Here is a 461373-nt window from a genome sequence, read left to right as displayed (position 1 = left end):
TGGGATCACGGTTCAAGACATCAAGCGCAACACAGCGCCGTCGGAACTGTACGAAGAAGCGATTCGACGCGAACCGGGGACGACGATCTCCGATCTCGGTGCGTTGATCGCCTACTCGGGGACGAAAACGGGTCGATCCCCGTCGGACAAACGGATCACCCGATCGCCCGAGGCGGAGGATGAAGTCTGGTGGGGCAGCGTCAATATTTCGCTGGAGAAGCACAGCTTTGAAGTCAATCGCGAGCGTGCCAGCGATTACCTGAACACCCTGGATCGGTTGTACGTCTTCGATGGATTCGCCGGTTGGGATCCGAAATACCGGATCAAGGTCCGCGTGATCTGCGGTCGGCCCTACCACGCGTTGTTCATGCACAATATGTTGATCCGGCCGACGCCGGAAGAGCTAGCCGATTTTGGCGAGCCCGATTGCACGATCCTCAATGCCGGTGCCTTCCCGGCCAATCGCTACACAACGGGGATGACGTCTAAGACCAGCGTCGATCTCGACCTGGCGACTCGCGAAGTCGTGATCCTGGGGACCGAATACGCCGGCGAGATGAAGAAGGCGGTCTTCACGCTGATGAATTATTTGATGCCCAAACAGGGCGTCTTGTCGATGCATTGTTCGGCCACCGTCGATCCGCAGCGGACCCATTCGACGATCCTGTTTGGTCTGTCGGGAACCGGCAAGACGACGCTCTCGGCCGATCCGAATCGCTTGCTTGTCGGCGATGATGAGCACTGTTGGTCCGACGATGGCGTCTTTAATATCGAAGGGGGCTGTTACGCCAAAGCGATCTATTTGACGCGCGAAGCCGAGCCGCAGATCTTCGACGCGCTGCGTTTTGGCGCGGTTCTGGAGAACGTCGTCTACGACAAAGCCGATCATCACGTCGACTTCGACAACACCTCGATCACCGAAAATACGCGAGGCGCTTATCCGATCGAGTTCATCGATAACGCAGCGATCCCCTGCGTCGCGCCGCATCCGACCAACATCATCTTCCTGACATGTGATGCCTTCGGGGTGTTGCCGCCGGTCGCCAAGTTGACCGCCGAACAAGCGGAATACCATTTCATCAGTGGCTACACAGCCAAAGTGGCTGGGACCGAAGTTGGCGTGACCGAACCGCAGGCGACGTTTTCACCCTGCTTCGGCGGCCCGTTTTTGGTCTGGCATCCGGGCAAATATGCCGAACTGTTGTCGAGCAAGATCGCCCAGCACGGCGTCAACGTCTGGTTGATCAACACCGGTTGGACCGGCGGAGCGTACGGCACCGGATCGCGGATTCGGTTGAAACACACCCGCGCGATCATCGATGCGATCCACGCCGGCACCCTGGTCGACGCACCGACAAGCACCGATCCGTGGTTCGGATTTCAAACGCTCCGCGCCGTTCCGGGAGTCCCCGACGAGATCCTCGCGCCGCAGTCGACCTGGAGCGATCCGGCAGCCTACGACCAAGCGGCCGCCAAGCTTGTCGAACTGTTCCGCAATAACTTCAAGAGCTACGAATCGGGCGTCCGCGCCGACGTCTTAGCGGCTGGACCGAAAGCGAAATAGGACGCCGCCAGTCCCGGCAGGGACGATCGTCGGTTTTCGCCGCCGTTCCGGTCCCATGGCTGACGCCATGGGCTACCGGCGGGCACACCTGCGGGTGCTTGCCGTGATATACTCGCGGGGTGAAAAACTCCCCACCTCGTTACAAGGAATCTGTCGGATGTCGATTCGCAATGGTCGTTTTGGTGTCATGCTCGCCGCGCTGCTGGCAATCTCACTCGGCTCGGCGACAAGCTACGCCGCCAGTGGGCTAACTCCTGGCCCCGTTGAACTGCAGTCGTTGGGCCCGATGACTTTCGCCACCTCCGGCGTTCTGATCATTGGCGATCCGAAGGCTGCAGCCGTTTACGCGATCGCAACCGAGGACAAACAGGTCGATGGCGATCTGCAAAACTCGCTGCCCAAAGATCTGCGCGGCCAGCTAGCCGCAGCGATCGGCGCCGAAGCCGACGCGCTCGAAATCGGTGACATGGCGGTCAATCCAGAGACCGGCAACGTGACCTTTTCGGTGAAAGCAAACAATCGCTGTGGCTTGGTTCGCATGAATCGCGACGGCCAGTTTCAGAAGATCAACTTGGACAAGATCGATCACGGCCGCAAGCAGCTGCCCAACCCACCAGCCGACAAGATCAGTGGCGAGGGGCGACGCAAACGCAATCTCCGCGATCAATCGATCACCGACGTCGCCTACTTCGATGGCAAGGTGATCGTCTCGGGGCTGTCGGCTGGCGATTCCCCTTCGGCAGTGGTTGAGTTCCCGTTCCCATTCGCCGACAACACGATCGTCTCCAACGTGGAGATCTTCCACGCCGCGCACGGCCGCGTCGAAGATGCAGCGATCCAAACCTTTGTCCCGCTGAACATCGATGGGGAACCGTCGCTGCTGGCCGGATTCACTTGCACGCCATTGGTTAACTTCCCGATCGGCAAGTTGGATGGCGGTGAAAAAGTGCGCGGCAAGACCGTCGCTGAACTCGGCAATCGCAATCGCCCAATCGATATGATCGTCTACGAGAAGGAAGGCGTCACGCACTTGCTGCTCAGCAACACCGCACGCGGCGTGATGAAGGTCAGCACCGAAAAGATCGACGACGGCCCCGGCCTGACCAAACCGGTTCGCGGCGGCGGGACGGCTGGGCAACCTTTTGAAAAGATCGAATCGCTCGTCGACGTCACGCAGATGGACAAGCTGAGTGAAACCCAAGGCATCGCCTTGATCGGCAAGCCGGGCGACGCACCTCAGTTGAAGATCTTCGATCTTCCTTAACACGCGTCGTTGGCATCACGCGGTGCCAGACCCCAAAAATCCCTTGGGGCTGGCGTGAGCCCCCGTGGACTTCGCTGTCCACCAGCACAAAAAAGCTCTGTCGTCAGCGTTTGTCGACGGAGCCTTTTTTGTTTGGCGGATCCTACTCCAATCCTAGCCCGGTGGGATCGTCGCAGTTGAGTCCTCGGATCGACAAGCTTGCGTTACGGTCGCAGGGCGTTCTCCGATGAAGATTTCCTTTGCGAAGTGGTGCTTGCCTTTCGAGCGTTCCAGCACTGCGGAAGAGGAGGATGGTTTCAGCGGCTGCGGCATCATACCGCGGCCCTTTCACGAAGCTGGTGATTTACGAACCGGCCTGCCTTGATTAGGATCGGATGCGTGAGGAGCGAGCCGACTTGGCACGCCTTAGTAGATTGAAGCTATCTTGGATTTCATCCATCCAATTCGATCGACGACAACCCGACGCGGCATCTGCCTGACGTTGCTGGTGGTGTTGGCGTGTGGCATGATCGGTTTGCCCACCTACGCTCCGGTTCCCGAGAAAACCGGGCGATTTCCTTGCGAAGCTTGCCCCTGCGGCTGCTCTTCTGCGGAATTCTGTTGGGACAAGTGCTGCTGCCACAGCGATGTGGAGAAGCTGCAATGGGCGGCGGAAAACGACGTCCAGCCTCCGGCTTTCTTGATCGCTCGCGTCCAAAGAGCTGCTGGCGAAGCGGTCGCGTCGAAGGTCGCTCCGTCTGCGAAATCGTGTTGCTGCAGCGCTTCGAGCGGTTCGCAATGCGAGCCGAAGCCGCCGGCTGCCGCGAGCGCCACGGCGGCATCGACAGCGACGGTTGAATCGCCAACTCTGCGGATCGTTCGCCTGGAGGATGCCGCACGATGTCGCGGCATCGATGGTTTCTGGAACGTCCTTTCGAGCGTCGTTGTCGAGATCGTTCCAGCGACATTGGCGCTTCCCACGCCGACGCTGTTGTTCTGGACGGCGATCGACGACCAATTCGCCCATCCCTTGAAATTTGCTCCCGCGCAACCCTATCCCTAGGCGCGTTCTTCTTCGCCGAAGAAGTCATCTGAACTCGGTTGGCCGCCTGGCTGCGGTCCAACGCTGGTGACGTTTCTGTTTTCAGTTGATGAAATCAGTTGCTGCATGAAAGCTCGCGGTTCCTTGGCGAACCGACTGCTGTTTCATGCCCGCTGATAGTTCCACTTGAAACGCGGATTCGCTCCAAGCTGACGCTGCAGTGTTTGCAGCCGGCGGTTCAGATCGCTTTGTCGGTTTCTTGATTCCGTTGGAATTCCATCTCAGGGACCGCTGCGAGCTGCTTGGCAATGACCAAGCCGCCACGCGTGCCACGACGATGGAGCCGGCGTCTGTCCCCTGTCGCTTGCCGTGCGCTGATCTTTGATCGCGGCGTGGCTATCGATCTACCAATCTCAAGTTACGAAAGACTTTCCATACCCATGAAACGACTCTCACACCTCTCGCCGCCCCAAAAACGATCACGCGCCGGCTTCACGCTCGTGGAGCTGTTGGTTGTGATCGCGATCATTGGCATCCTCGTTGGGCTGCTGTTGCCGGCGGTTCAAGCCGCTCGCGAGGCCGCGCGGCGGATGTCGTGCAGCAACAACATGAAACAGATCGGTCTGGCGCTGCACATGCACCACGACACGCTGCAGCGGTTTCCGTCGCAGCGAGACCAAGCCAAAGCACCGGTTCCCGCATCGGAACAATCGTTCTATCGCTGGGGCCCGTTGGCGCTGCTGACTCCGTATTTGGAGCAATCAGCGATCTATCAAGCTATCGATTTGCAGCAACCGCTGTTGATCTTCTCGATGGGCCCACCCCCAAGCGTTGTCACGCATCCCGATCTGGGCGATGCCGTCGCAACGCAGGTCTCGACCTTTTTGTGCCCCAGCGATGTCCATGAACGGATCAGCGATGAATGGGGCGCGACCAACTACCACGCCAACAACGGGACGGCTCAAGATGGCGGTCTGTACGTCAATTGCGACGGGCTGTTTTACATCGATTCGCAAAAGCGATTCCGCGATATCCTCGATGGGACGTCGCATACCGCCGCGTTCAGCGAAACGCTGATTGGTTCGGGAAGTCCCGACAGCACCCGCGGCGTCGCCAACAGCGGCCCCGAGGGTTTGCTCGCCTCGGTCTGGGATGCATCGTCCCCAACAATCGATGATTCCTGGTGCCTGAATGATTCGAGCCCGGTGATCTTCAGTCGTGGCGAAAAATGGGCCGACGGCTCGGTCAACGACACCGGATACCATCACTTCTATGGTCCCAACGCTTTGGAAAATGATTGCTACTCGCGCTACGCAGCGCGCAAGAGTGCCCGCAGCCGTCACCCCGGCGGCGTCATGCTGTTGATGGCTGATGGTTCGGTCCGATTTGTCACCGAATCGATCGATCGGTACACCTGGCAACTGATCGGATCGATCGCCGACAACGAAGTGATTCCCGAATATTAATGGGCTATCGCAATTTCAGATCTAAAATCAAACCAACCTCTTGGGATAAACAACATGAATCGAAAACTCACCTGCGTGCTGACCAGCCTCTTGGCGTTGGCTCAACTGACCGCCTCGGCTCACGACATCTGGACGCAAACCAATATTCCGGTTGTAGCGCCGGGCGAGATCGTGCACGTCGATCTCTGCTTGGGAAATCATGGCAACCACCACCGCGACTTTAAGCTCGCCGGCCTCGTTTCGCTCGACTGGGTTACGGCCGAACATCAATCGCCCGACGGCACCCGTGTCGATCTGCGCGACAAGATGACGTCGACCGCGATGGCGGAAAAGGAAGGCTACTGGACGCAGCCACTGCCTGTGGAAGCCCCCGGCGTTCACTGCGTCGCCGTTCAACTGGATCGCGTCATGCAGCACGGCAAGAGCGTTCGAGGTGTCCGTACGGCGAAGAGTTACTTCCTGGCCAGCCATTCGATCGACGATGCGAAGATCGTTGGCCACGACCACAAAAAGCCACTCGGTATGCCTTTTGAAGTCGTGCTGCAAACCTGCCCGTTCACCGAGACCGCAGTCGGCCAGCCGTTGACGGTCCAGGTTCTGCATCAAGGCAAACCGAAGAAAGATGTCGTCGTCAGCTTCATCCCGCAAGGAGCCGAACTGCAGGGTGAATTCGATCCCGATTTCCAGTTCCGCACCGACAGCGGTGGGCTGGCAACGTTTGTTCCCAAGGCGGGCAACCGATATCTGATCGTCGCCCACCACACAGCGGACGACGAAAAGAGCGACGAATACGAGTTCACCAGCTATGCCGCAACGGTCACGCTGCACGTTCCCGTCCGCCGACCGTTGGCAACTCAATAAGTTTGCCGGTTAGAATCCCCAACCAGCGGACAGATCGCGGCTCGCGTCGGTCCGCTGCCCATGCCCCGAATTTGATCTGAAAAAGGTAGAAACATGTTTTGGTTCCTGACAATTCTTGTGGCCATGGCAAATGGCGAACCCGCAGTCTGGCCCGCATTTCTAGGTGCGGGAGCCCGACCCGGCGCGACGCAATCGCTGCCGCTGGAGTGGACCGCGACGGAGAACATCGCCTGGCGAGCGACGCTGCCGGGACACGGACAATCGAGTCCGGTCGTCTGGGGAGAACGAGTCTTTGTCACCGGCGTCGAAGGTCCCAACAAAGAGACCTATCACACGGTTTGCATTGACCTTAAGAGTGGCGACGAGTTGTGGCGGCAGAGCATCGAGAACTCCGCTCCGGTCGCCAACAGTTATTACGTCAGCCGCGCCGCTCCGACGCCGGTGGTCGATCAAGATCGAGTGATCGCGTATTTCGAGAGCGGCGATTGCGTCGCCTATTCGCACGCTGGCGACATGCTTTGGAAGCGGTCGCTGGTGGATGAACTTGGCGACTTCAAAGCGGAGTTTGGGATTGGGGCTTCCCCCTGCCAAACCGCGACGAAGATGTTCGTCTTGATCGAACACGACGGTCCCAGCGGGCTGTTGGCGATCGACAAAGCGACGGGCAAAACGGAATGGAAAGTCGACCGCGAATCGCGGCGCAGTTGGAGTTCTCCGGCGGTGATCCATGTCGACGGTGCGACGCAAATCGTCGTCAGTTCCGCTGGCAGCGTCGACGGTTACGATCCCGAATCGGGCGAGACGTTGTGGACGTTCACCGACGTCGGTGGGAACACCGGCACCTCGCCGATCGATTATGGAAACGGACGCGTTCTGATTGGCGCGTCCCCCGGGCGCAATGGTGAAAACGCCGGCTCCGCTGCCGATTCCAACTGTCTCCTCCAGATCGCTCGCCAAGGCGATGGCTGGACCGTCAAACGTGAATGGATTGCCGAAGGGGCTGTCCCCAGCTGGGCTTCGCCGATCGTTCACCAAGGTTTGGCGTATTGGATCAATCGCGCCGGCGTGGTCCATTGCTTCGACGCACAGACGGGTGAATCGGTTTATTCCAAGCGGACCAAGCAGTCGTGTTGGGCGACACCGATTGGCGTTGGCGATCGGATCTACCTGTTTGGCCAACATGGGATCGTCTCCGTCCTAGCCGCCGGGCGCAAGTTCGAGGTGTTGGCGGAAAACGAATCGTGGAACGACGAGACGTTGCCAGCCGAGCCGCTGTTGGCTGAAGAGGAATCGCCCGAACGACGCCGCGGCGTGGCGATGTTCAGCAAACCGACGCTTTATGGAGCGGCGGTCGTTGAGAATTCGATCGTGTTGCGCGTTGGAAATTGTTTGATCTGCGTCCGCGAGGCCGATGCCGGCTGATCGCCGCACGAATCGCCGACGCCAATCTCGGCACAGAACAAACGATCGTTGCAACCGGCAGCGATCGTTGTCAGATCGGTGGCCTGCGGGTGGCAACGAACCAGTTTGATTTGCCAGCGGCACCATAAGACGTATCCATTGGGAATATGAATGTTCCCTAGATACACGCGCTGTCGCTTCCATGTCCAATTTTCGTCAACTTGCAATCGACCTCCGCCGCGTCGTTTCGACTCCCTGCCGTCAGCTTCAGCTACGTCGCCTGAGCGCCAAGGGCAAAGCACCGATCTCGGTTCTGTTCTATCACCGCGTTGCCGACGAACAGCCCAACGACTGGACGATCCCATGCGATCTGTTTCAAGAGCAGATGGAGTGGATTCGCGAGCGGTTTGACGTGATCGATATGCAAGAGGTCCAGCGACGGATTCGCCAGCAAGACAGCCGGCGTCCCGCGGTCCACATCACGTTCGACGACGGATACGCGGAGAACTGCCGGTTTGCGTTGCCCTATCTGATTCGCAACAAGATGCCCTGCACCTACTTTGTGTCGTATGGCAACTGCGTTACCGGAGATCCATTCCCGCACGACGTCGCCGCGGGCTGCCCTTTGCCCGTCAATTCGCTGGACGAATTGAAAGCTCTTGCCGGAACAAGCGTCGAGATCGGGTACCACACACGGACGCATTGCGATTGCGGTAACTTGATTACCGCCGACGACTTCCGCGACGAAATCACCGATGGCGCCGCCGAGATGCGGGCTGCTTTGGACATGCCGCTGCGATACTTTGCGTTTCCTTACGGCTTGCCCGACAACATTCCGATCGCGGGCATCCAAGCTGCCTATGCCGCCGGATTTCAAGGTTTTTGCAGCGCTTACGGTGCGTACAACCTGCCCGGCCAAGATGCCTTTCACATCCGCCGGATTCACGGCGACGCCGAGATGTCGCGATTCAAAAACTGGCTGTCGTTCGATGCCCGCAAGCTGCATCAGCGTCCCGAGATCCGATACTGGTTGCCGCCGGCAAACAACTGGGAACAAACCCAAGAACTCGTCGGCTAAGCCGTTCCGATAAACGCTCCGACCTCCAACCTTCCGCATTCCGTTGATGGAAACCAAACGATGATCCGTCTGTTTCGCCGCCACCTGCCGCGCAATCGCCGCGGCCCGCTGAAAACTATGTTTGTGATCACCAGCATGCCGGTCGGCGGTGCTGAGACGCTGTTGGTCAACATGATCGATCGCTTCGACCGCAATCGAATCGTTCCCGAGGTCTGTTGTCTCAAAGAACCGGGCCCCTTGGGCGAAGCGATTCGCGACCGTGTCGAGGTGCACAGCCATCTGTTGTCCTCGAAGTTCGACCCGCGGACGCTGCCGCGGTTGATCTCGCTGTTCCGCCGCCAACAGATCGATGCCGTTGTGACGGTTGGTGCGGGGGACAAAATGTTCTGGGGAAGGTTGGCCGCTTGGTTTGCTGGCGTTCCCGTGATCGCTAGCGCGTTGCATTCGACGGGTTGGCCCGATGGTGTCGGACGTTTGAATCGTCTGCTAACGCCGATCACGTCGGCTTTCATCGGCGTCGCCGCATCACATGCCGACTACTTGCGCGAGCAGGAAGGTTTTCCCGACGCCAAGGTATTTGCGATTCGCAATGGCGTCGACGTCCAGCGGTTCGCTCCCGATCCCGACGCAGCGTTGGCGGTTCGGGAAGAGCTGCAAATTCCCAGCGACGCGCCGCTGGGCATCATCGTCGCCGCGCTGCGTCCGGAAAAGAACCACGCGATGTATGTCGACGTCGCCCGCCGCGTGAGCCAACAGATTCCTGGATCGCATTGGTTGATCGTCGGCGACGGGCCCGAGCGTCCGGCGATCGAAGCGGCTTGCAACGAAGCGGGAGTCAGCGCCCGGGTTCATCTGTTGGGAACGCGTCACGACACGCCGCGTCTTCTGGCGGCGAGCAATCTGTTTTTGCTGTGCAGCCACAATGAAGCGAGTCCCGTTTCAATCCTCGAAGCGTTGGCTTGCCAAACGCCGGTGTTGAGCACCGATGTCGGATCGGTCAAGGAATCGGTGCGCCAAGGCGAAACCGGATTCCTTGTACCACCAGGCGATGCCGCCGCCATGGCTCAGCACGCGGTCGAGTTGTTGCAGACGCCTCAACTGGCCGATCGTTTGGGCAAAGCCGGTCGCGAGCTTGTCGTCGGAACCGGTTCCTTGGAAGCGATGGTCGACGGATACGAAAGCCTGATCCAAGAGCAATACGACCGGCAAGTTCATTCGCCGCAAGCCAGTTGGATGCAATGGCAACCGTTGGCCGCCCTGGGCTCGCGACGCGCAAGAGGATAGAATGCGGGGCTGGAACCCGCAGTCCTTCAACGTCCTCACTCGAGGGCTGCCGCGTCGCATCGTCCACTCCCTGGGGAACAACTGAGGACCGTTGTTCATCCAACAATTGTTCGCCTCGATGCAACTCACTAGTCACGCGATCGTTCTGTTGGCCAAGATGTTCAGCGGATTTACCGTCCGCTGGGTCGATTGCCAGCCAGAAACTTGTCAGCGCGTCTATTTTGCGAATCACACGAGCCATCTGGACGCTGCGGTTTTATGGAGCGCTCTGCCGAAGGAGATTCGCGCGCTGACGCGTCCGGTGGCGGCGAAGGACTACTGGGACAGCAGCCGGTTCCGCCGACACATCGCCGAATCGTTTAACGCACTGCTGATCGATCGCAAAGAGATCAAGGTGCATCAGAGCCCGGTGCAGATCATGATCCGCGAGATGGGAGACGTTTATTCGTTGATCGTCTTTCCCGAGGGGAGTCGCAGCATCACCGGCGAGATGGGGAGCTTCAAAAGCGGGCTCTATTATCTAAGCAAGAAGCGTCCCGATTTGGAGCTGGTGCCGGTCTATATCGACAACGTCAACCGGATTCTGCCACGCGGCGAATTCCTGCCTGTGCCGCTGCTCAGTTGCATCACGATCGGCGCCCCGATGTGGCTGGAATCGGGCGAACCCAAAAATGAATTCTTGGCCCGCGCTCGCGACGCCGTCCGCGCGTTAAAAGACAAATAGTCGTATCGTTCGCGAAGCGGGGGAACGTGAAAAACGAGGCGTTTACCGCATTCCACGCTGACTCGGTCGATCGGCGTTACGCCGGATTCTCCGGCAGGTCGAGATCGGGCAGCGGTTTCGCGGGCGGTTGCGGCGGCTCCCAAACCTCTTCGATGTCCTGATGATTGGCGTCGCGTCGCAGCAGCAGGTAGATCCCGACGGAGAAGGCCCAGAATAGATTGAAGGCGATCGCTGTCGGAATGTGCTGAGCGATCGTTTGCACGGCGAGGGGCAAGTGGCTGTCGGCCGCCGCGGTCAGACCAAACGCAGTGCTCGCCAACGCGAGGCCGCTCGAGAAAATACCGCTCAACAGATTTGCGATCACGATCGACAGCAGCCAGACCATGACGACATAGGCTGCGAATCGGAAGGGGCGTTGGATGATGTACTCAAAGCCTCGGCTGGCCGCATCGAAGCCATCGGCGTGCGGTTCGACAACGACCGAACTCCACATCAATGGAAAAGCGAGGAGCGATCCGAACAACAGGATCCCAGCGATAAACAGGATCGGCAGTCCCAGCAGGCCGCCGGCGGTCGCTAGGATCGTACCGACCGCGGGGATTCGGTCGACGAAGCCCAACAACAGAAAATAGGTCAAGCAGATGAGCATAAAGCCCAGCGTCAGAGTCACGCCGGAGAGGAAGCTTGGCGATCGCTTCAGAACCAGTTTCAGCGCGTCGGGAGTCGACATCCGCTCGCGCCCGGCGACGTTCAGCGCCGCAGCCCGCATGACAAAACCGGCTGGGAGAATCCAGACGGCAAACAGCCAGAACTGCTGCAGCAAACGGAGCCCAAAGACCAACGGATCGCGTTGCTCGATCGCCAACTGGCGGATTGGACTGGTCAGGTACATCTGAACTCCGACGACCGAGGGGCCGCGGACCTGGGACAGTTCTGCCGGCAACAGATTCGGGCTGCCCGTCAGCGGCACGCGGACCGGCAGCGCGGCGCAATCGGGGAACGCTTCGTAGTCGCGATGTTCGATCGTTCGTTCCAGCGCAAACGCTCCCCACGACCCTAGGAAGAGGGCAGCCAGTGCAAGGATCAGTGCCACGATCGATGTTGCCGATTGCAGGCACTGCGCCAGCACCAACCAAGGCATCGCATCGCGCCAGTTCCGAAGCCGTTTCAGAAATCCTGGTTCGCTAAATTCATTTGATAAAATATCGGGCATCACATGCTCCAGAGGGAATCGCGACAGGGAATCTACCCGTTTTACCAACGTTTCGCAGCGCCACGGGCCAAGCGAAATTGGATATAATTTTGGACGGACCCCATTTCGCAACTGCCAGGCATGGCCAACTGCGGCGACCTGTGCCATTATTTGCTGTCACAAGAACGCTCCGCATGATGCAGGAAAACAATTGTGGCTTTGATTCGCCCATTCCAAAATAGTGATACGAACCGTCTCGCGGTTGCTTGGCGAGAGCATTGGCAAACGGTCGGCCCGATCGTTTCGACCACCTCGGCGCAGCTGGAACAAGCGATCCTCGACAAGCCTTTTTTCGAATTCGACCACATGTTAGTGATCGAGGAAGAGGGGCAATTAGTCGGTTTTTCGCATCTCCAAACCGACCCCAGCGACGACCCGCCGATTCGCGCCCGGATCGCCAGCTTTTGCGTCGGTCAATGCGCCGACCGCCGCGCGTCGGCTGAGGCTCTGCTGCAAGCTTCGATCGACCTCTCGGCGGAAGCGGGAATTCGAGAGTTTGAAGTTGGCACGGTGTTGGGCGATCTTTCCGGACTTGTCGGGCTGGAACCATATTCGGGAGTGATTGGAATTCCCGACAGCGATCACCTGATGGTCGAATTGCTGACCGCCGACGGATTCGAGCCGCGAACGCCGATGATTGCGATGGAGTTGGACCTGACGTCGTTCCGCGCTCCAGTCGATCGCGAACTGTTGCTGCTGCGGCGGATGGCGACGATCGACGAGCGGCCGCAACAACTGCCGACCGAATGGCGAGCCGCGTGTGCTCATTCGCACTTCGATATCACCGAATTTGTCGTTTCCAACCGGACCGGTCAGGAATTAGCGTCGGCAACCTTTTATCTCTCCGATCGCGACGCATTGGTGATGGATCGCGGCCTGCTGTATCTGGCAAACTTCGACAGCCTGTCGGGGAACCCACTGGATGTCGACCTCGCCGCCGAGGTCCGCTATGCGGTCGCCGGATCGCTACCATCGATGGTGCAACGCCGGTTTCACACCGTGCGAGCGATCATCAACTCGGAAAAACCATCGGCACCGGCGAGAATCGATTTTTTAACACGACTCGGTTTCCACCACGTCGCCACCGGATCTGCGTACCACCGCACGCTGTAGACGGGGGCGTGGGGCCACTTACTGGCGGCTAGTCCGCCGCTCCGACGCGATCCGCCTGTACAGGGTCCAATTTCGGAATACACTTAGCAATTCACGGCATGTTGGATTGGTGTTCATGCCTGTTGGCCGGTCGTTGGCCGATCTTAAATTGTCTCCAGCAGTAGAGCAGCAAGATGCAACGTATTCTCGTCACCGGCGGTGCCGGATTCCTTGGTTCGTTCATGTGTGAACGTTTGGTTGCCGAGGGGCACGACGTCATCTGTTTGGACAATTTCTTCACCAGCCAAAAGACAAACGTCGCGCATCTGCTGGGCAAACCAAACTTCGAACTGATCCGTCACGACATCACACTGCCGATCTTTTTGGAAGTCGATCAGGTTTACAACATGGGCTGTCCCGCCGCCCCGGGGCACTACCAATACAACCCGATCAAAACGATGAAGACCTCCGTGATGGGAGCGATCAACATGTTGGGGTTGGCCAAACGTTGTGGTGCCAGAATTTTGCAAGCGAGCACCAGCGAGGTTTATGGCGATCCGGAAGAGCATCCGCAGACCGAATCGTATCGCGGCAACGTCAACCCAATCGGACCGCGTGCCTGTTACGACGAAGGCAAACGCGCCGCCGAGACGTTGTTCATGGATTACCACCGGATGAACAAGGTCGACGTCCGGATCGTGCGGATCTTCAACACCTACGGGCCGCGTATGCATCCTTACGACGGTCGCGTGGTCTCGAACTTTATCCGTCAGGCGTTGCAGAACGAAGACATCACGATCTTCGGCGACGGCCAACAGACCCGTTCGTTCTGTTTCCGCGACGATCTGGTCGACGCGATCATCCGGATGATGAACAACACCGAGGGCTTTGTCGGGCCGGTGAACATCGGCAACCAAGGCGAATTTACGATCCGCGAACTGGCGGAACTGGTGATCGAATTGACCGGATCAAAATCGAAGCTGATCCAACAACCGCTGCCTGCCGACGATCCGACGCGCCGCAAACCCGATATTACATTGGCCACAAAACATCTAGGCTGGACCCCCACGACGCCGCTTCGCGACGGCTTGGCAAAGACGATCGAATGGTTCCAATCGATCGACCTGAACGACTATCGTCCACCGACGCCAAACTACGTCTAATCGCCACCTTGGGGCACCCTTGCGTCACAGCGGCCCAGCGGGATAATGCGGTGGATGAAACGAGCAGGTTGACTCGTCTTCCTTATTAAACCAATCTGAAACCGAGGATTTCCCGATGCCTCTCGTACCTCTTCGCGTCGTCCTGGATCATGCTGCCGAAAACAATTACGGCGTGGCAGCGTTCAATGTGAACAACATGGAACAGATCCAATCGATCATGGAAGCCGCCAACGAAACCGATTCGCCGGTAATCGTTCAAGCTTCCCGCGGTGCCCGTGCCTACTCGCAAGACGCTTACCTGCGTCACCTGATGTTGGCCGCAACCGAACTCTATCCACACCTGCCAATCGTGATGCACCAAGATCACGGCAACAGCGTTGAGACGTGCATGAGCGCGATCGAAAACGGCTTCACCAGCGTGATGATGGACGGTTCGTTGGAAGAGGACGGCAAGACTCCCGCCTCTTATGACTACAACGTTAAGGTGACCGCCGAAGTCGTCAAACAGGCTCACGCCAAGGGCGTTTCGGTCGAAGGCGAACTCGGATGCCTGGGATCGCTCGAGAGCGGCGAAGGCGAACAAGAAGACGGCCACGGTGCTGTCGGCGAATTGACTCACGATCAATTGCTGACCGACCCTGAAGAAGCTGAACGCTTCGTCGCTGAAACCAACGTCGATGCGTTGGCTGTTGCGATCGGAACCAGCCACGGTGCTTACAAGTTCTCTCGCAAGCCCGATGGTGAAGTGTTGGCGATGAGCCGCATCGAAGAGATCCACCGTCGCCTGCCAAACACCCACTTGGTCATGCACGGCAGCAGCAGCGTTCCGCAAGAACTGCAAGACATCATCAACGCCTTTGGCGGCAAGATGAAGCAGACCTACGGCGTGCCAGTCGAAGAGATCCAACGCGGAATCAAGAGCGGTGTTCGCAAGATCAACGTCGATACCGACAACCGCATGGCGATCACCGGTGCGATCCGCAAGGTATTGCAAGAAGATCCATCGGCGTTTGACCCTCGCGCTTATCTGAAGCCATCGCGCGAAGCGATGAAGCAGGTTTGTGTCGATCGCATGGTTGCCTTCGGTCAAGCTGGCAACGGATCGAAGCTCGGCAAGACCTTGTAAACATCTGCGGCAACGCAGCGGTCTCGGGCGACATGGCCCAGCGAGGATCGTGTTCCCGCCGTTTCGGTGAGCTACCATGGCAGATCACCGAAACGAAGGAACCGATATTCAGAGCACCCACCGAAAGAATAAAAGTGGGCGAGGCTGAGCACTAAGGCTCAGCCCCGCCCGCACGGGGGTGAGAAAGCCGAATACGGATGACCGAAGCACGGTCACCCGCTGAATACTGGAAACCTATCTTCCCCGCGGCCGACGGGACGTGCGAATTCATTTTTTCGCCTCCCCGACGTGGAAATCAGCCCTCTCCGGCCACAGTCTTTAACGGCTGAACGGCTTGTGCCGCGTCGATCGCTTGCTCCCTCAGCCCTCTTCTTGAGCAACGTCCGCTGCCGAGCGAACAGCAAGTTCCCGACGCCGAGGTTGCGTCGCAATGTCGCCATATTCGACGCAATTTCGATCGATGCGATCAGCTCGACGCCGTCTGACGCCCCAATTCGATCGTATCGGCCCCGGATATGGATCAGCCGGGGGTTAGTGGCATCGTCATCCGAACGCGATTCTGATAGAATCTTGGCCTTATTGCCGTTCTCTTTTCGGTCCCAACGCAGGTATTCAATGAGCGACGCCGCCCCGGAATCCGACGCCACCCCAGAACCCGTTCGACGCGAAGCCAATGCGGACTACAACGCTGCCGATCTGACTCACCTGTCGGATCTGGAGCACGTTCGCGAACGGCCCAGTATGTACATTGGCGACACCACGGGGCGCGGCCTGCACCACTTGGTCTACGAAGTCGTCGACAATTCGATCGATGAAGTGATGGCCGGTTTTGCCAAGCTGGTTTTGGTGACGGTTCACACCGACGGTTCGGTCACCGTCGAAGATGACGGCCGCGGAATTCCGGTCGATCGCCACGACCAATTGTCTGAAGAACTCGATCGCGAGGTCAGCACGCTCGAAGGCGTGATGACGGTCCTCAAGTTTGGCGGCAAGTTTAAGGAAGGGGCCTACCAAACTTCCGGCGGTCTACACGGCGTCGGCGTAACGGTCGTGAACTTTCTTTCGCAATGGTGCGAGGTGGAAGTCCATCGCGAAGGAATGACGTGGACCCAGAACTACGAACGGGGCGTGCCACAAGGTCCAATCCAGAAGGGACACGAGACCAAGAAAAACGGCACCAAGACAACGTTTAAGCCCGATTCGCACATCTTCCAGACCACCAAGTTCAACTTCGACACGCTGAACAAGCGTCTGCAAGAACTGGCGTTTTTGAACAGCGGCGTGCGGATCAAGTTCTTCGACGAACGCAACGGCGAAGAATCCGACTTCTGCTACGAACGCGGTATCGTCGAATTCGTCGAACATCTCAATCGCGCCAGCGACGTGTTGCACCCGGAAGTTGTTTCGTTCACCGGCCATCGCGACGATGTCGAATACGAAATCGCCCTGCAGTACTCGACCGAGTTCACCGAAAACGTGCAATCTTATGTGAACAACATTCACACGATCGAAGGGGGTACGCACGTCTCGGGCTTCCGCAGCGCGCTGACTCGCACGCTGAATAACTACGGTAAGAAGGAAGGGCTGTTCAAAGCCATCACGCCGACCGGCGACGATTTCCGCGAAGGATTGACCGCCGTGATCAGTGCGCGGGTCTTGCATCCGCAGTTCGAAGGTCAAACGAAAACGAAGCTTGGAAACAGCGAAGTCGAAGGGATCATCACCAACGGGATTGGTGAAAATCTGACCAAGTACCTCGAGGAGAATCCGAAGGTCGCCAAGACGATCGTCCGCAAGGGACTGTTGGCCGCCGAAGCCCGCGAAGCGGCTCGTAAAGCCAAGGACCTGCTGCGAAAGCGCAAGGACGCTCTGGGCGGCGGTGGCTTGCCCGGCAAGCTCCGCGACTGCATCAGCAAGAACATGGAAGAATGCGAGATCTACCTGGTGGAAGGTGATTCGGCCGGTGGATCGGCCGAAGGTGGACGGATGCGTGACTTCCAAGCGATCCTGCCGCTTCGCGGTAAGATCATCAATGCCTACAAGAGTCGCGAAGACAAGGTGTTGGCGAACGAAGAAGTTCAGAGCATGATCCAGGCCTTTGGCACCGGTATCGGCGCCGATCAAGATCTGACCAAACGCCGCTACAACAAGATCGTCATCATGACCGATGCCGACGTGGATGGATCCCACATCCGCACCTTGTTGTTGTGTTTCTTCTATCGCCAGATGTACCAATTGGTTGCCAGCGGACACGTCTATTTGGCTCAGCCGCCGCTGTTCCGCGTCGTCAAAGGGAAGCACCGCGAGTACGTGCAGACCGATGAAGAGATGAAGCGTCAGTTGTTGGAACGCGGTCTCGCCGACGGAGTCCTGGAAACCGAAGACGGACGTCGCGTCGAAGGTGGCGAGATGCGGACGCTTTGCGAAACCCTCGCCGAATGCGAAGAAGCGATCGTGGCGTTGGAGCGACGCGGTATCAGCTTGCGAGCTCACAGTCTGCGGCTCGATCCCAACAGCGGCCGTCTGCCACCGTTGCACCTGTTTGTTGGTCCAGAGGAACATTGGTTCCAGGACCAAGCTGAACTGAGCGCGTTCATGGAACAGCGGAACGTCACCTTGGAACAGCCCGAGGAAACCGAAGAGGCTCCAGCCGAAGGTGCCGAGGCGGATGCTGCCAAGAAGCCGACGTTGGGCCACTTGGTCGAATTGCACGAAGTCCGCACGATCAACTCCGCACTCAAAGAGATCGCCCCGCTGAACTTCGGCATCGAAGACCTGATTCCTCAGGAACGAACCGGAGCGACCGAACCGCGATTTAAACTGATCCGCGAGGAGAACGTTCGCGGCTTGGAAGACCTTCGCACGCTGTTGGCCGAAGTTCGCGCCGCGGGTGAAAAGGGTCTGACGCTGACTCGCTTTAAAGGTCTGGGCGAAATGAACGCCGAAGAGCTTCGCGAAACGACGCTCGATCCGGCAAACCGAACCCTGATCAAGGTCAACCTAACCGATGCGGGAGCGGCCGACGAAATGTTCCGCCTGCTGATGGGCGACAAGGTTGAACCGCGTCGCGAATTCATCGAAAAGCACGCCCTCGACGTCCGAAATCTGGACGTCTAAATCCTCGCCGCTGCCGCGGTGGGAACCAATCGATGCCTGCGCCGATCCTTGTCGGTGCAGGCGTTTTCATTTTTTGGTGCTCCTGCCGAATTGGTAGCGGTCCGCTCGGATCGCTCCTCACTCCATACGCCGCTCGCCATTTCGCGAGCCGGGCGTTTTCGTAGAATGACGATCGCAAGTTCACTCGATTTCACCACGTACAACGGATTTTCAAACTGATGAGCGTTGAGATGCTTCCTAATCGTGACCAAGTTGCAACCGAAGACACCTGGGATTTGCAGCGGTTATACGCCGATGATGCGAGCTGGGAAGCCGATTTCAAACGGTTCGACGACCGGATGCCCGAATACGAATCCCATCGCGGACGGTTGGGAGAATCCGCTGCGGTTTTGGCCGAGGTGCTTCGTTTCGATAGCGAGATGGATCGACTGGCCGAACGCTTGGGCACCTACGCCTTTTTGAAGACGACCGAAGATCAAACCAACGGCCAGTACCAAGCGATGCAGGCTCGCTTCCAGAACTTGGCAGTCCGCGCGAGTCAAGCGTCCAGTTGGATGCGCCCTGAATTGCTGGCGATTCCCGACGACCGAATTCAAGAGTTCATCGCGTCAGAGGAACTTGCGCCGTTCCGTCGCCAACTGGAACAAACGCTCCGCTACAAACCGCACACGTTGTCCGATGGCGAAGAGCGATTGTTGGCGATGCAAGGCGAAATGGCCGGCGCCGCAGGGAATGCTTTCCGCCAATTGCACGACGCCGATCTGAAGTTTGGCACGATCAAGGATCACACCGGCCGCGAGCTAGAACTCTCCAACGCCACGTTCGGGCAATTGATGGTCAGTCCCGACCGCGCCGTTCGCAAGCAAGCTTTTGAACAATATTACGAGCAGTTCGAAGGACACAAGCACGCCCTCGCCGCGACGCTGGTCGGCAGCATCCACCGCGACGTCTATTACGCTCGGGCACGGAATTACGAAAGCGCTTTGTCCAGTTCGCTCTTCCCCGACAACGTCCCGCAAACGGTCTACGACAATCTGATCACCGCCGTTCGCGAATCGCTCCCAAGCGTCCATCGCTACTTCGACGTCCGCCGTCGCAAGATGGGGCTCGACGACATTCATCAATACGACACCTACGTTCCGGTTCTCGATTCGATCAAGAAGCATCACACTTGGGACCAAGCCGTTGAGGTGGTGCTCGAGTCGCTGAAGCCGCTGGGCGAAGAATATTGCACGACCTTGGGCAAGGGACTGCGCGGCCGATGGAGCGATCGTTATCCCAACCGCGGCAAGCAGAGCGGCGCGTTCAGCTGCGGCAGCTACGATGGCGATCCCTACATCATGATGAACTACAAAGAGGAGGTCCTGAACGACGTCTTCACACTGACTCATGAAGCCGGGCACTCGATGCACAGCTGGTATTCGTCGAAGCATCAGCCGTACGAGTATTACAACTACACGATTTTCGTCGCCGAAGTTGCCAGCACGTTCAACGAACAATTGTTGACCGAACATCTTTTGTCGGTCGCCGACAGCGATCAAGAGCGTGCTTATTTGATCAACCAAGAGATCGACAGCATCCGCGCCACGATCGTGCGGCAGACGATGTTTGCCGAGTTCGAAAAGAAGACCCACGAGATGGCCGAAGCGGGCGAACCGTTGACGGTGCAAACGTTCAAGGAGGTCTATCGCGGGCTGTTGAACGACTATTTTGGTCCCGACTTTGCGATCGATGAACAACTGGAACTCGAGTGCTTCCGGATCCCTCACTTCTACCGCGCGTTCTACGTCTACAAATACGCGACCGGATTGAGCGCCGCGATCGCGTTGTCGCAGCGTGTGCTGAAGGGCGGGGCGAGTGAGCTGAATGACTACTTGAGCTTCCTCAAGGGAGGCTGCAGCCAAGATCCGCTGGATCTGCTGAAGTCCGCCGGCGTCGACATGACCCAACCGACTCCAGTCGCCACCGCGCTGCAGCGGTTCAATTCGCTAGTCGATCAACTCGACGAACTGCTCTAAGCAACCGGCGCCCGCGCTGGAGTCAAGGCTTCAGCCGACCAAGCTTCTCGTTTAACCGCGTGCCCATCGGGCCGCGAGTTCGCCCGCTGCAATAACTCGCGGGGCGTCGCCGCCGCGGTTAAACGACGCTGCCGCCTTCCCCCTTCGTTTAACCGCGTGCCCATCGGGCCGCGCGTCAGTCCTCTGCAATACCGTACAACGAAGGAGCCTCGGACCTTCGATAGAATTAGCGGCGGGAGGTAGTGGACGAGGTTACGAGAGTCCCAGCGATTTGGTCGGATGCAAAAGGACTCGTAACCTCCTGTTGATTACCCACAAGTCGCCGCAAAAATAGCTCGTTTTGGCACGGTATTTGCGCTTGTAGTATTTCATTTTGCACAATGAAATCTCAAGGTGAAAGCATGCAACCGACCAGTATCGCATACGAATTTCAAGATATTCAACTTGGAGACAAACGTCTCAACGATCGAGCCGAAGCGTTGCTCGCCTCGCTGGCGGCCAACCCTTCGGCCAGTATCAACGAAGCTTGCAGTGGCTGGGACGAAACCAAAGCCGCCTACCGTCTATTCGATAACCCCAACGTCGATCCCGAAGCCATTCTCGGGGCTCACGCTGAAAAGACACTCCAACGAATCAAAGCCCAAGACACCGTTTGCATCGCACAAGATACCACCGAACTGGACTACACCGCGCATCCGCCCGGAGGCGTCCGCAATCTCGATCGCTTAGGCCGCCGTGGACTTTACGATCATTCCCACATCGCCTTCACGCCGGAGAAACTTTGTCTCGGGGTGGTCGGTGTTAAGTTCTACGATCGCGACAAAGAAGCGCTCGGCACCAGCAAGAAGCGAGAAGGCCAACCCCTACACACCGGCGAAGGGCAACGATGGCTCGATGGTTACCGCAAGGCCTGCGAGATCGCCGGAAAATGTCCTGAAACTCAGATCGTTTCGCTGGCCGATCGCGAAGGAGACATCTACGACATTTTCGTCGAAGCCGATCAGCATGAAACACCGGCTCAGTTCGTCATTCGCTCGCAGCGAAAACGCTCGTTGCCGGAGAAAGACCCCGATGGCGGGCCTGCGGCTTATAAGAAAATGCGTGCCGAAATCGCATCCGCCCAGCCGGTCGCTTACCGCGAAGTCCAGCTTCCCCAAACGCCCGAGCGAACCAAAGGATCAGGAAACAAACAACACCCCGGCCGTGAAGCACGCACTGCGAAGTTAGAAATTCGAGCGAAGCGGATGACTCTTCGTGCGCCACACAACAAGCAGTCTTCGATGCCGCCGGTCGAGATCAGTGTCGTTTGGGTGAGCGAGATCGATGGCCCAGGCGACGGAACCGAAGTCGACTGGCTGTTACTGAGTTCTCTGCCGGTCGACACGATTTCCCAGACGCTGCGGATTGTGGATTTGTATGTGGCTCGTTGGCCAATCGAAGTATTCTTTCGAGTTTTCAAAACTGGCTGCCGGGTCGAAGAGATTCAACTCGAAGCGAGAGACCGACTGATCCGCGCGTTGATGTTTTACAAAGTGATCGCATGGCGGATCATGTTTGTGACCTTCTTAGGCCGCGAGTGTCCAGAGCTTCCCTGTGATGTCGTCTTCAGCGAAGCGGAATGGAAGTCGGTCTGGAAAGTGGTGAAAAAGACGGCTCCCCCAAAGCAAGCTCCTGAGCTGTCACAATTCATCCCGGTCCTTGCGACCCTTGGCGGCTACAATCACCGCGAAGGCGACGGTCCGCCGGGAGCCGAAGTGATCTGGCGAGGCACGCGGCGAATGCTCGACTTCGCCCTCTGCTGGCAAGCCTTCGGACCAGACCAATGACTTGTGGGTAATCGACAGCTCGTAACCTCATCCACTACGCTTCGTTGAATGGTATTGCGGTGCAGCGACTCATCAAACCAACTCGCCTCGCAAAACGGTTACCGCTGCGCCGGACAACAGGATCCGATCGCCAGGGATCTGCGTTTTTACGATGCCGCCGCGCGACGAGGCTTGGTAGCCGGTCATCTCCGTCTTTCCAAGCTGTGGCCCCCAATAGGGCGCGAGACAACAGTGGGCCGATCCGGTGACGGGATCTTCGTCGATGCCGGCTGCGGGACCAAAGAAACGCGAGACAAAATCGAACTCCGGCGATTCGCTACCGCAGGTCACGATGACACCTCGCGTGGGGATTTTTGCCAAACGCGCGAAATCGGGTTGCAGCGAACGCAGCTGCGCTTCGGATTCGATCACAACCAAGGTGTCGAACTTCGTCTCGCCGACGAATATCGGATCGACAGGTAACGCGTCGATTAAACCGGCGGGCGGATCACATGGCTTAGCCGGGGTGGCTGGGAAATCGAGCTGGATCAACGCGCCGCGACGCTTTGCCGTCAGCTGTCCGCTGCGCGTTTGAAAACGAAGCGTTTCGTTTGGCGAGATTCCCGCTTCGGTCCAGAGTGCGTGTGCGGCGGCTAACGTGGCGTGGCCACACAAATCGACTTCGACCTGGGGAGTGAACCAACGCAGTTCGTAGCCGACGTCGATCGGTCTCACAAACGCAGTTTCCGACAGATTCATCTCCGCCGCAACCGCTTGCATCCAATCGACCTCCCGCGGCTGTTCCAACAAGCAGACGGCAGCGGGGTTTCCGGCAAAAGGCCGATCGGTAAACGCATCGATTTGAACTATCCGAATCGACATACCAGCGGGTTCCTAAATTTGAGTTGCCTGTTTGTGAAGCGAATGCGAACCTCATCGAGGCTGAGGCTGTCGATCGTTGGCGAGATCGAACAATTGTCCAGCGATGGCAGTCCCCACCGACTTGTTGCCGGTGTAGACCGATCGGCGAGGGGCGAGGTTCGCGGACCATCGAATTTGCGAGGGGGATGTTGGCGCCCAGACGTGTCGATCGATTGCTCAAGAGATAAGATGATAACGATGTAAGTCTGCGGCGACTTGCAAAATCGAAGCGGACGTTGGTTGTCGTGACCGGTCAACGATGACACGGCCTCGCCAACGTACAGCGAACCATTGACGAAGGAATGACAAATGATTGTTGGAGTGCCTGCGGAAACCAAGTCGGATGAATATCGCGTCTCGATGCTGCCGGTCGGCGTCGAAGAACTCACTCGCCGCGGACACACCGTGGTCGTGCAAGCTGGCGCCGGCTTGGGGTCGGGACTGTTCGACCACGACTACCTGAAGGCGGGAGCGGAACTTGTTGCTACGGCCAAAGATGTCTTCGATCGGGCTGACTTGATCATCAAAGTCAAAGAGCCGCTGGAACCCGAGTGGCCTCTGATTCGCGAAGGCCAAACTCTGTTCACCTACTTTCACTTTGCGGCCAGCCGAGCGTTGACCGACGCGATGCTCAACGCCGGTGCGAACTGCCTCGCGTACGAAACGCTTCGCGACCAGAACGGCCGACTCTCCCTGCTGACACCGATGAGCGAGGTGGCGGGTCGAATGAGCGTTCAGGAGGGAGCGAAGTATTTGGAGAAGCCACAGATGGGGCGAGGCATTTTGTTGGGGGGCGTTCCCGGAGTTGCTCCGGCGCACATCACCGTCTTGGGCGGCGGAATCGTTGGAGCTAATGCGGCACGGATCGCGGCTGGTTTCCAAGCCGACGTGGCGATCTTGGATGTCAACTTGGAGCGCTTGCGATATCTCGACGACGTGATGCCAGCCAATGTGAACGTGTTGTTCAGCGATCGGCATACGATTCATGAGCAGCTGAAAAGAGCCGATCTGGTGATCGGAGCGGTATTGATTCCCGGCGCGAAAGCGCCTCACTTGGTTCACGCCGAAGACCTGCGGATTATGAAACCGGGCAGCGTGATCATCGACGTCGCCGTCGATCAGGGCGGCTGCGTGGAAACCAGTCGACCAACGACGCATAAAGAACCGACGTTTATCGTCGACGAAGTCGTCCACTACTGTGTCTCCAACATGCCGGGAGCCGTCGGGCGAACGAGCACCTTCGCGTTGTGCAATGCAACGCTGCCATGGGTTCTCGCGTTGGCTGATAAGGGGACCGAGGCGGCGGTTCGTGAAATCGAACCGATCCGCCATGCCGCAAACATCCTCGGCGGGGCGGTCACGAACCTAGCCGTCGCTGACACGTTTGATCTGGCTTATACGAATCTTCACGGCTGATCGAAACTGCCCGGTTCGCGGCTATCCAAAGCTGGGAAACTCCCCTCCCAGTGCGCTCAGGTAAAGCGAAGTGCCATGCGGTTCGGCGGGTACCTGTTTCGTTTCATCGATCACTTTCTGCAGCACGTCGCGACGGCTGATCTGGCCGACCAGGCGTCCATTCTCCAAGACCGGCAACCGCCGGTAGGGCGTGCTCAGAAACAGCCCCAAGATCGACAACAAGTCCAGGTCCGGGCCGATCGTATTGGCTGTCGTGTCAGCGAACGCGAGAACGTTGTAATCGACATCGCGCGCCCGATTGGGATGGGGATGGTCCGACAAGTGACCGATCCAACGATTGATCTTTGGATGTTTGATCACATCGCGGCGCGACACTTGACCGACGACATGCCCTCCACGCAGCACCGGCAGACGTCGGAAATCGGTCTTCACAAATGTCTCGACGATCTTTGACAACGGCGTCGTTTCCTCGACGATCCGACCGCGGTCGCGATTGACAAACGGACCGATCTGCGTCGAAGGCAAGTTTTCGAAGACCGACTGAATCAGCACGCTAACGCTCGTCTTTTCCGAGAAGATCCCGATAAACTGTTCGTTGCGGTTTAAGACGGGAGCTCCCGAGACGCGGTGCGATAACAATTGTTCGATGCCATCGAAGACGTCATCCTCTTCGTGCAGCAACAGCAAACGAGTCGCCATGGCATCGCTGGCGAGCAACGGCGGCGTTCCCACGGTATCGCGCAGCGCAGGACAGTCTTGAACGATTCGCAGACAACACTTCTCCGAGAACATACCTAAATAGGTTCCGTCGGCTTCAACGATGGGAAGTCCCGACACAGCACGGCGAACCAACATCGCGACGGCATTGGAAAAGTGAACCGCGGGGCCAACCGTGGTCAGCCGAGTTTGCATCACATCTGCGGCACAAGTCGTTTTGGGCACGAGAAACATAGCGTCAAACTCCTCTGCGAAGAAAAGAAACCCCAACCACGAACGTAGCGAAGTTGCAGAGGCCCGGTCAAACAAAAAAGAGCGTGTTTGACGAGGTTTGCTTGTGATATAAATCGCAAGAAGGCAGGACCAAACGCTGGAGTCGAGGCTTCAGCCGATCGATCCTTGTTGTACCGGGCACTCGGACGAATCATTGCGGCAGTCGGCTGAAGCCTCGACTCCAGCACGTGGGGCGTTGCCGGCGCGGCTAAAGGATAGCGCCAGCACGCTGCTTCGTTTAACCGCGTGCCCAACGGGCCGCGCGTTGGAACGGCGATGGACGCGCGGGGCGTTGCCGGCGCGGTTAAACGATTTTGGATTGGCTTATCCGTGCCAGACGACTTCGGGGCTGGGGAATCCGAGCTGTTTGTCGACGGTGTTGTAGATCGACTCGCCGGCTTGGAAGCGGCGTAGGTTTTCGCAAACCATCACGGTAGTGTCGTCGACGCGCCAGCGGCTTTGAGCGCCGACGTGTGGTGTGATGATCACATTCTCGCGATCCCATAGCGGACTCTCGTCGGGCAGCGGTTCGACTTCGGTCACGTCGACGCCCGCACCGCGCAAGTGACCACTGTCCAAGGCATCGACCAGAGCGGATTCGACGACAACTTGGCCGCGAGCGACGTTGATGAAGTAGCTGCCCGGACGCATTTTGGCGAACCGATCGGCGTCGAACATCCCGCGGGTCTGCGCGTTTAATGGCAGCGCCAGGATCGCGATGTCGACTTCGGCCAGCATCTCGTCGACCGCATCGGCTGGTAACAAGCGTTCGACTTCCGCAGGCGGATCAAACGAAAAATAGTCGGTCGCCACGATCGAGACATCAAACGGTTTCAGGACCTTCGCGATTCGGCGACCGTTTCCGCCGAGGCCGACAATTCCGACCTTTTTCTGACGAAGATCGTCGGTCGGCAGACGAATGAATTCGTGACGCGAATTGGCTCGGTTGAAACGGCCTTGGCTGCGGATCAAATCCAACAGTAATGTCATCGTCTGTTCGGCAACTTGGGGCGCGAACAAGCCGCTGGCGCTGCTGACCACGATATCCGAATCGATCACTCCCGGGACCAAGCAATGATCCAGCCCCGCCGCCGACGACTGAATCCAACGCAATCGATTCGCCTTCAGCACGCGATCCCAATCGACAGGGACTTTCGCGTGTCCGATGAAGATGTCGGCGGTCGGCAGCAGTTCATCGATCCGTTCCTGCCCGGCGTCGACGACTTCGAAATCGGGAGCAGCGGCTTGAATCTGTGCGATATGATGCGGTTCGACGGGGTAACACAATACGATGCGCACGAGAGACGTTCCTGTTTTCCGAGAGCTTTTAGATGACCTGAGCCAGGCCGGCTGTCCGACCGCTTGACGCGTTGTAAACTGCGGACAGATCATACCATCGCGACGAAAATGTGACGATATCCTGCGTTGCGACTTTCGCTTTCCCCGTTTCCCTCAGTGCAAGGAGCCCACCAATGAGCAACCTGAACGTTAGCTGCCCGCAATGTGGCAAACAATACACCGCACCAGCGAACCTCGCCGGCCGCACCATCCGATGCAAAGCCTGCGGCGGGTCGTTTGCGATTCCCGAAGATGAAGATTTGATAAGCGCCGAGATCATCGACGTCCCGTTTGAAACTCAACCGCCCGCGACAGGATCGCTCTCGGTTCCGCCGCTGCCATCGCAACAAGGTGGCAGCGCGTCGGGGATGCCTAACGGGGCGCACACGTCGACTTCGTATGCGGGAACCAGCAGCCCGGTCTACGCCGACGAGATCGACTACGAAATCTTTGGCACCGAATCGCAGTACGTCGAGATCACACTCGATCCTGGGGAGACGGTGATCGCGGAAGCCGGCGCGATGATGTACATGGATCAGGGGATCGAAATGCAAACCGTCTTTGGCGATCCGTCACAATCGGGCGGCGGTTTCTGGGCGAAAGCGATGAGCGCCGGGAAGCGGGCGTTGACGGGCGAATCGCTGTTCATGACGACCTTCACTCACCAGGGTGCTGGCCGTGCGAAGGTCGCGTTCGGTTCGCCTTATCCCGGCCGGATGCTACCGCTGCATTTGGATGAATTGGGAGGTGAGATCATCTTGCAAAAAGATGCGTTCCTGTGCGGAGCCAAGGGGATCAAAGTCGACATCGCGTTTCAGAAGAAGATTGGCGTCGGGCTGTTCGGCGGCGAGGGCTTCATCATGCAACGCTTGCGTGGCGACGGGATCGCGATTGCTCACGCCGGCGGCACGATGCTCCACCGCGTCCTGAAGCCCAACGAACAATTGCGGATGGATACCGGTTGCCTGATGGGAATTGGCCCCAGCGTTCGCTACGACGTCCAGATGGTTGGCGGCATCAAGAACACGATCTTCGGTGGTGAGGGGCTGTTCCTGGCGACGTTAACCGGTCCCGGGCCGGTCTGGATGCAGTCGTTGCCCTTCTCGCGATTGGCGGGGCGCGTGATCGCGTGCGCTCCCGGCGTTGGCAGCACCAACAAGGGCGAAGGCTCTTTACTGGGCGGACTGGGGGACATGTTCATGGGCGACAACAACTGAGTCTCTTACGCGGCCGCGTGTAAGCGGACTGATAGCAGGGCAATTTCGCTAAGAAGCACAAATTTAGGACAGCGGCCAGTCGCCCCGGCTTTCCTTCGGATTACTTCTGTATTGGCCTTCCCCCAAAGCATCGCCGCCAAGATTTCCTTTAATGCTTCCCGATTGTTGGTGGTCGATGACGCGATATATAGGTAGTCCCAAGACGAACATGTAGTACCTCGGCAGCGAGCCACCGACCGGTTGGTTTGCCGCCGAGTCCCATGACCGGAGAAGCCGCCGTGCGACAACTGCCTGCGATGCTATTGCTGTTCTCTTTGCCCAGCATCGTCACTGCTCAGACGCCAACCGAACTCCCGACGATCGTCGTCGAAGCGTTTGCTAAGACGAGCAACGGCTGGAGCAGCGACGAAGTGCTTTTGGACGACATCCGACGCGAGCGATTTTTGGCTGCGGTTCGTGCTCGCAGCCCAGATGCCGACGAGGCAGATTGCAATCTGATGTTGTTGAAGCTACGCAAAGCGGGCAAATTAACGGTCAAAGCGACGCGTCGTGGCAAGCCGGCTGATGACCGAGTGCTGCCAATCGCCGAGATCGCGGCTCGAACGATCATGGAGAAGTTCGACGTCGCGACCGATACGATGATCGCGGATCCGACGCTGCGGAAGGCGTTTGATGCCGCAGCCCTAATCGTCGATCCCGACGTTTCGTTATACGACATCCGCAAAGCCGCTTTCCAATTACGAAAGTCACGGCGGCTGAAACCGGAGCTTGTCCTGCGCGTCGCCGACTGGGACAAACAGGTGGTCGTCAAACCGTTGCCCGAAGTTCGATCGAACCTGAAACTTGTACCGACACTGCCGGGCGTCTATCTATTCCGAGACCAAACCGGATACATCTACATCGGCGAAGCGGTGAACCTGCGCGTTCGGTTGACGCAGCATCTCAACGATTCCGACCGCCGCAGCTTAGCCGCCTACATCGAGCAGACATCCGGTGAGGGACTGTCGATCGAATGGCACGCGTTTCCGAAGGACTCCCCCGCCCGACAAGTTGCGGTGCGAAGAGCGTATGAAAGCGAACTGATTCGCAGCCGCAACCCGCGGTTGAACGTGCGTCCCTGACGGCGATGCGAACGCGATGGGTTTCAACGACCAAGTTCCGAACGGCCAGGAGAGGGCTAGCGCGTTTGTGATGCCGGCGTCACCAGCTGAGGCAACGCTTGCGGCAATTGACTGGTCTTCTCTTCGGGGCTGCTTCTCTTAAACAGTTCATCCGGAGGCGTCAGCATCCCGCGATGCCTTGCGGGAACCGAATCGTGAACCCCAACGGCCGCTTGCCCCAACGACGTTTTGGCATGGTCAAGACGTTGTTCGAGTCCGTTGACAGTGCGAGCCAAGCCATGCATCGCCGGAGATTGGCTGCGCGCTGCTTGTTCGCTGATCTGTTGCTGCAGCACCGCTAATTGTTCTTTGACGTAGTCGACTTCCGACGCGGCGTCGGAGGTCTGTTGATTCGCCTCTTCGATCGCATCGACGTCGAATTCAAGCCCCGCAACCGACGAGATCCCAGCCCGTTCCAAGATGCTGTGAAACGAAGTCGGCGCGACCAACAACAGCACGATCGCACCTACGATGGCGACCTCTCGAACCGCCGCGCATCCATCGCGCAACTCGGCCCACATTCCACTTTTTTCTTTCGCCATCGGTTATATCTCTCCTCGGGATTCCCGCAGCGAGATGTTTCCGATCGCCCTACATCTCCGCAGACTCTCAACCGAGGCAGATTTTCATCAATTCAAAGCGTCCGCGTCCAGATCGCTTTTTTTTAAGCCTCGCTTTCCACCGACTCAGCCCGCCGGGCAAGCCGCCCTCCCGCTGCAAAATCCAGCCTGAGCGTGCCCGCATTCCCCGAAACCCGCAAGACAGAACAGCCCGAGCCAGCGATGGCCCGCTAGCAACCACGAGACGTTGGCGCGGAGGTTAACGCATCGATTGCCCCAGCCATTCGGCTTGCGAACGGCGGAGGTCGTCGAGCACTTTTTGCAACGCCCAATCGGGTGAGATGTTGGCTTCCGCTGCGTACCGCAACGCGGCTTGATGAATCTCTGCCGTGGTGGGGGAGACCGAATGCAGACCGCCGCCATCGTACGAACGGATCCAAGGGATCGACACCGCCAAAAACAACGCTGCCCCCAACGCAAACCAGCGGACGCGGCGGCGCGTCGCGGCCAGCCCCTGCCGATCGAGCGCCGCTTCGATCGTGCGAGGGCGGAGATCGTCCGAAACGACGACGTAGTCGCCGGCAGAACGGATGATCGCTTCGATCGCGGTCGGATCGCCTTGATCGGCGTCGCAAAAATCGTGATCGCCTCTCATCGCCGCTCCTCCACTTCGTCACCCCGCAACTCGATCTCCAGCTTGGCGATTCCATAGCGGTATCGACTTGCTGCGGTCGCCGGCGAGATCATCAAGACCTCGCCGATCTGTGCAAAAGTAAAGTTCTCCCAAATTTTCAGAGCAACGACTTCGCTTTGTTTCGGTGGCAACCGCCGCATCGCCGTCCAAACCATCCGGTACGTTTCCTCCTGTTCCAGTTCATCGACCGGACAACGTGTCAACAGATCGAGGATCCCCGTTGCGAACCGCCAGCGTTTTTTGCGTCGCAAGATCAGCAACGACTCGTTGCGAACCATCTGCAGCAGATAGGGCCACGGACGTTCGGCGCCCCGAAGCGTCCGCGGATTGTCGGCTACTTTGACAAGCGCCGACTGCACCGCGTCTTCGGCATCATGTTGGTTGCGAGTGATCGTTGCGGCAAACCGAACCAACCTCCCGGAAGTCAAGTCGTAGAGCCCCGAGAGCGCAGCGGCACCGCTTTCAGCGATCCGGTCAGCACACTCGCGAACTTGCTCGGAAATAGGGTCGATGTCACTCATGCTGCCATGCATGATGCGCCAGCGAAGAAGATTTGTCTAATAATTTCCGAAAGTCTCACCCACCGTCTAAATCGCTGTCGAGGCTTCGTCTTCGGTCACGCGTGTCGGTGTCGCGACGTGGCGGAAGGAAAACTCGCGGAACAACAGGAACAGATTGATCATCGCCAGCGAGCCTCCCAAAACCAAAGTCGCGGCCACGACAGCTTCATCCAATTTCTGATCGTCGAAAACGCGGTAGATCGTCCACATCCAATTGGTTGTTTCCTGGACGCCATAAAACGATGACGGCGCACCGGTAACGATCGCCATGAAGACCGACGGGACGACGATTCCCAGCACCAACAAGCTACACATTGCGGCGAGCGCCAGTCCCATCGAACTTCCAAATCGCCGCGCAACGACCAGCACGATCAACCGGACGGCTGACAGATACATCAACAGGTATCCGATCATCAACATCGCAAACACAAACGGCTGAATCGATCCGCCAACAATCAGACTGCACATCCCAAGCGCCAGAATCCCCGTCGCCGAGGTTGTCAAAGCGAACATGTAACCGGTGCCGGGGCCGGGAATCATCCACAACAGAAACATCCGCCCCAACGTCGTTTCGGGGAGCGTGCGAAGAACTCGGGGACTCAAATCGACCGACTCGCCCAACATCAACGTTCCCATCAGCAGCCAATAGCCACCCAACATCAGACAGCCGAACATCAGCACGTCGTCGTCGCTGGACCAAAGCGCAAACGTGGCGATGCTGCCGATCCAGATCAATTGTTGCACAAACATGATCCAACGCAGCGGTGTCGAACGGTTTTCCGTGACCGGAGCGATCCGCGACGCCGCCGCTTTGACAAACAAGACCATGCACGAAACCGCGACCAGCCCAAACAGCCCCGTGAACAACAACGCTTCGAGATCCCAGATCAATTCCTGGGTATAGACAGCGCTCAAGACAAAGATCGCCGAAAAGATCTCTGCAAAGAAGATCGCCACCAACAGCATCAGCATCGTCAGCATCTGAGTCGCCCGCGTTTGCGCGATGGTCGACAACAACAGTCCCCAGGTCGTCAATAAGAACGAAACGGTAAAGACCACCACGATCGTTGTCGCGATCATCGGCAGATCGACGCCGCGCAACAGGTAACAGAATGCAAAGCAGGGGACCAGCACCGCAAAATAGACAAGCATTTGCAGTAGCGCACTCCCCAGTTTCCCCGTCACGATCCGCAGCGCCGAAAGCTTCGTGATCGCCAGCATCTCAAACGTTCCTTCATCCAACTCCGACGACAGCGAACGATGAGCAGCCAACGGGACCATCGCCAGCATCGGCACGGCTAACAGGAAATAGTATCCGGTCATCATGTAGACACCCGACGGAACGTAGTAGATATCCGGGGCGAGCGTGACGACGCCAACGGTCATCCAAAAAAGCGAGGCGATCAGCAGCAAGAAAAACGTTCCGCTGAACTGACGACTCTTCAGCGACTGCCGAGCTTCTTTGATCAAGATTGGATTCAGCCACCGCGCCGCGCGATCGCTCCAACGATCGATCGTCCCCCAAAACCCGGTGCGATCGGTATCACAAACGTAGCGATGGTAAGCGTCATCGGATTCGACCGGTTCGGGCGTCGGAAGGTCCGCAGCGACTAATTCAGCGACGATCGGGTCGTTCATTGCACCTGCCCCTTGGTCACTTGAAGGAACACGTCTTCGAGGGAGTTATGCTGCGGCGTGTATTCCAAAACTTCGATCCGCGCGTCGCACATCGCATGCAAAATCGCCACCTGATCCACCTCGTCTCCTGCGATCGAAAACCGAATCGCTCCATCAACCACGCGAACGTTGGTTGCCCGAGAATCGGAGCGCAGCAACTCGAGAGCCCAGGCGTCGTCGGATGCCACGCGAACCAAAAGCTCACGCGTCGGTTGCAGCGTGCGGCGAATGTCATCAACGCTTCCGGTCGCCAACAACTTGCCTCGCTCGATGATCCCGATTCGGTCGCACATCTCCGCCAGTTCGGTCAGGATATGGCTGCTGATCAGGATCGTCTTGCCATCGGCCGCCAATGCGCGAATGATCTGCCGTAGTTCGATTCGGGCTCGCGGATCCAGCCCCGCCGCCGGTTCGTCCAATACCAACACCGCGGGGTCGTGAATCAACGCACGGCCCAGACACAGCCGCTGCCGCATCCCCTTGCTGAGCCCGCGCATCGGCTTGGTCGCCAGGGGACGCAGCCCGGTGAACTCCATCACCCACCGCAGCCGCCGCGTTCGATCGCGACCGACCAGCCCATAAGATCGCGCGAAGAAGTCGAGGTATTCGATGCAGTTGGTGTCGCCGTAGGTGCCGAAGCTGTCGGGCATAAATCCCAACCGACCGCGCACGCGATCAGGATCATTCACGCTGGAAAGCCCTTCGACCAAGGCATCGCCGGAGGTGGGCAGTTCGAGCGTCGCGAGGATTCGCATGCTGGTCGTCTTGCCGGCTCCATTGGGACCGATATAGCCGAACACGCTGCCACGAGGGACTTCAAACGAAACGTGGTCGACAGCTTGCGTATCGCCAAAGCTGCGACAGAGGTCGCGGACCTCGATCATCGGACCGTCGTAACCGGCGTTCATGGCAGCTCTCCCATGATCACGTGCACGCTTCCCTCGGTGCGAGCGTCGCTGACGCCCAACGTATCACTCTGCAACTGCGTCGTCGCCATAAAATGATTGTTGGGCAGCGAACCAAGCCATTGATTCAACTGCCGCTCCAACAGCGTCAACTCTGCATTGGTCGAATGATTGGTGTAGCCATCGTTATTCAGAACGGGGACCGGCGAATCGATAAGCAATGGGGCGACGTCGATCAAAGTGCTGGGCGAGGCGGTTTGCGACCGATTCATCGCCGCCGATTCGCCCGCAGGAACGTCGCGTGCAACCCATAACTGCCCCTTCGTATCGGCGGCGATTACGCACGACAGCGGATGCGGGGAATCGTTGCGGACGGTCAACGAATCGTCCGACCGATCGAAGCCGATCATCGGCGGAGCCGCTTGCGGTTGCAGCGTCATGTATTGCACCTGAGTCCGCGCCGGCAAGAACTGTCCGGTGTAGCGGTAATCGGGATCCGATGCGTAGATCGAGCGCCGCGACCTTTGATTGTTGGCCGGGCGATAGCGACTCTGCACCGCGGTGTTGCGGATCGGGAACACCGCCGTCTGCTCCGGTAACTCAATCCCATCGGCGCGACCAAACGATGAAAAATAGGTCTGCCGGTTTTGCGAAACTCGATAGCCGGCATCGGCATCCTGCCAAGTAAGTTGCCGTGCACGGACACGCGTCTGCCAACCGTCGGCCAGCAAGGCGTAAGCAAACAATCCCAGCGTTAGCAACAACGCCAGAGCGGGAGCGAAAAAGAGGAGCAAGTGCAGCCGAGCGTGTCTGCGGAAAAACAGGTAACCAACCGGCCCAATCACGATCACAAACAGGGTGTTCAGAGCGAAGAACAACTTCACCGGCGGCCCGCCCACCGCTTCGATCAACCACTTCCAGTAATGATCGTCGCCACGACGCACATCGATTCCGTTTCGCTGCGTCCAAACAAGTTGTTTGGGACCGTAGAGATCGCGAACCGTCTGCCACAACTGGAACGAACCGGGAAACGGATAGAGATCGTCGATCGCGGTGATCGTCCCCAAACCAAACCGCGTCGTCCTCAACAACGCGCTCAGTTCGGTTGGCGATTGAATCGCCGCGGCGGGATGCTTCTTCTTCTGCATCGCATCGAAGACATCTTTCCGCTGCGACAGCTCCACCTCAAGCTGCTGCCATTCCCAATTCTGAGACTGTTTTGTCACTTCGCCCCAATGTTCCATCTCTAATGGGGTCGTATCGTTAGCCGCATTCAGATCCAGCGTCCGCCTGACCGCTACCAGGTCAGGAACTCGCCCCGCGGCGACAGGTTTTAAGGTCACGCTGTCGCTGGGGAATTCAAAGCCTTTGGCGTCGTAGATCCATAGACTTCCGCCGGCGGCGATCCAATCGGTCAACGGTTTGAAACGCTCTGCATGACGAGCGACGTCCTGGAGCGTCGCCGCCTGGACGATGATCACATCCAACTGCGAATACCCCAACCAAGAACGGTACATCGTCTGAGGATCGCTGTCGATCGCGCGGAACTGCACCCAAGCCGACTGGACCTTTGTCGCAAGTTCTCGCAACTCCTTGTCGCTAAGGCTTTCCTTTCCGGTCGCTTCATCGAGCGGGCCTTCGCCAAGCAGCGTGACCAACGATCGAACGTCGGGATATCGAGTCGCCGCCGCTGCATCGGTTGCGGCTGTCGCGTTGCTGGAAGGATGCAGAATGCCAACCGACGTGTGCTGTTCGGCGTAACGTGTTTCCAAACTCTCGATTGAAAACGTTTTACGTCCCTGCTCGATCCGCTGTCCCGATTCGGACAGTTCGACAGTCAACTGACTCCAGGGAACATAATAAGGAACGTAAACGACAAACCGCTCGACCGTCGAATTCTGCGGAACGGTGCAGCGGACATGGAAATCGAAATCGAGTTGCGTTGTCTCGTTGCCGCGCGGCGATAAGACGACATCAAAGGTTCGATCGGCGGGAAACGTTGGTGTCTTCGGACTAAAACGCAGGTGCAGCGGTTGATATCCGTTGGCAGCCAGTTTGGGCGTTGCGATCGACATCGCAAAACCGTTCTGTCGCGTCCCCGGCGCCAGCCTTCCCACGTGGACCAATCCCGCGTCATCCTGGCCGAAAGAGAGGCTGTTGCTGGCAAACGCTGTCGCCAGAAGAATCCAACCGAAGCAGACGCTGCGAATCACTGTGGCTCCTCCGCTGCATCGCGTTGATCAACCGCAGGGGGATGGAATCGCGAACGCGTCGGCTGCAAGATCGATCCGGTCATCGACGCGAACAGTGACGCCAGAGCAAAGGCCAACGCGTACATCGCAAAACAACCGATCGCCGTCGCCAAGACCACCGCGACACATTGAGCCCAGAAAACGTTTTCGATGATCGCGGCCCGAAAGACCCACATCAACATCGCGGACAGCGTGACCAGCAGCATCAGAAAACGTAGCGACCACTGCGGCATCGCTCGCTCTGACGATGCGGTTGGTTCCGATGATGTGTTGGACATGGCAGACGCTAGCGACGCGTGGATCGATCCGAAAAGAAGCGTCTAGTGTAGCGTGTTCTGCCGAAACATGCTCGCATGGAACCGTGGCAGACGCGTCGTCTGCCTTGCCTTTTTCAATGGGCAGACGCGGTGGTCTGCCCAAGGTTTCGATCGCTTTGTCGCAGCGGCGACTAGACTTCGTTTGTCGCCAGAGCTTGCAAGCCGCTGATCACCTTCAGCACCGTCTCCTGCGAGACGTCGCCCCACTGAGCCGCCTTGTGACGCAGGATCGCCAACTTGAACATCTCAAGCGCTTCGGACATGTCTGGCGGCAGTTCGGGCAGGCCGGCAAACGGCTGAGCGACGGGAGCGGCTTCGACGTCTTCGCCCTTTTCGAAATCAGCGGTCGGCAGCGGCTTGCCGCCCAGATCCTGTTCGTCCTCGTCGCCAAAGTCGGGACCTTCGGGAGCCGGTCCGGCCGCGATATCTCCCGATTCGTCATCGAACTTTGTGTTACTGCCACCTTGAGCCGGTAGAACGACATCTTCATCGGGGTCGGCTGTGACGATGTCAGCGGCTTGCGGGCGGTCCTGGTCGACAGCTCCCATCGATTGCCAACGCTGTTCACGCATCCCCGAAACGGACCAACCGCTCCGCATCGCCCCTTCGAGCCACATCGGAGCGTCATCCCAATCGAGAGCCGCCAGGAAGTGGCTCCAGTACAGACCGGGATAGGTTTCGTACGACGAACCGAAGGTCTCGTGAACGCGTCGCAGTCGACCGACGTGCGGGCTGGTAACGCCGCCGACGCGCTTCGCCCACGCTTCGTCGGAGTATTCAGTCGCGGGAGCGTCCGATTCGATCAACGCCTCACGCCATTCATGGATGATCCGTCCCTTTTCCCAGTTGGTCGTGCTGATCAGGTTTTGCCAACGCCCCACAAACGGTTCGCTCGCCGAATCGAGTTCTTCGAAACTGGAGATCGCGATGACGTCCGGTTCCCCCGCCTGATCATCCTCCGCGGCATCCGAAGCTGCCTCGGTGACATCTTCATCGCTCGCATCCGATTCGTTCATCGTGACAACGGCAACGTTGGAATCATCATCGCTGGAGACTTCCATTTCGCTGGAGGCTGCAACTTCGTTTGAGCTCACGTTGTCGCTGCTCGAATCGCTTGCGGTGTCGCTGGAAACCACTTCGGTCGCCGTTGCACTCACCTGATCGGTGGTATTCGCTTCGGCAGACGTATCGGTGCTGCTTGTTTCGATGTCCTGGTTGGTCGGGATCGCGTTTTCCATACCTGATTCTGCTCTTCCTGTTTGGATGTCGTTAACGTGTTGCTGGGTCGCGTGGGAACCTCTTCAAGCCGATCGGCAACCGCACAATCAGGCTAGGAAAATCGAAGCCTCGCGGGAACCAGCGAGATCAGCTTCTTCGACCGCATCGCGGCAAATTCCACTTCGCCAACGATGGTTGTTCCAGTGAGTGAAACCTTGTCGTCGGACACCTGGGAGGCGGGCGGACCGAGGATTGCGGCGGCAGTTCCCGGTCGCATCGGATCGCGCCGGCGAGGGCGGCCCCCAATGGAGAAACCGGACGGGGAGGGTGGTGGTGCTGCCGAGCGCAATCGCCGAAGAGGCCCTGCAGCAGTAAAGCGTAGAATCGCTTACCAGCCAAGTGTTTTTCGGACTCTAGCGGTCCAGCGCTCGTATCCCGCCGGAGTCATGTGCAGTCCATCCTTGGCGAACAACGCGGGATCGGGCTTCCCATCGTCGCCGAACATGTCGGGCGAAATGTCAATGAAATCCAGCTTCGGATTGGCCTCGCAGATCGCCGCGATCCCCTCGTTGGCCGCCTTCATCGTCGGCCATAACTTCCAGCGGCTGATGCTCGGTTTGATCGCCAAAAAAGCGATCTTCGTCTCCGGCAACGCCGCCGAAATCGTGTTGACGAATTGTTGGAAATCTTCGATCACCGCCGCGGCGTCTTTCCCTTTGGCGATATCGTTGTCACCAGCGTACAAAACGATCTGTCGCGGCTTGTGAGGGATCAGGAATCGGGGAGCGAATTCAGTCGAATCGGCGATCTCCGAACCACCAAAGCCGCGGTTCACCAGCTGCAGGTCGGGGAAGCTTTTCTTCAAGTCCCACATCCGCACGCTGGAGCTGCCGGTGAAGACGATCCCGCCGGGTTGTGGCGGATTTTTGGCGTCGGCCGCTTCGAATCCAGCGATCGTCTTCTCCCAGCGACTCTCTTTTTGCTGCGCTTCGGCGGCGCTAATTCCGGCGACGACAAAGAGAATGGCCAGGGCAACGATTCGGCGAGGACTGAGGATCACGTGAAAGACTCCGAGGGCAGCTGGGGTTCAATGAGGCAAGGAATTTGAAAGAGCCCGATTATAGTCTCAACCGGCGTGGTTTGCCGCAATTAATTGGTCGAGTTCCTGCTTCAATACCGGCAGGATTTCATCGTATTTGTAAGCTCCCAAAGCTTCGGGGCCCCGTTTCAGATTGACGTGATTCGGACCGCACCAAAGTCCCAAGTCGGCGTCGTCGGTCTCGCCCGGCCCGTTTACGCGGCAGCCCATCACGGCGATCGTGATCGCGTGTTCTTTGGCGTACGCCGTCATCTCTTTGACCTTAGCGGCTAGATCGACGAATGCTTCGTTTTCGACTCGCGAGCAGCTGGGACAGCTGATGATGTTCAACGAATTGCGATCGAAAACGACGACGCTGCGAACGCGTCCCGACGCGATGTCGTCGACGATTCCGCGGCCCGCTTCGATCTCTTCATGCTTGCGATCGTTGGGAACTGTCAACGAAACGCGAACGGTGTCGCCAATCCCGTGGCCGATCAATTGTTCAAACGCGATCCGCGTCTTGATGATTCCGTCGGGGGGCATGCCCGCTTCGGTCACTCCCAGATGCAGCGGCACGTCGGGGCGTTTTTCCGCAAACCGCCGGTTCACCTCGACGACCTTATCGGGATCGCTGTCCTTGAGCGAAACGACGTAGCGATCGAAGCCCAACGAATCTACGAATTCGCAGTGCTCCCAAGCGCTCTCGAGCATCGGCGTGATCGAATCCTCGGGATCGTATTTGTTCGCCTTCTCCGGGTCGACGCTGCCACAATTGACACCGATCCGAATCGCACAATCGTGGCGTTTGGCCTGATTGATGATGAACTCCACCTTCTCCTGCCAAGGCCTGTCCTTTTGGTGGTGGTAGAGATGCCCAGGGTTGTAGCGGATCTTGTCGACATGGGGGGCGACGAGTTCGGCCAGGCGGAAGTTCTCCTGCAGGTCGACGGCCAAATTCGCTTTGGTTAGCTTGCGGATCTCCGCCAGCGCGGCGACATCTTTTTCGCTATCGACGGCGATTCGCACAACATCCGCTCCCGCGGCGTGCAATGCGTTTGCCTGAGCGGCCGTCGCTTCGACGTTCTGCGTTTTCGTGGCCGTCATGCTTTGAACAGCGATCCGGTTGCCGTCGCCCACAACGACGCTGCCGATTTGCACGCGGCGGGTTGGATTGCGTTGAATAGTCACAAAAAATCAACCTGTTCTGATATGCTGAAATGAATCGCCACCGCGGGGGCAGCCGCCAACCATTCTAATCGATATCCGATTCTCGGGCAGTCGGGCTAGCGGCAGCGATTATCATGGTCTGACGATCTTCACAGCCCTCCGACTGAAAATTTTGGCCCCTCCGATTCTCGCAGCCTTCCCAACGCCATCGATGAAAATTTGCTTTTCTAAAACTAACCAACGCTCCGGTTTCCTGGCCGGCGGTCGACGTGTCCCTCGCTTGTTGCTGGCATCGCTGCTGTGGGTGCCGTTCTGTCTGGTCGACGCCGCAGCAGATGATTGGCTGGCCTGGCGAGGGCCTCACCGCGACGGCGTTTCCCACGAATCGTTGCCCGCGGAAAAGCTAGTTGCTGACGGGCTGCAAGTGCGTTGGCGCGGCGAGGTGGGGACGGGGTTCTCGTCCTTCGTCGTCGCCGATGGCAACGCTTTGACGATCGGCAATTCCGAATCGGTCGACACGCTATTCTGCTTCGACGCCGAGTCGGGAGAGTTGAACTGGCGGTATTCTTATGATGCACCTTTGGATGATCGCGACTTCGAAGGAGGCCCCACGTCGACGCCGACCGTCCACGAAGGGAGAGTCTACGTTTTGGCGCGTCAGGGAGATCTTTTCTGCTTGGACTTGGCGACCGGCAAAGTCGTCTGGCAGAAGCAGATCGTCGACGCTACGAATATCCGAATCCCCGGCTGGGGTTTCGGAGGCTCGCCGCAAGTGTTTGGCGATCGGTTGCTGCTGACCGTCGGCGAAGCAGGTGTCGCGGTCGACCTCGCCGACGGCAAATTGGTTTGGCAATCGGGGGACAAAGAGGCGGGTTACGCTTCGCCCGTGATTTTCGACTGGCAGGGCAAGACTCTGGCGATGTTCCCTTCGGGACGCAGCTTTTCGGCCGTCGATGTGGCGACTGGAGAAGCGATCTGGCAACAGCGGTGGCTGACCAGCTTTGGTTGCAACGCGGCCGATCCGATCGTTCACGACGGGCACAGCTTCCTCTGTTCGGGCTACAACCGCGGATGTGCGCTGCTGCGATTGACCGACGACGATCCAGAGATCGTCTGGAAACACAAACTGATGCAAAATCAGATGAATGGCTGTGTCCGGATCTGCGACGCGTTGTATGGTGTCGACGGCGATCTGGAGGCGGAGCCAACGCTCAAATGCATCGACTGGGCCAGTGGCGAAGTCCACTGGGCCGACGATTCGATTCGCCCCGGAGCGATCACTGCGACGCGCGAACACTTGATCGTGCTAACGACCGAGGGGCAATTGTTGCTCGGCAGTGCATCGACCACAGGTTTTGAACCGCTGACCGAACTGAAGGTGCTCCAGGGCAAGTGTTGGACGGTGCCGGTGCTGGCCAATGGTTCGATCTACTGTCGCAGCGCCAGCGGCAGCGTCGTCTGTGTCGGTATGAAATAGAAGCGACTCTCGCCGCGAAGCTTTGAGGCGTTAAAGGCTGTTCGAAAACAGCGACTCCCAAACCGCGGGATCGCCGAAGAAGGTCACCTCGCGCTGCGTCGGGCTGGCGACTTCGATCCGCAACCACAGCGTCTCGTCTGGAAAAACATCGGCCACGCGATCGCCCCATTCGACGAAGACCCAAGCTCCCGGTTCCTCCATCAACTCTTCGATCCCCAGTTCCAGAAACTCGTCGAGATCGTTCACTCGGTAGGCGTCGACGTGGTAGAGCCGCCGGTTCGCCGCGTGGTAGGGCTGGATCAGCGTAAACGTCGGGCTGGTCGCCGTTCCCTCGGGGACGCCGATCGCCGCGGCGACGCTCTGCACTAAACGCGTTTTGCCGGCACCCAAGGTCCCGACCAAGCCGATCGTGGCGCGGTCGGGCAACCGCTGGGCGAGCATTCGCCCCAGACGATCGGTGTCGTCCAGCGAGTGGATCGACATTCGACATAGTTGATGGTTGTGCATCGGAGAGGAAGAGACTCCGCGGGTAGTCTTAATGTTTGACTGGGAAGCGTTTGGAACGGGAGCAAAAAAGTTCGAGGCGGCCACTGGCAAACAATGGCGACAACGTCCCAGGACGGGCTGGATCCGATAGGATGGAAAGGGGCATCGAGGAAAGGATTGGAACTATGATTACCGTAAAATCGCGTCGATGCAACGCTGCGATTGCAATTGTCGTGGCGGCCTGGGCGTCGATAGCCTCTGCCGGCGAGGATCCCAATGCGGGGCCGAACCTGTCGAAATGGACGCTCGAGTTGCGCAGTGCGCTCAAACGCGAAGCGACAACTCGCGAGACGGCGGCGCATTCGGCGGCGGTGATCCAGCTGTGCGAAATGTGTGCGGCGATGCGGAGCGACGAACGCTATCCGACCAGCGAAGTCCTGCAAGGGCTGGCGACGCGGGCCCGCCGGCGACTGTTGGACGTGCGCTACGATATTCAAGTTGCTCTAAAAAGGAATGGGATCGAAAAACCGGCCGGTTTCGATCAGCAACTGCAGCAGTTGGAGCGGCTGCTGGACGAGCGGGCTGCGGCGGGGAAGCGTCTGACACCGGAAGAGCTGCCGTCTTCCGCGGTGAATTCGCCCGGCGAAGGTTCGGCAGACGGCCAGCAAACGCGTCTGCCCGGTGGCGGATTTGCTCCCGGTCCCGATAATGGATTTCTGTTGATCGAACTGATCACGCGGACGGTATCTCCCGATTTTTGGAGCGCTCAAGGTGGGCCGGGAGCCGTTCATTATTATGGCATGCACCGCGTGATGGTCGTTCGGGCGACGTCGCGCGTTCACGAAGACATCCAGTCCCTGCTGCACGCGCTTGGAGGATTCCCGCAATGACACCTGAAACGCCCCAATGGGTCAGCTGTCCCACCTGCCAAACTCGGTTTGTGATGGACGAAACCGAAACGCCGCCGTTCTGCTGCGAACGCTGCCAATTGGTCGACCTTGGCCGCTGGTTGGATGAAGAGCACGGCTTGCCTCACGAAGGCGATCCCGGCGACGTGCCAGTGGAATATCGCAACGAAGAGTGATTGTCCACGGCACAGCCAATCGGCGACAACCGTTGGTTTAAGGCAAACTTGCGACGGCAGCCGCAGGATCACAGCCACTCGGTTCGCGAACGACATCGAACAGGTTGTCGTAGAGTTCGATCAGGCGAACAGCTTGATGTTGCCAGGTCAGACCGTTGTCGATCCGTTGCCGAGCGGTTTGGCCCATCGATTTGCGAAGCGCCGGGTCGTCCATCAATTGCACGATCGCATCGGCATACGCGGGGATGTCGTTGTTGTCAGCGTAGACCGCCGCGTCGCCGGCGGTGATTTGATTCTCGCGTGTGCGGAAACAGACTGTCGGCTTTCGCAGCGCCATGTATTCCATCGTCTTGATCGTCGTGCAACTGTCGTTGTAGGCGTTGCTGGGATCGGGAGTCAGGCAGATGTCAAACGCGGCGATGTGCGACGGGACGGTGGCAAACGGAATCATTCCCGTGAACAGGATCTTGTCCGCCAGATCGAGCTTGGCGGCCAGACGCTTGAGGTCGGCGATCGCCGGTCCGCTGCCAACGATCACGCCGCGAAAGTCGTCGCGGCCGTGCTTCGTCTTCACTTCGTGCAACGCCCGAACCATAAAATCGACGCCATCTTGGACTCCGATCACGCCGACATATCCAATCGTGAGACAGCCCGGCGTGCGGATCGATTCGAGCGGTTGAACGTCGCTCAAAAACAAGGCGTTGGGGCCGTTGCGAACGATGTAACAGTCCTCGGGATCGGCTCCGCAGCGGTCGATTTGTATCGAGCGCTGCGTATCGTTGGTGGCGATCAAACGATCGGCTTTGCGACACGACAGTCGCTCAAAAAATCGCAACGCCCGATAAACGGTCCCCTCGCTGCGCCCCGGTTTCTGCGCCAGATACAGCTCCGGCGACAGATCGTGATGATCGAAGACAAACCGCTTTCCCAACAACTTAAAAAAGATCGCGACCAACCCCATTAGATCGGGGGGTGTGTGCACATGGACTGCGTCGAAACCATGCCTCAGCAGGACAAACCATGAAAGGACAAAAGCGGCGACCAGGCTGTAACCGTACTCCAAAAGATACCCCAGCACGCCCCCGATCTCCCACATTTGGGGATACCGGTAGACGCGGATCTCTCCGATGCGGTCGACCTTCTTCGTCACCCCACCTGTTGGGCAGATGATCGTCACCGCATATCCGGCATCGATCAGCGCTTCGGCTTCCAGCAGCACGCGGCAGTCGTCCGGAACGCTCTCGTTTTCGAGCAGCATCAAGATCCGGTAGGGCTTGGATTTCATCGGGCTATTCACGTTGTCAATGACTCATGTTGCATCTCGACCGGACTCGCTTCCGGTTCGACCAGCGGCGGCAGACCGCAGGCGGCGCGCATCATCGCTTCGGTTCTTTTAACATTCGAATGCGAGAAATGTTCCGCAGCAAGTTCACGATTTCGTTCTCCCATCTGTTCTCGCAGCTCTGCGGAACGATACGTTTGCAATAAGGCGTCCGCCAGGCCATCGACATCTTTTTCGTCGACCAGGATCTGTTCGACGATCGCCGGAATCTCGACGTGCCGCGTGCTGATCACCGGTTTCCCGCACGCCATCGCTTCGATGATCACCGTCGGAAAACCTTCCGCCCCGCCGTGGTCGTCGTGATGACTGGGCAGGCAGAAGACGTCGCAAGCGTGGTAGACAGCCCGCAGTGCGGTCCCCGAGAGGCCGTTGAAAAACGCGACCTGCGATTCCAGTCCCATCTCCGCGGCGAGGGCTTTGACGTCGACCGAGTCGGCCGAATCGCGACCGGTGCCGACGACCCAGAGTTCGAATTCGGAGTTGTCGATTTTGCGAAGCGCTTCCAACAGGATGCGGTGCCCTTTTTTCTGAGCGAAGTAGCCGACGATCAAGACGACAAACTTCCGCTCCGGTCGGTAGGTCTGCAGATCGATCGAGAGTCGCACGACCTCGATCCGCTGTGGATCGATGCCGTATCGCGACTTCAGCTGCTCGCGGTTGTAATTGGTCACCGTCGTGATCTGGTCGCACGCGGCAACCGCGCGAGCGAACATCGCCGGGTTTGGATTCTCGTAGATCTCGTAGGCGTGGATCGTGCAGATCAGCGGCTTGTTGAGCAGTTGTTTGCAGAAGTAGGCGATGAACAACTTGCGGTCGCCGAAAGTGGCGTAGATCAGATCGACGTCGCGCATCTTGCCAGCGAAATAGACCGCTAGGACAAAGTCGACGACAGCGCGATGACGGATCGCTTCGGCAAGCAGTCGCAGGTAGCTGGCCGGCCGCGATAGCAGCGTGCCCAGATTCGCAAACATCAGCGAGATCAGCCCCCATCGATAGACGTTCCAGGTCGGGCGTGGTCCGTACAATCCGGCTTGGAACTTCGTCGGATAGACGCTGATCTTCGCGCCGCGGCTCTCGAAAAACGAAAGCTCGCGATGGACGAAGTGTTCGAAGCCGTGTTTGACCGACGCCACGACTCCCAGATGCATCGCACTATTGGTTGACATGACTGGGGCTCCCTAAAGTTTGCGTTGGCTGCGCTGCGGACGCTTGCGCCGGCGAAGGTTTGGATCCGCGCTGCCGATCGACGATCGCTTGCTCATAAACCGCAACCGTCTGCCGCGCGACAACCGCGGGCGAGGCTTCGGCTTGCAAGCGATCGAATCCAGCATCTCCCAAGGCCCGCCGTTGGGCAGGGTCTTTTAACAGTTGAATGATCGCCGCCGCCAAGGCTTGCGGATCGCGTGGCGGGACGAGCAAACCGGTCTGCCGATCGAGCACGCATTCGGCCAACGCGCCAACGCGCGTGGCGACGACCGGTTTGGCATACATCTGCGCGACCGGGACGACTCCACTTTGCGTCGCTTCGGTATAAGGGAGAACCACGATGGCGGCGCGTTGAAAAAATTCAGCCCGCTGCTGATCGCTGATCCATCGGTTGTGGATCTCGAACCGCGGCGAATCACCGATCAGTTTCTGGTACCGCGAAAAATCGTCGCCTCGCCCCGCGATTACGATCTTCGCATCGGGGACTTCTGCGGCGATCATCGGCTCGGCCGCAATCAGATATTCCAAGCCCTTGTAGTCCCAGATCCTCCCGAAGAACAACACATTGTGAGGCTCTTCGGCGACGTCGGTCGCGCCTTCAACTTGGCCCATCGCGACATGAGCGACGACGTGCACGCGATCGCTGGCGAAACCGAATAACTGCTGCACTTGAGCGGCCAACGCCTCCCCATGCACGATCACATGATCGGCTTTGCGAAATCCGTAATCCATCACCCACTGCGGCGTCTTCCGCGACGACATGTCGCCGGCGTGGTGCCGCGGGTCGTGGATCGTCGCCACCAACGGATAGCGTTTCAGCGATCGCAAGGCAGTGTTGAACCACATGTGTCCCTGTTGGAAATGGACCACGTCCGGTTTGAAGGCATCGATCTGGCGACGGATCGCCGCGACACAGCTCAGCTGCCGCAGCGGCTGACGCAACCGTGGCTCGTCAAAACCGAAGTGCTGCACACGGTCGGAGATCGCGTATTGCGTTTCCCCTGGCTGCGGGTGCGGCATCACCAACAGCACCTCGTGCTCTTCGGCGAGCGCATTGACGTTCTGCACGCACAGCTCTTCGAACCCGTATGATATCCAAGCGATTCGCATCTTATGCCTTTTCCAATTTTCCAGTCACCATGCGAACGCCGTGCGAACACAGCCCGGGAAAGGCAAGCGGCACGTAGACGATCATTCCCAGAGTCAGCGCGATGATTGCCTGCCCGAGGCTGATCCAGTGGTGCTGTCCAGCACGCACCGCATCCCATTGCACAAAACAGGCAACGACCGCCAACAGGCAGAGGGTCGCGGGGAGACCACGCAGCCATTCTCGGCCCAAGGCCAATGGAGCGATCTCGCGACGGAAGTAGTATTTGTGTTGTAAAACGTTGAAGAAATTGATGCTCACGTAAGTCACCGCGGCTCCGATCAAACCAAATTGGCTGATCAACAGGCATCCGACGACAACGTTCGCCATCAGGTTGACCAACACGATCCGCAGCACCACTGCCTCGTTTTTAGTCGCCCACAACGCGTGACCCAACAACGGAGTCACCGGATCCAGGAAGAGCGTGAAGACAAGGATTCGGATCACGACCGCGGCGGCGCGGAACTCTTCATTGCCGTACGCAAACACGAGGATTTCGTCGGCCAACAGGAACAGCCCGATCGCCGCCGGCGTACTCAATCGCCACAGCAACCCGATCAGCGACTGAACCATCTCGGCAATCGCATCGCGCGACGCGGTGTAGCACAAGGTCGGGAACGCACTGGTCCCAACGGCACGGTAGACCATCAGAATCGGTTGCAGGATTTGATACGAAGAACCGAGCAGACCGATCTCTCGCTCGCTGGCAAACTTCGACAGCATCACTTGGTCCAGCGCCGACCAGATCGCGTTGACGCCGTCGTTGCCGAAAAAGACAAGCGAGTGTTTCAGTTGTTTCATGCCGACGCGGAACCCGACGCCAGGGACCGCCAGCGAATGCTGACAGCAGTACGACGCCATCGCATGTGTCAGCAGAAACGTCGCGGTTCGAGCGGTGATCACCACGGCGGCCAACCAATAGATGCTGTAGCCCTGCGACAGCACCGCAAACGCGCCGCCGACTAGCAAAGCGTTGCCGGGCAGATTCGCCAGGGCGATCAAATGCATCCGCTCGCGGCCGCGGATCACCGCTTCGGCGACCAAGGTCAACGCATAGGGAACGATCGCGATCGACAGCAGACACAGCACCCACCGCATCTCGGCGTCGTACCGCATCACAAAGGCAAACAGGATCATTCCCAGCATCGCCAGAAGCGAAGAGGCCAGGGCGCCGGCGTAGCCATGGTACAGCAGATGCCGCGACCGATTGGCGTGCCGCGCGACGCGGCGGGTCAGCAGAGTTGGCAGCCCCGCGGCGGCGAAGACATTAAAGGTATACAGGACCAGCAAGCCGAACTGCAGCAGCCCGAAGGACTCGAGACTGGTGTACCGCGACAGCATCGCATAGACAGCAAACGTGCTCGCCTTGTTGACCAGATCGCCCGTGAAAATTGCGACCGCATTGCGGCGGATCTTGCCCATCGTTGTCATCGCATTCCCCTGGCGGGAGGAACTGGACCATGGCAGGCGACCAATCCAATACTGGCACACAACACGATCGCTTCAAATCCGTCGGCGACAAACGCCGATTCGGCGAGCCCCGCGATCGCGGCGAGGATCAAAAGCGCGATCATCCAACGACCGGCCATCCGTTCGTGGGTTCGCAGCAGGTATTTCGCGCGTCGCACCGTGGCGACAACGATCATCAGCATGATAAAGACGCCCAACAGTCCCCAATTGACTGCCGATTCGATGTAGATCGAATGGGCATGGCTGAACGCCCAACCGTTCTGCGATTCGAAATATCGAATCCGCTCAGGCGACCAAAACGCGCCGTATCCAAAGCCTAACAACGGCTGGTTGATGAAGGCGGAAAGGGTCTCGGTCCAAATCGGCAATCGGCCTGTCAACTTGGTCGGATCGGAGAGTTCATCCTCGCGTCCCATCCGCGCCGCCGAAAGCAACGAGACCTCTTCGCCACTCGCCCCGAGCCCGATCAGTCCGATGCTGAACAAGATCGATCCGGCGACAGCCAGGTTGACGATCCAGTTCCGCGGCAGATAGCTCCACCACAACCAAGCTCCCGCCAACAGGCAGGCGGCGGTACCGGTTCGCGACTTCGTTAATATGACCGCGATCAGAGCGAAGATCGCGATCGCCAGATAGACCCGCTTCCGTTCGCTTTGATACATGCATGAACTGCACAGGAACAGAAACGCACAGAAGAAGACCTGTTTGTTCGGATGAAAGACTCCTGAAAATCGGTAGTCTCCGCCTCGCAAGAAGACGCCGTTGGCGAGTTCGGCGGCGACGCTGAGCACGACAAACAACAGCGTCCAACCGATCAGAGCCAGACAGAAATCGCGGGTGCTCCAGACCTTGCCGATTCCAACCGCGCCGAGCGCAAGACAGCCCAACACGATCATCCGTTTGACGGTTAAGAAGGGCGAATCGGACCAGACGACCGAACAGCAACCGTAGGCGAACAACAGCCCCAACAGCAGCATGATCGGCCAATAGATCGGCCGTCGGTTGGTCCTTTGATCGCGCCACAACAACATCCCGCCGGTCGCTCCCAAGGCGAGGAACAACAACTGGCGTTCGCGTGTTCCGGTGCCGGCGTTTTCCGCCAGATCAGCCGCTTCGACCGCGGCACCGTTGGCCGATTGAGCGTACGCCATGCGAGCATCGTTGCGGATCACCAGCACCGCCAGCACGATCACGGGAACCCAAAACATCAGCAAGCGGTCGAACGATGGTCGCCGTGCGGTTGCGGATGAGTTGAGTGCAAGAGACATGAATCGCTAGATCCGCCGAAGCGTCGGTTGATAAGTTTGGCGGAAGCCCGAATCGACTTCATCGCAGATAGGGTTACGCGCCCGAGAACATCGCCGGAGCATAGTTCCGCGTCTTGTTGAGAACGATACCAATCACTTCGGTATCGCTACCGGCAAAGCGATTCAAGAACCGCTGGGCTTGGGCAACTTTGGTCTTTTCCGATTCGACCACGACCACGACGTAATCCAACGTCTGGGCGAGCGACAAGGCTTGGTCGGGGAGCGACGCTGGCGGGAAGTCGATGATCACAAGATCGTTGGCTTGTTGGAACGCTTCGATCGTCTGTCGCGGATCGTGGCGATCGACGGAATCCGCGTCCGATGCGTTTGCCGACGGCGATGCGTAAGGCAACAGCGCCAGCTTGCTGTCGGACAGTTGCTGGACGCACTGTTCGACGGCGGCGTCCCCCGCAGAGAGCTCCAACAGCCCGGGAGCGTTCTGCAAACCGAAGGCCTTCGAAACCGAACGGGTTCGTCCATCGGCATCGATCAATATTGTTTTCAGTCCGCAGTCGTCGCTGCTGACCATCGCCAACGCCGCGGCCAACGTGCTCGCTCCACAACCTGGCTCGATCCCGATCACGCCCAGCGATCGACCTCGCGGCGGCTCACCAATCGGTTGCGCACGCGAGAGCATCAGGTCCCCGATGATCGATCGACAACGCGTGCGGATATCGCCTGCATCGTCGAGTCGGCGGATCGAATTGCCCAGTTCCAATCGCGGTTGGTGCGGGATTTTTGTCAGCACGGGATATCGCAAGCTCGATTCGACATGTTCGGCGGTCCGCATCGTGTCGCTGCCGATTTCACGCAGGAACGCCAGTCCCACCCCGCTGCACAATCCCAACATCACAAAGCCCGCGGCGAGGATCCGTTTGTTGGGGCTGGCGGGACGTTCGACAAACGTCGCCGGCTGAAAGACGCTCACGTTGGAGATCTGTTGGTTGCGCAGTTCTTCGATCACGCGAGCCTCCTCCAGTTTTTCGACCAGCTTCTTCAGGCTGGCGGCGGAGGATTCGATGTCGCGATCCATTTGTGTCAGTTCGATTTCCCAGTCGTGCAGTTCGCGAACCTGTTGCGCCAACTGGACCCGCTGGCGTTCTTTCTCCAGCACGACGCTCTGCAATCCGACGACCTGAGTTTGCGACCGCTGCAGATCGTCTTCCATACGACGCTTCATCGGGTTGGGAGTCATGCTGTGGTCGACTCGTTCGCTGCGCAGCTTCGCCATGATCATCCGCGCCCCGTCCAATTGTTCGCGAGTTTCGATCAACCGCCGATGCTGCGGCGTGTATTTGGCCGCCAGGCTTTTCTCTTGCAGTTCCAGTTCGTAGACCTGCTGACGCATGCCGCTCCAGGTGCTATCGGAACCTTCCTTACGTTCGGCGATGATCTCTTCGTCGGTGTCAGCGATCTTGCGGCGAAGATCGGCCATTTCGGCGTTCACCTGTTCCAGCGAACCAGTGGCCATCAGCAGCTCGCGTTCGCAGGTCGCCAATTGTTCTTGCAACAACGCACGGTTCGCTTCAACCGAAACGATGCCACGCTTTTTCATGTAGTCCGATTTGCGATCGGTCAACGCATTCAAATGAGCTTCCGCGGCATCGACTTGTTGCACGAAGAAGTCATGCGATCCGGCGGTTTGCGAATTCAGTAGATGTTGTTTCAGATAGGTATCGCAGGTTTGTTGAACCAATGCTTGAGCCATCTCGGGCGTCTTGGCAGAGGCTTGCACCGAGATCACGTTCGACTTCTTTTGAGCCTTGATTTCGACGGCCCCTTGGACGCGGCGAACCGCAACTTCGTGGTTGGAGATTTCGTCGCGAAGACCGGACGTCGTCGCGACCAGATCGATCGCACCACTCACCAAACCTTTGACGCGATCGACAACGGTTAGACCGGCCGGCTCGCCGCCTTCGCTGGGCAGGCTGCCATTGAGGATCGAAGACTCGCCGAGCTCATCGACCACGCCTTCGGCGATCTGACGGCTGCCCAACATTTCCAGCGCTGAAACGACTTCTTCCTCTTGCGTCTTCTGCAACATCAGCGTCTGGCTGGTCGTTGCCGTCGGGTCCAGCGAAACGCTCTCGCGGCCGACCCGTAACATCAACTTGGCTTCGGATTCATACTTCCGCGGCCAGACAAGCAGCGCTGCCCAGCCCAAGAGGATCGCAACCGCAAGGCAACCGATGATCAATCGCTTGTAGACAAACGGCAACTCCAAACACGAACGCAGACTGGCGGCGTGACGGCCATCGCCATGATGGGCCGCCGATTCGGTGATCGAATCGTGGCTGGCACGCGCCATGATCACTGTCGATTGATCGATTCCCGACGCGCGGTGCGAGAAAAAGACAGCCGGATCGTGGCTCAGGTTACGTTGGTTCTTTGAAGTCATTCGTTGGTCCCCGGTTTAGCACCCAAACTCAACCAAAGCCTTGGCGACCACCGCCACATGCTGTTGTGTCATCTCCGGATACATCGGCAACGACAAAATCGCGGAGGCCGCACTTGTGCAAACAGGCAAACCTTCCGGGAACGATTTGGCATCCTGGAACGGCGTCGCAGTCGCCAGCGGATGCGGATAGTGGACTCCGCAGAAGATCTTCTTCGCCGCCAACGACTCGATGATCGCGTCGCGTTGCGGATGCCGAACGACGTACAGATGGTAGACGTGCCGAGCGTCGTCGCGCTCGACCGGCAACTGCAGATCGGTGCTAGCAAGGGCTTCGCCGTACCAAGCCGCAACCTGCCGGCGGCTGTTGGTCCAGTCCTCGATATGCTGCATTTTCGACAGCAACACGCAGGCCTGCAACGTGTCCATGCGGCAGTTGTAACCCAAGCAATCGTGGCGATTCTTGACCTTTTGGCCGTAGTTTCGCAGCAACCGCAGACGCTCTGCCAACTCGGGGTCGTTGGTGACCGCCGCCCCCGCGTCGCCGAAGGCTCCCAGATTTTTGCCGGGATAAAAACTGAAACATCCGATGTCGCCAAACGATCCGCAGCGTTGACCGTTGCTCTCGGCACCATGCGCCTGGGCGGCGTCTTCGATGATTTTTAAGCCATGCCGGTCGGCGATCTCGCGAATCGCAGCCATCTGCGCCGGCTGGCCGTACAAATGGACGGGGATGATCGCTTTGGTCCGCGGCGTGATCGCGGCTTCGATCCGATTGGGATCGATGTTGAAGTCGACCGGATCGATGTCGACAAAAACCGCTTGAGCGCCGGAGTAGGCGATGGCAAACGCTGTCGCGGCAAACGAATTGCCGGCGGTGATGACTTCGTCACCTTCGCCGACGTCGAGAGCTCGCAGCGCCATGTGCAGGGCATCGGTTCCATTAGCCAAACCGACGCAATGATCGACACCGCAATAGGCGGCGAATTGCTCTTCGAACTCCTGGACCTCTTGTCCGAGAATGTAGCGAGCCGAATCGATCACGTCGGACATCCGCCGCAAAACGTCTTCTTTGATCTGACGCGATTGGGTGGCCAGATCGACGAGCGGGATCGAGCTGATTTCGAGATCGGTATCGAGTTGGCGGATCATGTTGTTGTGTGCATCTTGGAGACGAGGAATGGATTTGGTTGCTGTTGGTTTGGACCAGCCAACTGTCGGTACTATTTGAAGCCGCGTTGGACGCGTTGGGTTGCCGTTTCGCCACAGGCTTCGCAATCGCAATCGTCGAACTTGCCAGGCAAGCGCTGACCGCAACTGCAGACATCGGCGACGCGTCGGGCGGGCGATCCCATCACCAACGCAAACGCGGGAACATCGCGAGTGACCACGCTGCCAGCGGCGATCATCGCAAAGGTTCCCAGGTCCAATCCGGGGCAAATCGTCGACGCCGCGCCAATCGAACAACCGCGGCGGACAACGGTCTTGACCAACCACGACTTCCCTTGGGCGTAACGCGCGGCGGCGGCGTCCATGCGTGGCGAGCGAGGGTTGCGATCGTTGGTGAACGTGACCGCTGGGCCGATAAAACAATCGTCTTCGATTGTGATCCCTTCCCAGACACAAACGCTGTTCTTAAGCGTGACGTTGTCACCAATAACCGCGCCCCCTTCGACGAACGCATGATCACCGATGTTAACTCGGTTTCCGACGATAGCGCCGGGCATCACATGGGCATAGGCCCAAACATTGGTTTCAGGGCCGATGGTGTCGGTTTCAACGATTGCAGTGGCGTGGTGCATGAGATCACTTTTCCGATGAAGTTAGGAGGAGTCGATACAACACCAAGATCGTCGATTAAGAAGTCGCAAGCGAGCGGGCAGCGACCAGATCGACCGGTTGGCCCCCCTGATGCAACGAATGGTGAGCCGCTTCGAGAACCTCGACGACTTGCAAGCCGTTGACGCCATCGGTCAGTGGCACCGCGTCGTCGACGATGCAACGAATGAAATCGGCGCACTCGGCTTTCAGCGGTTCGCGTTCTTGAACAAACGGGCTGTAACTGCCGCCGTAGCGGTAGGACATCTGGAAATCGGCGAAGTCACCACTGGCCGGCGGCGGCGCATCGATTCCCTTATCGAAGATCTTGATCTTCTCCTGTTCCAGGTCGTCGTAGATCGCCATCTTTTTGTCGCCAACGACAGTCAAGACACGCTCCTTGCGCGGGTCCAACCAGCTGACGTGGATCATTCCCATTCGATTGCCAGCGAACTTCATCGAGACATTGCAAACGTCGTGAATCCCCGGGTTGAGCCGATCGAATCCGCTGCAGGTGACGGTTTCGGGTTGCTGATCCAACAGGTACAGCATCATCGAAATATCGTGCGGCGCGAGGTCGTACAGGGCGCTGACGTCGGTGCGGACGGGGCCCAGGTTCAACCGGCGGCTGCTGATGTAATTGATGTTCCCCAGTTCGCCAGAGGCGATGATTTCGCGGAGCTTCATGACCGGGGCGCTGTGCAGGAAGACATGCCCAACAAACAGCGTGCGGTTGTGTTGTTCAGCCAGATCGATCAACTTGCGACACTCTTCGGAGGTCTTCGCCAACGGCTTCTCGACAAATACGTGCAAGCCGTGCTTGAGGGCGTCGCTGGCCAATCGAAAGTGAGTTGCCGTGGGGGTCGCGATCACGACGGCATCGATCACATCGCGATCGAGCATCTCTTGGAAGCTCTCAAACGGGGTGACGCCGCGGAAGTGATCGGTGATGCGGCACAAGTTGTCGCGACTTTGGTCGCAGACGGCCGTCACTTTGGCCCCTTCGATGTCCGAGAAACAACGGACCAGATTTGGCCCCCAATAGCCGAGGCCAACGATACCAACACGAATCATAGAAGTAAGCTCTTGGTGTTTATTCAGTTCAGGCAGTCAAACAGTGGGCGCACACACGCGGGCAGCCCTAGATCAATCGTTGTCCTGCTGGACGACGACCGAAAAGGTCTTTAAGAGGATTCGCAGATCCAACGCAAACGAACGCGCTTCGACGTATTGGATGTCCAATTGAATCATCTCACGGAACGTCAGCCGGTTTTTTCCGCTCACCTGCCAAAGCCCCGTCATCCCCGGCAGGACTTCGAATCGTCGCAGTTGCCAGGGTTGGTAGTCTTCGATTTCCAGCAGGTCGGGGCGCGGGCCGACCAAGCTCATCGTCCCCATCAGGACGTTCAATAACTGGGGGAATTCGTCGATCGAATTACGTCGCAGGAAGTTGCCTCCGGGAATGATCCTGTTCGTATGATCAGGCTTTTCGATCGGAGCGTCTTGCGAGGTCAGCCGTTCCACGTAGACTCGGTGTTCGGCTGTCGCTTCGGGGCGAACATCCATCGTGCGGAATTTGATGATGTTGAAATGTTTGCCCCCCTCACCGACGCGGCGTTGAAAAAAGAGGGCGGGTCCCTTCGAGACGATCCGGATGTAGCATGCAATGGCGACGAGAAAAGGGAGCAAAAGGCAGAGCAAAAGCGAAGCCCCAACGATATCGCAACCGCGTTTCCACCATGGCGTACCGAGGCATTCGGGCAACGGAATCGACTCCGCAATTCGACTGCCGGCAAACGATCCGCCGCGACGATTTCGCCGCGTCAGCGTGCCTTCCGCCGTTTGCAGAGGTTGTTCCAACAGACAGCTCTCTTCACTTCGCATTGATTCTTGTGGGGCAAACATTGCTTCGATGGCTCAAAAATTTTCGGCTGAGCCGGAATTCGCTTGAACATACGGTACGCCTGTTCAAGCTGGATATAAGGTTAGTCCGTTGAACGGGGAACTTTGTCGCCATTCATTTTTAGAATTTTTCTTCTTCGACAAGCCACAAGGACATTCGATGAAACCGCTATTTTCGGATCGAACGTTAGAACGCGAAACGATCGCGATCGTACGGATGTTCAGTGAGCTGAGGCCCGAGATCAAACAGATGATCGAAAGGCATCTGGATGTCCGCATTCGCCGCCGGGTCGACGCTTCGGATATCGTGCAAAGCACGTTTATCGATGCCAGCAAGCGCGTCGAACGCTATCTCAACGAACAACCGATGCCGGTCCGACAGTGGCTGTTCTATCTAGCCAAGATGAAAGCGTTTGAAACCAACCATCATCATCTGTTGGCAAAGAAGCGGGATGCGCGGCGCGAACACGATGCCGCTGCCTTACAGGGCGTGGGAAGCGACCAATCGACACCGAGCCAGTGTTTTGCCAAAAAAGAAGCCAACAGCCGGCTCGGCGGGGCCCTCAGCCGACTCCCCTATCGCTATCGCTTGGTGATCGAACTGCGTCATTTCCAGGCGTTCAGCAACAAACAGGTGAGTTCGTATCTCGAGCTTTCCGAAAAAGCGTCGAGCAAGCTTTACATGCGGGCGATCGAAAAACTGCGTGTTGCCATGGCCTGCGAATAAGTGCAAACTGCGGCCCATGAGTGAAGTCTCCGCCTACCACGAAGCCGGGCACGCGTTGATGGCGATGATCGCCGGAGCGAGGATCCTTAGCGTCACGATCGATCCCGACTGGGATGATGGCCCGCAACGGCACGCTGACATTCAGATCCAGTGGCCGATGGAGCGGTTCGATTCACGCGAGCTCTCCGAAAAACTTGCGATGGTCGCCTTAGCCGGACCAGCCGCAGAGATGATCCACACGGGCGACCCGTATCATCCCGGATTGATCGCCGAATGGACATCCGACTGGGAACTGGCGTGGGAAGCGGCGGCCCCGCGGTTCCCCGATCTACGCAAACGCTTGGCGTATCTGGAGCAAATCACCGCTCGAGCCTATCGAATCCTCGCCCAAGACGACTGCTGGGCGGCGTTGGCGACGGTGGTCGACAACTTGCTAGCTCACGAGACGCTCGACGGATCGGAGGTTGAGGAAATCGTTCACCAATGGATCGCCGTCGGCGGCGGCCCACGGCAATAAACGATCGACGCACGCCCCAACCGAAAAAGAGTCATTGCGCCGTCGGCGGGCGAAAATCGCTGCAACGACGCCACAACAGCGTCGAATCAGCAATTCCCGGCTCAACCGACGTCCTGATCGGGGTCTTTGCGACGAAAGACCGCGACGACATCCTCGACCGGAACGACGAACAACTGGTTGTCCGACTCAAAATCGACCGGGATCGCATCCTTGGGATGGAACAGAATCTTGTCGTATTGCCTCAGCGGCATCTCATCGTCTTGTTCGACCATTGCGCTGATCGTAACAATCCGCCCCGTGATCGTTGGAATTTCGGCTGCGTCGGGAAGAGCGATACCACCTTTGGTTTCGCGTTTGGGTTCATCCTTGCGGACCAACACACGCGGACCGATCGGTTCGACGTATTCAAAGGGTTGCGCTCGCTTTTTCGCCATCAAAGATCCTAAATTTTTCGCAATCGCCCGTTCTGGATCGATTGATAATATTTGTCTGGGTAATTCCGAATCATGTTTAACGGCCACAATACGAATCGGCAAGCCACATTCCCCGTTCTGGATAGCTAAAGATCAACGGTTGGGCTTGCAATAATCAGGAAAGACGCAATACTGGCCGATTCTAAATCACATCAAAGCCGTCGCAGTGCAGGTTTCTGCCCGCAGACGCTAGCGATATGTCGAGCCAAATCACAGGGATAGCATTAGGAAAAGTCAATGTCCGACGTATTGAACGTTGAGATTCGCGAGAACATGGGAACCGCGGCGACACGCAAACTGCGTGATGCCGGCCGCATCCCCGCCGTCGTGTACGGCCACGGTGGCGAGAACCAGCACCTCGCAGTGCCTCGCAAAGATGTCGAATTGCTGCTTCGCCATCACAGCAAGCATGTCCAATTGGCCGGAGCGGCCAACGACCATGTATTGGTTAAAGATGTGCAATGGGATCCATTGGGGATCGAAGTCCTGCACATGGACCTTTTGCGAGTCTCTTTGACCGAAAAAGTTTCGCTGACCGTACCGATCAAGTTGCATGGCGTTGCCATCGGCTTGAATCATCACGGCGCGTTGAATGAAATCTTGCACTCGGTGGAAATCAACGTCCCCGCCGTCAAGATTCCTGAATTTGTCGAACTGAACATTAACGATCTCGATGTCGGCCAGTCGAAAACGGCAGCGGACATCGAGTTGCCCGAAGGGGCAGAATTGGTTACCGATGCAACGACGGTGATCGTTCAAATGAACGCACCTACGGCCGAGAAGGCGAGCGATTCCGAAGAGGGAGAAGCCTCCACGGAACCAGAAGTCATTGGTGCGAAGAAAGAAGAAGACGAATAACGAGTAGGATTTGTCAAAATTGCCATGAAGTTGATCGTCGGACTGGGAAACCCCGGTATCCGGTATGCCCAAACAAGGCACAACATCGGGTTCATGGCAGCTGCCAAGTTCGCCCAACTCGTCGGTGCTTCGGATACGAAGAATCGATTTGATGGCGAACTGGCGGAAGGTCAAATCGCTGGTACCAAGGCGATTGTGTTGTGCCCGAGCACTTACATGAACGCCAGCGGAACCAGTGTCCGCAAAGCGGTTGGCTTTTACAAAATAGATCCCTCCGATGTGTTGGTCATTTGCGATGACTTTAATTTGGCTCTAGGTAAACTGCGAGTCAGAGCAAAAGGTTCCAGCGGTGGCCAGAAAGGGCTGGCTGACATCATCCGCTTGCTCGGCACCGACCAGGTGCCGCGTTTGCGAATCGGCATCAGCCCGCCGCCAGCAGGCTGGAACGTCCCCGATTACGTGCTCAGCAAGTTTCGCCCCGACGAACAGGTCGACGTGGAACGGACAACCGACCGCGCCGCCCAAGCCGCACACGATTTTGTCAGCCAAGACGTTGCCTTTTGCATGAATGCCTACAACGGCACTGAACTCGACAATCAATAAAAAACCTCACACGCATATCGCTAGATCCTAGGAGAAACTTGGTGGTCACCCACATCAGCACTTACGAAACATTGTTCATTCTTGACAGCAACCATTACGCTCGCGATCCAAATGGTGTCGGCAAAGCCGTCGCTACAATGATCGAAGAGGTTGGTGGCAAGGTTCTTGTCAGCCGTTTGTGGGCAGAGCAAAAGCTCGCCTACCCGATCGAAGGTCACTTCAAGGGAACCTATTGGTTGGCTTACTTCGAAATGGAAGGAACCAAGCTGACCGAATTGAACCGCGCTTGCCAATTGAGCGAATCGATCATCCGCCACATGTCGCTGAAACTGGACAAGCGTCTGGTCGAACCGATGGTTGCTCACGCTCGCGGCGAATCGATCACCGGTGATGCTGGCGACGACGAATCGACACCCGTTGAAGCTACCGAAGTCGCGGCAACTTAAGCCAAGCTTATTCGAGCCGGAATGCGAGACCAATCATGGCAAGCTACAATCGTGTGATACTGCTAGGCAATATGACGCGGGACGTCGAACTGCGTTACACCCAAGGTGGTACCGCCGTTACCGATATCGGACTTGCTGTTAATGACCGACGCAAGTCACAAACGGGCGAATGGGTTGATGAAACCACATTCGTCGATGTGACTCTCTGGGGACGCACGGCAGAAGTTGCTAGCGAGTATCTGAGCAAGGGATCTCCCGTGCTGGTCGAAGGTCGATTAAAACTCGATACCTGGGAAACCGAAGGACAGAAACGGAGCAAGTTGCGAGTGGTCTGCGACCGGATGCAAATGCTCGGTTCCGGTGGTGGGTCGGGCGGAGGCGGTGGCAGCCATCGCGATGTCGGCGGCGAAGAACACGCCTTCCAAGAGCCATCGCACCATTCTGCTGCCCCCAGCAACCCGGCCGGCGCCGAAAGGTCCGGCGGAGACGATTTCAGCGATCCCAACATCCCGTTCTAACGAACCACTGGCGGAAGCCTTGTTTGACAAAACTGCCCAGGTTCGAGGAGCGAACTTGGATTCCTCATTCACATAGATTGATTCACTGCGAAAGCACTTGAAATGCCAAGAACCACAGAGAAAAAACTGCACCGTGCCCACAAGCGTCTCCCTAAGGGCGAAAACGGCGGCATCCGCCTGTTGCTGATCCACAACGTCGAGCACTTGGGCCGACAGGGTGACATCGTCGAGGTCCGTCGCGGATACGCGATGAACTATCTGCTGCCCCAAGGTATGGCGACGATCGCAACCGATCACCACAAGCGAATGGTCGAAAAGCATCGCGAGAAGCTGCACCAACTGGAATTGGAGAAGCTGAGCGAACTGCGCCAATACGCCGATCAGATCGCCACCCAATCGATCACGATCGAAGCCAACGCGAACGACGAAGGTCACTTGTACGGCAGCGTCGGGCAGCACGAGATCGTCGAAGCTCTCAAGGAAGTTGGGTTCACGTTGGCGGATGACCAAATTCGCCTCCAAGGTCCACTCAAAGAATTGGGCCTCTACACAGTTAAGGTTCACCTGCACTCGGAAGTCGAAGTCGACTTGAAGGTCTGGGTTGTTCCAACCGTGACTGCTGGCGAATAGCCTCCGCAGCCCGCGCGGCTTGCGACAACAACAATCGAAACGCCCAGCGGCTTCGCTGGGCGTTTTACGTTGCGCCCTTCTCTCTACAGCTTCCCTTGCCGCAACGACCTGCATGGGATTCTCTTTGCACCGGCACCATCCAACAATCGCACGGTTTGCTATGCGGCATTTGTTCCGCACCGATTTGCTAGGATGATGATCGCTGGACACCCTATTCCCCTTGCGACCGCAACGGAAATCACCGGGCCCAGCAAGGTTTGCGTTTGCAGATTCCATCGCCCCAATCATTGCCCCCACGGTAGCGCAGGGGCACAATGACATGGGGGTGCCCCCAAACACCGCTGCACCGCGGACATCCGTATCCGCGCCCGCTTGACCTCGAATCGTAGAACAAAGCGAATTCAATGAGCATTATTTTTGTGGGCTGCCAGCTGCAATACAACATTTTCACCCCGACCAGCTTTCTGTTGAACATCTCGGCGGCGATGAACGACTACCAACAGATCCGCAACGAACAGATCGACGTCACCCCATTCCAACAGCTGGAACAGTGCCAAATTGGCCCCCACGGAAACCGGCTGTTTCGCCTGATCGGCCAACCGGGACAGCTGAAAATCGGGTATCAGGCGGAGGTCGAATTACAATCCGCGGCAGTCGATTCAAACAACGTGAACGAATCGAGTTACAGCAGCCTGCCGCCGGAGGTGTTAATTTTTTTGAACCCGAGTCGCTACTGCGAGTCGGACAAACTGAATCGATTTGCGATGGAAGAGTTCGGTTCGCTGTTGCCCGGCTACTCGCGCGTCACGGCGATCTGTAACTGGACCTTCGACTATCTGACCTACACACCCGGAAGCACCGGACCAACGACGACGGCTTGCGACGTCCTGCTGCAGCGGACTGGAGTTTGCCGCGATTACGCCCACGTTGCGATCAGCCTTTGCCGCGCGATGGGGATTCCCGCAAGGTACGTCGCCGGCTATGCCGTCCACCTCCAACCACCCGACTTCCACGGATTCTTCGAGGCGTATTTGGATGGCCGTTGGTTTCTGTTCGATGCCACGCGGATGGCACCCGTTGGCGGATTCGTTCGCATCGGCACCGGTCGCGACGCCGCCGACGTTGCCTTTGCAACGATGGTCGGCGCGGCCGACTGTTTTGAAATGTGTGTCTGGGCGAACGATTCAGACTCGTTCAACGGAGGCCCCGGCTCCGACGACGTTCGCTCGGGCCTCAGTTCCGCGTAGACCAAAGCCGATCAACGTATCGCTTTACCGCGCCGCGGCGGTTTACTGACAACCTGAAGCACCGGCAGCGTGGTGTATCCACCGTGAAACGTCCGTCGGCCTGCCAGGCTATGGTCGAAGACAAACACTCCATCGCGAGCGCGAGGATTCTTGGAACAGCGGAGAATCGCTGCGGCACCACACTCCGGACAAACCACGCGGAGCCCGTGCGTTTCGAGCAGGTCTTGGATCACACGAGTAAATCGCTGATTGGCCGTCAACGATCCAAACGAAGCACCGCGCAACTGCCCCAGGGTCTGATCGATCGCATGCCGCATCGATCGCTGCAGCCCGGTCAATTGATCCGCTAGCTGAGCCAAACGGTCGGTCGCTTCGCGAATCGACGTCTCACCAACTTGCATGCGACGCCGGATCGCTGGTTGGATCAACGACAGAGCGGCCGACAGGGCCTTCGCATAAGCGACGTTTGGCTGTTGCGGATCCTCGTCCCCGCACTCCGCAACCAACTGCAACGCCCCGATCGCGGTCGATCCATCGCGAATCGGACCGATCAAAGACACAAACGGCCGATCGATCGGACGGACCTGCGGCCCCAGCGATTGCCAGGCACCGCGAACCATCTGCTCACAATCCGACAGACAGGAGTTCGACAGCGCCAACTGTTCAAACCCGACGCGAGAGACGGGGAACAACGTAGCGGCGTTAAACGGGCGAAACCAAAATGCTCCAGCCGACGCGTTGAACAATCGCAACAAAATGTCTAGCGACTCGGGAAAAAAGGCTTCCAACGCCTGGTCCCCCAGGCAAACCTTGCGCAGCTTGCCTACTTGAACTCCCACGCGAACCGAATCGCGCCGCGGGATCCCGCGGAAAGCTTCTACGAGTGTTGCTTCGTTCATGCACTACGTCCAAGCGATCCGTAAAGCGATGTTTGTCCGAACTGGTGACGCACACTTTGATTGACGGCGCTGGCAAACTCGACAACTCGCCGACCGGCGGCAGATGAATTGCGAAAAACCTTGATAAACCGACACGGTCACAACGGACATAACGCCTGAAATCCCGAGACCATCCAGACGAGGGAAGGCCGATCGAACCGTGCGAATCAGACGGAAATCGACGTCGCTTGGTTCCCCGCAATTTCGGCAAAACGGTTGCAATCCAACAGACTGCTTATACATTTAGTATAAGCTGCTGCCGATAGGTTATTCTAGCTGGGGAACTCTTCAGGCAGCTTTGGGGTCGAAGATCCCAGCGTTGCACTAAAGCAACACCCGGCAAGAATCCTAACATTCGACAATTTCCGCATCGAAGATTTAAGAAATCTACATGCCCAACGTTTGGCGGTGGAGATCCAACAAGTTTGCGATAGGGTGAAGTTGTCTGAAGCAAGCACTCAGCTCGCTAGGGTCGGTGAAAGTTTGAAATAGACTCTCTTCCTCGTTCCGGAACACAGCAGAATATGGCTGTCAATCAAGAAACGGTTGAACAAACCAAAAATCAGATTCGCGGCTTGGTCAACGAGATCGCGGCGCTGTCCAAAAGCGGAGCTCCGGCCGAGGAGTATTACCCTCAATTGCTTCAGCGCGTGATCTCCGCGCTGGCCGCAGTGGGGGGCGCCATTTGGTTGTTCGACGAGGACCGCCAATTGAAGCTGGAGTATCAAATCAACACCAGCCAGACGCTGCTGGAAGAGGACTCCGACGACGCGAACAAGCACAACCGCTTGTTGCGACGCGTAGCCGGCGCAGGGCAGCAATTGTTGGTTCCGCCCTATTCGGGAACCACCGATGGCGATGCCGAAGGCAATCCGACCCGCTTTTTATTGGTCCTATCTCCGCTGCGCAGCGAGCACCAAGTCGAAGGCTTGATCGAAGTCTTTCAGCGTCCCGATTCCCCCCCCGAAACACAAAAGGGTTACCTGCGATTTTTGGGACAGATGTCCGAACTCGCTGGCGATTGGCTGAAGGGGCAACAGCTGCGTCTGTTCTCCGATCGCCAAGTGCTGTGGCATCAAGCCGATGGTTTTGCGCGGGCGGCCCATGAATCGTTGGACCTGAAAGAGACAGCCTATGTGATCGCCAACGAAGGACGTCGGATGATCGGGTGCGATCGCGTCAGCGTTGCGATCATGCGTGGTCGCAAATGCAAGGTGCTGGCGATCAGCGGGCAGGACACGATCGAAAACCGTTCCAACATCGTCTCTTCGTTGAACAATCTGGCAACTCGCGTTGTGGCTGCCGGCGAACCGCTATGGCACGATGGGTCGACCGAAGACCTGCCCCCACAGATCGAAGAAGCTGTCGAGGATTATGTCGATCAATCGTACGGACGACATATCGCCGTGCTCCCGCTGCGCGAACCAAGTCGCGGCAACGACGACGCTTTGAACAAAAACGTGGGTGAGATCGAACGCGACAATGCCCACCGGGGCGACGTGATCGGCGCGTTGATCGTCGAACAGATCGAGAGCAATCTGCCCGATGAAGTTTTTCGCAGCCGGGTCAATCTGGTCTACGAACATGGCACCCGCGCGATCGCCAATTCGATGCAGCACAACAATTTGTTCCTGATGCCTGTCTGGCGAACGTTGGGCAAAGCGGCATGGATCATCAAGGCGCGAACTCTTCCCAAAACAATTGCCGTCGTGGCGCTTCTAACCGCTGCAATTCTGGGGATGATCTTCGTCCCCTTGGACTTCACGCTCGATTGCCCTGGAACGCTGCAACCGACAGTGCGGCAAGAGGTCTTCGCGCCAATCGATGGCGAGATCATCGAGGTCGCCGCGGTGCATGGCATGAACGTCACCAAGGGGCAGCTGTTGGTCAAGCTGCGAAATCGCCAAGTCGAGGAGGATTATGCGGACACGATGGGACGCATTCGGACCGCCCAAGCCTCGCTGACCCGCATTCGTTACGAACTCGATGACGTCCGCAATTCACGCACGGGGGAAGAACAGGAAGAGACCCGCCTGAAGGGAGAAGAGGCGGAGAAGCGAACCGAACTGGACAGCTTGCTGCGGAAACAACAACTGCTCGACGAACGCTTGGCACAACTGACGATCACCGCTCCGATCGATGGCCAGATCGTTACCTGGGACGTCGAAAAGACTCTCCGCTCACGCCCCGTCGTCACCGGCCAAGTGCTGTTGACGGTCGCCGATCTATCCAAACCGATGCATCTGAAATTAAAGATGCCCGAGAAGAAGATGGACCACTTGGATCGCGCGGTGGTAGCCGCCGATGGCGAACCGCTGCCGGTCACCTTCATCTTGGCGACCGATCCGGACCACGAGATGAAAGCGTTGCTGACGTCGCGGGAATTGCGGGCCGAACCCGATAAAGAAGAAGGAAACGTGGTCACCCTGCGAGCCGAACCGATCGATCTGACCACACTGCAACCGCGTCCCGGTGCCAAGGTGACCGCCGACGTTTATTGCGGCCGACGTGCCGCCGGTTTCGTCTGGTTCCATGGTGCCTACGAATGGTTGCAAACCATCCTCTTTAAATGGTTTTGATCTCACGAGCGAATCGTTTTCAACACTCCGCTTCCATGTGACTCCGTTCCACCCCTGAATTCGCGATCGACAATCGGCCCGCAGCGATCGTCAATCGCCCACTTATCTGAACTGCTACGGTGAATCGAATGAATCCCTTCTCCAAGTACAACTCCTTCGCCATCGCCGCCCTGGCTGTTTCGCTGGGCGCGTCGAACAACCTCGGCTGGGCGCAATCGGCGTCCGAACCGATCCCCGTTCGCGACAGCTTGGTCGAAGCGATCGATGACAATCGCATCTCCGCCGGCGCCGATGGCATCCTATTCCTCGACAACGGCATCGTCGAAGAGGGAAAGATGGTCAAGGCCGGCCAGGTGATCGCGATGATCGATCCCGAACAAGCCAAGCTGAACCTGGTGCTAAAGCAGGCCGAAGAGGAACAGGCCCGGTTGCAAGCCGAAAACGACGTCAACATTCGCGCCGCCGAAAAATCGATGGAATACGAATGGGCTGAAGCGAAGTCAGCGGAAGAACTGCACAAGAAACAAGCGATGCCCTACTGGGACATGCGACGTGAAGTCCTCGAAGCCGAACGATCGAAACTAGCGATCGAAATGGCGAGAAACGAACAACAGGTGGCCGAGGCGACGTTTGCTGCCAAAACCGCGGAACGCCAATTGGCCGAACATGAGATCAAGCGACGCGAAATCGCGGCAACGTTCGACGGGATCATCGCCAAGCGTTATGGCAAAGATGGTGAATGGGTTCAGGCGGGCACTCCGATCGTCCGCGTCGTGCGAATCGACGAAATCAAGGTCGAAGGGGATGTCGCAGGGCTCGACGCTCCGGAACGCATCGTGATCGGTGCTCCCGTTTCGATTCGCGTTCACGTTGGCGGAAATCGCTATGTCGACTTCCAAAGTCGACTGGAATACGTCAGTCCGATCCTGGAAAGCGATAACACCTACCGTGTTTGGGCAAAGATCGTCAACAAAGTCGAAGGGGGCCGTTATCTCGTCAGCCCCGGGATGCCCGCCGAAATGCAGCTCTTGCCCGTTGCAGGCCAGAACCTGAACTAATTGTTACCCACGTTTGTTGCTCGGATGCCCAACACCCCATTCCGCCGACCTTCGCTCCGTCGGCTCACGTAAGATTGAGATTCGATGACAACGCTCGCCGACAGCCTCATCAGCAGCTCATCACGACCGCTTTCGGTTCGGAAGCGTCCTGATTTGACGAGCAGCCGTCACATGTATCAGGGGACCAGTTATTGGGTCGTCAAGGAACCTGTGGGGCTGCAGTATTACCGGTTCCACGACGAGGAGTATTTCATCCTGCAGATGCTCGATGGGCACGTCAGTCTGCAGCAGATCAAAGATGGGTTTGAACAGGAATTTGCCCCACAGAAAATCACCTTTGGCGACCTCCAACAGTTTCTCGGCATGCTGCACCGCAGCGGATTGGTGATCTCCAATTCGCCCGGCCAAGGTGGCCAATTGCGGAAACGTGGCAGCGAAAAGAAGAAGAAGGAACTGCTGGGGAAACTAGCGAACATCTTTGCGATTCGGTTTCGGGGGATCGACCCCGAGGGGATTCTGCGTCGAATGAACCCCGTTTTAGGATGGGTGTTTACCGTTCCAGCACTGATCTTTTTCGTCGGCTTTGGATTGATCACGCTGGTTCTGGTCGGGATGAACTTTGAGTTGTTCCGGTCGAAACTGCCGACGTTCCAAGAATTTTTTGCCGCCGAAAACTGGCTCTACATGGGATTGTTGATGGCGATCGTCAAGATCTGCCACGAATTTGGCCACGGCCTCTCCTGTAAGCGGTTTGGTGGCGAATGCCATGAACTAGGATTCATGCTGCTGGTCTTTACACCCTGCCTGTATTGCAACGTCTCCGATTCCTGGATGCTTCCCAATAAATGGAAGCGAGTCTGGATTGGGGCTGGCGGAATGTATGTCGAATTGATTCTCGCCTCCTTCGCCACGTGGTTGTGGTGGTTCAGCGAACCAGGCCTGCTCAATTTCACCTTCCTGGCGACGATGTTTATCTGTTCGGTCAGCACAGTCGTCTTCAACGCCAACCCGCTGCTGCGGTTCGATGGCTATTACATCCTGATGGATTGGTTGGAGATTCCCAACCTACGCCAAAAGAGCACCGAAACCTTGAAGCGTTGGTTTCAAGAAACCTGCCTCGGTTTGGAACTTCAGGAGAATCCGTTTCTACCGCAACGGAACCGGTTCCTGTTTGGCATGTTCACCGTTGCATCGGTGATCTATCGCTGGGTCGTGGTGATCGGAATCGTAATGTTCTTGAACCAAGTGCTCGAGCCGTACGGTTTGCGGATCCTCGGTCGCTTGTTCGCAATCATTGGCTTTGGTGGCTTGATTGCCAAACCGATCTGGGAATCGATCAAATTCATTCGCACTCCTGGGAGAATGCAAAAAGTGAAACGCTCTCGTTTGGCCGCAACCGTTGCTGTCGCCGCTGCCGCGATCGCGGCATTCTGTTTCGTGCCATTGCCGTATCACATTAATTGTGCATTCGAAGTCCGCCCCGCCGACCCACGATCGGTTTATGCCGGTACACCAGGTCAGATCGAACGCGTGTTGGTCAAACCGGGCGACACGGTGGAACAAGGGGATACCCTGGCGGTCCTAACAAATTCGCAATTGGAGCTGAAGCTGTCCGAACTGGAAGGCGAAGAGCGTACCGCGGGGGTCCGGTTGGCCAGTTTGTCACGGCTGAAACGCTACGATTCATCGCTCAGCGGACAGGCGACCACGCAGAAAAAGATGCTCGATTCGGTCGCCGAATTGCGTCGCAAGGCGGAGGATGAAATCGATCAACTGGAGATCAAAGCGCCGATCTCCGGAGTGATCATTCCACCGCCCGACAAGCCCGACGAAGACCCGCAGGATGGTCGACTGCCCGAATGGTCGGGGTCTCCCTTGGAACCCGAAAACATCGGTGCCTTGATGACACAGGAAAGTCTGATCTGCTTGATCGGTGATCCACGCCATATCGAAGCGGTCCTGGTCGTCGATCAAGGAGACATCCAATTGATCAAAGAGGGTGATGGCGTTGAACTGAAGGCCGACGCCCGGCGATTGCAGGTTTTATCCGGCCAAATCGATCAAATTTCGCGAACCGAAATGAAGTATTCACCGGCCAGTTTGTCGAGCCAATCGGGCGGCGATCTGGACACTCAAATCGATCCCGAAACCGGGAACATGCGACCGATCAACGCCTCCTATCAAGCGCGGGTTCCGTTGACCGAAGGCTCCCAAGGAATGCGGGTTGGATATCGCGGCACCGCCAAGATCAACGCAGCACCTAAGTCGCTCGGTTGGCGTTTTTATCGGTTCTTAAACAAGACCTTCCAGTTTGATTTTTAAGGGTTGCACCAGTTGAAACGATCCGGCGGTGAATACCTTTCAGGAACGTTGGAACGATCCACGATCGCCACTACATTTTGTCTGGCCTGCGAAGGTATCGCCATCGATCAGATCGCATCCGTCGGAGGATGATTGTCGGTCGATCGAGTTGTCGAGACGATCGTTAACAACCTGGCATTTCCCGTAACAACTGTAGGATAAATGACCGCCCAAGGGGTATTCACTGGAACTTGACTTCCCACTGGTCGATCTAACGAAACAACAACTATCTCTTGTTGCCGCAAGATAGTTGGTTGAATTTAAGAGAATGTGGCAACAAACCTTAAGTTTTGTGATCGTGGGTGCGTGCGGCCAGCCCGCCGCGCATACGGTGGAAAATGACATCCTATTGGAGAAGATAGAATGACCAAAGACGCGGAAACGCCCGAAGCGCAAGCGCCCCAAGCGGCTGCTGCACCCGCAGCCCCAGCAGCTCAATCGCAAGCACAACCCGTACAAGTTCAGGTCAACGACGATCACGCTCAAGCGTGTTATGCGAACTTCTGTCGCGTAACCGGATCGCCTGAAGAGCTGATCATCGATTTCGGCCTCAACCCACAACCGATCGGTGTCCCCAAGGACCCAATCAACGTCAACCAACGCATCATCGTGAACTTCTTCACGGCAAAGCGTCTGTTGGCTGCATTGCAGATGTCGGTTGCCCGCCACGAAGCCGTCTTCGGCGTATTGGAAACCGATATCAACAAGCGAGTTCGCCCAACGCAGCAAAAGCAAGGCGAAAATAAATAGGCAGCAGGTCTCCCCAAGAACCTACCTGATCCAATCATGCCCTTCCGTAGTTTGCTGCGGGAGGGCATTTCACGTTAACGTGACATATAGTTAAACAGAGGACCCGCGGATCTCGGTAGCGGTTCGAACCGCTGAACATTTGGATGCTGTAAACGATGGTTGAAGCGTTCTTTTGCGGTTATACTGAAGCCTTCAATCCGCCCGTTTTCCCACCTTTTAAGTACAGTAAAGAGCAATGCCAAACGCAGTTTCATCGAATCGCAACGACGATCGGCAAAAAACTTCCACCCCAGATCGTCGCAATTTTCTACGCGCGACCGCTGCGGCATCGACCGCCGCCGCGATGACGGTTCCTTCGATGGTCCATTCGGAAGAAGCAACGAAAAAGCAAACCGTCAATCTTGGCATCGTCGGCTGTGGTGGGCGTGGATCGGGCGCGATCAACGATTCGCTATCGATTAACGAAGGAATCAAATTGATCGCTGCTGCCGATCTGTACGCCGACAAAAACGAACGCCTGAAAGCGACGCTCACCCGCCGCCATCCCGAAAAGATCGATCTAGCCGACGAGAAAATGTACGCCGGACTGGACAGCTACAAGAAGGTCTTGGAAGACCCCGACGTCGACGTCGTGCTGTTGACGACCTCCCCAGCCTTTCGTCCCTATCACATTCTCGAAGCGGTCCAAGCGGGCAAGCATGTCTTCGCTGAAAAGCCTTCGTGCGTCGATCCGGCCGGATACCAGATCTGCCTGCAGGCCCACGAATTGGCTGAAAAGAACGGCACGTCGATCGTTACCGGCACGCAGTATCGTCGCCAAGTCAACTACGTTGGTGCTGTCGACAAGATCCGCAGCGGAATGATCGGCGATATCATTAGTGCAACCAGCCGCTATTGCTCGACTGGTATCTGGTACAAGAACCGCACCGAAGGGATGAGCGACACCGAGTACCAACTGAACAACTGGATGCACTTCATCTGGCTTTCGGGCGATCAGATCACCGAACAAGCCGTTCACAACATCGACACGATGAACTGGGTCATGGGCTCCGCTCCCGTCTCGGCTTACGGTTCCGGCGGCCGCTTCACGCGTCCCGACGACAGCGAGATGTGGGACAACATGGAAATCGATTACATGTATCCCGGCGATCGCAATCTGTCGTTCATGTGCCGCCAGGTCCCTGGCACCCGCGGTGACAACAGCAACGTGATCTACGGTACCGAAGCGAATTGCCACATCGGTGCCGGCAGCACCGGTTCGCGGATCGTCGATCGCAGTGGCAAGGAACTGTGGTCGATGAAGGGCAGCATCGCAGACGCTTATAAGCAAGAGCACAAGGATCTGATCGATTCGGTCCGCAACAACCAACCGATCGTCGAACTCAAGCAGACCGCCGAGAGTTCGTTGACCGCCGTGATGGGCCGTATGGCCGCTTACACCGGGCAATTGGTCAGTTGGGACTTTGTCAGCAAAGAATCGAAGCTGGACCTGTTCCCGAAAGATCTGACTTGGGACGGAAAACGTCCGGCTGGCGAATACGCCATTCCAGGTAAGACCAAACTGGTCTAACCGCGATTAAAATCGATGCCTGTTGAATCATCAGAATTCTCCCCGCGCCGTCGTCTGGCGGGCGGGGAAGACCTGGCAACCGGCATCTCGAAAATTGGAACCTTCAGCTAACGTGAACGACTCTTCTCTCTTCTCTTCAGTCGACGCGGAACATCATCGGATCGCAAGCCGTTCCCGATCGGTGCAAGCGCATATTCGTTGGCTGATCCCAAGCCTGCTGGTCTCCGTTTTCGCGACGACCTGTAGCGCCGCCGATCTCGATAAGATTCTGAAATCGGATCTGCAACCGCTCCTGAAAACGTACTGCTTGGATTGCCACGATGCCTCTTCAGCCGAAGGAGGTGTTGCGTTGGAGACTCCCGCGTCGGCGCTGGCGATGCGACAGGATCGCGAAACTTGGATGCGAGCCCTGCGGCAGGTGCAAGCCGAAGTCATGCCGCCGTCGGACTCGCCCGAAATGCCTGCAGAGGATCGGGCCGCGATGATCCATCTGATCGATGAGGTCGCCAATTCGATCGACTGTGGTCCCAACGTCAATCCTGGCAAGATCACGCTGCGGCGTCTTAACAGCAGCGAATACCGCAACACGATTCGAGAACTGACGGGCATCGACTACACCCCCGCGGCAAACTTTCCCGGCGACGACGTCGGTTACGGATTCGACAACATCGGCGACGTCTTGTCGCTGCCACCGCTGCTGCTTGAAAAGTATCTGCAGGCGGCTGAAGAGATCATGGGCCAAGCGATCAAGACCGCTCCGGGAGCGCAATTGTTCCGTGTCCAACGCAATGGTGAAAGCCTCGGCGACGCGGACAAGTACGGAAAACGCAACGGTAGCGTGAGGTTGAATTCCTACGGGGAGGTTCATCTTCAGGAACAGATTCCCTTCGCCGGTCAATTCGAGCTCCGCTTAACCGCCTATGGCGATCAAGCGGGCGACGAGCCGGTGAAGATCGAGGTCAAGGTCGACGGCAAGCTGCAACGAATCGTCAATGTTCCCGCGTCCGACCCGACCGACTACTCCGTCAAGCTGAAGTTGTCGAAGGGGAAACACAAGATCTCGTTTACCTTCACCAACGACTATTACAAGCCTGCCGCCGATGGCAAGAAAGGCGAAGACCGCAACGCTGCGATCGCCCATGTGATGTTGAGCGGTCAATCGGAGGTCGACAACTCCAAAGTCGTCGGCGATCTTCCCCCGACACACCACAAGTTGATCTTTGTCACCCCCAGTCGCGACAGGACACCCGAGTCGGCCGCGGCCGAAGTCATCCAACGATTCGCCAGCCGCGCGTTCCGGCGGCCCGCGACGAACGATGAAATTCGTCGCTTAGGGATGTTGGCGGCCGAAGTCCGCAACGATGGCGGAACGTTTGATGAGAGCATCCAAGTCGCGTTCCAAGCGGTCCTCGTCTCGCCGCATTTCCTATACAAGTTCGAACAGCCGCGACAACCCGATGCCAACGGAGTCTATCCGCCCGTCAACGCGTTTGAATTGGCGGCGAGGCTCTCCTATTTCCTGTGGTCCAGCATGCCCGACGATGAATTGTTCAAGCTTGCTTGGAACGATTCGCTGCACGATCCGGAAGTGTTGGCTGGTCAAGTGCGTCGGATGCTCAAGGATCCCCGCTCGGTTTTGATGGTCGACAACTTTGCCAGTCAGTGGTTGCAGCTGCGGAACCTCAGCAAATCGAATCCCGATCAGAGTCAATTCCCCGAGTTCGACGACGAGATCCGCGGCTTGTTGCGTCGCGAAACGCTCACCTTTTTCGCCGCGGTGATGCGGTACGATCGCCCGATCACCGAACTACTCGATGGCCGATTTACCTATCTGAATGAACGGCTTGCCAAGTTCTACGGCGTGCCAGGAATCAGTGGCGATGAATTTCAGTTCGTTCGCTTCGAAGATGGAGTTCGCGGTGGCCTGCTGACTCAAGCGAGCATCTTGACCGTCACCAGCAATCCAACACGGACCTCGCCCGTCAAACGGGGCAAATGGATTCTGGACAACATCTTGGGGACTCCGCCACCTCCGGCGCCGCCGAACGTTCCCGAACTGGAACGCTCCGAATTGACAGGCACGATGCGCCAGCGACTGGTCCAACACCGCGACAACCCGGCCTGTGCATCGTGTCACAAATTGATGGACCCATTGGGCTTTGCGTTGGAGAACTTCGACGCGATCGGACAATGGCGACAGCAGCAGGATGGGCTGCCGGTCGATGCCAGCGGCGAACTGCCCGGCGGCGTCAAGATTACCGGAGTCGAAGACTTGCGGAAGGTCTTGGTCGAACAGCAACGCGAGCAATTTGTTCGCTGTGTGACCGAGAAACTGCTGACCTTCGCATTGGGTCGTGGGCTGGAATATTACGACAAGTGCGCGGTCGACAAAATTCAGAATCGATTGGCGGCCAACGACTATCGATTCACCGAACTGATCTTGGGGATCGTGCAAAGCGATCCATTCCAGAAGCAAGGCGTGAGGCAATAGAGTGATGAGACGGATGAACACCCATGCAACGACTCTGAATCGACGCACCCTGCTGCGTGGCCTCGGCACCGCGATCGCGCTGCCGCTGCTGGACGCGATGTCGCCCACCCGCTGCCTGACCGCCGCCGCGGCCCCAACAAACACTGCGATTCCAATGCGGCTGGCGTTTCTGTACGTTCCCAACGGGATGCATATGCCGGATTGGAAACCTTCGAAGGAAGGGAGCGATTATGAGTTGCCGCGGACGCTGAAAGAACTGGCAGCCCATCGATCCGACTTCAACGTGATGACCGGCCTGGCGCTGAAGGGAGCCGAAGCGCAAGGCGATGGCGGTGGCGATCACGCCCGCAGCGTCGCCGCATTTTTGACCGGCGCGCATCCCAAGAAGACCGACGGCGCGAACATCCAAAACGGCGTCTCGGTCGATCAAGTTGCTGCCGATGCGATTGGTTCGGCGACTCGATTTGCTTCGCTGGAATTGGGACTCGAGAACAGTGCCCAAGCGGGAACCTGCGACAGCGGTTACAGTTGCGCCTACTCGTCGAACATGTCGTGGCGGAACGCGACTTCCCCCGTCGCCAAAGAGATCGATCCGGCCAAGGTCTTCGACCGCTTGTTTGGCCACGGCGACGGCGGAGCGGTTCGCGAAGCCCGAGCCACGCGTCACAAGTACCGCAAGAGTGTCCTCGATTTCGCGTTGCAAGAAGCCAACCAACTGAAGGATCAACTGGGCGTATTGGATCGCCGCAAGTTGGATGAATACCTCTATTCGGTTCGCAGTATTGAAAGGCGAATCGTCGGAACCGACAAACTGGACGCGACCGAAGAGGGAGTTCCCGATTACCCGCGTCCCGCGGGCGTTCCACGCGAGATGCAGAAGCACGCCGACCTGATGTTGGACATGATGACTCTGGCGATGCAGACCGACAGCACGCGCGTGATTTCGTTTATGTTCACTAACGCCGGCAGCAACCGGGGGTACCCGGAATTGGAGGTTCGCGAAGGGCATCACGAACTGTCGCACCACGGAAAGAGTGAAGAGAAGCAGACGAAGATCGCCACGATCAATCGCTTCTATGCGCAGCGGTTCGCTTACTTCCTGGAGCGTTTGAAACAGGTTCCCGAAGGGGACGGAACGCTGTTGGATCATTCGGCTATCGTCTATGGCAGCGGTATCTCCGACGGCGACCGCCATAATCACGACGACCTGCCGATCTTGTTGGCCGGCCGCGCCGGCGGACGGATTCAAACCGGGCGACACATCGTCTACCCCAAGAAAACGCCCCTCTGCAATCTCTATCTTTGGATGCTGCAACAAGCCGGTGCGCCAAGCGAATCGTTCGGCGACAGCAACGGCGTGATCGATCGACTCAGTTGATTCAAACGCCACGATTTTCTGGCACCGGTGGCATTGGGTGTAAGCCACCGGAACGAAGCCCTTACCAAAAGCACAAGGCCCGATGAAGGCTTTTTCGGGTGTCGCTAGATGCCCGGGAAGATCGCGTCGTTGGCGACCGCGGTATCGTCGGGGGTGCCGATCCAGCTGTCGATGCCCAGTCGCGTGAGCGAGGTTTCTGCGGCCAGTTGAGTTTCCAGCGGTTCTTCGATCTTCAAGAGCGGTCGGATATCGAAGTCTAAACTGGGGCCGACGCAGACGCGGACCATCTCTCCCAGCCGACGAAAGCCATCGCCGAGATGGTTTTCCGAAGGGGGAAGGAAGCGTTGGAAGTCGCGAGCCGATAGCGGGCCGACCTCGATTTGAACCTTCTGCTGACGCGACCAGATCCGTTCGCCCAACATCGTGTCGTAGCCGAGCTTACATTTTTCAACGCCTAGCCGCGATTGCGATTCGGTTTCCAGGTTCAACCAACAGCTGTCGAACTGTTTCACACGCACAGGCACGCCCAACGCCTGCTTTAGTGCCGACTGCAAATTGGCGACGTTCATCGGCCGCTGCGACAACAGTCCCGCCAATCCCAACAGCTCGTCGCGATCGATCGTCCCCGCGCCGCGAGGGCTTTCGTTTTGATCAGCCTTCGCTTCGTCGGATGCCTGTGGGTGCGTAGGTGCTACAGCCTCGCGATCCTTGCGATCGGCTGGATGTGGCTTCGTTTCGGGTTCGGGAGGCGACAGGCCCGCAATTGCGGAGAGAGCGACGCGAACGATCGTCGGCGACGGCTTCCGTTTCGCCGGTTCAAACTGTTTTCGGCGGATCGCGACGGGGAACCGGTACTTGGCCCACGCGTCGAAGAACAGCGAAACCATACGATGATTGAAGTTGTCCAACCAATCGCGCAGCGCGTGGCGGTCGGCGTGGCGGCTTGTCGCTTCGATCTGTTGCAATCGCTGGGTGTACGATCGCGGTAGCGTCCCGCTGGGGCCGGTCAATCCCATGAAGTTGATGCAAACCTGCGGCCGCTGTTGCTGCGTGTCCCAGCGGATCGATTCGATCGACGCGGTGGGAAAGGCTTGCGAATGTGGGACGGTGAATCGCAGCGATTCCTGCGACGGTTGAGCGAATTGACCGATCGGCGATGCCGGTTGATCGCCTTCGCTGGCGGCCAGTTGTTGCAGCAACAGGACAGCTTCGAAGAAGTCGAACTTCGACGGTTTCCGGAACAGTTCATGTCCGACCGAACCGACGGGCAAGCGTTCCAGAGGATGGGGCGGATCGACAGCGACGCCGGTCGTAAACGAGGCGTCGCCGGCGATCGAGCTGCTATAGGAAACGGAGTCGATCACAGCCGTGGCTCCTCGCCATCGTGCGGCGGAAAGTGGGCCAGCAGTCCGTCGCGTTGACGCGTCTCCACGACCGTCTCTACAAACGAATTGATCCCGCTGGCCAAGCCCAGGAAGCGTTGCAGTACCGATGCAAACAGAAAGGCACCGGTGACTTCAAAGTTGTCTTCGTTCAAAATGAATGTCAATTGCGATCCCCGCGCGAAACAGCCCTCTTCGGGCGGGCCAACTTGGCGTGTCACGGTTCGATGGCGGAGATCGATCACGCCGTCGATCATCTGTCGCGCCGCAGCGCCACGGGTGTCGTAGGAGTCGGGATCGGAGAAGTCGTACAGACGCAGGATCTCGCGGAGCGCCTGCAATCCGTCGGGCCCTTCCAGAAAGCGATGCCCGAGCGATAGATGGCTGATCAAGTTCCAATGAGCATGGCGTCGCACCGGTGGACGCAGTGTCGCGGTTGGGTGCTTCAAACATCGAACCGAACTGATCGGGATCGCCGCGTCGACGTGCCACTTGACCGTGTCGCCATGTTGACGCAGCAGAGTCGGCACGTCGCGGTCGGTGCACATCGCTCGCACGGTGACAACTTCGGCAGCCGGTGCGTGCGGATCGAAGTGTTCGTCGACAAGTTGCAGATAGACTTCCGATCCGTGATCGCCCGCAGCTTGGCTGTCGCGACGCGCGGCGTGCCAATAACCCGATGCGGCGGGTTGCCCATCGCGACGACCGAGATCAAAAAATGGACGCCAATGTCGGTCGCCATCGATTCGCGAACTGATCACTTGATCGACGCTATAGATTTCACAACCCATCCGCTTCGACGCGTCGGGAACCACGCGATATTCGTGTTGTTGCCGCGAGAACTGAATCGGTTCACAGATCTTTGGATACAGATTCACGACCGGGGTGCAGCCAAGTTGGATGTGGTCGGTGCGAACCGCTCCGCAGATCGTATCGTGCGGAGCGCTCAGGAAAATCCAAACGTCCGCTTCGGGAGAGTGCAGTTGCTGGCCTGCGGTTTGCCAACCGGAGAGGTCGACAAACGAGAACTTCTCGGGAAACGAAAAGAGTTCGGTCAGCAGGCGATATCCGTCGAAGGATTGCGCTGGATAGGGGAGCATCGCTTGGTCGCGATCGAACCCGGTTGGGGCGAGGGCGTCGGCAGCGGGGACACGGATCGCTTCGCCTCCGGGAGCGACAAATGCGACTTCGATCGCGTCGCGGATCAGGCCTTCGTACAAGCCGGCAACGATCGCGTCGGGGCCGGTCAGATGCAATCGCAGCGACTCCAGAGGAAGCGTGTTGATCGGTTTGTTGTGCAGGTTGCGAACGCGAATCCGAATTGCCGAAGCGGTCCCTTGCGGCGCTGCAGGGCCTTCGCCCAACGGCGGTTGCAACATTTCGACGCTGCGGATTTCCAGAGGCCACAATTGCGTAGCTTGAGTGGTTGTGTAGCGGCACGCCTGGCCGCCGACGGGAGACGTCCGAAGCGGCAGACCGCGAGGGACAGCGATTCCTTGCGGCGGCAAATTCGCGGGCTCCGCAGCGAGCGAGACAATGGCCATCGAAGGGATCGGCCGCAGGTAGTGCGGGTACAAGATCGACAGCAGCGCGTCGGTGACTTCGGGCAGATCGTCGTCCAGTCGTTTGTGGATCCGCGCCCCCAGCAGAGAGACCGATTGGATCAAACGTTCGACGTGCGGATCGGCGGTACCGGAGGCGTCCATCCGCAACCGGCCCGCAGCGGCAGGATAACGCGCCGCGAACTCGCGCGATTGTTCGGTCTGATAGTTCAGTTCGCGTTCGTAATATTGGAACAGGGTCTGTGTCATGCTGCTTCCTGACCGATGCTGAACTGGCCGCTGGGAACGTGTAGCTTCGATTCGAAGACGATTTGTGGTGAGGTTTCAATCGCCAAACGGGCGACGACGCGAAACTTTAGCTCGCGAAACTTCTCGCCGTTGGCATTTCCCAATTCGATTCGCACATCGGACAACCGCGGTTCGAAGGTGTTGATCACGTTCAACAGCGCGGCGGCCAGGCAGCGTCGGCCACTGGGCGTGTCCAACGCGAAGGTCGATGGATCGGGGACGCCAAACCCGACGACCGATTCGGCCAGCAAAGGAAAATCGCGGCCGAGTTCGGGCAGCGATTGCTGGGTGTTTAAGAGATCTTCCAGATCGCGGCGGACCGCATTGCTGAGCGTGGTGACGTCGTACCACGGTTGGCTGTTGAAGCCGTCGTCGCTAAGATCGGCCAAACGATCGAAGACCGATGGCAACAGCGAAAGCTTGTTCGTTGGCAGAGTAGAACGCATGGTGGGAAAGCTTGCTGTGAAACGGTTGGGATGGAAGTTCACCGCAACCGAGAGCGCCTGCGACCGGTGGTCTGTCGATCGCGATCGAGATCTTGCCGTTGGAAGCGGGCGGAGTGGGCGAGTCGAATCGCAATGGATTCGACTCGCCGTGACCTCTCAATGCATCAAGCGGGAATGCTAGACGCGTTTGTTCTTCTTCAGGTCGTAGCCGCCGGTCTTCGCCGAGTTCAGCGAGCCGTCAGCTTTTTGTGGGTGGTATTCCCACTTGATCTTAGCGAAGTTCAAAGTGACTTCTTCGACAGGATGTCCTTCGACCCAAGCCCCTTCTTCGATCTCGCCGCTGCCACCGCTGATGTGGCACGAGGAAACGATGATGTCTTCCATCGTGACCTTGTAATATTCCTTCTGGCCGCCACCCGCCTTGCGGCATGTGAAAGTAGCATCTTTGATGTGAGCGCCTTCGGCACACGATTGCATCAACGCAGGCGAAGCGGAGTTCAGGTAGGTGCGGAACTTGAAGTTTTCCATCTTCACCTTGCCAGCACCGCCACCGCCACCTTGGCCGAAGCTGCCGCTTTGTTGTTCAGCCCATTCGAAGTCGATCAGTTCGATTTCGTCTTTGTGCTTATCGTCTTCGGATTCGCCCTTGATGCCATCGATCTTCAAGAAATAGTCAACTGCCATGATTCAGATCCTTAAATGTCGGAATGTTTTTAATTGAATTTGTTTTTGAGCAATCAACGTCGCAGCGCGTGACTGCGACGCGTCATGTCGACCCGATCGAAATCGGGCCGCGCGATCGATCAAGGCCTTAGCCTTGCTTAGGAACTTCAGCGACAAGACGCATCGAAGCACCCAAGGTTTCCATTTGGAAGTGCGGACGCAGGTAAGCGATCGCTTCGTACCAACCTGGACGGCCAGGGATCTCAGCGACTTCGACGCGAGCTTCGCTCAATGGCCGCTCTGCCTTGGTCTCTTCGCCGGCGGTGCTTGGATCGCAGACGTAGTTGCTGATCCAATCGTTCAACCACTCTTGGCATTCGGCGCGTTCCATCGACGAACCGATCTTGTCGCGAGCCATGACCTTCAAGTAGTGAGCGAATCGGCTGACGCACATCAGGTAGTTGATCTTCGACGACAGTTCCGCGTTGGCGTTGGCGTCTTCTTCGAAGTAGGTCTTTGGCTTTTGGCAGCTTTGAGCTCCCAAGAAGGCAGCGAAGTCGGTGTTCTTGGCGTGCAGCAGTGGCAGGAAGCCGAGGTTCGACAGTTCGAATTCGCGTCGGTCGGTGATCGCGATTTCGGTTGGGCACTTCATTGCCACGTCGCCGTCGTCGGTTGGGAAGGTGTGGACGGGCAGGTTTTCGACCTTGCCACCACCTTCGACGCCGCGGGTTTGAGCGAACCAGCCGTGCTTGGCAAACGCGTCGGTAACGCGAGTTGCGTAAGCCCAGGCGGAGCTCATCCACAGATATTGGCTGTGATCGCTGCCGTCGACGTGTTCGTTGAAGTCGAACGATTCGACCTTCTTGAAGTCGCCACCGTAAGGCAGACGCCCCAGAACGTTTGGCATTGTCAGTGCGACGTAGCGGCTGTCTTCGCTGTCGCGGAAGCTGCGCCATGGAGCGTAGTCGGCACCTTGGAAGATCTTCGCCAGATCGCGAGGTCCGCTGAGGTCGGTGAAGCTGTCCATGTTGAACATGTTTGGATCGGCAGCGGCGACAAACGGTGCGTGTCCGGCAGCGGCAACGTTGCTGATCAAACGCAGCAGGTTGACGTCGTCGGCGGTGCGACCGAAGTGGTAATCGCCGACCAGCATGCCGTAAGGCTCGCCGCCCAGTTGACCGTATTCTTCTTCGTAGCACTTGCGGAACATCGTGCTTTGGTCGAATTCAACCGCCTTTTCGAGATCCTTTTGCAATTCCGCCTTCTTGACGTTCATGACGCGGATCTTCAGACCGGTGCCGGTTTCCGAATTTTGTGTCAGGTATTTCAGCCCGCGCCAGGTCCCTTCCAATTGTTGGAATTCGTCGCAGTGCATGACTTCGGCCAATTGGACCGACAGCTTGTGATCGATCTCTGCGATCCAGCTGGTGATGTTGGTGACGACGTCTTTGTCGATCGTCGCGTTGCCGTCGACAACTTTGCTGACAAATTGTTCGATGTAGGTTTGGTTGCGCGAACGTTCGCTGTCGTCCAAGGCGCGAGTTTGGTCCAAGATTTGGTCCATCAGCGACAGTTCCGCTACGGCTGCGCCGCCTTCGGATTCAGTTTGCAGGCTGCTCATAGATTTGCTCCGATAACGTGTTGGTTATGTATTTTTTGAGTGAATAACGGATCAATGCGGACTACTCAGCGGGCGTGTCGCTGCCGAGTTCACTTTGCAAGCTCTTCGCGGCTTCGCTGTTTTCCAGCACTTCGCTCAGCAGTTCTTCCAGCTTGTCGTTGCCTTCGAGCTTGCCCAGCAAGTTCGAAAGTTGAGTTCGCATGTCGAGCAATTCACGCAGAACAGGAACTTGGCGCGCTACCTGTTCGGGTTCGAAGTCTTCCAGCGAACGGAAGTTCAAAGCAACCGACAGTTGCGAGTTGTCGTCGGTCAATTTGTTGTCGACGCGAGCTGCGACGCGAGCGTTGCTCTTGGCCAACACGTCGTCGAAGTTGTCGCGGTCGATTGGAACAAACTTGCGTTCCTTCAGCGGAGCATTGGCGACTTCTGGCTGGCCCGAAAGATCGGCCATCACGCCGACGACCAACGGCAGTTCCTTGGATTCCATCGCTCCGCCGGTGTCCACGTCGTAGGTCACTTGGACACGTGGTCGGCGGACGCGGTCCAGTGTGTGTTGTCGACTATCGCTCATCGAATGCCCCCAATAGAGAAAGCTAGGTTAAATGAATGTCCCCACAAACCTCGTCGTGGCGAACATGGATCGGAACTCTAATCGTCAATCCCTGACGCCTGATCACCGCCGGCGGACAAGCCTAATTCGCGGTGAAACATCTCCAGTGTCGATTCTTCGTTGACCAATTGAGCCATCAATTCTGGGAACGGCAGCTGGCCCAAGCGGGCGGCGCGTTGCACCATAAATGGAATCGGGCTTTGCGGTTCGATCTGCCGCAGAATGGCAGCCGCTTCGGTCAGTTGTTTGTAAGTTTGAGCACGCAGTTGCTGCGTGGTTGCGACGATTGCCGTCGAATCACTTGTGTCGGTTGTCGTGGGTGTTTTTGCTTGCGGCATGACAGCCTCCTCGGCATCGACGATGTCGCGCGATTCAAATTGTGGTTTTAAGACGCTGTCGAGCCATTGGCGAATGACGTTTAACGATTCCTCTAGATGGACAAACGACGGGGCGTATTCTCCCATCCGATCGACAAGCACCTGATGGAATGATTCCAGTTCGGCGATCGCTCCATCGACTTCTTCCGACAACTGGCAGGCGTCTTGCACTGTCACCTGGCGGATCGCGGTGGCGATTTCAGAACTCGTTAGATCTTCACTCTGCCGCGTCGCGGTCATCAGACTGAACTTGTGAACGCCCGCGTGCAAGATCGGCAGGGCGCGCAAGACGCTTGGCATCCGTGGCCCGCGATTGGGATCGTCCAACAGATTTTCTAAGGGTGAACAGCGGGCGTCGGGATCGTCGGGATCCAGTTCGGGTGCCAACGTGTCCCAAAATTGTTCGACCATCCGTCGCATCAAGATCAGACCATCGCGAAGTCCAGCGATGCCCCAATGTTGCATCGCCGCTTCGGTCAGATGGCAAGCGATGCGAAGGTCTTTGGTCTTCTCGCACAACGCTTCGGTCGCGACCATCGTGATCGCCATCCAATCGACGCAGTCGGGCCCGCCGTCGGTATCTTGATCGTCGGGGTTTGCCGAACGAGGTGGGTTTCGCAGTTCGGCCAGCTCGGCTCGCAATCCGCGAGCATAAGCGCGTCCGTCTCCGCTGGGACGTTCGCCGTCGATCGCTTGCAACAGCGCGTCGATGTCGAAGGTGGCGGGGGATGTAACTTGCATCGCTGCTTCACTTGGAATGTGTGTTTTGTGTTGGCGTCACAGCTGTTGGCCGCGATGTCCGGAGAAAGCTAGACCACAAAAGTTAGCGACGCAAAAAGAAAGATTTGCATTTCCCCAATCGTTCGGATTTCCGCATGCCTAGCAAATCGTGAGCACCGGCTCGCTTTGATTAATGCTGGACTTTTGCCGCAAATTCCTTGTGACTTCACACCTTTCCCCTCGGTCGTGACCTAGCTTTCGAAGCACGGAACCCGCTTCTGAAACCGTTGACAAAAATCTAAAAATCATGCGTCCCGAAACCGCCCAACTTGTCGATCCGGTTCTCTCTTTAACATGGCAGCTGCGCGATGCGTTGGCCGCCGGGCAGACCGACCGCTTCCCTAGCGGCCGCAGCGAACTAAAAGAGTTGCTGTCGCGGATTCACAACGCGGAACTCGCCGCCGGACACAGTACCAGCAGCGACTACCTGGGCCTCGGTTATCCGCTGGCCTGTTGGATCGATGAAATGATGACCGACGATGCCACCGCCGGTCGAATCTGGAACGAAAATAAGATCGAAGGAGAGCTGTTCGGCAGCAACGATCGAGCTTGGATGTTCTGGCGGCAAGCTCAGCTGGCCGAAACGCTCGGCCGCAACGAAGACTTGGCTGTCTTCTATCTCTGTGTCAGCCTCGGTTTCACCGGCCAACACCGAAACAATCCCGAACAACTTGCCGCCTGGATGCATCAAACCCGACTCGGGCTGGGAATCGTTCCCGAATTGAAGCTTCCCTTCGCCGCCGATCTCGCTCCCGCTACCGACGCACCTCCGTTGACCGGCGCCGCGGCGTTGCAACGGGCCGGTTATGTCGGCTGGACCGCCGCCGTCGTCCTGTTGCCACTGATGTCGTACCTGGCCGTCGCGGCTTGGACCCGGTAATCGCAATCCTCCGCTCCATTCCTACGCCACCCCATCTCTATATAATGATCGCACTTCTCAAAGCCTCGCTCAGCAAGATCGCGCGGATCGCGCTTTGTGCGTTTGCACCGATCGTTGCTCTCCGTCATGCCAACGACCGCTGGCAGCGATGGGGGGTGATGGCGATTCACCTGATCGCCGCCCTGTTGGGCATCGCCGGTCTGGGATACGTTCAATACGCGATGCAGTTGGACACGCTTGTCCGATCGTCGCTGCCCGTGGTTCGCCTGACCTGGCTGCCATTGGTTGGATGTTTGTTGTACGCGATCGCTTGGTCCGCCTGGTTTGTCGTCTATACGTTGCGGATGCCCGCCGAAAAGCCTCTGGGCGGTGGGATCCATTCCGCCTGGCAAGAGAGTTTGCACCGCTTTACCGCTGCGGGGATCGATGTTTCCCGCACGCCGCTGTATCTGGTTCTCGGCAGTCCCGCCGGTGGCGTCCGCGACTTTTTCTCCGCCAGTCACACCGATCTTGTCGTGTTGCCGAGTGCCGAGGAAGCCGATCAACCGATCCAAGTCTGTGGCAACCGCGACGCGATCTACGTCTGCTGTCGTGAAGCCTCGTTGACTGGAAACTTCACGCGCCGCGCCGCTGCCTCGCGGCAAAAGCTGTTGGAAACGATGGGCAGCGACGGCGGAACCGGCATCCATCGCGGACCGGCTCACGTTTGGCAATCAGGCGACGGAACAAACGCCAACCCGCAATCACCCGCTTTTGCCGCCAGTGCACACGCCGCGACCGAGCCATCGTTTGAGAAAGCTTCGGATACCGGAACACTCACCGCCACGGCGACCCTTCCACGCACAGCTTCCGCGGGCGATATGGCTGTCGATCGGATGCACGAAACGTTCGCCCAGATCGAAACGTTGACAGCGGATGAACCCGGGCAGACTGCCAAGTCGGCGACGATCCTGCAACCGCGGACCGCCAAGTTGCCGATGATGCGATTGGAGCAATCCGAAGCGTTGGAGCTTTTGGAAAGACTCGATGGCCTCTGTCGCGAGATCGCCGATATTCGCCAACCGTTCTGCCCGATCAATGGCGTCGTTCTGATGTTGCCCTTGGATGCCGCCGATTGCATCGAAACCGCCGACCACGTCGGGATGCGAATCGAACGCGACTTGAACACGATCGCCGCGGCCACGCAGTCGTCGGTCTCGGCACAAGTTGTCTTCTGCGATCTGGAACTCTGCGACGGCGGTCAGGCGTTGTTGGATCGGTTCCCCGAAACGCAGCGTCATCGTCGTCTGGGCGCGATCCTGCCCGCTCCGCCCGCCAGCGAACCGGACGCCGGTCCGGCGAGCGTTGATCGAGCGGTCCGTTGGATCTGCGACGAACTCTTCCCGCCGCTGGCCTATCGTTTGATGGCTCGCAATCTGCAAGACGCCGCACAGGATCGAATCTTGCGTCAGGGAAACCACGCCATCCATCGCGTTGTCGATACGATGCGGCAACGCCGCGATGGGATGTCGCGTCTGCTGCGTCGATCGATCGCAGCGACCGCCGGAAACGTACGCCTTCGCGGTTGCTTCGTCGCCGCGACGGGAGCCGCCGGAGCGACCAAACACGCTTTTGCCGAAGGCGTGATCCCACAGATCCTGGACATTCAAAACGAAGTTCAATGGTTGCCACAGCGTCGCCAACGCGACCGTTGGCAACGCCGATCCGCGGCGGCGATCTACGCCAGTGTCGCGATCACCACCTGTGTTGTGATGGCCTATCTGTTGGGCTGGCACGCGACAAACTAATCGCTCGCCTCCGAGCGGCTTTCCGTATTAATTCACTCCCATTCACGTCACCCTTCCTACCACGAGACGGTATCCACGATGGCATCGCTGCAACTCAAATCGCTTGTCAATAAACTGAACGATCCCACTCGCCGCTGTCTCGAATCCGCTGCCGGGTTGTGTTTGTCGCGGACCCATTTCCACGTCGAGATCGAACACTGGTTGTTGAAACTTTTGGACGAATCCGACGGAGACTTGCCGCTGCTGCTGCGTCACTTCGACATCGATATCGCTCGCTTTCAATCGGTCGCCGAAGGCGTGCTCGACAAGATGCGGACCGGGAACGGCCGCGCCCCGGCTCTCAGCAACACAACTGTCGAATTGATCAAAGCGGCTTGGATGCTGGCGTCGGTTCAATACGCCGCTCCGCAAGTTCGCTCGGGTCACCTGTTGGCGGCGATCGTTCGCGACCCGCTGCACTTCGAAATCGGAGCACCTCTGGCGCGACTACTCGAAGGTATCTCGGCCGATGCGATCACCGACGCTCTTCCCGTCGTGACCTCGGGAAGCGTCGAAGCTCGCGCGGCGCTGCCGACATCGTTTATGCAATCCGGCAACGATTCGGGCCCTGCAAATGCGGACGGTGCACCCAGCAAAACCCCAAGCTTGGATCGCTATACCGCCGACGTCACGCAACAGGCTCGCGATGGCAAGATCGACCCGGTGCTCGGACGCGACGCTGAGATCCGCCAAATGACAGATATCCTACTGCGTCGCCGCCAGAACAACCCGATCCTGACGGGAGAACCAGGCGTCGGCAAAACCGCCGTCGTCGAAGGCTTTGCCCTGAAAGTTGTCAACGGCGACGTCCCCGAAGCGCTGCAGAACATCACGATCCGCTCGTTGGATCTGGGACAATTGGAAGCTGGCGCCGGAGTCAAAGGGGAATTCGAAAATCGCCTGAAATCGATCCTCAACGAAATCCAAGCCAGTCCGACGCCGATCATCTTGATGATCGACGAAGCTCACACGCTGATCGGCGCTGGGGCTCAAGCGGGCGGCGGCGATGCAGCCAATCTGCTCAAACCAGCGTTGGCCCGCGGCGAACTTCGAACGATCGCAGCGACGACCTGGTCGGAGTACAAGAAATATTTTGAGCAAGACGCGGCGCTGACGCGGCGTTTTCAAGTCGTCAAGGTCGAAGAGCCATCGTTGGACGTGGCCAAGGCGATGTTGCGTGGCGTGGCAAACAAGTTGGAACAACATCACGGTGTGCGAATTCTGGACGATGCGATCGATTCGGCGGTCACTCTGAGCAGTCGCTACATCACAGGTCGCCAGTTGCCCGACAAAGCGGTAAGCGTTTTGGACACCGCATGTGCGCGGATCGCGATCAGCCAAAACAGCACGCCCGGCGCGATCGAAGACGCCCGAGCCCAGTGCGAACGGGTGCGTCGTCGCAGCGATCGGTTGCAAGATGAACAAAGCTGGGGTGCCGACCACGGCGATCAATTGACCGAGATGAATGCTCATCTAGAACAAAGCGAATCCGCACTGGCGGCGCTCGAAGCCCGCTGGCATCAAGAAAAGTTTGCGGTTCAAGAGATCTTGCAGATCAAAGACCAGATCCATCGCAAAAACATCGAGACAAGTGACACTTTGGCCAAGCCGGACGATCGCGTTGCCGAAAACGAATCGGATGAGGAGACGTCGCCGTTGGCTGCGATGTCACTTACCGAATTGCAAGCGGAACTGACGCGGCTGGAAGCCGACTTGGACGACACTCAAGGTGATGAACCGCTGATCTACGTCGACGTCGATTCGCAATCGGTCGCCAGCACGATCTCCGCTTGGACCGGCATCCCGCTGGGCCGAATGAGCACCGATCAAACGACGGCGGTTCTGAATCTGAAGCAGCGGCTGGAAGAATCGGTCGTCGGCCAATCACACGCATTGGACGAGATCGCTCGTCACATCCGCACCTCGCGAGCCGGCCTAGGCGACCCGAACAAACCGATCGGCGTCTTCATGCTGGCGGGAACTTCGGGTGTTGGCAAAACCGAAACCGCTTTGGCTTTGGCCGACACGCTCTACGGCGGCACGCAACAACTGACGACGATCAACATGTCGGAATTCAAGGAAGAGCATAAGGTTTCGCTGCTGATGGGGTCGCCTCCCGGATACGTCGGCTACGGCGAAGGGGGCGTGCTGACCGAAGCGGTCCGCCGCAAGCCCTACTCGGTGATCCTGTTGGATGAACTGGAGAAGGCTCATCCCGGCGTTCAAGATGTCTTCTATCAAGTCTTCGACAAGGGACAGATGAAAGACGGTCAAGGTCGCGACATCGATTTCAAGAATAGCGTCGTGATCATGACGACCAACGCCGGCACCGATTTGATCGCTCAAATGTGCAGCGACGGACGTCAGCCGAGCCTGGTCGAATTGAAAGACGCGTTGCACGAAGAGTTATTGAAAACGTTTAAGCCCGCCTTCTTGGGTCGGATCACTGTGCTGCCTTATTTCCCATTGGAAACGGACGTCTTGCAGCGGATCGCCACGCTGAAGCTGGACAAGGTCGTTCAGCGGACACGCGAACACCACAAGGCGGAACTCGTCTTCACCGACGGCTTGATTCTTCAACTGGCGAAGCAATGCGTTTCGGTCGACACCGGGGCGCGGAAGGTCGACCAGGTGATCGAGCAGAACATCTTGCCAGAGCTTTCGGCCGAACTACTGTCTCGCAATGTCGAAGGCCAGCCGGTGCAACGCGTTGTTGTCGACTGGGATGATCGCGGTGGATTCGTCTACGAATTCGAAGTCGATCAAGAAGAGGATGTCACTCCCGAAACCGAACCGACATCGCCAGCACTGCCGATCGATTCCACCGATTCCGCCGCCTGGATGGCGACGACCAACGAAGTTTGATCCCCGATGACGACCACGGTCAGGCATCAGCCGCAACGCGATAGAGTCCGGTCTAACAACGATCCCTCAACTCGCGTTCCGCAGCTGATTCCTCCGAACACAAACACAGAACACCTCTCCCAACAGAACACTTCACCTTCACCCAAAGGGTTTCCATCATGAACAAGATCATGGGCATCGGGCTGCTTGCGCTCATCGTCTACTACGGCTACAACCACTACTCCAGCGACGGATTGGCTGGAATCACGGGCGGGTATTCCGACGCAGCTTTCGAGAAACAGATCGAAGGGCCCGGCTTGGTGATCGTGAAGTTTGGGGCGCCGTGGTGTGGTCCCTGTCGGATGATCGACGAGCAATTGGAGCATGTCACCGGCAACGTCGAAGTGGTTAAGATCAATATCGACCGCAATCGCGAACTGGCTAGCAAATTCAAGGTCTCGGGGATCCCGCACACGGTTATCTTCCGCGACGGCAAACCGCTGGGGCAGTTCACAGGATATCGCGACGCCAAAGCGATCTCATCATGGGCTCGCCAGTTCGGATCAGAAGTCGCCCCGGTGCAAAACGCATCGTCCGGCGGATCGGCGCTGCAACCCAACGGCATCAAGACCAATCCCTACGCGACCTAGATCGAAGCAGCAGCCCCCATAAGCCGTCTGGGTGTCTCGGGCTTTGCCAGTGTTCTACGAAAGAGACGTCGAGACTTAGTTGGCATCCATTTCAAGTGCATTGGAATGCGTTTACTGCGTGATTTCTCAGATTGATCGGTGGACTTAGGTCGTGCATTGTTGGCGAGTTTGAGTGGTTGGTGATCATTCTGGCAATCTCCGTAAACGGCTATCCGAATCCCCGTCCGCGCCAAGGATACTGGTTACCACCTCAAGTGCTCCTTGTCGCACGTTAAAATCTTCTCGCCACCATGCTTTTCCCAGTCCTTGGGCATGTGCTTCAGGTTGTCAGGCGGGAAACACCCGACTCTCCTGTTGTAGATCTGCCGAAGAGACCAGAACGTAAGGCCTCTTGCGTGGCCCTTTCGTTGCGGCCAGAACAGGCTATCCCAGTTCCTCTGCGACTGCCTCTTTCGTATCGCTTCCTTCGACTCTAACTTCTTCTCAGTCACGGTCTTCAGCGATCCGTCTGCCTGGATGACAAACTTCTGCCGAGTCGTGCATTCATGCCCGCAGCCGAAGGGTGGATCAGGACATCGAGGGCCATTCTCCCGGACTCTTTTGCATTCAGGACACGTGGTTTGCTTATAGTTCTCACTGTCTGGATTGTCCTCGTCGGCTTTCTGCTTCTTGTAAAGCTCTTGCTCTGTTATGCGGAACAAGACTTCCCAGTCACGGTCAGCATTCGGCGAACCATGTCGTCGCCAGTTGCCACCATGGTCTGACAGGTGAACAACGTCAGGGGTTTCCTTCGAGTACCGCAGCAGTCGACCAACGGTTTGCACGTAGGACTTCAGCGAGCCAATGGGTGTTGCAAGGCTGACGTGCCGCAGGTTCGGGAAGTCCAGCCCCTCGCGACATACAAACCGATTGAACAGTGCGGGGATCTCGCCATTGCGAACCATGTCGAAGATCATCTCTCGCAGTTCGCCCTTTGGGTCTCGGCGTTCTTGGCCGTCCCAGTAGACGCAGGAGGAGTCGACGTATGCTACACGCACACCTCTGTTCTCAAATTCCTTGGCCAACCACAACGCTGAAGGACAGTCAGGACCGAAGATGATGGACGGTTCCTGCCTAGGATTGACCTCGCGCCACTCGTCGTAGACATGCCCAACGATCTGTTGGTTCCAGATTGTTCGGGTCTTGTCGCCGATAATGAACTCACCGGTCGCAGTTCGCTTGACCTTGTCGCAGTCGATCTCACTAGGAGCCCGCACCAAGCATGGCACATGGGCACCATGCTCGCGCAGTTCAGAGTTGGTCCCTGCGATGATGATGTCGCTGCACGTCTTGAACAGCCCAACCGGGGTTGCTGACACTTGAACAACGTAGGCACCGTTGTCTTTGTGGTACTGAACCAGTTCACGGAACTTGCCAGACTGGAACATGTGTGCCTCATCAACAAGCAGCACGTCAAGTTGCGCTGGTGCCCGGCGCTTGCTTTGTGCAATCTCAGACTGCACCATCATCAGTTGCACGGCTTTGGATAGGTCGAACTTCTTGCGGTGCTGTGAGGCAACCATGCCGTGGTCGATCCCAGCCTCAGACATGTCCTTGCTGAGCTGGGTGCATAGGCTGTTGCGATTGGTCAGGATGCCAGCTCTCATTCGGTTCTGCGTGGCCCAGTTGGTGAGAGCCCACATCATTTTGCTCTTGCCGCCACCAGTAGGGCTCTGGAGACAAACGGACTTGCCACGCTCGTAGTTTGCGATGATTTCCTCAACGCCGGAGAGTTGCCACGGCCATGGCTCGCGCCCCTGGGCAAGCTTGAACAAATCTTTAATCACGCATTGCCCTCCAAAACTAAACTGATTCAGGCTCAGAAAATCGCCCCCCCTCTGGTGATGTCGTTCACGATGGTAACCCCTGATGGGCTGGTGCTGAAGTGCACGTGCGATCAGAGGGTGCGATTGCGATCAGAGGGGGACACCCACAAAACGATTGCCTTTACGGCGGCGAATGCCTAGAATTGCTGAATGAAGTGTTGAATTAGCAATTGCAACGAGATTTGATGTGGCTTCGTAGCTGGAGGGCTTGTCGGATGGCTCGGCAATCGCGGGGCGAGGTGATCGACCCGGATCAGGTGCAGATCGTGCACTGTATCGAGCGATGTGTCCGTCGCGCTTTCCTGTGTGGCGTGGATCCCTATACCGGACAGTCGTTCCAGCACCGCCGTCGTTGGATCCGTGAACGTCTCGAATTCTTGGCCTCCTGCTTCGCAATCGATTGCCTGACGTTTTCGATCATGAGCAATCACCTGCACTTGGTGCTCAGAAGCCGGCCGGATGTCGTTGCTGTCTTGGCCGATGAAGAAATCGCAAGACGGTGGCTGCGTTTATTCCCCGTCCGTCGAGACGATGACGGGGCGCCCACTGAGCCTTCGGTCGCAGAGATTGCCGCGATCGTTAATAACGCACAGGTGCTAGCCGAGCGCCGTCGTCGTCTATCGGATATCAGTTGGTGGATGCGGTGTACGGCGGAAAACATTGCTCGCCGCAGCAACGCCGAAGATGACGTGAGTGGTCACTTTTGGGAGGGGCGATTTAGAGCTCAGTTGATTCTCGATGAAGCAAGCCTATTGGCCTGCGCAGCCTACGTCGATTTAAATCCCATTCGCGCTGCGATGGTTCAGACGCTGGAAACGAGTGAATTCACCGGAGCCAAGGAGAGGATCGATGATATCACTTGCGCATCGGAGCAAGACCGCAAGCACGTTCATGACTGGGAGCGAAGCCGAGTACCGCACAACAGTGGATGGATGAGTCCAGTGGAGATCGACGAGCGAGACGATCCGATCGGCGCGGACGTCGATTCAAGCCATCGTCGGTCGAGCTGCAAAGGCTTTTTATCGATGTCTTTGTCCAAGTATCTTGAGCTGTTGGATTGGACGGGGCGTCAGTTGCGAGACGACAAGCGAGGCGCGATCCCTGCCGAACTCGCACCCATATTGACTCGGATCGGACTCGACGCCCCCGCTTGGTGTGATTTGGTGAAACGATTCGGGCGTCTGTTCAAACGAGCTGCTGGTACCTCGGAGAGTCTCTGCGAAGAAGCCGCCCGTCGCGGACAATCATGGATGCAAGCTTCCGGAAACCCATTGGCTGGCCCAGCCCCTCCGTAGATTCCCGCCATCGTCCTTCTAACTGACTCCAAATCGCACCACTCCTGGCCCCAGTCGCAAACTACCACTTGCGGCAATAGCGCCGGAACCGCCGAACCAAAGCTATCCACCGAACAAAAAGCCGTTTCAACGCCCCATCAACACCTTCGCCCGCCCATTCACCAGCCCTCACCCCTCGATATAAGCATGCTTGCGCTGGCCCAAAGTTTGGCTGTCCCCAAAATCATTCCCAAAATGGATTGCCGCTCGGCGCAGGCAGAGATGTTTTCAAGCTCCCGGAAACCCATTGGCTGCCCCAGCCCCTCCATATCCCCCCGCCATCGTCCCTCCAACTGACTCGAAATCGCACCACTTCTGCGCCCCAGTCGCAAACGACCACTGGCTGACATAGCGCTGGAACCGCCGCACCGAAGCTATCCCCCCGATCAAAAGCCGTTTCAGCGCCCCCTCCACACCTTCGCCAGCCCATTGCCCAATCCTCGCCCCCAATAAAGGCAAGCTTGCGTCATTTTAGAGTTTGGCTGTCCCCAAATTTTGCCCAAATTTTGCCAAATTTTGCATTGGGCTGTCCCCAAATTTTGATGGGCTATTCCAAAGCTGGGACTTCGGCAACACAACACTGGCAGAGCCAGTGGCACCCTGTCGTCAAATGGATGTTCCGACATTTGAAGGCTGCGTTTTTGCGAGTCGCGTTGACACGGAGGGGCATAATTTTCTAGTGTCGCCGCAGTTTTCCTGCGGAAGGATCAAAGGCCCAACGGATGCGGCGAGAAGTCAGGGATATTTCGACCGATTCGAATCGCAAGCTTGCGATCGGGCTGGTCGCTGCGCTCTGCCTGCTGTGGCTGCCCGGATGTGCCACGACCAGCTATATCCAAAAACGGAACACGCGCGAGAATCCGCTGACCGCTTCGCTGGCGCTCGTCTCCAATCGCGGACCCCACGAATCGCAGCGAACCAGCCAATTGCTGGAACGCTACGATCTGAGCGACCAGTACAAAAAAGATCCCAACGCGGCGCTACTGTCGCTGAGCACTCAAGACGAACGATCGCAAGAGAGCGAGCGTTTGTATGCAGTCGCCGAATTGGCTTACATCCAAGGCCAGCAGGCCAAGCACGATGGGAAAGCTGTCGAGGCGTTGCACTACTTCCAGAGTGCGTTGGCAAGCAGTTATGCCTATCTGTTCTCGCCGATGGTCGCCGACAATCGCAATCCCTACGATCCCCAGTTCCGCGGCGCGTGCGATCTCTACAACCAAGCCCTCGAAGATACGCTGCGGTTGTTGCACGCCGATGGCCAGTTGCAGCCGGGGAAGACGTATCAGTTGAGTTCGGGTGACAAGCATTTCACGATCAAGACGCGGCTGGACGACCATTGGGACAAGCAGGACTTTGCCGAGTTCGATCACTTTGAATTCGCTAGCGATTACGAGATCAAAACACTCAACAACCGCCACACCACGTATGGCTTGGGCGTGCCGTTGATCGCCATTCGGAAGCAAGCGAACAACGCCGCACCGATGGAAAAGTATTATCCCGACATGCTCAGCTTCGCCTGCACGGCGCTGCTGCAGTGCAGTTGGAACGGAGAAGTGGGGCCCGATGGCAAGCCCGCACCGCAGTGCGAACTGGTTTTCTACAACCCGATGCGGCGATCCCGCACCGAGTTTGCCGGGCGAAACATTCCGCTTGAAACCGATATCACGACGCCGTTGGCTTACTTTCTGGACAACAAACAGTTCCACGACAAAGACATCGCCACCTTGGGGCTGCTGAAGCCGACCAAGGTGCAGAACAAACAGGGGCTGTTCATGCTCGAAGCCTACGATCCCAAGCGGATTCCGGTGACGATGGTGCATGGACTGTGGTCGAGTCCGATGACGTGGATGGACATGTTCAACGACTTGCGCAGCTTTCCCGAGGTCCGAGAACGCTACCAATTCTGGTTCTATCTGTATCCGACAGGGCAGCCGTTTTGGATCAGCGCCGTGCAGATGCGGAAGGACATGAAAGATCTGCAGGAGACGATCGATCAGCAGTATCACGGCCACGATGCCAAGACGATGGAGCAGATGGTGCTGGTCGGGCACAGCATGGGCGGGCTGGTCAGCAGGCTGCAGACGCTCGATAGCGGCAACGATTTCTGGAAGATCGTCAGCGAGAAATCGATCGACGAATTAAATGCCAGCGACGAGGATCAGGCTCGCCTGGCGAGCACGCTCTTCTTCCGTCCCAACCCGTCGGTCAGCCGCGTGATCACGATCGGAACGCCGCATCATGGGAGCGATTATTCCAACAGTACAACACAGTGGCTGGGGCGGCGGTTCATCAAACTGCCCGCCTTCTTGACCAACATCAGCACGCGCTTGATCCGCGACAATCCCGATTACTTCCGCGACACTCAATTGCTGACGACCAACACCTCGATCGATTCATTGGCTCCCGATTCGCCGATCTTCCCGGTGATGATGCGAGCCCAGAAGAAGTCGCCGGTGAAGTATCACAACGTCGTCGGATTGGTCTCCAGCAAAAGCCTGATCGGCCGAATCAAGACGGACAGCGATGGCGTCGTGGAGCGCGAGAGCGCCGAACTGCCCGATGCCGTTTCGCAGATCTTTGTCGAAGCCCAGCACACCGAGATTCACACCAAACCGGCGGCGATTTTGGAAGTCCGCCGGATCTTGATGGAACACGCCAAAGAGATCGATTCGCGCGACCGCGTCGCCAGCGTCCCCTATCCAAGAAGCGCTGTCGAACCGGTTAGCGTGACCTTGTCCGATTCGATCGGCCCCGAAGATGCACCACTTGAGATAGCGATACCGCTGGTTCCCGATGGCCAAGAAGAACCGGCGATGATGCGTTAAGTCGCCGCTTCGTGCTCCAAAGCTTCCTCGGCGGGAGTCATCCGATTGCGAAGCTCTTTGCATGCTTCGCTCGGGTTTTGGCACAACGCACAACTCTTCTCCCCCGATTCGTTGGTGACGTTCCCCAGCCCGCCACAGCTGCCGCTGATCGGTCGCCGGCCAAACATCACGCCGACCGCCATCCCCAGGCAGACCAACAGAAAGGCACCCAAAGTGATGCCGACGATCACGGCCACGTGCGAGCCCGATCCCGCTTCGCTAGCGACTTCTGCGGATTGTGCGACGATGCCGATCGAGTTTGCGAGAATATCCATGCCGATCATTGTGGGGGTGAGCGTAACGGGTTTCGAGAACGTAAGTTTTGAATGCAGCCAACGCGGGGCTCCTTTCATTCTATCGGGCGAAGCTTGTTTTGTCGTGGCGTCCCCAACACGCGGGATCGCCGCCTGATAGCTCCGATTGAAACGCAGATTTGTCCGCAACGGTCGTCAGCGACCAGAATGTTCGCTTGCCCCCACGAGCCCAATCGCATGCGAATATTCAACGCCGCGAATCGTCTGCCGCAAACCTCCTGGACCGCCCAAGCCGCTACCGACCGCTCACGGACGGGGGGCGAATGTAAATGCCAGCATTCCAATCCACGCAACTCAATTCACCGAACCGCTCGGACGCGATGCATTTCATCTTTACGGAATCTGACAGATTTCATAAGATTGCGGGAAATGTATTTCATGCTCGCGTGAAATACGTCCTTTTTAGGTTGGATGTATACAAGGATTGGTGCGATGGGCGGAGCCCCTCTACTTCTCGCGTTAGCTGCGATCACCGTCGACTACGGTTGGCAGCCCGATGACAAAGGTGGAATCGAATACATCATTCAAATTCCCCCTGGCCAGCTTGAGCAATCGGGTGGCTTCACCAGTCGCATCGACCCGCGCGTTCGTGGGCTCGTGTCGCGTGTGGTAGTTCGCGTTGGTGACGGTCCATTGCCACAAGACTTTGGCGACTTGGCCCCCAACACCGCCCCAGACGAACTGGGGCCAGTCCTCGGCGCGGTTCAACAGGTGACCGAAACTCAGGTTCGACAGGCTAGCGACCAAGGGACTGTCGTGCGCGGTCAGAGCGGAGCGCCCAACGGCGGCTTCACGCTGCCTGGCCAAATGAACAGCGTGGGACAACCGGCAACACAAGCTCGCAGCAGCGCCGGGCAAGGCACACCCAACGCAACCCGCAACGTGGGCAACGCGATGCCCAGCACCAGCACGTTCACCAGCGATTCCACAAATCGCAACCAGCCGTCGACCACCAACAGCAACCTCGCCCTGCAGAACTTCCGCAATGGCGCTGGCGAGACGAATCGCCAGAACCCTTCGCAGCAAAATGCCGCGACGCCGCCGAGCAATGATCTGCGCAGCTACAACGACCCGCGATCGTCGCAAGCGACCAACAGCAATTCGACGTATCGCGATAGTTCTTGGCAATCCAATGCGACACAAGCCCGTGGCCCCGCACCGTCGACCGCCCCCTATGGTCCAACTCGCGAAGAGATGACCACGGCGAACAACCAACAGCCAACGAACAATTACAACGCCAACGGATACGACCCTAACAACGCCACCCCGAATCAAACCGCGGACAATCGCAACAGTTCACCCTTGTCGACATTTGCCAATCCCAACACGAACAACGGCACCAATGGCCAGGGGATGCCGGGCTATCCAAACCAATACAACACGAACCAATACGCTCAACAACAACCTCAACAGAATACCGACACCAACCTGCAACCGGTAAACACCAACCAACCCGGTTACAATTCTCAACAGGCTCCACAAAATGGATACGCCAACAATCAGAATCTTGGCCCGCTGAGAAATAACTATGGCACGGGAAACAACACTCCTGCGGGTCAATATCCCAACGGAAATACCGCCGCCAATGGTTCGGGCTTTACCAACAATACGTTTCCGAACAACCCACAGGGACAAGGAACCTATCCCAACGCCGGCTACGCAAATCCAAACTACAATCCCGCCTTCGGATACCCTCAACCACCGACCGGACAGGGGACGCCTGCTTATGGGCAGGGCCTTTACGGACAACAGACCGATCCGCGATTGCTGATTGCGGCCAACGGCGGGATGTTTAACGGATCGATTCGCGACCAATTGGCGAAGACCGATCCGGAAGAAAAAACATCGGCGTTGCTGTTGGCCGAACGCGAACGCCTGTCGACCAAAACGCTGGAACTCGAGCGAGAAAACGACACGCTTGCCAAAGCGAAAGATGCGTTGCTGTACGACAACAACACGTTGATCGCCGAAAGCCGCGTCACTAAAGACCGGCTGCAAAGCATGAGTGTCTTTCAGTTCTTCCTGATGATCTCGTTCCTTGCCAACCTGTATTTGGGCGTCCACCTGAGCAAGCTGTATCAACGCTATCGCGACCTCGTCACGACAGTGCGTGCGTCGACCGCATCGGCTCAGCCGAGCTGATCGCCGCACCTTGCGTAGATTCGCTCAGGCGAACGTTAAGTTGTCGGTTGCACCAGAAATGCAATCAGATCGCGTAGCTCTTCCACGCTCATCGTCCCCTCCAAACCCGTCGGCATGATCGATTGCTGGATCGGCAACTGGGTGTCGATATCGGCCAGCGGGACTTCAAAGATCAGCCCATCGGCACCTTGCAAACGCAAGCTGTTCCCCGCGCCGGCTTTATCTAACTTCAGACCGGTCAGCACGCGACCGTCGATCGTGACGACCTGCCAGGGAACGTACAGCGGTCCCACTTCTTTGCTCGGATGCAGAATCGACTCGAGTACACGACGCGGCGTCATCTGCCCAGACAAGCTGGTTAAATCGGGGCCAGTCGTTGCGCCGCGGCCACGGTGCGAATGGCAATTGACGCAGGCAGTGCGAAAGAAAACTCGCCGCCCCGCTTCGGGATCGCCTCCGCTGCCAACCAATTCGTTCCAGCGATCGAGATCGTCGCGGTTGGGCAACGCAGCCCCATAGTCTTGTCGAGATTGTTTCAGCACTCGCAGTGCTTCGCGACGCAACACTTCCGGCTGACGCGGCAACGACATCTTGTTTAAGACCACCGCGTGTGGCCCCGCATTTCTCGCCAACCCCGCGATCGCATCGGCGCGAGTTTCCAGATCGACGCGCTCGGTTGTGGCCAATTTCGCCAGCTGAGCAAAGTCGGCGTCACCGCCACGAGCGGCCAGCATTCTGACGCCCTGAAGTCCGAAGTCCCGATCGTCGGCTGCAACGATCCAGCGGCCCAGTTCTACCGCCTTCGGCTGTTTCGACTCGCTTGGCAACATCTCGATCGCCATCGCTCGCAGCGCCACCGGCGCGCTGGAATCGCCAGCGAACTCCAGCAGCAACTTCTCTCGTGCAGGATCGCGAACGCCGCGCGCCGCCGACCCGTTTTCGAGATAGGCGATCGATGCAACCACCGCAGAAAACAGCTGCGGCGAGATCGCGTCGCGTCGCAGCAATTGGCGGATTGCTGGCAAGTGATGCTTGCACTGTTGTTCGGTCGCCCATCGCAGCGCGGTGTTGGCAACATCCGTCGACGTGTCGCTCAATCCCCAAGTCAGAAGTGCGTCGCGCTGCTGCGGAGTGACGCTTGCAGGTTCAGTCAGTTGCTGCCAACGCCAGGCGGTGAGCAACCCTTCACGCTGCTGCGTCGATGGCAACGCTTCGCGATCGATGTCAGCCAATTGTCCCGATTGCACCAGCCCAAACAGCGCCGCCTGACGAAGGAACGCGTCGTCGCTTTGGAGAGCCTTCAAGCGGTCGGCGACGGTTGTCTCGCCCCCCTGTTCGATCCGTTCCGCCTCGGTTTCGGCAGCGGTCAACGCGGGAAATGAGGCGGCGTCACCTGAGACTGCTGCCTTGCGACTCAGTCGCCAGACGCGTCCTTTGCCGTGCACCGGGTAGCTCCGGTCGGCCCAATCGGTGATGTAGACCGATCCGTCGGCGGCGGTTGCCATGGCGACGGGACGAAAGCTTGCGTCGCCTTGTACAAACACTTCGGTTTCGCTTGTCCAAGTCGCTCCCTGCGGCTGAGGTCGATAGCGTTCGATGCGATTGTCTCCCCAGCTGGTTACCCACAATCGATCCCCATAAGCGATCACATCGCAGGGGGCCTCACCCGTTCCAGCAGCCATCGGCAACGTGCCCGGCAGCTCGCCATTCCAAGCTTGCAACGGATGAGTCCCGGCACGGCCGAAACGGAACTGGAATCCGTAATCGGCTCCCTTCACAACATGAATCAACCGGCAGGGAGGCATCGCATCGGGGTCGTTACCAACGGTCCACAACCGCCCGGCGGGATCCAACGTGATCCCAAACGGATTCCAGAATCCGGTGGCGACGCGTTGCAAATTACGTCCATCGAAAGTGCAGCGAAAAATGTTCCCCCCTTCGCCCTCGCCGCGCTGTCGCGATCCATCGGTTGCGATCAATTCGTAGGGTTCGCCAAGATTCTCCCCTTGGCCGACGTAAAGCCAACCATCGGGGCCAACCGCCAATCCCGAGAGTCCGTTGTGAGGGTAGGTTGCTGTCGTTTTTTGCTGCAGCAGCACCTCGCGCTGATCGGCAACGCGATCGCCATCGCTGTCCCGGATCCGCACAACTTCGCTACGCGTGGCGACCGCAAACCAACCATCGGTCAGCGCCACCATCGCCATCGTGGCTTGCCCCTGTTCGTAGAACAAACGCTTCCGATCGGGCACTCCATCTCCATCGCTGTCATCGATCCGGTAAATCCGGTCGGTCTTGGGCCCTCGATAATTTTCGGGAGGAAAATGAGTGTGGCATTCGATCACCATCAGATTGCCATCGGGATCGACACAACAACCTGTTGGAGTGACCAGATCGGATTCGGACAATAACAACTCGATCTGCCAATCGGGATCGAGCACCTGCGGCGGTTTGACGGCAAACACCGGACCGCCACAGCAAACTGCCAGCGATACGATCCATGAAAGAAAACAATACCGTAGGTCTCGATGGGGCATAGCGTTTCGCCGCGGGATTGTGAGGAAGGGACTTTGCGGGGTTAATGAATGACCATTCTACGCCAGTAAAGACTGGATGTCGTTCGATTTTCAGATCCATCCTAGCGCGTGCTCCAAACGATGCCGCGCGCCGACGAGATCACGCGCCACAACCACTGATTGGTCCGAATCGCAGGAATCAAGCGCATTGTGATTGACTTTGACCGCCAGTGTCTGTTAAGGTGGTGTTGAAATTGGAAGCGAACGAAAGCTAAATGTTCGCCGATTTGCTTGAAACGACGCTGGCTTTGTCCCTTTACTTTCTTGCTGCGGCCCACACGTTTTGACTTGGCCCAACGATTGATTGAAAGTGGGAAACCCACGCATTCTTCGACAGCTGATTCATTCTCTTTAGTTCAGCATGCTCCCTTTTTTGGCGGTCCTTCGGGGCCAACTGTAACTTGGCCTGCGCGTGTTGCATGGCGTGCTGGTTCTGTAAATCTACGATTTCGTGCTACCTGGGAGAATTGCGAAGTGTCGCAAGGAACGATTAAGAAAATTACGGACAAGGGTTTTGGCTTCATCGATGGCGAGCGTGGAGATATTTTCTTCCACCACTCCGCCGTTACTGAGGGCAACTTCGAAAGCCTTCGAGAAGGCCAGAATGTTGAATACACCGAAGGAAGCGGCCCTAAGGGTCCGCGTGCCGAGAACGTTCGCGTTAGCGAATAGTCCTCCCCTCGTTTCGTTGTAAATATCGACGCTCGATCAAACCTGTTTTGATCGAGCGTTTTTTATGCGCCGAACCGATCGCAACCGCCCTTTCGTCGACACAACTGGCGCGAGCCGAGTTCCATCCGGCTTGCGATGATCCGCCCAAGACGACATTCTAAATGAGACGGCGGATACCGCCGCGCGTTGCTGCAAGATCCTCTGCGGCTCAACTGCCATCAATACGATCGGTAGAGCGCGTGCGGCGATCGATAATTCAAAAAGAAATGGAGTCACGGCGTGACAAGCCAGTGGATGACCGGTTACTGCACCAACGTGCATGCCGGAACCGATATTGCCCAGATTCGCAATAACCTCGATCGGATTGCGGTCCCCGTGCGGGAGCAATTACGAACGCCATCGATGGGCGTTGGGCTGTGGATTCCCGCCGAAGCGGCATCGGAACTGGCGTCCCCCAACGCCGCCGCTGACTTCGCCGTGTGGCTGGCCGATCGCCAACTGATCCCTTTTACGATCAATGGCTTTCCCTACGGTAACTTTCATCAACCGATCGTCAAACATCGTGTCTATCTACCGACATGGTGGGAAGCCGCGCGCCGCGACTACACGCTGCAACTGGCTGAGATCTTGCACCGAATTCTTCCCGCGGATCTGCCCGGTTCGATCAGCACATTGCCGTTGGGTTGGGGAGAACCGCTGCCCAGCCGAGACCAGATGCAACAGGCGGCCGCAAATCTGCAGCAGGTCGCCAAGCGATTGGAACAGATCGAACAGGAATCCGGCCGGCGGATCGTGATCGCGATCGAACCCGAACCGGGCTGTGCGATCGACACGACCGACGACATGATCGGGTTCTTCGACGAATATTTGCCGGCCGCGAACCTGCGGCGTTACCTAACCGTCTGTCATGACATCTGCCATGCGGCAGTGATGTGCGAAGAACAATCGGTCGTCCTCCAACGCTACGCCGACGCGGGGATTGGGATCGGCAAGGTGCAAGTATCCAGTGCGATCGAAGTTCCCTGGCATGCGATGGACGCCGATGCGCAGCGAGCCGCGATCGAGCAATTGTCTGGTTTTGCCGAGGATCGCTACCTGCACCAAACGACGGTCGTATCGGAATCTGGCGAGCAGCATCTGGTGGAGGATCTCCCCGAGCTGCTCGGTCGGGCCGATCCGGTTCACGATCACAGCTGGCGGATTCATTTTCACGTGCCGATCTACCTGGATCGCTTCGGCCAATTGCACGCCACACAGCAGGCAGTGGTCGATTGCATCGCAGCGCTGTCGACAACGAAGGGGCTCGATTTTTCTGGGCACTTGGAAGCGGAAACGTACGCATGGGGCGTTCTCCCCAACGAGCTGAAGGTAGATAATTTGGCCGATGGCATTGCTCATGAAATGCGTTGGCTTCAGGAACAGATTGGGAGTTAGAACGGCCGTGGTAGAATTAGGCGTCAATATCGATCATGTGGCAACCGTGCGGCAAGCTCGCAGAACCTACGAACCCGATCCGGTCGCAGCGGCCTATCTGGCGGAACTGGGGGGAGCCGATGGAATCACGTTCCATCTGCGCGAGGACCGTCGGCACATTCAAGATCGCGACGTGCGGATCCTGAAAGAAACCATTTCGGTTCACGTCAACATGGAGTTCGGATGCGTTCGCGAGATCGTCGATATTGCATGTGACGTAAAGCCCGATTGGGCGCTGCTGGTGCCCGAGAGCCGCGAAGAAGTGACGACCGAAGGGGGCTTAAATGTTGTCGGCGATTCGAAACGCGTTGCCGACGCGATCAAGCAACTGCACGATGCAGGGATCGCGGTGAGTCTGTTCTTAGATCCCGACGAGCGGCAGATCGAAAGCGCTGCGGCCCTGGGCGTCGGTGCCGTCGAACTGCATACCGGCCCCTATGCATTGGCCAAAGGAGAGGCATTCGATCGGGAACTGCAGCGTTTAAAGACCTGCGGCCAAGCCGTTGTCGATGCGGGAATGCGGCTGCACGCCGGACACGGATTGACTTACAAAAACGTCCAACCCGTCGCGGCAATCCCCAATGTCCGCGAGCTGAACATCGGGCATTCGATCATCGCGCGGGCCGTGATGGTTGGAATCCAGAAAGCCGTCGCGGACATGAAGCACGAAATCGAAGTCGCCACGCGATCGACGTCGCCCTGAAACGCAACCTGATGTCCGAAGAATCTGCTGACTTCACCGCGCAGCTCAAAGCGGAAGCGACCCGGATCGGCTTTCATCTGTCGGGCGCTTGTCCGGCGGTGCAGCCAGGCGGCTACCACCACCTGCTGGACTGGATCGATTCGGGCATGGCGGGTGAGATGGATTATCTGGACGCCCGGCGCGAGGCCTATCGCGATCCGCAATATGTGATGCCGGGCGTGCAAAGTCTGTTGGTGCTGGGAATGCCCTACCGCACCGCCCAGCCGGCCGAAGTCGGGGCGATGCAGGGCCGCTTCGCTCGCTACGCCTGGGGCTCGATCGATTACCACGATCTCGTCCATCGCAAGCTCAAGGAACTCAAACGTTGGGTGCTTGGCCAGCATCCCGATGCCAATGTCCGTGGCGTCGTCGATACCGCTCCGCTGTTGGAACGCGAGTTCGCGGAACTTGCCGGCCTCGGTTGGACCGGCAAGAACACACTGCTGATCAATAAATGGCAGGGGAGCTATTTCTTCCTGGCCGCCCTGCTGTTAGACCTTCCGCTGACATATGACCGGCCGCACGAGACCGACCATTGCGGCAAGTGCCAGGCCTGCTTGGACGCTTGCCCGACGGCAGCGTTTCCCGAACCGGGGGTGCTCGATGCGACGCGTTGCATCAGCTACTTGACGATCGAACATCGATCGGCGATCCCAAGCGAACTCCGTCAGCCGATCGGAAATTGGGTCTTCGGATGCGACGTCTGCCAAGACGTCTGCCCCTGGAATCGACGCGGCAGCGAAGCCCAAGAGCCGGACTTTCAACCACTGACGACGCAAAACCCCGCCGAATTGATCTCGCTGTTCGAATTGACCGACGACGTGTTCCGCAGTCGCTACCGCAAGACGCCGCTATGGCGAACGCGCCGTCGCGGCCTGCTGCGAAACGCGGCGATCGTCCTTGGAAATGCGGGAAATCCCAAGGCGACCGATGCCCTGATTCGAGGTCTCCACGACCCCGACCCCTTGGTCCGCGGAGCGTCGGCGTGGGCGTTGGGACAGATTGCGACGCCGGTCGCGATCGCACGATTGCGCGACCGACGCGATCACGAACCCGATGCGATGGTCCAGCGGGAGATCGACGACGCGATCGATCAACCTAAAACCGCAACACCGAATTCACAATGAACTGATGCTGGATCACACCGGCCTCGAATCGGAACCGGGTCGCCCTAACGATTTGATCAATCGTCGCGGGAGAGCTTACCGCGCACCAGGGCTTCCAAATGATCGACGACTTGCAATTCATCCATCCCGTCAGTGATCACCGTGATCGCATCGGCGGCGGCAACCAACCGGCCGACATCTCGGCTTTGATCCTGGTCGTCGCGAAGATTCTGTTCGGCCAGCAACTGTTCGACGGTAACCTCCTGACCACTCGCCGACAATTGACGCTGTCGCCGGCGTGCACGCTCTTCGGGGGACGCGGTTAAGAAGATCTTGCATGTGGCGTCGGGAAAAACTTCTGTCCCCTGGTCGCGCCCTTCGGTTACGTAATCGTTGCTGACAACCAGCGACCGCTGCTTGCGATTCAAGACATGACGGACATTGGCGAGGTCGGCGACGAAGCGGATGTTGCGGGTGACTTCGGGAGTGCGAATCGAAACGCTGACGTCGCAACCATCCGCCCAGACGCGATCGTGCTCCAGGCGAATCTCTATCCCGCTGGCCAGCCCTTCCACGGCGGCAGAGTCTTGCAGATCGAGACCTCGCTGCATCGCGAGATGCGTCACCGTGCGATACATCGCGCCGGTATCGAGAAAGTGGAACCCAAGTCGCTGGGCAAGCTTGCGGGCGACACTGCTTTTCCCCGCACCGGCGGGGCCGTCAATCGTTATGACCATGATCCATTCGTTGCTGTTGATGATGCGTTGCGGTCGCGCTGATGAAGCATCGCTTCAATTCGCTGCAACGCTTGTTCGAGTTCGCGTTGTTGAGCCGCGTCGAGCCCCGCCGACGAACTGAAGCGTTGTTCGTAAAGTCGCGTGACAATCCGATGTAGATCGGCAGCTTGTTGATCATCGCAACTTAGCTGGTGTTGGGCAACGTGGGCAAATTCACGCGGCGTTTGCGATCGCTTTCGGAACATCCCCATTCGCGATAGCAGCAGACACAGATGATCGAAGACGGCAAACCCCGACAGCGCCGCGGTGTTACGGGTTGGTTGGCGAAGCGAAAATAGCATCGACGCGCGATAGGTGTTCCGCCAAACCAACACGACTCCCAGGCAGACAAAAACACTGACCACCGTCACGCGCCAGGAAAAGATTTCATGGATGGCGATCGCCCCCTCGCCCAACTCTCCCGCCTTCAACCGCTGAATCAACAGATCGATCTTATCCCAATACATCTTATAGGCCGAAATCTCGCCCACACCTTGCCCCAGATCTTGTAGCGTTCCCTGTTGCCGGCGATTACTCATATCCAGGACGTAGTCGTCCCAGAGGATTTGGGCGAAATCCATCACATGCGACATCCCGCCCGTCGATTGTTCATCGGCGACCGATGGCGTTGCATCGAGCCGCATCCAGACACCACCGCCGGGGGCCTGGCCATACAAATCGACGTGTGGTGGCAATTGGTGGCGATCGAAATAGGCTTCGACCCAGGCGTGGGCATGCAGCTGCCGAACGATGTAATAGTTTCCAAAATTGTTGTATTCATCGGTCTTGTAACCAACGACCAAGCGAGCAGGAATCCCTTGGCTGCGGAGCATCAGCGCCAGCGCTCCGGCATAATACTGACAGTGCCCGCGTTTTTGGACTGCGACAAAATAGTCCATCGGATCGACGTCACTGGGACGCTCATCGCGAAGATCCAACGAATACGTGAACTCAGGATTTTGCGCCAAGGACTTTTCCAGCGCAACGGCGATCTCGGTGGTGTATTCGACATCGTCCCGCAGCTCTGCGAAGACCCGATCCGCCATTTGCACCAAGTTCGGGAGACGTTCGCGATCGATCTGTAACAACATCTGCCGCTCCCACGCGCCCAACGCGTTGGGATAATGCCGCTCGCTTGTCAAATCGACATACCGCAACCACTTCCGCTGCTGCCCTGTGTAAAAAGCGTGGGTAAAAAAGGAATATTCGAGTCGATGGTCTCGCGATTCATTGCCGCTGCGTTTCAACAGCCAATGCCGTGGCCAATGGCGAATCGTATCGAACCGTTGCGACTCATAATATGGCGGGATTGAGAAGATCGTACTCGTGTTGGTGGGTTCGATTCGCAGCGTCGCTTCGACACGATCAAATCGCGCACGTCGGTCAGAATCCTCTTCGATATATTCACGCGGCAAGCGATGGCTACCGACAAAGTCGCGCCGCCGCACGGTTCCCCATTCGCCAACGTTGTGGGTCGGATCCCAAACATATTCGTCCAACACCTGGCCACGCAGATAAGCGGGTTCGTGCAACGCATAGGGGCGGCTCGTGCCGCTGTCCCGCAATTCGAGCCGCAAGACTTTTTGCGGGTTCTGCAACAGTTTGCCCATCTGTTCAAACCGGACAGTGTCGCTGTAACCGGTCGTCCCTTGTCCAAACGCTGTCGATTGCAGCCCGTTGCCGCTGGACCGTGGCAACGCATAAAAAAACGTCGCCGCAAAGACCAGCACCGCAGGCCCCATCACAAGCAACCCAACTCGCGAAACCTTGATACCCCGAACATCGATCGATCCCGGCTCGGGTTCGATCCGACCATTGCGGCTGGGAGTGCTGGTCAGCGATTGGCAAACGTACGATTGCAACTGGACCATCGTGCTAAGGCCAACGATCGAAAAGGGAATCAACAACATCCCAAAATGCAGTGCGTCGTTTAAGACCGCCGCCACGATCAGCTCCAACAACGCAAATACACTCAACTGCTCAAAGACTCGGCGACTCTTTTTCTGCAAATGCAAAACAGCCTGTACCAGCACCAACAACCGGGCCACCGCTGCGATCTGCCGTTCATCGACGCCGCTCCAAAACCCCCCCACGCAATAGACGCTGGCGATTCCCATCAAGATATAGGCGATCGACGGCGGGAGATAGACGATCGCCAACCAATCGACAAACACTAATGAAAACAGCCCCGCCGACAGCGCGATCGCTACCAGGCTCTCGGTTCCCGAAACGCCTCCCAGCAAACAACCGCCCAAGATCGTCAGGGCGACAAAATGGATCTTCAACAGGCCTTCAGTCGTCACGTGGAGTCTCCATAAAGATCTGCTCCGAAGAGGAATCGGCTAAGTTCAACCAACGCAGATCCAACCGCCCGGCAACCGATTCGTCCGCCCGATTCCCCTCCAGCGCCTGCAAATCCATCGGCCGCGTACTCGCGATCACGATCGGCCAATTTGCATCCGAGACACTCACCAGTTCCCGCAATTTGTCGTGCAGGGGCGCCCCAGGCTGACGCGTTGCCAATGCCAAACTGCTCAACACCCGTCGCCGAAACTCTCCCCCGCGACAATTGCGATTGGAGATCGCCATACCATCGGTGATCGCAAATCCCACTTGCGTTTCGGGATTGCGGAGCACTTCGTTCACCAGAGTGGCAGCGAAAGCGATCAAGCGTTCCAGGCTCTCGCCCGACGGCACATCTTGATGCAAATCGACCAAGATCCCGATCTGCTGACGCTGCTGCTGTTCGAATTGCCGCACCGCCAATTCGCCGATCCGCGCCGTCGTTCGCCAATGAATCCAGCGTCGGCTGTCGCCATTTTGCCAGCCGCGCAAGCCATAAAAATCCCCTTCATTAACCCCCGCGCGGCGCCGCGAAGCAACCAAGCCAGGCTGCTCCGACAACATCCACCCTCGCCAGCCCTGGCGAAGCTGACCCAAGCGCGGATAGACAATAAATTCTTCGCGTCGATCGATCCAACGGACCGCACGCATCAATCCAAATGGAAACTCGGTGGCAAGCTTCAAGGGCCCCAACAGATATCGACCGCGTTGGGCGACCCGACAATTGAACATCGCCAGTTGTTCGTTCCGACAACCGATGTACGCTACTGCCGCATGCCCGTTGGCTGCTTCGCGGCGATGGGTTTCGCAGAGAATCCGATCATCGACTTGGATAAACCACCCCGGCAACAATTGCCGCGCATTGCGAATCCGGTAGCGGAGAGTGAACAGATCACCGGCAAAGACTTCGGTCGGCAACTGGCGAGCGACCGTTAAGCCCAACAGCGTTCCACGTGCGAACCGCCACTGAATGATCAAGGTCCCGATCAGCAGCCCGGCCAAAATCGCCAGCAGATTCAGATCGCGCACGACCGCGCCCACGATCGTAAACAGGGCGACAAAGCCAAAGTGGTACCCGCTGCGCGTTAAACGCACTTTGACGCGGTGCAGTCTTTCTACCGACCTTGCACTCAAACCCAAAACCTTCGCCGCGAGACCTTCCAACCGCCGCAAACGCTCCCCCACCGGAACGCCCGATCTGAACGGGGCGGTATGGATCAATTATCTTCACTGGCCGCAGCATCGGCAACAGCGCAAGGGTGAATCTCCGGTAAACCGACCGCCACGAACGCCTAGCATCGATCAGGGACGTTTGGTCTCTTTCCGCTCGGGACGATAGCCTTTGCTGGTCGTATTGCGGCTCTGCTTTTTATTCCGCTTCTTCGACTTATTCCCGTTGGGAATCGTATGAACGTATTCCCCTTTGACCGCAGCGTTGGCATTCTTGCGGCGCTGGATCAACGCTTCCTTCGGCGGTCTGCTTGGAATCAAACAGTCGCATCCGTCGCCAATCAGATCGTGCCGGCCCGTCTCCTGCAACGCTTGCCGAACCTCAAAATAGTTTGCCGGCTTGAAGAACTGCATCAGCGCCCGCTGCATCTTGCGATCGCGGAGCTTCCGCGCGGTGAAGATCGGCTTCTTTGTGAACGGATCGAGACCGGTGTAATACATCGTTGTGGCGACATCCAACGGCGCAGGGATAAAATCCTGCACCTGATCGGGACGGTAGCCATTGCGTTTCAGGAAGACCGCCAGATCGATCATCGCGTCTAGATCGCTGCCGGGATGGCTGGCGATGTAATAAGGGACCAAATACTGCTTCTTGCCTGCCTTCTTGCTCGACTTGTTGAACTGTTCGGTGAACGCTTCGAAATCGTCTCCCGACGGCTTTCGCATGTAGTTCAGCACGCCTGGATCGGAATGCTCCGGAGCAACCTTCAACAAACCACCGACGTGATGTTCGGCCAGTTCTTTGATGTACGTTGGGCTCAACCGCGCCAGGTCCATTCGGATCCCACTGGCGACCAACACCTTCTTCACCCCAGGGACGTTGCGTGAATCACGCATCAATTGGATCAACGGGCCGTGATCGGTCCCCAGCAATTTGCAAACCTTGGGATGCACGCATGACTGGCGTCGGCAGACCGCTTCGACCTCCGGACGCGAGCACTGCATTTGATACATGTTTGCCGTCGGACCGCCGATATCGCTGACCGTCCCTTTGAACTTCGGGTCGGCCCCAAGTTCCTGCAATTCTCCGAGGATCGATTTTTGGCTGCGCGATTGAATCACACGCCCCTGATGGGCGGTGATCGAACAGAATGTGCAACCGCCAAAACATCCGCGCATGATCGTGACGGAGTTCTTGATCATCTCGAACGCGGGGATCGGCTCGCGGTACGACGGGTGCGATTTGCGTGTATAGGGCAGGCCGTAGATCCGATCCATCGAATCCTGAGTGATCGGCAGCGGCGGCGGATTGACGACCACCGCTTGGTTCCCGTGATATTGGACCAAACGCCGCGCGTTCAGCGGGTTGGTTTCGTTATGAATGATTCGCGTCGCCTCGGCAAAGGCTGTCTTGTCCGAGAAGACCTCTTCAAAGCTGGGAAGGGTGATCGCATCTTCCGGGGGCGTTTCGGAAGCACCGGCAACATACGCGATGCCTCGCATGTCGCGAAGATCTTTGACCGATTCGCCTTGGTCCAGCCGGCGAGCGATCTCCACGATCGCATCCTCCCCCATCCCAAAGGCCACCAGATCCGCTTTGGAATCCAGCAGGATCGATTTGCGAACGTTGTCGCCCCAATAATCGTAATGGGCTAGGCGTCGCAGCGAAGCTTCGACGCCACCGGCGATCACCGGAACCCCTTTGTAGGCTTCGCGAGCACGGTGGCAATAGGAGAGCGTTGCCCGATCGGGACGCGTACCGATCTTCCCGCCAGGGCTATAGGCGTCGTCGTTGCGAACCTTCCGCCCGGCGGTGTAGTGATTGATCATGCTGTCCATGTTTCCAGCACTGATCGCATAGAACAGTCGTGGACGTCCAAACCGCCGCCAGTCTTCACAGCTTTGCCAGTCGGGCTGACTGACGATGCCAATCCGGAAACCAGCCGCTTCGAGCACGCGTCCCAAGATCGCCATCGCAAAACTGGGATGGTCGACATAAGCATCGCCAGTCACAAAGACGATGTCGATTTCGTCCCAGCCGCGCTGCTTCGCCTCCTTGGCCGTCATCGGCAACGGTCGCTCGGCAACGGTCGAACCGCATGGTGGAAGACCCGATAGAAGGTCGGAACGAATGGGCGAGCCGTTGATGATGGGCAGAGATTTCATGTTTTCATTATGAGGGGCAGAATGCGACCCGATAGCCCAATAGACTGAATTTCGTCAAGACTTGCGATTTCTCGATCCACTCAGGAGGGCGATTGCTTGTCCAGCCACCGAACCATCGCCTGCTGCCACCACCGCGGCTGCAATGGAGCTCTGGTTCCAATCCGATAGAGAAACCGGGAATCTGCTCAGCATTACCGGGATCCGGTACGTATTTATAGGACCGCCGTCTTGAACAGGTCGTCGACCGCAATCGACTTGGGTGACGCAAAGACTTCTCCCGCTTCGACTCCAGCGGCGACCCCGGTGATCTGCGCTGCTGCGGAGATACGCTGCATGATTTGCGGCTTGTGGCCAAATTGGGTTTGGTAACAGGCGACCGAATCGAGCTTCCGCTGCAGCGTGCTGCTGATATCAACGGTCAGGTGCGACAGGCACCCCGTCAAATGATCGGGCTCCACGGCCAAACGGAAATAGAGCTGGCGAGATATCGTGTGAACCGGAAGCCCACCAAAATGGCTGTCCCATTTAGTCAACCGACTATAAAAGATGGCCGCATCGGTAATCTGCATCGCCTGCCAATGATCGGGGGACGCCATCGGCGTTTTATCACCAAAACCAATCACCAGTTTCGGGCGGTGCTTGCGGAATTCAGTCGCCAGCGCGACCCGGGTCTCAAAGCAGTCGAACAATCGGCGATTGGGGAGATCGAGAACCGTCCGGACATGAACCCCCAGCGCCTTGGCGGCCGCTTGCGCCTCTTGCAACCGCACCTCCGGGCCCGCCGAATTGGGCGTCGGTTCGCCATCGGTCAGATCGATGATTCCGACGCGGTAACCTTGATCGACCAAACGAGCCAAGGTGCCACCACAAGCGATCTCGACGTCGTCGGGATGGGCCCCGACGGCAATCACGTCCAGTTCGGGATATTGAGAAAGATCAGCAGTCATCTGCGGTCGGAACTCATCGATGAGGGAAGGAATGTCAAGGGCAGAGAAGCAAGGCCGCAACGTATCTCGAAGTGGAGACAGCGGCGTTTTGCGAGTTTGGTTGCGACTAGCGCGGCCGGCGGGGCAGAGCCGATTGATTTAAGAAGTCGCGGAGATCATGCAGGCAAGAGGGCGCCTCCACCTCGTGCACCTCAGGCGGTGCCATCGAAAAGTAATCGTTGTCGATTCCCAGGACCTGCTTGTACGCCTCGGCCATTTCGGGTTCTTCATCGACGATCATGCTGGCCATTTCAAAATCGCGATCCCACAAGATCCGATCAGCCAACAATTCAACCACCAGATCCCACTGCTCGATTTCATCGCACCACGGATCGGGAAGGTCATCCAGATCGTCATCGATCCCCGCCCCAATGGGTTCCGAACCCGGAGCATCATAGCCGTATGCAGCCAGCACCAACGATCGAATTTCGCAACACGAATCGCCAAAGCAATGCCCCGCGTCGATTTCCAACTCGACATGCGATTTGATGGTTTCAAAAATCGCCATCACCGTCGCTTCTAATTCGGCGGTCAAGGCAAGCATCGCTTGGCCTTGGTTTAACAAACCGCGACAGACATCGTTGAGCAGGCCGATCCGTTGGTAGACCCATTGGTCGTCGTACAGTTCAACACCTGTTTCGCAAACCACAGCGCCGCTGTCGTCGCGAAGCTCCCACTCCAACGCATCGATCATCTTCACGCATGTTTGCACGATCAATGTTGCTTCTGCACCGGACAACGTCCGATCGCCTGTGGATGTGTGCCACATTGAAACTCGCCTCAAAAACGTTGATGCCCGTAACCGAAAGATTGTCCCGAACATCCAGTGTAACAGCGCCAACCCGATTAATCAGCAAGGGGGACGCGCAATTGGCGCCGCGTTTCCACCGCGGCAATGCCGCTAGCTTTTCCGCAACTCAGTCGCTTCGTTTTCGAGCTTCGCGATCTCGTTTTCTAAATTCGTGATCTCGTCGGGTTCATCGGCTTGTTGGCGTACACCAGCGAGGTTCTGCCGCAACTGCGACAACTTCTTGTTGATCACGTCCAATCGCTTCTTCGCCTTTTTGTCCATCGCTTCTTTTTCTCCGGGTTAGTTAAGGGGTGGGCGAGTCGATCGCGAGGCGTTCAAAATTCCAAGAACGCCACAACGAAGTGAACTAATAATACGAACAATGTCGTCCACAAGACAGTCGCAGTGATCGAATCGCTGACGTCACCAGCACTCTGCTTGGGACGCATCCCGCGATAATACGCAATCGCAGCGATGCCGATCCCACACGCAACGTTCTTCAACAGCACCCATTGAGCTCCCGTGGCGAACCAGCTGGTTTCACTCTGCAGTTGCGAGTGGAAATGAACCTGCCAAAAGGAAGCGTTGATCTGTGGATGGTTGATCGCAAAGGTCAGCATGCTGATCCATTGCGCGGTTTGAAAACCGACCCATTCCAGCAGCGGCGTGCCGATCACAAACGCGGCGATAATCGGCACCAACAAGTACGCCGTCGGGCGAACTCCCAACGTCTGCAACGCATCGACCTGCGATCCATATCGCTTGACACCGACGTCGGCGGCAACGGCCGCGCCGCACCGCGCAGCGATCAAAATCGTTGCCATCACGGGGACCAGGATTCGATACAACGCGAACCCGATCGCCGCCAACAAGTCTTCGATCAACAGCGGCTTGGTGTAGACCGAAAACGGCAGATAACGAAAGGTAAAATGGGTACCGGCAAAGCCGACGATCAATCCGGCCATGATCAAATAGATCCAGGCCGAAGGCCCAGCGACTAGATTCAGATAGTGCGTCAGAAAACGCAAGCCCCATTGCAGCCGCGGCATTCGCGGGATCGCATCCCAAGGCAGTCGCACCGCGGCGACGATCGCCGAACCGCTGGCATCAAAAAAATCGCTCGCCGCGCGGCCCCCGCGGTCGATCAACGATTGGGTCAGCGGCTTCGTGGTGGCCACCACCGGCTCGGTCGCCACCGGCTGCATCCGCTCGGGAATCGATTGCCATTGGCTCGGCTCCACGCTTACCAACTGCCGTCGCTCGGAATCCAACAGCAGGACGTGGTCGGCGATCGGCAACAGCGTCTCGTAGTCGTGGGTGACGACGACACTGGTTCGGCCATGCGTCTGTTGAGTCCGCCGGATCAGCGCCGCCACCTGCCGACCGCTGGCGGCGTCGAGCCCCGAAGTCGGTTCGTCGTACAGCACGACATCGGGATCGGCCGCCAGCGTGCGAGCGATCGCCAGTCGTTGTTTCTGGCCGCCGCTGAGCGCGGCAACCGGCGTCCGCGTCGGGACTCGCAGCTCGTCGAGCCATTGCCGGGCCGATTGTTCCGGGGGCTGGGAGCGATCGCGGCGATGGTCGATCGCAAACTGGACGTTCCAAAGAGGCGAGAGTTCATCGAACAGGGCGAACTGCTGAAACACGATCCCCACTCGACGCAGCGGCTTCCCCTGGCTGCCGGTAATCGCTCCAGCCCATTGGATCGCCGCACCCTGCTGAGGAAGCAGGCCGGCCAAAATTCGCAGCACCACCGACTTGCCTGCCCCGCTGCCGCCAACGACGACGGTGATCTTTCCCGCCGGAAGCGTGATGGACGTCGGTTCAAGTAATGTTCGCGATCCGACCCGCACATGCAGATCATGAAGTTCAAGGGCCTGGGAGGTTTCGCCTTGGATGCTCTTTCCCATTTCTGCGTTGTCCCCCATGGTGCCCCCCAACGTGGCCGTTCAGCCGCGGAGAATGCTAGCCTTACCCCACTCCGATGGGAACATTGTTGCAAAGCTTGCCTCAATCGTGGAGGGATTGTAAGGGACGTCAGCCGATAACAACAGTTGCATCGCGAAGGGAGTTTGCCAGCGAGGTTTCAAACCGCTAGCGATTGACTTCCCCAAAGGGCCAAGCCGTGCTGGTTGGCGCGGTCGTGACCGAGGGGCAAATGTGAAGTGAAACAAACGCGAAACATTAAGAAAGCCGCTTGTTAAAAAAGTCCGATAGAAGTAAACTCCTTCACTATTACAGCTCGCGAATTCCAGCACTGCGAAGAAGAAGCCCCGAGTTCAAAGCTCAAAAGGCCCTCAAAACCCTTCCATAAGTGCTGTCAAGATAACAAGTTACGTTTCTATCAGGTGACTCAAATCGGAGTCGTCGCGGATCGAAAGGATTAGAAAAGTGCCCAGTCAGCGTACTTACAGTGCAAAGCCCGGCGAAGTCGAAAAGCAATGGTACATCGTCGACGCTACCGATCAAACGCTTGGGCGGCTCGCCAGCGATATTGCAGTCATTCTGATGGGCAAGCATCGCCCTGAATACACTCCTCACATTGATGTTGGCGATTTCGTCATCGTCACCAACGTGGAGAACATCAAGATGACCGGGAACAAAATGGAACATCGCCATTACACCTGGTACACCGGTCATCCAGGCCTGCGTTTGGAAAGCTATCAAGGTCGCCAAGACCGAAAGCCCGAAGATCTGCTGTACCACGCGGTCCGACGCATGTTGCCAAAGAACAAGATCGCTCGCCACATGCTCAAGAAGCTGAAGATCTACACCGGTGGCGAACATCCGCACCAAGCTCAAACGCCGCAACCGTTGGTCGGTGCCGGCAAAAAGATTGTTGCGAATGCCACCTAAGCCGGAACGATCCCTGCTTACGGTTTATTAATTCCCCACGGACGCCGCTGACGCGGCAACGCTTCATCCCACGAAATTCTGAGTTATGGTTGCAGTAAAGAAAGACAAGATCAACGGCGATGCACTTGGAACAGGTCGCCGCAAATCCTCGATCGCCCGCGTACGTGTACGTGCTGGCAGCGGCAAGGTAACGATCAATCGCAAACCGCTCGAAGCTTATTTCGTGAACGATCAAGATCGTGAAGCGATCGTCCAAACCCTCGACGCCTGCTCGGCGCGAGAGGCGGTCGATGTCTTGGTTCGCGTTCATGGTGGCGGAACGACCGGACAAGCTGGCGCAGTTCGCATGGGCTTGGCCCGTGCTTTGGTCAGCTTCAACGAAGAGCATTTCCACACGCTCCGCGATGGCGACTTCCTGACGCGAGATTCGCGTATGAAGGAACGTAAGAAGCCAGGTCTGCGTGGTGCTCGTCGTGGCGTTCAGTTCTCGAAGCGTTAATCGCTCGACGACTGCAATTCTGCAAACAACAAAGCCCGTCCGCTCGGCAATCGAGCGGCGGGCTTTTTTCGTGCGCGATTGCAAATCGGTTGCCTGCAGTCTCGCCGATTTCGATCCGAAACGCCGTGGCAACCGCATTGCTACCGCGCGACGGCCCCCTTCGATCTGACATGCACAACAAGCAACCCTTGCTTGCCGCATACCCTCTTAAGGTAGGTGTGCTCGACTGATCCGAAAATCCCCAACGATCCTGCTAATGATTATGCACCTCGGGCAGGCGAAAGAGTTGTCCGCGAAACCAGTCCTGAAGCACGACGGAGGGGACGTCAGTAGAGCTATGTTTTCGATGTCGGACCCACTCCGCGTCGCATCCCGCTGCTGAATGTTTTGGGCGACGCGCTCCCGACGCTTCCCATACGCTGAAACTGATGTCCTCAAGAACCCTCCCGTCGCGAAGCACCTCGCCGCGCTTGCGTCCGGCACTGGGCATTGAACGACTGGAACATCGCTTCCCGTTCGACACAGCCGCAGCGGAAACAGGCTTCTGGGAACAGGACTCCGTATTGGTCGGCGAGCAGCTTCCCCACGCAGGGCTGAGCGATTCAGTGGAGGGCAACCTCACCGAGCGACTCCTTGGCATGAAGCTGACACTCGAAGCGCCAATCGACGGCATCGATTCCCCCGAAACAACAGTCGCTGGCATCGGTTCATCCGAGAACTCCGAAGCGGATTCAGCTGCGTTTGCCGACGGCAGCCACATGTTGGCTTTTGCAGGCGACATCGCAGGGAACGACGGGCTATTTGTGCGTCGAACTCAGCCCGATGGCTCCCCCGGCGACCTGCCAACGGCTGTCGCACTCTTTGCCTCGGGCGATTTGCGGTCCCCCGAAAGCAAAATTCGCGTTGCATTGGCAGCGCTCCAAACGGGGAATTCCGTCGTCGCGTGGACCGATTCGACCGCGATCCATTTACAACAACTCGACGCTTCCAATTCGCTTCGAGGACCGCGGATCGACTTTGCCGTCACGACCACGCCGGCCAGCTTCGAGATCGACCTGGTTGCAGTCGAGGACGGCGGCTGGATGCTCGCCTGGAATGAGAACGAAGCAACAACCATCCAGGCTCAACGTTTTGATCTGGATGGCCAGATTACCGGCCAACCGATGACGATCGCTTCGACATCCCCCACGTCACAGATCGATGACCTGCAATGGATATCACATTCTGGTGATGAGTTTGGAATCTCGTGGACCGAGTGGTCGACAGATCCAACCGAACAGTCTGAACAGCAATTTTTAGGCGTCCTGGAAGCCGACGGAACCTGGGCCAACGATCCCTTTGAAATCACCAGCGACAGCTTTTCGCCGACACCTGAACTCGCCGCGTTGGACGATGGACGATGGGTCCTGGCAGGGACGCGATGGAGCGAGCCGCAATCGTATCCCGCGATAATCGTTGTCGACGCCACGGGGAACTTGATCTCCGAACACGCGTTGGACGCAAGCGCCGACATCGGTGCCGCTCCGGTTGCGCTGACCAAACTCGCTGGCGGCGGATTTGCGATAGGTTACTTTCGTGGCGAATCGGAGTCCGATCCTGAGTTCGTTGTCGAACAATTTAACGACGACGCAGAACCGATCGCCGATCCCATCGTGATGAACCAAACGGCGTTGCATGGCGAACCTGCAGGATCGATGGTTGGGCTGGCCAACGGCGGCATCGCAACATATTGGATCGGCACCGCGGCAGACCAAACGTCCCCGGCGATCCTCTCGCGAACCGTGAGCATGGAATCAGCTCGCGTGAACATCGCATTCGACAGCTTCGTTTCCCTGGCCGAAGCCGATTCATTGAGCATCACAGGAGTTCCCGCCGAGGCGGCGCTCAGCCACGGCGTGCGCACATCACCGACATCGTGGACCGTCTCGATAAACGATCTCGACGATCTGCGGATCCTTTCGATCGAACCACTTCCCACCATCACGCTGACCGCCGACTTGTTAACGCCCGACACTTTGCAGCCGCCGCTGGCGTCGTGGGCGATCACGATCGGAACGCCAACGGACGACACAATCGAGCAATACAATTCCGCTTACGTTGTCGATGGTCGCGACGGCGAAGACACCTTCGTCGCCGCGGGTGATCGCGAAGAATTCCTGCTCGACACAACGGACCTCGGTAAAGCCGTTCGGTTGATTCACATGCAAACCGGCACGGAACAACTGTTGATCGACGTCGAATACCTGGTCTTCGATGATCTGTTTCTGGACATCGAACAGTGGGTCGAAGCTGCTGAAGAACCATCCCAGGAAGCGGATGGCAACGACGCTCCAGAGCCAAACTTGGAATTCCAGGCGTCGATGGCGCAGGCGAATTTCAATATTTTCTCGACCAAGCCGCCACCTCTGGCTGCAGCACAAGCCAACATGCCAACCGGGCTCCGCAGCGTGGACGTGATGCAAGCGGCCATGAATGCGGTCGCTGTCGAACTGGAGACGGCGATGGGGATGGAGTTGCAAGGCGTGATGCAGGGAATGGAAAGATCGATCCGAAACATGAATGAACCGGCCCGCGTGGTTCAAAGCAAACAGGCTTCGAACGAAGCAAAGAGCCGAGCATCCGAAAGTAAAGCGAAACCGACCGACGCACTGAAGTCGGAAACACAACCAACGTTGGCCGCCGGTGTCGCGGGCCCCGACTTCACTGCAGCGATAGACGACGTGGGGCTTGCCGATCCGTTGGTGGTGCCAAATTTCGTTCCGCTGCAGCCAGCCCATCCGATCCAGCCCCAAGCAGCGGCGATCGCTTCGCACAACAATCCTGTTGCATCGGCGCGGACGCTGTATCGCATCAGCGGCCAGACCGCTCCCGCCGTCGCCCCCATCCTTATTCCCAAAGCTCCTCCAGCACCGCCCCCCGAATTCCTACCGATCGCCCCGGTCTCCATGCCCTTCACCAGCTCAATGCTCGACATGTCGACGGCATTCGACAGCCAGCAGTTGTTCGCACAGATCGATACCGTGCAGCAGGAAGTGGTGGAGGATGCTGAATCGATTGAACTGGTTGCCGGATCTGCAGTCGTGTTGGCAACGGGCATGTCGATCGCTCAAGTCGCCTGGTTGCTGCGTGGCAGCGTGCTGTTGACCAAGTTGATGTCGTCGATGCCAATTTGGGTGTCGTTTGATCCGCTGCCCGTCCTTTCTGAAAGCTGGAATCGCGTTGCGATGGATTCCAGTGGCGACAGCGAAACGCTGTTGGATATTGCAAGTGTTCAAGACCCCGTTGGACCCTTGCAGTAAATCGTCGCTTCCCCCGTTTCACCTCGATTCTAAAAGCCCCTAAACATGAAACGATTTGGCACAACAACCCGGATTGCATTTGCGATGGCGATGTGGACCGCAACCGTCCTGCTGACCCTACGCATGACGGGGCTACTGGACGACGGATCGTCACAGCAAATTCAAGCGCGGACACAATTATGCGAAGTGATCGCCGTCAGCTGTTCTCAATTTGCGTCGCGCGATGACCAAGCGGCGATCGAAGTCGCCTTGCGCGCACTCACCGCCCGAAACGATGACGTCCTCTCCGCTGCCTGCCGAAAGGCCGATGGATCGCTGGCGTTTGCATCGCAAGGGCATCAAGCAAATTGGAGCCGACGCGATGGCGAGGCTTCGTCGAGCACGTGCATCCAGGTCCCTGTGATGCAAGGCGACCGGGCGTGGGGGCAGATCGAAGTCTGCTTTCAGTCGCCAACCGCAACGGGGCTACTGGGGTTCCTCGCTCTGCCCTCGGTCAAGCTGACGGTTCTGACCACGCTTGGCTGCCTGGTCGGTTTCCAACTGCTGCTGCGCCGTTGCTTCAATCAACTCGATCCCAACCAAGCGGTTCCCGAACGCGTCCGATCGGCCCTGGATACCATGGCCGAAGGCGTGGTGGTGCTCGATGAAAAGTATCGCATCAACCTCGCGAACCAGCAATTTGCCGACATGATCGGCTGCACCGTCGACGAATGCCAAGGCAAAAACATCGATTGGTTCCCCTGGGACACGCAGGACGAACGTCCGTTGAGCGAGTTGTTGAGCGAGCTGAACGGGGTGGATCCGAAGATCTTTGATAACATCAAGCTGCGAAAATCGGAGACGTGCCGGCGGACGCTGAAGCCCAACGCCAGCCGGATCTTGAACAAGCAGGGTGAATGCAAAGGGATGCTGTTGAGCTTGGATGATGTCTCGGTGCTGGAAGAGCAAAACGAGCAACTGCGTTTCCTGGCGACCCGCGATCCGATGACGTCCTGTCTGAATCGCCGTTCCTTTTTCGAGTACTTGGAAGAGGCATGGAACTCGGCGATACGGTGCAAGCACTCCATCAGCTGCCTGATGGTCGACGTCGATCACTTCAAGGGAATCAACGATTCGTTTGGGCACGCCGTAGGAGACGATGTGCTCAAAAGCGTTTCGGCGGCGTTGCTGGATACCGCCCGCGATTCCGATTACGTTTGCCGCTACGGCGGCGAAGAGTTTTGTGTCCTGCTGCAACACAGCGATATCGAGGGGGCCGCGTGTGCCGGCGAACGCTACCGCGCGGCGATCGAAGCGCTTCAGTTTCCGCAATTGAGCGTCACGGCCAGCCTCGGCTGTTCCAGCGGCGACCTGGGAGCGGAGTCTGCTGAACAGATGCTCGAACAAGCCGACCAGTCGCTCTACGCTGCCAAGCGAAACGGACGCAATCAGGTCGCGCGATTTGATCGCCTGGAATCGACCGTCCAGGAAATCGACGCAGTGGCAGAACCGAACAACTCCACCGCCGAGGAATCGCTGCTCGATTCGGTCAAAGATTTGATCAGCGATGCACGCGATGCGGGATCGACAAGCGTCAGTGTGGATCGACTGAACGTTGCGATCAAAGAGAGTTCTCAACACCCAAGCAGCTAAGCCTCTTTTAAAGTCTCGGTCCTCCATCCCTGCGCCGGTATCGAATCGATCGGTCGCAAGCGTCCAATCGGTGCCTACATCACGCCGCTTCCAATTTGCATGCGGGTTGCGTACATTGCCCACGTACGTACGCTCCCCAAGAGAATCGCATGCACGGTCCCGATCCCCACACCCAACATCCGCTGGCTGGCTTTCCTCAAGTCGGCTACCTCAAGCCGATTCTTGCGGCGGCGGAAGTCGAAAACATCATCGTCGGTGACTACACCTACTACGACGATCCCGCGGGCCCCGAGCGATTCATCGACAATGTGCTGTATCACTTTCCCTTCATCGGCGACAAGCTGACGATCGGCAAGTTCTGTGCGATCGGCCGCGGCGTCAAGTTCATCATGAATGGAGCCAACCATCCGATGGCTGGCGTCAGTACGTATCCCTTTTGGATCTTTGGCAAAGGCTGGGAGTCCAACGCGCCCGCCGTGGGCTCGCTGCCACACAAAGGTGATACCGTCGTCGAAAACGATGTCTGGATTGGATACGAAGCGACGATCATGCCGGGCGTGAAGATCGGCAACGGTGCGATCATCGCCGCGAAGTCGGTGGTCACTTCCGATGTCCCCGCTTACACGATCGTCGGCGGCAACCCAGCCCGCGAGATCCGATGCCGGTTTGCCGACCCCGACGCGGATCGACTGACAACAATCGCTTGGTGGGACTGGCCCGCACCGAAGATCACTCAGCACTTGGCCAGCATTGCGGGAGCCGATATCGATGAACTCGAGCGAGTGTCGAAGGCCGGCGAGTGATGCAGACGGAGCATTCCCGGAACGCCCGGCCGCGACCTGAAGACCGTGGGCGATCTACAGCGATGCAGCTTGCCCGGTGATTCGGTTCCAGAAGCGATCGGCGACGCCAAACGACATCGTCATCCCCGCTCCGCCCGGAGCAACGCAGACATGAACGCGATCCCGCGCTTCGATCTCCAACATCTCGCGATCGGGATGTTTTGCATAGATGCCGTGCCAGCGAGCCTCGATCTTCCAGTCGGGCAAGACAAATTGCCGTCGCAATTCGCGAAGGATCAGTTCGTCGATCTCCGAACGGTCGAAGGGGCTGATGTCGGCGTCGTACTGGTGTGAATCACCTAGAACCACCTGGCCGAGTTCGTTTTGCGAAGCCATCACGTGGATGCCAAACCGGTCCAGTTCGGGCGTTTCCTCTCGGACCCGTTGCTGCAGTGCCGCCAACGACGGGCAATCGGCAAACGAACTGTAGTGACGCAACGTTAGACCGCTGGCCAAGTGAGGCCCGATCCGCCACGCATCGGCTTGCGCGGCGGTCCGCATCATGTGTAACTTGCAAATCTTCAGCGGCGATTGGGCGAACGCTTCAGGCAACAGCGTCTGGAAATCGATTCCGCTGCAGACCACAACGCGATCCGCTTGCCATTGCCTTGCATCGCTGGATTGGAGCGTTCCATCAGCCAGTTCGCAGACCGTTGTGGCGAACTCGCAATCGACGCCATAGCGGCTCGATAGCCACGACGGAATCGCGGCGATCGCGCGCGGCGGATTGACGCACAGTTCGGTGTCGCTCCACATCGATCCCAATAATCCTTCGGGCTTCGCAGCAGGGGTGCGGCGAAGCGTTTCGTCGGCGGTAAGCATCTGGACATTGATCTCACCGTTTTGATTTTGAGCGACAAACTCCTCCAGCACCGCCAATTCATCGGGGCGATGCGCCAGGTGCAACGATCCACAGGCATTTGCCCAAACGCCCGATTGTTTGGCAAGCGCCAACCATAGCTCTCGCGATCGCATTGCCACCCGATGCAATTCTCCCGCAGGCTGTCCGATCGGCCAGACCATTCCAAAATTGCGGATCGATGCGCCACTGGCTACGGCAGATCGTTCGACCAACAGCACCTTCTTGCCGCGGGCTGCCGCCATCCAGGCGTGTGCCAGTCCAACAATCCCGGCACCAACCACGGCGACGTCACATTTTTTGGTCATCGTTTTTTACCCTCGGATCTCTTCTGCTGCACAGCGATCGTGGAGCTGACTCCGGACGCCGTTGCCACGATCTGTCTTTTCACTCTACGCAACCGCGCCGCGGGGCGCGGCACAGCGAACTCATGTCGAAACAATGTATCCCGATGCCGCCGATGCCGTTGCTGGATTCGTGCAAGAGGGACTGGTCCGGAATCCAGGCAGCGGTGGTTTGGAAGCTAGTAAACAACGAATCCGCTCGCACCACGAGCCCACCAATTGTGAGGATTTCGTGAAGCAGCTTTGAATGATGCGGTGACGCGTGTTATCTAATAGCTGTCGCTTGCATGCCACCTCAGATCCCACCGGATTCATCCATGGACACACCATCCCGTAGCAATCCAACCGTCTGGCAATCCGCAGCGGCTTGGTCACCAATGCTTTGGGGCAGCATGGCCGCCTTCGGCACCTACTTCTGCATGTATGCCTTCCGCAAACCGTTTACCGTGATCGACTATGACGACCTCACGGCATGGGGGTGGGGCTATAAAACAGTTGCCGTGGCGGCGCAGGTGTTCGGATACATGGTGTCGAAGTTTCTGGGGATCAAGGTTCTTTCGGAACTGCCGACCAATCGCCGCGCGATCAGCATCATCGGCTTGATCCTGTTCGCCGAACTCGCGTTGATCGGATTCGGATTGGTTCCGGCACCGTATAACTTAATCTGCCTGGTATTAAACGGCTTGCCGTTGGGAATGGTCTTTGGCTTGGTCCTTGGATTCCTGGAAGGTCGCAAGCAAACCGAAGCGTTGGCGGCGATCCTTTGCACCAGCTTTATCCTTTCCGATGGCGTCACCAAGTCGGTCGGCAAGGGCTTGCTGGATATGGGCGTTCCGGGATTTTGGATGCCTGCGTCCGCTGGCGCGCTGTTCCTTCTCCCGCTGTTCGGTTTTGTCTGGATGCTGCGACAGATCCCGCCCCCCAGCGAAGCCGATATCGAAGCCCGCAGCGAACGGACACCACTCACTTCGCAAGAACGTCGCGCTTTCTTCTCGCGCTACGCCTGGGGTTTAACGCCGCTGTTGGTGATGTATTTGTTAGTCACCATCGTGCGCAGCGTCCGTTCCGACTTTGCTCCACAACTCTGGGAGAGCCTAGGCGTCGCAACGACTCCCGAGCTGTTCAGTTACTCCGAACTATGGGTCGGCCTCGGCGTCACCCTAGCCAACGGAGCGGCGATGCTGGTCAGCGACAACTACCGCGGGTTTAAACTCGCCCTGGCAACCTGTTCGATCGGGTTTGCGATCTTGCTGATGTCGACTTATGGGCAACACGTCGGACTGATCTCGCCGTTCCTGTTTATGGTCTTGATCGGCGTCGGACTCTACCTTCCCTACGTCGCCACGCACACCACGATCTTTGAGCGATTGATTGCGATGACGCGCGATCGCGGCAATCTCGTCCACTTGATGTACCTTGCCGATTCGATCGGCTACCTCGGATACGTCGGCGTGATGCTGACCAAAAACGCGTTCCAACCGGGAGGCGATTTCATGGCGTTCTTCCGCCCCACCTGTTACGCCGTCGGCCTCGTATCGCTGCTCTGCATGATCGGATGCCAATGCTACTTTTCGCTCCGCGCCAGCCGCCAAACTCTCGCCCCCCCACCGATCCCAATCGAACAACCTGCGACTTAGCAGAGCGATTGTGGACAAGGCATGCAGTTCGGCAAGACGTTGTGGTTGGTTCGCTTTCACTTGCTTGGCGAGCGTCCGCCGCGATGTCCCAGCGGCCAAGATCCCCTCCGAGACCAACGAAGACGATCCCGCGCTCGCATCCTTGACGCACGATTCGCCCCCGAGCTGCTTGTGGGCGAATGCGACGAGGTTTCAGCCGTCGCGAGGGAGCTGATGCGGTCGAGGCTCAGCGATCGCCCGAGGCATCGGGCAGCGGAATCTGATTCGCCAACGAAAGCAGTTCGCGTTCGCTCAACGCCCGCCGGAAGACAGCCAGCCCGCCGATCTCGCCGTCAAAAAAGTTGCCCCATTCCTCGCTGCGATGGACTGCGCCGACAGTGAATGCGGCGCCATCGGATCCGCCGTCGAACAAGCCATTGGTGTAGGGGAACGGGTTGTATTGCGAGCGAGCATCGAGCCGGCCGTCGACGTAGACGCACGATTGTTGGCCATCGTAAGTCATCGCCAGACAATGCCATTCCTTCAGCGAGATCTCCGTCGCGCCGCTGGAATACGTGATGCAGTATCGCTCGCCCGGCGTGGGCCCGCCGACGCCAGAGACGTGGCCGTGGATGCGATTCTTTAACGGGTAACGCTTCATCTCGTCGGCTTTGGTGCCACGAGGTGCGTTGAGGAACAGGCAGTACTGCCGCTTCCGCCGCGTCTCATCCCAAGCCCCGGCGATCGCTTGCCAGTGCTGCTTCCCATCGCGCCGGATCCAAGCGACGACCGTCACTTGAGCCTCCGGTCCATGGATGTCGAGCCCGCCGATCTGAGGTCGCGGGATCATGAACCATTGTCCCGATCGGATCCGAGCCGCATGGGGACCAAACACGCCTCCATCGACACGTGCGATCGGCCCCTTCATTTCTTGAAGTGCCAACGGTTCTCCAGCTCGCGTAATCCGCGGCTGTCCGGCCGGTTCTTGGAAGTCCCAAAACGCGACAAGTCCGTCGAGCTTCGTCACCTCGGTGGCCGGGCCTTTTGCGGCAGGCTCTTCGGCACGGGCCACGGCACCCGCGAAACAGCTAACCATTGTCGTGGTCGCCAGCACGGCGGAGCGCAACACGTTTGCGTTTAACATCTTGAACATACGAAAAGCTCTTTGAAGCCTATGGAGCAGAAACAAATGGGCTGGCCGAGTCACCATGCGGAAGGCCAAGGCAATATTATGCCAAGTTGTTGGCGGCGGATCGACCGACGGGGGCGGGCTCAATCGGAAGAATGGGGCCGGGGCCAACACAGAGGTCGGATCGGAGTGTGCCCCCGCGCCGGGGGCAGCGTTTGATCACGCGATCGGTTCCGGTGGTGTTCGCGACGCTCTCACCACCGGCTACCCTCTGCGATTCCTTCGGAATGGTGGATGCGCGCCAACGAGAGCGGCTCCCGCAGGGATCGATCGAAGATGGCAGCCGGAGGCCGACGCGCAGCGGTGCATCTCCGCAGCGCAGGTCCCAACGCATGAAACGATCCCACAGGGATCGCAGAAGGTAGCCGGAGGTCGACGCGCAGCGGCGCACCTCCGGAAAACAGGTCCCATCGCAGATGCTTGCAGCCCGGGATCAGCGGGCTTCGCAGATCACACACTTCAGATAGTCGGTCTCGGGACACGACAGCCGCACGGGGTGATCGGCTGCAGCGCCGCGATTTTCGAACAGGATCAGATCGCGGCGGGTCTGGCGGCCGACTTTCTGAAGCATCTTCATAAAGTCGGGACGCGTGACGCGGCCGGAGCATGAACAGGTGACTAAGATCCCGCCTGGCTCCAGTATTTCCAAAGCCCCACGGTTCAACCTCGTGTAGGCGCGGACGGCGGCATCGACGCTCTGACGCGAACCGGCGAACCGCGGCGGGTCGAGGATGATGCCAGAGAAACGCTTCCCCTCTTGCTTGAATTGCTCCAGCCGTTGGAAGCAATCCCCTTTTTCAAAACGGACGTTGTCCAGACCGTTGCGTTGGGCGTTGGCGGTCGCCGCCGCGACAGCTCGCTCGCTAGTGTCGATCCCCAGCACGCTAGCCGCTTCGCCTAGCTTCGAAGCGTTCATGGCAAATCCGCCGACGTAGCTGCAGATGTCCAGGACTTCACGCCCCTTCATATAAGATGCGGCCAGACGACGGTTCTCGCGTTGATCCAAGTACATTCCGGTCTTCTGACTGTGCATCAGATCGACGGTGTATTCGATATCGTTTTCGCGAATCAGAAGGTCAGCCGGAGGCGGATCGCCAAAGACGACGTCGTCGCGGGCTTCGATCCCTTCAGCTTTCGCCGTCGCGGCATCGATCCGAACGATGATCGCTTTGGGATTCATTCGCTCGCGCAAGTGGGCGACGATCGCATCGATCCGCTGAGCGATGACGGCGGCGTTGACTTGCACGATCAGGAAATCGCGATAGCGGTCGACGATCAGACCGCTGATCCCATCGGCTTCGCTGTAGACGATCCGGACCGCATCGCAGACCGGTTCCAGGCCGGCGGTCTGGCGACGCTGGATCGCTTCGTCGATGCGACGCGCGAAAAACGCATCGTCGATCGCTTCAGCGGGATCCCAGGTGTAGAGCCGCACGCAGAGCTTGCCGCTTGGACTGTAAAGTCCCCGCGCAACCCAGCTGCCATCGTGCGTCACCAAGTCGACGACTTCACCGGTCGGCAATTCGCCGTGAGAAGCGGCCAGCGAGGCGACGTGTGCCCAGGGGTGCCTGGACACAAAAGGAAAATGACGCGAGGGTTTGATCTCAATCGTGCGGGGCTTCGACACTCAGTTCGCTCTTTCATTCAGCGACGAAGCGGGCTACACCTCGTCGATATTCCAACCGGTACGGTAATCGCGACGCAACCACTTGTTGGCGTCGTCGTTGTTCGTGAACCGCATCGCGGCAGCATCCCATTGGAGATTCTGCGTGCGATAACGAACCGCGATGTTGCCCAGTAGAACCGATTCCGTCAACAGGGCGCCGTAATCAAATCCGTCGCTCGGCTGTTCGCCGCTCAAACAACCGTCGACCCAACCGTGGTAATGGTTGACGCTTTCGACCTTTTCGATCGCGTCGGCGGCATATTGATCCTGCGGGAACAATTGCGGTGGGCCAACGTGTGGCATGACCATCGTTCCCTTTTCGCCGATGAAAATCGACCCGGATTTTGGCAGCGCGACAGTGCCGGGGATATGCGATCCGCGGACGCTAGGCAACAGACCACCGTCGTCCCAGCTGATCTTGATCGTATCGTCGGTCGTCAATTCGGTGCCAGGGAAGACGTAGTCGACTTGGGTTTGAGCCGCCCAGACCTGGTCGTTCATCCCCGAGTGATCCGCTTTCAGCTGAGTCGGCGGAGCGGCGATCTTCAGCGCCGTGAAGACGGGATCCAAGATGTGGCAGCCGAAATCGCCCAAGGCTCCGTTGCCGAAGTCCTGCCAATCGCGCCATCCCCACGGGTGATAGACGTTGTGGCCGCCATAGGTGCGCATCGGAGCGACGCCGATCCACAGATCCCAATCGACCGACTTGGGCAACGCTGGTGGATTCTTTGGAACCGAGATCTGTCCCGACTTCCCATGCCCCGTCGCGGCACACCACGAACGGACCTCTTTGACCTTGCCGATCGTTCCCGATTGGATCACTTGAACGCCGGTTCGGTAGACCGAATGCGAATGGATCTGGTTGCCCAGTCGAGTGATCACGCCCGACTTCTTGGTTTGGTTGGCGACCTGTCGCGCTTCCCAGACATTGTGGGTCAACGGTTTTTGACAGTAGACATGCTTGCCTTGACGCATCGCATCGAGGGTGATGAAGGCGTGCATGTGGTCGGGAGTCGAAACGGTGACCGCATCGATTTTGTCGCCCAGCTTGGCCAGCATCTCTCGGTAGTCTTGGAAGACCGGCGCGTCGGGAGCTAGCTTTTTGACCTTTTCAGTTCGCGCCAAATCGATGTCGCAGAAGGCGGCCATCTGGGTCTGTGGGTGATCCGACATCTCTTTAATGTCCGACCAGCCCTTGCCGTCACAGCCGATTCCGGCGACCGACAGTTTGGAGTTCAGGTTGCGTCCGCGAACGATCGATGGACAGGCGACAACAGCTGCCGCGGCAGCCGATGCTTGAAGGAACTGACGGCGTTTGATCACAGGTAGGACTCCGCAAAGAGGTTTTAGTTAGGTGGGGTTGCAATGTTTGCTGCCAAAATCCTAACCGCCGCAGAATCACAATGCAAAGCGAACTGGGCAGGAAAGCCCAAACAGCGAATCAAATCTTTCCAGCCTCAGCGGTTGTCGGTTTCAAACGCCAGCAACTTCGGCGACGTGGCTGGTCAATGTGATTTCGTTTCCCTCGGGATTAAACGCAACCTCATCCATAAACGATTGAATCAACAACAGTCCGCGACCGGTTTGATCGTCCAGATGTTTTTGCTCTGGAGGCTCGACGGCGGAACAATCAAACCCCGCTCCGTCATCGCGAACCGTAAACTGCAGCTGATCGTGTCCCAGTTTGGCGCGAAAGTGGATCTTGCGATCGGCATACGGCGGTTCCTGGCGGCGGCGATCGACGATCGACGGTTCGCCGACGACCCTCAATTCCTCATCCTTGCGTAACGCGTCGCGGCTGAGTTCCAAGTTGCCGTGATACAAGGCGTTCCGCAACGCTTGTTCCAACGCCATCCCAATTCGCGCTCGCGTGACGTCGTCGCAGTACTGGATTCCCGCAGCCATCTGTTGAATCAAATTGACAAGCGGTGCGATCAGCTTGGGATCGTTTTCCAACGTGAACTGGAACTCGTAGTAGTCCAGGCAGTCGATCAGATTTTTGTAGCTCATCTCGGTGTCGAGCAAGCTCAAAACATGTGTCACCGAATCCAACAACTCTTCGTCGAGCCGCGATTTGGGCAGATAAGCGGCAGCACCTTCCTTAAGGGCTTGGACCGCCAGTTCCTCGCTGTCCTGAGCCGTGATCAAAATCACCGGGACCTGCGGATAGATCTGCCGCAAACTTTTCACCAACTCCAAACCGTTCATGTTCGGCATCTGCATGTCGGTGACCACAACATCGGGCACCTGATGAGCGACCATCTCCAGAGCGACCTGCCCATCCGCTGCAACGCGGACCTGGTGCGAATCCTCTTCCAACAAAGATCTCAGCAGAACAACTTGAGTGGAACTGTCTTCTGCCAGCAATACATTTGCCATGATCATTCTTCCTGTGTTGGTCGGAACGATAAAAGCTCGCGAACACCCACCGACAGCGGCGACGCGTCTCTTGGGAATCGCCCTCCACTATAACGCCATTCCAACGACCACACTCGCCGGGACTAACCCTGTTCGTTCAAAAACTTTTCGGTCTCCCGCAGCGTTTCCGCCATCGCTTGCTCCCATAACGCAAGCTGATCTGCAACATCGCCCACGGTGCCGGATCGTCCCTTCAGTTCTAAAACTTCCAACAATTCAGACAACTGCGTCGCACAGATCGCCATTGCTGCACCCTTCAGCGTATGTGCCGAAGCCTTCAGAAGGCTCGCATCCTGGTCGGCAACCGCCGCCCGGATCGATTTCCCTAACGAGCCACTTTCCAGCGAAAAAGCCATAAATAGGTCGGAGATCAGCTCGCGATTCTCTCCCAAAGTCGAATGCAAACGGTCCCAATCGATCGGCGACGCGGATGACGGTTCGGTGGCGGTTTCAAATCGAATGGATTCGAGCTGGATGTCTGGGACCGACGAAGTCACCGGTTCGTTTTCCTGTTCCACATCAATGGCATCTACCGTCGCTTGTCCGGCCTCTTCATCGTCGAAGTCGATCGGCGGGGAATCGCTGCCGCGCGACATCACCTTGATTAGTTTTTCAAACAGCGTCGAGGTCCGGATCGGTTTGGGGACGTATTCGTCCATCCCCGCCGCCAGACATTCCTCGCGATCCCCTTTCATCGCATGCGCGGTCATCGCGATGATCGGGATGTGACTACCGGTTTCTTGTTCCTGTTCGCGGATCATCCGCGCCGCGGTCATCCCATCCATCACCGGCATCTGGATATCCATCAAAACCAGATCGAAAGTCTGTTCCTGCAATATGTCGATCGCCTCTTGTCCGTTGCCGACTGCGATCACCTCGTGCCCATGTTTGCTGAGCACGCCGATGGCGAGGGTTTGATTGACAAGATTGTCTTCGGTCAGCAGGATTTTCAGCTTTCGCAAATCGTAGAGCGGTTTGGATTGTTCGTCGCGAGCATCCTCCGACGCCGAGACGCCCAGCGCGCTGACAATTGCATCGAACAGCTCCGATTGCTTGACAGGTTTCATCAACCGTTCGGCGATCTTCAACTTTTCGCGTCGATCTTTATCGCCCACGCGACCGCCGGAGGTGAGCATGATGATCGGGATCTCGCCTGCTGCGGGTAGACTTCGGACGCGAGTGGCGAATTCAAAACCATCGAGTCCCGGCATGTTGACGTCGCTGACGATCAGCCCAAACGGACTCCCCTCCTCATCCGCCAGCTTCAGCAATTCGAGCGCTTCGTCGCCGCCATCGGCCAATTCCGGATACATCCCCCAGTTCGAGAGCATTTCATCGAGGATCAGGCGATTGGTTTCGTTATCGTCGACAACGAGAACGCGGGTGCCACCCACGACCACCACGCCCCGTTTCTTCTTTTGCTGAATATCGTCCGGGGCGATTCCACAGCGGATCGTGAAGTAGAACTGGCTGCCGACGCCAACTTTACTTTCAACCCAGATCTTCCCTTCCATCATTTCGACCAACCGCGAAGAGATTGCTAGTCCCAACCCGGTCCCGCCATAGCGACGGGTTGTCGAGGCATCGGCCTGCTCAAACTCGTTGAAGACCGACTTGCATTTTTCGGCGGGAATCCCAATTCCTGTATCTCGCACACAGACGCGGATTTCGGTCGCTTGATCGTCGGCTTCGTGTAGTTCGACGTCGACGACCACCTCTCCCTGTTCGGTAAACTTGATCGCGTTGCCGACAAGATTGACCACGATTTGCCGCAGTCGTCCGGCATCGCCAACGACGTATTGCGGCAGCCCGGGAGCGACTCGGAACGCGAGTTCAAGCCGTTTGATGTGGGCTCGAACCGCAAGCGTCTTCATCGTGTCGCCCAACAGTTCGCGAAGATCGAACGGAGTGGAGTCGATGTCCAACATGCCGGCTTCGATCTTCGAAAAATCCAACACGTCGTTGATGATCGAAAGCAGCGCGTCGCCCGATTCCTGAACCATTTTCAGGTAGCCGCGTTGGCTGGAATCGAGCCGCGTGTCCAGCAGCAATTCGGTCATCCCGATGATCGCATTCATCGGCGTGCGGATCTCGTGACTCATGTTTGCCAGGAAGTCGCTCTTGGCCCGGTTCGCCGCATCGGCAGCTTCTTTCGCCGCCAGCAGCTCCTCAGCAGCCAGCTTGCGAGCGGTGATATCGCGTCCGATACCAACGATCCCGATGATTTCGCCATCCTCGCCACGCAGTGGAACCTTGGTCGTCAGCAACCAAAAACGCTCGGCATCGCTATGCTGCGACGTCTCCTCTTGATCGATCAACGGCTCCCCGGTCCGCATCACGATCTGGTCGTCGGTAACGTAGTTGCACGCCAGTTCGGGCGGGACAAAATCGTAATCGGTTTTGCCGACCAGATCCTTGCTCGATTCGACGCCAAACAGTTTTAAAACCGCGGTGTTTCCAGTGACAAACCTGCCGTGCCGATCTTTGACGTAGATCAGATCGGGGATGTTGTTGGTGATCGTTCGCAGTAGATCGCGTTCGCGCGACAGTTCGATCTCGGCTTGCTTTTGCGTCGAGACATCGCGGGAGATCCCGAACGTTCCGATGATCTCTCCCGTTGCTTTCCGCAGCGGCACCTTCGTCGTCGAGCACCAGGTGTCTTCGCGATCGGGCCAGTTTTCACGTTCGACCTTGGCGATGATCGATTCGCCGGTTTCGATGATCCGGCGTTCGTCGGCCAATGCGGCTTCGGCGTGTTCTTCGCCAAAGAATTCGGCGTCCGATTTGCCGACTGCATCTTGGGGATCGTCCAGTTGGAATAGCCGCGCGTGGCTGCGACTGATCCGGATGAAGCGACTCTTGCGATCCTTGAAATAGACAGCGTCGGGAACGTTGTCTAACAACGTGTCCATCAGAAACTGCGACTGTTCCAGCTCGCTTTCATTTTGTTTCTGATAGCTGACGTCCCAGAAGATCACCTGCACGCCGACCACATTCCCTTTGGGGCTGAAGGCGGGCAGTTTCAAGACCTCGACAAAGCTTTGCGTGCCGTCGGCGGTCTGGTGTTCTTCGATCACATGTTCGGGCTGGCCGCTTTCCATCACTGCGCGATCGTTTTCGAAATACGACCGGGCGAGTTCGGCGGGGAACAGATCGAAATCGGTTTTGCCGATCAGGTCTTGCGATTGCATTCCCATCGATTCGCAGAACGTTTCGTTGGCGTATTGGAAGCGTCCCTTTTTATCCTTGCGAAGAACGCACAACGAGACGTGTTCGCGGAGCTTTTGATGGGTGCTGACCGATTCCAATTCGGTTTGATTCGCGATCTCGCGGAGCGTGATCACTTGCGCGACCGCTTCGATTCCGATCGGTTCGCCCGCATCGTCGAGGACTAGCGAAGCGCGTTGATCGACCCAGGTCGTTTTGCCCTCGCTGTCGCAGATCCGAAACTTGTGCGTGACCGATCCGTCTTCGCGAACGTGATGTAAGTCGCGTCGCACGTTGCCGCGGTCGGACGAATGGACTTTCAACAACAAGTCATCGAGCGTCGCGTCGGCATTGGCGTCAAATCCGAACAACCGCCTGGCCGCGGAATTACAGTAGACCAAGCCACGGTCTTGCAAACTGGCGACCCACACGACGTCGGAAATTTGGTTCAACAGCGTCGACGCGGGGCGGAACCGGGCTGCGAGGGACGATGGCTCAGGTTGCGATGTCACAGTATTCACTCGGAAGAGATCTCAAAGAAGAGGATTGCCCGTCATAATACCTCGACAACGCGGGGATCGCACGGAAATTCCCTCTCAGGCAGGCTCGCTTCGCGGTTCGAACGGCGTGTCGCGTTGGCCATTCCAAGGCCACGAACATGGCATCCCTGGGGAAGGGGGGGGGGACGTAGCTCGCAAGCCTAAAGAATTGCTCGAGCCCCGGGGGGCTGGTACCATGAGGACTCGGCGTCCCCTCGACTTCCCACATCCTCGACGCTCCCGCCTTGAAGCCAATACTCCTTCCGAAACGAATTCAATCCGGGCATCGTTCATCCACCGAACGATCTGCAAGGCTTCGTTTTGTTCGCGATTCCTTCTTACGCCTTGTCGAACTTTCATGAATGAAAACCTCCAACGTTTCGTCGCAAAAGTCCAAGCGTATTCGCTCCGGCTGGTGTTGTTAGCCAGCGCACTGACACCAACAACCAAAACGGTTGCCCAACAAGTCGATTTCAATCGCGAAATCCGCTCGTTGCTTTCGAACAATTGTGTGATGTGTCACGGCCCCGATGAAGCCGCTCGTTCGACCGAACTTCGCTTCGACACCGAAGCGGGTTCGCAAATCGATCTCGGAGGCTACGCCGCGATCGTGCCGGGGGATCCCGATGCGAGCGAGTTGATCGCTCGGCTGACGACCGACGACGAAGACCTGCGGATGCCGCCGCCGGGCAAAGGCAAACAACTGACCGCCGATGAGATCGATCGGATGCGTCGCTGGATCCAACAGGGAGCGCATTACGCGCGGCACTGGTCCTACGAACCACCGGTCCGAGCCTCTCTACCGAAAGTCAAACACAGTGATTGGCCACGCAATCCGATCGATCATTTTGTTCTGGCGAGGATGGAGGCCGAGGGGCTGGAGCCATCGCCGGCGGCCGACCGATACGCGTTGGCCCGCCGCGTGGCGATCGATTTGACCGGCCTACCGCCCCGCTGGGAACAGGTCAAAGCATTTGTAGAAGACCCGCGAGATGACGCATTCGAATCCTATGTCGATGCGTTGTTGGAACAACCCGCGTTTGGTGAGCGTTGGGCGCGGGTCTGGTTGGATCTGGCCCGATACGCCGACAGCGCCGGATACGCCGACGATCCGCCGCGAACGATTTGGGCCTATCGCGATTACGTGATCCGGTCGTTGAACGCCAACAAACCGTTTGATCAGTTCACGATCGAACAGATCGCTGGCGACCTGTTGGACAATCCAACCGACGAACAATTGATCGCCACCGCCTTTCATCGCAACACGATGACCAACAGCGAAGGAGGAACCAACGACGAAGAGTTCCGAAATGTGGCGGTAGTCGATCGCGTTAACACGACGATGTCCGTCTGGATGGGAACGACGATGGCCTGCGCCCAGTGCCACACGCATAAATATGATCCGATCACGCACGAAGAGTACTTTCGCTTCTTTGCGATCTTCAACAACACGTTGGACGCCGACATCAAAGACGAACGGCCGACGCTGCCGATCTGGACCGATGAACAGAAAGCTCAAAAGCTGCAATGGGCCGAACAGATCGCGGACCTGAAAGCGACACTGCAGCAGACGACTCCCGAAATCGAAGCCGCTCAAACGAAGTGGCTCGCTGAAATCAAGACGCCGCCAACCTGGAAGCCGCTGATTCCGGTCGCCGCTACCGCACAACATCGTCAATTGGCGACCGACGCCGAGGGATGGATCGAGGCCAGCGGCGGCAAGAGCGACCACGATCTCTACACGCTGCGATTTAAAACCGCTGGGGAACAGGTAGCGGGTTTGCAGTTGGAGATCTCTCCCGAACAGAACGCCAACTTTGTCCTCACACAAGCGACAGCAACCTGGACGCCGACGGAACCGCAGCCTGTCGATGCGAGATTCGTGAGGATCGAACTGCCGGGCAAGGGGAAGATGATTCACTTGGCTGAAGTGCAAGCGTTCAGCGATTCAAATAACGTCGCCCTGGCGGGCACCGCTTCGCAAAGTTCCACCGGCTACGGCGCACCGGCGGCGCGAGCAATCGATGGCAACACCGACGGCGACTTCTACAAAGATTCGGTCACGCACACCAATGCCCAGACCAACCCGTGGTTTGAGATCGACCTGAAGCAGACGCATCCGATCGACGAAGTAGTGATCTGGAATCGGACCGACGGCGGTGCTTCGATCGAGCAGCGGTTGAAGGGCTACAAGTTGATCCTGCTGGATGACAGTCGGAACGTTGTTTGTGAACAAACGCCCGAAGCGATCCCCAGCCCAAGCCGCTCGATCGCGTTTGGTGGAGCGATCCAGTTGCGGTTCCAAAACGCGTTGGCAGATTATGAACAGTCGGGTTTCCCGGCGGCGACAACGATTCTGGACAAACAGGACACGAAAAAGGGCTGGGCGATCGCGGGCGGACTGGGGCAACGGCATCAGTTGACGCTGACGCTCGATCCACCGCGGACACTCGACACCGGCGTGCTGGAACTACAATTGCATCAGAAATCGGTACACGTCAAACACTTGTTAGACAAGGTGCGTGTGCGAGCGAGCGATTCGGCCAACCTGACACAATGGGCCAGCTTGCCCAACGCAATCCGATCGATCGTGTTGCAAACCGAACCGCTCGATGAGAAGCAAGCGAACCAGCTGGCCGATTACTATCGCACGATCGCGCCGCAACTGGCGCCGGTCCGAACCCAACTGGCGAAGCTTGAAAAACAACTCGCCGACATCAAACCGTATACGACCGTGCCGATCCAGGAGGAGCTGCCAAGTGAGAAGCAGCGGTCGACTTACATCCATCTGCGTGGCGATTACCAGTCAGCCGGAGCCGACGTCGATCGTGGTACGCCCGCAGCATTCCATCCGCTGTCTGCCGACCGCCCGGCCGATCGATTGTCGCTGGCCCAATGGCTTGTCGACGATCAAAACGCTTTGACACCGCGAGTGATCGCCAACCGACACTGGGAAGAGATCTTCGGTATCGGAATCGTCGAATCGAGCGAAGAGTTTGGTTCGCAGGGAGAACTACCTTCGCATCCGCAGCTACTGGATTGGCTGGCGGTCGAACTTCGCGACAGCGGCTGGGATCTGAAGGCGTTGCTGCGATTGATCGTCACGTCGGCAACCTACCGGCAGAGTTCGGTGACGTCGCCGGAGTTGCAGGAAAAGGATCCCGCCAATCGTTTGTTGGCTCGCGGCCCGCGATACCGGATCTCGGCAGAGATGGTCCGCGACCAAGCGTTGCAGTTGAGCGGTCTGCTGAGCCACAAGATGTTTGGTCCACCGGCCAAGCCGCCGCAACCCAACCTCGGGTTAAACGCAGCGTTTGGATCGGCGACCGATTGGAAAACAAGTCCTGGCGACGACAAGTACCGTCGCGGGATCTATACGATGTGGCGGCGGTCGAGTCCCTATCCGTCGATGGCGACGTTCGACGCTCCCAATCGCGAGGTCTGCACGGTGCGACGTGGGCGGACTAATACACCGCTGCAAGCGTTGGTGACACTCAACGATCCGGTCTACGTCGAAGCAGCTCAAGCTCTGGCTCGGCGGATGCTAACGGCGGATTCGTCGGTCCGAGGCCGGGTCGAATTTGGGCTGCGAACCTGCTTGTTGCGAGAGCCTACGGAAATCGAAGTCGACCGTTTGGCTGCGTTGTATCAGCAAGCGTTGACCGAATTCCAAGCCGATCCGGCATTGGCTCATCAACTGGCCGAAGAGCCGCTGGGCGAACTGCCCGACGGAATGGATGTTGCCGAAGCCGCGGCGATGTCTGTTGTCGGCAACGTGCTGTTGAACCTAGACGAACTGTTTCTCAAACGCTGATCGCATCGCTGCCCCTTTCCCTGACGGACCGCTAAAAAACCAAGGATAAGCTCGATGGATCCACGAATCGAATACGCAGCCTTCAGCACACGGAGGCACTTCCTGCAGCAATCGACAGCGGGCGTGGGAGCGATGGCGCTCGCCAGTCTGATGGCTGGCGACGCTTCGGGTAACGATCCGCTGGCGGCAGCCAAGCCTCACTTCCCGGCAAAAGCGAAGCGGGTGATCTACCTGCACATGACCGGTTCGCCACCGAACCTGGACATGTTCGATTACAAGCCCGAACTGGAGCAGCGCGACGACCAGGACTGTCCCGACCATTTTATCGAAGGGAAGACGTTTGCGTTCACCAGCGGCAAACCGAAGCTGCTGGGATCGCCGCGGAAGTGGAAGCAGTGTGGCAGCAACGGCACCTGGATGTCCGATGCGATCCCCAACTTCCACAAGACCGCCGACGACATGTGCATCGTCCATTCGATGTACACCGACCAATTCAACCACGCCCCGGCGGAACTGCTTGTATTGACTGGCTCTCCGCGTTCGGGACGTCCTTCGCTCGGATCGTGGACGACTTACGGATTGGGCAGCGAAAACGAAAACCTCCCCGGTTTTGTCGTCTTGATTTCCAGCGGCGTTCAACCCAACGGGGGCAAGAACTCGTTTGGCAGCGGATTCCTGCCGTCGGTCTATCAAGGAGTGCAATGCCGCAGCAAAGGCGATCCGGTTTTGTATTCGTCCGACCCAGCGGGGATGAGCCGCGGGATGCGACGGATGAGCCTGGATGCCATCCGCGATCTGAATCAAATCCAAGCCGAACAACTGGGGCATCCCGAAACGATGACCCGGATCGCGCAGTACGAGCTGGCGTTTCGGATGCAGACGGCGGTTCCCGAAGTGATGGACATCTCACAGGAATCGCAAAAGACGCTGGATGATTACGGCGCGGAAGTCGGCGGCGCCAGCTTGGCGAACAACTGCCTGTTGGCTCGGCGGTTGGTCGAATCGGGCGTTCGGTTCGTCCAGCTGTTCGATTGGGGCTGGGATTTCCATGGCACCGGTGCAGCGACGGGGATCCAGAAAGGGCTGACCGATAAGTGCGCGACGATGGACAAACCGATCGCCGCGCTGATCAAGGATCTCAAACAGCGCGGATTGTTTGAAGACACGCTGATCGTTTGGGGCGGCGAGTTTGGCCGCACACCTTTCCGCGAGGGACGCACAGCCAAAGGGAAGATCTTGGGCCGCGATCACTATCCCGACGCCTTCACGATGTGGTTGGCTGGCGGCGGCGTCAAAGGAGGCTTCGACTACGGGAACTCCGACGAACTCGGCTTCAACGTCGCCGAGAAACCTGTCCACATCCACGACCTGCAGGCGACGATCCTGCATCTGCTGGGCTTTGATCACGAACAATTGACCTATCGCTTTCAAGGACGCGATTTCCGACTGACCGATGTGCACGGACACGTTGTCAAAGATTTGTTGGCTTGATCGGTCTCACGTCGACGCCCCGCATCAGTCGATAGTTATCTCGGACAGAATGTCGATCGCAACGCGTGCGATCGTCGCGTGCAGCGGGTATAACATGCGATCCCATGGATGCCGTTGCGCGTGCCAGCCGCCCCCTTTTCTATCCGAAACGCTGTGAGAGATCGATGAAACCGATTGTTCAGATTTCGTTGGACCTGACGACGATAGCCGAAGCGCTCGAGACAGCCGAACTGGCGATCCGCGCCGGCGTCGACTGGATCGAAGCGGGGACGCCGCTGATCTTGGCCGAAGGCTTGCATGGCATCCGCGCTCTGCGAGAACGATTCCCCGACGTGCCGATCGTCGCCGACCTGAAGACGATGGACGGCGGATACTTGGAAGCGGAGATGATGGCGGGTGCCGGTGCGACGCACGTCGTCGTGATGGCTCAAGCTCACGACGAGACGATCGAGTGCGTCGTCAAAGCGGGACGCGATTACGGCGTCGGCGTGATGGGCGACAACATGGCCTATGACACGATGGTCGATGGCGCGCGGCGGCTGGAAGACCTCGGCTGCGACTACATCGTGCATCACATTGGGTACGATCATCGCCGCGGAATCGCAGCGGCTGGCGGACGGATGCCGAGCCCACTGGACGATCTGCGAGCCGTTGTCGATGCGGTCAAGATTCCCGTCCAAGCTGTCGGCGGTCTGTCGATCGAAGAAGCGATCCAATGTCCGGCTTATGGGGCCCCGTTGGTTGTTTTGGGAGCGCCGCTGACGATCGATGCCGATGCATTTAAGACGGCTGATGGCGACCTGGAAAGTTCGCTTCGCCTGATCTGTGAAAAAGTACATGCCTACGACGAGGTGCAACGATGAAATCGCCAGCGATAGTTAACTTTGCCCCCGATCCGGGAAGCGTCGAGATCCGAGAATTCCAGCGGCCGACGATCGGGACCGACGACGTGCTGGTCGAAGTCGCCGCGGTCGGCGTCTGCGGCAGCGACTTGCACCAATGGACGGCGACCCACAGCTGGCCGGTCAACTATCCGGTAGTGCTGGGACATGAATTTGCGGGAACGATCGTCGAAACGGGAGCCAACGTTGCCAGCTGGCGCGAAGGGGACCGGATCGCCAGCGAAACCGCGGCGATCATCGACGTCGACAATCCGATGTCGCGGCGTGGGTTGTACAACCTGGATCCGACTCGGAAGGGCTTTGGTTATGGAGTCGACGGGGCGATGACTCGGTTTGTCCGCGTCCCCAGCCGCTGTTTGCATCGCGTTCCCGACGCGCTGGCGTTTGAACACGCTGCGGTCACCGAACCGTGCTGCGTCGCTTACAACGCTGTCGTCAAAAATTCGCGGATCGAACCGGGAGACCGCGTGCTAGTGATCGGTCCCGGAACGATTGGGATCCTGTGCGCCGCGGTGGCAAAGCTTGTCGGTGCCGACGTCGCCGTGTTGGGGCTGGAATCGGACACGCACCGGTTTGCTGTCGCCCAGAAATATGGCGTCACGACGCTCACCGACGCCAGTGAATGGGCTCGCCAGGGAGACGGATTGGGCGTCGACGTCGTGATCGATGCGGCGGGTGTTTCCAGCACGCTGCAATTGGCGATCGAATTGGTCCGCCCCGCCGGATGGATCACCAAAGTCGGCTGGGGCCCCAAACCGCTGGGCTTCTCGATCGACCCGCTGGTTCAAAAAAATGTGACATTGCAGGGGAGCTTCAGCCACAATTGGCCGATCTGGGAACGGGTGATCAGCCTGTTGACCTCCAAACAATTAGACGTTCAACCGATTGTCGGCGGGACGTTTGGAATCGGGCAATGGCAGCAGGCGTTCGAGCGAATGCACCACGGAGAGATCGTTAAATCGGTGATCCTGCCTGGCCAGGAATGACAATTGTTGGAACAACAATTCTCCGCGTGCAGCGTCGAATGGAGGGCGGGTAGGTGAAGTTGCTGAGAAATTTATCATCAATGCTGAAGATGGACAGTTGCCCAGTAGATCGCTGGATGCCAAAATCTAATGGGGAAACATACAATTTTACGACGTTCATTTTGTCGGCCAGTAAAGATTGGGTCACAAGTCAGGAACAGGCGACATGACCGAGGTTACGCTCACAGTTCTGCATGGTAGTGATCGTGGAAAAGTGTTCCGCGACATCGCGCCCCCCGTAACGATCGGGCGCGAAGAGGGGAACACGATCCAATTAAACGATGAACGGATCAGCCGCTGTCATCTGAAGATTCAGTTTGACAACGACCGCCTGGTGTTGACCGATCTGGATAGCACCAACGGCACCAAGGTCAATGGTCAGGAGAGCCATCTGCGGATCTTGCGTCATGGCGATCTGGTTTCGGTGGGACGGAGCATGTTGCTGGTTGGAACCGAGGAACAGATCGCAGCCCGGGTCGCCGCGCTGCAGGCGGCCAGCGACAAGAACATCGGGGCGACGATGACCCAGGATCTTTCCGCGGGGGAAGGGAGTTCGGGGCTCGAGTTCGAGGTTGGCGAACGAAACACGGATCGTGAGGCGGCGGGCACTTTGGGGATGATCGAAACCCCGGAAATCCCCGACCGGTTATCTCCCAGCCAAGCAGCCCAGATGTGTGAGGTGCTCGAATTTTTGCACCAGCGGCTGCAAAAGCTGATCGATCACGCCCAGATCGATGAACGGACTCAAGAGGTCGTCATCGACTATGCGGCTTGGCAACGGATGATCGATCTACAATCCAAAATCGGCACGATGATACGCAAGGCGGCCGATCCCGATTGGATGGATTGAACGTCGTCGTCAAGTCCGGTTTAAATCTCGCCGACGAAGTCGTAACGTAGAGTCGGTATCGCGCGCCAGACGCTCTGGACCGCGTTTTCGCTGCGCGGCATTGCAGTTACAAGTCAAGCAGGACCTTTGCTGGGAATCGGATTCATGAACGCTCGACCATTTACGCACTTGCATTGTCACAGCCACTACAGCCTGTTGGACGGTGCCAGTTCGATCCCCAAACTGGTCCAACGTTGCAGCGAACATGGCATGAATGCGCTGGCGTTGACCGACCACGGCAACCTGCACGGCGCGCTTGAGTTCTACCGCACGGCAAGAGCTGCCAACATCAACCCGATCGTCGGCTACGAAGCCTACATCGCCCCGGGCAGCCGATTCGACAAGGGTTCCGGTGGCGGCAGCCGCGACGCCAGCTACCACCTGACGCTGCTGGCTCAGAACAAAACAGGCTTTCAGAATCTCATCCGCCTGGCCTCCAAAGCGAGCCTGGAAGGGTTCTACTTCAAGCCGCGGATCGACAAACAGATCCTGGAAGAATTCAGCGAGGGGATCGTCTGTCTGTCGGGGTGCGTGAGCAGCGAATTCAGCCGCGCGATCCTCAAGGGATCTTCGACCGAAGAGATCGAGAAGGAGGCGATGGGAGTGGCCAGTTGGTTCGAACGCGTTTTTGGCGATCGCTACTTTATCGAAGTCATGAACAACGGCGTCGACATCCAACGCCAGCAACTGGCCGGCGCCGTCGATATCGCCAACAAGATGGGCTTGCCCGTCGTCGCGACCAGCGATTGCCACTACGTCGATCCCGACGATGCTGAAGCTCAGGATGTGATGTTGTGCATCAACACCGGCCGCTTCCGGACCGATACGTCGCGGATGAAGATGGACGGGAACCAGTACTTCCTGCGCACGCCCGACCAGATGTACGAGAAGTTCCCCGGACTCGAGGACGCTGTTGCGCGCAGCCAGGAGATCGCCGATTCGGTCAACTTGGAACTCAACCTCGGCAAGTTCTACTTTCCAAATTTCGAAGTTCCCGAAAATAAGACAGCTACCCAATATCTGCGTGAGCTATGTATCACGGGGCTGAAAGACCGTTACAAGGGCGACCGCGATCGGCTGCCCGATGGAGATGACGGCGACCTTTCCGAAGAGGTGCACGCGCGGCTCGAACGCGAACTGGGCGTGATCGACAAGCTCGGTTTCCCGACCTACTTCTTGATCGTATGGGACTTTGTTTTACACGGCCGCAGTAAAGGCATCTGGGCGACGGTTCGTGGTAGCGGTGTAGGGGCGATCGTTTGTTATGCGTTGTATCTGTCGCACGTCTGCCCGCTGAAATACGATCTGCTGTTCGAGCGGTTCTTGGATGAAAACCGGAAAGAGCCGCCAGATATCGACGTCGACTTCGACAAGGACCGCCGGGTCGAAGTAATCGACTACGTGAAGGAGAAATACGGGCACGATAACGTTTGCCAGATCGGTACGTTTGGAACCTTGGCGGCTCGCGCGGCGATCAAAGATGTAGGCCGCGCATTGGGGATCCCGCTGTTTCGCGTGAACCAGATCACCGAGATGGTTCCCGACGAACTAAAGATCACGATCGCCAAAGCGCTCGAAAAGAACGAGGAGCTGCAGAAGACTTACGACGGCGATTCGGAGGTCCGCGAACTGTTGGACCTGGCGATGCGGATCGAGGGGCTGGCGCGGAACGTCGGCACCCACGCCGCGGCGGTTGTGATCGCGGATAAACCGCTGTCGGAATACCTGCCGATCGGTCGGGTTCCCGGCAAGCAGGACGTGATCACGCAGTGGTCGATGAACGACGTGGAATCCGCCGGCCTGTTGAAGATGGATTTCTTGGGGCTTCGCAACCTCACGATCCTCAGCAAGGCCGTCGATCTGATCGAACAGACCACCGGCGAGCGGATCGATCCTCAGAACTTCCCGCTGGACGACAAGGCCAGCTACGCGCTGCTGCAGCGCGGTGAAACCAAAGGTGTTTTCCAGCTGGAATCCGGTGGTATTCGCGACCTGTTGCAGCGGATGAAACCGGATAGTTTCCACGACATCATCGCGACAGCGGCGTTGTATCGTCCCGGCCCGTTGGAGGGCGGTATGGTCGATACCTACGTGAACGTGAAACACGGCAAGGAAGAGCCGGAATACAAGCACCCGGTGCTCGAAGAGATCCTCGCCGAAACCAACTCGGTGATGGTTTACCAAGAACAGGTGATGCGGATTTTGAACCGCTTGGGCGGCATCCCGCTGGCCAACGCGTACACCTGTATTAAGGCGATCAGTAAGAAAAAAGAAGCGCTGATCAACCAGAACCACGAGAAGTTCATCGAGGGGACGATCGCCAACGGGCTTACGAAGAAAGAGGCCGACGACATTTGGGTGATGATCCAAAAGTTCGCTGGCTACGGCTTCAACAAGTCGCACTCGACAGCTTATGCGTTGGTAGCTTTCCAAACCGCATATCTCAAAGCCCACTATCCGGTGGAGTTCATGGCGGCGTTGTTGTCGAGCGACATCAGCGGGCGGAACTTTAAGCGTAAGGATGCGCTTATCGAGCACATGGAAGATTGCCAACGGATGAACATCGAGATCGTTAATCCGAACGTCAACGTTAGCGATTCGGACTTCTCGGTTTCCGACGGAAAGATCATCTTTGGCATGTCGGCGATCAAGGGTTGCGGCGGTGGGACCGCGGTCGCGATCGCGGAGGAACGGCACGCCAATGGACCGTTCAAAGACATCTTCGATTTTTGCGAACGGGTCGATCCGCAACGATGTAATCGCGCGGCGGTCGAAACGTTGATCAAAGCCGGTGCCATGGACGACTTTGGCAAACGCGGACAACTGCACGCCGCGTTGGATCGCGCCTTGCAAAGCGGAGCGGCGGCGCTTGCCGATCGCAAGAGCGGTCAAAAGAGCCTGTTTGGTGAATTTGAAGACGCTGTCGAGGAGGAAGAGGACGAGGATCCCACCAACGCCCTGCCCGACGTCGAAGACTGGCCCGAACGGCAAGCGATGCTGGCTGAAAAAGAGGTTCTGGGATATTACCTGACCAGCCATCCGCTGGCCGAATTCGAACAGAAACTGAGCACCTTCCGGACGCACAAAACCAGCCAATTGATCGAGTGCGAGGATCGCACCGAAGTGATCATCGGCGGAATGATGAGTTCGATTAAAATCGCCCACACCAAAAACCCAAAGCCCGGTGCGCCGTCGAAGTATGCGAACTTTGACCTCGAGGATGTCGAGGGCCCGATTCGCTGCATCCTCTGGCCCGACGGCTATCAAAAGATGGGCGAGATGGTTCTCCCCGACGCGGTCTTGATCGTGCGCGGTGTCGTCGATCGGCGTGGTGGTGGCGACGAGATCAACTTGATCGTCAACGAATTGGTACCGCTGGATGAACTCGACGCCAAATACACCCGCGGGATCTTACTCGATCTCGACGAAACGACCCACGACGAGATGTTGCCTCACGTTCGCGAGGTCCTTCGCGGTTATCCCGGCGGACAGGAACTGATGGTCTCGATGCACCTGAAGACGGGCGAAGCCGTGGTGATGCGGAGCCAAAAGTACAAGGTCCAGGTCAACAATGAACTGCGCGATCGAATCGACGATCTGTTGGGCCCCGGACATTACAAACTGCTGATCACACGCCCCAAAGTGGCTCCCGGCGTGCAACAAAAGAAATACTAGCTGTCGGTGCTGCACAGATCGCAACACGGCCGCAAGCCCAACCGCACCTACTTGGGGGTGATCGTACCGATCACCGTCAACTCGTAATCGCCAGCGATCGTCTCTGCGAGGTTCTCTTCCAAATAGACGACGCGCAAAAGGAACTTTCCATCGCTAGCTCCGGTCACTTCGGCCGTAACCATGGCGACGCCATCTCCCATTTTGTAGTCGGTCTCATCTGCAAAATGAGTGACTCTCCAATCGTCGGAAGCAAGAAAGATGCTACCGCTGGCATTGGACAGGAACAAAAACGCATCGCGTTTTACAGAAGCATTTGTAGTGTGCGTGAAAGCCTGATCGGTTTCAAACGTAGCGATCGCGCCAGCGACGTTATTGCACGTCACCTGCCAGGGCTGCCATTCAAATGTCTGATTGGCCTCGGTCAGATCGTGTTCCATCTCTGCGAGACTGTTGGTGGCATTGATCGCCACCAAACCGGGCACTCGGACCTGGAACCGTTGTTGATCTTGGGTCTCTTGCGCCTGGACAACGGAAACCAAAAGCGGCAGCGCAACAGCGGAAGCCAAGAGGGGTCGAATGATACGTGTCATACTTAGTACCAAAGGGAGATCAGGGGAAAAGGGGGGTGGTTGTTCGTTGAATCAAGAATAGCTTCCAACAAGCCGCTGGCCGCAAATTATTAGGGCATTCCGATGCATCCGTTTGTTGGGGGATTTTCACGACAGATCTTTCCGCAGGCGGTTGGTTTCGTTAGTCAATGTCTCTAACTACCGACACGGTCACATCAATCCACTCTACCGGGGGAGATGCGATAGGAGCAACGCATTACCTTGGTAAAACGGGGGAAATATCGGCTTGTTTTCTTTGCCAGCGCCACGTTTCTGACTTATTAATTTCGCACAGCAAATCACGACTGCGAAATTGGCAGCGTGCGAGCTGCGACCGGCTTTGGGGCGTTGCCGTCACTTCAGACGACAACACAAGCCGGGAAAATGGGGCAGACATAACGATTTAATGTGCTGAAACAGTCACTTCGGCTGTTCATCACTCTACCCACGGCCGATGTATACATCGGTACCCCTGTTTTTCAACGAGGTTCAGACAATGTTCCGCAATCCAATTGCCCCAGTTCTTTCGCTCGGTATGTCTTTGGCTTTCGCTGCCAGTGGACACGCTCAAGTCACCGACAGTGAGTTGTTCCGCATTACCGTTCCATCGACCCTGTCGATTACGGCCCCCACTAGCGAAATCTCGCAAATCCACGACGAAACCGACAACGATCAAAGCTTCCCAGCCCAACGCTGGTTGGTGACGGCAAACAACACCGCGGGAGCGATCGCGGTATTCCAGACCGACCAAGCGTTTACGCACACCGCCGACAGCAGCTACAAACGAGATGCCTTGGTGACACTGGCCAAGGTCGCTGGCGATGCCTGGAGCGTGACCACTCCATCGGCCAGCACCTCTTATGCGTCGTCGAGTGAAATCGCTTCCGTAGCGGCCGAATCATCGGCCCCTGGTGCCGCCAGTTTCGATCTTGGGGTCAGCCTCGTCGAAGAGACCTTCACCGACCTGGCAGCTGGTGACTACGAGTTGACGGTAACGGGTACCATCACGGCCAAATAGCTTGGGCGATGCGTTGCGGGGAAACACTCCAACAACGCCGCCAGCCCCCGTTCTGAATCGACGGTCGTGACTGATACGACCGTCGATCGCGTTTGACAACGACGTCGTGCAACGCGAACGTCGGCACCTGCATCTCCAACCCTGACGACATCACGGATGATTCGAATCAGATACCCTGTCAAAGCCCTATGCGCTAACGCCTGGGCACGGCAAATCGCTCTGTCGATGATCATCGGACTGTTGACATTGCTGTCTGGCTGTCAAACGACGCCCTCGACACCGCAGCGTTCACTCGACGAGATCTTGCTAGAAACGCTCCGTGTCGCCAACAAACCCGGAGCGCTCTCCACGCCCAACCGCCTGCCCAATCCCAAATCGAGTCTCCACGCCGACACCAGCGATGAATTCTCATCGTTCATTCGACGTGTGACACACGTATCCCAGGTTGCAATGAGCCCGTTGGTCGATGAGATTTTTGAAGAGACCGACATCCGAGAAGCGATTCAATCACTCGCCGCGCAGGCCAAAGCAAACGTCGTAATCGACGACCAAGTTACCGGTGTTGCGACAGCGGTCTTCGAAGGCGTTCCCTTTGAACAAGCGCTCGAACAGATTTTGATGCCGCTTGGTTTTATCTGGGGCATGCGTAACGGGCAATATTTGGTCGGAACATCCGATCCGTCATCGGCGCTGTTTCGCTATCTGTCGGTCAAGATGGATTACCAGCCACGACATTACGCACCAGACGACTTACTGCCCCTATTGCCTGAAAACCTCCAGCATTACGTGAGGAACGTTGGCAAACGGAACCTGATGGTCATTCACGCGCCACAAGAACTGACCGATGAAATCATCCGAGAACTACAGAATGCCGATCAACCGCAACCGCAAGTCATCCTAGAAGCCATGGTGACGGTACATTCCCCCGATACGTCGTATCAGTTTGGGATGGACCTGACACAGATCTTGGCTGATGGCAGCAGCCGCGGTATCAACGCGGGCCTCTCGGGCCTAGCGCTGTCCGGAACGCTTTCGCCCGGTTCGATCGGTGATCTGTTTGGCAACTTCGGAACGACCGCCTATTTCTTGCGATGCTTGGAACAAGAGGGCTATCTCGACATCACCGCATCGCCGCGGGTGATGGCGAAAAATGGCGAAGAGGCGCAGATCTCGATCAATCGCGAGACGTTTTTCAGCACCCAAGTGGGAAACAGTGACGTATTTTATCGACAAGACATCGAGAAGGTTGAATCCGGCATCGTGCTCGAGATCACCCCGGTAATTCGTGGTGATATGGTGACGGTCACGATTAAACGCGCCGAGGTCAGCGAAGATATTCGCGAAACGGGATCCGATCCCGATTTGGCGAGTCCCTATCCGTTGATCAACCGCCGATTTGTGACCACCACGGTCGACGTTCGCGATGGTGAAACGATCACGATTGGTGGTTTGACCCATCGCCAAATGATCGACCGCGAAAGCCGCGTTCCGTTCCTGGGAAGCCTGCCTCTGGTCGGAAAGATGTTTCGCCAAATCGATCGACAAAACGAAGAGGCCGAAGTGACAGTCTTCATTTCACCTCGAATTGTTTACCCGGACGCCTACGGAGAGGTCCGGGTGCTCCAAACGCCCCAAAGCACGGATAATTTGCAAGCGGTTGCCCCCGCTCGCTAACCCGCGCGCACGGCTGCGCCTCGTCCGTCACAGCATTACAAAGCCCCAACATGAAACTTCGCAAAATCCTCGCCTGGACCTCCGCGATGGTTGCCCTTCACGTCGGACCGACGGTCGCTCAACACCAGGGCTTCAATCAAGAATTGAAGCTCCGCCCCAACGTGAAACCGGCGTTCCACGTGACGCCGATGTCGCACAAACTGGAAGCCTCTCGCGGCAAACAAATCCCAATCACGTTTGATATCGAATCGGTCGATCGCGCCACCGTGCTGCAAGTCAGGACGGTTTCGTTACGCCAAGAACAAGACGGGACGATCCTGCCCGATACCGATTCCCCCGCCCCCGACAATCTCCAACTGCTCAGCCCTGCTGAGATCAAACTGGCGGAGAACGAACAGACGACGATTCAGTGTCGTTTGCGAGTCCCAACAACCTCAGCGAATTTCCATTCGTTTGGCCTGTTGGTCACCGATCTGGGACGGATCGTCGAACGACGCCCCATCGATGCAGGGGACACCCAAACGCGCCGCGTGGGAATTCGATTTGTGACCCGTTATTTGTTGCGAGTCGATGTAAGAGTCAAGGGAGCCCGCGGCGAAGACGCTGCAAAGCTGGATATCGAATCGGTCGAACTGATCGAAGACGACGGTTTTGCCAAAGCCCGAGCGTGGATCTCAAACCCGACCGTAAGCCCGCTAGAATTCCAGGTCCGAGCAGGTCTTGCCCGCGCGGGATCCAGTGCGGGCAGGAACACTTTTGCCTTGATCATGCCCAATCGCGAAACGGTCGAATCGGACGAACGCTACGACGTGCGGATCCTTCCCGGCGCGCGGATCCGGTTGGAACATCGACTGCCCGAAGCTGCCTTTCCCGGCGAGCATGAGATGGAACTCGCGATCATCACCAACCGTCGAACTCGCAAAAAGGAAGTCTTCCCAGTCTCGGTTCAGACGGGTGACTTTCCGGCTCAGGACGCGATGTTGATTCAAGCAGCGCGCGATGTGTCGGTCTCGCCAAGTCAAGTGGAACTGTCGATGCGGCGCGGTGGCAACCGACGTGTCGCTGTCGAAATCAAGAACAACAGTCCGAAAGACGTCCAGGTTGCGATCCATCCCAACAACGCCGACGCGTTTGTTGACGGGCTGGACGTCAGCCCCACCGATTTGAAGCTCCGCGCGGGTTCTAAACGCAAATTTTTGCTGACCCTCAATGCCCATGAACTCAGCGATCAAAACAGCTACACTCAATTGAATGTGATCGTCAAATCGGACAGCGACGAGGTTGTAGGAGATTTTTCGATCCCCGTTGCCTTACTGGCCCGAACGGAACAAACACCTCAGATTCAATGCGCTCCCTTGGTCTGGGATGGAAGCACCGATCCGCCGGCCTTTGTTCTGCCGATCCGCAATACGGGGCAAATGCATCTACCGGTTCAAGCCAGTCTGAAGATGGTCGATGCGTTTGGCCGCGTCGTCGAGATGCGAGCCGGATACGGGCGATGGCTGTTGCCGGGTGAAGAGACGCGATTGCAATTCCGAACCAAATTCGCACCGCCAGCGGGAAAGTATCGCTACCAGGTGAAGATCGATGGAGACAAATCGATTCCACCGATCGAAATCGAAGACGATCTGCAAATGGGGGCCGATCAAACCGAACCGACGGTCGACGCGGTTCAGCTCACACCGATCCAATCGTAATCGACCAAAGCGTTTTCCCTCCCGCACCATCTGCTTCGATGATCGCGGGGGCTTCGAGTTCATCACCAGCTCGCCAGGCGGGCATTCTGTCCGCCGTGGCGAGCCGTTTTTGCCATGCTGCGACCGCCGCCACGATCTCGCCTCCGCGTCTGAAAACGCCGAGACGTGCTACAATCGGCTTCTCGAGGACGCTTCATTCTGCGGGTCGGCCATTCACGAAAAGAGACAGGATTGCTGAAGAACATAAACGAGACGACCGGCTTGCGATCGCAAAACGCGGCCCGCGATGACGATTCGCAAAACGAAATGGCACCGTTGTTGATTAGTGTCCGTTCGCTTGCCGAAGCCGTCGTGGCGAGCCGATTTCCATTGGCGATCATCGATTTTAAGAACCCCGCGGCGGGCGCGCTGGGACGCTGCAGCGACACGATCCTGGAAGGGGCTGCACGCCTGCGATCGAACGGCCTGGGATTTAGCGCCGCTTGCGGAGAATTATGCGATCTGCAATCGGATGCGTTTTCATTGCCCGGCGATTTTCGGTTTGCCAAAGCCGGCCCCAGTGGAATCGCCGATGCGATGCAAATGCGCGATGCGATGCAGCATTTTCGATCCGTCTTGCCAGAAACAACAACTCCCGTTGCGGTCGCCTATGCCGATCATGTCGAAGCGGATTGTTTGCCCGTCGAATCGATCGTCCAACTGGCGATCGAAACCAAGTACCGCTGGCTGTTGATCGACACAGCAACCAAAGACGGGCGACGCTTACAGGATTGGATATCGATCCGCCGTTTGACCGATCTGATTGGCAACTGTCGAGCAAACGGAATCCGCACGGTATTCGCGGGCTCGCTGGCACTACAAGACCTCGCCTCACTTCGGTCCCTCGGCCCCGACTTGTTAGGCATTCGTGGGGCCGTCTGCACAGCCGGCCGCAGCACGGCGATCGATCCCGCAAAGATCAGGGACTGGTGCCAAGCGTTATCGACGCCCCATCCCGCCAGCAATCAGTAGTCGATATCTTCGGGAGCGTCGAGCGTCAGATAGGACCCGGATTCGGCAACGGCTTCCCGACGCTCTCTGTTGGACGAACGGCGCGATGAACTCGGCCACTTCGATTTCGGATGATGGGGCGAAGAGGCTGCAGCGTCTTGTGGGATTTGCAACGTTTGCACAAACAACCCGATACTGATCGCGAGATAAGCGGGCAGACTGGCCAGCAGTCCAAAGATCGTCGGGACAAAGCAGAGTGCCAACAACAACACCAGGTTCATGTCGTTGGCTCCCGTTTCTAAGCAGACACTCAGTTCACGCACAAAACTGAGCGCTGTCTGAAACACCCCAAGCACCGCCGGGGCGGCTGCGACGGGAATGAAGGCCGCCATCGTCGGCAAACGCCGAACCTTGACGATCAAATAGATCGCACTTGCCAAGGTGATTGCCCCCAGCAAACAGGTGATCCCAATCGTTGAGAGTCCGACAATTTCGGTGATCGCTTTCATGCGTGTTGATTGTGCCAAGAATCGCCGGATCGTCTATCGGTGTTCATCAATTCTTCACCATTGCGGTGAAGTGGGCTGGCGGTTCAATGGGCTAAAGTTCAGTTGCCGAGAGCGTTCGTTTAATTTTCCGCGAAGCGTGCATTTGACGGTTTGCAGCGGTCGCTGGATCGCGCACGATGCCGATCTACGTCACAGGCAGTCCATACCTTAAATGTTAAGGAACGCGATCATGATCGGACGCTGGATCAGCGAACGGATGTTCAATTTGGTGCATCGAAATCAGCTAATTTACAACACCTGCTGGGAGGATCCTCGTCTGGATCGCGAAGCCTTGGAACTGGGTCCCAAGGATGACATTGTTATGATCACATCGGCGGGATGCAACGCACTCGATTACGCGTTGTGCGACGTTCGATCGGTCCATGCGGTCGACATGAACCCACGGCAAAACGCATTGTTAGAATTGAAACTGGCGGCAATTCGCCGGTTGCCCAACGACGACGTCTTCGCGATGTTTGGACGCGGGTATTTGCCGACGGTCGTCGAAGCCTATCGAGACACGATCCGCGACGACCTGTCCGATTTTGCCAAACAGTATTGGGACCGCTATATCAAATTTTTCGCGAACCCCAATCGCTCGTTCTATTTCCGTGGCTCGTCCGGCGCGTTCGCTTGGATGATCAACAAATATATCGACCGCGTCGCCAAAGCGCGAACCAGCGTCGAACGAATGCTGAACGCGGAAACGTTGGAACAACAGCGTGAAGAATATCATCAACACGTCTTTCCTCAGATCTGGAAGCGACCTGTCCGAATGGCGATGGGGCGCGATTCAACGCTTTCGATGCTGGGCGTGCCACGCGCACAACGACGCCAGGTCGAACGCGACTTTGGCGGTGGCATTGCCGGATTCATCGAACATTCTTTGGATCATGTATTCGCGCGACTGCCACTGTCCGACAACTATTTCTGGCGAGTCTATTTGGCGGGTCAATACAGTCCCACCTGTTGTCCGGAATACTTGAAACCTGAGAACTTGGATCGTTTGCGGAACGGATTGGTCGATCGCGTGAACGTCCACACGACAACGCTCGCCAATTTTTTGAGCAATACCTCGGTCCGCCCAAGCCGCTTTGTTTTGTTGGACCATATGGATTGGATGAGCGAGCATCGCCAAGAGGCATTGGTCGACGAATGGCAACACATCATCGATCGAGCAAGCTCCGGCGCCCGCTTGATTTGGCGCAGCGGCGGGCTACGCACCGATTATCTGAACGATATTCAAGTCCAGTACCAGGGAGCGCAGGTTCGGGTGCCCGAACTGATGTCGATGCAGATCGATCTGGCCGATCGGTTGCATCAACAAGATCGCGTCGGAACCTATGGATCGTTCTTTATCGGACACCTGGCTGGCTGAAATCTGCCGGCGAAGACGGGAGTAGGCGCGTGAGATTATTGAACGATCTGAAGACCTTGATCCAGCTTGCGCTGCCGATTCGTGGCAACACGCACCAGCAGCGTCTGGAAAATTTCTACGGCAAACAGGCGGACAACTACGACGTGTTTCGTAAGCGTTTGCTCCACGGCCGAGAACAACTGTGGCAATCGATCACGATCCCCGACGGGGGACGATGGGTTGATTTTGGCGGCGGCACGGGGGCCAACGTCGAGAACATCGCCGACCAATTGGAACGTCTAGAGCGGTTGGAGATCGTCGATCTCTCCTCGTCGCTACTACAGGTGGCGAACCAACGTATCGCCGACCGCAACTGGCAAAACGTCGTCACCCATTGTTGCGATGTGACCACATTCACCCCGGATGCGGAAATCGACATCGTAACGTTCAGTTATTCCTTGACGATGATTCCCGATTGGTTCGCTGCCGTCGAGAACGCACTGCGAATCCTGAAGCCCGGAGGAACGATCGGCGTAGTCGATTTCTACGTTTCCCGCAAATATCCAGCCGACGAACATCGACGCCACGGCGGCCTGACACGTACGTTCTGGCCAGCTTGGTTTGCCAAGGACAACGTCTTTCTTTCGCCCGACCATCTCCCCTTCTTGAATGCAAAATTTGAAGCAGCGGAGCTCCACGAAGGTCGAGCCGGGCTACCGTTCGTACCGTTCGCAACGGTACCCTTTTATCGTTTTGTTGGGACAAAGCCGCTGGCGGCGAATGCTATCGGATCGCAGGGTGATGCAATCCAGGCGGGGCGCACCGATCCGAGGTACGAGTCGGGCAGGCCAAATTGTCGTCCAGCGAAAACCTGCCCTTAGAAAGGATTTGAAGATGATCGATGAAAACGCCGCAACGCAGCCAAGCGAATTGGAATCGGTGGCTTGGGATCTGTCGGACGCACGGACACTGTTCATCTCCGACATCCATCTGGGCAGCCGGTTTTGTCAAGTCGGACCATTGCTGGACCTGCTCGATCGCTGCCTGCCCCAGCACATCTATATCGTCGGCGATCTGTTCGACGATCGTCGCATGAACCGGCGATTCCGTTGGACTTCCGACTACACGCGACTGCTGGCGCGATTGTTCGACTTCGGCGTCTCCGGCACATCGATCCATTACACCCCCGGAAATCACGACAACTTTCTGCGCGGCTTTACCGAAGATTATCGGTTGGTCGAAATCCGCGACTCCTTCATCCACCAGTGTGCGGATGGGCGTCGGCTGGCCGTTCTGCACGGCGACCAATTCGATGTCGTCGAAAAGAAAATGCGCTGGCTCTCGATGCTTGGTTCCACCGCCTATGAGTCGCTGCTGGCGACCGATCGTTGCCTGAACTGGACCCTGCGTCTGTTAGGAGCCCGGCAAGTGCCGCTGAGCCGTAGCTTGAAGGTTGGCGTCAAAAAGATCGTGCAACGCAAAAGCGGATTTCACGACAAGGTGAGTCGATACGCGCACCGCCATGCGTGTGACGGTATCGTTTGCGGACACATTCATAACCCCGAGATGCGATCGATCGATGGAGTTCTGTATTGCAACACCGGAGACTGGATCGAACACTGTTCGGCAATGGTCGAATGGCCCGACGGCAGGCTTCAGTTGATCCGAGCCAATGAGCTTTCGGGGCAGCGTCGTCGGCGACCGATCTTCCATCGATTGAAGCGTCGGTTCGGTGAATCGATCCGGTCGGGGACCGATACCGCCGTTGTTAATACAGAAAAATCAGAGAAGCTATCCTAACAACCGATTCCTCAGCCACGAGCCTACGGCGTCAAACCAGTCGCCATCGCGCCGCCCCCATCGGATCATCCGCTCGTCCGATTCGCATAACCTGCCCCTCCCATCGCTTCTGCGGCCGTCGCACGCGTCGCCACTGTTCACCCGAACAGTCACACGCCGCCACTCTCGCTCATTCTTGAGCCAACAAATTCGTGCTTCAACGAAGACGCTCGACCAAATACCAAGTTTTACTTGCCAAGCGATATTTCGTGCTAAAGTTTAGCAACACAACGATTGGGGAAACGTGTCCCCCCCGCTGCATATTTGGCGTATCCGCGAACGTCCAACCTCGACGCGTGCAAGGTTGGACATCGGCTTCCTCTCACGGGGCCCAACGCTTGCAGCGAGTCCACCGATTCAGGCAATCGAATGAAGACGAGTTACAGTTCAATATTCCGTCATCCGCGATGGTTGGTTCCGGGAACCGACATCCAGCCCACAGAGACGGCGGCAAACCGAGCGGTACCAGCCGATCGCGGGCGCAATTCGTTGACCACGACGATCTCGTTGATATGGATCGCGCTCCACATCAGCCAAGCCGGTTGCAACTCGCCCGAGTTGGATTCGATCGTTCTGGCGACACCGATAACGATGCAAACGGTCACCAACCCGTTACCTTCCGAACCGATCACACCATTGCGAGCCAACGCCAACCTGCCTGCGGGCAAGGTCGAATTGGGACGACAATTGTTCCACGACAAACGCTTATCTGCAGACAATTCGATCTCCTGCGCCACGTGTCACGAGATCGGCAAAGGAGGTGGCGATGGCTTGGAAACAGCCGTCGGATACAACGGCCAAGTAGGCTTGCTGAACACCCCCACGGTTTTCAACAGCAGCCTTTCTTTGGCTCAATTTTGGGACGGTCGCGTGGCTACGCTGGAACAACAGGTTTCCGGACCGATCCACAATCCGATCGAGATGGCGACGAATTGGCCCGATGTGATCTTCAAATTGCAACAGGACAAACGCTTCGAATTGGCGTTCACGAAAGAATACCCAAGCGGGATTGTCGAAGCGTCGCTCGTCAACGCGATCGCGACATTCGAAAAGTCTCTGATCACGGTGAACTCGCCGTTCGATCGATATCTGCAGGGCGATCGATCAGCGCTTTCCGAAACAGCGACTCAGGGGTACATGTTATTCAAAGAACTGGGATGCATCGCGTGTCATCAAGGAAACGCGGTGGGGGGCAATATGTTTCAGAAGTTTGGCGTCATGGAAGATTACTTCTCCAACGACGATGCAAACGCAAGCGTCCACAAAGGCCGCTACAACGTGACCCAACGCAAATCCGACCTGCATCGATTCAAAGTCCCCACACTGCGAAACGTCGAACTGACCGGCCCGTATTTCCATCATGGCAAGACGGAGACCCTTCGCGAAGCGATCGAGGTCATGGCAGTACATCAATTGGGAACTCACGTGGATGAAAATGAAACGATGTTGATCGAAGAGTTCCTCAAGAGTTTGACCGGCCAAATCAGAAAGGAATGGGAATGAAACGCGCAATCCCCAATCTTCTGTTTATGGCGTTCACGAGCATCGTAATCGTCGGCCTGTATTTTGGTTCGGTCGACCGCGTCAGCAGAGACTATGCACTGTTGGAAAAAGAGTTGCGTGTGACCAAACAACTCAACGTCGACCTCGACTCATCAGTCCTTTCGCTGCGTCTAGGCATCCGCCAAGACTACGACCAACTGACCTACTGCGAACAAGCACTCCACCGCAGCGTTTCGGATGGTCTCCGCAAGCTCGAAGCGCGTTGGGTCGTAACACCTCGCCTGCACTATCGCATCCGAGATCTCAACGAGATGGTCCAACAGAAGATCGTGCTTTCCCACGAGTTCAAGTCGACGCATGCCATCGTTCGAAATTCGAGCGCCGCGTTGCAACGGAACATCCAATTGGCCAAACGAAATCCCAACTTACCGAGAAACATCCAATTGGGATTGGCCAATCTAGAAACGGCGGGATATCGATTCTCATTGTCCGGCAACTCGACCGACCGCAAACAATTCAACGATGCAATCGAGATGCTGGAAGGCGAATTGTTAGCTTCGGCAGAAGGGCAGACATTCCCGAAGATCGACTGGGCAATTCGGCATGGCTTGAAATTGCTCGAACTGCGTCAACTTCTCGACGAGACGGTTTTGCGTCTGGTGGATCTCCCGGTGCGGACGTTGACTCTGGATGTAATGGACCAAGCCAAGAAGATCTACCAAAGTCGGTTGACCACCCAGAATCGTTACCATGCAGCATGGATCGTCGCGATCATGGTGCTATTGGGATACTGCATCACGCAAGCGACAGCGCTTTGGAAAAACGCTCACGAACTGAACGTTATCAACAAAGTACTGCAACAGCGTCGCGACGACCAGCACGCTGATCTCCAGCGTTCTCAAGAGTTCTTCCAGAGCGTCCTCGATGCGATCGATTCGCCGATCTGCGTCTTAGATGCTTCCGGCCAGATCGTCGAAACCAACGCATCTTGGAGTGAGTTTTCTCGCAACCAAAACGCTCAAGATCTGGACGTTGGCAGCAATTACCCTCAGCAATGTCGTCGCCGTGTGGAGGATGGTCTCAACCCCGGCGCCAACCAAGTTGCCGACGCAATCGATGCGGTCATCAACGGACGCGATGCACAACATGTCCCGGTCTATGAATGCGATTCGGAAACTCAAAAGTATTGGTACCAGGTCAACGTGACCCCGCTGCGCAATCACCAAGCCGGTGCTGCGGTGGTCACGCATTTAGACATCACTGAACGAGTGACAGCCGAGCGAGAATTACTGGAAACTTCCGAACATCTAGAACTCCTCTCGTTGGTTGCAAAATACACCGACAACACCGTGGTGATCACCGACGCCGAAGGCCGAATCGAATGGGTGAACGATGGTTTTGAGCGGGCCTCCGGACATTCGTTTGACGACGTGAAAGGCAAGATTCCCGGCCATATCCTGTATGGCGAAAAGACCGATCCGCAAACGATCGAACAAATCAACCAACGGGTAGGTCAGAAAAAGGGATTCGATGTCGAGATCCTCCACTATCGCAAGACGGGTGAACCGTACTGGGTAGCGATCGGAGCGCGGCCGATTCATAAAGAGAACGGTGAGCTTGTCCGCTATATCGCCATCGAAAGCGAGATCACCGGACGCAAGGAATCCGAAGCCCGCCTGGCAGCGGTGACCACCAATTTGAAGATGCAAAAACAGACGCTTGATGCCGTCTTAGAAAGTGTCGCAGCCGGCATCGTCTCAGTCAATCAACTGGGCGACATCGTCAGCTTTAACCCCGCCGCAGAAGAGATTTTTGGTGAACATTGGCTGAAATCGAAATCGATGTTGGAACAGTTCCAGGCGGTGGAGATCGTCGATCCGATCACCTACGAAATGATTCCGTTGATCGAATTGCCGATGGTCCGCGCGCTACAAGGCGAACAGGTTCGCAATGAAGAATTGTTGGTGCGGCGGAAAGACAAAGATGTGCTGGTTTCGATCAACGCCATCCCGCTGACCTCCGATGGCCAGCAAGGCGCCGTGATCACCGTACTGGATATCACCCAACAATGGAAACGCGACCTCAATCAACGGATGCTTCGCGAGGGACTCGACTTCGCGCAGGATGCCATGTTGGTCTGTGAAAGCACGGGCCGGATTATCGATGCCAATGAAAGCAGTTGTAAACGCCTGGGCTACGCTCGTGAGGAACTGCTGCAGATTGCGATATCCGATTTCGACCCAGGCCTGCCAAACGAGAAGTGGCCCGAATTTTGGGCCCAACTGAAAGAACGCAACGCGATGGTATTGGAGAGCCGACACCGGCAAAAGGATGGCACGACGTTCCCGGTTGAGGTCACGATCAACTACAGCGCTTTTGGTGGGATTGAATACGCCTGCTGTTTTGTTCGCGACATCACGGCGCGGAAACAAGCCGAGCGAGAGCGAGAACAATTGGCCGATGAACTGCAAAACACCGCTCGTCAGGCTGGCATGGCCGAGGTCGCCACCGGAGTCCTGCACAACGTTGGCAACGTGCTCAACAGCGTCAACGTTTCGACTAATTTGATTCGCGACCGGATCAATGCCAGTCCCGTCGAGCATCTAATGAAAGCGGCGGACGTGATCGCGGAGAACGAAGCGGACCTGGGAAATTTCCTGACCAACGATAAACGGGGCAAGTACTTTCCCACCTTGCTGAAACAACTGGCGACCAGCTTTCACAACGAACGCGACGCCCAACGCAACGAGATCCAGGCGTTGACCAAGAGCGTCGAACACATCAAGGAGATCGTTTCGATGCAGCAATCGTTCGCCAAAAAGAGCGGTGACACCGAGTCGGTCGACCCGATCGAATTGATCGAAGACGCGGCAAAGATCAACGACGCCAGTTTGACGCGACATGGTGTCGAATTAGTCCGCGAATTCGAAGACGTGCCCAACATCGAAGTCCGCAAGCACGAGGTCCTTCAAATCATGATCAACCTGATCAAGAACGCCAAACAGGCCGTGGACAAGTCGGATGCCAGCGAGAAGATCATCCGCTTAACCGCCCGAACCGAAGGGGAACATGTGCGGCTGGAGGTGCATGACAACGGCATCGGAATCTCGAAAGAGAATCTCAAAAACATCTTCCGACACGGATTCACAACCAAAACAACCGGACATGGATTTGGACTTCATTCCTGTGCCAATTCGGCGAGGGAAATGGGGGGCAGCATGTCGGTTCACAGCGAGGGAGTCGGACGGGGTGCGACCTTCACCCTGAAACTGCCATTGCATGGGCGGAGTTCGAAGATCAACCATCCGGCTCCACAACAAGCAATTGATTCGCTGTCCATTGTGTCCCCTCCATCGTGTCCGCTGTTCAACATGTAGAACAACTCATGAAGGCCAAGCGATACGCATTACCAATCGCATTCCAGATCGCGTCATATCGCCGATCCATTCAAAGGAACTCCCATGAATAGCATCGAAAACAACAAACCACGCATCCTTGTCATCGATGACAATCCAGCGATTCACGACGACTTCCAAAAGATCCTCGTCTCCGATGCAGACAAGCAGGAATTATGGGACGCCGCATCGGCATTTTTCGGCGAGGAAGCAGAAGCGCCGGTCGCAAACGACAAATTGGATGTCCAACTCGATTCCGCCTACCAAGGCGAAGAAGGATATCGCAAAGTCCGCGACGCCAATGCCGCCGGGCGTCCCTACACGTTGGCGTTTTGCGACATGCGAATGCCGCCGGGCTGGGACGGTCTCACCACGATTGAAAACCTTTGGAAGGCCGATTCCAATCTACAAGTTGTGATTTGCAGCGCCTATTCCGACAACACCTGGTCGGATATCTCCAAGCGTCTAGGGCTTTCGGATCGCTTGTTGATTCTGAAGAAACCGTTCGACAATGCGGAAGTGATGCAGATGGTTGTCGCCCTGATCGAAAAGCGACGTCTGATCGACGCTGCATCGATCAAGCGAGAAAGCCTCGAACGGACCGTTGCCGAACGGACGCGTCACCTGCGTGAAGCCCAACAAGAATCGGAGCAACTGTTGGCGGCCATCGATTCGTTGATGGTGGGAACCGACGCCGATGGAACGGTGCAACGCTGGAATGAAAATGCTGTCGCGATCTTTGGAATCGATGCGGTCGACGCGATCGGTCAGCCCTTGGCGTCACTGCCGATCCAATGGGAGAATCCTGTCCTGGTCGGCGATCTCGTCCACAGTCGACAACAAGAAACGGCCACGCATTTGGAAACCAGTTTTTCCAACGCTCTGGGAACTCTACGAATCGTCTGCTTTTCCAGCTATCCCGTTCTCGAGGCGGGGAAGCGCCGAGGAACCCTGATTCTCGGAACCGACGTGACCGAACATCGGATCCTGGAACAGCAACTGCACAATTCCCTGAAACTCGAATCGGTGGGGCAATTGGCCGCTGGCGTCGCGCACGAGATCAATACGCCGATGCAGTATCTAGGCGACAACCTCGATTATCTAAACGCCAAGTTTGACAAATTGATGGGGTATCTGCAGTCGTCCAGCGATCTATTGGACGTTGCCGAACAATTGGCGGTGAGTCCCGCATTGGTGTCCGAGTTGAAACAAAAGGCGAAATCGTTGAGCCTGCATAATCTTTACACTCAGATCCCGCAGGCCCTTACCGATTCGATCGATGGCGTCGAACACGTCTCCCGAATCGTGCGAGCGATGAAAGAATTGTCCCATCCGGGTATTGAGGAGACATCGGCGGTCGATATCAATCGAGCGTTGGAGACAACGATGGCCGTCTCGACGAACGAATGGAAATATGTCGCAAAAATCGAAACCGACCTAGCCCCCAATCTCGAACCGGTCAGAGGCTATCCAGGAGAATTGAATCAGGTATTCCTTAATTTGATCATCAACGCAGCGCATGCGATTTCCGACCGCACGGCGGGTGGCAGCAAGGGGCTGGGAAAAATCACCATCCGTTCCTCACTGCAAAACGAATCTGTCAAAGTTGAGATCAGCGACGATGGCGGTGGCATCCCCGAACACATTCGCGGACGCGTCTTCGATCCGTTTTTCACGACCAAAGAAGTCGGCAAGGGAACCGGCCAGGGGTTGGCGATCGCCCACACCGTGGTCGTGCAAAAACACGGTGGCAAGCTCACCTTTGATGTCCAAGAGGGACACGGCACAACGTTTGTGATCGAGCTGCCGATGCGTGGCCCCGCGCCGTCCAACGACAATGCAAACCGTGATGCGATGACCGCAGCAAGCGGACTGTAGCGAATAGGTCCCGCCAGCGAAGGCCTTCGAATTCGTTGCCCAGATGGGAGCCCGCCAGCAGTAGCCGGCGAACGGGCTCTACTCCTCTTTGGCATCGCCCGCGATCGGCTTGCGCACTTGCGCAAACATCCAATCGAGCGCTCCGGCGGAGGGTGAGTACGCGTGAGTCCAACTGTTATGACCAACGCCTGGCAATTCGGAATATTCGATCTGCGTACCACCGGCATCGTGAATCGCTTGAACCATCGAGCGCGAACGCTGCGTTGGCACAACGGTATCGGCACCGCCGTGGAAGGCCCAGATTGGCAACGGTTTCAGCCGCGTCGCTTGATGTTCATCGCCGCCACCACAGACGATGATCGCCGCAGCGAACCATTCGGGCTGACGCGCCGCAAGATCCCACGAACCGTAGCCGCCCATCGATAGCCCCGTCAAATAGACTCGTGATCGATCGACAGGCTGATCCTGCATCGTTTGCTGCAACATCGCGATCACCGCCTGCATCGGACGCGATGGTTGCTCGGGCAACGGCGTCGACGTGCGATCGCCCCACGGCACATCGACCCATTGCTTCCCCGTAGGGCATTGGGGAGCGAGCACGAAACATGGGTACTTTTCGCGATTGGCCGGCGTCGCCAACAACTCGGGCAAATACTTCAACTGGCGGGTGTTGTCATCGCCGCGCTCTCCCGCGCCGTGCAAGAAGAGCACCAACGGATAGGTCTTGCCCGGTTCGATCGTTTGCGGGGACAGCAAACGATACGAATACGATTCGCTTTTGCTACCCTCTTCGCCTGGAACCGCAGGCAACGAAATGGTTCGAGCTTGATAGGGTTCATCCGCCATAATCAGACCGCAAGCGAGCAACAGGGAAAGGGATAAAGCAATACGGAGCATCGGGCTTCCTTGATGGTTTATGTTCTGTGAGCAACGAGGTCAGCATATTCGATCGGTCGCATTTTGGTTGCCAGCATTGGCTGCGTCAATCTTCCATCGCGGCGGGGCATTGCGTCGGTTTTAAATTCGCATCGGCTGGCGAGCCTCCCTTGCGTCCGCATCGTTGGAGCGGTCCGCAACCGCGTGTATCGGAGGGAAGCGCCGCGGGCACACAAGTGGGGCACGGCAAATTGCACCGAAACGCAAAACCTCGGAACCCCGACCGTTGCAGAGGTTTCCGGTTTCGCTCACACTGGGACCCCGCCCCCAAATTCCCACCGCTCCATCCCACCGCAAAAAAGAAAAGGCTCGCCGATGAACGATCAGCCCTCGCACCAACCTTGGTATCGCCGGATCGGTCCCGGATTGATCACCGCCTGTGTCGTGATCGGCCCGGGCAGTCTTGTGACCAGTTCGAAAGTCGGCGCGTCGGAACAGTATTCGATGCTGTGGGTCGTCGTGGTGTCGGTTGCCTTCATGATGTTGTACATGACCCTCGGGGCGAAACTCGGGGCCGTCGGCTCCGCTGCTCCCTGCGATTTGATCGCCGCCAAAGCAGGTCGTTGGTTGTCGGTCCTCGTGGGGTTGAGCGTCTTCTTCATCGCGACGGCGTTTCAATCGGGCAACAACATCGGTGTCGCAGCGACTTTTGAAGCGTTCATCGAATCAAAAACAGTCGTCGCCGGCATGGTGATCGTCTTCAACCTACTAGCGATCGTGTTTTTGTTTGCCTTCAAAGACATGTACAAGATGCTCGAACGCGTGATGATGGCGTTGGTCGGCTTGATGCTGATCTCGTTCGCTATCAATTTGATCAGCCTCCGTCCCGACCTGGCTGCGATGGGCAAGGGCTTGGTCACGCCAACGCTCGGCAAGTCGGGCGAACTGCTGCCGGTTCTGGGGCTGATCGGAACGACCTTCATCAGTGCGGCCGCCTTCTATCAGGCGTATCTCGTGCGACAGAAGGGCTGGGGAATCGATGAAGTCAAAAGCGGCATGGTCGATGCTCGCATCGGTTCGGTGATCATGTTCCTGATCACGGTGATGTTGATGTCGACCGCGGCGGCTGGCCTTTCCGGACGCGCCGATATCACGCTCAACAGTCCCGTCGATGTCGCGATCGCATTGGAGTCGACGTTTGGCCCGGCTGCAAAAATCATCTTCTGCTTCGGGCTCTTCTCCGCTGCCTACTCCTCATTTTTGGTCAACGCGATGATCGGTGGTTTTATGGCTGCCGATGGCTTGAACATGGGCAGTCGCCCGACCGACCTGGTACCTCGCCTGCTGACCGCGGCTTCGCTGCTGCTGGGCATGGCGGTCGGCGTGGCGGTGCTGATCTTCGACTTCGATCGCACTCCGACGATCATTGCCGCCCAAGCGGTTACCGTCGTCGTGGCACCATTGATCGCCGGCGTGCTGCTGTGGTTAACCAGTTCCCGCGACGTGATGGGGGATCACGTTAACCGCCCGGCCACGATCGTCTTTGGTCTGATCGGCCTGGGGCTATTGCTGGCAATGGCAGGCAAGACAGCGTTCTCGGATCTCCCCAAAAAGCTGAACAGCTACCGCCAACCAGCGGTCACCGCCAGTTCGGATTCGCAATAGATAGCATCGCGACGCGATCCCAGCCGGCGGATTTGATTGCACACCGGCTGGGAGCGGTGAGGATCGGTCGAGCCTGTACATCCGAGCGGGCACTTCACCCCCTGATACCACGAAATACCAGGGCACGTTGGCCGGTTGTGAAGACGCGGATTGGGGGAAAAACAAAGAATTTCCGACTCATTCCGAGAATGCTCTTTGTTCCGGTTAACTCGGTTTGTTATACGCTCCGAACACAGATAACAGGTGAACAAAACTTTCGGAGTTCAGAGAATGCCTTCTCTCGCACATAGACGTTTTCTTCTCGTTGGCTTTATTTTGCTGACGAACTGGTTATCGAATGCTTCGGCCCAGACAACAATCCAAGCGTTGCCCCCCCCTGCATATCAACCTGGGGCCTATGGCAGCAGCACGCCGACCTACCTGCCACCGGTCAATCCAACCACCCAATACCCGTCGATCGAATCCAACGCGCCGACAGGCAGCCAGTATTCGATGCCAGTGCAGGCGGCTCAACAAACGCAGGTCCCTTATTATCAGGCTGCGAGCGATCCGAATCTGTATCCTCAAGTGCAGTACTTGGCCGCTCCTGCCCAGAATTACACTCCGCCGGTTCCGATGAACGACCCGTCGATACTTCAAGAGCCAAGCGTCGTTGGTTCGGGGGCGAGCCAAGAAACCGTTCCCACGCCAGCTCCCGATTCCGACAGCACCGTGCTCGATATGTCGACCATGACGCCGCTGCCGGAACAAATGGACGAACTCGAAAAAGAATACAGCTGGTATCACTATCCGTGGGTCTGGATTCCACGCGATGGCTGGGACAGCAGCGTGGAGTTTGGTTTGAACGGAAGCGAAGGCAATTCCAACTCGCTCAGCTACGCCGCAGGAGCCAATCTGGCGCGGAAGAGCGATCTGTATAACTTGGGTGTGAACTTGAATTACCGCAAAACCAGCAGCGGCGGTATCGATACCCAGAACAACGCCCGGGCGAACTTTGATTTGGATCGCACGATCGCCCAATCCGACTTTTCGGCGTTCATCAAGAGTGGACTGGAGTACGACGAGTTCAAGGCGTTTGACGCCCGTGTGAACGTCAACGGTGGTCTCTCCTACTTTTTGGCGAAAACCGAAGACGTCACATTCGTAACCCGGGTCGGTGCCGGTGCGTCGCAAGAAATCGGTTCGGTCGATGAAGACTGGAAACCGGAAATGCTGTTTGGCCTGGATCTAAAGCAACAGGTCAACAAGCGAAACAAGATTTATGTCAAAGCGGATTACTTCCCCGCCTTCGAAGATTTCTCCGACTACCGCGTGGTAACCGATGCGGGTTGGGAAATTTTGTTGGATGATGCGGAAAATTTTAGCCTGAAACTGGCCGCGACGAACCGATATGACAGCACACCGTTGGGCCTTGAACCCCAAGACATCGACTATACGGCGACCCTGCTGTACAAGTTCTAATGCCAGCGGCAAGCCGATTCCGATTGACCTGGATTCACGGCAGACACATTTGGTACACGCAGTGAAATTCAGGAGTTTTTGAATGCACAGATTGACCCCTTTGGCGATCTTGGCGACCTGCGCTTTGCTAGCAGGTTGCCACGATGGACCACTGTTTGCCTTGAAGACGATCAACCCGGTCTATCGATCGCAGTGGGCCGAGGATGAAAAACTTGGGCCCACCGATGCGCAACGCCTTGAGGAGTTGCAGCGGTTGGTCGCGTCGATGCCATCGCTCTCCGATGCCGATCAGGAATACTGGTTGAAGCACATCGAAGCGATTTTGGAAAACGACAAAAATCCAGAGATGCGGACCCACGCGATCCGCGCGTTGGCGGGTTGCCGCAATTCGCGCGTGATCGATCTGTGTGAAACGCAGATGACCGATGAAAGCATCAAGGTCCGGATGGCGGTCTGCGACGTGTTAGGCACTCGCGACGAATCCCGCTCAACCCAGTTGTTAGCAACCACGATCGGCAGCGAATCGAACGAAGATGTCCAGATGGCAGCGATTGCGGCGGTCGGCAAACATCGATCGCCCGAAGCAGCACAGGCTTTGAAAGCCAGTTTGCGATCACGCAATCCAGCGGTCCGTGTCGCCTGCGTCGAATCGCTGGGACAATGCACCGGCAAGGATCTCGGCGACGATCCTCAAGTTTGGGTTGCCTACCTGGACGGCAAGGAAGTCGATGAACAGAAGAAGAGCTTCACTCGGCAGATGCAAGACCTGTTCTAATCGCAGGCCTGGTCGAAGACATCTCAGCCGACGACGAGCTGGCCTTCCCGAACGAGCCCTCGCCAGCGCGATCGCGCGGTGGCGCGTTTGATCACATCGGCACTTGAATGTTTCCGACAGCCAAACGCCGCAGATCATCTCGCAACGCCTGATGCTGGCGTTGCAACGAGCGCTCCTGCTCCTCCAACACGAACGACTGCGATTGCTCTCGCATCCGATAGGTCCGCTGGCGGTGCTCGAACAACGCGACGCGGGAGTTCAGTTCGGCTTCGCGACGATCCAACACGTCGCTCCATGCCTGCAGCTTGCCGATTAATTCGTGCAAATGGTTCGGCAGCAAAGCTTCCAAGGGATGGGGAAGTCGATCGTCGTTATCCCCATCCGCTTGCGGTTTCCCCGCCGTAGGGGGCCGCGCCATGCGGAACTCAGGATGGGGATTGTCCACGCGATGGGAATCCCCCAATGGCCGTTGTTCAGGTCTGCTGCCCATCGTGCTCTCGGCCCCCTCGCATTAGTTTGGAACAGGGATTGGCGTCACTTTGCGCTTTGGCGACAGTTCCGGCGAACTGTCGATCTAACCTTGGCAAATCATTGATTTAATGTAAGGCACCTGCCGGAACGCGCGAGCTTCCGGCTCCTTTGGACAACCGGACGCTGCTGCAGACCGGCGAATTCGGCGAAACACAAACACTTAATAGCCCCGTCGAACTATCGACGATTGATTAACTTCCTCAACATTTGCTGCTAGAATGAAGCATCGGACGAATTCTTGAGCCGAATGAACCGAGACAGCCACAAAAGTTGATCCCAGGAAGATTCTCATGCTACGACCGTTGCTATGTTGTTTTGCTGCCTTATTGACGCTTCCTAGCATCGCAGCCGACCGGCAACAGGAAACCGACGCAGCGATCGCGCGAGGCATCGATTTCCTGACGCGTGGGGCGGCATCCGACACCGGGGCCTACAGTCCGCAGACTGGAACGGGTGTGACGAGTTTATGCATCACAGCGGTTTTGCAGAATCGGCCGGCGATGGCGACCTCCCCATCGATCGTTAAATCGCTGAAGTTTCTCGAGCAGCACTTCCAAGATACCGGCGGCATCTACGTCAACGACTCGCTCTACCGGAACTATGAAACCAGCTTGGCGATGCAGGCGCTGGCGTTGGCCAACAGCGATCATCGATATGATCAGCGACTGAAGCGAGCCGAAGCGTTCCTGCGAGGAATCCAGTGGGACGAAGGAGAGGGAATCGAATCTTCCGACCCGGGCTATGGCGGTGCGGGATATGGCAAACACGCTCGCCCCGACCTCTCCAACACCCAGTTCTTCCTCGACGCGTTGCGCAGCGTCGGCGTGGGCGAAGAGGATCCGGCGATCCAAAAAGCGTTGAAGTTTGTCTCGCGCTGCCAGAACCTCGAATCGGAGTACAACGATACTCCGCACGCTGCAAAAGTTGGCGACGGCGGTTTCTATTACACTTCGGCGGCGGGCGGTCAGAGCCAAGCCGGGCAGACACCCGATGGTGGCCTTCGCAGTTATGGTTCGATGACCTACGCGGGGCTGAAGAGCATGCTCTACGCTGGCGTCAGCAAAGACGATCAACGCGTGAAGGCTGCGATGGATTTCATCCGCAAAACCTACTCGCTGCAACAGAATCCAGGCATGGGAAACGCCGGGCTGTTCTATTATTACCACACCTTCGCTAAGGCGCTTGACGCAACGCAGTTGAAGACGATCGAAGATGCCAGCGGACAAAAGCACGATTGGCGTCAGGAGCTTTCCGAAACGCTGCTGTCGCTGCAAGCCGAGGATGGCGCGTGGGTCAACCGTGAAAACGAACGCTGGCTCGAAGGGGACCGCAACCTGGTCACCGCCTACGCTTTGATGGCGCTCAGCTACTGCAAATAGTTTGCTGGCTGGCGGTGGAATTTCCAGCCGCTACCGAAGCAGTATCGCCAAGTTGAGCACAAATCGAGCGAGGGAAACAACATCGCTCGCTTGCGGATCTCACGCCTAATAAAATAGCAGCCTCCCCAAATCCGACTCTCTCATCAGCTACAAAAACGCCAAACCGAATTCGTTCTGCCCACCTCTCCGCTATCCGACCCGATCGGCGAGTCCCGACGCGATCCTTCCCGATCGCCCGGCACCAGCTAACCCCAAAATCGGGTCGATGCGAAAACTTGATTGACAACTTTGGAGATTCCCTGCCCATGATAGATCCATTTGCCAAGACGATCCGCACCAACTGGTTCGCCAGCCTGTCGCTCGCCGCCGTGCTGAGCTTCGCCTCGCCGTTGTTCGCCGACGACGAACCGACAAAGCCTGCCGCCAAGGAACAGCCCCCCGCCGCGGAAGCTAAACCGGAAGCTAAACCGGAAGCCAAACCGGAAGCCAAACCGGAAGCCAAACCGGAAGCCAAGCCAGAAGCCAAGCCAGAAGCCAAGCCAGAAGCCAAGCCAGAAGCCAAGCCAGAAGCCAAGCCAGAACCGAAGCCAGAACCGAAGCCAGAACCGAAGCCAGAACCGAAGCCAGAACCGAAGCCAGAACCGAAGCCAGAACCGAAGCCAGAACCGAAGCCAGAACCGAAGCCAGAGGCTAAGTCGGAACCGACTTGGCCGCATCGTTGGGTGACAGCGGTTTCGACGAACGCCGGCCGCGTCTGTGCGGCTGCCGCTGATGGGCTACTGTTGCGGGAAGCAAATGTCGTGGCGGTAAACCCCGCCGATCTCACCGGCAGCGAGACGCTTTACACGCATCCCGCTAGCGTCTGGGCAGTCGCAGTGGCTCCCGACGGCGCGTCGGTTGCTAGCACAGATTACAAGGGCAACCTCGGCATTTATCGTTTTGAAGGCGAGCAGTTGACGATGAAAGAAGCTGTCTTCGAACGCTGGACGCGGGCCTTGGCTTTTGCTCCCGACGGCAGCGTTTTGGTGGCGGCTAACGAAGCGGGCAAAGTGTTCGTTTACGACGTCGCAAAAGGGGAAGTCATCCAAAGTGTCGAGCTGGGTGGCCAGCAGATTTATTCGCTTGCTTTCTCGGCTGACGGAAAGTTGTTGGCAGCGGGAGATGGCGCCGGAAGCGTCCACCTGCTGAAGCTGGCGGGACTGGAAACCGTCAAGAAAGTTGCCTGTGGCGAAGCACCGATTTGGGCGGTTTGCTTCTCTGCAAACGACAAACAAATGTTTGCTGGCGGATCGGACAGGAAGCTGCGGCGGATCGAAGTCGATGGGGAAGCGGAACCCACCGTGTTGGGCCAGGCATCGGATTGGATCACCGCGATCGACTGCAATCCTGGCGCATCCCAGATAGCCGTGGGATCGATGGATGGTACGATGTCTACAAGCGATGGAAGCAACTTTGAAAAGATCGGCAAGGTTCCCAGCGGGATCTGGTCGGTTGCATTTGCCGACGGCAAGCTGCTGGCAGCGACGCGGAAGCACATGATTGCCAGCTTTGTTCCATCCTGGAAGTCGGGTTACACCGCGCCAGATATCGCGGAATTGAAAAAGTAGCGTGGGAGCCGCCAACGCCCCAACTGCGAGTTTTTTGACCTGACAATGATTGCTTGAGTTCACGCCCCATGTCGACTGCGCCCCCAACCGACGAAACCAAAGCGTCTCCCATGAAATACGTGGTGCGATGCGGTTCGTTGCGCACGCTACACGTGGCGACTTCGAAATCAAGCTTTCATTACGGCGAGAAAGTCATCGTGCGGACCGACCGCGGAATGGAGACCGGCGAGGTCTTGGTCGAAGCGACCGAACATACGCTGTCGCACATGACCAACCCTCCCGGTGGCCAGATCCTACGCTCGTTGAGCGGCGATGACGTCAACGACCTCAGCCACATCTCGGACCAGGGTCGCAAGGAGTTCGACGCTTGCAAACGCCATATCCACCGCCTCGGTCTGGATATGAAACTTGTCGACATCGAACATCTCTTTGGCGGCGAGCGGGTTGTCGTGTATTACTTGGCCGACAAACGTGTCGACTTTCGCCAATTGGTCCGCGACCTCGCATCGGAATTTCAGACGCGGGTCGAGATGCGTCAGATCGGCGTCCGCGACGAAGCCAAACTGCTTGCCGACTATGGCGATTGCGGCAAACCGGTCTGCTGCAACACGCACCTTTCGGCGATGCCACCGGTTTCGATGCGGATGGCCAAACTGCAAAAAGCGACGCTCGATCCGTCAAAAATTTCGGGCCGTTGCGGACGACTGAAGTGTTGCCTGCGGTACGAATTTGATACCTACGAAGAAATGCAGCGAGAGCTGCCACCGCCGGGAGCCCAGGTGCTCACCCGCGATGGCAAAGCGACGGTGATCTTCCAAGAAATTTTGGCTCAACAATTGTTGGTCCAGACCGAGGATAATCGCCGAGTACTGATTGACGTTTCCGACGTCTTATCGGTTGTCCAAAAGAAACCTGCCGGCGACAACCGATCGTCCTCCAAGAGCAAGAAAAAGCAGAACTCCAAGAATCTTGATACGCCTTCCAAAGCGGAGGGAGAAGAGAATTTATGAACACTGGAATACGTGCATTTGCCGATCTGTTGGAACATGACCAGCGCTTCAAATTTGAAGCCTATCAGTTTGTTCGCGAATCGCTTTCGTATGCCCACGATGTCTTGCGAGTCAGCGACGACCCGGCGTTCAGCGACGAAGAGAGTCGGCATTTGACGGGCCAACAGTTGTGCGAAGCCTGCCGCCGCTATGCTCTGGAACAATACGGCTTCCTCGCCAAATTGGTGCTCAACGATTGGGGCATCTACACGACCAGCGACCTTGGCGAGATCGTCTACAATCTGATTCGGATCGAACAGATGCGGAAGAGCGATTCGGATCGCCGCGAAGACTTCGACGACGTCTTTGTCTTCGAGACGGCGTTCGAACCCGAATTCGAATCGCTGTCGACAGGCCAGGTCTAACCTGCACAGGTCAGCTCGCCACGTCGACGTTTTTTATCAACCAAAGGACTTGCGGGTGAACATCATGACCAACCTTCGTTTGTTCCTCGCAGCCTCGCTGATCTGCGTCCCCGCGTTTGTTTCGGCCCAACAAGCAAGCGGCCAGGCAACCCAATATCTAGGACGCGTGATCGCCCAGACGATGTCGTATCACGGCGCCCCGTGGTTGATTCGTCCCGATCGCAACAAAGAGGAAAACACCGATCTGGTGATGCAGCAATTGCAGCTGCGTGAAGGGATGACGGCATGCGATCTCGGCTGCGGCAACGGCTACTACACGCTCAAGATGGCCCGCCAGATCGGCGAATCGGGAAAGGTCTTGGCGGTCGACATCCAGCCCGAAATGCTGAACCTACTGAAAGCCAGAGCCCAGCAGGATGGACACGATAACGTCGTCCCGATCCTTGGCGAAATCGACGATCCGAATCTTCCCGAGGGAGAGATCGACCTGCTGCTGTTGGTCGACGTCTATCACGAGTTCTCGCACCCCGAACCGATGCTCAAATCGATTCGCAACTCGCTGACCGATACCGGTGTTATCGCGTTGCTGGAATACCGCATGGAAGATCCCACGGTCCCGATCAAACGCTTGCACAAGATGTCCAAGACGCAGATCTTACGCGAATACGCGGCCAACGATTTGAAACTGGTCCGCGAGTTCAACGGACTTCCGTGGCAGCATCTGATGTTCTTCGCCCGCAGCGATTCCTCGCTGCCGGAAATTAAAGCGACGCGGTGGACCAAGTCGAACCGCGACGACGCCGATCGCTAAGCGCTCGCGGCGATTTCCTGCAACACTTCTTTCGCCGCCGCGATCGTTTCGTCGATCATCGCTTCGGTGTGTGTTTCCGACAGGAACATCGCTTCGAATTGACTGCACGGCGGATAGACGCCGCGGCGAATCAGACCCCAGAAAAATGCAGCGTACTGCTGACGATCGTTGCGGTCGGATTGCTCCCAATTTGTGACGGGCGAACCGTTGAAGAAGAGCGTCAACATGCTGCCAACCTGCTGAACTTGATGCGGCAGCCCCGCCGCTTCGGCTGCCTGTCCCAAACCGTTGGCCAACTGCGTGCCGATCTTTTCCAAGTATTCATAAGGCGGTTGAGCCTTCAAACGCTTCAACGTCGCGTTGCCAGCCGCCACGGCGACCGGGTTGCCGCTGAGCGTACCAGCTTGGAAAACCTTACCCGCTGGCAAAACTTGATCCATGATCTCGCGACGGCCACCGTAGGCCCCAAGCGGCATCCCACCGCCGACGATCTTGCCCAGCGTCGTCATGTCGGGCGTCACGCCGTAGCGTTGCTGAGCGCCACCAAAGGCGACTCGAAAGCCGGTCATCACCTCATCGAAGATCAACACCGATCCGTCCCGCGCCGTGATGTCGCGGAGGCCTTGCAAATATCCATCGTTCGGTGGCACACATCCCATGTTGCCGACAACCGGTTCCAAGATCACCGCGGCGATCTGGCCGGGGTGCGCGGCAAACGCAGCTTCTACCGCCGCCAGGTCGTTGTGCGGCAGAACGATCGTGTCGCCACCGGCTCCCTTGGTCACACCTGGCGAATCGGGAACGCCCAGCGTCGCCGCGGCGCTTCCGGCGGAGACCAACAGGCTGTCGACGTGGCCGTGGTAGTTGCCCGCGAACTTGACGATCTTCTCCCGTCCGGTGTAACCTCGAGCGACGCGGATCGCACTCATCGTCGCTTCGGTTCCCGAATTGACGAGCCGCACTTTGTCGATGCTCGGAACCGCTTCGATGATCCGTTCGGCCAACTCCGATTCGGCTTCCGTCGGTGCCCCGTAACTGGTCCCTCGCAAAATAGCTGCCTGAATCGCAGCGACAACTTCCGGATTCTGATGCCCCAAAATCATGGGGCCCCAGGAACCGATGTAGTCCAAATAGCGACGGCCATCGACATCGTACAGATAGGGCCCTTTGGCCGATTCGATGAACAACGGCGTTCCGCCGACAGCACCAAAAGCGCGGGCCGGGCTGTTGACCCCGCCGGGCATCAACTGACACGCGCGCTCAAAGGCGGCTACACTGTTCGGGCCTACGGCGGTGATGGCTTTCGCTTGGGATTCTGGCATGGTTCTGTTGGGAAAGAGCTTCGATTGCAGGAGATCGCGGCGACTCAAACGGGACGAGCCGGACGCGTGCCGACCCACCATCTTAAACCAATTCAATCAGGATGTTCAGGCGTCCTGCTGGCAATCTCTTCGACAGCGGTAACCATAGATTCATGTTCGGAATTTTGAACGTCAACAAACCCAAAGGGATCACTTCTCGGGCGGCCGTGAATCGCGTTTATCGCGCCGTCAAGCCGAACAAGGCGGGGCATGCCGGGACGCTCGACCCGCTGGCTCACGGAGTCCTATTGGTGCCGATCGGCAGCGCGTCGCGATTGGTTCCCTATCTCCATCTGCTCCCCAAACGCTACCTAGCTTCCTTTGAACTGGGGATGTCGAGCGCATCGGACGACTCCGAAACCGAAGTCACCGAGCACCCCGAACTGCCGGCTCCTTCGCGGGTCGATCTGGAACAAGCCTGTGCCGAGATGCAAGGGGAAATCCTGCAGCGACCGCCGGCCTACTCAGCCATCAAAGTCGAAGGCAAGCGAGCCTACAAGATGGCCCGCCAAGGCAACTTGTTAGAGCTGCCGAAACGGCCGGTGCAAATCGACCGGATCACGCTCCTGCACTACGAGTTCCCCGAACTGGTTCTGGAGATCGATTGCGGATCGGGAACCTACATCCGCAGTATCGGACGCGACTTGGCTCAGAGCCTCGGAACCGAAGCGATCATGACGGCGCTGGCTCGCACGGCGATCGGGCCTTTCAAACTCCAAGACGCAACCTCGATCGACAACCTCACCGCCGAAGCGGCCCGCGCCGCCTTGCAGCCCGCCGCTCGCGGCGTCATGCACATGGCCCAAACGATCCTCGACGACGACGAAGTGACGGAGATTATCAACGGTCGGATGATCCCATTCCGCGCGTTGGGGGCAGGATTCATCAACGATCCACAGGAGATCGCGGCGTTGGACCAGGCGGGACGCTTGCGAGCGATCTTGCATTCGCGCGATGGCGGACTGGGTCCAAAACGTGTTTTTCCCGCTTCGATGGATTAAGATCATGGACAATTCCGCGGATCGGAACGGAAGCATCTCGCTGAACCGCTCCGGCGCGGCCCTCAACAAACTCAAGCAACCCAACGGGACCAACTCGATGAAATCTGTCTTTCGGAAAACCTGCAAACTACTGACCATCGCTGCACTGTTGAGCCACACCGGACTTGTGGTCTCGTCGATTCAAGCCGAAGAACTTCCAGTCGTTTTCCAAGACGACTTTGAAAACGGCGTCCAACGCTGGCAACCGACCGACGCCGCGAAGTGGAAGGTCACCAAGCAAGCCGACGGTTCGAACGCCTATCATCTGCTGGGCAAAAGCGATTACCAACCGCCGCATCGCAGTCCACACAGCATCTCGTTGATCAAGGATCTCGTCGTCGGCGATTTTGAATTGACAGCGCGGGTGCAAACGCTGCAGACATCGCGCGGGCATCGCGACATGTGCATCTTCTTCGGATACCAAGACCCTGCCAATTTTTATTACGTTCACCTGGGGCAGGAGACCGATCCGCACGCCAATCAGATTTTCATCGTCAACGATGCGCCGCGGGTTGCGATCAGCGAATCGACCAACGCGGGAACGCCTTGGAAGGACGGCACCTGGCACCAAGTGAAGGTCGTCCGCCGAGTTGCCGATGGATTGATCGAGATCTATTTCGACGACATGGACAAACCGCAGATGGTCACGCATAACCGCGAATTCCAGTTCGGCCAGATCGGACTCGGATCGTTTGACGACCTTGGCTTGTGGGACGACGTGGTCGTGCGTGGCACGCTGGCGACCGAAACACGGTAACCACGCCGAAGGGATCGAATCAATCGATCGGTTACAGCGCCGCCCAGCCCGGGGCGGCGTTTTCCCTCGACAACATCGAAACCGCGATTCATTTCGATCGATCGCGTGAATCCTTATCCGGCGCGTCGATTGGCAGCACGATCAAAAAGCTGGTCCCACCGGTCGCCGGTGGTTCGATTTCTATCCAGCCGTCGTGAGCTTCAACGATCCGCCGGCAGATCGATAACCCCAATCCTGTCCCTTTGGACTTCGTTGTGTAGAAGGGTTCAAAGGCTTGCTGGATGCCATCGTTGGCGACCCCAGGTCCGTTATCTCGAACCGTAATCTTTTGCGCCCGCCGCCCCTTCCAGTGCGCGTCGGTTGTCGCGATGTGCAACAGCGTCTTGTCGTGGCAAGCGTCGAGTGCGTTTTCCATCAGATTGCGAAAGACCTGTTCCATGCGGACCGGATCAATCCAACACTCGCCATCGGAAACATCCAACGTCAATTCGGCATCCGTCCAACCTTCGCGCCCCTGCAAGCTGGCCCAACCGTCTTGGATCACTTTGCCAAGTGAAGCTGGCTCGCGCGCCAGATGCATCGGTGCGCTGAACTCCTGCAATTCTTGAAACAGATTCCACAAACAATGGTTTGCCTCTTCGATCGATCGCAAATCTTTCAACCGTTGCTCAGGAGTGCCTTCGTTGACCCGCAACAAATCGAGATGCGTCTGAATCCGCTGCAGTGCGTTGCGGCTCTCGTGCGCGACCGAGGCAACGGCCAATCCGATCGATGCCAAACGCTCCGACAAAAGCACTCGCTGGCGAGCGTCGCCGGCGGGGTTCACCAAGGCCATTAACTCGTTCAGCGAATTTTTGGTATCGAAACTCGGACTGCTCCCCGACGCCTTTTGAGAGAGCGCATCGAGCGAACTTTTCATATCGGTGTTGCTTGTCGCAACGATGCATGTGGTATCGGGACTCAACCGGGCCAGCAAGCCATCAGCGGTTCCCGAGGGAAAATCGCGATCGAGGATGACAACCGAATACGCTCGAAGATCGTGCTGCATCAGTTTCCAGACAACCGCCGGAACGTCGGCCCCCTGCGTTTTGTCGAGCCCCAAAAGATCGTAGGTATCAAGACGTGATTCGTTCGGATGCTGAATCACAAACGCTCGCTGCGTAAGCTGGGCGCCGTCGCCTTCATTCCGCGTGACGAGCAAGATGTTGTCTTCGCGTGGATGCATCTCACTCCTCCCTTGTACAATCAGGCGACTACATGACGCCTTGTTATAATGCGCACCTAAATGTTGCGGCTCCAGCTGCGAGCATCGCCTGGCGTAGAAACTGACAATCGCGACTCGACTTTTTTAACTCCAACGCCAAGCCAAATGAGCCACACCACGGACCTTCAAACTCTTCTTTAACGCCACCCCCACGCCACCACGGCGGGCGTCATTCTGCCACAAAACGGGGCGTAACACACCCCACCACGGCATTAGAGCCAGGGCAAGTCACTTTTTCAAACGGGTGCGTCTCTGGAAATATGAACCCAACGCGCAAGCGAGGAATTCTCACTGTTCCTCGCCTACGCGTCGGGTTACCAATAATGCGCTGGCTCAAACAGTGATTTGCCTTGGCATTAGTGCCTTCTCGATTAAAAATCTGCCGCAGGCATGCGAAGATCCCCTGCGCCCTAATGAAAGTCTAGCGAAGCAACCCACCACCTCCAATCTTTCACCACGCGGTCGGGTTCGCGCTCTCATCCTCCTGCCGTCCCCCCGGGGGATCGCGTTTGGCAATCGAACTCAGAGTGCGGCGTCGCGTTGGAATCTTCGATCGCTGAATTTTACCCCTGACGATCGAAAATTTGCCAGTACAATAGGTAGACAAGTGTACTGCCCAGGTTTTTCGGGGTGTGATCTTTTAAAGCATATTCCCTGACGGGAAAACGAGGAAGCGCCGACCTATGAACGTTCAGTCAGATTCACCATCGCTTCCGTCCGAAGACAAACAGCGAGCGTCTCTGTCGCCTCCTTCGTACCCAAAATCGAAGGTATTTGTCGTGTTGCCGGCGTTTAACGAAGAACAGGCGCTCGGTTCGTTGTTGAACAATCTGGGCGAAGCGTTCGCCGACAACGGCTGGCCCTATGAGGTGATTGTTGTCGACGATGGCAGCGGCGATGCGACAGCCGACGTCGCCAGCCAGTACGGTTTCCAGATGCCGATTCATTTGCTCAAGCATCCCCAAAACCAAGGATTGGGACCAACTTTGCGGGATGGTTTACGCGAGGCGGCGGAATTGGCGACGGCTCGCGATGTGATTTTGACGATGGATGCCGATAATACGCATCCTGCCGGTTTGATCGATTCGATGGTCCGTCGCATCAAAGAGGGAAGCGACATCGTGATCGCATCGCGTTTCCGCGACGGCGCCCAGGTCGTGGGCGTCCCCTGGAACCGGCTGTTCCTAAGCGTTGGTGCCCGGATGTTGTTCTCGATGGTCTTCCCGACCAAGGGGGTCCGCGATTACACCTCGGGATACCGCGCCTACCGTGCCGAAGCAATCCAGGCAGGCTTCGCTTGTTTCGGCGACGATTTGGTCAGCGAAACCGGATTTTCCTGCATGGCCGACGTGCTTCTTAAACTCCGTTCGCTCGATCGCGTCTTTAGCGAGGTGCCGCTGATCCTGAGATACGATCAAAAAGAGGGGGTCAGCAAGATGAAGGTCATGCGGACGGCAATCCTAACCCTGAAACTGTTGGCACGGCATCGAATCGCTGGCGTTTAAGAGTTGCCGCGTGACCCCAGACGTGCAACAATTACGACCCTAAGGTACGTATCGAGCAATTAAAACCGATTGCCGTTGCGTTACTGCCCCTAAGGCCCACCCACAACCGAAAACGAAAGTGGTCCCCTTTCGAATCCATAACGATTGGTATCTTCGATGAGCTGCAACAACATCATTCGCCCCGATTCGCGTCGCAAGTTCCTTCAAACGGCGGGCTCAGGTTTTGGTGCGCTGGCGTTTTCGGCACTCACTGGGCAAGCGTTGCTGCCCGAACGCAGCGTCTCGGCTGCGGCTGCGAAGATCCCTCATTATCTCGGTCGCGCCAAAAGCGTGATCTGGTTGTTCATGGAGGGTGGTCCGAGTCATCTGGATCTGTTCGACCCCAAGCCGTTGCTGAACGAACTGGCTGGGCAGAGCTTGCCCGAGAGCTTCGACAAGCCGGTCACGGCGATGGGCGAAGTCAATTCACCGTTGCTGGAATCGAAGCGGAAGTGGGCGCAACACGGCGAGAGCGGGTTGTGGATCTCCGATTGGTTGCCAAAGCACAGCGAGATCGCCGACGATCTGTGCGTGATCCGGTCGTGCGTTTCCGACGGCATCAACCATGCCGGTGGCGTATCGCAAATGAATACCGGGTCGGTCTTTGGCGGTCGCCCCTCGCTGGGCGCATGGGTCTCGTACGGCCTGGGAACCGAAAACGAAAACCTGCCAGGGTTTGTTGTCATCAAAGATACCAAATCGATGGTCGTCAATGGCGTCCGCGCCTGGGGCGCGGGATTCATGCCAGCATCTTACCAAGGGGTGCTGTTCGAATCGGGCGAACAACCGATCGCCAACCTGAACCGCCCGCCGGGAATGTCCGAATCGCGGCAATTGCAAAAGCTGGCGTTCCTGAACGAACTAAATCAACAGCATTACGCATCGCGGCAATCCAACACCGACCTGGAAGCAAGAATCCGCAGCTACGAATTAGCCTATCGCATGCAATCGTCAGCTCCCGAAGCGATCGATCTAGCGGATGAACCGCAGGAGACGCTGGAACTGTACGGCATGGACCGCAAGGAGACGAAGACCTTTGGGCGGCAATGCTTGATGGCTCGTCGACTGGCCGAACGAGGAGTCCGGTTCATCCAGTTGTATCATGGTGCGGGCAGCAAATGGGACAGCCATTCCAAGATGGAATCCAACCACTCGCGATTGTGCAACGCGGTCGATCAACCGATCGTCGGTTTGATCAAAGACCTCAAACAGCGCGGCCTGCTCGATGAGACGTTGGTCATCTGGGGCGGTGAATTTGGTCGCACACCGATGAGCGAAAAGGGCGACGGACGCGATCACAATCCGACCGGCTTCACGATGTGGATGGCTGGCGGTGGCGTTCGCGGCGGGCAAACTATCGGGGCGACCGACGAATTGGGATTGTTTGCGATCGAGGACAAACTGCACGTCCACGACATTCACGCCACGACCCTACGGCTGATGGGACTCGACCACACCAAGGTCGTTTACATGCACAAGGGACGCCCCGAACGAATCGATCAGAACGAAGGGCATGTCCACAAGGGCATCGTTTCCCCAAGCTAGTCGAGCTTGCGTAGCGAGGGGCGACAGCGAGCAGATCCCCACCGCAAAGCACCACCAAACGGACCCCATCGCCCCGCTGCAACACATCCCCGGGTCGATACGACCGAAACCATTGTTGCGATTGGAGCGGCGGGGCGTCTGTGTTCAGGCATGCCGCAGGCGATCGAGATCGCCTTGCAGGACCTCGCGGACTCCGCTGCTTACGAAAGCTTTTCCTGATCGGCACGAGCCAACAATTTTCGCCACATCCCACCAAATTGATCTGCCGGAAATGCTTCTCGCGACGGACAAATTGCTGTAAGCTATGGGTCTTTGAGTCGAGGCTTGGGCGAGTCTAAATGCTTCCCCTTCCCTGTTGCCTTGACATGTTCGTGTATGGAATGGACTCCGCCATGCAGGTGCGCACTGATGAGCGAAGTTCGACGCGATCCTTTAACCGATGCTTGGGTGATCGTTGCGCCCAACCGTGACCATCGTCCCGACGAAATGGTCGAAGCTCAATTGTCTGGCAGCACGGTGATCGCTTGTCCGTTTTGTGCTGGCAACGAACAACTGACACCCGATCCCACCTTCACCATCCTCGACGACGAGGACGATCCCGAAAGCTGGTCGGTCCGCGTTGTGCCCAACAAGTATCCTGCCGTGAAATCATGCAACGGCCAGGTCTCTCCCGAAGCTTTGGTTCACAGCCAGGCCTTTGAGGCGTTTGCATTGACCGGCGGGCACGAGGTGTTTATCGAATCGCCGCTGCATGTTTACAGCCTTACCGAACTGAGCGAATCGCGGATGATCGACGTCTTTTCGGCCTACCTGAATCGGATGCGTTACTGGCGTGAACGCGACGATGTCGATTATCACATCCTGTTCAAAAACGTTGGTGCCGCCGCCGGAGCTTCGCTGCGTCACACGCACAGCCAATTGATTGCGACCAGTGTGATGCCCGGTTCGATCAGCGCCCTGATGTCCCGATTGGGAGAGCACCATGGAAAGACCGGCGAGTGCCTGGTTTGCAGCATGTCGGGCGAAGAGCAGACCAGTGGAATGCGGATCATCGCGACGACCGAGCACTTCGTTGCCATGTGCCCCTTCGCCAGCCGCGTCCCCTACCTGATGCGGTTGATTCCTCGCAATCATCAAGACTCATTTGAAGCGATCGAACAGCCGCAATTGGTCGATCTGGCGATGCTCGTGCGGAAGTTGCTGAAACTGGTCGAAAGCATCCTCACACCGGCAGCCTACAACTTCATCATCCACACCCGGCCGACAGCGTTTCACGATACTGCGGCGTTCCATTGGTGGATGGAGATCTTTCCCCGAGTCACCAAACTCGCCGGCTTTGAATGGGGTTCGGATTGTTACATCAACCCGGTTCTCCCCGAAGCCGCAGCCACGCACTTGCGGAGCCTGTCGCGACAATTGGAACGCGGATCGAAAAAGGGAGCGAAGAAAAAACCGTTTGCCAGCTGAAGCCGTCGGCGATGCCATTCCCTACCGACGACACCAACGACAACCGTCGCGTCGATCAACCGGGCAGACGCGTTACGCTCGACGCAGGCAACCAGGCATCGCGGCCGTCGAACAAACGGACCCGCAACCAATCGCTGCGATCCTCCATGACTTGAACTTCGGCCCCACTGGGCAATGGCTCGGGCAGCCGTGCCGGCGAATTGATTGAATCGGCAGCCCGCGCGATCGTGTCGGGCAAGATCACAACCGCCAACGGTGGCGTCGCAAGTTGAACCTTCCATATCGCCACGCCCAGCACCGCGATCCAGAGAGCAGCGATTAGAGCTCCCAGATTTCGCAAGCCCTTCCGATCGGTGCGGATCGCCACCGCCAGCAACAACGCCGCCACCAGGAAGGCGACCGCCGCGATCACAAACAATCTATCGGTCGACCGTTGCGTCGACGCCCCAAACAACGATCCGATCAAAGAACCGATTCCGGTTGCCGCCGCATCGGGACGTGGAACCCAATCGGGCAACAATGTGCGGGCGTGCTCGAGATTCTGCCGCGCTTGCCGGTTCCCCGGATCGATCGCCAAGGCGCGGTGAAACGCGACAATCGCGGGCCCTACACGTTGCGCCCCCAACGCCGCATTGCCGAGATTGACGCACAAGCTGGCGTTCCCCCAATCGCTGGCCTGAGCCGCTTGATCGAACAACAGTTCGGCGCGGCGGAATTGCCGTAACCGTTGATCGCGATCGACCGCTGCAAAGCCGGCGTCGTACGCATCGATCGCCTGATCCAACAATTCAGCTGGTGAACTAGCAACGGCGTTCGACGCCCAACAGACGGCGCAGATCAAGATCTTCGATAGGTTATTCATTGAGCTTCCTTGCGAAATCGGATTGCCAACTGCTTCGCTTGTTCGACCAGATCGGGCGACAGTGAATCGTTTCCTTCAGAAACCGGTTGATAGACCAACGCCTCGCATTGGCCGATCAACGCTTCGGTACTCGCCCGCTCGAACTCGGGTTGCGAGGCGAGCAATGCACGCAGCGCCGCCGCCACCTCGTTTGCCCCCTGGCGCTGCGGCTTCCCCGCCGCCGCGACGATCGCTGCGGTCTGCTCGCTGGCAACCCTGCGTCGCTGGGCCGCAATCGGATCGGCTTGGCTGCGGCGCCGATCGACAAGCGCCAACAGCACCATCGCGATGCCTGTCAGATAGGCCCCCGTCTGCACGATCACGGGGGAAACGGATTGTGTCGCGGTCGACAACAACTCCGCGGGATTCGATTCAATCGCCAAGTCGGCTCCGCTGAGCGAATATCGTTTCTGAGCTGCTACGGTTTCGGTGGCGGGACCGCTATTGGAACCTACCGATTCGCCGGCCCCTTCCGACGACGGATCGGGACTGGCCGAGACCACATCTTCTGCCGAAATCATATCGGCCGGCATCACCCGCAGGGCGATCGGTGCCGAACGCGCGGTGCGGTACTGCTTGGCATCGGTATCGAACCAGGAATAGGCGATCGACGGAATCTCGCTGACCGATTCATCCTCCACGCGGACCGCAACAGAAAAGGTCTTCTCATCCTCGCCCAACTGGCCGGGTATATCCCCGCTGGGGAGTCGAAACCGCTTCGGATCCATGCCACCATCAGCCGACAGCGGCGGCAAACTGGCCCCCTTGAGATTCCCACTGCCTCGCAATCGAACGTTCAAGCGAATCGGATCGCCCACGCGAACAACGGTTCGATCTGCCGTCACATCGATCGAAAACCCTTTGCCCACCGCACCGGAAAAACTCTCCGGCTGTCCCGCTTTGGGGAACCCTCCGATCACGATCGTCTTCGGTTCCCCGACCGCCCGAAACGCTTCGATACTTTTGACGTACTTCTCCACTCGATCGATAAACCCGAACCCAAACCCGGAATCGTCGCGGCGCTGACGCCGTCCGATCACGCGATGTCGAATCGTCACCTGGATCGGATCGATGGTGAAGGTCCCCACGCGATCGGGAATCATCGTCCGTTTCGCGCGAAAGACGCGGAACCGTTTTCCATCGACCTCCTCCTCGCGAACGGTAGCCTGCAAATCGACACTCCCCTCGGCGGTATCGATCGGCAACAGCGCCTCGCGCACGTTGGTCGGCTTTTCATCTTCGAACTTAAATGTGTCGAACAGTGGCGAGGAGATCGAAACACCGGTGTTGGCCAAATCCCCCGCATACCACCATTCGATTTCGACCGGGACGCGTTGCTCGGGAAAGAATGGCCCCTCGGGGACGCGCAGATGAATTTGCATTTCGTCGGTCGTCGGCACCTCTTCAAAATTGATCTTCACCGCATCGACACGCTTCCGCAGCGAACCATCCTTGATCACAAACGGCCCGATCTCCCATTGGCCAGGTCGGCTGGCCGTGAACCGGAAGACAAAATCGTATTTCGTCTGCGATGCGATCCGTCCATTGTTGTTGAACCGGATCGATGTTGGGTTGGTCGCTACCAACGTCCAACGCAGCACATCGTTGTCGCTCTCGACCTCCACCTCGGGCACACTGCGTTCGGACAACCCGGCGGCGGTCAATTGGATCGTGACGGGCAAGCCGACGAAATAGGGTCCCGGTTCGGCCCCCAGCTTCGTCTGAATCTCGTCTTGCCCCCAAACCACTGCGGAAAACAGCATGCCCAGGAGAAACGCAACGGGCCCGATCGAGGACCTGCAGATGTTGAATTGCAATGCAAACATAGCGGTGAATCGGTTTTGCGATACAAGAGAAAACGGACAGATCCGAAGCGTTCTATTTTGTGGATCTGTAGAGCGCCAACAAGTGCACTGCAACCGCACCGCCGCGATTCCGCGATCGGTAATCGCCCCCACCCGCATTGCCCTGGGCAACCCGGACAAAGCGCGGATATACTGTCCGCAGGCTCGGTCGCTCGGCGACTCGCTTCATTCCGTCATACAAGAACTCTAACATTCAGGAGGGTCGTCCATGACCCGTCAACTGATATTCACACTCGCTTGCGTCGGCTTGCTGTCGGGCTGTTCGTCCAAAAACGACGAAGTCAACTCACAAGAGACCAAGTACCAGGCGGCCGATGCGAGCGACAAGACTCAACCGGCCGACGCAACGCCTCCATCAGCAAAGCCCCCGGCCGCTTCTGCCGCCTTCTCCGCTGACCAACCGATGGCCTCCCAACCTGCGGTTGATCCGACGGCGGCTCCCTCGGTCGACGGGATGCTCAACGCCTCCGATCCCGCTCCCGACGGGCTCGCTCCGCTGCCGGACGACGCGCCACTCGAAACGACCATCGCATATTTTGAAAAGACCAACGATGCGTTGCGGCAATTGATGAGCGGCCAGTCGGCGTTCACGACGCAGGCCCAACAGATCGCCGAAGCCAAGCGGATCAGCGCCCAAAAGCTGGCTGCTGCCGAACATGCAATCGGAATCAAAGAGATCCAACCGCAGACCTTGACCGTCGCGCGACGGACCAAATTGGAAGCGCTCAGCCAATTGGCCGGCTTGCAGGACGTCGCTGCTGCAGAGCAACTGGAGGCGTACGCCAATGAACTGGCCACCAGCGACGATCCCGAATTGGTCAACGACAGCCGCGTCGTCCGCCTGGGCTTTGAACTGGACAAACTGCGCACCGGACAAACCAAATCGACCGACCGCCTGTTAGCACTGGTGAAAGAATTCCAAGCTTCGGACCGCGAGCTGGGCATGCCAGCATTTTACGCGTTGCAGCAAAGCTTTGGCGTGCTCAGCCAATACGATTATGGCGATGCCGCACGCGTGGTCCGCGATGCGATTGCGACCAAGTTTGCAAACCATTCCGATCCTCAGATCGCGGCAACGGCCAAGATGATGGGATCGGCATCGCGATTCGACAACTTGGACAAACTGCACGGGGGCATGCTCGGTGGCGAGAACATTACGGCCGAGCAATGGCAGACAGCGATCGACGAACTGGTCGCCCAACCGATCGATGTTTCGACCTTCCAATATCTCGCCGGCTTGGCGCTGAGCCTCGAAGGCGGTTCGGCCCCAGAGGTTGGCCAAGTGGTCTACGACGCGATCGGGAAGACGTTTGTCGATTCGGCGACCGCCGATCCCGAGATCGCTGCCGAAGCGAAAGCCTTCCTCTCGGCAAGCGCCAACCGCCGCCAAGCGATTGGCAAACCACTGAACGTCAATTACCCCGACCTCGCCGGCGCGGAACTCGACTGGAATGCCTTCCGTGGCTCGATCGTCGTGATGCCGTTCTGGACAACCTCCCGCACCGAATCACTGCAAACCCTGCCAGGCCTGCAAGAACTGGAAAAGGAATTTGCCGGAAAGGTGAAGATTCTGGGAGTCAACTTGGATGATTCCGACGAAGAACTTGCGGTCTTTCGCCGTCGCTTTCGCCCCACGTTTCCGAATCTCCGCAATCCCGACGCGGCCAGCCAAGGGGTCCGCGACCCGCTGGCGACTCAGTTGGGCCTGGCATCGTTCCCCTTCACTGCAATCATCGACGCCGATGGGAATGTGGCGAAGATCTTGATGGGCCCCCAAACCAAGATTCGCGAAACGATCACCGAAATGGTCGACGCGAAACCGTAGTCAGCTCGACCGCGCGGCCCGGGATCGCAACGAGACAGAATCGGCTTACTTTCCCGAATACCAGACTCCGCGGCGCCAGTTGTGTCGGCGGAGTAATTGCATCAAGGTTTCGGGAATCGCTGGTTTGTCGCTGACGGCCGCATTGAGGGCGGCCTGTTCGGCAGAACGGATTCCCGTGATCACGCTGCCGACGCCTACAGCCGACAACGCAAACTTGATCGCTAAGTCGGCCATGCTGTAATCCTGTAACCCAAATCGCTGGATATCGTTGGCGATCTGGGCGACACGATCGACGCTGCGTTGCATCCGGTCACCAGCGAAGTACTGGTGGCGGAAGTCGTCGTCGGCAAACCGATCTTCGGCGGTGTATTTGCCCGTCAGCATCCCTTCGTCCAACGAGACGCGAACGATCACGCCGGTCCCCGTTTCAGCCGCCACCGGCAACAACTGCGCGGCCGGTTCCTGATCGAACAGATTAAAGATCACCTGCACGCAATCGACCAACCCGTCGCGCATCAATTGGATCACACAATTCTGATCCTGTTCGGGAGTGCTGATCCCGATCATTCCGATCTTCCCTTCTTCACGCAGCTTGCGAAGCACCAACAACGGCTGTGGGTCGTCGTTCCAAGCGCGTGTCCAGGTGTGCAATTGCAACAGATCGATCCGTTCGGTTTGCAGGTTCCGCAGCCGTTGCTCGATGTTTTCGCGCAAGTAGTTTGCGCTGTAACGATCCTGCCAGGCGCAATAAGGGGATGGCGGCCAAGGGCCATCGGCCGGCGGGGTCTTGGTGGCGATGAACAATGGTTCGCTGCGTTCCTTGGCAACTTGGGCAATCACCCGTTCGCTGCGTCCCTCTCCGTAGCCGGCGGCGGTATCGATAAAGTTGACTCCCAGATCGATCGCCCGATGGAGCGCTGCGATCGAATCGGCATCGTCCTGAGCTCCCCACTGGCCCCCCAAAGCCCAGCCGCCGAAGCCGATCTCGGAAACCTGAGGGCCCGCGTGACCCAGTTGTCGATACTGCATTTACAAGCCTGTCGGTAAATTAAAAGGGGATTTGTGTCGCTGGCTGCACGACAAAAGTGTCTCACCAACAGCGGCGTTCCGTCGTTGAACCTTAGCCTCTCCGCATGACGCACCGATGGCAACCGAATGCCAATCGCAAATGATTTTCACGTCTTAGGGCATCATAGAACAAGGCGGGTACCGAATGCCCCGATCGAAGCCTCGGATCAACAAGCCACGGAACGTGGCGTCCAGCCCCCTTACAGAACCCTAAGGTTCACCAGCTCGCCAGACCGAAGGTCTGCGCCGCGACAATGCTAACGAGTCCGAGACGCTATCGAAGCCTGGCCGATCGATCTATCCGTGGGTTTGAGTGTGCGGATTCGCCTTCAAAACCACGACTCAAACGCTGACCAACCGTCCACCGCCGGTGTCAGTGTGTGTAAAATCTCACTGAACTCGATGGAAAGTCAGACGTATAAAGCTTGTCTGGATAATTAATGATTGTCCGAGGCTACCCGGTTGCGTAACATGTTTGCCAGTATTGCGGTCCAACCCGCTGAGGTGGAAGTTCGCGATCTGGCGACCAGCGAGACCGCTGGCAAGCACGGCAGAATCACCCACCGGTTCATGCGATGTCGCGTGAACACACCATCCCTTTCCGATGAAGGATATTTCGATGAAGAATGTTTCTCTCCTGAGTCTTGCAATTGCACTGACAGTTGTTGGTTCGGTCTCCGCGAAAGACGCGATCACCAGCGGTCCTCAAACCGGCGATCGTATCGGCGCGTTTTATGTGACCAAGTGTGCAGGTGCGACCGATGACGGCGTCGAAGAAGGCAAGAACCTGTGCTATCGCTGCAAGAACGGTTCGCGCCCTCAGGTGATGGTCTTCACACGTTCGACCAACGATAAAGTCATCGATTTGGTAAAGAAACTGGACGCTGCCATCACCAAGAATGAAGACGCTCAACTGAAGGCGTTTGTCAACTTGATGGGCGACAGCAAAGAAGATTTGAACGAATCGGCGAAGGACCTGGCTTCCAAGAGCAAGGCGTCGCACATTCCATTCGTTGTACCTAACGAATTCGAAAACGGTCCCGACAATTACGGCATCAACGCCAAAGCAGCTGTTACCGTTGTCTTGGCTGGCAACGCTCAAGTAAAGGCTAGCTATGCGGTTGCCGACGCCGACCAATTGGACGTCGACGCGGTTGTTGCTGACCTGAGCAAGATCCTGAACTAGGTTTCGACCTCGGTATCGATCCATCGCAACGCGATGCTTGTCGGCGACAAGCATCGCGTTTTTCATGCGCGGTCGTCGGCCGAACACTCACCGCGCAGGACCGGTTCCACCAGTGACAGCCCCTAACACAAACCACGGCTTCCCCTTCTCCGGTAGCGACGAAGAAGCCAGAAAACTAGTCAAGGCAAAGCTTGCCCCGGCGACGCGACTGCGTAGAATTCGCCGTCCCCGCTCGCTTCCCCTTTCAAAAGGCTGTCTTATGCTTCACTCACGACGACAATTCTTCCAGGCGTCTGCACTCGGCACAGCCATGTATGCCGTTTCGAGCTCTCCCACCGACGCAGCCAAGGGGCCTCGCACGGCGCCCGCCTTAGAACTCGAAAGCCCATCCGCCACGGCCTTCAAACGCTTGAGCCATCGTGCGCGTCGGGCGCTGCGATTTGCCATCGATGAAGCGTCGGAAACCGATGGCGGCATGGTCGACAGCGGATTCCTGTTGATCGGCCTTGCGGCCGAAGCGGAGTATTCCGGAGCCAGCTGGCTGTCAAACCTAGGACTGACGTTGGATGACTTGTGTGCCGTCAGCCAACGCATACTGTCGCGACAACCACAAACCACTGGAACCCGCCTGCCGATCTCGCAAGCGGCGCGCTGTTGCGTGGTCGATGGAATCGCCGAAGCGGGCCTGATGGGATATCAGAAAGCAGAGCCCGAACATCTGTTGTTGGGAATCTTGCAAAATCCCGACGCCGACGCGAACCTGATCCTGCACGAAATGTGGATCGAAACAGCGTCGCTGGAATCCGAAGCCCTGGCGTCGCTTCCCACTTGGGGCAGCGTCCACCATCGATTTGGCTAAGCGTCGAAGCAGATGGAATCGGCCGAACCCTCGTCGCTGTCGAAGGACCGCGGCGGATTCGAATCCGAAAGCGTCGACATCACCACTTGGTTCCAAGTATCCAGTTCGATCTCTAAGACTCGCTGGATATCGATCAATTTTTCCCGATCGCCATCGGCTTCCGCAGCCGTCAGCCATTGCAGCAAGAAGACGTACATGTCGGCAACCTGATGCGGCAGAGTCTCTTCCGACGGCCGAATCCCAGACAACAGTTCCGTCAACCCATCGCGCAGATTAATCGTCGCTTCGTTAACCCGAACGGCGCCATTGGCAGCAGCTTGCTCGATCGCTTGGTTCACATTTCGCAAAGCAAACTCAACGGTCATGCGTCTCAATTTTGCTGGCGATGCGGTCAACACTTCGGTTTCCATCACATCGTTGACGGCACGTCGGTAGTCCATGTTTGCCCATTTGCTTGCTGTAGTGATCCATGCTCAACGCCTTCCCACATGGTCGGCAGCAAAAGCAAATCAGGGACAACTTTACCGACGCGAACCGCAGATTCGGCGCATTCGCCACGAACCCAACGCCTAGGTTTTCTTCGTCCCCAGGGAAACGGTTCGGGATTAAACGTTGAACAGGAAGTGGACGACGTCGCCATCATTCATGACGTAACCCTTCCCTTCGACGCGCAACTTGCCCGCGTTGCGGATCTCCTTCTCGCTCTTGTGCTCGACGAGATCTTCGACCGAATAGACTTCCGCGCGGATAAAGCCGCGTTCGAAATCGCTGTGGATCACTCCGGCAGCTTGCGGTGCGGTCGCTCCGACGGGAATTGTCCACGCCCGAACCTCTTTCTCACCCGCGGTGAAATAGCTGTGCAGTCCAAGTGTTCGGTAGGCTTCGCGGGCCAGTTTTTCCAGCGCCGGCTCGGTCAAACCGACAGCGTCCAAGAATTCAGCCCGATCTTCCGGCTCCAGCTCGGCAACTTCCGCTTCCACTTTGGCACAGACAGGCACGACGCCCGCACCGCTTTGCTTGGCGTGCTCGCGAACCTTAGCGACCAGATCGTTTTCGCCGTTGACGTCGTTTTCATCGACGTTGGCAACGTACAGGATCGGCTTGGCCGTCATCAGTCCGAAACTGCTGACCACCTTGGCTTCCGCTTCGGTTAGCGACAGCGTACGCAGCGGCAATTCTTTGGTGATGTGCTCCAGATGCTTATTGATCGTGGCGACCAACAGCTTGGCTTCCTTGTCCCCGGTCCGCGCCGTCCGCTCGGCCTTTGGCAACGCATTTTCCAGCGTCTGGATGTCGGCGAGGATCAATTCGGTCTCGATCGTATCGATATCAGCCATCGGATCGACGTTGCCGGCGACGTGGGTTACGTCGGGATCTTCGAAGCAGCGGACGACTTGGATGATCGCATCGACCTGGCGGATGTGGCTGAGGAACTTGTTCCCCAAGCCCTCGCCTTCGCTGGCACCTTTAACAATTCCAGCAATATCGACCAGCTTGAGCGCTGCAGGAATGATCTTTTTGGTGTGGATCAAATCGGTGATCGTCTGCAATCGCCCGTCGGGAACGTTGACAATTCCTTCGTTGGGTTCGATCGTGCAAAACGGATAATTTTCGCTTTGGGCCGCTTGTGAACTCGTCAACGCGTTGAACAACGTGCTTTTTCCGACGTTCGGCAAGCCAACAATACCAGCTTCCATAAATGCTCTTCGATGCAATAAAGGTTAAAACGGCGACGCACAAAGGATAAGCGGTTCGATCAAATCGCAAAAGAGCCGCAGTTGTCCCCGCCGCACGGATTCAAACGGCACCCCGTTTCTCGTACCATCGGTGGGGAACCGACCGCAGACCTCTACCGCCGAGCATTTGATGAACCTTCCAATACCGCAGACCTTCCATTTTTGTCCGCAGTGCGGAGCCGCGGCGAATGCGATCGGCAAGAATCCGTTCCGATGCTCGGCGTGCCAATACACGTTCCATTTTGGCCCCACGGTGGCTGTCGGAGGAATTGTCACCGACGCTCAGGGTCGCGTGCTACTGCTTCGCCGGGCCCGCGATCCGGGCAAGGGAAAGTGGGGTCTGCCCGGCGGTTTTGTCGATAGCGGCGAGACCGGCGAAATGGCGTTAATCCGCGAAATTAAGGAAGAGGTGCGGCTGAACGTCGAATCGTTCCAATACCTCACCTCCTACACCAACAGCTACGAATATCGCGGCTTGGTCATTCCGGTCGTCGACCTGTTCTACACCTGCCAAATCGTCGACCTAGATGCTTTGGAAGCCGAACCGAGCGAAGTGCAATCGACCTCGTTCTGCGACCTCGGGCCAGAACACCTCGAAAACATGGCCTTCGAATCGAATCGCCTCGCCCTGCAAACCTTCCTCGAATCGCGAGCCTAATCCCAACTTGGGCCTCTCCGGTCGCTACGCATTCGCTAGAGATCGATTTTTCCCGCACACGACAGTCCGGGTTACGACAGTTCCGCCGGGTTGTAACGGCAAATTTGCGGCGAATTGTTAGGCATCGTCGGCTGCGTCAATCAAACTAGATCGGTCTGGCAGAGTGTCTGCCCGCCGCGTTAGTTCGACTGCATTGACGAGTGGAAATTTTGAGGCATTCACGAAAAACCAATTCTTCTCGCCTATCCGCCAGCGCTCGGCGACGACGCTTGCGACTCGAGTCGCTCGAATCGCGACGTCTGCTGACAACCTTCAACGTCACCCGAATCGATGATGTCGACGGCCGGGCATGCAGCGAAAGTTCCTGCACGCTTCGCGATGCGATCCAGGAAGCGAACGCGAATCCCGGTCACGACACGATCACGTTTGCACCGGAGCTGAGTGGCGAGACGCTCGAATTGACGCAGGTCCTCACGGTCACCGACTCGATCACCATCGCCGGTCCCAGCGCCGACCAACTGACGCTCAGTGGCCGCGGCACCAAACAGTTGTTCCAATTCGAAGGGGACGGCGGCCAAGACTTTGTCCTGCAAGATCTCACGCTTGCCAACGGCCGTGCCTTGATTGGCCCCGGCGGCGCGGTCCACTTTGAATCTGGCATCAGCAGCGACCTGGGAACTAGCGACACGTTGCTGCTGCAGGATCTCGTGATTCGCAACAGTCGAGCCCAAGGAGGCGGCGGAGTCTATGCCGAAGGCGGGCTGCTGACCGTCACCAACACTTCGTTTGTCAACAACACAGCCTTTGGACAGACGGCAACGACCGCCAGCGATGGCGCCGCGATCTTGCGGATCGATGGCGACGGATCGATCACCAACAGCACCTTCTCGAACAACGAAGCCAACGGAGCCGCGACCGCAGTTTCCGTTGTCGCCACAACCGCCGGGCAATCGTTTCAGATCACCAGTTCCAGTTTTGTCGACAACGACGCGCGGGCGATTCGCGTCGTCGCCGATGGCGCCGACGCCGTGGCGACAACCGAAGCGAACTTGTTTGCCAGCAACAGCTTTAACACGCTGGGGACCTTCGAAATAGGAGGTGGCAGCGCGACGATCACCTCTCTAGGAAACAACCTCTCGCACGATTCGGCGGCAGGTTGGTTGGATGCTGACACCGACCAGACCAACGTCGACCCGCTGGTCGCTGCGTTGGACCGAACCACGTTTACTCACAGCCCGTTGCCGGGCAGTCCCGCCATCGACAGCCAAGCGACCATGGGCGGTGAGATTCCAGCCGTCGATCAGCTTGGCAATTCCCGCGCGATGGGAACCGGTATCGATATCGGTGCGGTCGAAGTCGCCTTCGACTTTGGCGATGCGCCGACAAGCGATCTGACCGGATTCGATTCCAGCTACCCAACCCTCGCCACCGACAACGGTGCCTACCACGTGGTCGCTGGCCCGCGACTGGGTGCGACCGTCGACAGCGAGCGCGATGGCCAGCCCGAAGGTCTGTCGCGTGGCGACCAAACCTTTATCGACGACGAAGATGGCGTCGCCTTCATCGGCGGCCGCTACCAATCGATCGGCGATCCGTTGACGATCGCCATCGATCTGCAGAACGCCGCCGCCACGGGGAACTATCTCGATGCCTGGGTCGATTGGAATCGCAACGGCAGTTGGGACGATGCGGGCGAACAGTTTTCTGTCAGCATGAACCTAGGCACGGCCGACGGATCGACGATCATCGAACTGCCGTTGCCCGACGACTTCACGCCCGGCGCCGCCCACTTCCGATTTCGCGTCAGCACCGCCGGGGGCCTGACACCTGCAGGCATGGCGGCCGATGGCGAGGTGGAAGATTATTCGCTGATCTTTGTCCCCGATGACTTCCAACCGATCGTCGATACGCTAGTCGATGAGAGCGATGGCGATCTGAGTGTCGGCGACATCAGCTTGCGAGAATCGATCGAATACACAAACCAATTCGGCGGAAGCGAAGCGATTCAGATCGCCGATTCGCTTGCCGGCGAAACGATCGATCTAACGCTCGGATCGCTCCCGATCCGGCGTTCGACGACGATCAACGGTCCCGCCTCGGGAGCGCTCACGATCGACGCAGCCGAACGATCGCGGATCTTCGACGTCGCAAGCGTCGACCTCGCCCTAACCGACCTCAACCTAACCGCTGGAAAGACCGAACCAGGCGAAGCCGGTGCCGCGATCCTCTTTGAGTCCTCCGGCGAATTGCATATCGAACGCTCGGCGATCACAGACAATGTCGCCGACGGTCCCGGCGGTGCGATCTCTGCGACCGGCGGGCGGATAACGATCATCGACAGCATCCTTTCGGACAATCAATCCGCTGGCGATGGAGCCGCGGTCTACGCCTCCGACGGCGCCGAATTGACGATCGTCCGCAGTTCGCTGAACGACAACACCGCCGCCGGTTCCGGTGGTGCCGTGGCTGTGGACCAGAGCCAATTGACGATTCTCCATTCCACGATCGCTCGAAATCACTCCGATCAGCAGGGAGGCGGCGTCTATCTGAGCAGCCGCTTTGGCGTCGGTGACGGCAGCCAGATCATCGGCACGACGATCTCCGGAAACAGTGCAACCGTTGCAGCTGGCGGCCTGATCAACGATGGCGGACAGTTGTCGATCGATTCGAGCACGATCGCCAACAACCAAACGGCAGGCCTCGGCGACGGCTTGGTCTCTCGCGGCGAACAGAACACGCGCACCGAACTGCGATCGTCGATCGTGGCGGGCAACGGCGATTCCAATCTGGACGTCACCGGCGCAAGCGGCACGCGAACCAATAGTCTGCGCAGCGAAGGCTACAACGTTTTGGGCCCCGGCAACGCCAGCGATGCCGCGGGTGACCTGGACACATCCGACGTCATCGATCCCCTCCTGGCACCGCTTGGATTTTATGGCGGTGCGATCGAGATCCATCCGTTGCTGCAGGACAGTCCGGCCTTGGATGCCGGTCGCGGCAGCACCGCCGCCGACCGATACGACCTGGATCGCGATGGCGACATGAGCGAACCGCTTCCCGTCGATGCGCGCGGCGTGCCGCGACAGATCGATCTGCAGGGGATCGACAACCGAGACGATGGCGTCGACGCTGGCGCGGTCGAGATGATCGGTCTGCATGTTTCCGATGCGACGGCAAACGAAACCGATGGGACCCTTGAATTTGTCGCTCAATTGAGCCACGCGTTGCCCGACGGAAGCACAGCGGAACTGCAAGCTCTCACGCTTCGCGGCACCGCCGCCCCCGACGTCGATTACCGTTCGCTGTGGAGCGTGCCGGTTTCGTTGACAGCCAGCGGAGACCTTTCCACCATCGTCTCGGTCGAATTGATCGACGATGCGTTGATCGAAAACGATGAACAATTCGAACTGCTGCTGACAACCTCGCCCGATGTCATCCTGACCCGCGACCGCGCCACAGGCACGATCGTCAGCGACGATGTCGCCGGGCTGCTGCTATCCAAAACTAGCCTCGTCGCCAGCGAATCGGGTCGCGCCGATTCGCTATCGGTCGCCCTGACCGCTCAGCCACTGGAAGTCGTCGTGATCGACCTCGGTTTAGACCGCGACGACGAAATTCAGCTCGATCGCCAACAACTGGTCTTCACTCCCGACAACTGGAACCTCCCTCAGACCGTCGTCGTTACGGCGAAGAACGACCAACGGATCGACGGCTCGCAAATCACGCAACTGACTCTTACGATCGGGGCGAGTTCCGATCCGCAGTTTGTGTCGCTGTCGCCACAATCGGTTGCGATCACAACCACCGATAACGACGTCGCCGGGATCACGGTCGAACCGCTGCGGATGCTGCAGACGACCGAAGCGGGGAAGACAGCAACGTTCACCGTTCGGTTGGACGCGTTGCCGGCGTCGGATGTTACGATCGCATTGTCCAGCAGCAATCTAAACGAAGCGACGATCGATACGCCAACGCTTCTCTTCACTCCCGAAAACGGAACCACCCCGCAAACCGTCACGATCACGGGAGTCGACGATTCGCTGATCGATGGCAACGTGGAACTGACGATCGTGATCGCTGCGGCGGCAAGCGACGATCCGAACTTCGATGGGCTGAACGCTGCCGACGTCGAACTGATCAATCTCGACGACGAGCGATTGGACTACGGCGATGCTCCCGATTCGATCTATCCGACATCCTTGGAAAGCGACGGAGCCCGTCATGGGGCGAGCGATTTGTTTTTGGGAGACGGGATCAATTTCGAGCCGTTTGCGATCACCAATCCGGCAGCCGATAGCGACCTCGATGACGGCGTGCACCCCATCACTAGCTTTGTTGCCGCAAGCGATTCCGATTCGGTGGCATCGGTCATCGTAGTAAGCAGTGGCGAAGGTCGGTTGGATGCCTGGATCGACTTCAACCAAGATGGTGATTGGGATGATCCGGGCGAACAGATCGCAGCCGCTTTGCCCCTAAATTCGGGCGAGAATATCGTCCCTGTCACGATTCCTGCCGGCGCATCGAGCGGCAACAGTTTCGCCCGCTTCCGACTCAGCAGCTCCGGCGGCCTTTCACCCACGGGGCAAGCCGCCGATGGCGAAGTCGAAGATTACCAATTTGATATCGCTTCGGGCGACGATGCTCCGTCGGTCTTTATCAAGACTGTCAACCATTCCACCCAGGTCGACATAATCGATGGTCAGACGGTCGTCCGAAGCGGCGAGATGGAGCTGTTTCGAGCACCGCTGCCTCCTGGATCGGCCATCGATTTTCGGTTCACCAACAGCGACGATTCTTTTGACACGGCCGACCTCTGGTCGCTTGGTATCGATGTTTGGATCGATACCCAAATGGGTACCGACAAGATTCGCTTCCGCTCCGGTGAAGGCAACGTCGATATCGGCGACCTGGACGGGGATTTCGTAAACATCGAAGCGATCGACCTGACAGGCACTGGATCGCAATCGGTATCGATCAGCCCGGCGTCGGTGCTCGAGATGTCCGGACTGGAAAACTCGCTTAAGCTATTTTTGGATCCCAACGACGTCTTCGCCAGCCCGGATGAATGGGTGCTTGTCGACAACGTACAAATCGACGGCCAGTATTTTGAGGAGTGGCAAGGCGCAGCTGGTTCGACGCTATTGGTCAACTACGACGGCAACAACGGATGGACCTACGGATCCGATCCGCTGGACGTAAACGCTTCCGGAGAGATCACCGCATTGGACGCTTTGATCATCATCAACGAGCTATCGCGGCGGCAATTCGTCGATGACGACAACCGATTGGTCGATCGCGCGACACTCGATGAGTTTCCCGGATTCTTCTACGACACCAATCGCGACGGCCACCTATCGCCGATCGACGCGCTGATGGTTATCAACGCATTGAACAGCCCCCAATCAGTACTCGCCGCCGAACAAGCCGTTGCGTACGCATACCCGATGGGGTCAGAAATAAAACGCGAGTCGCACGACGATGAAAACGAGTCCCTTGACGCGCCAGCTGGTTCAAGCCTGGAGGCTGGTTTACGATAGCCGTTCGGGCCACGAACGCCAAAACTGCATTGCTTTGGCGCGGCCGAAACCGTTGCGAACGCAGAACCTATCCCACTGAAAGAAGCCAGCAGGACGTTGGGCGAATGAAAAAACGGAGTGCTAAATCGCGTCGAGCGATCGATCCGCCACCCAAGCCAACGCAGCAAGCCAACGCGCAACTGCCTCGCTGGCTGACCGCGATCGTCGCCTTCGTCGCCGTTGCCCTGCTGATCTACTGCGTTGCCGTCCTCGCGTTGACGCCAAGTCACGACGCATCGGATCACACGCTGGCAACCGAACAACAGCAAAATCCCAAACTGGATGTGGCGCAAACGCTTTTTCAAGCTGAACAGGCACTGCGTGAAGGCCATGTTTCCGCGGCGGAGGAACACATTTCCCAAATCCTCGAAAGCGATCCGGCGAACCTGGCCGCGATCAATCGCTTGGCCTACATCTTGGGTGTCGAAGGACGTTGCTGGGAAGCGAACCGGTACCTGTTCGAAGCGGTCCGGCGCGGACAATTCACGCTGCATCATCTCGTCCTGCTGGGCGCCCTTGAACCGGTGATCGATGACGCGGGTTTGGTGCAGCGTTGCCGAACCGGCGATCCCGACGATCTGGTGGTATTGGTGGGAGCGGCGCGAACGGCAATGAAGAAGAATCAGATGTCGAGCGCCGATTCGATGCTGCAAGAAGCGGTTGCTGCGAATCCGTCGTCGCTCGAAGGGCAAGCCTGGCTTGGCCGGCGGTCGCTTGCCGCCACCGATCCGCCCGTCGACTTTGCGACCTGGCAGGAGAAGCTGCCCGCAAACGCTGATTCCCATCCTGAGATTTGGATCACGCGTGGACAATGGGCTCGCGAAAATGCGCAACCCCAAGCGGCGATCCGCTGCTTCCTGGAAGCAGCGCGACTCGATCCCAATCATCGCATCGCACATTTGGAAGCGGGGCAGTTGTTCGGGCAATTGAACAAGCCGGAACAGGCCACCGCTTTCCTCGATCGAGCTGAACAACTGCGGGAGTTGGGTTTTCTGGTCGACGAGATTTTCAAGCAACCGGAAAACCAACAGCGGATGTTGAAAGCCGCCGATCTGACCGAAGCACTTGGCCGCCCTTGGGAGGCATGGGCTTGGTGCGAATTAGTCCGGGCGAGAGAGCCGAATTACCCCGGTGTTGCGCAGTCCTGTGCGCGTCTGCGATCGGTGCTCACCGCGGACTCGCCGCAAACGCTGGCGGGATCGAGTCCCGTTGCCGATTTGGCGATCGCCGAATACCCGTTGCCGAATTACCAAACGGCTCCCGTTCTGGCGACCAGTGCGGGCGGTCCGATGGCAGAGACCCGCTTTGCCGAAATGGCACAAGCCCTTGGCATCGATTTCACTTACAAACGGGACGCGGATCCTGAAACCGGTGAGATGCGGATGCTGGAAACGACCGGCGGCGGCGTGGCGATCGTCGACTATGACGCCGATGGTTGGCCCGACGTCTATTTCACTCAGAGCGCTGTCTGGCCCTCGGAACCGGGTGCGACGCAGCCGATCGACCGCTTATTTCGCAATCTTGGCGGCAAACGATTTGTCGAAGTCGCCGTTGCGGCGGGAGTCGGCGACGATCGCTACAGCCAGGGCGTCACCGCGGGTGACTACAACAACGATGGCTTTGCCGATCTCTACGTCGCAAACTTCGGTCGCAATCGTTTGTACCGCAATAACGGCGATGGAACCTTTACCGACGTCAGCGATGAAACGGGAATCGGAGGCGAACATTGGACGACCAGCTGCCTGTTGGCCGACGTGAACGGCGATGGTTTTCCCGACCTCTACGACGTGAATTATCTGAGTGGCGATGACGCGGCGCGTTCGATTTGTCGACAGGGCGACGAGCTTCGCTGGTGCAGCCCCAGTGGCTTTGCCGGCGATCAGGATCAATTGTTCCTGAATGACGGCAAGGGGCGGTTTGAAAACGTGACTTCCCAGGTGGGAATCGAACTGCCCGAAGGCAAGGGACTTGGAATCGTCGCCGCCGATTTTGACGACTCGGGAAGATTGAGTCTGTTTGTGGCCAACGATGCCGTCGCCAACTTCTTTTTCGTCAACGCCGCCGAGACGCCGGGCGTGCCGCCGCAGTTTCTCGAACGCGCGATCTTGCATGGTCTTGCTTTCGACGGGGATGGATTGCCGCAAGCTTGTATGGGCGTCGCCATCGACGATGCGAACAACGATGGCCGATTGGACCTGTTTGTTACCAATTTTCATGAGCAAGCCAATACGCTGTATCGACAGCAGGCGGGCGCTCAATTTGTCGACGCGACGCGCCGTGCCGGACTGTTCGATGCGAGCTACCAGTTGCTTGGGTTTGGCACCCAGTTCCTCGATGGGGATTTGGACGGCAGCGCCGATCTCGTGGTTGCCAACGGTCATGTCTTGGATCTTTCGGCGCAAGGGATTCCGTTTGCGATGCGGCCTCAATATTTCCAAAACGATGGAACCGGTCGCTTCCGCGAACTCAAATCGAAGTCGTTGGGAGACTACTTCGCGCAGAATCACTTAGGTCGCGGCCTGGCATTGCTCGATTGGAACCGCGATGGGAAAGAAGATTTTGTCGTTTCCAATATCGGTTCGGTAGCCTCGTTCAACGCAAACACAACCACGAATACGGGTCACTACATCAGCGTGAACCTGCATGGTGTGAACTGCAGTCGCGATGCAATCGGCGCCAAAGTGACACTCCAGTACGCAGGAATAACGAAGACGCGTCAGCTGACAGCCGGGTCGGGTTACCAGGCCAGCAACCAACGACAATTGATCTTTGGTATCGGAGATCATCCATCGATCGAAACCTTAACCGTCCGTTGGCCATCGGGGAATGAACAGGTATTCCATTCCGTTAGGACCGATAGCGAAGTGAATATTGTCGAATCTTCCGACAGCTTGTTTGTAACCCGACCTGACTGACACCAGCGCCCACCTCGCGACGGCGCCTAGGTTCGGGAACGAACCATCCCGCCTCCCCCCCGAGGCGATTCCGCTCCTCTCTCTCGCACGTCTCCTCCATCGCCCCGAGACAATCTGGCGAACTGCGAACGCTCCGATCCACGACAGGGTCCGTTCCTGGGCGACAGTTGCGCTTCCAGGAGCAGGCATTTCTCAAAATGCTGCTTTTTGATTCCCCGGACACCAAGCATGTCTTTGTAGCGTTACGGGGGAACAACCACCACTAAACACAACCGGTTAGGTTCGCAAAATCACACCACCGGCACGGCGACTTCCGTACACGTGCCAGTTCTTTGCATGCTCCGCTAGGGAATTCTTTAACCATTTAGGCAAGAGCTTAGATTGCTTAAGCCCCCTTAAACTAGTAAGATCGATCTGCCGATCTGGTAAGTATCGATCGTCGCTATTTCTCAAAAGTTCTTCTACCCCCTTCCGGGAAAACAACCGTTAGGGTCCGTCATCACCCATTAAGGTTTTGTTCATCAATGCTAAATCCCACGCCGCGCCGCGCCGCTTCAGGCATCCTGTTATTCCTTCCCGTTTTGCTCTTTCTTGTTGGATGTGGCCCCCAAAACACGCTGGGACGATTGCCCGTCAAGGGAACGGTAACGCTCGACGGAGCCCCTTTAGAGAGTGGCTCCATTCAGTTCGAATCGCAGGCATCGGACACTCCGCTGAACTCCGGCAGCGTGATCGAAGCGGGCAAATACGAGATTCCCGCCGAGGCAGGTTTGCTGCCAGGCAAATTCAAAGTTTTGATTTCATCGTCGGGCGGGACAGGCGAAACGATCGCCGATCCACAAATGGCAATGGACGCCGCATCTGCCGCGCCCGAAGCAAATCGGGTCCCCGCGAAATACAACGTCAAAACAGAGCTGGAGGCCGACGTGAAGGCCGACACCGAAAACGTTTTCGACTTCGATTTGAAGTCCACTTAATTTGCCGCTCGCCGAAGCGGTTATTTCTAAATTGGTTGTTCAGTCCCTCTATTCCCGGAGTGTTCTCATGAAGTGTTCCAAGAAGTCAGGTTTTACGTTGGTCGAACTGTTGGTGGTGATTGCCATCATCGGTATTTTGGTCGGGCTACTGCTGCCAGCGGTGCAGGCCGCACGTGAAGCCGCGCGACGCATGTCTTGCTCCAACAACCTGAAGCAGCTTGGGTTGGCGATGCACAACTACCACGACACGTTTAAGACGTTTCCCAACGGTGCGACAGGCGCTGGTCCGAACGCCCCATTGATCACCGATCAGAACCAAAGCGGTTACGTATGGATTCGGTTCATCTTGCCGTTTATTGAACAGAACAACTTGGCTGAGCAATGGGAGCCGCACCGTCAGTATGCACATGGAGCCAATACCGCAGTGATCCGCACCGAGATTCCTGCCTACCTTTGCCCAAGCGACACGCCAACCAAAACGTGGAACTCGACGCCCAATTACAACTACGCTGTCAACTTGGGGAATACCGATACCGGTCGCACGAGTCCCTTTAATGCCGTCCAATTCAATGGTGCTCCGTTCGAATCGACGAGCGGTTCCAACGGCAAGACCTACTCGATGCGCGACATCCTCGACGGTACCTCCAGCACCGTGTTGGTTGGCGAAATCTTGCAAGGTCAAGTGGGCCAGGACTTGCGCGGGCTGACTTGGTATGTACCGTTTGTGGGCATGACAACCTACGCGGGGCCCAACACAACGATTCCCGACGCGTTGAATTCCAGCTTCTGCCAAAACGCAACGAACGCGCCGCTCGGCTTGCCATGTGTTGGGAATTCGGCAACCGACGGCAACCCATCCCGTTTTTCGGCGCGCAGCCGACATCCCGGCGGGGTTCAAGTCACCTTGTGTGATGCCTCGGTCCGGTTTGTTGCTGAGACGATCGACATCGCGACTTGGCGAAACCTCGGGGCGATGCGAGATCTGCAACCGATTGGTCCTTACTAATGACAGTCACGCCCGGCTAGGGCTTCCCCTGCACCTCAGATCGCAATCCACCCGATCGAAGCAATGCCTTCGGTCGGGTGTTTTCATTGATTTCCCCCCCTGCGACAAAGCCACGCACATCGCGTTATCCACCGATTCCTACGAGTGTTTCGCCATAAGACAGACGGCTCTGCTATGAAGCGGGAAGTTGGTCCTCCGCGGCGGCGTCCGGTTGACTTTCGCCGTGCGGGCGGTCACATTTTTCGGTTGGTAGATCCCACAAATCATCGATCGAACGAAGGAAACGTATGGCATCGGCACCTGTGCATTTAGCAGTGGACCTTGGCGCATCGAGCGGTCGGGTGCTGGCTGGCTGCATCGAGGACGGGCAACTGAAGCTCACCGAGGTGCATCGGTTTGCCAACGATCCAGTTCACGTGCTGGGGCGGATGTATTGGAATCTGCTGGGGCTGTGGCAGGAGATTCGCAAAGGCCTTTCGTTGGCCGCCGCTGGCGACGCCAAAGTCCTTTCGGTCGGCGTCGACACCTGGGGCGTCGATTACGTTTTCCTGGATGCCAACGGCGACCTGATCGGCCCGGGCTATCATTACCGCGACGCACGGACTCGCGGAATGTTCCCCAAGGCGTTTGAACGCGTCGCTCGCGAAGAGATCTTCGCCGAGACGGGGCTGCAATTCATGGAGCTCAACACGGCGTATCAGTTGTTGGCGGCGCGGCTGGAAAATTCGCCGGTCCTCAAGATCGCCAACCAGATGTTGATGATCCCCGACTTCTTTCACTGGCTGCTGACCGGCCGAGCGGCGATCGAATACACAAACGCGACAACGACGCAACTGTATAACACCCAACAGCAAGGCTGGTCGCAAAAGCTGCTCAAAGCGTTCGATCTGCCGACGCGCGTCTTCAGCGACGTCGTGCAACCAGGAACCGTCTTGGGCCCGATCCTCGGCGGCCAAGGTGGAGTCCCCGGTCTCGAAGGCGTCCCCGTTGTCCTGCCAGCGACTCACGATACCGGGTCGGCTGTCGTCGCTGTGCCCGCCGACAATTTTGCTCCCGCCAAACCGGACTGGTGTTACATCAGCAGCGGCACCTGGTCGTTGATGGGTTGTGAGATTCCCGAACCGCTGATCAACGATCGCTGTGCCGAATTGAACTTCACCAACGAGGGTGGCGTTCAAGGGAGCACGCGATTGCTGAAGAACATCGGCGGGCTGTGGATCTTCCAACAGATCAAAGCCTCGCTGGAACGACGCGGTCAAACGTTAGATTGGCCCAGCATGGTTCAAGCGGCCGCCGACGCGAAGCCGTTCCAATTACTGATCGATCCCGACTGCCCCGACTTCGCAGCCCCGGCATGTATGGTTGATGCGATCGCCGCATTTGCAAACCGCACCGGACAACCATCCGCCGCCGACAACGGCGTCCTGTTCCGAGGTGCCTTGGAAGGGCTGGCGCTCCGTTACCGGACCTGCCTCGGTTGGCTCGAATCGCTGACCGGCACCACGATCAACACGATTCATATCTTGGGTGGCGGAGCCCAAAACGCGTTGCTGTGCCAGATGACGGCGGATGCTTGCCGCCGCCGCGTGTTGGCCGGACCGGTAGAAGCGACGGCGATTGGCAACATCGTTATGCAGATGGTTGGACTGGGGCAAATCGGCTCGATTCAAGAGGGCCGTCAATTGATTCGCGACAGCTTCCAACCCGTCGTCTACGAACCGCAAGATCCCGATCCATGGGATGCTGCAGCCGAGCGGTTTGAAAAACTGGACGCTTGATTTCATCGGCTGCCTACCGCCTTTACCCACCTCGTTTAATCGACGGTTTCCTCAGTCAATCAACTTCGGAGTTAGCAAATTATGCGTGCAGGAATCGCAGGCATCGGCTTTATGGGCTGGATCCACTACCTCGCCTATCAACGCGCCACCGGTGCCGAATTGGTTGCCTTTTGCACGCGTGATCCACAGCGACGCGGCGGCGACTGGACCGGCATCCAAGGCAACTTTGGACCTCCCGGCAAACAGATCGATGTCAGCAACCTTTCGGTCTACGAAACGCTGGACGAGATGTTGGAGAACGATTCGATCGATCTGATCGACATCTGCCTGCCCGTTCATCTGCATGTCGATGCGGTCCGCAAGTGCCTGGAAGCTGGCAAGCACGTGTTGTGCGAAAAGCCGTTGGCGCTGAACGCCGACGATGCCGCGAGTCTGGTCGCACTGGCCGAATCGAAGGGCTTGCACCTGATGGTTGCTCACGTTTTGGCTTACCTGCCCGAGTTCCGGTTGCTTGTCGACGCTCAGCAATCGGGGAAATACGGCAAGTGTTTGGGTGGCCGCTTCAAACGCGTGATCGGCCCGGTCGACTGGAACCCCGATTTCTACAATCCAGAAAAAGTGGGCGGTCCGTTGATCGACCTGCATGTCCACGACGCCCACTTGCTGCGTCTGTTGTTTGGAATGCCCAAGGAAGTGATCAGCCGTGGCCGGATGCGTGGCGAGACCACTTCGTATTTTGAATCGATGATGACCTACGACGATCCCGATGTGATCGTTTCGGTTGGCGGCGGCACGATCGACCAACACGGCCGTCCGTTCACGCATGGATACGAAGTTCATTTCGAACGGGCGACGATTCAATTTGAGTTCGCCGGCTTCGACGACGGCACCGAATTGATGCCGGTAAAGATTATCCACGAAGGCGGAAAGATCGAGCGGCCCGAATTGGGATCGGGAGATCCAGCCGACGCGTTTGTGATCGAAGTTCAAACGGCTGCCGATGTGCTGGCGGGCAAAGATCCCGGGGCATTGGCGGGCCAGTTGGCTGCCGATGCGCTGCAGATCTGTGAATTAGAACTCCAATCGATCAAGTCTAACGCGAGCGTCTAGACCTCTGCTTCTCCTGCGTTGCCAAACGCCTTGCCAAGACGGTACTTCAAATGGATCTGCTGCTGTATCTCGCCTTGGTCCCGGCGTTGGGCGTTCTCTCGCAATGGATCGCGTGGCGAACGCGTTTGCCTGGGATTTTGCTGCTGCTTTGCATGGGCATCCTGCTGGGCCAGTTTGTCCCGCTGGATACGTTGATCGCCGAAATAATGGACGGCGACCCTCAAGACGTGCCGGGAATTTTGTTTCCGATCGTCTCCCTGTCGGTCGCGGTAATCTTGTTCGAAGGCGGACTGTCGTTGAAGATCAACGAGTTTCGCCAGTCGAGCAAATCGGTGGTCCGGTTGTTGGTCGTCGGCAGTACGATCACGATGCTTTTGACAGCCGTGGCGGCGTATTTCATCCTGGGCTTCGATCTGCGAGTCTCGCTGCTGTTGGGGGCGATCCTGATCGTCACCGGCCCGACCGTCGTCGGACCGCTGCTGCGGCAGATCCGCCCTTCGGCGCGAGTCAGCAGCGTGCTGAAGTGGGAAGGAATCGTTATCGATCCGGTCGGTGCGTTGTTGGCGGTCCTGGTCTTCGACGAACTGTTTCTGGGAGCCGACGAATTTTCGGTCGTCTCCGGATTGGTGCTGCTGGCCAAAACGATCGGCGTCGGACTGTTGTTCGGCAGTTTCGGCGCCTGGTTCCTGGTCCTCAGCATCCGGCGTTACTGGCTGCCCGACCATCTGCAAGGCGTCCTCTCGCTAGCCTTGGCGCTGCTGTTGTTTGCGATCAGCAACGCGCTTGCCGAAGAATCGGGGCTGGTCACCGTGACGCTGCTGGGGATCTTATTGGCGAACCAGAAGCGAGTCGCGATCGAACATATCATCGAATTCAAGGAACACTTGCAAGTCTTGCTGATCGGATGTCTGTTCATCGTGCTCGGTTCGCGATTGGACCTGCAAGCGATCGGCAATATCGGCTGGCCGGGAGTCGCATTTGTGCTCGCGTTGGTCCTGGTGATCCGCCCCCTATCGGTCTTTGTCGCGACGCTTGGCACCCGATTGACGATGGCCGAACGAACCTTCGTCGCGTTTGTTGCGCCGCGCGGTATCGTCGCCGCCGCGGTCGCCAGTGTGTTTGCGTTGAAGTTGCAGTTGATGAATTCGGATCCGTTGGCGGCCGGTGCGACCGCGTTGGATTCAGTCACGTTCCTGGTGATCGTGGGGACCGTCTTCATCTACGGATTATCAGCCGCACCGCTGGCCCGATGGCTGAAGATCGCCGAACCGACTCCCCAGGGACTGCTGATCCTCGGCGCCGATCCCTGGATTCGCGCCTTGGCGAGGGCGTTGCACGCGAAAAACGTCAAGGTCCTGCTGTGCGATACCAACTACAGCAAGATCAGCTTGGCGCGGGTCGATGGTCTGCAAGCCGAGTGTGTGAACATTGTCAGCGACCACGCCCTGGAAAACCTCGATTTCTCCGGCCTGGGACGCCTGCTGGCAATGACTCCCAACGATGAAGTCAACGCGTTGGCGGTGCAACAATTTCGCAACGTCTTCGGCAGCGAAAACACATTTCAACTGACCTCCAAAAACAATAAACAGAACTCGCCGCGAGCGCTCTCGCACCATCTGCGCGGCCGCAGCCTGTTCAATTCGGAATTGACAAGCGCCTACATGCAGCAACGGATCGACGATGGTGCGGTCTTTAAAACGAACAAGCTGACCGAGACGTTTTCGTTGGACAGCCTCATGTCGACCTATGGCGAACATGCGGTCTTGCTGTTCAAGATCGACGCCGCCGGCATGGTCAGCATCAACACCGATGAAAAGCCGCTGCAGCCCAAAACCGGCGACATGGTGATTTCGTTGGTCAACGCACAATCGGATGCGAATTCCAATTCGGTTCCGGCCTGACCGAAGCGGCGGGCGATTCGACGGGCCAATCGATCAACGGGTCGATTCAGCGAGCCGCGGCACGGAAACCGCTTCAAACAACAGCGACGCTTCTTCCGTCGTCTCCGTTTGATCGCCCAACGGTCGCGAGAACATCGCCACGACGTTCCCCTGTTGGGTCAAAATTGGGCTGCCGACATAGTTCTGCGGTGGCCCGGAAGTCGCCATCGACATCAGCCAACGATCCGGAGCCGTGTCGACAGTCGAAGCGATCCGTTCCTCCACACGCACCACCACGCCATGCGGATCGGCCGGCACCGCGGAGTCCCAGGCTGGGTTGTCGACTTGAAAGGGAGCCGCGTGCATATGTAGGATTTGCCCGACAGCCAATTCCGCAGTGTCCGCCAATCGCGCCGGCTTGGCGTCTGGGACGGCCGCGGCCAACTGCAGCCAACCGACATTCAAACTTGCCCGCACCGACGTAGATTGCAACCCGGCTTCGATGATCTCCTGCGATTCCCGGCGTGCTTCATCGAGCCGGTCCGCAGAGTCGCCTCGCAGCCGCAGCGCTTTGATCTCCGCCTGCAGTTCGCTGTAATGTTGGCGGCCTTGCGCATACTTCTGCTGCGCCTCGGCCAGTCCTGCGTCGAGCCGCACTGTCTCGATATCAAACGGCAACCCCGTGGAGGTCTGCACGACCTGCACATGCGAAAATCCACTAGCGTCCTGCTCCTTGATCGCCGAAACAACCGTCCCGCTGGTCACCAACCGGTCGCTGGCGGCCAGCCAAGCGGTTCCAATATGAAACGCAATCTGTTTGGAATCACCAGTCACAATCACCATGAACAAAGCGTCAGCCGCTTCGCTGATCGGGATTGGCCCCGACGGCTGATCCTTGTCGCGGGCTGCCAACAGATCCGCTTTTTGATCCGGTGGTGGCATAGCCGCTTGCAGCTCGAGCACCTCGGACGGCAGAATCTCTGGCGTCGATGGGGAATTACCAGATGAGAGCAGATCGGACGGAGCTTGCGGAGCCACCGGGCGCATCCACCATCCCGCCATCAACGCAGCCAACAACGCGGCCGTCGCCAACAGACCTCGCCGCGACGAAGCTTTGGAAACGAGATCGGTCCGCGCGGCGTGAACCGGTTGTTCGATGACAGTTTCGGGCGGCTTCGACTTCCGCGTCATCGCCAACAAATGGGTGACCATGATGCTGAACGAACCAAAGAAGACTCGATCTCGCTCGCGAACCTCGGCATACCCGATCCGGTTGTCGATCGTGCCGACAGCCGTCCCGTTTGTCGACCCGAGATCTTCGATCATGATCCGATCCCCTTCGACCACCAACAGCGCATGCCGGCCGGAAATCATGTCGCGATCGAGCACGAGATCGTTGTCGGGAAAGCGGCCGACACGGTAGACCTTGGCGCCGCCGGTCGATTGCGGGATCGCCTGGGGATCGATCCCATTGGGCCAAACAAATGGTGTCGACACTCCCAACACGATTCGGCTGTTGTCCGAAACTATTACCGGATGCGTGATCCGGTGTTCGTCGACAAACGTTCCACACCGGGAACCGAGATCCTCCAACAAAAATCCACCGATGGTTTGTCGCAGAAGGCAGTGCCGATCCTCCACGTCGGGTTGATCGATCACCACGTCGCACAACAGATTTCGGCCAATGGTCCAGGTTTTCATCGGTGCTCTATCTCGATTTCGTATTTACGCCCGGATCCCCGCACGGGGGAATCAACCATAGATCGCATCGAGTTCGGCTGAACTGTTGCGAAGCATCGTCAGCAATCCATCGTAATCGTTTCCGTGAGCAATCATTTGCGCACCCAACTGGTACAAATGCTGGATATTCTCCAGCGATAATCCCGGACCGCCCCAGAATTTCCCGTGCTTAGCCGCCGCGGCGGCGACGTCGGCGTTGGCCTGAGCGATCGTGACGTTGGTTTCGGTCCGTCGGATCCGCAAACCGAGATCGCCCGGACCAATGAACATTCCATCGACACCGGGAACCGCGGCGATCGCGTCAATATTTCCAACCGCTTGAGGCGTCTCAATTTGCACAACCAGAAAGGTCTCGCGATTCGCGTGCTCGACGTATTCATCGCCCCGCGAGAGAAATCCCGCATCCAACCCAACGCCATCCTGCCCGCGATCGCCCAGCGGCGGGAACTTCACCGATTGGACCAATTCCGCCGCCCGATCAGCTGTCGAGACATGTGGGATCATCAATCCCGTCGCGCCATCTTCGAGATAGCGATACAGCCGCGATTTCTCCAACGTCGGCGGCCGCAACATGCAATCGATGTCGAACCGATGGCAATAGGATAACAGCGTCTGGATCTCGCGATCGGTGAACGCCCGATGCTCCGCGTCCAACCACAGACAGTCGTATCCGCTGTCGGCGGCCATCTGGATGTATGCCGGAATAAAATGTCCAAACGAGCACATCCGAACCGGCTTGCCCGCTCGCACCTTGGCCAGAGTTTTACTGTTTCGCAACGCAGCTTCCTTTGCATCTATAGACTTTTTCGCCCGGCAGCAGATCACACGATCGGCCACGCGGTGCGGAGCCCAATTATGATCTCTACCCAACCGAGACGCGAGTCCAGCAGCAGCGAGCCATCCTTTGGCCTCCGCCCCCCGCCGTGTTACACTTCGACGACGATCGCAGCACCGCTCGATTCCCAGCCCATTTTCACGCCACTGCCACCAGGAAGTTCATGCGAGTTTTAGTCACCGGTTGCGGCGGCTTCTTAGGAGCCGAGATCGTTCGCCAATTGCTCGCCCGCGGCGATGATGTCGTCGGGCTCGGACGCCGCGATTACCCACAGCTTGCCGAAGCGGGGATGCAGCAGGTCCGCGGCGATGTCCGCAACCAGACCGCCGTCCTGCGGGCCACCGAAGATGTCGACGCCGTGATCCACACCGCCGCGATCGCTGGCGTCTGGGGATCGTACCAACACTATTTTGAGACCAATACGCTCGGCACCCGGCACGTGATCGACGCCTGCCACCAACGCGAGATCCGCAGTCTGGTCTTCTGCAGCAGTCCCAGCGTCACGTTCGGCGGCGACGACCAGACCGGCGTCGACGAATCGGAACCCTACCCCGACGATTATCTGTGCCACTATCCGCGCACCAAGGCCGCGGCTGAAAAGGAAGTCTTGGCGGCCAATCAGCCGGGGCGTCTGCTGACCTGCGCGCTGCGGCCCCATCTGATCTGGGCTCCCGACGATCCGCATCTGTTCCCACGCTTGATCCAACGCGCCCGCGCCGGCCGCTTGGTCCGCGTCGGTTCGGGTGAAAACCTGATCGATACGATCCACGTTCGCAACGCCGCCCACGCCCATCTGCTGGCGTTGGACCGAATCAGCAGCGGGGAGACCGAAGCCGCTGGCCGCGCGTACTTCCTGTCGCAAGGCGAACCGGTCGGCTGCTGGGCTTGGCTGTCGGAGATCTTAACGGCGGCGGGAGTCGAAGTGCCGACGCGATCGATCTCCTACCGCACCGCCTACAAGATCGGCCACGGTCTGGAACTGATCTACGCCGCCACGCGGCGGACCAGCGAGCCGCCGATGACACGATTTGTCGCCGCTCAACTGGCCAAAGACCATTACTTTGACATCACCGCCGCCCGGCGACTGCTCGGCTACGAACCGATCATCTCGACAGCCCAGGGGCTGGCGGAACTGAAGTCACAGTGGCGAGACTGATCCGATCGACAGCGATTCACAGGCCGGCCATCCGTTCCTGAAACGAACCTCGTGCGATATACTCTTGCCGCCGCCGCGGCCCCCCGCACCACTGCAAAAACCACGAAAAGACACAACCATACGATGGCCAATCAGCAAGAATTGACGATTCGCAAATACTGGACCCTGATCGGGATCAACTCGACGGCGCACGCGATTCGTGCGGCCCGCGAGGTCGGTCTGTTCCAGCAACTGCTGTCGGGGCAAAAGACGTTTGGCGAGCTGGTCGACGCTTGCGACATCCAGCCCAACCTGACCACGCGGATCTTGGACGTCTTGGTCGCGAGCGGTCTGATCGAACAATACGCCGAGCACTACGCCGCGTCGCAAACTCTGGGACTGTTGGCCCAATACGATTCCGACCTCGGCGACTACTACTTGGACAGCATGGTCGGCCAACTGCGATGCGATCTTCCCGCCGGAAACGGCGATGCGTATCGACGTCACCAAGTCGCTCGCGGATGGACGCGGACACCACTGGCAATGCAAGCCGCCGCGGTGTTGGAGATCGGCCAGAAACGTCGCGACCTGCGGATCCTGGAGATCGGTTGTGGTTCGGGCGTCTGGACGTCGACGCTTGCGTTTCGCGATCCCGGCACCACGATCGTCGCCATCGATCATGCCGACGCGTTGGGCGAAGCGAAGACGATGATCGAGAGCATCGATCTGCAGAATCGCTGGAAGGGGATCGAAGGCGATCCGACCAGCGGCGAACTGCCCGAGGGACCATTCGATCTGGTCGTGATCCCCGAACTGCTGCAAACGATCGACGATGCCCTTGCCGTCACGATCCTCGGCCGCGCCGCCGATGTCACGCGGCCCGATGGAGAAGTTGCGGTGATCGATTTCTTCGATCCAATCGATGCCAAAAAGCGATCGTTGGCGACCGCCGTGCAGAACTTGGAACTCGGTTTGCGGACTCCGCTGGGACGCTTGCGAACCGCTCCCGAAGCGAGCCAGTTGATGGTCGGCGCAGGCCTCACCTCCGCCCTCTACGCACCGCTAACCAACGCTCCTCAAAACGCGGGGCTCCTGATGGGAACGCGTCCCGAAACGCTGAACTGATCCCGCTAGTAACATCAGCGGCGACGCGCATGCAGCCAAGGCTGTTAACGGCTTGTCGGTTTAGTCACAACGAGTTTCCTTGAATTAGCCGTTTGGGCGTTAGCCCCGGTGTAGCAGTGCTTGAACCGGGGCTAACGACCAAACGGCTGATTAAATCGACAGGCCGTTAACAGTTTCTGCGTAGGCAAATCAGCCGCCGCGTCTTAGTCCTGAAGCAGCAAGTTGCAGCGTAGTCGCGAGCATGGGAAGATGGCGAACATCCCGCCTGCCCCCAACTCTCTCACCGCTGATTTTGCAAAGGTTCCGCATGCGCTCCCGCCTAATCCGATCCGCCGCCTGCGTTTTGTTACTGCTAGCCGCCGCCTCTCCGCTGTTGGCAGAAGAGCCTGCCGCCGCAGGCGCGTTTCAACTGGATCGATGCGAACTGATTCCGCTGCCCGACCACCAGGTCGACTTCCAGATCGATGGCGTGCAGCGAACGCGGTGGCACTACGACGCCAAATACCCGCGTCCATTCTTCTATCCGTTAGTTGGACCATCGGGAACGTCGCTGACTCGCATGGGACACCCCGGCGCGGCGGACCACGATCATCATCGCAGCGTTTGGTTTGCGCATCACGATGTCGACGGATTCACCTTTTGGGCCGATGGCAAAGGGACCTCGATCCGACAGAAGAATTGGTATGCCTACGAGGACGGCAACGACGAATCCGTGATGGCGTCGACCTGCGGCTGGTTCGATCCCGAGGGGAACGAATTGATGCAGCAGGACCTTGTCGCCGCGTTGATTCCCGGCGAAGCAGGACAATACGCATTGGAACTGCAGGCCGAATTCAAACCGGGCGAGGGCCGCGATTCGGTTCAGCTGGGGAAAACCAATTTTGGGTTTCTCGCCGTGCGAGTCGCCAAGACGATCTCGACTCATTTTGGCGGCGGGCGATTGACCAACAGCGAGGGTGGGGAAGGGGAGCCGGAGATTTTCGGCAAGCCAGCTCGTTGGGTCGATTACAGCGGCCCGGTCGCTGTCGGCAGCGGCCCCGACCGGACGACGCAGATCGAAGGAATCACCTTCTTTGACCATCCCGAGAACCCTCGCTACCCAACGCACTGGCACGTCCGAGCCGATGGCTGGATGGGCGCTTCGTTTGGAATGCACGAAGCGTTCGAGATCACCTCTGAAAAACCGCTCCGCCTGCGGTACTTATTGTTGGTCCACGCTGGCCCCTACGACGAACAGGTTGCGACCGCGGCTCACAAGCAGTTTGCAGCTCGCAAGGGATTCGAAGTCTCTAAGGGAAAGCGAGCGCATCGACAGTTTTCGGCGCTGCGGATTCCGTGACGCAGCGATGTTGATCGGTTTCGAAACGGCGACGAAGCCTCTCCCAAAGCCGTCCGGGCCGGTTGCACTTACCGCAGCGGCGACTACAACGGGGAGAGTATCTTGCGGCGTGCAACGCGCGAGCCGCCGCGAGCCTTTCGTGCGAAGCGTTTGAATCAACCTGGGAGCTTCAGTGAGACGATCGGCAAGACTTCGCGGCGGCCTGGGAACCTGCGGGTTCGCCGTGGCCAGCGCTCTGTTCGGCTGCCTGTTGCTGGTTCTCAATGGCGGCGTCGTCGCGGCGATCTATTTTGCGATTGCCGAAAATGGCCCGCAGTGGATGCGCAATCGCAGCCTTTCTCAATTCGCACTGTATGTTGGCCCCGTGCTGCTGCTGATCCTGCAATGGACCATGATCGACTGGGTCGGTCGCGATCGCGGCAGCGAGACATCTCCTTCCTCCCAAGCGATCGATTCGGATCGCGCCGATTCGACGAAAGTTTGACGATGCAGCTGTACCTGATCCGCCACGCGCAAAGCGCCAACAACAGCAATCCCGAAGCGGAGCGTGTCGAAGATCCCGAGATCACCGAACTGGGACACCAGCAGGCTGCGGCGATCGCAAAATCGATAGCCGATCAAAACGTCGATTTCCTGGTCACCAGCGGATTCCTCCGGACGCTGCAGACGACCCAGTACCTGGCCGATTCTCTGCGGATGCCAATCCATGTCTGGCGCGATCTGCACGAGGTCGGCGGATGTTACCGAGGCTACATTCCCGGGGAAGAGCAGGGGGCGCCGGGGATGAACCGCGACGCGATCCTCGCCAAATATCCCGGTACAACGGTCGATGAATCGATCGGCACCGAGGGCTGGTGGGGCTGTCGTCCCTATGAAACCGAAGCCCAAGCGACGCTCCGCAGCGAACAAATGCTGGCTCGATTTGCCGAACAGTTCGGGGCGACCGACAAGGTCGTCGTGGCGGTGATCCACGCCGACTTTAAAGTCTGCATGCTGCGACAGATCCTTGGCAACGATTTCACCCGCCGACACATCGGCCCGATGCTGAACACCGGACTGACGAAGTTTACCGTTTCCGAAGACGCTTGGCGGTTGGATATCCTGAATTCGATCACGCACCTGTCGAGCGATCAGATCAGCTGACAGCCCGCGGCTCTCCATTGCAGCCCCCACCGAACCTGGCACGCCCGCCCTGGGCTGAGGGTGCGCAAAGATTGCGTTGCGGCGCGGCATGATCGATAATGAGAGCGCGACCCGAAAGCGTTCCGGTCGCCCCCTCCGGCTCCACCAACCTACCGAGACGCACCGCTATGGGTCGACTGAAGAACTTCGCTCCTATTTGTCTGTTGATATCGCTTTCCCTGATCAGCCAGCCCGCGGCGGCGCTCGAACCGGCTGGACTCAGCGGATTGCAGTTCCCCGCCAGCGACTGGCCCTTCTGGCGCGGCCCGGATCAAAACGGAGTCGCTTCGCCAAAGCAAACGCCTCCCACATCGTGGAGCGAGACCGAAAATGTGTTGTGGCGAACGGAGGTGCCCGGCCGCGGTCACAGTTCCCCCGTCGTGATCGGCGACCGCGTTTTCATCACCTCAGCCGATCACGAACGCGAAGTCCAGATCGTCCTCGGGCTCGATCGCGCGACCGGAAAACAGCTATGGGAAACGATCGTCCACCGTGGCGGATTCGAGACCCGCGGAAAAAAGATGAATCTGAAGGCAACGCTGGCATCGTCGACGATCGCCTCGGATGGCACGCGACTGTTCACCAACTTCCTCAACGACAACGCCGTCTGGACGACCGCGCTCGATCTGGACGGCAAACAGCTCTGGCAAACGCGGCTTACCGATTACCAGGTCCACCAGGGATACGGTTCGTCGCCGACGATCTACAAAAACCTGGTGATCTCATCGGCTGACAATAAAGCGGGGGGAGCGATCGTGGCGATGGACCGGGCCAACGGCGAGGTCGTCTGGCGACGCAAGCGGCCCGAAATGCCGAACTACCCCTCCCCCGTCATCGTCGAGGCGGCGGGTCGCCAACAATTGATCATGACCGGTTGTGAACTGGTCACCAGCCTCGCCCCGCTGACAGGGGAAACGATCTGGGAAATCGAAGGAGCGACAACCGAATGCGTGACGACGACGGTGACCGATGGAAACGTCGTTTTGACCAGCGGCGGATACCCCGACAATCACATCGCCGCGGTCGCAGCGGACGGTTCGGGAAAGGTTGTCTGGGAAAACACCGACCGCGATTACGTGCCATCGATGCTGATCGCCAAGGGGCATGTATTTGCCATTCTGGATGCCGGCATCGCCACCTGCCTGAATGTTCGCACGGGAGACCAGGTGTGGAAAAAGCGGCTGGGCGAGACCTTCAGCTGCTCCCCCGTCCTGGTCGGGGATAACATTTATGTGACTAGCGAATCGGGGACCACTCACATTTTTAAAGCGAATGTCCAGGAATACCAAAGCGTGGCGACAAACTCGCTCGGAACCGAGGTATTTGCATCCCCCGCGATTTGCGGAGGTCAAATTTTCACGCGTGTGTCGTTGCCTGTCGACGGGAAACGACAAGAATATGTGTACTGCTTGATGGACCAGGCCACAGCCAAATGAGCGGCAACGGCACCCATCCAACGAGCGATTAGGGGCAAGTTAACGATCGCATCAGGCGTGCGAACGGGCCCAGAAGAACTTTAACAATCAATTCCCAAAAAGCTGGAACGCGAAGCGAGCTGGACCCGAAAAAGCGTCAATTGAGGGTGACGCGAACAGTCCTTTACGGGTATCGTAAGGTATTGTTTGGGAAGAACTTATGGTCCGGTAAGCCGAACATTTGGAACGAAAATACCGCCGAATCATGTGCACGCGTTTACAGTAACGCTTACCTAAACGCGTGATTCGGCGTATGCTACTCGCTAGAAACGGGAGCCGTTTCGATGCTGCAATCATTCTAAGGAGCAATCAATGCTAGTGAGCGTCTCTGCCCGACACGGCAATCTTGGAACGGGCGATCAATCTCTGATCGAAGACAAAGTTGGAAAACTGCGTCGCTTATATGATCGAGTGAACGCGATTGAAGTGATTGTCGACTTGGAGAAGCTCGAATCACCGGCACTCGAGGCCAAGGTCTCGGTGGAACACGAGGAAGACTTTATCGCGTCTGCCTCGGCCACGACGGTTATCGGAGCTCTGGATGTTGTCATTCCCAAGCTGGAAAAACAATTGCGACGCGCCAAAGAAAAGCGAACAGAACATCGGGCGACAGGCTTGAAGCACTTGGAACCAAACGATGTTGCCGACGAAGTGGAATCGACGGACGAAGTCTGAGACGATCCCTACCGCGAGCAATACCAGACGAAGATCGACGGCGGTGGACTGCCACGCCGCCAAGCAGCCGGAATTCAGCTACACTCGACAACATTGCGGCCGATCGAACATGCGATACACCGATGCAAGACCGCACAGCCACCTGGAAGCCGTCCCCCCTCGACGAGCACCGGTGGCTCCATGAAATCCCCCCAGCCCCGACGTGGGGCGTCGCGAGACGATCACGGCGAGGCTGAATTTTTTAAAATCAAAGGATAGGTAATGAAATTCGCAGACTTTATTTGCGTCAAAGCGATCAAGCCCGACTTGGCGTCTTACGACAAGGAAGCGGTCGTCACGGAATTGGTGGAAAGTTTGGTTAGCGCCGGTGAGATCAAGGCGGCCGACAAAGAGGACATCATCGCTGCTGTCATGAAGCGCGAAGAACTTGGCAGCACCGGCATCGGCCGTGGCGTCGCCGTCCCCCACACCAAGCACCCCAGCGTTGAAAAGCTGGTCGGCACCGTCGGTGTCAGCGTCGACGGCGTCGACTTCAACAGCCTCGATGGCGAAAAAGTACAACTCTTCTTCCTGCTGATCAGCCCTCCCGAACGCCCCGGCGACCACCTGCGGGCCCTGGAAAACATCTCTCGTCAGTTGCGCGACGATACCTTCTGCCGCTTCTTGAAGCAGAGCAAGACGGTCGACGATATCAACCAACTGCTCGAAGAGGCTGACAACAACCAATTTGCCTCTTAGTGGCCAATTCCGCACTACAAATGCAAGCCATGTCCAATCCATCCTGCCAGCAAACCGTCGTCGTCAAGAACGAGAAAGGGCTGCATCTGCGCCCGGCGGAACTGGTGGCGCGACTGGCGATGCAGTTTGATTCGACCGTCATGGTGACCAAAGATGACCAATCTGCCGACTGCAAAAACATGCTCTCGGTATTGACGCTCGGCGCCGTCCAAGGAACTCAACTGGGACTTTCGGCCGAGGGCAGCGACGCAGCCGAAGCGCTTTCGGCTGTCGCCGAATTATTCGACCAAGGTTTCCATGAACTCGACTCGGAATAAGACTCCGACGCCGCAAGCCGATACCGGCCGCGGCAGGGCTGCCAAGCCAAACCGGCCTGGCACCGCCCGTATTGAACTTTCAAACCGTACAAAAAGAAATGGCAAGGCCACTTCGATCCCTCCTCGCAAGCCACCGGCGACTCGTTCGCCCGAAGCGATGCGACGATGGCAAGAAGGTTGCGCATGCCGCCATTGAATGCTCGAACTTCAAGGAATCCCGGTTTCACCCGGCGTTGCGATCGGTCCAGCCCTAGTTCTGGACGATGAAGGTTATCGCATCCCCAGGTGCCTTATTCCCGCGGCCGACACAACGGCCGAGTGGGGGAGATTGTTGTCTGCCTTTGGCAAGGTCGCCAAACAGCTCGAGGTAAATCGCAAACAGACCGCTGAACGGTTGGGCGAAGAGGCTGGGCGGATCTTTTCGGCGCAGCAGCAGATGCTCAGCGATCCGGGACTGCTGGCCGAACTCGAGGGCCGCGTTCGCCAACAACAGCAGAGCGCTGCCTATGCGGTCAGCCGTGTCTTGCACCGCTACGCCGAAGCGCTTGGCAAGTTGAACAGCCCGTTTTTGGCCGAACGAGCCGAGGATGTGCTGGATATCGAAAAACAATTGCTGCATCGCATGGGGGCGGTGACCAGCGACCCGTTGAGCAATCTCGATGAGCCGGTGATTCTGCTGGCCCGCAATCTGACCCCCAGCGAAACGGCAAACCTCGACCGCCAATACGTCCGCGGTTTTTGCACGGAGATCGGTGGCCCCGGCGGACACACTGCGATCGTCGCCAAGGGACTTGAGTTGCCTGCCGTGGTTGGTATCGGCCAGTTCCTGGACCGAATCGGGCAAGGATCGCAAGTCATCGTCGATGGCGATCGTGGCTGCATGATCGTCGATCCCGACCAAGCGACGATCGATCGGTATGAAGAACGAGCCCAGATTCGCCAAAAGCTGACGCTGCGATTGGCGGAACTTCGCGACCTGCCGGCGGAAACGGTCGACGGACAGCGCGTAACGCTTTCGGCAAACATCGAGTTCCCACATGAAGTGGACGCATGCCTGCAGCGTGGTGCCGACGGTATCGGCCTTTATCGCACAGAGTTTTTGTATCTCAGCAGCAACGAAGAACCGAGCGAAGAAGACCACTACGAAGCTTACACCGAAGTTATCGGAGCGCTGCAAGGCCGCCCGGTCGTGATTCGGACGCTCGACCTGGGGGCGGACAAAATGGGGCACACCTCATTGACCGAACCCGAGAACAATCCCTTCCTGGGTCTTCGCAGCATCCGCTTGTCGCTGAAGAATCAGGACCTGTTCCGCACCCAAATCCGCGCCGTACTGCGAGCTGCGGTGCATGGCGACGTGCGGATGATGTTCCCGCTGATCTCGACCCTGCAGGAACTGCGCACGGCGCGAATGTTGGTCAACATCGTGATCGATGATCTCCGCGAAGAAGGGGCCGAGTTCCGCAGCGACATCCCGATCGGGATGATGGTCGAAGTTCCCGCCGCGGTGATCATGATCGATCGCTTTGCCGAAGAGGTCGATTTTTTCAGCATCGGTACCAACGACCTGGTGCAGTACACGTTGGCGGTCGACCGCAGCAACGAAAGCGTCGCCGAACTGTACCAGTCGAGCGATCCGGCCGTGTTGCGGTTGATCCAACAAACCGTCGATGTTTCCAACAAGACCAACACGCCCGTCGGCATCTGCGGCGAAATGAGTTCCAATCCGGCTCGGGTGCTGTTGCTGTTAGGGCTGGGCGTTCGCAGCTTCAGCGTACCGCCACTGGCGATCCCGCGGATCAAGAAGGTGATCCGCAGCGTGACGATTGCCGATTGCGAAGAGATTGCCGATCGCGTGATGCAACTGGAAAGCGCCCGCGAAGTCGATTTGTATTTGCTCGATCGCTTAGGCGATCTGGTCCCTGAATTGGTTGTGCAATAACCTTATGACACGAGCGCGGTACCACATCCGCTTTTCGAAAACCGGCCCATTGCGTTGGATCAGCCATCGCGACCTGCTGCGATTGTGGGAACGCTTGTTCCACCGCATCGATCTGAAGCTGGCGATGTCCGAAGGCTTTCACCCCAAGCCGCGGATGAACTTCCCCTCGGCGCTCGCGCTCGGCACGGCAAGCCTCGACGAACTGCTCGAACTGGAACTTGCCGAACCGTTGGATCCCGAAGAACTGGGCCAGCGACTGCGAGCCGACCAACAGCCCGGTTTAGGAATTTTGCAAGTAACTGCGGTTCCCGAGGGCTCGGCTAAGGCAAAGCTGAAGTCAACAACGTACAATCTGCCCATTCCCGAATCCGATCGGGCGGCTCTACTCGCAGAGATCGAGGCGCTGCGCAGCTGCGACACGATCGAAATAAAACGGAAAGACAAGACATTGGTGTTCAGTCTTGCAGCGGAGATCGAACACTTGGCGGTAGAAGATGGCGTGCTCGTATTTCGCTGCACGCCGGATCAAGGCGCATCGCTGCGACCAACCGACCTGATCGAAGAATTGAAGATTACACACGTTACCGACAGTGGCCAGTTTCTGACGCGAACGCGCGTCGAACTGGAACACGAATTTGAATCATCCAAATGCGTCACGGGGCAGATGACCAGTTAGATCGTTAGCGCTGGCAGGGCGAAGTGATCGCCAAGACCAGCCGATGGCAACACACAAAATGTTCGCATCGTATGCGTTTCATAGTTTCAACGGCACACATCGTGCCAACAGCCACAACACTAACTGATGCCCAGATTAAGGATGCAGATACCCATGAAAGGCAAGCGATATGAAGAAGGAAATGCTTATCAACGTTGCCCAGCCCGAAGAGAGTCGCATCGCGATTCTTGAGGATGGTCAGCTTGAAGAGCTCTATACCGAGCGTGCAAGTGCCGACAACTATGTTGGCAACATCTATCGAGGCAAGATCGTTAACCTCGAACCTAGCATCCAAGCCGCCTTCGTCGACTTCGGCGTCGGACGCAACGGCTTCCTGCACATCAGCGATGTCGAACCGCAGTACTTTCGACAGGGTGGTTACGACCCCGAAGAGATCATGCGGGAATCGGACGAACTGGCCGAACAAGCGGCCAAGCGAGCCCGCGAACAAGGCCGCAACCAACGCGTCTTCAAAGGGGGCCGACCTCGCGTCAAACCTCCGATCCAAGATGTTCTGAAGCGCGGCGACAGCATTCTCGTCCAGTGCATCAAAGAAGGCATCGGCACCAAGGGACCAACCCTTTCGACTTACATCAGCATCCCCGGTCGCTTCCTGGTCTTGATGCCAGCCTTGGCTCGCGTTGGCGTCAGCCGCAAGATCGAAGACGACGACGATCGCAAACGACTGAAGAAAGCTCTGCTGGAACTCAGCCCTCCCAAGGGTCTCGGTTTCATCGTTCGCACCGCCGGTGCCGGACGAACCAAGCAGGATCTGTCGCGCGATCTCGCCTACCTGCTGCGTCTTTGGAAAGCGATCCACCGTCGCTTGACCGAGAGCGAGCAGCCGGGCGTGATCTACGAAGAAAGCGACATGATCATCCGCACGATCCGCGATATGCTGACCAGCGATATCGATGCGATCCAAATCGATGAACGCGAAGCTTACGAACGGGCGAAGGACTTCATCCGCTTGGTGATGCCGCGTGCCGCCGAACAGCTGAAGTTCTACGAAGGAACCGAACCGCTGTTCCATCACTACAAGCTGGAATCGGAGATCCGCAAGATCCAAGGCCGCACCGTGCCATTGCCGAAGGGCGGTTCGATCGTGATCGATCCGACCGAAGCTTTGGTTGCGATCGACGTCAACAGCGGCAGCCACCGCAGCGACAGCAACGCCGAAGAGAACGCGTTGCAAGTCAACTTGGCCGCCGCCCGCGAGATCGCTCGCCAATTGCGACTTCGCGATCTTGGTGGCGTGATCGTCAACGACTTCATCGACATGCGTAAGGAGAGCCATCGCCGTAAGGTCGAACGCGCTCTGCACGATGCGATGGCTCGCGATCGGGCTCGCACCAAGATCTTGCGAACCAGCCCCTTCGGTCTGGTTGAAATGACTCGTCAACGAATTCGCCCAAGCCTGAAGCGCAGCGTCTACAAAGATTGCCCGTGTTGCAGCGGCCGCGGTGTGGTTAAGACAGGCGAGAGCATGTCGATCGAAGTCATCCGGATGCTGGCACTGGCGTCGCGAAACGAGCACATTCAACGGATCACCGTCCGGGTGAACGATGAAGTCGCAGCGTATCTGAACAACAAGAAACGCCGTGAGATCATGCACATGGAAGAGGCCGGCGAGATGACGGTTCAGATCCTTGGCAGCGAGGGCTTGTTCCCCGAGCACATGGAAATGGACTGCCGCGACAAACACGGCGAATCGGTCGAAGTCGACAGCTGATCTAAGCTGAAAAAGACGAACCCAAAAGTAAAAAGCTCGCCGAGACATTCCGCTCTCGGCGAGCTTTTTTTATTGCTCGGTCATTCCAGAAGGGCGTTCGCAATTCGCGATCCTGTTTGCCTAGAGACCGGGCATCATGTGCCTGCTTGTTTTACATCCTTTTGGCACAGACTCGCCGGTTGGCATGTTGATCTGACGAAAAGGCACAGAGTTCTCAAAACAACATCCTGTTGCCAAACGAAGAGGCTTGGATTGTGCCGGATACAGTGCTCCCGCTGAGCCACGGGCTGTGGAGGTTGTGACACCGTTGGCTCGTTTCCTCTAATCCTGCAGGCGTGCGATGGGGATGCTCGCGCTGAAACGACGTGCCCCTTGATCCCGTCAACGCACGATGTTGGCATGCGAGTTGCTACCGAAGGGTGACAACAGGAGCTTGGGCGATCCAGGTTCCTCCCACCTCTGAATGTCCTACCTCCTCATCCCTCGCAGAAACAGCTTTGATGCAAAAACGAAGAAACAAAAATGGATTCACCCTGGTTGAACTACTAGTCGTGATCGCCATCATCGGAATTCTCGTCGGGCTATTGCTACCTGCAGTTCAAGCCGCACGCGAGGCAGCACGCCGCATGCAGTGCAGCAACAACCTGAAGCAGTTGGGCCTGGCCTTACACAATTACGAAAGCACCTACAAGAAGTTTCCTGCGGGGAGATTCAGTTTAGGAGGTTTGAACTCGTCCAGCCCCGCATCGCCATACCTTCCCGATCCTTTGGCGAAAAACGGCCAGGGCTTAACTTCGCTCCTGCCGTTCATGGAACAACAACCTCTCTACGACCAATTCAATCACTCCTGCGCGTATGGCGACTACGTCCGGCCAGGCGGTGCTCCACTGACGACTCCCAACGCGGTCGACTCTGGAAACGCAGCGCTATCGGAAATACTGGTCACCAGTTTCCGTTGCCCGTCGGACGGTGGAGCCGAAACCATCGAGCTCAGCGGATATTACAGTCCCGATCGCGGAGCCGGCATTGCGGCGCAAAAAACCAACTATGATTTCTTGATGCCCGCAAGCACGTTGAACAGCTACAACTACCACCGCGGTGTCTCGATCAGCACACGTTATCTGTTTGGTGAAAACAGCTACACACCGATCAGCGGAATCCAAGATGGCACAAGCAACACTCTGGCGATGGGTGAACTGACGCTGGAAACCTTCAATGGTGACACTTCGGCCTGGTCTTACGCTGGTTGGCTGTCGGTCGGAATCGATCCCGTCGGTGCGTTTAACAGCACCTTTCCCGCGCGTGGATTGAACGTTTGGAACTACGGCAACAATTCGAGCCCGTTAAACAACAAACGAGGCCGACGTGCATCTTGGTATAGCGTCGCAAGCTTGCACCCAGGCGGATGCATGTTTGTCCTCGCCGATGGTTCGGTTCGCTTAATCTCCGAAACCATCGACACGACCAGCCTAACGAACCTGAGCCGGATCGCGGATGGTCAAGTGATCGAGGGAGACTTCTAGCCGCTCTCCTAACTCTCATGACCTGAAGCATCGCGATTCTCTTGAAAGCGAACTCCCTACATAACGGGAGGCGATTCTGCTCGCAGCGCCTACATAAATCGCGATGTCAACTTTCGATTGCTTCGTAGAGAACTTCAACACCAGGACGATCCCAAAGTGCAAAAACTGCATCTGAGTCTATTCGTATTAAGCTACCTCTTCTGCATCGGCTGCGGTGGCGACGGTGTGCATCGCGTAGCGATCAACGGTCAATTGCAATCGGACGACGGACCGATTGCCAACGCTTCGGTGCAGTTCATTCCAGAAGCGGGAACGACGGGAGACGGCGCCTTGGGGATGTCCGATGCCGAAGGGAAGTTCACCGTCATCAGTTCACGCGACGCCGCCAGCGGCTTGCCTCCGGGGAACTACCGGGTTCGTATCAGCCAGATGGTCGATGGGAATGGCATAGTGTTGCCAGCTGAGGCAACTCAAGCGGAATTCCCCGATTCGCGTGAGGGGATTCCAGCTCCCTATTCAACTCCCAACTCTCCGTTAGAAGTCACGGTTACCGAGGATGATGAAGACATAATCATTGCGCTGCCTTCAGCACCGCGGAAGAAATAAGCGAATCCAAGCATTGCTTGAGTCTGGACCGCAAGGCGATCTCTTCTCACTGAGCTTGCCTCGATTCATCCTTCGCATCTCGAACGCATAGAGAGAATTATGCCATCGCTCCGTTTGTCACATCACCTGCTGCTTTGCCTGGGGTTCTTTGTGCCGCTGCTGGGATGTGAATCGGAATCCAAGCCGACGACGAACCAGGAAACTGTCTCGGCCGCAGCGGAACCGACAGAGGAGAGCCGAGTCGAATTGCACGATCTAAAAGCTTGGTTTGAAGAGCCAAACATCTGCTATTTCGAGGTGCAATATGAATTTGTTGCCGGCAAACCATCGCACAGCTATCGTGTCGAAATCGCCTTTCCAGGCACCGACAACGCCGGTGCAAAAGAAATGGCCAGCTGGGAATTGAAAACCTCGGGCAAGATTCGCGATGGCATCATTGTTCATTCCATGCCGATCCGCGAAGTGACAGTCAAGATGACCGAAGCCTTTGCGCCGCAACAAGGCTACCATGCAATCTCCGACGAGTTGTCGGCAGCGATCGACAAGCTCCCCGAGCCCACCGCCGACACCGCAGCCACCGAACCAGCGACCGGCGAATCGAACTAAGTCTCATCTTTAAACCGCAGATGCGGCGATCACATAAAGCCTACGGCGCAAGCCGCAGGAACGGATGCGGCGATCGCAATTTCCCCACCGCGCATGCCGCAGGAACACTCCAAGCCGCGGATGCGGCGATCGCATAAAGCCTGCGGCGCAAGCCGCAGGACCGGATGCGGCGATCGCAATTTGCCCGCCTCGAATGCCGCAGGATCACTCCCAGCCGCGGATGCGGCGATCGCATAAAGCCTGCGGTGCCAACCGCAGGAACGGATGCGGCGATCGCAATTTGCCCGCCGCGAATGCCGCAGGAACACTCCAAGCCGCGGATGCGGCGGTCGCATAAAGCCTGCGGCGCGAGCCGCAGGATCGCAATCCAAAACCAAAACAAAGCCCCGAAGTGGGCGGCAGATACGAGGCTACGCGGGAAACCACGGCTAACGCATCCTATCGCACCCAAGGTGCGACAGGCTTTCTCGCCGCAAACTCAGTGCAGATACAGGAACTCGTTCGACGTGAACAACGCGTGGCAGAAGTCACGCATCGCAGCGACGACCTTCGACGGCGGTTCCGACTTCTTCAAGGCCGCTTCGCTGGTCACCCAAGCGGTTCCCGGAGCTGGCATCTGGCCGTCTTCGCCACTGAAATCGAAGTCCAGTAGGTGTTCGACCGGGCCTCCTTCAGCGGCTGCGTTGACGATCAAACGGTTTTGAGGAACCTCGTTGTCCGCGATCGCCAGGCGTGCAACCTGACCGTCCCAGCGATGACCGTTCCCCTGGCGTCCGCCAACCAAAACCGGCAGCGACTTGTTGTTGATGCTCCCAACGATCGAATGCGGGATCGTTGCGGTTCGCATCTTCGCTTTGGGATCGGACAGGTCTTTCATGTAGAACGTAACCGTTCCAGCCGACTTGCCATCGCCGCTAGGCCGTGCGTTGACGGCCGCGGCAACATAGACCGGCTTGTTCAGCGGGAAGCGGAGGTTCGAAGCGACAACTTCGTACTTCACAGCTCCGGCAGCATCGTGACCGATCAATTGGACGATCAGGTTTCGCGGCTGATAACCCGACTTGGCACTGGTGACTCCCAGCGACCAGCCCGGCGTTTTGTTGTTGCTATTCCAAGCCGAAATCAACGTGCTGACGCTCGCATCGGGATAGATTCGGTCGAGAGTCGCAATCGCTTCGATCGTGAACCGGCTGCCCAGCGGAAGGTCCTTCAATTGCAGTCGCTCAAATCGGCTGCCCGGTTGGATCCACAACGCACCGCTTCCCAGCGAAACACCATTCACGCTGGCGAACGCATTTTGAATGCTTCGCAAACCCGTTTCCCCCGGATACGGATCGTTTTCGTTTTTGGTTGGCTCTGGCGTGGGCGATTCCTGCTCAACCAAACTCTGCGTGAATTCCAACGCCATGTTTAGTTCCGCGTCGGACGCGGGGCGGCCAAACACAGTCCAATACGCTTGGTCGATCTCCGTCGCGCTGATCGAATCCTTTCCGGCCAGCAAACGCTTGCCCATCGCTTCAGCTCGCTTCAACGTCCAATCGCCGTTCACCAAAGTCAACGCCTGAGTTGGCGTCGTCGTTTGCGGACGCGTCGGTGCCGATTCGAATCCCATCGGCGCATCCAACGCACCCAATTGAGGATCGGGCGTGTTGCGAATCTTCTTCACGTAGATGCTTCGCACGGGAGTGTTTCCGCTGACCGATCCGCCACCATCGCGGTGAGTCAGTTCGCCCGAAGCGGCCAGCATCGCGTCGCGGACCTGTTCGGCATCCAATCGCGTCGGCGGGAATCGCCACAGCAATCGGTTCTCGATGTCGACAGCTTCTTCATGCTCGGTCGCCTCGCGCCGCGCCGTCTGTTGATAGGCGGCGCTGGTCATGATCATTCGGTGCAGCGGTTTGAACTGCCAACCGTTTTCCAGGAACCGCTGGACCAACCAGTCCAACAACTCGGGGTGGCTCGGCGGTTCTCCCAACATCCCAACATCGTTGGGCGTGGAGACGATACCGCGACCAAAGTGATGCTGCCAGATTCGGTTGACGATCACACGCGTCGACAGCGGATTGTCGGGCTGCGCGATCCAATCAGCCAACGCACGGCGACGACCAGTCGTCGTTTCGGTCGGTTTGATCACCGGTGCCGGTTGCCCCAGCAAAGTCAAAAAGGCGGGATCGACATTCGTTTTGCCAGTCCGCGAAACCAAGATCGTCTCCGCAGGCTCAGGACCGACGTCGGTCGCAACAAACCCCGTGGGCAACGGCTCGGGCTTCAGATGGTCGAAGGCTTTCAGTTGAGCTTGCAAATCGTTGAATTTCGCTAGCTCTTCCGGCTTTTTGGCGAAAACCTTTTTCCCATCGGCGGCGGCGTTTTTCCGCGTCACCTGACGTTCGACCAGCATCACCATCTGCTGCTCGTACGTGGTTCGCTCCTCGCGTGGCTTGGCGAACATCTGCTGAATGTCCTCGGGGAACATTTTCACCGCGGCATTGGTGCGGCTCTTGTAGGTTGGCTCCAACATCGCATCGATCTGCTCGCGAATCGACGCCGTCGCCTGCTCCCACTCCGCCTGCATCCGATCGTGTTTTTCTTTCGTCTGGCCATCGACCAACGGCATATCGGTTGGCCAACAGGTCGACGCGAGGAACGCTTGCAAAGCGAAGTAGTCTTTCTGCAGGATCGGATCAAACTTGTGATCGTGGCACTGGGCACAACCGATTCCCAAGCCCAGGAAGACTTCTCCCGTGACGTTGGTCATCTCGTTGACGATCAATTCCCAATGCATCCGCGCGTTGCGTTGGTTGTATTCGTAGATCCCGTGCCGCAGGAATGCGGTCCCGATCAGGACATCGGGATTGTCCGGATCGATCTCATCGCCGGCCAATTGTTCACGAACGAATTGGTCGTACGGTTTGTTGTCGTTGAATGAATGGATGACGTAGTCGCGATAGCGGCTCGCTTTGGGCCGAAATGCGTCCTGACGATAGCCATCGCTTTCGGCATACCGGACGACGTCCAGCCAATGTTGGGCCCAGCGTTCGCCGTACCGCGGACTCTCCAACAAACGATCGATCAACCGCTCCCAAGCCTGGGGAGAATCGTCGTTGACAAAATCGTCGATCTGTTGGCGGGTCGGCGGCAAACCGTGCAGATCAAATGTCGCCCGGCGAATCAATTCATAGCGATCCGCTTTGGCGGCGGGTGTCAAATCGGCTTGCTTCAATTTCGCCGCGATAAATTGATCGATCGGCGTGGTCGCCCAAGCGTCGCCAGTCTTCGGAACCGCGGGATCGGCGACCGGTTGAACCGCCCACCACTTGTGATCCTCTTCGGTGAATCCGAACTCGTCGCGAGAACTCGCCGCAGCCGCCTCTTCGGGCCATGGAGCCCCCATCGCGACCCAGCGTTCCAGCAGCTCGATCTCCTCGTCAGCCAGCTTCTCATCCGGCGGCATTTCCAGGCCCGAATCGTAGCGGATCGCTTCGATCAGCAGCGATTCGTCCGGCTCGCTAGCAACCAATGCGGGTCCCGAATCGCCACCGGATTCGATAAACGAGATGTGATCTAATCGCAGACCGCCCTCTTGCTCGGCATCGCCGTGGCAATCGTAGCAGTGTTTCGCCAATAATGGGCGGATCGAAGTCTCAAAGAACTTGATCGCCTGGCGATCTTTTTCGGTCCCATTGGCAGGGCCCGCTAGCACGCATAACAGCAAAAATAAAAGAGGAATGCTGGGCAGGTGTTTCATCGGTGGGCTCGCGTTGACGCGTCGGAATCGATCATAAAACAGGGGCTTACACTATAACATAATCCCTTCGGATCATAGCTCTTTCGGATAAAGAGTTTTTCAAAGGACCGGACCTATCATGAATAATCGTATCGTAATTCGCTACTGCACCGGCTGTCGGTGGCTGTTGAGAGCCGCCTGGATGGCCCAGGAACTACTGACAACCTTCGAAGCTGAATTGGACGAAGTCGCCCTGGCGCCGACCGATGGAGGCCGCTTCGTGATCGAGCTCAATGGCGATATGATCTGGGATCGCCACCGAGATCACGGTTTTCCCGAGATTAAAGTGCTAAAACAGTTGGTCCGCGACCGCGTTGCCCAAGGGCGTGACCTGGGCCATCTGGACCGCGCCAAACCCGATCCCTTGCCCAAATCCCCAGATAATCATTGATGTCAGCTCTTGAACAAAAAATCGGTCCGCTGCAGTGCGTCGTGATCGATGGTGGCGAAGCCCCAACCATTCCCGTCGTCTTGTGCCATGGTTTTGGAGCCCCCGGCGACGACCTGGTCCCGCTGGGACAATACCTCCTGGAAATGCTGGGCGATGACGCCGAAAAGTTCCGCTTTGTCTTCCCGACCGCTCCGATCTCGCTCGCCGATCAAGGAATGCCCGGCGGCCGAGCCTGGTGGCCGCTGAACATGCAGCGATTGATGGAGTTGTTCCAAACGAACGACTTCAGCGAACTGCGACGCCAAGAACCGCCGGGGATCGAAGAAGCTCGCCAGATGCTGACCGAAACGATCGAAGCTGTCGCCGGCGACTTCGACAAGGACGCTCCCTTGGTGATCGGCGGCTTTTCGCAAGGCGCGATGGTATCCCTGGACGTCGCGCTTCGCGGCCTAAAAAATCCGCCAGCCGGCCTGATCCAGTGGTCGGGGACTCTGATCTGCGAAGCCCAGTGGAAAGCCGTCGCGGCCGATCGACTGAAATCTGTCGACGCGCTGCAGAGCCACGGGCACAGCGATTTTGTGCTGCCGATGATCGGAGCTCAGTGGCTCAGCGAATTGCTCGACGAATCGTCGGCAAATTTTGAGTTCATTCAATTCGACGGACCGCACACGATCCCGATGGAATCGCTGCAAGCGACCGCCGAACTGCTGCGACGTGTCGCCGCCAACGCGAGCTAGCCACACCAGGCGTCAATTCAACGGCAGGCCGCTGGCCAAAAGCACCGCTTCATGAACCGCCAGGTCGTGCGATGAATCCCATCGCAGGGCCTTTTCGCCGCGGATCACCTTGGCCAAGTCGCGGAACTCGTCGTCGTAGCGGCCGCTGCTCCGTTCCAGCTTCACGTCTTGGAAGCCCTGGGTAAACGAACCTCTCGCACGGTCCAGTCCCAAGCGGACCGCGGGCGGTTCCAACGGATTGATCTGAAACGCTCCCTGCTGCCCCGCGACCTCGAATCCGCGCCGCGGACCGCCCAGTGGATCCAGGTGGTTGCAGCGGATTGTGGCGATCGCCGCCGGGTAATCGAAGACGGCTAACTGGTTGTCGACGAAGCTATCTTTCTCGGGAAAGGTCTGGCGATTGTGAGCCGTCACGCGGTCGGGCTTGCCAAGAACCGTGACCACCGCATCGATCAGATGGCAAGCCAGTTCAAACATCCCGCCGCCGGGATAGGCCGCCAAGCTCTTCCGCAGCGGATCGCTCGCCATCTTGCCCATCATTCCGCTGATCTCGGTGATCGGTCCCAGCCAACCGTCTTGGACGACTTGGAATAGCAGCTCGAAGGCGGGGTTGTATCGCAGCATGTAGCCCATCTGAATCGTCAGCCCGCGACGATCGGCTTCGGCATGCATCGCGCGGCAAGCCGACATCGACGAACCGGCGGGCTTGTCGAGATGGATGTGTTTTCCAGCCTGCAGACATTGAATCGCCGTCGGCACCAAAGTGTCGACCGACGTCTCGACCGCCACCGCGGCAACGCCTTGATCGTTCAACAACTCTTCCGCGGTCAGGAACCGGAGCCCGCGATAGGCTTCGGTATTTGCGATCGCTTCCCGACGTTTTGCATCGGGTTCGACAACGCCCACAACATCGTACAGGTCGCTCAATTTCCGCATCGCAGCCAGCTTGCCCGATGCGTGAGCGTGCTTCGTGCCGATCTGGCCGACTCGAATTTTTGCGGGCTCCGCGGCACCAGCGACATGCGGAAACGCAAGGGCACCCGCTGCGGCAGCGGTCGTCGTGAGCAAACTTCGTCGAGTCGTATTCATGGCGTGGGATGTCTTGGGATCGGGAGCGTGGTAGGAAAAACGAAGCGTTGATGTTCGGGGAACCCGAGAATCAAATGGCGACTGGCCAGTCGAACTTGCAAGAATTTGCAGTATACCTGCCCGCGCGGCGCGATGCATTTGGCACAATCGCTACAACCCCAACGGTCGATCGAGGCAAAGGAGAGCAGAATCGTCGGTGGAAGCTTCAATTGCGGCCCCACCGTAACTAACGTGAAGGAAAGCAAGGGCTGTGCGTCCTTGGACCTCTCCATTGGTATCGCAACAGGAAACTCTCCACCATGACTCGACAATCCACCTTCACCGCCGCGTTGTTCCTCTTGTTGGGGTCGATCGCGATCCCAGCATCCGCCGTCGGCTATCCCAACCTGGGCTACTTCGGCAGCTACCAACCCTACGGCATCCAGAGCCGATCCAGCGTGGCGACCCCACCCTACTTCGCTCTCCACCCACCGGTCTATTATGGCAACCGCCACACCCGGCCCTATGGAATTAGCCCCTTCGCATCGCTGCCACAGGTCGCCGCGCCGAGCACCTACCAAGGGCGACTCGCGCCGGACTTTGTAAACCCACCGCAGCAAAACCCTTACTGCAACAGCTGCACCGCAGGTTCTTCCACCGTCCCCGCGAGCAAGATGACGCGCAAGAACGGCTTGGTTCGCACCAACCCCTACGCAGAAAAGAGCGACGTCTCGTTGGCCGGCACCGACATCTAAGACGTCCCCGATCGCAATCGTTTAACCGCGTGGGCAACGCCCCGCGCGTCCAAACACAACGCGCCATCAACAACTCGGGCCACACATAACACGCCACACAAACGCGCGGCCCGATGGGCACGCGGTTAAACGAAGCGTCCCATCGCAATCGTTTAACCGCGAGGGCAACGCCCCGCGCGTCCAAGCTCAACGCGCCATCAACAGCTCGGGCCACACATAACACGCCGCACAAACGCGCGGCCCGATGGGCACGCGGTTAAACGAAGCGGCCCCATCACAATCGTTTAACCGCGAGGGCAACGCCCCGCGCGTCCAAGCACAACGCACCATCAACAACTCGGGCCACACATAACACGCCACACAAACGCGCGGCCCGATGGGCACGCGGTTAACCGAAGCGGCCTCATCCCAATCGTTTAACCGCGCGGGCAACGCCCCGCGCGTCCAAACGCAACGCGCCATCAACAACGCGGGTCACACGCGACGCCACACACTAACGCGCGGCCCGATGGGCACGCGGTTAAACGAAGCGAGCCCCATCGCAATCGTTTAACCGCGAGGGCAACGCCCCGCGCGTCCATGCACAACGCACCATCAACAGCTCGGGCTCCACGCGACGCCACACACTAACGCGCGGCCCGATGGGCACGCGGTTAAACGAAGCAAGGCCTCATCCCAATCGTTTAACCGCGAGGGCAACGCCCCGCGCGTCCCACCTAGCGACTGCATGTTCACACAAACAGCACTCCTTGTCGTAGCTACCCATTGCTAGGCGCGCTACAATTACAAGCATCGAGACACGTGAAACAACCTTTTGTTCTGCCGTCGTCGGACGCGAAGTGTGTCTCAACGCGAATGCAGGGGACGTTTCGCATGGTACACGGATATCATGTTGTTTTCGGCACGTATGTTTTTTGGCTCCCGAATGACCAACGCGGGTCTTGGTCGGAATTTGTTGCGGCCTGGGAACTGTATCGCATGGGGTCTTTGACGAATAAGATCGAGCGTACGGAACTAACCCAGCCACAACGTCGGTGGCAGCACCAAACGAAGGCAAAATTGAAATACCCCGAGGTCATCTTGTCGGGACAACAAGCGATGGCTGTCGCAGAAGGTTTTGGGGTTGCGATTGATAAGAGTCGCTTCACGATTTGGGCCTGCTCAATTCTGCCTCAGCACGTCCATCTCGTCATCGCCCGCCACCGTTTCAAGGTGGAATACATTGCCGGGCTTCTCAAAGGTGAAGCGACGAAATCGCTCAATCAGTCCTCACTTCATCCGCTGGCAGACTACAAACGCCACGACGGTAACACTCCTACTCCATGGAATACGAAATCGTATCGCGGTTTCCTAGAGTCCGAGCAGGAGATCGAAGATGCGATTGCATACGTGCTGGAGAACCCGATCAAGGAGGGAAAGAAAAAGCAAACCTGGAAGTTTGTAACACCATTTGCAGGTTTGGAGGCCGGATGGACTACGTATCACTAACGCAGGCAATCGTTTAACCGCAGGGGCAACAAACGCGCGGCCCGATGGGCACGCGGTTAAACGAAGCGGCCTCATCCCAATCGTTTAACCGCGTGGGCAACGCCCCGCGCGTCCAAGCGCAACGCACCATCAACAACTCGGGCAACACATAACACGCCGCACAAACGCGCGGCCCGATGGGCACGCGGTTAAACGAAGCGGCCTCATCCCAATCGTTTAACCGCGTGGGCAACGCCCCGCGCGTCCAAGCGCAACGCACCATCAACAACTCGGGCAACACATAACACGCCACACAAACGCGCGGCCCGATGGGCACGCGGTTAAACGAAGCGGCCTCATCCCAATCGTTTAACCGCGTGGGCAACGCCCCGCGCGTCCAAGCGCAACGCACCATCAACAACTCGGGCAACACATAACACGCCGCACAAACGCGCGGCCCGATGGGCACGCGGTTAAACGAAGCGGCCTCATCCCAATCGTTTAACCGCGTGGGCAACGCCCCGCGCGTCCAAGCGCAACGCACCATCAACAACTCGGGCAACACATAACACGCCACACACAAACGCGCGGCCCGATGGGCCGCGGTTAAACGAAGTCGGCTTTCTGCCGGGCTAGGGGAGCGGCTGAGTCGAGCGGAGGTAGGCGAAGAGATCGCGCAGCTGTTGATCGCTCATCTTGGCCAGCAGATCCTCGGGCATCAGCGAATTTTTACTCGCCTGCATCAGATCGATGTTCTCTTTCTCGATCACCGTTCGCTGGCCATCCGCACCTTTGATCACGACAACTTGATTGTCTTGATCCTCGACAAATCCGTTGAGCGCCCGGCCGTCGAAGGTCAGCACCATCATGTTCTCAAAGCCTTCGCGGATCTCCAAGTTCGGATTCGCCACGTTGACCAACAACTGACGGACATCGTCGCGTTTGTAGGCGGTCAGATCGGGACCGATCTCCCCTCCCTGCTCGAACAATTGATGGCACTTCCCACAGCTCTCTTTGTACAGCAGCTTGCCGTCATAAGGATTGCCCGTCCCATGCGACAAGACTTCGCTGATCCGGGTGATTTCGGCCAACATGTTCGCCGTCGACGCGCCCGAGATCTCGCCCCAGGTGTCGCCGATCGCTTCGGAAATCTCCGCGTTTTGATGCAGCAACATCTTCCGCAAGATCGCCGTCGGGATCTGATCCTTTTCGATCTGTTTCGACGCGACCGCCGACAACAGCTGTTGCGACCAGATCGCTCGCGATGCCAAGGTCGACAACGCCACTTCGGTCGCGGCGTCGGAGTACTTATTCAAGCCGGCGACGATCGTTTCGCCGATCTCGGCGGCATCGTACGACTGCAACGTCGCCAAGACCGCACCGACCAACGCTTCGTCGCTCTCCTGGTTCGCCATTTTCAACAGTACCGGCAGCGCCGCGGGGTTGCGAATATCGCCGAAGATGCGAATCAATTCGATCCGTTTCGCAGCGGGAACCTTTTTGTTGGCGATGTCAGCCAACGCCTCTTCGATCGCTTCGGCATTCCCTTGACGCAGTCGCAGCGCCAGCGAACCACCTCCCGATTTTGCCAACGCATCCAACAATTCGCTTGGCAAGCCGGAGAGCGAACGGCCTTCGAAGGCACTCTCGAATCCAACCAACAGCGTCGCTCGCTGGTCGGCGGTGGGAGCTTGATTCAATAGCGTGGCGCACTTCAGCAGATCGCCTCGCGTTCCCGTCGATGCATACCGTCGCATCAATCGCTCCAACACATGCTGTTGAACGATCGGGCGCGTCCAGATCTTGGAATCGTTGAACATCGCCAACACCTGCTGGCCGTCAGCTTCACAATGTGCCTCCAGCGCCCACCAAATCAACAGCGGCACGTGGATGTCGTCTACATCTTCATCGTGAGTCAGCAACCCTGCGATCACCGGCAGCGATTGGGCGGCGGGCATTCGACGCGCCGACGCAGCCAATTGGCTGCGAACGCGGACGTCCGATTCGCTTGCCGCCAACGAAGCGAGTTGCTTCGCCAACGCGTCGCTCAGCACCAACCGGTCGCCCAACAAACGAACCGTCCACTCGCGAACCAGCGGTTCGGAATGTCCCAACAACTGCGACGCGGTCGCATCGTCAAATCCGCCCGACAGATTCAGGCCCCAGAGAGCATTCAGCGCATCCACACCTTCGGACTGCTTCAACACCTGGTTCAGCAGCGGCAGGGCGGCAGCATCGCGACGATCGCCTAACAGGCGCAAAGCGGTCTGCCGATGCCACTTGTTAGGATGTTTCAGCAGGTCGACCAATTCAGCCGTCGACAACTTGCTGAGGTCTCCCATCTTGAACGGCTTCGCAGCGGGAGCCTGCAGCCGATACACACGGCCACTCTCGCGATCGATCCGGCCTTGATAATGGCTAGCGTGATCGATCCGTTGCTCGTACATGTCGACTACGTAAAGCCCGCCGTCAGGGCCGGCTTGAATGTCGACAGGGCGGACCCATTTATCTTCGCTTTCCAAGGCAAAACCAAGGTCGACCGTCTGTACGCTCGATCGATCGGGCTGGACTTCGCTGCGGACGATATGACTCTGCAACGGACCACATCCAAACAGATTGCCTTGATATTTCGCGGGCAATCCGTCTCCTTCGTAGATCACGAAGGTGTGGGTGAAGCGGGCGACTTTTGCGTGCCCCATCGCTTCAAAATAGCCGTAGGTGTAGGGGTTGGAGAGCGATCCGTGCTTGCCAAAACCCTTGCGATAATAACCGCCTTGGACGTAGTGGAAGCCGCGAGTATCGCCGCCGTTGTGGCCGGAGTAGAGCCGTCCTTGCGAGTCAAATTCGACGCCAAACGAGTTTCCGCCTCCCTCGGCAAAGATCTCGTAGCGAGCCGATTCGGGATGATAACGCCAGACAACTTGGCCCATCGAGTGGATCGGTTCTTCCGCCGATCCCGGCTTGCGAACATGCCCGGTGACGGTGCTTCCCTGAGTCGAATAGAGCCAGCCATCGGGGCCCCATCGCAAGCTGTTGGCGACCGAGTGCGAATCCTCTAAACCGAAACCTTCCAACAGCACCTCGGGATCGCCATCGGGAAGATCGTCGCCGTCGGCATCCGGATAAAAGAGCAGGTAAGGCGGGTTGAGCACATAGACGCCGCCGCGGCCGATCGCGACCGACGAGGCGAGATTGAGCCCTTCGATAAATGGTTTGTGTTTGTCGTAGACGCCGTCGCCGTCGGTATCTTCATGGATCGTGATCTTGTCGGCACCGATGAAGTGATGCGGTGGCGGCGGCGGAACTTTGTCGTAAACGCTTCGCAAAAACTTGTCGCGGCTGATCATCTTCAGCCCCGCGATCGTCGGATACTGCAGGTACTGAATCACCCACATCCGCCCACGGGCGTCCCATTTGATCGAAAGCGGTTGGCCGATATTCGGTTCACCCACAGCGACATTTAAGGCGAGGTCGTCGGGATGGGTCAGTTGCTTGAGCGTGTCGGCGATCGATTGACGCCCCGCGTCGTCATCCAGCTTCTTCAGCGAAGCTTCGACGTCGGCGGCCGATTCCAGTTTTGCGAACCGCGCGGTTTTGGCGATCTCATCTCGCGTCGACAGCTTGCCCCAGCTGAGGTCATCGCCTTCGCGTGTCTCCCAGTCGCCCGCCATCCGAATCGCCTTGTCGTTGCCGAACAGTACCGGTGCGGCGACGTTGAACCCGCCGCGTCCCTGGTTCTGGTAGACGCGAACGGCCACAACATTTGCGGCTCCCGGCGAAACCAGATTGGCTTGGATCGGGAATCGCATCGTCGCTCCCAATCCGCTGCGATATTCCGGCGGCAGCGTACCGACCAGACCGATCGAAGTTCCATTGAAGAAGACCTCACGGGCGTCGTCGACACCTTCGATAAAGAGCGTCAATTCTTGGTCGGCCCACGATTCGGGGACTTCGACGGCACAGCGATACCAAGAATAGGCATCGCGACCGCCGGCCGCCTTCTTCCAAATCGCTGGCACCTGCTGGACCTTCCAGGCCGAGGATTCAGCAGCCGATTGAGCGAGGGCAGGCGGGGTGAGAAACAGAAGAGCCAGCAACGGCACGACAAGATGCGGGACAAAACGCATGGCAGTGGCATCACAAAGGGAGAGGTGGGACGGAGAACAGGGGGGAGTGCTGCCATTCTAATGCAAGCTTGCGGCCGATGCCTCAACGACGCGAAAAAAAGCCGGTTCGCAGCGTGAAACCATGTCGTCGAATCTCACACAGCGGTTGTCGAGCAGACAGTGCGCGGCAAAGAGCCACTCATAACTAGGGCCCCATTTCACGAAATCGATCTCATGACAAACGTTATCGGGCCGCGGTGTCGTCGACCGGCCCCAGATGCCAATCCGCTCCGTCAGCCATCACGCTGCGATTGATCTGCAGCAATTGCCGGCGCATCGATTCAAACACTTCCGGGTGTTCGGCGGCGACGTCGGTCGTTTGCCCCGGATCGCGCCGCAGGTGGTACAGCCGATAATTGGTATACCCACCGCTGCGGATTTGCGGAATCCAGCTCTCCTGGAACATGTTCGTCGTCGGCAGGTCGTAGGCCGGGTCGGCGACGAGGCTGAAATCTCCCGAGCGGATCGCGACGATCGGACGCGATTTCTGCAGATGCCAGAACAGCGGCTGCTGCCGCGCGATCGCGTCGGTCTTGCCGGTCAACAGTGGCGAAAGATCGGTGCCATCCAGATGCACGCCGGCCGGTGGGTGCAGGCCCAACAATCCGCAAACGCTCGGCAACACGTCGACCAAACCAGCGGGTTCACTCGTCACACCTGAGCTTATCTTTCCGGGCCAAGAAAAGATTCCCGGCACGCGAATCCCGCCTTCCCAGTTCATTCCCTTGCGACCGCGGAGCCCGCCGGTGCGATCGTCGCGATAGCTGCCGTTGTCCGACGCATAGATGATCAACGTGTTTTCGACCGCGTCGACCTCGGCAAGTTTCTTCAGCAACCGATCGATCGCACGATCGGTGTTGTCGATCGTGCCAGAGTAGACGGCCGCTCGGTCTTTCGGTTCGCCATACGTCGCGACACGCTCTGGCGGTGCAGCGATCGGTGCGTGAGGCTCGTGAAACCAGACGTTCAGAAAGAATGGACGCTTCGCATCGGGGCGTTCGTCGAGCCAGCGAATCGCTTCGTCAGCGACCAATTGGCACGAATACCCCTCCAATTTCCCAACCGGTTTACCGTTGCGGATGAAGTTGTCGGGATCGCGATGGCTAGGGCTAGCATTGTTCCAAGTCGCGAACCAATGATCAAAACCGTGCTCGTCTGGCGTCGGTTTCTTCCGTTGGTCGGTCGGCAGCCCCAAGTGCCATTTGCCCACATGGGCTGTCGCGTAGCCGGCTTCGCGAAGCACTTCGGCCAGGGTGACCTCACGGGTTCGCAGATGCGAGTTCTGACTCTCATCGTGGATCCAGCTGTAAACCCCGGCGCGGATGTGATGGCGTCCGGTCAACAGCGTCGCTCGCGACGGGGAACAGACAGCACAGCCGGAATAGAAATCGGTGAACCGCACTCCGCCAGCGGCCAAGCAATCGATCGTCGGCGTTTGCACTGGCCCCTGGTAACAACCGACGTCGCGAAACCCAAGATCGTCGGCCAACAGGATCACGACGTTTGGCTGGGCCGCGTTGACAACAGAGGCGAGCAGCCAGGTAAGAAAAACCACATTGCAAGTGCGAGATAGCATTGGGAGAGTGCTCCGCTGTGTCGGAAGGGGAAACGTGAAGGGGGCCGGCGGCCAGTATAACCACTCCCGCCGGGACGCATGGTTGCCCGATCGTTCATCGTTGCGTGATGCGATCGTCGGATGGTCGCCGACCTGCGACGCGGCGTTCCACAGATCTGGGTTGCCCAAAATCGGCCATTTTCATTATGCTTCCCAACTGAAAACATTGGATGTTTCCCGCCTCAATTGCTTTGCAAGGAATGCACTCATGACTCGAACCGCCTTTTCCGCCAGCCTCCCAATGACTTTGTTGTTGGCCGTGCTCGTTGGATCTGCTGGTGCTCAACAGACCAACAACGCGAGCCCCGCGGTGCAAGCCGAACCAGCCTATCTGTTGCACTACCAATTAAAAGCAGGCGAGACGCTGCAGTACCAAGTCACCCACGTCGCCAAGACGAAGACGCGGATTCGTGGCAAAGACGAATTGACCAATGTCCGCAGTCTGAGCACCAAGGTCTGGAACGTCGAATCGGTCGATCCGGCAACCGGCCAAATGACCTTTGTCCACATGGTTCAAGACACCGAACTGAGCCAGAAGATCGGCGAGGCCGACGAGGTCCGTTGGGACAGCAAGTCGGGCGAGGATCCACCCTACCAATTCGAAGCTGTCAAAGCGACGTTGGGCAAACCGTTGACCACCGTTAGCATCAACGGGCAGGGACAGGAAAAAGAACGCGAGAGTCACGCTGGCACCAAAGCCAATTTGGGCATGGGAGGTTTGACCATGCCGCTGCCACCTAAGGCGATCAAAGTTGGCGATACCTGGGCTGTGCCACGCCAAACGCACGCGCGTCTCGCCGGCGGCCAGGTCAAACGGATCGACGTCCGCGAACTCTATACACTTAAAAAAGTGCAAACCGGCGTCGCAACGATCACCGTCCAATCGCAACCGATCACGCCGATCAGCGATCCCAAAGTCAAATCGCAAGTCGTTCAACAGTTGAGCAACGGCACGATCAAGTTCGACATCGATGCCGGCCGCGTACTCAGCAAGCAGTTGGACTGGGACGAGACCGTCGTCGGCTTCGAAGGTGCTGAGAGCATGATGGAATATCGCGCTCGGCTGAACGAGACGCTGGTCGAAACGAAGACCTCCGTCGCCGCCCGTTCGATCGATCAACTGAAGCTCAAATAGACCAAGCGACACTTAACGACGCGGCGAGAAGTCTGTCGCCGCGTTAATCGATAAATTTGTCGTCGAAGTTTTGGATCTTGGGTTGTTCAAAGCTTCCCTCGGGAACAAACCGCTTGTTCGATCCAGGGCCCCAGAACAGCAGATAGACGACGAAGATCGCGACGGAAATGGCGGAGATCCCCAGATGGATCCGCCAATCATTCTTCTGCCACCACGCTTTGGGGGCTCTTCCGCCTCGCGGACGTGGCGACCCCGAATCGCCAATGCTGGCCGCTGGTTCTTCGCTCGATTGGTCGGTGACGACCGCAAATGAATCCGTATCGATAGGCTTTCGCGTCTTCTTCTCGCCGAAGTCGATCGCGGGGAAGGTGCCAAAGTCGATCTTGTTTTCTGGCTTTGGTGACGCAGGATTCTCCGCCGGGCGATCGCGCAGCTGCGCATCGTAATTCTCCCGCGACTCATCATCCATCAGCACGCGACGCGCCTGAGCGATCTCGTTCATCAACTTCTGAGTCAAGCGGCGATGGGGCCCCGAAGTCAGCTGATGCAGATAGGCGACCTGGCGACTGGCCGCCGCGTCGATCACGTCGGGGTTATCCTCAAACGGTTCGATCCCCAGCAAGCGGTAATGCGTCGGCGGCTGTTGCGACTTGGGAATCCCCAACCACTTGTGATACGGATCGATCGGTTCGGAAGCGTCGGGCATTGTTTTCATCAAGTTTAGTCGGAGATCAAACGCACGCATCCGTGCGATGGACGTTATAGCAAACCATCGCTGCAGCGTGGGAACCTAGCGATTGGCCGCGGCGACATATTCCGCCAACACATTCAGATTCTTGATAAACGTTGCGCTCGAAATAATCCGCCCCCCAGGCGTCTGGGCGTGCGTCTTTAGTTTCCCCTTCTCCACCCAGGCTCCACGTTGGTCAAGCGAATCGATCCGTTGTGATGCCGCCTTCGCCAAGGCGTCGCTCATCTTAGGCGACTTCCTTTTGCCGGGGGGCCATAGCTGGTCCGGCGGCAACGATTCCAGCCTGTTAAGTTCCTTTTCGATCGAATCGAGCCTCGCCTTCACAACAAAACTGTAGTGCGTTGGCAGATCGTTGTCGTTGTAGGTTACCGCGTAATCGCGGGTCAGATACAACGGACGATTGGTCTGCAATTCCAAGAATCGCGGCAACCGCCCGTCTTCGCGCAGCGAGCGATTGAAGTAGGGCAGGGCGGTCCGCACCGCTTGCAGATAACGCTTGTCGCCAGTCCGACGAAACAGGTGCAACAACATTTGCATCGCTCGTTGCGACTCGCCCCCGGAGATCGATGGCGGTTCAAATTTCCGAGCCCAAACCGGATGCATCTGATAGTCGTATTGTTGCGCCCAACCGGGCTGTGGTTCCGGCATCTGAGCAAGCAGTAGGAAGTCGCCGCCGCGCACCGCTGCCTCTTTGTAACGCGGATCTTGGTAGGTATCCCAAGCCTCCCACATCGTGGCGATCACGTCGCAATGCGTGTTGTCATTGAGCGTGTAGAACGAATCGTATTTCTGTTTGGGATATGTCTTGGGCGATTGAGATGGATAGCTCGCCTGGACGATAGGAACTTCGGCCTGATTGTTTGGTCCATCGAATCGCTGGGGCCACGCTCCGTTGCGATACTGAGCGTCCAGGACGCGGTCCAAGCCGAACCGAGCTGCTTCGTGCAACTTGGCATCGCGGAATTCCAGCGCGCTGTCCAACTGCATCAAGAATCGCAACGAGGACTGCGTTTTATTATCGTCCAGCGTGCTGGTGTTGCGTCGCTTGCCAACATCCTTCGAATCGACACGGTACGCATATCGAGCCCGATCGCGCGGTGCGAACTCGATCTTTTCGCCCCATCCGCCCGAAACCATTTGTCCCTGGATCAAAGCCGCAACGGTTTGCCGCGCCGCATCCAACAGGATCGGATCGTCGGTCAAACGGTACGCGTTCAGATAGGCCAGCCCAACCGCAGGCGTTGCCGGCGGTTCGATCCAGGCTGTCGAATCGCCAACCTTGCCTTCGCCTTCTCGCAGCGAAAGATCCTCGCTCCAACGAAACACATACCCGCCCCCTGCCGATGCTTGATCGCGAAAGAAGGCAACGGCGCGATGCATGGCTTCCACCGCCTCTTCGCGCGTTGGCGGTTCGTCGCCGTAGCCCCGAGGAATCGGCGCGGCAACGATCGCGATTGCCGCCGCGAGACTCCAAACCATCGATCCACGAAACGACCTACTAACCAAAATCATTCGATACAATGTTGCCATAATTTAAAACGTCCAACGTTGGATTGCCGATGACCAAAACAACTATGAGGAACACAAGATGTCTACCGAAAGTTTATCCGTTCTCCCCAAGCACTATCTGCGGATTGCCATCATAATCGCAATTTGCATGGGAGCGAACTTGGCGACGCTTGCCCGCGCCGACGAACCGCTGATCGCTTCGATCTCCAAGCAAACCCTGTGGGAGAATCGCGATGGCAAGGGAGCAACTTGGTTTCATCCTCGAGTCTGCATGATGCCGGGCCCCGATGGCAAACCGATCGCGCTGATGACGATTCAAGAGATCGGCGGGTCGGACTATTTCGGCCCTGTCTGTTGGTCGACGTCGACCGATCTGGGGAAGACGTGGAGCGATCCCGAACCGATTCCAGCGTTGGGACGCGATCCAATTCCCGGCCGTAGCGACGACTTGAAAGCTGCGGTCTGCGACGTCGTTCCGCAGTACCACCCACAATCGAATTCGGTCCTCGCCCTTGGGCACGTCGTCTTTTACAAAGGCAAATATTTTGCTCGGAAGGAGCAGCTGTCGCGCTATCCCGTTTATGCCACCCGCGCCGCCGATGGCACTTGGTCGCAACGCAAGATCCTCGAATGGGAGGATCCACGCAACACCTCCATCTACTCCAATGGATGTGGTCAACGCGTCGTGTTGCCCAACGGCGACGTCCAGATGTCGTTCACCTTTGGGCCCGGAGAGATGAACCGGATGGTCGCTGGTGTCCACGCGGCTTACGACGGCGACCAACTGACGATGCGTGAAATCGGCCCGCCGCTAGAGAACCGCCACGGCCGCGGACTGCTGGAACCAAGCGTGACCGAGTTTGATGGCAAGTTCTGGATGACGATCCGCGCCGAAGACGATCACGGATATGTCAGCAGCAGCGAAGACGGGCTGAACTGGTCGCCTAAAAAGGCGTGGGCATGGGAAGACGGCACGCCGATCGGAATGTCGACGACGCAACAACACTGGCTGACACACAGCGACGGACTGTTTCTTGTCTACACTCGCCAGGACGATTCCAACGCTAACGTCATGCGTTGGCGTGCACCGCTGTGGGTCGCTCAGGTCGATGTCGAGCGACAATGTCTGATCCGAGAGACCGAACAAGTTGCGTTGCCGCTGGTCGGCGATGGAGTGAACGATCCCAAAAAAGTTGCTTTGATGGGCAACTTCCACGTAACCCACGCCAGCCCCGACGAATCGTGGATCACTGTCGGCGAATGGATGCCGTGGAACGGCTACCGCGGCGATGTGCTGCTGGCTCGCATCCGTTGGTCCCGCCCGAACCGTCTGCCGCTGTGGTAAACGCAATACCGTTCAACGAAGGAGCCTCGGACCGTCGAAAGAATTAGCGGCGGGATGTAGTGGACGAGGTTACGAGTCCCAGCGATTTGGCCTGATGCAAAAGGACTCGTAACCTCCTGTTGATTACCCACAAGTCGCCGCAAAAATAGCTCGTTTTGGCACGGTATTTGCGCTTGTAGTATTTCATTTTGCACAATGAAATCTCAAGGTGAAAGCATGCAACCGACCAGTATCGCATACGAATTTCAAGATATTCAACTTGGAGACAAACGTCTCAACGATCGAGCCGAAGCGTTGCTCGCCTCGCTGGCGGCCAACCCTTCGGCCAGTATCAACGAAGCTTGCAGTGGCTGGGACGAAACCAAAGCCGCCTACCGTCTATTGGATAACCCCAACGTCGATCCCGAAGCCATTCTCGGGGCTCACGCTGAAAAGACACTCCAACGAATCAAAGCCCAAGACACCGTTTGCATCGCACAAGATACCACCGAACTGGACTACACCGCGCATCCGCCCGAAGGCGTCCGCAATCTCGATCGCTTAGGCCGCCGTGGACTTTACGATCATTCCCACATCGCCTTCACGCCGGAGAAACTTTGTCTCGGGGTGGTCGGTGTTAAGTTCTACGATCGCGACAAAGAAGCGCTCGGCACCAGCAAGAAGCGAGAAGGCCAACCCCTACACACCGGCGAAGGGCAACGATGGCTCGATGGTTACCGCAAGGCCTGCGAGATCGCCGGAAAATGTCCTGAAACTCAGATCGTTTCGCTGGCCGATCGCGAAGGAGACATCTACGACATTTTCGTCGAAGCCGATCAGCATGAAACACCGGCTCAGTTCGTCATTCGCTCGCAGCGAAAACGCTCGTTGCCGGAGAAAGACCCCGATGGCGGGCCTGCGGCTTATAAGAAAATGCGTGCCGAAATCGCATCCGCCCAGCCGGTCGCTTACCGCGAAGTCCAGCTTCCCCAAACGCCCGAGCGAACCAAAGGATCAGGAAACAAACAACACCCCGGCCGTGAAGCACGCACTGCGAAGTTAGAAATTCGAGCGAAGCGGATGACTCTTCGTGCGCCACACAACAAGCAGTCTTCGATGCCGCCGGTCGAGATCAGTGTCGTTTGGGTGAGCGAGATCGATGGCCCAGGCGACGGAACCGAAGTCGACTGGCTGTTACTGAGTTCTCTGCCGGTCGACACGATTTCCCAGACGCTGCGGATTGTGGATTTGTATGTGGCTCGTTGGCCAATCGAAGTATTCTTTCGAGTTTTCAAAACTGGCTGCCGGGTCGAAGAGATTCAACTCGAAGCGAGAGACCGACTGATCCGCGCGTTGATGTTTTACAAAGTGATCGCATGGCGGATCATGTTTGTGACCTTCTTAGGCCGCGAGTGTCCAGAGCTTCCCTGTGATGTCGTCTTCAGCGAAGCGGAATGGAAGTCGGTCTGGAAAGTGGTGGAAAAGACGGCTCCCCCAAAGCAAGCTCCTGAGCTGTCACAATTCATCCCGGTCCTTGCGACCCTTGGCGGCTACAATCACCGCGAAGGCGACGGTCCGCCGGGAGCCGAAGTGATCTGGCGAGGCACGCGGCGAATGCTCGACTTCGCCCTCTGCTGGCAAGCCTTCGGACCAGACCAATGACTTGTGGGTAATCGACAGCTCGTAACCTCGTCCACTACGCTTCGTTGAACGGCATTGGTGGTAAACGCCAGACGATCGATCCGATTGCCCGCGGCGGTCTACTTGGCCGCTGCGGGTTGGCTTTGTTCGACGTGCTGGAGCACGCGATCGAAGAACGCTTTGTGGATATGTTTCGGAGCGTTGTGCCCCATCAAAGGTTCACTGATCATCGTCTTCTCGCCCAACAAGGCGTTGTACGCCGCGTAACAGCTAGTCGGCGGACAGGTGACATCGACAAAACCGACGCTCATGATCGCGTCGGCTTTGCAGCGCGAGGCGAAGTTGACGGAGTCGACGTAGCGAGAAGCTTCCAGTGCCGCCGGTTCAGGCTTTCCATCGGGCCCGTTGGGAACCAGTTTCGGCCAGCCGTTGACGCGGTCGGCGACGTTTCCGGTGTGATCGCAGATCGCCGGCACGCCCGACGCGATCAAGGTCACGCGTGGATCCAATCCGCCAGCGACCAACGCTTGGCCGCCCCCTTGGCTGTGACCGATCACGATCACTTCGCGGCCGTTCCATTCCGGTTGCATCGTCAGAAAGTCGATCGCGCGAACCAGTCGCAAGAACATCCCGCGAAAGTAGATGGTGTCACGGCTGTCGCGGCCAGCAAAACGATAGTTCTTCAGCGGACCGCCGCTCTGTTGAGCGTAGAATTCAGCGGGCTTGCCGTTGGGAATTCCGTGAGCATTGATGTCCATCGACAGCATCCCCGCGTTGGCCCCTTTGGTTGCGGCGTACAGCGACGAACTTCGCACGCCCGCTCCATGAACCCACAGAATCGCCGGCAAACTCTTCTCTTCCGCCGCTACCGGTTTGGCAAAATATCCCGAGACCGGAGCGCCGCCCAAGCAGGGAACTTGAACGTCAAAGCAGGCGATTTTGTTGTTCTTCTGTTCGACTGGCGTCAGCGTCGGCGTGATCTCAACTTCGGCTAGCTGACGTTTCTGGTCGGCCCAGAAGGCGTCGAAGTCATCCGGGACCGGCATGCTCGGCTCGATCTCAGTCGGCGAAAACGCGAGCCCCGCCAATCTGCGAATCGGCTTGCCCTCGGCTGGCGTGTAGGTGACTTGGCAACGCAAGACATTCGGTTTGTCCGACTTCACCGCCACGCGAACTGGCTTTCCATCGAGCGAAGCCTCGCCTTCGGGATAACCTCCGCTTTTGCCGCTCCGCAAAAAATCGTCGACAACATAGGTCAGCTTGCCGTCGGTGACAGGCTGGTCGCCGCGTGTGACGGAGATCACAAACGCAGCCGCCTCTCCCGAATCGTAGATCGCATCGTCGCGATCGGCGGCGACACTTACGGCGTAACCTTCGGCGGCAGCAAGCGAAGCGGTGGAGAGAAAAATGGGTAGAGCGAACGCGAGCAGCATGGCATGGCTGCGGAGAGCAGAAAATCGACGCATGGCGTAGTTCCAGGTGGGTTGAGTGATGGTGGTGGGAAGATTTTTCTTGCGGGTGGTCGATTATAGCCAGCGAATCGTGGCAGTATCGCGGCCGTGCAAATTTTCTCTTCCGCGACAACCTGGATTCGAGCGTGATTGCCGACGCTGCGTTTACCTATTGCGGATGTTTGGCAACCCACCGATATGCGGTACAATCGATCGCCGCCGAATTCCAATCTTCCAACACCGAGTGAACCGATGTTTTCGATCAAGTTTGTAATCCGTTTCGCCTTGGCATGGCTTGGACTTTTCGCATTGCCAGCGTCTGCCGAGACGCGACAACTGGAATTGCACGCCGCTATCGAATCGGGAGCGGTGAGTGTCCGGATCGATTTTCTCGGCGGCGCGATGGGGGATCGCATGAAGCTCTATCTGCGGAAGCAAACTGCCGGAGACCTGCAACTGAAGGTCACGCCCGGTACGCTTTTTCTGCCTCAAGGGGGCGACGTCCAGCGTCTGGCGGCGGTTGGACTGAAGGGAAAGCTAACGGCTCAGGGAACCTATCGCCGCACCGCCGCGATCGAACTGAACGACTCCAGCGAGCAGGGCTTTCTGATTCAAGTCGTCTGCATCGACTACCACAAAAATTCACCGCCGGCCGGTCAGGCGTTTATCATCGGCGCTGTCGAACCACGCTGCCAGCGGATCTTATCGGTTCGTGGCGACCTTTCGATTTGGGCCTACCAATCGGCGATCTGGATCGACCGGGCAGGAGTCTCCCCTAGCAAATTGCAAGCGACATTCCAAGTCGCCAGCACCGACCTGCAAGCCGCAGCCGATCTATTGAAAGAGGCCGAAGCGGCCGGCGCGGCGTCGCTTGCAGAGGTCGATGTATCGGTCGAAGCAAAAGCATCCGCTCGCGGCATCTTCTCCGCCGATCCCGCCGTTCGGGCTCAGGCCCATGCGGAGGTGCAAACCTTGGACCCCGCCGATCGCGCCAAGCTCGATGCCTTGCTGAAACTGAACGTGTTGCGTGGCGGCAAACTGCCGACGGCGGAGGAGCTGCGTGCGGGGAGCACTTTGGAGAGTCTGATCCCGGCGGGAATCGAGCTGCCAAAACTCGAGATTCCCCAGTCGGTCAACGACATCATGGTGATGGTCGATGCGATCCGCCAACAGGCCGCCGACGGACAGGCTGGCGATAAGATTGCCGATCTGGCGAGCCTGAAACTGCTGCCGCATCTGGCGGGGCTAAAGGCGCGGCTGCCGCTGTTGAGGATCGCCGCGGCGCGAGCGATAGCAAACGTAAAAGATCCCGTCGCGGTCGAAGCTCTGTTGGTCGCCTTGCAAGATCGCGACGCCCGCGTCCGCGCCGCCGCAGCTGCCGGACTCGAGAAACTGACTCAACAGAACTTTGGTGACGACACCGAAAAATGGACAGCTTGGTGGCAAGAGGCCCACGTTTCGTTTGAATAGTGTTTCCCCGTTCCGCACGCGGTCGGCTGAAGCCTCGACTCCAGCGCCGCCAAACATAAATCGTTTAACCGCGTGGGCAACGCCCCGCGTGACTTCCGACGATGGGAACTGGCCGTTCAACGGGCGGCACGCGACTAAACGCTTCAGGAACCTCTCCTCCGCTGCATGCGGCACGTCGCGCGATTTGTAGTTACGATAATCGTCGACACTTTCCCCCACCCCCAACGCTGCCAGTGGGCGATTAGACACCGCTGTCGCTGGCGATCCAACCGTTTTGAGAGCCGATGAAAATCAAGCTGCTGCCAATCGTTATCCTTCTTGTTTGCAATCCATTTCGGACCGGCGAGACTTCGGCGGAAGAGACGTCGACGTGGAAATATACTCCCGCGGCGCTGCAACCGTTTTGGGTTGGCGACCGAATCGAAGGAGAGTCGGTGCTGTTTGTTCGCGACGCGAAAACGGGAGAGGCTCGCGGTTCGCTGCTGTTTCCGATCGCGGAGATCGAATCGGTGAAGAGTTCATCGGGCGAGATCACCTATCGCGAGGGAACCGATTATCACTTCAAACCGGGCACGCGCGAGATCGTTGTTCCCGCCGGATCGCGGATCGTCACGACGCTCCCCGAAGAACTGCGTCGGCCGGCGAAATCGCAACGTCATCAACTAACGCATCGCGATGGCAACGGCGAAATCCTGTTTGGTGCCACATTGGAATATCACCAAATGCAAACCCTGGTGACTTACAAAGCCTCGGAGAAGAACTGGCCCGTGGCGGCGCCGAAGTTCGATCCGGCGGCGCTGCCGACCACGATCGGAAAGCTGCGCGATGAAAAACCGTTGTCGATCGTGTTGCTTGGCGACAGCATCTCGACCGGCTGCAACGCTTCGGGCTGGGGAGGGGGCGCGCCGTTTCAACCCGCTTACCAAGATCTGTTGCTGCAACACCTGAAGACGCACTATTCGCCCAACATCACATTGACCAATCTGTCGATCGGCGGCAAAGCGACGCCGTGGGGCGTGTCGATGATCGATGAGGTCGCATCGCACAAGCCCGATCTAGTGATCATCGCTTTTGGGATGAACGATTCGGCCGGCATCTCCGCGGAAAATTACGGCAAGAACACGGCCGAGATGATTGCCAAGACGCGAGCCCAGTTGCCCGAGGCCGAGTTCATTTTGGTCGCCACGATGCTGGGCAATCGCGACTGGATCCGGTTGAACCACGATGTCTTCCCGCAATACCGCGACACCTTGGCATCGCTCTGCGAACCCGGAGTCGCACTTGCCGACATGACCAGCGTTTGGGAAGAGTTTTTCAAACGCAAAAAAGACGCCGACCTGACGGGCAACGGAGTCAACCATCCCAACGATTTCGGGCACCGCGTCTACGCCCAAGTCCTATCGGCGCTGCTGGTCGATTCAAAATAAGCTCATCAAGGTTCGCTCAATGAAAAGGCGGACAATGAAACTCCATTGCTTGGCGATGTTTGTCGCTATTTTGCTTGCTCAATCGACTCCATTGCACGCCGACACCGAAGCGGCCACCGCACGTCGGCTGGAAGCTTTGGGAGCGAGCGTCGTGCTGAATGCCGATCGGATCGTGGAACTAACGTTTCGCGACAGCAAGCGATTGGAGAGCCAGCAATGGCAGGAGATCGGCAGCCTGACGCACTTGAAAAAGTTGACTGCCTACGGCGGAGCAAAGGGTTTGAACGATGAGACCGTTGGATTTTTGGTGGGGCTGCAGGAATTGGAGTCGCTGTCGCTCGACGGAGCACAGTTGAGCGACGCGGGACTGGCGAAGCTTGCCGAGTTAAAACGACTCAAGCGTGTTAGCTTCTTTCATCTTTCGTTTCGAAAGAAAGGCTTCACGGGAGAAGGGTTTTCTGCTTGGACCGAGCTGCCCCATCTGGAGAGCCTGACCGTGGCGGGGATGTCGATGGGAGATGACGGTTTCCGCGCCATCGCCACGCTGACCAACCTGCGTCAGCTGCGAACCTGGCATACCTACCGGACCGAATCAAGCAATGCGGAGATCGCCAAGCTACCTCACCTGACGACCCTGAACTTAGGACAACGTTTGCCACAGCGAGGTGATGCGCCGCTGAGTTTGAGCGATGCATCGCTGGATGCATTGTCGAGTATCAAGACGCTGGAAACGCTGGAGATCGGTGAAGCTGATTTCCATCTGCCGGCGCTGCGACAGTTGGCGAAACTGCCTCGCCTGAAGCGGCTAAAGATCGATCGGACCTATCTTTCGGCAGCGGATATCGAAACACTGAAGGCAGCTCTGCCAAGGGTTCAGATTCGATTTGCGCCATTGACCGAAGACGACCGTCAAAAACTCGACGCCTATCTGAAGTAAGGCAACGAGTACTCCAGCGGGACCTCGACGGGAGAAGCAGCGAGCCGTTTTTTTGAAAACGCTAATCTGCACTGATCGACACTAATAACATGGCCTCAACTATTTGCACTTGTTTATTCAGATCGCTCGCCCCTCAAAACCACGTGCATCTGAATCAGTGAAGATCAGTGAAGATCAGCGAAGATTAGTGTTCCGCTGTTCGCCCCCCACACGCCTCGAACAATCAGCGCGTATAGCGAACGCGATGAAAAGACACGCCGACTGGCCTGCCCGCTGACCGAAGCGTCTTGCATTCGAGCAACGCGGATCCAAGGAACCGAACCAGCTGCACTTTGAAAACGCTGATCTTCACTGAGCGACACTAACAGCACTGCCTTAACCGTCTAAATCAGATCGCTGGCCCTTCAAGACCGTTTGAATTTGAATTAGTGAAGATGAGCGAAGATTAGTGTTCCGCTGTTCGCCCCCCACACGCCTCGAACAATCAGCGCGTATAGCGAACGCGATGAAAAGACACGCCGACTGGCCTGCCCGCTGACCGAAGCGTCTTGCATTCGAGCAACGCGGATCCAAGGAACCGAACCAGCTGCATTTTACAAACGCTAATCTGCACTGATCGACACTAATAACATGGCCTCAACTATTTGCACTTGTTTATTCAGATCGCTGACCCCTCTAAACCACATGCATCTGAATTAGTGAAGATGAGCGAAGATTAGTGTTCCGCTGTTCGCCCCCCACACGCCTCGAACAATCAACGCGTATAGCGAACGCGATGAAAAGACACGCCGACTGGCCTGCCCGCTGACCGAAGCGTCTTGCATTCGAGCAACGCGGATTCGAGGAACCGAACCAGCTGCATTTTACAAACGCTGATCTTCACTGATCGACACTAACAACATAGCCTCAACTATTGAAATTGCTTGTTCAGCTTGTTGGTCCCCCTAAACCGTTCGTATCGGGATCAGTGAATATCAGCGAAGATTAGTGTTCCAACTTCGTTTGACGAGCGATTTGCCATGTCGCCGAAACTATTTGCCTCCTTTGAACTTCCAATGTTCCGATGGCTGATGCGCCGACAACATGATCGCTTTCGCTTTGGCGACGAGTTCGGGATGCTCTGCGGCGACGTTCTTCTGTTCGCCGCGATCGCTAGGTAGATGGTAGAGCTCGATCTCGCCTCGCTGCTTCTTGTTCAGGTTCAACTGGACAGCTTTCCAGTCGCCAAAACGAACCGCTCGCTTGCCGCCACGCTCATGGAATTCCCAGTACATAAATTCGTGAGGTTCTTGTTTATCGTCATCGCCTAACAGCGTGGGAACCAGCGAAATACCATCGATCCCGTCGGGAGTCTTGGCTCCGGCAAGCTCGCAAAAGGTTGGCAACATATCCCAGTGAGCGGAGATGAGATCGGAGGTCGAACCGGGCGAGATCTTGCCGGGCCAACGGGCGATCAGCGGAGCGCGGATGCCTCCTTCGTACAGGTCGCGTTTGTATCCGCGGAACGGTCCGTTGCTGTCGAAGAAGTCGGGATCGTGACCGCCTTCGCGATGCGGACCGTTGTCGCTGCTGAGCATTACGATCGTCCGCTCGTCCAGATCGAGTTCTTTCAATAGCGCGATGATCTGTCCGACTTGTTCGTCGACCAGCGTCATCATGCCAGCAAACGCAGCGATCGGATTTTTCACTTCGGGACCGGCATACTTGCCGATCTTGTTTTCAAACTCAGGAAACTTCTCGCGGAACGGAGCGATATAGGACTCCGGCGCATGCATCGCAGCGTGCGGGATCGCGACGGGAAAAAACGCAAAGAAGGGCAGGTCTTTGTTCTCGCGAATGAAGTCGAGCCCCTCGTCGCCGATCATCGTGGCGGTATAGGCCTTGCCGTCCAAGGGAACGCGTTGGCGATTCTTCCAGAGATGATCGGGATAATAGTTGTGAGCTTCCCGCTGGCAGTTGTAGCCGTAGAACAGATCAAAATGTTCAGCCGGATCGCTCGCCGATCCCGGCCCGCCGAGTCCCCACTTTCCAAACGCGCCGGTTTCGTATCCAGCTGCACTCAACAAACGCGGCAGCGTCACGATATCGGCTGGCATCGGCGCTTGGCCCTCCGGCTTGATCTCGCGATTCCCACGCACATAAGCGTGCCCCGTGTGAACACCTGTCATCAGGCAACAACGCGTCGGAGCGCAGACCGTGCTTCCGGAATAGTGCTGCGTGAACTTCATCCCCTCAGCCGCCAGTCGATCGATGTTAGGCGTTTCGAATTTTTTTTGCCCATAACAGGAAAGATCGCCGTAGCCCGCATCGTCCAACAAAATGTAGACGATGTTGGGATGCGGCTGATCAGCCGTTGCGGCGAGCGCTGCGAGAGGGACGATCCAAAGTGTCAGCAGCAAAAAAAGAGGGCGAGTTTTCATCGGCATGAAGAATTTCGTGGGGTGATACAAAAAAATTTCCGATCGCGATGGCCACCGCGAACCGACATTGACTGATACCAGACGGGGCCACTGATAATTGCCCAGTCTAGCATAGTTGTTGATGCGACGGATCGCATCTCGATTGCCAGCGGGCGAGCCAGGTTTTAGACTTGCGCATCGATCCACCGGCGGCGCCGGATGCTTTCCACACTGATTTTCGAGCCTCTTGTCCAACGAGTCACTTCCGAATGAATGGCAACGAAACCTTTGATCAACTTGCGAAATTCACACGTGAAACCGCACTGCTCGAATCGATCAGCTACAACCTGGAATGGGATGAGCGAACGTACATGCCGACCGGTGGCCGAGCCTACCGCGCCGATCAGGTGACGTATCTGGCCGGGATGACGCATCGTCGCCGCACCGATCCGCAGATGGGAGATTGGATTGCGGAATTGCAGCAGAGTGAACTGGCCAGCGATCGACACAGCGACGCGGGGGCGACGATCCATCGCATCGGTCGCGATTTTGAGCGGGCGTGCAAGCTGCCGCAGGATCTGGTCGAAGCGCTTTCGCGAGCCACCGTTGTCGGGCAGCAGCGATGGGAAGATGCTCGCAAAGCGGACGACTTCGCAGCGTTCTTGCCCGCCTTGGAAGAGATCATTCGCCTCAAGATCGAATCGGCCGAGCGATTGGCCGACGGCGGTAATCTTTACGACGCGCTGTTGGATGAATACGAAGAAGACGCTAGGTCGGAACAATTGACCGAAGTCTTTCGCGACCTGCGCAGCGAATTGGTTCCGTTAGTCGCGGCGATCCGCGACTCGAAGACTCAACCCAACACCGATCTGCTGCGACGAAACTTTCCCGTCGACGCACAGCGTGCGTTTTGCAAGCAGGCTGCCGAAGCTGTCGGTTTCGATTTCACCCGAGGCCGGTTGGACGAGACCTCGCATCCGTTCTGCACCAGCCTGGGACCAAGCGATTGCCGAATCCTAACGCGTTACGACGCGCACTGGTTTCCGGGAGCACTGTACGGAACGCTGCACGAAGCGGGACACGGGATCTACGACCAGGGACTGCGTGGTGACCAATTCGGTTTGCCGCCGGGAACGTATGTCTCGCTAGGAATCCACGAATCGCAATCGCGGATGTGGGAGAACATGGTCGGACGCAGCCTGCCTTTCTGCCAGCACTTTTATGGTGAACTGCAGCGGACGTTTCCCGAAGCGTTGTCGGATTTCGACGTCAACGCCTTCCACTTCGCCGTCAACACGGTCGAGCCTAGCTTGATCCGCGTCGAAGCGGACGAAGTGACTTACAACCTACACATCATCATCCGCTTTGAACTGGAACAGGCATTGATCTCCGGCGACCTGAAACCGAAGGATCTGCCCGACGCTTGGAATCAGAAGTATCAGGAATACCTGGGGATCACGCCGCCAAACAACGCCGATGGCGTACTGCAAGACGTTCACTGGAGCGCCGGGCTGCTCGGATATTTCCCAACCTATACGTTGGGCAATCTGATTGCCGCCCAGTTGTTCGACGCCGCGGGGGAAGCGCTCGGCGATCTCGACGCGATGTTCGGCAAGGGAGAGTTCACGCCGTTGCGAAGTTGGCTGAACGAAAACATCCATCGCCACGGACGCGTCTATTCGCCAAACGAATTGGTCCAACGAGCGACCGGCAAACCAATCACATCGCAACCGTTGGTCGGCTACCTGAAACAGAAGTTCGGCGCGTTGTACAACCTTTGAGCGCGTGGCCGCCGCGAAGGCTGGCAGCTACCGTAATGCAAGCTTCAGCCACTGGCGGGCCCGCTGTCGATAGCGACTCTCGCGGTGCATCCAAAGGTCCATGTGTGGATGCCGATAGGGACCTTCGGGGATCGCGAACAATTGTTTGGTCGGCACGTCGAGGAACGTGAACGCCGCTAGATCGCGATGATCGATCAAGTAGTTGTCGCGGATCGCGCTGGCCCGCGTGCTGCTGACTAAAACGGGGCGGCCGCGGAGGCGGGCCAATCGCTGCAGCGCCGATTCGCGGTCGCTGTCGGGATAATTCCATTGCCGCTCGCCGTCAAAGTGGTCGTGGGTGAACATCCCTTTCCAGAAGCTGGCGATTTCATCATCGGCGAGTCCGATGTAGCTAGCCGCGATCGCGCCGCGTGAGAATCCGCAGATGAACAAGTTTTCGAGGTCGCCGCCGAATTCAGCGCACACGCGAGGCAGGTTCGTCTTGCAGTAGTCGACCGTCGCCTGGCGATCGCCCCACCAGGTCACCGCGTTCTCTTGCCCGCCGACTGCGACGCAGGGCATGACTACCCAGATGAATCCTTCGCCACCGCTGATCCCATATCCGAGGTTCGCATCTTTCACTTGCCCGGTGGAATGCGACGGCGGGAATTTGTTGCCGGTGTATTCGACGATCACCGGATATCGGCCGCCGGGCTTCCAATCGACGGGCAGGTACAAAGCGTGATGGACGTTTGTGCCAGCATATTCCGCGGCGACTTGGCGGACTCGTCTACCAGCCGCGGGTGAACCGTCTTCCATCGCAGGAGTGATCAGATCGTCGTTTGCTCCCGCTGCCAAGCCGGCACCGCAGACCGCGATGAGCCAAACGATGGACGTAATCCGTGCACGCAACTGAAGACTCCAAATTGCTCGGCGAATCGGTAGCTTGAACGCAGATCGACGGGGCGTCTCTTTGAGCAATGCACCGCTTCGGCCGGACTAACGCGTCGACTTCGCCTTCAACCAGCTGGCATATTCTTCGACGGTGATCCGGGCGTCTTTGTTGGCGTCTGCGGGGGAGATGTCCAACAGCATGTCCTTCCATTCCGCCGCCGTCAGCACGCCGTCTTTGTTCTTGTCGCTGCGTTCGATGATCCGTTTGGCATAGCCGACATATTTGGGATCCAACGCGGCGCCGGAACCAGTGGCGGCAGGTTTGCTGGTGGTCGACGTCATCGCGGACTCCGAACGGGACGACGGGCTGGAACTGCTGGAGACGCTGCTCCCTGGCGACACTCCCGATTCGACGGCGCTGTAACATTCGCTGGCGGTGATCACGCCATCGGAATTGAGGTCGAATTTGAAGAAGTCGCTGATCAGATCGTCGTTCCAGACCGAAGCGTATTCGGCCATCATGACTTGCCCGTCGCGATTGCTATCGCGTTCATTGAACCAGCCGGGCAGGCCGGCATCGGATTCGGCAGCGATCCGGCGATAGGATTTCCGGCCGCCGAAGGGATCTTCGTCGCTGGCCGGTTTCTTTTCCGGTTCGCGCTTCGATTCCCTGCGACTTCGTTCCTCCTTCACCTCCTCTTCGGCCACGCGTCGGCGGGCGTAGCGAACGGCAAGTTCCGCGGGGGAAAGGCGGCCGTCGCCGTTGCGGTCGAAGTCCAGCGGATTGCCGAACCAGTTTCCGCTCATCTCCTCTTTGTCGAGGTAGCCGTTTTTGTTGCGGTCGTAGCGTCCCATCCGTTCGGCCGCGGTCCGTTCATCGCCGGGAGTCACGCGGACGGCAAATAATTCGCCCACGCTACCAAATCCTGGCACGGGATCGGCGGGAGCTTCGGGTTCGAACCCCATCACCAGCTGATCGACTTCCATCGCCTCATCGACTTCGCGGCGTTCTTGGTCGCGGTCTCTTCCGCGATCGCGATCGCTGCCACGGTCGCTGCCACGCCCCGAATCACGCTGGCCGCGCATCTTTTCAAAGCCCTGTTTTAACGCGTCCAACGAAATCGGTTTGGACGAATCGATCTTGGGATTCTCGCGAGCCATCCGGTCGATCATGTATTTCGCAGGGCCCTGCATTTCATCGGTATCGATCATCCCGTTGCCGTTGCGATCGAGCCGGTCGATGAAGCTGGAGGGATCGCCGCCGCCTCGGCCACCACGTCCGCCGCGGTCACCACCTCGATCACCGCGGTCCCCACCACGATCGCCACCGCCTCGACCAAACGGCGGTTGAGACCATCCGTCGGAGGCGATGATGGCGAGCAGGCAAGCCAACGAACCGATGAGAGCTTGTCGAGAGAACATGCTGAAAATCCTAAGGGCAACAAAAAACTGGACGATCCCACAACCAAGGCGCAGGACGCCACCGATTTTAACCCTGGTCGGGCCGCAGAGTTCCGAAATTGTGGCGGAGGAATTCGCTATTGCTGGCCGATGGCTGCATATTCGGGGGCGGGAGTGCTTTGCGGCGGTTGCAGCATCGCGAGACCTTCGTCGATCGATTGCTCGATTTTTACTGCCAATTGCCGCACGAACGGATCGACCATCAGGCCGGCCGGGTAAGCTTCCATGCGGTGATATTCCGCCCCTTCGACAGCTTCCAGTTCCGCTCCGAGATGGCATTTGTAATCGCGGCGGGGCCGGAAATGAACGATCCGCCCCGGGTAGGGCTTGGGAACATACGCCTCGCAAATCGCGTCGTGCTGTCGCCACAGATCGGCCATGTTGACCGTCGCCCCGATCCGCCGCGGTTTCTTTTTCGAGAACATTCGAGCGATCGAACCCCGCCAAACCTTGGTGCGGACGCCCAGCGAATGGAGCTTGGACGATAGGAACAGCCGTTTTTCCTGCGAATTCAGCAGCAGGAAGTTCCGCAGGTGGAATTCGACGCGCTGGCGGCCGTAGCTGAGTTTCGTCGCCGTGGTCGGATTGGTCGATGGAGCGGTCATCCAATTGTAGGTCTCGATCATCGCCAGCATCGCGACCTGTTCGCCAGCGGCGGTCAATTGTTGCGCAATTTCGAGCGCGACGGTGCCGCCGGAACAATAGCCGGCCAATAGATAGGGCCCGTGCGGTTGGACTTCGCGAATTTCCCGCACCAATCCGGCGGCAAACTCTTCCAACGTATCGGCGATCGGCAGCCCCAAGACGCCGGGCGAATTGAGTCCATACAGCGGCTGGTCTTCTCCCAAATGATCGGCCAACGCGTGGTAGATCATCGTCAATCCATCGGCGGCGGGAGTGCAGAACAGCGGCGTGCGATCGCCTTCGGGCTGGATCTCGACGAGCGTCGAGATCCAAGAATCGCTGGCGGGCGAGCTGACCGCAGGTAAAGCGACGCTGCTAGCCTGCGTCGCTATCGACTTTTTTTTTTCGTCGGATTCGCAAACGTCCGACGCGGCAACGGGATCGGGGAAGAAACCGCCGCGGCGGATCTCCAAGCAGCTCTCCTGAACCGCATTGATCACGTGCGCGATGTCTTCATCGGAATGTTCGGTCGAGAGGAAACAATTGTCTCCCCAGCCGCGAGTGAAGACGCCGCGATCCAACATGTGGAAATACAACATGTCGGCGTATTCCAGATCGGGCGGGAACATGAATCGGAACTGCGAAGCGAATTGAGCGACGCGGATCGGGAACTGTTCGCGTTCAAAAAATGCGTTTAACGTTTGCACCAGACGCGTTGTCTTGTCGGTCAACTGGCGTTGCAGCGCGGGCCCTTCCTCTTTCAGCTTCATCAGCACCTGGTGCGCCGCAGCCAGCCCCAGCGGGTGCCGGACAAATGTACCGGCGAAGAAGGTCATGTCGGCTTCGGGTTCCGAATCGTCTTCGAACTTCCACGTGCCGCCATCGAGGGCGTCCATGTATTTCCGCGAACCGGCCAATGCACCGATCGGCATCCCGCCGCCGAGGATCTTGCCGTACGTCGACATGTCGGCCCAGACATCGAACCATTCTTGAGCGCCGCCTTGAGCGGCTCGGAATCCGGTGATCACTTCGTCCATGATCATCGCCATGTTCTTTTCGCGAGTGATCCGGCGAATCGCTTGCAGGAATTCCTTGGGCTGCAAAAACGGATCGGCACTCTGGACCGGTTCGATCAGGACCGCGGCGATCTCATCGGATCGCTGTTCGAGCACCTGCAGGGCTTCGGGCGTTCCGTAATCCAGCACGATCGCGTTGTCGGCAAACGTTTGAGGGACTCCGGGAGCGGCGGGGGAGGAGATTCGGCGGTCGCCGATCCGGCTGGATCGACACAAGACTTGGTCGAAGTTGCCGTGGTAGTCCTTATTAAAGTAGACGAACTTCGATTTGCCGGTCACCGTCCGAGCCAATCGCAGCGCTGCCATGACCGCTTCGGAGCCGGTGCAGCAGAACGTGGCGCGTTCTTTACGCGAGAAGTCGCACAATAATTGAGCGACTTCGCCAGCGATCGCCGACTGCGGGCCAACTTCCACTCCGCGATCCAATTGTTCGTGCAACGCTTTGGTGACGAAGTCGGGGGATTGGCCGAACAGGTTCAATCCAAAGCCCATCGCGATGTCGACGTATTGGTTTCCGTCGATGTCCCACAGCTTGGAACCCTTGGAGCGTTCGACAGCGATCTGATAGACCATCGATTTCCAGATCCGGCGGTATCCCGCCACGCCGCGCGGATCGGCAAAGTGATCGCGGTGCGTTTGAGCGTGCTGGCGTGATTTGGCGGTCCGCCGCGTGAAGCGGTCCATGAATTGATTCAGGTGCTGTTGCTGTTGGTCTGTCAGACCGTTGTTGGTCCCTTTGCGAACCGGTTTGTAGGGACCAAAGCGTTCGAATTTGTTGACAGGCTTGGGAGCCGGGGCGATCGCCGCGGTAGCGTCGCTAGCACAAGATTGCCCGTTGTTAGACGCGCAGCTTTGGCTGGCACCGGCGTCGATGGCGACTGGCGATGGAGCGGGGGCTGCCGGTGCGGCGGCGATCGGTTGTGATGCGGGCTGCGGCGCCGCGATGGGCTGCGGCGCGGGAATCGTTGCCGCCGGCATCACGGGGCTGGCGGGCATTGGTTGCCCGGTGAGCATCGCCAAATGAGAAGCCATCAATGCGTTGTGTTGCAGGATGATCTGTTCGACTCCACTGACGCTGGCCACTGGTCCGCTGTAGGCGACCGGTGCGGCAGGGGCTGCGATCGGCGTGCTGGGAGCCGCTTGCAACGGTTGCGGTGGCGCTGGGATCATCGCCGTGGCAGGTTGCGGCGGCGCTACCGCGGCAACCACAGGAGCCGTCGGCGCGGCAGGTTGTGCTTCGGCCACCGGGGCGGGAGGTGTCGCCACAGGTTCCGGTTGTGGCGTTGGTTCCGCGACTGGTTCTGCGGCGACTGGCGCCGGCGTTTCGGGAGCGGGAGCTGCTGCGGGGGCAGGCATTTGATCGACCAAGTGGGCGATCAACGCATCGACCGACGTGACCTCTTCGATCAACTGGCGGAACGAAACCTTGACCGAAAACCGCTGTTTGATCTCTTGGCTCAACTGGATCAGGAACAACGAATCGAAGCCGAGTTCCATGAAGGTCGCGTCGCGATCGAGATCTGCGATTTCATAACCGGTCCGCTCGCGCAGCAGTGTCGAAAGCGTGTTTTCAACGTGGGTAAAACCGGGGTCAAGTCGATCCATTGCTATTCTCGAGACAGTTCTTTGATTAGGTGCGTCGTGTTTGGTTTAGCAGCGCCATCTGTTGGTTCATCAACTGCATCTGCTGTTGGATCACCGTTTGGGCAACGCTGGTCGTGTGAGTTGGTAAAGGTTGTTGCGGAACCGCCGTGGCGGCCTGTTGGGCGACCGGCGGTTCGGCAGCCACTTTCGCGGCCGGTTGCGGCGACGGTTGTGGTTGCGGTTTGGGATCCGATGTCGCTGGCTTTTCGGTCGACGCAGCAAGACTCTGTTCGCGATCGGTTTTGCCACGCTGCAAGTCGGTTTCGAACGAATACCGTTGGCGTTCAAAGCGATACATAGGCAAGTGTAATCGCGACCTCAATTCGCCCGCGTAGACTTTTGTCCAATCGAGCGTTACGCCTTGTTGCCACAACCGTCCAATCGTTGTAACCGTAAACCTTGTGTCGGTCGCCGTCTGGCTGACATGAGGCAACGACGAAAGCACATGTTGGCGGTTCGTGTCCAACGGTTGCTGCCGCGCCAAGGTGCTCAAGGCTTGGTTGGGGCCAACTTCCAAGAGGACCAAATCGCCCGAATGCTGTGCGATCAATGCGGCCAAGGCGTCGGAGAAGCGAACCGGTTCGCGAATCTGACGCGCCCAATAGACCGGATCGGTCGCGGTGGCGGCATCCATCGGCAGCGCCGTCACCGAAGAAACGATCGGGATCGTCGGCGGATGCAACTCGATTTTTCGGACTTCCTGTTCGAACGGTTCGATCGCCGCGTCCATCATGCGGGAATGGAATGCGTGAGAGGTTCGCAGCGTGCGACAGGCGATGCCTTCGCCGTGCCGGCCCGCTTCGATCTCGGCGGCGAAAGCCGTGACGGCTTCGCTTGGGCCCGAAACGACACAGAACGCGGGGCCGTTGATCGCCGCAATCTCGAGCGATTCTGACAGCAACGGCTGCAAACGCTCCTCTGACAATTGGACCGCCATCATCGAACCCGCTGGCAGCGACTGCATCAACCGGCCCCGAAGGGCTACCAATCGAGCGGCATCTTCCATCGACATCACGCCGGCCAAGGCGGCGGCGGCGAATTCGCCAACGCTGTGCCCGATCAGCGTCGTCGGCTGGACGCCTAACGATTGCCACCATTTTCCCAACGCCCAAGAGATCATGAAGAGCGCCGGTTGGGCGATTTCAGTTTGATCCAAGCGATCGGTCGGCGGGGCGTCGGCGGCGGGAAAGACGAGCGTGCGAAGGTCGAGATCCAGATGCGGCGTCAAGCATTCTGCACAGGCATCGAGATGTTCAGCGAAGACCGGTTCGGTTTCGTAGAGGGCGCGGGCCATGTCGATGTGCTGCGATCCCTGGCCGGGGAACAGGAACGCAATCGGTGTCGCGGTGGCGCGATTGTCGACGGTCGGCGCCTGCTTGGGGCTGCGCGAGCGGAGCGTTTCAACAGCTTCGGCCAGGTCGCTGGCAACGACGACACGTTTGTGGCGGAACGTCTTGCGACCAACTTGCAGCGTGTGGCTGACGTCGGCCAGATTCAGATCGTTGTTGTCGGCAAGGTGTTGCGCCAAGTCGTCGCTCATTTGATCGAGCGCTGCCAGCGAGCGAGCCGATAGTCGGATCAGATGACAGGGACGCGGCGACGCCAGCGATTCGGAAGCGGGAGCTTCCTCGATCACCAAGTGGGCATTGGTTCCACCGACACCAAAGGCGCTGACCCCGGCGCGGCGCGGCCCCGTCGGGGATTCCCAGTCGGTCAGTTTGTCGTTGACGATGAAGGGGCTGTTGGCGAAATCGATCTTAGGGTTGGGCGATTTGAAATGCAGCATCGGCGGGATCTGACGGTGCCGCAGCGCCAGACTGGTTTTGATCACGCTGCTGACGCCCGCCGCGACATCCAGGTGCCCGACGTTGGTTTTCAGCGATCCGATTCGGCAGAACTGCTTCTTGTCGGTCGTCTCGCGAAACGCTTCGGTGAGCGCGTTGACTTCGATCGGATCGCCGACCAGAGTGCCGGTGCCGTGAGCTTCGACGTAGCTGATCGTATCGGCGGTGATCCCCGCGCGGCGATGGGCCAGTTTGATCGCTGTCGATTGTCCGGAGACGCTCGGCGCGGTGTAGCCCATTTTATCGCCGCCGTCGTTATTGACTCCCCAGCCGCGGATCACGGCATAGATGTCGTCGCGATCGGCGATCGCATCGCTCAACCGTTTCAGCACGACGGCACCAACTCCGTCGCCAAAGATCGTCCCGCAGGCGTCGGCGTCGAAGGTGCGACACGATCCATCGGGTGAAAGGATCGAGTCTTCGGTGTGCAGATACCCCTGCTGCTGCGGAAACGTGACGGTCACTCCGCCGCTGATCGCCATGTCACACGAACGGGCCATCAGGTTTTCGCAAGCTTGCGAGATCGCCACCAGCGAAGTCGAACAAGCCGACTGAACGGCGACGCTTGGGCCACGTAAGTTCAATTGGTAGGCGACTCGCGTGGCGAGATAGTCTTTGTCGTTGGAGATCTCCGCGGTCAAGCTGCCGCCGGGATACGAATCGGCCAACGACTCGCGGAACTCCGCATCGGCAGCCAGTCGCGTGAAGATGTAAGTGTTCATGTGGCAACCGGCAAACACACCGACGCGGCCGGGAGCTGCATCGGGGACGTAGCCGGCGTTTTCCATCGCGTGCCAGGCCATCTCCAAGAACAAGCGATGCTGCGGATCCATGTCGACAGCTTGCTTGGGATAGATGCCGAAGAACTGGGCGTCGAAGAAGTCGGCGTCTTTGACGACCGCGGCTCGCGGAACGTAATTCGGATGCGACGGCAGGCTGCTGTTCGGGTTGTGCCCCGCCGGGACGTCGGTTACGCCGCTGAGTCCCGCCGCCAGATTGTTCCAGAACGTTGGAGCATCGTCCGCGCCAGGAAACCGCCCGGCGAGACCAATGATGGCAACAGCTTCGGTTGCTTGAGCGGAGTGTGGTTCCGAATCATTGTTCATATTTCCGGGTGGATCCTGATGCGAAAAGAGAAAATAGGTCTAGTTAAATCGATCGGCTGATCTTGCCAGCGGAACGTTGGGATTTGGATACCTTCGCATTGGCGTACCAATTTCCATGCTTCCCATGACTGGCATGCTTTCGGTGAACTCCGTGTCCTCGAGAATGACTTTTGCCATGCTGCCCCTGATGATTCCGGGTGGCGTAACTCTCGTTTTGAACAGCGGTCGATGCCGAGGCGCTGGCCGTTGCCTGAGCCTCATCGCTCGATGTTGTCTCCTGAGTAACGACGGCATCTTGGTCGACGGTTGCCGTTGCGTCGCTGGTTTCGGTTTCACCGGCAACGCCAGACGAACCATCCGACTCACAATATAGAACGTCGCTCGAACCGCTCGCGCCAGCATCACCTTCGGCCACTAACACTTGACTGTCGTCCGCAGCCTCAGCTTCGCCCGATCCGTCGTCGACAGCAACCTCACCGGCAGCGCTCTCATCGCTCGCGACGGTCCCGTCTTCCGCATCAGCTGAAGCGGTTTCGGAGACCAAGACTTCGCTGTCGTCAGTGGTTTCGGTTCCGCCCGAACCGTCGTCGGCCACAACCTCACCATCGGCGCTCTCATCGCCCGCGACCGACTCGCCTTCCGCATCGGCGGAACCGGTTTCGGAGACCAAGACTTCGCTGCCGTCAGTGGTTTCGGTTTCGCCCGATCCGTCGTCGGCCACAACCTCACCATCGGCACTCTCATCGCCCGCGACAGTCGCGTCTTCCGCATCGGAGGTTTCGGCTTCAGAGACCAAGACTTCGCTATCGTCGGTGGTTTCGGTTTCGCCCGATCCGTCGTCGGCCACAACCTCACCATCGGCACTCTCATCGCCCGCGACGGTCCCGTCTTCCGCATCGGCGGATTCGGTTTCAGAGACCAAGACTTCACTGTCGTCAGTGGTTTCGGTTTCGCCCGATCCGTCATCGGCCACAACCTCACCATCGGCACTCTCATCGCCCGCGACAGTCGCGTCTTCCGCATCGGCGGAATCGGTTTCGGAGACCAAGACTTCGCTGTCGTCAGCGGTTTCGTTTTCGCCCGATCCGTCGTCGACAGCAACCTCACCATCGGCGCTTTCATCGCCCGCGACAGTCGCGTCTTCCGCATCGGAGGAATCGGTTTCGGACGCAACGACCTGACTGTCATCAGCCGAAGTTTCTTGTGTTTCGTCTGCGTTTGATCCATCTTGGGCGGCGCGCGCACAAACAACAGCCGAGGTGGAGGCCTGAGTTTCCGTGGTTTCTTCAGCTGCTTGTTCGCTGCTTGTTTCGCCCGACTCCTGGCTAGAACTGGTCGACTGCGCCGAGCCCCAGGCCGACGCGCTCAATAGCGTGCGTGGCTCGAGCGTTTCACTGTTTGCGCGACGGAGTCGGTTATTGCGTTTGGAGAAATTCATTGTTTTGGATCTTGTAACGTAAATGGGGAGCGAATCCGCCTCCATGCACACAGAATTATCCAGGCCTCTTGCGATGTCGCCATCTTGGTTACCGATGCTTGGTAATCCTAAAAATATGGGGACGATCGCCACGTTTTTTCCGAAAAAGAGGGTGATACAGGTTAGAACGCGTTGGAACTTGCTGTTCCCACACGGCCATCTTCTCGGGGGGCATTGCTGCAGCCCCTGTAGCTACTCAGTCGTCTTGGGGAACGGTGGTGGCCATTCCAACGATTCCCAATCGAACCTCCGTTTTCACTGATGCGGGTGATGTTTTGTGTCACCACGGCGAAATCGAAGTGGTGAAATCGCAACGTTTTCGTTGCATCGGGGCATCAAAAGAATTCTCGTCGATTGCTGGAACATTTCCCTAACCCCTGACATCTAAGGGACTTAGACAACTTGAATGGCTCTATTCCGTGCGTCTGGCACCCCGAGTGCTTTTGTCACCCTGCGTCCCACACACGATCCAACGCACCGGGAGAGAGGAAAACACCATGGCGAAGAAAAGCACCCGCAGCCGCAACGACAACTTGGACTTCATCGACGAAACCGAAGAGTTCACCAGCAGGGCCACATCGGATGACCTAAGCGAAGAGAATGAAGATCGCGATGATAGCGGCGATCTGGTTTCGGAAGTTGAAACCGACACGATCGACGACCCCGTGCGAATGTACCTGATGCAGATGGGTCAGATCCCGTTGCTGACACGCGACGAGGAAGTGGAAGCCGCGATCAACATCGAAGAAACGCGTGAAAAGTATCGCCACTGGATGCTGGCCACCGATTTCATCCTGCAAGGGGCCTGCAAATTGTTGGAACAAGTTCGCGATGGCCAATTGCGACTCGACCGAACGATCGAGGTCAGCGTGACCAACGCGATCGGCAAACGAGACATATTGCGTCGCATCGGCCCCAACGTCCAAACGATTCGCCACCTGCTGTCGTTGAATCGCGCCGACTACCTCACCGCAATCAGCGTTCGCAACAGCGAAGCGACACGGCGAGCCGCTTGGAAGAAACTGGTACAACGTCGCAACAAGATCGTTCGACTTGTAGAAGAGATGGATCTTCGCACCAACCGCCTGCAGCCGTTGTTTGAAAAACTGGCCGACATCAACTCGCGAATGCAAGAGATCCAAGCACAACTACTGCAACCATCGGTTGAGGATATGCCGGGCGTTCGGTCGCATGCCGAACTTCGCAAAGAGTTGCACTACTTGATGCGTTTGACTTTTGAAAGCTCGGCAACGCTGAACCGTCGCGTCGTCCGAACCGAAGCTCACCGCGAACATTACGATGCAGCCAAACGCGTGTTGTCGGCTGGCAATCTGCGTCTGGTCGTTTCGATCGCCAAGAAGTATCGCAACCGTGGACTCAGCTTCTTGGATCTAATTCAAGAAGGGAACACCGGTTTGATGCGAGCTGTCGACAAGTTTGAGCACGCCCGCGGATATAAGTTCAGCACTTACGCGACGTGGTGGATTCGCCAAGCGATCACACGAGCGATCGCCGACCAGAGCCGCACGATCCGTGTGCCGGTTCACATGATCGACACGATGAACAAAGTCCGTCAGATCACTCGCGACCTGGTGCAAGAATTCGGACGCGAACCGATGGCAGAAGAGATTGCCGATCGAGCTGGATTGTCGCTGGACGACGCTCGCGTGATCTTAAAGATGAGTCGCCAACCACTTTCGTTGGACCAACCGTTGGGAGATCACGAGGACAGTGCGTTTGGTGAGTTTTTGGAAGATTATCGCGACGACGATCCGTTGCACGAAACCAATCGCGATGCCCTGAAAGAACAGATCGAACAAGCGATGGAGACGTTGAACTACCGCGAACGCGAAATCTTGCGTCTGCGTTACGGTTTGGCCGACGGCTACACCTACACATTGGAAGAGGTCGGCAAGATCTTCCAAGTGACTCGTGAACGCGTCCGTCAGATCGAGAGCAAGGCGGTTCGAAAGCTGCAACAACCTTATCGTTCGAGCTCGCTGATCAGCTTTGTCGATGGCATCGATCCAATCTTGGTCGAACAATCGGCTTCGAAATAGAAATCAAAAGCGAATCGCTCAAGAGGGTTTCATTTCAAACGCCCTCTCGTCAACTCTCCTTTCCCGGAACGTGCCACGTCTGCTTGTGGGACAACATTGCAGGCGTGGCCGCTTTCTTTTCTTCCAGCCTTGGATTGCCAGGGCGGATCTATCACAATGGTCATCTCGTCGTTCCCGTTACGGTTACTGAGTTTCGACTCGGTAACCATCATAAAAACGGGCGACTTATCGACTCCCCTTGATTCCCTCAACACAAGAGTATTTCCATCATGCGAAAACTGTTCACCTCCGCCTTCCTGTTGATGCTCGCCACCTGCAGCGTCGCACCCACAACCGCCTCGGCGGATGACGGCTGGGTATCGTTGTTCGACGGCAAATCGTTGTCCGGCTGGACCCAGAAAAATGGCACCGCCACGTACGCGGTTGAAGACGGGACGATCGTTGGCCGAACCGCCGTGGGCAGCCCCAATTCGTTTTTGTGCAGCGACAAAGACTACGGAAACTTTGAACTCGAGTTTGAAGTCAAGGTCGACAAGGGCTTGAACTCCGGAGTGCAAATTCGTTCACAAACAAAGGAACAAGCGGATAATAAAAAGGGTTTTGGGCGGGTCAACGGACCTCAAGTTGAAATTGAAAGCGGACCGGCCGAAGCGGGTTATGTTTACGGTGAAGCGACCGGCCGCGGTTGGTTGACTCCTGCAGAACGGCTCAAGCCACACGACCACTTCGACAACGAAGGTTGGAATAAATTCCGGATCGTCGCCAATGGACCGCGGATCCAAACTTGGATCAACGGCGAGATGATCGAAGACTTGACCGACAAACCAATCTTTGAAACACACTCCAGCGGTTTCATCGGCCTGCAAGTTCACGGGATCGGCAAAGACAAAGGTCCCTACAAAGTTGCCTGGCGCAACATCCGCGTCAAAGAACTCGCAGGAAAATAAACCCGGCCTAGTGATGCCCCGTGTTAAGATTCCGCGGCAGCGAATAAGAGTGCTGCCGCTCGCTGTCTTCTGCGAGGCGTTTCAACGTGCAGGGCCGGCGAAGGAACGCGGCGTTGGCAGCTATGCCGAGAGAGTCGCACGAACAAGTCACTCGCGGCAATGATCCGCGAGGCCTAGTTCGGCGAGAATTGTAGAGAGACCGAGGCAGTGTCGGTCGTCAGGGATCAAGAGATCCGATCTTACGCAACGGTTTGGCCAGCCGTCGCGTCCGCACCAGCGCTGCCATCGTGATGGCTACATGCCACCGGTTTCTGGTTGCCGCGAAATTTGGGCATCGTCGCGTGTTCCGCAGCGCTGATGCCATCGCGTCGCACCACTTTCCAGATAGTTAAGAACAAGATGTGTAGGTCGAGCCAAAACGATTGATGGTCGACGTACCAAACATCCAAGACAAACTTCTGGTCCCAATCGATGGCATTGCGTCCGTTGACCTGCGCCCATCCGGTGATACCAGGTTTCACAAGATGCCGCCGCGCCTGCTCGGGGTTGTAGCGAGGAAGATATTCCAACAGTAGCGGGCGTGGTCCCACGAGATTCATCTCACCGCGGATCACATTCCACAGCGCTGGCAGTTCGTCGATACTGGCCGCTCGCAGCAGTCGCCCCAACCGCGTCATCCGCTGGTCGTCGGACAGCGGATTCCCATTGGCATCCGTTGCATCACGCATCGTACGGAATTTAAGTAGCGTGAACGGCGTGCCATCCAATCCGGTTCTCGGTTGCCGGAACAGAACCGGAGCTCCCAAAAATGCAGCGATCAACAGGCTGATCGTGGCCAGAAAAGGCGCGAACAGAATTAGCAATACGATCGCAGTGCCGCGATCGAACAGCGATCGAATGAATCTACGCCTCATCTGTCAGTGAGTTTACAGGACAGTCTTTTGCCAGAGTCACCATTGGATCGATCATCTCTTGTTGCCAACAACTCCATTGACAACTGGCTTCTCAACGCTTGCTGCACCGCGATGCTGACTGCGAACCACCTTCACCACTCGATGCAAATCAGATTCGGTGAGACTCGATCCGCTGGGCAGACAGAGTCCGTTCTGAAACAGTGATTCGGAGACACCATTGGTCATTGCGTCACACCCCGCAAAGGCCGGCTGCAAATGCATCGGCTTCCAAACCGGGCGGGCTTCGATATTTTCAGCTTCCAGCGCCAAGCGAATCTCTTCACGATTGGCGCCAAAAACCTCGGGATCGACAGTGAAACTCGTAAGCCAACGAGTCGACAGAAAATCGTCCGGTTCCGGCATGAATTCGATCCCGGGCAAGTCGCCCAATTGCTCTCGATAGAACTCAAAGTTCTGACAGCGAGCTTTCACGCGATCATCCAGGACTCGCAACTGCCCGCGACCTACAGCAGCTAACAGATTGCTCATCCGATAGTTGTAACCGACCTCGGTATGTTCGTAATGCGCCGCGGGCTGCCGCGCCTGAGACGCGAGATATCGAGCCCGATCGGCCCAGTCTTTTCGCTTGCAAACCAGCATCCCGCCGCCGCTTGTCGTGATGATTTTGTTTCCGTTGAACGAAAAGCAAGCGATGTCGCCAAACGTCCCCGCCGGGCCCCCTTGATACATCGCCCCCAGCGCCTCGGCCGCATCTTCGATGACAGGGATTTCGTAGAATCGAGCCAACTTCAATATCGGTTCATAGTCCGCACACTGACCATTCACATCGACAACGATCATCGCTTTGGGCAACTCACCCGCCTTGGCAGCCCGTTCAAGCTCTGCCCCCAACAAATCGGGGTCCATATTCCAAGTCGCCCGTTCGCTGTCGATAAACACCGGCTTCGCACCCACATAAGTAATCGCGTTGGCAGTCGCAGCAAAGGTCAACGACGAAGCGAGCACGCGATCCCCAGCCCCAACGTCGAGCAACCGCAAAGCCAAATGCAACGCCGCCGTCCCACTCGACAGCGCCACCGCATGCTCCACCTGTACTTTCGCGGCAAACTCCCGCTCAAACGCATCGACATGCGGCCCCAACGGCGCAATCCAATTGGAATCAAAAGCATCCAACAACAGGTTGCGTTCGTTCGTCGACATTTGAGGCGAAGACAAATAGACACGTTCAGAAACGGATTGATCAGTAAGCATGGGATCGACTCGCGGCCGGCTTCGATACAAAGGAAAGATATCCGAGCGAAGATCATCAATATTGCAAGCGTGGGAATAGGCGTGATTCGCTACAAGTTGATCGTAAACTTGCTGATCTAGGACAGATCTGCCGATGTAAAACGGAATCGACTGACCACCGAAACTTCGTTTAAATTTATACATGCCGTCACCCACTGACATGCCGCCACCGATGTGAAGATAATCAAAACACTCTTGCTCACATCCCCATCGGATCAGTCCGTCGTACGCAAGATTGCCTGCGCCTTCTCGAAGTGCTGAAGACTGGCTTCCTACCAAATGAAGGTGTAGTAGACGGTCATATTCGAAGAAAACACCTGACACCTGGACTTGCTGCTGAGAGTCCAACACCTCCAAAATTTTAAAGCGAGAACCAAATCCGTCCACCAAACGCTGGAAATATCTATCATTGAACAAATAGTAGTCGGAAGCGCCTACTCGTTTCATTGTATCCGTGTAAAGCCTTCGGAAAGTCGATCCCGTCGCAACATCCATCGACTCTGAGTTTCGACACTGCCAAGTGTATCCTTGCCGAATAGCTTTACGAGTTTTTGTGCGATTACGACTTTCGGCGTTGCCCCAGCAACTTTCGTATCCATTGAAAAGCGGAATGCGAATGGTTTGGTTATGCTCACGGACGACTATCGCACTATCGCTTTGAATTAAACTTTCGGCACCGGGAACTAAAGATCCGATTCTTTGAAATTCCGCAATGCATCCACGTTCGCGGAGGACTTCTTGCACTTGAAATCGAAACTCTCTCCATTCAGCAACCGTCGTGTCGCTCGCGCCCCAAGTGCCGGCGTAACCGTAGGGTGACACAATATCAAAATACGCGTCATCGGAGGTTGGGCGTCTAAGGAACGGATAAAGAATTACGCCCTCCTTCCAGACAGCAACTTCCCAGGACGCCTGATCGCTCGCCTCAACGGCGTGGCCATACTGCGGAGAGAAATACACATCTGGAAACCGCAAGTCTGCAACGGTCGCCTGCTGGACAGAGAGAAACTCTAAAGTGGTCATTAGCTAACGCTTTCTTGATTGTCGCGGATCTCATCGAACGCTGCCTGAAGCTTCACAATATCTCCAACATCTGCATCGTTGGAAGGCTTGCTTTCACGCTGTGCCAATATCGATAGACTGCGCCGTTTTATGGTTGCATCGAGCCCTTGCGCCTTCAGAAAGATTCGATCCAACTCACTATTTGGATCACTACACAACATGGCATAGTCGACTAAGGCCCAACGTGACACATCGATATCATTGAGTTGCTGTTCGATACGTGAGTTCACGAAATAGACTTGAGCAGCAACCTGTTGATGCACCGTTGGAAAATCATTGGTGCTGCATGCCTTAGGCCGTAGACCTACCCATTCATCCAAAGACGCAGCGTAGTCACGTCGTGTCTTCAAGAGCGAAAGAGCGTTCTCCAGCAAGTCACGCCGAATCCAAACGAACAACGACTTCTCCATCACCTCGCTGAATTTCTTGAGATGCCACGCCACCAGGAATGACTTAAACAGCATTGGACCATCATTGGCGTTTAACATGCTTGCTTGAACGGCTTTCACCCGGTTCCAATCAATCGCTTTTTCGTGGGATTCACACGGCTCAGACATGTCTGAGTAGCCAAGCAATTCACGCCAAAACCGTCCGAATTCATGAGGCTCACCGATGGCGTTTGTCTGGCCAAAATCGGATCGCAAGTTAGATTCAAACTGATAGCGATTCAGCTTTCTCGCTAGGCGAATTCCATACGCTGGAGCAAGCCAGAACGCTGCGGAAAGGTTATTGATGAAGCCCACATTAAACTCACTGGCAACCAGTTGTGTCAGCAAAGTCGTTCCAGATCGCGGGGAACCGATAACGTGAATCGTTGCATGCTTTTCGCAGGCTGGTTCTATCAAATGAGCATCGTGTGCTGGCTTCAACAACTGATTGAGTTCCTGCAAGAAAAGCTCATCGTCGGATTGAGCTGAATACTTTGCTTTTATCTGCATTACGTTATTCAGATGCTTGTTGCGAAGCAGATTTTGGTAAGTCATCGACGTCTAGAGGATTGCGGTCCGCAACAAAACCATCGCCTCGAATGACCACGTAAAACGTCTTTAAAATTATCAACAGGTCAAGAACAAGGGAAAAATGGTCCACATATTGAACGTCAAGTTCTAACCTCCTTGTCCAGGGTAGCGTATTACGACCGTTGACCTGTGCTAGGCCAGTAATTCCTGGCCGGACCTCGAAACGTCGGCGTTGAAAATCGTCGTAACGCTGCCAATGAGATGGCAACACAGCGCGTGGCCCAACAAACGAAACTTCTCCCCGAACAACATTGATTAGCTGTGGCAATTCGTCGATGCTGAGTCTGCGTATAATTGAGCCAACCCGCGTGATTCGATTCCCGCTGGGCATACCATCGTTACATAGTAATTGCTCATCAGCATCAACGACCATGGATCGAAACTTCCAAATACTAAACGGCTTCGCCCCCCCGCCCAAACGCTGCTGTCGGAAGAACACTGGCCCTCCATCATCAATCTTGATCGCTACCGCGACAATTGCAAAAAGTGGCAGCAACACAGCTAGTGCGATAAGAGAGACACCAAAATCAAGTATGGATTTCAGCTGTCTTTGAATCGTTCGAAACATCTCGATGTTCGTGTTTGCGGGCAGAGCTTAGGGAAGTTAATCAAGAATCTCTTGAAACGGAAACGGTTTTCGATACCGGCTCAACGCCCACGAACCAATCAACGTAGTTTCGCCAAACGTCATCCTGGTGGAAGTTTTCTAGAACCCACTGCCGCCCTGCGACTCCATGGGACAACCGCGATCGTGAATCATCAACATATTTCATCACACAATTATTGAACTGCATTTGATCGCCAAAAGGGACCAACATCCCCGTAACGCCGTGTTGAATCGCATCGGTGCATCCATCAACATCAAATGCAACGGTCGGAACGTTCATCAGCGCAGCCTCCAAAGGGGCTTTGGGAAAGCCTTCGCGATATGTCGGAAACAACAAGACGTCCATCACGGCGTACATCACCTCCATATCGCGACGAAACCCCACCAATCGCACGTTGGGATGCTCGGCTAAATATTTCCGATCCTCTTCGTTCACCCGATCGAGCTCTTCAAACTTCCCCAAGACCAACAAATAGGCATCCGGACGTGCCTCAACGATTTCCTTGAAACACGCGACAAGATTCGCGATACCTTTGTCGCGCACCAGGCGCCCAACAAATCCTAGTACTGTAGCCTCTAAAGGTATATCTAATTCTTTACGTATTAAATCCGTGCGTTCAGACTCTCGAATTTGATAATCAAATCTGTTCGCACAAACGCCATTCGATGTGCCATTGCCCAGAACAATCAGTTTGCTTGGATCAGCAAGCCGCAATTGCGCATACCGCTTTCGCAAGCTATCGCTAACACAAAGGATTTCGGTTGCACTATGCGATGCCAACCTTTCAGCGAACACAAGCAACTTGCGCTTAATCCCAACTGTAGTGGCAAGCCGAAGCCCTTTGAGAAGGTAAATTCGCCGCGGGACTCTAGCAAACCAACTAGCGAGCATACCTAACAGAGCAGCCTTCGGTGTTCCCGCGATAACAATTCCTGGCTGTTGCTGTACAAGCATCCTCCAAAGTCTATACAACGCGACAACATCACGCCAAGGGGAAACCTCACGTTCCATACGGACAGCCAATCCTTGGACGCCCTCACGCAAGGCGGAATAGTCGAGATCATCGCCAGGTGACGACACTACAATCACATCGCAACCGCTGTATTGCTGAACATAACGAAGCTGTCCTTCAAGCGAACCACGGACTGTCTCTGGGACAGTCATTATATATATTAGTTTCACCACAAACTACTTCCATCCATCAATTTGACCCTCAGAGCAATCGCACGTACAAACCTCGCTAAAACCGACATTGATGGCATCATGAACGATGTCGTCTTTACCCGCACGGAGTCATTTGCCGCGAATCGAGCCTTGCAGCGTTTTGTCCTGCTGCAACATGGTCAGCGCCATTCGGCGAAATGCAACGGAGATTTATGGCGAAGTGCCCGCGCGAATTCGAGTGGCGTCTTCGGATACCGTTCCATCCCAAAGGTAGTGTCCACTGTTCTCAACTTTCCAGTGAACCCGATTCCACCGGCTCATCGTTTTTCACCTTGGGCGGCAGACTGCTAATGAAGTACGTCGCCTCGAAATGCCTCACATCGCCATCGCCACGGACGCGGAAGATCATTTCACAGTCAGCAAAGCGCGGTTCGTCTGGAACGGAACTTGTGTAGTGCTCACGGCGCTCGTCGCGACCACGCGATGTTTCCACCATTACATGCTTGCGTAATCCTCCTACGCTATACCGCTACTCATCATGCTCAAGTAACAGTTCTAACAATGGAGTCGCAAGATTTTTTTGGTTACCTTTGTCCGTCAGGATATAGTCCGCATCTGCGGCGACAATCCGCCTGGCGGTCTCTTCCTAGCCGTGATCGCGTCTAGCGTGACCACAGATCAAGAAAGGTTGAGCAAATCGAGACATGGAGGAACGGCAAGGACTTCGTTGCATTTATCGCCGACTGACATTTGCCGTAGCACCAGCTTTGTATCGATGGAGAAGGCAGTAATAGTATGTAATGGGCCCGTGCCCGCAGCGTGATCAAATGGGCTACGCAAGACTTTCCCGTCGATGGCAACTCCTTTGTCTCGCATCGAACTGGAAAAATGATCGGCCCAATGATGCTTCGCCGTGAGAAACTCTCCGGTGCCGAGGTTCGAGATGACGCGGCCAAACGTATCGTGACTGTGGATTCCATTTTCGAGTTTGCCATAGCATCGAAACAAATCGATTTTTGCCTTCGCAAAACGTTTCACATTTAGCCAGCCGTTCGCCCCACAGACCGCAGCGGTCACCGTGATGAAGATTATTCCCACGAGATCATAGTTGTGGCCACGATCAACGCGCGGATCGATTATGTTTCAAAGGCATTTTGAAACAATTGCAACTGCGTCAGACATCGACAAACACCTCCACGAAGGAGCGACAATGCTGATCGTCGAAGCATCTTGACTCATCCACCCTCCACGAAACACTTAGACTCAAAGTAAAGTCGAAGTGCGGTATCCCTGCTGATGAGCCCACTCAAAATTGCGAGGCTAAAGGAATTCACGATCATCTCTAAGGCAAACGCCAAAAGATGCTTCGCGACCACGGTGTTTTCCGAACCTAACCGCGTGGTCTCTAAAGAGATGCTTGTACCGTAACGTGGTGCGACGAGGAAGTGTTGATCGTGTTCACGCAATCATCACCTTTGAATTCTTTTACTTCGCTGTGGAGCTTTCTGGAAATATCTCGCTGTCGGAAAGTCTTTTCGTAGCCCGGCTGCGTAGATGCTGAGCTTGGAATACCGGAGCCGCAAGAAGCAACAGAATCGCCGGCGTAACTTGCATTTTTTGGCGCACTGCCAGTCCAACGTTGTATGAATACGTTAAGAAAAACGCCAGGAATATGATGGTGTATAGCGAACCGATAACGATAGAGTCACGAACCAGTTGCAGCCTTTGCACTTTGGTTAGCATCCAGGAAGCCAGCGATGCGGATGTAAGAAATAGTGACTCCAGTCCTAAGATTAGCCACGGCGGCGAGGCCCAAAGGTAGGGTGGCGGCGAAAGCAGGATAATCATTAACCCGGTTCCCACGGGAATCGGATTGGTTTGACGGTATATCGCTGTGTTTCCCATGTGCATTCTGGTTTCGTACCGGGAGTTCATGGTTTCGGTCAAGCCTTGGTCAGCGACCTCTTGATTAAACCCAGGCTTGGCTATTTCAACCGCATAAAATGCAGAGATTCCGATGGAGAGAAACGCAATGGACGCAAAAAATGCCTTGGGTAAACTCTTTGTTGGTTGAGCTGCACCAATTGCCATTCCTCCAACCCACGCGGCGGCGATATGAGGACGGAAATAAAAGAGTAGTACGCTGCCAAATGCAAATGATAAATGGTCGCCAAAAGCTTTCTTTGATTCGGTTGGATGCGCAAACCATCGAACAATCAGTCCAATGCAAAAAATGATCGACCCCTCTTTTAGATTTTTTGGAGACCACAGCATCATGCTCGGTAATGCCATGGCCGTTAGAACCAAAATTGCAGGGCACCGTTTCGCGTGAAAGTACCGACACGAGCTTTCTAGAACCAAAAGCATTCCAAGATACCCAAATGCGGCATTGATGCCGTAAATCGCGACCGGGCCTGCATTCGTAAGGGCATAAAAAACACCAAGAAATAGGCGATAGCCATTGTTTCCAATGACCATCCAGCTGCTTGAATGGAGGTTGAAATTTTTGATCTGGTTGGCAATGTAGTGAGCTTCTCGGTCGTGGGCTGTCCCGTCGTACTCAACTCCCTGTCGAATGTGATAGTCGATACTGAAGCATGTTGCCAATGACCAAAGCGTCAAGCAAAACAGCAAGATCGGGAACGCGTGTTTTAATGCTGGTTGGCGATTGCAAACACGCTGAATAAACATCACTAAAAAGACGCCGCACAAAAACAGGATCAGGGTTGATATTGCATCGTCTATCACTTGTGGTCTCGTAAACTTATGGTGCGCGTTATTGGGTGTGTCTTCGGCACAAGTGACTCTCTAGTGCTTGATGATATAAATCTTCCATCCGTTTATTCGATGCGTCGATGCTAAAAAGATTCGCGAATCGCTCGATTCCGTCTGTCCGCATCTTGGCGGAGTGATCTGAGTTTGTTAGGACGTTGCGAAGCAGCAATGCAAAGGCCGCATGGTTGCAAGGTGCGGCAATGGCCGCCGCAGATGGATTGGCAAAGGCTTCTCGGATGCTGGGGATATCTGAAGCGACCACTGGCAATCCGGCCGCGAATGCCTCCATCAGCACGATAGGCAAACCCTCGTGGTGAGACGGCAAGAAGAAGCAATCGGCCGACTGCATCAATCGTTCGACATCGTCTCGCGTCCCCAAGCACCGTATGTATGGTCGGGCGGTACTGGATTCGATGCGGGCTTGAATTTCTAAATACAGTTTGCCTCCACCAACGAGCGCCAAAATCGCATTTGTGCCTTGTTCTCGAAGTCGCTCAAACGCAGTTAGCAGGCCGACATGGTTTTTTTGCTCCGAAAACGAGCCAACATGAAGGATAACCTTCCCATCCGCCGGGCATCGAAATACTTTTTCTCGTATCGAGCGAATTTCTTGCTCAGTGATTTTCGAAGCTGGCTCGGTACCCAAATATGCAACTTGCATGCGCTCACTTGGTACGGCGTGGTAGTTGCTAAGGACCTGTGCCACGGCGTGTGAAACCGGGGCGACTGTCGTCGCGTTACGCAGAGTGTAGACAACGCTGCGACGGACGTACTCCTGTGCCAACCAACGTTTCCATGAGGCCGTAGAACGATCCGCCTGCGCGATCATGCGTTCGTTGTGAAACATGACAATGGAGGGAATATTTGCGAGTTTTGCCGCTCGAGCAACAACCGAGTTGTGTGAATTGAGGTGTCCATGGACGACGTTATATCCGCCAGACTGGATATGGCGCGCGAGCTTTTTGGCGTTCCCACGCGTGGCAAGTCGCATTGAAATCCAGTCGACTTTCGCACCAAAGCGCTCGGCATTGTTCGCAAGGCACCCGCGTTCTTTTCCGCGACACAAGATATCAACATGCCAACGTTTTGTCTGTTGAATGCTTCTAAGGTGCCTTAGTAGCCAAGTTTCAACACCACCATGGTTTAACCATGTAATGACATGTAAGACCCTTAGCTTTTTCATAACCGCACGCGAATAGAGCTGCGACTTGCGCAGCTATTGATCCCAAGGAATCCTGAGAGTGGCAGATTACCGTGGCAACGGAACATTACAACCATAAAGGCAATGTTCTGAATTACCAACATTGCTCCCGTCGCGATTCCGAGTCCAATTAGGCCAAAGTTGGCAGCGCCTAAGTATCCAAAAGCAAAGGCAAACATTGCGACGACGATACTGATTGTTGCCACCACGTGTTGTTGCCCGTGAACCAAGAGAAACGCTCCCGCTGGGCCACTTAGACCGTGAAAAATTTGTGCAACGCAAAGCGGAGTCATCACAACAAGGAGTGCAATGGGATCAACCCTGAATGCGCCCGCAATAATTGGAAAGGTGCATAAGTAAATTAACAAGATAAGTAATTGAATTGCGATACTCAAACGAATGACGCTGGTCATTAATCGGTAGTTTGCTACACTTTCGCCGGCACTTTGATTCATCGTAAGTTCGCGTAATACATACGCATTCAAACAGTTTGCCGGTAGGCTGAACATTGCCGACAGCCTTGATGCGACCACAAATGTCGAAAGCGCTGCGGCGTCAAGGATCGTGACAACGTACATGCTTGCGCCCCAAGCAAAGCACACTTTATTAGTGTTTATCGCGGCATATGGAACCATTTGTGCTATAAGCTTTCGAGGGGAAATCTGCTCCCTTTTTTCGCAATTGCTTCCTTCCTTCGCGACCAGTGGCAGCGTCACAATGATTGAAATCAGTGCTGCCAAGAAAAACGCATGCTTAAGATCTACCCCAGCGGCGATAGCGATCACAACCACTAACAAAAATGCACCGGGGAATGTAACGCTGGAGGCAAAGGTCCGACCTCTGATCTGAAACGCAGTCGCACGGTTCTGTAACAAGATAAGCGCAACGGTCGTCGAGATAACCGCAAGTATCGTGTCATGGTCTCTGGGCTGGCGGATTCCCAGCCAAGCGATGATTGCACAAGCCAAAAGCCCGAAGCTTAGTAGTAAGGTAGCATGTGAATGCGAAATCGCGCGGCTGAATTCTGTGTCTTGAGCCGTTATTGTGCTATACAAGAATTCGTCAGCGCCAAAGCGACATAGCAAAGCTAACATCGACGTCATCGCAAACAGGTTGACAAATTCGTCACGGGCCTGAGGCGAAAAATTCCATGCTATAAATAGAATGGTAAACGGTAACGAGGCGAGCGATAGCCCTCGTTTCGCGAATGCAATCGAAATCCGCACTATCGCTTCGTCAAAACCAACATCTTGTGGCTTCCTTCCGAAAACTTCGTTTGACCTACACCCTTCTTGGCACGTCCCAGAACGCACCTCACCGCTTCTCGACCAATCATTGAAAAGTCGAGCTTCGGACGTGGGCTATGAAAACAAGCATCTTCAATTTGACTGAAAAAGGAAGTATCATCGAATCCATTTGGAGTAAGGATCGACCCCGTCCTTAAGTATTCGCGAAACAAACGCCTTGTTGAAACACAGTCAGAGGAACCATGCCTACCATCCGTTTGCTCTCCGAACCCATAGTCGTTCAAATCTTCGATAATATACAGCCCGTTGCTCTTGAGCGTCGGCCACAACAATTCCATTGAACATTGCTGGTGATCGCCACGATGACTGCCATCATCAATAATGAAGTCGAACCGTACGCCTGCCATCTGTTTTTTAAACGAATTGAGTTCTTGTCGTGATCCCTGATCTACAACAAATGTTTTGATGCGATCAGTATCGAGATGCTGCGCCGGATTTATGTCCATAGCGTAGATCATTCCACTCGCAAAATAGTCTTGCCACATTTTCACCGATGCACCTCCACCGCAATTTGCCGCTTGTGCGATATCGGCGCGCCAATATGGACCGGTAACCCCAATGCCGATCTCCAGCATCACAATCGGGTCTAATCTCCGGTCGCGCAAATACGCCTCATAGATATCGACATAGTTGTTTCCGTTCCACCTAGGGGTGGGGCCGGCAAGTCCTTTGTCACTGTGGTGTTTCGCCGCCAGTGATGCGAGTGAGGTTTTCTCGATCATTTTCGATTCCATTTTGTACTGTGAAGCGGAGGCACAAACCCGATGTATTTCCCAAGAAATTCAAAAATTAAATGCTCGCGATTGGATGCCGCGACATAGTCCCGGAAGTGTAAATTGTCTTGAATATCGTCGAACACCACGATTGTTGATGAAGTTATGTTTTTTTCTAAACTTTGCAATGCAAAATTGCGTCCTTCGACCGTTTTATCGGAGTCATAGTGCAGCAGGTCGATTTCGCCAGCCTCTTCGGCGATCAAGGGAAGATTCCGACGGTCACAACCAATTAACAGTGTCCAATTGCATCGAATCTCTGGCTCCACAAGAACGCCAATATACCGTTCAGGATTGTCGAAGCGAATGTATGGAAAATCACTGCTTATCAGTCGGCCGTGGTCATTGACTTCGATTGATTTAAGGAAAGCCCGCGAACTGAAGCCCGCGGCAACCCCTGTTTCAACAATGGTGGTTGGACGTGCAATTCGAGTGATAAAATACAGTAAAGCATAGAACCCGCCGCCGCCAAGCTTTACCGGAATCTGCTGGAGCACGCGATCAGCCAGTGACCTTTGAGATTGGGCGAATTCTAGCGATTCCTTCCAAATGTCTGCATCGATTTGGCTTGCCCACTCGTTGGCATCCGTGGAGTGGGTCGTGCAGTGATCGCGATAGGCTGCAATTGCGTTGGTGTCGGGTCGATGAGTCACGCGATTTTTAAGCTTGCGCAACATCTCAGGAAGCATTAGAGGCTTTGTGGTATTGCGTGCAATGTTCTGAAGTGTAGTGAATTTCACTGTTCAAAGGATCTCCATGCAATTTAGAACTTGTACCTGAAACGCTCAACATCCTCGGCATAAATGTCGCCAACGATCCGGGCTGTTTCGCTGTTGTAGTGTTCGCGATAGTTGACTTCTGTTCCCGATCGGTTGCTGTGCGGGAATTCCAAGGACGCACCAAGGTATTTCGCAAGCCAAATGTAGGTTGTGTCCAAGTCTTCCAGACGTCCTAGATGGTCAACCATGACTCGCCCTTTATTGTCGCATACATAGTTTGATTGCAAACGGAACACGCCATCGAGTTTGTTGATGTTGCGTTTGCGCAACCAGTCAAAGATAAAGCTATCGAAAGTGCCGAATTCTTTTTTTTGGTAGCGTTTGGGATGCCGTATTCCCGCCGTGACGGTTCCACCAGTTCCGCGACCTGCAATGGCAAAACGGTAAGCGGAAAATAGGCGAGCCCACGGGTTCCTTGTCAGCGAGAACGAAGGGAGGGAGCGGGTTTTAGATGAAGCGATTCGATGCACTTGCTGGATTGTGTAATGCCCCATGAAACGACCGTATATTGCTTCATTAACACTTGATCCTCCCGCCTTTGGTATATGTATGTATATAATGCCCTTGCTCCGAAACAGATGTAATCGTCTAACTATTTGCAAGCTGGTACGCCATCGCTCAGGCGTCGCTCTATTTGCGGGCTTTAGCATTGCGCGAACGATTTGTTGAATCGCTTCCCTAGAGCACATTAACGTCTTTTCGTTACCCTTTGTTGTCAATTGTCTTGTTGTAAAAGGAGATGTGTGTCACTTTGCTTTGGCGTTCATGCGACAGTCGCTTAGATTTTCAATGTGTCATCGGCGAGTTTTTGGCTATCGCTATTTCTTGGGCGAACCGAGCGCGATTCGCGACTGCATACTCAGGAACCAATTGTTCCAGAATGCATTTAATTTGCTCTTCGTCACATTCATTCAGTAACATCTCAACGGATGCGTTTGCCTCAGTTAATCCATGTGATCGGTGCTGGGAGGCGCGGAGTTTGGGGTGCGATGTGGGGAGACTTTCTTCGTCGCTGAAGTAAAGCTCTTCATAGAGCTTTTCTCCTGGTCGTTTTCCACTGAACACAATCTCAATCGCTTCCTCGGGCAAGCCTGACAAACGGATCATATCTTTGGCGAGATCGACGATCTTGATAGGTTCCCCCATGTCGAGAACAAAAATTTCGCCACCATTGCCCATCGCGGCCGCTTGCAGAACCAATCGCGATGCTTCGGGGATCGTCATGAAGAAGCGTCGCATCCTTGGATCGGTGACGGTGATCGGGCCTCCGTTTTCAATTTGCCGCCGGAAGGTGGGAACCACGCTACCGTTGGAGCCCAAGACGTTGCCGAAACGAACGACGATGAATTTGGTGTCCGATGACTTTGAGAGGGCGTTGACATATCGCTCCGCAAGGTGCTTCGAGGTGCCCATCACGCTGGTTGGATTGACAGCTTTATCTGTCGAGATCAAGACAAACTTGCGAACATCATATTCGTCGGCGAGATCGGCGAGACCACGTGTCCCGATAATGTTGTTCTTGATCGCTTCGCCAACATTGGCTTCCATCAATGGCACATGTTTGTGAGCTGCGGCATGAAAGATGATCTCGGGGCGAAATTTTTCGAAGACCTGACGCATCCGCGGAACGTCGGTGATGTCGGCAATCACGGGCACGATCTTGATCTCGCACTGTCGTTGCTTCAATTCTTGCTCGATCTCGAAAATTCGATTTTCCCCGCGTCCCAACAGAATCAATTCGGCGGGCCCGGCGCCAAGCACTTGACGCGAGATCTCTGATCCGATGCTCCCTCCCGCACCGGTCACCAGCACGCGACGGTCGTTGATAATTTCTCCGATCGCCAGATTATCCAAGACAACAGGATCACGGCGAAGAAGGTCGTTGATATCGACGTCGCGAAGTGGAATCTTGCCGTCACCCGAAAAAACGTCTTCCATCCGCGGTATCACGTGCAATTTTCGCCCACTCGCTTCCAGGCTTTGGGTCAGTTCACGCATTTGCTGTCCGGTCAATTCCCCCGCCGGAACCAGCAACTCTTGAACCCGATAGGCGGAGACCAATGAAGGGAGTGCATTTAGATCACCAAGCACGGGAAGACTGGACAACCATCTCGATCCCGACATCCGATCAACCGACGCAATCCCCACGATCACAAACCCTAGTCGCGGTTGCGATCGCAATTGGTTTGCCAACCGGAGCGCCGTGTCGCTGGTGCCGATGACAACTGTTCGCTTGCGAGGTGTTCCATCGACAATCGGCCGAACTTCTTCATGCAACAGACGCCAGCTGGAACGAACGGTTCCGAGAGCAAGGATCGTCAACATCGAATCGATGATCAAGACGGAGCGTGGTATCTGGAGCGAGAGAAAGAAGTGGTCGATGATCGACACCAAGACAAATGAAACGAGGGTCGCTTTTCCAAGCGATCGCAAGTCGGAGAAGGTAACGTATCGCCACCAACCGTGAAAACTACGGAACAGATAAAACGTGATTAGCTTTACTAGAAGTAGCGGGAACAGGCACTGCTGAAACAATTGAATTGCATTTTCGTTGAGCCGAAACTCGAAGCGAATGGCGAACGCGACAAAACAGGTGGCGAAAAATATCGACACGTGCGCCGTCAGCAGAATCCAAAACCGGAGCTTCGCCAGAACAGGAAAGAAACCAGCCCAAAGGTCACGTGCCCCGAAAGGACCGCGATCGACTTCGGAAATAGAGGTTGTTGCTAATTCGGTATTCACAGTACTCTTGCCGTATAGTTGATCAAAGAGCAGTTGAAAGCGACGCTTGGTTGCCGGCTCTAATCGATGGTCTTCAAAGAATTGAGATCATCGACGCGAATCTGTCCCGAACGAGCCGGCAGCCCCGTCATGAAAGGTCTAGCGACTTGCCGTCGCTAATTCTTCAGTGTCTCGAGAAGAGTACGACTTGGTGTACTTTGTGGCGTAGCCGTATTCGTAAGGCTGCACGTATTCGCCATATCCAAAATTCTTGTCCCCGCGTTCGGCACCGTTGACTATGATGCCCGCAACATTGACTTTGCTCGACACTAGCAACTCGCGTGACCGTTCTACAGGCCGTCTGCCATTCTTTTGAACACGGACGACCAACAGTGCGGAATCGACCTGTGCGGCGATAATCAACGGGTCGGCGACGGCCAGCAAAGGTGGAGTATCGATGAATACATAGTCATACTCTTGTCTCGCTTCGGCAATCAATCGCTCCATGCCAAATGACTCTAGTAATTCAGCCGGATCGCTGGGGTGATGTCCGTGGGAGATAAAATCGAGTCCGGCGACTTCGGTTTGCACCGTCGCACTTTCCAGGTCGCCGTCGCCGCGTAAATATTCGGCGAGTCCCATGGAGGCTTCGACTCCCAGCAACTTGTGCAGTGTTGGGCGCCGCAGGTCGGCATCGACCAACAACACACTTTTTCCCGCTTTAGCGATCGCGGCGGCGAGATTGACAATCATCGTCGACTTACCATCCCCCGGCATCGGGCTCGTAACCAGCATGACTTTGTCGAGAGAGCGGCCGGTGTGTACAAACAGGCCCGTGCGAGCCATCCGCAAGACCTCCGCCTCGGTACTGTGCGGGGCAAATACGGTTCGACACAAGGGTGACAGCTTCGATTGTTTTGCCGCCTTCTTTTCTTTGCGAGTGATCTGGAATCGAGGAACATGAGCGAGCACGCTGGCCCCCAAAGAACGCTCTAGATCGCCCGGATCGCGAAAAGTTTGATCGGAATAGTCGGCCCACAGGGCGCCACAAGAACCAAGCAATAGCCCAGCGAAACTGCCCAGCGAAAGCACAACCAGCGGATTGGGCCAGACTTGGGTTCCGACAACAGGAGCGGACAAGAGGTCGGTTGAAAAGCCGGCGTAGTTTGTCGTTAATTGTATTTCTTGCAGGCGTTCCATAACTTCGTCATAGCGCTGTTGAGCTCGAACCATCCGTGCCTTTAGCGCCTTGCCTTCGAGATATTCCGACTCGACTTCTTTCGCCAGCACGCGTTCGGTCTTTGCTTCCTCCACAAGATGCTGTTGTCGCTTGGTGAGTTCGTTGATGTCATTCGCGAGCAACGAGGAATAAGCTTCTAATATTTGCGCTGGCTTCATCTCTTTTGATTCCAAGGCCTCCAAATCACCCGGTGCTTTCTCGCGAATAAATCGTTTGACCGAGGCAACCTCGTCGCGGACGCGTTGGACAAGTGGGTGATCGTCACCAAAATCGGCTGTCAAAGCCTGCTCACGGAGAATCAAGCTGAGCACCTTTTCATATTCCGCGTCAAGGGCGGCTGACCGCATAGGTTGATCGATCTGGAACTGTTGACTATCGACTTCCCCTTTTGTCACTTCGATAAACAATTTTAACCGATCGATCTCCTTGGCACTCAGCAATGCAAGCCGTTCGATATCGGTGGGCTCGCCCTCTTGCTTCGCCCCTTCGAGGTCGTCGATCATTTCATAGCGTGACTTGGCGTAGGCGAGCTGCGAGCGAATCTCGGCGAGCTCTTGCTCAATCCCTTTCAAGCGTTCGTGTGGAACACTGCGGAGTTCCTCACCATCGAGCAGTCCCGCCGAGGTAGCGACGAAACGTGTATACTCCTGCGTGGCCTGACGGAGTTCCGTTTCATTGGTCTGTTGCGCCTGTTGGATCAAAGATGCCGCCTCTTCGCCAACGTTCCTGGTCTGAGACTCTACATAATGGCAATACCGCTCGTAGACAACTGTCAAGACATGTTCCGCATCCGCCGGGTTGGGGTTTCGATAGGATGCGTTTAAAACACTGGCTCCACGGGCATCTCCTTCGCCTCCTCGTTCAACGAGCAGATTCTTTTGGAGCAAGGAAAGCGCCGAAGTTCCCTCCCGTCTTGCCTCGATATACGACTCCAGTTCGTCGAACCGTCCCACCTTGATTGCGTCGTTCAAGATCAAAGGACTTGTCAGTAACTCGATATGCGTTGCAAGCATGTCGGAGTGAAGTACGGTACTGTCGATTCCGCCATCGCTTGACGTCCCACTGTTCGTCAACTCCGAAGAGCGCAGAGCAATCAGGATTTCCATATTGGATTCATAGCTGACTCTGGCATTCATTTGATAGGCAACGGCGACGCCCACTCCTACCAGCAGACCAAACAGGAGCAGTGGCCAGCGACGACGAAGCAATCGCAGAATGTCGATTTCAAAACTGTCCTGCTCCGCGATCCGATGAGTTTCTGATTCATTCATATTCGATTTGGTTTCAGCAACAAGGTAACGAAACGTTGAGCCATGCCGGACTGAATGGCTTTGCAAATGAGTCGAGCGAAACTCATTGCGGTGACAAGAATGTCGAACGAGTTGCGTCGGCGCGCACTTCGTTCCTTTGGGTGACCTAACCCCGCAGCTGTATCAACAGCAAAAATACCGAACGCCCCCATGGAAACTGATTCCCTTGGGACCGATGGTTCTGCCACCAGAACTGAGATTTATTCCAAGCGTCGAAAGGCTCGATAACAGGCCCCACCGCTTGAGTAGGTATACTAGGCAAGCAAGGCCAAATACACAAGCAGCAAGCATCGGTAAACTTTGCTTTTTTAGGAGAAATTTTCACGCCTCCATTCTCCTCTCACGGTTCCCCCATTGACGCCTTATCGTTATTGCGCAAGCAACACCCAACAAATGCACCCACTGGTCAATGAGTCGCCATTACCAAGAGCTCAGCGAACTACACTTTCTGTGCTATCGTGCATTCGCGAAATGCAAAAAAAGCAATGTCGTTGGTAGACAAACGGTTTTCGCGATCTTCCGCGAAAGAGCACTGCTTTTATCGGCGTGTGTCCCGTCGACACTCTCCGCGTGGCACAGGTGAATGCAACTGCAAAATCACGCATCCCTAGATTGAGCTACGAACAATTGCATGACAGGTATCTGGCGTCGTGCAACATGTGTTCGATTGATACGAAACAATTCGAAATCAAGTGTTAAAGACAACGCCAATTGACGCCACGTCGAGAACTTTGCAGTCGCAATGCGCCACGTCCCGGGTGCAACCTGCACAAGGGTTTTGTGCGGTCCCACAGGCGATCGATGGACGCGTTCACAGAACGAACCAACCGGATTGGATTCCGCATCCGAACATTTTTGCAAATGTCCGGCTACCGCGGAGCCTTGCGGTCGCGATGGCGTTTGATCGCCGCACGGATTGGATCGAGTTGCCGATCCGATGCACCGAGAGCTCTCGCAGCGAGCGTCTGATACTGGGCAGATCGGTCGTCGCCCAGCTTCAGAAAAGTCGTGGCCAGACGAAGGCGGTAGAAGATATTCGAGGGAGCGGCTTTCGATGCGTTTTGCCAGTGCTCCGCCGCCAATTGGAAATCGGAATCGAGTTGTGCCAATTGTGCGTAACAGGCATGGCGTTCCGCTGATGAGAGCGTTTCGTCGGACTGGATCACTTGCTCACATCGCCGCCGCCAAAGTTCGACGGTTCCAGCAAAAGCTTCTTCCCGCAAGGCCCGCAAATTCATCGCAATCAGCAAATCCACCTTGGCTGGAAAGAGACGCTCGACGACGGTTTCCGGTTCCCATTTCTTTGATGCCAGCGAAAGGATCGTATCGCGTCGTGGCGACGCGATCGCTAGATAGCGTTTCCAGGCGTCAATGGACGCCTCTTGATCGTCGACCATGAAGTAAAGCAGTCCAGCAGAATAAAGCTGATCGGGATTGCTGCGGGCCAGTTGCGTTAAACGTTCGACGTGGGGCCGCCAATCATCTGCGATCCAGGGCGCCAACGTGGCACAGCTCAGTTGCACTTGTGGAATCAACGGATTCATTTCGTTGGCTCGCGATAGCGACGCGAAGGCGGATCGCAGCAAACGGCGATCTTCGTCTTCGGGTGCCAAGCGTTTTCGGAGCGCCGCTTGCTGCTGCGGATCCCCGGCCAAAAACGACTCGAACCAACCCAATGGAGACTGAGCAATCCACTGGGTGCGATATCGCAACGATTCGATCGTCGACGGTTCCTGTTGCACCTTCCGCGCAAGAATGTGAAGCCGCAGTTCCGCTGTCTGCCACCACGCATAACGCTGCCAAGCGATCGCATGATCCGGCATCTCTTGGGTCAGTTGGTGCAGCAACTGGCTGTTCTCGGTGCATTGCGATAGGGTTGGTACGACATCGTCGCCTGGGGGCACTGTGACCGCCAAAACGTGCTCGTAGTGCAGCTCGCGACCGAAAACGTATTGGCTGAAGAGCAGGGGAAGGGTCAGCAGCAGCAACCAGGCAAAGGGCCCCGAAGCAACCACACTGAAGCCCAGACGCGGTTTCGGAGAGGGGACAGAATCGAGCCCAGTTGACTTCGAAGAAACGCGTCGCTCGCAACCGCTTACAGCTCCCAGCAACAGCCCCGCAGCCATCATGTTCGCGGGGTAGGTGATCACAAAGTCGACAAAACCTTGACCAACAACAGCAATCAATGCGACACACCCTGCTGCACCCATTGCGATCCGGCTCGGTTCCTTACTTCGTGTAAACAAGCTCCAAGACCTGCGCGCCAACAGCACGATCCCGATCACGACGATCGCGATCCCGACAATGCCGCTTTCGGTGACCACCTCAAGATACTGGTTGTGGGCATTTTCGAACCAGGCTCGCGTGTCGCGATGCTTGAAGGGAAGATGAGCGTATCCGTAGGTGCCGATCCCTGAGCCCGTGGGAAGATAATGGAGGGCAGTATCCAACCCAGCCCAGAAATGGACAAAACGATCATTTGCGGTAATTTGGTCCAGCGTGAGATCTGCCGAACGTGTTTCGATACGTTCGTGCTGCGCGACTAAATAGGTGCATCCGGTAGTTAGGGCAACCGCACACACGACAAACGCAAGGATTGCTCGCCAACCAACGTAGGCTAGCCCGGCGAGCGAGATCACCCCCAGGCCGACGACTGCACAAGCCCACGCACCACGAGACATCGACAGCAAAATCGCAAAACCAATCAATAACAGAAGCGCGACCGAAGCAACCACGGAAAGATCGCTCCAAGCCCCGCTGTGGCTGTACAGTGGGTTGCTCTTCTGCTTCTTCAGCCCGCCGAAATACCAGAGCCGTTTGTCGACGAGCGTCCAAATCAACACACCGACCGCAGCAGCCAATCCGATCAACAGATAGGCCGCTCCCGCGTTGCGATAATGAAACGTGGAAAACGCACCTGTAAAGACTTCATTTCGCACTCCGGGGATAACGTGCGATGCGTTCGTTGCGCGTTGAATGATCGACCAGGCAGCAATTGCACCGCCGTTGGCTGCCAACCCCATCAACAACCAACGCCGACCCTTGGAAGTAGCAAACAGCGTGCTACCGATTACAAATGCCGCTACCCCCAACGTGTTCACGCTCAAGCGAAGACGACTGGCCGCGGGGATGATGCTGATCGTTCGTGATTCCGGCGGCAGCGTCTGGCGAGACTCGGCGGATTGGTCTTCGGGCTCCGCCAAGGTTTGATCAAACGCCGCGCGCGTACCGGCCGCCCCGGGCGAGATGATGGCAGCCAGTTCCGCTGGCAACGGAACCACTTGCAACCCGCCCCACAGCAGCCATGCAAAACAAAGGAGACAGAGGCCCGTTCGAGGCGGAGGAGTCGTTTCGCGAGACTCCACAAATATCAGCCCCAAGCCAACAGCAGTGCTCAGCCCAACGGCGATCTGCCATTGGACAACCGTCTCTGCGCCGCCATACCGCCAAGCCGAGTAGCAAAGCACGCCCAGCACAATCGCTTGGCAAAAACGAGGGATTACGACAGCCCACGACTTGGAACGGTGCGAATTGGATTGGCGAATCGTCGAATTTGAACGCAGTTTCCGTGGCATTGGTGTCTACATGATGGATGAAAACACTTGAGCACGGCGAACCTCGCTCACGTGCAGTGGCGGCGTGGAGGCCTGCGGTTCGAGCAACCACAAAGCATCCTATAAATGTGGAAAAATTCCGTGGCAAGCCGAGCTTCGGATGCCACGGAATTCGCAATTCCCCAAGAGGCTGCCCCACTTGGCTCGCCCCCTTCACTTCACTCCAACTTAGTAGCCGTATCCTTGGTAGTAGTAGCCTTTGCGCTTCGAAACGACATGGGGGTTAGGTTTACCACCATGACCGTTGTCATCTTGGTAGCCGCCTTTATAACTGCCCCCTTTGCCACTGCTGCCACTGCCGATCGCAGCCAAACCAGCCAGCCCTGCCAGGCCTGCTACGCCGCCCAATCCGCCGCCGCCGCTACCGCTGCCGCTGGCACCACAACAGCCACTTCCCGCGATTGGCGCTCCTCCGAGAGTCGGTTGCTGGCAACATCCATCGATGATTTCTTCACCGACAATGATCTCCTCTTCCGCAACAATGAACTCTTCGCCTGCACAGGGCAAACCGGAACGCATCGTGTTGGAATGAACCACCAACTGCTCATACTGCGCTTGATTCCCTTCGGTCACGACCACGCTGGTCAGATCCGTTTCCAGCTCGTCGAGCCGCGTCAGCAGCTCGTCACAGGGCTTCTCGTTGCCTTCGATGTCGGCCTGCAACTCCTTCACCGCATCGGCAATTTCGCCCAAGCCAATAGCTTCTGCTGATTCCGTGGATTCAGCTGGCAACACTACCCCCCCATCCTGGCCAACCTGAGCTCCAACCACCCCAAATGCTTGATGGGCGGAAAAGGCGACCACCAAGAAACCGGTACATAGCTTTCTGCGTTTCATCTCTCTCAATCCTCTCTGTTGATGTGTAAAGCAAAGCCAACGCACGCATAGAACGCGCAAGTGTACAAATTACCCACACCTGAAACAATAGGCAAACACCGCAAACGACACAAATCACCCAGCCCACTGAAACCATCCAGCCGGCCACGCAACCTTGGCCGAACGGCAAAACACGGGGTTTGCGAAAGAATTCCCAATGACGAAGACAATGCCGACACCCCGAGAAAAATTATGCCTCGCTATGCGAAACCTCGAAAACAATAAGCAGGCCACGCCGCCCCCTGAATACTGCAGCAAGGAATTTCAGATAGGTGGCACCCGTGGGGAGGGTCAAACGAAGTGACCGCAACCACCACAGCTCACTACCAATGCAGGCTGTCACCGCGTCGGCGATGCAGCTGAGTTCCCTAGGAGGAAATAATGAGAGATTTGAATAAAGGTGATTGCGATAACCTGGCGCAGCCCCGCCAGCGGCCACGAGTCGCTCGCAGAGCAACCCAGCAATGTGTACTTGCGATGTCGGCGGTTCTGCTGACGACAGCGCTGACTGGTTGTGCAAACGTTCAAGGCGTCTTCGGATCTTGCGATTGCTCGCTAAACCGCAGTTTACACATGACGCGTGCCGAATTGATGGCCCGTCGCGTATGGAGCTACAAATATTCGGACTGCCACGAAAACCATAGCAACGCACGAGATGTCCGGCGCGGCTTTATCGACGGCTTTGTCGATATTGCTTCGGGTAAAGATGGTTGCCCCCCCGTCTTCCCGCCACAAAATGAATGTTGCTTGACAGGACCACTGAGATCACCGGTCAACCAATGTCGAGACCAAGCGTGGTTCCAGGGATACCCACTGGGCGTTGCTGCCGCAAAGCAACAAGGCTGTCACTTGTGGTGGAGATCCAACCTGCCGGCACATCTGATCGCCCAATACCAATCGGCTAATTGTACCAGTTGCGGCTCGACAGATTGCGAATCAACTGGCTGCTGCGGTCCAACAGGTTGCGTTATCGATCAAGAGCGCGGCGAAGCCTCATCATCAGTCCTAACACAAGCAAAGTCTCAGCCGACCGATTTGGAGCCCTTTACGAATCGTGAAGCAGGAGACTCTGAAATGACGGTGCGATCCGACAATGCCCCGTTCGTATCCCGCAGCAAACGGATCCCAACCTCTGTGCGTCCGGCCAAATTTCCCGCGAACGACGCGGCACCTAACTGGCCTGCCACGGCGACCTCGCTGAACTTGCGAAATAGCTCGAACGTGTCCGAACAAGACTCCCATGACGTTGTGTCCATCAAACTATCCGTCAAGGACGAATCGAACCCGATCTATCGCCAAACCTCTTCCGACAGCGTTAGCGAGTAAACGCGACACGGCAGGATCACGGACAAACCTTCGAGAAAATGATCGCTGACGGCAGTCCTTCGATCCCCTCTCCGCTGAAGTGAGATATCCACAGGCTATCGAACTCAACCGTCAACAACACAATCGTGGGGTCGCAAGGAACCGACCCACAGATGTTCAACTAACACACCACACAATGGAATGTAGTCAAATGCGCGTCCTCACGAACAAACAAAAATCAACTTACCGGCACTCAAAGTGTTGGGGGGCTGTTGCCAGTCTGCTGGTGCTAACAGCAACCGGTTGCACATCCATGATGTCTCCGATGTCGGGAATTCCGGTCAGTCATTTGCCGACGGAAATGCGAGGAGAAAGCCGTAATAATTTGGTACCGGTCCCACTATCCGTATTACGTCAACAAGCCCCCGAGCACTACTTTCTCGACGAAGGGGACATTTTGGGCATCTACATCGAAGGTGTGATGCCCCCTAAATCCGGCGATGAAACAGTCGAATCGGCACCTCCGGTTCACTTTCCCGAAGCGGGCAGCGACCTACCACCTTCGGTCGGATTTCCGATTCCCATTCGCGACGACGGCACTCTGCCACTCCCCTTGGTCGAACCGATCCAGGTTCGCGGTAAGACGTTGACCGAAGTCGAAGCCGAAATCCGCAAGGCGTATGTCGTCGATAAGAAAATCCTCAAAGAGGGGCGCGACCGGATCTTGGTCTCGCTGATGCGTGAGCGAACGTATCGTGTGATCGTGATTCGCGAAGACGAAGATGATTCGCTTGCTTTGCCAGGCGGTACCGGTGGTGGCAGCAAAGGGAGCATCGTCGGCGGAGCTTCCCGTTCAGGATCGGGCTACACCCTCGACCTTCCCGCCTACAAGAACGACGTTATGCACGCCCTGGCTCAAACTGGTGGCCTGCCTGGCCTGAACGCCAAGAACCAAGTCAAGATCCTTAAGGCTAACCGTGTTGGACAACTCGATGCCAATGGAATGCCAATCATGATGGGCAGTTACATGGGAGAGGGCATGATCGGCGGTGGCTGCATGCCACAAGATCCTTGTTTTTCGGGATACAACCCAAACCAAGATTACGATCCATCGGCGATTCGCATTCCACTGCGAGTCCAACCCGGACAAATGCCGCAGTTGAATCCTGCGGACATTATTCTGGAAGAGGGTGATATCGTCGTCGTCGAGGCTCGCGACACCGAAGTCTTCTATACCGGCGGACTTCTGCCAGGCGGACAGTTTCCAATTCCACGCGACTATGACCTCGATGTCATGGGGGCGATGGCGATCGCAGGCCAAGGGCTTGGCGGAACCGGTCCTTCCCGCGGTGGAGGCGCTGCCGGCGGACTTCTGGGTGGCGGTTTTGCGGGGGCTTCACCGACTCAACTGTACGTGATGCGGCGAACTCCTGGTGGCGGTGAATTCAATATCGCAGTCGACCTCAAGCGGGCCCTCAACGACCAATCCGAACGGCTGATGATCCAACCGGGCGACACGCTGATCCTACGCTATACCCCATGCGAAGAAGCTGTCAACTTCAGCCTCGTCACCTTCTTCACCTACGGTATTCGCGAACTGTTCAGCAACTAATGGTTCATCATGGTAAAGAAGGACGGCCAAGCCACATGTCGCGGGCGATGCAATTCGCCCGCGACATGGCCGTCTGTCTGGTCTCATTCTCCCTGCCAACATAACAACAAAAACACCCGCCACCAACCTCATCCCTCCAACCAGCCGATCATCGATCCAATTTGCCGCCTGGCGATCGCTTGGGGCCCCCAACGCTTCGAAAATATTTGGGAAACCGCAAGCGGTCGTCAGGCGGGCGGCCAGACGCCAGACCTTCGACGGTGTCGCCGACACCCGAAACGCCCGATCGCCTTGATGTTGGAATCGATTGTCAACGCACGCGTCTGAAGCGCCATGCGAACGAGACAGCTAGATATAAAACATCGCACCATCGGCGCGAGAACAATCGTTGGCCAGGTCTTCTAAGCGGATCGAGGCCAGCACATCGCGAAACGCCTTGCTGGCCGAACGCCATGTCGCCCCCAACACCTGAGCCTCGGCCGTTGTGTCGGTGCTTTCAGGTGATTGTTCCGAATCCCCACATCCAATCGCGTCGCAGATGTCCAACAGAGAGATCGCGGTCGCATCGACCGACAATCGATAGCCACCTTGGCTGCCGCGTGTGCTTGTCACGTAGCCGGCGACCTTCAATTGTTGCAAGATTTGCACCAAAAAGGGCTGCGGGATGCTGTGCCGCGCAGTGATCTCACGCAACGCCACAGGGCGGTCTTCGTCGTGACGAAGCGCTAATTCCAGCATCGCCAGACAGGCGTAGTGCGCCTTGGCGGACATCGAGAAACTCACAACGTCACCTCAGTCGCTGCTGTGCAAACCACATTCGGTTTTGGCCGAACCGCTCCAGCGCCCCGCTCGTTCGTCTTCGCCCAGGGCGATCGAACGGGTGCAAGGCCAGCAACCGACACTTGGATACCCTTGGTCGTGCAGCGGGTTGTACGGGATGTCGTTCTTGGAGATGAAGCCCCAGACATCCTTCTTGGTCCAGTTCGCTAGCGGGCTGATTTTGACGAGCTGGAATTTCTTGTCCCAACCGACGATCGGATGCTCCGCCCGGTCGGGAGACTGGTCGCGGCGAATCGCGCTCGACCAAGCGTGCATTCCGCGAGCCGCTTGGTGCAAGACCTTGATCTTGCGATCGAAGCAGCAGCGATTGGTATCGGTCTTGTAAACCGGCCCGCCGTTGGCCGCTTCGTATTCCTCAACCGTCTGTTCGGGATATTTGTATTCGATCGTGATCCCATACCGCTCGCGAACCTGTTCCCGCAACGCCAGCGTCTCCTTGAACTGGTACCCGGTCTCCAGATTGAAGATCGGTGTCTGGGGAGCGATTTCGGAAAACATGTGGATCAGGCACATCCCCTCGGGGCCAAAGGCCGTCGCCATCGTGAACCGCGGCGCATACTGCTCGACCGCCCAAGCAAGGATCTCCTGCGGCGAGGCGGATTCCAAACGCTGGCTGTGCTCAGCCAATTCGCCAAACAGTTCGTCGCCGGGGACTAATGGCGGATCAGCCGCTAGTGCCCCGAGTGGTTCCAAAGCAGATGCCGCCGGAGAATCGTCGGAGCGAAGCACCTTCAGCGCGGGGCGATCGGAAAGTTCCGCTAGCTTGTTTTCAGGCATAGGGTAGATGACGGTTTCGTGGACCAATAAAGGCGTTTGCCGTACCAAAGACTTCAATAGTACATACTTTATCAAGTTAGTCAAGTATTGCTTGAATCGGAGCATTTCCTATGTAGATTGAAACTTTGTCCAAAATCAATCGGAGATTTCCAAACGCTTGCAATTGGGACGCGATCGGGCGTTCTCTGCTTTCTGCAGCGACCGAAGCTACCGGGGGGGGGGGAACAAATCGAGCCACCACCGACGCGGCAACTTGCGATTGCTTTCAACCAACGCCCCCGTCGCAGCAGCCACCGACGTGACTTGTGTGAATTTGGCGCAGAGGAGCGGACAATTCTTGTGAGTTACGGAGCTTTAGAACGGTGACGTTCCGTTTGCCAGAGCCGCGGTTCGACAACGCTTTTTGCAGCTCCAGACGCTCTTTCTACCGCTGGCACCGGGAGGCGATTCGCACAACCGAATCGAAGAAAAGAATGCCGCACAATCGGCAAAATCGTTAAAGTCGGCGAGGCTTGTCCACCGATAGATACGGCTGATGCTGGAATTTGGCTCTTGGCATCGAGGGTCGAATTCGGGTAGACCTCCCCGACGGCAAGACATGGATCAAAGGAAGCTTGATGGATAAGAATACGCTGAAGTTGCACGCACCTCGACGGGAATCGCTCCCATCGGCGCCAGCCGTCACCGTTTCGGTAGGCGATCTCGTGCCGCTGCTGGTCGACGCTTGGGAGACCGATCGCAACTGGCTGCGAGATTTTTGTAAGGACGAGGTCTCGGTATCCGAAGACTTGTACGAAGTCCTGCTGGCATACCATCAGATCCGTCGCTGCGAAGCTGCCTGATCGGGCTTCGCCAGCGGGCACGACCTCGCGACTTTTTATTGCTTGGCTTGGATCGCGTGGGCTTGAGCCATCGCGTCTTCAGCCATCTGGATATATTTCTGCTCTTGAGTTCCGGCCCAAGCTCGTTGGCAGGTGACACTTTTGGCCGTGTAATTAAAAGGTTCGTTCGGTTCCAGTTCGCACGCGCGATCCGCATGAACGATCGCTTGCACGTGGTCGCCAGTTCGCGTCAAGACACGCGAGAGCGCCAGGTGAGCTAGCACAAAGGTTTCGTCTTCGGCCAGGATCTCGTTGAGTCCCGCGACCGCTTCGACATCTTGGCCGGCGTCCATCAGTTTTTCGACTTCGTTGTAGCGTTCGTGCAGATCTGCCATCTCTATAGATTCCGGGTCGTGATCGAGGTTCAATGGAAAGGCCGCGCGGCCGTTGCCGCTGGCGAAACCTTCCGCTGCGGTCGCCGTGGAGCCGACATGAGGTCGGTTCATCGCTTTGCGGCGGTTGTCTGAATCCTAGCCGAATTTCCGGCGGTGGAAAGCCTGGGAGCGGGATTCCCTATACTGTAAGATGCCTTAGACCACCCCCGGTGTCCCACGACGATTTGCCCGAATTCTGTGAGCATCCATGAACGATTCGACCGCGCCGCTGTTGGCTGTAGAGAATTTGAAGGTTCATTTTCCCTTTCGCCGCGGCACGTTATTCGCCCCCGAACATGGATTGATCCGCGCCGTCGATGGTGTCTCTTTCGAGATTCGCGAAGGGGAAACGCTAGGCTTGGTCGGTGAATCGGGCTGCGGGAAATCGACGACCGCCCGCGCCATCGCGCGGCTTAATGAACCGACTTCGGGATCGATCAAGATCGAGGGTCACGAGATCTGTGGGCTCAGCGAATCGGCGATGATGCCTTTTCGGCGGATCGTGCAGATGGTCTTTCAAGATCCCTTCGCCTCGCTGAATCCACGGATGACCGTCGGTGCGATTCTCAGCGAACCGCTGCAGATTCACGGTGTGCTGAGCAACGCCGATCGCCGCTTGGAAGTGCTGCGACTGATGGATCTGGTCGGCCTCAATCCCCGCTTCCTGAATCGCTACCCTCACGAATTCTCCGGTGGCCAACGCCAGCGGATCGGTATCGCTCGAGCCTTGGCGGTCCGCCCCAAGTTGATCCTATGCGACGAACCGGTTAGCGCTTTGGACGTTTCGATCCAAGCCCAAGTGATCAATCTGATGATGGATCTGCAGCAAAAACTTGGGCTCGCCTATCTCTTCATCGCGCACGATCTGGGGATCGTCCGGCACATCGCAACCCGTGTCGGCGTGATGTATCTGGGACGGATCGTCGAATCGGCCAACGCCGACGAACTTTACAACGATCCAACCCACCCCTACACGCGGGCTTTATTGTCGGCCGTCCCGGTTCCCGATCCGAAGATCGAAGCCCAGCGGGAGCGGATCGTGTTGACCGGCGAAGTCCCTTCGCCCGACAAATCGTACCCGGGCTGTCCATTTGTCGATCGATGTCCCGATGCCCAGCCGGAATGTCGCGAGATCATTCCGCAGCTGCCTGCGAGTTCTCATGCGACAGCCTGCATCGTGCACGATGACCAATGTCGAACCCTGTCGCAGCCCGCTGCGGCAACTTGATCGCCACGGGCTGCCGGATCGGGCTTCGCCGCCGATCAACGAATCACGTTGGCGTCGGCGTCTAGAATGATCGAATTGGAAACGTCGTTCCCCAGTGTTTTGAAGTCGTGGACTTTCCACAGCACTTCCTGACCGCGATTGATTTCGATCAGTTGAGGATTCTCCGGGCCGGCGTGGCAGTTGCCAAATACGATGTTGCCGTTGGGATGGTATTCGAGCGTTGTCACCCACGCCAACGTGATCCCTGGTAGATCGTGCTGCTGCAGTTTCCAGACGATCTCTTTTTCAGGCGTCACTTCCAAGATGCTGTGCCCGTTCCCGGTGCCGATCAGCGTGTTGCCGTTGGGTAGACGCAACGCGCTGAAGACCGAATTGCCAAACGCTTCGGGACCGTGCCCGCCGCGTGCCTTGCGACCAAACATCGGCACATCGTATTGCCAGACGATCTTGCTATCGCGATCGTATTCGCAGACCTTGCCGTCCCCTTCTTGAGCGACCAGGTAGTTTCCGTTCTCCAAACGACGAACCAGACGCGTGTCGCGATGGGGATGCGGATGCGTGCGTTGCAGCGTGATCGAATGATGTAGCGTCCCGTCGCGATCGACTTCCAACAGCTTCCCTTCGCCGCTCAACGCGATCATGATTCGGTCGCCGGGAATCGCCCGCACGCTGTGAACTTCGACTCGGTCGACGGTCGCAAACTTCTTCGCATCCAACGACCAAACGATCTCGCTGCTGCGGGGATCGATCTCGATGATCTCGGTGTTCTGATGCGTGAGGATGTTGCCGTTGTCGAGCAACTGCAAATCGTGAGGCGATCCGCTGAGCATCATCTGCCACTGCGGCTTCCCCTCGGCATCGATGATCACCAGCTTGTTCTGTTGATTGGCGAGGAAGCGATGTTGAGCGATCGCGGAGAGATTCGTGAGGATCAGAAAGGCAAACGCCAGTGGAAAAGCAAGTCGCATGTTGATGGGATCCATGTGTTGAGTTGAGGGTTGCGCCGCTGTCGATGGTCGTCTTTCGCTCCGCGAAAGAGCGTTAGCCGCCCGCACATTTGCGGAGCGAAAGGCGACACACCCGCCGGCCGCATTGCGTGCTCCGCCGGTATCATAACCTCAATCAAAGCTTTCGATCGCTTCGGTCGCCAGGAAATTACGGCACGATGCGAAAGCGAATTGGGTGCGAGGTGGAACGGGATGTCGACGAGGGTTCCAGCCAAGCGGCTTGGCCGCGCGTCGGAGAGTCGTATTGCGATTCGGTTGCATGCAGCCGCATGTTTTCAAACCGGTTCCCCGATTGAAAGGAGAAGAAAAACACCCGTTCGCCGTTGGCTTGCCGCCGGACGTGATGGAAACGCGAAGTATCCAGCCAACTGAAACCTTCGATTGTATACGGCAACCGACAATCCTCGCTGATCGTTTGGGTTCCAAACGTTCCATCATCGCGGAGGATCGCCTGGTGCATTCGAATCGCTTGCAGCGCGCCGCGCTGTCGCGTCAGGTAACGGAAGGTTCTGCCGTCGAGAGTCGCAAATCCGATCACATCGTTGCCAATCCCACAATCTTCGCTCAACAGCGTCGAATCAAAAGTCCCACGCGAACTCAGCCTGCTCTTCATCAACGAAACCGTCCCCGACGGATTGTGGTGCAGATGATAAAACGTCTTCCCGTCGGCGGTTGCGATATCGATCACGTCGCGGCGGATCAAACAGTCCTCGGCCAGCAAGGTCGATTCGAGTCGTGCCCCTGCCACGACCCGCTCTCGCAGCAGTGAAATCTTGCCATCGGCCTGTTGTTCCAGCCGCGCGATCCAGATCGGCGTCTCATCGCTCGCGGTGACTTCGATCTCGTAGTCCCCATCGCCGTTGGCGTCAACTGGCATCGCGTCGCGCATCTTGCGATCGAAGACAAAAACCCCTTGCGTCGTCATCTTGACCAAATCGCGATCGTCACCTCCTGTGACCGTCAGGCACAATCCATCGTACAGCCGATCGGAATCGTCACGGACGTCGATCGCCCACGCGCCCGCCATCTGCTGCCGCGACAGGATGATCGATTGGCCATCGGGTTCGAAAATAAATTCGTCGAACTGCGGCGGCTCGTTTTTATTGTCGACAGTCACCGCCATCGGCTGATCGGCGATACGAATCGAATAGACATTGTCCATGTTCCGATCCAGTGGAACTTCGAAATCGGGAGTCTCCCGGAAACGAAGCTGTCGCGTTTCGGGATCGATCAGGAAACAATCGGCATCGTCGCCGCTGAGCGTCATGGACCCGAGATCGCCAACCAGTTCAGGCACCTGGCCGACCGAATCGCTCCCCTCGCGAACTCGCAGAATGATTTGGTCGCTGCGATTGACGATCGTGTTGGCTGCGACCGGTTTCATGCTGGTGGACAGGCTATCGTCGGTGGCGCTGGCAACAAACAGCCCGGCAATCGCCAGCAGCAGCGCAGTGGTCGTCGCCGCGACCGTCCGCGACGAAGCGTGGTTCGACTTGGGTTTGCGTTTTTTTGCGAAAGCATTGAGGTCGTCCGCCATCTCAGCGGCCGTCCGATAGCGGTCTTCGGGCGCGCTGGCGACAGCTTTTAAAACGATCCGTTCCAGTTCGGCTGGCAACTTGGGATTTGTGTTCCGCAAAAACCCCGGCTTGGCAACAGCGAGCGCGTCGCGGGTCGCCGAGTTCATTTTCTCCAGCGTGACCAGTTCGCAGAGGGTCAGTCCCAACGAGAAGATATCACTGCGCTCGTCGGAGACACCTCGCAGTTGTTCGGGAGCCATGTAGCGAGGCGTGCCCACGGCGTGATACATGCTTGTCAGGCTGTTGTCGTCCAGCGTCCGCTTAGCCAGGCCAAAGTCGGTGACCCACAGTTTGTTCGACGAGTCGATCAACAGATTGGCAGGCTTTACGTCGCGGTGCAGGATCTGTTTCGCGTGAGCATGAGCCAGCGCGGCAGCGGCTTGGCTGCCCAGTTGAGCGATCAGGTGCCAGTTATCGCGCAACTGCTGCAGAAGATTAAAGGCGGCGATGTCGGTGACGCTGCTGTCGGCATTTGATCCCGATCGCATCTCGCTAGCAGCCCGCACGACGTCGGCCAGATTGGGACCGTCGATCAAACGCATCGTATAGAAATGGTGTTCCGCCGATTCGCCGAACTCATAGATCGGAACGATGTTGGTGTGATGCAAACTGGCGACCGCACGCGCTTCGTGCTTGAAACGCTCGATCCCTTTATCGTCCAACCGCTCCGACGAAATCACTTTGATCGCGACGCGCTCGCGCAGCGTATCGCACTGCGCTTCGTAGACGATTCCCATCCCACCGACACCGATCTGACGCTCGATGGGATATCGACCTACCCGATCGGGAATGCGTTGCATCGTGGGCAAGTCGGCGCATGTGTTGGCGTATTCGTCCAGATCCATCATCAATGGAAAGACTCGCAAAATGTCCGCTTCTTGCGCAGGAAACTGCTTTGCGAACTCGGCGACCGACAGCCCCGCTGCATCGACCCGCTGCTCTTTGAAGCGGGACCAAAGCTGTTCGATTTCATGTAACTGCAGGTCGGCGGCGGTCACGGTTTCCCTTCCGTTCGATGTTTCTGCGTCTTGTCATCCAGTGACCAACGTTGCTTCAAACGCCCCCAAATGGGCGTAAAGATTCCTAGGACGACAGCTGCAGAAGACGGCATTTCCGTAGGCGAAACGCGGGAAATCGGTGCACTAACGCGGCGGAACACCTTCGTCGCAGCCGGTTTGGGCGGCGTGGTGACCTTGCCACCGTCAACCGCCGCCGCCGATGGAGTGACGCCGTCGGCACGTTTGGCTTCCTTCAGGTCGTGAGTCGATTCATGATGGACGTAAAAGCCGCCTGCGTTATTGCCATCCAGCCCCCGACCGTCGACGTTGGAAAAATCGGTTTCCTCCCCATTCAAATAACGCGAAGCCGTGTCTGCCTTTCCAACATCCGTCGGAGCGTCGCTCTGTATCGAGAAACTTATCTTGTGATGGACTGCCGGATTTGACGCCCGCAACGTCCCCGCCAAGGACTCTGCCCCGCTTGTTTCCCGCCCACTGGGCTGCCCCTCGTGCAGAAGATCTGTTTCCAATGGGTTTGGCGATTCGATGCGAGATTCCGCCAGTCCACCAATGATCGCCGCCAGTGTGGGAGGCGTGGGAACCTGGACATCGAATGCACCTGAACCAGGCAACAAGCCAGCTGGATCCATTGCGTTTCTCGCTGCCTGGATCGCCCAGTCGGACGAAACAACAGGCTCAGCATCGCGTACCGACTCGGACGCTTCCCCCCCTTCGAACGACGCGTGTTGCCGCGATACGTACGTTCCAGCACCGCCGTCATCGACGACGTCAGCAGATTCCACCGCAGTCCCTGTTCCATCTGAAGAAACCGCTTCCAGAACCTCCGTGTATGCTTGAGCTTTGCTCGCCGACGCCACGGAATCTCCAACACCAGAATCGTTTTGAGCGGCTACAAAAACGCCTTCACCCGCTGCCCACTTCGCGGCTGGCACTGTCGCCGCAACCTCCATTGAAACATCGACAGCCACGAAGGTTTCAAGCTCGAAAACCTCGCTTGACGATTGGAGATTCGAGACCAACGACTCGCCTCGGGACAGCTCCACCGGCGTAGGTTCAGACGTTTCGTTGCCGGCCCACAGGCCGACATCCGCTGTTTCCCCGAACACCGCAGAATCTTCAACCGGCTCGCGAATCTCTGCCGTGACAGCGGAGCCTGACACATCAACATCATAAACCGACTCCCACTGATCCACCGAAGCGATATGATCCGCTGTGTGAATGGCCTCTCCCCCCGCAACACGATTTGTCGCGAAACCTTGTTCGGATTGAACGACCTGGACTGACGTATTGTCGCCAAACGCCACCACGGCCTCGCTGCTTGCGAGGCTGCTTGCGGCAGTTTCTTCCAATTGCTGATCGGCAAGGTGAATTGGCCCTTCCGTTGTCGATTCCACGGCTGCCGTTGGTGCATCGCCAACCGTCCGTTCCGCCGTAGCGATTTGCTCGGCTTTGGCCGATTCGCCGGGGGCAGCTTGAACAGTCGCTGGATCCGATGAATCGTTTGGCTGCAAATCGGCCGCATGGGGCGCGACACTAGAATCCGCTGCCAGCAGATTTGTGGTCGGCGAAGCGGCTGCGATGTGGGACTCGGCCGCTTGAGCGAGATTTCCCGACTCCGCAGAACTCTTCGACGCTCGTGTTGGAGTCGCTTTCTCGCCGGTGGACTTAGCGATATCTTCGGCCACTCGCGTTGCATCGTCCTGGACAACCGTTCTCGGTTGCAGCGCCGAGGCGTCGGATTTGGCTGCAGCGATCGAAGGAGCGAAACTCTCCGCGGGCGTTGTTTCGGCAAGCTTGCGATGATCTCCTGCGTTCAAAGACGCATCCTTCTCAACAGCAACATCGGCGACGACCATCGCCGATCCGATGGCAGAACCTTGCTGAGTGGAAGCCTGTTGTTCCAACGCTTCGGACGGCAACGCGACGACAGTCGAAGATGCAGCGGCTGCGATTCCGTTCTGCGGCGCATCGTCGACTTGCGAAACATTTGCCAATTTGGCGTTGCCCGAGCCCGCTGGGTCAGCAGCTTCGGAATCGGCAGCAGACGGCGTCTCTGCCGCTCCGCGCGCTTCGGCGACTTGAGAGCTTGTAGCCTCCGCGACAGCTTGCGTTTTGATCGCTACAGGTGCGGCAAGCGCTGCCTTCGTGGATGCGGATTCATCCTGCGGCGCGTCGACAACATCGGTTGCCGCACGTTTTGCCAGGCCCTTTGGCAACGAATCCTTCTTCGCCAAGCCGGCCGGCAATTCGACTCGCTTCGCCAAACCAGCAGGCAATTCGACATCGACCGCGGCGGGCGCTACGACGCGCGGGATCTTCGAATTGGGCTGGCCTGCGGCGGGTTCGGCGGCAAGGTTTTCAGTCGTTGGGGCAGGGGCCGTCGATAGCGCCGGCAGCGATTCATCGACAGACGTGTTGTTGACAAATTCGACCTCGCTAAATGCCGGCAATTCTTCCTCGATTAGCTCCCGTTGAACCTGCGATTTCGAAGTATCCGTTTTGTCGCTAGGGGGCGTTTGTTCTCGCGAAGGATCGACTTGTTCGACCACCGGTCGTTTCATCGCAACTGGCGTGACAGGCAGGCTAACATTCGACGAAACATTGACGACTTCCGCCTCTTGGGCGTCGGCGGCTTCAACACCCCTCGACGTGTCGGCGATTCCTGCCGTTTGGTTAACGTCGGATTGTTCCGTCAAGTCCGGCGGATCCTGGGCGTCTTCTTGTCCGCTTTGACGATCGTCGCTTGCTGCTGTCACACTCGCGTCTTCGGACTCGGCTGCACGACTGTCGGACCTATCGTCGGTGCCCAAAGGAAGCGTACGGATCACAGCCTGCCCAAGTGACGAAGCCACCGTGGTCACCGTCTTCGCGGTGCTGGCCGCCACATCGACCACGTTCCCCACGGCTGATCCGACGCTTGCGCCAGCTGTGGTTTTATCGGAACGGGCGCTCGCCTCCTCCGTCGTATCATCTCCCGACTCCTCCTGCCGCGTCGACGTTTCCTCAGCGGCAGTGGCTGGCAGCGTTGCCGAGGCCTGAGTGGAAGAAGCGACCTCAACGGAGGGCTCACTCGCCGTCTGAACATTGGCCGGTTCGGAACTGGAGGGGTTCGCCGCCGGTTCAACCGCAGCAGAATCCGGGGTGGAGGACGAGGTGGCCGAGTCGGCTGGCACAGCTGCGGTCAACGGAGTGCTAGCCAAGAGCTGGCGAGGCTCGAGCGGTTCGGCAAACGACACGTCGCGCAGTCGATTTTGTCGTTTACGAAAAAGCATAGCCAGCGTAATCTAGTGTTAAACCGAACCAATCACGCGTTCCAGGATAGTTACCCAGTCAGGTTTGGGGTGCGATCGTCGCCAAAATTGCAGACTTTTCTGGGTGGCGACAGCGCTCGGCTCTTCCATTTCCAAAGGTTTCCATGAACGCATCCCCAGTCAAACAGCGCGGCCCCGAATCTTTTCTCTGGAAATTGATGGCGGTTTGTTGCGTTTTGGGCGCTTTCCTGATCCCTTTGCCCGCCGGTTCGCCACGTCTCGACCAGCTCTACAACCTGTCGCATCTATTGGTTTTTGGCGGGTTGGCTTATTTTTTGATGCGGCAATTCCCCAGTTGGGGCTTCCTGCGAAAAGTCGCATTCACGCTCAGCAGCGTGCTCACGATCGGGGTTGGAATCGAACTGATTCAGCCTTATTTCGGTCGCCGTGCCAGTTTTCACGACGTCGTCAACGATCTGATCGGCGGAGTTGTCGGGATCACGATCGCAGCGGCATTTCGCTGGGTTCGCGCATCGTAGCGAACCGCTGAATCATCCGCGCACGGAGACCGTTTCCTGCATCGCAACGGGGAGCGTCGAATCGGAAGCGGGTTCCTCGCTGGTTGTCGCCCGATTGGCTTTGCGGACAAGATACCACATCGCGCCATTGACCAAAAGAATCGCGACCGCTGCGATAACTCCTTCGACGATCAGCTTGTTGGTCAGACTTTCAACCCGCGCAATCGTCTTGCTTAATCGAAACTGAACCAACACCATCCAATCGGTTTGCCCCGCGCTGCCGTCTCCCGATTTCGGCAACTGGACCGGTTGCACTGCTGCGATCCAATTGCCTTTAAAGTCTTGGCCACCATGGGCTGCGGCGATCGGATCGTGGTAATTGATGTCCCCGCCGACCAACAGTTCGTCGAGGACCGCGTTGCCAACCTGAAACCGCTCATCCTGATGCCCTTGATGCTGCGATTGATGGTTCTGCATCCATGGATGCTGCAAAATTGTCCCTCGCAACGGCCCCGGTCGAGCGTCGACCAAGACCCCGATCACGTCGTATTCATCGTCTTCGCGCACCCGAAATTGTTCGAAGTCGCCAAAGTTGGTGGTGGCCACCAAGACGCCGTCGATCTGGTCGTCGCGGCTGCTGGAGTCGTCCAGGTTGGGCAATCGGATCGGTGTGCTAACCGCAACCTTCCAGACTCCCGTCGCGGTGCTCTGGAACGCCGTCGATAGATGAGTCTGCCGAATGACCTGGTCGATCTCCGCAGGAGGCGTTCCCTTGGGAAGGTCTTCCTTGAGACCGGTGAAGTAGGTCCGGAAGGCGTAGTTGCGGCCCCGGCTGTTGGTTCTGCGAGTGATCGGTGCCGAATGCGCAAATCCGATCATCGTTCCTTGGCTGTCGGTGACAAACATCGTCGCCAACTTGGGAACGCCCGGATGAGTTTCGGCAAGCTGGTTGTAGTGATCCAACCGCTCCGTTAGATAGTCTTCCAACGGTTGTCCCAACTGCTGATCTAGAATTTCGTCGCGCGCCGCCTCGGGCTGCTGCTGTGCCGCGATCTGCGCTCGCAACTCCTTCAACCTCGGCTGCTGCAATGCATCGGACAAGGTTTCGGCAAGCTCGGGACTGGAAGCTTCCGCCGACACGAGATCGAAATAAGAACGCAGTTCGATCTCTAGCGCGCGGGCTTTTTCACCGGCGACGCTCAGGTTCGTCTTGCTCCGTTCTTCGCGCATCGCCGTCGTAAATTGTTTGCCCGTTTCGCGGATGCTACGGATCGCGTACAGCCCCATCGCGGTCAGCAGCAGCAGCGGGCCGACAAGTCCCAGCAGAATCAATGGCCGGCGAGCTCTGGACGCATCGCGTTCATCGATCGCTTCGACCAATTGCTGGACGTTGGCAAACCGATGTTCGGGTTCGGGATCCAAACAACGCTGGATGATCTGGGCCAGTCGGCGATCGACTCCCGCAACTTTTTCATGCCCCGTTGGCGGCCCCGACTGACAAATCACATCGCGATATTTTTCGAGCCGTTTGTTCAGCGAACCGGCGGTGTCGATTTGATCCAGCAGCGTCCCTTCGCGATGCGGCGCCGTGCCGGTCAACATCCGGTACAAGATCGCCCCCAGACCGTAGACGTCCCAGCGGACATCGGGCGACGCATCGAGATCGGCTTGTTCGGGAGCCATATAAAACAGCGTTCCCAGCGCCGGAGACTGTTCGTGCGACAGCCGGCTCTGCCCGAAATCAGCCAGCCGCGGGCGCAGTTCTTCGTCCAGCAAGACATTGGCTGGCTTCAAATCGCAATGCAGGATCCCCTTGCCGTGGGTATGGTTCATGCCGATGCAGATCTCGCGGAACAACTGCACCGATCGTTCGACCGGCAGGCGGCCGCGCTTGTGCAACAGATCTTCTAGCGATCCGTTTTCGATCAGCTCCATCACATAATAGGGCGGCTCGCTGTCCCAACCGACTTCCAAGACTTGCACGATGTAGCTGTCGGCGCTAAGCGCAACCAGATTCTTGACCTCGCGACTCAACAGCGACCAATTGACCCCACCGCGATGCAGATAGAATTTGATCGCCACAGGGCGTCCCGTATTGAGGTCCCGCGCCACCCAAACCTGACCAAACGCACCGGCACCTAGGAATCGCTCGATACGATATCCTGGTACTTCGGCTGGTGGCGTCGTCGTTTGCAAGCTCAGCTTCAGAGCGTCCTGCTGCTCGCCCGTCGACTGTTGCTCGGTATAATCATCTGCCATTTACAGTGCAATTCCTTTGAATCCGTGGATCACAATGTCTCTGGCTCGCATTCTATCACTTTGTTGCGCGATCGGCTTGACCACCGTTTGGTGGGTCCCCTCAGTCGATGCACAACAACCTACAACATCTCCCGACGAAACCGATTCGCCTCAGGAACCGCTTTTAATGCCACTGGATGGCCGCGACGGGCGCGAGCTACTGTTGCGCAACTTCCGTCCGAAATCGCGGCTCCGCGTACCCGAAAATCCTCGCGACGCGGCCAAGTTCCCTGTCGTCGATGTCCACACGCATCTCTCCTATCGTTTGAAAGATGATCCCGAAGCGCTCGACGCGTTTGTCGAATTGATGGACCGCAACAACATCGCCGTCTGTTGCAGCCTCGACGGCCGCCTGGGCGATAAATTGCAGCAGCACATGCGTTATCTGTGGACCAATTATCGCAACCGCTTTGTGATCTATGCCAACATCGATTGGCAAGGCTTGGGGGAGCCCGATGCCCCGGAGACTTGGGCCTGCAACCAACCGGGGTTTGTTCGCCAAACGGTGATGCAGTTGGAAGCGGCAGCGGAACAGGGCGTCAGCGGTCTGAAGATCTTCAAGGGCTTTGGGCTGGGATACCGCAGCGAGGATCGCAATCTGTTGGCGATCGACGATTTCCGGTGGGATCCGATCTGGGAGGCGTGCGGCCAACTGGGACTGCCGATCATCATGCACGTCGCCGACCCAGCCGCCTTCTTCGATCCGATCGACCCGCAGAACGAGCGTTGGGAAGAACTCAGCCGCCATCCCGACTGGAGTTTCCACGGCGATGACTTCCCGTCGCGCGAGGCCTTGCTGGAGGCCAGAAACCGCGTGATTGAGCGGCATCCGAAAACGAAGTTTATCGGCGCCCACGTGGCGAACAATTCGGAGGATCTAGAGACCGTGGCCGCGTGGTTGGATCGCTATCCCAACCTGTCGGTCGAATTCGCATCGCGGATCGGCGAATTGGGACGCCAGCCCTATTCGGCCCGCGACTTCATCATGCAATATGCCGATCGCGTGATGTTCGGAACCGATGGTCCCTGGCCCGAGACGCGGATCCGGCTGTACTGGCGTTTTCTGGAGACCCGCGACCAATACTTCCCGTATTCGGAGAAAGAGTTCCCGCCCCAGGGGCTGTGGCAGATTTATGGCCTCTACCTACCCGACGACGTTTTGCGAAAAGTCTATTCGGAAAACGCAGCTCGGTTGATTCCAGGCGTCCGTCAGCGACTCGGTTCGTAGCACGCAAACTCCCTTCCTCAAACGACGCTGCGCTCGTCCGCCCCCTTCCCTAGAAACTTTGATTAGGGGAGGTGGAAGTATAGGCTGCTGCAGTCGCAAAACGTCGACTTGCGCCAGCCAGGGGCGCGAGTCCCCGGGCTTCTACCTACCGCGAGTTCGCCGCCACTTCTATTCCTGGAACAGCGCGTGTTCGGTGCGCGGGTCGTGGATCAGATTGCTGTAGAACGAATACGATGTGACCCCCAGCCCGACGACGACCGCGAGGATAATCGCCCGCGTGGTCCACCAGTGGTTGTCTTGTTTGCCGAGCCGTTGCAGCAGCGAGGGTTGGGCGGCGCGGGCTTGCTTCCGTTTCGCTTTGGCGATCCGCTTGGCCAACGCCCGATCCGCTTTCGCTTTCTGCTTTCGCTGCGCCGGAGTCATCTCCGCCATCGGCGTTTCGGGCGCGTCGCCAAACAGCCCCTCTTCTTCGGCGGCGGCTTGAGCTGCTCGACGCTCGGCTTCGAGCTGCGACCGCAACCGCGGCTTCTCGCTCTCGGGAGTCTCTTCGATCACGCCGGTCAATATCTGCCGAAGTCCCTTGGCGGCAGCTTGATCGCTGGTCGGTCGCCCAAAACGCATCTCGATACGCGAACCGGAACTTGGATCCTCGCTGGTTCCAATCTCCGAATCGGTATCCGAATCGGAGGTTTCAAAGTCGTCCGAGAGCAGCTCGGCCAACTCCGCCTCCTCGGCTTCTTTGCGTCGACGGTGATCCGACTGGATCTTTTCGATTCGTTCCTGGCGATCGGCTTCGTCCAGTTCGTCCAACAGCGCCGCGAGATCCATCTCGTCGAACGGTTCGGGGCTGACACTCCGCTCTGCCGTCGCGGCGTCCTGCCGTTCGGCGACATCGCTCGCTAGATCTTCGACGTCGAACTCGGCAGGGCAATCGTCTCCCCAGCTCGGCTTCGCTTCGCTCACTTGGACGGAAAACTTCGCCTTGCCGAGCGAGATCTGGTCGCCGTCGCGAAGCCGGCGTTTGCGGTCGGGGGAGAGTCGAACGTCGTTGACCAGAGTCCCCAGGTGGCTGCCGAGGTCCTGGATCCAAACCTTTTCATCGCTGCAGATGATCGCGCAATGCCGCCGGCTGACCGAACGCGTCTTGGGCCGAACTTGGCACCGACGACTGCGACCGATCAGGCTGATCCCGGGTTTGATTTTGATGCTCAGCGCAGCCTTTTTGCCTGCCGAAACTACCAAACTGGTTCGCATGGGGGCGTTTGCTCTAAGGGGTTCGATGGCGGTTGGCACTGAGGTTCATCACAAGGTTAGCAAAATGGAAGTGAAAAAGTTCCGAGACCCGCGGGGCTGCCCCAGAGGAGGTGCCTGTGTAACCTATAAATTGTCCGGTACTCAACGGGCCAAGCCCCACCAGCGGCCCTGAAGTGCCTGTATTTTCGCTTGCTGACGGGGCATCAGCGGCAGGCTCGACCAGTGGTTTCCGCGACAGCCAATGGGGGTGTGAAGTTCTTGTTAAAGTTGGCGTTGTGATCTCGTCTTGCAATTCGCTGAACCAGCTGGCACGATTGTCGCCAGCACTCATTAACCCAATTCAACGCACGAAAAGAGACTCCCAATGTTGCATGCAGTCATCATGGCCGGTGGCAGTGGAACGCGGTTCTGGCCCGCCAGCCGCCGATTGATGCCCAAGCAGATGCTGACTTTGGTCGGTGACCAAACGATGATGCAGGCAACGGTCGATCGCTTGAACGGCTTGGTTCCCGCCGATCAGATCCGCGTGATCACCAACGCGGCTCTCGTCGACAAGATCGCCGAACAATTGCCCGCTCTGCCATCGCAGAACATCGTCGGTGAGCCCTGCAAACGCGATACCGCTCCCTGCGTCGGCTTGGCTGCGGCGATGGTCGCCAAGCAGGATCCCGATGGGATTATGGCGATGTTGCCCGCCGATCACGTGATCTCCAGCAACGATCAATTCCAAGCGGCGCTGCGTCGCGGCGTCGACCTCATCGAACAGGACCCGCAGCGGATCGTGACCTTTGGGATCACGCCCAGCTATCCCGCCGAATCGTTTGGATACATCGAGCGCAGCGAGCCGATCGATTCGGATTCGCCAGCCGCCTACAGCGTCGCCCGGTTCCGCGAGAAACCGAATCGCGCCACCGCCGAAGAGTATTTGGCGTCGGGATCGTTCTACTGGAACAGCGGGATCTTCCTGTGGCGTGCTTCGACGATCCTCGATGCGCTGAAACAGCACCAACCAGCGATGTATGAACACATCATGGCGATCTCCGACGCGATCGGGACCGACCAATTCCCGCAAGTCCTGCAGGAACGTTTTACTGCGATCGAGGGGATCTCAATCGATTTCGCAGTGATGGAGAAGCACGAACCGATCGTCGTGATCGAAGCTCCATTCAGCTGGGACGATGTCGGCAGCTGGCAATCGCTGGCCCGAATGAACCCCAGCGATGCCGATGGCAACACCGTGCTGGGCAAGCATCTGGGGATCGATACCAGCGGAACGATCATCCGCAGCGAAGGGGGACACACGATCGTCACGATCGGCGTCGAAGATCTGATCGTCGTGCAAACCAAAGACGCTACTCTGGTTGCTCCCAAAGCGGCTGAAGAACGAGTTCGTGAAGTCGTCCGGCAACTGACCGAACAAGGGCTCGACGAGCTGCTGTAGCGGCTCGCTGCCGAGCGGCCGACGAATTGCCGACCACTGCCCAACCAGGGCCCGTGGCGGCTCGATGCATCGTTTTTCGCGGGTCTGACGCACTAGTCAACAGATTCCCAATGCGTTAGCATACTTCGGGTCCGAACAACGCCCAAATTCCTACACCTTCACTCCAACCCCTGCTAATCGCCAATGGCCAAGTCACGCGGTTCTAACCTTAAACGCGCTCGCGACGAAGCGGATGCTTTCGAAGCAAAGGAAGCCGAAGCTCCCGTCAAGAAAAAGGCCAAAGCGAAACGCAAGACGAAGAAGAAGGTTGCCGTCGAAGCACGCATGAAGCTGTATTGGGGCGTCTTCAGCCAGAGCCTCAAGCGGGTTGCTGTCTTCGAATTCGACCAGAAGGAAGAAGCGGAAAAACGCTGCAAAGAACTCGGCAAAGGGGGCAAAAGCCCTCACTTTGTCCAGAAGGTCAAAGAAGAGATCGTCGAAGAGTAGACCTTCCGCAGCAAGTGATCTGGTGCGGATTACAATGGAGGCTCTCGCTTCCGTCGGATATGCATGAAGATCACATCGATTCCACAACTGTATCGCAATCTGCGTCGATGCCAGGAAATTCTTGGCGTCCTGAATCGTTATGGCTTGGCCGGTTGGCTGAGTCATTTTCCGAAGACGCCATTCAGCGATATCTTAAAGGATCCGCAAGGGACCCCGCTGTCCCAGCACTCCCGCGAAGTCCGGATCCGCCTGGCCCTAACCGAACTCGGCCCCACGTTTATCAAGCTGGGGCAGATTCTTAGCGCCCGCCCCGATCTCGTCGGCCCCGCCTTGGCGACCGAACTGCGTCAGCTGCACGCCAGCGTCCCGCCCGATCCACCGGAAATCGTCGAAGCGACGATGCGAGCGGAGTTAGGCGAACAGTTCGAACTCCACTTTGCTGAATTCGATCCCGTTCCAACCGCTGTTGCGTCGATCGGTCAGGTCCATCGCGGTCGCTTGATCGATGGGTCCGATGTGGCGGTCAAAGTCCAACGCAAGGGAATCGAAAGCACGATCCTTCGCGATCTGGATGTGCTGTCGGGGTTCGCCCAACTGGCTCAACGCGTCAGCTCGCTGGCGGCCTGGGGCCCGGCTGAAATGGTCGCTCAAATGGGGCCGATGTTGCGTCGCGAGCTCGATTTCGAACGCGAACTGCAGAATATGCGGCTGTTCGGTGGATTCTTGGCCAACGATCCCAAGGTCCATGTCCCCAAGACCTTCGACGCGCTGTCGACCCATCGCGTGCTGGTGATGCAGTGGATCGATGGCGTCTCGCTGACAAAGTTCTCCGACCAGCCGCCGCCAGCGTGCGACCGCGAACAACTGACGCAACGGATCGCCCAGTGCTACATGCAGATGCTGTTTGTACACGGCACCTTTCATGCCGATCCGCATCCGGGAAACCTGCTGGCGATCGGCAGCGACGAATTGGGGATCCTCGATTTCGGAATGGTCGGCCGGATCGATGACCGTTTGCGCGAGACGATCGAAGAAATGCTGTATGCGATCTCCGCCAGCGATCAGATGCAGCTGACGCGGCTGATCAAGCGCGTCGGCAAAGCGCGCGAGGATATCGACGAGGCGGCGCTGTCGATCGATGTCGCCGAATATCTGTCGACCTACGGGCCTCAAGACCTCGATCGTTTCGATCTGACCGGGGCGCTGAACGATCTGTCGGAGATCTTGCATCGGCATTCGATCAAGCTGCCGCATCAATCGGCGCTGCTGTTGAAGATGCTGATCTCGCTGGAAGGGACGTTGCGCGAACTCGATGCCCGCTTCAGCACCTTGGAGATCATGCGTGGTTTCCTGCGCCGCGCGATGATGCGGCGGCTTTCACCGCGGCGGCGGTTGCGCCAAGCGCGGCGGATCTATATGGAAGCTGAAAACTTCCTGGAGGTTGTGCCGGACCAATTGGTCAGCATGTTGGAACAGGTCCGGCAGGGGCATCTGAAAGTCAATCTGCAGCATCGCCGGCTCGGGCCGCCGGTGAATCGATTGGTGTTGGGGATGCTGGCCAGCGCGCTCTTTCTCGGTTCGTCGCTGCTGCTCAGCCGTGAAGTTCCGCCGCTGTTGTTCACCGAACCGTGGCGGTTCGGCCTGCATAACATCAGCCTGGTCGGACTGATCGGGATTTCGATCAGCTTGCTGGTGATGATGCGATTGATCCGAGCGATCGGCCGAACGGGGCACTTGGACGACCGCGATTCGGACTAACCAACCGATCGCTTCGCCAGGGCACCTCTCCTTGCACAGCTGGCGTTTTTCTGAGAACGTGCTTTGTACCGATTCAGTGACCGTGTGCGCACTTGAACTTCGGCTCGTCTAACCGGCTTGGAAGCAAACATCATGAATCATTTGCAGCTCGACCCCGCAACGGAAGACGAAGCCCCGGAAGCTGCGGGGATTGCCGAGATCGCGAACCTTGTTGCAACGGGCGAGATGGCTGATGCCGTGGTCGCGTTGGATCGGCTGTCCCCCGATTCGCAAGCCGAAGCTGTCGCCAGCCTAACGCCCGAGCTCGCTGCGAATTTGATGGAGCATGTGGTCGAAGCGAGTGCTGTCGAGATCATCGATCACCTGCCGACCAGCGTCGCCGCGCTGATCCTCGACGAGGTGACCAGCGATCACCGCGCCGACCTGATCGCCGAACTGTCCGAAGCCAACGCCGCGGAGATCATCGACCAGATGACTCCCGAAGAGGCGGCCGACGCGCGGACGTTGATGCAATACGCATCGGACACCGCCGGCGGTCTGATGATCACCGAATACGTCAGCTTTCAAGCCGACCAAACGGTCCGCGATGTGATCGAGGACCTCGCCGAAAACGCGGATGAATACCGGCATTACGACATCCAATATTCGTTTGTCTGCGATGGCGAGCGGTTGGTCGGCGTGCTGCCGCTGCGAGATCTGCTCCTCTCTAAACGCGCCACTCCGCTTCGCGACATCATGGTCGCCAATCCGATCTCGGTGCTCGATACGATGTCGTTGGACGATGTCGAAGACTTGCTCGAATCGCACGCCTTTCTAGGCGTTCCGGTGATCGATGCCCAAGGCGATTTGCTGGGCGTCGTGCAGCGAGCCGCTGTTGAATACGCCCGCAGCGAACAACAACGCAGCGACTATTTGAAGAGCCAGGGTATCGTAGGTGGCGAAGAGGTGCGTAGTCTGCCGCTGCTGGATCGCAGCAAGCGGCGACTTTCATGGCTGAGCGTCAACATCTTGCTGAATATCATGGCGGCAAGCGTGATCGCTTTCTTCCAGGACACGCTCGAATCGGTGATCGCCCTGGCGGTCTTCCTGCCGATCATCTCCGACATGAGCGGCTGCAGCGGCAATCAAGCGGTCGCCGTGAGTATGCGAGAACTCTCCCTCGGGTTGGTCAAACCGAACGAAGCCCTCCGCGTTTGGTTCAAAGAGATTTCGGTTGGCATCCTCAACGGCTTCACGCTCGGATTGCTGATCGCCACCGCGGCGATGCTGTGGAAAGGGGACGCGATGCTCGGCTTTGTCGTTGGATTCGCGCTCTGCATGAACACGATGATCGCCGTCTCGTTTGGCGGCGTGGTTCCGCTGATTTTGAAACGAGCTGGGGTTGATCCGGCGATCGCATCGGGCCCGTTGCTGACGACGATCACCGATATGTGCGGCTTCTTCTTGGTCCTCGGCCTGGCCAGCCTGTTGCTTGTGTAGCGTCGGTTTGGCGGGTGAGAACAATCGGATCGAACTTCTCGTTGAAATTGAGCTTCGATGAAGTTGTCCGTTGGTGCGACGGCCGATTCGAAGGCATAATAGAATGATGTTGCGCCGTGGGCGATCGTCACGGTTAACGTTGTGATCGTCCCGCACACACCTTCCCTCTCCCATCTCTCATGGTTGTTCCACGACGTGCCAGTAACCGCTACCGATTTGACCAATGCAACGGCTCCGGCCCCCGAGAGTCTCGACGCCTTTTTGTTGATCTCCTTCGGTGGACCGGAGGGGCTCGAAGACGTCGTCCCGTTCTTGGAGAACGTGCTGCGAGGCAAAAACGTTCCGCATGAGCGGATGCTTGAAGTTGCCGAACATTACAAAAAGTTTGGCGGCAAGAGTCCGATCAACGATCAGAATCGCGAACTGTTGAGCGCCGTCCATCACGAACTGCGTCGCGCCGGCGTGCAGCTGCCGATCTACTGGGGCAACCGCAACTGGGAACCGACGATCGCCGACGCGTTGATGAGCATGCGCGACGACGGCAAGAAAAACGGAATCGCTTTTTTCACCAGCATGTTCAGCTGTTACAGCGGATGCCGCCAGTACCGCGAAAACATCGCCGACGCCCAAAAGCAGATCGGCCCCAACGCACCGACGATCGTTCGGCTGCGGTTGGGATTCAATCACCCCAGCTTTATCGAAGCGGTTGCCAGTCGCTTGAACGACGCTTTGGCCGCTTTCCCCGAAGCGGTTCGCGGCGAGGTGCCGGTCCTGTTCACCGCTCACAGCATCCCGATTTCGATGGCTGAAAACTGCAACTACGTGCAGCAGTTGACCGAGGCTTCGCGATTGGTCGCCCAACAGACCGGATCGGCTAATTGGGAACTGTGTTATCAAAGTCGCAGCGGCCCGCCGCAGGTTCCGTGGTTGGAGCCCGATATCTGCGACCGGATCGAAGCCTTGCATCAGCAAGCCGCCGCCGACGGCGGATCGCTCGATCGTTTGGTGATCTTGCCGATCGGATTCACATCGGATCACATGGAAGTCATCTACGACCTCGACGACGAAGCGGCCGCCCTTTGCAAATCGCTGGGGATCGAAATGCAACGCGCCGGGACTGTCGGGACGCATCCAAGTTTTGTCCGCATGATCCGCGAACTGGTGGAAGAGCGGATCGGTCGCCGCGACGGACGAGCGACTGCAGGCGAATTGCCCGCCTGCGAAGATGTTTGCCCGGCCGATTGCTGCACCTACACGCCGACTCGCCCCGGCCGGCCGCGAGCTTGATCAAGGCCGCTTTTTCGCTTTGCCCTGCGGCTGCTTCTTTTTTGCGATCGGCTGGAAGCTCGGATCCAGATACTCCAGCCGTCGCAGCGCCGCATCGTCGCTAGCCGTCAATTTTAAGCTTGCCAGCGACGCCGCGGTAATCTCGAAATCGACAGCCGTCGGGCCGTCTTGAAGCATCACGACCGTGTTCAGGATCTCCGCCGCTTCGAGTGGCGAAGTCGTCGATCGCAGCGCCTGCATGATCACCGGCCGCGGATCCTCCCCGGCGATCAGACTCAAGCTTTCCGCAGCCCTCACCCGGACCAAGCGGCTGGCGTCACCGACCGCCAGTCGGCGCAGAACGTCTGCCATCGATGCCGCCTGTTTGCCGTGACAGCTGCAAACGATGCAGCCCCAGTAGCGGAGCAGTTCATCCTCTGCGGCGAGCGTTTTAGCGATCGCCGGCGCCGCATCGAGGAACGGTTGCAAGCTGAGATCGGCGACATCCATTGCCGCCGCGATTCGCTCCTGCTGCCACTGACCAAACGCCACCGGGTTATCCATCGCTTGGTCGATCAGCACGCTCTCGGGAAACAGGCTGAGGTCGGGCATCTGCCGCATCCGTTGTCCCAATTGCGTTCGCAACTCCATCAGCACGTCGGCGTATCGAGGATCGCCGGCCAAGTTGATCGTTTCGTGCGGATCGGACTTCAAATCGTATAACGCTTCGACGCTGCGAGGTTGGAAAAATTGAGCCTGCACGGCGTTCAACTCGCCCGCCGCAAACAGATCTCTCCATTCCTGAAAGGCCAGCGATTTGTAGCGATAGTTGTTATGCAAGCCATCAAAATTAAACGGTTGGAAGCTGCGAACGTATTCGTAACGTCCCTTCCGCAGCGTCCGCACGAGGTCCCACTTTTCATCGAATCGGTCGGCGTAACCAAACGCTTCGTCGCGGCTGGCCAGTTCGGCGGCCGAGATCCCTGGTCCCAAAAACGGTTTACCGTCGACGCCTTGTGGCACGTCGACTGCCGCCAAATGAAGCAGTGTCGGGCCGAAGTCGATGAAGCTGACAAAGCCTTCGCTGCGGCTGCCTCGCGTGGCGTCGACAAGATGTTGGTACTTGGCCGGAATCCGCACGACCAGCGGAATGTGCAAACCGCTGTCGTAGGCGTAGCCCTTGCCGCGCGGCAACACTCCGCCATGATCGCCGAAGTAGAAAATGAAAGTCTCCTCCAACAGACCGTCCGCTTCCAATCGATCGACGACCTTGCCGATCTCTGCATCGACCTGCTGCATCAGATCGCGATACTTGGCGTTGGTGTAGCGGAAGGTCGGCGTGTCGGGATGGTAGGGAGCGACGAAGACGATTGCGGGATCGGTGGTCGTCGGGTTCTCCTCCATCGACTGACGCGAGAAATGCAGCCGGCTCTCGTGCGTCGTTCCGAACGACTGTTTATGGAAGAAGGGTTGGCCCGGTTTGCGGCCGCGCCAATTCGCTTTGCCCGACGACGCATCCCAGACGCCGGGACCTTCGATCGCGTTGTAATCTTTTTTGCTGTTGTTGGTCGTGTAGTAGCCGGCATCGCGGAGATAGGCGGGCCACATCCGTAACCCTTCGGGCATCGGAGCGGGCTGGCTGCGACGATGGAACTGCGTGCCGATCCGCGGCCCGTAACAACTTGTAATTAATGTCGTGCGAGCGACCGAGCAGACCGGCGCGTTGGAGAAGGCGTTTTCGAACAACAGCCCATTGGCGGCAAGGGCTTCGATATTTGGAGTCGCTGCGCCGTGAGGATCGAACATCTTCATATAGTGCATCGAATTGTCTTCGGAGATAAGGAAGACAAAGTTCGGTTGGTCGGCTCCGCGAGCCAACGAAAGGAGCGATGTCGATCCGAACGCAACCAGCAGCAATAACGCGCGATGGAGCAGCGATTTCATAAGGTTTCCGCCAATGGAAATTGTTTTGAAGAGGGCTGATCGCGATTGTAGCATTCCCGCTCAACCGATTGGGAACGCTATCAATCACATCGATCGGGGAGCCGCGTCGGCGATTGGTCGGCAGCTTGCCAAGCTGCTCTTGTCACTGAGTTCCCGAATCGATTAGAGACAAGTTTAACCTGCGAGTCACCGCGGCGCTTGAATGAAAATTTCAGAGCGCCGGTCGGCGTGGCTTTTGGGGAGAGGATACACGCCGGGGGGCGTTAGATCGAAGAGGCGAGAGCTCGATGCCCTACGGAATGTACATGTCGGCGGCCGGCGCCAAAGCGCAGAGCCATCGTTTAGAAGTGGTCAGCCACAACTTGGCCAATGTCAACACGCCGGGCTACAAAGCTCAGGCGCCGGTGTTGCAGGCTCGCTTTGCCGAATCGATCGAAGAATCGCTAAAAAATCCTGGCACCGGAGAGGTCGATGACGTCGGCGGCGGCGTCACGCTGCAGTCGACTGGCACGGAATTTCGCGAGGGACCGATCAAACAGACTGGCGTTCGCACCGATTTTGCGATCCACAACGCGTCGGACTTCTTCGTCGTCCAGCACGACGATCAACAGATGCTGACCCGCGCCGGGAACTTCTTGTTCAACTCCAACGGCACGCTGGTCAATCAAGGCGGCGATCCGGTGCTCGACACCGGCGGACGCCCGATTCAGATCGATCCTCGGCTCCCCTTCGATGTCACCGCAGGGGGACGGATCACCCAATCGGGCACCACGTTCGACCTGATGCTAGCGCGTCCGAACGGTTATGGCGATCTTTCGCGACAAGGCGAAAACCTGTACATGCCATTAGCTGAGTTTCAGCCGGTGGCGCCGACCGAACGCGAAGTCGCCAACGGCGCGTTGGAACAATCGGCGGTGAACCCGACGACCACGATGATGGAATTGATCGAAGCGTCGCGTGGTTATGAAGCCAATACCAAGATGATTCAGAACCAAGATCATGTGATGGGATCGTTGATCTCGCGCATTTTGCAAAGTTAATTGGAGCGATAGATGAGTGTCCAAACGCTATACACCGCCGCGACCGGTATGGACGCGATGGAAACCAAGTTGGATGTGATCGCCAATAATTTGGCGAATGTGAACACCACTGGGTTCAAACGCGATCGCGCGAACTTCGAAGATCTGTTGTATCGCAACGAGATCTATCCGGGCGTGCAAGATTCCAACCAAACACCCACGCCGACCGGGACGCAGATCGGGCTCGGCGTTCGCGTGATGAGCACGCAGACCGATCACAGCCAAGGAACCTTGGAACAGACCGGCCGCGAACTCGACTTTGGCATCGAAGGACGCGGCTTCCTGCCCGTCTTGGATCCACGCAGCCAGACGACCGTCTACACTCGCGCGGCGAATCTGGACGTCAATGCCAACGGGCAATTGGTCCTTGGATCGGCGCAAACGGGCCGCTTGATCGATCCACCGATCACGATCCCACAAGACGCAACGCAGATCCAAATCAGCGACACCGGAATCGTCTCGGTGCGGATCCCCGGAACCGTCGAACTGCAACAGCAGGGGCAGATTCAGTTGGCGCAGTTCGTCAATCCGGATGGCTTGCTGAAGATCGGTGAAAATCTGTATCAAGAGACCGAAGCATCGGGAACCAACCAGCTGAGCGAGCCGGGCAGCGATGGCGCTGGAGTGATTCGGCAGGGAAATCTCGAGGTTTCTAACGTCGAACCGGTCCGTGAGTTGATCGACCTGATCACCACACAGCGGGCGTTTGAGTTGAATTCGCAAGCCGTCCAGGCGGGCGACCAAATGATGCAAACCATCGCCAACCTACGTCGTTTCTAATCTTGGGATCTCTGATTATTACCTCCACGATGATTGCAGAACGCCACGGATTTCGCGGCTCAGGAACGCAGCGACGACCTGTCGCCGGCTGGCAACTGGTCTGCGCCGTCGGCGTTTGGCTTGGCCTGTTCAGCTCCGCTGCGTTCGCACAGCAGTCCGATCCGTGGACACTGCAGTTGAAGCCCAACGTCACGGTCACCTCGTCGATCGTGCGTGTCGAAGATGTGGTTCAACCGGTTTCGATCCCCGACAACGTCTGGGATCAGCTGCGCAAATCGACGGTTGGATTGATCCCCACCGATGGACGACCGCTACAGTTGATGCGATATCGTTTGGCCGAAGCGCTCAATCATTCCAAACTGGTCACCGCACCGATCCTTTGGGTCGGCCCCGAATCGACAAGCGTCCGATCCAATCCCGTCGTGCAAGTCGCTGCGAAAGTGGTCACCACGGTGGCGGAAGTCGCGCCGAAAGAAATCGATCCGCAGAGCAAACGCTTGATCGAGCGAGTTGTCGAAAAAGCGATGCAGGACTACGAAAACGACTTCGAATACAAGATCGATTGGGAACGACTGCCGATCGCCCAAGTCGAAGAGATCACCAGTTACCAACGCGTTGCTGTCCCCACGACGATCACCGCCGGTGTCGCTCGTTTTGTCCTGACATCGGCCGTGGAAGGAGAGAAGCGGGAGGTGCCCGTCTATCTGCAGATCAACGAATTGCCTCGCGCGATCGTCGCCACGCAGAACCTTTCCCGCGGGCAGATCATCGGTCCCAGTCAACTGCAATGGAAGGTGATAGATTCGACCGTCCGCAGCGATCATTTGGCTACCGACATGAGCCAGTTGATAGGCCAGGAAGTTAAACGGAACGTCCCCGCGGGGCGTTGGGTCCAACAGACCGATGTGGGACCGCCGATCTTGGTCCGTCGCAACGACATGGTCGAAGTCATGGTTGTCGGCGGGGCGATCGTGATTCGCACCGGCGGCAAGGCGATGGGCGAAGGTTCCGAAGGGGATCTGATTCAGATCGAAACGATCGAAGATCGCAAGCGGTTGTTGGCTCGCGTGATCAGCACAGGGCTGGTCGAGATCGTCACTCGCGCCCCGCAAGTGCAACGCTAATCGGTGCCCTGCGACACCAACTCCCAACCAGATAAACTCAGCAAAACCCAGGGAATCATCGAATGCTCAAAGCCATCTCATCGACGTGGTTTGTCGGTTTGCTGTTGGGTTGCGCTGCCGTAGCGGTAGCTCAAGAAAATCCATTCCCCCAAGTTCAATCGGGAATTGGGACCGAAGATATCGCGCCGCCGTCGAATCAAAACAGCGATCCCTATGATCGCGGCGCGGCGGCGCCTGATCCCTCTCGTGCCGCTCCATCGCAGGCTGCTGGCGCCCAATACACTCAGCGTTACGATGCGCCGTTGGGATTGCAATCGGCCAGTTGGACCTACATCCCGCCACCTCCCACACGCACGTTGCAGATGAACGACATCGTCACGATCCGTGTCGATGAAATCGCCCGCGTTCAAGCCGAGGGCTCCGCCTCGACGCGAAAGAACGGATTGTACGACACGCTTCTAAAAGACTGGATCAATCTTCGCGGTGGCAAACTTCAGCCCGATACGCATGAAGGTGGCGATCTCCGTCTGCAAGGGACCGTCAACAGTTTGTATCGGGCCGATTCGGAGATCGAGAGTCGCGAGGCGCTGTCGTTTAACATCGCCGCCCGCGTCGTCGACATTCGCCCCAACGGCAACTTGGTCGTCGAAGCTCACAAGACGATGTACGTGAATGAAAACGTCTGGGAGACGTTCCTCTCGGGCACCTGCCGCAGCGAGGACATCGGGCCGGACAACGTCGTCCTCAGCCGCGATCTGCTGGATCTGCAAATCCGCAAAAACGATCGCGGCCGGATGCGAGACGGCTACAAACGCGGTTGGTTCACGCGTTGGTTCGAAACGCTGCAACCGTTCTAAAGTTCGCCAACTCGTCAATGGTTACTTAGATTGCAGATCAAACGGAATTTCGTTGTCACCCGCAGCAACCGTAGCGGTTAGCTCCGTCTTGGAATGGTACTTCGCCGGCAGTAGTTCAGGCGTTGGCTCTTGGCTAGGATCGACCTCGGAAAAGGTCGTGATCCTCACCTGATGTGATCCAACTTTGGCTCCTGGCGTATCGAGATTAAAGTCCAAGACGTAGTTACCCTCCGCATCGGTCAGTCCATTCGAAGCGCGTCCTTCGGTCGGTTGAAAAACAATTTGTGCAGCGGGCAATGGCTCACCATCTAGAGTAACGACGCCCGTGACCTGGCCCAAATCGGGCTGATCCGAAGGCGGGCCTGAACATCCCGCGATCAAAGTTAGAGCACAGAGAAACGGAAACGCAGTAACAATCGGGAACTTCATCAAGCTAAATCCAGAATGGGACGATGTGCGAACAGATTTGCAGCAAGGCTAAATAAGACCTAAAAGGACGCGAGAACCTCTCCACCACGCGCGGATACCAACGCGTTTAGGACGCCGATTTGATCGACGTTCTCACTTAGGAATCGCACCGAACCATCGCACAGCATGATCATCGCCCCGCTGACATGCGAGCTGCCAGCACCGTTGCGAGTGACGCCTGGCGGCGTATCAGCAACAATCACGTTCAGACCACGATTATAGATGACGGCCCAGTAGGTATAGGTGTAAGTGTTCCAATAGGGTCCATTCCACTTTTCCCCACCTTTCTTTTGCAACGGAGCTTCGACAATCGCACATGTGTTGCTAGTGCCATCGGTGATGTCGCGGAAACGTGCGGCTCCATTGGGGCCCCAGACACCTTTTGCAGGATGGGTCTCTGCTTTCCACGACTTGGTCCAGGAAGGGTCATTTTGATGCGACACTAATGCGTAACTCGTTCGATAGGCAGTTTTTGCCATCGAAAATGAATGGTTGTCATCCCCCTGTTCTGGTCCCGGATCCGAAGGACACAAAAACGCGGCCACGGGACTGGTTACTAAGGCCAATTGATCTGTGGTTGGTGTCGCAGCGGCACAACCGTTGGCACCGACATATAACGATTTTCCACTTGGCAGACTGAAATTGAACTTCTCATACAAATTGTTGAGTTCCAGAAACGGCAACAACATCTGGTATGCCGTGTGATTCATGATCGGCTCCGAAGGTGCAACGGTATTACAGTTGGTACCTGGCAGGAGCGCTCCAGGCGGAAATGTTTTGAAGGTGTCGTGGTAGTTATGAACCGCCAATCCGATCTGTTTAATATTGTTCGAACACTGCATCCGGCGAGCCGCTTCGCGAGCCGCTTGAACAGCTGGCAGCAATAGTCCGACAAGAATACCGATGATCGCAATGACAACCAGCAATTCAACCAGCGTAAAACCGCGGCTGTTCAATCGGTTGTGTCGGAAACCAAACATGGCTAGGCCTTAAGTAAATGGTGACGTGTCGTTTCCAGGACGTTTCGACGTTGGAATTACACAGAAAACGGCCATAAAAATGCCGCATCAGAGAATACCCGCCCACGATAAACACTCCAAAGGCACTAGTCAATATGGTGACCCCACCAAGGAAGCATTACCCCACACTAAGGCAACCCCAGGGGCGCCCTGGCCCGCATCGCGGTCCCTCCCCGAACCCCACTGCGGAGTGGCCGTCCGCCCGCCAAACAGAACGCAATCCACCGGGGGGAGAGGGTAGTGGCGAGGCATATGGGTTCAGACGGTGTGCGTAGCTATGGAAGCAGGTGCTCTCGATCCTGACGTCACGCTTATCATGGAACGACTATTGCAACCGTCGAAGAGTTTTGCGTATCACCGAGAACATGAAAGCTCTCATGCGACTAACTCTAACGCTTGCAATGCTGCCGATATTTACGGCGTTTGCCATTATTGCTAGCGCCGAAGAACTGAAGCTGCGCGATATCTGCCGCATCAAGGGGCAAGAGATCACGACGGTTCAGGGGCTTGGACTGGTCGTCGGACTCAAGGGGACCGGCGATCCGGATGCCAAGCCGACCGCCAAAGCGTTGGCTCGGATGATCCAATTGATGGGCGGCCAGATCTCGACCGATCCACGCGGCCAGTTGATGTTGGACGATGTCGAACAAGCCGGGAACGTGGCGTTGGTGTTTGTCACCGCGAGGGTTCCCGAAGTTGGAGCTCAGCAGGGCGACCGACTCGACTGTACCGTCAACGCGATCGGAGCCAAGAGTCTCGCGGGCGGAACGCTGATGCTCTCGCCACTGTTGGGCCCGCGAGCCGATCAGCCGACTGTCTACGCGATGGCCGAAGGGCCGCTGCGGATTTCAAACCCCGATTCGCCAACTTCCGCGATGGTGCATCAGGGAGCGAAGATGGAGCGCTCGCTGCTGGCGCCGTTTCATGAAAACGGCAGGCTGACATTGGTCCTGGATCGCGACTTCGCCGACTTCGACACCGTGCAATGGATCGAAGATGCGATCAACAGCCAAGGCGAACAACCGCTGACCGGCGAATCGGCTGGGATCGATCCGTCGGCTCGTGTCCCCGTGGCTCGTGCGATCGATCAATTACATATCGAAGTCGACATACCGCCGGTCTACCGAAACAATCCGATCTCGTTCATCTCGCTGTTGTTGGGGCTGCGTGTCGCGCTGCCCAACAATGACACCCGCGTCGTGATCAACGAACGCGAAGGGGTGGTCGTGATCGGCGAAGAGGTGCGGATCGCGCCGGTGCTGATCACGCATCGCAACCTACGAATCGAAGCGGGTGCGCGGCCGGGGTTTGTGCCGGTCGATGCGGCGGCGCCCAAAGCCGAAAACGCGAAGCTGAAGAATCTGGCCGATGCGCTCAACGCGTTGGAAGTTCCCACCGACGATCTGATCGCAATTATCAAAGCCTTGAAAACCAAAGGCGACCTTTACGGAGATGTGATCTTCCAATGATCAGCGGAATCCATAATCAATCGCTTACCAACCAAGCGGCGGCGCATTCGAAGTCGAATCTGCAGCAATCGGGCAATTCCTTGCAAGCCGCACCGGCCGATGAGATGCAGACGCTGTTTCGCGACTTCGTCGGCAAGACGCTGTTTGGCGAACTGATGTCGTCGATGCACAAGACGCACGACAAAGCCGCCTACTTTCACGGCGGCCAAGCCGAAGAGATCTTTCAACAGCAGTTGGATCAGGTGATGGTCGACGAGATCACCGAATCGTCTGCTTCGCAGATCGCCGACCCGATGTTCGAACTGTTCCAACTCTCCCGTCGCGGATAGGTTGCCGCCAGCGGTTGCCGAACATCAATAGTGCGGCGGCTTCTCATGAGGCAGGTTGTCGCCGGCGATGTTCTCCGAGAGCCAGTGGACGCGGCCTTTTTGCTGCTCCAGCTGCCGCGTCGCGTTGTCCAATTCGCGGCGGATCTGCAATAAGGCTTCTTGAAAATGGTCGATCGTTCGTTGCTGGAACGCGACGGTTTCCTGTAGCTTGTTAATCTGTTGTTGCATCGATTCAGACGGGTTCATGAGGGCTCCTTGGCTTTTATGATGACCGATCGTCGAATAAGCTGCCAGCCCGGTGTCGCGACGCGACCAGGCCCCTTTCCTCGCGAGCATGGCCAGCTTGAAACCACCGATCTTCAGGACTCGACGCTGATGGAAGGCGAGCTGCCAGGCGAAGTTATTTGGTTCCTCTGGTCGCTCGAAGTTTCCGGAATTGGATTAGCGTGGATTAGAGCAGATTTGCGTTCCGTTATTGAAACCACAGATCTTCGCTAATCGACGCTGATCGAGGTCGAGGTGCCAGGAGAAGTTGTCGGTTCCTCTGGTCGCTCGAAGTTTCCGGAATTGGATTAGCGTGGATTAGAGCAGATTAGCGTTCCGTTATTGAAACCACAGATCTTCGCTAATCGACGCTGATCGAGGTCGAGGTGCCAGGAGAAGTTGTCGGTTCCTCTGGTCGCTCGAAGTTTCCGGAATTGGATTAGAGCAGATTAGCGTTCCGTTATTGAAACCACCGATCTTCGCTAATCGACGCTGATCGAAGGCGAGGTGCCAGACGAAGTTGTCGGTTCCTCTGGTCGCTCGAAATTTCCAGAATTGGATTAGCGTTCCGTTATTGAAACCACAGATCTTCGCCAATCGACGCTGATGGAAGGCGAGGTGCCAGGAGAAGTTGTCGGTTACTCAGGTCGCTCGAAGTTTCCGGAATTGGATTAGCGTGGATTAGCGTGGATTAGAGCAGATTAGAGTTCCGCTATTGAACCGCTGAACTTCGCTAATCGATGCTGATGGAAGGCGAGGTGCCAGGCGAAGTTGTCGGTTCCACTGGTCGCTCGAAGTTTCCTGAATTGGATTAGCGTGGATTAGAGCAGATTAGCGTTCCGTTATTGAAACCACTGATCTTCGCTGATCGAAGGCGAGGTGCCAGGAGAAGTTGTTGGTTCCTCTGCTCGCTCGAAGGTTCCTGAATTGGATCAGCGTGGATTAGAGCAGATTAGAGTTCTGTTTTTGCCCACCCAGCCCGTACGTAACCATCGAAGTAACTGGCATTGGGCTGGTGTTCAGTCGCTCACGTCGCCTATTTTGAAACAGATTTCCTCCGGCATGCACTCCGGCGGTCTGTTGCTTCGCTATTTGTTTATTTGCGCAAACCGCTTGGTTTGCGGATCGGATATTTCGCTTGAACGCTTTACGTTTTGGAGTTTTGGGAACGGCGCGGATCGCGCGGCGGATCGTCGCCGATATGCAATCGGTCGATGCGATTCAAGTCGTGGGGATCGCCAGTCGCGATCCCGCGCGGGCTCGTTGGTACGCCGATCAGTACGGGATCGCTCAAGCCTTCGACAGCTACGACGCAATGCTCGCCAGCGACAGTATCGACGCGGTCTATATCCCGTTGCCCCCATCGCTGCATCACGACTGGGCCTTGGCCGCCGCCGATGCGGGCAAACATCTGATCGTCGAAAAGCCGGTTGCGATGACGCTGGCCGAAGCTCAAGCGATCGACCAACGCTGTCGCGACCGCGGCCGGCAATGGCTCGACGCAACCGCTTGGCTGCATCATCTGCGGACCGATCGAATCCGGCAATCGATCGACGCAGGCGAACTCGGACGAGTGCAGCATATCAGCGTCGCTTGTTCGTTTTTTGAACCGTTTCAATCGGACGACCATCGGCTGAACCCCGAACTGGGCGGCGGTTGTCTGTTGGATCTCGGTTGGTATGCGTACGGGATGGCGCGGTGGGCGGCGGGCCGTCTGCCGGTCGCGGTACAATCGATCGGCCGGCAGGATCGGGGCATCTGGTTTCGCAGCAGCAGCCTGTTGGACTTTGGCGACGACCTGACCGCCACGGTGAACTGTGCCTATGACACCGCGACGCGGAAGTGGTTCGAAATCGCTGGCGACCAGGCGTCGATCGTCTGCGACGACTTCACCCGTCCGTGGCCTTCGAAGCCGGCAAGATTCTGGATCCACGACCGGGCTGGGAGCGTCAAAAGCGAAACCTTTGACGGAAACCAAGAAGCCCGGATGCTGGCCACTTTTGCCGATCTGGTCAGCAACGCCACCGCGGCCACGGCGATGAATCAGCAGGCGCTCGACACCCAACAGATTCTGCAAACCGTTGCCGATGGGATCGCTAGCTGAACCGCCGACGGTTAGCGAACGATAAACAGTCCGCTGGCGTCGATCATCAGATGGCCTAGCGGATCGACCGACGCAGTCCCTTGAACGACAACGACTTGGTCTTTCTTAACGCCCAACATTTCCCGGGCGTCTTGCGGCAGGATCTTCCCCTCTTCATCGAGGAAGCGAACGATCGCTACCGAATCGGTTGGGTTGTTCTTTTGCTTGCAAAACGGACAGTTGTCGGGATCGTGGCCGGGGCCTTCGTGAGCCGCAGCTGCTTCGGCGTCCAACGTCGTCGTCGTATCGCTCTTCATCAAAAACATCGCCTTGTCCGCCTCAAACGGATCGTGCTCGCCAGCGGTAATCCGCGCGATCACCGTCACCGGACCTCCCGCTTCCAACCCCTGTTTGGCGTCGGAGATGCTGACCGCATCGGCGGGGACTTCCGCCAACAGGAACTCGCTGTCGACAGCGGGAGCGGCCGCGGAACCGGCGTCCGACGCCGCGTCGCAGCCTGCCAGAACAAGGCTCAGCGCCAACAGGCAACCGATTTGCCGAAAGCTAGCTCGGCCGACAATCTTCGAATTGTCGGGGGCGTTTGATTTCATCGACGTCATGGAAAACATTGTCACTCCGTTAGGAAGATCGCAGGGAACCGTGTTAATACGCAGCCGCTGGCGGATTGTTCGCCAGCAATCGGCCGATGCAAGCAAACCGACAGTCCGCACAGCCGATCCGCCGGCCTACCTGGATATTATTCGCGTTCGGTCCAGACGTTGGCCATCCCATCGGCGTCGATGTCGACGTGGATCACGTTGGGGCGGCAGCAGACTGGACAGTCTTCGACGTAATCTTGGCTGACGCCCGCCGAGAGATCGATCGGGATCACGATCTCCTCACCACAGCCATCGCAGATATATTTTGCTTCGTCTTGCATCGCAGGAACCCTTAAAAAATTAAGCGGATCGGGTTGGTCGCCTTTCGCTCCGCGAAGGTGCGGCCCCGAAACGCTCTTTCGCGGAGCGAAAGGCGACCATCTTGCTGTTAGGAAACCAGGCCCTTGGTGACTGTCATAAAGACGTCTTCGAGCGTCGGATCTTTGTCGTTGAACTTCCGCACGCGGACCCCTTCGGCCAGCATCCGTTCCAACAATTGAGCCATCCCCTCGTCGTCGGTCTCCATTTCCGCTGTCGCTTTGTCGCCGATCACGTCCAACGACCGCAGCGCTTCGCTGCTCCGCAAGATCGACAGCCCCGCATCTTGGTTTTCGAGGAAGCTGACCTCCAAGACACGATTGCGGCGCAGTTGCCGGTAAACCGAATCGATCGGCCCGTGCATCAGGATCTTGCCTCGTTCGATGATCCCAATCGAAGTGCAGCAATCGGCGAGCTCGGTCAAAATGTGGCTGCTGATCAGGATCGTTTTCCCCATCCGCCGCAGCTCTTTTAATAACGCTTTGACTTCGACGCGGGCCCGCGGATCCAGACCGCTAGCCGGTTCGTCGAGGATCAGAACCGGCGGGTCGTGGACAAGCGTCTTGGCAAGGCACAGTCGTTGTTTCATGCCGCGGGAGAGCCCGTTGACGAAATCGTCCCGCTTGTGCGACAGGTCCAACAGTTCGAGGACTTCGGAAATGATCCGCTTCCGCGCCTCTTTGCGAATCTGGTAGGCGACAGCGAAGAAGTCTAGAAACTCCCAGACCCGCATCCCATCGTAGACGCCAAAGTTATCGGGCATGTAACCGACCACGCGGCGGACCGCCATCGGATCGCGAGAGACGCTGTGTCCGGCGACCGTTCCGTCGCCGCGCGATGCTTTTAGCAGGGTCGCTAGGAAACGGATCGAGGTGCTTTTGCCAGCGCCGTTGGGACCGATAAACCCAAACACCTCCCCCGCCTCGATTTTCATGTCGATGCAGTCGACGGCGGTGAAGTCGCCGTAGTCTTTGCCAAAGCCGTTGAGTTCAATCATCGAGAAATCCTGCGCCGATCCAATCGTCCAGTTGCGCCTCCAATTCTATCGCAAATCGTCCCTTCGTGTCGTCGGCAAGCTTCTCGGAAACAGGGCAACTTCAGTTTCTGTGTCCGTTCAAATCCGCCTGTTCGTATTAGCGTCCGATTGCCAGGTGCACCGGCCGCACATACGTGCCGGCGGATACCTGCCATTCAAAATTGGATTCACCCTGTTTTTGGGAACCGCCGTGGGGTCAGTGCGTCTAGGACAGCGAGCGTTGCCGCCGCTCGTTGGGGCACTCGTCGTTTTCCGCTTATCAAAGGAACCGAAACCATGTCGCGAACAATTGCCACGATCGCCACCTGCGCCAGCCTGTGTCTGTCGCTGTTCTGGATCTCGCCAGCCCAGGCGCAAGGCCTGCTGATCGCTTCGGAACCTGGGATCGGAGATCGGTTGCCGCGGCCGATCCGACCGCCGTGGCGGCCGAGTCCGCATCCTCGGCCGCAGCCCGCAACTCCTGGTTTCCTGTACGACATCGCTCGGCTGGAAATCGACGCTTCCGTCCAGGGGCAGATCGCTAAAGTGCAAGTCGATCAGACGTTTAAGAATGTCACAAGCCGGACGCTGCAGGTGAAATTTATCTTCCCACTGCCCGACGATGGAGCGATCGACCAGATGACATTTATGGTCGATGGCGAAGAGTTGACGGGCCGGCTGTTGGAAGCGGACAAAGCGAGGGAGATCTACGAGGGGTACGTGCGGCGCAGCAAAGATCCGGCGTTGGTTCAATGGATTGGGCATGGGATGTTCCAAACGCAAGTCTTCCCCGTGCCGCCGGGAGCCGAGCGAACGGTGACGCTACAATATTCACAGATCTGCCGTCGCAGCGGGTCGATGAACGACTGGACGCTGCCGCTGGCACCCGCCCAATTCACCAGCCAACCGATCGGCGAGATCGTGATCCGCGGCCGGATCCGCAGCGACGCGAAGCTAGGCAATGTCTACAGCCCCACGCACGAAGTCGCTTTCGACCGCCGCGACGATCATCGCAGCGAGTTCAAATATGCGGCAAAGAAGCATGGTCCCGAGAGCGATTTTCGCGTCTTGTGGGAAGCGGGTGACAGCCCGCTGCAGATGTCGTTGATCGCGCACCGTCCCGACCCTAACGAGGACGGGTACTTCTTGATGTTGTTGCAACCGTCGCTGCCCGAGTCCGATCCGGCAAACGCGAAAGTTGGCAAGAACATCGTCGTCGTTGTCGACAAGAGCGGCAGCATGCGCGGCGAGAAGATCGAACAAGCACGCCGCGCGTCGCGATACGTTGTCGACCAATTAAAACCGCAAGATCAATTCACCCTGATCACCTACGACAGCGACGTCGACAGCTTTAACAATGATCTGATCGCCGCCGATCCCGCGACTCGCGACGACGCAACCGACTACATCGATTCGATTTTGGCTGGCGGTAGCACGAACATCGACGCGGCGCTCAGCAAAGCCTTGGCGGCGACCAAGGGAAGCGACGGGCCAGCTTATGTGGTTTTCATGAGCGATGGCCAGCCGACCGTTGGTGAGAAAAACGGGATGAAGATCGCTGACAAAGCGTCCAAACAAATCGCTTCTGGAACGCGGTTGTTCAGTTTGGGGATCGGCCACGATGTGAACAGCCGCCTGTTGGACAAACTGGCGGAAGTCTGCTTCGGTCAAACGATGTATGTTCGTCCGGGGGAACCGTTGGATGATGTTGTCAAAAAGCTCTACGACCGCATCGGCGCTCCGGCGCTGACCGGTGCCAAGCTGGAGATCACCGTCGACGGCCGCCAGGGAGCGACGCGAATGTTGTATCCCTCCGAAATCTATGACCTCTTCTCGGGCGATCAATTAGTGATCGCGGGACGCTACCGTCGGGATGGCGATGTGCAGATCAAGCTGACGGGAGAGTTTGAGGGCGAATCGCAGGAGTTTGTGTTCGACGGCAAATTCGCGAAACAGACCGACGATTCAAAAAATGTCTTCGTCGAACGCTTGTGGGCGACGCGGCGGATCGGTCAGATCATCGACGAGATCGATCTGTATGGAGAGCAGAGCGAATTGGTGGACGAACTGATTCTACTGTCGAAGAAGCATGGAATCCTGACTCCCTACACCGCCTATCTCGCCGAAGAGAAGACCGATCTGAACGATCGCACCGCGGGCCGCGAGTTGGCTCAAGTGCAACTGCACCGATTGCATGCCGAATCGGGAGCCGACGCCTTCCATCAGCGTTCGTTTAAATCGCAGCTGAAACAAGCGAATCGAGGAATACAAAGTTCCAATCAACCGATGATCGCGCCCGCAGCACCCGCGGCGGGTGCAAGCCAAAGCTTGGGACGGCCTGCGGCGAACGCAGGCAACGTTGCCAGGCCAGGTGTCTTTGGCGGAAAACCGAGTGGTTCAGCGATCAGACCGGCGCCGAACATGTCGGCGGCTGAACCGGAGGCACCGCACAGCAGCCTGCCTCGCGTCAAACAGATCGCGACGAAAACGTTCTACTTGAAGTACAATCGCTACGTCGATGCCGAGGCAACTAAAGAGCAGATCGAAGCGGCGACCAAGGTCACTCAGTTCAGCGACGCCTACTTTGGCCTGCTCGACAAGCTTGGCAAGAAGATGAATCCCTATCTCACCGAAGCGGTGGAGATCCTGGTTGTGGTCGACGACAAACCCTATCTGATCCTGCCCCATTAATGTCCAACCACACAGCTGTAACACCGGCACCTTCTTGTGCTGTGTTTTTTAAACTTCCGCCACTCGCCCGCTGTGCCAGCAAACGCAGTTGGAACATCTTCGCTGTAAGAGCCCACAAATGGTTTGCAAGAAAATCATCTGGCGCATGATTGGCTTCAACCTATCACGCGCAGCGATGCTCGCTTGCGTCTCTCAGTCCGACCCGACTGAGCTGTACGGGCGTGCTTCAGGCGTTGGAGGAAGTTGCGGCCTGTTTGCGTCTACGCTCGGTGAACCGGACCCGGCAGTGGGACAATTTGTTTGAGACGATTTCGGATTTCGCGGTTGGGGAGCGGCCGGGACGTCAAGAAAAAACGCGAACTCAAGCGTAGGTCAAAGAGCTACAGACTCGTAACTATCTCCACGTCCCCCACACCAAAACGGTTACGCCACAGCAGCTTAAGAACGATGTCCGCGTCATTCAGTCCTGTCCCGTTTTCTTGACTCGAGCATAGACGTGTATGTTAAATCCACTGCGCAAACAAACGAGAAAGCAGTGGCGGGTAGCACATCCGGCATGACTGAGCTCGGCGAAACCGTAACATGAGAAGCGACCTATTTCTTCGTACGCTAACGCCAGACCGTTTTTGTGTTAATCAATTTGAACAACCAAAGCACTTTCGAAATTCACAGGTTTCAAGAGCGATTTTCAGATTCGATCGCGAGCACTATTTTGAGCCTTGCGATATCCGCACCACGATAGCAGAGGGCCCTGAACACGACACCCCATCCAGACCGACGGCAACACCCCGAACTAGTTGTTCTTCACACGGCACGTGCGTAGACTATTGGCAATACGTAATTAAATAATCAAGTCCGTTGCTGACTCTGGCGATGTGGAACGATTCACCGATCCCACGCAGTCCGGGAACCGCAATCGCAAATAACAATGGGTTGTGCACGGAGCCGCGGGTCGCGCGGGTTTTGAGATTAACACAGTTCGCCGCGCCCCGGTGAACGCTGCCTCCCTGTAAAGAACCATGAACCTACGAGTATTTACATTAAACCTATGTGTCATGCTGCTTCCCGCGTTTGCATCAGCAGCCGACGATCCCCCTGTTCCTGTGATTGTCAAGGATTGGTGGCAAGTAGCCGGCAATTCTGACAGTTCGCCCCACAGTGAGGTTGTCGATCACTGTTTCTGGACCGCGAGCGATGGGAAGTGGAGACTGTGGACACAGATTCGCGATACCGAAAACGGTCGGATCTTCAGTCAGTGGGCAGGGGGAGCTCGATTGAACGATCAATGGCGGCTGTCGTCTGAGTTGTGGCAGGGAGAAGAGAAACATGGCGAAACGCCTGGAGTTGTTCAGGCCCCTCACGTCTACAAGGCGGACGGGACCTATCACATGACTTACGGCGGTGGGGGACAGATCTGCCTTGCCACGAGTCAAGATGGTGTGATGTTTCGGCGGCACCAATCGCCAAGCCGATTGATTTCTGAACTGAAAAACCGAACTCCAAGCGGTATCCGGGACCCGTATATGACGAAGATCGGTGACTCTTATCGGATTTACTACACAAAGGACGACACGGTCGCCATGGTCGAGGCGGACCGTCCCGATTCGCAAGTCTGGTCGACACCTATCGTTGTCTACCGAGAAAAGACATCTCGCACCCAGTGTCCGACAGTGATTCAGCATGCGGATTGGTTCTATCTGTTTTGCATGGGGGGCTCTGGGGAATACCAAACCCAAGTACTTGCTTCGAAAGATCCTGATGACTTTGGAGTGGATTCGGGCAAACAGATTACCGTGTTGCAGACATCCGCATCCGAAATCATTCGGGATGGCAGTAAGTGGTATATATCAAGTTTGGTCCCCATTCGTAACGACAACGGAAATGTAATCAAGCATGGCGGGGTTCGGCTTGCTCCGTTCAATTGGGTCTACAAGTGACTCTTTCACCATGTTTTTTATAGATAAGGAGTCCTTACTGCTCCGGCCGAAAACCGGAAGGGCCAGGGATCCTTGTCGCTATACCCGAATGTCATCCCCAAAGCAAAGACAAAGGAGATTAGGGAGCAGTCGGAGCGTTGGCGCTGGATTCGCAGATTGATCAACCACCCATCTTTTCGTTCAGCCAGGAGCATTCTGGCAATAACCTGCGTGCTAACGATCACCTTCATCAAGATCGTTTAATTGGCGACGAAGTTTAGGATCCGCGTGACCTGGCGTTCTGGATGCTCCGGTGACGCAGCGACTCTCAATTTGATCTGATGCGCATCGTTGCTCAGATCGGTGGCGAACATCACAGTCCGCGGATAATGCAGCCCTTTGCTGTGATGGTGGTAGAGTTCGAACGGCTGGAAAGCGCCGCCGTCGATACTCACTTCGACCGTTGCCGCATCGGGCCCCGCCAACACATAAGCTCCGATCGCGGTGCCGCTGAATTTCAACGAGCATTCCGCTCCCGCCCCCTCGAGACATAGCAGCCGTTCGCTGGTGAAGCGGCTTCGCTTGCCCCCGGGAATCGCATCCCAATCGGGAACTTTCACCGTCGCTTTTGCTGTCAGATCGGCGTCGGCGACATCCAACAAACGACCGCGGAAATAGCTGTCCGCATCCATCGGCTCGGGCAACGGATGAGGCGTGATCTTCGCGTCCTTTGCGTTCTTGTCCCCTTTCCAAGCGACATCGATCAATTGATCGATCAGATCGGCGGCGATCCGATTTCCCGCCGGTTTGGGATGCGTGCCACCGTAAACTTCCCAGCTGAGATCGCCCGCGGAGATGCTGCTGGCAACCTGCCGAGCCAGCCGAATCGCTGGGATCTTATAGTGTTCGGCAACCGCTTCATGAGCGGCGATCGAGAGCGGAGTTTTCTGCTGCTGCGACGTGGCCAACATTCCCGGATTCACAAAGTAGGTCAGCACGATGTCGGCGTTTGGATTGTGCAAGCGGGCGTGGCGGATGATCCCTTCCATCCCGCGAATCGCAGCCTCTCGCGAGTGCATCGCGTCCTGATCGTCGTTGACGGCAAATTCGACAAAAAACAGATCGACGGGCCCCTTGTCCAACACATCGCGCTGCAGTCGGAAGGCACCGGTCGTCGAACAGGTCGACGAGATGCCGGCGTCGGTGAACGTGAACTCTGTTTTTGGGAATCGCTCCTGCAGCGACTTCATCACCATCGGGCGATAGCCATCCATTTCGGTGATCGAACCACCGATGAAGGCGACGTGCCCGCGCTGCTCCCGTTCGAACAGAATCCGTGCATTCTGGAAATCGCCGCGCAATATCGAATTGGCCGGATCGAGGGTCAGCGAATCGTCGGCACTGGCCGGATTGGCGGCGAAGATCGAACAGGAGATCCATAGAAATAAGGCGATCATCAACGGGCGCGGCATGCTCAGGTCTCAGGGGTGTTTGTTGGGGGGATAAATTCTGTAACGCAAGTGCACCAAAGTATCAGCCGGATCGACCCGTTTCGAGAAAATTCACAGACCGAAGGTGAGATTTTTCCGCGGCCCACCGCACGATCGATCCGCGAGATGCGTCGTCCAGGGCAAATCAGTGTTTGAGTCTGGGGATTGTTGAAGACCCGACGCGTAAGCGAGGAAGCATGCAAATTCCTCGCTTACGCGTCGGGTTTCCATTTCCACTGACGCTTCTCAGTTTGAAACACTTAATAGCCCTGATGCGTCGTCTTGCGACGGGCACGTATCGGAAACCGATGGAGTATAATGTTGCGATAAAATCATTAGGGCAGGCAGGAATTGGGGGTACACCGGTGCCCAGGATCTATCTCGTAGACAGGGCAGCGTGCATGAATCTTTTGCAGCAGTTGTATCGACCTTCGTTGGCGATGTTGACCGATCTCTATCAGTTGACGATGGCTTACGGATACTGGAAGCATGGCCTGGCGGAGCGCGAGGCGGCGTTCCATCTTTTCTTTCGCAACCATCCGTTTTCAGGCGGCTACTCGATCGCGTGTGGGCTGCAAATGGCGATCGAATACGTGGAGAACTTTCGCTTCGAAGCGGACGATCTGGCCTACCTCGCCACGCTGCGAGGTGCCGACGCCAAGCCGTTGTTCGACGATGGTTTTCTCGAGTACTTGGGGCAGCTGAAATTCAGCTGCGACATCGATGCGATCCCCGAGGGAACGGTCGTCTATCCGCACGAACCGTTGCTGCGCGTTCGGGGGCCGATGCTGATGGGCCAGCTGTTGGAGACGCCGCTGCTGAACATCCTCAATTTCCAGACCTTGATCGCGACCAAAGCCGCTCGGGTTTGCCAAGCTGCCGCCGGCGATCGCGTCGTCGAATATGGGCTCCGCCGCGCCCAAGGGATCGACGGTTCGCTGTCGGCTTCGCGCGCCGCGTGCATCGGCGGTTGCTCGGGAACGTCCAACGTGCTGGCGGGCAAGTTGTACGATCTGCCGATCTTCGGCACCCACGCCCACAGCTGGGTGATGACGTTTCCCAGCGAGCGCGAGGCGTTTGACGCCTATGCCGCGGCGATGCCCAACAACAGTCTATTTCTGGTCGACACCTACGACACGTTGGCCGGTGTCCGCAATGCCGTCGAGACAGCGCGGACGCTTCGCGCCCAAGGGCACGAGATGTTGGGAATCCGACTCGATTCGGGCGATCTGGCGTGGTTGAGTATCGAAGCGCGAAAGATCCTCGACGATTCGGGCTTTCCCGACGCGCGGATCGTCGCCAGTAACGATCTCGACGAGCGGCTGATCGTGAGCCTCAAGCTGCAGGGAGCTCGGATCGATACCTGGGGCGTCGGGACGAAACTGGTGACCGCCTACGATCAACCGGCACTCGGCGGAGTCTATAAGCTGGGGGCGATTCGCGATCCCGATGGCGCGTGGCAGTACCGGCTGAAGCTGTCCGAGCAAACGATCAAGGTCAGCAATCCGGGAATCCTGCAAGTCCGGCGTTTCGAAAACGAATCGGAGCATCGCGGCGACATGATCTACAACGAAGCAGCCTCGATCGATTTCGCCCAGGGGGCGACGATGGTCGATCCCGCCGATCCCAATCGTCGCAAGCGATTCGATTCGCACCCGGCCTCATCCGACCTCTTGGTTCCCATCTTTCGCGATGGCGCGAAAGTCTATGAAGCTCCGAAAATGGAAACGATCCGCCAACGAGTTCAACAACAGCTACAAAAGACACCGGCGGCGAGCAAGCGATTTGAGAATCCCCATTCCTATCCGGTCGGACTCGAATTGTCGCTTCATGAACAGAAGACATCGATGATTCAGGCAGCCCGAGGACAAAGATGAACGCACTGATTTTGATCGATCTGCAGAACGATTTCCTGCCCGGCGGGGCGCTTGCAGTCCCTCGCGGCGACGAGGTGCTGCCGCTGGCGAACCGCTTGCAACCGTTCTTCCCATTGGTCGTCGCGACACAGGACTGGCATCCGCCAGACCACTCCAGTTTCGCCAGCCAACACGCAAACCACCGGGTTGGTGATACGATCGATATCGACGGCGTCGCGCAAGTCATGTGGCCCGATCACTGCGTGCAAAACAGCAAAGGGGCGGAACTGGCGGCATCCTTGCAGACGCATTCGCTCACGAAGGTCTTCCCCAAAGGGACCGATCGCAGGTTGGACAGCTACAGCGGATTCTTCGACAACGGCGGCGTGCATACCACCGGTCTAGGCGACTACCTGAAGCAGAACAACGTGACCGAGACCTACATCCTCGGCCTGGCGACCGATTATTGCGTTCGCGCCACCGCATTGGATTCTTGTCGTCTGGGATTCCGCACCTGGTTGATCCAAGACGCCTGTCGAGGCGTCGAATTGCAGCCTGGTGATTGTGCGGCAGCGATCGCGGAGATGGAACGCGCGGGTGTGCAACGCGTGACCAGCGACCAGTGGCTGGCGTAGCATAAAAACAACCCGCCCCATCGCGTCGGATTCCGAGGTCCGAAAGCCCCCAGTAACGGTCCCCGAAGGACCGAAGGCCAGGCAATTTGGGGCGAGTGCGACCGCGTTGCGGTCGATGGGGATCATTGAGACGTTTGGGGATCCGGCCTTGCGGTCATGTCCATCGCGGCGTACCCGAAAGGAGCGCAGATGGTAGCCGGAGGTCGCAGCGCAGCGGCGCACCTCCGCAGCACGAGGCCCACAAACGCGATGCTCCCGGATGGAGGGCAGATCGATGTGCGCCCCCGTCAGGGGCGGAATTCAATTTCGCGATTCGGTCCGGTGGTATTCGCTACGCTCAAACCACCGGCTACCTTTTGGGGCCGCTTCGCGGTCCATCGGCCGCTGGCCCGGGCTATGCAAATTGCCGGGCCTTTGGCTGGGAGCGATGATCGATCGCCCTTTGCCCCTTGTTACCCGAGCCTATTGCGCCAATTCGAGGTCGTCGATATAGACGACGGCGTCGTCTTTGGCTTGGCTGACGAAGCCGACCCAGTCGAGGTTTTGCCAACCGGGACTGGTCGTTGTCAGGTCGCGGAACGTTTGCGGTTCCTGTCCTGGAACGGTCACTCGCAGATGCCAATGTCCCGCCTCTTGCCCCAGCTGCGCCGCGACTTCGATTCGGATCCATTGATCGACGGGCAATTCGACCGATACGCCATCTTTCGCTTTCAAGACGCCTTTCTCGATCCACAGACTTGGACCGATCTGAAACGGCTTGGCCGCGTCGCGCCATTCGTGCTGAAAGACTGCTCCTTCACCTAGCCGAATCATGAATCGGCATCGAGTCGTCCCGCTGCTGTGCTTCGGTGCCAGCGACATCATCGGGTAATAGGCGTGTGGTTGGTCGGGAGTGTCGATGAAACGGAGTGCTTTTCTGCCACGCTGGGCAAAGTCGACTTCGACGACTTCGATACCACCTCGCTCTTTGTCGGCGCTCACTCTTGCTCCCAACGGCAGCTCGCCGGTTTCAAAGTCCTCGCGGACCGAATAGGCACGCGGCTCGGGAGCCTTCAACATCTCGGGCATCGGCAGCGATGCGGCTTGTTCCTTCCATGCCGGTTCGCCGTAAACACCAGCTGCCGAAACATCAAACGGCTTGAAACCGATTTTGTCGGCGGCGGTGGTGTCGATGAATCGGAAGTCATCGTGCTTGGGATCGACAAATCGCGGATCGGCAATCACCGACTCGCCACTCGTGTCCGCTTTGCTGATGTCGACCTCCGCTCCTCCACGCCAATAAAGGTTCCGCCCGACCTTCACTCCATCGTCTCCCCAACGGCCGTGGAACAGTTCCTCGCTGTCAAACAGCACGATGTTCTGTTCGTACGTGAACGATAGATGGTCTTCGACGCGGCTGCGTCGCACTTGGTATTCGCGTCCGTAGGCGAAGATGTTGTTTCGGATGATGTTGTCGCGTCCGTAGTGCTGGTGGTAACCGCCCGATTTGGTTCGGTAGACCAAGTTGTTTTCCAGCAGGATGTCGGTGCTTCCTTCATCGTTGTACAAGCCCCAGCCGCCGTAGCCCCACGAATCGATGTCGTGGATTCGGTTGCCGCGAAGGACCGTTCCGGGAGCCGGCCCCAGCGTGTAGATGCCTCCCATATCGCTCAGCCAACCCTGGCCGATGTGATGAATATGGTTGTGTTCGATGCGATTCCGCGCGGCCAAGCTTTCGGAATATCCCCAGCGCCAGCCGACGGAGATGCCGGTGTAAAACAGATCGGCGATCTCGTTGTGCGTGATTTGATTGTCGCCACTATGACCGATCCAGATCCCCACGGCACAGGGGAACATGTGACCGCCGTGATTGACGATGCTGTTGTCGACGACGATATGGCTGGTCCGTTCGGCGAGGTTCTTGGCGATTCGGGTTTCGCCGATACGCACGCCACCGGCACCGAGATCGTGGATCCAACATCGCTCGATGCGGCTGTCGCGACAACCCTTGCGAAACCAAAGACCGTACTGGCCGGTGTGGCCGATTTCACAGTCGGCGAAGACGATGCCCTGGGCTCCGTCGATCTGTACCGCCGCTTCGATCGGTGATGCGGCTTGCGACGGCTCAAATCCCTCGGGCGGCGTGATCAGCCCGCTGTGCCGAAATGCCAAGCCGTGGAACTCGAGATTCTCCACCGATTGGTCGCTGGCGGCATCGCCAAGGATCACAACCAGCTTTTCGCTGACCGGCGCGATGCACTCGATCGTGTCCATCGATTCCCCTTCGCGAGGTCGGTAGCTGAGCAGACCATCGGGGGCGAGGAACCATTCGCCCGGCTGGTCCATCGCTTCGCGGTAGTTCTCTAAGATGTAGCCGGTGTTCAGGGTCAGCGGATTGTGCGACTTCATCCCACGTCCAACGCTGACCAAGCGGCCCGCGGCGGTATCCGCCGACTCGAGGAACCGCCGCGTGGTGTCCCATTTATGGAAGGCCAGGAATTGCACGTTGCGGATCTGTTCGGGGCTGAGTCCTTGCAAGCTGGCGATGTCGTCGGGATCGACAGTCAGCGTCTGCCGCGCGCGACGCGCGTTTTCGATCAACGTCTCTTGGCCGCGCAACATGTAGTGGAAAAAGTGATCCGGTTCGCGGGCTCGCGTCGCGTGGTTGCCGTTGATCCAGAGTTGATCGAAACGCCAATCCTGAGGCAACTGAGTCGACCAGACGCCCGAATCGGTGGCGGTCCATGGCGTTGTGATTTGGCGGCCGCCAGAGATCACCGGGGCGGCTCCTTCAGCGGCTTGGTAGACCACGTTGCCGTCTTGGGCTTCGAATACGATCGGTTCGCTGATTTCATAGCGTCCGTCGGCGACGATCACCCGAAACTTTTCATTGGGAGCGTCGGCGCGTCGCTGACGAATCTCGTCGCGAGCTTCGGTCAGCGAATGCAGTGGACCGGCGGGCGAAACATGCAGCGTCGTTTCCGCCGCGTCGCAGGCAACCGCCGCACTGATCAACAAGGCGACCGCGATACTGCAAACGGAGCGAATAGCAGATGGAACCAGTTTTGAGATCGCTCGCGCGAACATGACAGTCATTGTTGGAGAACTTTCAAACAGGGTGAGTGTTGGGTTGGGGGACCGCACAAATTAGGCGGTTGGTTGCTCGATTTCAACGGGACGGCGACCTGGCAATTGAATTGCCTGTCGCTTTCGCGGTTGTGATCGGTGAGCGAGCTGGTAACGTCATTTTAAGTCAGACATCCAAAAATTGGAGGACTTTCGAAATGAATGTTCCCAAACCTCTAAGGTTTAACGAGTAAAGCGAATTTCACATGAAGAGCGTTGCCCCAAACGAACCACCAACGCTTCCGGACCGCGAGACGATGTATGCCGCTTTGGTCGCTAAAGACTCCCGCTTTGAGGGGGTTTTTCTAGCGGGGATTCGCACGACGGGGATCTTCTGCCGACCGTCTTGCACGGCACGGAAACCGAAGCCGGAGAATGTGCAGTATTTTCGCGATGCAAAGTCGGCGATGGCCCACGGCTTTCGGCCCTGCAAAGTCTGCCGACCGTTGGCTGCGCTGGGAGCTGCGCCCGATTGGTTGCAGCCGTTGATCGATGATCTCCAGCGCGACGCAACACTTCGATTGCGCAGCGAAGACCTTCGCCAGCGCGGACTCGATCCAGCCCGCGTCCGACGCTGGTTTCAAAAGACACACGGGATGACCTTTATTGCTTACCTGCGGATGCGGCGGATCAATCAAGCGTTCGGGCAGATTCGCGATCGACAATCGATTACCAACGTCGCGATGGACAGCGGCTACGAATCGATCAGCGGATTTGGCGACGGATTTAAGCGAGCGATCGGCGCGGCACCGGCCAACAGCGAGGGCCGGCAAGTGATAGCGATCGCGCGACTGCTGACACCTCTTGGTCCGATGCTGGCGGGCGCATCGGACGCGGGGATCTGTCTGCTGGAATTTGCAGATCGGCCGATGTTGGAAACGCAGTTGGATCGGCTGCGAAAGCGGCGTGGAGCGACGCTGCTGCCCGGACCAAGTCCACTGTTTGCGACGCTGCAGTCGCAACTGCAAGAATACTTTGCCAGCCAGCGGACTCGATTCGAGATCCCGTTGGATACCGCCGGGACTCCATTCCAACAAAGGGTTTGGGAAGCGCTGCGGCAGATTCCATTTGGCGAGACGCGATCGTATGCTCAGCAAGCCACGGCGATCGGCAAGCCGACAGCGGTCCGCGCGGTGGCGCGGGCCAACGGCGACAACCGGATCGCGATCCTGATCCCTTGTCACCGAGTGATCGGCGACAACGGAACGCTGACCGGATACGGCGGCGGACTGTGGCGAAAACAGCGACTGTTGGAGATCGAGCGTCAGCAGCCAGCGACGACCGGGCAGTGTTAGTCGGCTGTGTCACCTTCGCGTCAGCAAAGGCCTCTCGATGGAGCGCGGCCCGCTGGGCAAGCGGTTTCACGAGGGGGGCGGCTAGATCGTTGGCTCCAACGCGGGCCGTTTAACTGCGGCGGCATCGCCCCACGCGTTTTGCAGTTTGAATTCGCAGAGCGTTGAACCCACGAAAAAACCCGCAGGAGGCTTAATTCCTGCGGGTTTCTTTTATACGCAACGTTTAGAGGCGCCGGCCGGATTCGAACCGGCGATGGTGGATTTGCAATCCACTGCCTTAGCCACTTGGCCACGGCGCCTTGAGGAGTCGTACGATAGGAGAATCGGCAAATCTGGTCAAGTCGCTTTAACTTAATTTGCCTGCCCAATCAAAAAAACTAACCCAGTCTGCGTTAGTCCTTTGATTGTACCGTACCGGCATGGAGTGAACTATCGGTCGTATTGGTCGGCGATCGCCAGTGCTTCTTCGATCGCCGACTGAAAATCTTCTTCGCTCAATCCCAGCGTTCGCTGGACCGCCACCAATGCCTCCAACTGCTCGGGGGTAAGATCCCCCTCCGCACTCGCCGCCATGAAGATCGCTTTCATCGCCAGGTACTTTTGATCGCGGTCCCATCGCGGCACGACACTGCGCAAATAGTTGTGAGCTTTGTAGCCGACCTGCGTCGCCGCGGCGCACATTCGCCCGAGGTCTTCGCGGTCGGCCGGTTCACCAAACAGCAGCTCGGCAACATGCCCCAGCGACTTGATCTCCGCTTCGGTGATCTCGCCATCGGCAACAACGGTCAGGACCGCCACGTTCATCACCTCTTGATGGAACTGCTGCTGTTCCAAATGGACGGCGGTCGATGGATCGATCTCCAACACCGCCGGCTCAAACGCTTGCCGGCACTCGTCGCACTCGACGTAATGTTGCACTGCCCCCATCGGAATCGTGGGGATGAAGTAGAGCGTCAGGAACGGCCGGACGCTCTTGAGTCGATACGGTTGCAGCTGCCGACACTGGGGACAGCGAAAGTCGCCGCGATCGCGCGTGCGACGCAAATCGGTTGTCCCAATCAATAGCATCAGCCTCTCCTTTTATCGAACGAAAATGTTAGCAACGTCGACCGGACGCGGATCGGCAACCCGAACATCGTCACCGCTAGCGAACGAAAAGGTTGGTAAAGTCGACAGGGCCGTCGGGGACCAGCGTCAGTGGCCCCTTGGCGTCGGCGGATCCCGTCGCCGCAAACGGCTCGATCTCCGTGCCGTTAATCGTCAGCGAAACCTTGTCGCCGCGAACCTCTCCTTCGATCCGATTCCACTTGCCCACCTTATCCAGATGCTGCGTCAGCGGCGAATCGTCACCCGCGATCGCTACCGCGGCCGCATCGCCACGCAGGCGGATCTGTGGCGAGCCCGAATCCCTGTTCAGTCGGAAGTCGACGACAAATCCATAATCGCCAAAGGCTTCGTCGGAGGCAAGTGGCAGGTTCGTGCCGGCGGCTCCGGTGCAGGAGAGAACCCAGTCGCTCGGCTTCCAATGGCCAGCAGCCTCTTCCGCCGTCTGCTTCGCCGCACCTTCGGGCTGCTGCACGCTCCAACCGGTCAAGTCGATGCCGGTGTACAGACAGCGGTAACCGCGATCGGCGATCGCGATCATGTTGGCTTCGATCGGCGTATCGGGCAGCTCTTTGATCTTCACATTGCGGTAATGGACGACGCCTCCTTCGGATTCGATGCACAGATAGCCCTTGCGTGGGTTGCAGTCGGTGCCACGGGTGACGACTTTGCCATTGACCGCCAGCGAGATCGCGCCGTCGATCGCTTCGATCCGGTAGTGATTCCATTGAGGCGTCGGCAGCGAACGCATTTCAGTCGGAAACGCGCGACTGCCACCGCGATCATTGCCCGGAGTCATCTTGGCTCCATGAATCGGAAAGATATCGCCATGCGTGGTGAACCAATCGGCTTTGCCGTAGGCGTTTTCGAGTATTTGGACTTCGATCCCGCGATGAAACGGCTGTCCCTTCGCGGTGATATCGTCGGCCCAGACAAAGATTCCGGCGTTCCCTTTGGGAACCATGTGCCGCCACTCGACTTCCATGATGAAGTTCTGATACATCCGATCGGTCCGCAGTTCGCCGATCGGTTTTCCGCTGCAGATCAGCATCCCCTCTTCGACCGACCAGGTGCGGGGATCGGTGTTGACCAGTTGCCAGCCCGCCAGGTCCTTGCCGTTAAACATCGGGACAAAACCGTCGTCCTCCTGTTGCGACCAGAGGTTCGCTGTGGGGGCGAGCAGCAATACGAGAGCGACAATCCAGCTGCGATGCATGTTTCGACTCAAATCAAAGGGAGGGAGATCGGATTGCCGGCGATCAGACGGCGGCCAACCAAGGGTGGGAAGAGAGGTTTCGATTGTACTTTACCCACTGGCCAGCTACATCCTGGATGGGCGAAACTCCCCAAGATCGACTATTATGAGTTTTTGCCAGCGTCTGATATCGGACCGCCATCAGCTGATAGCCGCTGCTTATCTCCCCTAACGCTCTTGTTTCATTCGAGGACTTTTAAACATGACTCAAGCAACACGACGACAGTTCGTCGCTTCTGGTCTCGCCGCGGGCGCTGTCGCGACGCTCCCCGGCCGCCGTGCCAATGCCGCTCTCGCCAACGACGAAATCAACGTCGGCTTCATCAGCTGTGGCGGACGTTCGAACGAATTGATGGGCTACTTCGAAAAAGTCCCCGGGGTCAACATCGCCGGTCTTTGCGATCCCGATCAGGCTCGCTTGAGCCGCTCCAGCCGAAGGTTTCCCAAAGCGCAAACGTGGAAAGACCTTCGCGATCTGATCGCATCGGACAGCATCGATGCGGTCGTCGTCGCCACCTGCAACCACTGGCACTGCTTGGCAACGATTTGGGCGATGGAAGCGGGCAAAGACGTCTACGTCGAAAAGCCGTTGTCGCACAGCCAATGGGAAGGTCGGCAGACCGTCGCGGCGGCGCGGAAGTACGATCGGATCTGTCAGGTCGGAACGCAGCAGCGTTCGGATCCGATGCAGGCTGAGATTCAAAAGTACTTGCACGACGACAAAGCGTTGGGGGCGATCCAAGCGGTCCGCGTCAACCGTTACGGTCTGCGAGGTTCGATCGGACGCCGGACGGAGCCGCTGCAGATCGACAAATCGGTCGCTTACGATCTGTGGCTCGGCCCGGCTCAAGACGAACCGATCTTCCGCAATAATTTGCAATACGATTGGCACTGGGATTGGAACACCGGATCGGGCGAGATGGGCAACTGGGGCGTCCACGTCCTGGACGACGTTCGCAACAACGTCTTCCAAGACCGGGTCGCGTTGCCCAAACAAATTCTTGGTGGCGGCGGACGTGTGGTCCTGGGCGACGCGGGGCAAACGCCCAACGTCCACTTTGCGTATTTCGACACCGGATCGATTCCGGTCGTGATCGGACTGTCGAATCTTCCCGACAAAGCTGGCAGCAAAAAGAGCCCGGCGCATCCGGGCCCCGGCAGCGGATACGTCGTCTATTGCGAAGGGGGCCGTTTGGAAGGCCAACGCGGCCGCGCTCAAGCGTTTGATGCCGACGGGAAAAAGCTCGCCAGCTTCAAGGGATCGGGGGGCAACGTGTTGCATCAAGCGAACTTCATCGATGCGGTTCGCGCTCACGACCGTTCGCTGTTGAATACCGAAGTGGCGGTTGGCAACGACAGCACCGGATGGTGCAACCTAGCCAACATCGCGTTCCGCGCCGGCCGACCGTATTCGCCGCAAGATGCCGCATCGGTCGAGTTGCCCCAGTGGAACACATTGATCGGCGAGATGGATCAGCATCTGAAATCGCACGATCTGTCGTTGGACAACAGCGAGATTCAGATGAGTCATCTGTTGACGCTCGACGAGAAGACCGAGCAGTTTGTTGGCGACGATGCCGATGCGGCGAACGCTTTCCTGAAACGGAAATACCGCGAAGGTTACGAAGTGCCAACGATCCAAGCGTAGGCTTGGGGGCACTTTGGAATAACGCAAACGGGGACTCTGGTTTATTCGGAGGCCCCGTTTCTTGTATACTCATCGCCTGATTCCGTTTTGAAGAGCCCCGGGCTTCACCGCCCTTTCCACCAACCCAATCCCGCCGATGATTGTTCCTGTTAACCGCGAGCGTCTGCTGCAACGTTTCCTGCAATATGTTCAGATCGGCACTGCGGCCGACCCGCACAGCGAGACCTATCCCAGCAGTCCGCAGCAGAAGGATTTGAGCCGCGTGTTGGCGGAGCAATTGGTTGCACTGGGCGTTGCCGATGCGCACATGGACGACCACGGTTTGGTCTGGGGAACGGTCCCAGCAAACGTCGCTGGCGCTCCGGCGATCGCACTGAACTCCCATGTCGATACATCGCCCGAAGCTCCCGGGGACGATGTGAAGCCGCAGGTGATCGTTTATCAGGGAGGCGATATTCCGCTGCCCGAAGACAATCAAGTCATCCGCGTCGCCGACTGTCCCGAACTGGCCGATCTGGTCGGCAAGACCTTGATCACCACCGATGGCACGACGCTGTTGGGAGGCGATGACAAAGCGGGCGTGGCGATCATCATGGAATTGGTGGCGACGCTGATCGAAAATCCGCAACTGCCCCACGGCCCGGTCAAGATCCTGTTCAGCTGCGACGAAGAGATCGGACACGGCACCGACAAGATCGACTTGGCTCAATTGGATGCCGTCGCCGCTTACACGTTGGACGGTGGCGGAGCGGGAGATTTGGACGTCGAAACTTTTTCGGCCGATGGCGTGCTGGTCACCTTTACCGGGCGGAACATCCATCCGTCGATCGGCAAAGGGCGGATGGTCAACGCGACGCGGGCGGCGGGCTTCTTTCTGCAGCAGTTGCCCGACGATTCGCTATCTCCCGAATCGACCGATGGCCGCGACGGATTCATTCATCCGTATGAGGTCGAAGGGGGCGTAGGCCGCGCCGAATTACGCGTGCTGTTGAGGAGCTTCGATACGGCGGAGCTGACTCAATACGCCGATCGACTGCGGCAAGCGGCAACGGCGACGGAACAACAATATCCCGGTCTCGCGGTCCGCGTCGAAGTCAAACCGCAATACCGCAACATGGCCGACGGTTTGCGAGAGAATCCGCGGGTCGCCGATCTGGCGGAGCAGGCGTTCCGGAATCTGGGCCGCCCGGTCCGACGCAGCATCATCCGCGGCGGGACCGATGGTTCGGCGTTGACGGAAAAGGGGCTGCCGACGCCAAACCTGTCCAGCGGTCAGCACGCGATCCATTCGCTACACGAATTCGCATGCCTGGAAGAGATGATCCAGGCGGTCGAGCACCTGCAGGAGTTGTTGCGGTTGTGGTCGGAGGTTTCGGCCTGAGTCGCTGCTTGTTCGGATGTACGAAGCGCGTAGCCGTTGTGCCGTCTGCTGGGCCATTTTGAATTGCAGTGGCCATCGGTCCCATTCGATTCGGTATGACGCGATTGCAGTTATTGGTAACGTGCCACAGAGGACTCAGAGGCCACTGAGCTTTTGTCTGGTGATCCTCTGTGTTCTCGGTGCCCTCTGTGGCTCACAGTCACGTCGGCGGTGGCGGCGTCATTCATGTGCGGCAGAATAAATTCTCGAAGCTTGCCACAGAGGACTCAGAGGCCACTGAGTTTTTGTCTGGTAACCCTCTGTGTTCTCGTTGCCCTCTGTGGCTCACAGTCACGTCGGTGGTGACGGCGTAATTCATGTGCGGCAGAATAAATTCTCGAAGCTTGCCACAGAGGACTCAGAGGCCACTGAGTTTTTGTCTGGTGATCCTCTGTGTTCTCGGTGACCTCTGTGGCTCGATGGCACCTGCGATCGAGGCATATTCCTGGTATGGCAGATTTTACAGAGAAAGTCGCTTTATGCCGTCGACAAGCCTCGCCTGACCGAAATTCATGAGTAGTGCCCGCCTCAATCCAGTGGATTTGAGATAGGACAACGTTTGAGCCGTAGCCACGTCGGGAAGCTTTTGGACCGCTTTCAATTCCACGACCACCTCACCCTCAACCAATAGATCAAGCTTTTGTCCCTTGATGATGTGTCCCTTATACATCACATCGATTTCTTTTTGTCGTTCGCATGCGATGCCACGTATGTGGAGTTCATAACAAAGTGCTTCCTCGTAGATAGACTCCAGTAACCCCGGGCCCAAAACACGATGCACCTCAATCGCGGCCCCAATTATCTTCTCTGTCAGGTCATCGCTCATCGTGCTTTGTGTCCTCTGTGATCTCTGTGGCTAGAACGTATGCGTGCACAAGTCGTTGATTTCGGTAGACGCGATGCCCACGACCTTCCTTTGGAGGTTTGACCTCAGGCTATCTGAGCCTCGGTCGATGCATTGAAGACGCGTTTTGCTGCGGCAAGGCCCATATCGCGACCGCTAAACCTGCGCTGGTGCCGGCGTTGGTGGACGAAAGAGATAAGCTGGGCGTGTGGGGGATGCTTTCCGTTCCCCGCCCCGTGTTCGTTGTACTATGATTGTACAGACGCTGCTTTGCACCATGCCTTCCCACCTACTTGATGAGACTCTCCATGGTCGTGTTCTTTCGACGATCCTCTCTTCCCATCCTGGCCTTGGCGATTTTGATCGCCCACGCTGCCATCGAACCGGTTGCCAGCCAAGCTCAACCGCGGCCGAACAATAAATACGGTCAGACCGATGATTTTCGGCAGATCGACCAGTGGCTGCCAACGCCCAACAAATACCGCTCCGCATCGGGAATGCCCGGCCCGGAATATTGGCAGCAGCGAGCCGATTACAAGATCGACGTGCGGTTAGACGATCAGAACCAGAAGATCACCGGCAGCGAAACGATCGACTACCACAACCACGCCCCCGAGCCGCTTGGTTTCCTGTGGATCCAATTGGACCAGAACATCTTTGAACCGGGATCCGACGCGATCGCAACCGCGACGGCGCCGAATTTCTCCGACCGCGCATCCTTTAATACGATCCGATCGCTGCTGGCGCGGGAGTCGTTTGAAGGAGGCTTCAAAATCCACGGCGTGACCGATGCCGAAGGCGCACCGCTGAAGCACACGATCGTCAAGACGATGATGCGGATCGATCTTCCCACGCCGTTGCCGCCGGGCGAATCGACCACCGTCAAGATCCGCTTCGACTACCTGATCAACGACAGTAAATTAATTCACGCCCGGACGGGGTACGAGTTCTTCGAGAAAGACGGCAACTACATCTACGAGATCGCTCACTGGTATCCCCGCGTCGCCGCGTTCACCGATTACGAAGGCTGGCAGAACAAGCAGTTTTTGGGACGCGGTGAGTTCACGTTGGAGCTAGGCGATTTCGAGGTCCGGATCACCGCTCCGGACGATCACATCGTCGCGGCGACCGGCGTTTTGCAGAACGGCGAAGAGGTGCTCACCGAAACGCAACGGCAGCGACTGGAAAAGGCGAAGACCGCCGAGGAACCGATCTTTGTCGTCACGCCCGAGGAAGCGTTGAAGAATCAAAAGGATCGCAGCAAGCAGGATAAGACTTGGGTCTACCATGCTGAAAACGTTCGCGACTTCGCCTGGGCCAGCAGTCGCAAGTTCATCTGGGACGCTCAAGGTCACGACCAGAACGACAACCCCGTGATGGCGATGTCGTATTATCCGAACGAAGCCGAACCGTTGTGGAGCAAATATTCGACGCACGCGATCATCCATACGTTGGACGTCTATAGCCGCTACACCTTCGACTACCCCTACCCGATCGCGATCAGTGTCAACGGTCCGGTCTACGGGATGGAGTATCCGATGATCTGTTTCAACGGCCCGCGCCCGGAGGAGGATAAAACCTACACCGCGCGGACCAAATACGGATTGATCTCGGTGATCATCCACGAGGTCGGGCACAATTATTTCCCGATGATCGTCAACAGCGACGAGCGTCAATGGACCTGGATGGACGAGGGGCTCAATACGTTTCTGCAGTATCTCGCCGAGCAGGAATGGGAGGAAGACTACCCCAGCAAGCGAGGCGAACCGGACGATATCACCGGTTACATGCGCAGCAGCGGCCAGATGCCGATCATGACGAACAGCGAATCGATTCTGCAGTTTGGCAACAACGCCTACGGCAAGCCAGCGACGGCACTGAACATCCTGCGCGAGACGATCTTGGGCCGTGAGCTTTTCGATTTTGCCTTCCGCGAATACGCCCGTCGTTGGAAATTCAAACGCCCCACGCCCGCCGACTTCTTCCGCACGATGGAAGATGCTTCGGGAGTCGATTTGGATTGGTTTTGGAACGGATGGTTTTATAGTACCGACCACGTCGATCTCGCGATCCGCGATGTCAAGCTATATCAGATCGACAGCTCCGATCCCGACGAAGCCGCCGAACGCAAACGTCAGGAAAAGGATAAACGCCGGCCATCGCTGTCGGCTGAGCGAAACGAACCGCTGCAAAAACGGATCGATCTGTTCCCTGGCCTGAAAGACTTTTACAACGACTTCGACGAACTGGAAGTCACCGAGGATTCGCGGAAAGCGTTTCAGAAGTTTGTCGAAAGCCTGAACGCCGAAGAGAAACAACTGATCCGTCGCAAGACGAACTTCTACGTCCTGACCTTCGAAAACGTCGGCGGTCTGGTGATGCCGATCATCGCCGAGATTCGCTACACCGACGGATCGAAACAGATGCTCGACATCCCGGCGGAGATCTGGCGAACGAACAACAAAACGGTTTCGAAACTGGTGATCACCGACAAGGAACTCGACAGAATCGAGCTCGACCCACGCCACCAATTGGCCGATACCGACGCGTCGAACAACTTCTATCCGCCGCGGATCGTCCCCAGCCGATTCAAGTTGTACAAGGACAAAAAATCATCCAACCCGATGCGGAAGGCAAACGAAGCGAAGAAGAAGTCGGACGCTGACAAGGGCAAAGAGTCGAACAAAGAAGAGGCTGCGGAGAAGAAGCCTGCGGCCAAAGCGGAAGCTGCCAAGCCAGCGGCGGCAGCAGTGGCGAAGCCTGCAACTGCGGAGGCGGCCGAATGATCCTTCCTCTATTGTTATCGATGTTGATGCATCCGTTTCACGTCAGTTTGGCGGAAGGGGAATGGAATCCACAGTCGGGGCGATTTGAAATCGCGATCCGCCTGGAGCCTCGCGACTTCCAGCTTGCGTTGTCGAAGCACGCTGGCAAACGGATCGATCTCGAAACGACCGATCGCGATCAATTGCAAGCCGCGATTGTGGCCTACGTGAAAGCGAAATTCATCGCCGTCGACGCCCAAGATCGCCCCGCGCGATGGCACTGGGTTGGGATGGAGAACGAGACGAAATACGTCTGGGTTTACCTGGAATTGCAACCCGATGCGGCTTCGCGCGAGCTGCGGATCAGCCACCGGATGCTGCACGAAGTCGCCTCGACGCAGGTCAACACGCTGCTGTTGATGGGAGCCGATGAAAAACAGACGCTCCGTTTCACCAAGGCCCAGCCAACGCAAACACTCCGCCGCGACGGAGCCAAAGCCCCGTGGGAATTGGTTGTCCCAAAGACCTAGTGCTTTGTCAGGCTTTGATTTTGGGGTAGAGGGATTTTAGTTTTGTTCTCGCATCTTTGACTTGGAATTGCCAGTCAACGCCACGCTGTCTTCTGTTTGAGTGTGAGGACCACGCCTGTGTTTCCTTTCTCAGCGGCGCAATCGTCGCGAATCGACGACCGTTGATACACTGCCGCGTCATTGAACTGAGTTCGTTCTCAGCCGCGTTGAGCCAACTTCCATGCTTGGGTGTGTAACGGAACTCGATGCGACGAACCAAGGCACGGGCTTTTTCTGGCTTAAAGGCCTCGTAGAAGGCGCCTTTGGTGTGGGTATTGAGATTGTCACATACCAGGATGATCTTCTTCGCCTTTTTGTAGCGTGTCGTCAGCAGTGCCTCCATTTCGATGGCCCAATCGACCTTGGTTCGCTTTGGACGCACGGTGACTTCTCTCCATCCGGCCAGCGGCTCGGTGAACATGAACACGCTGGCGGTTCCGCACCGTTCATACTCGTAATCGACGCGTCGAGCATGATTGCGGGTCGCCGGGATCGGCGTTCGCGTCTCTTTGTGAAGCTGGACCGGCTGTTCGTCCATGCACACCACGGGATAGTCCGAATCATACGGTTCTTCGTAGGTATCTAGGACTTCTTCCATGCACGCTACAAATTCGGAGTCGGCGTCGGGTGGAATCACCCAATACTGGATCTTGCGATTGGTCATGCCGTTTTTTTAAGCGTTTGGCGAACGGTTTCGTAGCTGATCGAGTCCACGATCCCCAGTTCTACCACGTGGACTGCCAACAGACGCAGCGACCAACTCGCGAACCCTTTGGGAGGTTTCCCCAACCGCAAGGCGATCACTTTCGCTTCTTGCTTTCCGTCAAGCGTCTTCTCTCGCGGGGCGCTCAAACGCGGTTTCCCGTGCAGCGCCGTATCGAACCCTTCGGTCACCAAACGTTTGCGAAGATTCTCCACGGTCTGAATCCGACACGCCAAAGCTTCCGCGATTTTGGCGTCGGTCCAGCCAGGTCCTTCCGTGTCAGCTTTGAGAAGGATCAGCGCCCGCCGTACCTTCTGCGAGGAGCCTTTCAGCTTCTTTACAATCGCCTTCAGTTCTTCCCGTTCTGTATCCGAAAGCCGAACGATATACTTCTTAATCATCGAATCCTCCGTGACTCGTGGGGCAATCGACCTACAAACTCCCGGATTCTTCCAATTTAGGAAACCCCAATTCCTAAGCCTGACAAAGCACTAGAGTCTCGGTGAATTGTGCGCGGACTCGCCTCCCCGAACCTCGCTTCGCTGGTTCGCCCCTCCTCTTCAAACTTCGTTTGGCGGAGGGTGAAGATCGATAGCGACGGCGCACTTCACCCGCCCAGCGGAACGCTGGGAGGGTCGGGAAACGAGCGTCAAGCAAGTTTTTCGGGGAGGGCCTTCTGCGTGATCGAGCGTCTGGAAATGTGCGAGGACTCGCTTCCCTGAACTTCGCTTCGCTGGTTCGACCCTCCCCTTCAAACTGCGTTTGGCGGAGGGTGAAGCTTCGACCCTCGCTTTTAAGCTCCGTTTGGGGGAGGAGCACGCGTTGGCTGGTTGACCTCGTGTCGAGGGCTAAGGCTTCGCCGCTTCGGCTGATTCGAGGTAGGACATCAGTTCGTAGATCTCATCTTGGGTGAAGCGATCCATCAGCGCCTTGGGCATCATCGACTGCGATGATTTGTTCATGATGTCGATGTCGTCGCGCTGGATCACCGTCGGCTCTTTCGATTCGGGATTGGCCAGCAGCGAGATCGTCTTCTTGTCCTCTTCGACTACGATTCCCGAGATCGCTTTGCCGTCGAGGGTCAGGACGACGTGGACGACATATTTGGGGTCGATCTTGTGCGAAGGATCGAGGATCTCCTGCAAGACGCCCAACCGGTCTCCCTTCCAACGCGCGACGACGTCGGTCAGGTCGGGGCCGACCGCCCCCCCTTCGCCTTGCATCTTGTGGCACTGAGCACAGCTGGCTTCGGTGAAGATTCGCTTGCCGATCTCGGGGGACCGACCGCGGAGCGCGAGGTCGAGATCCTGCTTAAAATCATCGACAGTCCAGCTCTTGATAAACGCCCGATCGTTGCCGATCGGATCCTTCGGTTCGACTGGATTCTTCAGCCACAGATCGAGATCTTCGACCACGACCATCACGCCATACATCCGCATCCAGTGGCGTGGAAAAGTGCAGACGTAAGGATATTCCCCCGGCTGTTCTGGAGCGGTAAAGGTCAGCGCCTCGCGTTGGTGCGCCCCGACCATCGATGTCGAATGCAGTACTTTGTCGCTGTCGGGAACGTGCATTTTTCCGGAAGGTCCGGGAGTCGAATCCATCGCCGAACCAAGCTCCGCAACCTCTTTCAGGTCGCCCGGCGTGGTGATCACCAAGTTGTGCGGCATCAGGTCTTCGTTGACCAAAACGACCTGCACCTCGCTGCCCGCTTGGACGACGAAATAGGGAACGTCGTATCGCATCTCCTCTTCCACCGCGTGGATCTGGACCACGCGAACGGCGATTTCACTGAGCCGCTTGCGGACGGTGCGGGCTTGGTCGACGGGCATCAGGCCGATCAATTGATCGACCAATTGCATCGCGTTCAAAAAAGCTGGCTTGGTCCGATCGGCGGCGGGGGTCGCTTCGGCCAGCTGCATCAGTCTGGCGACGACTTGTTGAGCGATCGAAGGATCGCGGTCGTCGGCGGGGACCTTTAAGAGCGTCGAGACAGCTTCGGCGACCAGCGGCTTTTCGGCGATCGTCTTGGCAACGCGGCTGAACGTGTCGGCTTGGTCGGCGGGAATACTGCGGAGTGCACCGATCGCGGCGCGACGCATTTCCTTCTCTTTCGATTGCTCGAACAGTTCGATCACATGCGCTCGCTGCGACGATCGCAACTTTGGTTTGGGGAGCAGCGAGATCGAGTGCAAATAGTCGAGCTTGCTGTCCGAGCTGGCGGTTGCAAGTTCCCATGCTTGATCCGATTGATCACCCGCGATCAGACCGGCGTATCCGACGGCGCGAAGCATCGCAGAATCGGAAGCGACCGCGTCGATCAAGGCTTGTTTTTGATCCGCCAGGTCTTTGGGCGACTGAGCCAACAGCATCGCGGCCAATTGGCGGCCAACTTCTTTCTCTTCGGAATCGCTTTCATCGAGCCCCGAAATCGCGGCGAGCAGTTCGGTCGCCGGGCTGGTTCCGTTGAGCACCGCCAATCCTGCGGCGGCTTGTTGGCGGTCCTGTCGCGAGAGGCCGCCGCGTGTCAGGATCGTGGCGAAGACAGGTTTGTATTTAGGATCGTCGGTGGCGCGAGGGACCATCACCAATTGCTCGTTGGAGAGCCGATTGAGTTGGAACATCACGACCCGCTCGCTCTTATCGAGGAAGATCCGAGGCGGCTTGGGATCGGCTGCCGTCGCGGTCGATGTAAGGGCAAACAGGACGATGCAGAGTGTCAGCGCGTGAAGCTTCATACGTTTGAATCGATTGAAAGGAACGGCTGGGAGCGACCGGAAACGTTACGGGCTCCCGAATCGCCTGAGTGTAGCAAATTGTGTTGCAGCGGCCACCACAAGGCGAGACTACCGACCGGGACCAACGCGGCTTCAGTTGGCTATTTGCCAATCGTGGTCCGCATCAGGACGAGATTGTCATGCACGAGGCTGGATGACCAGATGAATTTTGCATCGGCATCGGGCGCGTCGAACAGGTCGGTGAAGTTGGTGTAGGCCGGCTTGTTGTTGACCCCGACGAAGTCGTTGGTGAAGGTGACAGCGTTGGGCCAATGATGATCGTTAAAATCGGCGGCAGCCCAATTTTGCGGGATCGGCCAATGAGCGGCGAACCAAGTTGTTCCATCGTCAACATCGTCGGTGCTGCTTTTGGAACTGTCTCGGTGGCTGCCGTTGACGACGAGGCAGTCGGGCGACTTCAGCGGTGCGACATAAAACGTCTGAGCCTTCCAGATCTCGTCGGTGATGGAGACCGTTTCGCCAGCCGCGTTCTTGATGACGGCGACCAAACCGGCATCTCCTTGATGGAAGGGAGCCCCGCGGAATTGTTCAAAGCCGAGCCCGAGTCGCTCCTCCCAATCGACACCCATCACGCCAATCGTAACCGGCCGCTGGGCTTTGAAGCGAATCACATTACTGTTGAATGGCGTCATCGGAACGGGGTCGACCGCCAGCAGTTTGCCATTGACGTAGAACTCAAAATAGTTGTCACCAAAAACATAGGCGGTGAAGATTTCGTCTCCCCCCGCGTCGATCACGGGGATCTGATTCACGTCGACATCGGCCAGTCCTGCAGGCGTCACTTTGTTGGCCTCGTTGTAGAGATCAAACGCTTTGGGTGCGGACTGAAAATGGGTCCTTGCGGGAACCGTCCACTGGCGACCGTCTGTCGATTTGATCTTGGCGACTTTCGCCGTCCGCGGGTTAGCTCCTGTCCATTGAAATAGAGTGACGACATCACTTTGCGCTTCGCCCTGAGTGAACGAAGGCTGTTCGGAGACAGGCTGCTTTTGCGAAACCGCGATCAAGTCGGGTGTCGCGCCATTGCCGAACTTGGGACTTTTGCTGTCGTCGATCTCGGCGCCGGGGGATGGCGTTTGCGCCACCGTGGTCGAAGTGGCCGCGGCCAAAATTGCGAACGCAACGAGTAGAGAAAGGTTTGATTTGAGCATCGTAGATTTCCTTGAGGTACCTGTCTTTAGGTTGTTAGATTCGACCGCCCCATCCTGCCCATTGAAATTCATGAAAGCTCCTGCAGCGCCGCCAGAACGTCATCGGGTTCCGCACGTTTGCGATAGTCAACATCGACGAACCGCCAAGTCACCTTTCCATCGCGGTTCAGCACAAAGGTTGCTGGGATGGGCAACACGCTGCCGTTGCCACCGTTGATCTCTGTCAGATCAAGCTTGCGATCGTTCCGCATGTGATCCAGGATCATATCGGGGACCTGCCAAGCGACACCGTACTGAGCTGCGACGCGAGCGTCCTGGTCCGAAAGGACAGGGAACTCCAACGCCACTTGTTCGGCATGCGTCATCGATTGATCGGGCAATTGCGGACTGATCGCAACGAGTTCGGCTCCGACCGAATGAATCTCCGCCAACCGCTGCTGCATCGCTCGCAACTGCAGATTGCAATACGGACACCAGCTTCCGCGATAGAACGTCACGACGACCGGGCCCTTCGACAGCAAGCGAGACAACGAGACCGTTTCCCTTTGCGGATTGGGCAGCGCAAAGTCGGGAGCCGGCTGTCCGGTTCCAATCGCCTGGGCACCGGATTGGAATGCTTCGGCGGACGACAGAATCTCATCGACTTGCTTTGCGAAGGCGGGATTGTTCTTCCGTGTGTTCGCAAACTTTGCCTCGGTTTGTACTCGAAGGCTGGACATCGTGTTTCTCCTGAAAGATCGGGGGCTATCGATTCTGAATTTTGAGCTTCACCGCGACGTCGTTCGGCCAGCCCAATATCGATCGTCGCTGTTGTCGGGAAGTGGCATCCCCGCGGACAGGCTCTACAGCAATTCCGCCACCCGTTTGTCCAGCCGGGCGAGCGGTTGCCAAGCTTCGCTTCGAATTGAGCCAGACGAGACGGTTCGGCCACCGTCGGAGCGTTTGCGTTCAGCGTGCTGCTTTATTATCCAGTCTATCGACGCGTCCAGTGCTTGCTGGAACCGTCGCGATTGACCGATCGGCGAACACCAGGCAGGGAGGCGGATCGCCAGCAGTTCGCAATGTTTGCAGCGCGCAGCACCCGAACTGCGGAAGATCGTATCGACGCCCCCCTCAACGCAAGCTAGCCGCGGGATGGGGCATTGGTGCGCGGCACGTCGACGCTCACCTCTCCTGCGCCGCGCCGGCTTCTTACTTCCGAGACGCAATCGCAAGGTTGTTGCGTCCCACGTTCAATGACGCCGTGACGGATGGAATTTACTAGGGCGAGGCCACGTAGCGACTGCCTTGCCGCGTGCCACGCTGCTTGAATTCCTGCTCGATCGCATGTCGCAGGCTCGACTTCTGCAAGCACCATTCGGGGGCGATCAGGTAGGCCGGCGGGGCTTCGCCGCTGACCCGTTCGATGATCATCGTTTCGGGCAGGCGTTCGATGAAATCGACGACTGTCTGGACGTATTCGTCGCGGGGCATCAATTGCACCTCCCCCGCAGCGACTTCATCCCCCAGACGCGTATTTTTGACGGCATACAGATTATGGATCTTCACGGCGTCGAGATTCAGTCGAGCGACTTCGACGGCGGTCTCCATCATGTCGGCGTGCGATTCGCGTGGGATCCCCAGGATCACATGACCGCTGATCTCGAACCCGCGGCCGCGGCTACGCTCGACAGCATCGATCATCGAGTCGTGGTAGTGCGCGCGGTTCATCCAATCGAGACTCTCGGCGTGGATCGTCTGCATCCCGTATTCGACCGAGACGTACCGCTGCTGGGCCAATTCGCTGATCAGATCCAACACATCCTCGGCGACGCAGTCGGGACGGGTTCCGATCGCCAGGCCGACGACTTCCGGATGCGACAGCGATTCCTCGTACAACGCCCGCAGATGGTCGACGTCGGCGTAGGTGTTCGTGGCAGGCTGGAAGTAAGCGATAAAGCCCTTGATGTTGCTGTATCGACGCTTTAGGGCTTCGATCCCGCGATCGATCTGCTCACGAATCTCGTATCGCCGCGTCCGCCGGCTGGGGCTGAACGAAGGGTTGTTGCAGAAATTACAGCCCCCTTTGGCAAGCGTTCCATCGGCGTTGGGGCAAGTGAAACCGGCGTTGATGCTGACCCGTTGGACGCGACCGCCGAAGCGATTCCGCAAATAGGCGCTATAAGGGTAATAGAACGCACCATCGAGCCGCCAATCGAAATGATCGTGCCCCGGCGGAATTGAGGATTGCATGTTTGAGAGCTATTATAGTTAGGTGAAGTGACAATAAATGGAGCGCTAAGGGACTTTTGAAGTGGCTACCATTTTTCAGCAACCTGAGTGTAAGGTCCACTATTACTCAGCGCATAGATAGCGCCAACGGCGTGGGCAGGCAAGGGAACCGATGGACGATATTGGCAAAGTTAAACGTTACGGGATGCTCGAACCCTCCAGCGGCGGCGATCCGGTGCCGTTGTTGAAGGAGCGATTGACGGTCGGACGCCGCGATTCGTGCGACATCTGTTTGAAGTTCGCAAATATTTCGGGGCAGCATTGTCGGCTGACGCTCGAGAACGGATACTGGTTCGCTCGCGATATGGACAGCCGCAACGGCACCAAGGTCAACGGCAGCCGGATCTTGCGCAAACGACTCGATCCCGGTTCGGTGATCTCGTTTGCCAAGCACGAATACACCATCGAATACAACCCGCAAGATCTGGGGGCGTTTGGCCCACCACCGCCGGACGAAGATCAATTGTCCGACGTTCTGCGACGTTCGTTGATGGACCGCGCCGGCATGAACCGCCGCAGCGAGTCGAATCGCTTCAAGAACGAACAGCACGACGACCTCGATTTTTAATTAGGATTCCGCACCGATGAAGTTTGCACATTGTGTCTTTTTTACGCTGAACGATAAGTCCGATGTGCAATGCGAATCGTTGATCGCCGCGGGGCTGAAGTACCTTAAGCCCCATGACGGCATCGTCAGCTATTCGATGGGGCGTCGCGAACCGGAGATGCAACGCCCGGTCAACGATCAGGAGTTCGATGTTTGTTTGGCGATCGTGTTTGCCGACCGCGCGGCACACGATGCCTACCAAGTGTCCGACCCGCACAACGAATTCATCGCCGAACAAAAAGAGAACTGGAAACAGGTTCGAGTCTTCGATTCCAACGTCGGTTAGGCGTCTATCGAAGGTAGCAAGCCGACGCCCGCCAAGCGGGGGGCGATCCAATCGAAAAAGGGACTGAGAAACGATGCATCAGGATGGCATAACCCCGGCGAAAATCGGCGACTACACCTGTGGCCCTGACAATCCATTGCTGTTGATTGCCGGGCCGTGCGTTTTGGAAACTCGCGAGGCAGCGATCGAGATCGGTTTGCAGCTGCGCGATATCGGCCAAGAGCACGGTGCCTCGATCGTCTTTAAGGCTTCGTTTGATAAGGCGAACCGAACCAGTTTGAGCAGCTACCGCGGGCCGGGACTCGAAGCGGGACTCGAGATCCTGCAAGCCGTTGGCGAAGCGACTGGCCTGCCGGTGACGACCGACATCCATCTTCCCGAGCAAGCCGAAGCTGCCGGGCGGGTTTGCGATCTGCTGCAAATCCCCGCGTTTCTCGCACGCCAGACCGATCTGTTGGTCGCGGCAGCCGAAACGGGCAAAGCGATCAACGTGAAGAAGGGGCAATTTATGGCTCCTGGCGACATGCGGTACGTCGTCGAAAAGCTGCGGGAGAGCGGATCGCAGAACATCCTGCTGTGCGAGCGGGGAACGTTTTTCGGTTACGGCCGTTTGGTCAACGATATGCGTTCGATTCCGGAGATGCAGGCGTTGGGCGTCCCTGTCGTTTTTGACGCCACGCACAGCGTCCAGCAGCCCGGTGGGTTAGGTGGCGCAACCGGTGGCAATCGGGCGATGGTTGAACCATTAGCTCGGGCTGCCGTAGCAATAGGAACCGACGCGTTATTCTTTGAAACCCACCCCGACCCCGATAAATCACCGAGCGATGGTCCGAACATGGTTCCGCTGGATCAGTTTTCGGGTTTGGTGGGCCGGATGCTCGCAATCCGCCGGGGTCTTGAGGCCCTATAAAATCGAATGATGATCTGGATCACAAACTCTCGTTACCGCATTGGCTTGGTCTGTCTTTTGATCGCTGCCAATGCGGCTCTTGTCGGCTGCAACAACGAAGCGGAGATCGTCCGCCAAGCGCGGCGTAAACAAAAGCAGCAGCTGGCAAACGAAGCGGCAACCGTCGACCACTTGAACGAGGCGGCTGGCTATATCAGCCGGATGGTCGAACTCGATCCGCAGGCGGCGACGCGGCAGATCAATTACCACTTGAACGCTTGGCTGGAAGCCTCGCCGCCGGAGGTCGATCGTCAACTCTCTCCGATGGCTGCCCAGCGGAAGCAGTTGTTCCCCGACGAATTCGACGCCGTGCGTCCCGATTCCGACACCTTCCTGCCGGGCGACATCGACTATTTCCGCCGCTGTTTTCTGCTCAGCCGCGTTGCGAACTGGGCTGGCGACGGCCCGCTGCACGATCCCATTCTCGCTGGCTGGCTAGCCGACGAAGAGTCCGGACTCGATCCGTCGCAGGTTCAAACGCTGGAAAAAGCTTCCCGCTTGTTCGACTGGACGCTCCGCAATATCCAACTGCAACCGCTGCAATTCCCCGCCAATTCCCCGCGGGTCGCCCCCAAGGAAATGCCGCCTGGATTGGTCTTCGATGGCCCTGGGTATCGGCAGACGTTGGAGGAATGTCTTTGGCGAGGCAGCGGCGATGGGCTGCAGCGTTCGCGCGTCTTCCTAGGACTGTGCCAACAGGCTGGCCTCGATGCCTGCATGCTGGCGATCAAGCAACCCGATCGCGACTCGGTCGTGCCATGGTTGGTTGGCGTCCGCGCCGGCCAACAGATCTTCCTGTTTGATGCCATGATCGGAACGCATGTTCCCGGTCCTGGGCAAGAGGGAATCGCGACGCTCGCTCAAGCCAAAGAGGACCCCGCGGTTCTGCGGCGGATGAAGATCGCTGGGCTGTACGATTATCCCGTCGATTCCAGCTGGCTGTCGAAGGTTGTCGCCTTCATCGACATTCCGACCGAAGCGTTTTGTTGGCGGATGAAAGCCCTGCAGCAGGGGCTGACCGGCGACGCCCGAATGCAGTTGACCTACGATCCCGAATCGATCGCGGCGTGGGAGGAACTTGAATTGATCGACGAAGCTCAAGCCTGGTCGATCGACGCTTTGGCTCGCCGATATCACTTTGCAATGCAGCGGGCGATGTCCGACGACCTGAAGGTCTATCTGGACCAACAGATGCGGTGGGGCATGTTGTCTCCCAATTTTCCTTTGGCCAAGGCGCGGTGGAATCACTTGAGCGGCGAGTTCGATCGCGACGAAGACGATGGGGCGCGGATCCTTTATATGAATCTGCGGATTCCCGACACCGACATCGAAAACCTACCGTACGATGTGAATCTGCAGGTTCAATTGAACGCTCGCCGCCAACCCGGACAGCCGCAGGAAGCGTACGACCAGCAGCTGCGAATCATTCAGGCTCAGTACCGCCAAGCCAAACAGGCGGCAACTTTTTGGTTGGCTTTGATTCAGTTCGAAGACTCGCGTTACGAAAACGCAGCGACCTGGCAGCAGAAACGCGTGCTGGGCCGCGACACGCAATCCCCTTGGGGTCCTTCGGCTCGTTACAATGTGGGAAGAGCATTGGAGCATCTGGACCGTCCCGACGAAGCGATCGAATATTACAAGACGCAGCGTGATCCCCAGGAACACGGGAACCGCATCCGCGCTCGATTGTTGTCGCGCGAAGTCGCCGAATAACGCGATCTGGCGGTTCGGGGCACGTATAATCAGTGCTGGGAAGAGGAGGGGGATGTACGATGTTCCAACAGCACTCACGACGCATGCGCACCGACGGTAACCGCACGCTGCCACGGTGGCGGAGCTTTCTCTTGGGTTGGGTTGCGTTTTGCCTGGCGTGCCCGCTGACCGAATCCCCAACCCTCGGCCAGGACGTTCAGCGGGGAGTGTTGGTTCAAGTCGCGTTGCCGATCGACGATGCAACGCAGCGGCAGGTCGAATCGACGATCAACACGATCCGTTCCACCGCCACAGCGGAAGCAGGGCGGCAAAAGTTGGTGCTGCAGTTCGGCAAGCAAGGCGACCAGGCGACCGGCGGCGAGACAGCTTTCGAACGGGGGCTGCAATTGGCGCGGTTCTTAACCAGCGAAAACGCGACCGACGTCAAGACGATCGCTTACGTCGCCGGATCGGTCCAAGGGCATGCGGTCCTGCCGGTGCTGGCTTGCGATCAGATCGTCGTTGCCCCCGGAGCCAGTTTGGGAGATGCCGGAATCGACCAAGCCTCCGTCGATCCGGTCGTCATGTTGGCTTATGAATCGATCGCCCAGCGACGACGCACGATTCCGATCGGTGCGGTGCGAGCGATGCTGGACGCCGATCTCGAACTAGTCCGGATCAGCCAAGTCGATGGGGGCGATCTGTTTCTTTCGGGACCCGAACTTGCGGAACTCCGCGACCAGGGGAAGGTCTGGAAAGAGGAACAGCTTGCCGCGCCGGGCGAACTTGCAAACTTTGTCGGTTCACAGATGAGAACCTATCGGTGGGCAACGCATGAGGTTCGCGATGTCGATGAATTGGCCACCGCGCTCGGTTTGTCGCGAATCAGCGATTCCCAGTCGCCCAACCTGGGAGAGGTCAACGCGGTGTTGGCGGAGATCAGCGGTCCGATCAATCGCCGGCGGGGACGACGTGTCCGCAATAATTTGTCCGACGCGATCCAACGCCACGATCTGAATCTCGTCGTATCGCATGTCAACAGCGCCGGTGGAGATCTAAACGAATCGCTCGAATTGGCATCGTATTTCGCCAACCTTCCGGCTCAGGGAATCCGAACCGCCGCGTTGGTCGACCCTCAAGCCGTCGGCGACGCCGCGTTGGTCGCATTGGCCGCGCAACAGGTCTACATGTCCCCCGAAGCAAACCTGGGCGGACCGGGAGCAGCGTCGTTCAGCGCCGCGGCGTTGGATGATCTGAGCGAAGCGATCGACCAGATCGCGCGGTCGACGGGACGCAGTCCAGCGCTGTTGCGCGGGCTGTTGGATCGAGAACTAGAGGTCTTCGAATATCTTGACGCCCGCAGCGGTCGCGTCGCTTACTTCAGTTCCGACGAACACGCCGCGCGAGACGACGCGGCGCGATGGGCTCGCCAGGGGGCCGTCGCGTTGGCCGATGGCATCTCGGCAGAACAAGCACTTCAACTGGGGCTGATCACCGGCATCGAGAGCGATCTAAAACAGGTCTGCCGAAAGGTCGGGCTGAAAGATCTGCCTCAACGGCTGGACGAACGCTGGATTGTGAATTTTGTCGAGAGCCTGGGACGCCAAGTTTGGCTGCCGCGGATGCTGCTGTTTATCGGCTTCTTCATGCTGTCGGTGGAGATCGGTGCGCCGGGGATCGGTTTTCCCGGCTTCATTTCGATGGTCAGCCTGATGCTCTTCTTTTGGATCCAAGCGGCCGGCGGAACGGCGGAGTGGTTGGAGATCTTCTTGTTCGTCGGCGGGGTTCTTTGTCTGTTGGCGGAGGTGCTGTTGTTCCCCGGCTTTGGCATTTTTGGGATCGGTGGCTTGGTGATGTTAGTGGCCAGTTTAGTCCTGGTCAGCCAAACGTTTGTGTTGCCCAGCAACGCCTACCAATACAACCAATTAACTGGCAATCTGATCGGCGTGCTGGTGGCGATCGGCGGGATGTTAGGAGGCGGGCTGGCGCTCCGTTGGATGCTGCCTCAGTTGCCTTTCTTCCGCCACCTGATGATGGTCGAAGACGAAGAGGAGAAGCAGATTCGGGCCGAGAACGAAGCGATCGTCCACTGGGATCATCTGCAAGGTCAGCGAGGAATCGCGACGACGCCGCTGGTCCCGTCTGGCAAAGCCAGGTTTGGCGAGGAGTTGATCGCGGTGGTCAGCGACGGACCGATGATCGATCCGCAGCGACCGGTGATCGTCAAACAGGTTTACGGCAATCGGGTCGTCGTCGAAGAGCTGATCGACGACGACGAGCCGGAATAAACGCCGGCGCGGTCGCAGGATCCGCAGGGCAGAAAAGTCGCTGGATGATCGAATCCGAGATAAATGCCGACCTCGGCGGGTGGTCGCCCGTCGCGTTTTCGCTTATCAAACAGGGGAGTCTACCGATAATTGGGGGGCACCGGACCTAATTCGATCCATCCGCATGGAGCAACGCTTGGACATGAACGACAACTATCTGAAGGTGGCGCGGCTGGCGGCTGCGGCTGGTGCCAAGATTCTTTTATCCTACCAAGGCCGGTTTTCGGTCCGCGAGAAGGCACCGCGCGATCTGGTTACCGAAGCGGATGTCGCGGCGCAGCAAGCGATCCAAAAGATCCTGCTCTCCAACTTTCCCGACCACGGATTTGTCGGCGAGGAGGAGGGGCACGACCAGGTCTCCGCCGAGATGTTGGCCGATCCGAACCACCCGCCGATCTGGATCGTCGATCCGTTGGATGGGACCGTCAATTACGTCCATCAATTGCAGAGTTTTGCGGTTTCGATCGCGATGTATCACGCCGGAGAGCTGCAGGTGGGGATCGTTCACGATCCCGTCACACGAGAAATTTTCTGGGCACAACGCGGCGGCGGGGCGTTTTTGAACGACATCCCGATTCGTTGCAGCACGACCGACCGCTTGGAACAAGCTTTATTGGCTTGCAGTTTTTCAGCCGGCACGCAGCATGATTCATCTGAACTGAGTCGTTTTGCTGCTGCGTTGGACGAAGCACAATCCGTTCGGCGACTGGGTTCGGCCGCGTTAAATCTATGTTATGTCGCGTCCGGTCGACTCGATGGCTACTGGGCAACGTGCGTTAAACCGTGGGATGTCGCCGCAGGAGCGTTGATCGTTTCCGAGGCTCAGGGGGAGATCTTGTCCCTCTCGGGGGAAAAATTTGATACTTGGGACCCCCGATTTGTGGCAACCGCCACGAAATCGCTAAACGATCAACTCCGCCGCTGCTTGGCCTAATCTGGCCCCCCGGCAGCGGAAATCGTTGGTTTTATTGCGTCCGGTCCTGCGGATTATTTGGGGAAGTGCATCCCCGATTCGACGTGTTCTCTCCAGTTTCCCTAATCCGATTAGTCACAAGCTTTTTACTGGGCGGGGATTCGCTTAAAATGGGTAGAGCTTCTCTGAGTTAACCGTGTCCTTATCACCCGATGGGTTTCGAGTGCTTTTCTGGCAAGCAAACCGATTCAATTCTGCCAGGGTGCTGTGCGCTTGGATCGCGTGTGCGCTGGCGTGGGTTGTGGTCCTCCCCTGCAGTGCCCAGACGCCCCCCCAGGTGCAGTTCCCCGACGGGATCGACGACCTGATCACACCGCAGGATGCGCTCCCCCCGGCGATCTACATGCTCGACGATGGCACGCGGGTCTTCATCCCGATCACTCCCTATCGCGAATTCGAGCGTCGCAATCAGGCCGTCGGCAGCACGCCGACCGGCCGCGCCCCATTTACGTTCGATTCGATCGAGATCACAGGAGAGGCCCGTGGCGGGCGGGCGGAATTGGATGTCTTGATGCGGATCGATCTCGATGCCAGCTTAAAAGACGAGATCGTGATCCCGCTGATGATGAAGAACTTCCATCGGCTGAGCCCGTTTGAGGTCGATGGAATCAGCAATGTCCGGAGCATGACGGAAGCCAAAACTGGCAGCCAAACCATTTTGGGAACGCCCAGCAAACAGCGAATTCTGGTTCAAGGGAAGTTCTCGGTGCGAGTGAATCAAGCCGATGTTCGCCGCAACATCGACTTTCGGCTGCCCGTTGCTCCAACGACCATCAAACTGACCGTCGACCAGGAGCGTCCGTTTGCTGTTGTGACGGGATCGACCAGCGAAGAGATCGTCCGCGCTCCGGAAGCGGTGGAGCAAGGCAAAAGCTTGATCCAATTGGAGGCGGCTGGGGGCGATTTCGCGATGGCATGGGGAGCATCCGAAGAGAAGGTCCCCGAGACTCAATCGTTGGAGGTCGAAGGGGACTGGAAGATCGATTGGCAGGATCCCCAACAAACTCCACAAATCGAAGTGACCTACAAAGTTCGCAATCTAACGGGCAACATCCAACCGTTTGAAATGCGGATTCCGTCGCAGTTTTCGATCTCGCCGATTTCGTTTTCGGATGTCTCGATCACCCCGATGGGGAGCGACACGTATCGAATCACCCCGGCGCTCTCCGATACGCCGCGGTTGACGTTTCAGATCCAGGTCGATGTACCGGGGGCGGATTACCGCACCGAATCCCCGTTACCGTTGGTTGGGATGTCGATCGCCGGAAGCGTTCGGGAAACGGGAACGATCAAAATTCAGACCACGCGCGATCACCGCCTGCGTTGGCTCGAAGGCAATTATGTCCGTCCGTTGATCTCGGCATCCAACAGCGAAGGGGACGGCCGCGCTTACGATTTCCGATATGACCGGGGAAACTTCACCCTGCCGATCTGGCTGGCGGTGAAGGCCAGCGGGATGCGAATGCAGGTCGATTATGAAACGTCGATCGGCCCCGAATCGGTCGATCTGAATGTCTTCGTCAACGTCGCCGGATCGGGAACGACCGGGCAGAGCCTGACGATCGATTTCAAGCAGTGGGAATTGCAACGAATCAACGATCAATTGCTGATCGATTTGGACATCGCTGGCGTCGAACCGACGGCCGACACGGTGCAGATCGAAGTCGATGAGTTGATTGAGAATCTGCCCCCGATCTCGGGACAACGCCGCCAATTAAAGCTGCAGATGATCCGAGCGCTTTCGGGTAACGAAGGCAAGGTTTCGTTCGATATTCCATCGATCGATCGCCCCGCCAAACGGCGCAGCGATGTGATCTATACCCCCGGCAGCGTGCGGGTTCAAGAAAAGGAAAACGTGACGATCGCGTTTGATCCGGCCAACAGCCACGGGCTGGAACAATTGGTCGATGTCGCGACTGCGGACGCCCGGGTCTATCAATTGTTATCGACGTTTGGCAAGGCGCGATTGACGCACACCGTTGCCCGCCGCAAGACCCAAGTCCGGACGGCGATCGCTGCGGAACTTGCGATCAACGGAGATCAATGTTTCTTCAGCCAGCGTGTAGCGATTGAATTTTCCGAGGGAAAACTCGCGTCGTTGCAATTGACCTCACCGCGCGACGATCTGCAAAACTGCACCGGTACGATCGACGGCAAGCCGGTCTTCTTGAAACGGGACAGCGACACAACGTATCAGGTGCGGTTTGATCCGCTGCCACCGGGCAGTTACGAACTGGAACTGACCCAACCGTTCCCCTTTCCAAGCCAGCCCGACGACGACTTCGCGATGCTGGAACTGCCGTTGAGCCTGCCGATGGAATTGGCCGCCGGTGGCGAGTTTGAGATGCCGTTTAAAGTGGTCTCGGATTCGTGGTCTCGCGATGAACAGGAGAGTTCCGACAAGCAGCCCGGCGAGATCCTGGTTGTCCCGGGAATCCCGCCAGCAATTCAAGTGGTCCGCCAGCGGCAACGCGATGAAGCTTCGCTGTTCATCGATCGGTTGTGGATCCAATCAATGATCGGCAGCACCTCGCGGCGCGAGAAGATCGTCGCCAGCGTGCAAGGTTTCGCATCGCATCTAGAACTCCAAAGCCCCGACTGGAACGAAGATATCCAGGTTCGGGCGATCGTCGATGGGACCGAGCTACGCGACTTTGTCCATCAAGGCAATCGACTTCAAATTCCGCTGCCTCAAGATCAAGCCAACGCAATGGTCGAGGTCTGGATCTGGGACCGCAACCTCGCGGCGCCAGCGATTTTCGATGAAATCACGCCGCACGTAACGTTAAACGCTCCGCACGGCGAGTGCTACTGGCAGTTGGTGCTTCCCTCGGGTCAACATTTGGTCTATGCCAATCCCGAGGCGGGGCGGGCCATGCAGTGGCAATGGCGCGGTCTGTTTCTGGCCCGCAAACCGATCCTTTCGACGACCGATCTGGAACGGCAGTTTGGCAGCACCGCATCGGAGACCTTGCCACCATCGAACATCTACCTGTTCACCCCCGCGGATCTTGCCAGTCTGCAAGCGACCGCCGCGCCGCGCAGCACGATTTGGTTGATCGTCGGTGGGATCACGTTGATCCTCTCCACAGCGCTCGTCTACATGCAATGGTTGCGAACGCCACTGACGTTCCTGGTGCTAGGTTTCGTACTGGTTGGCATGGCGGTGACATTTCCCGATCTGGCGGTGATCTTCGGTCAGGTGAGTGTGTTGGGGCTGTTGTTGACAGTCATCTTGCTGGCCATCCGGTCGGCGATTGCCGGCTGGCCGCAGCCGAGCGTGTTCGATGCTCCCCGGCCTCGCGAGGGGTCGACGCGCAGCGTTCCCAATCCGATGGTCGTCGGGTCGACGCAGAGTCTCGACCCGCGGCGGGTCGGCCCTCCGGTCGAGGCGAACTCATGATCCGCGTTGGTCGTTTCCCGCGCCGTTTGCTGCGAGCGACGTTGGTCGGCATCGCCCTGGTGATCTCCATTGCAAGCCTTGGGGCTGCCGATGAACCGTCGGCCAGCGACGCACCACCGCAAGCGAAATACCGCCAGGTTTTCATTCCCAAACGAGATGAAACCAAGCTGATCCCGGCCGACTACGAGCCGATCTCGCACAGCAAATTGAAGCAGGCGTTAAACAATCTGCACGATTCGGAAACCGTTGCCGATGTGGTGCCGGAACTGACCCAACTGCAATTGATGGCCCGCTATTCGGAGAACGCGCTGCAGTCGATCGGCGAATCGTTTTTCGACTTTCAATTCCAAGATGATGCCCCTGGCAAAATCACGCTCAGCCCGTTGAACCTTGCCGTCCTACCGACCGCAGCGCTAACCGGATCGACGACCGCGCGTTTGAGCACATCGCTGGACGGCCAAGTGACGGCGAGGGTTAGCGGCGATCAGCGGATCGATTTTTCGTGGAGTTTGCAGGGGACGCAGGTCGATCCCTACCGAACGCAATTTGCGATGCGTCTACCCGCGACGGGGACCGGCCTGCTGTATCTTGCGCTCCCCGAGGGCCTCGAGATCGAAACCATGGCGGGCGCCGTGCAAGTGGTCGACCCCGCGTCACCGACACTCGACGGTCTTCCGCTGCGAGACGACGAAACGGTCTATCTGGTGGAACTTGGAGGAGGGGATCGGGTTGAATTTTCGATCGTTAAGACCGCCTCGGCGCCGGTACTTAGCCAAGTTGTGATGCGGGAGGCGTTTGGCAAATACCAGATCCGCGAGGACAGCGTCGCGTGGGACTTCACTTTTGATTTCACCTGGCCGCGGGAAAACGGCCCGCTGAACCTGGTGCTCCCCAACGGCAGCGTCCCGACATCGCTGACGATCGATTCGATGGCTCGCCCCTACGAAACGACGTTGGAAAACGGCCAAACCCTGCTCGTCTTAGATCCCAGCGACTGGACCGACACGGCGGCGTCGATCGATCATCGGTTACAAATCATCGGCCTCTCGGCCCCTCTGAAATCGGGCTGGGTCACGCTCCCCAAAATCGGCTGGCGAAACTGCCAGGTCGTGATGTCGGGCAGCGGATCGACGCTACGATTGGACCTCGCCTATCCGATCGAACTGATCGATGTCGACACTTCCACCGACTGGAGCATCACGAATTCGTCGCGGACCGATGTGGAGGAGAGTTATCAATTTTTGGGCTCCTCCTGGGATCCGCCGCTGAAACTGTTTGTGCAGCGCGACGATTCACAAGCCACCGCCACCAACGCGCTCCGTTTGAATATCGGCAGCGATTCGTTGCAGGGCACATGGGACAGTTTTGTTGAATACAAGGTTGCGGTCCTGGAACCCGAGGGAGAGCAAGAGACCGCGATGCGATTGCCGACGATCGGACCGATCGCGATGGAGATCGAAGACGGTTGGGAGATCACCAGCGTCGTGGTCGTCTCCAGCGGGCGAGAGGCGGATCGCGTCGGTGGCAAGATCGATCGCCTGACGATCTGGCCCGAACCGGAAGAGATCGATGGCAAGGTGTTTCATGTGCGAGTCAAAGGGCGGCGCGTGCTGCCACCACAGGACCGGGTGAGTATTCCGCCGACATTTTTTGTCCGCTGGGAAACGATCCCAGCCAATGAATACGTGATGTTAACCGCGTCGTCGCGGATCCAATTCCGCAGCAATCAAGGGCTGCAGCAGAATCGAATCTCGAACAAACAACTGCCGGCAAAAATTGCCGAAATCTTCGGTGATCCCAGCGTCGCCCAATGTTACCTGGCGATCGATTCAACCCGCACGCCCTCGATCGAATTCGATCGCCCAGCGTCGCGATTTGATGCTCGCGTCGATGTTGCCGCGGCGTATCACGAGGGCCGGATCACCGAGACATTCACGATCGGAATTGAAAACGTCTCGGGCAAACTGGAAGAACTTGTCGTTCGTTTCCCCGAAGCGAAACAGTCGGCGATCCGGTGGACGATCGCCGCCAGCCCCCGCAACAACGAAGATTCCGCCGGCCGCAATTCGATCTTGGCGACGCGGCGAACGACAGACAATGGTGCAGAGACATGGCGTCTGCGGTCGCATGATCGGATCGACGACGGGACCGTGATCGTCGGCACGCGCGAGATTGGTGAATCCGAACTTCAGATCGACCTACCAAGCATCCCGTTGGCCTTTAATCAACGCGGCATCATCCGCACCGACCGCTCGGTCGAAGTCGTTTCGGTGAGTCCCAATATCGTCCGAATCCCCGAACCCAAACGGATGCAAATCGAAGCCCCGCTGCCAGTTCTACGATACGACCCAACCGTCGATGGCCAGGTGACGATCCAGGCGCGAAAGACCAAAGTGTCGCTGCCAATCATCCAAAAACAACAGACGACCGTGGTCGCCGACGCCTCGGGGGCCGAACGCGTGTTTGTGGAAATCAGTCCCGATTCGTCGGGGATGGTCGTCGTGCAACACGAACCCACGATGCGTTTGGAACGGGCCATCGGAGAACAAGCCGAACTCCCCCCCGAAATGCTACGAATCACGGAATCGACGGTCTCCTGCAAGCTTGCGACACAGAGATCCTTGCTGTTGGTATTCACTGTCAATCGCGCAGCCCAAGTCTGGGGACGCGTTTGGCAACCGCCACGAGTCCAATGCCAAAACCCGGTCCTGCAGTCAGACCTGCGGCTGTTGCTGGGCCCCGACAGCGTCCAATGGACGGTCGACCAATGGCCGCTTCCTACCGATGTACCTGCCGTCGATCCCCCCGCGTATGTCGTCGCATCGGTTTCGGTTCCGCTGAAATCAGCCGACGGCAGCTTGAAATCGGGAAAAACGATGTTGTTGCTGCGCAGCGAAACGGTGACCGGGCTGCAATTCGCCGTTGCAATCCTAATGGTGGCGTTCGGATGGGCGACTGGCCGATGGCGCATGTTTGGATTGCTAGGAGCCGCCTGTTTGCTGATTTCCGTCCTGGGAGTGCTCGGAAATTGGCAGATCGATCTGCTGCTGTTGGCAATGATCCCGTATGCCCTTGGGGCGTTGTTGGCGTCGCTGTTGACAGCCCGATCGGTGCCGCAAAGCGACGACGAATCGCGGCGAGACCTCGGCAGCCACTCGCTGGTTTTACGAAGCTTGATATGTCTTGCCTTAACCGTTTCCTGGGCGGTCGCCGCCAGTGGACAAACGCCTCCGGTGACGCATCCGTTGTTGATCCCAACCGAAGAGGATGGCACGCCAAGCGATAAGGTCTACATTCCACCGACGCTTTACAAACAGCTGTTGCAACGCGAATCGAAAGCGTTTCAGCTGTCCAATGCCCACGTCTCGTCGGCGCGGTACATCGTCGACATTCGCTCCAACGCGTTTGTTGCCGAACGCGACGCGGCGCGAGTGCAAGCGACCATCGGGATCGAAAATCCGGATCTGGCCAACTCAGTTGTGCTGGCCATCCGACAGAAACCGTTTCGCGAAGCGATCCGCCGCATCGACCTGTTGGTTGCGGGGGACGTGATCGCGATCCGTCGCCCCACCCCAGGCAACGACGACAAGATCATTTTGCAATTGAACGGTCAGCCCAATGCGACGGTTCGATTTTCGTTGTCGGTACCAACACAGATCGACGAAGCCACCGGACGAAGAGAATTGTTACTGGAGATTCCACCGGTCTTAAATTCTCAATTGGCCGTGATGTATGACGACACGGTGCGGAATGTCGAAGCGGTATCGAGCCAAGGAAGTGTTGCCACCAACTCGGTCACCCAATCGCTCTCGGCCGACCTGGGACCGGTGGAAACGTTACGGGTTGCTTGGCGAAAACAAAACGCCGCCCCTTCGGTTCCGTTGGTCAACACACGGCGATGCTGGTATCTACACCTGACACCCCACCAGGTTTCCCGCGAAGTGCAGTTGGATTTTGTCCAACCGGGCGAGGGGCTGAAGGTCGATCGCGTCGAATTGAATTTTGACACAACGGTGATCCCAATTGTCACGTCGTCCAGCTGGCGATTGGAAGAGACTCGGATCTTGGAAGGCGAACGATCTGAGTTGACGTTTGTTTCTTCGAACGCCGCGGCCGACAGCCTCCGATTGCTCTGGTCCCGCCCACGCGGCGACGAGAGTTCGGAGACGATTCGATTGGTCGACATTCGATCGGCGGCGACCGACGAGAGCGCGCCCGAGGTGTTGGTAGCGATCTCCGCCCCCGACGATTGGACGATCGAAGATCCCTTTGATTCGTTGGCCACCGTCGTCGATGCCAATGCGTTTCTATCGCACTGGACTCCCCGGACCGGCCCGCTAACCAAAGTCTTTGGCAGCGAATACAAAGGCCCGATTCCGTTTCGGTTGCGTCGGAACGAACCGCGCCAAGCCGTTGCCGATGATCTCCACCAAATCAATCTCGAATCCGATCGGCTGGAAATCAATTACAAGGTCTCGGTTCAGGATTACACGACGGCGGGAGAAAGCATTCGGCTGCGGATTCCAAAGAACTTGCAAGTCGAGAGTTCGATTCTGCAAGGCGAATCGGTTCCGCACAAACGACTGCCATTCGATGACCACGACGAGATCGTGATCGGTTGGCGGTCGAGCCCCGAACCCTCTGTGGAGCTGTACATCAAGGCTTCGGTTCCCGTCAAACTGGATGTGCCGTTGACTGTCCCCAGGATCTTCCCAAGTCAGTTCACGCTGACCAGCAGCGAATTCCAATGGAGTCGCGTTTCGGGTGTCGCGGTGGAGTGGTTGAAACAGGAGGCGTTTGAAGACCTGCGATTCGATGTCACCGGCGTGGAACAATTGCACGCCCAGATGTTCCCTTTAACGCGTTGGAACCTCGATGTCCAATGGCTCTCCGAACCTCAACTGCCGGGCGAATTCAAACTGCAAAAAATTACGCCTCGGATCGAATCCGAATCGGTCACGGTTGTCAGCTGGAAGGAACGCGCTTGGTCGGCCAAGGCCTACTTTGATATCCATGTCCAGCAAGGCCACATCGATTATTTCTCGTTTGAGGTTCCCGCCAGTTGGTTCAGCGAGATTTCGATCGACGACGACTTGCCCTGGATTGCGATACCGTCGGTTAATCGCGATTCCAAAATCATCCTGGTCCTGCCAGCTCGGCAAGCCGCCAATCGATATCAAATCACGATCCGCGGTGGCCCCCGATCGACCGCCAGCGAAAGCGTCGCGGTACCGACGGTTCGCATCCTGGAAACGGGCAAGCATCGCAATTTCTTTGCCGTCCCCCGGCGGTTGACCAACGAAGCGATCGCTTGGAAGGTGACGTCAGCCAACGAGATCGCGCTGCGGCCCCCGTTGGCTCGTGCATCGGGAGTTCCCGACGACCATGTGACCTACGAAGCGAACCCTAACTTTTCGGCTAGCCTGAACCCAGTTCTCGATTTGACGATCGAACCGCTTGTCTCGCTGGCCACGTTTGAATATTTCGAAACGTCGATCGCCGCTCACGTTCGCTGCAAATGGGACTTTGTCCCCGCTGGCCGCGACCTGTTGTCGCTGAAAATCCCCGAGTCCTACAAAGTTGTCACAGCCCGAATCAACGACATGGATGCCGACCTGCATCTGAGTCCGCAGGGTAACTTAAATATTCAATTGCTGTACAGCCAGCTGCCCCAGCAAATCGAACTGCTGTTAGAAGTTCCGCGCCGCGCCGATCCGAACAACGTCGACATTCAGGTTCCTCAAGTCGTCGGCGTTCCGGTTCAGCAGACATGGTTCATGGTCCACGCAACCGCCAACCGAGCCCCCTTCCAGAACTCATCGAACGTGCAGCCCGCAGCCGCTGGCTGGATCGGCCTGCCGGCGGAAAGGCTGTTGCGGGCCCAATCCGAATCGATCATCACCTGTCTCGACACCGCCACGGAATCGTTGCAAGAAAGGACTTCCTACGAATTGGTCCACTGGTTAACTCCATGGCTGAACCGATTTGAAGACGCGGTCGAGAGCCTGACGGCGGACGATGCGGCCGGAGATCCAGAGATTGAGGAATTAAGAACGCGGATGGATCAATTGGTCGAACAAGCCGGTGTGGAAACACTGGTCCGGCAGGCTCTGGAACCAACGGCGAAAGTCACCTTTACCGCAGACCGTTTCGTGCATGTGTATCGGGCCGATGGGAAAAACGAACATCCCCAACAAATCGCCTTCGAATATCAAGCCGCCGAAAACTTCCACCAATTCGCGCCGCTGGCGCAAGGTGCGGCGATCCTGGCCGGACTGTTTTTGTTGCTCGCCCTGATTGCTCGACTGTTGCGAATCAGCGATCCCTCACTGGGCAACCTTGTTTGGCTGGCCCTCTTGGGATTGGGCGTGTTCGCGCTGTGCCCACGGCCGTTGGCGAACGTATTATTGGCCGTTTTAGCGGGACTTGCGATCTTGGCGATGCTGCTGATGTTCCGCCGCGACCGCACCGCAAATGCTTGACCCATCGGGCGCCACACAACGGCCGAACGCTGGATCATTCATACGTCAGCAGCGAATGCAATTTGTATTTGCTTAAACGTTGTTCGCCGCCAAGCCCTTTCAGATTGATCACAAACGCGCAACCGACGATCTCCGCGTCGCACTTCTCCAACAACTGGCAGCAGGCGTCGACGGTTCCCCCGGTGGCCAACAGATCGTCTAACACCAACACGCGCTGCGCCGGTGCAACCCCATCGACATGCATCTGCACCGTGTCGCTGCCGTATTCGAGATCGTAGGTCAACGAATGCGATTCAAACGGCAGCTTGCCCGGCTTGCGAATTGGGACAAAGGCAGCATTCAGCCGGATGGCCAAGGGGGCGGCAAAGATGAAGCCGCGGGCTTCAGCGGCGGCGACGACGTCGATTTGTTGACCAATAAACGGAGCGGCCAATCGATCGATCACAGCCGACATCGCGACGGGACTCTTCAACAGCGGTGTGATGTCGCGAAACAGAATCCCCGGCTTCGGGAAATCGGGGACGTCGCGAATGTAATCGCGGAGATTGATCGAGCCATCGGTCATGCTTGGTAATCCTGGAAGGTGGTCGCAAATCGAGGACGCACAATTTACCAGGTCGCTAGGAGTTCAGGAACTGCCGAACGGACATCCCCAAGTGACGCAATGCCTCTCGTAAGAAGGATCGGATCCAAGGAGCCGAACCGAGATCGTCGCCGATCCCGGGAAGACAGACGATGGCAGTGATCAACAGCAACATGCCCCCCAGAGCGATCCCCGATGTGCTCGCTCCCGAATCTTGCGACCGATGGTTCCACACAAACCAGCTCCGCCGAACACCTTCCTGGGGCGTGAGGTCTTGCAACCGCCGAACGCTCAGCTTCGTATCGCCATCCGCGTCGTTGAACATCCACTGGGGCGTCACACGGGACCGCTCGTTTAGAAGGACCAAAGTCCAACTGCAATTCTCTCGGATCCGCTTGGCATATCTCTTGCCGACACAGAGCGTGAAGCCGTCGATCGAGGTCGCGATGACCGTCACCGGGATCCGTTTACGCCCCACCTTCAACGATCCGACGGCGCATTTCCCTGTCACCGGACATCGGAAGAAAGCGTCTTGGGATCTGACAGCACTCATGCATTTCGCTCGGTAGGTTTCCACTGGGCAGCATTACAACACTAGCCCACGTTTACCGTGAATGAGGCTGACAAAATCATTGCTAGCGATGCCGGCGGGGATTCGCTGTCAAACTTTAACGGTTCGGCAAAACACTCGGATTGTTCCCAGGACTTTCGATTTGATGATAGGAATAGTCGATCCTACTGAGGGATACATATCTAAACAAAGGAACGCCTGGCATGATTGCGATGAATCGACGAGTTATAGCGGTCTTGATGGCCCTCGCGTCGGTAGTCCATTCCGCCCACGGGCAGTCGCCAATGCCTTATGCCGGCAACGTGGCGACGCGGCCCGGAATCGGATTGACCAGCGAGGATCAGGTGCCGGACATTCCTGGCGAAGTTCTCAGCCAATTGCCACCGGGTTGCACCGCGACCTGGGATGGTCGTCCTTCGTCCACTCAACTGTTGCTGCCTCAAGTCGCCCCGCAAGCAAACAACGCTGCCCCTGCCGCGCCAGTCGATCCTTATACTGCCGCCATCAATTCCGCAGGCAACCGCGGACATATGATCCACGGAAGCTACCGTTACGACGCGGCAAGCGTTCCCGATAATTCGATCCGCGCCCAATTGGCTGCCGCGCATCGCATGGCTCAGCTGGAAAAGGACGATCCGCTAGCGTTAGCCGATGATCCGCTCTCGCTGGGCGGAGACGACGACCCGCTCGGCGGTTTGGGCCCACGTAACCGCCGCTCACGTGGCGGTAGCGGCGAGAAGGGAGCCGATGCTCCGAAGGCTAAAAAGACTCCCGATCCTCACGAAGCGTTGTGGGCCGAAGACTGCTACCCCTCGGCGGCAACCTGTGCCAAATGCCATCCCAAGCATTACGAGGACTGGCGAGCTAGCAGCCATGCCTACGCTGGAATCTCGCCGATGTTCCAGGTCTTCGAGCAGACGATCAGCGAGTTGTCGCAGGGCACCGTCGGTTACTTTTGCGTCCGCTGCCACATGCCCGTTGCGACGCAGATGAAAAGTATCGAACGCTCGACCACGATTCTCGATGCTCCGGTCGTGATTCGCGAGGGGATCACCTGTATCGCCTGCCACCGCGTCAACGAGATGTACAACAAAGCCAACGGGGCTCGCCGGATCGAACCGGGCGACATCCATGCCCCAGTTTATGGAAACGTTGGTGGTGCGGGCGTCAATCAAGCGATCGCGGAAAAAGACAAACACAAGCTGAAACTGAGCCCCGACGATAAGGGGCCCGGCCAATCGATGCACCTGGAGGGACGCTTCTTCGAACCGCTGACGCGCAGCGAATTCTGCATGCCATGCCACCAGGTGGCGGTCCATCCGGGGATCGCATTGGAAGTCGTCTGGAACCAATACCGCAACTCACCGGCCTGGAAAAAGGGTGTCTCCTGTCAGGATTGCCATATGGGACACACCCCTGGCAAAGCCTACGGATACGCTTGCGAACCGATTGCCGAACTGGCGGGCAAGCCGTTTGGTCCCCCGCGGAAATTCTCCAATCACAATTTCTGGGGCCCCAATTATTCGATAGCTCACCCCGGTGTCTTCCCCCACAATCCCAAAGCCGACCGCTGGTCGCCGCGGGAATGGCTGTCGTTCGATTGGCGAGCCGGTTGGGGAACCGAGGACTTTGAACGCAGCATCCGCGGTGCTCAAGGGATGCACTTCCCGCCCCCTTGGGACGATGCCGACGACCGCCGCGACGCGCGGAAGATCATCGATTCCAACTTGAAACGAGCCGTGCAAAAACGAGATTCCGGCATCGCGACGCTCTCCGCTGCGGTCAGGCTGGACGGGCCTCACTTAAAGACGAAGCCACGAGTCAACAAACCGTTGAATTTCAAGATCCATGTCCACAACGGCAGCGATGGTCACAACCTACCGACCGCGTCGTTGGGAGCCCAGCCGCAACAGTGGTTGAACGTCACGTTGATCGATCCCTTTGGAAGGATCGTCTGGGAAACGGGTTACCTGGACAGCAATGGCGATCTCGCGGAACTGATGAGCGAGGATGTTGTTAACGGCAAGATACGCCCGGACTATCAATTGTTTAACTTGCAGACAAAGTTCTTGATCACCAACGTCAAAGGCCCCGACCGCGAGTTTCCGCTGCCGGTCAACGTTGACGTCGATCAAATCCCTTTCCTGCGTCCGGGGAACGTTCCGTTTTCGGTCCTCAACCATCCGCCGTTCATTCGCATGGAAGCCCACTCGATTCCACCCGACGGTGTCAAAACCGCAAGTTATCGGATCCCTGCCGACGCGTTCCGTCAACCGGGAACCTACCGGATCTCGGCTCGCTTCCGCGCTCGCCTGGAACCGCCTTACTTCATGCGGCTGTGCAAATCGACGCCCGAAATGATCCGTCGGATGAATGAACAAATCATGGACATCGCTCCGCAAACGACGGAAATCTTCGTTCGCTAACCATGTCCAAATTACTACCCCCATCGAACCGAGCAGCCATGCATGCCTCAGCGATCCTTATCGTCAGCCGCCCCGCTGCGACGATCTTCGCCAGCTTGCTGATCGTTGCATCGCTGCTGGCGACAACGGCCCGCGCCCAGTATGCGACCGCCACAAGCGGTGTGCAGCTGGGGATGCCGGTGATCCGAAACCAGGCGGCCGACGCAGCTCCCACGCGGCTCCCCGCTCCGTCGGCTGCCCCAACCGCTGACGCCACGCCTGCGGCATTGGCTGGTACGGGGCAAGCTGCACAACCGGCGAGCGCTCGCAGCAGCGAACCGATGCCAGGTCGGCTCGCCTCGGCGGTCCAATCAAGCACGCTCGATGCCGACACCATCTACGCACCTCAGTTGGTTCCTTGGGCTGGCGATTTTTCGCCGACGCCTCTGCCCGATGCCGCCTTCACCTACGATGCCGCCGAGGCGCGACGCCCCTACGACGGGAAGAGCCCGGTTCCGGTTCAGCGTCCGTTGATCGAGTGGGGCCTGCCGTTTTTCCTCAACGGCATGATCCCTCGCAGCCAGACCTTCCTCGGGGAGACGAACCTCGTTCAACAACACTTCTACATGTACGGAGATTACCGCATCGGATACGGTGGAGGCCGAAACGCTGGCGACGACTTCCATAACATGGCCACACAATTCCGGCTCGACTTCGACTGGGGGATCACCTCAACCGAACGCTTCCACGCCTTCATGCAACCGTTCAACCGCAACGGCAATGCTACCGGCGTCAACTTTGTCAACGACGACTTCGAAGCGCAAGAAGCGTTTAATGTCGACTTTATCACCGGTTTCTTCGAGGGGGACCTGGGAGCGATCACCGGCGGCCTGACCGATACGTGGTATCCGTTCGATCTTCCCTTCACCGCCGGCTTGATCCCACTGCTGTATCAAAACGGCATCTGGATGGATGATGCCGTTGCCGGAGCCGCATTTGCACTTCCTTCAAAGAACAGCAAATTCCTGCGATGGTCGAACTTCGACGCGACTTTCTTCGCCGCCGTCGATCAGATCAACAGCGATGCCTTTCCCGGCGACAAGAACGCAGCCCACTTATTTGGTACCGCTTGGTTTATCGAAGCTTACGAAGGCTACATCGAAACGGGCTACGCATACGTTGATGATCGCACGAACAGCGATCGCAGCTACCACAACATGACCCTCAGTTTCGCCAGGCGTTATTTCTGGCGAGTGGCGAACACCGTCCGCGTGATCGGTAATTTCGGACAGGACCTACCGCGTGAACAGCGGACAGCCGATGGAGCATTGGTGCTGATCGAAAACGCTTGGGTCTCGCGAGATGCCCTTCGCTTTGTCCCCTACCTGAACGCATTCGCTGGTTTTGGCCGCCCTCAATCGGTCGCTCGCGCTGCAGCGGCTGGCGGCGTGCTCAGGAACACCGGCATCAACTTTGAAACCGACGGGATCAACGGCTTCCCAACCCTCGACGCCACGGCAAACAATACCTATGGCGGAGCGGTCGGCATCAATTTACTGGGCCCCGCCTTCGATCACCAATTGGTTGTCGAAGCGGCCTACGTCGGAGTGATGGATAACCCAGACGATCGCAAGGCTGCCGGCGAGGAGCTGGCGTTTGGAACGCGGTACCAAATACCGATCAGCCACCGGACGCTGATCCGCCTGGACGGCATGTGGGCTTGGCGAGATAATGCTAGCGATTTGACCGGCGGACGCATCGAGTATCGATGGAAGTTCTGATTGGGGCTTTTGAAGAAGCTTCGTTATCGTTATAGTACGCGATTCATTCCGACCGAAGATTGCAACTGTTGCATAATCCATAATTGAAAGGCTCCCGAAAATGCCCAAAATGAAGACCCACAAAGGCACGAAGAAGCGTTTTCGTCTGTCGGCCACAGGCAAAGCGATGCACCGCAAGAGCGGCACCAGCCACTTGCAAGCTCGCATGTCGCAAAAGCGTAAGCGAAACTTGCGTGGTACCGGCGCGATGGACGTTTGCATGGAAAAAACAATCCACGCAGCCCTCAGCGGCAACAGCTACTAATCCCAGCTGCCAGCCGCACAGGCGGCAAAACAAAAAGAATCCCATTCACCAAGCAGCTGGGCAGAAACAGTCTCGCCGATAGAGCGGGGCGGCCCGAGGTTGCCAAACACGCAAGGAACGATCGATGCGTACGACCAAAGGTGCAGCACGCACCCAAGCTAAAAAACGTCTTTTCAAACGCGCCAAAGGTTTTGTTGGCGGCCGCGGTACCCTGTTGCGTACCGTTAAAGAAACCTTGCTGCGCAGCGGTGCCTACGCGTTTCGCGATCGTCGCGTCAAGAAACGCAACTTCCGTCGCTTGTGGATCACCCGTATCAGCGCCGCTTGTCAACAACGCGAGATGCGATACAGCCAGTTCATGTACGGCCTGAAGAAAGCCGACATCCAACTCGATCGTAAGCAATTGTCGGAACTGGCGATTCACGATCCTCAGGCCTTCGACGTGATCGTTGAACAGGCCAAAGCCGCGATCGCCTGATCGCCGCAGATTCCCCGCAGCCCGGGCGATTCCGGGCAGCCGCGAAAGTAATTTCTTGGACCTATGGCACTCGCAGACTTCATTCGATCGCTAGACGATCTTGAATCCCAAGCGGTCGCGGCGTTTCGCGAAGCGACCGATAACGACGGACTCGAAGAAGTTCGAATCCGTTTTCTCGGTGCCAAAAACGGCCAGTTGAAATCGGTCCAGCAGCAGATGAGTTCGGTCGATGGACCGGACAAAAAGGCTGCTGGCATGCGACTCAACGCGGCCAAGGGGAACATCCAAGCATCGTTCGAGCAAGCTGTCGAACAGCTTTCTCAGCGGGCCCAGAAATCGGGCCCCGCTCCCGACCCAACGCTCCCTGGCAATCCTGTTCGCTTGGGACACGTTCACCCCGTCACTCAGACGATCGAACATCTCAAAGAGATCATGGGGCGGATGGGGTTTGAAGTCGTCGAAGGTCCCGAAGTCGAGGATCCTTGGCACAACTTCGTCGCTCTGAACATTCCCGAAGATCACCCCGCTCGCGATCCGCTGGATAACTTCTACCTGGCCACTGCGGAACGCAATGGCAGCGGCAAGACGTACGCCGAAGGTGACCGGTTGCTGCGCAGCCAAACCAGCACGGTTCAGATTCGCGTGATGGAAAACCGCCAGCCGCCGATCCGCGTGATCTCGCTGGGCCGCGTCTACCGTCCCGATGAAGCCGACGCCACGCACTATCCGATGTTCCACCAAATGGAAGGTCTGTTGATCGATCGCGGCGTCACGATGGCCAACCTGAAGACCGTACTGAACATGTTCGCCACCAGCTATCTGGGCGAAGAGGTTAAGGTCCGCTTCCGGCCGTCGTTTTTCCCGTTCACCGAACCGAGCGTCGAAGTCGATTACTGGTGGAACGGCTCCTGGATCGAATTTGGCGGCGCCGGCATGGTCGACCCCGCCGTTCTCACCGCAGTCGGTTATGACCCCGAAGAGGTCACCGGATTTGCATTTGGTCTGGGCGTCGAACGCCTCTGCATGCGACGCCATGCGGTCACCGACATCCGCGATCTTTTCAGCGGCGACATTCGGTTCCTCAGCCAGTTCTGATCGGCGTTTTCACCGACTGATCCAACACACGAAGAGTTGCACCGATGCTTGTATCTTGGAATTGGCTTCGCCGTTACGTCGACCTTCCGATGACCGAACCCGAGCTCTCCGAACGCTTGAGCATGACGGGGCTGAATCACGAGGGGACCGAAGTCGTCGATGGCGAAACCGTCATCGATCTGGAAGTCACCAGCAACCGCGGCGATTGTCTGGGACACATCGGTGTGGCCCGCGAGATCTCGGTGCTGTACGAACTGCCGCTCTGCAAGCCGCAGCCCGAACCGGCCGAAGGCTCCGGCAAGGCGAGCGATTCGATTCGCGTCACCAACGTTTTTTCCGACGCCTGCCCACGCTATACAGCTCGCGTGATCCGCGGCGTAAAAGTTGGCCCCAGCCCCGATTGGCTGGCCGAAGCGCTGCGTGCTGTCGGCATCGGCAGTGTCAACAATGTCGTCGACATCACCAATTTTGTCCTGATGGAATGCGGCCAGCCGCTGCACGCGTTTGACCTCGCAAAGTTGGCTGGCGATGAGATCGTCGTCCGTCCGGCGCGGCCCGAGGAAGAGATCGAAGCGATCGATCACAAAACGTACACGTTGGATCCGGAGATGTGTGTGATCGCCGATCGCGATCGCGCCGTTGCAGTCGCCGGAGTGATGGGGGGCGCGTCGACCGAAGTTACCGAGTCGACGACCGATCTGTTGATCGAATCCGCCGTATTCACTCCGCTCAGCGTCCGCCGGACCGCTCGCAAGTTGAAGCTGCACAGCCCGTCGTCGTTCCGTTTTGAGCGTCGCGTCGATCCGCAAGGCGTCGATTGGGCAAGTCGCCGTTGCTGCGAATTGATCCTCGAAATCGCTGGCGGAACTCTGGAGCAGGGAGTTGTCGACACGGAACCTGAGCTGCCCACACCGACCAACGTCTGCCTGCGGCTAGCGCAAGTCGAGCGAGTCCTGGGCGTCAAAGTTCCCGACGACGAGATCCGCAAGATCCTCACCGCCCTAGGCTGCGATGAGCAGACTGCGGATGTCGACAAGATCCACACCTGCCCGCCGTCGTGGCGACACGACCTGACGCGTGAGATCGATCTGATCGAAGAGATCGCGCGGATCTACGGATACGAAAAGATTCCCGACGACAGTCCGATTCCGGTCGCCGCCAGCCAGAAGCGTCCGTTCGATGAAGCGGTCTCCAAGATTCGCGACGTCCTTGTCGGATCGGGAATCAGCGAAGCGATGACGCCTAGCGTTGTCCCAGCTGACGTCGATGAACTCGTCAGCCCCTGGACCGATCGCCAGCCGCTGACGACAGAAACGGCGCTACTGAAAGGAGCCAAGACGCTCCGCCGCAGCATCCTGCCGAGCTTGCTGGACAGCCGCCACGCCAACCAAGCCGCCTCGGGTGCGGATGCGGAACTTTTCGAAGTCGCTCACATCTACGTTCCGCCAGCGGAAGTCGACGGCTTGCCCGAAGAACAGTACTGCGTCGCTGGTGTTTCGGGGCAGGACTTCTATCAAGTCAAAGGAATCGTCGAGACGCTGCTGCGACGACTGGGAATCGCCGCGGTTCCCGACGTTCGCCAAGTCGAAGTCCACGGACTCGACAAAGCCTGGTCGATCGAACTGACGATCGCAGGCGAATTGATCGGCTACGTCGGACAGTTGTGCCCGGATGTCCAGAAGAGCTTGAAGCTTGAAAAAGCAACGACCTGTTTCGAACTGAACCTCGACGCGATGCTCGCCGCGGCGCACCTGGTCCCTCAGTTCCGCAGCGTCAGCCCCTTCCCATCGGTCTCGCGCGACCTGAATCTTGTCGTCGACGAAGCGATCCGCTGGGTCGATCTGGCCGCCAGCGTCCGCGCTGCAGTCGGGCCTGTCCTGGCTGACCTCAAGTATGTCGAAACCTACCGCGATCCGGCAAAAGATGGCGAAGGGAAGAAGCGGATTCTAATGAGCATCGATCTGCAAAGCCCCGACAGCACGCTAACCAATGCTCAAGCCGACGCAATTCGAGGCGACGTCGTCGACCGCTGCAACGCCGACCACGGCGCAGTCCTACTAGGCTAGGGCACATCTTCCGGCCCGATCAATTCCCCTGGGCCCAAAGGCTAGTCGACTTACGCCTTCAGGGCCGAAGGCCCTGGCAAGATTCCCTAGGGCCGAAGGCTCGGCGATTTGCATAGCCAAGGCCAGCGGCCTGGTTAATCGGGCCGCAGCGCAGAACGTTAGCGCTGAAGGCCCGGCAAGGTGCCCCAGGGCCGAAGGCTCGGCAATTTGCATAGCCCAGGCCAACGGCCTGGTTAATCGGGCCGCAGCGCAAAACGTTAGGGCTGAAGGCCCGGCAAGGTGCCAAGGCAGGACGAATTGACGGGCCTTCAGCCCTTGTCTCGGGTAAATTCTTGACGAGGGGGGCCGGAACCCAGGCCGATGGCCTGGGTAATCGGACCGCAACGCAAATCGGTTAGGGCTGAAGGCCCGGCAGTTGGGAAGAGGCGAACAAATTACCGGGCCTTCGGCCCTCGACTCGGGGGGAATTCGTGTGGGACGCCTGGCCCCCCAGGCCGTTGGCCTGGGCTATGCAAACCACCGGACCTTCGGTCCTCGATTCGGGGGGGGGGAATTCGTGCCGGACGCCGCCCCCCAGGCCGATGGCCTGGGCTATGCAAATTGCCGAACCTTCGGTCCTCGACTCGGGTGGATTCGCGGCGGGCGGCCGAAACCTGCGCCATTGGCCTTTGCTACGTTAGCTGCCGGGCTGATGGTTCTCGGCTGGGCTGGGCGTTTGTTGTGTGATGGCTGCCGGTGTCGGTCTTGAATCCGACGGGGCAATGTTGCGGCAACAGCATCGTGACTCGCGACGGCTGGACTGCGATCTCGACGGGCAGGTAGCCGGCGAAGTCGCCATCGAGTTGATAGGGGATCTTGGCGCCCGGATCGGTCGGTTCGATGGTAAATCGTCGGCTGCGGCCGATGATGGTTCCGTCGAGCGTGTGATGCGACCGCCGAAAGATATGCGCCAGATAGTGCAGGGCCCGATAGACTGATCCCTTGTCGAACGTGACCGAATCGAGCCAGCCGTCGGTCCCGTCGGCCCAGGCTGCGATCGGAAGCCCGACGGCGTAACGGGGCACATTAAATACGAACGCCCATCGCGCCGGCACTGGCTGTTCGTCGCTCTGGCGATCGATTAATCGTAGTGAGGGGAAGTGGTAACCGATCATCGACCGCAGGACGGGAGCGAGGTAGCTGAGCTTCCAGATGTGGCCGCTGCGTGTTGTGTGCAATCGCCGAACCACCTCTGCGTCAAAGCCACAGCTGCACATGATCAGGAACAGCCGCTCGTCGGCGAGCGACGCATCCATCACCACCGTCCGCTGTCGCATGATCGTGTCGGCAGCATCTTCGGCACTGGGTCGATGCCCCAGGTAACGCGCCATCAGGTTTTCGGTCCCCAGCGGCAGCGGCATGACTGGCGATTCCGCTGGCAAGCGCGATACGACAAGCGATAACGTCCCGTCTCCCCCGGCGGCGACCACTCCCTTCAATCGTCCCGCGGCAGTCAACGACTTTGCATCCGCCGCTAATTGGTCGATGTTCGAAGTGCTCCGCACCTCCAGTCCACGCTGGGTGAGCGCATGGGCCAGTTTGGGCACCAGGTCGCGACGCTGCCCTGAACCCGCCTTGGGGCTAGTGCAGATCAATACGACTTCAGGCGACTCGTTCATCCCGATCGACTACCGCTGCGAAGGAATTGAGAAATGGGTTCGAGCATTTGTTTGCGGCGAATCAGAAGTGTGCCGCAAACGCTCATTCTAAAGAGCCTACGGAATCGCAAAACCCACGATAAATCAAGCGATTCATTTTCCCGGCCGAGATCTTCGCAGCAATCCGCCGCAAAAACGACGGCTGCCGCGGCGAAACCGCTCGCACCGCGCACGAAAAAAGCCTGGAGACCACAAGGATCTCCAGGCTTTAAAAGGTCGGGGCGAAAGGATTCGAACCTTCGACCCCCTGGTCCCAAACCAGGTGCGCTAGCCAGACTGCGCCACGCCCCGCGACCGAGCGATATGTTACCGATCTTGGCTCTCGGAGGAAAGCCGGGATTGGCATCGATTCGGCTAGATTTTTTAGAATCGTTTCAAAACAAAGTCCGATTCTAGCGACTTTGCTAGCCGATTCTCGAACACATCTTATTGGACAGCCGCCGCTCGCCCGAGGTTCAGTCGCGCCGGGCAACGCTTCGGGATGTGTGGCCTTACAAGGGGCAATCCCCTGCGAATCTCGCCAGTCGCGATTGGATCGATTAGAATCGGAACCGTCTCTGCGAGCGACCGACTGCCCTTAACGAGGCTTACGGCGTTCCGCCCCCACAAACTTCCTACTGCAACCCCGTCGAATCCAACCATGCGAATCGCAGCCCTTTTACTTTTGACGACCTTCCCGGTCTTCGCGTCGGCGGCCGAACTGTTTGTCGAAGCGGAAAGCTTCCAAAACCATGGCGGCTGGAAACTGGACACTCAGTTCATCCAAGAAATGGGCTCTCCCTATCTGCTGGCCCACGGCATCGGCACGCCGGTCGACGATGCCACGACAGAGGTGACGGTTGCCGAAGCGGGGACCTACCACGTGTTTGTTCGCACCAAAGATTGGGTCGCCCGCTGGAATGCTCCTGGCACCCCGGGCCGCTTCCAATTGGCGATCGACGGGAAGAAACTGGCGACCGAGTTTGGCACCCAAGGCGCTGAGTGGGCTTGGCAATCGGGCGGCACCGTCGACTTGCCCGCCGGCAAAACCGAGCTGCGATTTATCGATCAGACCGGCTTCGATGGCCGCTGCGACGCGATCTACCTCACCACCGACAAATCCAGCACGCCACCCAATGGATCCGACGTGCTGTCCAAGTGGCGACGCGAGCAGTTGGGAATCGGAGACGAACCGGTCGAGCGAATCGGTTACGACTTGGTCGTTGTCGGCGGCGGATATTCGGGATTGGGAGCGGCGATCGCTGGAGCCCGAATGGGCTGCAAAGTCGCTCTGATTCAGGATCGCGGCGTCCTGGGAGGGAACGGTTCGAGCGAGGTCCGGGTCTGGGCGCAAGGCAAAATTCGCCGCGGCCGCTACCCGCGGATCGGCGAGATCATCGAAGAGATCAGCGACCACGCGACCAAATCGCCAGGCAAGAAGGAAGAATTTGTCGACGAACTGAAAGAACAGGTCGTCCGCGCTGAAGAGAATATCGATCTGTTCCTGAACCATCGCGCATTCGCTGTCGAAACCGAAGGGGATCGGATTGTGTCGGTTGATGCATCCGATACTCACAACGGCGCCGTGATCCGATTCAAGGGTATGTTGTTCGCCGACTGCACCGGCCACGCCTGGATCGGTGCCTGGGCCGGCGCCGATCTCGAGATGACTCCCGACGGTCGGATGGGGATGAGCAACATGTGGGCCTGGGACGAACAAGCCGAACCGGCAGAGTTCCCCGAAACTCCTTGGGCGCTGCCGCTGAAGATGGCCGATTTCCCCTATCCCCGCGACCACCATGGGCAATGGTTTTGGGAGAGCGGTTTCGATAAGGATCCGCTGGGAGATGCTGAGGGGATCCGCGACTGGAATCTCCGTGCCGTCTACGGTGCCTTCAACGCAATGAAGAACGGCGACGGCGCTGAAAAGCATCGGACCGCTTTCCTGACCTGGGTCGCTTATATCGGCGGGCCGCGGGAGAGTCGTCGGCTGATCGGCGACGTGCAGCTGAACGAAGAGGACATCGTTTCGAAGCGAGATTTTCCCGACGGAACCGTTCCGAGCACCTGGTCGATCGATCTGCACTATCCGAAGAAACAATACGCCGCCAAGTTCCCCGACAACCCGTTCATCTCGATCGCCGTGCATGGCAAGGGAGTCGATCGGATGTACGGTTATCCGATCCCCTACCGCTGTTTCTATTCGCGAAACATCAGCAACCTGTTCATGGCGGGGCGTTGTGCCAGCGTGACGCATGAGGCGCTGGGAACGGTTCGCGTGATGAAGACCTGCGGGATGATGGGTGAAGTAGTCGGCAAGGCGGCTGCGATTTGTGTCGAACGCCAATGCTTGCCACGCGGCGTCTACACCGACTACCTGGACCAATTGACCGAGATGCTGGAACTGCCCGGCAAGGCCTACCGCAAGCAGGTCGGGGGCGAAACGATTATCCCCGACGACGCGCTGCCGCTGGCGGGCCCGGCGGGTCTCTTTGAGGGCCTCGATCCCGCAAAAATGAAGGGCCTCGTCATCGACGATGAAAAGGCGAAGGTCTCCGGCCCGTGGGTCAAAGGCCAGGGACTCAAGGGCTACGTCGCTTACGGCTATCGTTATGCATCACCGGGCAGCGGGGCGACGATGACCTTCGAAGCGGCGGCTCCGGAAGCGGGCAGCTATGAAATCCGCGTCCTTTACGGCCCGCATCCCAACCGCGGCACCACGGTCCCCGTTTCGCTGGAGGCAGGCGGCGAGACGATCTCGCGGCGCGTCGACATGCGAGGCGAACCAACCGCCGAATCGAAGTTCGCAACGTTTGCAGACGTTCAACTGGACAAGGGAGCCAAGGTACGGGTCACGATCGGCAGCGATGGAGCCGGCGGCAACGTGCACGCCGACGCGATTCAGTTGATCGCCAAGTGATCGAGCCTCCTTTTCAATCGACCGCCGCGATCGAGACGCTTCGCCAGCGGGCGGCGATCCTGCGGTCGATCCGCGGCTTTTTTGACGACGCTGGATTTTTCGAAGTCCAGACGCCGACGCTGTCGTCCGAAACGATGGTCGATCTACATATCGATCCCGTTACGGTCGCTCGCGAGGCGCTGCAGTTGTCGCTGCCTCATGCGCACAACGATCTGTATCTGCAGAGCTCGCCCGAATTTGCGATGAAGCGATTGTTGGCCTGCGGAGCCGATGCGATCTACCAGATCTGCCCCGCTTTTCGAGCGGGAGAACGGGGGACGAACCACAATCCAGAGTTCACGATGCTGGAGTGGTACCGCATGGGAGACCGCTTCGAAGAGGGGATCCAGCTTCTGGCGCAGCTTGTCGACCGGGTGACCGATCGCCCCGCGTGCCAACAGATGACGTATCAGGCGGCGTTTGAGGCGTTCGCCCAATTCGATCCGCTGACCGCAACGCTGCCTCAGTTGCGGGCAGATTCTAGCCGGCTGGGGATCGATCTCACCGGACTCGATTTCGAGCACGTCGACGACTGGTTAAATCTGATCTTCGACCACGCCGTCGTTCCCAATCTGGGACGCGGCCAGCCGACGATCCTGACGCATTACCCCAGCTCGCAAGCTGCCCTGGCGTTGATCTGCCGCGACGATCCGCGGACGGCGGAGCGGTTCGAGCTGTTTATCGACGGGATCGAACTCGCTAACGGCTACGGCGAACTGCTGGATGCCGAAGAACTGCTGCGTCGCTGCGACGAAAACAACACGGCTCGCATGAAAATGGGGAAGCTGGGCCTGCCGATGCCCCGGCAACTTTATAGAGCTATGCAGCACGGCATCTCCACCTGCTCCGGATGCGCTCTGGGCGTCGACCGCTTCGTCGCCGTCCTGCTCGGCAAACGAGAGCTTTCTGAAACGCTGACTTTCCCGATCGATCGCGCTTAGCCGATTGGCTTGTGACCTAAGTTGTCACACCTCCACGCGATGATACTTGTGTCGAGGGGGCAAGCAGACAACGCTCCTCGCCGAACAAATATCTCAGGCTGAGAAAACCATCTCAGAATGAGACGCGAAGTTCGGTTTGCAAGTCGCGGCACCCGAACGAGGCCCCTCGGTCTCAACAGGGTCTAAGATGAGCAAAAAGAGCGAAAAAGCAAATATTTCAGCGAATACAAGATCAAATTCGTCAGAAACGTTTTCTCGGCATACCGATTGCAGAAGTGTTTAGCGAAATCAGCACGGCTGGTTTGCCAATTAAAATCTCATGGAATGGAGGCATCAAGAAGATGTTAGTTTTAAGTCGAAAAGAAGGCGAGCGTTTGGTTATCGGTGACAACATCACAATCACCATCAATCGAATCTCTGGCAACCGCGTCACGATCGGCGTCGATGCCCCTCGCGAAGTTCGCATCGTTCGTGGCGAACTGACGGTTTTCGAGGAAGAACCCAAGGTCGAAGCTGAATCGCTCGGCTCGTGTGCCATGCCAGCAATGGACCTGGTCCATTCGGCTCGCAACCGCGTCTCGGTGTACGCCAAGGAAGAACGTTAATCCGGCAGGCAATCGCTGCCGGGCTAGCCGCCAAGTGCGGCGACAAGCCAGAGCGCCCGGCAGCAACATCGATCTCGTGTTGCCACTGCGCACCAGATTCGGGATTGTATCTATCGGTCTCTAATCGAGCAGACTGATCGATATTCGACCACCAAAACAGACGTCGATGTCCGCTTCGGGAGTCCTCGGACGCCCGTGGTAATCGGCTTCGAATTGGTAACCATCAGCCGTTTTACGATAGTTTAGTGGAAGGACAGTGCGGTCGGTTTGACAGCATTGCATTGCGGGAATTGCTGCGGTATCAACGGCAGGAAGGTTGATATTCCAAAGCGTCGACGCAAGCTTCGACTCCTCGATCGCAAACGCAATCGCTTCGCAGGCGAATCTTGCGGATCGATCCCAATCGTCGAGGATATCCCGTCGTCGCACCTGTGACACGGCGATTCCACAGCGACCGCGCAGATAGCCTTCGCGGGCCGCTGCTACAGTCCCCGACATCCAGATGTCCGCACCAACGTTGCCGCCGTGGTTCATTCCTGAAATCACTAGCGACGTCTCGGGGGCGAGTTCCAGCAATCCGACCCTGACACAGTCGGCGGGCGAACCGTCGACCGAATACTCGGCTTCACCGTATTGCTTTACGACCAACGGTCGCTTGGTCGTCACGCGGTGCCCGCATTCGCTCTGCTCCGTTTCTGGAGCGACCACGACGACATCCATCGTTCGTCGCAGCGCCCTCTTTAACGCCTGGATCCCCTCTGCTTGGATTCCGTCGTCGTTGCTCAGCAGAACTTTCAAGTTGTCCAATCTCCTCGGTTCCCGATTTCGCTAACTGTCCGCGTCTCCAGCCTAACACGACTCGGAGCTATCGCCGACACGCCCAGTGCGACTAAACGAAAGCGATCGGTCAGGCGTCCGCCTTCGATTCAAGATCTCGCTCGATCGCTAGCAACCGTTCGGCGATGGTGTCGATCACGTCGAGATCCGCCAGTAGGACGCGGTGGTCCATCACGACGCTGCGGTCGTTACAGGTTTCGCTTTGCGACAAATCACCAACTGTCCGGTAGCGGCGGCGGGCTCGGCGAAGGAAACCGTTGAAGCCTGTCCCCAACGGAATCCCTGCGGCCAGTCCCGCCGCAATCACCGAATCCCGGGAGACGCCAACCGGCAGAAACCAAGCGGCCTTAAAATAGGTGGTCTCCGATTCGTAGGGCATCGCTTCCGCAAATTGCCAGATTCGGCTTCCCACCAGGAGTTGCTTCAGCCGTGCGACCGCGGTCCTCCGCTGCGCATTCCAATCGTCCAGAGTCGCCAGTTGGGGCAGTAAGGCTGCTGCCTGCAGGCCACTTAGCGGAGCGATACCACTTGGCCGCCCGGCTGCCAGTGTCGCTCGCTGGGCGATCCGGTCGTTGGAGCTCAGCAACGCCCCGCCGCATCCGCTGGTCATCAGCTTCGACGCGCCGAAACTGAGCACTCCGACATGCCCCCACGATCCAGCGGGCTTCCCCGTCAGCGAGGCACCATGCACTTGGCAGGCATCTTCGACGAGCGCGATCCCCCGCTGATCGGCCAGCTCCCGCAGCCGCTTGGCGTCAAACAAGTCGCCATAAAGATGGGAAGCGAGAATTGCTGTCGTCGATTCGCCGATCGCTTGTTCGACCAGATCGGCATCGATCACCCATCGCCCTGGTTCGGTATCGACGATCACCGGTTTGGCTCCCACCGCCTCGATCGCTCGAATATTTCCGGGATAGTCGTAGCCGGCGAGGATGACTTCCGAATCGGGACGGACCTGAACCGCTCGCAGCGCCAATTCGACCGCTGCGGTACCGCTGGCGCACAGCCGAACGTGCTCCACAGCGAACCGCGAGGCCAACCGATCGGCGAGAGAAAGGGATGCCTGTGCTGCGTATTTCCCCCAGTCCCCTGATTCGGCTGCTTGCCGGATCGAATCGACGATTGCGGGACTGGTTGGGGGCCAGGTGGGGAGCGGCAGCGGATCGGCGGTAGCGACGTGCGGCATAAGGAATTGTGGGCTTGTTAGCGTGTTCGTAAGGTCTTATTATGCCCCGATTAAGGATCGGTCAATCGGTCGTTGGTTCTTTGTCCCGCCCATGTTGCGCGGTGCGAAGGAGCAACGTCGGGGCGTGCCGAACAGTGTCGCTCGACCGGATTTTTAGGTCGGACATCGAACCTAGCATCCATCAGCTGGAAGGACTCCGGAAGTGCTGGAGAGTCAATTTTTGACATTTATGGTCCCGATTGGGAATCGAATTGGATTGTTGGCCCAGGATGCGGTTCCCGTTGAGGGACCGCAATGGCAGCAAATCCTTTTTAACCCGATCGGTATGATCACGATTTTGGTTGTCCTTTTTTATGTGATGGTACTCCTTCCGGAGCGGCGCAATCGCAACGAGCTGACCAAGCGTCTGGCGGCTCTGAAAAAGAACGACCGCGTGGTCACCGTGGGCGGAATTCATGGGACGATCGTGAACATTACCGAATCGGACCAAGTAGTGATTCGCGTCGACGAGAACAACAACACGCGGCTGCACGTCAACCGCAGCGCGGTCTCGCGAGTGATTTCCGATGACGACGACAAAAGCGTCAAACCGTAGTTAGCCGTATTGATTATCGCCGGGCGAACCGCTGACCGTTCGCTAATCTCAACCAAACAAGAAATCGATTCGATGTTGGATCTAAACGTGATTGAAACTCTTTTAGCACAAGCCGAACCCGGCAAGTTAGGCACGCAGATCGGTATCATTGCGATCATGTTGGCCGTTTTGATCGTTCCCTTTGTCTTGGGAGCCCTGTTGGCCAAAAGCTTTCGAATGCCCAACTATGGGACTCGAATCGGGGTCGTGTTGTTTGCGATCATCGCTTCGGCGGTCACGCTGACGTTTGGCCAACTGAAATATGGTGTCGACCTCAAGGGAGGAACGATCCTGGTCTACGAGATCGATCCAACCGCTGGTGGCGGCGAAAACGAAGACGCTTCGTCACGCGTCACGGCTGAAGAATTGGTCGGCGCGTTGACCGAGCGGATCAACCCTAGCGGCACCCAAGAGATCGTGATCCGCCCCTATGGCGATCGCCAAATCGAAATCATCGTTCCCAACGTCGAAGAATCGGGCGTTAATGAAATCAAGGACAAAGTGCAAACCGCCGGCATGTTGCGGTTTGCGATCGTGGCGAACGAACGCGACCACCTGGGTTTGATCGAAACCGTCCGCGCGGCTGGCCCAACGATCAACGATGTTGTCAAGGATGAAGCTGGCGAAGTGATCGGCCGCTGGGTTAAAGTCGATCGCGAGAACGAGGAGGTTCTAGGCGGCTTGCGTCCGTTGCGCGTCGATGTCTCTGGCGACATCATTCGCGATTCGCGAACTGGAACCCTGCTGTCGCCACAAGGCTTGCAGGGGGAAAACGGTCTCGTCAAATGGCTCAGCCAAAACGGAATCGAGGACATCGACGTCCTGATGCGAATTGAAAAAGAGTTCGACATCACGGGTGAAGATCTGGCGATCGTTGCCAGCGATCACGACGGGCAAGGAAATCCTGCGGTTCGTTTCACTTTGAACGCCGCTGGAAAACAACGCTTTTACGTGTTGACCCTGAACAACTCGCCCGACGGTTCGTTCCTGCGACGCTTGGGCATCGTATTGGACGACAAATTGCTGTCGGCTCCCGTGATCCGGTCGCCGATTAATGGCGATGGTCAGATCACTGGAAACTTCACGCGTTCGGAGGTCGATTTCTTGGTCGGCATCCTGCGTGCGGGACGTTTGCCAGCGGCACTCAGCAAGCAACCGATCAGCGAAAACCAAATCGGATCGACTCTGGGCGACGACACGATCAACAAGGGGATCATGTCGATTGGATCGGCTTTCGTCTTGGTACTGGCTTTCATCGCGATCTACTACGGCTTTGCCGGTCGCATTGCCTGCATCGCGCTGCTTTTGAATCTGGCGATGATTTTGGCCATGATGATTCTGATCAACCAACCGGCGACACTACCTGGTTTGGCCGGTCTTGTGTTGACCGTCGGTATGTCGGTCGACGCGAACGTCTTGATCTTTGAACGCATCCGCGAGGAATTAAAACGCGGGGCGGCTCCGCGGATGGCGATTCGCAACGGTTTTGGCCGCGCGACAACAACGATCGTCGACGCGAACTTGACCACCTTGATCACCGCTATCGTTTTGTACGCAATCGGTACCGACCAGATCCGGGGCTTCGCCGTCGCCCTGATATTGGGCATTCTGTTTAGTATGTTCACGGCGATTTACGTTTCACGAACGTTCTTCGATATCGCGGAACGCTGGGGAAAAGCGAATCTGTCGATGTTCGACTTCATCACATCGATTCGAAGCGCACTGACCGGCGACAAGGACTTCGATTTCATCGGCAAACGAGTCCCTGCGTTCGTGCTTTCGGGAATTTTGCTCGTCGCTGGTATCATCGCCCTGTCCTATCGCGGCGGTTCGATTTTCGATATCGATTTCGCTGGTGGAACCTCGGTGACATTCTGGTTGCAAGAAGAAGCGGACGCCGACGAGGTGCGAAAGGTTGTCGAAGCCAGCCTGAATACCGACCCCGAATCGAAGATTCAATTTTCTTTGAACCGCGTCGACATGGCGGGAATGAAAAACCGCGTCTTTGCGATCTACACCTCGGTTGAAGACGTCGACGATTTGAAGCACCGAATCCGCGATGGTTTTGAGTCCGCCGAAGGTCTTGGCTTGGTCACCTTTGAAACCGCCATCACCGAAGGGGATGCAGAGGCTGCACCGGAAGCCGAGCAGACCGGACAAAACCAACCGAAACAAGATTCGCTGATTCGCACGGTCGCCTATCGCCCGCAAGACGAGGCGGATGCGAAGGAAGAGACCTCGACAGCCGATTCGGACTCGGACGAAACCGCAGAAGCACCAGCAACCGAGAATAGCGAACAAGCGTCGATTTCCGCCGCCGAAGATCGGCCTAAGGTTGAATCGACATCGCGAACAATCTCGCTGGGCGTTGCTGGTGGAGACCAGAACGATGCGAAGATCAATCACGACGCATTGGTCGCTGCGGTTGTCAAAGCTGCCGCTGCGGGAGAGATTCCGTTGCAAGAAGAAGGAATCCGTGTCGCACCACAAGGATCCGGAAGCGAAGACTGGACCAACGAATCGAACATGGGCTTTGCCCAATGGAAGATCGATCTGGACCTGCCCCAAGCTCAAGCCGTGGCGGTCCTCGATGGCCTGAAATCGGAACTCGACGCGGGACCAGTTTGGTTGTCGTCGAGCAAGGTTGGAAGCCGTGTGGCTGGTGACATGACCCGCCGTGCGATCGCTGCGATGTTGGCCAGTTTGGTGTTTATCGTCGGATACATCTGGTTCCGATTCCAACGCGTTGCCTTTGGCTTGGCCGCCGTCGTCGCATTGTTGCACGATGTCTTGATCACCTTAGGGGCGATCGCCGTCAGCTTCTGGGTTGCCCGCTATCTCGGATTCCTGCTGATCGATGAATTCCGAATCAGCCTGGCTGTTGTCGCCGCGTTGTTGACGATCATCGGTTATTCATTGAACGATACGATCGTCGTCTTCGACCGTATTCGCGAAGTCCGGGGCAAGAGTCCTAAACTGACTGCGGAAATGGTCAACACCAGCATCAACCAAACGCTCAGTCGTACGTTGCTGACATCGATGACGACGCTGATCGTGGTTGTCCTGTTGTACATCTTTGGCGGTGAAGGAATTCACAGCTTTGCCTTCGCCCTAACCATCGGCGTGGTCGTTGGTACGTACAGCTCGATCTTTATCGCGTCGCCAGCGTTGCTGTGGTTTTTCAACCGCACCGAAGCAGAAGCGGCTCGTTAATCTAAAACCTTCGGCGTTCTTCAGATCGCCATGATACGGTTCATCGATTTACACGGCTTGGGAAATCGCTTCACGGCAGTTCCCCAAGCCGTTTGTCGTTTCCGGCCTCCGGACCGGCGGGACGGCTCCCCCGCGACGGCCAGGGCACCGGCGATGAGTCATCCGTTTTTGACGAATCCACAGACTGTGGACTCTGTAAACCTGAGGCGTTTTATTCCCCACGGCTTCACGCCCACCGCTCTCTTTTTCGTGGCAAATTGGCGGCAACTCTGGTCGCGGCGTTCGCTTTCGTGTTTAATTTAGAGGACTCCGAAAAGACACAACCGCGAGTTTTATAATCCTGGCGTTGCCCTACGGTTCGTTTTCTATTGAACTGCAAGTCCTCTTTGACCCACTCTACCGCTCCGACAAACGAATCGAACCACTGGTGTTCGGCATTGCGAGATCGCTATCGGTTTGCGCTTCCCGCCGACCTGGAAGATTGGTTTAGCCGCGAGGTCTGGTTGAAAGATCGGGGGGGCGAATTCGACCAACCCGTTTCACCAACGGAGCTGTTGTCCGAGAGCCCCGACTTTATCTGGCCCGGGTTCATGCTTCCCGACTCCTTGCCGCTGCTAGGGAACCGCTATGGCGATTGGCTATGCCTTCGCATCGGTCCCGACAATTCTGCGTCGGAAGTGATCCATTGGTACCACGGCGGCGGCGACTGGATGCCGTGGGGTGAAACGTTAGCCGAGGCAGTAGCGTTTGACAACCTTCGCCGTCGACTGCCAGGACGTCGGCAGTATTATGCCAATGTCGCCGCGGAATTCGATCAACATTTGGGGGCGGATACCATCCCTGGCTGGGCGGCCAAACACCTGCCGGAACCTGTCGCCCGTCTGTTGTTGGATCCCCCAGAAGCCCCAATCGAGCTCGATGGACTTGCCGATTTATTGATCGACCACGGCGTTGCCCAAACAGCCGTGCATGGGGAATGTGCGCTGGCAGCTTTGGATAGCCTGCTGCGGCAAAAACTGGAACCCTGGGTCGCGCGTGAATTGGGGATCCACTGGGATCAGGATGCGATCCGGTGGTTGTTCGACAACGATTTGACCCCGCCATCGGTTCTTGATCGACTTGCGAAAGAGTTTCAATGCGATAGCGATGAGCTATGCGGTCAGGACTGGGACACAGCGGTCGTGCACGCGTCGGCTGTCGCGGCCAAGCGAGGTGATCTGGGCTGGGCAAACGACATCCTGGGGTGGTCCGAGGAACGCGCCGGGCGCCCCGAAGCTGCGATCACGGCCTACCTTCAAGCGCTCCATTGCTCGTCGTTTGCCGACCAATCGGTACGTTTTCGAACACATTGGTACCGCGAGTCCGAAGGCAAGTTTGCCGCCGCCCGTTTGCAAGACCTCCACGCTCACTGGAATGCCGAAGTACAGCACGATCCCTACTTGCGACTGTTCCGCGAAAGCAAGGACCAGGGGCTGCGGAGTCGCGTGACCAACCACTGGATGCGAATCGGAGAACGAGCAGCCAGCGACGGACGCTGGGCCGATGCTTACGACGGCTACTATCGCGCCGGCTGGGACATGGGTTGCGACGACCTGCACGTCTACGAAGACCTGTTGAGTAAATTGGCGGAAGCAGCCGAGCGGAGCGGCCAGGTGTCAAGAGCTGAATTAGCCCGGACCCATCTCGCCTGTCTGATCAATCGGTTGCGATAAACGCGAACCGAAATCGACGTTTCCCAACCGCGGGAATCGAATCAGACCGGAACCGTCACGCGGTGCAAGATCTCGTGGACGACCTGTTCAGCCCGCAAGCGATCGCCGGTCATAAAGGTGTCCTTCAGAACCACACGATGCGACAGCACGGGAACGGCAAGCGATTTGATGTCATCGGGAACCACATAGTCGCGTTCCATGCAGACAGCTCGCGCCTGGCAGCCGCGGAAATAACTAAGGGCAGCCCGCGTACTGACTCCCACCTGCAGATCTTCGCTCTGCCGCGTTGCATCGACGACTGCCAGCAGGTACGAAATTAACGAGTCTTCGAACCGAACTTTCCGCACAGCTTCCTGACTCTGCAAAACCTCTTCGCAGGACACCACCGGTGACAATTGTTCTACCGGTTCGCCGTCGCAATGCGAACGCAACACGTCCCTTTCGACATCAAGCTGCGGGTATCCGACACTGGTCCGCAAGAGAAAGCGGTCCAATTGGCTTTCGGGCAACCGGTACGTCCCTTCGAACTCGATAGGATTCTGCGTCGCAACCACGGTGAATGGTTTAGGCAGCGGCCGCGTCGTTCCGTCGATCGAGACCTGACCTTCGCTCATCGCTTCCAGCAGCGCACTCTGCGTTCGGGGTGGAGCTCGGTTGATCTCATCAGCCAATACCACGTTGGCGAAAACCGGCCCCTGATTGAACTCAAATTCGTGCAGGTCGGTGCGATACAGATTGCTGCCGACGATGTCGCTGGGCAGCAGATCGGGCGTGAATTGCACACGCGTAAAGACGCCGTCCAGGCTTCGCGCGAGCGCTTTGGCAGCCAACGTCTTGCCGACTCCCGGAACGTCGTCCAACAAGACGTGCTCTCCCGCAAGCAGTGCGATCAAAAGCGATCGCACGACCTCGGGCTTGCCGAGGACCACTTTCTCCATGTTCGCTTGCAAACGTTTGGCAGTCGAAAAAGCAACGTCGATCATCCATACCTGCTTGCGAATCGCGTTTGAATATGACAGTTTCCAGGGGAGCGGTTGTCTATGCTAAACTCACGCTCGCGATGATTCCAGGCGGCAGTCCGATCTGCCGTTCAAATTTCAGACATGCTGCGACTTGCACCGCCCGTCCCAGGAAACAGATTGATGATCGATAACGTTCCCAAACTCGACGCCTTGGTGATCGCCCCGCACCCCGACGATGCCGAACTGGGGATGGGGGGGGCCATTTTGAAGATGTTGTCCGAGGGCTGGAAGGTCGGCGTGTTGGACCTGACCTCGGGCGAGCCCACCCCTTTTGGTTCGCCTGAAACGCGGCGCCAAGAAACCGCGGCGGCGACCGAGACGCTTGGCCTCACATGGCGTCATAACGCCGGACTCCCCAATCGCTCGTTGGAACCAACCCTGGCAGCCCGCGAACTGATCGCCGGAATCTTCCGTTTGACCAAGCCGCGGTGGCTGTTTGCGCCCTACTGGGAAGATGCTCACCCCGACCACACCGCCGCGACGGCGCTGGTCGAAGCGGCCCGCTTTTGGGCCAAGCTCAGCAAGACCGAGATGCCGGGCGAACCCTATCATCCCGAGCGGATCTTTTACTACTACTGCGTTCATTTAAAACTCACCCCGCAGCCCGATTTCATTCTCGACATCTCCGATCAATGGGAGACGAAACGGAAATCGATCGAAGCGTATCAGAGCCAATTTGTGGTCGGCCGCAGCACCGATCCACCCACATTTATGGACCGCATGCGCGACGAAGCCGCCTACTGGGGCAAAGCGATCGGCAGCCGCTACGGCGAACCGTTTGCCAGCCGCGAACCGATCGCGCTGCGATCGATGCGAGAACTGTTCTAGACCGCAAACGCCGCTGGCTCCTCAGTCCCTGCCAGACTGATCGCGCGGCAAACTTATTCGGCGATGCGGTAGAGCGCCTTGTCGGACCGAATCAGCAGATAATCGCCGAGCGCTGCGGGAGAGGCCATCAGTTGCCCGTCGAGCTGATTTTCAGCCAGCTCCGAATATTTCCGGCCCGGTTTCAAGACAGTGACCTTTCCCTCGTGACTGCACAGATAGATCTTGCCTGCGGCCATCAGTGGAGACGCTGAATATTTGCCACCAACACGCTCCTTCCATACCAATTCGCCGCTGGCGGCATCGAAGCAACTGGCGATCCCATCGTCGCTGATCACGTACAACTCGCCATCGATCAACAGCGGCGAAGGCTTGGCGGGGATCCCTTTCTTTTCGATCCACGCGACATGCGTATCGGTGACGTCACCGCTGCCATCGACTCGGATCGCCCACAACTGCGGCTTTCCAAATCCGGTCGAAATGAAGACGGTTCCGTCGCCGTAAACGGGACGCGGCACAACCGAAAACCCTTTGCCGTGGCGTACCTTCCAGATCTCGCTACCATCGGTCGGGTCGTATGCCACCAACCACTGCGATCCCATACAAATCAATTGTTCCCGACCGGCAGCATCGACGATCGCGATCGGCGTATCGTACGATTTCTTCTGTTCCCCCGAAGCCGCGTCCAACGGGGGACGATCGGTTCGCCACAGCGTTTCGCCAGTGGATTTGTCCAACGCGGTAACGTATTGCAGATCCATTCCGTCGCAGATCAAGACCAACGCGTTCTTGTAGATAAATGGAGAGCTGCCGGGGCCGACGCCATGTTCCAACGGCAAGATCTTTCGCCAAACCTCGGCTCCCGTTTTTCGATTGACGCAAATCGTGCCAAACGTTCCAAAGTGACAGTAGATATTGTCGCCATCGATCACCGGTGTCGGTGATGCATAACTGTTAATCGTGTGAATCGGATCGGGTTCGTCTAAGTGGACCAGATCGATCTCCAATTGCTGCGTTCCGGTCGCCATATCGATTGCGATCAATCGCAGCGTGATCGACTTCGCCAAACGGAACTCCCCAAATCTTCGTGGATTGTCGATCAACCGCTCCAGCGTCGCGATCCGCTCCTCTTCGGTGGCACGCTCTTCGATCGCGGTGGTCAGCCAAACCTTGCCATCGGCAACCACCGGCGAGGACCATCCCTTTCCGGCGATGGGAGTTTTCCAAACGACGTTCTCCGTCTCACTCCACCGCGTCGGCGACTGCGACACGTTTGCGATCCCGTTACCGCTGGAGCCACGGAACTGAGACCAATCGTCGGCATGAACACCAGCGATCGCGAAAGTCACGACAGCAAATACGACCAAACTGCGAAACAAGAGAGGCTTTTGCATAATGAATTCGAAGGTAGAAGGGGGCTTGTGAAGAACGAAGCAATCGGTCGGATGATTATACTCAAGCCGCCAGCCATTTGTCGCATTGCCACAATCCTCACTCCTTTGAAAACCGACCATCGATCCTGTTGGGACGTGCTATGACGTTGCGACCAATGCTGCATCCCCAGGCTCAAAAATAACAGGATCGCGATGGTTCCAAGCCCATCCCTTCTATTCACGGTACAGATCGAATCAAAAGACGCTTGCGACCTCTACGCATTCTGTACGGTGCTGCTGGCTGCAGGGCTTGCAACCGCTGAACCCAAACGCATAGCCTATTGAATTAGATCATTGCGATAGTGTCACGGATGAGATCGGCCAAGTGAACGGCAACTGCAGCGGCTGGCCCCACGCTTCGCGGTGAGGCTGGAGCGAGGCGGCGGAGAGGTTCGCTGAACGATTTAATTTGTGCGACTAAATTTAAAACAAATAGGACGGAATAAAGATATGACGCAACGAACAGCATTGATTCTGGTCGACCTGCAAAACGATTACTTTCCCGACGGCAAATGGGAACTCGACCAAGTGGAAACGGTTGCGGCCAATGCAAGCCGTTTGCTCTCTGCGTTTCGAGAACGTGGCGAACTGGTTGTGCATGTGCGTCATGAATTCCCCACGCTCGAGGCGCCGTTTTTTGTTCCTGGATCGCACGGAGCGGAACATCACAGTTCTGTCCAACCAGCGTCTGGAGAACCTGTTGTCAAAAAGCAGCAAATCAACAGCTTTCGCGACACCGACCTGAAAGCGATTCTGGACAAATCCGGCGTCGATAGCGTATTGATTGCCGGCGCAATGAGCCACATGTGCATCGATGCGGTTACGCGAGCGGCCAGCGACTTTGGTTACCAATGCACGGTTGCTCACGACGCCTGCGCTACACTGGAACTGGAATTTCTCGGCAAGAAAATCCCCTCCCAGCAAGTGCATGGAGCCTTCATGGCCGCCCTCGCATTCGGTTACGCAAGTGTCGTTAGCACCGACGAAGCACTCGAGCAGTTTCAAGCCAAAACTTCAGACGAATAGCGACTGGTCCGAGATCGTGGCCGCCGATGCTCCGCGGCGACAGCGTTTACAGACCGACTGATCCGAAGCACTCAAATGATGAAGAGGGCTCGCGGTGAAGCATTGGGACCACGGCCTGCACAGCTATCGCTTGCTGGGCCCAATTATTGCGTGCTCTTCTGGTAGATCGCGGTCAGCAGCGACTCGGTATCCTTGAACTTCTTTTTTGTTGCCATCGCATCGTCAATCAATTGGCGAGCGTCAGCTTCACCATGGCCCAGTGCTAACAGAGCATCAAACGTGTCGCGAACGACATCCGATTGCCCCTCTCCGTCCTCTGGAGTCGCATCGCGACCGACCAACAAGGCGAACCGAGGCATCTTGCGACGCAGTTTGGCGATCACGCGCTCTGCGGTCGCCGGGCCGATCCCTGGCAAACTCGACAGCCCCTTGGCGTCCTGCTGCTCGATCATCACCGCCATCTCTTTGACAGGGCGGACCATCGCACGCAACGCTTTTTTGACGCCAACCCCATCGACGCTGCAGAACAGTTCGAAAAACTGTTTCTCCACTGTGGCGACAAATCCGACCAGGCGAGGTGACAGCCGACCGCCCTGAGCCGCATTGCCGTCGATGTAGTTCAACGTATGCAGCGAAATGTTCGTGCCGATTTTCCCCTGCAACTGACGCCGCGTGAAATCGGGAATAAAGACCTCGTACTCGAACGGCGGAATATCCAAGATCGCCGACTCTTCGCTCAGTGACGCCAGTTTTCCGGTAATCTTTGTGATCAAAGTGGATCGCTTCCTTCAACGTTCGACAATTAGGCAGCGGTGAATGTTGGCGTCGCTCCGCCGTCACAGGCCTCTGAAAAAGCCAGACCGGCATCTGTCCCCCGCACACAACAGTGCCTGGACAATCTATCGCCAACGCCCGATTCACGCCAGCTGTCCGCGTTTCACGCTAGCGAGCCATACTTAATGGTGGCGTAACGCCACCAACTCGCTGCACGAGATTGACGACGGGCAAAGCGATCCCACGCTTCTGTGCTTCGATCCGAAGCCCCCGTTCAAAGAAGGGGAACGGATAGAGCGGCTGGCGTCGGCGAGACCAAACGTAGATCGCGTTGATCAATCGCTTGTCTAACTTTCCCTGCTCGCTGAGCACGACAACGCTTTTCAAAAACGCTTGCTGTTCTTCGCGCGTGGCCCGCAAGCCGTTGATCAATTGGTCTTCTAAGCGAACGACCGACTGTGCGGTTCCAGCAGTCGTTCGTGTGGGGGTAATTTGGGCAAAGACATGCTGCGTCATTAAAGTCAGAATCCCTACGGTTGCGTATCTCAAAGTGAGCCCGAACATATCTGCGACCTTTGTTTTCTGTCAAACGACGGATGTCGATCCAAGCCGCAGACGCAGCCTGCTTTCCAGTACGACCAAGGCACCAAAAACGAAGCGAACGCGCAGCATCCCAACCACAACCTGCTTCAATAGCCCAACTGCTTCCCACGATGCAAGGTCAGCCGCGGCGGTGTGCTATCAAAAAGCGGCTCGATGCTAAATTGACGCACCCTAAAACCTGACGCTGCGACTCGCGTTGGCACACCGCAACCGCTCCCTCCCAAGGAAAACATCCTGCCGTGGGAACTCCGACGCCAACCGAAGCGGATCCGATGGAGCAACGATTTTCGCCAGCTGCCGATTCACCACCACGCTTCGCCAACCACCCTGAACACCTACAAATTGCTCATCCGCCGGAATACTCTTCCACATGGGCCAAGCCGCCTGCCGACACTGCACGACCTGCTTGATCGGCTGACCAACCGACTTGTTAAACACCGGCCCCGCCATGTCCAACATGCTGCTGCGCCCCGCCGGACGACAGAAGACAGTTTTCAGCTCGGGACAATCGATCGATTCGGGCACCGCAGCGGTGCTGATCAAAATACGCACATTGCCTCGTTCAAACGCGTCCAACTGCCGCTCCCGATGCGCCCCGGTCCCCAACAGCTCGCAAGCGATTCCCTGTTCCTGCAACAGCCCCGCACAGGCGAGGCCCTGCTGTCGGCGTTGGAAAAACGCTAACGACTGGCCCCATCGATCGGGATCTTCCATCAACAGCTTCGCAACCACCGCCGGCGTATATTCGTCAAGCGTGTAATGCCGGTACGGACTCAAATGCCCATCGGCGATCAATTGCGATACGCCCGCGTCGCGGATCACGCGGTCGAAACAGGACTTGATCGGATCGCTGTTTGCCGCCAGCCCCAGGGTCCAACGGGGATGCAATTTTCGGTGCAGCCGCTCGATCTGCGCCGTTCCACCGCAGGCGACTTCATCGACAACCAACAGGTCGACGTCTGCCGGCGATTTGTCGAACATGCTGATCGTCTGCAGATCCAGGTTAAAGTGCCGCGTCGCGTTTTCCGCAGCCACGCGGGCCAACGAGTTCCTCCGCATCGCAGCCCAGCCGACGCGGCATCCGGTCGCACGCTGAAGCGCGCTGGCAATTGCCAGTCCGATCACCGTCTTGCCGCTGCCAACGGGACTCTCCACCAAAACACGCCCCGCCGCCGGAGCCAAGTGCCCGTCGGACGACCGCTGCCGACCAGCAATCATCTGCAGTGCCGCGACGACCATCCGCCGCTGATACGCCCGAGGTTCGACTCGAGCCGCAGCCAGCACTTCGGCGGCAGCCGCAGCGGGAGCAAAGTTATCGGCTAATCCCAAGCCGCACGATGTGACTTGGTTTTGGCAATGCGAAACTGTCGAAAACGCGGAATCAAGAACCATTGCGGAAGCCTCCCTGTCGAATCGTCCAATGTTTTTAACCGGCGGCGTGTCCGGCAGCGGCTGCCAAGATTGGCAGTTCGCCAGCCGACGCCGACGCGTGATGACAACGTCCGCAGTGTCGCTCGCCGGCGTGACACGTTGGGTCATCGGATCGACAAACATCGGCGATTCCGCAGCTTGGCAGTTCGGTTTCGCCCTGCGACAAGTCGTCCCCGGAGGAACGTGGCGGCTACATCGGCTGACCTTTCCCCGTTACAATCGCGTCGGATGCCGATTGCGGGTTCGACGCGTGGCCCCTCCCTTGCCGCGGAGGAACTGCGTCCCCATTCGCCTCCAACGACAACTCACCCAACGTTATTCAGAACGGTCACTACGGCGTTTGCCGTAGCCCGACATCCAAAGGAACATCCATGGCCCAAGCAAAGATCATTTACACGCAAACCGACGAAGCTCCCGCCCTGGCCACAGGTTCTTTGCTGCCGATCATCCGCGCGTTTGCAACCGCAGCGGGGATCGATGTCGAAACAAAAGATATCTCGCTAGCCGGCCGCATCTTGGCGAACTTCTCCGACCGCCTGCCCGCCAACCAACAGCAGACCGATGCCTTAGCGGAACTCGGCGAACTCGCCAAGACTCCCGAAGCGAACATCATCAAACTGCCCAACGTCAGCGCTTCGATCCCGCAATTGAACGCCGCGATCAGCGAACTGCAACAGCACGGTTACGAACTGCCCAACTTCCCGGCCGAACCGAAAACCGATGCCGAGCAAGAGATTCGCGACCGCTACGCCAAGGTGCTTGGCAGCGCCGTTAATCCCGTCCTTCGCGAAGGCAACTCCGACCGCCGCGTCGCCGCTCCAGTAAAGCAGTACGCCCGGAAGAACCCACACTCGATGGGCGCTTGGTCAGCCGATTCCAAGTCGCACGTGGCGTCGATGGACGACGGTGACTTCTACGGCAGCGAACTATCTCATGAAATGGCCGCCGCCGGCACCGTTCGGATCGAACTGGTCGCAGCCGATGGTTCGGTGACTGTGCTGAAAAAGGACTTCCCGATTCAAGCCGGCGAGATCATCGACGGATCGCGAATCAGCCGCAGCAAACTGCAAGCCTTCTTCGCCAAAGAAATCGAAGACGCTCACCAGAACAACGTCCTGTTCTCGCTGCACATGAAAGCGACGATGATGAAGGTCTCCGACCCGATCATCTTCGGACACGCCGTCCGCGTCTTCTTCAGCGACGTGATCGAAAAGTATTCTGCGGAGCTCGAAGAAATCGGCTTCAACCCGAACAACGGCCTGGGCGATCTGTACGCAAAGCTCGGTAAACTCGACGAAGCGAAACAGGCTGAAATCAAAGCCGCCATCGCCGCCGAAATGGAAAAGCGTCCCGAATTGGCGATGGTCGATTCGGACAAAGGGATCACCAACCTGCACGTCCCTAGCGACGTGATCATCGACGCATCGATGCCCGCCGCGATTCGCACCTCGGGCCGGATGTGGGGCCCCGATGGCAAGTTGCACGACATGAAAGCTGTCATCCCCGACCGCTGCTACGCGGGCGTTTACCAAGCGACGATCGACTTCTGCAAAAAGAACGGCGCGTTCGACGTGACCACGATGGGCAGCGTCGCGAATGTCGGCCTGATGGCACAGAAGGCCGAAGAGTACGGGTCGCACGATAAGACCTTTGAAATCCCAGCCGATGGAACCGTCCGCGTCGTCGACGGGCAGGGCGAGACGCTGATGCAACACGAAGTTGCCGCCGGCGACGTCTGGCGGATGTGCCAAACCAAAGACGCGCCAATCCGCGACTGGGTCAAACTGGCCGTCACCCGCGCCCGAGCGACCGGCGCGACCGCCGTCTTCTGGTTGGATGCCAACCGCGCTCACGACGCCAACCTGATCGCCAAGGTGAACAATTACCTGCCCGAACATGATACCGCGGGCTTGGACATCCAGATCATGCCACCTGTCGAAGCCACTCTGCACGCCTGCCAACGGGCGAAGGAAGGCAAGGACACGATCTCGGTCACCGGTAACGTGTTGCGAGATTACCTGACCGATCTGTTCCCGATTCTCGAACTGGGAACCAGCGCCAAGATGCTTTCGATCGTACCACTGCTGGCCGGCGGTGGCCTGTTCGAAACCGGTGCTGGCGGATCGGCTCCCAAACATGTTCAGCAATTTGTCGAAGAGGGGCACCTGCGGTGGGATTCGTTAGGCGAATTCTTGGCATTGGCTGTCTCGCTGGAAGATCTGGGGACCAAGACGGGCAACAAGAAAGCCTTGGTTCTGGCGGAAACACTGAACACCGCGACGGGAACATTCCTGGACAACGACAAGTCGCCGTCGCGAAAAGTTAAAGAGATCGACAACCGTGGCAGCCACTTCTATCTGACGCTCTATTGGGCTCAGGCACTGGCCGCGCAAACGCAAGACGCCGAACTGCAACAACGATTTGCAGCCGTCGCTAGCCAGTTGGCCGATCAGGAAGCGAAGATCGTCGCCGAACTCAGCGATGCTCAAGGCCAACCTGTCGATTTGGGCGGCTACTATCAGCCCAATCCAGAAAAGCTGAGCAACGCGATGCGGCCTAGCGCAACGTTCAACTCGGTCATCGAATCGCTGTAAATGGATATTCGTCCTATCATGTCGGGCCAGCGGAGAGATCCGCTGGCTCGTTTGTTGCGCATGGCGACCCGCGTCGCGGCGATCCCTTACGGCATCGCAACTACGCTGCGCAATCGCAAATACGATCGCGATGCTTCGTCGATCCAACATGCCGACGTTCCCGTGATCTCGGTCGGCAACATCACGACCGGCGGAACGGGCAAGTCGCCGATGGTCGCTTGGATCGCTCGCGCGCTGCGCAACGAAGGCCTTCGCGTGGCGATCGTCAGTCGCGGGTACGGGGCCGATGCGAGTGGGGTGAACGACGAGGCGTTGGAACTGGAAGAGCGTCTGCCCGACGTGCCTCACGTTCAAAATCCCGATCGTGTCGAGGGTGCACGTGTTGTGGTCGAAGAACTGGAGACCGAAGTCATCCTGCTGGACGATGGTTTCCAACACCGCCGACTGCACCGCGATTTGGACATCGTCTTGATCGACGCTAGCTGTCCGTTTGGATATGGGTATCAACTGCCACGCGGCATGTTGCGTGAATCGTTAAAAGGTTTGAAGCGCGCCGACGTCGTGGTCCTGACGCGCAGCGATGCCGCATCCGATGCGCAGCGCCAACAGATCCGCGAGACGGTGCAACGGTTCGCCGCCACGGCGACGTGGGTTGAATCGGTCCATGCACCGTCGGCGCTACTGACGCACGCCGCCGATCCGTTGCCGATCGAAACCCTACGCGGGCAACAGGTGCTGGTCTTCAGTGCGATCGGCAATCCGGACGCGTTTGTAAAAACGGTCACCGATTGTGGCGCCACGCTGATCGACAGCAAAACCTTTCCCGATCATCATCGCTTCGACCGCGAGGATATCGAAACGCTCACCGCCTGGGTCGACCAACATCCTGCGGCTGAAGCGATCCTCTGCACGCACAAGGATCTCGTCAAACTAAGAACCTCGCGAATCGGCCGCCTGCCGCTGCGAGCCGTCGGAATCGAGATCGCACTGACCGTCGGCGAAGAAGAACTGCGCCAGCGTCTGCTGCAGACAGCCCGCCAAACAACTTCCTAGCCCGCTGCACGAACCGTCGCGGGACTAGCAGACGCGGCGCGCTCCTGGTGCAGCGTCAATACTAAAATTTTGGGGTAGTGGACGAGGTCACGAGTCCTTTCGCGCCAGAGATTATGGGGACTCGTGACCTCGTCCACTACCATCAGGCCTAAAATCGAAGTTTGACCAACCACCAGGTTAACGATCGCGAATCCTAAAACCGATTCCGTCCCTTCCACAATGCGAGCTTTCCCTTGCCAGCATCCCCCGCACCTGCCACGTGGAAATCGCGTGAAACGCTGATCGCGATCTTCACCGTCGCAATGATCAGCGTGCATCTGGTACTGCGGTTCGGCACGGCCAGCAGTCCGTTGGCGGCAAACATTCCACTCTGGGCGGTGTTCGTTTTTGGTGGCGTGCCGTTGGTCTTCGACCTGCTGCAGAAGATGTTGCGGCGCGAGTTTGGCTCCGACCTGCTGGCGGGAATTTCGATTGTCGCATCGGCGTTGTTAAGCGAATATCTGGCGGGGGCGTTGGTCGTGCTGATGCTTTCCGGTGGCGAAGCGTTGGAAGCCTACGCCGTCCGCAGCGCGTCGTCGGTACTGCGAGCGCTCAGCAAACGCATGCCATCGGTCGCGCATCGCAAACAGGGAGCATCGGTCGTCGACGTCCCGCTGCAGGAACTTGCGATCGGCGACATCGTTTCGGTCTTCCCTCACGAGATCTGCCCGATCGACGGGAGCGTCGTGGAAGGGCACGGCGTGATGGACGAATCGTTTCTGACCGGCGAACCCTACATGATGTCCAAGACGCCCGGCTCAGCAGTCCTCTCCGGCGCGATCAATGGCGAAACGGCGCTGCTGATTCGAGCCGACAAACTGGCGATCGATTCCCGTTACGCCAAGATCATGGAAGTCATGGCGGCCTCCGAACAGAACAAGCCGCAGATGCGGCGACTGGCCGACAAACTGGGTGCCTGGTACACACCGTTGGCCGTCGCGATCGGGATCGCCGCCTGGGCGTTTTCCGGCGATCCCGTTCGTTTTTTAGCAGTGATGGTCGTCGCCACTCCCTGTCCGTTGCTGATCGCAATTCCCGTTGCGATCATCGGATCGATCTCGCTAGCGGCGCGGCGAGCGATCATCGTCCGCGATCCCTCGGCACTGGAAACGGCTGACACCTGCCGCACGTTGATCTTCGATAAGACCGGCACTCTGACGTACGGCAAACCCAATCTGACAGCTCAAGTCGTGGCGTCGGGATTTGTGGAAGCCGACGTTTTGCAGTGGGTTGCCAGTCTGGAAGTCTATTCCAAACATCCTTTATCGCGAGCGATCGTCGCAGCGGCCAAAGCCGCGGGGCTTGCGATGTTAAGCGTTGGCGAGGTCAGCGAGCGGCCCGGCGCAGGCTTGCGAGGCAAGGTCGGCGAGACTTCGGTGCGGGTCACCAGCCGCAACAAGCTGCTCAAACAACAACCAGAACTAGCGTCACAACTTCCCGATCAACAAGCGGGACTAGAGTGCGTGATCTTGATCGATGAACAGTACGCGGCGACCTACCGATTCCGCGACACCCCGCGAACCGACGGTGCCAAATTCATCGGCCACTTGGCTCCGCTGCATCACATCTCGCGGACCATGCTGGTCTCGGGGGATCGGGAATCGGAAGTCGCTTACCTAGCCGAACAAGTTGGCATCCAAAGCGTCTACAGCAGCCAAAGCCCCGAACAGAAACTGGCGATCGTCAATGCCGAGACCGCCAAAGCGAACAGCATCTACGTGGGGGATGGGATCAACGACGCCCCGGCGCTGATGGCCGCGACGGTGGGGATCGCGTTCGGCCAGAACAGCGACGTGACGACGTCGGCGGCCGATGTCGTCGTGATGGACAGTTCGCTGCGGAAGATCGACGAATTCCTGCACATCAGCCGGCGGATGCGGCGGATCGCGATGCAAAGTGCCATCGGTGGAATGGCGCTCAGCATCATCGGGATGACGATCGCAGCGGCTGGCTATTTGCCTCCCGTTGCTGGCGCGATCAGCCAAGAAGTGATCGACATCCTCGCGGTACTCAACGCCCTCCGCGTGGCGATCGTTCCGAAGACGATGATCGATTTCGAATCGAGCGAATAAGCAACCGCCAGCCAATCGATTCGCGTTCGGACGCCCTCGTCAATTGATTCTGGCAGCCTCCCATTCGACGCAAACGCTGGTGTGGCCTCGCCACGCGGGCTGCGTCAAAGCAAGCCGCGATGGAAACAACCAGCGATGCGTTTGAAAAATCACCGCGTCGGTCATCCGACGATTTAGATGCCGACGGTTTCACGCCAGGTCTTCGCCATCAACGTATGGCCGGCCAGCGTTGGATGGACGCCATCGGCTGCCCAGTAGGCCGGCGGGGCTTCGTCGATCGCTTTGTCGAACATCTGCTGAAACGGAACCACGGTCAGGCTCATCGAATCGGCAACGCGCAGCGCCGCCTCGCGTCGCTGATCGAATTCGGGGAACCACTTGTCGTTGACCGCACCACATCGCAGCACAAACGGTTCGCAAACGACAACGCGAACATCGGGCAGCGCCGACAACGTTCCCTCGATCAATTCGCGGTAGCCACTTTCGTAGACCGCGACCGAACCGTCATAGCGGCCGTTGAGCTTGTGCCAGATGTCGTTCACGCCGACCAGGATGCTCAAGATGTTCGGCTTCAGATCCAAACAATCTGCTTGCCAACGCTTCGCAAGATCGGGGACCTTGTTTCCACTGATCCCACGATTGTGGATCTGCAACCGCTTTGCCGGATGCGACTCCAACAGGCCACCGGCGATCAGAAACGGATAGCCATCGCCAAGCCCCGCCGACTGATTCGCCGTCTGTTTCTTGCGATCGCGGCGGGCATCGGTAATCGAATCCCCTTGAAACAAAATCACCGCACCCTCGGGAAGCGATTGAACGTTGGAATCATTAGCAGCCGACACGGTCGTTGCGGTGGAGACACTCGAAGCGGCGACGCCAGCGACGATCGTGGATTGCAAAAGATTGCGACGCGTGAGTTTCATCATTCTCAGCTCCTCGGTGAACGGGGCAAATTCAAACTAGCAAGACGAGTCCCAGTATAGACGGCGGGGCGACGCGCTGCATTGCCGATCGCCAACACCGCCAGGGCAATTCAATGTTTCAATTTGCCGTATCCGCTGGCGTGTGATCGGACTCGGAAACGGGTGGCGACTGCCCATCGGCGAATACCTTAGAGAGAAACCTGGCTCACCTTGCCAGCACGACGGTTCCAGGCCAAAACCAGCAGCACCACGCAGGCGATTAGCAGCGAAATCGCGTTCAGGCTGGTGACAACATCCTTCGCAAAACCATCGATCTGAAAGCGATTTAAGACCATCAAACTCGAAGCGTAATTCAGAGCGGGCATCAACATCGAGATCGCCAAAAACATCCGCATTCGCCAGCTCAACGCATCCCATGCCGGTCGCAACGCGATCAAAATCGCAACGATCACCGGCGTCAAAATCATCGCGTCGTAGACCTGATGAAAAATGGCGACCAAGGAGGTCAGCAGCACGATCGCGCCGCTGAGTCCCGTCGCCGCACCGTCGTCGTGATTGTGGCGGTGATAGATCGACAACACGATCGCGGCGGGCAACAGGATCGCGATCATCCACACCAGATGTGTTGCATCGCCGGGTACCCAATCAGTCCATTTCGCAACGATCGCCAAGACATCGATACGCGTCCACGTATTGGCCGGTACTTCGTAATCATCGCTCCGATGGACATCTTGACTGGTGCCGATATCGGACATCATTTGCGAAGCCGAACCCGACTGGATCAACCAGCCGAAACAAGCGACCGCAAGAACCAACGAGATCACTCCGGCAAGCGTTACCGCTTTGAAGTTGCCGCGAAACAACATCAACCCCGCGATCGGCAGCACAAACGTCGGCTTGCACGAAATAACCACCAACCCCAGCACACTCCGCCAGGGATGCGTCTTGCCATAGTGGACAGCAAGCAATGCTCCTAGGATCAATTCGAATGTGAAGTAACCGGTGAAGAGCGTCTGTTGCCCACCACGCGTGAAGACCAAACCGCTCGCAACGATCCAAAACCAATCCCAACGCCATCCCGCACCGGCACTGCCAGTCGTCCAGCGGACGGTAAGCCAGGCGATTCCCAACAGCATGCCAAGCGACACAATGAAGTACACGACTTCGGCAACCGCCAACGGCAACCAGGTCAACGGAGTGTGGAGTGCGAGGACCAAGGGGGAATAAAACGGGATCGACCGCTCGACCGGATACTGCTGGACATAAGCGGCACTGTACGGCGAAACGCCTTCCCGAAACGCAAGTGCCGGAAAATAGACACCGTTGTGAAAGTCACAGTAACCCTGCCGCGAAGGGTCGAACGGGCCAGGGGTTTGATAGGCCAAGACGATGCGACCGGCGGTCAGCACGACACCGATCAAGAAGCAGACGGCGGCCAGCCAAGAAACGATTTGGCGACGCCGCTGCGTCGACGCAACCGCCGCGTCGTCTCGCGGTTCGGTGTCGGTCGTCGATTCCTTCATCCCCGCCACCCGAAGAAGATCACAACGACAGCAACGAACATGCGGCGAGCCCATAAAAGGTATATTCAACGTCTTCGGCCGGATCCATTTCGAATCCGGCGAACCCGCCCCCCGGCCGTTCCATGCTATGGACATAACGCGTGGCAGCGGCCCGATCGATCTGATCCAACGATTGCAGATCGGTTAAGGTCACGATCGCCGTACATGTGCTTAACAAGTCGGCAATAGGAATCCGCGTGTTGGCCGTCATGCCGCCATCATTTATCTGCATTTCGGCGAGAAATTCAGTCGTCAACTGCTGTGTCGGTTCATCCAGTCTCTGTAGCACCCGCAGCGCACCGATCGCCGCCGCCGTCGGATTCACTCCCGCCCGCTTGCCGACGCGAATTTCCAAGAAGCCACCTTCGACCTGAGCCTGGCCACGAATAAAGGCTTCGATCTGGCGAGGTTCCGGCGGCGAGCGTTCGATCAATTCGTAACACAACAGCGTCAGAAAGGTTTGATAGGTGCTGCCGGCTCGCCCTTCGGGACTCTTCGCATACCCTCCGTCCTCGCGGCGGAGCGTTTCCAACAGCTCGGCGATCGCATCCTGCCATCCGCCGTTGGCCGACTGCATCACATCGATCCCCGAGGAGATCTCCAGCATCTTGGCCGCCATGATCAACGAGATCAGATCGATGATCGCTTCGCGTCCTTGCAACCGCTGTTTCAAGAATTCGGCGGCGCGATCGGCCGGTTCGCCATCCAACAGGCCCAGGATCATCAACGACCGCAGAGCAAAGGCGGTGTAATATAGATCACTGCCCCCTTCGCGACCGGCGAAACCGCCGTCGGGTCGCTGTTGAGCCAACAGCCAATCGCCCTGTCGCTGCCGCATCGCTTCGGGCAGCTCCGCCGCACCTTGAGCCAACCGGATCGTCAACGCCTCAAGATATGTCACGAATCACCGATGTCCCGAGAAAAACCGAGGCCTAGCGTTACCGATAGACTTCCCATCGTCGCGGCCCAGAGTAAACCATAAAGGGGCGTTCGCGATGCGCGAAGCCGGGCAGGGGCTCAGGCGAATTCGGTTTTCGCCGGCTTCGGCTGCGGCGTCTCCTCGACCACCTCCACCTCCGCACCGATCAATTCGGCAACGGTGTGCAAATCGCCGTGATATCGACGGCTGAAGATCATCACGACAGGTTCGGTTGCCCTGATCTCCAACGTATTAGTCAACCAACCGCGCGTGATCTTCAGCTTCGCATCCGCAGGCAGATCGCTGGTCAACGGAGTTCGAAACCAACGCCTCTGCCGCATCGTCCATCCCCGATCGTGGCGGCAGAGCGTGATACAGGCCTTATCCTGAAAGCCGTTCCAATCGGTTTTGGGAAAGACGACCAGTTCAGCCCGCGACGGCCGCCCGTACGTCTTCTGGAACATCGGCCACAACGAATCGAACACCATGTGCCGGTAGAAGTGAACGCGGCGGTTGATCCATCGCAAGACAAGCAAACAGACGACAAAGACCGCTAGATTCAACAGCGTCGCCAGCGTCGGGCTGAGCGCATACAAAGCCATCAGCCCCGCGCACATCGTTTTGTTGGCGAATTCGAAACAGGCGTCCAGAAATGGAATCGGCGTCAACCAGATCAAGAACTCAAAGAAGAACTTGACGCTGTTGATCACCAACACGTTGATCACCATCGCAACATATAGAAGAGCCCCCACGGTCCCCGAGACGATCCCCGCCTCGACGATTTCAGGACTTTCGTCCAAGACTTCATTTGGCGATGCGATGTAGCGAATCGCGATCAACGTGATGATCCCGGCATAAGCCTCCACCTTGTCCACAGCAACCGCGATCGGCTTGCTGACCTTCGACAACCGCGGCAGCGAAGTGATGATCGTCAACGCGGCGAAGGCCCAGAAAAGGTTCGGGTTCTTCAGCGGCGTTGCGGCGTCCAACAAACCATTCCCCGGCATCCACTCGGGACTCCACAGCGCTAGCCCCGACAGACACGTGATTCCGAAGAAGGGAGACAAAGCGACCGGTGCCAGCGGGCCCAACCAATCGACCGGCGTCAGCTGTTCGACCATCTGATTTGCGGCGGCCAAATCAGCAGCCGACAGCTGCTCCTTGGTCATCGAACCCTTCAGATTTTTTTCGATTCCTGCGGCCGACAGCGGCGTGCCATCTCCCGATCCATCTCCTTCCAGATCCGACGGATCGATTTCCGGCAGCGAAATTGGAGGGGCCGCCGGCTGCTGCCAATGGGCGACGAGAGTCGCTTCGATCGGCGGCGACTGGCCCGCGGGAGTCGCCGTCGAAATGGGCGTCCCAAACGACGGCAGCCAGGCCAAGGCGGCGATTGCTAACAAACAGGGGCCGACTCGCCACCAGGGCAAAGGGCGGTTGGCACGTGGTTGTCGGCGTCGCTGAACAGTATTTCTCATCGAACCCCTCATCCTGTCTCTTCTCATCGACCGAAACGGCCAGTCTTTTAAAACGCGAAATGACGGGGCCTGGCAATCGATCTTTCTCAATTCTCCACCGGTCCATTGTACCGAACCAGTCGTCGAGCCGCGGGAACCAACGTTCGTTTCACCTCCAACCCGCCCGATCCTACCCGCTGGTTGGCACCCGAAGCTGGGCAATCGAGTCAATTTCGGGCGAGTTCTGGTCAGAAGCGGCGAGATCACCGTTGGCGTAGCTTAGCCAAACAGGCCATAATAAAACACAGGCTTGCCGCTTCCTGCCACAAACGCCCGGCCAAACTGGTCGATTCTCGCATCGCGATCCATTCGAACCAAACACCGATGAAACACAATCCACACGGAGAGGGATCTATGTTGTTCCACCACGCTATTCGCGTTCCGCTGCTGCTCGCAGTGCTATCGATTCTTGGGGGAACCGCCCCGCTGGCCTTTGCCGATGGCGAGGGACAGCCCGATTTGGACGAAGCGATGGTCATGCGGTTGGACGCCAAGACGCTGGACGACTTAAATAAGATCGGCGATCTGTTGCAATCGGCTCTCGCCAAGGGATTGGACAAAGAGAACGAAGGCTTTGCCAAGCAGATGCTAGCTGGCGTGGCGTTGGAACGGGGCAAGGCGATCGCTCAACAGATGTTCCGCCAACCGCAAGCCGGAAATCTGGCTCAACTGCGTGGCGAAGCGCTCAAGCACCTCGAGACCGCTGTCGACAACGATCCCGCGCTCGCCGAAGCGCAGACGCTGATCGCCCGCTTGAACGCGTTGCCCGGCGGCGACCGGACCCGAGCTTTAAAAGCTGCCGCAGCAGCCGTGGAGTCTTTACAAGAAGATCCACAGGCGCAAAGCGAAGCCTACATGCTGCGAGCGCTGATGCAAACCGACATCGAAGCGCGGCTGGCCGACATTAATAAGGCGATCGAAACGAACAGCGAGAACATCGAAGCCTACCAAGCCCGATCGCAGTTCTATTTCCAACAACAGAAGTTCGACGAAGCGGTCGCCGACCTGCAACACGTTCTGAAAGTCGATCCGACCAACACCCGCGTCACCGCGACGGCGGTCAAAGCGCTTGCCGAACTGAAGCGATTGGACGAAGCCAAGACGATCCTCGACGATGGATTGAAAGCCAAACCCGATGCGTCGCTGTATCAATTGCGAGCGGCGATCTATCGCACCGAAGACAAACTGGACGAAGCGATCGCGGACCTCAACAAAGCGATCGAACTGCAGCCTCGCGATCCAGCATCGCTGTTCGCTCGGGCCGAGATCTATCTCAGCCGCGACGACACCGCCGCGGCCCGTCGCGACTTGGACAAAGCGATGGAATTGAATCCCGGCAGCGTGCAGGGCGTCCTGCTGCGAGCCTACCTGTCGGCCGAAGAGGGACGGCTGCCCGATGCGATCAACGACATGAAACTGTTGGTCCGCAGCTTCCCCGAAAACGCCACCTGGGCGATCCAATTGGCATCGTTCTATCAAATGGACAACCGCCCGCGGAAAGCGATCGATGTCACCACCGATGTCATTCGCCGCGAACCGGGCAACTGGCGAGCCCTGCGAATCCGAGCTGACACGCGGCTGAGCGTTGGCGAACACAAAGAAGCGATCGCAGACTACGAAGCGGCTCTGAAAGCCGAAATCGAGATCGACGAGAGCAAAGCAGGGATCCTCAACAACCTGGCTTGGGTGATGGCAACCAGCCCTCAAGACGCGGTCCGCAACGGCGCTCGTTCGCTCGAAATGGCCGAACAAGCGGCCAAGCTGACCGAATACAAGCAGGCTCATATCCTCAGCACACTCGCCGCAGCGTACGCCGAAACGGGCGACTTCGACAAAGCGTTGGAATGGTCCGAGAAAGCTGTCGACCTGGGCAAAGAGGATAGCCACGAACAGTTGAAACAACTGCAAGAGGAACTCGACAGCTACAAAAACAAGAAGCCGTGGCGAGAGGAACAGAACGTCGAAGAGAACAAAGCGCCGATCTTCTCGGCGGAAGATATCATCGACACCTGATCCCTGGCCTCGGCCGATCGATCCCATCGCCTCGATGAGATCCTATTGGTTTGTCAAACTTTGGTTTTTGGGACTGACGGTAGTGGACGAGGTCACGAGTCCCCATAATCTCTGGCGCGAAAGGACTCGTGACCTCGTCCACTACCTTAAATTTTAGTGTTGACGCTGCACTAAGCCCGAAAGCTCTTATCCAGCATTGGCCCATCGGCCGTGACCTGAAGCGATTCCGCGGCGACGCGGAATCCGACCTACAAAACGCGGTGATCTCCTAGGATTCGCCGTCCCACCTCCCGGCTCAATGCGCCCCGCCGCATTGCCTTCCTTTCCCGCCGTCGCAGTTTTTAATACGCGACACAACCTTTTAACCAAAGGGTCCCACATCATGAAATGGCTCACATGTTTCATCCTTGCGTTACTGCCACTCTCCGCATCGGCTCAGCCCTGGCAAGCTGGTTCGGCACGGATCTCGATCACTCCCGATGAACCGATCTGGATGGCAGGCTACGGTGGCCGCGACCATCCAGCCGAAGGCAAGTTGACTGACCTGTGGGCCAAGTCGTTGGTGCTGCAAGACGCGGCGGGGCACACCGCCGTCCTGATCACTCTGGACCTTGTCGGCATCCATCGCGACACCGCGACAAAAATCTGCGACCAGATCGGCAAGAAACACAATCTGTCGCGCGACCAGATCGCAATCAATTGCTCCCACACCCACACCGGGCCGGCTGTCGGTGCGAACCTGGGACCACTGCATTACGTACAGGTGCCGGAAGAGCAGAAGCAGCAACTGGACGATTACGAGCAACAGTTGGTCGAGAAGATCGTATCGATCGTCGACTCTTCTTTTGAATCGCTCCAGCCCAGTTGGCTCACCTGGGGCAACGGCCGCTGCAGCGTCGCCGTCAACCGACGCGACAACGTTCAGAACGATGTCCCCGCCCTGCGAGTCCAGGGAAAACTGAACGGCCCCTCCGACCACGACGTCCCCGTCCTGTTGGTCCGCGACGCCGATCAAAAGCTACGCACTGTCGTCTTCGGTTACGCTTGTCACGCCACCGTGCTGGGCATCTATCAGTGGTCGGGCGACTATCCCGGCTACGCTCAGATCGAAGTCGAAGAGCGTTACCCCGAAGCGATCGCGATGTTCTGGGCGGGCTGCGGCGCCGACCAAAACCCCTTGCCACGGCGAACGATCGAATTGGCTCAACAGTACGGCAAGCGATTGGGAACAGCGGTTGCCGAAGTCGTCGAAGGATTTGTCCACCCAGTTGAATCCTCGCTGCAAACCAGCTACACCGAACTCGACCTTCCGTTGGTCGATGTGCCAACGGTTGAAGAAGTGATCCAAACCCGCGAGACAACAAAAAACAAGTTTGAACGCGGCCGAGCGGAATACATTTTGGGTCGACTGGGCAACGCGAAAACGCTCGACGAAACCTATCCCTATCCGGTCGCCAGCTGGAAAATTGGCAACGACATTCGGATGGTCTTCCTGGGCGGCGAAGTCGTCGTCGATTACGCGCTGCGGCTGAAATCGACAGCCGCCGGCACGCCGGACGATAGCCCGACGATGATCTGGGTTGCCGGATACAGCAACGACGTAATGGCCTACATCCCCTCGCGCCGCGTCCTCAACGAAGGAGGCTACGAAGGGGGCGGATCGAACGTCTACTACGGCATCCCCGGCCTGTGGTCCGAAAAAATCGAGAACATGATCGCCGGTGAAGTCGCCAAGCAACTGGCGGCCCCCAAACCGCAGCCCGCTGAAACGTCGAGCAAATAAAGGGCAAAGGGCCGAAAGCTATATAGCTCGCGTGTCTACCGGTGGATTGTTTAACCGCGTGCCCAGCGGGCCGCGCGTTCTCCCCCAAGCCGATCCTATCTGAAGAACTTCAAACCGCGGGGCGTTGCCCACGCGGTTAAACGCCAACACGCGTCGGAGGCCCTCGACACGCGCGTCGTCGGCTAACTGGGCAACGGTTCGGCCAATAATCGGTCGACGGCAACACTCACTCGATCGACGATTCCTTCGAACATCTGGCGTCCCTGTTCCGCAGTCGCCAGATCGGGGCGGCCCGTCGCTCCAGCGGCGGTTCGCTGCTTCATGTCCCGGCAGATGAACATTCCTTCGACCGCGTCGGGCTTCCATCCCATCGCCGACTCGACGGCCGCAGTGTCGACAAGCTCCGGACGCAGATGCAGGATCAACGCCGTTTCGGCTTCGCACGCGTGGCCAACCGCTTTATCTTCGCCCGTCAAATGATCGGCGATCACCGACTCGGCGATCGACCAATAAGAAGCCGCCGCCAACAGCCGATCGGGCCACTGCGACTGCAACTGACGCACCGCGACGCGCATCGGATCGATGTTGCCACCGTGTCCGTTGAGGATCAGAAAACGGCAGAATCCCATCTCCAACAGCGGCTGCAACGTCTGGCACAACAGTTGGATGTACGTTGGCAACTCGCTGTCCAACGTCGCTCCGAGACGCCGATGATGCGCACTGGCTCCGATCCACTGAGTCGGCAGACGCAAGACGCGATCGGGCGCCCGAGCTTCCACCGCGTCGGCGATCGCGTCGCTGATCAACGTATCGGTGCCGCAGGGCAGGTGAGGGCCATGCTGTTCGACCGCCGCGGTCGGAAAGACGACCAAGGTCTGCTGACGATCGAGCGCCCGGATGGCCGGGGCAGTTGAATTCAAGAATTTCATTCGGACGGAAGCTCCTGCTCACGCTTGGGGTTTTGTCGCATCACGGTTGCAAAGGTTAACGGTTCTTCACCCGATCCGGCTGTCCGCGGCAAGCAGAGATTGATGACAAAGCACAACACCAACGTCAATCCAAACCCAACTGGCCAGAACCACATCGAGAACCACTGGTCGAAATGATACATCATCGCCATCGTTGCTGCGGCAGCGATCAACGTCCCCGGAAAGACCGCCGCAGCGCGGGCTTTGCGCGAGAAAAAGGCGAGGATAAAGACAGCCAACAGCGGGCCGCCGAAGGAGGCTGTCAGTTTCTTGGCGATGTCGAACACATCGCCAAGCGGCCCGACAAAACAAGCCAACGTGACGCTCAACACACCGACGACGACTAACAAACCACGGATCAATCCAACGTCGTGGGCACTGTCATCGGGCTTCCACGAGGGCATCAAACGGTCGCGAAAATCGACGATGATCGCCGTCGTGACCGAGTGGATACCCGAGTCGATGCTGGACATCACCGCCGCCATCAACGCAACAAGAAACAATCCCACCATCCCCGGTGGAAAGTGCATTCGCGCAAACTCGGGAAAGACCTTGTCCTGCACTCCCGCCGCCAAGACCGCATCGCGCATCGCAACCGATTCGAGCGGCGACGGCAGCTCGCCCACGCTCACGCCTTGCACCAGCGGCTGCAATTCAGCGGGGTTTTCGCCATAAAACGCAAACAGCCCGACGCCAATCAAAAGCAGGCCGGGGATCACCAACCACATCCCGATCAGATTCACCAGGTAACCGATCTGCGATGTCCGTTCCGACTTGGCAGAGATGTACCGCTGCACCGCGACTTGGTCGGCACCAAAGGCCGACAGGGCTTCCAGGAACGTACCGATCAGCACCGCCCAACTGCCATGCTTGAGCGTCATCGAAGGGGTCCAGTCGACCAACATACTGGAGCGGCCTTCGAAATAACTGCTGATCGATTGGGTGAAGCCGATCCCGCTGGTGTAGATCAGCAGCGAAAGGGCGACGAGAATCGTCCCGGCAAAAACAAAGAACTGCAGCACGTCGGTCCACATCACCGCTCGCAATCCACCGACCATCGTATACAGAATCGAGACGGCTCCCAGCGACAGGATGACCGTGACTTGCGGCACCTGCGAGACGCTGGCGATCACCAACGAAGCCGCAAACGTCGCCGACGCCATCCACCCGATTCGCAACAAGATAAACAAACCGCTGGCCAGACAGCGGATCGAAACATGGAACCGACGCTCCAGATATTCGTACGCCGTCGTGCAGTTCAATCGCGAATAGACGGGAATGAAAACCCAAATCACGATCGGCGACATCAACGTCGCCCCCACCAACATCATCCCGACACGCAAGCTGTCGCCGTAGCCAACCGATGGATACATCGCAAAGCTGTTCGATGAAAACAGCGTCGCCATCACGCTCAGCCCGACCACCATCCAGCCCATCGAACCGCCGGCGGCAAAAAACTCACGGCGCGATTGCCCGCGGCCAAAATGCATCCCCATTCCCATCATCACGACCAAATAGACAACGATGACGATATAGTCGAGCGTTTGCATGAGGAGAGTTCTCTGCGATGGTGGGCGGGAGGACGAGCTGTCGGACAACCGGTGGCGTCACTTTAACACGCCCAACTGCGTCGTACATTCGACGACGATTCCCAAGAGTCAAAAACAAAGCAGATTTTTGCTCGCCAGCGGTTCCCAACTTCACGCAACGCCGCGGACTACTGTTATCGCGTCTGCGTCGCTGGCGTCTCCGACCACGTCGCCAGCACCGCTTCGATCGTTTCGCGACGCCGGATTCCGGCCGGTTCCATCCGATCGAATCGCTGTAAATATTCCAGCTCTTCGCGCAGCACCCGCTCCAGAACCGCAGACCGGCGTCGCAGATTCAGCGGACCAAACAGTAGTGCCGCATCGCGATCGACGCCATCGTAAGCCGGGTCGTCCCGATCGGCAGCGCGCTGAAACGTGAGGATCGAATAGGGCCAATGGCCGCAGGCGATCCGTTCGTCGACCAAATGAAAACCGCCGCGCAATCCCCACCGGCGCACCAATTCGGGCTGCCGATTCGGCTGCAAGAAGACGCGTGGTGGGACGCGATCGGGGAACGCTTCCAGGACCTGCACGATGCTCTCGGCGCCCATCCCACAAATGCTCAAGCTCTCCGCTTCGCCCGCTTCCAGGACCGCCAGTCCATCGCCAAAGCGAACGTCAGCGGCCAGGTTCGCCAACCGACGACGAGAGTTCACAAACGGCTGCTGCTTGTTTTCGATAGCGATCCCACGCTCGATCCGGCCACTTTTCAGCAGTGCCGCCAACAGCCGCGCGTGATCCGAACCGACGTCGACATGCGTCGGGCAACGGACCTGATCGAAGACAGCTTGCAAGCGAACGTCCAAACCAAACATAACGTTGACAAAAATCCCCAGCTTCGAATTCCGATCGGCCGGGACCGTCCCCAGTTCAAATCGCAGCAAACTGCTACAATAACACGAACCGCCAAAACGTGAATCCGCCCCGCAAGGACAACTTCCCCGTGAGCAAAGCATCGACTGCGAATCGCCTCCGCTGCATCGCGACTGTCGCGTTCATGGCGTCGTTCATTCTCGCGGTCGCCGGGTTAGCTGGCATCGCTCATGCCCAACCGCCGGAACCAAGCGGCGACCAACCGCCGCCGGCTGCCGATCTGCTGGGCGATCTGGACGGTTTATTGGACGAGGCGATGCAAGCCGAAGCGGAAACGAACGACAAGCCGGAACCTGAAACCGACGCCCCACAAGCCGCCGCAGAGCCTGTCGATGCCATGCTGCAAACGCTGCAGGCTGTCGATCGCGAAATGCAGCAAGCGATCGCGGGGCTTGGCAACGGTGATGCCGGACCGGCAACGCAAGCCGCCCAGCGACGGGCGTTGGAAATGCTGCAGACGATCGTCGATCAATCGGCGGAAAACGCCGATCAAGACCAATCCCAGTCGTCGCAGCGTAGCGAGCAACAGCAGATGTCGCAGGCGGGGCCCCAGAAACCGGAGACCGATCCGAACCGCGAGAGCCAGCAACCGCAGCAATCCGAACTGGGAACGCAGCCCGGATCCGAAGTCGGCAGCAGCACCGACGTGATCGTCAACGCGGGCCCTTTGCAAGGAATGCGGGAAGCGGTGTGGGGACACTTGCCCGAGCGGATTCGTGGCGAGCTGCAGGCGACGCTGCCCGAAAAGTTTCTGCCCCGTTATCGCGATGCGATCACCGAATACTTCCGCCAACTCTCCTCCGGTTCGGATGCGAAACCTTGACCACCCACCTCGCACGGAACGAAACGATCTCGCGGCGCGATCTGATCGGCCGATCGATCGGCTTGCTCACCGCAGCGACCTTGCCCGCCGCGGCCGTGGCTCAAACGGGCGACGATCCGCTCTACACGCCCGCCGTCTCGATTGCGATCGATCGCGGACTCAGCTCGCTGGTCGCGCGTCAAACCGCCGACGGCAGCTTTGGCGATGGCCGTGGCACCGGTCTGGGACGCAACGTCGCGGTAGTCAGCTTGGCCGGGCTGGCGATGCTGTCGCGAGGCAGTCTGCCCGACCGCGGCCCGCACGGCGCGGCGCTGGATCGCTGCGTCGACTACATCGCCAATGCGTGTGAAGACGAAACGGGATTCATCATCCGACGCGAATCGGTAAGCCGCGGGGCGATGTACGGCCACGGCTTTGCCACGCTGTTCCTCGCCGAAATCTATGGGACCAGCGACCGCAAGGACCTGCAACGCAAGTTGAACAACGCTGTCGATTTGATCGTCCGGTCGCAGAACAGCGAAGGGGGCTGGCGCTATGAACCCGAGCCGCGCGACGCCGATCTGTCGGTTACGATTTGCCAGATGATGGCTTTGCGAGCGGCTCGCAACGCGGGGACCTTCGTTCCGGGAGAGACGATCGAAAGAGCAGTCGATTACGTGCGGCGATGCCAAAATCCCGACGGCGGATTCATGTACCAATTGACCGGCGGGGAGAGCCGATTCCCGCTGACCGCCGGCGCGATCGTGGCTCTTCAAAACGCGGGGCGCTACCGCGGAAAAGAGCTCGACGACGGCTACGATTTCCTCAGCAATCGAGCCGGTCACAACTTCTCGCCCCAACGCAACAACTACTTCTTTTACGCACACTATTATTCGGTACAGGCCCTCTGGCAGCGAGGCGGCTCCGAATGGAAAGCTTGGTACGAACAGCTGCGAGACATCCTGTTGTCGGCACAATTAAACGACGGCAGCTGGCTCGATTACACCGACCGAACCTACGCCACCGCAATGGCCTGCATCATATTAAACACTCCCCGCAGCCTGCTGCCGATCTTCCAACGGTAACGAACAACAACTGAGTGCCACTGGCTAATGACATGTTGTTCCTAGTGTGCCACTGGCTCTGCCAGTGTTCCCCGGCAAACGTCCAACGATTCCCCGAAGCATTCGGCCCCCAGTGGCAATGGGTATCCGAAGCTATCGAAAAGGGCAGGCCGTGCACCTCAAAGGGTTTCAGGAAATCGTTGTTGGTGCTGCCAGCCTTGCCACTTCGATCACAAACGCACTGGCAAAGCCAGTGCCACCCAGCCGCAGCCTGCTGCCGATCTTCCAACGGTAACGAACAACAACTGAGTGCCATTGGCTGACGACATGTTGTTCCTATAGTGTGCCATTGGCTGATGACATGTTGTTCCTAGTGTGCCACTGGCTCTGCCAGTGTTCCCCGACAAACGTCCAACGATTACCCGATGCATTCGGCCCCCAGTGGCAATGGGTATCGGTGGCTTTCGAAAAGGGCCAGCCTACACCTCAGAAGGTATTTGGAGATTGATGTTGGTGCTGCCAGTCCTTGCCACTTCGATTACCAAACGTACTGGCAAAGCCAGTGGCACCCAGCCGACTCTGCGTTTCAGCCCCATAGCTGACTACGTAGTCTGTCACCGCGCGAGATGTTGCCCATGCGGCTAAACTAGAGGACTCATTTCGACTCGATTCACTCAAAGGCTCCTCATGCATCGCTGCGTCCTTGCATTTTGCATGGCTATTTCACTGGCGGACATCGTTCCGGCAGAAGATCTACTGCTGAACAGCGGTCTCGTTGCGGCGACCTTTTCCGATTTCGAGTCGCCCGACCAGCTGACCTTTCTCGACGACAAGAACCAACCGTTGGTGGTCGCTGCCGATCAATTGATCCGATATGGCCACGAACCGATCGCCGATTTTGCGTCAGGGCTGATGATGGTCGATGGATCGTGGGTCGTCGGCCGAATCGAACGGATTGCAAAGGACCAGGTCGCCATCGCCGGGCGTTACTTCCGAACGACGCTGTCGTTGACAAACGTTCGCGCGATCGCGTTGCAATTGCCGACGCAACCGCTCGCGCGGGCCTCTATTTTCGAGACGATTGCCGAAGCCGACGGCGGAGACGATCGTTTGCTGAACGTTTCCGGAGACGAGATCGCCGGCGTGCTGCAGTTTCCGCCGACGATCGCCGACGCACCGTTGGCATTTGGTGCGACGTGGAAGCTGCGTCGCGGCGAACGGACCGACGCGATCGCTGCATCGACACTCCGCGGCATCGTATTGAGTCCGCTGTTGCACCCGATCCGCCCCGCCAAATCAGGCTTTTGGTTCGGGCTGGACGATGGCACGCGATTGGCGATCCGATCGATCCAGCGAACCGACGGCGCGATCGAACTGGAACTAGCCAGCGGAGAAAGCCTGGCGTTTGCTGGCGACTGGGATCAATTTTCCGCCGCGGTGCAATCGATCCAGCCAGTTCGTGACGCAACGCACTGGCTCAGCCAGCAGCCTGCTCTGGCATTCAAGCAGCAAGCCTCTCTCTCCGAATTACAATGGCCTCTGGCCACCGACAGCGGACTTCGCGGCGAACCGCTGAGCATCGCCGGATACCGCTACCGACATGGCCTATCGATGCACGCAAACGCTCAAGCAGCGTACCGCATCCCACCCGGCGCGACTCGGTTTCAAGCGACGGTTGGAATGGCGACGGGTGACGACCAGTCGACGGCTACCGGGAGCGTGGTCTTCCAGGTTTTGACGACCGACGCAACCAAAGCGGTTCGGACGCAGTTCACGTCGCCCACGCTGCGGCCCGGCGACGCCGCGATTTCGCTAGATATTAATGTTCGCGATTCAAAGCTGATCGTGCTAATGGTCCGCGACGCGGGAGATGGCAGCAGCGGGGACCACGCGGTTTGGGCCGACGCCCGTTTTTTGCTCGACTGAACTGAACCTTTTTCGTCGCCAGCTGCGTAAACGAAGAGATTACGCCGCCAAACAGAGACTCCGCTCATCCGCCGCAATTGAACCTTTTCCGGCGTCAGCTGCGTAAATGAAGACAGCCTATCCTTCGATCGCAGGGCGGTTACAATTTTAGCCCCTCTGTATGTATTGGAATCGACTTGATGAATGAACCAAAACCCGAGATCTCGCTCACCGATTTTCAGCAGAAGATCAAGGCGATGTATTACGAGAAGGATGTCGTCCGCGGGGTCGACGGCACCTTCATGTGGTTGATGGAAGAGATTGGCGAACTGGCGGCGGCGTTGCGAGGCGACGACCGCGAGAACCTAGCGGCGGAGTTCGCCGACGTGCTGGCTTGGTTGGCGACGATCGCCAACGTCGCCGACATCGATCTATCCAAAGCGATCAGCGAAAAATATGGCAGCGGCTGTCCTGGGTGCAGTCGCTTGGTTTGCATCTGCCCGAACGAAGAGAAACCGTGATCGCCAGGACAACACGCAATCCATCTGTTTGGCTTTCGCTGCCGTTGTTGGTTGCGTTGGCGTTGCTGCTGGCCTCCGTTGGCCCCGCCGGCGCGGCAGAATTCACGGCGACAGCCGGGATCGATGGTCGTGGCCGAGTGGGAATGTGGGCCGAATGCCGGATTGAAACGGGACAAGAAGGAGCGGCCGAAAGCGTCGTCGTCTCCAGCACCGATGGCGATGGCGTCGGTGTGAATTACACCCAACCGGTCGCCAGCGAAGGCGGCCTGCGATGCTATTTTCAGCTGGGGCGAAGCCAGGATCGCCTGCAAGTTTCGTTGACCGATACGTCGGGCTCAAGCACGACGACGCCCATCGACGCTCCCACACCGATTCCGTTTGAAAAGGAATGGATTTTGGCGATTGGCGATGCGATCGGAATCCAATCGGCCAGCGATCAACAAGGCCGCCGCCATTTCCCTGTCGTTTCGTTGATCGCCGACAGCCAACCGTTGCCACATCATTGGATCGCGTACAACGGCGTCGACCTGATCGTATTGCCTGGATCGCACGCGGCGATCGTCAACACGTTGGAAGATTCGCAAAAACAAGCGCTCGCCGATTGGGTTCGTCGCGGTGGCCGGATGCTTCTGACCTTGGGCGGACAATCCAAAGGGGCGGTCGCCCCCGGTTCGTGGATCCGCGAATCGCTTGGTCTGGAGATCGATGAAGAGGTTGTCGACATCGACCCTCGCGCTATCGAATCCTTTACCACGACGCAGACCCCTTTAAAAGCATTCACTGGTCTGCGACTGCCAACTTCGGGAGGGCGGACGCTGCTAACCGGTCGAACGCTCGATCGTCAAACCGTTCCGATCGCCAAAGAGTATCTCGTCGGATTCGGTCGCGTGTTGGTTTTGGCTGCGGACTTGGATCAAGAGCCCTTTGCATCGTGGACCGATCGCCAGAGCCTGCTGGAACGACTCCTTCCCAACACGCTTTCGATACGTCCCAACAACAATTCACAACGTCATACTCGCGACGCGGGCTACACCGACTTGGTCGGACAGATCCGCCGCACGATCGATCAATTCGATTCGCACTGGGTGTTGCCGTTCAAATGGCTAGCCGGTTTTTTTGTGCTCTATCTGGGCCTGATCGGACCGCTGGACTACTGGATCGTGAATCGGTGGTTTGGGCGTCCGTTGCTGGGTTGGATCACGTTTCCAATGGCCGTCATCGTGTTTGCCGGACTCGCCTTCTACGGGACAACGATCGCCACGCCACCGCAACCTGTCGTCAATCAGTTTTCGATCGTCGACATCGACCCGAGCAGTAATCTGGGACGCGGATTTGCGTGGACACAGTATCTGAGCGGTACTGCCGGGCGGAACGATCTCCACTACTCGATCGACGCTGGTTTCGCCAACTCCGATTCGCAGCAACCGATCCTTGGATGGTGGGGCGTTAATGGCCAAGAGTTTGGTGGCTTGTCGGCGATTGGACGCGATCGCCAGATGCCCGAGTATGCGATCGACGGCCGGGTGAACAGCGACGCGAGCCTATCGACCGTCGCCATCGGTTTGCCGTTGGCGACCGCCGCGACCAAAGGACTGGCTGCGTGGTGGCAATTTGAACCGAACAGAGCGGCTGACAGTTCACTGAAAAAACGTCCCGGGACCGACCTGTTAAGCGGTAGCGTTTCGAATCCGCTGGACGTCGACCTGATGGACGGCGTGTTGGTCTATCGCGGCTGGGCTTATCTGTTGCCGACCCGTTTCACCGCTGGCAAACGGATTGCTCAAGTGAGCACGCTGACGTCGAAAAATCTGAAGTGGCGTTTGACCCGTCGTAGCGTCGACAAAGCCTCCACGGCGACCGAACCTTGGAATCCCGAGATGCAGGGTGACATGGATCGCATACTGGAGATCGCGATGTTCCACGACACCGCGGGGGGCCCGAAATATACCGAACTGAGCAACCGGATCATCAACCACCTGGACCTCAGCCATGTGCTGGCGACCGATCACGCGATCCTGATGGGGCGAGTCGACGAGCCGGTGATTCAGTTGGCAGGGGAACAGCAGACGGCGAAAAACGGAACCGTGTTATCGTTCGCTCGGATTCTGTTGCCGGTCGATAGCGGCCGCTGACATCGCCAACCAATAGACTCCAACAATTCGTCCGCAGCCGTTCCACGTTGACCGGGCTGTTGATTTAGCACCCCGCAAACGTAAGCCAGGACTTTCACCGTGATTAGAACTTCTGGATTGTCAAAAAAATATGGCGACATGTTCGCCATCAAGGACATCAACCTCGACCTCGGCGAGGGAGACCTGTTTGGCTTCATCGGCCCCAACGGTGCCGGCAAGACGACGACGATGCGGATCATTGCAACGTTGTTGGAGCCCAGTTGGGGCGAGGCGTATGTCTGCGGACACGCGGTCCAATTGAACCCCAAAGAGATCCGGCGGCTTGTCGGTTACATGCCCGATTTCTTCGGCGTGTACGACGACATGACGGTGATCGAATATCTGGAGTTCTTCGCCGCGGCGTATCGCATCAACGGCCCCGCCCGACGCAAACGCTGCGACGAAATGCTGGAGATCGTCGACCTCGATTTCAAACGCGACGCGTATGCGAACACGCTCAGCCGCGGACAGACGCAGCGACTGGGGTTGGCTCGCACGTTGCTGCACGACCCGCAAGTCCTGTTGTTAGACGAACCGCTGTCGGGGCTCGACCCGCGGGCTCGGATCGAGATGCGGAACCTGTTGCGCAAGCTCGGCCAGATGGGCAAGACGATCATCGTCAGCAGCCACATCCTGCCGGAATTGGCTGACATCTGCAACAAAGTTGGGATCATCGACCGGGGCGTTCTCGAAGTCAACGCGACGGTCAACGACGTGATGCGACAGGTGCGTGAATACAACGTGCTGGTCGTCCAACCGGCCGAGATCGTCGACCTCTCGAAGATGTCCGACCTACTGGAAGGACATCCCAAGGTTCGCGGCGTGGAAGTTGGCGATTCCGAGATCCGCGTGATCCTGAACCGCGACGTCGAAGACTACAGCGACCTGCCGGCGTTGTTGATCCAATCGGGAATCCGCGTCCGCCAGTTCCGCGAAGAGGAACTGAACCTCGAATCGGCCTTCATGGCATTGACCAAAGGGACCGCGGTCCGGATGTAACCAACGGCGTCGTGCCGCACAGGGATCGGAACGAAGTCCGCGACGCGATCGCCTGATCGACATCGCGCCATCGGTTATTCGCAGCGCAAGATACACGGATTGCGCGACACGCGGCGCGGAACGTGGTGCTGCGAGTCGATCCGAGCGACGCGCTGCAAATCGTCGGCAAATCCGATCCGTTGCAGATTGCGGCCCCCTTTGGATAACGCCAGGAATTCCGCGAGCTGCGCTGGATCGGCGGCTACCGGTTCGGCAGCCTCCCATGCCGCGATCGCCAACAACGCCGAATCGTCGGTCGTTTCGAAGCCGTGCCCGCCGATCAACCGCTTGGCGATCGCACCGGCCAACAACACATCCTCGCCACTGATCTGGCCATCGGTCCCCGCGCAAACCAACAGCACATCGGCCGATTGCGAACAATAATCGCTCGCCGCCGACAGATTCAAAAACGAAGCGGTCAACACATCGGCTGCAGTTTCGACAGCCGCAAGGGCTCGCGTCCCGTTGGTCGTCGTCATCACAACCGTCTTGTCGGCGATCACCTCACGAGGATATTCCGCCGGGGAATTCCCCAGATCGAAGCCCTCGATCGGCAGCCCCCCGCGCTCGCCACACAACTTATAAGCCCCCGTCAAGGCAGCGGCCTGGTGATGGGCCTGATCGATCGATTCGCAAGCGATCACGCCCGCCGCTCCATTGCCCAAGGCGGTTGCGATCACCGAAGTGGCTCGCAGCACGTCGATCACCACCGCGGTGCAATCGGCTAGCGATTCGCGTTGGATCAACGACGGCAGAAGGGCAACGGATACCGATTTCATGGCAAGCTTTCATCCTTGGAGCGATTGGGATACCTATTTGCAGGGCTGCCCTGCTTAGGCTAGTTTGTCATGCTAAATTGAACCCTGACATTGCGATACTAGGCGAAACCATCCGCTCGCGATTGTCGGGCGATTTCCAGCAAAAAATTCCCCTGGCGCTGCTCGCCAGGAGCCGCAGAACGCGATTCGATATAAGGATTTACAACACCGATGACCTTTGTCCGAACCATCCCCACCCTGCTGCTGACGCTATTGCTGCTCTCAGGTTGCAAAAAGCAGGAGGTTGCCCAACCTAATAATGAACCGGCCGAGGCCCCCGCCCCTGCGGCAGCTGCCGAACCGACGCCCGACGATGCGGAAGTCGTCGCCGCGATCGAAGCGGCTGGCGGAGTCACCGTGAAGAAGAAGGGCGAGAACATCGTCGAACTCGATCTTCGCGGCCTGTTCCCCGACGCTGCCGAAGACCAAGCGGACGAATTCGCCTGGGTCGCCGGATTGCCCAAGCTGCAGAAGATCCTCGCCCGCGGCCCCGGCGTGACGCTGGAAGCTGTCGAAAAACTGAAAGCGCATCCGGAACTGAAGGTCATCGGTTTCGATAACTGCACGCAAGTCGGCGACGAAGCGGTCGCGGTCCTGGTCACGCTCCCCAAACTGGCCGATGTCGATCTGATCAAGAGCGAGATCACCGACGAATCGCTGAAGACTCTTGCCGGCTGCGATACGATCCGCCAGATCCGGATCGCCCGCACGAAGGTCACCGACGCGGGAATCAAGTCGCTGGAAGCCGCCAAGCAATTGGAGCTGCTGGATCTGCTCGAGTGCTCGCTGCTGACCAACGAATGTGCGACTTCGGTTGGCAAATTGACCAAGATGCGAAACGTCCGCCTGCCCAACGCAGTCGACGACAGCGGATTGGCTCAGCTCACCGGCCTCAACAACCTCGTCGCCCTGGGCCTGCAATATTGCCGCGTTGGCCCCGAGGGGATCAAGCACTTGGTCGGACTGAAAGAGCTCAAAGAAATCAACTTGTACGGCGCTAGCAAAGTCGACGACGAAGTGATCCCGCTGTTGGCTCAACTGCCGAAGCTGCAAAAGGTGCGGGCTCGCGAGACGAGCATCCGCGGTGAAAACGCCGCGGCATTTGCTGACATGAAAGCCCTGCGAGATCTCGACCTCAGCGAATCGCCGGTCCAGGACGCCGTCTTCGAACACTTGGCCAAGCTGCCCAATCTGGAAAACCTGAACCTCTGGAACACCGAAGCGACCGAAGAGGGGATCGCTCAGCTGAAGGGGATGACCCAGTTGAAGCAATTGAATCTCGATAACCTCGGCGACGCGATCAGCGACGATTGCCTCGACACGATCGCCACGATGACCAATCTGGAGCTGCTGCACCTTGGGGGGACAGGCGTCACCGATGAAGGCATGCCGAAGTTGTACGGATTGAAGAAACTTAAACGGCTGTTCATCACCCGTACCTATGTCATTGAAAAGAGCACCGTCGAAGCGTTGAAGCAGGAATTGCCTCAAGCGAAGATTGAGTGGTAGTTCATGCCGTCGACACTTTCCCCAAGCGATTTCCTGGACCGGTTTGGCCTGACCCAATTCCGCAGCGGGCAGGAAGCGGTGATTCAACAGGTCCTCGACGGCAAGGACGTGTTGTGCGTGATGCCAACCGGCGGCGGCAAAAGCCTGTGCTATCAATTGCCCAGCGTGATGCTCGACGGGCTGACGATCGTCGTCTCCCCCTTGATCGCGCTGATGCAGGACCAGGTCGACGTGCTGCAAAAGAAGGGCTTTCGGGCGACGCTGATCAACAGTTCGCTGAAACCGGCCGAACAGTTCGATCGCATGCAGGCGATGGCCGAGGGAAAGTACGACCTGATCTACATCGCGCCGGAGCGGCTGCGAAATAGCCGCTTTTTGGAGAACGTTCGCAAGACAAAGGTCTCGCTGCTGGCGGTCGACGAAGCTCACTGTATCAGCGAATGGGGACATGATTTCCGCCCCGATTACGCCCGCCTGGGGCAGTTCCGAATTCGCAACCTGGGCGGCGTCCAGACGATCGCTCTGACCGCCACCGCGACGCCGACGGTTCGCGACGACATCGTCAAGTTGTTGTCGCTGCACGAACCGAAGCCGTTCATCACCGGATTCGCTCGTGAAAACCTGCGGTTTGCTGTCACTCCCTGCGGCAGCGATCGCGAGAAGGATCAACGGTTGGCGGAGTTCCTGCGGGGCCAGCAGGGAATCGGGATCATCTATGCCGCAACGCGGAAACGCTGCGAAGAAATTGCCCTCTGGCTGCCGGGGAAGCTTGGCAAACCTGTCGGTATCTACCACGGCGGACTCGATCCGCAGCAGCGGCGGAGCGTCCAAGAGGACTTCATGGCGGGAAAGTTGGCGGCGATCGTGGCGACCAACGCGTTTGGGATGGGAATCGACAAATCGGACATCCGCTACGTCGTCCATTACAACATGCCCGGCAGCTTGGAAGCCTATTACCAAGAAGCGGGCCGCGCCGGCCGAGACGGTTTGCCCAGCGAATGTCTGCTGTTGTTCAGTTACAGCGACCGCTACATCCAAGAATTTTTCATCGAGAATAATTACCCAACACGCGATGTCGTGGCGGCGGTCTACAAGTTCCTGCACTCCCGCACCGACGACCCGATCGAAATGACACTCGATCAGATTCGCGAGAAGATCGGGTTGCAAGTCGGCGGCGAGGCGATCGGGACCGCCGAGCGGTTGTTGGCGAAAACGGGAGTCATGGAACGGCTGGACAGCAGCGCCAACCAAGCGATCATCCGGATCGATAGCACGCTGCCCAGCTTGGTCGACATGCTGCCGCGGGAAGCAAAAGTTCGCCGCCGCGTGTTGCAAGCGGCCGAAAAAATCATCGGCGACCGGCGCGAAGAGGATGTCTATTTCTCGCTCGACCGAATTATCAAGTCGACCGATCAATCGCGTGAATCGGTGACGCGAACGCTGCGGGAATTGAGCCGCTTGCGAGACTTCGATTACGTGCCGCCGTTCCGCGGCCGGGCGATCCACTTCCGCAAACGCGATGTCCCCTTCAACGACCTGAAGATCGATTTCGTCGAACTCGAACGCCGCAAGCGGGCCGAATACGAGAAGCTGGATCATGTGATCCGGTTTGCGCAAACGCCGAACTGCCGGCAGTTGGCGGTGCTGAATTATTTCGGCGATCCGGCAGCCGATGTCTGCGGAAACTGCGACCGCTGCGACCTGACGCAGCCCCGAAAAAATGCGGCGGTGACAACGGCCGCCGCCGTCCCGTTGACCGCTGAAGAGACCGAGGAACAGCAGCTGATCACCCAGCTGGTGCGGATCGTGCTCAGCGCTCTGGCTCGCACCCACGGGCGATTTGGCAAAGGGCTGGTCGCTCAAATGCTGGCCGGTTCCCAAAACAAGAAGCTGCAACAATTGAAGCTCGATCGCTTGAGCACCTTTGGGTTGCTGAAGGGACTCAAACAAGCTCAAGTCACCGACCTGCTGGACGCCGTCTGCAGCGTCGGGATGGCGCAACAGATCGAAGTCACCCAGCGGCGTCCGACGGTCAAGCTGACCGATTTCGGGCAGGAAGTGATGAAGGGAAACCAACCGGTTCCCGTCGCCTTTACGATCGCCCGGCCGCTGAAAATCAAAGCGATGGCGTTGGTCCGCAAGATGGCCGCTGCGGAAGACGTCACCGAGACGCCGATGGAAAAGCCGAAATCGACAGCGAATCCCGATCTCCTGAAGACGCTCCGCAAATGGCGACTGGAAGCGGCCAACGAACTGGGCGTTCCCGCCTACCGGATCGTAAGCAACGCGACCCTTGAAGCGATCGCCGCCAAACAGCCGCAGAGCGTTAGCGAACTGGAATCGATTCGCGGCATCGTTCCCGAGACGGTCGAACAGTATGGATACGCGCTGGTTCAGTTGATCGAATCGCAAATCGCCGACGAGCCGGACGAACCGCTGGAAGAGGACGAAGTCGAAATTGCCCCCCAGCCGCCATCGGTCCGCGAGCAGCTGGAGCCGAGCGAAGAACCGCAATCAAGCGGGAACGGTAAACCAGTCGCTGCCGATCCGATCGAATCTCCGCAGCCGCCAGCGACCGATACACCGGCGACGGCCTCACCCAACACCACAGCACCTCAACCAGCAACCGACAACGTGTCGGGCGACCCGACAAGTGTCGGCGACACCTTCTGGACCTGGAAACTGCTGCGGGACGGTTACACCGCAGAGCAGTGTTGTGCGATTCGCCAGATCGACCGAGAGACACTTTTGTCGCACCTAATCGATGCAGTTCGCGATCAACGACCGGTCCAGCTCGACTGGGTCGCCGGCGAGGACTCGAAATTGCTCGCCACAATCGCTGCGGCGACCGATTCGGCGGCGACTCTCGACGGCTTGATCCCCAGCCACTGGGATCCCAAGCTATTGCAATTGGCTCGCGAAGCCCATCGAGCCGAGCGTGGTTAGCCTAATCGGCCTTATCCCGCTACAATTGAAAAAACATGTGGAATTGGCCCAAAGTTCGCACAGCAATCGCGGCGAACGCAAGCGATCGGCAATCGCCAGGGATCGTGAACGATAGAATCGCAGCTTGGAAACCTTGTACACAACGTCGAGCCATTGGCGGGCGACAGGCTTGATTCAATGGCATCGAAAGGAAACTGATGGAGAATCGGGAAGATAAAACCTCGGGCTCTCGAGAGAAGAAGCCTGAAGGTCGATCGAATAATTCATGGGTCATTTTTTTGACGCTTGCCATTTTGGCCGTGATTTTGTTTTGGCGCGGCGAAGGGACTGCCAACGCGGTTGCTTGGAGCTTCTTTCTGAAGCAGGTCGACGATGGGAACGTGGAAAAAATTGTGGTTCGCGACGGCTATATCGTCGGCGAATTCAAGACCCCACCCAGCCCGCCGGTGAAGTTCGGCGACAAGACAGCCACCGCCACCACCTCCGATGCGGATAAATTACCGACGGAGTTCTTGGTCTATTATCGCGAACTGCCCGAAGACCTCGATTCGCGAATCGTGGCTCAAAACGGTACCGTCGAAAACGCGCCGGCCGATCAATTGCTGCCGACGCTGACGATGTTGTTTCTGATGCTGCCGCTGCTGTTGCTCGGCTTCATCTGGTTCTCCTACCGTCGCTCGCGGAACGAGATGATGGGAGGCGGCTTCCTGTCGGGGTTCAGCAAGAGTCCCGCCAAACGCTACGAAGCCAGCGAACAAGCGATCACGTTCGATCAAGTCGCAGGTCTCGAAGGGGTCAAAGCCGATCTGCAAGAGATCGTCGACTTCCTCAAGAGCCCCGAGAAGTTCCAAAAGTTGGGAGGCCGCGTTCCCAAGGGCGTTCTCTTAAATGGACCACCCGGAACCGGCAAGACGCTGTTGGCTCGGGCGATCGCTGGCGAAGCGAACGTTCCCTATTTCTCGGTCAACGGCTCGGAATTCATCCAGATGTTTGTGGGTGTTGGTGCCAGCCGCGTCCGCGATCTGTTTAAGGTCGCCAAGGAGAGCAGTCCGTCGATCATCTTCATCGATGAAATCGATGCGGTGGGTCGCCAGCGAGGCGCCGGCCTCGGCGGCGGTCACGACGAACGCGAACAAACGCTCAACCAGATCCTTGGTGAAATGGACGGCTTCGGCGGCAGCGACGCGGTCATCGTCGTGGCGGCAACCAACCGTCCCGACGTCCTCGACCCAGCTCTGCTGCGTCCAGGTCGTTTCGATCGCCATGTGACCGTCGGACGCCCGACGCTCAACGGCCGTGAAGCGATCTTCAAAGTCCATGTTCGCGAAGTGCCGCTGGCCGACGATGTCAACTTGCGCACCCTGGCCGCCGGAACGGTTGGACTGACCGGTGCGGACATCCGCAACATGGTCAACGAAGCCGCTCTCTGGGCCGCTCGCAACGATAAGTCCGAGGTTGCGATGGAGGACTTCGAATACGCTCGCGATAAGATCCTGATGGGAGCCAAGCGCGAAGAGGTGTTGCAGGATTCGGAGAAGGAAAAAACAGCCTATCACGAAGCCGGTCACACGATCGCCGCTTGGTATCTCGACGGTTCCTACCGCGTTCACAAGGTCACGATCATCCCGCGCGGCCGTTCGTTGGGAAGCACCCAAACGATCCCCAGCGAGGATCGATTGAGCATGTCCGAACGCGAATTGCGACATCAATTGATCGTCCTGTTGTCGGGCCGCGCCGCCGAACGGATCATCTACGACGAGACGACCGTTGGTGCCGAAAACGATCTCGAACGCGCGACCAGCATCGCCCGGCGGATGGTTTCGCATTGGGGCATGAGTCCCAAGCTGGGGCCGGTCAGCTACAAGACCAGCGACGAAGATCCGTTTTTGGGTCGCGAGATGCATCAGCAGCGTCAGTTCAGCGAAGCGACGCAGGAGATGATCGACGGCGAGGTCGCGAGAATTCTGCACGAGGTCGACGAGGAAGCGCTGGCGCTGCTTCGCGACAAGAAACACGAACTCGAAGCGATCACCCGCGATCTGCTCGAACGCGAAGAACTGTCCGAAGAAGACCTCACCGCTTTGATCGGTCCTTCGGTTCACGTGGATGCCAATAAGGATGCGCACAGCGAAACCGTGATCGCACCCGATACGGTCCCCAACTCCCCCGATGCAGTCCCCAATGCCAAAGCGAATTCGTGAATTGGGCGCGATGACCACCGCTGCGGCAGCAAATCGCCAAGGCGGTCGGCGTTGATCGCTGAAGGATTGGCCGATGGCTCGTAAAAAGAACCGCTCGAAAATTCGCACCGAGTTTCGCAAGAAGCACCAGGGGAAGGCGCGCAATGCCGACCTGACCCGCGAGTTCAAAACGGGCGATACCGAACGCTTGGCCGACGCCCAGCATGGCGAACGCGTCAGCGGCAAAGGGGCGCTCACGCGGCACCGAACCGTCTTCGGCGATGCGATCGATGATTCCAACGGCGGCCTGAACGTTCAACTCGATTCCGACGATGCGTTGATCGCCGGCCGCGTGCTGAGCGTCCACGGGCTGCAGAGCCGAGTGATGGGGGACGACGGCGTCGTCTACAGCTGCACCGTTCGCCAGTTGCTTAAATCGCTCAGCACCGATCAACGGCATGTGATCGCCACCGGTGATCGCGTCGCGATCCGAACGGCCGACAATCAAGAGGGAATGATCGAACGGGTCGAGCCGCGTTCACATGTTCTGAGCCGAACCAGCCGCGGCCGCCAACATGTGATTGTCGCCAACGTCGACTGGTTGATGATCGTCACCAGCGCCGCCGAACCGGGGCTGAAGCCGGGACTTATCGATCGTTTCCTCCTGACCGCCGAACACTTTGGCATCACTCCGATCATCTGCATCAACAAGATCGATCTGGTCGACGCGGCGGAGTATCAGCAATTGGTCGGCACCTTCGGCCAGCTAGGCTATCGCGTGCTGACCTGTTCGGCCGAGACCGGCCAAGGAATCGATTTCCTTCGCCAAGTGATCGCCAATCGCGAGACAGCGGTCGTGGGGCAGAGTGGCGTTGGCAAAAGCAGCCTGCTGAACGTGATCGAACCGGGGCTGGCCCTCCGCGTCTCCAGCGTCAGCTCCGAAAACCAGAAGGGGCGGCACACGACAACCGCCGCAAAACTAATTCCTCTTTCCAGCGGCGGGTTTGTCGTCGACACCCCCGGGATCCGGCAATTCCAGCTCTGGGACATCACTCCTGGCGAAGTGTCCGCCTTGATGCCCGACCTGCGACCTTATGTCAGCGGCTGCCGTTATTCGGATTGCTTGCATTTGGATGAGGACCAGTGCGTGGTCAAAGATGCAGTCGCCGACGGCCGGATCGACGCGCGTCGCTACGACAGCTATTGCCATCTGCTGGAAGAAGACTTGATGAACAAAGGGCGTTGATTGCCCCCATCGCCCACCTCACCAGTCGCTCCTCAAACCTGGCCGGGTGATCTAATCAGCTTTGCCAGCAAAGGCGATTCGATTGCAGAATCGCTTAGGATTATGCCGAAACGGTGATATTGGCAGGCCAGGCAAACGGGCAAAAGATTGACCGAAACAGCGATTCCAATTAAGGTTATGCCTGTGGGAGTCGGCTTTGCGCCCCTTCCAATCAACCACACCCTGCAAACCCCGGAACGGAAACTCTGGCGTTTGTGAGGCCTTTTCTCGAACGAATGATTTCACCCGGCGCGGCAGATGTCAGAGTTCAGCACTCAGCGAACGACGCAGCTACCACTCGATGGCGGTTTCGATACCGATGCGCCGACGGTTCGCCGATTGGCTGACGCCAGCGATGGCTCGGAATCGGGCGTCGTCCCCGCAGCGATCGGACATGGATCGTCGCGCGTCGAGTCAGCTCAAACTGTGATTCGCCGATCGGGCGGCCAGTTGCCTCCACCACCATCGGAACAAGCGACACCGGCAGAGGTTGCCAAGGTTCTCGAAGGAGCCGAACTGGGGAATTTCCGACTGCAGTGCCTGATCGGTGGCGGCGGCATGGGCGCTGTCTTCCGAGCTGCCGACACGCGGTTGGACCGAACGGTGGCGATCAAGGTGATTCCACGCGTCGGCGAAGATCCCGACCTGCTGCGGCGGTTCAAGAACGAAGCCCAAAGTGCGGCCAAGCTGGACCATCCGAACATCGCTCGGGTCTACGACGTCGGCCAGGAAAACGGCTGGCACTACATCGTCTTTGAACACATCGATGGGATCAACCTGCGCGACTTGGTCGCCCAAGAGGGTGTGCTGTCGATCGACGACGCGGTCTATTACACGCGGCAGGTCGCCGAGGCGCTTGAGCATGCAAACGAACGAGGCGTAGTCCATCGCGACATCAAACCTTCGAACGTCTTGGTCACATCCAGCGGACAGGTGAAACTTGTCGATATGGGCCTAGCGAGGTCTCAACACGTCGAAGTCACCGACGACATGACCGCCAGCGGCGTGACGCTGGGAACGTTCGACTACATCTCTCCCGAACAAGCCCGCGACCCGCGCGAAGCCGATGTCCGCAGCGATCTCTATTCGCTCGGCTGCACCTTGTATTTCATCCTCGTCGGCCGGCCTCCCTTTCCGGGCGGCTCGATCGTTCAGAAATTGATGAACCACGGCAACGCGGCGCCTCCCAATCCAGCGGTCTTCCGCCCCGAGATCCATCCCGATCTGACGGCGATCATCCATAAATTGCTCGCGAAAAAGCCGAGCGACCGCTACCCGCGACCAGCCGACGCGATTGCCGATCTGCACCATCTGTCAAAACAATTGGGGCTCACTCGATCCGCCGCGATGGGAACGACGTCGGTGCCGACGCCCAGCGTCTGGCCGTCGCTGCTGCAGCAACATCTGCCATGGATCGTCGCGGTCAGCCTGCTGCTGCTGAGCACGGTTTGGATCCAGATGATGTCGGCTGGCGAGAGCGATCTGCAGATCCCACGCCCCGATGAACTGCGGGCCCGCCCCCAATCGATCGCCGGCGCGGTGGCGTCTACCGAAACGCCGTCAGCGACGTCCAGCGAGACCAACGAAGGTGCGGGGAACAGCCCGACAGCCGTCGACGCCGAAGCGGCGCGACAGCGGCTGGCCGCGGCAGAGCTGAAAGATGCGACCAACGATCCACCGCCGGTTCCTTGGACGACGCTGATCGTGAACCCCAGCGCCCGCGCTGACGATCCCCGCGCGGTCACCACGCTTCTCGACGCGTTGGAAAAAGCGAAATCGAACACCACGATCGATACCATCGAATTGCGAGCCGATGAGCTCGAAGTCGCCCAACTGCGGATCCCTCGCAGCGGACTGAAGATTCGGGTCGCCGAAGGCTTTGCCGGCATGGTGATCCTAAAAGACGATGCGATGCCGTCGATGGAACCGCCGATCAAGATCGTCACCGGCGGGAACGGGATCGCTTTCGAAGGCATCCACTTCTTCTGGCAAACCGGATCGGCTCGCGATGGCGGCGCCGTCTTTGGACTGACGGGCCAATCCAAAGAGAAGATCGAATTGAGCGATTGTTCGATCACGATCGACAACCTCGCTCGCCGCGGCGATGTGTATGCCTTTCAAGTCAAATCGAACGGCGTTGAACCGACTCCCAACCGTCAACCGACGGCCACTTCGGCCGGCCTGCTGGTCTGGCTAAAACTGAAAAACTGCGTCTTCCGCGGCCAGATGACGTTGATCGGAATGGATAGCGCGTCGCGGCTGGACGTCGAATGGAGCAACGGTTTGCTAGCGACAACGGGCCGTTTCCTAGAGACCGGCGGCGCGGCAAAGGCTTCCTTTGCGATGGAACAGATCAAAATCAAATTGGACCATGTCACTGCCCATTGCGACGATGGCTTCGCTCGCGTCCAGCTCAGCCCGTCGGCATCGTTCCCCGTGACGCTGAACCGATCGTCCAACAGCTGCACCTTTGTATCGTCCCCCGAATCGCGACAGTTTGAAGTCGCCGGACTAAACGACCTACAAGCAACCGCCGCCCAATGCCTATCGATGCAAGGGAAAAGCAACGCTTACCAACTGGACGAAGACCGGATGGGAGTGATCTACCGAGCCAGCGATACCCAAGGGGACTCGCTGGAGTACGGTTGGACCGATTTAAACGATGAGGCGAGTTGGTTTGCCGGCTTCGAAGAGGAGCGCCCCAAGAGTACCGTGATCTGGTCGGATATTTTCCCTCGCGGCAAACCAGTCCACACCCACGTTCCCCGCGATTATCTGCAGGATGGCGTTTTGCCTCCCGGATTTGATCCGGCTACCATTCCAAAGCTACCAATGCCGACAAAGTCTCTGTAAAACCTTGCCGATATTTGACAATGGGGCACTTGGCAGCTTAAATCTAGTGAGCAGAATGTTTGCTATCTCAGCAAACGACTGCCTTGCCTCGAATCTACTTCGCTAACACCTACCTGAAAATTACCTCCTGGAGACTGAATCGAATGTTGCGAGTTTTGTTACTGACGATCGCTATGACGGTTACCGCTTCGCAAGCCATGGCTATCGGTGAATTGAAAAAAGAATGGTCTAACATCTACGCTGGCGACGACAGCGGCGACTTCAAGACAGTTGCCCGCAAGGCTGGCTGCAACCTCTGCCACGTCAAAGGTGTCAAGGACAAGAAGACCGCCGAAAGCCGCAACGAATACGGCACCGCGATGACCGCATTCCTGAAGTCGAAGGACATCAAGATCGGTGACCTGAAGGCGCAGTACAAAGACGACAGCACCAAAGAAGCAGCTGTCAAAACGATGACGACCATGTTCGAAACTGTGAACAAAGAGAAGTCGAAAGACGGCGAAGCATTTGGCGCCAAGATCTCCGCCGGCAAGTTGCCAGCGACCGACGCCAACCTGTAATGCTTGCTTTTCCCTGACTCTTGGGAATCGAAACATCAAAACGCCAGACGAATTCAATTCGCCTGGCGTTTTCTCATTCGTAAACCTCGATTGAAGAATCGCGACACAGAAGCAAACACGTAAAACCTCCCCCAACGAAAGATCTCCCCCGATGAAACATTTATTCCATTGCTCGATCGCTCTGTTGTTTGTCTCCGCTCTGGCCCGTCCCTCGGTCGCTCAAGAGGAAGGCTTCACCCAGTTGTTCGACGGCAAGTCGCTCAGCGGTTGGAAGGCGTCGGAAAACACCGACAGCTGGTCGGTCAAAGATGGCACGCTGATGTGTGATGGCCCGCGCAGCCACCTGTTCTACGAAGGCGATCTCGCGCCGTTCAAGGACTTCCACTTCAAAGCCGACGTGATGACAACTCCCGGCAGCAACGCCGGCATCTATTTCCACACCAAGTTCCAACAAGAGGGTTGGCCCGTGAAGGGCTACGAGTGCCAGGTCAACGTCACTCACAAGGACCCGAAGAAGAGCAGCAGTCTGTACGCGGTCGATAACGTCGCTGCACCGCCCGTGAAAGACAACGAGTGGTACACGCAGGAGATCATCGTCAAGGGACGCCACATCGTCCTGAAGCTGAACGGCGAAACGATGGTCGATTACACCGAACCGGAGAACAAGCAAGCCGACAATTCGGGCTTCGATCGCCGGCTCAGCGAAGGTACGTTCGCGTTGCAAGCGCACGACCCCGATAGCGTCGTCTACTTCAAGAACCTTCGCGTCAAGAAACTCGACTGAGTTAAGCAGGTTGAGTTGTATTTTTCGTTTAACCGCGAGCCCATCGGGCCGCGCGGCCTTCAAAAGCGCGGGGCGATGCCCGCGCGGTTGAACTAGAAAACTCTTTACTAGCCGGGTAGTATCCGTTCCTTTCCATCACGTCGTCCCAAACCGCAGAACGATCTCTCTCGATTTATGCTCAACGCCAAGATTGTCATTCCGGCGCGACTGGCGTCGACACGATTGCCCGAAAAACTGCTGCGGGTCGTCGCGGGGAAATCGATTCTGCAGCGAACCTACGAGGCGGCCAGCCGATCGCGGCGAGCCGCTTCGATGATCGTGGCGGTCGACGATCCGCGATTGCTAGCGGAAGTCGAGCGTTTTGGCGGCAACGCGATGATGACGTCGGTCGATTGCCAAAGCGGAACCGACCGAGTCGCCGAAGCTGCGTTAGCCGATGACCAAGCCGACGTCTTCGTGAACGTTCAAGGCGACGAACCGGAGATCGATCCCGATGCGATCGATCTGGTTGTCGATCTGTTGGAACAACATCCCGAAGCCTACGCGGCGACGCTAGCAACTCCGATTCGTGACGTCGCCGATCTGAAGAACCCCAACTGCGTCAAGGTCGTGCTGGAGACGGGCGGGTATGCGTTGTACTTCAGCCGCAGCCCGATCCCGCTGCCTCGCGATCAAGACTTCCAGGCGCTGGTCGATCACGACCCGCCACTCTGCTGGCAGCACATCGGCCTGTATGCCTACCGCCGCGAAGTGTTGCAGTGGTTCACTCAGCAGGCCCCCAGCCCGCTGGAGCTGACCGAACGGCTGGAACAATTGCGATTGCTGGAAGCAGGCCGGCGGATCGTGGTCGGCAAGATCGACCATCCCGCGATCGGAATCGATACCGAAGAGGATCTGCGAGCGTTCGAACGCAAACTGGCCACCGACGGCTAACCGACGGCGTCGCTGCCGCGAGAATGCCGACTAGCGCTGATAGATCGGCAGGTAACCTTTATCCAACTGCAGCATGATCAGATTGCATGCGGTCACGTAGACCGGATGGATCTGGCCTTCCCAGTAGCCGTCGGCTTTCTGTTCGCCGACGATCCGATCGTACAGTTTGTCGCGAAACGGAGCCCATTCGGCTTCCCCCTGCCGGTAGACGACTTGGCTGTAATAGAGATAGGTGTAGTGCCAGTGGCCGTATGCCTGCTGTTCGCCGCTGATCCGATGCAGGCTCTTCTTGGCGTAATCGAGCATGTCGGGAACATGTTCGCCGTCGTAATCCCCCGCGTTGTATAGCGCCGCCAGGGCCGCCGCGGTGATCGCCGGGCGACTGCTGCCGGTCTGTCGCGAGCTGTAACTGATCCCGCCGTCGGCGTTTTTACACTCGTAGATGTATTGCTTTGCCTTTTCGATGATCTCCCCGGGCACAGGAATCCCCGCGTTGCGACAGCCTCGCAAACCTTGGACCTGCGTGATCGTAGTGCTCCCCTCGTCGAAGTTGTTTCCATCGCGAGCCGACACGTATCCCCAACCACCCGCCGGCGTCTGAGCATATCCGCTGAACTGCACAGCTTTGCTCAACACATCGACTAGCTCGCGGCGGCGATCGACAAGTCCCTCTTCGCCGAGCACCTGCGACAGAAACAGCATCGAAAAGCCGTGGCCGTAGGTGTACCGAGAATCGGTTAACGGATCGCCGATCAGCCCGTTGTCGCGGCATTTGCTGATCAGAAAATCGGTAGCTCGGGCGATCGGCCGGGCGTAAGGCCCCTGCGTGGTCGTCGACCCCGACCCGATCATCGCCGCGCCGGCCAGAGCGGCTAGGGCGGTCGGATAGTGCTGGGCGTTCCATTGCCCCCGCGACGACTGGGTTCGGGCCAACCAATCGAGTCCCCGTTGGATCGATTCTTCCCAACGCGGGTCGCGTTTGGCAGCACCCGCTCGCGGGGCGGAACCGGCCGCTAGCGAAAGAGCCAAGCCGGCCGCGGCCGTATCGCGGAGCATCGCGCGTCGAGAGAGCGATAATGACATCGTTTGGAATCCTTTAAAACTGAAGGTCGCAGGGGTCGCCCGCCATAAAGGGCGGAACGATTCCCGTGTCGCAGCCGAGCCCCTGCTGCACTCCATTATAGAGTGTCGTCAGCCCGGCAAGGACGATTCCATTGTATTCGATGCTCGCGAGGTTAATCGTTGAACATCGGGACGGTTTCCGCACGCCCTTCGTGATTCGCCGACCGCAGAGCCGCATCGAGAATCGCCTGAGTTTTCAAAGACACTTTGGGCCAGAAGGGGTCGCGAGTTCCCGACAGCACCAGTTCCGAGAACTTTCGAAACAACTGAGTCTCCTGCGCGTCGGCCGCATTGTTGCTGTATTCCGCGACGCCGACCTGGCGGGAATGCTGTTCCATCGTGAACCGACATCCATCTTCGACGAAGTTGTGGTTGGCGACTTCAAAGCTGGAGGTGTTCCCGAGGAAAGGGAGGACAAAATCGTTGACCTGCAGATAACCTTTGTCGCCGCTGATATGGCCCAACTGCTGATGGTTGGTTCGGAAGGAGTTATAGAACGACGCCGAAGCTCCTCCCTCAAATTGCAGCTCCCCTTGAAACTCCATCGGCACCGCCTGCCCACTTCCGTCGCGGCACACCGAATGCAAAATCCGCCCCCGGACTTCCGTCGGCATCTGATAGTTCATCGCAAACAGGATGAAGCGGATGGTATACCAGCCCAGATCGCCCAGACATCCGGCCGGCTCCAGATCGCTGCCAGTCCGAATATTGCTCTGCACCCAATCCTCGGGAGCACAGAAACTGAACTGGCTGGTGATTCGGCGAATCGTCCCGACACTGCTGCCATCGTCCAAGACCCGACGCATCTCGGCCATCCGTTTGCTGTGCATATACATCACGCCATCCATGAACTGGACGTTGTTGGCGTTGCATGCATCGATCATCCGCTGCACATCGTCGACCGTCACGCCACACGGCTTTTCGACCATCACGTGCTTGCCAGCATTGGCAGCTTTGACGACCCAATCGGTTCGCAGTCCGGTCGGCAATGGAATGTAGACAGCATCGATGTCGCTGCGGGCCAGCAGATCATCGTAGCTGCCGACGGCATCGACCGTATGCGACACAGGAGCCGAGGCTTGGCAGGCGGCGATAAACGCCTGGGCCTTTTCCGCCGATCGACTAGCGACCGCCACGACCTGGCCGTTTCCCGAATTCCGAATCGAATCCCAGTTCTTCTTCGCGATCGCTGCGGTGCTCAGGATTCCCCAACGACAAATATTTCCATGCATGCTGTTTTTCCAACCAAAGAGATTAGCGACAAGGTCGAGCTTCATTCCGCACGATCAGTGACAATTTATAACGTCTTGGTCCCTCCGCTGGGAGTTCCCGCAACGCCGCTGCGGCCAACAAATCGCAATGATTTTTTGCGTGTCGCAGCCAAACTCGCTACACTTTCGCTTGCCCCCCTAACGACTCGCTCCCCACCTCACCTCACGGAGTCGCCCACGCATGTTCCAGCACCCACAACTTCCCCGTCGCCAAGCGATCCAAGCCGGCGCTGTTGGTCTGCTTGGGCTGGGCATGTCCCATCTGGATCGGTTGCGAGCCGAAGCCGCCCCGTCGTTTGAATCGGCGCGAGCGAAAAACGTGATCTACATCTTTCTGTCGGGCGGGCTGGCCCAACATGAGAGCTTCGACATGAAGCCCGACGCCCCGGCGGAGATCCGCGGCGAGTTCCAACCGATCGCCACCCGAACGCCGGGGCTGCAGATCTGCGAGCACCTGCCTCAACTGGCCGCTCGCAGCGAGAAGTGGTCGTTGGTCCGCAGCCTAACGCATCCCCACAACGAACACTCGATGGGACACATGGTGATGCTCTCGGGACGCTCCGATCTGCCGACCGGATTCAGTCCCAACGGTCCCAAACATACCGACCATCCATCGATCGCCGCGATCGCCGGACAGGTGACGCAATCGGTCAACAACCTGCCGCCAGCGATCATGCTGCCGGAGAAGTTGGTCCATCGATCGGGCCGCGTTTTGCCGGGGCAATTCGGCGGACAGATGGGACCGGGGACCGATCCTTTTTTACTGGATTGCTGCAGCACAAACCGGCAGGCCTACGGTGCGTGGCCCGAATATGGTTTTCATCACGCGCGTGGCGCGGAAAATCCGAAAGACCTCTCGTTTGGACTGCCCAGCTTACAACTGCCCGCCGCGATTTCCAAAGGCCGCTTGGGCAGCCGCGTCGACTTGTTAAACGAACTGCAATCGCAGCAGCGGGGACTGCGGCAGCTCGCCGAAGTCGACAGCTTCGATCGCTTCCAAGAACGGGCGTTGTCGATGTTAGCCGACGGAAAGATGAGCAAAGCGTTGGACGTCGTCGACGCCGATCCCAAGACGCTCGACCGCTACGGCCGACATGTCTTCGGTTGGTCGCTGCTGCTTGCGAGACGATTGGTCGGCGCCGGCGTGAACTTGGTTCAAGTCAATCTTGGCAACAACGAAACCTGGGATACGCATGGCAACGCGTTTCCGAACCTGAAGAACTATCTATTGCCGCCGATGGATCAAGCCGTCGCGGCGCTGTTGGATGATCTCGACGCGTCGGGCCAATTGGACGAGACCCTGATCGTGATGGCGGGCGAATTCGGCCGGACTCCAAAAATCTCGCACCTTCCGAGCGCCTACGCCCACCCGGGACGCGACCACTGGGGCGCTTGCCAGTCGGTCTTTTTGGCCGGCGGCGGAATCGAAGGAGGCCGCGTGGTCGGGTCGTCCGATCAACATGGCGGTTGGCCCAAGGACAGCCCACAGACTCCCGAGAACTTTGCCGCCACGATCTATTCCGCGCTCGGGATTCCCCGCACTTCCTACTGGCACGATCTGCTGGATCGCCCGATGCCCATCTATCACGGCGATCCGATGCCGGGGCTGACTTAACCGCAGCGAGTTCGCAAGTCGTCACGCGTCGTAGCGAACCAAAAACCAGCCCGATCCGAGCCGCAGATGCGATCGCAGGTGATGGCTGTCTTGCAGCCCACCGACAAACGATTCGGGCTCGCTCGATTCGGGATGCCATTCGACCCAATCGGCCGAATCCCCACCTAATTGCAACTTGAGCGCTCCGTCGCCGCAGCGTTGAATCGTCGCGATGCAGATCTCTCCTCCGGAAACTGTCGGCGGAGCCAACAGGATCATCGTTGTTGGATCGCCAAAGGGATACGCCATGAACGGGCCGATCCGCGGCAGCTCGCCATCCTCGCGTGGCCAGTCGCTTCGCAGTGGTCGCGCGATCGTTTCCAGCTCGTCGATGCGTGAGACCAATCGCAGCCGTTTTCCCTGCCAAGCCAACGACGCATGATTGATCACCAAACCGCACCACAACGCGACGACGGCCGTCAACATCATCAACGATCGCAGCGACCGAACCGATCGGCTGGCCGCGGTTCCCTTGAGCATCCCCAGAAACAGTCCACCTAAAGATCCGCCAGCCAACACGAGCAACAAGACCAACAGCGAGGCACGCCATGCGCCAACCATCTCCTTGGCCAAACGTAGCGCTGCGATCGGCGATTCGCTTCCTCGAATCAATGCCTCGACGAGCGGTTCGAACAACGGATCGAAGATCGCCCACGACAGCATCGCGACCAGCGTGGCCAACTGGACCACGTACAGGCAATTCCACCTGTTTAACGACGGAATCGCGGACAGGCCGATCGTTGGTTGAAACGACTTCATCGACACGTGCTCGGGGTTACTTGGCGGGAGTACAATAGGACAACGCCATCAAAGCGAAACTTGTCGCGAGGTTCTTATCGTTCTCGAACCAGCGGCGATTGTCGTTCGACCACGATCCATCGGCCTGCTGACGATCGGCCAGTTCGGCGATCAAATCGGCTCGCCAATCGTGCTCCTTCCCGTTGGCATCTTTGACGGTTTTCAGACCCGCGGCCTGCAGTGCGGCGGCGAAGGTGTGGTAGTAATAAAAGAGGCCGGCCGAGCCCATGCCGGGATTGTTTTCGACGTCGTAATGATCGGTGATCCACTGCACCGCCGCTTGAACGCGGGGATCCTTGGTGGTCAGCCCCGCATAGATCATGCTCTTGAGCCCGTTGTACGACATCGATCCGTAGCTACGGAGACCGCCGTTGGGCGTAAAGCGTTCGTCCGAAGTGCTCGGGTCGATCTTGGTTGTTGGGATCTCGTAATAGAAGCCGCCGTCGTCGACCTTACCGGCAAACTGCGTTTCGTTGTGTTTACTGTCCAGGTTCTGACACCGCGAGATAAAGACCAACGCCCGTTGGATCGCCGGATCGTTCGGCTCGACCTCCGCCGCGCGAAGGGCTTCGATAAAGTAGCCGGTGTTGGAGAGATCGGGCCGACCGTCGCCACCATATCCGACGCCGCCGTACCACGGATCCGACGGATCGCGTTTTCCTTGGCCGTATTGAATCCCCGTCACAAAGTCTTTGGCACGCTTCAGAATTTCGTTGTACTGACCACCCGAATTGGCTTCGGAGAAACAGACCATCGCGACGCAGGTCTCATAGTTCCGCAGCCGTCCGTTGCCGTAGATCCCGCCGTCGGGCTTAACGAATCCTTCGAGCGCCTTGAGCCCCGCCGCGACCATCGGATCGTTTGCAGTCCGACCGTTTCGCAGCGCCGATGTCAGCGCCAAGGCGGTCACCCCGGGGCCAACTTTATCGGAGAAGGTGCCGGCATCCGATTGCCCCTGCTTTGCCAGATAGGCCAGCCCTTTATCGACGATCTCGCGACGCAGAGCTTCCGACTTCGAAACGGTTTCCGTTTTCGTCACCTCCGCTGCCGGTTGAGCGAACGCGCCGCCAGCGGTTACCGCCACCAGAGCGGCGGTGACAAAAAGGCGTCGCGCGTGGCGGAATTTCCATCGTTGATACATCCAGCAACTCCAAAAGGTAAGCGTTTTGTCGGCTCAACCAACAGGCGAGCGGTTCCGCCGAAAAGACAACGCAAACCGAATGCCAAACCTCTCAACGACGCTTTGCAATGGACGCTTGTCAGCCGCGAATCTATAATGGGTTTACTATGCAGCCATTTTTTCGGTCGAAGGACCGATACCTCCCCTTACCGTCCTGACGCGCTGCGTAACCTACCTCGGAATCATGGCCCTCCCTCTATGGATCGCTTGTTTGCATTCAGCGGAATGCTTGCTATTGCCGCTTTCACCCTCGGGCAATCCTCGGCCTGGGCTGTCGATGCGAAAGCGTTGGACAAATGGAAGCAGGATTTTAATGAATCGGTCCTGCCGATCATCGAGTCGCGTTGCATCGAGTGTCACCGCGGTGAAGATGCCGACGGAGAGTTCGATCTTGCCAAATTCCCAAGTGGCGAAGAAGTCGCCAAGCACATGGGCATCTGGGAACGGGTCGGCAAACGCGTGCGACTGAAGGAGATGCCGCCCGAGGGGAGCCCGCAACTGAACGACAAGCAGAAGAGTGCGTTTCATCGCTGGTTGGATTCGCAACCGAAAGAGGACCTGTGTTCGCAGATCGCCAACGAGGAGACGCAAGCTTGGTACCGCGGCGTGGTGATGAGTCGCCGGTTGACGCGCACCGAATACCTCAATGCGATCCGCGACGCGACGGGACTTGCCGTCGATCCGCGGTTTGAAATTCCATCGGACGGTGCCGGTGGGGAAGGCTTCGATACCAACGGCGATTCGCTGTTCACGTCGCCAATTCATTTCGAACAATATCTGGCGGTCGCTGCCGACGTGATCGGCCGCGCGATCTCCGAGCCCGCGTCGACTGGAAACGCTCCGCTGCAATTGACCTTGCCGGGCAAGGCTGCCGACGGAACGGAACTCTCCGCCGAACAAGCCGCTCGCACGACACTCGGTCGATTTGCGCGGCGTGCCTGGCGACGACCGATCGCCGACGACGAGATCGATCGACTGATGCAGTTGTTCGCTGCGGTGCAGGCCGACGGAAAAGACTACGAGCAATCGATCGCCGAACCGCTGAAGGCAATTCTCCTGTCGCCGAACTTCATGTTTGTCGTCGAATCGGAATCGGCCGAAGGAGGCGTGCAACGACTGACACCGCATCAATTGGCGATGCGATTGTCGCTGTTCCTGTGGTCTTCGATTCCCGACGAACAACTGTTGGCCCGAGCCGACGCGGGTGAACTCGACACGCCCGAACAAGTGATCGACGAAACCCGTCGGATGCTCGACGATCCGAAGGCTCGCTATCTCGGCGAGAACTTTGGCTTGCAGTGGATCAACATCAACAACCTACTGACCAACATCCGCCCCGACGCGGAGGTCTATCCGGAATACAATCGCCAGCTGGCCGAAGATCTTCGCGAAGAAGCGATTCTGACGATCGCAAACGTCTTCCGCGAAGACCGATCGCTGCTGGAATTGATCGACGCCCCGTACGTCTACGCCAACGACCGAATCGCAAAACACTATGGTTTGAACGCGGCCGACGGTGCCGATTGGCAACCTCTCGACGCAGGAGAAACCGGGCGAGGCGGAGTGCTCACACTTGGTGCGACGCTGATGGCTACATCGTATCCGCGGCGGACAAGCCCGGTGCTGCGAGGCCGCTGGCTGTTGGAAGACATCCTCGGATCGCGCGTTCCTCCACCGCCGCCGGGCGTTCCGGCGTTGGAAGCCGCGGAGACGGAGAAAGTGGTATCGCTGCGCGAGCGACTGGAGATCCACCGCAAGAATCCCGAGTGCGCATCGTGCCACAACCGCATGGATCCGCTGGGCTTCGGGCTGGAAAACTTCGACGCTCTGGGCCGTTGGCGCGAATCGGAAAACGGATTTGCGATCGATGCCGGGGGCAAATTGCCGTCGGGCGAATCGTTTACTGGGCCGAGCGAGTTGAAGAAAGTGGTCTTAAAACGGTCGCACGATTTCGAAAAACACTTTGTCAAGAAACTGCTCGGCTTCGCCTTGGGTCGCGGGCTCAATAAGTTCGATCAGTGTGTGATCGAAGATTGCATGAAAGCCTTAAAAGAGCAGGACCATCGCGCCGCGGCGATCATCGAAACGATTGTCGTCAGTTATCCGTTCCAACATCGTTATTTCAAAGCTGCCGAATAAGATCGCCGACGTCGCTTGCGACGCAGCCGACCACGCCTCCCGCCTTCCAACCAACCTCTCCAATCCGGAGCCTCACGATGAACCGCAACGCTTATCCCGCAACGACTTCGTCCAAGAGAACTCAAGGTGTCAACCGTCGTCTGTTCCTGCGAGGAACCGGCGCTGCATTGGGGTTGCCGTTTCTGGCGTCCAGCAAATGGCTGCGGGGCAGCGAAGCGGTGGCACCACCGCTGCGAAACGCCTTTATCTACTTCCCCAACGGTGTCTGGGAAAAGGCTTGGGTGCCGGAGAAGACGGGCAGCGATTATCAGTTGACGCCGTCGCTGGAACCGATCGAAGCGATCCGCAACAAGGTGTTGGTGCTGACCGGGCTGGATAAAAAGCACAGCCACGGTGGCGACGGGCACTACGCCAAGACAGCGAACTTTCTGACCGGCATGCCTGTGGCAAAGACGACCGGCAAAAACATCAGCAGCGGCGGTGCTTCGGTCGACCAATTGATCGCTCAACACAACAGCGGGCTGACTCCCATTCCTTCGTTGGAACTGGGGACCGAACCGGTGATCAGCGGCATCGACAGCAACGTCGGATACACGCGGTTGTACGGTTCGCACATCTCATGGCAATCGCCGTCGCGACCGGTCGCTAAAGAGATCAATCCACGCGTCGTCTATGAGCGTCTGTTCGGTCAGAAGCAGGCTAAGGGTGCGTTGGCCGACAGCAATCTATTGGACTACGTTTTGGAGGACGCCCGCCGTGTTCGCAAGACACTCGGCCGCGACGATCAATTCAAGATGGACGAGTATCTCGATTCGGTGCGGTCGGTCGAACGGCGGATCGAATATGCGATGCGCGAAGATCCGCGGCAATGGCAACCGACGCTCGACGCCGCGCAGATCGCAGCCCGCCGCCCGGGAGCTCCCGCCGAATTCCGCGAACACATCGACGTGATGCTCGACCTGATGGTCTTGGCCTTCCAAACCGATTCGACTCGCGTCTGCAGCATGATGTTCGCCAACGACGTCTCGGGACGCAACTTCTCGTTCCTCGACGGCGTCAAAGGTGGCCACCACGAGCTGTCGCACCACGAGAACAACGAAAAGAAGATCGACCAATACCAGCGGATCAACCGTTGGCATGTCGAACAATTCACGAAGATGATCCAGAAGATGGACGCGATCCAGGAAGGGGAGGGGACGCTGTTGGATCATTCGATGATCATGTTCGGTTCGAGCTTCTCCGACGGCAACCGCCACGATCCCGACAACTTGCCGATCTTGTTGGCTGGTGGCGGCAGCACCGGAATCGAATCCGGACGCCATCTCGCGGCCGAAGGGCAAGTGCCGTTGTGCAACCTGTACCTATCGATGCTGCGACGCAACGGCATCGAACTGGAGAGCTTCGGCGACAGCAACGCCGAACTGTCGATCTAATACAACTGGCGCGGCCCACAGCTGACCAAGTGAATTCACCCTCCCCAAACGCAGTATGCGGGGGAGGGTCGAACGAGCGCAGCAAAGTTCGGGGAGGGGCATCTGCACAGTCAATCCGTGCCGGTCGATGTCGCGTATCGGCCCGCCCGGAAAACTTGCTCGACGCTCGCTTCCCGACCCTTCGTGCTTCGCCGGGCGGGTGTAGTGCACTGCGACCACTTTCGGGGTCGACCGCGTACGATTGCCTTCGAAACCGGTGGTGTTCGCTAACGCTCGACCACCGGCTACCCTCTGAAACACCTTCGGCGTACCACGGCTCCAATCCCGGCAGCAACCTACGGCTTGCGATTCCAACCGCCATTGACCTCGAGCGTCTGGCCGTTGATGAACGCTGCGGCGGGGCTGCATAAGAAGGCGATCGCGGCGGCCACGTCGTCGGGGCTGCCCCAACGTTGCAGCAGCGAACTGCTGATCGCCCGACGGCTCCACGCTTCGTCGGCGACTTCCCCCCAGGCGGTCCGGATCCATCCGGGAGCGATACAATTGACGCGAACGTCGGGAGCAAGCGACTGAGCCATGCTCTTGGACAGCGCCATCACGGCAGCTTTGATCGGGGCAAACATCATCCCCGCATCTCCTTCCATCCCATGCGGAGCTTGGTCCCAACCGATGAAGAGCATCGAGGCGGGAAGATCCGAGGCAGGTTGAGCAAGCATCCGATCACCGACACGTCTTGCGAGATCGGTCGTGCCGCGGACATCGACAGCCCACAACAGATCGAGCTTTTCTTGAAAGCTCAACTTGGCAGCGTCGCCCGTCAACACATCGGCCCCCGCGTTGTGAACCCAGCTGTCGATGCGCTCATGCCGCTGCCAACAGATGTCGACCAACGACTCTCGGTCGGCGGCGGATTGCAAATCCGCTTGCACGATCGACGCCTCGCCACCGATCGCGCGAATCGCCTCCGCGGTCTCTTCGGCTCCCGCTTCGTTCTGCCGGTAATGCACAACGACAGCCGCGTCGCGAGCTGCCATGTGCAGGCAGGTCGCCCGGCCGATACCGCTGGAACCGCCCGTGACGACAACCGTCCGATCCTTCAGGCTAGCCGAATCTTCGACGTGACTGGCCATCGCGGTTACGCAAACCGCTGAGCGCGAAACGACTTCGCTTCGGCGCTATCAGCCGCGACACACGGGTTGGTCAAGCCGCCGATCCCTTCGATTTCGACGGTGCAGCTGTCGCCTGGCTTCAGGAATCGCTTCGGCGTCCGCGCCGCACCGACTCCCGGCGGTGTCCCGGTGAAGATCAGATCGCCGGGACGCAGCGTGGCGATCTGCGTCAGGTGAGCGATCAGTTCGGGGATGCTGAAGATCAGCTCGCGGGTCGTGCCATCTTGCAGCGTTTCGCCCGAAACGTGCATCTTGACCGACAGGTTGCCCGGATCGGAGAGCTCCGATTTGTCGACGATCACCGGACCGATCGGTGCAAAGGTGTCGAAGGTTTTGCCCAACAGCCACTGGCCGCCGGGAGTTCCCTTCTGCCAATCGCGAGCCGAGACGTCGTGGCCACAGGTGTATCCGAAGACACAGTCCATCGCTTCGTCGACCGAAACATTGTGCGCTGTCTTGCCGATCACGATCACCAATTCCGCTTCGTAGTCGACGCTGTCGCTGACCGTTGGCAAGATGATCGGATCGCCCGGGCCAACCACGCTGGAGGGGAATTTGCAGAAGACGACAGGGGATTCGGGGATCGGGCTGTTCGTTTCGATAGCGTGGTCGCGGTAGTTCAGTCCGATGCAGATCACTTTTTCGGGAGCCGCAACGGGTGCGAGAATCTTCACCGAATCGACGGCGATGCTCTCCGCACCGTCCGCTTTGGCCAGCCGCGCATCGAGGCCCTCGGTCGCCATCAGTTCCTGCATCGTGCTCGGGAGCGTGGCATCGATTCCCGCCAGCGGCGTGATCCGGTCGCCAGCAATAAGACCCAACTGGACAACATTGTCGATTTCAAAACGGCAGTAGCGCATGGGTACAAAGGACCTTTCGAAGAGGATCGCGGCGGGATAGGGCAGCGACGGTGCTGCCCCGACCATCGTACGCTACCGCCTGCGGTCGGAAAAGCCGATGCGGTGCGTGTCTGGTCGATGGCCAGCCGGCTCGTTACGCTGTGTTGACGCGACGGCAATCCCCGATTTCACGAGCAGCTTCCCCCATGAACGCCCTTCCCAAAATCGACGATACGTTTGCCGAAGCCTTTCCGATGAAAGCGACGCGGTTGATCATCACGGCGATCGATGCGGAACTTGCGAAAATCGCGGCTCAGGAATTCTGCGGCAACGCGTCGAGCGTGATCGGATGCGATGCCGAAGCTGGGATCGAACGGATCCTCGTCGCCGACCAAACTCCCGACGGGCGACCGGGCGTGAGCGTGCTGGCGTTTGCGTTCAATCGCAAGTCCTTAGAGAAAGCGGTCGCGTCGCGGATCGGCCAGAATGTCCTCACCTGCCCGACGACCGCATGTTATGCGGGAATGACCAGCGAGTCGAAAGAGGATCGGATCAAGATCGGAGCCCAGTTGCGGTTCTTCGGCGATGGCTACCAGTTCTCCAAGAAGTTGGGCGACCGTCGGTTTTGGCGGATCCCTGTAATGGACGGCGAGTTCGTTTGCGAAGACGTCACCGGAACGGTGAAGGGGATCGGCGGCGGCAATCTGCTGGTCTGTGGCCGCTCGCAGATCGAGACCCTTGCCGCGGTGCGAGCCGCCGTCGCGGCGATCCAATCGCTCGACGATGTGATCCTGCCGTTCCCGGCGGGGATCGTTCGCAGCGGATCGAAGGTCGGATCGAAATACGACAAACTGCCGGCGAGCACTAGCCACACGTGGTGCCCGACGTTGATCGGACAATGCGACAGCGATCTCGAAGCGGGGGAGCGGGCGGTCTACGAGATCGTGATCGATGGGCTCTCCGAGCAAGCGGTTGCCACGGCGATGGCGGTCGGCCTGCGAGCGGCTTCGCTGCCAGGAGTCCTGCGGATTTCAGCTGGCAATTACGGCGGCAAACTGGGACCACATCACTTTCATCTGCATCGGTTGCCATCGATCGATTGATCGTCAGCCATCGCGACGACAACCTGCCGCGGCAGCGGTATACTCGGAGGTCGCGATCACCTGCGATCGCCTCGCCCAAAAAAATCACTCGACACTCGACCACTTCAGGCAACCGCATCATGCTTCGCATCACGGGGGGGACCGTTTATGATCCCGCCAACCAGATCAACGGCGAAGTCCGCGACATCTGCATCGTCGACGGGCGGATCGCGGAGTCGGCCGTCGGAGCACGCGAGATCGATGCGACCGGCTTGATCATCTTTCCCGGCGGCGTCGACGTGCATACGCATGTCGCCGGCGGCGCGATGAATTTTGCTCGAGCGATGACGCCCGAGGACCATCGCCGCACGCAGACCTTCATCCGCAACCAATCGCGGCGATCGGGCATTGGTGGGATGACGCCCAGCACGTTTGCGACAGGTTATCTGTACGCCGGGATGGGCTGGACGACGGTCAACGAAGCGGCGGTGCCGGTGCTGTCGGCACGCCACACGCACGAAGAGCTTGGCGAGATCCCGATCGTCGACAAGAGCTGCCTGGTGTTGATGGCCAACAACGAGATCATGATGGATCTGATCCAGGCGGGAGAATACGAAAAGGCGAAAGATGTCGTCGCCTGGTACGTCTGGGCGGCCAAAGCCTACGGCGTCAAAGCGGTCAGCCCCGGCGGCGTGGCGGCGTGGAAGTGGGGCGAGGATGCGAAGCAATTGACCAGCCCGATCGCTGGGTATCACAAGCTGACGCCGGGCGACATCGTGAAAAACCTGGCTCGGATCGTCGACGATCTCCAGCTGCCCCATCCGATGCACCTGCACTGCAACAACCTGGGCGCACCGGGGAACATTTCGACGACGATCGAAACGATGAAGCATCTGGAAGGGCATCGCGCTCACATCGCCCATCTTCAATATCACGCTTACGGCGGCGACGACTGGGATACGATTCGCAGCGAATCGGCGCAGATGGCCGACTACTTCAACGCCCATCCTCATATGACAACCGACGCCGGAGCGGTGCTGTTTGGCGACGCGGTCACGATCACCGCCGACGGCCCGTGGCAACACATGCTGTACCAATTGACGGGGCGGAAGTGGGGCAATCTGGATGTCGAAAACGAAACCGGCTGCGGGATCGTCCCCTACACGTACAAGCCATCGAATTTGGTGAACGCCGTGCAGTGGGCTGTCGGATTGGAACTGTTGCTGCTGATCAACGATCCGTGGCGAGTTTTCCTGACGACCGATCATCCCAACGGAGCCTGCTTTTGGCGGTATCCGGAGATCATTCAGTTGTTGATGTCGGCCGACTTCCGCAACGATTGCATGAAGATCCTGCCGCCGCAGATCAAGAGTCGAATCACGCTGCCCGAACTGACGCGTGAGTACACGCTTTACGAAATCGCAACGATCACATCCGCCGGACCGGCCCGCGCATTGGGGCTCGCTCAGAAGGGGAATCTTGGAATCGGCAAAGATGCCGACCTGGTGATCTATCGCGCCGACAAAGATATCGCCCGGATGTTTGGCCACCCGCGGTACGTGATCAAAGCGGGAGAGATCGTGATCGACGATGGCGACATTCGCGAGACGCCCGAAGGGCAGCAGTTCATCTCCAAACCGCAATACAATCCCGACACCGACGCCTTCTTGCGACCGCGGTTTGAGGATTGTTATTCGCTGGCGTTCGAAAACTATCCCGTCGACATCAGCGGAATCGAACAGCCCGAAGTGCACGACTGCGACGCAAATCCATGATCCGTTTAAAACTGAAACGCCAGCCGAAGGTGCCGCTGCAAGCCGATCGACTGTCGCCCGACGGGCTGAGCGGTCTGTCGCACGATGCGATCTGCGCGATTGAGATCCTGCACGGACGCCGACGTTGCCGCGTCGATGATTTCTTCGACGTGCAAGGCGAGGGAGCGGACGAACTGCAGATCGAAGGGGACCTCCGCAAGGTCCAGCAGATCGGCAGCCGGATGACTCACGGCACGCTCGCGATCCGCGGCGACGTTGGCATGCACCTGGGAGCGTCGATGTCGGGCGGCAAGATCACCGTCGACGGAGACGCTGGCGACTGGGCCGGTGCAGAGATGATTGGCGGTGAGATTCACATCGGCGGCAATGCGGGTGATCGCGTCGGCGGCGCTTACGTGGGGAGCCTGACCGGGATGAAGAACGGAACGATCCTCGTCGACGGAACCGTTGGATCGGAGATCGGTCTGCGGATGCGACGCGGTTTGATCGTCGTCGGTGGTCAGGCGGGAGAGCTTGCCGGACTGCAGATGAAAGGAGGGACGATCGTATTGCGAGGTGGCGCCGCAGCGCGGTGCGGAGCTTGGATGCGGCGAGGAACGATCGTGTCGCTGCAACCGGTGGCGACGCTGGCAACCCATCGCTATTCGACCGATTACAATCCGACGTTCTTGAATCTGTACGCGCGACACCTGCAAGGCTTCGGGATCGAGATCCCCTATCGCAGCGAAGAGGGCGGGTACGCGAGGTACTGTGGCGACGGATCGGTTCGCGGCAAGGGAGAGATTTTGGTTTGGCAGCCGCGCGACGCAAGCGTCTGATCGCCGTCAAGCCCGCCGACAAACGGCCTCCCCTTCGCCGGCGGTCTGTTTGTGTTGTAGAATTCGCATTGCAACATTCAACAGGTAGAGCACGTGGCGAAGAAAAAACAGCAGAAATCGAAGGCGAAATCGGGCAAGAAGCCGCCGCCCCCCAAAAACGTCGCCGAGAACCGGAAGGCGAAACATCAGTACGAGATCTTCGAAACGCTCGAGTGCGGGATGGTGCTGGTCGGTAGCGAAGTGAAATCGATGCGCGACGGAAAACTCTCGCTCGACGAAGCGTATGGCCGGATCCAAGGGGGCGAACTCTGGTTGATAGGGGCCGACATCGGGCACTACTCCAACGCTGGCTTGTGGAACCACGACCCGCGGCGGCCGCGAAAGCTGCTGGTTCACAGCCGCGAATTGGACAAAGTGAGCGGCAAGGCGAAGGAACGGGGCGTCACGATCGTCCCGCTGCGCGTCTTCTTCAACGAACGCGGGATCGCGAAATGCGTGATCGGTCTGGTCCGCGGCAAGAAGCTGCACGACAAACGCGAGACTTTGAAAAAACGCGATACCGACCGTGGACTTGCTCGCGCGATGCGACGACGATAGGCGATACGCCGCCGTGCCCCCAATGGGGACGGCCGACTCCCAAAACCACGAACCCTTGAATTTGCAGCAGGCCCCTCCATGAAACGATTCCGTTGGTGCACGTGTTTGGCAATCGCCGTTTGTTTGACTTCCGCAACCGCTCGCGGTGGCGACATTCAAACCGTCGCGGGAACCGGTGATCCTTCGAACAACGGAAACTCTGGCGTCGCCACGCAGGTGAACGTCGGCGATCCCTTCGGCGTCGAAATTGGCCCCGACGATGCACTCTACATCACCGAGGTTCGCAACCACCGCGTGCTGCGACTGGATCGCAAAACGGGGCAACTGACCACCGTCGCCGGGACCGGCGACAAAGGCTACAGCGGCGATGGCGGACTGGCGACCGAAGCCAATTTAAACGAACCGTACGAAGTTCGCTTCGACCACGACGGCAACATGTATTTCGTCGAGATGATGAATCACGTGATCCGCCGCGTCGACGCCAAGACGGGCAAGATCGAAACGATCGCGGGAACGGGGAAGCAAGGTTTTTCGGGGGATGGCGGCCCGGCAACCGAGGCGATGTTCTCGCGTCCGCACAGCATCGCGTTGGATCACCGTGGCGGCTTGTACGTGGCCGATATCGGCAACCACCGGGTTCGCCGCATCGATCTTGAATCGGGCGTCGTCGATACCTTTATCGGCAACGGCAAAAAGCAGCTGCCCAAGGCGGGCAAGGCGGACGCAAGCAGTTCGATGGTTGGGCCGCGAGCTCTGTTTATCGATGGCGATACGCTGTGGATCGCGCTGCGTGAAGGACACAGCGTGTGGCGGTTGGATCTGCCGACGCAACAGCTCTCGCACGTCGCGGGGACCGGAAAATCGGGCTTCAGCGGCGACGGCGGCGATCCGTTGCAAGCGACCTTCAACGGGCCCAAGGGAGTCGCTGTCGATCCCGATGGAAACGTCGTCGTGGTCGACACCGAAAACCAAACGATTCGCAAGATCGATCTGAAGAAGAACGTGATCACCACGATCGCGGGCAAAGGGCCAAAGCATCGCGGCGGAGCAGGTGACGGCGAGGCAGCGACCGAAGCTCAACTGGACCGGCCTCATGGAATCTGTGTCAATGCGGCGGGAGTCGTCTATATCGGCGACACGATCAACCACCGCGTGCGAGCGTTTAAAGATTAGACGCCCGCCACAGCGGTCATCCCGTTCCAGAGGGCTCTGTTCAATCGCCGCGTGCAGGCGTTTAAAGACTAAACGCCGGCTAAAGACTAACCGCCCGCGACGTTGTTATTGCAGCAACCGCGGCGGCATCGGAAACTCGATCGTGAACTTCGTCCCGCGGCCGACTTCACTCTGCAATGAGATCCGCCCGCCGTGGGCTTCGATGATCTTCTTGGCGGTCGGCAGGCCAAGCCCCGAGCCGCCATTTTTGGAACTGTAGAACGGTTCAAACATGTGCAGGATCGTATTGTCATCCATCCCGCAACCGGTGTCGATCAGATCGATCGCCACCGTCTTTTTAGTCGTGTAGGTGCGAGCCAATAACTGGCCGCCATCCTCCATCGCTTCGAGCGCGTTTTTCACCAGGTTCATCAGCGCCGCCTGCAACGCGTCGCTGTTGATCATCACGCTGGGAGCGTCGTTGTCCAGATAGCGAAGGATCTCGACGCCCGATTGATCGGCTTGGGCCTGGTAGGCGCGAAGCACGCGATCGATCTGGTCGTTCAGACTGC

341 protein-coding genes and 2 tRNA genes (2 of these 343 only partly in view) are annotated in these 461373 nt (G+C 57.7%); 197 read left to right on the top strand and 146 right to left on the bottom strand.

The genetic code is table 11. From position 1 onward, the window contains the following. The 9 genes from pckA to EC9_RS07720 form a co-directional block, all read left to right on the top strand. On the top strand, nt 1-1564 hold the 3' portion of the coding sequence (gene pckA / locus EC9_RS07760; RefSeq protein ID WP_145343807.1) for a phosphoenolpyruvate carboxykinase (ATP). 26 nt of this gene lie to the left of the window's left edge; 1564 of the gene's 1590 nt are visible here — the last part of the coding sequence; the start codon falls outside the window, past its left edge; its stop codon occupies nt 1562-1564. A 157-nt stretch (nt 1565-1721) separates the two neighbouring features. Then, the gene (locus EC9_RS07755; protein ID WP_145343805.1) at nt 1722-2828 is read left to right on the top strand and encodes a hypothetical protein; all 1107 of its coding nucleotides are present in this window, start codon (nt 1722-1724) and stop codon (nt 2826-2828) included. A 424-nt stretch (nt 2829-3252) separates the two neighbouring features. Then, the gene (locus EC9_RS07750) at nt 3253-3870 is read left to right on the top strand and encodes a hypothetical protein (RefSeq protein WP_246106008.1); all 618 of its coding nucleotides are present in this window, start codon (nt 3253-3255) and stop codon (nt 3868-3870) included. A gap of 419 nt (nt 3871-4289) precedes the next feature. Continuing rightward, the gene (locus EC9_RS07745) at nt 4290-5315 is read left to right on the top strand and encodes a DUF1559 family PulG-like putative transporter (RefSeq protein ID WP_218934802.1); all 1026 of its coding nucleotides are present in this window, start codon (nt 4290-4292) and stop codon (nt 5313-5315) included. 54 nt (nt 5316-5369) lie between these two features. Further along, nucleotides 5370-6176: a DUF4198 domain-containing protein gene (locus EC9_RS07740; RefSeq protein ID WP_145343799.1), complete on the top strand. Its 807-nt coding sequence runs from the start codon at nt 5370-5372 to the stop codon at nt 6174-6176. A gap of 123 nt (nt 6177-6299) precedes the next feature. After that, the gene (locus EC9_RS07735) at nt 6300-7598 is read left to right on the top strand and encodes an outer membrane protein assembly factor BamB family protein (RefSeq protein WP_246106007.1); all 1299 of its coding nucleotides are present in this window, start codon (nt 6300-6302) and stop codon (nt 7596-7598) included. 181 nt (nt 7599-7779) lie between these two features. Further along, nucleotides 7780-8655, top strand: coding sequence for a polysaccharide deacetylase family protein (locus tag EC9_RS07730; protein WP_145343795.1), 876 nt, complete (start codon nt 7780-7782; stop codon nt 8653-8655). A 60-nt stretch (nt 8656-8715) separates the two neighbouring features. After that, nucleotides 8716-9939, top strand: coding sequence for a glycosyltransferase (locus EC9_RS07725; RefSeq protein WP_315852319.1), 1224 nt, complete (start codon nt 8716-8718; stop codon nt 9937-9939). A 118-nt stretch (nt 9940-10057) separates the two neighbouring features. After that, nucleotides 10058-10663, top strand: a complete 606-nt coding sequence (locus tag EC9_RS07720; protein WP_145121292.1) for a lysophospholipid acyltransferase family protein — start codon at nt 10058-10060, stop codon at nt 10661-10663. A 76-nt stretch (nt 10664-10739) separates the two neighbouring features. Here EC9_RS07720 and EC9_RS07715 read toward each other — a convergent pair whose 3' ends face one another. Beyond that, nucleotides 10740-11876 carry a hypothetical protein gene (locus EC9_RS07715; RefSeq protein WP_145343793.1) on the bottom strand — a complete coding sequence of 379 codons (1137 nt, stop codon included), beginning with the start codon at nt 11874-11876 and terminating at the stop codon, nt 10740-10742. 192 nt (nt 11877-12068) lie between these two features. Here EC9_RS07715 and EC9_RS07710 point away from each other — a divergent pair, with 192 nt between their 5' ends. The 6 genes from EC9_RS07710 to EC9_RS07685 all read left to right on the top strand — a co-directional run bounded on the left by EC9_RS07710 (nt 12069) and on the right by EC9_RS07685 (nt 22257). Next, a complete protein-coding gene (locus tag EC9_RS07710) occupies nt 12069-13028 on the top strand; it encodes a GNAT family N-acetyltransferase (protein WP_145343791.1) in 960 nt (319 codons plus the stop codon). Between the two features lie 173 nt (nt 13029-13201). Continuing rightward, a complete protein-coding gene (locus EC9_RS07705; RefSeq protein WP_145289958.1) occupies nt 13202-14170 on the top strand; it encodes a UDP-glucuronic acid decarboxylase family protein in 969 nt (322 codons plus the stop codon). Between the two features lie 115 nt (nt 14171-14285). Beyond that, entirely contained in the window at nt 14286-15296 is a 1011-nt protein-coding gene (fba, locus tag EC9_RS07700; RefSeq protein WP_145121284.1) for a class II fructose-bisphosphate aldolase, read from the top strand. 615 nt (nt 15297-15911) lie between these two features. After that, a complete protein-coding gene (locus tag EC9_RS07695) occupies nt 15912-18413 on the top strand; it encodes a DNA gyrase subunit B (protein ID WP_145343788.1) in 2502 nt (833 codons plus the stop codon). A 230-nt stretch (nt 18414-18643) separates the two neighbouring features. Beyond that, nucleotides 18644-20431, top strand: a complete 1788-nt coding sequence (gene pepF, locus EC9_RS07690; protein ID WP_246106006.1) for an oligoendopeptidase F — start codon at nt 18644-18646, stop codon at nt 20429-20431. A gap of 380 nt (nt 20432-20811) precedes the next feature. Next, nucleotides 20812-22257 carry an IS4 family transposase gene (locus tag EC9_RS07685; protein ID WP_145342938.1) on the top strand — a complete coding sequence of 482 codons (1446 nt, stop codon included), beginning with the start codon at nt 20812-20814 and terminating at the stop codon, nt 22255-22257. Nucleotides 22258-22329: 72 nt separating this feature from the next. Here the strand turns inward: EC9_RS07685 and EC9_RS07680 are convergent, their stop codons facing one another. Beyond that, nucleotides 22330-23118 (bottom strand): PhzF family phenazine biosynthesis protein, encoded by a 789-nt coding sequence (locus tag EC9_RS07680; RefSeq protein ID WP_145343784.1) that lies wholly within the window; start codon nt 23116-23118, stop codon nt 22330-22332. A 348-nt stretch (nt 23119-23466) separates the two neighbouring features. Between EC9_RS07680 and ald the strand changes: the two genes are divergently transcribed. Beyond that, nucleotides 23467-24573, top strand: a complete 1107-nt coding sequence (ald, locus tag EC9_RS07675; protein WP_145343782.1) for an alanine dehydrogenase — start codon at nt 23467-23469, stop codon at nt 24571-24573. A 21-nt stretch (nt 24574-24594) separates the two neighbouring features. Here ald and EC9_RS07670 read toward each other — a convergent pair whose 3' ends face one another. Together EC9_RS07670 and EC9_RS07665 are read right to left on the bottom strand one after the other, a co-directional pair. Next, nucleotides 24595-25524, bottom strand: coding sequence for a CBS domain-containing protein (locus EC9_RS07670; RefSeq protein ID WP_145343780.1), 930 nt, complete (start codon nt 25522-25524; stop codon nt 24595-24597). 363 nt (nt 25525-25887) lie between these two features. Beyond that, nucleotides 25888-26862 carry a D-2-hydroxyacid dehydrogenase gene (locus tag EC9_RS07665; RefSeq protein WP_246106005.1) on the bottom strand — a complete coding sequence of 325 codons (975 nt, stop codon included), beginning with the start codon at nt 26860-26862 and terminating at the stop codon, nt 25888-25890. Between the two features lie 173 nt (nt 26863-27035). Here EC9_RS07665 and EC9_RS07660 point away from each other — a divergent pair, with 173 nt between their 5' ends. Both EC9_RS07660 and EC9_RS07655 read left to right on the top strand, forming a co-directional pair. Further along, a complete protein-coding gene (locus EC9_RS07660) occupies nt 27036-28118 on the top strand; it encodes a TIGR00266 family protein (protein ID WP_218934663.1) in 1083 nt (360 codons plus the stop codon). Between the two features lie 278 nt (nt 28119-28396). Next, nucleotides 28397-29239, top strand: a complete 843-nt coding sequence (locus EC9_RS07655; RefSeq protein ID WP_218934662.1) for a GIY-YIG nuclease family protein — start codon at nt 28397-28399, stop codon at nt 29237-29239. 56 nt (nt 29240-29295) lie between these two features. Here EC9_RS07655 and EC9_RS07650 read toward each other — a convergent pair whose 3' ends face one another. From EC9_RS07650 to ispG, 10 genes are all read right to left on the bottom strand, one after another. Beyond that, a complete protein-coding gene (locus EC9_RS07650; RefSeq protein ID WP_145343774.1) occupies nt 29296-29820 on the bottom strand; it encodes a hypothetical protein in 525 nt (174 codons plus the stop codon). A gap of 277 nt (nt 29821-30097) precedes the next feature. After that, complete coding sequence (locus EC9_RS07645) at nt 30098-30493, bottom strand: hypothetical protein (RefSeq protein WP_145343772.1); 396 nt, start codon at nt 30491-30493, stop codon at nt 30098-30100. After that, a complete protein-coding gene (locus EC9_RS07640) occupies nt 30490-31053 on the bottom strand; it encodes an RNA polymerase sigma factor (protein ID WP_145343770.1) in 564 nt (187 codons plus the stop codon). The genes EC9_RS07645 and EC9_RS07640 overlap by 4 nt, the downstream gene beginning before the upstream one ends. Nucleotides 31054-31119: 66 nt before the next feature. Beyond that, a complete protein-coding gene (locus EC9_RS07635; protein WP_145343768.1) occupies nt 31120-32730 on the bottom strand; it encodes an ABC transporter permease in 1611 nt (536 codons plus the stop codon). Further along, nucleotides 32727-33677 carry an ABC transporter ATP-binding protein gene (locus EC9_RS07630; RefSeq protein ID WP_145343766.1) on the bottom strand — a complete coding sequence of 317 codons (951 nt, stop codon included), beginning with the start codon at nt 33675-33677 and terminating at the stop codon, nt 32727-32729. The genes EC9_RS07635 and EC9_RS07630 overlap by 4 nt, the downstream gene beginning before the upstream one ends. Further along, nucleotides 33674-35887, bottom strand: coding sequence for a hypothetical protein (locus EC9_RS07625; RefSeq protein ID WP_145343764.1), 2214 nt, complete (start codon nt 35885-35887; stop codon nt 33674-33676). The genes EC9_RS07630 and EC9_RS07625 overlap by 4 nt, the downstream gene beginning before the upstream one ends. After that, nucleotides 35884-36204, bottom strand: a complete 321-nt coding sequence (locus EC9_RS07620; protein ID WP_145343762.1) for a hypothetical protein — start codon at nt 36202-36204, stop codon at nt 35884-35886. Before EC9_RS07620 ends, EC9_RS07625 begins: the two co-directional genes overlap by 4 nt. A 170-nt stretch (nt 36205-36374) precedes the next feature. Further along, nucleotides 36375-37481, bottom strand: a complete 1107-nt coding sequence (locus tag EC9_RS07615; RefSeq protein WP_218934661.1) for a hypothetical protein — start codon at nt 37479-37481, stop codon at nt 36375-36377. 368 nt (nt 37482-37849) lie between these two features. After that, nucleotides 37850-38521 carry an SGNH/GDSL hydrolase family protein gene (locus tag EC9_RS07610; protein WP_218934660.1) on the bottom strand — a complete coding sequence of 224 codons (672 nt, stop codon included), beginning with the start codon at nt 38519-38521 and terminating at the stop codon, nt 37850-37852. Between the two features lie 66 nt (nt 38522-38587). Continuing rightward, on the bottom strand, nt 38588-39730 hold the full coding sequence (gene ispG, locus EC9_RS07605; protein ID WP_145343760.1) for a (E)-4-hydroxy-3-methylbut-2-enyl-diphosphate synthase: 1143 nt from the start codon (nt 39728-39730) through the stop codon (nt 38588-38590). Nucleotides 39731-39920: 190 nt separating this feature from the next. On the opposite strand from ispG, the gene EC9_RS07600 reads away from it, so the two are divergent. Then, entirely contained in the window at nt 39921-41186 is a 1266-nt protein-coding gene (locus EC9_RS07600; protein ID WP_145343758.1) for a PQQ-binding-like beta-propeller repeat protein, read from the top strand. Between the two features lie 30 nt (nt 41187-41216). Here EC9_RS07600 and tsaE read toward each other — a convergent pair whose 3' ends face one another. Continuing rightward, nucleotides 41217-41669, bottom strand: coding sequence for a tRNA (adenosine(37)-N6)-threonylcarbamoyltransferase complex ATPase subunit type 1 TsaE (tsaE, locus tag EC9_RS07595; protein ID WP_218934659.1), 453 nt, complete (start codon nt 41667-41669; stop codon nt 41217-41219). A 188-nt stretch (nt 41670-41857) separates the two neighbouring features. Here tsaE and EC9_RS07590 point away from each other — a divergent pair, with 188 nt between their 5' ends. After that, nucleotides 41858-42562 (top strand): hypothetical protein, encoded by a 705-nt coding sequence (locus EC9_RS07590; protein ID WP_145343754.1) that lies wholly within the window; start codon nt 41858-41860, stop codon nt 42560-42562. Next, on the top strand, nt 42559-42756 hold the full coding sequence (locus tag EC9_RS07585; RefSeq protein WP_145093724.1) for a DNA gyrase inhibitor YacG: 198 nt from the start codon (nt 42559-42561) through the stop codon (nt 42754-42756). The genes EC9_RS07590 and EC9_RS07585 overlap by 4 nt, the downstream gene beginning before the upstream one ends. A gap of 37 nt (nt 42757-42793) precedes the next feature. On the opposite strand, the gene EC9_RS07580 is transcribed toward EC9_RS07585, so the two are convergent. From EC9_RS07580 to EC9_RS07535, 10 genes are all read right to left on the bottom strand, one after another. Continuing rightward, entirely contained in the window at nt 42794-44041 is a 1248-nt protein-coding gene (locus EC9_RS07580; protein WP_145343752.1) for a glycosyltransferase family 4 protein, read from the bottom strand. A gap of 8 nt (nt 44042-44049) precedes the next feature. Further along, nucleotides 44050-45264, bottom strand: a complete 1215-nt coding sequence (locus tag EC9_RS07575; RefSeq protein ID WP_145343750.1) for a glycosyltransferase family 4 protein — start codon at nt 45262-45264, stop codon at nt 44050-44052. Continuing rightward, nucleotides 45251-46414 carry a glycosyltransferase family 4 protein gene (locus EC9_RS07570; RefSeq protein WP_145343748.1) on the bottom strand — a complete coding sequence of 388 codons (1164 nt, stop codon included), beginning with the start codon at nt 46412-46414 and terminating at the stop codon, nt 45251-45253. The genes EC9_RS07575 and EC9_RS07570 overlap by 14 nt, the downstream gene beginning before the upstream one ends. Before the next feature lies 1 nt (nt 46415). Then, a complete protein-coding gene (locus EC9_RS07565; RefSeq protein ID WP_145283500.1) occupies nt 46416-47882 on the bottom strand; it encodes a flippase in 1467 nt (488 codons plus the stop codon). Continuing rightward, nucleotides 47879-49189 (bottom strand): O-antigen ligase family protein, encoded by a 1311-nt coding sequence (locus EC9_RS07560; protein ID WP_145343746.1) that lies wholly within the window; start codon nt 49187-49189, stop codon nt 47879-47881. Before EC9_RS07560 ends, EC9_RS07565 begins: the two co-directional genes overlap by 4 nt. 73 nt (nt 49190-49262) lie before the next feature. After that, entirely contained in the window at nt 49263-51626 is a 2364-nt protein-coding gene (locus tag EC9_RS07555) for a GumC family protein (protein ID WP_145343744.1), read from the bottom strand. A gap of 15 nt (nt 51627-51641) precedes the next feature. Continuing rightward, entirely contained in the window at nt 51642-52775 is a 1134-nt protein-coding gene (locus EC9_RS07550) for a DegT/DnrJ/EryC1/StrS family aminotransferase (RefSeq protein WP_145343742.1), read from the bottom strand. Between the two features lie 71 nt (nt 52776-52846). Continuing rightward, nucleotides 52847-53425 carry an acyltransferase gene (locus EC9_RS27245; protein ID WP_145343740.1) on the bottom strand — a complete coding sequence of 193 codons (579 nt, stop codon included), beginning with the start codon at nt 53423-53425 and terminating at the stop codon, nt 52847-52849. 55 nt (nt 53426-53480) lie between these two features. Beyond that, nucleotides 53481-54515, bottom strand: coding sequence for a Gfo/Idh/MocA family protein (locus EC9_RS07540; protein ID WP_145343738.1), 1035 nt, complete (start codon nt 54513-54515; stop codon nt 53481-53483). A 72-nt stretch (nt 54516-54587) separates the two neighbouring features. Next, entirely contained in the window at nt 54588-55325 is a 738-nt protein-coding gene (locus tag EC9_RS07535; RefSeq protein ID WP_218934658.1) for a sugar transferase, read from the bottom strand. Between the two features lie 178 nt (nt 55326-55503). Between EC9_RS07535 and EC9_RS07530 the strand changes: the two genes are divergently transcribed. After that, complete coding sequence (locus EC9_RS07530) at nt 55504-56070, top strand: sigma-70 family RNA polymerase sigma factor (RefSeq protein WP_145343734.1); 567 nt, start codon at nt 55504-55506, stop codon at nt 56068-56070. 16 nt (nt 56071-56086) lie between these two features. Next, nucleotides 56087-56587 carry an ATP-dependent metallopeptidase FtsH/Yme1/Tma family protein gene (locus EC9_RS07525; RefSeq protein WP_145343732.1) on the top strand — a complete coding sequence of 167 codons (501 nt, stop codon included), beginning with the start codon at nt 56087-56089 and terminating at the stop codon, nt 56585-56587. Nucleotides 56588-56688: 101 nt separating this feature from the next. On the opposite strand, the gene EC9_RS07520 is transcribed toward EC9_RS07525, so the two are convergent. Beyond that, nucleotides 56689-57021, bottom strand: a complete 333-nt coding sequence (locus EC9_RS07520; protein WP_145343730.1) for a co-chaperone GroES — start codon at nt 57019-57021, stop codon at nt 56689-56691. Nucleotides 57022-57297: 276 nt separating this feature from the next. On the opposite strand from EC9_RS07520, the gene EC9_RS07515 reads away from it, so the two are divergent. The 6 genes from EC9_RS07515 to EC9_RS07490 all read left to right on the top strand — a co-directional run bounded on the left by EC9_RS07515 (nt 57298) and on the right by EC9_RS07490 (nt 61362). After that, the gene (locus tag EC9_RS07515) at nt 57298-57918 is read left to right on the top strand and encodes a 50S ribosomal protein L25 (protein WP_145343728.1); all 621 of its coding nucleotides are present in this window, start codon (nt 57298-57300) and stop codon (nt 57916-57918) included. Between the two features lie 24 nt (nt 57919-57942). Further along, entirely contained in the window at nt 57943-58521 is a 579-nt protein-coding gene (gene pth / locus EC9_RS07510; RefSeq protein WP_145343726.1) for an aminoacyl-tRNA hydrolase, read from the top strand. Nucleotides 58522-58562: 41 nt separating this feature from the next. Next, nucleotides 58563-58967, top strand: coding sequence for a 30S ribosomal protein S6 (gene rpsF / locus EC9_RS07505; protein ID WP_145343724.1), 405 nt, complete (start codon nt 58563-58565; stop codon nt 58965-58967). A 35-nt stretch (nt 58968-59002) separates the two neighbouring features. Next, on the top strand, nt 59003-59485 hold the full coding sequence (ssb, locus tag EC9_RS07500) for a single-stranded DNA-binding protein (RefSeq protein WP_145343722.1): 483 nt from the start codon (nt 59003-59005) through the stop codon (nt 59483-59485). 102 nt (nt 59486-59587) lie between these two features. Continuing rightward, nucleotides 59588-60115 carry a 50S ribosomal protein L9 gene (rplI, locus tag EC9_RS07495; RefSeq protein ID WP_145343720.1) on the top strand — a complete coding sequence of 176 codons (528 nt, stop codon included), beginning with the start codon at nt 59588-59590 and terminating at the stop codon, nt 60113-60115. Between the two features lie 404 nt (nt 60116-60519). Continuing rightward, nucleotides 60520-61362 carry a transglutaminase-like domain-containing protein gene (locus EC9_RS07490; RefSeq protein ID WP_145343718.1) on the top strand — a complete coding sequence of 281 codons (843 nt, stop codon included), beginning with the start codon at nt 60520-60522 and terminating at the stop codon, nt 61360-61362. Between the two features lie 11 nt (nt 61363-61373). Here EC9_RS07490 and EC9_RS07485 read toward each other — a convergent pair whose 3' ends face one another. Then, nucleotides 61374-62261 (bottom strand): hypothetical protein, encoded by an 888-nt coding sequence (locus EC9_RS07485; RefSeq protein WP_145343716.1) that lies wholly within the window; start codon nt 62259-62261, stop codon nt 61374-61376. A 563-nt stretch (nt 62262-62824) separates the two neighbouring features. Here EC9_RS07485 and EC9_RS07480 point away from each other — a divergent pair. The 7 genes from EC9_RS07480 to EC9_RS07450 all read left to right on the top strand — a co-directional run bounded on the left by EC9_RS07480 (nt 62825) and on the right by EC9_RS07450 (nt 74487). Further along, a complete protein-coding gene (locus tag EC9_RS07480; protein WP_145343714.1) occupies nt 62825-64879 on the top strand; it encodes an efflux RND transporter periplasmic adaptor subunit in 2055 nt (684 codons plus the stop codon). Nucleotides 64880-65007: 128 nt separating this feature from the next. Beyond that, nucleotides 65008-65937 carry an efflux RND transporter periplasmic adaptor subunit gene (locus EC9_RS07475; protein WP_145343712.1) on the top strand — a complete coding sequence of 310 codons (930 nt, stop codon included), beginning with the start codon at nt 65008-65010 and terminating at the stop codon, nt 65935-65937. 84 nt (nt 65938-66021) lie between these two features. Further along, nucleotides 66022-68259, top strand: coding sequence for a biotin/lipoyl-binding protein (locus tag EC9_RS07470; protein ID WP_145343710.1), 2238 nt, complete (start codon nt 66022-66024; stop codon nt 68257-68259). Between the two features lie 402 nt (nt 68260-68661). Beyond that, on the top strand, nt 68662-69048 hold the full coding sequence (locus EC9_RS07465; RefSeq protein WP_145343707.1) for a DUF3467 domain-containing protein: 387 nt from the start codon (nt 68662-68664) through the stop codon (nt 69046-69048). A 235-nt stretch (nt 69049-69283) separates the two neighbouring features. After that, nucleotides 69284-70618 (top strand): Gfo/Idh/MocA family protein, encoded by a 1335-nt coding sequence (locus tag EC9_RS07460; RefSeq protein WP_145343705.1) that lies wholly within the window; start codon nt 69284-69286, stop codon nt 70616-70618. Nucleotides 70619-70730: 112 nt separating this feature from the next. Then, nucleotides 70731-73109: a DUF1592 domain-containing protein gene (locus EC9_RS07455; protein ID WP_145343703.1), complete on the top strand. Its 2379-nt coding sequence runs from the start codon at nt 70731-70733 to the stop codon at nt 73107-73109. A 13-nt stretch (nt 73110-73122) separates the two neighbouring features. Beyond that, nucleotides 73123-74487 carry a DUF1552 domain-containing protein gene (locus tag EC9_RS07450; RefSeq protein WP_145343701.1) on the top strand — a complete coding sequence of 455 codons (1365 nt, stop codon included), beginning with the start codon at nt 73123-73125 and terminating at the stop codon, nt 74485-74487. A gap of 104 nt (nt 74488-74591) precedes the next feature. On the opposite strand, the gene tssG is transcribed toward EC9_RS07450, so the two are convergent. The 7 genes from tssG to tssA form a co-directional block, all read right to left on the bottom strand. Beyond that, complete coding sequence (gene tssG, locus EC9_RS07445) at nt 74592-75851, bottom strand: type VI secretion system baseplate subunit TssG (RefSeq protein ID WP_145343699.1); 1260 nt, start codon at nt 75849-75851, stop codon at nt 74592-74594. Beyond that, nucleotides 75848-77680, bottom strand: coding sequence for a type VI secretion system baseplate subunit TssF (tssF, locus tag EC9_RS07440; RefSeq protein ID WP_145343697.1), 1833 nt, complete (start codon nt 77678-77680; stop codon nt 75848-75850). The genes tssG and tssF overlap by 4 nt, the downstream gene beginning before the upstream one ends. After that, nucleotides 77677-78165 carry a type VI secretion system baseplate subunit TssE gene (gene tssE / locus EC9_RS07435; protein WP_145343695.1) on the bottom strand — a complete coding sequence of 163 codons (489 nt, stop codon included), beginning with the start codon at nt 78163-78165 and terminating at the stop codon, nt 77677-77679. The genes tssF and tssE overlap by 4 nt, the downstream gene beginning before the upstream one ends. Before the next feature lie 177 nt (nt 78166-78342). Beyond that, nucleotides 78343-78849, bottom strand: a complete 507-nt coding sequence (locus EC9_RS07430; protein WP_145119361.1) for an Hcp family type VI secretion system effector — start codon at nt 78847-78849, stop codon at nt 78343-78345. Nucleotides 78850-78976: 127 nt separating this feature from the next. Beyond that, a complete protein-coding gene (tssC, locus tag EC9_RS07425) occupies nt 78977-80449 on the bottom strand; it encodes a type VI secretion system contractile sheath large subunit (RefSeq protein WP_145343693.1) in 1473 nt (490 codons plus the stop codon). Between the two features lie 61 nt (nt 80450-80510). Continuing rightward, a complete protein-coding gene (gene tssB, locus EC9_RS07420) occupies nt 80511-81020 on the bottom strand; it encodes a type VI secretion system contractile sheath small subunit (RefSeq protein ID WP_145343691.1) in 510 nt (169 codons plus the stop codon). Nucleotides 81021-81097: 77 nt separating this feature from the next. Continuing rightward, nucleotides 81098-82177 carry a type VI secretion system protein TssA gene (gene tssA / locus EC9_RS07415; protein ID WP_145343689.1) on the bottom strand — a complete coding sequence of 360 codons (1080 nt, stop codon included), beginning with the start codon at nt 82175-82177 and terminating at the stop codon, nt 81098-81100. Nucleotides 82178-82463: 286 nt separating this feature from the next. Between tssA and EC9_RS07410 the strand changes: the two genes are divergently transcribed. The 4 genes from EC9_RS07410 (at nt 82464) to EC9_RS07395 (ending at nt 88416) form a co-directional block, all read left to right on the top strand. Beyond that, nucleotides 82464-83096 (top strand): DotU family type IV/VI secretion system protein, encoded by a 633-nt coding sequence (locus EC9_RS07410; RefSeq protein ID WP_145343687.1) that lies wholly within the window; start codon nt 82464-82466, stop codon nt 83094-83096. Between the two features lie 44 nt (nt 83097-83140). Then, nucleotides 83141-84883, top strand: a complete 1743-nt coding sequence (locus tag EC9_RS07405) for a type VI secretion protein IcmF/TssM N-terminal domain-containing protein (RefSeq protein WP_145343685.1) — start codon at nt 83141-83143, stop codon at nt 84881-84883. A 78-nt stretch (nt 84884-84961) separates the two neighbouring features. Beyond that, nucleotides 84962-87787, top strand: coding sequence for a type VI secretion system ATPase TssH (tssH, locus tag EC9_RS07400; RefSeq protein WP_145343683.1), 2826 nt, complete (start codon nt 84962-84964; stop codon nt 87785-87787). 158 nt (nt 87788-87945) lie between these two features. Continuing rightward, nucleotides 87946-88416: a thioredoxin family protein gene (locus EC9_RS07395; RefSeq protein ID WP_145343681.1), complete on the top strand. Its 471-nt coding sequence runs from the start codon at nt 87946-87948 to the stop codon at nt 88414-88416. 242 nt (nt 88417-88658) lie between these two features. On the opposite strand, the gene EC9_RS07390 is transcribed toward EC9_RS07395, so the two are convergent. Beyond that, nucleotides 88659-90242, bottom strand: a complete 1584-nt coding sequence (locus tag EC9_RS07390; protein WP_145343679.1) for a DEAD/DEAH box helicase — start codon at nt 90240-90242, stop codon at nt 88659-88661. Nucleotides 90243-90496: 254 nt separating this feature from the next. Between EC9_RS07390 and EC9_RS07385 the strand changes: the two genes are divergently transcribed. Together EC9_RS07385 and EC9_RS07380 are read left to right on the top strand one after the other, a co-directional pair. Then, nucleotides 90497-91576: a hypothetical protein gene (locus EC9_RS07385; protein ID WP_246106004.1), complete on the top strand. Its 1080-nt coding sequence runs from the start codon at nt 90497-90499 to the stop codon at nt 91574-91576. A 761-nt stretch (nt 91577-92337) separates the two neighbouring features. Next, a complete protein-coding gene (locus EC9_RS07380) occupies nt 92338-94440 on the top strand; it encodes an esterase/lipase family protein (RefSeq protein ID WP_145343677.1) in 2103 nt (700 codons plus the stop codon). Here the strand turns inward: EC9_RS07380 and nqrM are convergent. Continuing rightward, nucleotides 94437-94754 carry a (Na+)-NQR maturation NqrM gene (nqrM, locus tag EC9_RS07375; protein WP_145343675.1) on the bottom strand — a complete coding sequence of 106 codons (318 nt, stop codon included), beginning with the start codon at nt 94752-94754 and terminating at the stop codon, nt 94437-94439. The two genes, EC9_RS07380 and nqrM, sit on opposite strands and share 4 nt — an antisense overlap. 471 nt (nt 94755-95225) lie before the next feature. Here nqrM and EC9_RS07370 point away from each other — a divergent pair, with 471 nt between their 5' ends. Continuing rightward, the gene (locus EC9_RS07370) at nt 95226-96935 is read left to right on the top strand and encodes a hypothetical protein (RefSeq protein WP_145343673.1); all 1710 of its coding nucleotides are present in this window, start codon (nt 95226-95228) and stop codon (nt 96933-96935) included. 35 nt (nt 96936-96970) lie between these two features. Here the strand turns inward: EC9_RS07370 and EC9_RS07365 are convergent, their stop codons facing one another. After that, nucleotides 96971-99469, bottom strand: coding sequence for a PVC-type heme-binding CxxCH protein (locus EC9_RS07365; protein WP_145343671.1), 2499 nt, complete (start codon nt 99467-99469; stop codon nt 96971-96973). A 513-nt stretch (nt 99470-99982) separates the two neighbouring features. Here EC9_RS07365 and EC9_RS07360 point away from each other — a divergent pair. The 4 genes from EC9_RS07360 (at nt 99983) to queG (ending at nt 103522) form a co-directional block, all read left to right on the top strand. Continuing rightward, nucleotides 99983-100180: a cold-shock protein gene (locus EC9_RS07360; RefSeq protein ID WP_145343669.1), complete on the top strand. Its 198-nt coding sequence runs from the start codon at nt 99983-99985 to the stop codon at nt 100178-100180. 279 nt (nt 100181-100459) lie between these two features. Further along, nucleotides 100460-101614: a metabolite traffic protein EboE gene (gene eboE, locus EC9_RS07355; RefSeq protein ID WP_246106003.1), complete on the top strand. Its 1155-nt coding sequence runs from the start codon at nt 100460-100462 to the stop codon at nt 101612-101614. Further along, nucleotides 101577-102356 carry a pyridoxine 5'-phosphate synthase gene (locus tag EC9_RS07350; protein WP_145349042.1) on the top strand — a complete coding sequence of 260 codons (780 nt, stop codon included), beginning with the start codon at nt 101577-101579 and terminating at the stop codon, nt 102354-102356. The genes eboE and EC9_RS07350 overlap by 38 nt, the downstream gene beginning before the upstream one ends. A gap of 11 nt (nt 102357-102367) precedes the next feature. Beyond that, nucleotides 102368-103522 carry a tRNA epoxyqueuosine(34) reductase QueG gene (gene queG, locus EC9_RS07345; protein ID WP_145343667.1) on the top strand — a complete coding sequence of 385 codons (1155 nt, stop codon included), beginning with the start codon at nt 102368-102370 and terminating at the stop codon, nt 103520-103522. Between the two features lie 56 nt (nt 103523-103578). Here the strand turns inward: queG and cmk are convergent, their stop codons facing one another. From cmk to EC9_RS07310, 8 genes are all read right to left on the bottom strand, one after another. Continuing rightward, nucleotides 103579-104238 (bottom strand): (d)CMP kinase, encoded by a 660-nt coding sequence (gene cmk, locus EC9_RS07340; RefSeq protein ID WP_145343665.1) that lies wholly within the window; start codon nt 104236-104238, stop codon nt 103579-103581. Further along, nucleotides 104229-106580: a transglutaminase TgpA family protein gene (locus EC9_RS07335; RefSeq protein ID WP_145343663.1), complete on the bottom strand. Its 2352-nt coding sequence runs from the start codon at nt 106578-106580 to the stop codon at nt 104229-104231. The genes cmk and EC9_RS07335 overlap by 10 nt, the downstream gene beginning before the upstream one ends. Further along, nucleotides 106570-107715 (bottom strand): DUF58 domain-containing protein, encoded by a 1146-nt coding sequence (locus EC9_RS07330; protein WP_145343661.1) that lies wholly within the window; start codon nt 107713-107715, stop codon nt 106570-106572. Before EC9_RS07330 ends, EC9_RS07335 begins: the two co-directional genes overlap by 11 nt. A gap of 207 nt (nt 107716-107922) precedes the next feature. Next, on the bottom strand, nt 107923-109956 hold the full coding sequence (locus tag EC9_RS07325) for a YgiQ family radical SAM protein (RefSeq protein WP_145343659.1): 2034 nt from the start codon (nt 109954-109956) through the stop codon (nt 107923-107925). A 212-nt stretch (nt 109957-110168) separates the two neighbouring features. Continuing rightward, nucleotides 110169-110903, bottom strand: a complete 735-nt coding sequence (locus EC9_RS07320; RefSeq protein WP_145343657.1) for a PIG-L family deacetylase — start codon at nt 110901-110903, stop codon at nt 110169-110171. A gap of 106 nt (nt 110904-111009) precedes the next feature. Beyond that, nucleotides 111010-111711 (bottom strand): hypothetical protein, encoded by a 702-nt coding sequence (locus EC9_RS07315; protein ID WP_145343655.1) that lies wholly within the window; start codon nt 111709-111711, stop codon nt 111010-111012. A gap of 132 nt (nt 111712-111843) precedes the next feature. After that, on the bottom strand, nt 111844-112014 hold the full coding sequence (locus tag EC9_RS26415) for a hypothetical protein (RefSeq protein ID WP_218934657.1): 171 nt from the start codon (nt 112012-112014) through the stop codon (nt 111844-111846). A gap of 53 nt (nt 112015-112067) precedes the next feature. Beyond that, a complete protein-coding gene (locus EC9_RS07310) occupies nt 112068-113642 on the bottom strand; it encodes an ABC transporter permease (RefSeq protein ID WP_145343653.1) in 1575 nt (524 codons plus the stop codon). Nucleotides 113643-114123: 481 nt separating this feature from the next. Between EC9_RS07310 and rplM the strand changes: the two genes are divergently transcribed. The 5 genes from rplM to EC9_RS07285 all read left to right on the top strand — a co-directional run bounded on the left by rplM (nt 114124) and on the right by EC9_RS07285 (nt 120821). After that, nucleotides 114124-114588 (top strand): 50S ribosomal protein L13, encoded by a 465-nt coding sequence (rplM, locus tag EC9_RS07305; protein ID WP_145343650.1) that lies wholly within the window; start codon nt 114124-114126, stop codon nt 114586-114588. A gap of 85 nt (nt 114589-114673) precedes the next feature. Further along, nucleotides 114674-115087: a 30S ribosomal protein S9 gene (gene rpsI, locus EC9_RS07300; protein ID WP_145343648.1), complete on the top strand. Its 414-nt coding sequence runs from the start codon at nt 114674-114676 to the stop codon at nt 115085-115087. 428 nt (nt 115088-115515) lie between these two features. Further along, nucleotides 115516-118386, top strand: coding sequence for a hypothetical protein (locus EC9_RS07295; RefSeq protein ID WP_145343646.1), 2871 nt, complete (start codon nt 115516-115518; stop codon nt 118384-118386). 45 nt (nt 118387-118431) lie between these two features. Continuing rightward, complete coding sequence (locus EC9_RS07290; protein WP_145343645.1) at nt 118432-120018, top strand: sensor domain-containing diguanylate cyclase; 1587 nt, start codon at nt 118432-118434, stop codon at nt 120016-120018. A 149-nt stretch (nt 120019-120167) separates the two neighbouring features. Then, nucleotides 120168-120821, top strand: coding sequence for a CatB-related O-acetyltransferase (locus EC9_RS07285; protein WP_145343643.1), 654 nt, complete (start codon nt 120168-120170; stop codon nt 120819-120821). 54 nt (nt 120822-120875) lie between these two features. Here the strand turns inward: EC9_RS07285 and EC9_RS07280 are convergent, their stop codons facing one another. Beyond that, nucleotides 120876-122027: a TIGR03364 family FAD-dependent oxidoreductase gene (locus tag EC9_RS07280; protein WP_145343641.1), complete on the bottom strand. Its 1152-nt coding sequence runs from the start codon at nt 122025-122027 to the stop codon at nt 120876-120878. A 353-nt stretch (nt 122028-122380) separates the two neighbouring features. On the opposite strand from EC9_RS07280, the gene EC9_RS07275 reads away from it, so the two are divergent. Continuing rightward, nucleotides 122381-123700, top strand: coding sequence for a DUF5690 family protein (locus tag EC9_RS07275; RefSeq protein WP_218934656.1), 1320 nt, complete (start codon nt 122381-122383; stop codon nt 123698-123700). Nucleotides 123701-123926: 226 nt separating this feature from the next. On the opposite strand, the gene EC9_RS07270 is transcribed toward EC9_RS07275, so the two are convergent. From EC9_RS07270 to EC9_RS07250, 5 genes are all read right to left on the bottom strand, one after another. Continuing rightward, the gene (locus tag EC9_RS07270) at nt 123927-124832 is read right to left on the bottom strand and encodes a LamG domain-containing protein (protein ID WP_246106002.1); all 906 of its coding nucleotides are present in this window, start codon (nt 124830-124832) and stop codon (nt 123927-123929) included. Nucleotides 124833-125301: 469 nt separating this feature from the next. Further along, nucleotides 125302-126495, bottom strand: a complete 1194-nt coding sequence (locus tag EC9_RS07265) for a class I SAM-dependent rRNA methyltransferase (protein ID WP_145343639.1) — start codon at nt 126493-126495, stop codon at nt 125302-125304. Between the two features lie 33 nt (nt 126496-126528). After that, the gene (locus tag EC9_RS07260; protein WP_145119349.1) at nt 126529-127857 is read right to left on the bottom strand and encodes a Gfo/Idh/MocA family protein; all 1329 of its coding nucleotides are present in this window, start codon (nt 127855-127857) and stop codon (nt 126529-126531) included. Nucleotides 127858-128007: 150 nt separating this feature from the next. Then, complete coding sequence (locus tag EC9_RS07255) at nt 128008-128913, bottom strand: ATP-binding response regulator (protein ID WP_218934655.1); 906 nt, start codon at nt 128911-128913, stop codon at nt 128008-128010. 122 nt (nt 128914-129035) lie between these two features. Further along, nucleotides 129036-132671 carry a PAS domain-containing hybrid sensor histidine kinase/response regulator gene (locus tag EC9_RS07250; RefSeq protein WP_218934654.1) on the bottom strand — a complete coding sequence of 1212 codons (3636 nt, stop codon included), beginning with the start codon at nt 132669-132671 and terminating at the stop codon, nt 129036-129038. Between the two features lie 385 nt (nt 132672-133056). Here EC9_RS07250 and EC9_RS07245 point away from each other — a divergent pair, with 385 nt between their 5' ends. From EC9_RS07245 to dnaE, 6 genes are all read left to right on the top strand, one after another. After that, the gene (locus EC9_RS07245) at nt 133057-136512 is read left to right on the top strand and encodes a DUF1553 domain-containing protein (protein ID WP_246106000.1); all 3456 of its coding nucleotides are present in this window, start codon (nt 133057-133059) and stop codon (nt 136510-136512) included. Nucleotides 136513-136566: 54 nt separating this feature from the next. Next, entirely contained in the window at nt 136567-138003 is a 1437-nt protein-coding gene (locus EC9_RS07240; RefSeq protein ID WP_145343633.1) for a DUF1501 domain-containing protein, read from the top strand. A gap of 164 nt (nt 138004-138167) precedes the next feature. After that, nucleotides 138168-138866, top strand: a complete 699-nt coding sequence (locus EC9_RS07235) for an orotidine 5'-phosphate decarboxylase / HUMPS family protein (protein WP_145119108.1) — start codon at nt 138168-138170, stop codon at nt 138864-138866. Continuing rightward, the gene (locus EC9_RS07230) at nt 138863-139891 is read left to right on the top strand and encodes a zinc-binding dehydrogenase (RefSeq protein ID WP_145119106.1); all 1029 of its coding nucleotides are present in this window, start codon (nt 138863-138865) and stop codon (nt 139889-139891) included. The genes EC9_RS07235 and EC9_RS07230 overlap by 4 nt, the downstream gene beginning before the upstream one ends. Before the next feature lie 205 nt (nt 139892-140096). After that, nucleotides 140097-140780 (top strand): FHA domain-containing protein, encoded by a 684-nt coding sequence (locus EC9_RS07225; RefSeq protein ID WP_145343631.1) that lies wholly within the window; start codon nt 140097-140099, stop codon nt 140778-140780. A gap of 144 nt (nt 140781-140924) precedes the next feature. Next, nucleotides 140925-144494: a DNA polymerase III subunit alpha gene (gene dnaE, locus EC9_RS07220; protein ID WP_145343629.1), complete on the top strand. Its 3570-nt coding sequence runs from the start codon at nt 140925-140927 to the stop codon at nt 144492-144494. 47 nt (nt 144495-144541) lie between these two features. Here the strand turns inward: dnaE and EC9_RS07215 are convergent, their stop codons facing one another. Next, complete coding sequence (locus EC9_RS07215) at nt 144542-145084, bottom strand: hypothetical protein (RefSeq protein WP_145343627.1); 543 nt, start codon at nt 145082-145084, stop codon at nt 144542-144544. Nucleotides 145085-145598: 514 nt separating this feature from the next. On the opposite strand from EC9_RS07215, the gene EC9_RS07210 reads away from it, so the two are divergent. From EC9_RS07210 to EC9_RS07195, 4 genes are all read left to right on the top strand, one after another. Then, a complete protein-coding gene (locus EC9_RS07210) occupies nt 145599-146120 on the top strand; it encodes a hypothetical protein (protein ID WP_145343625.1) in 522 nt (173 codons plus the stop codon). Nucleotides 146121-146276: 156 nt separating this feature from the next. After that, on the top strand, nt 146277-147794 hold the full coding sequence (locus tag EC9_RS07205) for a type II secretion system protein GspD (protein WP_145343623.1): 1518 nt from the start codon (nt 146277-146279) through the stop codon (nt 147792-147794). A gap of 50 nt (nt 147795-147844) precedes the next feature. Continuing rightward, a complete protein-coding gene (locus tag EC9_RS07200) occupies nt 147845-149491 on the top strand; it encodes a hypothetical protein (protein ID WP_145343621.1) in 1647 nt (548 codons plus the stop codon). A 231-nt stretch (nt 149492-149722) separates the two neighbouring features. Next, nucleotides 149723-150502 carry a (5-formylfuran-3-yl)methyl phosphate synthase gene (locus tag EC9_RS07195; protein ID WP_145343619.1) on the top strand — a complete coding sequence of 260 codons (780 nt, stop codon included), beginning with the start codon at nt 149723-149725 and terminating at the stop codon, nt 150500-150502. Here the strand turns inward: EC9_RS07195 and EC9_RS07190 are convergent. Continuing rightward, entirely contained in the window at nt 150496-150990 is a 495-nt protein-coding gene (locus tag EC9_RS07190; RefSeq protein WP_145343617.1) for a hypothetical protein, read from the bottom strand. The two genes, EC9_RS07195 and EC9_RS07190, sit on opposite strands and share 7 nt — an antisense overlap. 229 nt (nt 150991-151219) lie before the next feature. On the opposite strand from EC9_RS07190, the gene EC9_RS07185 reads away from it, so the two are divergent. The 6 genes from EC9_RS07185 (at nt 151220) to EC9_RS07160 (ending at nt 161001) form a co-directional block, all read left to right on the top strand. Next, the gene (locus tag EC9_RS07185) at nt 151220-152407 is read left to right on the top strand and encodes a DUF3419 family protein (protein ID WP_145343615.1); all 1188 of its coding nucleotides are present in this window, start codon (nt 151220-151222) and stop codon (nt 152405-152407) included. A gap of 29 nt (nt 152408-152436) precedes the next feature. Further along, a complete protein-coding gene (locus tag EC9_RS07180; protein WP_145343613.1) occupies nt 152437-153267 on the top strand; it encodes a class I SAM-dependent methyltransferase in 831 nt (276 codons plus the stop codon). Between the two features lie 13 nt (nt 153268-153280). Then, nucleotides 153281-154186, top strand: a complete 906-nt coding sequence (locus EC9_RS07175) for a UDP-2,3-diacylglucosamine diphosphatase (protein WP_218934653.1) — start codon at nt 153281-153283, stop codon at nt 154184-154186. Nucleotides 154187-154594: 408 nt separating this feature from the next. Continuing rightward, on the top strand, nt 154595-155728 hold the full coding sequence (locus tag EC9_RS07170; protein ID WP_145343609.1) for a cytochrome-c peroxidase: 1134 nt from the start codon (nt 154595-154597) through the stop codon (nt 155726-155728). Further along, nucleotides 155725-159105: a PAS domain S-box protein gene (locus tag EC9_RS07165; protein WP_218934652.1), complete on the top strand. Its 3381-nt coding sequence runs from the start codon at nt 155725-155727 to the stop codon at nt 159103-159105. The genes EC9_RS07170 and EC9_RS07165 overlap by 4 nt, the downstream gene beginning before the upstream one ends. Nucleotides 159106-159189: 84 nt before the next feature. Then, nucleotides 159190-161001 (top strand): hybrid sensor histidine kinase/response regulator, encoded by a 1812-nt coding sequence (locus EC9_RS07160; RefSeq protein WP_145343605.1) that lies wholly within the window; start codon nt 159190-159192, stop codon nt 160999-161001. Between the two features lie 78 nt (nt 161002-161079). On the opposite strand, the gene EC9_RS07155 is transcribed toward EC9_RS07160, so the two are convergent. Continuing rightward, nucleotides 161080-161898 carry a carboxylesterase family protein gene (locus EC9_RS07155; protein ID WP_246105999.1) on the bottom strand — a complete coding sequence of 273 codons (819 nt, stop codon included), beginning with the start codon at nt 161896-161898 and terminating at the stop codon, nt 161080-161082. Between the two features lie 354 nt (nt 161899-162252). Here EC9_RS07155 and EC9_RS07150 point away from each other — a divergent pair, with 354 nt between their 5' ends. From EC9_RS07150 to EC9_RS07140, 3 genes are all read left to right on the top strand, one after another. Continuing rightward, a complete protein-coding gene (locus tag EC9_RS07150) occupies nt 162253-163542 on the top strand; it encodes an Nramp family divalent metal transporter (protein ID WP_145343603.1) in 1290 nt (429 codons plus the stop codon). Nucleotides 163543-163908: 366 nt separating this feature from the next. Continuing rightward, nucleotides 163909-165003 (top strand): DUF481 domain-containing protein, encoded by a 1095-nt coding sequence (locus tag EC9_RS07145; protein WP_218934651.1) that lies wholly within the window; start codon nt 163909-163911, stop codon nt 165001-165003. Nucleotides 165004-165085: 82 nt separating this feature from the next. After that, nucleotides 165086-165778, top strand: coding sequence for a HEAT repeat domain-containing protein (locus EC9_RS07140; protein ID WP_145343599.1), 693 nt, complete (start codon nt 165086-165088; stop codon nt 165776-165778). A 91-nt stretch (nt 165779-165869) separates the two neighbouring features. Here the strand turns inward: EC9_RS07140 and EC9_RS07135 are convergent, their stop codons facing one another. Then, nucleotides 165870-166196: a hypothetical protein gene (locus EC9_RS07135; protein ID WP_145343597.1), complete on the bottom strand. Its 327-nt coding sequence runs from the start codon at nt 166194-166196 to the stop codon at nt 165870-165872. Nucleotides 166197-166599: 403 nt separating this feature from the next. On the opposite strand from EC9_RS07135, the gene EC9_RS07130 reads away from it, so the two are divergent. The 5 genes from EC9_RS07130 to EC9_RS07110 all read left to right on the top strand — a co-directional run bounded on the left by EC9_RS07130 (nt 166600) and on the right by EC9_RS07110 (nt 171520). Continuing rightward, a complete protein-coding gene (locus EC9_RS07130) occupies nt 166600-167688 on the top strand; it encodes a prenyltransferase/squalene oxidase repeat-containing protein (RefSeq protein WP_145343595.1) in 1089 nt (362 codons plus the stop codon). Between the two features lie 305 nt (nt 167689-167993). Next, a complete protein-coding gene (locus EC9_RS07125) occupies nt 167994-169295 on the top strand; it encodes a WD40 repeat domain-containing protein (protein WP_145343593.1) in 1302 nt (433 codons plus the stop codon). Between the two features lie 68 nt (nt 169296-169363). Further along, the gene (locus EC9_RS07120) at nt 169364-170305 is read left to right on the top strand and encodes a PSP1 domain-containing protein (protein ID WP_218934650.1); all 942 of its coding nucleotides are present in this window, start codon (nt 169364-169366) and stop codon (nt 170303-170305) included. Next, nucleotides 170302-170709 (top strand): Minf_1886 family protein, encoded by a 408-nt coding sequence (locus tag EC9_RS07115; protein WP_145119074.1) that lies wholly within the window; start codon nt 170302-170304, stop codon nt 170707-170709. The genes EC9_RS07120 and EC9_RS07115 overlap by 4 nt, the downstream gene beginning before the upstream one ends. A gap of 64 nt (nt 170710-170773) precedes the next feature. Continuing rightward, nucleotides 170774-171520, top strand: a complete 747-nt coding sequence (locus EC9_RS07110) for a class I SAM-dependent methyltransferase (RefSeq protein ID WP_145119072.1) — start codon at nt 170774-170776, stop codon at nt 171518-171520. On the opposite strand, the gene hemL is transcribed toward EC9_RS07110, so the two are convergent. After that, nucleotides 171517-172842 (bottom strand): glutamate-1-semialdehyde 2,1-aminomutase, encoded by a 1326-nt coding sequence (gene hemL, locus EC9_RS07105; protein ID WP_145343591.1) that lies wholly within the window; start codon nt 172840-172842, stop codon nt 171517-171519. The genes EC9_RS07110 and hemL overlap by 4 nt on opposite strands. Before the next feature lie 152 nt (nt 172843-172994). On the opposite strand from hemL, the gene truB reads away from it, so the two are divergent. Both truB and EC9_RS07095 read left to right on the top strand, forming a co-directional pair. Then, entirely contained in the window at nt 172995-173882 is an 888-nt protein-coding gene (truB, locus tag EC9_RS07100) for a tRNA pseudouridine(55) synthase TruB (protein ID WP_218934649.1), read from the top strand. Between the two features lie 97 nt (nt 173883-173979). Further along, nucleotides 173980-174678 carry a hypothetical protein gene (locus EC9_RS07095; RefSeq protein WP_246105998.1) on the top strand — a complete coding sequence of 233 codons (699 nt, stop codon included), beginning with the start codon at nt 173980-173982 and terminating at the stop codon, nt 174676-174678. 88 nt (nt 174679-174766) lie between these two features. Here the strand turns inward: EC9_RS07095 and EC9_RS07090 are convergent, their stop codons facing one another. Continuing rightward, a complete protein-coding gene (locus EC9_RS07090) occupies nt 174767-175903 on the bottom strand; it encodes a sensor histidine kinase (protein WP_145343587.1) in 1137 nt (378 codons plus the stop codon). Nucleotides 175904-176625: 722 nt separating this feature from the next. Here EC9_RS07090 and EC9_RS07085 point away from each other — a divergent pair. From EC9_RS07085 to EC9_RS07075, 3 genes are all read left to right on the top strand, one after another. Next, nucleotides 176626-177447, top strand: a complete 822-nt coding sequence (locus tag EC9_RS07085; RefSeq protein ID WP_145343585.1) for a glycosyltransferase — start codon at nt 176626-176628, stop codon at nt 177445-177447. A gap of 156 nt (nt 177448-177603) precedes the next feature. Next, a complete protein-coding gene (locus EC9_RS07080; protein WP_145343583.1) occupies nt 177604-179031 on the top strand; it encodes a DUF1501 domain-containing protein in 1428 nt (475 codons plus the stop codon). 408 nt (nt 179032-179439) lie between these two features. Continuing rightward, nucleotides 179440-180498: a galactose-1-phosphate uridylyltransferase gene (locus EC9_RS07075; protein WP_218934648.1), complete on the top strand. Its 1059-nt coding sequence runs from the start codon at nt 179440-179442 to the stop codon at nt 180496-180498. Nucleotides 180499-180553: 55 nt separating this feature from the next. Here the strand turns inward: EC9_RS07075 and EC9_RS07070 are convergent, their stop codons facing one another. Both EC9_RS07070 and EC9_RS07065 read right to left on the bottom strand, forming a co-directional pair. Then, nucleotides 180554-181360: an SH3 domain-containing protein gene (locus EC9_RS07070; RefSeq protein ID WP_145343579.1), complete on the bottom strand. Its 807-nt coding sequence runs from the start codon at nt 181358-181360 to the stop codon at nt 180554-180556. Then, nucleotides 181357-183162, bottom strand: coding sequence for a BatD family protein (locus EC9_RS07065; protein ID WP_218934647.1), 1806 nt, complete (start codon nt 183160-183162; stop codon nt 181357-181359). Before EC9_RS07065 ends, EC9_RS07070 begins: the two co-directional genes overlap by 4 nt. A gap of 310 nt (nt 183163-183472) precedes the next feature. Here EC9_RS07065 and EC9_RS07060 point away from each other — a divergent pair, with 310 nt between their 5' ends. Further along, complete coding sequence (locus EC9_RS07060) at nt 183473-185089, top strand: TlpA family protein disulfide reductase (RefSeq protein WP_145343575.1); 1617 nt, start codon at nt 183473-183475, stop codon at nt 185087-185089. A 45-nt stretch (nt 185090-185134) separates the two neighbouring features. Here the strand turns inward: EC9_RS07060 and EC9_RS07055 are convergent, their stop codons facing one another. After that, nucleotides 185135-186118 carry an aldo/keto reductase gene (locus tag EC9_RS07055; protein WP_145343573.1) on the bottom strand — a complete coding sequence of 328 codons (984 nt, stop codon included), beginning with the start codon at nt 186116-186118 and terminating at the stop codon, nt 185135-185137. Between the two features lie 658 nt (nt 186119-186776). On the opposite strand from EC9_RS07055, the gene EC9_RS07050 reads away from it, so the two are divergent. Together EC9_RS07050 and EC9_RS07045 are read left to right on the top strand one after the other, a co-directional pair. Then, complete coding sequence (locus tag EC9_RS07050) at nt 186777-187343, top strand: hypothetical protein (protein ID WP_145343571.1); 567 nt, start codon at nt 186777-186779, stop codon at nt 187341-187343. 310 nt (nt 187344-187653) lie between these two features. Next, complete coding sequence (locus EC9_RS07045) at nt 187654-188202, top strand: Clp protease N-terminal domain-containing protein (RefSeq protein WP_218934646.1); 549 nt, start codon at nt 187654-187656, stop codon at nt 188200-188202. Here the strand turns inward: EC9_RS07045 and EC9_RS07040 are convergent. Further along, nucleotides 188199-188642, bottom strand: coding sequence for a flagellar protein FliS (locus tag EC9_RS07040; RefSeq protein WP_145343567.1), 444 nt, complete (start codon nt 188640-188642; stop codon nt 188199-188201). The genes EC9_RS07045 and EC9_RS07040 overlap by 4 nt on opposite strands. Before the next feature lie 165 nt (nt 188643-188807). After that, nucleotides 188808-189899, bottom strand: a complete 1092-nt coding sequence (gene ychF / locus EC9_RS07035) for a redox-regulated ATPase YchF (RefSeq protein WP_145119044.1) — start codon at nt 189897-189899, stop codon at nt 188808-188810. Nucleotides 189900-190068: 169 nt separating this feature from the next. Between ychF and EC9_RS07030 the strand changes: the two genes are divergently transcribed. From EC9_RS07030 to EC9_RS06995, 8 genes are all read left to right on the top strand, one after another. Then, nucleotides 190069-190596, top strand: a complete 528-nt coding sequence (locus EC9_RS07030; protein WP_145343565.1) for an NUDIX hydrolase — start codon at nt 190069-190071, stop codon at nt 190594-190596. A 269-nt stretch (nt 190597-190865) separates the two neighbouring features. Continuing rightward, nucleotides 190866-196133: a GEVED domain-containing protein gene (locus EC9_RS07025; RefSeq protein WP_145343564.1), complete on the top strand. Its 5268-nt coding sequence runs from the start codon at nt 190866-190868 to the stop codon at nt 196131-196133. A 104-nt stretch (nt 196134-196237) separates the two neighbouring features. Further along, on the top strand, nt 196238-199087 hold the full coding sequence (locus tag EC9_RS07020) for an FG-GAP-like repeat-containing protein (RefSeq protein WP_145343562.1): 2850 nt from the start codon (nt 196238-196240) through the stop codon (nt 199085-199087). 524 nt (nt 199088-199611) lie between these two features. Next, nucleotides 199612-200064 (top strand): hypothetical protein, encoded by a 453-nt coding sequence (locus EC9_RS07015; protein WP_145343560.1) that lies wholly within the window; start codon nt 199612-199614, stop codon nt 200062-200064. A 67-nt stretch (nt 200065-200131) separates the two neighbouring features. Continuing rightward, entirely contained in the window at nt 200132-201070 is a 939-nt protein-coding gene (locus EC9_RS07010) for a DUF1559 domain-containing protein (RefSeq protein WP_145343558.1), read from the top strand. 287 nt (nt 201071-201357) lie between these two features. Next, complete coding sequence (locus tag EC9_RS07005) at nt 201358-202848, top strand: rhamnulokinase (RefSeq protein ID WP_145343556.1); 1491 nt, start codon at nt 201358-201360, stop codon at nt 202846-202848. An 81-nt stretch (nt 202849-202929) separates the two neighbouring features. Next, nucleotides 202930-203958 (top strand): Gfo/Idh/MocA family protein, encoded by a 1029-nt coding sequence (locus EC9_RS07000; protein WP_145343554.1) that lies wholly within the window; start codon nt 202930-202932, stop codon nt 203956-203958. Nucleotides 203959-204008: 50 nt separating this feature from the next. Beyond that, on the top strand, nt 204009-205859 hold the full coding sequence (locus EC9_RS06995) for a cation:proton antiporter (protein ID WP_145343552.1): 1851 nt from the start codon (nt 204009-204011) through the stop codon (nt 205857-205859). 33 nt (nt 205860-205892) lie between these two features. On the opposite strand, the gene EC9_RS06990 is transcribed toward EC9_RS06995, so the two are convergent. Together EC9_RS06990 and EC9_RS06985 are read right to left on the bottom strand one after the other, a co-directional pair. After that, nucleotides 205893-207539: an FHA domain-containing protein gene (locus tag EC9_RS06990; RefSeq protein WP_145343550.1), complete on the bottom strand. Its 1647-nt coding sequence runs from the start codon at nt 207537-207539 to the stop codon at nt 205893-205895. A 51-nt stretch (nt 207540-207590) separates the two neighbouring features. Continuing rightward, the gene (locus EC9_RS06985; RefSeq protein ID WP_145343548.1) at nt 207591-208355 is read right to left on the bottom strand and encodes an HpcH/HpaI aldolase family protein; all 765 of its coding nucleotides are present in this window, start codon (nt 208353-208355) and stop codon (nt 207591-207593) included. Between the two features lie 221 nt (nt 208356-208576). Between EC9_RS06985 and EC9_RS06980 the strand changes: the two genes are divergently transcribed. The 15 genes from EC9_RS06980 to EC9_RS06915 all read left to right on the top strand — a co-directional run bounded on the left by EC9_RS06980 (nt 208577) and on the right by EC9_RS06915 (nt 223523). Then, nucleotides 208577-209569, top strand: a complete 993-nt coding sequence (locus tag EC9_RS06980; protein ID WP_145343546.1) for an NAD-dependent epimerase/dehydratase family protein — start codon at nt 208577-208579, stop codon at nt 209567-209569. Nucleotides 209570-209692: 123 nt separating this feature from the next. Next, the gene (locus tag EC9_RS06975) at nt 209693-210673 is read left to right on the top strand and encodes a class I SAM-dependent methyltransferase (RefSeq protein WP_145343544.1); all 981 of its coding nucleotides are present in this window, start codon (nt 209693-209695) and stop codon (nt 210671-210673) included. Nucleotides 210674-210980: 307 nt separating this feature from the next. Then, nucleotides 210981-212012, top strand: a complete 1032-nt coding sequence (locus EC9_RS06970; protein WP_145343542.1) for a DUF6807 domain-containing protein — start codon at nt 210981-210983, stop codon at nt 212010-212012. 172 nt (nt 212013-212184) lie between these two features. Further along, the gene (locus EC9_RS26410) at nt 212185-212496 is read left to right on the top strand and encodes a hypothetical protein (protein WP_197451651.1); all 312 of its coding nucleotides are present in this window, start codon (nt 212185-212187) and stop codon (nt 212494-212496) included. A gap of 2 nt (nt 212497-212498) precedes the next feature. Beyond that, complete coding sequence (locus tag EC9_RS06965; protein WP_218934645.1) at nt 212499-213155, top strand: histidine phosphatase family protein; 657 nt, start codon at nt 212499-212501, stop codon at nt 213153-213155. Nucleotides 213156-213322: 167 nt separating this feature from the next. Beyond that, nucleotides 213323-214630: a PQQ-binding-like beta-propeller repeat protein gene (locus EC9_RS06960; protein ID WP_145343538.1), complete on the top strand. Its 1308-nt coding sequence runs from the start codon at nt 213323-213325 to the stop codon at nt 214628-214630. A 351-nt stretch (nt 214631-214981) separates the two neighbouring features. Continuing rightward, nucleotides 214982-215344, top strand: a complete 363-nt coding sequence (gene hpf / locus EC9_RS06955) for a ribosome hibernation-promoting factor, HPF/YfiA family (protein ID WP_145343536.1) — start codon at nt 214982-214984, stop codon at nt 215342-215344. A 261-nt stretch (nt 215345-215605) separates the two neighbouring features. Beyond that, complete coding sequence (locus tag EC9_RS06950) at nt 215606-216082, top strand: PTS sugar transporter subunit IIA (RefSeq protein ID WP_145343534.1); 477 nt, start codon at nt 215606-215608, stop codon at nt 216080-216082. Nucleotides 216083-216111: 29 nt separating this feature from the next. Then, nucleotides 216112-216399 carry an HPr family phosphocarrier protein gene (locus tag EC9_RS06945; protein ID WP_145343532.1) on the top strand — a complete coding sequence of 96 codons (288 nt, stop codon included), beginning with the start codon at nt 216112-216114 and terminating at the stop codon, nt 216397-216399. A 196-nt stretch (nt 216400-216595) separates the two neighbouring features. Continuing rightward, nucleotides 216596-218341: a phosphoenolpyruvate--protein phosphotransferase gene (ptsP, locus tag EC9_RS06940; protein ID WP_145343529.1), complete on the top strand. Its 1746-nt coding sequence runs from the start codon at nt 216596-216598 to the stop codon at nt 218339-218341. A gap of 4 nt (nt 218342-218345) precedes the next feature. Continuing rightward, nucleotides 218346-219017: a TIGR03936 family radical SAM-associated protein gene (locus EC9_RS06935; RefSeq protein ID WP_145343527.1), complete on the top strand. Its 672-nt coding sequence runs from the start codon at nt 218346-218348 to the stop codon at nt 219015-219017. Nucleotides 219018-219186: 169 nt separating this feature from the next. Beyond that, the gene (locus EC9_RS06930) at nt 219187-220788 is read left to right on the top strand and encodes an Rne/Rng family ribonuclease (RefSeq protein WP_145343525.1); all 1602 of its coding nucleotides are present in this window, start codon (nt 219187-219189) and stop codon (nt 220786-220788) included. 500 nt (nt 220789-221288) lie between these two features. Continuing rightward, complete coding sequence (locus EC9_RS06925; RefSeq protein WP_145343523.1) at nt 221289-222311, top strand: DUF1559 domain-containing protein; 1023 nt, start codon at nt 221289-221291, stop codon at nt 222309-222311. Nucleotides 222312-222467: 156 nt separating this feature from the next. Beyond that, nucleotides 222468-222917: a carboxypeptidase-like regulatory domain-containing protein gene (locus EC9_RS06920; protein WP_145343521.1), complete on the top strand. Its 450-nt coding sequence runs from the start codon at nt 222468-222470 to the stop codon at nt 222915-222917. Nucleotides 222918-223016: 99 nt separating this feature from the next. Beyond that, entirely contained in the window at nt 223017-223523 is a 507-nt protein-coding gene (locus EC9_RS06915; RefSeq protein ID WP_145343519.1) for a hypothetical protein, read from the top strand. A gap of 478 nt (nt 223524-224001) precedes the next feature. Here EC9_RS06915 and EC9_RS06910 read toward each other — a convergent pair whose 3' ends face one another. After that, a complete protein-coding gene (locus EC9_RS06910; RefSeq protein ID WP_145343517.1) occupies nt 224002-227268 on the bottom strand; it encodes a PSD1 and planctomycete cytochrome C domain-containing protein in 3267 nt (1088 codons plus the stop codon). Between the two features lie 118 nt (nt 227269-227386). On the opposite strand from EC9_RS06910, the gene EC9_RS06905 reads away from it, so the two are divergent. Both EC9_RS06905 and EC9_RS06900 read left to right on the top strand, forming a co-directional pair. Further along, nucleotides 227387-227698, top strand: a complete 312-nt coding sequence (locus EC9_RS06905; RefSeq protein WP_145343515.1) for a SelT/SelW/SelH family protein — start codon at nt 227387-227389, stop codon at nt 227696-227698. Further along, nucleotides 227698-228435: an alpha/beta hydrolase gene (locus EC9_RS06900; RefSeq protein WP_145343513.1), complete on the top strand. Its 738-nt coding sequence runs from the start codon at nt 227698-227700 to the stop codon at nt 228433-228435. The genes EC9_RS06905 and EC9_RS06900 overlap by 1 nt, the downstream gene beginning before the upstream one ends. 12 nt (nt 228436-228447) lie before the next feature. Here the strand turns inward: EC9_RS06900 and EC9_RS06895 are convergent, their stop codons facing one another. Continuing rightward, nucleotides 228448-229524 (bottom strand): Gfo/Idh/MocA family protein, encoded by a 1077-nt coding sequence (locus EC9_RS06895; protein ID WP_218934644.1) that lies wholly within the window; start codon nt 229522-229524, stop codon nt 228448-228450. A 299-nt stretch (nt 229525-229823) separates the two neighbouring features. Here EC9_RS06895 and EC9_RS06890 point away from each other — a divergent pair, with 299 nt between their 5' ends. Together EC9_RS06890 and EC9_RS06885 are read left to right on the top strand one after the other, a co-directional pair. Continuing rightward, on the top strand, nt 229824-230258 hold the full coding sequence (locus EC9_RS06890) for a hypothetical protein (protein ID WP_145343509.1): 435 nt from the start codon (nt 229824-229826) through the stop codon (nt 230256-230258). A 1059-nt stretch (nt 230259-231317) separates the two neighbouring features. Beyond that, nucleotides 231318-231746 (top strand): hypothetical protein, encoded by a 429-nt coding sequence (locus EC9_RS06885; protein ID WP_246105997.1) that lies wholly within the window; start codon nt 231318-231320, stop codon nt 231744-231746. Nucleotides 231747-232357: 611 nt separating this feature from the next. On the opposite strand, the gene EC9_RS06880 is transcribed toward EC9_RS06885, so the two are convergent. Next, on the bottom strand, nt 232358-235852 hold the full coding sequence (locus EC9_RS06880) for a PVC-type heme-binding CxxCH protein (protein WP_145343507.1): 3495 nt from the start codon (nt 235850-235852) through the stop codon (nt 232358-232360). Nucleotides 235853-236075: 223 nt separating this feature from the next. After that, on the bottom strand, nt 236076-237467 hold the full coding sequence (locus EC9_RS06875) for a sulfatase family protein (RefSeq protein WP_246105996.1): 1392 nt from the start codon (nt 237465-237467) through the stop codon (nt 236076-236078). A gap of 247 nt (nt 237468-237714) precedes the next feature. Between EC9_RS06875 and EC9_RS06870 the strand changes: the two genes are divergently transcribed. Next, on the top strand, nt 237715-238641 hold the full coding sequence (locus EC9_RS06870; RefSeq protein WP_145343505.1) for a hypothetical protein: 927 nt from the start codon (nt 237715-237717) through the stop codon (nt 238639-238641). A 43-nt stretch (nt 238642-238684) separates the two neighbouring features. Here EC9_RS06870 and EC9_RS06865 read toward each other — a convergent pair whose 3' ends face one another. After that, nucleotides 238685-239347 (bottom strand): J domain-containing protein, encoded by a 663-nt coding sequence (locus EC9_RS06865; RefSeq protein WP_145343503.1) that lies wholly within the window; start codon nt 239345-239347, stop codon nt 238685-238687. An 84-nt stretch (nt 239348-239431) separates the two neighbouring features. Continuing rightward, a complete protein-coding gene (locus tag EC9_RS06860) occupies nt 239432-240922 on the bottom strand; it encodes a pectate lyase (protein WP_145343501.1) in 1491 nt (496 codons plus the stop codon). A gap of 58 nt (nt 240923-240980) precedes the next feature. Here EC9_RS06860 and EC9_RS06855 point away from each other — a divergent pair, with 58 nt between their 5' ends. Further along, nucleotides 240981-242246, top strand: a complete 1266-nt coding sequence (locus EC9_RS06855) for a sialidase family protein (protein ID WP_145343499.1) — start codon at nt 240981-240983, stop codon at nt 242244-242246. Nucleotides 242247-242441: 195 nt separating this feature from the next. Further along, nucleotides 242442-243887, top strand: coding sequence for an IS4 family transposase (locus EC9_RS06850; RefSeq protein ID WP_145343497.1), 1446 nt, complete (start codon nt 242442-242444; stop codon nt 243885-243887). A gap of 98 nt (nt 243888-243985) precedes the next feature. Here EC9_RS06850 and EC9_RS06845 read toward each other — a convergent pair whose 3' ends face one another. After that, entirely contained in the window at nt 243986-245332 is a 1347-nt protein-coding gene (locus EC9_RS06845; protein ID WP_145343495.1) for an acetylxylan esterase, read from the bottom strand. 237 nt (nt 245333-245569) lie between these two features. Between EC9_RS06845 and EC9_RS06840 the strand changes: the two genes are divergently transcribed. From EC9_RS06840 to EC9_RS06830, 3 genes are all read left to right on the top strand, one after another. After that, nucleotides 245570-246787 carry a HEAT repeat domain-containing protein gene (locus EC9_RS06840; protein WP_218934643.1) on the top strand — a complete coding sequence of 406 codons (1218 nt, stop codon included), beginning with the start codon at nt 245570-245572 and terminating at the stop codon, nt 246785-246787. Nucleotides 246788-247071: 284 nt separating this feature from the next. Next, a complete protein-coding gene (locus EC9_RS06835; protein WP_145343491.1) occupies nt 247072-248214 on the top strand; it encodes an SGNH/GDSL hydrolase family protein in 1143 nt (380 codons plus the stop codon). A 34-nt stretch (nt 248215-248248) separates the two neighbouring features. Continuing rightward, nucleotides 248249-249151: a leucine-rich repeat domain-containing protein gene (locus EC9_RS06830; RefSeq protein WP_145343489.1), complete on the top strand. Its 903-nt coding sequence runs from the start codon at nt 248249-248251 to the stop codon at nt 249149-249151. 1031 nt (nt 249152-250182) lie between these two features. On the opposite strand, the gene EC9_RS06825 is transcribed toward EC9_RS06830, so the two are convergent. Then, nucleotides 250183-251571, bottom strand: a complete 1389-nt coding sequence (locus EC9_RS06825; protein ID WP_145343487.1) for an arylsulfatase — start codon at nt 251569-251571, stop codon at nt 250183-250185. A 248-nt stretch (nt 251572-251819) separates the two neighbouring features. On the opposite strand from EC9_RS06825, the gene EC9_RS06820 reads away from it, so the two are divergent. Next, the gene (locus EC9_RS06820) at nt 251820-253331 is read left to right on the top strand and encodes a carboxypeptidase M32 (protein ID WP_145343485.1); all 1512 of its coding nucleotides are present in this window, start codon (nt 251820-251822) and stop codon (nt 253329-253331) included. 27 nt (nt 253332-253358) lie between these two features. On the opposite strand, the gene EC9_RS06815 is transcribed toward EC9_RS06820, so the two are convergent. The 5 genes from EC9_RS06815 to EC9_RS06790 all read right to left on the bottom strand — a co-directional run bounded on the left by EC9_RS06815 (nt 253359) and on the right by EC9_RS06790 (nt 263397). Next, nucleotides 253359-254222, bottom strand: coding sequence for an esterase family protein (locus EC9_RS06815; protein WP_218934642.1), 864 nt, complete (start codon nt 254220-254222; stop codon nt 253359-253361). A gap of 87 nt (nt 254223-254309) precedes the next feature. Then, the gene (locus EC9_RS06810) at nt 254310-255626 is read right to left on the bottom strand and encodes an EF-hand domain-containing protein (protein ID WP_218934641.1); all 1317 of its coding nucleotides are present in this window, start codon (nt 255624-255626) and stop codon (nt 254310-254312) included. Between the two features lie 116 nt (nt 255627-255742). Further along, the gene (locus EC9_RS06800; RefSeq protein ID WP_145343479.1) at nt 255743-258970 is read right to left on the bottom strand and encodes an aminotransferase class III-fold pyridoxal phosphate-dependent enzyme; all 3228 of its coding nucleotides are present in this window, start codon (nt 258968-258970) and stop codon (nt 255743-255745) included. A gap of 25 nt (nt 258971-258995) precedes the next feature. Beyond that, the gene (locus tag EC9_RS06795) at nt 258996-261959 is read right to left on the bottom strand and encodes a type I polyketide synthase (protein WP_145343477.1); all 2964 of its coding nucleotides are present in this window, start codon (nt 261957-261959) and stop codon (nt 258996-258998) included. Nucleotides 261960-262002: 43 nt separating this feature from the next. Continuing rightward, a complete protein-coding gene (locus tag EC9_RS06790; protein WP_145343475.1) occupies nt 262003-263397 on the bottom strand; it encodes a putative sodium/potassium/calcium exchanger in 1395 nt (464 codons plus the stop codon). Between the two features lie 536 nt (nt 263398-263933). On the opposite strand from EC9_RS06790, the gene EC9_RS06785 reads away from it, so the two are divergent. Together EC9_RS06785 and EC9_RS06780 are read left to right on the top strand one after the other, a co-directional pair. Continuing rightward, nucleotides 263934-265496, top strand: a complete 1563-nt coding sequence (locus tag EC9_RS06785) for a sigma-70 family RNA polymerase sigma factor (protein WP_145343461.1) — start codon at nt 263934-263936, stop codon at nt 265494-265496. A gap of 269 nt (nt 265497-265765) precedes the next feature. After that, nucleotides 265766-266443 (top strand): 3-keto-disaccharide hydrolase, encoded by a 678-nt coding sequence (locus EC9_RS06780; RefSeq protein WP_145343459.1) that lies wholly within the window; start codon nt 265766-265768, stop codon nt 266441-266443. Nucleotides 266444-266682: 239 nt separating this feature from the next. Here the strand turns inward: EC9_RS06780 and EC9_RS06775 are convergent, their stop codons facing one another. The 17 genes from EC9_RS06775 to EC9_RS06695 form a co-directional block, all read right to left on the bottom strand. After that, nucleotides 266683-267357: a sugar transferase gene (locus EC9_RS06775; RefSeq protein WP_145343457.1), complete on the bottom strand. Its 675-nt coding sequence runs from the start codon at nt 267355-267357 to the stop codon at nt 266683-266685. 51 nt (nt 267358-267408) lie between these two features. Then, nucleotides 267409-269670 (bottom strand): DegT/DnrJ/EryC1/StrS aminotransferase family protein, encoded by a 2262-nt coding sequence (locus tag EC9_RS27240; RefSeq protein WP_315852317.1) that lies wholly within the window; start codon nt 269668-269670, stop codon nt 267409-267411. Beyond that, on the bottom strand, nt 269670-270692 hold the full coding sequence (locus EC9_RS06765) for a sulfotransferase (RefSeq protein ID WP_145343455.1): 1023 nt from the start codon (nt 270690-270692) through the stop codon (nt 269670-269672). The genes EC9_RS27240 and EC9_RS06765 overlap by 1 nt, the downstream gene beginning before the upstream one ends. Continuing rightward, complete coding sequence (locus tag EC9_RS06760; protein WP_145343453.1) at nt 270652-271296, bottom strand: sugar transferase; 645 nt, start codon at nt 271294-271296, stop codon at nt 270652-270654. Before EC9_RS06760 ends, EC9_RS06765 begins: the two co-directional genes overlap by 41 nt. Nucleotides 271297-271336: 40 nt before the next feature. Continuing rightward, entirely contained in the window at nt 271337-272500 is a 1164-nt protein-coding gene (locus tag EC9_RS06755) for a glycosyltransferase family 4 protein (protein WP_145343451.1), read from the bottom strand. A gap of 286 nt (nt 272501-272786) precedes the next feature. Continuing rightward, nucleotides 272787-272996, bottom strand: a complete 210-nt coding sequence (locus EC9_RS06750) for a hypothetical protein (RefSeq protein WP_145343449.1) — start codon at nt 272994-272996, stop codon at nt 272787-272789. A gap of 182 nt (nt 272997-273178) precedes the next feature. Next, complete coding sequence (locus tag EC9_RS06745) at nt 273179-273637, bottom strand: ISAs1 family transposase (RefSeq protein ID WP_261342955.1); 459 nt, start codon at nt 273635-273637, stop codon at nt 273179-273181. Nucleotides 273638-273985: 348 nt separating this feature from the next. Next, nucleotides 273986-275248 carry a hypothetical protein gene (locus EC9_RS06740; RefSeq protein WP_145343445.1) on the bottom strand — a complete coding sequence of 421 codons (1263 nt, stop codon included), beginning with the start codon at nt 275246-275248 and terminating at the stop codon, nt 273986-273988. Between the two features lie 28 nt (nt 275249-275276). Next, on the bottom strand, nt 275277-276458 hold the full coding sequence (locus EC9_RS06735) for a glycosyltransferase (RefSeq protein WP_145343443.1): 1182 nt from the start codon (nt 276456-276458) through the stop codon (nt 275277-275279). Beyond that, nucleotides 276455-277570 carry a polysaccharide biosynthesis protein gene (locus EC9_RS06730; protein ID WP_218934639.1) on the bottom strand — a complete coding sequence of 372 codons (1116 nt, stop codon included), beginning with the start codon at nt 277568-277570 and terminating at the stop codon, nt 276455-276457. The genes EC9_RS06735 and EC9_RS06730 overlap by 4 nt, the downstream gene beginning before the upstream one ends. A gap of 131 nt (nt 277571-277701) precedes the next feature. Further along, nucleotides 277702-278505 (bottom strand): class I SAM-dependent methyltransferase, encoded by an 804-nt coding sequence (locus tag EC9_RS06725; protein WP_145343438.1) that lies wholly within the window; start codon nt 278503-278505, stop codon nt 277702-277704. Further along, a complete protein-coding gene (locus EC9_RS06720) occupies nt 278502-279245 on the bottom strand; it encodes a class I SAM-dependent methyltransferase (protein WP_218934638.1) in 744 nt (247 codons plus the stop codon). Before EC9_RS06720 ends, EC9_RS06725 begins: the two co-directional genes overlap by 4 nt. Before the next feature lie 74 nt (nt 279246-279319). Next, complete coding sequence (locus EC9_RS06715; protein ID WP_246106127.1) at nt 279320-279985, bottom strand: sulfotransferase family 2 domain-containing protein; 666 nt, start codon at nt 279983-279985, stop codon at nt 279320-279322. Between the two features lie 136 nt (nt 279986-280121). Next, nucleotides 280122-281948, bottom strand: a complete 1827-nt coding sequence (locus EC9_RS06710; protein ID WP_145343432.1) for a polysaccharide biosynthesis protein — start codon at nt 281946-281948, stop codon at nt 280122-280124. Nucleotides 281949-282215: 267 nt separating this feature from the next. Beyond that, nucleotides 282216-284567 (bottom strand): polysaccharide biosynthesis tyrosine autokinase, encoded by a 2352-nt coding sequence (locus EC9_RS06705; RefSeq protein ID WP_145343430.1) that lies wholly within the window; start codon nt 284565-284567, stop codon nt 282216-282218. 908 nt (nt 284568-285475) lie between these two features. Then, entirely contained in the window at nt 285476-288181 is a 2706-nt protein-coding gene (locus EC9_RS06700) for an O-antigen ligase family protein (RefSeq protein ID WP_145343428.1), read from the bottom strand. 207 nt (nt 288182-288388) lie between these two features. Then, the gene (locus EC9_RS06695; protein WP_145343426.1) at nt 288389-289057 is read right to left on the bottom strand and encodes a hypothetical protein; all 669 of its coding nucleotides are present in this window, start codon (nt 289055-289057) and stop codon (nt 288389-288391) included. 1657 nt (nt 289058-290714) lie between these two features. Between EC9_RS06695 and EC9_RS06685 the strand changes: the two genes are divergently transcribed. Next, complete coding sequence (locus tag EC9_RS06685; protein ID WP_246105995.1) at nt 290715-292013, top strand: polysaccharide biosynthesis/export family protein; 1299 nt, start codon at nt 290715-290717, stop codon at nt 292011-292013. A gap of 348 nt (nt 292014-292361) precedes the next feature. Here EC9_RS06685 and EC9_RS06680 read toward each other — a convergent pair whose 3' ends face one another. Then, nucleotides 292362-292796, bottom strand: a complete 435-nt coding sequence (locus EC9_RS06680) for an RrF2 family transcriptional regulator (protein ID WP_246105994.1) — start codon at nt 292794-292796, stop codon at nt 292362-292364. A 9-nt stretch (nt 292797-292805) separates the two neighbouring features. Further along, nucleotides 292806-293630, bottom strand: coding sequence for a phosphoadenylyl-sulfate reductase (locus tag EC9_RS06675; protein WP_145349032.1), 825 nt, complete (start codon nt 293628-293630; stop codon nt 292806-292808). 617 nt (nt 293631-294247) lie between these two features. Here EC9_RS06675 and EC9_RS06670 point away from each other — a divergent pair. Further along, nucleotides 294248-294472, top strand: coding sequence for a hypothetical protein (locus EC9_RS06670; protein ID WP_145343422.1), 225 nt, complete (start codon nt 294248-294250; stop codon nt 294470-294472). 35 nt (nt 294473-294507) lie between these two features. On the opposite strand, the gene EC9_RS06665 is transcribed toward EC9_RS06670, so the two are convergent. Then, entirely contained in the window at nt 294508-294957 is a 450-nt protein-coding gene (locus EC9_RS06665) for a scaffolding protein (protein WP_246105993.1), read from the bottom strand. Nucleotides 294958-295093: 136 nt separating this feature from the next. Here EC9_RS06665 and EC9_RS06660 point away from each other — a divergent pair, with 136 nt between their 5' ends. Continuing rightward, the gene (locus EC9_RS06660; protein ID WP_145343420.1) at nt 295094-296113 is read left to right on the top strand and encodes an ABC transporter ATP-binding protein; all 1020 of its coding nucleotides are present in this window, start codon (nt 295094-295096) and stop codon (nt 296111-296113) included. A 35-nt stretch (nt 296114-296148) separates the two neighbouring features. On the opposite strand, the gene EC9_RS06655 is transcribed toward EC9_RS06660, so the two are convergent. From EC9_RS06655 to EC9_RS06645, 3 genes are all read right to left on the bottom strand, one after another. Continuing rightward, nucleotides 296149-297081 (bottom strand): outer membrane protein assembly factor BamB family protein, encoded by a 933-nt coding sequence (locus EC9_RS06655; protein ID WP_218934636.1) that lies wholly within the window; start codon nt 297079-297081, stop codon nt 296149-296151. Nucleotides 297082-297268: 187 nt separating this feature from the next. Continuing rightward, entirely contained in the window at nt 297269-299695 is a 2427-nt protein-coding gene (locus EC9_RS06650) for a serine/threonine-protein kinase (protein WP_145343416.1), read from the bottom strand. Continuing rightward, nucleotides 299692-302988 carry a hypothetical protein gene (locus tag EC9_RS06645; protein WP_145343414.1) on the bottom strand — a complete coding sequence of 1099 codons (3297 nt, stop codon included), beginning with the start codon at nt 302986-302988 and terminating at the stop codon, nt 299692-299694. The genes EC9_RS06650 and EC9_RS06645 overlap by 4 nt, the downstream gene beginning before the upstream one ends. Before the next feature lie 143 nt (nt 302989-303131). Between EC9_RS06645 and EC9_RS06640 the strand changes: the two genes are divergently transcribed. Continuing rightward, nucleotides 303132-303506 carry a VanZ family protein gene (locus EC9_RS06640; RefSeq protein WP_145343412.1) on the top strand — a complete coding sequence of 125 codons (375 nt, stop codon included), beginning with the start codon at nt 303132-303134 and terminating at the stop codon, nt 303504-303506. Nucleotides 303507-303518: 12 nt separating this feature from the next. On the opposite strand, the gene EC9_RS06635 is transcribed toward EC9_RS06640, so the two are convergent. After that, nucleotides 303519-305744, bottom strand: a complete 2226-nt coding sequence (locus tag EC9_RS06635) for a serine/threonine protein kinase (protein ID WP_145343410.1) — start codon at nt 305742-305744, stop codon at nt 303519-303521. Nucleotides 305745-305910: 166 nt separating this feature from the next. Between EC9_RS06635 and EC9_RS06630 the strand changes: the two genes are divergently transcribed. Further along, nucleotides 305911-307011: an amidohydrolase family protein gene (locus tag EC9_RS06630; protein WP_246105992.1), complete on the top strand. Its 1101-nt coding sequence runs from the start codon at nt 305911-305913 to the stop codon at nt 307009-307011. Between the two features lie 168 nt (nt 307012-307179). Here the strand turns inward: EC9_RS06630 and EC9_RS06625 are convergent, their stop codons facing one another. Next, nucleotides 307180-308265 (bottom strand): FHA domain-containing protein, encoded by a 1086-nt coding sequence (locus EC9_RS06625; protein WP_145343406.1) that lies wholly within the window; start codon nt 308263-308265, stop codon nt 307180-307182. Between the two features lie 364 nt (nt 308266-308629). On the opposite strand from EC9_RS06625, the gene EC9_RS06620 reads away from it, so the two are divergent. The 5 genes from EC9_RS06620 to EC9_RS06600 all read left to right on the top strand — a co-directional run bounded on the left by EC9_RS06620 (nt 308630) and on the right by EC9_RS06600 (nt 314716). Continuing rightward, nucleotides 308630-309706 carry a mannose-1-phosphate guanylyltransferase gene (locus tag EC9_RS06620; RefSeq protein WP_145343404.1) on the top strand — a complete coding sequence of 359 codons (1077 nt, stop codon included), beginning with the start codon at nt 308630-308632 and terminating at the stop codon, nt 309704-309706. Between the two features lie 183 nt (nt 309707-309889). Further along, nucleotides 309890-310192: a hypothetical protein gene (locus tag EC9_RS06615; RefSeq protein ID WP_145091749.1), complete on the top strand. Its 303-nt coding sequence runs from the start codon at nt 309890-309892 to the stop codon at nt 310190-310192. A gap of 63 nt (nt 310193-310255) precedes the next feature. Further along, the gene (locus tag EC9_RS06610) at nt 310256-311950 is read left to right on the top strand and encodes an ABC1 kinase family protein (RefSeq protein ID WP_145343402.1); all 1695 of its coding nucleotides are present in this window, start codon (nt 310256-310258) and stop codon (nt 311948-311950) included. Nucleotides 311951-312082: 132 nt separating this feature from the next. Then, the gene (gene mgtE / locus EC9_RS06605) at nt 312083-313429 is read left to right on the top strand and encodes a magnesium transporter (protein WP_145343400.1); all 1347 of its coding nucleotides are present in this window, start codon (nt 312083-312085) and stop codon (nt 313427-313429) included. 195 nt (nt 313430-313624) lie between these two features. Then, nucleotides 313625-314716 carry a ferrochelatase gene (locus tag EC9_RS06600; RefSeq protein ID WP_246105991.1) on the top strand — a complete coding sequence of 364 codons (1092 nt, stop codon included), beginning with the start codon at nt 313625-313627 and terminating at the stop codon, nt 314714-314716. Here the strand turns inward: EC9_RS06600 and EC9_RS06595 are convergent, their stop codons facing one another. Then, the gene (locus EC9_RS06595; RefSeq protein WP_218934635.1) at nt 314717-316639 is read right to left on the bottom strand and encodes a sulfatase-like hydrolase/transferase; all 1923 of its coding nucleotides are present in this window, start codon (nt 316637-316639) and stop codon (nt 314717-314719) included. Nucleotides 316640-316926: 287 nt separating this feature from the next. Here EC9_RS06595 and EC9_RS06590 point away from each other — a divergent pair, with 287 nt between their 5' ends. The 4 genes from EC9_RS06590 to EC9_RS06575 all read left to right on the top strand — a co-directional run bounded on the left by EC9_RS06590 (nt 316927) and on the right by EC9_RS06575 (nt 320479). Continuing rightward, nucleotides 316927-317679 (top strand): flagellar hook-basal body protein, encoded by a 753-nt coding sequence (locus EC9_RS06590; protein ID WP_145118715.1) that lies wholly within the window; start codon nt 316927-316929, stop codon nt 317677-317679. A 12-nt stretch (nt 317680-317691) separates the two neighbouring features. Next, complete coding sequence (gene flgG, locus EC9_RS06585; RefSeq protein ID WP_145343396.1) at nt 317692-318498, top strand: flagellar basal-body rod protein FlgG; 807 nt, start codon at nt 317692-317694, stop codon at nt 318496-318498. A 29-nt stretch (nt 318499-318527) separates the two neighbouring features. After that, nucleotides 318528-319622, top strand: a complete 1095-nt coding sequence (flgA, locus tag EC9_RS06580; RefSeq protein ID WP_145343394.1) for a flagellar basal body P-ring formation chaperone FlgA — start codon at nt 318528-318530, stop codon at nt 319620-319622. 62 nt (nt 319623-319684) lie between these two features. Next, the gene (locus EC9_RS06575) at nt 319685-320479 is read left to right on the top strand and encodes a flagellar basal body L-ring protein FlgH (RefSeq protein WP_145343392.1); all 795 of its coding nucleotides are present in this window, start codon (nt 319685-319687) and stop codon (nt 320477-320479) included. A gap of 21 nt (nt 320480-320500) precedes the next feature. On the opposite strand, the gene EC9_RS06570 is transcribed toward EC9_RS06575, so the two are convergent. Continuing rightward, a complete protein-coding gene (locus EC9_RS06570; protein WP_145343390.1) occupies nt 320501-320908 on the bottom strand; it encodes a carboxypeptidase-like regulatory domain-containing protein in 408 nt (135 codons plus the stop codon). A 59-nt stretch (nt 320909-320967) separates the two neighbouring features. Further along, nucleotides 320968-321927, bottom strand: coding sequence for a DUF1559 domain-containing protein (locus EC9_RS06565; protein WP_145343388.1), 960 nt, complete (start codon nt 321925-321927; stop codon nt 320968-320970). A gap of 416 nt (nt 321928-322343) precedes the next feature. On the opposite strand from EC9_RS06565, the gene EC9_RS06560 reads away from it, so the two are divergent. Further along, nucleotides 322344-323435, top strand: a complete 1092-nt coding sequence (locus tag EC9_RS06560) for a flagellar basal body P-ring protein FlgI (protein WP_246105990.1) — start codon at nt 322344-322346, stop codon at nt 323433-323435. Next, nucleotides 323432-323764, top strand: coding sequence for a rod-binding protein (locus EC9_RS06555; protein WP_145118725.1), 333 nt, complete (start codon nt 323432-323434; stop codon nt 323762-323764). The genes EC9_RS06560 and EC9_RS06555 overlap by 4 nt, the downstream gene beginning before the upstream one ends. 24 nt (nt 323765-323788) lie before the next feature. Here the strand turns inward: EC9_RS06555 and EC9_RS06550 are convergent, their stop codons facing one another. Then, a complete protein-coding gene (locus tag EC9_RS06550) occupies nt 323789-324010 on the bottom strand; it encodes a SlyX family protein (RefSeq protein WP_145283131.1) in 222 nt (73 codons plus the stop codon). An 18-nt stretch (nt 324011-324028) separates the two neighbouring features. Here EC9_RS06550 and EC9_RS26405 point away from each other — a divergent pair, with 18 nt between their 5' ends. Together EC9_RS26405 and EC9_RS06545 are read left to right on the top strand one after the other, a co-directional pair. Continuing rightward, on the top strand, nt 324029-324262 hold the full coding sequence (locus EC9_RS26405) for a hypothetical protein (protein WP_218934634.1): 234 nt from the start codon (nt 324029-324031) through the stop codon (nt 324260-324262). Nucleotides 324263-325166: 904 nt separating this feature from the next. Then, nucleotides 325167-326132 (top strand): Gfo/Idh/MocA family protein, encoded by a 966-nt coding sequence (locus tag EC9_RS06545; RefSeq protein ID WP_246105989.1) that lies wholly within the window; start codon nt 325167-325169, stop codon nt 326130-326132. An 11-nt stretch (nt 326133-326143) separates the two neighbouring features. Here the strand turns inward: EC9_RS06545 and EC9_RS06540 are convergent, their stop codons facing one another. The 3 genes from EC9_RS06540 to EC9_RS06530 form a co-directional block, all read right to left on the bottom strand. Then, nucleotides 326144-326722: a hypothetical protein gene (locus EC9_RS06540; RefSeq protein WP_145283133.1), complete on the bottom strand. Its 579-nt coding sequence runs from the start codon at nt 326720-326722 to the stop codon at nt 326144-326146. Between the two features lie 146 nt (nt 326723-326868). Continuing rightward, nucleotides 326869-327051 carry a CPXCG motif-containing cysteine-rich protein gene (locus EC9_RS06535; RefSeq protein WP_145091707.1) on the bottom strand — a complete coding sequence of 61 codons (183 nt, stop codon included), beginning with the start codon at nt 327049-327051 and terminating at the stop codon, nt 326869-326871. Nucleotides 327052-327158: 107 nt separating this feature from the next. Next, nucleotides 327159-328085, bottom strand: coding sequence for an ABC transporter ATP-binding protein (locus EC9_RS06530; RefSeq protein WP_145091704.1), 927 nt, complete (start codon nt 328083-328085; stop codon nt 327159-327161). A 315-nt stretch (nt 328086-328400) separates the two neighbouring features. Here EC9_RS06530 and EC9_RS06525 point away from each other — a divergent pair, with 315 nt between their 5' ends. Together EC9_RS06525 and EC9_RS06520 are read left to right on the top strand one after the other, a co-directional pair. Continuing rightward, nucleotides 328401-330794 (top strand): VIT and vWA domain-containing protein, encoded by a 2394-nt coding sequence (locus EC9_RS06525; RefSeq protein ID WP_145343382.1) that lies wholly within the window; start codon nt 328401-328403, stop codon nt 330792-330794. Nucleotides 330795-331813: 1019 nt separating this feature from the next. Next, nucleotides 331814-332731, top strand: a complete 918-nt coding sequence (locus tag EC9_RS06520) for a glycoside hydrolase family protein (RefSeq protein WP_145343380.1) — start codon at nt 331814-331816, stop codon at nt 332729-332731. Between the two features lie 239 nt (nt 332732-332970). On the opposite strand, the gene EC9_RS06515 is transcribed toward EC9_RS06520, so the two are convergent. Continuing rightward, entirely contained in the window at nt 332971-334182 is a 1212-nt protein-coding gene (locus EC9_RS06515; protein WP_246105988.1) for an SGNH/GDSL hydrolase family protein, read from the bottom strand. Nucleotides 334183-334601: 419 nt separating this feature from the next. Between EC9_RS06515 and EC9_RS06510 the strand changes: the two genes are divergently transcribed. Further along, nucleotides 334602-336077: a nicotinate phosphoribosyltransferase gene (locus EC9_RS06510; protein ID WP_145343378.1), complete on the top strand. Its 1476-nt coding sequence runs from the start codon at nt 334602-334604 to the stop codon at nt 336075-336077. Continuing rightward, entirely contained in the window at nt 336074-336691 is a 618-nt protein-coding gene (gene pncA / locus EC9_RS06505) for a bifunctional nicotinamidase/pyrazinamidase (protein WP_145343376.1), read from the top strand. Before EC9_RS06510 ends, pncA begins: the two co-directional genes overlap by 4 nt. A gap of 462 nt (nt 336692-337153) precedes the next feature. Here the strand turns inward: pncA and EC9_RS06500 are convergent, their stop codons facing one another. Further along, on the bottom strand, nt 337154-339766 hold the full coding sequence (locus tag EC9_RS06500; protein WP_246105987.1) for a right-handed parallel beta-helix repeat-containing protein: 2613 nt from the start codon (nt 339764-339766) through the stop codon (nt 337154-337156). Nucleotides 339767-340002: 236 nt separating this feature from the next. Between EC9_RS06500 and EC9_RS27235 the strand changes: the two genes are divergently transcribed. Next, nucleotides 340003-341091, top strand: a complete 1089-nt coding sequence (locus tag EC9_RS27235) for a bifunctional transcriptional activator/DNA repair enzyme AdaA (RefSeq protein WP_218934633.1) — start codon at nt 340003-340005, stop codon at nt 341089-341091. 227 nt (nt 341092-341318) lie between these two features. Here the strand turns inward: EC9_RS27235 and EC9_RS06490 are convergent. The 3 genes from EC9_RS06490 to EC9_RS06480 form a co-directional block, all read right to left on the bottom strand. Then, a tRNA-Cys gene (locus EC9_RS06490) sits at nt 341319-341390 on the bottom strand. Between the two features lie 130 nt (nt 341391-341520). Then, nucleotides 341521-342159: a TerB family tellurite resistance protein gene (locus EC9_RS06485; RefSeq protein ID WP_145343374.1), complete on the bottom strand. Its 639-nt coding sequence runs from the start codon at nt 342157-342159 to the stop codon at nt 341521-341523. Between the two features lie 76 nt (nt 342160-342235). Next, nucleotides 342236-343411, bottom strand: a complete 1176-nt coding sequence (locus tag EC9_RS06480) for a 3-keto-disaccharide hydrolase (protein ID WP_145343372.1) — start codon at nt 343409-343411, stop codon at nt 342236-342238. A 241-nt stretch (nt 343412-343652) separates the two neighbouring features. Here EC9_RS06480 and EC9_RS06475 point away from each other — a divergent pair, with 241 nt between their 5' ends. Continuing rightward, nucleotides 343653-345098 (top strand): Gfo/Idh/MocA family protein, encoded by a 1446-nt coding sequence (locus tag EC9_RS06475; protein ID WP_145343370.1) that lies wholly within the window; start codon nt 343653-343655, stop codon nt 345096-345098. Nucleotides 345099-345234: 136 nt separating this feature from the next. Next, nucleotides 345235-346479: a peptidase T gene (gene pepT / locus EC9_RS06470; protein WP_145343368.1), complete on the top strand. Its 1245-nt coding sequence runs from the start codon at nt 345235-345237 to the stop codon at nt 346477-346479. A 499-nt stretch (nt 346480-346978) separates the two neighbouring features. Here the strand turns inward: pepT and EC9_RS06465 are convergent, their stop codons facing one another. Further along, nucleotides 346979-347344, bottom strand: a complete 366-nt coding sequence (locus tag EC9_RS06465) for a GxxExxY protein (protein ID WP_145343366.1) — start codon at nt 347342-347344, stop codon at nt 346979-346981. Between the two features lie 326 nt (nt 347345-347670). Between EC9_RS06465 and EC9_RS06460 the strand changes: the two genes are divergently transcribed. Beyond that, nucleotides 347671-350148 carry a M1 family metallopeptidase gene (locus EC9_RS06460; RefSeq protein ID WP_246105986.1) on the top strand — a complete coding sequence of 826 codons (2478 nt, stop codon included), beginning with the start codon at nt 347671-347673 and terminating at the stop codon, nt 350146-350148. Next, entirely contained in the window at nt 350145-350657 is a 513-nt protein-coding gene (locus EC9_RS06455) for a DUF6702 family protein (protein WP_145343364.1), read from the top strand. Before EC9_RS06460 ends, EC9_RS06455 begins: the two co-directional genes overlap by 4 nt. Nucleotides 350658-350664: 7 nt before the next feature. Here EC9_RS06455 and EC9_RS06450 read toward each other — a convergent pair. The 5 genes from EC9_RS06450 to EC9_RS06430 form a co-directional block, all read right to left on the bottom strand. After that, a protein-coding gene (locus EC9_RS06450) for an IS630 family transposase (RefSeq protein WP_145349026.1) occupies nt 350665-351797 on the bottom strand; the annotation gives its coding sequence in 2 pieces (ribosomal slippage) (nt 350665-351362 and nt 351362-351797; 1134 coding nt in all). A 450-nt stretch (nt 351798-352247) separates the two neighbouring features. Next, a complete protein-coding gene (locus EC9_RS06445; RefSeq protein ID WP_145343362.1) occupies nt 352248-354137 on the bottom strand; it encodes a c-type cytochrome in 1890 nt (629 codons plus the stop codon). Nucleotides 354138-354277: 140 nt separating this feature from the next. Further along, a complete protein-coding gene (locus EC9_RS06440) occupies nt 354278-355348 on the bottom strand; it encodes a hypothetical protein (RefSeq protein WP_218934631.1) in 1071 nt (356 codons plus the stop codon). A 68-nt stretch (nt 355349-355416) separates the two neighbouring features. After that, a complete protein-coding gene (locus EC9_RS06435; protein ID WP_145343360.1) occupies nt 355417-356067 on the bottom strand; it encodes a peroxiredoxin-like family protein in 651 nt (216 codons plus the stop codon). 541 nt (nt 356068-356608) lie between these two features. Continuing rightward, nucleotides 356609-357580, bottom strand: a complete 972-nt coding sequence (locus EC9_RS06430; RefSeq protein WP_145343358.1) for a TIGR01212 family radical SAM protein — start codon at nt 357578-357580, stop codon at nt 356609-356611. A 151-nt stretch (nt 357581-357731) separates the two neighbouring features. On the opposite strand from EC9_RS06430, the gene EC9_RS06425 reads away from it, so the two are divergent. The 8 genes from EC9_RS06425 (at nt 357732) to EC9_RS06390 (ending at nt 374338) form a co-directional block, all read left to right on the top strand. Further along, nucleotides 357732-358187 carry an FHA domain-containing protein gene (locus EC9_RS06425; protein WP_145093684.1) on the top strand — a complete coding sequence of 152 codons (456 nt, stop codon included), beginning with the start codon at nt 357732-357734 and terminating at the stop codon, nt 358185-358187. Nucleotides 358188-358203: 16 nt separating this feature from the next. Further along, nucleotides 358204-358512, top strand: coding sequence for a Dabb family protein (locus EC9_RS06420; RefSeq protein WP_145343356.1), 309 nt, complete (start codon nt 358204-358206; stop codon nt 358510-358512). Nucleotides 358513-358585: 73 nt separating this feature from the next. Beyond that, the gene (gene kdsA, locus EC9_RS06415; protein WP_145343354.1) at nt 358586-359422 is read left to right on the top strand and encodes a 3-deoxy-8-phosphooctulonate synthase; all 837 of its coding nucleotides are present in this window, start codon (nt 358586-358588) and stop codon (nt 359420-359422) included. 6 nt (nt 359423-359428) lie between these two features. Next, nucleotides 359429-361174: a tetratricopeptide repeat protein gene (locus tag EC9_RS06410; RefSeq protein ID WP_145343352.1), complete on the top strand. Its 1746-nt coding sequence runs from the start codon at nt 359429-359431 to the stop codon at nt 361172-361174. A gap of 83 nt (nt 361175-361257) precedes the next feature. Next, nucleotides 361258-363441, top strand: coding sequence for an NfeD family protein (locus EC9_RS06405; protein WP_218934630.1), 2184 nt, complete (start codon nt 361258-361260; stop codon nt 363439-363441). Nucleotides 363442-363604: 163 nt separating this feature from the next. Further along, nucleotides 363605-364414, top strand: coding sequence for an inositol monophosphatase family protein (locus EC9_RS06400; RefSeq protein WP_246105985.1), 810 nt, complete (start codon nt 363605-363607; stop codon nt 364412-364414). Between the two features lie 175 nt (nt 364415-364589). Next, nucleotides 364590-367856 (top strand): hypothetical protein, encoded by a 3267-nt coding sequence (locus EC9_RS06395; protein ID WP_145343348.1) that lies wholly within the window; start codon nt 364590-364592, stop codon nt 367854-367856. Further along, nucleotides 367853-374338: a hypothetical protein gene (locus EC9_RS06390; RefSeq protein WP_145343345.1), complete on the top strand. Its 6486-nt coding sequence runs from the start codon at nt 367853-367855 to the stop codon at nt 374336-374338. The genes EC9_RS06395 and EC9_RS06390 overlap by 4 nt, the downstream gene beginning before the upstream one ends. Nucleotides 374339-374372: 34 nt before the next feature. On the opposite strand, the gene EC9_RS06385 is transcribed toward EC9_RS06390, so the two are convergent. Next, nucleotides 374373-374903 carry an adenine phosphoribosyltransferase gene (locus EC9_RS06385; protein WP_145343343.1) on the bottom strand — a complete coding sequence of 177 codons (531 nt, stop codon included), beginning with the start codon at nt 374901-374903 and terminating at the stop codon, nt 374373-374375. 55 nt (nt 374904-374958) lie between these two features. After that, entirely contained in the window at nt 374959-375474 is a 516-nt protein-coding gene (locus tag EC9_RS06380) for a hypothetical protein (RefSeq protein WP_145343341.1), read from the bottom strand. A 230-nt stretch (nt 375475-375704) separates the two neighbouring features. Between EC9_RS06380 and EC9_RS06375 the strand changes: the two genes are divergently transcribed. The 6 genes from EC9_RS06375 to pheT all read left to right on the top strand — a co-directional run bounded on the left by EC9_RS06375 (nt 375705) and on the right by pheT (nt 383621). Beyond that, nucleotides 375705-377918 carry a multiheme c-type cytochrome gene (locus EC9_RS06375; protein WP_246105984.1) on the top strand — a complete coding sequence of 738 codons (2214 nt, stop codon included), beginning with the start codon at nt 375705-375707 and terminating at the stop codon, nt 377916-377918. 38 nt (nt 377919-377956) lie between these two features. After that, entirely contained in the window at nt 377957-379678 is a 1722-nt protein-coding gene (locus tag EC9_RS06370) for a hypothetical protein (RefSeq protein WP_145343339.1), read from the top strand. A 100-nt stretch (nt 379679-379778) separates the two neighbouring features. Continuing rightward, entirely contained in the window at nt 379779-379982 is a 204-nt protein-coding gene (gene rpmI, locus EC9_RS06365) for a 50S ribosomal protein L35 (RefSeq protein ID WP_145119202.1), read from the top strand. Between the two features lie 124 nt (nt 379983-380106). Continuing rightward, nucleotides 380107-380460, top strand: a complete 354-nt coding sequence (gene rplT, locus EC9_RS06360) for a 50S ribosomal protein L20 (RefSeq protein WP_145343338.1) — start codon at nt 380107-380109, stop codon at nt 380458-380460. A gap of 63 nt (nt 380461-380523) precedes the next feature. Beyond that, nucleotides 380524-381555, top strand: a complete 1032-nt coding sequence (pheS, locus tag EC9_RS06355) for a phenylalanine--tRNA ligase subunit alpha (protein ID WP_145093648.1) — start codon at nt 380524-380526, stop codon at nt 381553-381555. 44 nt (nt 381556-381599) lie between these two features. Then, on the top strand, nt 381600-383621 hold the full coding sequence (gene pheT / locus EC9_RS06350; protein ID WP_145343336.1) for a phenylalanine--tRNA ligase subunit beta: 2022 nt from the start codon (nt 381600-381602) through the stop codon (nt 383619-383621). Between the two features lie 671 nt (nt 383622-384292). Here the strand turns inward: pheT and EC9_RS06345 are convergent. Together EC9_RS06345 and EC9_RS06340 are read right to left on the bottom strand one after the other, a co-directional pair. Continuing rightward, nucleotides 384293-385279 (bottom strand): diacylglycerol/lipid kinase family protein, encoded by a 987-nt coding sequence (locus EC9_RS06345; RefSeq protein ID WP_145343334.1) that lies wholly within the window; start codon nt 385277-385279, stop codon nt 384293-384295. A gap of 255 nt (nt 385280-385534) precedes the next feature. After that, nucleotides 385535-385609: transfer RNA gene (locus EC9_RS06340), tRNA-Pro, on the bottom strand. A gap of 349 nt (nt 385610-385958) precedes the next feature. Between EC9_RS06340 and EC9_RS06335 the strand changes: the two genes are divergently transcribed. The 3 genes from EC9_RS06335 to EC9_RS06325 all read left to right on the top strand — a co-directional run bounded on the left by EC9_RS06335 (nt 385959) and on the right by EC9_RS06325 (nt 389802). After that, complete coding sequence (locus tag EC9_RS06335; RefSeq protein ID WP_246105983.1) at nt 385959-388217, top strand: FAD-dependent oxidoreductase; 2259 nt, start codon at nt 385959-385961, stop codon at nt 388215-388217. Then, a complete protein-coding gene (gene epmA, locus EC9_RS06330) occupies nt 388214-389197 on the top strand; it encodes an EF-P lysine aminoacylase EpmA (RefSeq protein ID WP_218934629.1) in 984 nt (327 codons plus the stop codon). The genes EC9_RS06335 and epmA overlap by 4 nt, the downstream gene beginning before the upstream one ends. A gap of 341 nt (nt 389198-389538) precedes the next feature. Beyond that, nucleotides 389539-389802: a carbon storage regulator gene (locus EC9_RS06325; RefSeq protein WP_145124059.1), complete on the top strand. Its 264-nt coding sequence runs from the start codon at nt 389539-389541 to the stop codon at nt 389800-389802. A gap of 120 nt (nt 389803-389922) precedes the next feature. On the opposite strand, the gene surE is transcribed toward EC9_RS06325, so the two are convergent. Continuing rightward, on the bottom strand, nt 389923-390600 hold the full coding sequence (surE, locus tag EC9_RS06320) for a 5'/3'-nucleotidase SurE (protein WP_218934628.1): 678 nt from the start codon (nt 390598-390600) through the stop codon (nt 389923-389925). 109 nt (nt 390601-390709) lie between these two features. Continuing rightward, nucleotides 390710-391825: a DegT/DnrJ/EryC1/StrS family aminotransferase gene (locus tag EC9_RS06315; protein WP_145343327.1), complete on the bottom strand. Its 1116-nt coding sequence runs from the start codon at nt 391823-391825 to the stop codon at nt 390710-390712. A gap of 229 nt (nt 391826-392054) precedes the next feature. Here EC9_RS06315 and yajC point away from each other — a divergent pair, with 229 nt between their 5' ends. From yajC to EC9_RS06300, 3 genes are all read left to right on the top strand, one after another. Beyond that, nucleotides 392055-392420 (top strand): preprotein translocase subunit YajC, encoded by a 366-nt coding sequence (gene yajC / locus EC9_RS06310; protein WP_246106125.1) that lies wholly within the window; start codon nt 392055-392057, stop codon nt 392418-392420. A gap of 72 nt (nt 392421-392492) precedes the next feature. After that, on the top strand, nt 392493-395672 hold the full coding sequence (secD, locus tag EC9_RS06305) for a protein translocase subunit SecD (RefSeq protein ID WP_145343323.1): 3180 nt from the start codon (nt 392493-392495) through the stop codon (nt 395670-395672). Nucleotides 395673-396058: 386 nt separating this feature from the next. Then, complete coding sequence (locus tag EC9_RS06300; protein WP_145343321.1) at nt 396059-397384, top strand: SMI1/KNR4 family protein; 1326 nt, start codon at nt 396059-396061, stop codon at nt 397382-397384. Between the two features lie 41 nt (nt 397385-397425). On the opposite strand, the gene EC9_RS06295 is transcribed toward EC9_RS06300, so the two are convergent. Then, nucleotides 397426-398322 carry an AAA family ATPase gene (locus EC9_RS06295; RefSeq protein ID WP_145349022.1) on the bottom strand — a complete coding sequence of 299 codons (897 nt, stop codon included), beginning with the start codon at nt 398320-398322 and terminating at the stop codon, nt 397426-397428. A 204-nt stretch (nt 398323-398526) separates the two neighbouring features. On the opposite strand from EC9_RS06295, the gene bshB1 reads away from it, so the two are divergent. Continuing rightward, nucleotides 398527-399234, top strand: a complete 708-nt coding sequence (gene bshB1, locus EC9_RS06290; RefSeq protein ID WP_246105982.1) for a bacillithiol biosynthesis deacetylase BshB1 — start codon at nt 398527-398529, stop codon at nt 399232-399234. A gap of 53 nt (nt 399235-399287) precedes the next feature. Here bshB1 and EC9_RS06285 read toward each other — a convergent pair whose 3' ends face one another. Then, nucleotides 399288-400625: a PQQ-binding-like beta-propeller repeat protein gene (locus EC9_RS06285; RefSeq protein ID WP_145343317.1), complete on the bottom strand. Its 1338-nt coding sequence runs from the start codon at nt 400623-400625 to the stop codon at nt 399288-399290. 489 nt (nt 400626-401114) lie between these two features. On the opposite strand from EC9_RS06285, the gene EC9_RS06280 reads away from it, so the two are divergent. Then, a complete protein-coding gene (locus EC9_RS06280) occupies nt 401115-401690 on the top strand; it encodes a cysteine hydrolase family protein (RefSeq protein WP_145343315.1) in 576 nt (191 codons plus the stop codon). Nucleotides 401691-401833: 143 nt separating this feature from the next. Here EC9_RS06280 and ruvA read toward each other — a convergent pair whose 3' ends face one another. The 3 genes from ruvA to EC9_RS06265 form a co-directional block, all read right to left on the bottom strand. Then, a complete protein-coding gene (gene ruvA / locus EC9_RS06275; RefSeq protein ID WP_145343313.1) occupies nt 401834-402463 on the bottom strand; it encodes a Holliday junction branch migration protein RuvA in 630 nt (209 codons plus the stop codon). Nucleotides 402464-402632: 169 nt separating this feature from the next. Next, on the bottom strand, nt 402633-402980 hold the full coding sequence (locus EC9_RS06270) for a hypothetical protein (RefSeq protein WP_145343311.1): 348 nt from the start codon (nt 402978-402980) through the stop codon (nt 402633-402635). 258 nt (nt 402981-403238) lie between these two features. After that, the gene (locus tag EC9_RS06265; protein ID WP_218934627.1) at nt 403239-404459 is read right to left on the bottom strand and encodes a DEAD/DEAH box helicase; all 1221 of its coding nucleotides are present in this window, start codon (nt 404457-404459) and stop codon (nt 403239-403241) included. Between the two features lie 410 nt (nt 404460-404869). On the opposite strand from EC9_RS06265, the gene EC9_RS06260 reads away from it, so the two are divergent. The 3 genes from EC9_RS06260 to EC9_RS06250 all read left to right on the top strand — a co-directional run bounded on the left by EC9_RS06260 (nt 404870) and on the right by EC9_RS06250 (nt 410256). Then, nucleotides 404870-407092, top strand: coding sequence for an NADP-dependent isocitrate dehydrogenase (locus EC9_RS06260; RefSeq protein ID WP_145343307.1), 2223 nt, complete (start codon nt 404870-404872; stop codon nt 407090-407092). Next, on the top strand, nt 407093-408145 hold the full coding sequence (lpxK, locus tag EC9_RS06255; RefSeq protein ID WP_246105981.1) for a tetraacyldisaccharide 4'-kinase: 1053 nt from the start codon (nt 407093-407095) through the stop codon (nt 408143-408145). It begins immediately after the preceding gene. A 302-nt stretch (nt 408146-408447) separates the two neighbouring features. Then, nucleotides 408448-410256, top strand: a complete 1809-nt coding sequence (locus EC9_RS06250) for a heavy metal translocating P-type ATPase (protein ID WP_145349020.1) — start codon at nt 408448-408450, stop codon at nt 410254-410256. A 173-nt stretch (nt 410257-410429) separates the two neighbouring features. Here EC9_RS06250 and EC9_RS06245 read toward each other — a convergent pair whose 3' ends face one another. From EC9_RS06245 to EC9_RS06230, 4 genes are all read right to left on the bottom strand, one after another. Beyond that, on the bottom strand, nt 410430-411182 hold the full coding sequence (locus tag EC9_RS06245; RefSeq protein WP_145343305.1) for an SGNH/GDSL hydrolase family protein: 753 nt from the start codon (nt 411180-411182) through the stop codon (nt 410430-410432). Nucleotides 411183-411367: 185 nt separating this feature from the next. Next, nucleotides 411368-412702 carry a glycosyltransferase family 87 protein gene (locus tag EC9_RS06240; RefSeq protein ID WP_218934626.1) on the bottom strand — a complete coding sequence of 445 codons (1335 nt, stop codon included), beginning with the start codon at nt 412700-412702 and terminating at the stop codon, nt 411368-411370. A gap of 19 nt (nt 412703-412721) precedes the next feature. Beyond that, entirely contained in the window at nt 412722-413642 is a 921-nt protein-coding gene (locus EC9_RS06235; protein WP_231753470.1) for a prenyltransferase/squalene oxidase repeat-containing protein, read from the bottom strand. Between the two features lie 116 nt (nt 413643-413758). Continuing rightward, on the bottom strand, nt 413759-415138 hold the full coding sequence (locus EC9_RS06230) for a hypothetical protein (protein WP_145343301.1): 1380 nt from the start codon (nt 415136-415138) through the stop codon (nt 413759-413761). A 393-nt stretch (nt 415139-415531) separates the two neighbouring features. Here EC9_RS06230 and EC9_RS06225 point away from each other — a divergent pair, with 393 nt between their 5' ends. Together EC9_RS06225 and EC9_RS06220 are read left to right on the top strand one after the other, a co-directional pair. Beyond that, the gene (locus tag EC9_RS06225; protein ID WP_218934625.1) at nt 415532-417190 is read left to right on the top strand and encodes a tetratricopeptide repeat protein; all 1659 of its coding nucleotides are present in this window, start codon (nt 415532-415534) and stop codon (nt 417188-417190) included. Between the two features lie 382 nt (nt 417191-417572). Then, nucleotides 417573-418973 carry a neutral/alkaline non-lysosomal ceramidase N-terminal domain-containing protein gene (locus tag EC9_RS06220; RefSeq protein WP_218934624.1) on the top strand — a complete coding sequence of 467 codons (1401 nt, stop codon included), beginning with the start codon at nt 417573-417575 and terminating at the stop codon, nt 418971-418973. 182 nt (nt 418974-419155) lie between these two features. On the opposite strand, the gene EC9_RS06215 is transcribed toward EC9_RS06220, so the two are convergent. The 3 genes from EC9_RS06215 to EC9_RS06205 all read right to left on the bottom strand — a co-directional run bounded on the left by EC9_RS06215 (nt 419156) and on the right by EC9_RS06205 (nt 422414). Continuing rightward, nucleotides 419156-419893: a creatininase family protein gene (locus tag EC9_RS06215; protein WP_218934623.1), complete on the bottom strand. Its 738-nt coding sequence runs from the start codon at nt 419891-419893 to the stop codon at nt 419156-419158. A gap of 5 nt (nt 419894-419898) precedes the next feature. Further along, entirely contained in the window at nt 419899-421491 is a 1593-nt protein-coding gene (locus EC9_RS06210) for a sodium:solute symporter family transporter (protein WP_145343293.1), read from the bottom strand. 173 nt (nt 421492-421664) lie between these two features. Then, on the bottom strand, nt 421665-422414 hold the full coding sequence (locus tag EC9_RS06205; RefSeq protein WP_246105980.1) for a tRNA (adenine(22)-N(1))-methyltransferase: 750 nt from the start codon (nt 422412-422414) through the stop codon (nt 421665-421667). 59 nt (nt 422415-422473) lie between these two features. Between EC9_RS06205 and EC9_RS06200 the strand changes: the two genes are divergently transcribed. The 6 genes from EC9_RS06200 to EC9_RS06175 all read left to right on the top strand — a co-directional run bounded on the left by EC9_RS06200 (nt 422474) and on the right by EC9_RS06175 (nt 429865). Further along, nucleotides 422474-423226, top strand: coding sequence for a hypothetical protein (locus tag EC9_RS06200; protein ID WP_145343291.1), 753 nt, complete (start codon nt 422474-422476; stop codon nt 423224-423226). After that, the gene (locus tag EC9_RS06195) at nt 423223-424290 is read left to right on the top strand and encodes a prenyltransferase/squalene oxidase repeat-containing protein (protein WP_145343289.1); all 1068 of its coding nucleotides are present in this window, start codon (nt 423223-423225) and stop codon (nt 424288-424290) included. The genes EC9_RS06200 and EC9_RS06195 overlap by 4 nt, the downstream gene beginning before the upstream one ends. A gap of 693 nt (nt 424291-424983) precedes the next feature. Next, complete coding sequence (locus tag EC9_RS06190) at nt 424984-426195, top strand: NPCBM/NEW2 domain-containing protein (protein WP_218934622.1); 1212 nt, start codon at nt 424984-424986, stop codon at nt 426193-426195. A 179-nt stretch (nt 426196-426374) separates the two neighbouring features. After that, complete coding sequence (locus EC9_RS06185; RefSeq protein WP_145118693.1) at nt 426375-426695, top strand: MazG nucleotide pyrophosphohydrolase domain-containing protein; 321 nt, start codon at nt 426375-426377, stop codon at nt 426693-426695. After that, nucleotides 426692-428827, top strand: coding sequence for a hypothetical protein (locus EC9_RS06180; protein ID WP_145343285.1), 2136 nt, complete (start codon nt 426692-426694; stop codon nt 428825-428827). Before EC9_RS06185 ends, EC9_RS06180 begins: the two co-directional genes overlap by 4 nt. A 99-nt stretch (nt 428828-428926) precedes the next feature. Continuing rightward, entirely contained in the window at nt 428927-429865 is a 939-nt protein-coding gene (locus tag EC9_RS06175; RefSeq protein ID WP_145118689.1) for an ABC transporter ATP-binding protein, read from the top strand. Nucleotides 429866-429939: 74 nt separating this feature from the next. On the opposite strand, the gene EC9_RS06170 is transcribed toward EC9_RS06175, so the two are convergent. After that, nucleotides 429940-430683 carry a 2-phosphosulfolactate phosphatase gene (locus tag EC9_RS06170; protein ID WP_145343283.1) on the bottom strand — a complete coding sequence of 248 codons (744 nt, stop codon included), beginning with the start codon at nt 430681-430683 and terminating at the stop codon, nt 429940-429942. 210 nt (nt 430684-430893) lie between these two features. Between EC9_RS06170 and EC9_RS06165 the strand changes: the two genes are divergently transcribed. From EC9_RS06165 to kdsB, 8 genes are all read left to right on the top strand, one after another. Beyond that, a complete protein-coding gene (locus EC9_RS06165; protein ID WP_145343281.1) occupies nt 430894-432231 on the top strand; it encodes a hypothetical protein in 1338 nt (445 codons plus the stop codon). Between the two features lie 3 nt (nt 432232-432234). Continuing rightward, complete coding sequence (locus EC9_RS06160) at nt 432235-435177, top strand: ATP-dependent DNA helicase RecQ (RefSeq protein ID WP_145343279.1); 2943 nt, start codon at nt 432235-432237, stop codon at nt 435175-435177. A gap of 197 nt (nt 435178-435374) precedes the next feature. Further along, on the top strand, nt 435375-437378 hold the full coding sequence (gene ftsH / locus EC9_RS06155; RefSeq protein WP_145343277.1) for an ATP-dependent zinc metalloprotease FtsH: 2004 nt from the start codon (nt 435375-435377) through the stop codon (nt 437376-437378). A 73-nt stretch (nt 437379-437451) separates the two neighbouring features. Beyond that, nucleotides 437452-438603 (top strand): ribosome small subunit-dependent GTPase A, encoded by a 1152-nt coding sequence (gene rsgA / locus EC9_RS06150; protein ID WP_145343275.1) that lies wholly within the window; start codon nt 437452-437454, stop codon nt 438601-438603. A gap of 297 nt (nt 438604-438900) precedes the next feature. Further along, nucleotides 438901-441495, top strand: a complete 2595-nt coding sequence (locus tag EC9_RS06145; protein ID WP_145343273.1) for a serine/threonine protein kinase — start codon at nt 438901-438903, stop codon at nt 441493-441495. A 143-nt stretch (nt 441496-441638) separates the two neighbouring features. Beyond that, complete coding sequence (locus EC9_RS06140; protein WP_145118674.1) at nt 441639-442055, top strand: hypothetical protein; 417 nt, start codon at nt 441639-441641, stop codon at nt 442053-442055. 151 nt (nt 442056-442206) lie between these two features. Next, complete coding sequence (locus EC9_RS06135) at nt 442207-442839, top strand: 3-keto-disaccharide hydrolase (RefSeq protein WP_145118671.1); 633 nt, start codon at nt 442207-442209, stop codon at nt 442837-442839. A 174-nt stretch (nt 442840-443013) separates the two neighbouring features. After that, nucleotides 443014-443772, top strand: a complete 759-nt coding sequence (gene kdsB / locus EC9_RS06130) for a 3-deoxy-manno-octulosonate cytidylyltransferase (RefSeq protein ID WP_145343271.1) — start codon at nt 443014-443016, stop codon at nt 443770-443772. A 30-nt stretch (nt 443773-443802) separates the two neighbouring features. On the opposite strand, the gene EC9_RS06125 is transcribed toward kdsB, so the two are convergent. Continuing rightward, the gene (locus tag EC9_RS06125; RefSeq protein ID WP_145343269.1) at nt 443803-444855 is read right to left on the bottom strand and encodes a prenyltransferase/squalene oxidase repeat-containing protein; all 1053 of its coding nucleotides are present in this window, start codon (nt 444853-444855) and stop codon (nt 443803-443805) included. 152 nt (nt 444856-445007) lie between these two features. Further along, nucleotides 445008-446126, bottom strand: a complete 1119-nt coding sequence (locus EC9_RS06120) for a Gfo/Idh/MocA family protein (RefSeq protein ID WP_145343267.1) — start codon at nt 446124-446126, stop codon at nt 445008-445010. 220 nt (nt 446127-446346) lie between these two features. Between EC9_RS06120 and EC9_RS06115 the strand changes: the two genes are divergently transcribed. Next, nucleotides 446347-447780 carry a DUF1501 domain-containing protein gene (locus EC9_RS06115; RefSeq protein WP_145343265.1) on the top strand — a complete coding sequence of 478 codons (1434 nt, stop codon included), beginning with the start codon at nt 446347-446349 and terminating at the stop codon, nt 447778-447780. 21 nt (nt 447781-447801) lie between these two features. Here the strand turns inward: EC9_RS06115 and EC9_RS06110 are convergent, their stop codons facing one another. Then, nucleotides 447802-448578, bottom strand: coding sequence for a hypothetical protein (locus EC9_RS06110; protein WP_145343263.1), 777 nt, complete (start codon nt 448576-448578; stop codon nt 447802-447804). A 16-nt stretch (nt 448579-448594) separates the two neighbouring features. Beyond that, complete coding sequence (locus EC9_RS06105; RefSeq protein ID WP_145343261.1) at nt 448595-449758, bottom strand: prenyltransferase/squalene oxidase repeat-containing protein; 1164 nt, start codon at nt 449756-449758, stop codon at nt 448595-448597. Nucleotides 449759-449995: 237 nt separating this feature from the next. On the opposite strand from EC9_RS06105, the gene EC9_RS06100 reads away from it, so the two are divergent. Beyond that, entirely contained in the window at nt 449996-451936 is a 1941-nt protein-coding gene (locus tag EC9_RS06100) for a DUF1592 domain-containing protein (RefSeq protein ID WP_218934621.1), read from the top strand. Nucleotides 451937-452013: 77 nt separating this feature from the next. Continuing rightward, the gene (locus EC9_RS06095; protein WP_145343257.1) at nt 452014-453369 is read left to right on the top strand and encodes a DUF1552 domain-containing protein; all 1356 of its coding nucleotides are present in this window, start codon (nt 452014-452016) and stop codon (nt 453367-453369) included. Nucleotides 453370-453704: 335 nt separating this feature from the next. Here EC9_RS06095 and EC9_RS06090 read toward each other — a convergent pair whose 3' ends face one another. Both EC9_RS06090 and EC9_RS06085 read right to left on the bottom strand, forming a co-directional pair. After that, nucleotides 453705-454499: an SDR family NAD(P)-dependent oxidoreductase gene (locus tag EC9_RS06090; protein ID WP_145343255.1), complete on the bottom strand. Its 795-nt coding sequence runs from the start codon at nt 454497-454499 to the stop codon at nt 453705-453707. A gap of 5 nt (nt 454500-454504) precedes the next feature. After that, complete coding sequence (locus EC9_RS06085; protein WP_145343253.1) at nt 454505-455398, bottom strand: fumarylacetoacetate hydrolase family protein; 894 nt, start codon at nt 455396-455398, stop codon at nt 454505-454507. Nucleotides 455399-455583: 185 nt separating this feature from the next. On the opposite strand from EC9_RS06085, the gene fhcD reads away from it, so the two are divergent. The 5 genes from fhcD (at nt 455584) to EC9_RS06060 (ending at nt 460822) form a co-directional block, all read left to right on the top strand. Next, nucleotides 455584-456480, top strand: a complete 897-nt coding sequence (gene fhcD, locus EC9_RS06080; protein ID WP_145343251.1) for a formylmethanofuran--tetrahydromethanopterin N-formyltransferase — start codon at nt 455584-455586, stop codon at nt 456478-456480. A gap of 119 nt (nt 456481-456599) precedes the next feature. After that, nucleotides 456600-458234 carry a formylmethanofuran dehydrogenase subunit A gene (locus EC9_RS06075; RefSeq protein ID WP_145283036.1) on the top strand — a complete coding sequence of 545 codons (1635 nt, stop codon included), beginning with the start codon at nt 456600-456602 and terminating at the stop codon, nt 458232-458234. Beyond that, nucleotides 458231-459052 carry a formylmethanofuran dehydrogenase subunit C gene (locus EC9_RS06070; RefSeq protein ID WP_145343249.1) on the top strand — a complete coding sequence of 274 codons (822 nt, stop codon included), beginning with the start codon at nt 458231-458233 and terminating at the stop codon, nt 459050-459052. The genes EC9_RS06075 and EC9_RS06070 overlap by 4 nt, the downstream gene beginning before the upstream one ends. Before the next feature lie 93 nt (nt 459053-459145). After that, on the top strand, nt 459146-459649 hold the full coding sequence (gene smpB / locus EC9_RS06065; protein ID WP_246105979.1) for an SsrA-binding protein SmpB: 504 nt from the start codon (nt 459146-459148) through the stop codon (nt 459647-459649). A gap of 78 nt (nt 459650-459727) precedes the next feature. Continuing rightward, complete coding sequence (locus EC9_RS06060) at nt 459728-460822, top strand: NHL domain-containing protein (RefSeq protein WP_145343245.1); 1095 nt, start codon at nt 459728-459730, stop codon at nt 460820-460822. 105 nt (nt 460823-460927) lie between these two features. On the opposite strand, the gene EC9_RS06055 is transcribed toward EC9_RS06060, so the two are convergent. Then, nucleotides 460928-461373, bottom strand: partial view of a sensor histidine kinase gene (locus tag EC9_RS06055; protein WP_145091186.1) — the 3' portion only. The gene runs 307 nt beyond the window's last position; only the last 446 of its 753 coding nucleotides appear in the window; the start codon falls outside the window, past its right edge; the stop codon is at nt 460928-460930.

The organism is Rosistilla ulvae (assembly GCF_007741475.1).
Lineage (GTDB): Bacteria > Planctomycetota > Planctomycetia > Pirellulales > Pirellulaceae > Rosistilla > Rosistilla ulvae.
The sequence above is the reverse complement of the archived record's forward strand: the minus strand, read 5'-3'. Positions and strand labels throughout refer to the sequence as shown.

Bases quoted from the DNA above. Each gene is read 5' to 3' on its own strand.
- rplT (WP_145343338.1), top strand. From the start codon at position 380,107: ATGCGTACGACCAAAGGTGCAGCACGCACCCAAGCTAAAAAACGTCTT.
- EC9_RS06550 (WP_145283131.1), bottom strand. From the start codon at position 324,010: ATGAACCCGTCTGAATCGATGCAACAACAGATTAACAAGCTACAGGAA.
- ychF (WP_145119044.1), bottom strand. From the start codon at position 189,899: ATGGAAGCTGGTATTGTTGGCTTGCCGAACGTCGGAAAAAGCACGTTG.
- EC9_RS07370 (WP_145343673.1), top strand. From the start codon at position 95,226: ATGGGCGGAGCCCCTCTACTTCTCGCGTTAGCTGCGATCACCGTCGAC.
- EC9_RS06980 (WP_145343546.1), top strand. From the start codon at position 208,577: ATGCGAGTTTTAGTCACCGGTTGCGGCGGCTTCTTAGGAGCCGAGATC.
- EC9_RS06485 (WP_145343374.1), bottom strand. From the start codon at position 342,159: ATGCTATTGATTGGGACAACCGATTTGCGTCGCACGCGCGATCGCGGC.
- pepT (WP_145343368.1), top strand. From the start codon at position 345,235: ATGATTGTTCCTGTTAACCGCGAGCGTCTGCTGCAACGTTTCCTGCAA.
- rsgA (WP_145343275.1), top strand. From the start codon at position 437,452: ATGGCTCGTAAAAAGAACCGCTCGAAAATTCGCACCGAGTTTCGCAAG.
- yajC (WP_246106125.1), top strand. From the start codon at position 392,055: ATGGTCCCGATTGGGAATCGAATTGGATTGTTGGCCCAGGATGCGGTT.
- EC9_RS07705 (WP_145289958.1), top strand. From the start codon at position 13,202: ATGCAACGTATTCTCGTCACCGGCGGTGCCGGATTCCTTGGTTCGTTC.
- tssC (WP_145343693.1), bottom strand. From the start codon at position 80,449: ATGAGCAGCCTGCAAACTGAATCCGAAGGCGGCGCAGCCGTAGCGGAA.
- EC9_RS06825 (WP_145343487.1), bottom strand. From the start codon at position 251,571: ATGAAAACTCGCCCTCTTTTTTTGCTGCTGACACTTTGGATCGTCCCT.
- EC9_RS07680 (WP_145343784.1), bottom strand. From the start codon at position 23,118: ATGTCGATTCGGATAGTTCAAATCGATGCGTTTACCGATCGGCCTTTT.
- tsaE (WP_218934659.1), bottom strand. From the start codon at position 41,669: ATGTCGATCCACTCGCTGGACGACACCGATCGTCTGGGGCGAATGCTC.
- EC9_RS07670 (WP_145343780.1), bottom strand. From the start codon at position 25,524: ATGTTTCTCGTGCCCAAAACGACTTGTGCCGCAGATGTGATGCAAACT.
- EC9_RS07030 (WP_145343565.1), top strand. From the start codon at position 190,069: ATGAACCTTCCAATACCGCAGACCTTCCATTTTTGTCCGCAGTGCGGA.
- EC9_RS06265 (WP_218934627.1), bottom strand. From the start codon at position 404,459: ATGGTTCTTGATTCCGCGTTTTCGACAGTTTCGCATTGCCAAAACCAA.
- EC9_RS07740 (WP_145343799.1), top strand. From the start codon at position 5,370: ATGAATCGAAAACTCACCTGCGTGCTGACCAGCCTCTTGGCGTTGGCT.
- EC9_RS07745 (WP_218934802.1), top strand. From the start codon at position 4,290: ATGAAACGACTCTCACACCTCTCGCCGCCCCAAAAACGATCACGCGCC.
- EC9_RS07470 (WP_145343710.1), top strand. From the start codon at position 66,022: ATGACAACGCTCGCCGACAGCCTCATCAGCAGCTCATCACGACCGCTT.
- fhcD (WP_145343251.1), top strand. From the start codon at position 455,584: ATGAACGCCCTTCCCAAAATCGACGATACGTTTGCCGAAGCCTTTCCG.
- EC9_RS07255 (WP_218934655.1), bottom strand. From the start codon at position 128,913: ATGGCAAATGTATTGCTGGCAGAAGACAGTTCCACTCAAGTTGTTCTG.
- EC9_RS07280 (WP_145343641.1), bottom strand. From the start codon at position 122,027: ATGACCAAAAAATGTGACGTCGCCGTGGTTGGTGCCGGGATTGTTGGA.
- bshB1 (WP_246105982.1), top strand. From the start codon at position 398,527: ATGATCGATAACGTTCCCAAACTCGACGCCTTGGTGATCGCCCCGCAC.
- EC9_RS07110 (WP_145119072.1), top strand. From the start codon at position 170,774: ATGACCAACCTTCGTTTGTTCCTCGCAGCCTCGCTGATCTGCGTCCCC.
- EC9_RS07515 (WP_145343728.1), top strand. From the start codon at position 57,298: ATGTCCGACGTATTGAACGTTGAGATTCGCGAGAACATGGGAACCGCG.
- EC9_RS06475 (WP_145343370.1), top strand. From the start codon at position 343,653: ATGACTCAAGCAACACGACGACAGTTCGTCGCTTCTGGTCTCGCCGCG.
- EC9_RS06950 (WP_145343534.1), top strand. From the start codon at position 215,606: ATGAAATTCGCAGACTTTATTTGCGTCAAAGCGATCAAGCCCGACTTG.
- EC9_RS07065 (WP_218934647.1), bottom strand. From the start codon at position 183,162: ATGCTGTTTTCCGCAGTGGTTTGGGGGCAAGACGAGATTCAGACGAAG.
- EC9_RS07660 (WP_218934663.1), top strand. From the start codon at position 27,036: ATGAGCAACCTGAACGTTAGCTGCCCGCAATGTGGCAAACAATACACC.
- EC9_RS07570 (WP_145343748.1), bottom strand. From the start codon at position 46,414: ATGCGAATCGCTTGGATATCATACGGGTTCGAAGAGCTGTGCGTGCAG.
- EC9_RS06500 (WP_246105987.1), bottom strand. From the start codon at position 339,766: ATGACTGTCATGTTCGCGCGAGCGATCTCAAAACTGGTTCCATCTGCT.
- EC9_RS06400 (WP_246105985.1), top strand. From the start codon at position 363,605: ATGGAGCAACGCTTGGACATGAACGACAACTATCTGAAGGTGGCGCGG.
- EC9_RS06915 (WP_145343519.1), top strand. From the start codon at position 223,017: ATGCCATCGCTCCGTTTGTCACATCACCTGCTGCTTTGCCTGGGGTTC.
- EC9_RS07070 (WP_145343579.1), bottom strand. From the start codon at position 181,360: ATGAATAACCTATCGAAGATCTTGATCTGCGCCGTCTGTTGGGCGTCG.
- EC9_RS06575 (WP_145343392.1), top strand. From the start codon at position 319,685: ATGCTCAAAGCCATCTCATCGACGTGGTTTGTCGGTTTGCTGTTGGGT.
- EC9_RS07575 (WP_145343750.1), bottom strand. From the start codon at position 45,264: ATGTCAACCAATAGTGCGATGCATCTGGGAGTCGTGGCGTCGGTCAAA.
- EC9_RS07480 (WP_145343714.1), top strand. From the start codon at position 62,825: ATGGCTGTCAATCAAGAAACGGTTGAACAAACCAAAAATCAGATTCGC.
- EC9_RS06190 (WP_218934622.1), top strand. From the start codon at position 424,984: ATGGCTATTTCACTGGCGGACATCGTTCCGGCAGAAGATCTACTGCTG.
- EC9_RS07465 (WP_145343707.1), top strand. From the start codon at position 68,662: ATGACCAAAGACGCGGAAACGCCCGAAGCGCAAGCGCCCCAAGCGGCT.
- EC9_RS07590 (WP_145343754.1), top strand. From the start codon at position 41,858: ATGATTACCGTAAAATCGCGTCGATGCAACGCTGCGATTGCAATTGTC.
- hemL (WP_145343591.1), bottom strand. From the start codon at position 172,842: ATGCCAGAATCCCAAGCGAAAGCCATCACCGCCGTAGGCCCGAACAGT.
- EC9_RS06135 (WP_145118671.1), top strand. From the start codon at position 442,207: ATGAAACATTTATTCCATTGCTCGATCGCTCTGTTGTTTGTCTCCGCT.
- EC9_RS07585 (WP_145093724.1), top strand. From the start codon at position 42,559: ATGACACCTGAAACGCCCCAATGGGTCAGCTGTCCCACCTGCCAAACT.
- ald (WP_145343782.1), top strand. From the start codon at position 23,467: ATGATTGTTGGAGTGCCTGCGGAAACCAAGTCGGATGAATATCGCGTC.
- pheS (WP_145093648.1), top strand. From the start codon at position 380,524: ATGGCACTCGCAGACTTCATTCGATCGCTAGACGATCTTGAATCCCAA.
- EC9_RS06685 (WP_246105995.1), top strand. From the start codon at position 290,715: ATGATGTCTCCGATGTCGGGAATTCCGGTCAGTCATTTGCCGACGGAA.
- EC9_RS07245 (WP_246106000.1), top strand. From the start codon at position 133,057: ATGAATGAAAACCTCCAACGTTTCGTCGCAAAAGTCCAAGCGTATTCG.
- EC9_RS06780 (WP_145343459.1), top strand. From the start codon at position 265,766: ATGCGAAAACTGTTCACCTCCGCCTTCCTGTTGATGCTCGCCACCTGC.
- EC9_RS06960 (WP_145343538.1), top strand. From the start codon at position 213,323: ATGGGTCGACTGAAGAACTTCGCTCCTATTTGTCTGTTGATATCGCTT.
- EC9_RS06220 (WP_218934624.1), top strand. From the start codon at position 417,573: ATGAAATGGCTCACATGTTTCATCCTTGCGTTACTGCCACTCTCCGCA.
- EC9_RS06250 (WP_145349020.1), top strand. From the start codon at position 408,448: ATGATCAGCGTGCATCTGGTACTGCGGTTCGGCACGGCCAGCAGTCCG.
- EC9_RS06510 (WP_145343378.1), top strand. From the start codon at position 334,602: ATGAATCTTTTGCAGCAGTTGTATCGACCTTCGTTGGCGATGTTGACC.
- EC9_RS06970 (WP_145343542.1), top strand. From the start codon at position 210,981: ATGCGCTCCCGCCTAATCCGATCCGCCGCCTGCGTTTTGTTACTGCTA.
- hpf (WP_145343536.1), top strand. From the start codon at position 214,982: ATGCTAGTGAGCGTCTCTGCCCGACACGGCAATCTTGGAACGGGCGAT.
- EC9_RS06465 (WP_145343366.1), bottom strand. From the start codon at position 347,344: ATGAGCGATGACCTGACAGAGAAGATAATTGGGGCCGCGATTGAGGTG.
- EC9_RS06975 (WP_145343544.1), top strand. From the start codon at position 209,693: ATGGCCAATCAGCAAGAATTGACGATTCGCAAATACTGGACCCTGATC.
- EC9_RS06705 (WP_145343430.1), bottom strand. From the start codon at position 284,567: ATGAATGAATCAGAAACTCATCGGATCGCGGAGCAGGACAGTTTTGAA.
- EC9_RS07315 (WP_145343655.1), bottom strand. From the start codon at position 111,711: ATGTGGCACACATCCACAGGCGATCGGACGTTGTCCGGTGCAGAAGCA.
- EC9_RS06225 (WP_218934625.1), top strand. From the start codon at position 415,532: ATGTTGTTCCACCACGCTATTCGCGTTCCGCTGCTGCTCGCAGTGCTA.
- EC9_RS06185 (WP_145118693.1), top strand. From the start codon at position 426,375: ATGAATGAACCAAAACCCGAGATCTCGCTCACCGATTTTCAGCAGAAG.
- EC9_RS07380 (WP_145343677.1), top strand. From the start codon at position 92,338: ATGCGGCGAGAAGTCAGGGATATTTCGACCGATTCGAATCGCAAGCTT.
- EC9_RS06260 (WP_145343307.1), top strand. From the start codon at position 404,870: ATGGCCCAAGCAAAGATCATTTACACGCAAACCGACGAAGCTCCCGCC.
- EC9_RS07735 (WP_246106007.1), top strand. From the start codon at position 6,300: ATGGCAAATGGCGAACCCGCAGTCTGGCCCGCATTTCTAGGTGCGGGA.
- EC9_RS06245 (WP_145343305.1), bottom strand. From the start codon at position 411,182: ATGATGAAACTCACGCGTCGCAATCTTTTGCAATCCACGATCGTCGCT.
- EC9_RS06445 (WP_145343362.1), bottom strand. From the start codon at position 354,137: ATGAAGCTTCACGCGCTGACACTCTGCATCGTCCTGTTTGCCCTTACA.
- EC9_RS06370 (WP_145343339.1), top strand. From the start codon at position 377,957: ATGCATGCCTCAGCGATCCTTATCGTCAGCCGCCCCGCTGCGACGATC.
- EC9_RS07130 (WP_145343595.1), top strand. From the start codon at position 166,600: ATGCTACGACCGTTGCTATGTTGTTTTGCTGCCTTATTGACGCTTCCT.
- EC9_RS06525 (WP_145343382.1), top strand. From the start codon at position 328,401: ATGTCGCGAACAATTGCCACGATCGCCACCTGCGCCAGCCTGTGTCTG.
- EC9_RS06125 (WP_145343269.1), bottom strand. From the start codon at position 444,855: ATGTCATTATCGCTCTCTCGACGCGCGATGCTCCGCGATACGGCCGCG.
- EC9_RS06375 (WP_246105984.1), top strand. From the start codon at position 375,705: ATGAATCGACGAGTTATAGCGGTCTTGATGGCCCTCGCGTCGGTAGTC.
- EC9_RS06380 (WP_145343341.1), bottom strand. From the start codon at position 375,474: ATGAGTGCTGTCAGATCCCAAGACGCTTTCTTCCGATGTCCGGTGACA.
- EC9_RS07475 (WP_145343712.1), top strand. From the start codon at position 65,008: ATGAATCCCTTCTCCAAGTACAACTCCTTCGCCATCGCCGCCCTGGCT.
- EC9_RS07320 (WP_145343657.1), bottom strand. From the start codon at position 110,903: ATGACTGCTGATCTTTCTCAATATCCCGAACTGGACGTGATTGCCGTC.
- EC9_RS07525 (WP_145343732.1), top strand. From the start codon at position 56,087: ATGAGTGAAGTCTCCGCCTACCACGAAGCCGGGCACGCGTTGATGGCG.
- EC9_RS07140 (WP_145343599.1), top strand. From the start codon at position 165,086: ATGCACAGATTGACCCCTTTGGCGATCTTGGCGACCTGCGCTTTGCTA.
- EC9_RS07190 (WP_145343617.1), bottom strand. From the start codon at position 150,990: ATGAAAGCGATCACCGAAATTGTCGGACTCTCAACGATTGGGATCACC.
- EC9_RS07460 (WP_145343705.1), top strand. From the start codon at position 69,284: ATGCCAAACGCAGTTTCATCGAATCGCAACGACGATCGGCAAAAAACT.
- pheT (WP_145343336.1), top strand. From the start codon at position 381,600: ATGCTTGTATCTTGGAATTGGCTTCGCCGTTACGTCGACCTTCCGATG.
- pncA (WP_145343376.1), top strand. From the start codon at position 336,074: ATGAACGCACTGATTTTGATCGATCTGCAGAACGATTTCCTGCCCGGC.
- EC9_RS07615 (WP_218934661.1), bottom strand. From the start codon at position 37,481: ATGGAAAACGCGATCCCGACCAACCAGGACATCGAAACAAGCAGCACC.
- EC9_RS07045 (WP_218934646.1), top strand. From the start codon at position 187,654: ATGTATGCCGTTTCGAGCTCTCCCACCGACGCAGCCAAGGGGCCTCGC.
- pepF (WP_246106006.1), top strand. From the start codon at position 18,644: ATGCTTCCTAATCGTGACCAAGTTGCAACCGAAGACACCTGGGATTTG.
- EC9_RS06755 (WP_145343451.1), bottom strand. From the start codon at position 272,500: ATGACTGTCCCAGAGACAGTCCGTGGTTCGCTTGAAGGACAGCTTCGT.
- EC9_RS07490 (WP_145343718.1), top strand. From the start codon at position 60,520: ATGAGCATTATTTTTGTGGGCTGCCAGCTGCAATACAACATTTTCACC.
- tssF (WP_145343697.1), bottom strand. From the start codon at position 77,680: ATGACACAGACCCTGTTCCAATATTACGAACGCGAACTGAACTATCAG.
- EC9_RS06590 (WP_145118715.1), top strand. From the start codon at position 316,927: ATGCCCTACGGAATGTACATGTCGGCGGCCGGCGCCAAAGCGCAGAGC.
- EC9_RS06100 (WP_218934621.1), top strand. From the start codon at position 449,996: ATGGATCGCTTGTTTGCATTCAGCGGAATGCTTGCTATTGCCGCTTTC.
- EC9_RS06635 (WP_145343410.1), bottom strand. From the start codon at position 305,744: ATGGCAGATGATTATACCGAGCAACAGTCGACGGGCGAGCAGCAGGAC.
- EC9_RS06835 (WP_145343491.1), top strand. From the start codon at position 247,072: ATGAAAATCAAGCTGCTGCCAATCGTTATCCTTCTTGTTTGCAATCCA.
- EC9_RS07540 (WP_145343738.1), bottom strand. From the start codon at position 54,515: ATGATTCGTGTTGGTATCGTTGGCCTCGGCTATTGGGGGCCAAATCTG.
- EC9_RS07640 (WP_145343770.1), bottom strand. From the start codon at position 31,053: ATGAGTGACATCGACCCTATTTCCGAGCAAGTTCGCGAGTGTGCTGAC.
- EC9_RS06670 (WP_145343422.1), top strand. From the start codon at position 294,248: ATGGATAAGAATACGCTGAAGTTGCACGCACCTCGACGGGAATCGCTC.
- EC9_RS06795 (WP_145343477.1), bottom strand. From the start codon at position 261,959: ATGAACAATGATTCGGAACCACACTCCGCTCAAGCAACCGAAGCTGTT.
- EC9_RS06700 (WP_145343428.1), bottom strand. From the start codon at position 288,181: ATGCCACGGAAACTGCGTTCAAATTCGACGATTCGCCAATCCAATTCG.
- EC9_RS06880 (WP_145343507.1), bottom strand. From the start codon at position 235,852: ATGCGTTTTGTCCCGCATCTTGTCGTGCCGTTGCTGGCTCTTCTGTTT.
- EC9_RS06405 (WP_218934630.1), top strand. From the start codon at position 361,258: ATGCGCACCGACGGTAACCGCACGCTGCCACGGTGGCGGAGCTTTCTC.
- EC9_RS06900 (WP_145343513.1), top strand. From the start codon at position 227,698: ATGTCAGCTCTTGAACAAAAAATCGGTCCGCTGCAGTGCGTCGTGATC.
- EC9_RS07555 (WP_145343744.1), bottom strand. From the start codon at position 51,626: ATGACTTCAAAGAACCAACGTAACCTGAGCCACGATCCGGCTGTCTTT.
- EC9_RS07000 (WP_145343554.1), top strand. From the start codon at position 202,930: ATGCGTGCAGGAATCGCAGGCATCGGCTTTATGGGCTGGATCCACTAC.
- EC9_RS06640 (WP_145343412.1), top strand. From the start codon at position 303,132: ATGAACGCATCCCCAGTCAAACAGCGCGGCCCCGAATCTTTTCTCTGG.
- EC9_RS06790 (WP_145343475.1), bottom strand. From the start codon at position 263,397: ATGAATTTCTCCAAACGCAATAACCGACTCCGTCGCGCAAACAGTGAA.
- EC9_RS07290 (WP_145343645.1), top strand. From the start codon at position 118,432: ATGAAACGATTTGGCACAACAACCCGGATTGCATTTGCGATGGCGATG.
- EC9_RS06675 (WP_145349032.1), bottom strand. From the start codon at position 293,630: ATGCCTGAAAACAAGCTAGCGGAACTTTCCGATCGCCCCGCGCTGAAG.
- EC9_RS07210 (WP_145343625.1), top strand. From the start codon at position 145,599: ATGTTCCGCAATCCAATTGCCCCAGTTCTTTCGCTCGGTATGTCTTTG.
- tssH (WP_145343683.1), top strand. From the start codon at position 84,962: ATGGCATCGCTGCAACTCAAATCGCTTGTCAATAAACTGAACGATCCC.
- EC9_RS06460 (WP_246105986.1), top strand. From the start codon at position 347,671: ATGGTCGTGTTCTTTCGACGATCCTCTCTTCCCATCCTGGCCTTGGCG.
- EC9_RS06270 (WP_145343311.1), bottom strand. From the start codon at position 402,980: ATGACGCAGCATGTCTTTGCCCAAATTACCCCCACACGAACGACTGCT.
- EC9_RS07650 (WP_145343774.1), bottom strand. From the start codon at position 29,820: ATGGCGAAAGAAAAAAGTGGAATGTGGGCCGAGTTGCGCGATGGATGC.
- EC9_RS07150 (WP_145343603.1), top strand. From the start codon at position 162,253: ATGAACGATCAGCCCTCGCACCAACCTTGGTATCGCCGGATCGGTCCC.
- EC9_RS07040 (WP_145343567.1), bottom strand. From the start codon at position 188,642: ATGGACTACCGACGTGCCGTCAACGATGTGATGGAAACCGAAGTGTTG.
- EC9_RS06385 (WP_145343343.1), bottom strand. From the start codon at position 374,903: ATGACCGATGGCTCGATCAATCTCCGCGATTACATTCGCGACGTCCCC.
- EC9_RS06995 (WP_145343552.1), top strand. From the start codon at position 204,009: ATGGATCTGCTGCTGTATCTCGCCTTGGTCCCGGCGTTGGGCGTTCTC.
- truB (WP_218934649.1), top strand. From the start codon at position 172,995: ATGTTCGGAATTTTGAACGTCAACAAACCCAAAGGGATCACTTCTCGG.
- EC9_RS06455 (WP_145343364.1), top strand. From the start codon at position 350,145: ATGATCCTTCCTCTATTGTTATCGATGTTGATGCATCCGTTTCACGTC.
- EC9_RS06085 (WP_145343253.1), bottom strand. From the start codon at position 455,398: ATGCGCTACTGCCGTTTTGAAATCGACAATGTTGTCCAGTTGGGTCTT.
- EC9_RS06615 (WP_145091749.1), top strand. From the start codon at position 309,890: ATGGCCAAGTCACGCGGTTCTAACCTTAAACGCGCTCGCGACGAAGCG.
- EC9_RS07325 (WP_145343659.1), bottom strand. From the start codon at position 109,956: ATGAAATCTCTGCCCATCATCAACGGCTCGCCCATTCGTTCCGACCTT.
- EC9_RS06760 (WP_145343453.1), bottom strand. From the start codon at position 271,296: ATGTTTCGAACGATTCAAAGACAGCTGAAATCCATACTTGATTTTGGT.
- secD (WP_145343323.1), top strand. From the start codon at position 392,493: ATGTTGGATCTAAACGTGATTGAAACTCTTTTAGCACAAGCCGAACCC.
- ssb (WP_145343722.1), top strand. From the start codon at position 59,003: ATGGCAAGCTACAATCGTGTGATACTGCTAGGCAATATGACGCGGGAC.
- EC9_RS06735 (WP_145343443.1), bottom strand. From the start codon at position 276,458: ATGAAAAAGCTAAGGGTCTTACATGTCATTACATGGTTAAACCATGGT.
- EC9_RS07565 (WP_145283500.1), bottom strand. From the start codon at position 47,882: ATGACAACGATGGGCAAGATCCGCCGCAATGCGGTCGCAATTTTCACG.
- EC9_RS07395 (WP_145343681.1), top strand. From the start codon at position 87,946: ATGAACAAGATCATGGGCATCGGGCTGCTTGCGCTCATCGTCTACTAC.
- EC9_RS27235 (WP_218934633.1), top strand. From the start codon at position 340,003: ATGAAGAGCGTTGCCCCAAACGAACCACCAACGCTTCCGGACCGCGAG.
- EC9_RS06070 (WP_145343249.1), top strand. From the start codon at position 458,231: ATGATCCGTTTAAAACTGAAACGCCAGCCGAAGGTGCCGCTGCAAGCC.
- EC9_RS07060 (WP_145343575.1), top strand. From the start codon at position 183,473: ATGACCCGTCAACTGATATTCACACTCGCTTGCGTCGGCTTGCTGTCG.
- EC9_RS07160 (WP_145343605.1), top strand. From the start codon at position 159,190: ATGAATAGCATCGAAAACAACAAACCACGCATCCTTGTCATCGATGAC.
- EC9_RS07125 (WP_145343593.1), top strand. From the start codon at position 167,994: ATGATAGATCCATTTGCCAAGACGATCCGCACCAACTGGTTCGCCAGC.
- EC9_RS07350 (WP_145349042.1), top strand. From the start codon at position 101,577: ATGAAATGCGTTGGCTTCAGGAACAGATTGGGAGTTAGAACGGCCGTG.
- EC9_RS06535 (WP_145091707.1), bottom strand. From the start codon at position 327,051: ATGCAAGACGAAGCAAAATATATCTGCGATGGCTGTGGTGAGGAGATC.
- EC9_RS07530 (WP_145343734.1), top strand. From the start codon at position 55,504: ATGAAACCGCTATTTTCGGATCGAACGTTAGAACGCGAAACGATCGCG.
- EC9_RS07550 (WP_145343742.1), bottom strand. From the start codon at position 52,775: ATGATCCGCCAACTCGATACCGATCTCGAAATCAGCTCGATCCCGCTC.
- EC9_RS06110 (WP_145343263.1), bottom strand. From the start codon at position 448,578: ATGAAGTCGTTTCAACCAACGATCGGCCTGTCCGCGATTCCGTCGTTA.
- ptsP (WP_145343529.1), top strand. From the start codon at position 216,596: ATGCTCGAACTTCAAGGAATCCCGGTTTCACCCGGCGTTGCGATCGGT.
- mgtE (WP_145343400.1), top strand. From the start codon at position 312,083: ATGAATCATTTGCAGCTCGACCCCGCAACGGAAGACGAAGCCCCGGAA.
- EC9_RS06410 (WP_145343352.1), top strand. From the start codon at position 359,429: ATGATGATCTGGATCACAAACTCTCGTTACCGCATTGGCTTGGTCTGT.
- EC9_RS06075 (WP_145283036.1), top strand. From the start codon at position 456,600: ATGCTTCGCATCACGGGGGGGACCGTTTATGATCCCGCCAACCAGATC.
- EC9_RS06905 (WP_145343515.1), top strand. From the start codon at position 227,387: ATGAATAATCGTATCGTAATTCGCTACTGCACCGGCTGTCGGTGGCTG.
- EC9_RS07405 (WP_145343685.1), top strand. From the start codon at position 83,141: ATGATCGCACTTCTCAAAGCCTCGCTCAGCAAGATCGCGCGGATCGCG.
- EC9_RS06830 (WP_145343489.1), top strand. From the start codon at position 248,249: ATGAAACTCCATTGCTTGGCGATGTTTGTCGCTATTTTGCTTGCTCAA.
- EC9_RS06315 (WP_145343327.1), bottom strand. From the start codon at position 391,825: ATGCCGCACGTCGCTACCGCCGATCCGCTGCCGCTCCCCACCTGGCCC.
- EC9_RS07225 (WP_145343631.1), top strand. From the start codon at position 140,097: ATGACCGAGGTTACGCTCACAGTTCTGCATGGTAGTGATCGTGGAAAA.
- EC9_RS07120 (WP_218934650.1), top strand. From the start codon at position 169,364: ATGTCGACTGCGCCCCCAACCGACGAAACCAAAGCGTCTCCCATGAAA.
- EC9_RS07695 (WP_145343788.1), top strand. From the start codon at position 15,912: ATGAGCGACGCCGCCCCGGAATCCGACGCCACCCCAGAACCCGTTCGA.
- EC9_RS06890 (WP_145343509.1), top strand. From the start codon at position 229,824: ATGACTCGACAATCCACCTTCACCGCCGCGTTGTTCCTCTTGTTGGGG.
- EC9_RS07005 (WP_145343556.1), top strand. From the start codon at position 201,358: ATGGCATCGGCACCTGTGCATTTAGCAGTGGACCTTGGCGCATCGAGC.
- tssE (WP_145343695.1), bottom strand. From the start codon at position 78,165: ATGCGTTCTACTCTGCCAACGAACAAGCTTTCGCTGTTGCCATCGGTC.
- EC9_RS07410 (WP_145343687.1), top strand. From the start codon at position 82,464: ATGCGTCCCGAAACCGCCCAACTTGTCGATCCGGTTCTCTCTTTAACA.
- EC9_RS07155 (WP_246105999.1), bottom strand. From the start codon at position 161,898: ATGCTCCGTATTGCTTTATCCCTTTCCCTGTTGCTCGCTTGCGGTCTG.
- EC9_RS06660 (WP_145343420.1), top strand. From the start codon at position 295,094: ATGAACGATTCGACCGCGCCGCTGTTGGCTGTAGAGAATTTGAAGGTT.
- EC9_RS07755 (WP_145343805.1), top strand. From the start codon at position 1,722: ATGTCGATTCGCAATGGTCGTTTTGGTGTCATGCTCGCCGCGCTGCTG.
- EC9_RS07485 (WP_145343716.1), bottom strand. From the start codon at position 62,261: ATGAACGAAGCAACACTCGTAGAAGCTTTCCGCGGGATCCCGCGGCGC.
- EC9_RS06165 (WP_145343281.1), top strand. From the start codon at position 430,894: ATGACCTTTGTCCGAACCATCCCCACCCTGCTGCTGACGCTATTGCTG.
- EC9_RS26405 (WP_218934634.1), top strand. From the start codon at position 324,029: ATGATGACCGATCGTCGAATAAGCTGCCAGCCCGGTGTCGCGACGCGA.
- EC9_RS06530 (WP_145091704.1), bottom strand. From the start codon at position 328,085: ATGATTGAACTCAACGGCTTTGGCAAAGACTACGGCGACTTCACCGCC.
- dnaE (WP_145343629.1), top strand. From the start codon at position 140,925: ATGAACGCTCGACCATTTACGCACTTGCATTGTCACAGCCACTACAGC.
- EC9_RS06120 (WP_145343267.1), bottom strand. From the start codon at position 446,126: ATGCATGGAAATATTTGTCGTTGGGGAATCCTGAGCACCGCAGCGATC.
- EC9_RS07165 (WP_218934652.1), top strand. From the start codon at position 155,725: ATGAAACGCGCAATCCCCAATCTTCTGTTTATGGCGTTCACGAGCATC.
- EC9_RS06115 (WP_145343265.1), top strand. From the start codon at position 446,347: ATGTTCCAGCACCCACAACTTCCCCGTCGCCAAGCGATCCAAGCCGGC.
- lpxK (WP_246105981.1), top strand. From the start codon at position 407,093: ATGGATATTCGTCCTATCATGTCGGGCCAGCGGAGAGATCCGCTGGCT.
- kdsA (WP_145343354.1), top strand. From the start codon at position 358,586: ATGCATCAGGATGGCATAACCCCGGCGAAAATCGGCGACTACACCTGT.
- EC9_RS06390 (WP_145343345.1), top strand. From the start codon at position 367,853: ATGATCCGCGTTGGTCGTTTCCCGCGCCGTTTGCTGCGAGCGACGTTG.
- EC9_RS06285 (WP_145343317.1), bottom strand. From the start codon at position 400,625: ATGCAAAAGCCTCTCTTGTTTCGCAGTTTGGTCGTATTTGCTGTCGTG.
- EC9_RS06855 (WP_145343499.1), top strand. From the start codon at position 240,981: ATGTCTACCGAAAGTTTATCCGTTCTCCCCAAGCACTATCTGCGGATT.
- EC9_RS06645 (WP_145343414.1), bottom strand. From the start codon at position 302,988: ATGCTTTTTCGTAAACGACAAAATCGACTGCGCGACGTGTCGTTTGCC.
- tssA (WP_145343689.1), bottom strand. From the start codon at position 82,177: ATGCAAGTTACATCCCCCGCCACCTTCGACATCGACGCGCTGTTGCAA.
- EC9_RS06630 (WP_246105992.1), top strand. From the start codon at position 305,911: ATGCCACTGGATGGCCGCGACGGGCGCGAGCTACTGTTGCGCAACTTC.
- EC9_RS07620 (WP_145343762.1), bottom strand. From the start codon at position 36,204: ATGTCCAACACATCATCGGAACCAACCGCATCGTCAGAGCGAGCGATG.
- EC9_RS06420 (WP_145343356.1), top strand. From the start codon at position 358,204: ATGAAGTTTGCACATTGTGTCTTTTTTACGCTGAACGATAAGTCCGAT.
- EC9_RS06820 (WP_145343485.1), top strand. From the start codon at position 251,820: ATGAATGGCAACGAAACCTTTGATCAACTTGCGAAATTCACACGTGAA.
- flgG (WP_145343396.1), top strand. From the start codon at position 317,692: ATGAGTGTCCAAACGCTATACACCGCCGCGACCGGTATGGACGCGATG.
- EC9_RS06565 (WP_145343388.1), bottom strand. From the start codon at position 321,927: ATGTTTGGTTTCCGACACAACCGATTGAACAGCCGCGGTTTTACGCTG.
- EC9_RS07645 (WP_145343772.1), bottom strand. From the start codon at position 30,493: ATGAGAGGCGATCACGATTTTTGCGACGCCGATCAAGGCGATCCGACC.
- EC9_RS06765 (WP_145343455.1), bottom strand. From the start codon at position 270,692: ATGACTTACCAAAATCTGCTTCGCAACAAGCATCTGAATAACGTAATG.
- EC9_RS06430 (WP_145343358.1), bottom strand. From the start codon at position 357,580: ATGCAATCCTCAATTCCGCCGGGGCACGATCATTTCGATTGGCGGCTC.
- flgA (WP_145343394.1), top strand. From the start codon at position 318,528: ATGATTGCAGAACGCCACGGATTTCGCGGCTCAGGAACGCAGCGACGA.
- EC9_RS07600 (WP_145343758.1), top strand. From the start codon at position 39,921: ATGAAAATTTGCTTTTCTAAAACTAACCAACGCTCCGGTTTCCTGGCC.
- EC9_RS06145 (WP_145343273.1), top strand. From the start codon at position 438,901: ATGTCAGAGTTCAGCACTCAGCGAACGACGCAGCTACCACTCGATGGC.
- EC9_RS07015 (WP_145343560.1), top strand. From the start codon at position 199,612: ATGCTAAATCCCACGCCGCGCCGCGCCGCTTCAGGCATCCTGTTATTC.
- EC9_RS06865 (WP_145343503.1), bottom strand. From the start codon at position 239,347: ATGCCCGACGCTTCCGAACCGATCGATCCGTATCACAAGTGGTTGGGG.
- EC9_RS07170 (WP_145343609.1), top strand. From the start codon at position 154,595: ATGAAGACGAGTTACAGTTCAATATTCCGTCATCCGCGATGGTTGGTT.
- EC9_RS06610 (WP_145343402.1), top strand. From the start codon at position 310,256: ATGAAGATCACATCGATTCCACAACTGTATCGCAATCTGCGTCGATGC.
- EC9_RS07365 (WP_145343671.1), bottom strand. From the start codon at position 99,469: ATGCCCCATCGAGACCTACGGTATTGTTTTCTTTCATGGATCGTATCG.
- EC9_RS06335 (WP_246105983.1), top strand. From the start codon at position 385,959: ATGCGAATCGCAGCCCTTTTACTTTTGACGACCTTCCCGGTCTTCGCG.
- EC9_RS06090 (WP_145343255.1), bottom strand. From the start codon at position 454,499: ATGGCCAGTCACGTCGAAGATTCGGCTAGCCTGAAGGATCGGACGGTT.
- EC9_RS06325 (WP_145124059.1), top strand. From the start codon at position 389,539: ATGTTAGTTTTAAGTCGAAAAGAAGGCGAGCGTTTGGTTATCGGTGAC.
- EC9_RS07235 (WP_145119108.1), top strand. From the start codon at position 138,168: ATGAAACCGATTGTTCAGATTTCGTTGGACCTGACGACGATAGCCGAA.
- EC9_RS06170 (WP_145343283.1), bottom strand. From the start codon at position 430,683: ATGAAATCGGTATCCGTTGCCCTTCTGCCGTCGTTGATCCAACGCGAA.
- EC9_RS06140 (WP_145118674.1), top strand. From the start codon at position 441,639: ATGTTGCGAGTTTTGTTACTGACGATCGCTATGACGGTTACCGCTTCG.
- EC9_RS07010 (WP_145343558.1), top strand. From the start codon at position 200,132: ATGAAGTGTTCCAAGAAGTCAGGTTTTACGTTGGTCGAACTGTTGGTG.
- EC9_RS27245 (WP_145343740.1), bottom strand. From the start codon at position 53,425: ATGCACCACGCCACTGCAATCGTTGAAACCGACACCATCGGCCCTGAA.
- EC9_RS06295 (WP_145349022.1), bottom strand. From the start codon at position 398,322: ATGGAGAAAGTGGTCCTCGGCAAGCCCGAGGTCGTGCGATCGCTTTTG.
- EC9_RS07095 (WP_246105998.1), top strand. From the start codon at position 173,980: ATGAAATCTGTCTTTCGGAAAACCTGCAAACTACTGACCATCGCTGCA.
- rpsI (WP_145343648.1), top strand. From the start codon at position 114,674: ATGGTTGCAGTAAAGAAAGACAAGATCAACGGCGATGCACTTGGAACA.
- EC9_RS06695 (WP_145343426.1), bottom strand. From the start codon at position 289,057: ATGAAACGCAGAAAGCTATGTACCGGTTTCTTGGTGGTCGCCTTTTCC.
- EC9_RS06875 (WP_246105996.1), bottom strand. From the start codon at position 237,467: ATGCTATCTCGCACTTGCAATGTGGTTTTTCTTACCTGGCTGCTCGCC.
- EC9_RS06440 (WP_218934631.1), bottom strand. From the start codon at position 355,348: ATGCTCAAATCAAACCTTTCTCTACTCGTTGCGTTCGCAATTTTGGCC.
- EC9_RS07630 (WP_145343766.1), bottom strand. From the start codon at position 33,677: ATGAACGCCGGTTACGACGGTCCGATGATCGAGGTCCGCGACCTCTGT.
- EC9_RS06620 (WP_145343404.1), top strand. From the start codon at position 308,630: ATGTTGCATGCAGTCATCATGGCCGGTGGCAGTGGAACGCGGTTCTGG.
- EC9_RS06860 (WP_145343501.1), bottom strand. From the start codon at position 240,922: ATGGCAACATTGTATCGAATGATTTTGGTTAGTAGGTCGTTTCGTGGA.
- cmk (WP_145343665.1), bottom strand. From the start codon at position 104,238: ATGGTCATAACGATTGACGGCCCCGCCGGTGCGGGGAAAAGCAGTGTC.
- EC9_RS07090 (WP_145343587.1), bottom strand. From the start codon at position 175,903: ATGCATCCACGCGAAGACAACATCTTGCTCGTCACGCGGAATGAAGGC.
- queG (WP_145343667.1), top strand. From the start codon at position 102,368: ATGTCCGAAGAATCTGCTGACTTCACCGCGCAGCTCAAAGCGGAAGCG.
- EC9_RS07560 (WP_145343746.1), bottom strand. From the start codon at position 49,189: ATGTCTCTTGCACTCAACTCATCCGCAACCGCACGGCGACCATCGTTC.
- ftsH (WP_145343277.1), top strand. From the start codon at position 435,375: ATGGAGAATCGGGAAGATAAAACCTCGGGCTCTCGAGAGAAGAAGCCT.
- EC9_RS07270 (WP_246106002.1), bottom strand. From the start codon at position 124,832: ATGTTCAAGATGTTAAACGCAAACGTGTTGCGCTCCGCCGTGCTGGCG.
- EC9_RS06230 (WP_145343301.1), bottom strand. From the start codon at position 415,138: ATGAGAAATACTGTTCAGCGACGCCGACAACCACGTGCCAACCGCCCT.
- EC9_RS06240 (WP_218934626.1), bottom strand. From the start codon at position 412,702: ATGAAGGAATCGACGACCGACACCGAACCGCGAGACGACGCGGCGGTT.
- EC9_RS07215 (WP_145343627.1), bottom strand. From the start codon at position 145,084: ATGACACGTATCATTCGACCCCTCTTGGCTTCCGCTGTTGCGCTGCCG.
- EC9_RS06540 (WP_145283133.1), bottom strand. From the start codon at position 326,722: ATGAAATCAAACGCCCCCGACAATTCGAAGATTGTCGGCCGAGCTAGC.
- EC9_RS07295 (WP_145343646.1), top strand. From the start codon at position 115,516: ATGTCCTCAAGAACCCTCCCGTCGCGAAGCACCTCGCCGCGCTTGCGT.
- EC9_RS07685 (WP_145342938.1), top strand. From the start codon at position 20,812: ATGAAATCTCAAGGTGAAAGCATGCAACCGACCAGTATCGCATACGAA.
- EC9_RS06850 (WP_145343497.1), top strand. From the start codon at position 242,442: ATGAAATCTCAAGGTGAAAGCATGCAACCGACCAGTATCGCATACGAA.
- EC9_RS06555 (WP_145118725.1), top strand. From the start codon at position 323,432: ATGATCAGCGGAATCCATAATCAATCGCTTACCAACCAAGCGGCGGCG.
- EC9_RS07240 (WP_145343633.1), top strand. From the start codon at position 136,567: ATGGATCCACGAATCGAATACGCAGCCTTCAGCACACGGAGGCACTTC.
- EC9_RS06895 (WP_218934644.1), bottom strand. From the start codon at position 229,524: ATGAATACGACTCGACGAAGTTTGCTCACGACGACCGCTGCCGCAGCG.
- EC9_RS06910 (WP_145343517.1), bottom strand. From the start codon at position 227,268: ATGAAACACCTGCCCAGCATTCCTCTTTTATTTTTGCTGTTATGCGTG.
- EC9_RS27240 (WP_315852317.1), bottom strand. From the start codon at position 269,670: ATGACCACTTTAGAGTTTCTCTCTGTCCAGCAGGCGACCGTTGCAGAC.
- EC9_RS06935 (WP_145343527.1), top strand. From the start codon at position 218,346: ATGACACGAGCGCGGTACCACATCCGCTTTTCGAAAACCGGCCCATTG.
- EC9_RS07580 (WP_145343752.1), bottom strand. From the start codon at position 44,041: ATGAAATCCAAGCCCTACCGGATCTTGATGCTGCTCGAAAACGAGAGC.
- EC9_RS06570 (WP_145343390.1), bottom strand. From the start codon at position 320,908: ATGAAGTTCCCGATTGTTACTGCGTTTCCGTTTCTCTGTGCTCTAACT.
- EC9_RS07055 (WP_145343573.1), bottom strand. From the start codon at position 186,118: ATGCAGTATCGACAACTGGGTCACGCGGGCCCTCAGGTTTCCGAGATC.
- EC9_RS07385 (WP_246106004.1), top strand. From the start codon at position 90,497: ATGGCTCGGCAATCGCGGGGCGAGGTGATCGACCCGGATCAGGTGCAG.
- EC9_RS06775 (WP_145343457.1), bottom strand. From the start codon at position 267,357: ATGAGGCGTAGATTCATTCGATCGCTGTTCGATCGCGGCACTGCGATC.
- EC9_RS06720 (WP_218934638.1), bottom strand. From the start codon at position 279,245: ATGCTTCCTGAGATGTTGCGCAAGCTTAAAAATCGCGTGACTCATCGA.
- EC9_RS06870 (WP_145343505.1), top strand. From the start codon at position 237,715: ATGACTCGAACCGCCTTTTCCGCCAGCCTCCCAATGACTTTGTTGTTG.
- EC9_RS06520 (WP_145343380.1), top strand. From the start codon at position 331,814: ATGAACCTACGAGTATTTACATTAAACCTATGTGTCATGCTGCTTCCC.
- EC9_RS06665 (WP_246105993.1), bottom strand. From the start codon at position 294,957: ATGAACCGACCTCATGTCGGCTCCACGGCGACCGCAGCGGAAGGTTTC.
- EC9_RS06425 (WP_145093684.1), top strand. From the start codon at position 357,732: ATGGACGATATTGGCAAAGTTAAACGTTACGGGATGCTCGAACCCTCC.
- EC9_RS07285 (WP_145343643.1), top strand. From the start codon at position 120,168: ATGCACGGTCCCGATCCCCACACCCAACATCCGCTGGCTGGCTTTCCT.
- EC9_RS06730 (WP_218934639.1), bottom strand. From the start codon at position 277,570: ATGTTAGCTTTGCTATGTCGCTTTGGCGCTGACGAATTCTTGTATAGC.
- EC9_RS07715 (WP_145343793.1), bottom strand. From the start codon at position 11,876: ATGCCCGATATTTTATCAAATGAATTTAGCGAACCAGGATTTCTGAAA.
- EC9_RS07205 (WP_145343623.1), top strand. From the start codon at position 146,277: ATGATTCGAATCAGATACCCTGTCAAAGCCCTATGCGCTAACGCCTGG.
- EC9_RS06345 (WP_145343334.1), bottom strand. From the start codon at position 385,279: ATGAACGAGTCGCCTGAAGTCGTATTGATCTGCACTAGCCCCAAGGCG.
- EC9_RS07720 (WP_145121292.1), top strand. From the start codon at position 10,058: ATGCAACTCACTAGTCACGCGATCGTTCTGTTGGCCAAGATGTTCAGC.
- pth (WP_145343726.1), top strand. From the start codon at position 57,943: ATGAAGTTGATCGTCGGACTGGGAAACCCCGGTATCCGGTATGCCCAA.
- EC9_RS07185 (WP_145343615.1), top strand. From the start codon at position 151,220: ATGATCGGACGCTGGATCAGCGAACGGATGTTCAATTTGGTGCATCGA.
- EC9_RS07200 (WP_145343621.1), top strand. From the start codon at position 147,845: ATGAAACTTCGCAAAATCCTCGCCTGGACCTCCGCGATGGTTGCCCTT.
- EC9_RS06945 (WP_145343532.1), top strand. From the start codon at position 216,112: ATGTCCAATCCATCCTGCCAGCAAACCGTCGTCGTCAAGAACGAGAAA.
- EC9_RS07135 (WP_145343597.1), bottom strand. From the start codon at position 166,196: ATGGCGCGGCCCCCTACGGCGGGGAAACCGCAAGCGGATGGGGATAAC.
- EC9_RS06925 (WP_145343523.1), top strand. From the start codon at position 221,289: ATGCAAAAACGAAGAAACAAAAATGGATTCACCCTGGTTGAACTACTA.
- EC9_RS06990 (WP_145343550.1), bottom strand. From the start codon at position 207,539: ATGAAAACCTGGACCATTGGCCGAAATCTGTTGTGCGACGTGGTGATC.
- nqrM (WP_145343675.1), bottom strand. From the start codon at position 94,754: ATGGATATTCTCGCAAACTCGATCGGCATCGTCGCACAATCCGCAGAA.
- EC9_RS06105 (WP_145343261.1), bottom strand. From the start codon at position 449,758: ATGTATCAACGATGGAAATTCCGCCACGCGCGACGCCTTTTTGTCACC.
- EC9_RS06060 (WP_145343245.1), top strand. From the start codon at position 459,728: ATGAAACGATTCCGTTGGTGCACGTGTTTGGCAATCGCCGTTTGTTTG.
- EC9_RS06810 (WP_218934641.1), bottom strand. From the start codon at position 255,626: ATGTTCTCTCGACAAGCTCTCATCGGTTCGTTGGCTTGCCTGCTCGCC.
- EC9_RS07230 (WP_145119106.1), top strand. From the start codon at position 138,863: ATGAAATCGCCAGCGATAGTTAACTTTGCCCCCGATCCGGGAAGCGTC.
- EC9_RS06965 (WP_218934645.1), top strand. From the start codon at position 212,499: ATGCAGCTGTACCTGATCCGCCACGCGCAAAGCGCCAACAACAGCAAT.
- rpmI (WP_145119202.1), top strand. From the start codon at position 379,779: ATGCCCAAAATGAAGACCCACAAAGGCACGAAGAAGCGTTTTCGTCTG.
- EC9_RS06715 (WP_246106127.1), bottom strand. From the start codon at position 279,985: ATGCTAAAGCCCGCAAATAGAGCGACGCCTGAGCGATGGCGTACCAGC.
- EC9_RS06515 (WP_246105988.1), bottom strand. From the start codon at position 334,182: ATGCCGCGCCCGTTGATGATCGCCTTATTTCTATGGATCTCCTGTTCG.
- EC9_RS06845 (WP_145343495.1), bottom strand. From the start codon at position 245,332: ATGCGTCGATTTTCTGCTCTCCGCAGCCATGCCATGCTGCTCGCGTTC.
- EC9_RS07175 (WP_218934653.1), top strand. From the start codon at position 153,281: ATGATCGATGAAAACGCCGCAACGCAGCCAAGCGAATTGGAATCGGTG.
- EC9_RS07535 (WP_218934658.1), bottom strand. From the start codon at position 55,325: ATGCGAAGTGAAGAGAGCTGTCTGTTGGAACAACCTCTGCAAACGGCG.
- EC9_RS07075 (WP_218934648.1), top strand. From the start codon at position 179,440: ATGAGCGAAGTTCGACGCGATCCTTTAACCGATGCTTGGGTGATCGTT.
- EC9_RS06785 (WP_145343461.1), top strand. From the start codon at position 263,934: ATGGCGAAGAAAAGCACCCGCAGCCGCAACGACAACTTGGACTTCATC.
- EC9_RS07725 (WP_315852319.1), top strand. From the start codon at position 8,716: ATGATCCGTCTGTTTCGCCGCCACCTGCCGCGCAATCGCCGCGGCCCG.
- EC9_RS06750 (WP_145343449.1), bottom strand. From the start codon at position 272,996: ATGGTGGAAACATCGCGTGGTCGCGACGAGCGCCGTGAGCACTACACA.
- EC9_RS07050 (WP_145343571.1), top strand. From the start codon at position 186,777: ATGAAGAATGTTTCTCTCCTGAGTCTTGCAATTGCACTGACAGTTGTT.
- EC9_RS06160 (WP_145343279.1), top strand. From the start codon at position 432,235: ATGCCGTCGACACTTTCCCCAAGCGATTTCCTGGACCGGTTTGGCCTG.
- EC9_RS06095 (WP_145343257.1), top strand. From the start codon at position 452,014: ATGAACCGCAACGCTTATCCCGCAACGACTTCGTCCAAGAGAACTCAA.
- EC9_RS07275 (WP_218934656.1), top strand. From the start codon at position 122,381: ATGGACACACCATCCCGTAGCAATCCAACCGTCTGGCAATCCGCAGCG.
- EC9_RS07085 (WP_145343585.1), top strand. From the start codon at position 176,626: ATGAACGTTCAGTCAGATTCACCATCGCTTCCGTCCGAAGACAAACAG.
- EC9_RS07635 (WP_145343768.1), bottom strand. From the start codon at position 32,730: ATGAACGACCCGATCGTCGCTGAATTAGTCGCTGCGGACCTTCCGACG.
- EC9_RS07730 (WP_145343795.1), top strand. From the start codon at position 7,780: ATGTCCAATTTTCGTCAACTTGCAATCGACCTCCGCCGCGTCGTTTCG.
- EC9_RS06725 (WP_145343438.1), bottom strand. From the start codon at position 278,505: ATGATCGAGAAAACCTCACTCGCATCACTGGCGGCGAAACACCACAGT.
- EC9_RS07430 (WP_145119361.1), bottom strand. From the start codon at position 78,849: ATGGCAGTTGACTATTTCTTGAAGATCGATGGCATCAAGGGCGAATCC.
- EC9_RS06280 (WP_145343315.1), top strand. From the start codon at position 401,115: ATGACGCAACGAACAGCATTGATTCTGGTCGACCTGCAAAACGATTAC.
- EC9_RS07115 (WP_145119074.1), top strand. From the start codon at position 170,302: ATGAACACTGGAATACGTGCATTTGCCGATCTGTTGGAACATGACCAG.
- EC9_RS06800 (WP_145343479.1), bottom strand. From the start codon at position 258,970: ATGGATCGACTTGACCCCGGTTTTACCCACGTTGAAAACACGCTTTCG.
- EC9_RS06210 (WP_145343293.1), bottom strand. From the start codon at position 421,491: ATGCAAACGCTCGACTATATCGTCATCGTTGTCTATTTGGTCGTGATG.
- EC9_RS07520 (WP_145343730.1), bottom strand. From the start codon at position 57,021: ATGGCGAAAAAGCGAGCGCAACCCTTTGAATACGTCGAACCGATCGGT.
- EC9_RS07310 (WP_145343653.1), bottom strand. From the start codon at position 113,642: ATGGGAAAGAGCATCCAAGGCGAAACCTCCCAGGCCCTTGAACTTCAT.
- EC9_RS07080 (WP_145343583.1), top strand. From the start codon at position 177,604: ATGAGCTGCAACAACATCATTCGCCCCGATTCGCGTCGCAAGTTCCTT.
- EC9_RS06595 (WP_218934635.1), bottom strand. From the start codon at position 316,639: ATGAAATCGCTGCTCCATCGCGCGTTATTGCTGCTGGTTGCGTTCGGA.
- EC9_RS06560 (WP_246105990.1), top strand. From the start codon at position 322,344: ATGCGACTAACTCTAACGCTTGCAATGCTGCCGATATTTACGGCGTTT.
- rplI (WP_145343720.1), top strand. From the start codon at position 59,588: ATGCCAAGAACCACAGAGAAAAAACTGCACCGTGCCCACAAGCGTCTC.
- EC9_RS26415 (WP_218934657.1), bottom strand. From the start codon at position 112,014: ATGGACAAAAAGGCGAAGAAGCGATTGGACGTGATCAACAAGAAGTTG.
- EC9_RS06840 (WP_218934643.1), top strand. From the start codon at position 245,570: ATGTTTTCGATCAAGTTTGTAATCCGTTTCGCCTTGGCATGGCTTGGA.
- tssB (WP_145343691.1), bottom strand. From the start codon at position 81,020: ATGAGCGATAGTCGACAACACACACTGGACCGCGTCCGCCGACCACGT.
- fba (WP_145121284.1), top strand. From the start codon at position 14,286: ATGCCTCTCGTACCTCTTCGCGTCGTCCTGGATCATGCTGCCGAAAAC.
- EC9_RS07450 (WP_145343701.1), top strand. From the start codon at position 73,123: ATGAACACCCATGCAACGACTCTGAATCGACGCACCCTGCTGCGTGGC.
- EC9_RS06625 (WP_145343406.1), bottom strand. From the start codon at position 308,265: ATGCGAACCAGTTTGGTAGTTTCGGCAGGCAAAAAGGCTGCGCTGAGC.
- EC9_RS07020 (WP_145343562.1), top strand. From the start codon at position 196,238: ATGAAAAAACGGAGTGCTAAATCGCGTCGAGCGATCGATCCGCCACCC.
- kdsB (WP_145343271.1), top strand. From the start codon at position 443,014: ATGCTCAACGCCAAGATTGTCATTCCGGCGCGACTGGCGTCGACACGA.
- EC9_RS06655 (WP_218934636.1), bottom strand. From the start codon at position 297,081: ATGCGACTTGCTTTTCCACTGGCGTTTGCCTTTCTGATCCTCACGAAT.
- EC9_RS06930 (WP_145343525.1), top strand. From the start codon at position 219,187: ATGAAGAAGGAAATGCTTATCAACGTTGCCCAGCCCGAAGAGAGTCGC.
- EC9_RS06480 (WP_145343372.1), bottom strand. From the start codon at position 343,411: ATGCATCGCAGCTGGATTGTCGCTCTCGTATTGCTGCTCGCCCCCACA.
- EC9_RS06435 (WP_145343360.1), bottom strand. From the start codon at position 356,067: ATGTCCAGCCTTCGAGTACAAACCGAGGCAAAGTTTGCGAACACACGG.